Here is a 461373-nt window from a genome sequence, read left to right as displayed (position 1 = left end):
CTCTGATAGTCACACGCCCGCCGCTGGCGCAATCGGCATGCTGGCCATCGGTGCGGGCGGACTCGAGGTCGCGCTGGCGATCGCAGGTGAGCCGTTCTTCACGCGCATGCCCGAGATCTGGGGCGTGAAACTGACGGGCCGGTTGCCCGACTGGGTAAGTGCGAAGGATGTGATCCTCGAGATGCTCCGCCGTCATGGGGTCGATGGCGGCGTCGGCAGGATCATCGAATACTACGGTCCAGGGCTTGATGGACTCAGCGCCATGGACCGGCATGTCATTGCAAACATGGGTGCCGAACTCGGTGCGACCACCACCGTTTTCCCCTCCGATCAGGAGGTCCGGCGCTTCCTGCGTGCGTGGGGACGGGAAGCCGACTGGACCGAACTGATAGCTGACCCTGGTGCGACCTATGATGTTCGTGACGAAATCGATCTCGGGCGCCTCGAGCCGCTGATCGCCATGCCGTCGAGCCCGGACAACGTGGTTCCCGTGCGCGAGGTCGCGGGCGAGCCGATCCATCAGGCTTACATCGGTTCATCCGCCAATCCCGGTTACCGCGACTTCGCGATAGCGGCAACCATGGTACGCGGACGCGCCGTGCATGACCGTGTGTCGTTCGACGTGAATCCCACCTCACGGGCACAGCTCGAAATGCTCGTGAGCGACGGCCATATCGTGAACCTGCTTCATGCCGGCGCGCGCCTGCATCATGCCGGCTGCAACGGCTGCATCGGCATGGGTCAGGCACCCGCAACCAACGGGCTGTCGCTGCGCACCGTGCCGCGCAATTTCCCCGGCCGCTCGGGCACGCCCGAAGACAGGGTGTGTCTCGTCAGCCCCGAAACCGCCACTGCGTCGGCCCTCACGGGTGAGATCACGGATCCGCGCACGCTCGGCATGCCGTATCCGCGCGTTGCCGATCCGGATCATCCAATCGTCCATCGCGAGATGTTCGACCCTCCGCTGTCCGCTGAAAAAGCGTTGCGGGTGACGCTGCTCAAAGGCCCGAATATCGCCTCACTGCCGGCGTTCGAATCGCTGCCCGACATGATCGAAATGCCGGTGATGCTGAAAGCGGGAGATAACGTCACCACAGATGAAATCATGCCGGCCGGCGCGCGGGTGCTGCCGCTTCGCAGCAACATCCCGGAAATTGCGAATTTTGCGTTCGAGCGGATTGACCCGGCCTATGCGCGGCGTGCGAAGGAAACCGGTGATCACCTTGTTGTTGGCGGATCCAATTACGGGCAGGGTTCAAGCCGCGAACGCGCAGCGCTGGCGCCACGCTTTCTTGGACTGCGCGTTGTACTGGCGAAAAGTTTCGCACGCATCCACGCGCAGAATCTCGTTAATTTTGGCGTGCTCGCGCTGACCTTCGACGATCCCGCCGACTTTGACGGCATCGCGGTCGGCGACGTGCTGCGGCTTGACGACGTCCACGATGCGCTGACCAGGAGTCACGGACTGACCGTCAAGAACACGACGCGGGGCGGCACCTTCGAAGTTCACCACGCGATGTCGCTCCGGCAGACCCAGTATGTACTGCGCGGGAGCCTCATCAACTGGATGAAGGAGCGTCTTGCGGGCCACGCGGGAACCAGTGCAACATGATCCGCTCACGCTCGACGCCGCCGGCGTCGCCGGACTGTACGCAGATCCTCGTGCCGCCGGATGATCTCGCCATTCGCATCGTCTCCTCACGCAACAGTCCTGTCGACGGTCCCCGCTACCGGCTGACCGTGCGCGCAATCCGGGGTACGCTGCAGGTCGTAGCTGCATGGAAAGCGCTCGGGCAGTACGCCGCTGATGTCGAGCGCGTCCAGATCGGTATTGACAACCGTCACGGCTTCGAGGAGATCACCTTCACGTTCGGCGATATTTCGTCCGGAGCGCTCGTCCGGTTGGTGAGACGGCAGATCGCGCTGCCCTGGACGCTCGACGCCTATTTCCATTCTGACAACAACGCGACCGCCTGATCGTACGCGCATATGCAAAAGCGGGGGGGCTATCGGCTCCCGTTCGTGTCAGACGAGACCTGCAGCAGGAGCCCGCGGATGGCGTTGAGCAGGCAGACTGCCTGCACCGGCTTGAGAAGGAACACGTCCCACGGCCGCCCTGCCGAGGGCGGCGGAAGCGTGCCGGCGGCCATAACCAATAGCATTCCCGCTGTTGCGCGACTGCGCCGCAGGCGCCTGCACAGTTCCACACCATCGAGCCGGGGCATTCTCCAGTCCGTCACCACCAGCGCCGGTGATTCGATACCGGCCGCGGCCAGTGCCGCCTCGCCGTTCTGTGCGGTCAAAACATGATAACCCTCCGGCTCCAGCAGGAACCGGAGGGCGGTCAGGATGTTGGGATCGTCATCGACAACAAGGATGGTGGGCACCACAGCATTACCGATAGTGAGACTTTCAAACTGCTGAAACCGCAATGGACAATGGCAGAATCTGGCGTCCGCATTTTTTGATTTGCAATCCTACTCTTTGTCAAAAATTTCACCTTTCCTCGGCCAACGTGAGAAGGGCGTCCTCTCATGTCAGCTTGCCACATCCGCCGTACCACGTAACGGATCTGCGCTCACGAGAACGTCGAAGGTTGTTGTAGGGAAAGAAAACTATAATGGCCCGGCCCATTCACTTCCGGATCGGCCGCATGATGTGTCCCTCTCATGCAGCGCAAGAGCATTGGGTGTCGTGGCCATCTGGCGCCGGCCCCCTTCTCCGCTCGAGCCGGTCCAACCTATTCAGCCATGCATACCCCGTTCCGCTTTTCCTCCGCGGCTTTCGTGCTTGCGCTTGCGAGCGCACTGTCTGCGTGCTCGACACCGAAGCCGCTTTACCAGCAAGAACAGTTCGACGCAGGCGATAGCCCCTATATGCACAAGTTCGCCGCGAAGACAGAGCCCGCCTGCGAAGCCGCCCGCCGTGCGTTGCTCAGCCAGGGATATATCGCCAGTTCGACCAGGCCCGATTCGGTCGACGGCTCGAAAAATTTCCAGCCCACCAGCGATGCGCACGCGGTGATTGAAATCCATGTGGTCTGTACAACCGACGACCCCAAAAGCAACAGCAGTATCGCGTACGTGAACGCAGTGCAGGATCGCTATGCGCTGAAGAAGAGCAACACGTCGGCGAGCGTCGGGCTGAGCGTGTTCGGATCGCTGTCGCTACCGATCGGCTCAAGCGATGACTCGATGGTGAAAGTTGCGAGCGAGACGATTCCTGCCGGCGTTTTCTATCAGCGTTTCTTTGCGCTCGTCGACCACTACCTGAAGGCCGACTCTGCCCAGCCGGGCGCCATTGCCGCCGCGGCAGCGCCGAAGGAGACGCTGCCGTCAATGAACGACGCCGTGCCGCCGTTCGGGGCAGCCCAGACAGGTAATGGTTCGGAGAAAGCGACGAGCGCCAGGTAAGGCGTCGACGGTATGGCGCGCCCGGATGTGTGCTCGAGCCGCGTTTGGTCCGCCCACTTTCCCGGCTAGCATGCAGCGACGAAGAGGCGAACAGCCTGACGTGCCATGTTGCCGTGTACGGACCCGCCTGGCAGCAGACGCGAGCCGCCGCGGTCGTCAGCCCGGTCGTAAACTTCGGCGCATAAACGGCGTCATGCTCGCGCTGTCCCAGTGCAGATCGGGCGGCCCTCGAAGTTGGGCCGCGGCAAGTGTCCGGAACAACGCTCAAGCCTGCATCATATTGGCTTGCGGGCTCATAGGGTGCGACATCTCAGTGACGGCGTGCGAAGGCCCGAAGAAGGGAATCTCCGTCCTGCGTAATTCGAGGCCGCACCGTACCGCCGGCAAGCTGCTCCATGGCGACGAGCTGGCGTTCGAGCAACGTGTCAAGTTCCTGCCGCTCGGCAATATGGTCGGCCGAGTCCCTGACGAGCATCAATGTCGCAAATTCATGGGCGCTGAGCATTCCTGTCTCCTGGTCGTTCGAGTAGGTGCCGTAGGGGATTGCGCCGGCTACTGGCCTGTGGGCCGTGCCTGCCCGGCTAAGGTCGCTGTCGGCGACGCATTACCGATGGCGCGTTTGGCTGCGATTGGCAGCGGGGAGTTGATGATAGAAGCAGGCTCGGGAGCGGAGCAATCCGGGTCGTCCCGCATATTGGACATATTGAAGGTCTTCCGCGCGTGAAATAGCGTCACCCAGCTTCAACGCCGGCTGCCCCGTGCACAGTCGCGAGAGCACCCAACTGGCCTCACCTGATCAACCTGCCGCTCCACCGGTCACGGTCGCTCCAGAACGGACACCACGGACAGGTTTCGCCTTCCGGATAGTCGATGCCTTCCTCATGCGGGCACCCGATGATGCGATCGACGGCGACGACCGAACGCGCACCATGCTGTTCAATGAACCGGACGACTGCTTCGGTGATTTCCGGATCGGCTCTCGCATCGGACGTTTCACAGAACCACCGCTCAACAGGATCAGCATCCGCGCCTTCGTACGCGACGATGCCGACGGCAACCTTCGTCGCCCGCGTGTCATCGGGCCCATAGCAGGCCACCGTTGCGACCGGGTAGCCGCAGAAGCCCTTGCGGCTTTTTTTCGCGAGCCTGTCCCGGTACCACTGCGCTTTCAATGTCATGTCGCCTCCGTGCCTCCGCGCGACTGGCCGATGCGACTACGGCATTAGCGGTAATCGTGGCCGCAGATCGTCACACTCATCGGTGCTGCACTTTCCGTGTCGCCATGTAGGTGTCGAACAGGCCCGCATGCAGCCGGCTGAGCTCCTGGCGCAGCCCGATGAGTTCGTGCTGGTCGCCGTCATGCTCCCGGCGCAGGATCTCTCCGAGCAGGGCCGTCGCGCGCGATGCCGCCTGGTCACGCTGCACGCGCGCCTCACCTAACCTGCCGGCGAGCGCCGGCTTCACCAGCAGCAGCCATGCCGGGAACCACGAATAGTCGTCGACCTCGCCGGTGCCGGGGAACTCCGCATCGAAGCGCTGGCGTAGCGCGTCCAGCGAAGCATCACCCAAGGCGGGCAACAACGCCACGAACCTCGCGGGCGCCAGCCACGCCAGCTGCGCGAGCAGCGGCCACGCCGCATCCAGGCCGGCCGCCCGGTAGCGTGCCTCGGTCATCCACGCAAGCGGTGCCGGGATGCGCGACCAGGACTCAATGGCTTCGACTGCTTCAATCGCAGCCGCCCTGTCGCCCGCCAAAAGCCACAGCGGCACGGCGTGACTGTCTGCGTCGGCGGTACGAAACGGTAGCGATTCAGCCCGCTGAGCAAGCGCTCGCCAGCACGGCGTGAGCCACGACTGGACATTCTGCGCGGGCAGCACCCGCCGGGCGGCAGGTACGACCTCGTCCTCGAGATGCCGGCGTGCGCTGGCCAGCGTCTCGTGATCAGAAAAGGGCGTGGGGGATCCGCGTTCCAGCTCACGAACCAGCACGCTCATCGCTGGGAGCGCGCCATCGTCCGGATATTCGCCGGCGAGCAGCTCCAGTGCCGTTCGCGCTGCCACCGCATCGCGCCGCTGCAGCGGCTCCAGCACGTCGTTACGCAACATGACATCACGGGGGATTGTCAAGTTGGCGAGGCGCCGAGCGGCGGAATGGAGCGATGAAAAAGACGAAGTCTTATTTCCTTTATCGAGCGGTGGATCGGGCAGGCCAGACAGTAGACTTCATGCACAGTGCTATTCAGCTAGCAAAGTGCTGCATATAAGCTGTTGGAGCCGCGATCCCCGCGGCTCGCTTTGCCCGTGTTCAGATGGAAGGCCAGTTTCAGGCGTTCAACAGAACGCCATATCCCGGCGACTTCGCCGCGATCTTCAGCTTCCTCAAGCAGTACCACAACAGCGCGGCGTTGCTGGTGATCACCGGGCGCCCGACTTGCGCTTCGATCGATTCGATCACACTGCTCACGCGAATGCCCGCGCAACTGATCAGCAACGCGTCGTAGTCGCGCGGCAAACGCATCGCAATATCGGACCAGACCTCCGGCTGCAACGTGCCCTGCTCGAACGGTGTGCGGCACGCGCGGCTCGCTTCGGCGACGACGCTCAGCCCGCGTTGCTCGAAAAATGCCAGTTCCGCGGCCACTACATGCTCGCTGTAGGCGGTCACCAGTCCGAGCTTTTTCGCGCCCAGCGCGCCGCACGCGGCGAGCACGGCCTCGATCGTCGTGACCGCCGCAATGTTGGTCGCCTCCTTCACCCGTGCGTTGATCGCGTCGGGACCGTTCACGACACCCGCCGCCGTGCAATTCGTCGCGATCAGGTCAACCTTCGCGTCGGCGAGCAGTTGCGCGTGCTGTTCGATGTCGTCGATCAGCATGCGATCCGACTCCATGGAGGTGTCGCGAAACGGCAGACGCGTCGTCACGAATTGCACGCCCTCGGGCGCCATGAGCTGAATCTCGAAGTCGCACAGTCCGCCCGACGGATAGAGATGCCCAATCCGGGCGAGATCGCCGAAGCCAATGCTCATGCCTGCCCCTCGTTAGTCGCGTTGGTCGCGTTGGTCGCGTTGGTCGTATAAGGTCGTGCGCGTGGCCATCGGATAATGGATGTTGCTGCCCTCGAACGGCGGGAATGCTTCGAAGTCCTTGCGCATCGCGTGGCGCACCGGCGAGTGCATCGCCGCGGTGATCGCCTGCGCGCTGTCGAACATCAGCTTGTTGCGCTGCATGTGGTGCACGCGGCTCCACGGCATCGCATCGAGCCAGTCGATCCGGGTGAAGATCTCGATCTCGCGCACACCCGGAAAGTCGAACATGATCTGTGGATGGTGCGTCAGGTAGTAGTTGATCCACGCGTCGAAGTCGAGCGCGTGGCCCGGATAGTGCACGAGGAACTGGCAAGGCAGGCTGCCGGCCGGCGCGCGCGCCTCGGCATCGGCGACCGGAAACGGGCGGCGCAGCATCGCCTGCTGCTCGACGCGGCAGCCGGCGAGGCTCGGCAGATCCGCGTTGGCGAGCGCCTGCAAATGGCCCCCCGCCGCGAGCGGCGCTTCAAGATCGAACACTGTGTCGTAGTCGAGTTGCAGCGCGAAGATCGGCGACGGGCCGTCCTGCGTGTAGTAATCGTCGGCGGTTTCCGGCGTGTACAGGCGCGAGCGGCGCAGCGCCGGCGTGGCATCGACGATCGCGGCGATGCGTTCGAGATCGGTGGCGGCGATGCGCGCCGCCGGATCCGTATGCACCCAGGTCACGAGGTATGAGAACTGCATGATTCGGCATGTCTCCCTTGCGTGTCGAAGCGTTCACAACGCCAGCAGAATAGTTTGAATGCGTTCGCGCCGTTGCGCGTGATCGGCGTTCGAGTCGTCATTTAGCGTGAGTGCCAGCATCAACGCAATGCGCAACTTGTGCGGCGCGAGATCGCCGCCCGCGATCACGCCGTCGCGTGCCAGAAAGGCTTGCGGCGGCACCACGCCGCGTGCCGCGCGGCTCGACTGCACGACCACCACGCCCGCCTCCACCGCCTTGCGATAGGCGGCGCCCTCGCCTGCCGCCGGCCGTCCCGGCACCAGTCCCGCACTGACGATGCCGGCGCTGCCTGCCGCGACCAGCGCGTCGATCGCGACGCCGTCCGCACCCGCATACGAGATCGCGATATCGACGCGCGGCAGTGTGAACGGCGCACCCGTTTCCACCAGCGCGCGCGCAAACCACGCGGATTCGCCGCCAGGGCGCGAGGCGATCGCAGCGCGCCGCCACGTGACCCGCGCGTCGGGCTCGATACGCGCGAGTGGCCCATAGCCCGGCGACTCGAACGCGTTCAGCTCGAAGCTGGCCGCCTTGGTTACGTCGCGCGGCGAGAACAGCCAGCCGTCCATCGCGACCAGTACGCCGTGTGCCGCGCTGTGCGGATCGCGCGCGGCCGCGACCGCGCCACGCAGGTTCGCGAGCACGTCGCTGCCCGCGGTGTTCGCGGGCCGCTGCGCGCCGGTGACGATCACCGGCTGCGCGATGTCGAGCACGAGTTGCAGAAACCACGCGGTTTCTTCGAGCGTCGCGGTGCCGTGCGTGACGATGAAGCCGGTGATCGACGGATCGGTGAGCGCGGTGCGCCGGATCAGGCGCGCCAGTTCCACCCAGTCGGCCGGCTGGATCGCCACACTGCCGAGGCTGCGAAACGTCACGGGCAGCAATTCGACGTCGGGCGCCAGTTCGTCGAGCGTCGCGAGCAACGAGTCGATCGGATGCACGACGCCGCTTTCCGAATATTCGACCCAGTCGAACGGAGCACGCGCGTGCATCGCGAACGTGCCACCGGTGCCGATTACAGCGATCTTCGGCGGGTGCGCCGCGTTGGTTTCGGTCGCAAAAGAAGTCATCGCTTCAGCGGCTCAGCCGAACGTAGAGATTGCCGCCGTCGACCCGCACCTCGTGGCGGCGCGTATCGCGCACGATCGGCGCGGTTGTGCCTTTGCCCGTGCGCACATCGACGAGACCCGCGTGCAACGGACATTCGATCTCGTGACCGTCGAGGAAGCCTTCGCTCAGGACCGCGTTGCCGTGCGTACAGATATCGTCGAGCGCATGAATCTCGCCATCGACGCGAAACAGCCCGACCTTCACCGCGTCGATCGTCACGCCCAGACAATCGTTGCCGTCGAAACACTGGTCGAGTTCGCCGATCAGATGCCACGCATCGGCAACGAGCGCTGCCGACGGCGCTCCGCCGCCCGCGAACGCCACTTCGGCCACGTGCTCCGGCGCATGCACAGGCCCATGAGCCGTGCGCCCGCATACCGACACAATAGGAATGATCTTCATAGCGCATAGTCCTTCTGAAGATTGATCACGTCATGACGCTTCATCGCGCCGATCAGGTCCGCGACGCGCGCGATGCCGCGCTGCTCACAAAACGCTCGCATGCCGTCGATCATCCGTGGCATCGCGTTCGGCGTGACGAAGTTGGCGGTGCCGACCTGCACTGCCGTGCAGCCCGCCAGCATGAACTCGATCGCGTCTTCGGCGGTGTTGATGCCGCCGCAGCCGATCACTGGAATCTCGACGGCCTCGGCGCACTGATAGGCCATGCGCAGCAGAATCGGCCTGGTCGCCGCGCCGGTCAGCCCGCCCATCACGTTCGCGACGCGCGGCTTGAAGGTCTGCACGTCGATCGCCATTGCCAGAATCGCGTTGCTGCACACCAGCGCATCGGCGCCGGCGGCTTGCGCGGCGAGCGCGACTTCGACCAGGTTGCCGGCGTTCGGGGTCATCTTGACCCACACCGGAATGCGAGTGCTCGACTTCATCGCGTGCACGACCTGATAGGTGGCGTCGGGGTCCATGCCGAACGCCTTGCCGTTCTTCTTCAGGTTCGGGCACGACACGTTCGCCTCGATCGCCGCGATGCCGCTCGTGCCGATGCGCGCGGCCAACTCGCCGAACCCGGCCGCCGAATTCGCGGAGATGCTGCCCACGATCGGCGGCGTATAGCGCTGATAGAACGGCACAGTGGTGTTGATGTAATAGTCGGCGCCTTTGCTCGGAATGCCGATCGAAAACAATGTCGCGTCCTTGAACTCGGCGACGCGCGGCGGCGGCACGCCTTCGCGAATGTCGGCGGTGATCGTCTTGGTGACGATCGCGCCGAGGCAATTCAGATCGAACACGCGCGCGTTGCCGTCCGCGAAGGTGCCGGACGCGGGCATGACGGGATTGGCGAGCGTGAGTCCGCCTACTTTGACGCTCAGATCTACCATGATGTGGTTTCCTGCAAATCGAACACGGGGCCGTCCCAGCACACGCGCCGGAAGGTCAGACGATCGGAATCCGCACGCTCGCGGAATGGGCGCACGCATGCATAGCAGGAGCCGATGCCGCAACCCATGTGCTGCTCGATCGCCGTTTGTCCCGCCACGCGCCACGCGTGGCCGAGCTTCTGGAGCAACAGCAGAAGCCGGTTCGAGCCGCAGGTGGAAAGGAAGTCGAACGGCGCTTCGGCGTGCAGCGCTTCGAGCCGCGCTTCGACGCGGGCGGCGTCGCTGCTGCCGTCTTCGTCGGTGACGATATGAACCGTCGCGCCGGTTTCGCGCAGGCGCTCGGCCGACATCACCAGCGCCAGGCTGCGCGCGCTGAGCACGGCGGTAACACGCGCGCCCTGCGCGATCGCATGCGCCGCGAGCGGCGCCAGCGTCGCGAGGCCGACCCCGCGCGCCAGCAGCAACACATGGCGGGTGTCCGCGGGCAGTTCGAAGCCGTGACCGAGCGGCCCGAGCGCATCGAGCGTGTCGCCCGGCTGCAACGTGGCCAGCCCTTGCGTGCCGGTGCCCTGTACCTTGTACAAAAACTCGACGGTGCGCCGCCGCGGATCGGCGCCATAGACGCTCATCGGCCGGCGCAGGAACGATGTGCCCGCGACGCCCGGCGGGCACGCGAGATGGAAAAACTGGCCTGGCTGCGCGGCCGCGGCGCCCGCCGGGGCGGCGACGATCATGTGCCGGTATTCGGCGTTGACGGGCGTGTTTTGCAGCACCTCGCATGCGTGCTCGGCAATATCCAGCGTGGCGGTAGCGCCGCAGCAGCTTTGCGGATCGGGCGCGCAAGGCGCCGCAATGACTTCTGTCATGACTGGTTGTCCTCGGTGCGGGCGACGCGCAGCGCGTCGAGGTCCGCGAAATTGCTGGCGATCGGCAACGGTCCGTCCGCCAGGGTCATCATGTGGAGCGCTTCGAACTTCATGTAACTGATCAGCCAGAGGCCGCTCGTCGCGTCGCGCCGGTAGTGCTCGGTCGTCACCGCGCCGAGCCAGACCGCGCCTGCGCGCGTGTGCGCACCCTCGCGCAGTGCGACCTGCATCAGCCGCCAGTTCGCCTGCGCGACGCCGCGCGCTGCGTCGACCTTGAGCGTCTCGCTAACGTAGTAATGCATCGCGAAACGCCACGGTGACGCGAGAAACCAGCGCTCGATGGCCTCGCGTCCGACGAGGTCGCCACCGAAACCGTTACCGCCGGCCCAAACCGCATCGGCGGTGAAGCAGATGGCCTGCTGGCGAGCGATATCGGCGAGCGCGTGGGCGTCGAGCTTGCGGTAATCGCCCGCGTACTTCGCATCGGCGAGCGCGCCGTAGTGCGCCTTCAGCGCGCGAATCGACTCGATCGCTTCGAGCCGTTCGACGCGCGCCGCGAGCGCCGCCACCTGGGTGTCGCTGTACGCGGGCGTGTCGTTGCGGGTGCGGGCCTGGTCCACTCCCATCGAGATCGCCCTCATGCGGCAAGCTCCTTGAGCGACGTGCGCGAGTCCGCGAGGCGCGCGAGGTCCACTGGCGTCGCGCTGGCGACGAGCTTTTCGAGGAAACGCCGCTCGCGGCCCGCGTTGACGAGCACACCCGCGACGACGCGAGCGTCGCGCACGCTCAATGCCGCGCAAGCGCCGGCGCCCGGTTCGCCGCGCAGCACGACCTCATCGCGCGGATCGGGCTGACCCACGACCTGGATGTTGTTGCCGAGCTGATCGGTCCACATCCACGGCGTTTCGCGGTATGGCAGCGCGCGGCCGACGAGCGCCTGCGCGACCGCGAGCGCCTGGTTTTCGGCGTTGCGCCACGTTTCCTGACGCAGACCGCCGCGCTTGCTCGCGCGATCGAGCACATGCGCGACGTCGCCGACCGCATAAAGCCACGACGCATGCGGACTGCGGCAGGTTTCGTCGACGTCGACGCCGTGGCGTCCACTAAGCCCGGTACCGGCGAGAAACGCCGGCGCGCAATCGACGCCGATCGCGATCAGGATCGTGTCGGCCGCGATGTCGAAGGCTTCGCGCTGTTGCGCCTGATCGGCCACGAGCGGTTTGCAACGCACGACGTAGCGCGCGGCGCCGCTCGTCTTTTCCTCTGCTTCGGCGATCGCCTCGACCGCCACGCCCAGTTCCACGCGCACGCCGCGCGCACGATGCTCGCTCAGCAGCCACTCGGACATCACCGGCGGCAGGCAGCGCGCGAGCACGCGGTCGCCCGCTTCGAGCACCGTCACCGGCACGCCGAGTTCAAGCGCCGACGACGCGACCTCCATGCCGATCACGCCCGCCCCGACGATCGCAAGGCCACGGCTCTCGCGCAGCGCGCGACGCAGTGCGAGACTGTCGTCGAGCGTGCGCAGCAGGTGCACGCCGGGCCGGTTCGCGCCGGGAATCGCGCCGTCGCGCGGCGCGCCGCCGGTGGCGACGACGAGCCGGTCGAACGGCAACTTCGTGCCGCTCGCGAGCGTCAGCACGCGCTGGGCCGGATCGAGCGCAACTGCGCGTTCGTGTATGCGCTCGACGCGCACATCGCGCAACGCCGACGGCTCCCAGAACGCCGCGGGCGCGAGGACGATCGGCAACGCATCGAGGCTCGGCTCGGCTTCGCTGGTCAGCCATTCCTTCGAGAGCGCCGGCCGCTCGTAGGGCGGATGACGCTCATCGCCGACCAGCGTGATGCACCCCGCGAAGCCCAGCGAGACGAGGTGCTGGACGACGCGCCCACCCGCGTGGCCCGATCCGACTACCACGACGTGCTGCAGCTCGTCCGCTTCAGAGTGATCGTGATTCATGATTCGACCTCACACACGGGTTCCGGCGCGGTACAGCACGCCCTTGGCGCCGACACACGTAAAGCGGCGCGGCTCGCGCGGCGGAATCAGGATCGCTTCGCCCGCGACCAGCCGGTAATGCTCGCCTGCCGCGTCGATATCGAACTCGCCTTCGAGAATCGCGACGACTTCCTCGCCGCGCGCGCCCGCCGCTTCGTCGTGCACTTCGCTCGGCTCGAACACCGCGAATTCCGTCGTCAGCAGTGCGCCTTCGGCGCGCACCGTCTGACTCGCCGCATGCGGATCGCGCCAGCGCTCACCCGCTTGCACCGACGTGCATTGCGCGAGGTCGTTCGTCGGATTTTCAGCACGGTTATTCATTTGCATCTCTTATGATCGATTGGCGAGCGGGTAATACGGCGCGTCGTCTTGCGCCGCATATTCCGCGCGCGGCGGCGACACCACGTTCAGGCGCATGCTCACGCCTTCCGCGCCGTAACGGTTCTGGCCGTAGTGACTCAGGCCGGCGGGAATGAGCATCGCGTCGCCTTGTGCGAGCGTGCGCTCGACATCGGCGGTTTCGGGGCGCACCTCGAAGATCGAACACGAACCGAGCACCTGCAACGACGCTTCCTCGCCGTGATCGTGGGCCTTCGCGGGCAGATTGGTGCCCTGCTGTTCGACGAACTTGATCACCGCGACGCTCATCGTCTCGCCGAGCATCGTCTTGATGTACAGGCCGTTTTCGACCACGGTCTTCAGACCGTGATCGATGCCAAACACGCGGCATTTCACCATTTGCAACCTCCTTCAAAGCCGGGCGGACGCGCCGGCCGTTCGCGTGAATGCTCAGGGCAGCGGACGCATCACGAATGATTCGTCGGCGCGAAAGCGCGCGGACTCATACCCGTCGATCACGGCCGGCTGGTTGTAGAACTCGATCGCGGGCGCGATCTCGGCCAGCGAAAGCAGCAGATACATCAAGGTCATCGCGTCCGGGTGCTGGTCGAGCGTCGCGAGCGGGAAGCCGTTCAGATACGCGACGACCTCGTCCACCCGCGGCAGGATCGCGTCGCGAAACGCGAGAATCGCTTCCATCCCAACGGCATGGCGTTGCGCGTTGCGCGCGGTTTCGGTGTCGAGCGCCCAGGTGTCGACGAACGGCACGAGCGACTCGAAACCCGCGGGCAGCGTGCGCGCGACGGGCGCTTTCCTGCTGATCAAATTGACTGGCTGGGTAGGCATTGCGGTACTCATATTCGATTCCTCGTTAAAGCGTCGCGCCGAGCGCGACGCCTTGCGCCAGCATCCGTTCGACGACGTGATACGCGTGGCGCACCAGCAGTTCGTTGTCCTGCAACACCATCACCTTCTTCGCGCCGGTTTCCGCCGCGCGTTGCGTGCGTTCCAGCGTGCTGAAGTCCTCCAGCAGCACGTCGCGCAGTGCGACCTTCATGTATTCGAGGAAGAAGCGGCCGCCGGGCGTGGTCATTTGGGGGTAGTACACGCGCGCGTCGACCAGCGTCTGGTTGTGCGAGATCGGGCGGAAGTTGTACGCCTGGCAATAGTTCGGGCGCAGCGACACGTAGAAGTCCGGAAAAACGATGTTCATGTCGAACAGCCAGTTCGGGCTCCTGGTCCAGTTCACGCCGGCCGGCAGCCCGTCGAGCGGGAATGCGTGCTTCGCGCTGCCGATGCCCGCGCGCAACGCGGCGGCCGCGATCGGGAGCTGCCGGCCTTGTTCGGACAACGCGTTCTGCGCGGCGGCGCCGCCCTCGGTCACGGCCTTCGGGTTGCCGTAGACGGACTTCTGATTGCCCGCCAGCGAGAGCCGCCGATGAAACTCGCCGCACAGCGCGTCGAGCGGCGGCATGCTTTCGTTGTCGGTCTTGTCGATCGCGTCCGCAATCGAATTACCGTGCACGTAGGCGACGTGATACGCCTCCTGGAATGCGTCGAGCGCGAGTTTCCAGTTGCAGTTCACGACCGTCTGCCAGCCGAAACCCGCGGTGAGCTTGTCGAACGGATAGCCCTCGATGTCGCCGAACATCGGCTTCATGTAATCCGCGAGCGACACGGCCGGATTCGGCTCCATGTTCACGAAGATGAAGCCTTGCCACACCTCGCAGGCGACGCGCGCCAGTCCGAACTGTTCGCGATCGAGGCCGAAGAAGCACTTCTCGTCGGGCACGCCGGTGAGTTTGCCGTCAAGGTCATAGGCCCAGCCGTGAAACTTGCAGAAGAACTTGCGGGTGTTGCCGCACTTGTCATAGACGATCTCGTTCATCCGGTGCGCGCAGACGTTGTGCATCGCGCGGATCTCGCCCTGGCGATTGCGCACCACGATGATCGACGTGTCGCACGCGGCGAGTTCCTTCACGAAGTAATCGCCTGGCTTCGGGATCTCCTCGACCCGGCCGACGTGCAGCCATGTCTTCTTGAAGATGTGTTCCTTCTCGCGCTCGTAGTATTCCGGCGAGATGTACGGCTCGACCGGGATCGGGCCGGAGCCGAGTTCGGGATAACGGCCGGTCAGCGTGCCTGCCGGCGCGGGGACTGCGGGGGACAGCAAGGTCGTGGGCACGATAGCTTCACCTCAAAAACGAACATCGTTTAATAATGAATGATATTCTGTTTTGGAAAATTTTGGCCGTCAAGTGTCTTTTGTCGATTTTTCGGAGTACGGGACACGTCCACGCGAATCGGAACGGGAGCGATGCAATGAAGCAGGGGAGACAGGAGCTGATCGCGCAGGCCGCGCTCACGCTCTTTCAGCAGCAAGGGTTCACGGGGACGAAGATGGCGCAGATCGCCTCCGCCGCCGCCGGCATGACCGCGGCGAATCTGTACCTGTACTTCGATTCGAAGCTGGCGATCCTCTATGAGGTGTACCGGCCCTGGCTGCGCGCGCAACTCGCGACGCTGAGCGTGCAGGTGCGCGCGCAGGACGGCGCCGAGCAGCGGCTGCGGCGCTTGCTGGTCGGTCTGTGGCGCGATATTCCAGGCGCCGACGCGAATTTCGCCAATGCGCTGATCGACGCGCTCGCGCAACGGCACGGGCGCGCCGAGCCGTCGAGCGAGTTTCTGAACGAAGTGGAAGTCACAGTCGGCACGATGCTGCGGGAGTGTCTCGATGCGGCAGCCGCGGCGCGCGGCGGCTCGCGCATCGACGACGCGATGCTCTCGCGTCTGATCTGGATGGCGTTCGACGGCTTCGTGATCAACCGGCGGCTCGGCGATGTGCGCGACGCGGAAGCCGTCGCCTCGCTGATCGCGGCGCCCGTGCTCGAAGCTCCCGCGACCTCTCGTGCGCCGCGCCCCGGCGCGGGCGTGGCGGCTTGATAAAATGCCTCGAACCGATCACCGCCCTTCCAACAGAGAGCCCTCAAGTGCCGCAAATCAAAAAAGCCGTCAAGCGGGAAGCCATTTTGACGGCTGCGTTCAACGCCTTCCGCGAAAAGGGATATTCAGCGACGACGATGACCGAAATCGCCCGTCTCGCGGGCACCACGGTCGCCAATCTTTACGTCTACTTCGATTCCAAGCTCGTGATCCTTTATGAAATCTATGAGCCCTGGCTGATCGAGCAGCTGCAGCGGCTGCGTAGCGAAGTGGCGCTGCTGAACGGTCCGCGCAGGAAGATCGAGCGCATTCTCACGGGCATCTGGGCCGACATCCCGGCCGCCGACAATGCCTTCGCGAACTCATTGATCGATGCACTCGCGAGCGCTCCCGCTGGACTCGCGAAACCCAAAAATCTGCTGGTATCGGTCGAGAATTTCCTCACGCAATTGCTCAAGGACGCCATGCCCGCCGAGCGCGTCGCGGCGCTCGGCGGCGATCTTTTCGCCCACGTGATCTGGATGGCGTTCGACGGCTTCGTGATCAATCAGCGGATCGGCGATCACCGGGACATCCAGCGCATCACGGCGCTCACGACCACACTATTGCTCGGCGAAGCGCCGCGCGAGCTAACCTGACCTTACTGCGCCTCCTCCCCCAGGACTTTCCCGAACCAAGCACAGATTTATATTGAAATCTTTTGACGCATCGAAAATAGAATGCCATTCTTTATTATAGCGCAGACAGCAGCTTTCGCCTGCGCCGGGCGGGCAAGCCGCACAATGCTCGGATAGACACGCGATCCGGGCCGTCGCCACACGTCACCCACGAGGGACTGGCATCGTGCTTGCCTGATTTTTCCGGCAGTTCGTTCGAAAAGTGATCCCCATGGCGGCCATTTCAGAAAGTCCTCTCGCACTCGCACTCGACCCGCCCGCGCACACGACGCGCCGCGTGCTGGCCCTTTGTTTCCTCACGATCGTGACCGAAGGCTATGACATCGGGGTCATGGGCACGATCGTTCCCTCGATGCTCGCCGACCCGGTGTGGAAGCTCACGCCGATCGAAGTGGGCGCGATGAGCAGCGCGGCGCTGTTCGGCACACTGTTCGGCTCGTATTTCATCAGCGTTCTGACCGACCTGATTGGCCGCAAACGTCTGCTGATTGCGTGCGTCACGCTGTTCTCGCTGTCGATGCTGGGCGCGGCCGTCGCACCCACGCCGCTGCTGTTCAGCGTGATGCGCTTCATCGGCGGGCTCGGCCTCGGCGGCGTCATTTCCGCGGCCGCGGCGTTGACGGTCGAATACTCACCGATGGCGAAGCGCAATCTCAACTTCGCGATCATGTATTCCGGTTACGCGATCGGGGCGCTGGTTTCCGCGGTGATCGGCATCGCGTTTCTGGGCTCGCACGGCTGGCGCTTCGTCGTCGCGATGGGCGCGTTGCCGTTGCTCGGGCTGCCGGTGCTGATCAGGATGCTGCCCGAGTCGCTCGCCTACCTGATGGCAAGCGGCAAGCGCCGCGAGGCCGATCAGCTCGCGCAACGACTCGGCCTGTCGCTCGCGTCGCTCGACAGCGTGCCCGTCGAAGGGGCCGCCAAGCCGTCGCTGCGCATCGTGTTCAGCGAGGTGTTCTCGGATGGCAACTGGTGGTCCACGCTGTGCCTGTGGGTCGCGCAGGTCGCCGCGGTACTGGTGATCTACGGGCTCGGCACCTGGTTGCCGCAACTGATGCGCAAGCTCGGCTATGACCTCGGCTCGAGCCTGTCGTTTCTGGCGGTGTTCATGCTTTCGTCGGCGATCGGCGGCATTCTGATCGGCCGGGTGGGCGATCGGCTTGGTCCGCGCAAGACGATTGTCGGCGGCTATGTGATCGGCGCGCTCGCGATTTGCGCACTCACCGTGCGTGGCGGCATGATCACGAACTACGTGCTGGTGGCACTCGCTGGGCTGGGCAGCATCGGCGTGGCGATGGTTCAGCTCGGCTACATCGCAAGCTTCTACCGGCCGTTCGCACGAGCGAGCGCGACCGGCTGGGCTGTCGGCATCGGCCGGTTCGGCGCGATGGCGGGGCCGATGCTCGGCGCATGGTTCGCCGCGTCGCATCTCGACGTGCGGCTAAATTTCGTCGCCTTTGCTGCGTCTGGCCTCGTCGCCGCGCTGGCCATCGCGCTGTGCCGGCCGCGCAACGCATGACACGCTGCAGCGCCGGTGCGAGCCGGCCTGCGGTCTGATTCCCTCCCCTTTCTTCCCCCTTATCTGTCATCGGCATGAGATCGAACTATCGTCCTTTAGCAACATCAATCAGTATCCCTTATTTTTCGTTAAACTGTCTCGTCTTGTGTATGGGCGTGGTATCTTCGTGCGCTCATGCGCAGAGCAGCGTCACGCTATACGGCAGCGTCGACGAAGGCGTTGGCTACGTGACCAATGCGAAGGGAAGTTCGCAATTCGTCATGGGGCCGATCAGCGTGCCCGACCAGTTCGGCTTCAAGGGCGCGGAAGATCTTGGCGGCGGGTTGAAAGCCGTATTCCAGCTGGAGAACGGCTTCTTCTCGAACACGGGCGCTTTTGCCACCTCGGGTGTTCTGTTCAGCCGCAAGGCCTTTGTCGGGCTCTCCGACGACCGTTGGGGCACCCTCACGCTCGGCAGGCAGTGGGATCTGACCGACGATGTGCTGCTGCCCAACGCGAACGGCGCAGTCCAGTACAACTACTTTCTCTACCGCCCCGCCAACATCGACAACGACGCGGTCACTCCGGTGAACAACACCGTGAAGTACGCTAGCAGTCCGTGGCATGGCGTGTCCGCGCGCGCGATGTACGGCTTCACCGATGCTTCGACCGGACAGGGCCGTTATCTGGGCGCCGCGCTGCTCTACAAGTCTTCGGCGCTGCAGCTGGGGGCGGTGTACAGCGACACGCGCAACAAGTCGTACGCGTTCAATACGTCGCTTGGCTACACCAGCTTCCTCGGCCAGGACCTCTCGGGCGGCACGCCATTCAAGGCACGTGATACGGAGATCTTCGGCGTGGCCGGCACGTATATGCCCAATCGTCAATGGGCGTTCCACGCGGTCGTCGATACCGCGAAAATCGCCAGCAATACGGATTCCGCGCGCGCGACGACCACCGAGCTAGGTGCAGACTGGAACGTCACGCCGTTCGACACCGTGCTGGTCGGCGGCTATCGAACATGGTTCGACGGTAAGACCTACACGACCGCCGGTCTCGCGAACCTCTATCACCTTTCGGTGCGTACCATGCTCTACGCCGAGTTGACCTACCAGCACGCGGGTGGCGGCGCGCAAGCGGCGTTGCTCTCTTTGTCGCCGTCGTCGAGCAGCAATCAGGCATCGGTTCGCATCGGCATGCAGCATTTCTTCTGATTCGGCTGGCGGCCTCGGCGACGGGCAAGGCTATGGATTTGCCGAAGGTCACTTTAGCTGAAGAACGCGAAGGCCTCACGCTTACCACTGCCGGGCCCGCGTCATCGCCCCTCCCATCGCGCAATAGCTCGCGCACCTCGAACTTCTGTACCTTGCCGGCCGACGTTTCTGGCAGTGGCTTGCACGTGGCCCTCAGGGCTTCAATACCGCATCTCCAAGCGACCGGAGTTCCAGGGAAGTCCTCATCATCGATTCTTTGAATGCTATCGACGCAAGATACCGACGATCAATTCCCGAAACCAGCAGTGCGCCTCGTCGCCGTCGTACAACTCATGCCTATGGATGATCGACTCGAAATGAGGAATCTCGACCGGCAGCGGATAGATGGAGAACTGTCCCGACTCATTGAAGACCTCAGCGACGACCCGTGGCAATGTCACCATCCAGTCCGTGCGACTCAGAATCTGAGGGACAACCGTGAAATGTGGCACCCGCAGCGCAATTCGACGCCGCAGCCCGTTGACTTGCAACGTCTATTCGTCAGAAGATTGCTGCTGTCGATCGACGCCACGGCGACATGTGACATCTCGAGAAACTGTTCGCGCGTGAGCCGCCGCGCCGGAAGCCCGGGGCGCTTACGCGTCATGCACGCATATTCCGGTTGTGTCGCGATAAGGCCGACGAGGCGAAACATCCGACCATGGTAAGGATTCCTTACGCCATCAGCGAATAGAACTGGGCGGCGACGGTTCGCGCGACTCTGTCGTCCTTCATCTGCCCTTTTCTGATCATGTTCACCACTTCGATGCCTGACAGAATGATGCGGGCGCACCGGACATCAAGATTGGGCTGCTCACGCCATGGACGCAAAAGATAACTTCGAGTTTGAGCGGCAGATTCCGTTGTGCCGTTCCGATTCAGTCCTTGATTTGCGTCACAAGAAGTAATATAAAAATGTCATATGTCGCGCTCGACTCTCTCCGAAAGGACTCAGCGTTTGAATGCCGCCTTTGATCTGCTTGCCGATGGTCGCAGCCTCAGCGAGGCCGCCGACACCATGGCCGGGCAGCACGGGATTTCGCGGCGTCAAGCCTACCGTTACCTGCAGGAGGCGCAGCACATGTCGTCTCCGGCAGCCGTGGCCGAGCCCACCATTCCCATCACACTCAAGGTCCCTGCGGACGTTGCTGTCACATTGCGGGCGTACGCGCAGGCCAATGACTTAACGATGGGCGAAACGCTCACGCGTGCCGTCTGCGCTTTGCTAGCGAAGGCAGGCGGGCGTGGCTGATCGCCGCCGGCGCAGCCCTCACGTTGATCTGGAATACGCGTTTGACCGCCTGCTGGCAAGGAAGCTCGAGCAGGTCTACGACATCCTGGTGCCGGATCGTATGCGTCGCACTGGCGAGCAAACTCTACTGAGTGGAGAGACTGATGAAGGTTGCCGCGATCTACGCCCGGGTGTCATTTCCCTTTACATCCGGAGCAAGGTTCTCACGTTCCATACCGAAGCCTGTGTTGAGCTCATGCCGCCTCTACGCCGGCTGCCTTCAGGTCCGTAAGCAGGTCCCATCCTGACTGATCCTGGAGCGACGAAATGACTCCAGTTTTGACAGCGCTTTGAAGGATTAACGACGCGTCATCGAACGGTTCGCTTTCGCTCATCTTCTCAACACATACCTGCCATCCTTCTCGGACGACTCTTCCACGGTCGCTCACCACCACGCCTTTTGAACGCAGCAGCACCGGGCGGTTTGAAGCCTGCTCCTGCAAGCCGGCTCCGGGAGGCCTACTCCCATCTTCAGTACAGCACCACAAGCTTTCGCTTGTGTTCGTGACACACTTTCATCCATCCTCCAGCTCTTGCCAACCGGACGTTTGTGTTTGCGAAAGGCTGTCTCGAACAGCTAAGCGAATAGGTCACATACCACCGCACGCATAGCAGGATCACGTCCAGCGGGTAATGCAGTCGCTTCAGCACCTTCGTGATTCCCGGCGGCAACGTCTTACGCGGCGTCTTGCCCGTCATAGCCATTCTGGTCGTCTCCATTTGGGTCGATCAATTTTACCTGATCGCCTTAGCGCGACAGAGCCCGAATTGCAACCCGTGCTCGAAAACGCGGACGAGTTTGGCGTGCTTCACATCGATCTGAAGCCCGACGTGCGTCCCCGTACAGTCGCCGAATGCGTGACGCTACTGGATGGCAGCCGCTGGCCGAACAGGTGGACTTCCCGGTCTACATCGAAACACACCGCGACCGCATGACCACGGACCTGTATTTCACGCTCGATCTGCTCGACGCGCGGCCCGATCTGAAGCTGCTTGGGGACATCTCGCATTACCTCGTCGGACGCGAATTCGCGTATCCGGTGTCCGACGAGAATCATGCGCTGATGCAGCGTATTCTCGACCGGTCGTGGGCATTTCACGGGCGCGTCGCGAGTCGCGAGCAGGTTCAGATAGAGCTGTCGTTCGAGCCGCATCGGATGTGGGTCGACCAGTTTCTCGACTCGTGGCGCTACGGTTTCGCGTCCAGGTGTCGACGAGCGGCAGCGGACGATACGCTGGCCTTTACCTGCGAACTCGGGCCCAAGCCGTATGCGATCATCGATCGAAACGGCAACGACACGACCGATCGCTGGCGGAATCGCTTCTGCTGCAGAACACGATTCGTAAGCTGTGGGTGGACGTCCAGTTCGACGAGCCGCGTCGCGGCACGCGTGCTCTTGCGGTCTTCCAGCAGCGCATGGAGGGCAATGAGGAGGTGCAGGTCCAATCGATTGAAGCACATTAAGAACGTCTCCATAGGTCAGCGGCCACATTATCCGATGCGACTTGATGGCAGCCACCGCCCGGTTGCCATGGTGAGACTGCTGCTGTGAGACTCGTCAATCAGCCCGTCGCGGTGCCATTGTGCACATCGGCGGCGGGCGCGGGCTTGAGGCCGGGACCGTCCACTTTATCGGCGCTCGTTGCCAGAATCGATGCAATCTCGACACGCCCTAGAGAAATCACGACTGCAGCGAGCACCAGCGATCCCGCAAAAAACGCGAACGTGTAGAACGGATCGGGATTGATCGACGCCACCACACCCACGATCACGGGGCCGAGTATGCCACCGACGCGATTCAAGCCCACGGCGACACCCATGCCGGTGCCGCGCACTTCGGTGCGATATGTCATCGCCTGATAGTTGTTGAGCACCGCCTGGGCGCCGAATAGAAAGAAGCCTGTCGCCGCGATCAGCACGATCGCTTCAGGCTTGCCCAGCGTTGTCGCGAGACTGCCCATGAAAACCGCGGCCAGTGCGAAGCCGATGATCATCGCGCGAATGCGGCTGCGCAGCCGATCGGCGAGCCAGCCCATCGAGATGCCGCCGAACACCGACGCAACCATCACGAGCGTGCCGTAGGCGAAGGCGGACGAAACGCCCTGCCCTTTCCCCACCACCAGAGACGGCAGCCACCCGGTCAGCCCGTGAATGCAGAACAGACTGAGCGCGCCGGCGATCCAGTGCACGATAGTGTTGCGCCGATAAAGCGGCGACAGCAGTTCGCTGATCGCACCGGCCCGCTCAGCATTTTGCATCGGCTCGATTTGCGCCTGTTGGTACACGTGAGCATTCTCCGGGCGCACCTTGCAAAGCATCGCCGCGACCTCTTCATAGCGGCCGCGCAACGTCAGGTATTGCGCGGATTCGGGCAGCCACTTCATTGCCGCCGCCGCGACCAGCGCCGACAGCACGCCGATGAAATAGAGCGATTGCCAGCCGAAACGCGACGTGAACGTAATGCCCGCCACGCCGGCAAAAATCCCGCCCGCTGAGAAGCCGAACTGGAAAACCCAGGTTGCGAATGTGTTCGCGTTTCGGCGCGGCGCCCATTCGTTGATACAGGTCAGCGCGAGCGGCGTGACCATGCCGAGCGCCGTCCCCAGCACCAGTCGCACCCCGGCGAAACTCAAGGCGGAATCGACGACGGTTGCTAGCAAGCCGCTCGCCAGCGTCAACGTCCACAACGCAATCAACATCACCTTGCGCCGCCCAATCCGGTCAGCCAGCAGCCCCTGAAGCACCGAGCCGATTGACAAACCGACGATGCCGCTCGACAGCATGATGCCGATCATTGCGGGCGACGGCTGCCAGAGCTTGCGGATGAGGGGAATGACATAGGCGGCATTGAACAGATCGTAGCCGTCGAAGAACATGATGAATCCAACCAGAACCGCGAACCGCAGATGGAATTTGCCGATGCGTGCCTGCGCGAGTTCTTCGCGCACATTGATGAGCGTTGCCAAGATAGTCTCCGTTAGTCATTTCCGGCGCCGCTTTTTTGACGTGCGACTTCGCCGTTTCCCCGCACCTCGCGCAGCGGCCGCGAAAGCAGCCGCCCGGACGTTACCCGTGAAGGGTCGCTTCCAGACGCGCGAGTTCGGATTCGAGTTCGCTGGCGCTGCCAGCCACGCCATACACATAATGGTCGGGCCGGACGATGGCGGCACAACAGCCATGCCTGTCGAACCAGCTCGCCAGCACACCGTCAAGCTCGATTACGCGAGGTCCTTCATGGTCGATCGTCGCGTGATGGACATCGCCGTCAGGCGCAAGCTCGATCAGACGCGCGCGGAGCCGGTCTGAGGCCGCGCTGACGGCTTGCGATGCTGCCGCGCGACCTAGCGTCACCACGCGCCAGCCCTCACCGACCACCATGTCAAGGAGCGCGTGTGTGTCGCCGTGAGCAACTCGCGGTTGTGGAAACAGCGTGCCGTTTGCAGGGTGGGCATGACCGGAAAGCAGTCCTTGCTCGAGCTTTGGCACGATCTCCTGACGCGTGATGGTCCTGATCACGCCGCCCGCTTCGCGCAGCAATCGTGCATCGCGCTCGCGCGCCGCCACCGGATCCAGCTCGCAAATGAGACGCCCGATATTCTTGATGCGCGTCGTCAACTGCTTGACGTGTGCGCTGCGCTCGGTCTGATAGCTGTCGAGCAGCGATGCCGCCGCTTCTTTCCGGATTACCGCATTCAGCTTCCAGATCAGATTGACGACATCGCGTACGCCCTGGCACATGCCCTGCCCGATGAATGGAGGCTGCTGGTGCGCCGCGTCGCCCGCGATAAACACGCGTCCACGGCGCCACTGCTTCGCTACGAGCGCATGAAAGCGATAACTCGCCGCCCGCCACAGTTCGCCGTCGGCAGGCGTGAGCCAGCGGCTCAGCAGCTTCCACACCTGTTCGTCCTGCTGCATCTCCCGGGGATCTTCGCCCGGCATCAGCATGATTTCCCAGCGGCGGTGTTCGCCCGGTCCAACGATGTAGGTGCACGGCCGCGAAGGCTCGCAATACTGCATCGCCACTTTCGGTAGCTTTTCAATCCCTTGCTCGTTCACCCGCACGTCCACCACGAGCCAAGGTTCGTCGAAGTCGAGGTCTTCGTATTCGATGCCCAGCTGCGTGCGCACTGTGCTCGACGCGCCGTCGCATCCGATCAGGTAGTCGCAGGTGACGGTACGCGTGGCACCGGCATCGTCTTTCAGATGCACGGTTACGCCGGCGGGCGTTTCGTCGAAGCGGACGAGTTCGTGGCCGAGCGCGACTTCCACGCAGTCGAATGAGCGCGCGTGCTCGCGCAGCACTGCCTCGACGGGCGGCTGGGTGAACACCATCGTGGGCGTATAGCCGAGCGGGTAAGGTTTCGGCACCGTGTCGATACGCTTGATCAACTGACCGTCTACACCGTAATACTCCGACGGCGGAAATACGGCGACGTGTTCCGCTATCCGATCGACGACGCCCAGGCCCTGGAACACACGCATGATCTCGTGATCGACCGCAATGGCGCGCGGCTTGTCATAGACGGTTTTCGAACGATCCACGCACAACGCGCTGACGCCGAGGCTACCGAGCAGACCGGCGGCCACCGCCCCCGAAGGGCCGAAGCCGGCCACGACTACATTGAAATGACTCTTCATCATGCTCACCGCGTCGCTGTTTCGTCCTGGACCGTGTTCTGCAGCCGGCCAACACGTTCAATGTCGACCTCCACCCGATCGCCGTGCTTCATGAAAACCGGCGGATTGCGCGCCCAGCCTACTCCTGCCGGCGTGCCCATCACGACGACGTCGCCCGGTTCCAGCGTCAGGCATTCGCTCAGCAGCTCGATCGTCTCGGCGACGCTCCAGATCATGTCGGATGTGTTCGCCTGCTGCATCACCTCGCCGTTCAGGATCAGTCGCAGGGACAGGCCTTCCGCGCCGGGCGGCAATTCCTCGGAGGTCACCAGCCACGGCCCGAACGCGCCCGTGCCGTCGAAGTTTTTGCCGATCGTCCATTGCGAGGTGCGCTTCTGGTAGTCGCGCACGGAGACGTCGTTGAAACACGAGTAGCCGAATACGTAATCGAGTGCCTGCTCGCGCTTCACATGCCGTGCGCGCTGGCCGATCACGATGACCAGCTCTGCTTCATAGTCGAGCTTCTCGGAGACCCGCGGGCGGATCACCGGGTCTTCATGGGCGATGAGCGAGGACGCGCCGCGAAAGAAAATCAGCGGGTAGACCGGCTTGAGATTGCCGCCCTCCTTCGCGTGATCGTAAAAGTTGTGGCCGAGGCAGATGATCTTGCCGGGCTCCGGCACCAGCGGCGCAAGCGTCAGCGACGTGTACGGCACGCGATGATCCGGGCCGCAAGCCGCCGCCCGCTTCGCCGCGGCGGTGAGATCCACACCGGCTTCGAGTGCCGCGCGCAGATCCGCGGGAACCGCGGGCTCGACCTTATTCAGATCGATCACGTCTTCACCGTCAAGCACACCGAGGCGCGTCGTATCGCCAGATTTAAAGGTAACCAGTTTCATTGTCTATCCCGAGGTTGTTTTAATGATCCAGAGCGGTGCGTGAACATCGCCGGCTATGTCTGTCTGGCGGCATGAGCGAGAAAGAAAATCGCCTTTTGCGCCGCCTTCATCCGCTCGGACGGCGGCTTGCCGATACCCCACTGATCGATCCGGCCAGGCGGCCATGTCCAGTCGTCCGGACCGCCGGTCCGATAGGTGTCGTCGACCTGCTGCACTTCCGCCGTGTATTCGATGACAAAGTCGAACGGTCCAAGGAAATACGCGAACGCGTTGTTACCCGGACCATGTCGCCCTACGCCCCACTCGATCGGATAGCCCGCGTCGTTCATGCGACCGCCGCCGCGCATCACCGAGTCGAGATCCGGCATCAGAAACGCGATGTGATTGAGCGTGTTTTCCTGCGCATCGGCGAGCGCTATGCTGTGGTGGTCGCTCGAACAGCGCATGAACGCCATGATTCGGGTCCGGTCGGACAGCCTGAAACCCAGCGCGCGCTCGAAGAACGCCTGCGCCACGGCCACGTTCTCGCTATTCAGCACGACGTGCGTGATCTTGACCGGACGGTCGCTGACCGGTTCGGCGTTGGCATGGCTGCGGTCGCCCGCGATGAAACGCAGCACGCGACCCTGCGGATCGAGTACTTCGAGCAGTGTGCCGCCGCCTGGCATCTGAGTCGGTGCCGGACCGCTCAGCACTGCGCCGCCGTGTTCCGCGACCGCCCCGGCAATCGTGTCGAGCGCGGCAACATCGGCCACGCTGAACTCGATCGCCCGCACGTCCGCGCGTTCGCTCTGCACGATCGTGAGGATGTGATGCGCGGCGCCCGTGCCGCGAAAATACACCGCGTTCGGCCTGCGGGTCAGCTCCGTGAGATGCCAGGTATCGACGTAAAAACGCGCGGCGGCCTCGACATCGGGCACGCCGATTTCGATACCTCTCAAGCCCGTGACAAGGCACTTGTTCATGTGATACTCCATCAACTGATTCCCAGAAACTTCTGGGCGTTTCGATAGATGAGTCGCTCGGCAGTCACCTCGTCGAAATTCATCGACTCGATCTGTTGGACCGGGCTCTGTTCCCGGAACGCAAACGGATAGTCCGTACCGAGCATGATCTGCGATTCGCCAAACGATGACAGCAGGTAGCGAAGCGCAGCCGAATCGAAAACAAGCGAATCGTAGTAGAGCTTGCGCGCCTGCTCGACCGGCGACGCCTGTAGCGCATCGCGCAGCGGAGCAAAGACTCGGCTCGCCTGTTCGAGACGAGGCAGCAGCGACGCCAACGTGCCGCCGCCATGACTGAACGCGATCCGTAGACGCGGTCGCCGCACGAGCAGATTGCTCGTCACAACCGAAGCGGCGGCAAGACCTACGTCCGTGGGATAAGCCAATGCCTGCACGAGTTGCGGCGGGCCGACCAGACGGTCCTTGCCCACGGGACGCAATGCATGAACGAAGACAGCGGCGCCGAGCGCTTCGGCGGCTTCAAAAAAGGCATCGAACTGCGGAGCCCCCAAGGGAGCGCCATTGATATTGCTGCCGATCTCCACGCCCGCGAATCCCGGCGTGCCCATCAGCCGCTCCAGTTCACGAATCGCCAGCTGGATGTCCTGCAGCGGCACCGCGCCGAGTCCCACCATCCGCCCCGCGCTCTCATCGACAATCTGTGCGATCGCGCCGTTCAGGTATTGCAGCAGGGGCAACGCGTCGCTTGCGCTCATCCAGTACGACAGCAGTTCGGGCATCGGCGAAAGCGCTTGTATCGCAACGCGCTGCTTGTCCATGTCGAGCATCCGTTTGCCCGCGTCCCAGCAACGGTCGGAGACGGTGCGATAGACGCCGCCGTCGATCAGCACATGCCGATGGCACGCGTGCGCCGCGGCCATGGACGGCCAATCGCGCGGCACCTTTGCGCCGACATAGGCGGGCAAATCGCCCGGCACGATGTGGCTATGCACGTCGACACCCCGGCATCCGCACGAGTATTTCTGTTGGAGGGACATCGGCGCGCCTTAGCGATATGCGAGCGCCGCTGCGCGAACACCTTCGATGCAGATCTGTTCGTCCTGATCGCCGGTGCCGCCGCTGGCGCCGATTGCGCCTAGCACGGTCCCATTTTGCAACGTGATCACGATCGCCCCGGTCTGTGGCACGAACTTCCCTTCGCTTGCGGCCCCGATTGCGCCAAAGAACACAGGGTTGTCCTTCGCGCGCTCCAGCAGCGTGCGCGAAGCGGTGCCCATCCCGAACGCCGCGGCGGCTTTCCCGTGCGCAATGTCGACACGCAAGGCCGTCGCGCCATCCTCGCGGCACGTCAACTTGACGAGACCGGCTTCGTCGAGTACGACGAGCGCCATTGGGCGAAAGCCATTGCGGCGAGCAATGGCAAGCGCCTCGGCAGCAATCCGGTTGGCAACGTTCAGACTAAGGGTGGTCATTTGCGACTCACGGCACTGGAGAATGAGATGGATCATAATATATACAAAACAGCAATAACAAACAGTTTGTGTATTTTACTAGGGAAAGCCCCTACTCCGCGTCGTTTTCCAAGGCCCGCGTCGGCTTCGGATATACTTCGCAGCAGATCGATCCACACTGAGGTGTTTCTTGTCCCGCATCGTTGCGACTTCTGGAGCCGCTACGGGAATGGCCGGCGCGTCAGCCGCCACCCTGGCGACGAACCTGTATGACCGTATTCGGGCGGACCTGCTCGACGGCAAGCTGGAGCCCGGCCGCAAGCTCCAGATCGAGTTTCTATGCGACCACTATCAAGCTGGCCAGACGCCGGTGCGCGAAGCCCTGAACCGGCTGACGTCGGACGGTCTCGTCGAGCGGCGGGATCAGCGCGGCTTCGCGGTAGCGGGGATTAGTGCCAGCGACCTGCGCGAAATCACCCGAACGCGCTGCTGGCTCGAGGAGGTTGCGCTGCGTGAAGCCTTTGCGACACGCTCCGTCGAATGGGAAGAACAGGTGGTGCTCGCCTACCATCGGCTGTCCAAGGTACCGCGCTCGCTCAGTGAAAGCGAATACAAGGAAAATCCGGAGTGGGAGCGCCTGCATCGTGCGTTTCATCGCGCGTTGATCGGTGGCTGCCAGTCACGCTGGCTGATCAATTTTTGCGAGCAACTCGCCGATCAGCTTTACCGGTATCGCCAGTTGTCCGTTCGCCGCGTGTATCCGAAGCGCCATGAGCGGGAAGAACATCACGCGATGCTGGAGGCCGTCGTTGCCGGGGATGCCTCCACGGCAATCCAGTTAGTGACCTCCCATTATCAGAAGACCGCCGACATCATCCTGGCTGACGCGAATCTCTTCGCTCCAGCCAACTAGACATCCTTCGCAAGTCGCCCGCCGATGCTGTCGCCGCAACGGCAGCTTCCGTCTGCGCTCGCCCTGTCGATTCGAAATACATTAAATACGGGCTTTCCCGCGTTTTATATATTTTTATTGACTGCAGCCACTTTCATACATAAAAATCCTGAAAAAAGAAAACCAAAAACGCCGCGTCGTGCGGCCAACCAGGAGACTTCGATGAAAGTGAGTCACGTGGTGTTGTCCACGCTGGCGGTTGCGGCCGCCTCTGCGGCACCTTCAACGTTTGCGCAAAGTTCGATCACGCTGTACGGGATCATCGACGCGGCGGTGCAATACGCCCACACTGGCGGGCAGACCGTGGTTCGGCAGGATTCCAGTTCGGTAGCGCCTTCGCGCTGGGGACTCACGGGACAGGAGGATCTGGGACGCGGCTACACGGCAGTGTTCAAGCTGGAAAACGGCTTCAACGTCAACAACGGCACGATTGCCGGCAACGGAGCGCTCTTTAACCGCGAAGCGTGGGTCGGCATTCGCGGTCCGTTCGGCCAGGTCCAGTTCGGCAACAACTACACGCCGCTGTTCATCACCTATGTGAACTACTCGCTGGGAGAGCTCAACACGCTGGCGTGGGGCAATGCGGCCAACAATTACGTCTTCGTTCCGTCTGCCCGCACTGCCAACTCCGTGCGTTACACATCATCCGTGTTAGGCGGCTTCACGCTGCGGGCCTTGTATGCGCGAGGAACCAACGGGGCGAGCGCCGCCCCTGCTTCGCTCGGTGACACGGCCTCGGCGGGCCTGAACTTCAAGGCCGGTTCATTCTCTGCGGACGCGGACTATTTGCAGCAGCGCTTTGCGGCTACCGCAACGATCACGCCGACAACCAGTGTTCAGACCGGGCGCTACTTCCTGTTCGCCGCGTCGTACGACTTCGGCTTCATCAAGCCGTCAGCGCTTTATCAGATTCACCGCAATGCAGGCGGCCTCACCTCATCGATTTCGAGCGCCTATGCGTCGCCGAATCACGATTTTTATGAGGTGAACGCGCTGATTCGACATGTGGTTGGCGGCTCCTTGCTGGTCAGTTTCGGCCAGTACTTCCTTAAAGCCAACGGCAATGGCGACTCGACCTCGTACGGCCTGCGTTACGACTATCGCCTCTCGAAGCGCACCGGCGTCTACGCCGGCGTCGCCGCGGTTCGCAATCACAGCAAGGCCTCCTTCTCGGTGAGCAACGCAGGCGGCCCGGGCATACCCGTCGCCGCTGGCAATAACATCACGAGTGGGATCGTGGGCATCGTCCACACCTTTTAGTCATACACGCGATCAACCATGCTCAAAAGCGTCCGCATTCCCACCGCGCTCACCATGGCGGTCGGCGCCGGAGTTATCGCACTGCTCGGCACATCCGCTCTAGGCAGTGCTCTCGCCTACACGGCGGCTAAAGTCCTGGACATGGCAAGCGTGATGGCGACACGCGCTCACGACACCGATGCGCTGGCCCGTCTCGACGACGTTCGTCATATGTTGCAAGGGCTGGTCCGGTGCCTTGCCGTTCTGGTTACGGCCGGCCTGGTTGCCGCGGTCGTCGCTCGCCGCTGGTTGAGTCATCAGGTGATTGCCCCGCTCGACGACGCCATGCGGGCGGTGACCGCCGTTGCACAGGGCGACCTCCGCAAGAAAGTCCTGGTCGATGAAAAAACGCAGGCGCGGCGGCTGTTTTCATCTCTGGCGCAAATGCAGCATGCGTTAATCACGACGATCTCACTCGTCAAGACGGAAACAGTTGTCATCGACGGCAATGCGAGTGCGCTGGCAAGCCAGAACCGCCGGCTTGGGGTATCCGTCCTTTTCATGCTAAATCTGGCGGTTTCTTCGCCGAGCCTTTATTTATAGGGCTGCCATCGGCTCTGACTGTCGTCAGGAGGTCGCAAAAGGATCTGCGATAACATACCTGCCCGCGATTACGGATCGCGCGACTTGTCGGGAGACGGAGATGCCAGGTCTGGAATTTCGCTATGTGGGACAAGATCGCCTGCCCGCCCGACTTTCGGAATTCGACGTGGAGCGCTACTTCGCGTTGACTGACAGCGACGTTGCCGCGGTCAAAGAGCGTTTTCGGCGCCATCACCGTGCCGGCGTCGCGATCCAGTTGGTCTATCTGCGTGCCAGTGGCCACACTCTCGATCATGTCGGCACACTGCCACGCCAGCTGTTGCGCTATGTCGGCGAGCGGCTCAGCCTACCCACCCCGACGATCGCCTCCCTCCGCACGCTCTATAAGCGTTATAAGACACTGTATGAGCATCAGCTCTGGACCTGCGAATATCTGAGCTAACGTCAAGAGTGGTGTATGGGCAACTTGAAGGCAGGCGCTTTCAGGCGGCGAGTTTCTGCTGAACCGGTTGATCGTCTTTCACCTGTTCGCCGTCCTTGAAGGCAATGCCCTCCAGCAGCAGCTTGATCTGTGCAGGGCCGTTGATACGGCGCCAGGTTTTCTCGGCTTCCTCGATCAGCTTGAATGCCAGGCCCAGGAAGGTCGCTCGCGACACGCAGTTGCGCGTACGCGTGGTGCGGTGGCGCACGGTCGCGAACGTCGACTCGATCGCATTTGTCGTGCGCAGATGCTGCCAGTGTTCCGCCGGGTAATCGTAAAAGGCCAACAGGCTTTCCCGGTCCTTCTTCAACGTTTCGGTGGCTTTCGGATACTTCGCCGCGTAGACCGTCACGAAACGATCGAAGGCGGCGTATGCGTCAGCGCGCGTCGCGGCCATCCAGATCGCCTGCAGGTCTGCTTTGGCTTTGCCTTGCTGCGACTTCGGCAGCGCATTGAGCACGTTGCCCATCTTATGGAACCAGCAGCGCTGGCCTCGCGTCGCAGGAAACACTTCTTCCAGCGCGGCCCAGAAGCCCATCGCGCCGTCGCCGATCGCCAGCAGCGGACCAGCCTGCAGGCCTCTCGATTTCAGGTCGAGCAGCAGTTCCTGCCAGGACGCCTTTGACTCCCGGTACCCATCGCCGATCGCCACGCGCTCCTTGCGCCCATCCGGCCTCACGCCGATGATCACCAGCAGGCACTGGCCGTCCGAATTCTCGCTTCGCAGCCCCGTGTGGATCCCGTCGACCCACCAATACACGTAGTGCGATTTCGACAGATCACGTTGGCTCCAGCTGGCATGTTCGTCGGCCCACTGCGCCTTCAGGCGGCTCACCACATTGGCCGACAGACCCTTGGCATCTTCGCCTAGCAGGACGCTCAGAGCCTCGCTCATGTCGCCTGTCGAGATGCCTTTCAGATACAGCCACGGCAGCGCAGCACTCACGCGTGGCGACTTCCTCACATACGGCGGCACAATCGACGAATTGAACTTCACACCAGATCCTGATCGATCGCGAACCTTCGGGACCTTCACGGCAATTGGCCCAGCCGCCGTCAACACTTCGCGCTCAGGCAGATAGCCGTTGCGCACCACGGCGCGCTGGCCGTGCAAGGTCTTGACGTTCTCGAACCGCTCCAGCAGCGCCGCGAGCTCGGCTTCGATCGCCTGCTGGATCACCTGCCGGGCTCCGTGCCGCACCAGTTCGTCCAGACCCAGACCGGCTCCCGATAGACCAACGACTTCTTTTTCCGTAAACTTGTTCATGGTGGATGGTTTGTTGTTTGCTGGTTTCCGACTTCGACAATCAGATTCTCAGCTGAAACCTCCACCGCCTACAATCTCCCGCCTCAACTCCCCCGTACACCACTTCCGACTTTAGCTCCGAATATCTCGGCATCACGTCGATCGGACCAAAGCACTGGGCGGAACTGGAAGCGTGGATGCGACAGGACGCCACCGAATCGCTCACGCTCGACGAACTGCTCCAGCACGCCCATTGCTGGCTGTTTGAGCGTCGCGTTCTGATACCCGCCGAACGGAAGCTGCGAGACCTCGGCCGTTCCATCTGGGCGGACGTTGAACGTGGTCTGCTCGCACTTATCGAGGCAACGGTCACGGAAACGCAGTTGATGCACGCCGATGCGGTCCTCTCTGCCCAGCACGGGACCTCCGACATGAGAGTTCTCGAATGGCTCAAGACCCCACCGGCGCGACACAGCCCCACAACGCTCACCGAAACTCTTGCGAAGAATTCGGTTCCTCAAGGAACTTGGTGCGCATACGTGGATATTCGAGCCAGTGCCAATCGAAAAGCAGCGTGCATACGCGCAGCGCATCCAGGCTCGCCGTCCTGCGAAGGTCCGAGAACTCAAGGCATCGACCCGCATCATCGAGCTAATCTTCTTCCTGCGCGTCACGCCGCTCGAGCTGACTGACGCGCTGCTCTACCAAACGGGGCGCCGCGTCTCCGACCTCGTCCGGCAGGCTTACGACCGCACGATGGTTCGACAGGCACGCTCCGCTATCGAATACCGGCAGCAACTGGTCGCTATCAAGGCGCTGGTTCAGGATAGCGAACGCACGGCGCAAGAACGTCTTGACGATATTGGCAAGCTGCTTGAGGGCCTCCCAGACAGGCCACCGGCAAGTCACGCAGCCAGCGTACGTGAAACGCTCACCGACGATCACCATCGCATCCGCAATCTGCTGGGGCCGTTATGTGAGCTAGGCTTCGTGGGCGGTGAAGCGGAACCGAGCCTGCGACAGCTCGAACTTGTCGGCACACTGCATGACAGTGGTGCGACCGAATTGCCCCCCCGACTGCGATGTGCCGGTCAGCGCCGCCTGGCGCGATCTCGTCCAGGGTGACGATCGGGTGCGCGCGTTGCGGGCATTGGAGGCCTCTGCAATCACCGGTCTGCGCAAGGGGCTTCGCCGGGGCTCTGTCTGGATTCACCACAGTCTGTCGTTCCGTGAGCGCGATCAGTTGCTGATTCCACCCGCGCAATGGGAAAGCGAACGCGACCGCTTCCTGTCGTCGCTCGGATTGCCTGCAACGGCGGAGCCATTCCTCGAAAGGTTGACGGAACATCTCAAGGCCGGCCTGGCCGCGCTGGAGGAAGCGCGCGAGGCAGGCCGCGTGACGATCGGCACCGACGGCGCGGTGCACCTGTCGATGATCGAAGCGTTGCCGACCGATGGCATACCGAAACGTACGCGGGATCTGATATTCAGGGAGATCGGCAACGCGCAGTTCGCCGACATGATCATGGGTAAGCGCGAGCTTTAGCACACCGAATGGAGAATTACTTGCAAGTGACGGTCGAGCGTAGCCGCATCACTGGTTGATGGAAGCGCGCGCAGTCACGATGACGGGCGCGTGGCCAGTACGTCAGCCTGTCTCTGCCTTGGCCTGCTGTTGCCGCGCATAATTGAACGGCAACAGGTCGGTGACGTCTGCATCGGGCGCACGCTGCGGCAGCTCCGTGAGTACATGCAGCAGGTAATCGTACGGCTCGACGCCGCAAGCCCGGCACGTCAGCACCAGGCTGTAGATCGTGGCGCTGGCCTTCGCGCCATCAACCGTGTCACTGAACAGCCACGATTTTCTCGAAGTGGCAAACGGCCTTACGTCGCGCTCGATCACATTGTTATCGATGGGGGCGCAACCATCAGTGACGTAGCGACTGAGATATTCCCACTGGTTGCGCGTATAGGCAATCGCCTTGCCGAGCAGGCTTTGCGGCGTCACCTTCGGCGCCAGTTCATCGAGCCACGCCTTGAAGGCCTCGAGCAGCGGCACGCTGTGTTTTTGCCGCAATTCGTATGTATAGTCCGCACGTGTCTGGCCGGCGGGCAGATCGCCTTTGGCCAGTGCCTCAACGCGGTATAGGGTTTGGAAGTACTCAAGCGCCTTCGCCACGCGAGCATTCGGCATCTTCTGCTTGCCAGAGTCCGTCTTTTTTGTAGCCGCCTTGTCCGCCTTGACGAACAGCCTGCGCGCGTGTGCCATGCATCCGAAGTGCGTTGCATTTTTAAGCGTGCGCCAGGCACTGTAACCGTCGCTCATCAGCATGCCACTGTAGTTGCCCAGAAACTTCTTCGGATGCTCTTGGCCGCGCCCCGGCTGGTACTCGAATAACACCACGGGCTCGGCGCAGTCCTGGGCACTGCGGTAGCACCACATGTAGCTCTTGCTCAACGCGGACCTGCCGGGCTCTTTGAGTACCTGAACTGTCGTTTCATCGCCGTGGATTAGTGGCTGCGACAGCAACGTTTTATGTAGCGCATCGTACAGGCGGCTGTAGTGCAGTTCGCTGGGGCGAATGACCCAATGGGCGAGCGTGCCGCGACTCACCGGAATCTGCCAGCGTGCGAGCGCCTCCTGCATCCGGTACAACGGCATGCCGTCGACGTACTTCGCGATCGCGACCGTCGCGATCACCGATGCGTCCGCATGGCTACCCGGGATCGGCTGAATCGGCATCGGCGCAAGCATGACCGGAGTATGTTCGGCGTGCCGCTCGCAGTGTCGGCAGGCCCACTTGGAACGTACGTTTTTGCGGACTGTCCACTTGACCTCGACGTGCAACTGTTCGCTGACGTCCTCGCCGATGCGATGCATCGGATTGCCGCAACAGGGGCAGCCTCGCTGGTCCTCCGGCAGGTCGTATTCGACTGGTTCACGCGTCAGGTACGCCGGCAACGGCTTGCGTCCGGCCTTGCGTCGTTCAGGCTGGCTGGCCGATGGCAATCCGGTGTCGGGCAGCGCGGACTGGACTTCCTCATCGTTCTCGTCGCAGGGCTCGGTCCGTGCAATCTGCTCGGCTTCGTCGAACACACGATCCTTGCGTTTTTCGCTTTTCGGTGCGTAATGCTCGGCCTGCAGCAGGCGGACCTGTTCTTCAAGTTGCTCGACGCGCTGGTTCAGTTCGTCGATGTGTTTCGCGTCGTCGGCTACACGCGCTTCGAGCGCGTGGATATAGCCCTCGACGGCCCGGGGTACGTGCTTGAGGTCGAGTGCATTCTTCATGCGCTCCAGGGTAGCGAAGCGCGGCGCGTCGTAGGTTTACGTCAATTCGTTAAGGGCGCACTTCCCGTTGTTTACGTGCAACGCACCGGGCTAGCTGGCGTGCTGGTAATGGCGCACAGGATGACGGCGAAGCGCGTCGATGTCGATGCCATCGAGCAGCCAGTGAAGCTGCTGCGTCGTCAGTTCGATCACCTCCTCATGCCGTCGCGGCCAGACGAAACGGTCTTCCTCAAGCCGACGCAGCAGCAGCCAGAATCCGGTGCGATCGTACAGCAGGAGCTTGATGCGATCGCATTTGCGGTTGTGGAACGCATACACGGCGCGGGCGAGAGGGTCCATCTGCATCGAGTCCTCAATCAGGGCGGCAAGGGTATTGATGCCACAACGGAAGTCGATCGGCTCGCGGTAGAGGTAGACCCTCAGGTCATCGGCGAAGCGCAGCATCAGCGACTCCTCAACGCGTCGATCATCGCCGTGAGCAGCGCCGTATCCTGTTGGCCACATTCAAGTTCAAGACTCACCCCGTTAGGCAACTGCGCCACCAAGCGTGAGGGCAACGGCGGGCGGTGCGAGGGCCTCACTGCTTCGCGTCGCGTTGAGGCTGCCAAGGCTTCGGACGTCGCCGGTCCGGGAGGTGCGAGCTCTACGACCGGCACGAACGCCGGCACGTGAACGTCAAGGGGCTTCTCCGTGCGGCGGCACTCTCCGCGCTCGCGCTGGACCCATTTTCGCAACTGGTTGGCGTTCACGCCAGCCTTGAGAGCCAGCCCGGACACCGACACTCCTGGCCTTTGGCATGCCTCGATCAGCCGGCGCTTGTCCTCTGGATCAAAGCAGCGCCGGCCGCCTTCATCGATATGCGTGACTTTGAGAGGGAGGAAGTCAAGATCGTCTGGGGTCATGTTTGCGTCCGCAAGTTGTTGTTGCGGACACAAGCTTGACCCTCCTCAGCTGGGTTCGCCAGATGCGGAGGAATTACCGCTTACGATCATGGAGATGGACGCTCACACTGGCTTCAGTGAAGTGCTCCGGTCACGCAAGGCGCGTGATACGAACGAACTCGTCTCGCTGTACGCCGCGTTGATCGCCCACGGCACGGAACTGGACGCGAGGAGCGTCGCCGCCATGATCCCGCAACTGGACCCGGCGCATATTTCAACGGCAATGCGCTTCCTTGAAATGCCCGGTCGGCTGCCGCGGGCAAACGACCGCGTGGTTGGATTCCAACGCACGCATCCGATTACCGAACTCTGGGGTACCGGACGACAGGCATCGAGCAACTCCATGAGTCTGGATACGTCACCGCACCTGTTTTATGCTCGGGTCGATCCGCGACGTCGCACCCATGCGGTGGGCATGTACACGCACGTGCTGGATCAGCACGGCATTGTCTATAACCAGCCAATCGTGCTGAACGAACGCCAGGCTGGCGTGGCGATCGAGGGCGTGATCCGTCACAACGAGAACCGTGACAACGGTGGACTGCTGCGTCTTTCAGTAGACACGCATGGATTTGTTGTTACATGGACATCGTCATCATTCCGCCACCTGAATGAGGCATACAGGAAACAACAGAATGACCGTTTGGCTGGCAGGCCCGCGCAGGGTGTAGCCCGGAGCGGGCCTGCCAGCCGGGCGACGTCTTCGACAGATTCCCGGTGGTCACGGAGGCAGCAGGCGACGACACGCCGTCAATGGCCGGCAGCCGTCCGGTTGCCCGAAAGGAGACAACCATGGCCGTTCGCAACGCACTTCTGCCAAGTGGGCAGAGAATTGTTGAGCTAATGAATGACGCTGGCGAACCTGTGGCCGCCGTCAACACCTACCTGCGACATCTGGCAGCGCGAAACTGTTCGCCGAACACGCTCGTTGCGTATGCCCACGACCTGCAGCATCTGTGGCGCTTCCTGGCGCAGCAGCATCTGGACTGGCGCGAGGTCAAGGTGTGGCATACCGTCGAATTCCTTGGCTTATCTGAGATCGCTCAGGATTCCGCTGTCACCCCGTCGGCGGTCGATAGCGGAGGCGCTGGTCATCGACGGCCAGCCGATGGCCCAACTGGCCGCGACGACCGTCAACAGGATCCTCGCCGCGGTCTCGTCATTCTATGATTTCGCGATTCTCTCGGCCCAGCTTGACAGCGGTAACCCGCTTGAGAAGACGGGTGACCATCAGCAGCAGCGCGTGACCAACCGGCATCGCCCATTCATGGATGGCGCGAGCCGCCAGCGACCGTTGCGAAGGCGTATTTCCGTAAAGACCGTGGGCCGGTTACCTCGCCCGATGTCAGAACAACAGATTGATGCCCTTTTTGCTGAACTACGGTGCGCTCGCGATCGCGCCGTCGTGCGTCTGATGCTTGATGGAGGGTTGCGGCCCGGGGAGGCGCTGGGCCTGCATCTCGAGGATATCCGCTACGGACAACGGCGGGTTGTGGTGCGATATCGCAACGATCACCCGAAGGGCGTGCGGGCCAAGTCGCGCTTCGAGCGTGTCGTGGATCTCCACGATCCCGCAACGCTGGAAGCAGTGAGCACCTACGTCATGACCGAGAGACCCAATGATGGGGACAGTCCGTTCGTGTTTCTCGTCGGCGGCGTCGGCAGACGGCGGCTGGAGCCACCCGGCTATCCCGCCTTGTTCAAGCTCTTTGTGCGCGCCTGTGAGCGGGCCGGAATCCGCGAGCCCTGGGTGACGCCGCACAGCCTGCGGCACACCCATGCCACCCTGATGTGGGAGGCGGGCATGCGCGAGCTGACCCTTCAGAAGCGGCTCGGTCATGCGTCTCCCGAGTCGACGCGCATCTATACCCGCATATCCGATCGGGAGGTCGTAGCCGACTACCGGCGGGCGCTGGGCCTTGATCAGGCCGAATGCGTGACTGACGTTCCGGTGCCTTACGTAGCGGGCTAACGTCCATGCCGCGATCGCGAAACGTCAAAGCCGCCCCAATCCTCACACCGCCTCGAGCATGCGCGCATTGTCCCGAGCCGGAATATGCCGGGTTTGCCAGCTCGCTACGTGGCTCAATGAAGTTGGGTGCTAGCAGGCTCAATGAGATGCGCCGCTTCATGCGGCGTTGGCCGAATCTTCAAGCGTGGTTCGCCGAGCCGCTGGCCATCCGCGTCGGCAGCGTGTCGGCGAGAGAACAGTATGGACTTGATGCACAGCTTTCGCACATCGCCAGACCGTATCTTCTGTTCCTGGGACTTCGCGGCTTCGTGCAGTTCGATTACCCATGGTTATTGGCTAGCAGTCCTCTGTTCGTTCCGGAGGTCGCCGCGCAGATGGGCATCGACCTGGGGATCGGCGCCCTACGGGCCGATGCCCAACGACTCGGTTTTGGCAAGCTCGGCATGGATGCCACGTTGCGCTGGACCGTGAGTCGCGTCATGTTGCACACGGGGTGCCTTGATGCATCCAGGCTCAATGGCGAACACGTGCAGGGGTTGCGCGAAGCGGTCGCCGCATTTCTGGCCGGTCGCGATCTTGTCGAGTTCTATCCGAGCGCCTGGAGCAACTTCGAGGCGTTCCGTAAGAGTTGGACACTACGCGTGAATCAATTCGAGTTGCTGCTGTTTCATCGCGGTCAACTCGATGCCCAGCCAAGGAAGTTCATGCGCAGCATCAAGGAACGAAAGTCCGTGTGTCCGCGCATGCACGAGGTTGTGAACCGCTGGCTGGTGGCGCGCAGTGCCACGGATCGTCCAATAAGTGTGAAACGATTCGAGCTCGCCCTGTATCGATTCATGGTTTGGCTGAACGAAGAGCGTCCGGCGATTGGAAGCTTTGCGCAGGTCACACGAGACGATGTCCTGCAGTATCTCGTCGTGCTGTCGGAGCAGCCGAGCCCGCGAACCGGGCAGCCTTTGGGGCCCCTGGCTCGACGTGGACATGTTTCTGCACTCTCACAATTCTTTCGCAACACCGCTGCCTGGGAATGGGACGACACACCGTGCAGACCATTGTTGGGCGTCGGGGATCTCCCGAAGATACCGGTGCGTGTGCCGCGATTCATTCCAGCCGCTGAGCTTGCGCGTCTGATGGCCGCAGTCGGTGATCTCAAGTGTCCGTATCAGCGTACCGCGTTACTTATCGCTCGCTGGACCGGAGCTCGAAAGGGAGAGATTCAGCGACTGTCGATTGATTGCCTCGATAGCTATTCCGACGGAACACCTCGCCTGCGTTTGCCCGCCGGCAAGACCTACCGCGAACGCGTTGTGCCGTTGCACGAAGAGGCAGCAACGGAACTCCGGGAACTGATTGCTCACCGGAATCGAGGGCGCGAGCGGGCCCTCACGGACGAGCTGACTGGAGCGCCAACACGCTACGTGTTCATGGCGCACGGCAGACTCCTCTCGTGTGCGTATCTCTTCCAGGTCTCGTTGAAGCAGGCTTGCGAAGCCGCCGGCATTGTCGACGAGAACGGTTGCCGAACTGTCAGCCCTCATCGCTTTCGTCATACGGTCGGTACGCAACTGGCCGGGCGCGGAGCGAAGCTGCATACGATCATGAGCATACTGGGACATCGAAGTGCATCAATGTCGCTCGTCTACGCACAGATCAGCGATCGCGAGGTCCTTCGTGACTACAAGTCCGTTCTCGAGCCCGGTTCGATCATTGCAGGTCCTGCAGCGGAGCAGCTACGTACCGGTGCTTTGCCGAAGGCTTCTGTAGACTGGTTGAAGTGCAATTTCTTCAAGACGGAACTGGAACTGGGTCACTGCCTGCGTTTGCCTGCCGAGGGGCCGTGCGAGTGCGACATGTATCTGACATGCGCCAGATTCGTGACGACACCCGCGTACGTACCGCGATTGCGAGAACGCCGCAAGCTGGAAATGACACTGGCCGATGATGCGAAGATACGTGGCTGGCCCAAGGAACAAGAGAGGCATCGAGCCACCGCCGAGCGCCTCACGCGACTGCTGAATGACTTGGGCGAGCCGAATGAAGACGCCCCGGAACACCGCGGGCCCGACCGAGCGAAACTCTGATTGATTGACAAAAAATCCGACTTGTCCATATAAACACGAACGTAGGGATGGCGGTGTCGAAGCTGCTCGGTTTTGATCTCTGCCCGCGTCTGCGCAACCTCTCGGAACGCAAACTGCATCTGCCGAGAGCCGTGGTTGCGCCCGAGGGGCTGGCAGCTGTCGTCGCCTACGAGATCTCCATCAAGGCGATTCGTGACGGCTGGAAGGAACTGCTGCGCCTCGTTGCATCAATTCATACGGGACGCGTGAGCGCAATTGTCGCGTTGCAACGGTTCGGCACCGCGGCGCAGGGCGACCCGGTATACCGGGCAGCAGACCATCTCGGTAGGTTACTGCGCACGCTTTTCCTGTGCGACTACTTCAGCAACATTGAGTTCCGGCGAGAAATGCATACGCTGCTCAACCGCGGTGAATCGGTCCATCAGTTGCAGCGCGCAATCTATACGGGCAAGATCGCGCCGGAGCGCGGACGGCGCCGCGACGAAATGATCGCGATATCCGGCTCCTTGACGCTGCTGACGAACCTGGTCATCGGGTGGAATACACAGCGCATCCAGGCAACCCTGAATCGTTGGCGAAGCAAGGGCCAAGGGATTGACGACGACTGGTTGCGGCGCATGGGGCCAGCGCACTTTACGCATGTGAATTTCCGCGGAACGCTGAGCTTTCCGATCGATCGCTATCGAGAGATGCTTCTGGATGCGGCACCATGGCGGCGCATGGCAGGATCGTGAAGCGGTTCTGCGCTCGCCCGCCGGGTGCGCGGGTGGGTGAAAGCGCCAGATTTTGCATCAAAAGGATGCCCTCCCGCAGAATCGACGATTTGCAAGCGTTTGTTTTGAAAAGAAAAAACAAAGCAAACCGCCAGATTTGACACGAAAAGGACGAATACCCGAACGAGAGGGATCGGCGGACGCTCGAGTGGCTGCGCCGCCATGTCGGTGATGCCGCGATTGCTCTGGCTGTCGAAGGCTGCGCAAAATCCGGCAAGCCTTATCTCTCCGCCATTTTCAGGCGCCCGGGAGTCCAGCCCCCTGAGTTTTCAACCCCACACCAGGCAGCGCCAAGTCCGGTGGCCGAACACTCTCTAGCGGCTATCCGATTGATCCTCGCGTCGTGGGCATCAACGGCTAAATCGAGCCTCGGCGTCATGCGTTAGCGTTGATCGTCGATGGCTATGGTGCCGTCGGCTCACAGTCGGCATGGCTGTCGTCCATCCCTGAGGATCCGCTGCCTCAGAAACGGGATATCGTCTGATGCGCTTGATCTGAGTTGTCGCCCGCTAATGGGTGTCAACTTGTTGAAGGGCCCGCAGGCAAAAGCGCTTAACATAAGGAACACTAATTTGTGCGGCAATGCGATCCAGAATTGGATTGCCCGTTGCGGTTTCCCACACCTTGAACGCCTGCTTGCGGGCCTGCCATTTCTGTTGCGCGTTCGCGTTGTAGCGGCAGTGCATGAACAGGTTGCTCCCCTGAGCATGGACCGACGTGAATCGTTGTAGATGGCGCGCCGACTTGAAGCGGCGCATCACCTTCTCGCGCACGCGTGTGGGCTGGTGCGAATTCTCCGCCCGGTTGTTCAGTCGTTTGTGCCGCCGATGCTCGACGTTCAGGCCCAGTTCGTTGTTCGCCGCCGCGTAGCTGCGCAGCTTGTCCGTGACGATCACGCGTGGGCAGCCGTGGCGCCGGAGCAGCTTGCGCATCAGCCGTTTGGCCGCCGCCTTGTCGCGGCCGCTCTGCACCAGCACATCGAGCACTGCGCCGTGCTGATCGACGGCCCGCCACAGCCAATGCTTCCTGCCGCTGATCGTCACGACCACCTGATCCAGTGCCACTTGTCGCCGCGACCCGGCGCTGTCAAACGGATACGCTTCGCGATCGCCAGACCGAACTTCGTCGCCCAGCACCGCACCGTTTCGTCCGTCAGTTCGATTCCCCGTGCCGCCAGCATCTCCGCAACCATGCGCAGGCGGAGCGGGAACCGATAGTACAGCCACACCACGTAGCTGATGATGTTCGGCGGAAATCGTTAGCCCTTGAACGAAATCGGCGCCTCGGCCGACGGCAAAACGGAGGCGGAAGCTTTCTTCATGCCCCATTATATTCGTCGACCCGGCTTCAACTTGACAATACCAAGCTCGCTCAAACCGCCCGGTCGGCGCACGCTCGCTCCTGTCGGCCCGGAGTACGGCGGATCGCCGCCGCAACGCGATGGCGCTTATCATTAAGGTATTGGCTGGCCACGGTTGATGGGGCCGTTCGTCGAAGCTGGTTGCGCGCTGGCGCGAAACGGGCATCCCCCGCCGCGGTCAGTTTCGAAGCGGCGCGTGTGTGTTTTCTCGCGTCGCTGTATGCCCACCTCGATTCCGCAGGGCTCGTTCACGTCAGCGAATCCGCTGACGGCGACCCGCCGCAAGCGCCGCGCGGCACCCCGGTTTCAGGCGTGGTCGCTCGGTGAACGGTTGCGCATCGAGAGGATGTTGAGCACCTGATGCGGCGCGCACACGGCGCTCGCGATGGAAAAGGACGGATTGTTCATGCACTTGACGTGCTGGATGGTCGGTTTCGGGTCGGGAGGTTCCATGCCACCGCTACGCGCTATCAATCTTCTCCAGTCGATGGAAGGTGCCCGGCTCCATGGTCCGGAGCTCGACCGATGGCGCCGCTGGGGACCTTATCTGAGCGAGCGGCAATGGGGCACTGTTCGCGAAGACTACAGCGAATATGGCACCGCATGGGACTATTTTCCACACGATCATGCGCGCAGCCGCATGTACCGCTGGGGTGAGGACGGCATTGCCGGATTCGGCAACGACCCGCTCGACTGGTGCGTCTCGCTCGCGCTCTGGAACGGGCACGATTCGATCATCAAGGAACGGCTCTTCGGGTTGACGAATGCCGAAGGCAATCACGGCGAGGACGTCAAGGAGCTTTACTTCTATCTCGACGGCACGCCGACGCATTCGTACATGAAAATGCTGTACAAATATCCTCACGACGCGTACCCGTACCAGGACCTGATCGACGAAAATCTGCGGCGCGGCACCGATCAGCCCGAATATGAAATCCTCGATACGGGCGTGTTCGACGATAACCGCTACTTCGACGTCTGCGTCGAGTATGCGAAGCACACACCCGACGATATCGTGATGCGCGTTACCGTCGAGAACCGCGCGGATCAGCGCGCGGCGCTTCATGTGTTGCCGCAATTCTGGGCGCGCAACCGATGGGCGTGGTCGGGCAAGCCCGGCAAGCCGTCGCTCACGCTGGAGCCGAATGCAGAAGAAGGCGCGCGCGTCGTCGCGCACAATCCGGCGCTCGGAACGATGATCGTGACGGCGTCGGCGCAACAGCCGATCGAGTGGCTCTTCTGCGAAAACGAAACGAATGTGCGCCGCATTTTCGGCTTCGAAGGAGCGGGGCCGTTCAAGGACGGCTTCAATGACTACCTCGTCGACGGCGACGAGCAGGCAATCCGGCGCGACAGGGGCACCCGCGCCGCTGCGCATGTGTACCTGCAGTTCGCGCCTCATGAGCGCTCGGTGCTGTATCTGCGCTGGCGTCCCGAACCGGCTCCGGATGCCGTGCCGCTCGACATGGAAACGCTCTTCGCGCGTCGGCAGGCGGAGGCCGACGAATTCTATGCGGCGCTTCAGCACGATATCGGCGACGCCGATGCGCGGCTCGTGCAGCGTCAGGCGCTCGCCGGCATGCTGTGGACCAAGCAGTACTACCAGTTCGACGTGACGCGCTGGCACGACGGTGACCCGGGTCAACCGAAGCCACCGCGAGCACGCAGGCACGGTCGCAACGCGGACTGGCGGCACATGTGCAATGGCGACATCGTGTCGATGCCCGACAAGTGGGAGTACCCATGGTACGCGTCGTGGGACCTCGCATTTCATGCGGCCGCGTTCGCCATGATCGATCCCGACTTCGCGAAGAAGCAATTACTGCTGCTCGTGAAGGAGCGCTACATGCATCCGAACGGGCAATTGCCCGCCTACGAATGGGCGTTCGGCGATGCGAATCCGCCGGTTCATGCGTGGGCAACATGGCGTGTGTACGAACTCGACCGCGAGGTGACGGGCGTTGGCGATCACGAGTTTCTGGAAGTCATGTTCCACAAGCTGCTGCTCAATTTCTCCTGGTGGGTCAATCGCAAGGACGCCGATGACCGCAACATCTTTCAGGGCGGCTTTCTCGGGCTCGACAACGTAGGCATCTTCGACCGGTCTTCGCCGCTACCGACCGCCGGCCGCATCGATCAGGCCGATGGCACGGCATGGATGGCCTCCTACGCGCTCGACCTGATGCAGATCGGCCTCGAACTGGCGATGACGAACAACGCGTACGTCGAAATCGCGGTGAAGTTCTTCGAGCACTTTCTGTATATCGCGGAAGCGGTCAGTTGCAGCGAAGGCTGCAGGACAGGGTTATGGGACGGACACGACGAATTCTTCTACGACGTACTGCACCTTCCGGACGGTACCCGTGTGCCGATGCGCATTCGTTCGATCGTCGGGCTGATTCCGCTGTTCGCCGTTCACGTGCTCGAGGAGCGGGTGTACGGCCATCTGCCGGGATTGCGCGAACGGCTCGCGTGGTTTCTCGATCATCGGCCGAATCTGGCAAAGCTGGTGTCGCGCTGGACCGAACCCGGCAAGGGTAATACCACGCTGCTGTCGTTGTTGCGGGGACACCGGATGACAGCGCTGCTGCGCCGCGTGCTCGATGAAAACGAGTTTCTCTCCGGGCACGGCGTACGGGCGCTGTCCCGTGTGCATCGCGATGCACCGTATGCCTTCGACCATGGCGGCGTGAGCGTCTGCATCAAGTACCTGCCTGCCGAATCGGACTCGCGCGTGTTCGGCGGCAATTCGAACTGGCGCGGGCCAGTCTGGATACCGGTCAACTATCTGTTGATCGAATCGCTGTATGAGTTCTATCGCTACTACGGCGATGAGTTTCGCGTCGAATATCCGACGGGGTCGGGCAACTGTTTTTCGCTCAGCGAGATTGCCGACGACCTCGCACGGCGCGTCACCACGCTCTTTCTCAAAGATGCACAAGGCGCGCGGCCCGTGATGGCGGCCTATCCGATGCTGCAAGCCGACCCGCGTTCGCAGGATCTCATGCTGTTCCATGAGTACTTTCACGGCGACAACGGACGCGGCGTCGGCGCTTCGCATCAGACCGGCTGGAGCGGGCTCGTCGCGCTGCTGCTCCAGCCGCGCATGATGAAGCTGTCCCACGTGGCGCCTGATGCTGCGTCGGTGGCCGCGCCAATGACCGAAGACACCGCACCGGCCATGGCGCGGTAGCGTTTCGGCTGCTGGAAGAGGAGCACAATTCACGATGAATTGTTCGACCGATTCGAGCCGATTCTTCCGGTAACCGGCGTCGTGGCCATGCCCCCGAGCGGCAGCGTCACCCGGAACGTTGTCTGTCCGGGACGCGAATCGACCTGAATCGTTCCGCCGTGCCGATGGACCACAATGCGGTGTGCGATGTGCAAACCCAGACCCCGCGCGTGACCCTTGTTCGCCGGCTTCGACGTAAAGAAAGGCTCGAACAGGTGCGGCACGGCTTGCGGCGCAATCCCGGGGCCGTTGTCGCCGATCTCGATCACCGCGCACTCCGTGCCACGGCGCGTACGGATCGTGAGTTCGCCCTGCCCGTTCATCGCATCGATCGCGTTCTCGACGATCCGGGTCCACACCTGATTCAGCTCGCTGCCGTACACCTGCAGACGCGGCAGGCCGCGATCGTAGTCGCGGGTAACCGTTACGCCCCGCTTCAGTTCGTGAGCCATGACGATCAACGTGTCTTCGATGCCGTCGTGCACGTCGACTTCCTGCTGCGGCGCCTGGTCCATATAGGAATAGGCCTTCGTCGCCTTCACGATGTCGGCGATGCGCGCCGAGCCGCGCATCGCCTCCTGCATCAGCGAGTGCAGTTCCAGTGCCTCGAGGGTCCAGCGGATGCCTGCGTCGAACTGTTCCGCGCTCAGGCTGCTGGCGAGCCGCATGAGATCGTCGACGCCGATCCCGTGCGCGACGAGGCAGGGCGCAGCCAGCCACGGCCTCGTCACCCGATGGGCCCCTAGCCAGTCACCGAGTTGCGCTTCTGCTTCACTTTGCCGGAGGGAATTCGCGCCCGTCATGCCGGTTTGCACCCCCTTGCTGCGGGCAAGGATCCGCAGCGCATCGAGGGCATCGCGGGGCAGCGCGCTGCGGCCGAGCGCAAGGGACGCATCCTCCAGCGCGTCGAGTCCGTCGAGCATGCAGTCGAGCGCGCGGATCACGGCCGAAACCGGATTGTTCAGTTCGTGCGCGAGCCCGGCCGCGAGCTTGCCCAACGCGGCCAGCTTTTCGCGATTCTGTCCTGCGGCTTCGAGCGTGGTGAGCCAGTCGGCCATCACGCGCGCGACGGCCTGGTTGAACGGCCCGCTGGACATGAACAGTTCACGGAACGCGGGCTCGGCAAGCCAGGCGATGTCGCAATCGGTCGCGGCCCGGAGCGTCGACGGGTAGGGAATCGCCGCAACGAGGCACGGCGTGCCGAAGACTTCAGGCGCCATGTAGCGCTCGCTGGGAAGGTGCCCCTCCGCCCGTCTCGTCGACGTGAGCTCGCCGTTGAGCAGAAGCAGCAGGCTGGTGCACATTTCGCCTTCGTCGATGAGCACCTCGCCGGCTTTGACGGCGGACTCGGCGAGGTTGTCGCGCAGCCATTGCAGACGCTCCCTCGTGAGCTCCGCGAACACGGGCATCATGCCCAGCTTCTCGAGGTCGATCATGGTTGGCACACCTCTGCGGCGAAAAACGCGCGTCCGGAAGACGGGCGCCGCCGTCGCCCGGCCGCCTGGCTACAGGACTATTCGCTGGCCGGCGCTTACGGCGCAAGCGGCAGGCGAACCTGAAACGTCGTGCCGCCCGGACGCGATTCGACGCGAATCTCTCCGCCATGTCTTTGCACCACCGTCTGGTACGAGAGGTCGAGACCCAAGCCGGTGCCCTGGCCCAGCGGTTTGGTGGTAAAAAACGGCTCGAACAGATGCGGCATCACTTCCGGTGCAATTCCGGGCCCGTTATCGGTGATTTCGATCACGGCATCGTTCGCGTCGCGGCGCGTGCGGATGACGATCTCCCCCTTCCCCTCCATCGCGTCGATGGCGTTGTCGATCAGGTTGGTCCATACCTGGTTGAGTTCGCTGCCATGCACCACGAGGTGCGGCAGGCTGCGGTCGTATTCCCTGCGCACGGTGACACCATGCTTGAGCCGGTGCTGCATGATGGTGAGGGTATCGTCGATGCCATCATGGAGATCGACCGCCTGCTGGGGAGCCTGGTCCATGTACGAGTAAGACTTCATCGCCTTGACGATCTCGGAGATGCGCACCGCGCCGCGCCTCGTTTCCTCGACCAGCGAGCGCAGTTCCAGCGTCGCTGCGAGCCACCGGATGCTCGCCGCAAACTGTTCGTCGTTCAGCCGGCCCGCAATCGGCTCGAGGTCCGCGGGCGTGATCCCGATTCGCGCGAGGCAGGGAGCCTTCAGCCATGGCTGCTCGACGCCGCGCTTGCCTAGCCACTCATGTAACGCGTCCTCGGCCGCGCTCTGCTGCAACGCGTTTGTGGCGATGCCGCTCCCCGATCCTTTGCGCGCGCCCAGGCTGTCGAGGGCGCTCATCGCTTCCGAGGGAATGGTGCTGTGGCCGAGCGCGACCGCCGCGTCATTCAGCATCGCGAGGGTGGCGACCGCGCAGTCCGCCGTGCGCGCCACCGCGGCGGATGGATTGTTGAGCTCATGCGCGAGGCCGGCTGCGAGGGTGCCCAATGCGGCCAGTTTCTCCCGATTGCGCACGGTCGCCTCGAGGGCGGTGAGACGATCGAGGCTGCTACGGAAAATGACCCGGCTGAAAGCCTCGGAGGCCACCAGCAGTTCCCGGAACGCGCGTTCTGGAAGCAGTGCCAGGTGGCTGTCCGTCGCGGCGGTCGCCGTGCCCGGGGAAGGTCTGCCCGCGAGCAGGGACGCGCCCCCAAAGAAGCTTGGCGCGACGAACCGGTTGGTGGGAATCTGCCTGGCTCCGGAAGACGTCGTGGCCCGGACCTCTCCTTCCAGCACGAGGAAAAGGACGGGCTTCGTTTCGCCCTCGCGCATGATGGCGTCCCCCGCTTTTACATAGATTTCCGTCAGGTGTTTGCCGAGCCACCGCAACCGTTCGTCCGACAGATCCGCGAAGAGCGGCACCGTGCGCAGTTTGTCAAAGTCGATCATAGGGTGGCAAGGTATTGATGCACCAGATGCACAGTGGTCGAGCCTTCGCCCACGGCTGCCGCGACCCGCTTGATCGAGCCGGCGCGCACGTCGCCCGCCGCGAAGATGCCGGGCACGCTCGTCTCCAGCAGGAAGGGGTCGCGAGCCAGTGGCCAGCCCGTCGGGCGCTTGCCGTCCGTGCGCAAAGCGCGGCCGGTCACCACGAAGCCGTAGTCGTCGCGCTGGACGACATTGCTGAGCCATTCGGTGCGAGGCTCGGCACCGATGCAGATGAACAGTGCGCCGGCCGGGACAACTGCGATCGCGCCGGAGTTGACATCGCGCAGCGTAATTTCCGACAGATGACCTTGCCCGTCGACGCTGGCCACCATGGTGTGAGGGCGCACACTGACGTTCGGCGTCTCGTCGATCTCATCGATCAGGTAGCGCGAGACGCCGGCACTGAGAGAAGAGCCGCGGCACACGATCACCACATTGCGCGCGTACTTGCAGAGGAACATCGCGGCCTGGCCGGCAGAATTGCTCGCGCCGACCACATAGAGATCCTGATTCGCGCAACAGACGGCTTCGGTGATCGCCGCACCATAGTAGACCCCCGCTCCCGTGAGGCGCTCCACGCCGGGTGCGTCCAGCTGCCGGTACGACACGCCGCTCGCCACCACGAGCGCATGGCAGCTCACCTCTGAGCCGTCGGACAGCGTGACGAACTTGTACGGGCCTTCCACCCGCGTGCCGACCGCCCGCTGGGTCAGGATGATCTCGGCGCCGAAACGCCTCGCCTGGGTGAGCGCACGCCGCGACAGCTCCGCGCCGCTCACCCCGGACGGGAATCCGAGGTAGTTCTCGATGCGGGATGTGGTGCCCGCCTGCCCGCCCGGCGCTTCGTGCTCGATGATGGCCGACTTCAAGCCCTCCGACGCACCGTACACGGCAGCGGCCAGCCCTGCTGGTCCGCCTCCCACGATCAGCATGTCGTAAAAGGGCGTGGTCGAATGGGTGACGAGCCCCACCTTGTCGGCAATCTGCGCAATCGTCGGGCGGCAGAGCGTCGAGCCGTCCTCGAAAATCAGCACTGGAAGCTGGCTCGCGGCGGCATCGAGCGAACTCAGCAATACGTCCGCCTCGCCGCCGCTCGTCACGTCCAGCCATTTGTATGGAATATGATTGCGCGCCATAAAATCGCGCAACTGGTGGCCTTGCGGCGACCAGCGATGGTCGAGCAGGCGGATCCCCTTGAAGCTGCCGCGCCACGCGGCCTGCCAGGCCTCAAGCAGATCGTCGAGCACCGGGTAGAAGCTGAGTTCCGGCGGATGCCAGGGCTTCAGCAGGTAATAGTCGAGCCTTACCTTGTTGATCGCGCGGATCGCGACATCCGTGTCGGCGTACGCCGTCAGCAGCACCCGCTTCGCTTCGGGGAACAGCGCGATCGCCTGCTCGAGGAACTCGATACCGCTCATGTGCGGCATGCGCTGGTCGACCAGGAACAACGCAACCGAGCGGTTCTGCAACCGCAGCTGATGGGCCGCTTGGAGCGCTGCCTGCCCCGACCCGGCACGCATGATCTGATAATGCTCGCCGTACCCGAGCCGCAAGTCGCGGGCGACCGCGTCGATCACTTCAGGGTCGTCGTCGACCGCAATGATGACGGGCTTGTCCATGTCGTTTGCAGATTCGATGGAGGCACCGGCCAACGGACTGGCTTACCTGAATGCGGGATCGGCCCACGAAACGGACGATCTCATGCGGCCCGCCGCAGTGCCCATGTGACTCTACTAGCCTAGCACGTTGATTCAGGGTTGCCAGAGCGGTCTTCGCAGGCTGCTTTATGGCCTGCTTTGCGGCCGGCGTTCCTGCCCAGAATGCTCGGCCCGGGCCCCTCCATTGGGCGCAACGCATTCGGACGTACGTCCGTCGCTTCGTTTGAGCGACCGCTTGTCCGCCGGCCCTCTGCCTACCCCGTAGCATCCCGACCCGGAAGCTTTCGGTTCACCTATTGGAGTTGTCATGCCCCGCCAGTAACCCGCTCTTCTTTTAGCAACGGCATCACGACCTGACGAAGCTCGCCGCGCAATTCGACGCGCAACAGCAACTGCTCACGGACTACCGGATGCGGCTCGGCCTGGCAGGGGCGAGTTAGCGGGATGGCGGTCGGCCCTCATCTCCTTATGCCAAAACAGGTGATCTTTCCGTAGATGTTATAACCAGCTGGCTTATGAAAGGAATTCACGCTTACCATGTTCACACCCCTATAGAAAACCACACGGACGGGTTGCCAGCAAGTGGACTGAGGCGCTACTACTAGGTCCAAGTGGTTCGTCTCAGCGAAACCAATATGTCCGACCGAACTCGCCGCAACGGTCAGGCAGCCAAAGCCCCAGGTTGAATCGCCGATCAGTTGCGCAGTTACCCGGCCACCAAAGCGCGTCTGCTCGCCACGCGAGGCAACATCGAATACATTACGCTCGCGCGAGGTGAATGCATTTATCGAGCCGCGCGTGTTTATCAACGGCGATAGACCTGTCGTGCCGGAAAATAAAGTTGCCGCTCGCGCAGGACGGCAACTTCATGCAGCAGAACAACGGGCTTACTTCACCCAGTTATCCACTCGATCGCTATGCGCGCTGATCCACGCATCGGCGGCGGCGGTCGGCGTCTCGCCGTTTTGCGTGGCCAGCATCACACTGTCGATCTCGCCCGGTTTCCACTGAAACTTCTTCAGGAAGGCGACGACCGTCGGCGCCTTCTTCTCGAGCTCGGGATTCGCCACGCTATCCACGTGCTCCGCTTCGCCGAACACCTTCTTCGGATCTTCGAGGAATTTCAGCTTGTACTTCGCGAACATCCAGTGCGGCTTCCAGCCGGTCACGATGATCGGCTTGCTCGCTGCTTCCGAGCGCGCCAGTTCCGCGGTCATCGCGCTGCCCGAGCTCGGCATCAACTGATAGTCGAGCCCATAGGCCTTGATTGCCTCGGTGGTTTTCTGCATCACGCCCGCACCGGCGTCGATGCCGACAATGCGCGAACCGAATTCCGCCTTCTTCGCTTCGAGATCGCCGATGGTTTTCACGTCGACATTGTCAGGCACGATCAGGCCGATCCTGGCATCGTTGAAGTTCGGACCGAGATCGATCACCTTGTCCTTGAATCTGTTCCAGTACGCACCGTGCGTCACCGGCAACCAGGCCGACAGCGTCGCGTCGAGGTCGCCACGCGCCACGCCCTGCCACATCACGCCCGCCGCGACCGGCACGAGTTGCACCTGATAGCCGAGGCGCTTTTCGATCACGCGCGCGGCCACGTTCGAGGTCGCGACGCTATCGTCCCAGCCTTCCACGTAACCGATCTTGATGGTCGGCTTCGTATCGGCCGACACACCCGCGCTGCTTGTCGCCAGCGCCACGCTCAAAGCGCTCGCCACGAATATCTTTCTGATCAGTCTCATCGCCGTTCTCCCGTTTGCCGTCAAACCACCCATTGAGCATTGAGAATCATCCGCCAGAATTGCCAGGTAACGTCCTTTTCCGACATACAGTGGTCCGCATGCGACCTTGGCTGCCGGGCTTGTCCGCGTCGTGTCTGACGTATCGACGTCTGTTAATCGAAGCACTCAGCGAAGGCCAACTGTCGACGACAAGATCCATCTGCCGCTTGCTGCAACAGAGCAGTACCATGCCTTGATCGATCTCGCGCTGACGAATGCCACCCGCGTGTTTCATAGCCAACTGGTTGCGGGTTTTCGACGGCCGTGGAATTTGTCTGCAAGCCGCGCCAGGACTGGATTTCAGGTCAGAGTAGCCAGATCGGCTAAAGTCCAGATTTCTGGACGCAGCGAATGACCCGAAGCCCATACTGGCAAGAGATTCCAACAAGATTGCGCCTGGAGCAGTTCGAGCAATTTGTCTGGCCGCATCTGAGCCTGGGCCGTCGCGGACCTCCCCCCACGCTGGCCTTGCACAAGATCTTCAACTACATCCTGCAGGCACTGTACATGGGTTGCCAATGGAAGATGCTGCCGATCGACAGGAATGCAGAAGGTCACCCTGAAATTCACTATACGCGCATCTACCGCACGTTTCGTCGCTGGCAGGCCGATGGTTGCATCGATGCCATCTTTTCGGGCTCGGTGCAGCAACTTCATCAGGACCAGCTGCTTGACCTTTCGGTCATCCACGGCGACGGCACCACGACGGCGGCGAAGAAAGGCGGCGACAATCTCGGGTATAGCGGGCACAAGCATCTGAAGGGCGACAAGGTGGTGGCCTTGTGCGATCGCAACTGCAACGTCATTGCTCCATTCATCAGCGCTCCCGGCAACCGCAACGAATCACCGCTGTTGCGCGACGCGCTGCCCAGCCTTACCGCCATGGCCCGCGCCATTGGCGCGGACCTGCACGGTTCAATCGTCAGCCTGGATGGCATTTACGACTGCAGGGCCAACCGCAAGGCGATCTTCAATCGCGGCATGACCCCGAACATCCCCGAGAATCCGCGCGGACGCAAAATACCGAAGCGGGGCCGCAAGCAGCGCTACGATCCGGCCATCTTCGAGGAGCGCTTCAGGACCATTGAACGGGTCTTCGCCTGGGAGGACAAGTTCCGCCGTCTGCTGCTGCGCTTTGAACGCATCAGTGACGTTCACTACGCGTTCAAGACGCTTGCCTATACGATGATTAACCTGCGCCACTACTGCTGAACCAGCGCGGGGCTCGCACTTCACTGACTGCGGTACGCGCCGTGATTGCTCACGCCGGTTGCATTCGCATTCCTGATCATAATTCAAACTCCGATATCGAGATACCAGTCGCTTTTCACAACGATGTTCCTGGCTTCGCACGATTACCAACGGTCATCGTAGTTCTTCCGTTCGCAATGGACGGAAACGCGCAACCAGTTGAAGGATAACTATTCTTGAGGCCGGCACGTAGCCTATGCTCCTCAACTTGACAGTGCCGGGCTGAAATCTCGCGCCGCCTCGCTCATGGGTGAATTTCATGCGACGGGACCTGATCCCCTGAATTCGTAACCCAGCCTCGCAGTGAGCAGTGCTGTGATATCTGCGAAACGGCCCGTACTGGTGGGCCGCCAAGCGCGTGCTACAGGCCGCTGACGTCGGCGTGGGCGTGTACATGGAGCCGGTTTGGGCGGACAGATACGCTGCTGTTGAATAAAAACATAGCGGGGACAACCTCTTCATGTAGCTCTAGAACCTTTTGTACTTGCCCTCGTTATGTTCGTTTCCCAACACAACCAAACAGGCTTTTTCCAAGGTGCATACTAAAAACATATGGCCCATCTATCATCTTCCTTGCACTGTCAAAAAACGACAAGATCCTACGAGAGACCTACCATGAGCAAGTTCGCAAAACTGTTGAACGTGGTTGTGTCCGCAACGAAGCGCCCGGAACTGCCGGAAGACCATACGGGGAGTCAGGCTTCAATGGCCGCGCAGCGCGCCACGGGCCAGGCCGAAGCAGATATGCAGGACGCGTTGAAGGCCGCGGCAACGGAAAGGAATGGCGCGTGCGACCGGCTGCTGAAGTTCCTTGGCCGCGCCTTTGGTTCAAGAACTGACCCGATGGCTACCCGACGCGCCCAACGGGTCGCAGTCAAGGCGGTGGCTTTCATGTCGAAGGACGAGGCGCTGTTCGCCACCCGACAGACAAGCAGCTTGACGAACTGTACGGCCTGGCACTGCGCCATGGCAGTCCAACGGCTCGCACGGACGATGAACCGACAGCCGCATATGAGAAATCGAGCTGGCCAGATTCGCGAAGCTTTGTGGAGCAGTACCCGCCACGCTCACCAGCCGGATTGACGCCTTGAACGGTCGAGTCGGCAAGCCGTTAAATGCAACCGTCGGCACAGTGGGCTCTGGTCGGAAAATGGTAGGCCGAGACCCCCAAAGACGATCACCCACCGCCTGCCAGGAGTCGGTCGGCGAAACCCTCAAAAGGAAGTGAGGCCCGTCATGAACATGCTTACCATCACCGCTCGCCAACTCTTGTTGTATAGCCACACCCTCGCCTTCGCCTTCGCCATCGTGCACGTATTGCGGGAAGACGTGGCGCTGCTCACAGCTCGGCGCATTGATGCCGTCAGACTGCAAACCACCGGACGTACCATTGCAGGGTTGCTCGGCCTGCTCTGGATAACGGGCGTCGTTATGATCCTGCTTGGCACCGGCTTACACGTGGCTGTGCTGGTCTCCAAGCCGAAGCTGGCTGCAAAGCTGACAGTGGTATGCCTGCTGACGGCGAACGGCTTGCTGCTGCATCGAGTCGCGTTTCCGATGCTGACCACACCGCAGCGTCGCCCACGTCGGGCGGCGACGATATGCGTCTTGTTGGGGGCCATCAGTTCGGTGTCGTGGCTCTATGCGTCTTTTGTAGGCGTGGCGCGCCTTATCGCCCCGGCGATGTCCTATACGGGCTTCCTAGCCTTGTACGGGGTGGGGCTGGTGGGCGGGATCGGGACTGCGTTGGCGGTGGCGCGGCCGCGTGTGGAGCGGCTATTGCCTCGGTTGTCCGGCGGGCACGTGGTTGTCGGTTCGGCGCCAGCCGGACGATTGAGCTTGCCACCTTTTTAGCGCAACCCCGAAATAGCGCCGCACGCCGCGCCATCCGGTCGTTCAAGTCGAGCGCCGGCTTGGCGACCTACGTCTCAAGTGATTTTGTCGCGGTAAGGGCAAGATGGCGAACAAACGGCAGTATAAGTAGGATTACTTATACTGCCAGTGAGTAAAACTGCTGGGCACGAGTGTATCCGATGCCACGGTCTTGCATTTGGCCCTTGGCGATCATGTGCATGAGCTCGATGCCGCTCAACAGGATGTGGGCGCAACGAAAATTCTTGAAACCCAGCATCGGCCGCGTGCGACGGCTCTGTTGCAGTAAGCGTGACGAGGCGACAAATGTCGATATGGTCAGTATTGCTTATGAGGCAAGGGAGTAAAACATCTGGGAAGCAGACAACGGGGCTTTGCCCGTACATTTCATCTGTCCTTTGCTGATCATATGCATTACCTCGATGCCGCCGAGAATGATCCTCGCACAGTGAAAATCCTTGAACCCCAGCATCGGCCGGGTCCGGCGTTTGATAGCCCGATGGTCCTGTTCGACGATGTTGTTCAGGTACTTGATCTGGCGCACCTTGATCGGCGTCTCGCGATCGGCATTCACCGCATTCAACGCGGCCAGATTGGAGCCGCTTTTGTCGATGGTCACGGTTTCTGGCGCACCATTGCGGGCGATCGCTTTTTCAAAGAATCGCCGAGCGGCAACCTTGTCCCGCCTCGCCCTGAGCAGGAAGTCGACCGTGTCGCCCGCCTTGTCCACTGCCCGATAAAGATATTTCCACTCGCCCTTGATCTTGATATAGCTCTCGTCCATTCGCCAGCTTTTCCCTACCGGACGCTTGTGCTTGCGGAACGTCTTTTCGAATAGCGGCAATAGCTTCATTACCCAGCGGTACACCGTCGAATGATCAACCGCGATACCTCGCTCGTCCATCATCTCCTCAAGATTGCGCAAACTTAACGAATAGGCCACGTACCATCGTACGCACAGCAAAATCACTTCAAGCGGGTAGTGAAGCCGCTTCAGGACCTTCGCCAGGCCCGGGGCAAGCGCAGATCGCGATGTCTTCGTCTTCTTCATCGAACAGCTCAAAAAATTTGCTGCTCAATTTTAACCTGGCCCCTTACTGCAACAGAACCATTACCGCTGCCACCGCGAGTAGTACATACAACCGTTCTTTCATGACAACGACCTCTTACCCTGCTGCTCGTCCGGGCGTCACCGCTTTGTCTTCACTTCCTTGAATTCGGCATCGATAACATCCTCGTCCTGCTCCCGGCCCGCGGATTCCTGCGGTCCGCTCGAGGCAGCCGTGCTGCCTCCCTGTGATTGCACGTCTGCGTAGACCTTTTCCCCGAGTTGCTGCGACGCCGTCGCCAGCGCATGTACCCTGGCGTCGATAGCGTCCTTGTCCGCCCCCTTGAGCGCGGCTTCGAGGTCCCGGATGGCGGCTTCGATCTGCGCCTTATCGCCATCACCGAGCTTCTCGCCGTATTCGCCCAGCGCCTTGCGCGTGCTGTGTATCAGGGCGTCGCCCTGGTTGCGCGCCTCGGCCAGTTCACGCAGCCGGTGGTCCTCCGCAGCGTGCGCTTCGGCGTCCCTCACCATCTGTTCAATTTCCTTCTCGGACAGACCCGAGTTCGCCTTGATGGTAATCCGGTTTTCCTTGCCCGTTGCCTTGTCCCTGGCGGACACGTGCAGGATGCCGTTCGCATCGATATCAAATGTCACGTCAATCTGCGGCATGCCGCGAGGCGCTGGCGGGATACCCTCCAGGCTGAACTCGCCCAGCGGCTTGTTGCCGCCCGCCATCTCGCGCTCGCCCTGGTACACCTTGATGGTGACTGCCGGCTGGTTGTCATCGGCGGTCGAGAAAACCTCCGAGAACCTTGTCGGAATGGTGGTGTTCTTTTCGATCATCTTCGTCATCACACCGCCAAGCGTTTCGATGCCGAGCGAGAGCGGCGTCACATCGAGCAGCAGTACGTCCTTGCGGTCGCCGGACAGCACCGCACCCTGGATCGCCGCCCCCACGGCGACCGCTTCATCCGGGTTGACATCCTTGCGCGGCTCCCGCCCGAAAAACGCCCTGACCTTCTGCTGCACCTTTGGCATGCGCGTCTGGCCGCCGACGAGGATCACGTCGTCGACCTTGTCCGCAGACAGGCCGGCATCCTTGAGCGCAGTGCGGCATGGTTCTATCGTGCGCTCGATCAGGTCCTCGACAAGCGACTCGAGCTTCGCGCGCGTGAGCTTCAGGCTGAAGTGCCTGGGACCCGAAGCGTCTGCCGTGATGTAGGGCAGGTTGATCTCGGTCTGCTGGCTCGACGAAAGCTCGATCTTGGCCTTTTCCGCGGCTTCCTTCAGGCGCTGCAGCGCGAGCACGTCCTTCGACAGGTCGACGCCCTGCTCCTTCCTGAACTCGCCGACCATGTAGTCGATGATGCGCTGGTCGAAGTCTTCGCCGCCCAGGAACGTGTCGCCGTTCGTCGAGAGGACCTCGAACTGTTTTTCGCCGTGGAGGTCGGCGATCTCAATCAGCGAAATATCGAAGGTGCCGCCACCGAGGTCGAATACGGCGATCTTGCGGTCACGGTTTTCCTGCCTGTCAAGACCGAACGCGAGGGCCGCCGCCGTGGGTTCGTTGATGATCCGCCTGACTTCCAGACCGGCGATGCGGCCGGCGTCCTTGGTAGCCTGGCGCTGGCTGTCGTTGAAGTATGCGGGTACCGTAACGACGGCTTCCGTGACGGGTTCACCAAGGTAGTCCTCGGCCGTCTTCTTCATCTTGCGGAGGACTTCGGCTGAAACCTGCGGCGGTGCGAGCTTGCTGCCGCGAGCTTCGACCCACGCATCCCCATTGTCGGCCTTGATGATCCCGTAAGGCATCAGACCGATGTCCTTCTGCACTTCCTTCTCGTCGAAGCGGCGGCCGATCAGGCGCTTCACCGCAAAGAGCGTGTTCTCAGGATTGGTGATGGCCTGGCGCCTGGCGGGTGCACCGACCAGTATTTCATTGTCAAGATACGCGACGACTGAGGGCGTCGTACGGGCGCCCTCCGAGTTTTCGATCACTTTGATCTGCCCGCCTTCCATCAGCCCCACGCATGAATTCGTGGTGCCGAGATCGATGCCGATGATCTTGCCCATGATGCCCCCTGCAGGTTCTTGCGGCCGGCGCGCGCGGCCCAGATATGGCGCCGCGCTCCGCACGCCTGGTCAACCCGTTCAATGCGCCATCTCCGACGGCAGCCCGGGGGATTGCGCTTCCTCCTTCGGCAACTCTGCGATCACCGCGTCGGTCGTGAGAATCAGGCCCGCGACGGAGGTCGCATTCTGCAGTGCCGTGCGCTCGACCTTGGTTGGATCGACCACCCCCATTTCCATCAGATCTCCAAACGTATTCGACGCAGCGTTCCAGCCAAAACTGCCTGGCTGTTCGAGTACCCTGTTCAGCACGACTGACGCCTCTTCGCCTGCATTGATTGCAATCTGGCGCAGCGGCTCCTCCAGTGCGCGCAGCACGGATGCCCGCATCCTGGTCTGGATTCGCACCGCGCAGGTCCCTGATCGCCGCACGGGCACGCAGCAACGCAATGCCACCCCCCGGCACGATCCCCTCATCGACTGCCGCGCGCGTCGCGTGCAGGGCATCCTCCACGCGCGCCTTCCTTTCCTTCATCTCGACCTCGGTGGCCGCGCCCACCTTGATCACCGCGACGCCGCCCGAGAGCCTGGCGATGCGTTCCTGGAGCTTCTCCCTGTCGTAGTCGCTCGTGGCTTCCTCAACCTGGCGCCGCAGGGCCTGGACGCGGGCGTCGACCGCCTTGCGATCGCCTGCGCCGTCGATGAGGGTGGTGGCCTCCTTCTCGACCTCCACCCGTCGGGCCCGGCCGAGATCTTCGAGCGCGACCTTCTCCAGCTGTTTGCCGGTCTCCCCGGAGATCAGCACCCCACCCGTCAAAGTGGCGATGTCCTCAAGCATGGCCTTGCGGCGGTCGCCGAAGCCGGGTGCCTTCACCGCAACCGTCTTCAGGATGCCGCGCAATGCGTTGACCACGAGCGTGGTCAGAGCTTCGCCTTCCACGTCCTCGGCGATGATGAGCAGGGGCTTGCCGGCCTTGGCAACGGCTTCGAGCACGGGCAGCAGGTCGCGAATGGTGCTGATTTTCCTGTCATACACGAGGATGTATGGCTCTTCGAGTACGGCCAGCTGCTTGTCCGGATCCGTCATGAAATAGGCCGAAAGCCAGCCGCGGTCGAACTGCATGCCCTCGACCACTTCCAGTTCGCTTTGCAGTGACCTGCCTTCCTCGATCGTGACTGCGCCGTCCTTGCCGACTTTTTCCATCGCCCCAGCGATGATCCTGCCGATTTCCTCGTCTGCATTGGCCGAAATCGTACCTACCTGCGCGATTTCCCTGCCCGTCGTCACTGCCCGCGAGAATTTCCGGAGTTCGTCGACGATGGCCGCCGTGGCCTGGTCGATACCTCGCTTGAGGTCCATCGGGTTCAGACCCGAGGCCACGTATTTCATGCCTTCCTGAACGATAGCCTGGGCGAGCACCGTAGCCGTCGTCGTACCGTCACCGGCGACGTCGGAAGTCTTCGCGGCGACCTGCCTGATCATCTGCGCGCCCATGTTTTCAAACCTGTCGCGCAGCTCGATGTCCTTCGCGACCGTTACGCCATCCTTTGTAATCGTCGGCGCGCCAAAGCTCTTCTCGAGCACGACGTTCCGCCCGCGCGGGCCGAGCGTGACCTTCACTGCGTCGGCCAGAACATTGACACCCTTGACGATGCCTTGCCGTGCAGAATCATGAAACTTCACGTCTTTGGCTGTCATGGCTTCCTCTCGGTAGATCAGAAAGTAGGATTGCGACGAATGTGCCGGTTCTCTGTGAGTTACCCTTACTTCATGCGCGATCGCCTCTATCGCCGCGTCCGCGCGACACCGATGCGAATGCCACTGCGGCTGGAGCGCACCGTTGTTTCATCACTGGTTGCCCGACGCCTGCGGGAGAGGACGATCGCTGGCATAGCGCCGCCATGCCGAAACCGCAGGCCATGCGCTGCTAATGCCTGCGGGTATGCGTCGACAGCTGGGGGAAACGTCTGCTGCATCGCCGCGATCCGTCCGACAGCACGCGATGGACACGCTCCGCGAGTGGCCGGAAGACGCCGAAAAGGGCGCTGATCTTGCGGTGGAAGCGCTCGGGCAGACGGAACCAGGTCGAGCGCGAATGAAGGTCGCTCATGGCCATCTCCTTCAACGCAGCAAGGAAGAGAACGGGCTTGCGCGCTCCAGTTCGCCTGCCATGCTGCGGGCAAACAAATCGAAACACGCAGTGTGCGACCGGTTCACGATCGGGCACACTGCCTGAGCTGCATATAACTTAATGTTACTTCTGGAAAATTTCAAGCTCCAGCTGACGCACTCGCAGACATCCATTCCGCACCCCACCTTTTCGGATGTGGTTGATTAATTCATGTCAAGCCGTCGCGTCCTGTTCTTCGCGAGCGCCCGTACCGACGGTCTCGTCGTCGTGTGAAGAACCGCCCGGCAGCCCGATGGCCCTTACCTGGACCCGGCCTTCCGGTCGCGTCACTGGATGGGCGGGGCCGTGCCCAACTTTCCGGCGGGCATCCGCTCGTACATGCCGAAGTGCAGATCCACTTCCGTCTGCTCGACCGCCATGACAGTCATGTTGAGCTGGTCCAGCCACAGGCCGGGCACGACCGCGATCGCGGCTTCAAGTTGCGGCGCACAAACCTTGTCCTCGGCCATTGTGGTTCCTTTCGCCACACACCTGCTCGAACAGAAGGTGGACATCCGCGTGATCCAGGTGCTGCTCGGTCACAGGAAGCTCGACTATCTCCCGCGCGGGACTATGTCCAGTGTTTAATCGGAAGCCCAGTGCATTGCGGAGTCGCCGCATGCGCGCTGGACATTAAAATTCTCTTTTGCAGGTCCTGTTGACTGGACCGAGGGACCTTCTTACGAGAACGGCGAAGCGCTCGTCCGCACCGTTAAACATGCAACGACTGAGCACGTCATGGCGCCCCTTGGCGCGTTGGCATGCAGCGGTTCGCGGCCAGAGGAACGATTGCTGGCGTTCCTGAGGAGCTTGCAGGCCCAACCTATGTCCTGCAACGCGTGCCGCCGTGTGCCGCCATGCGGTGGACCTCGCGCGTCTCAGGACATAGTTCCGCGCGGGAGATATGGTTCGTGCCGTGCGCCTTGAAGTACTGGACGCAATCATTCAGGGCATTCCGGTGCGCCGTCTCGGAGAGGTGTCGGAAATTGCTTCAATTGTTTCCTGGCTCGCCGGCAATGAATCCGGCTTTGCAACCGGTGCCGACTTTTGGGGTGCAGTTCACTGTGAAACTGGGCCTTCTGACCACGGAGCCGTGTTCACGAAGATCTGATTTGAAAATCTGAGCCGAATCCGTCGAGCAGTTTTTTGACCTTGGCATCAATGGTTTGCTTGGTCCAGGTGACGAAGCGGCGCCGGTGATACTTGGCGTGCTTCCAGAGGATTTCGATGAGATTCAGTTCGGGGCTGTAGGGCGGCAGATAGAACAGCACCATGCGATGTTCGAAAAACCATCGGTTGATTGTTTCCTGATCGAAGTTGTGAAGGATCGAGGCGTTGCCGAGCACCACTAGCCGCGACGAGCACTGTTGATCAGGGTGTCCAGCGATAAATGATGACGCTGGTCCCGTTGTAGTTGTCCTTCGTGATCACGTACTCCCCGGTCGACCGACGGTACGATCTAAGGCCGTACATCGAATCCACGTCATTGCCGACGTACACGGTGTTGGGGTTGCTGTTGATCAACGTGGTGTCCAGGCTGCCTGTGGTCAGATTGAAGGCATCGATGTTGGGCACGGTGTGTACGTATCCGACGAAGAGATAGTTGCCGGCTGCCGTAATTGACTTGGGATTGGCGCTGGTGAGGTTGACCACCGGATTGGGAACTGTTGTGTTGCCTGCGAGCCAGCCGTGATACACCTCGATCCGCGTTCCGATCGACGTCCAGTCCGTGCTCCCGACAGCTCCCTGTGCCAGGATCATCGTGTCGCTTTCCGGCAGGTAGATGATCCGCGTCAATGGCGTGATCGTGCCTGGAATGGGCGTTGCAATGCCTGCTCCCCAACCCGGCTGACCGTTGGCATCGAAGCCGGTCAGCGGATAGTGCCAGATGGCATTCGTCTTGTCCAAACCGGCCCAGACGTCCCCTTTGCTGTCGAGGCAGAATCCGTCCCTGACCGGTGCGGCCGTATTGAACGCCGTACCGGGAAGCGTGGCGTCCGGTATTGCGATGTAGCCATTCGCAGCATTGAAGTGGAAGAAGTAGAAGGTATCGGGATTCTGGCCGGACGCCACGAGGATCCGGTTGGCGCCGACGGTGGCAAGTTGACCGAAGTGCTCATCCCGTGAGCGATCGTTGATGTTGATGCGTGGATCGGATGGATAGTCGATCGGATCGACCGTGTTCGCTACGAAACTTCCCCCAGCGGAGCCGGTGTAGATGTTGGTACCTCCATAAAAGTATGTGCCGTCAGTACTCGGGTCCGGAGCGGCGACCCCCTCGAAGTTGAGAGACTGAAGCTGCCATTGCAGGTGGCCAAAAATGTTGTAGGAGTGAATGTCGGTGCCGCCGTCGCGGCCGAGATCCCAGCTTCCGCCCCACGGGTTGTTGAGCACGTACAGGTTGCCGGCGGCGTCTTTGCCGATGCCGGTGACTCGGGTAAAACGCTTATCGCCAACCTGGCCTTTGATTCCCGTTGTCGTATCGAGATATCCCCCCTGAATGCCAAATGTACTGACCGGAAATGGAATGCCCAGGATGTTATAGATCTTGATGTTCATGTCGGGGCCCTGGTCGCCGATCATGAGACACCCGGTCGACGAATCGAAATACAGCGAGGACGGTCGAGAGGCGACAGACATCTGGATGGTGTTCACGAGCACGCCGGCCGGATTGAATTCGAGGATCGCACCCGCACTCTTCTGCACAACCCAGATGTTTCCTGCGCTGTCCACCGCGAGCGCGCCAGGGCATGCGACGGCGATATCCTGCCGCCAGACGCCGTCGGTGGTGTAGACGCGGACGCGATTTCCAGGAAAGTCGCTCGCATAAAGGAGCGAACCCGACGTCGCGAGTCCCGTGATTACATCGGCCCGCTGCTCAGTCGTCATCGCGCTGACCGGGATGAGAACGTCGCGAGTTCGGGTGGTTCGGTTGTACCGCGCCACCGTGCCGCTGCCGTAAGTAGTATTAAAATGCAGAGCGGCGAAGATCGAAGTTGCATTACCCGTAATGGCGCTGCCCTGAAAATCGCCGTGACCTCCTATGGACCCCAGGCTTTGGCCGTTCTGGTATATCGCGACACCACCTTCGTTTTCGTCCCACATGGAAGCCGTGTAGATGACGCCCTCGGGCGCTATCCACATGGAGCGCGCGACGCTACCCACGCGGGTAGCGTTGGTCCCAAACGTGTTCGCCACCCAGTCGGTGGTGTACTGCCCCTGGCACTCCGGCGCAAGTGTAGCGATCAGCAGTGCGGCAAGGAACGTGGCATAGATTCGTTTCATGATCGTGGAGCGTGCCCTCCTGAGGCACCGGAATTGGGGGATTGCGCGTTGGCCCATGCCCGCAGCGTTGACGATCTGATGGGCCTTGCGTGGGGACCGACTGACGGTTCCTGTGGCGGCCTTCCGTGTCGTGCTGGCATGCGCGCTATGGGGCTGGAAGATTCTTCGATCGGGAAGGGTCGTCGTCGAAGCGTGCCCGGCGCCGCTCGCCCGTTCGGTGAGCGGCGTTTCGCAGGAAAACGTCCTTGTCTACTCGCCGCTCCGGCAAGTGTCGCGTCTGTCCACCTCAACCCTGCGTTCGAGTGGTATATCGGCGAGGCGCGGAAAAAGTTGAGCTGTTCGCGTTTCCAGTACAGGCAAACGCGCTAGACCACAGCCCAAGCAGCGCTTTCAGCCGGTCCGCAAGGTGGATGAGCGTTCACGTGCCAACTGGCGGTTCGGGGTGGCAAGCGTGGACTGCAAGCGGGTGATTTCTCCCGAGGCGAAGGTGCGGAAAGGGCCGACTACAGAAGTTCGCGGCCGGGGGGCGTCTGACCGGACTCGGTCGGATGCCGCCCTCGGCCATGAGGAGCCGCTCACTCGCACCGTCGCTCGGCTACACTGGCGTCGACTCTACCCGTTGATCACGGACACTCAGGCCCTCCGGAGCGAATGTCGCTTCAGGGTCGAACTGGGATGTTCAAAGTTGCTTTGCCCCTTCACGTAGGCGATAGTTCAGGGGATGGGATGACAGGCGCAAGCCCCGTCAAACAAGGCCTCGTGTCGCTGCTATAGCAAATGTGTAGCAAAGCAACCCCGGCGTTCATCTCGCTGGAGTTTTGGCCGAAATGTCGCTCCGGGATGTCAGCGATTCGTTCTGCCGACCACCGACGCTGGCGTCACGCTCGCAGATCCATGCAAACGCCCACTGCTGGGCAACCTCGATCGCCTCGTCTTCAGTGTCGAACCAGGCGAGATCACGCTCGATGTGCATTTCACTGTCAACATCATCGTCGGGCGAAATGCGGACCAGCCGCGCATGTGCGAAAAATTTCCCAAGGGAGAAATCCGGGGTCGCGTCAATGATCCACCCACGGTATCCGCACTTCATGATTACCTCCGATACTCGGGCTAATCGGGATTGGAAAGGCAAAGCATAGATTCATCCGGTCGTAATCGCTAAACCTCCTTGCTGGGCAGAAGTACGCAGGGCATCCGCGCCTCGGCAACTGGACAGACTTCATCTCGGACTTCAGATACTGTTATAGACCTTCGGCGACCCAGCGGCGATCTCAACTAGTCGAGACAGGCAAGACTCGGCGACAAAGAGCCGTTCGAAGCTTGTAGGCAAAAGCCCGCTCTCGATCGTTCAACGGGCGCGGAGCCTGTAGCCGCCGCCAGTCTTTGGTCGCGAAAATGGTGTTGGTTTTACTCAGTTGCGTCTTAGCTCTGCGTTGTACGCCAGTGCACCATTGGCGACCGCAAACAGGAAGTCGTTGTTCCTGCCATGCCCGTCATCGACGAGGGTAGCCATACCGGTCAGTGTCTGGCTGCCCACGTGCAGGGTCATGCGATAGACATCGACCGTCGGATCGATAATGGACAACGTGCCGGGGAAAATCTGCCCGGCCGCATCCCGGTAAGAGAGATTTCCGTTGGCATCGATACTCAGAGCGGTGAGTGTCCGAGAGATAGAGTAAGCCCCTGTGGTGCGCGGTAGCGTGCCCGACTCCTCAAAGTAGTCCTGATAGAAGCCCAGGAACGAGATCGTGCCGCTGTCATTGGCAGTGGTGTAATTCGCGAATGCGGTGCCGGTACGATCGTCGAACTCTCCAGCGATCTGGAAAGGCTGCACAGGACCCGCACTGGCGGTAAACGGCACCGCCGTGACATCTACCCCATCGCAATTTGTCTGCAAATAGGTCGTGCCGGCACCAGAGAAAAATGATCCGTCCGCGGCGATGTTTGCAGAGATCTGCCCACAGTCGTCGGTGATAAGGCTAAACGCGCCACCAGCTGTCACGATCACGAACATGCCCGTATCGCGGCCCGTCAAGTTCGAGTGCAGATTGCCGTTCCAGATTCCCTCCATGATGCCGGCAACCCCAAACGGCCTTCGGGCGCTGTGATCGTCGTGGCCGCCTCCGCATGCCACCACGCTACTCAGCATCGCGATCGACATTAGCCAAACCCAGAGCTTCTTCATGACTCACCTGCGCGCTTAAACAGACTCGTCAATACTGGCTTACGCCAACGAGGCAGCAGGGTATATTAGGGCAAGCACCGAGATGTCGGCATGCGTCTGCTGATGAGTGACGAGCCGCCATTTGGCAAAGCGACGGCGATCAACGATTCGACAGACGAGCCATCTCCATCCACGTCGCGCAGGATAAGGTCCGCCAGTCGCATGCCTGTCCCTTATATAAGGCGGAAAGCCGCCAGTTCAGCTTTTGTCCCCTGCATGCTACTCGCCTGCTGCATCAGGTCGGCGCATTACTCGGCCGCCGCCATCAGATGCCCGTCCGGGGAGGCGCGACACGGTAAAACCTGCGGGCCGGATCAGGAATGACCAGCCGTTCGGTTTCACGGACGTCCGCGCATAGGCGCATGGCAGGTCGGGGTAATGGCCCTTCCCCCACCCATTGAGGTCATTGATCAGCACGGCCCAGCGGTCGGCCAGCTGATTCACGGTTTCCTGATGAAGCCGTTCGATGGTAACTCCCGTTGAGGTGGTAGCTGGTGTTCTAGCGTAACGGGCGGTGTACTTCCCGGTGTCACATCGGACAAAACGCAGCTTTAGTTTACTGCGCCCTTTTGAAGTCGGGATTTCGACGATTTTCGCGACCGCTCCTTGATTCAACCGATCCGAAGCGTCCGGGTGTTTTAAACGATATGTGCAAGATAAAACTGGCCAGTCGCATGTCGGTCCTCATCGAAGCAGGAAGTCCGGACGGAACTTTCTATGCTGTTCCGCTTACGCGACGCATCGGGTCGTGAAGGCCCCTTCGCCAAGGGGCGCTCTAGTCCCCGGCATCTCCGATTACGCTCCCGCGCAGCGGTTCCCGGAAAAGACAGGCTCGCAGCTTGCTATGGATGCTCGCCGGCAACAGCGTCAAAACATGACACGAACCTCGAATGCAAGAGATGTTGTCGTTGCGGCGGCGTCGCCTGGCGGTCCTGCAGGTCCGCTGATCGGATTCGTCTGGGCGGCGGATCGTCGTTCACGTTTTTGCCTCTTAAGGTAAATAGGGATGTTGGTTCTGCGAACCTTTTGCTACAACCCGGCGCGAGATCAGAAAATGAGATCGATGACTTCTGGAATCAGGGTGACAGGAAGACGGTGTGGAGCCGCCGCGATCGCAGCGTTCGCTTTTTCGGGCGCACATGCCGGCGGAATCGATCACGAAGTCGCACTCGATCAGAGCGGCATATGGAACCGCAACGTTCAGCTCGCACTTGAATACGCCGTGATCGCCACGACGGCGGGGGGAGCTCTGTGGCTTGGGAACGACAACGAACTGGGCCATACATTCTGGCAAACGGCCGATGCCTCGGCGATATCAGCGGTCGCTGCACAAGGTATGAAGTACGCATTCGGTCGCCAGCGGCCCAACGCCGGCCAGGGACCTAACCAATGGTTCAGCGGCGGACAGAGTTTTCCCAGCGGCGAAGTCACCCTTCAGGCGAGTTTCGTAACGCCGTTCATCGTCAACTATGGTCGGCGTGATGCGTGATCCGTGGGTTTGGGCACTCGAGGTGTTGCCGCTCTATGATTCGATCGCACGCGTGAAAAGCCAGGCGCATTGGCAGACCGACGTCCTCGCCGGTTGGGCACTGGGCACGGCGGTAGGATACTTGAGCACGACGTGGCAGACACCCCTGTTCGTGCAGATTCTCCCGCACGGTTTGACGGTAGGCTTCGCGAAGCGGTTCTAGGTCTGATTGCGAAACGGACATGAGTGGTATGCAGGCGGCGGCACGGCGATGTCCCGCCCTCCTTTGAGCAACGCTCCATAAGGTCGACGCGCAGAGTCGCTCGCAACCACCCCTATCTTGCATTACGTACCGGTCATCGCGATGGAATGGCCGTTTGACCTCCAAACATGAAGATTCCACCACGTTGCGTCGAATGACCGTCTAATGAGAGAGGAGCCCATTGCGAAAAGCATTGACAGACCCACTCCGGCACTATATTGTGAACCCAGAAATATTCAAGAAGCTCGATTGCTGATCACCATTTTCCGCCTCTTCTGCGCGGTACTCGCTGTCCTCTCTTCTTCCTTGAAGTTTTTGTCGCTCCGCACCGGAGCTGTTATTTTTATTTCAGGGAATTCTCATGGATACCGGTACTGTCAAGTGGTTCAACGATAGCAAAGGCTTTGGCTTCATTACTCCTGACGCTGGCGGCGACGATCTGTTCGCTCACTTCTCGGAAGTTCGGGGCGACGGCTTCAAGACGCTCGCAGAAAACCAGAAGGTCAGCTACGAGACAAAGCGCGGTCCGAAGGGTATGCAGGCCGCGAACATCTCGCCGCAGTAAGTATTTCAAGGGCCGGTCTACCGGCCCTTTGCTTGTTAGCCTGACTAGCGTCTTCGCGGAGCCATGCGCTCCCGATCTGATCGCCGCGTTTCGACCCGCGCATCATTTGTCTTTTCGACACGATCCGTCTCGCCCCATTTTTTAATTACGTCGCCTGTACGACATGATGTCGTGCGGTCGGTTATCGCTTATGCAAGATAATAAACCTGTTCACCAGTACAACGGTTATTCGATCTCCCCATCCGCTCACCGGTTACCTGACGGCTGGTTTGCTGCAAATCTGCTCCTCACAAGAAGTGACGCCCGCAGTGCTGCGCCAGTCGGCTACAAGTTTGATGCGCTCGACTATTTCGATAGCGAAACACAGGCTGTGGGGCACGCTACGGCATGGGCGCGCGGCTGGGTCGACAGTCGCGGTTAAGTTGGCATGGCCTGCAGCGCACGAGCGGCCATGCGTGGCGCCCCCCGGTTTGATGGAAATCTGTCCCGTCGTGATGCGCGTACCCCTATCGCCGGCCTTCGACCGCCGGATCTCATGTCCCCAAGATGCTGCCTTCCGGTCAGGTGTTGGTGTCGCCGGGAGATCCAGACAAAGCAATCGCCGGCGGGTGGGTGACGCCAGCGTCATGGATCTCGTGGTCGAGCTTCGCAGGCGGCTGGACGGTGCGGACACCCTGCTCGCGCTGAGCGAGCTGCCCATGCGCGTTCAGGCCGCGGCCGGGCTGCTGAAGGAAGCCGCGAAGTCCTACGCGACTGCTGTTCAGCATCTGTAAAGCGTTACCCAGGGCGCAGCTGGAGACGATATTTCACCGAAATGCGAAGCGGCGAGTCTCAAATAACACGTGCTTTCCCTGTTCTTCCGCGCCAGCTGGCTTCAGGCAACCCTTGACGGCGTCTTTCTCACGGTCGGCGCGGATGGTTTCATGGCCCAGTTTCATGTCGCCCCTTTCACCCCTGCACCTCGCCGGCCTCTGATGGACGAGAAGCGCCAACAAAATACTTTACAGGAACGCCTTATGGACGAACGGAAACGGGACAGCATGATTGCGTATCTCCGCCACCGCATGGATGATTTCGGCATCAGCCCCGATGACCTCGCTACCTTCCTGGCGACTAAGCCTGCGGGATCGGAGATGGGTCGCTATCGTAGCGCGGGTGGTGATGCCTGGAGCGGTGAAGGCGAGATGCCTCAATGGCTTAGACAGGCTATTAACGCGGGACAATCAATCGGGCACTTTGAGCTTCCGTGCGGAGCGCTCGCCCAACCGGCAACGCGCACCGGTGCGGACTGGAAAAACGACCCCTTCGCCGGAAGCCCGCTCGCGCGGTCGAGCCACCGCTAGGCAACAGTGTGCGCCTTCTGGTTCCGCCCCGGTGGTCGCTGATCGCTGATGGAACACTCGCCGTCGAATGACCCGGTACGGCCACTATGAATCATCCGCCAGCACCTTGTGACCGTTGAAACAATATGGGTCGCCTCACGACCGGAACTAGCACGTTAAGCGTTCCGAACTGTGATGTTTCGATGGCACTGATTCACCCCTTGGCGACACTCGGCCCAAGCCCGTCAACGCCCGCCTCTCATCAGTTATTGTCCGTCATTCAATACGCGGCCAGCGGGGGCTTATTGGGACGCCGCCAGTGTCAGCGGGTAAATCGAGACGCCGCCTCTACGGTCACCCGTGGGTGCCGCCCTTTCACTCGTTCTGCTCGTCAAGATTTTTACTCGAGGAATTGGACCCTTCGGTATCCGGTTTGGAAGTTTGATCCTTGCCCGACTCGGTTGTTGAAACGTCAAGCTCATCAAGGGCCCTGTCGATTTTTTCGTTGTCGCCTTCATCCAGTGCTCGCTGCGCGGCCTGCTCCGGGGTGAGTTCGTCCGCCCGGCCCGCGTCGCCTGATTGCCCTCTATTTCCGGAATCGTCAGGTTCATCCCTGGTCATTTGCGTCATAGCACCTCCGTTTATAAATAAGGAACCGGTCAGGTCCGACCGTGGATAGGGAGCGCGCATCGAGCGTTCCTGCTACGAGCCGATGTCTGCCAGTTTCGGCCGGAGTTATTCATCCGGCCGAGGCGCCTGATTGGCATAACACCTGATCTCATACACCCGTTGCGGTAAATTTCAAGCTAGATGTCGCCTCAACGATTAAATTCAGGCGGCTTTTTGCTCCTGTTGGTGGTTACGTTTGATGGGTTCGAAGTTGTCCGTCTGATCGGGATTCAGATGGAACGTAGATGAAGTCGCGTTTGGTAAAGAGCCCTTTCTTCCTTGACGCCGAGGTGAGTGGTTTCGGGACATACGTAGTGATCCCGGCCAGTTCACAGGCACGGATATCCGGACCACTGAAGTAGCCGCGGTCAGCCAACACCTTCAGCTTTAGCTTGCCCATCGCGCTCTTCGCAAAACTCGCAATCCTGCAGAGTTGCCCTTGATCGCCCCCGATATTCGTCACCTCGTGTTCCACGATCAGATGGTGCTTCGTATCCACGGCGGTCTGCACGTTGTAGCCGACGGTGCCAGTTCTCTTGCCGCCGCTGGTCATGGAGCGGGAATCCGGGTCAGTCAGCGATAGCTGTCTATCCGGTTGCGTCTTCAGTTGCTCCTTGATTTGCTCGAGCTCGCGCATCCGCTGGCGCAACAGCGCGATCTTCTCGTACTGGTGCACGGTCTTCACATCGAAACCTGCCGGACTAGTCCGGTCTGCGGTTTCAATCATGTCGAGATATCGCTGCACGCTTTCCTCGATCTGCTGCTGACGCTTGTCGATCTTGCCTGCGGTATAGTTCCTGTACAGCTGTTCACAGCCTTGAACTTGCTGCCGTCGATTGCCACCATGTCGCCGGATAACAGCTTCAGTCCGCGACACAGTTCGACGAAACGACGGCATACGTTGCGAATGGCGGGGCCATTGTCGCGGCGAAAGTCGGCGATCGTCTTGAAGTCTGGCGGCAGACGTCCTGTCAGCCGCATCAGCTCGACATTGCGCTGGCATTCGCGCTCAAGACGCCGGCTGGACGGCACCCGGTTCAGATACCCGTAGATATAGATCTTGAGCATCACGCTCTTGTGGTAGGACGGGCTCCCCGTGAGCGCCGGCATAGTACCGTTGAGACCAAGTTCCACAAGGTTCAGTTCGTCGACGAAGGCATCTATGACCCTGACCGGATTGTCCTGCCCGATGTAGTCATCTACGCATTCGGGTAGTAGTGCGACCTGCTTGCGGTCATCGCCTTCAACGAATCGCTTCATGAGTCACCCGGTCTCAGTACGTTGATTCAGTTTAGGTTTGACAGGTCGTATATTCGATCGGCCAACTTGAGACCGCCCGATAATCTCTTGTGTCCCACGTCGTGCAACTTGCATATTGAAGGGCGGCCGGTTGATCCGGCATTGGAACAGACGCCAATCTTCGTTGCACCGACTCGTATGCTTTGACGGGATAGTAGGCCGAACTGCCCGTCAGTTTGCCGCTCTATGCGCAACTCGCAGCATTGTAGTTCGGCGAGCAGGCCCGACGGGGCTGCCACGGTGGCCAAGGTGGTGCGGTGCCCGATCATGTCGACTCTGTGTGACGACGTAAATCACGCGGGCCTGCATGAGAGAGGGATCGGCGAATCATCATCTGCTCGAAAGCGTCCACGATGCGTTGTACGTGACCGTTCTTGTGTTTCAGCGGACCGTCGTCGCGTTCGTAATGCACCAGCATCGTTGCATTGGCTTCGAAGACGAACACGCGGCCGTCCGGCAAGATCGTGAAGTCGATGCCGGCGTAATCGAGCGCGAGCCGTTCGCCGATGTTTCGCGATGGCACGTAAAGCGCGGTCGCCGATCGCGCCACGCGGATCGGCGAGAAACCGGCGCTCTTCATCGCGCTTCCACGCATGCGCCTCCATATCCGCCGAGAAGTAGTGGACCATCCAGTGTGGCGAGATCGCGAGGTGATACGCGAACGGCTCGCCATCGATAAAGATCATCCGGCGGAAGATTAGCGTCTTCTTCGTCGAGGGCGTGATCGATTGCGTATTTAATGCGGCAATTGACCGTACCGGGCAGCAACGCTGCGAACGGCACGTTGCCGGTGCCGCTGCCGCTACAAAGAATCAACACGCGGCGCGTCTCGCCGCCCGTCTGTTCGATGAACACGCGCTGAGACTTGTATGCGCGCTCGCGGCATGCCGCGGCCTCGTGTTCGTCGTCCTGTTCGGCGTAGATCGCCGCCAGGTTCAACCAAGCGACGGCGGTATCGGGATCGATATCGAGCACGAGACGATACCAATGCGCAGCGGCCTCGTAGTCGCCTTTCATGAAATAGCCGGTGGCGACGTCACACAGATTGCGCGTTTGTGCGACGGACGGTTGCGCGGCGAAAGCGTCGAGCATTCGAGCGGCGATCAGATTTGCGAGCGCGGCGAGTTCGTCGCCCGCCGTGCGACAGACGTCGGCCTGCCTACGGTAGAACTCTGGATTGAGCTCGCCCGGTGCGCGGGGTTCTTCGATGGACATGGGATCTCCGTCAGCTCAACACGGGCGCGGCCGGTGTCTGGATGTGCGCGGCGAGGGCGCGTTGCCGGCGCTGCACGCCCAGCACATCGGCGATGGCGTAGCCGGTCGCGAGGATCAGAATCATCTGCAACGCGAGGCCGGGGATGTTGAATGTGCCGCCGTGCAAGGCAGTGGGCATCGTCGGCAGCGATGCACGCGGCGCGAAGAATGTGGCCAGATGGTAGACCACCAGCGTCAAGCCGATTGAAAGCACGGACGGGTTAGGCATGACCTGTTCGAACACATAAATCAGCAATGCTACGAACCTACGGCTCGGCACGGCGTTCTCCGTGATGGCCGACGAATTGCTGTTTCTGTTTTCCATGGCGTGTCTCGTGCAATTGCATGTCGTTATGCAGCTTACGCTGGTGTAGACCATCGGCGCTGCATCGCGGGCACGCCACCGATCCCGAGCATTACAGGTAGGTTGCGTAACCACCACAACGCCGCGCGCGACGCAGCCAACAGAACGTTGGAAATATCGGCGTCAGATCGATATGGCCGAAGCCTCGCAGTCTCAACGCGGCGCGTTCACGAAGGAAGACGGCGAAGTGGTCATTGATGCGGAGGGCAAGCGTGTCCGATCCGGTAACTGATCTCACGACTGACCTTCCGCAGGTTGATCCGGCGCTGTTCCGCGTACCTGATATCCAGCGTCTGCAGGCCACGAAAGCCTCGTCGCATCTGCCCCGTATCCTGCTGCTGTATGGTTCGCTGCGCGAGCGCTCGTTCAGCCGCCTGTTGAGTGAAGAGGCAGCGCGCCTGCTCACGGCGATGGGCGCGGAGGTACGCACGTTCAATCCGAGTGGCCTGCCGCTCCCGGACCATGCGCCCGATACGCATCCCAAAGTGGCTAAGCTGCGCGACTTGGTGCTGTGGTCGGAAGGCATGGTTTGGTGTTCGCCTGAGCGCCACGGCGCGATGACCGGCATCATGAAATCGCGGATCGACTGGATTCCGCTTTCAGCTGGCGCAGTGCGGCCGACGCAGGGCAAAACTCTGGCGGTGATGCAGGTCAGCGGCGGCTCGCAGTCGTTTAACGCCGTTAACCAGATGCGCGTGCTCGGGCGCTGGATGCGGATGCTGACCATCCCGAACCAGTCGTCGGTGGCCAAGGCGTTCATGGAGTTCGATGAAGCTGGCCGCATGAAGCCTTCGGCCTATTTCGATCGCGTCGTGAACGTGATGGAAGAGCTGGTGAAGTACACGTTGCTGACGCGCGATATCGGTCCGTACCTGGTCGATCGCTATAGCGAACGCAAGGAAAGCGCCGAGGAACTGATGAAGCGCGTGAACCAGGCCAGTATCTGACTCATGCAGCTTTCCGCTACTGATCGCACGTCTGAAAGCAATACAGCGACATGGGCGCTGGCGATCGCCCAGCTTGTTGCGTGGGGGGCGGTCTATTACGCGTTTTCGCTTTTTTGTGGTGCCGATGGAGCAAGAGCTTGGATGGAGCCGGGCATCGACGAATGCAGCCCTCTCGCTCGGCCTGCTGGTTTCCGGGCTGGCCGCCGCGTACCCGGTTGGAAGTGGATTGATCACGGGCATGGCCGCACGGTCATGACGGCGGGTTCGCTGCTCGCGTCGGTCATGCTGGTTCTCTGGGTCGCACGCGGGAAGCCTCGTGACGCTCTTTGCGGCATGGGTTGGGCTCGGGGTGGCGATGGCGGCCACGCTCTACAGCGTAATAGCCGGATCAATCAGCTTCGCGATGCGCAGCGCGGACAGCCGATGAAGTTGCCTGGATTGGGATGCTGCCATTTCTGACCCCCACTCTCACCCCTACTGGATGGGTCGATTGTGTCGGTATGAACTGGAAACGGCAAGAAGAAAAACACCCCCCAAAACCTCGCTGCCCTGAGGCTTTGGGAGTGTCCGATGGAACCAGGCAGATTTGCCTGGACCGCAATTGGCGGAGACGGAGTCCGCCAAGTTGACGGTGCCGTTCAATGGACTAACAACGGTCTTCACCCCTTGCTGTCGAGCGTGAAATCGACCCACAGCTGCTCTGGCAGACTCTTGCCCCCAAGCCCATGCGGCGGAGGCGGGCATACGGCGTCGCGAACGGCCGCGAGCGCGGCGTGGTCGAGCAGGCCCATGCCGCTGGACGTCATGACGTGTATGTCGGACGCTGCGCCGTCGCGATAGACGAACCCGACGAGCGTCCGCCCGGTTATCCCTTCCATGCGGGCCGATTCTGGATAGCGCAGCGCCGCTTCGATCGCGGCGCGCAGAGCGGCCTCAAAACTCGCGTCGGGGCGGGCCGAAGCGGGGACGGCTGGCGTGGGACCCGGTGCGGGGGCGGGTTCGGCCGGCGCGGCTCCCGGTGCGGGCATGGTGTCCGGCCCCGTAGCCGGCACGGACGGTGGCGTGACCGGCTGCGGCTTCGGCGGCGCCGCGTGCGCGACGCGCGCCTGATGCACCGCAGGAGCGCGACGCGGCTGCACGGCCGGTTTCGGCATCGGCTTCGACACTGCGCGCGCGGGGATGGGCGCGGGCTTCGGCGCCGGGGCCGCAGGCGACGCTAGCGTGATCGTCATCGGCTCGGGCTGCCTTGGCGCGGAGATGCGCGGATGAATCAGCCACGCGCCGACGCCCGCGAGCAGCAGCGCCTCGACGGCCAGCGCGAGCATGGCCGACACATAGAGCGGCGCGCGCGTGCCGACATCCGGTGCACGCTGTGCGTCGGTCGGCATCGACGACATGTCAATCCACCTTTTCCGGTTGCGCGGCCAGCGACACCTGCGTCACGCCGGCGGCGCGGCACGCATCCATCACGTTCACGAGCTTCTGCAACTGCGCGTCCCAGGCGCCCTCGATCGTCACCACCGTATGCGCCGGATCGGGGCGCTTCGCGAGCAAAGCCGTCAGGTCCGCAGTGCTGAACGTGTGTCCGTCGACGGATACGCTGCCGTCGGCCGCGAGCGTCACCGTCACCTTCGGCGGCGGCACGCTCTGCGCGCTCGCGCTCGACGGCAGCCGCATGCGCAGGCCCGCGTTCGGAATCATGTGCAGCGTGATCATGATGAAAAACACCAGCATGAAGAACATGATGTCGATCATCGGAATGATCTCGATGCGCGCCTTGCGTGCCTCGAAGTACCTCACGTCATGCTCCCCGCCGCGCGAGCGACCCGATCACCCCGTGCGGGGTTTCCGCTTCCGCGTCCCGCGCGACGTGGACATCCGGGATGCCGCTGGTCAGGCGATTGACGAGCGCGGTCTTCAGCGTATCGAGCTGATGCACGACGAGTCGCACGCGACTATGCAGGCCATTGAAGAACACGAGTCCGATCATCGCAACGAACAGGCCCGACGCAGTCGCGATCAGCGCCTCGGCGACGCCGCCCGTCACCTGGGTCGGCGCGTTGCCCGGATTCGACAGCACCTGAAACGCGTCGAACATGCCGACGATCGTGCCGAACAGGCCGAGCAGCGGCGCAAGCGTGACGGCGGTATCGAGCACCCACAGGAAGCGGTCGATGCGCGGCGCTTCGCGCATCACCGCTTCCTCGAGGCTCGCGGCGAGCGTGTCGCGATCGGCGCGTCCGGCGAGCCGGCCCGCGGTTGCAATCACGCTGCCCGTCGGCAGCCCGTCGTGCCGTTGAGCCCAGGCCGCGAGCGCCCTCGCGTTGAGTGCCTTGTATCCGTCCAGCTCTGTGAGCGCTGCATGCGCATGGCGCGTGACCCGCTGCAGGAACCACAGCCGCTCGATGACGACGGTCAGCGAGATGAACAGCAGCGCGGCGATCACATACAGCACACCGCCGGAATGTTGGGCAACGCGTAACAGGGTATCCATCGACATATTCGGTCCTCCTCAAAAATCCGCATGCAGGGTGACGTATGCGCTCAAAGGCTCGCCAACATAAGCGCCCGCCATGTTCGCGGCGACGAAGTAGCGCCGGTTGGTGAGGTTGTGGACGTTGAGGTCCACGCCCCAGTGCTGCGCCCGATAGCCGAACGCCGCATTCGCGATCACGTAGGCGGGCACGGAGTTGATGTTCGTGATGTCGCTGTAGACACGGCTCATGTAATTGACGCCGGCTCCTACATGAAAGCCGGGCACGCCGTAAATTGAGAAGTCGTAGGTGGTCCACAGGTTCGCCATGTACGCGGGCACGTCCTGAGGATTGTTGCCGACGGCCGATACGCCTTGGGGGTTGTCCGTGACATAGGCGTGCTGTGCGGTGAAGTTTGCAATCACGTGCCACTGCCGCATGATGCTCGCGTCGAGCGACGCCTCGGCGCCCCGGGACTTCTGGCCGTCGAACACGACCGTTTCGATGCCGTTGAGCGTCAGCGGCGAAGCCACGTTGTCACGCGACACATCGAACAGCGCAGTGTTCAGCACATATCGGTCGTCGAGAAACGAGAACCTGATGCCCACTTCGTATTGCAGCGCCGATTCCGGCTCGCCGATGCCCGTCTGCGTGTTTTCCGAGTTGAAGTTCGTCAGGTAGCTGCGCGAGATGCCGAAATACGGCGACATCCACGGCGTGAGCTTGTACAGCGCGCCGATATTCCAGCTCACGGGCGCGTCGTTGCGCGTGTAGGTGTGGCCCGCGAGTACCGGCTGGCCTTCGTTGTCGACGCGGCCGGGCACCGTGATGTTCGGCGTGAGCGCCGTGTCCCACCAGTCCTTGCGCACGCCCGCGCGAAGCTTCAGCTGGTCGGTCACGTCCACCTGGTCGGTTGCGTACAGGCTGTAGAAATTCCCGACCAGATGATCGTTGTCGCACGAGTGCTTCGAATCGCACAGGAACGTGAGACTCGCGATCGACGTTTCGGGCGGCACCGGCGCGAACACGTCCGGAATGTTCGGCAGGTCCGCCGTCGCGCGATCGGTATTGATCGTCTGATGCATGTACTCGAAGCCGGTCAGCAGCGTATGGCCGACACTGCCCGTCTTGAACTTCCACACGGGCTCGAACTGGTAGTCGAACGTGTTGTCCGAATCGTTCTGGTCGCGCAACTGCCGGTGGACGACCTCATCGCCGACGACTTTCGTGCTCGAGCTGTCGCCGTTGCCATCGAAGTCGAGGCTGCGATGCAGGAACGACAGGCGGTTGTTGATCGTCAGGAAGTCGCTGACCCGCCACGCGTCGGTCAGCGTTGGGCGCACGTAATTCGAGCGCGCAAAAGCGAACGGCGTCGAATATTTTGCGTCGATCGGCACGCCATGGATCGGCGTGCCGTTGAGATAGATCAGGCCGTACGAATCGGGCGTGGAGCGCGTGTCCTGCGCCTCGATCGAGAAGTCGAACTTGTGGTCGCCGAGCTTCCATTGAAATGCCGTCCGGATCTCCTTGTTCCAGTATGCGAGATCGCGGAAGCCGTCCGAGGTCGCGCCCGTCGCGTCGACGCGATAGTCGAGACCGGGAATGCCCGTCGGCCCGGTGGCGTATGTGCTGCCAGTCACCGTGCCAAACGAGCCGGCCTGCACATCGGCGCCGTAATGAAACTGGGGGGACGGCGTGTAGTGGACGATGTTGATCGTGCCACCGGGCGGCCCGCTGCCGAACAGCGCCGAACCCGGCCCTTCCAGAATCTCGACGCGCTCGACGCCGTTCAGCGAATGAACAACGCCGTTCACCTGGTCGCCGTCGGAGAACCCGTCCGTGTAGACCTGCGCCTGCAGTCCACGAATCATGAAGTGATCGAAGAAGCCCTTGGCGTCGGGGCCGCCGACGTTCACGCCGCTCGCATTGCTGACGCTCTGCTGCAGCCTGGTCGCGCCCTGCTCGGTGAGCAGCCCGCGCGGAATTTCCTGCACGCTCATCGGCAGGTCGCCGAGCGCGGTACCCGTCTTGCTGACGCCCGTGACCTGATACGGGTCGTTGACGTTATGGTCGCGCTCGGCTGCGGCCGTCGCTGCGTTGACGGAAATCTCACCGAGCGTGCCCGCAGGTTGCGTCTGCGGGATTTGCGTCTGTTGACCTTGTGCTTGCTGAGGCTGCTCCTGTTGAGCTTGTTGAGCCTTCGCCGCATGGGGGAATGACAAAGCGGCAAATAGCGTCGATACGGCAATTGTGGTTCGGGACCTTGATAAGTTCGTTGGCTTCACGCGGTGCTGGCTATTCTTTTAGACGGTAGTGAGAAAGTCGGCGGGGCGGCCGTCCGTAGGGACAGCCGCCCCGCCGTGACTGGCTACTTCGGATCTCGCGCATCAGGCAATGCAAGCTGCCCGATGCGCTCGAACCTGACAATGCGACGACCTGCTTAGTCGTCGTCGTCGTCGAGAGCCGCGACCGTTTTCGTGCCGTCAGCCGCGACCTTCGAGTAGATCGAGTGCGGGACGGGATACGGCTTGTCGCCCATCACGCCCTTCCATTGCACACGGTTGAACAGCTCCGGCGGAATACGATCTTCCTTGGAGAAGTCGAAGTCCTTCGTCGCGTTCGCCCAGTACGTCGCGTCATGCAGCGGATGAATGTCTTCACCCTGGGCAAACTGGTTGCCGTCGGTGCCGCTGGCCACGCTGCCCACGTTCGTGCCCTTCAGGATCGTCGAAGCAGCGGCCGTGTATGTCCACGAACCGTCCGACTTCGTGTCGAACAGGTCGGTCATCGGCTTGGCGTAGGCCGTATTCAGGTCCATGTGCTGGGTACCGAGCACGTCTTCCATGGTGCGGAGCGCGTTGACCTGGCTGTAGGCGGTGCTGACGACGGCGTGCTTCTTCACATACGCGCCGACGATGTAAGCCGTCGAGCGGTGCGAGTCAACGTGATCGGAACCGGCTTGCGAGTCATCCTCGACCACCACGATCAGCGTGTCCTGCGCATACGGGCTGTGCGCGACCGTCTCCACCAGCTTGCCAACCGCGAAGTCGTTATCGGCTTCTTGCTGCTCAACCGAACCCATCTGGCCGACGTTCTGCGCGAAGCTGCCGGTATGGTCGGAGCCCATGCGGACGAATTCAAACGCCGGGAGCTGGCCATTCGCGACGTACTGCTGGAACTCGCGGTTCCATTCGAGTTCGCGGAAGGTGTCCGGATAGGCCTGGTCGAAGCCGCGGTAGTACTGGTCCGTCAGGTTCACGAGGGACGGCTTGAGCGGGTGAGCCTGGACGTTGTTGGTACCGGCCGGGTTGAGCAGCGGGTTGGCGATCGTGCCGATCGTGCCGACGTTGTTGACCATGCCACCGTAGTTGCGGACCGAACCGCCGGCTTGCAGAACCGCGTCGTAGATGCTCGCCTTCTGATAGCCGAACGGCGCATCCGGCACCGTCACGTCGGCGATGCCGGGCAGCGCATTGGCCGCGCCGCCCGGCAGCGCCGACGTAGCGCTCGTGTAGCTGCCATTCGTGGCGAAGTCGCGCATGGCGGTGGTCGCGAGGCCAACCGGCAGACCGCGGTTGTCGCCTTCGGATTCATACGCCATGCCGCGGCTGACGCCAGCGTAGTCCTCCTGCTGCGAAACTTCCTCGGTCGGTGTGACGTGCGCATGCTGCACCCACGACCAGCCGTCCATCGAACCGTCGCCCGGATCGGTGAAGTTGTCGAGCGTGACGAAGTTGGTGGCGATGTTGTGGAAGTTCGGCGTGGTGGCCTTGCCGAACATCGTCAGCGTCTGATCGCCGTTCGAGCCGTTCCCGAGGTCGCCGAGGATCTGGTCGTACGTCCGGTTTTCCTTGACGACGTAAATCACGTGCCTGATGCGAGCGCGCAGGAAGTTCATCGTCTCGCGATCGCTATCCGTTTCCTTCATCGAGTAGTGGTTATTTTCGTCCACCTGGGTGGTCAGCCCGGCAAGCACATCGCCCGTCGGGACCGGGGCGCTGACGAGGCTGCTCTGTTCCAGACCGAACTGATACTGTGCCTTGGTACCTGCCGTGTAGAGGGGGTTCGGGCCAGTGACCGACTTGCCGTTGATGATGTACATCTGCGAGCCATCGGCGCTCAGCGTGATGTCCTTCGGCGCATAGGCGGTCGGGATCAGACCGTTGACATGGTAGCCGTTCTCGCCAGTGAGCGAGATCACAGCGATCGAGTTGTCGCCGTTGTTGACGGCATACAGGGTCTTGCCGTCCTTCGATACGGTCACATTGACCGTATCGCGGCCGCTGTACTTCTTGTTGTTGCCGCCGCCCGGGTCGTTGCCGTCGCCGGACTGGCTGGCGATGTCGATTGTCTTCTCAACGTTGTGGCTGACGGTATCGATGACGGCAATCTGGTCGGCGTTCGACACCGCGACGTAGAGTTTCGACTGGTCCGGCGAGAGCGTCATGCCGTACGCATTGCCCTTCATGGGGATGCGCGTGATGAATTGCGGCGCAGCCGGGTTCGCCAGGTTCAGCACCACGACTTCACGATCACGCACCGACGAGACGAACGCCGTGCCGTCGGCCTTCAGCGAAACCGCCCACGGGTATTCGCCGCCGGCGACGCCTTGCTGGCCCGACGTGTTGAACGGACGCAGGTCATATTCCGACACGAGCGTTTTCGAGACCGTGTCGATGATGGAGATCGAATCGTTGTAGTTGTTGGCAACGACCAGGGTCCGGCCATCAGCAGAGACAGCCAGGCCGCCAGCGTTCGGCTTCACGCCGGAGCCGATACCCATGGTGTGGTTCAGCGCGATGGCCGTGGTCTGGGACCATTGGGCCGACGGCGCAGCCGACGCGCGGTTGTACACATAGACCGTGTCGTCAGCGCCGCCGGTGCCGTACAGGGTCTGGTTGCCGTTCCAGGCGAGACCATCGAACGCGTTGTTCTGGTGAATGGCTTGCACCAGCTTCGGGCTCGCCTTGCTCGCGCCCGACACGTCGTAGATGAAGATGTACTGGGTCGAGTCGCCGTTGTCCAGTGTGCCGTTGTTCGCGCCGGTGTAGACGGTATTATAGCCAGCGGTGATCACGGCCAGCGTGTTGCCGTCCGGGCTGAGCTGCGACTTGATGGCACCGCTGACCACCTGAGTCGGCTTGGCCGAAAGTTGCGGGTTCAGCAACTGCTGGACGGCGCCCGGAATGGCTCGGGGGGAGACGAACTGGCCGGTAGGCAACAGTTCCATGTTGCCTTGAGGTGCTGCGCCTGCCTGAAGGCTTGGGAAAAGTACGCCACCAATCAGTAATCCTAATGTAACCCCAGACTGAATCGCACTGCATTTTTTCATTTCGTATCTCCAGAAGACAATCAGAATTGAAATCTCTGCTCCTGAACTGACCTTCTCAGATCTGTTCTGTTGGCCCTGATCTTAATATTGGAGCTTCTTGTACTGAGCTTTCCTGTTCCTCAGCCAGTGAAATTTAACGTTTGCGCATGTCAGAAACGTGAATCAACGTGTGGCGAAGAAATGCGGATTAACTGGTTGTGTAAGCAACTTGTTATTGTTGCCGGCGGAATTTTGCCAGCTTCAGCTGGGGGTTGTTTTTCATCGTTAGCGCTCTACGCAAGTCGCGTTCTCTTTGCAATACCCCCATCCGAACAAAATCCTGTTTCATGCGTGCCCGGCGACGAAGTGCAGAACGGAAGCCTGATTAGTCAGCGTGTGAGTCTCACTTGTCGCCCATCGGCGCCGAAATATGTCCTCAGGTGACGACTTCATCGCTGCTTTCTTCGTCGCACTCGATGCTGAATAAACGCTCCAAAGGACAGAAAAACGAGCTACGTCATTTCCGATACTAGCCTAACGGACGTTGTTGTGAACGTCTGTCGTCGCTTGACGACATAGTTTTCATTTCCTCCCCGCATGACACGGCAGCGTCACACCAATTGCGTAAAAAGTCTCTCGCGTCGAACGCGAGCACATCCAATGTTCGCTCTATAGGAATTCCGGCTTGCAGGCTGCAATCATCGGTGAGATGGATTGTCGTTCCCCTCCAGGAGTACTTCAGTGAAAAACTCGACTTTCTTACCAGCGCTGCTGGCGCTTGGCGTGGCAGGGCAAGCATCTGCGCAACTGCTAGAGAATTCTGCTGTGGCGACCTATCAGGTTGGCGTTCAGACAGATGGCTCTGTCGTAACCTCGGTCAACCAGGTCATCACCCCGGCCGGGATGCAGATCCCGTTGCCGCAGACCCGTGTCAACGCCGTCGCCATTCGGCCAGACAACAGGACCGCCGCCGCACTGACCATGGATTCCGGAGCGCCGATCCGGATCATGAATCTGGCGACTCGCACTGAAATCCAGGAATTCATACCGCAGGGTGGCACTAGCGGTGCCATCGCCGGGCTGCTCTACTCGGCCGATGGCAAGACGCTGTATGCCTCGCAGGACGGCGGCAACATCGTAGTTGCCACTGTCGCCGCAGACGGAACCCTTTCGTCCAACACCGTGATTACGGTTCCGAACGACGCGGCGTTCAACAACAATGGGTATACCGTTCCGAACAACGCCGGCTTGGCGTTGTCTGCTGATGGCACCAGGCTGTATGTGGCAATAAATCGGTACAATGCACTCGGCGTCATCGATTTGACTCAGCAGAAGTACGTCGGGCAGATCGCCGTCGGCAACGCGCCGAACAGCGTCGTCGTGGTGGGCGACAGAGCGTACGTCAGCAATGAAGGTGGCCGGACGGCTACTTCAGGTGACTTCACCGTCAACTCATCCGGCACGAACATCGTTGCCGATCGTGAGACCGGCGCCGCCGCTACCGGTACGGTATCGGTGGTCGATCTCAATAACGGGCGGACGATTCAGAACATCTCCGTCGGGCTTCACCCGACGTCCATGACGGTCGACGGCCCCTACCTGTTCGTCGCCAACACCAACAGCGATTCGGTTTCGGTAATCGACACGCGGACGAACTGGGTCGTGCAGACGCTGCCCATTCGGCCATTCGACGGTGCCACGTTCGGCAGTTCGCCAAACGGTTTGGTGATGACGCCGCAAAAGAAGCTGTATGTCGCGCTCGGAACCAACAATGCGATCGCGGTCTATGACTGGCAGGCTGCGAAGGCTGCCGCAGCCGCCGGCGAACATGCTTTCGGTAACGGCGACCGCGGCCAATTCGGCCTCGAAGGACTGATCCCGACCGGCTGGTTTCCGGGCAGTATTGCCTACGACCCGGCGACCAATCAGCTGCTCGTCGGAAATGTGAAAGGCACCGGTTCGCTCGGCGCGCAGAGACAAATCCTCGATCATGTTGGACACAGCGCCTATGCCGATTCCGGAACCGCTTCGGTGATCCCGGTGCCGTCGAACGACACATTGGCGAGCTACACGAAGCAAGTCTTCAAGAACAACGGCTGGCACAGCGGCGACGGCAGCGACCGGCCGGATCAGAATGCTCGTTCGCATGCAATTCCGGATGTCATCGGTGAGCCTTCGCTGATCAAGCACGTCATTCTCGTAGTGAAGGAAAACCGCACCTACGACCAGGTACTTGGCGATATCGGCCGTGGCAACAGCGATCCATCGCTCGTGGATTTCGGCGCCAATGTCACGCCGAACCACCACGCGTTGGCCACCCAGTTTCCGTTGCTCGATAATTTCTACGTGGGAGGCCGTCAGTCCGCGGACGGTCACCAATGGATCGTGCAAGGAATTGCCCCCGACTACATCGAAAAGGGCGGTGCCGATTTCGTGCGCAGCTATCCGTATAACGGTGGCGACAGCATGGTCTATGGTCCAAAGGGTTTCCTTTGGAACGCCGCACTGAAGAAGCATCTGTCCGTTCGGGTCTACGGCGAATATTCGGATCAGGAAACCGTGCAGTCCGGGTACAGCTCTGGTAGCTGGCAAGACTGGTATAACGACTCGCTTATCCTCGAAGGCAAAAAGCAAGGTAGCCTTCACGTGCCGATCGGCGGCTTCTATCAGTCCACGCAGATCCCCTCGCTCAATGCCCTCCTCGACCATCAGTTTCCGGGCTTCAACACAAGTATTCCCGATCAATACCGCATGGATATGTTCCTGATGGAGTTCAAGAAATTCGTTCAGCAGAACAACCTCCCGCAGCTGATCGTCATGACGCTGCCCCAGGACCATACGGGGGGAACCGCGGCCAACTCGCCCACGCCGCAAGCGGACGTGGCGGACAACGACCTGGCGATCGGGCGGCTCGTCGACGCGGTCAGCCACAGCCCGTTCTGGAAGGACTCCGCGATCTTCATCGAGGAGGACGATGCACAGAATGGCGTGGACCATGTCGATGGCCACCGTTCGCCGGTGCTCGTGGCGAGCCCTTACGCAAAGCGGAAAGGGTTCATCGATCACACGTACTACACGCAGATCAACGTCGATCGCACGATCGAGCAAATTCTCGGTATTACGCCGATGACTCAGTTCGATCAATCGGCGACGCCGATGTCGACTGTCTTTACGGACTACCCCGACTTCACTCCGTACACCGCGCTGCAGAATCAGATTCCGTTGAACCAGATGAACCCTGGTTCAATAGCTGAGCTTGAGATCGAACGTGCGTGGTCCCTGGCGTCCACGAAGATGTTTGCGGGTAAGCAGGCCAAACCCGATTCCGAGAACCCGAATATGCTCAACCACGCAATCTGGTATTCGGCTACTGGATTCAAGCGGCCCTATCCGGGCGAATCAAAGGTGTTGATGCCGTTGGCGGTGGCGCAACAGGCTTCGACCGCTGATGACGATGACGATTGAGCGCTATTAGCGTTCAGCTGGGGCCACTGGCCCCAGCTGTTATGAAGCGCCTTCGGCGACATGCTCATGAAGCTCCAGAAGGCTTTGTCAACCTGGCGAAACCGCTCACAAGCAGATCCCACTCCGCAGCCGTTTGCGGGCGCCGACATGGGCTATGTATCTGGCTTTTCCCGCACTCGGTGCAGCAATTTCCCACTTTCGCGGTGAAAATTTTCGGGAATTTGGCCAGGTTGACAAAGTCGGTCGACGGCTGCGGCTGCCGGCATCGATATCACATTCCATGAGAAGAAATTGTATGGGTTTGCGTCGCGTGGCAACGGCGCTGCTGGTCGCTGGACTGATCACCGCGCAGACAGCACAGGCAGAGGTGACACTGAACTTCGTCAACGCCGACATCGACCAGGTCGCGAAAGCGATCGGCGCTGCAACCGGCAAGACGATCATTGTCGATCCGCGGGTGAAGGGGCAACTGAACCTCGTGTCCGAAAACGCGGTGCCCGAGGATCAGGCACTCAAAACCTTACAGTCAGCGCTGCGCATGCAGGGCTTCGCGCTCGTGCAGGATCATGGCGTGCTGAAAGTGGTGCCCGAGGCCGACGCCAAGCTGCAAGGCGTGCCGACCTACGTCGGCAACGCGCCGACGGCGCGCGGCGACCAGATTGTCACGCAGGTCTTCACGCTGAGGAACGAATCGGCCAACAACCTGCTGCCGGTACTGCGTCCGCTGATCTCGCCGAACAACACCGTCGCCGCGTACCCCGCCAACAATACGATCGTCGTCACCGATTACGCCGACAACGTGCGGCGCATTGCCCAGATCATCGCGGGCGTCGATAGCGCGGCGGGCCAGTCGGTCGCAGTCGTGCCGCTGAAGAACGCCAATGCGATCGACATCGCGCAGCAGATGAACAAGATGCTGGACCCGGGCTCGATCGGCAGCACGGATGCGACGCTGAAGGTGTCGATCTCGTCGGATCCGCGCACCAACTCGCTGCTGATGCGCGCGTCGAACACCGCCCGTCTCGCGGCGGCAAGGGAGCTCGCGAAACAGCTCGACGTGCCGACCACGATGCCGGGCAACATTCACGTCGTGCCGCTTCGCAACGCGGACGCGACCAAGCTCGCGCGCACGCTTCGCAACATGCTCGGCAAGGGCGGCGGCGAAGGCTCGTCGGGCGGCACGAACGAGGCGAACTCGTTCAACCAGAACACCAGTGGTGGTGGTGGTGGTGGTGGTGGCGGCGGTCTGTCGAACACCAGCAATGCGACGGGCACGTCGGGCACGCCGCCGTTGCCGTCTGGCGGCCTCGGCGGCAGCTCGATGAACTCACCGATGGGCGGTGGCGCCTCGGGCTCGTACGGTAGTAGTGGCGGCTTTCTCGGCAGCGACAAGGAAAAGAGCGAGGACCAGGGCGGCGGCATGATCACGGCCGATCCCGCCACCAACTCGCTGATCATCACGGCGCCTGAAGCGGTGTACCGCAACTTGCGCGCGGTGATCGACCAGCTCGATGCGCGTCGCGCGCAGGTGTATATCGAGGCACTGATCGTCGAGCTGAACTCGAATACGAGCGGCAACCTCGGCATTCAGTGGCAGGTCGCGAACAACTCGGTGTTTGCGGGCACGAACCTCCAGACGGGCTCGAGCAACAGTATCATCAACCTGACCGCGGCAGCCGCGGCGGCTGGCTCGACCGGCGGCCTCGCGACGGCATTGGCCAGCTCGGGCCTGCAACAGGGCCTCAACGTCGGCTGGATTCACAACATTTTCGGCGTGCAAGGTCTCGGCGCGCTGCTGCAGGCGCTGTCGCAGACCGCCGACGCGAACGTGCTGTCCACGCCGAACCTGATCACGCTCGACAACGAAGAAGCGAAGATCATCGTCGGTACCAACGTGCCGATCCAGACCGGTTCGTACTCGAACCTGACGAGCGGCACGACGAGCGCGGCGTTCAATACGTTCGACCGTGTCGACGTCGGTCTGACGCTGCACGTGAAGCCGCAGATTACCGACGGCGGCATCCTGAAGCTGCAGCTCTACACGGAAGATTCGGCGATCGTGAACGGTACGAACAACGCGGCGACGAACCCGGCGGGCCCGGAATTCACGAAGCGTTCGATCCAGTCGAGCGTGCTGTGCGATAACGGCGAGATCATCGTGCTCGGCGGCCTGATGCAGGACAACTATCAGGTCAACAACAGCAAGGTGCCGCTGCTCGGCGACATTCCGTGGCTGGGCCAGCTGTTCCGCTCCGAGCAGAAGACCCGCAACAAGACTAACCTGATGGTATTTTTGCGCCCGGTCATCCTGAGCGACCACGGCACCACGCAGGCCGTCACCGCGAACCGCTACGACTACATCCAGGGTGTGCAGGGTGCGTACCGTTCGGACAACAACATCATGAAGGATCGCGACGATCCGGTCGTGCCGCCGATGCCGCTCGGCCCGAGCCAGGGCGGGGTGCCGGCGCTGAACCTGTTCGACCTGAACCAGATGCGCCGCCAGCAGATGATGCCGCAGCAGGCGCCCCAACAGGTTCCTCAGCAGGTACCGCCGCAGGCCGTGCCGCAAGCCTCCGTGCAGCCCACGACGCAACCGGTGCCGCAGACGATGCCGCAAACCGCGCCGCAACCGGCGCTCGCAAATCCGGCAAGCGGCGCGATGCCGAGCACGGTGTCGCCGGGAGCGCGTCCGTGACGCAGACGCCCGCGCAAGCCGCGCCATCGCAACGTCTGCTGAACGGTGAGGCCGCCGCCGGAGAGCGCGCGGCGCCCTCGCCGCTCGCCGCCCGGCTCGTGCCATACGGCTTCGCGCGCAGCGGCCAGATTCTGGTCGCGCATCAGCATGCCGATAGCCTTGAAGTCTGGATCAGCGAGCGCACGAGCGAAGCTGCGCTTGCCGAAGTCGCGCGCAATTACGGCACGGTATCGGTGGTGCGGGTGCCCGCCGACGAACTCGCGCAGGCGATCAACCACGCGTATGCGCGCCAGGACGGCAGCGCCGCGCAGGTGGTCGGCGAAGTGGAAGGTGAAGTCGATCTGTCGCGTCTGATGCAGGACATCCCCGAGGTCGAGGATCTGCTCGAATCGGAAGACGACGCGCCGATTATCCGCATGATCAACGCGCTGCTCACGCAAGCGGCTCGCGAGCAGGCATCGGATATTCACATCGAGCCGTTCGAGAATGCGTCTGTGGTGCGCTTTCGCGTCGACGGCACGCTGCGCGACGTCGTGCGGCCGAAAAAAGCGCTGCACGGCGCGCTGATCTCGCGGATCAAGATCATGGCGCAGCTCGACATCGCGGAGAAACGTTTGCCGCAGGACGGCCGCATCACGCTGCGCGTCGGCGGTCGTCCGGTCGACGTGCGCGTGTCGACGCTGCCCACCGGCCACGGCGAGCGCGCGGTGCTACGGCTGCTTGAAAAAGACGCGGCGCGACTGAATCTCGAAGCGCTGGGCATGGCATCCGACACGCTCGGCAAGTTCGACAAGCTGATCGGCAAGCCGCATGGCATCGTGCTCGTGACGGGCCCGACCGGCTCCGGCAAGACCACGACGCTGTATGCGTCGATGTCGCGACTGGAGACGGCGACCACCAACATCATGACGGTGGAAGACCCGATCGAATACGACCTGTCCGGCATCGGCCAGACCCAGGTCAACGAGCGGATCGGCATGAGCTTCGCGCGCGCGTTGCGCTCGATTCTGCGTCAGGACCCGGACATCATCATGATCGGTGAAATCCGCGACCTCGAAACCGCGCAGATCGCGGTGCAGGCGTCGCTGACCGGCCACCTGGTGCTCGCGACGCTGCACACGAACGACGCGGCATCCGCCGTTACGCGTCTGACCGACATGGGCGTCGAGCCGTATCTGCTCGCTTCGTCGCTGCTTGGCGTGCTCGCGCAGCGGCTCGTGCGGCGCCTGTGCCCGGTGTGCCGCGAAGAGCGCACCGAAGAGGACGGCAGCAAGCGCTGGCATCCGGTCGGCTGCGACCGTTGTGGCCAATCCGGTTACGCGGGACGGCGCGGCGTCTACGAGCTGCTGCTGATCGATGAAACGATCCGTGCGCTGATCCACCGCAACGCGGCGGACGCCGAAATTCTCCAGGCGGGCCGCGCGCAGGGCATGCGCACGCTGCGCGACGATTCGGAGCGCTGGCTCGCATCGGGACTGACGTCGCTCGAAGAAGTGATTCGCGTGACGGGCGGAGCATAAGCGCATGCCGGCATTCCGTTTCGAAGCGATCGACGCGGCGGGCAAGGCACAAAAAGGCGTGCTCGACGCCGACAGTGCGCGCGGCGCGCGCACCAACCTGCGCTCGCAGGGACTCACCCCGCTCGTCGTCGAACCGGCGGCGTCGCGTACGCGCGGCGAGCGCAATCAGCGGCTCGCGCTCGGGCGTCGTCTGTCACAGCGCGAGCAGGCCATTCTGACGCGGCAGCTCGCGAGTCTGCTGATCGCGGGCCTGCCGCTCGACGAAGCGCTCGCGGTGCTCACCGAGCAGTCGGAGCGCGACTACATCCGCGAGCTGATGGCGGCGATTCGCGCCGAGGTGCTCGGCGGTCATTCGCTCGCGAATGCGCTGCAGCAGCATCCGAAGGATTTCCCCGAGATCTACCGCGCGCTGGTCGCGGCCGGCGAACACACGGGCAAGCTCGGACTGGTGCTGTCGCGGCTCGCGGACTACATCGAGCAGCGCAATGCGCTGAAGCAAAAGATCGTGCTCGCGTTCACGTATCCGACGATCGTCACGATCATCGCGTTGGGCATCGTCACGTTCCTGCTCAGCTATGTGGTGCCGCAGGTCGTCAACGTGTTCGCGAGCACGAAGCAGCAACTGCCGTTTCTGACGATCGTGATGATGGCGCTGTCCGGCTTCGTCCGGCATTGGTGGTGGGCGGTGCTGATCGGCGTGATCGTGGTCGCCTATCTGGTGCGTGCGACGCTCAGGCAACCGGCGCCGCGTCTCGCCTTCGACCGCTGGCTGCTTACCGCGCCGCTGATCGGCAAGCTCGTGCGCGGCTATAACACCGTGCGCTTCGCGAGCACGCTCGGCATTCTGACCGCGGCGGGCGTGCCGATTCTGCGCGCGTTGCAAGCCGCGGCCGAAACGCTCAGCAACAACGCGATGCGTGAAAACATCGACGACGCGATCGTGCGGGTGCGCGAAGGGACGTCGCTGTCGCGCGCGCTCGGCAACACGAAGACATTTCCGCCGGTGCTCGTGCACCTGATCCGCTCGGGCGAAGCGACTGGCGACGTGACGACGATGCTCGACCGCGCGGCCGACGGCGAAGCGCGCGAACTGGAGCGTCGCACGATGTTCCTGACGAGCCTGCTCGAGCCGCTGCTGATTCTGGCGATGGGGGGCGTAGTGCTGGTGATCGTGCTCGCGGTGATGCTACCGATCATCGAGCTGAACAACCTCGTGCAGTAGGCGTAGACGTAGCGCGAGGCGGGAACAGAAAGGATTACGCGGCGTGCGGTATCAGCCGCGCAACCGCTTCGGGTTTCAGCGCACGTAAATGGTGGGGCCGCTGGAGTTGGCGGGTAGGAAGATTTCCGAGTGGGCGCCGTTGCGGTCGATGATGATCGAGCGGGCGCGAACTTCGGAGAGCTTCGTGCCTTGCATCAGCGTGCCGCCGAGCGACACCGCATGCGGCGGCTCGCCGCCGACGCTGACGATCGCCGCGGCGCCTTCGCTCAACGCGAGGATGCCAAAGAGATGGATGTCCTGATTGACGTTGCGTGTGAGTTGCCCGCCGAACAGCGTCGCGGCCTGATCGGTCGAGACCTGCGCATGCGCGGCGGCAGCCGGCAACGGCGCGCCGGACATCGTACTCAGCGTGATGATCCAGTAGGTCAGCGTCGCGCAGAAAGCGGCGAACAGCGCGAGCGACAGGAGGCGGATTTGGATGGCGTTCATGCGCACATTGTACGGACTATTGTGAAAATTGCGGTGGGTTGAAACCCTTCAACTGCATGACATTAAAATGATCGGCCCGGCGTGTTCAATCTGACGGCCCGGACCGAAAAATTCACCTGAAAAGAGGTAGTAATCTATGCAACTGTCGACCATTCGCCGCGCTAACAACGCGGGTTCGCGAAGCCGTCGTCAACGCGGTTTCACGCTGATCGAAATCATGGTCGTGATCGCGATTCTCGGCATTCTCGCCGCGCTGATCGTGCCGAAGATCATGAGCCGTCCGGACGAAGCGCGGCGCGTCGCCGCGAAGCAGGATATCGGCACCGTGATGCAGGCGTTGAAGCTGTATCGCCTCGACAACGGCCGCTATCCGACTCAGGAGCAAGGCCTGCACGCGCTGATCGAAAAGCCGACCACCGACCCGGTGCCGGCCAACTGGAAGGACGGCGGCTATCTCGAGCGCCTGCCGAACGATCCGTGGGGCAATTCGTATCAGTACCTGAATCCGGGCGTGCACGGCGAGATCGATGTGTTCAGCTACGGCGCCGATGGCAAACCGGGCGGCGAAGGCAACGATGCCGATGTCGGATCCTGGCAGTAAGCGCGCGTGCTTTACCGATGCATTGTTGTTTGAATTTCCATTGATCGTCGATGGCCGGCACTATGCGCACGTCCGCTTGCAAGTCCCGTGTGAACGCTCCGTGTACGGCTTCGCGGCCGCGCTCCCGCCTGGGTCGCGGCCGCGCGGCCGGCTTCACGCTGCTCGAAATGATGGTTGTGCTCGTGATCGTGGGCCTGCTCGTGTCGCTGACCGCGGTGACGATGACGCGTAATCCACGCACCGATCTGAATGAGGAGGCGCAACGTCTTGCGCTGCTGTTCGAATCCGCCGGCGACGAAGCGCAGGTGCGCGCGCGGCCGATCGCGTGGCAGCCATTCGAAGGCGGCTTCCGTTTCGATCAGCGCACTCAGGACGGCTGGCGTCCCCTGCGCGACGATCTGCTCGGACCACGTCAATGGGAAGGCGGCGTGACCGGTGTCGCGATCAGCTATCCGGGCTCGGATTCGCAAGCCGATCGGATCGTGTTCGGTACCGAGGCGATCGACGTGCCGGTGAAAGTCACGCTGTTTTCTGCGGCCGGCGAGGCGCCGATCGTCGGTACCGGCAATGGCCGATACAAGGTGCGCTGAGATGCCAATGCGTCGTTATGGCAGGGCCGCCAGAGCCCCTTCCCTTTTCATGATGCGCTACGGGGCGCGCCGCAAGGGGCGCGGCTTCACGATGATCGAGGTGCTGGTCGCGCTCGCGATCATCGCGGTGGCGCTCGCCGCGTCGTTGCGCGCGGTCGGCAGTCTCGCGAGCGGCGAAACCGATCTGCACCGGCGCCTGCTCGCCGGCTGGAGCGCGGACAACGCGCTCGCGCAAGTGCATCTGAAGCATGCATGGCCGAACATCGGCTCGACGAGCTTCGATTGCTCGCAAGGCAATCTGCAGCTGCGCTGTACCGAGCATGTGACGGCGACGCCGAATCCGGTGTTTCGCCGTGTCGAAGTGATGGTGACGATGCCTGGGCAAACCGGCAATCTCGCTCAGATGGTCACGGTGGTCGCGAATGAAAACAACCGCTCGCTGTGAGCGCCGCCGCCGTAACGGCGCGCGCGGCTTCACGCTGATCGAACTGCTGGTCGCGATCGCGATCCTCGCGGTGATCGCCGTGCTGTCGTGGCGCGGGCTCGATCAGATCATCCGCGGCCGCACGACGATCACGAACGCGATGGAAGACGAGCGCGTGTTCGCGCAGCTATTCGACCAGATGCGCATCGACGCGCGTCAGGCCGCCAGCGACGACGAATCCAGCCAGGCCGCGGTGTCGATCACCGGCAACACGCTGCAGATCGTGCGGCACATGGTGCTGCCGGGCACCGCGCCGCGTCTGCAGGTGGTGCGCTATCAGATCTCGAACGGCCGGGTGGTGCGCTACGCGTCGCCGCCGCTTGGCAACGTCGGCGAGTTGCGACGCGCGCTGCACGGCAGCGACGAAGGCTGGAACGCGGTGCCGCTGATGGGCGGTGTAGGCTCGATTTCGGCGCGCATGTACGTGCCGAAGCTCGGCTGGACCACGCAGATGAACGACGTACAGACCGCGATGACCGAGGCCGACAACAATCTGAAGGTGCCGCAACTGGGCAATGCGCCGCTGCCGCGCTCGGTGACGGGGCTCGAGGTCAGCATCGGTGCGACGTCACTCGCGCGGCCGGTCACGCGCGTTTTTCTGATCGGAGAATGAAATGAAATTCTTCTCTTGGTCATCTCCGCGACGGTCGTCATCTTGTTCGTTGTCTGTCGATGCGCGTGGCTGCGGCAAACAGACAAACCGCCGCGCGTCTCGCGGGCAACAGCAAGGCGCGGCCATCATCAGCGCGCTGCTCGTGGTCGCGCTATCGGCGATTCTGGTTTCCGGCATGCTGTGGCGCCAAGAGGTCCAGATTCGCCGGATCGAAAATCAGCGGCTGCTGTCGCAGGCACAATGGGTCGGGCGCGGCGCGTTGGACTGGACGCGTCTGATCCTGCGCTCGGAAGGCGATACATCGGCCGGCATCACCTACCTGGGCGGTGGGTGGGGCGTGCCGATCGCGAAGACGCGCCTGTCCGATTTCCTTGGCCAGATCGGCGAGGTCCGAGCCGAGCAAGGCGCGGCAACCTACCTGTCCGGTTCGATCGAAGACGCCCAGGCGAAATTCAACCTCCGCAATCTGGTGTCGAGCCCCGCGCCCGGCGTGATGCAACTGAACCTGGAGCAGATCGGCGCGTATCAGCGCCTGCTCGTGTCGCTCGGCGTGAATAACCAACTGGCGCAAGCCACCGCCGTCCAGGTGCGCAACAGCCTCTCGCAATCGGCGACCCGTTTCCCGACCGTCACCTCCACCAGCGGCACGACCGCGACCCCGGAGATCCAGGGCGGCGCCACCGGGGGCAGCTTCACCGAAAAACCCGGTCTCGAAGACGGCGACGACAACGTGGCGGTCGCGCCGCTCATGATGACGGCCGTCGATTCGCTGCTCGACATTCCGGGCTACACGCCGGAGATCGTCGCGAAGCTGCGGCCGTTCGTCACCGTGCTGCCTACGACCACCGCGATCAACATGAACACCGCGTCGGCCGAAGTGATCGCAGCGGTGGTGCCGGGCATGACCGTGTCGCAGGCGCAGGCGTTGGTCGCGCGGCGGCAGACCGTGTTTTTCCGCAACGTCGGCGACGTGCAGCTCGCGCTCACCGCGGCCGGCGTGCAATCGGTGTCGATCGATCCTAACCAGTTCGACGTCAACTCGAACTACTTTTTAGTCCACGGCAGTGTGCAGCACGAGCGCGCTGAAGTGGATCGCACGACGCTCGTCTATCGCGATCCGCTGACTCACGCCACGCGTATCGTACGGGTACAAGACCAACTATGAATAACGCAATCGACAGAGAGAGTGGCCTTTGAGCACGCTGATTGTCCTATTGCCGCCGCGTGATCCGGCGGTGCCCTCGCAGGAATGGCAACTGCCCGAGCTGCCGTTCGTGCTGCTCGACAAGGCGGGGCGCACGCAGCGCGCCGGCCGCTCGGCGCTCGCGCTGCTGCCGCGCGCGAGCACGACGGTGCTGATGGTCGCCGCGCGCGACCTGCTGCTGATGCCCGCGACGCTGCCGCCGCTGCGCGGCCCGAAGCTGCGCCAGGCGCTGCCCAATATCGTCGAGGATCAACTGATCCAGGACCCCCAGACCTGTCATATCGCGGTCGATCCGCAAGGGCTCGGCGATAGCCGGCACCTGCTCGCGATCATCGATCGCGGCTGGTTCCGTTTCATCTGCGAGGCGTTCACGGCGGCCGGTCATCGCAGTCTGCGCGCGGTGCCGGTCACGCGTTGTCTGCCGCAGGCGCCGGTGGCCGAAGCGGCCGCGGGCGCCAATGAAACAGTCGAAGTGCGCGAGCCGGTAATGGCCGGCGCGGCGAGCGTCGCGACGTCGCTGCCGGGCGTTGCGCCGGTGGTGGCGCCCGAAGCGCCGGCGGTCGTGCCGATGGTGGCCGCGGTGCTCGGCACGGTCGTGTCCACCGCGCCCGCGCTGCTGGTCGAAGGCGCGCTCGACAGCGGCGTGCCGCGCGTCGAGCTCGCGATTGCGCGCGGCGTGCAGGGCGAAGGCTTTGCGGCGCCGGCCAATGCGGTGAACGCGACGCTCGCCGCGCTCGCGGGTGCGGTCCCCGTGTCGCTGTACATGCTGACCGAAGTGCCCGGCCACGAGCCGAGCCAAGCCGCGACGAGTCCCGCGCGGCTCGCCGCGCATATCCACGGCGCGAGTCCGCTGCCGTTCGAACAGCTCGCGCGGCGCGCGCTCGAATGCCGCTTCGACCTGTGCCAGTTCGAGTTCGCCTCGCAGCCGTGGCGCCTCGATCGCGCGACGCTGCGGCGTCTGCGCCTGCCGATCGCGCTCGCGCTCGCCGCGCTCGTTGTCGCGATCGTCGGCGCGAACGTGCAGTGGCTGATGCTCGCGCGTCAGCGCGACGCGATCAACACGCAGATGACGGAACTGTTCCTCAACACGTTCCCGAAGACCACCGTCGTGCTCGACGCGCCCGATCAGATGGCGCGTCAACTGCAACAACTGCGGGTCGCGGCGGGCGAGCTGTCGCCGGAGGATTTCCTGTCGCTCGCCGACGGTCTCGCTCGCTCGCTGTCGCCGCTGCCGGTCAATGGCATCGCCGCGCTCGACTATCACGACCACCGCCTCGACGTGACCTTCAAACCTGCGATCAAGGTCGACCCCGACTTCGCCAAGCGCCTTGCGCGCAGCGGCCTCACCGGCGCGATCGACAGCAGTACCGGCAAGTGGATCATCAGGAACGGACAATGAAAGCTGAACTCGCTCAAACATGGGCTGCCTTCTGGGACCAGCGCACCGATCGCGAGAAAGCGCTGCTGACGTGGGGCGGCGCCGCGCTCGCCGTGGCGATTGCGTGGTCGGTGCTGTGGGCGCCCGCGCAGGAAGGCCGCGCACATCTGCGCGAATCGCTACCGAGCCTGCAACGGCAGCTCGCGCAGATGACCGCGCAGGCCAACGAAGCACGCTCGCTGTCGGCGGCCGCGCAAGGTGTCGCGCCGACCGGTGCGGCGCTGAAGGACGCGCTGAGCGCATCGCTGGGCGAGCATGGCCTCGCCGCGACGCAGGTGCAGTTCGTCGGCAACGCGGTGCAGGTGCAGATGAAAAACGTGGCGTTCCCGGCCTGGACCACGTGGGTCGACGACGTGCGCAAGCAGTTCAAGGTGCAGATTGCCGAGGCACACGTGACCGCGTTGAAAGACGACGGCCAGGTGGATCTGACGGCGTCGTTGCAGCCGTCGACGGCGAAATGACCGCGCCGTCACGGGATCTCGCATGACTTACTGGATGTGGCGCCTGCGTGCGGCGCTGCCGTGGCTGATGGTCGCCATTGTGGTTGTGGTGCAAAAATTTGGATCGGAGGCGAGCGAAGTGTGTGCAACCCAGTCGCTTCACGCCGCGAGCACGGCACTCCAGATTGCAGACGGAGTTTGGTCTTTGATACGTAGGCGACCGATGGCAAACTGGTTCTTGCGAATGCGATGCAGGAGTTCGACGCCGGCCAGCGTGATCGCCGCGCAGTCGAAGTTCTTGAACCCCAGCATGGGGCCAGTCCTCGACTTGACGCCGCGATGATCCTGCTCGATCAGATTGTTTAAATACTTCGACGAGCGGCGCTTCGTGTTGCGCCACACCGGATTTTCGCCGGGCAGTTCGCGCACTGCCCGATGTGATGCCGCGTAGCCATCGAGCGTGATGCTGGTGGGAGCCCGGCCCTGGGTCCTGAGCGCCTTGCGCAGGAACGCTTTGGCCGCAGACACGTCACGTTTCGGACTGAGCCTGAAGTCGACCGTATTGCCATCGCGATCAACGGCGCGGTACAGGTAGACCCACCGGCCGCGCACCTTGACGTACGTCTCGTCGACGCGCCACGAGCGGCCGGCTTTGCGCGCATAACGGGCCCAACGCTTCTCGAACTCCGGCACGTAGCGTTGGACCCAGCGCATGATGGTCGTATGTGCGACGTGTAGTCCGCGTTCCACCATCATTTCGACGAGGTCCCGATACGAGAGCTTGTAGCGGCAATACCAGCGCACGCAGAGAATGATGAGTTCGCGTTCAACGTGCCGACCTTTGAACAGTTCGTCCAGATCCCGGAGCCTCTTCTCCATCCTTATTCACCGCCGCTAAAGCCTCTACTTTAGCTCACCACGAATTTGCACCAGAACCCGTCGCGCCGATAGCGAAATACCGATCGCACATCGCACGAGGCGCGACACGTTATGGGCGGCGATAAAGCCTCTCGTCACCGGCGAGGACGCCGGGCTGATCTTCGACGAGGGCTATCGCTGGAAGATGCTGACGCTGCGGGCAGCCGAAGTCAACGTCACCGTCGCCTACCTGTACCGCGTGCTACAGCGATACTGGCAGTTCGGGCAAATCCCCAATGCGCTGCTCCCTGCCTATTCAAACAGCGGTGGCGCTGGCAAGGTGCGGGCATCAGTCGAGGGCAGCAAACGCGGGCGACCGCGAAAGGTGCTGGCCGCAGGGCACGACCCGGGCGCCGTCGGCGTCAATGTCACCCCCAACGACCTTAAATTCATCGCACTGTCCGTGAAGGTCTTTCATCTCCGGCGTGGCATGACGCTGAAGGAAAGCTATGACGAGATGGTGCTGCACCACTATTCGACGCGCGATCTGTTCGACGGCGAAGTCCGCAAGATCCCGTTTCCCTCGAACCGGCTGATCCAGCTCCCCACGTACCGCTACTGGGCCGCCAGGCTGATGGCCGACATGAGCCTTCAGCGGGAATTACTCGATGACCTGCTATGGCGCAAGCGACTCCGTGGTCGCGCAGGTCGTGCCCGGGATACGACGATCGGGCCCGCCGATATTTTCGAGATTGATGCAACGGTCGGAAACTTCTATCTGGTTTCGGAATTCCATCGCAATCACCTCATCGGCCGACCCGTGATTTACTTCGTGGTCGACCGTCGCTCAACGATGATCGTCGGGCTGCACGTCGGCCTGATCGGGCCGTCGTGGAATGCGGCGCGCATGGCGTTGCACTGCGCATTCAGCGACAAGGTGAGCTTCTGTGCACAGTATGGCATCACGATCCGTCCCGAAGACTGGCCGGCGCAGGAACTGTGCAATCTGATTGTTGCCGACAATGCTGAACTGCTAAGCCGGCATGCCGAGAAATCCCTGCAGAACCTGCTGCATATCGACTGCAACATCAATCCCGTTGGCCTGCCGGTCGCCAAGGGCACGGTCGAGAACAAGTTCGCCACGGTCAACGAGTCGGTGGCATGGGTGCCCGGCGCCTGGAAAGCGCGAGCGCTCGAACACGATGCGCGCAATGATCTCGATCTGCGCTGGGACGCCACCCTGACGCTTCGGGAATTCACCCAGGTGCTCATCGACGAAGTTCTCTATCACAACAATGCGATCGCGGTCCCGGATTTCCTCACCAAGGAAATGATCCAGGCCGGGGTGAAGCCCTATCGACGCGACATCTATCTTTGGGGCCTCGAACATGAGTCCGGCGAACGTGCTCGCCATTCCGATCCGGAGGCGCTCTACCGGTGCCTGTTGCCATCCCGACGCTGCTCGATCACCGAGAGCGGCCTGAAAGTCGACGACATGTATTACCTGCCTGAAGGAGGTAGCCATGAGTTGCTGCTCGCGCAGGCGAAGCGGTCACGCCGGTCAGTCACCATCCATTATGACGACAACTGCACGGATTTCGTCCATGTCATTGATCCGACCATGGGCAAATGGTCTCGCTGGCAGTTGAACACGTCGTCGTCGGCGCGCTACGCCCGGTTGCGGTTCGAGGACATGCTGGAGGTCCATGCATCGCTTCAGTTTGCGGCGCACGACGCTGCCGACCATGAGAATGTACAAAAGGCTGTCAGGAAGCAGAAGCAGCAAGCCATTGTGGCGGGCGCGAAGTCAGCAAAACGCAAGGCGCCGCGCCCTCCGACCCAAAGGGAATACCTGAATTCCACCAAAACCAACCGGCAGAGGGAAGTGGCGATGCAGAACGTCCTGCTGTCGACGGAGTCATCCACCCTGCAGAGTCTCGCAGAGCGTGAGCGCGAGGCCGCCACAAAGCACCGCGGCGAGATGCGCTCACGGCGCAACAAGGTTGTTGCCATGCGGCGATCAATGCCCAAACCGGGGAAAGCCTGATGTCGCGCGCACCGCTGATGCAGGCTATCTACCGACCCACCGGCGTGATTGCCTACGAAGGGAATCCGTTGATCGAGGCACTGCCGCCGATCTGTTCGACGGCCGATATTGCGTCGATGATCGAGTGGCTGCCTCCAGCACCGCAGGACGCCGATCGCAAGACGCCCGCCGAGTTGCGTATCCACTCGTTGCCGTCGATCAGAAAGCTCGTCTATCTGTTGCCCGAATATGGGCTGTACAGTTCGATCTTTTCCGTTGTGCTGCGCGAAGGTTACACGACGCGCAACCCGGTGCGAACCGAAACCTGGCAGCATCTTCACTACGTCAACAGCGGCGGAAAAGACGCGTATGGCGCTCCAGAGCCGGCGGCGCACAGATCATCTGGCATCCTGTTCTCCGGCCTGAGCGGAACCGGTAAATCAACGTTCATCAACCGGCTGCTGCAAACGTATCCGCAGGTTATCCAGCATACGCGGTACAACGACCAGCAGTTCATTCATCCCCAGCTCGTCTGGATCAAGATCGACTGTCCGCACAACGGTTCATTGTCCGGTCTGGCACTGCGGTTCTTCACGGCTGTCGACAAGGCGCTCGGCACCTCTTACGCGCGCAACAATTTTCCGGCAAGCGGTCGTTCGCCGAAGCTCGCCATGCTCCTTGAGGAGATGGCCGCGGTTGCCGCAAACCATTTTCTTGGCGTGCTGATCATCGACGAACTCCAGAATCTCAGCCGCGCGAAGACACAGGGCGATGAAGGGTTCCTGACGTTCCTGAGCAGCATGGTCGAACAGATCGGCATCCCGATCATCGGCATCGGAACGCCCGGTGTCACGAAGGTCTTTCGCAAGACGCTGCAGGATGCGCGTCGTGCAGCGGCGATGGGCTACTACGAATTCCAGCGCTTTGCCGAAGACGAAGACGCGTGGGCCGATTTCGTTAGAACGGTTACACAATACAACTGGACCGATCACGCCATTCCGGATGATTCCGCCTTCAGGGCCGCGCTCTACTATCACACGCATGGGATTACGGCGATCGTTATCGCACTTTTCATCCTCGCCCAGTTTCGCTGCCTCGCAGCCGGTGAACCGCTGACAACCGATACGCTAGACAGTGTGTCGCTGGGCGAGCTTGCCCCCCTTCAGGCCGCACTGCGCGTACTTCGGTCAGGCAGCGCCGATGGCATGCACGAGTTCGATGATCTTGCCACCGACAAGGCTTGGGCAGAGGCAGTTGAAAACCTTGACCGTGCGGTTCTGGATTTTGTAACGACGCGAAAACCGCGTAAGTCGTCAAAGCGCGGCGCGAAGAATACGGGTCCCCGAAAAGGTCAGTCGCAACCATCGGACGATCCCCGCGATCTGCGGAATCTGGAAGCCACACGGAACCTGCACGAGCAACTGCGCGAACGCGGCCTGACCCCGGTCAACATTTTCGCGATGGGTAAGGATGCCGCCGACGATTAGCCACGCTGTACGCTTCAACGAAACGCGGATCGAGGTGCCCGTGAATCGTGTTCACCCGTCAATCACAGCCGTTTCCCGCACATGACCTCCGGTTCGAACCTGCTCCTCTTCCCCGCGTCACTGCCCGATGAAGCACTTGTCTCCCGCGTGAGCCGCTATCACATTCTCACGCGCAACCGCAAAACCCGCGACAGCTTCATGCAGCTGTTCGGCAAGCCGCGCACAGCGCTCACCGACATTGTACCGCCCGACATCCCGTGTCTGGCATTGCGCCTGCCGGGCGACAGTAGCGATAACCTCGAACGGCTGCTCAACGACAATACGATGTTTCCGCTCGCCACGCTTTTCAACAGTTGGACGCCGCCGACGGACTGGCTCGGCGCCGCAGCCACACCGGCCACGATACGGCGGCGTACACTTGGCCTCGCAGGCCTGACAAAGATATGCGAACACTGCCTGCGGGAAGATTTCAACACCCACGGATCGACTTATATTCACCGTGCACATCAGGCACCGGGCGTGATCTGCTGCTGGAGACACGGGACGTCATTGATCGAGCGGTGCCCGGAGTGTTCCTGCCCGTTCGAGCAACCGCGGGAACTCCTTGAGGTTCCCTGGAAGCCATGCCCGTGCGGCTATCGCTTGGGTAGTGACGTAGATCCCATAGACGAGGCGACCGTAGGGGGAGACGCCGCGCGGGGCTATGCCGTCTTCGTCAGGGATCTATTGCTCGCGGCCCCGGGCTCGTATTCCGCGTCGGTAATCGCCTCGACGTGCCGGAAAAAGCTGGTGGAACTGGGCCTTTCCCGTGGACAACGGGGAATCGACCGTCACGCAGCCGCAACGTTGCTGGAAGACTACTACGGTTCAGACCTGCTCGGGCAGATGGACCCCGCCTACGCCGCAGGCAAACGCGATCAATGGTTTCGCATGGGAAGCAGAAGCGGCACGCCGGATGTCCCCCTCAACCGCCATCTACTCACCGCGCATTTCCTGTTCGTCGGCGCAGGCCGGTTTGTTCAGACGCTCGACACGGCCGCCGCGGAAGCCCTCATGCCAACGCGGGCCACCCTGGACCTTGCAGGCGACGCTCGGAAGCCGAATGACAAGGTGAGTCGCGCGGTGGGCGAACTGCGTCGGACGCTGGAGGAAAATCCGCGCTATACCTTGGAAGACCTGTGGAGCCGGTATCGGGGCACGCTTACACGCCTGCTGAAATGGGACCGAAAGGCTTTCGCCCAAATTCGCGACCTTGCACAGAAGTCGCGCAGCAGGCAACCAGTCGCCGCGCGGGTGATTTCGCCACATCGGCTTGATGGCGAGAGGGCCGACCAGCTTCGACAGGCCGCGCTAAGACTCTATGCCAGCACCGATCGGCCGGCGAGAATCTCGAAGTACAGCATCGGGCGAGCCGCAAATCTCGCCCATGTGGTGTCCTCGCGCGCCGCTTACCCGCAATGCAACAAAGTCCTCGACGGGTTCGCTGAGACCCAGTGGCATTTCTATGCCCGGCGATATCTGTGGACGCTCGCGCATCTTCCGGATGCGGCGTCGGCATCAGAAGTCCGGCAGCAGGCCGGCATCTGGCACTACAAGTTCGTTGAACTGGACGCGTACTTTCGGGCGCGCTCACTCACGCAGGTAACGCACCTTCGCGAAGGTCAGATCATCGTGCTCCTGCGCGGTCACGGTATCGACCTGAAATGGGAAGGCCCCTGCCCGGACAAGACATTTGCAAGGCCAGGGCGCGCTTACGTCAAGAAGTGCACCGGGACCACCACTCGCCATGCCGCAGGGCCGAGTTCGAACAATGTGCCGACGCCTGTAGATATGGCCGCCGTGGTACTCGAACGAGCGCGTTGCGCCTCTGCTGGATGACCGGGGCCGACCCGTTGCTGCCATTCAGGTCGCCGCGACGACTACGGCCGTTCTCGAGGTCCAACGGCCATTCGCTCGCCCGGGATTGCCTTTCGCTTTTCGGCCGTTGCCAACATTCAAGAATTGGCCATGAAGTGGTGGCAAGAAGCCGTCTTCCGGACGTTCGCCGGACCCGCTGCTATGAACGTTCGGTTTCGAAGGCTGCGGATATCGTGTGCGCCGTCGTGGCCAGCGCGCTTCAGGCGCCTGCGCCGGTCAACACCGTGAAGCCCGGTCACGACGACGAATTTTTCGGCGTCGCTGCTTCGATTGCAGGCGAGGGAGCCGGTAGCGCAGACCTCCAGTTGCCCTGCCAGATCCGCCAGGCAATCGCAGGACTGAGAAGAGACACCGGCGGCATCATCAGGTTTACAACCTTCAGAAATGCCGTCGACAGCGTGCTATCGCGCGTCGCGGCACGATGAAGCTTGCCGATGTACCAGTTGATGAAACGCAGCATCGGCGGGCGCGCACCCTTGACTTGCGGATGGCGGAGGTCGTTGCCAACCGCGATGCCCCACGGAATGTCGACGATCTTCGCGGCCGCCCTGAAGAATCGCCGCGCAAGATCGTTCGAGCCCGCGCGCAGGCACTGTTGCAGCGTCAGCGCCTCCTGCGCCGCGACCGTCATGCCCTGCCCGTAGACCGGGTTGAAGCTGCACATGGCGTCACCGAAAACCAGGTAGTGCTCAGGGAAGCGCGCAAGCTTCTCGTACCGCCGGCGCAGGCTGGAGACGTAGCGGTAGCGCTTGTAATCGGTTAGCGGCTCCGCTCTTGCGACAACGTCGTGAATCTCCATGGTCGGCAGCGTCGCCAGATACGCGAGAAAGCCTTGATCGTCGTCGGGTGCGTCATCGCCAAGAAAACCGCCGGCACTGACGGTCCAGCTGTCGCGCTCCTGCGCGAGCATGACGCCGTTCCGCCAGTTCGGCCCGCTACCGGCGACAACTATGCCCAGCTTACCGTCAAGATCAGTCGGCCGACGTCGATAGGTACGGGTCATGTAGCCGATCCCGATTTCGACCTTCTCGCTGGCGGGAGCTTGGTAGCCGATCTCTTCAAGCCACGCCGCACTGGTTGAGCCGCGGCCAGTCGCATCAACGACAAGGTCCGCGTCGACGGTCTCTTCTGGCTTGCCTTCGACACGTGCACGCACACCGGTCACGCTCTTGCGAGCGGGATCGATGGCAAGACCCAGCACCCCGCAATTCTCTACGGCGCGCACGTTCGGCAATCCCAGGAGTCGTCGGCGCAGATGGCCTTCGAGCACGGGACGACTCGCAAGTAGGCCGATCAGATTGCTCTTGCCATTAGCAAGCGTAACGTTGCGACCTATCCAGGTCACATCGTTGGCTACATCGCCAAGCAACCCGCCGCTTTGCGCGACGACCTCGTCGTTATAGCCTGGGAAGAATTCCTCGAGTACCGCGCTGCCGCGCGCAAGAAGCCCATGGGTGTGGCGACCCTGCGGGACGCCCTTGCGCGGAGTGTCTGGTGCCGGAAACGCATCGCGTTCGAGCACGGTGACTGTGGTATAGAAATCCGCTAGTGCGCGGGCGGCCAACAGCCCACCCATGCTCGCGCCGATCACGATCGCATGCTCACCCAGGTTCTTCATGGCAATCCTCCAGTTCAATCCGTCGCGATGAGTCCAGCGACCATCGTCTGCAGGGAATGGTAGGATTGCCTCGTCCCCTGAGCGTCCCCTGGACGCCGTCATTGAGGGTCGCTCGCCATGGCTCTGTTCAGCGTGCGGACGCTTGGATTTCCGGAGATCCGTCGGGACGACCGGCCGTGCCAGCTAGCCTTGCGCAAAGGCCTGGCCCTGTTGGCCTACCTGGCCGAAGCGGAGGGCTCAGTCGGGCGCGACGTCCTTGCCACCATGTTGTGGCCGGAAGGCTGTGAAGAGGTTGTACGGGCGCGCCTGCGGCGTCTGTTGCACCGCCTGCAGCTCACGCTCGGCGACGACGTTCTCACTACCGACCGGTTGACGGTTCGATGGTCGGAAGCGATCGCAGTGGAGGTGGATTCTCAGCTGTTCGAGCAAGCCTGCGACCGCAGCGAGTTCGAGCGGGCGTGCCGCCATTATCCCGGCGACTTTCTCGAAGGTTTTTCGCCCGGCGATTGCCCGCAGTTCGACGAGTGGGCTTTCTTCCGTCGTGAGGCCTTGCGGGGCCGGGCGATCCAGGCGCTCGAGCGAGTGGTGCACGACAAGAATGCGGCCGGCGACTACGCGGTCGCGGCCGCGCACGCCGGCCGTCTTGTTGAGTTCGATCCGCTCAGCGAAGTGTACGGTCGGCATCTCATCCGCAATCTCCTGCTCGCAGGAGACCGGACAACGGCCGAGCGCCACCTTGAGGCCCTGACGCAGCGCCTTCGCAATGAGCTCGACGTGGCCCCCGAAATCGAGACCCGCGCGCTGATGAATGCCGGAGCAACGTCGCCCATCGAGGACTCGCCGTCGACGCGCTACGTCCGCAGTGGCGGCGTCCATCTCGCGTACCAGACCTACGGCGCCGGCCGCCTCGACGTTCTGGTGCTGCCCGGTTTTGTATCACACGTCGAGCGGGTTTGGGAGGAGCCCCGGTGCCGCGCGTTCCTGTCTTCTCTCGCCGGGATGGGCCGTCTCATCCTGCTCGATCGTCGCGGCGTCGGGCTTTCCGACCGGGTCGGGTTCAATCCCAACGTCGACGCGACCGCGCAGGATATCGGCACCGTGCTAGACGCCGCCGGCAGCCAAAGGGTCGTGTTGTTCGGCGCGTCAGAGGGTGGGCCAGCGTGTATCAAGTTTGCCGTTGATCACCCCAACCGCGTTGCCGGCCTCATTCTGTTCGCCTCGTTGGCGAAGGGAACCACAACGCACGACTATCCCCACGCACTTCAGGCGAGTCAGTATGACATGTGGCTGCAGCAGCTCATCGCAGTCTGGGGCGGCCCAGCAGGCATCGAGACATTCGCGCCGAGCCTGTCTGGCGATCCTCAGGCGAGAGCCTGGTGGGCAGGCTTGCTCCGGGCCGCGTCGAGCCCGGGAGCCATCAAGGGCGTGCTCGAGGCGTTGCGCGATATGGATGTGCGGCATCTCTTGGGCCGTATTTCCACTCCGACGCTGGTGCTCCACCGCCACGACGACCGCGCCGTTCGCATCGGCGCCGGCCGGCATCTCGCAAGCCACATCGCGCAGGCGCGATTCATCGAACTCGACGGCGTCGATCACTGGCCCTTCGCGGGCGATCAGCAACCCGTCCTGGACAACATCAAGCAATTTGTCGACAGTCTCGCTGCGTAACTGCGAACAGGAGGTGCGGCACAAGAGGCCATCTCGGGCAGAGTGCGATTCAGAGGAATTCCCCGCCTCGCGCGCGGTAATGATCCGATATTCCTGAACCGGCCATTCGAGTGCCCATCGCACGCTTCATGGCGAATGGCTGGTGATGAGCCGAACAGAGACCGATCGTTGATCGACGTCCCACGCTATCTTTCGATAACGATCATGCCCGTTTCTCCAGATAGGCATCGATCAGCGCGACCAGTCGACCTCGCCCCCGCCCCGCGATTGACCGTGTTGCGGGAGACCGCCATGGATGCGGGTGGTCATTGCGTACGAACGGCCCGATGACCTTTCTGCACCAGCTGACGGTAAAGTCCATAGCCGCACGGGCCCGCCTCGTAGACGATGCGGATGTGCCGCGCCTTCGATTGCAGGCGCTTGCACAGGCGGTCAATATCCGTCTTCGTCGTACCAATCTTGCCGAGCAGTTCGACCTCGCCCACGCCCAGCGCATAGGCAACCGTGATCGATTCCTTGTGAACGTCGAGCCCTATCTTCGCTGCCCGGGTTTCAATCTCTTCCCAGGAAGCCATGTCTGCTCCGACACGCAGAAAGGACGCGCTAGCAGCATTAAAGGACATGAAACCCACGCTAGCAACGTTAGTGGACAACGTGCCTCTCAGTTGTTGTATCGCTAGAACACCGTGAAATCGCTATTCTCTCGTCTGTCCGGCCGGGATTTACGACGTTTTATGCAAAATTCGGCGCTAGCAGAATCAACGACACGGCTAGCGCCAATTGTGAACACCAACAGCAAGGCTCGCAGACACATTCGATCACTGGAAAAAACGCGCGACCAGTTGACATTCTAAAGCAGCACGGGCGGCCTTTAACGGGAGCCTCCCGGCGTCGGCCTGCGTGACATATTCGCCTATGCCTTCGACGATCCCCGGCTCGATCATGCACACGACGGGCACATGCTGCCGGCGCTGTCGTATCTGTCGGAAGTGCATTCGTTCGGCGCGCTGCTTCCCAAACAGGTTTCAGATTCCTTCGCAACTCCGAAGGTCCCATCGGGGGCATCAGGGTCCACGATGAACCTGCGGAATCGAACTTTTTTACATGGCTTGGCCAATTGCGGTCATGCGCATAGCACTAATCCCCGCCCCCATAGCGGAGCTTCGAGTCCCGAGCCCCTCCTGCGATCGACTAGAGTTAGACCCGTTCGAGAAATCGCGCGATGACATCATTCACCAGGTCCGGATGCGTAATTGGACCCATATGGCCAAGATTCTCGAACTCCACGACTTCGACTCGCGGCAGCGCAGCCGTAAGAAGCCGTGCTACACCTTGAGCCGAGGGCGTCGAGCGCTTGCCAACCATGTAGAGGACCGGAATATTGAGCGACCGGAATGCCGTCAATGGTGTGGGCTCGGTGAACAATGCGTGCGCCCATCTACGCACATTTATCACCGACGCGACGATTGAAGACTTGCGTAGTTCTGGAGTCTGCTTCCAGCTACCCGTTCCCATCCAGTAGTCAATGAACCGCTCGGCGGCGGCATCCTGGTGTCCCGCGTCGAGGGCGACGCTTGCATCAGCTACTGCGTTGCGGATTCCCTCGGCCTCGTTCGGCGCAGGCGTCTGTGCGTCGATGAGCGAGAACAGTGTTGGTTCGTACAGGGCCATTGCATGTACACGACGGGGATTGGCCAGCGCCGTGACAAACGCCACTGCGGCGCCGTACGAATGACCGATCAGCGCCAGCGGTGAACCGGCTCTGGAGAGAACCGGCTCAATGAGTTCCACTTCATCGCGAAGGCTAATGACCCGGTCCGAAGGCCATTGTGGACTTTTGCCGGCACCATAAGAGTCGGGAGCAAAAACGTGGAATTGTGGCGCCAGCCGATCAATCAGGGCCCGCCACTGCCCGGAGGTGCTTGCGTTCGAGTGTAAGCATACGACGCCCGGGCCAACTCCTGCTTCACGGAAATATGGCTCAGGCTGACTAGCCGCGTTGTCTGGCGTGGCGGGAACCGGCGGCCGTTTCGTTGACGGCGTGCATGCAGCGGGCGTAGTCATGTTTCGTTATCCTTAAAACAAGTGGAAGGTCAGATGCAGTCGTATCGACCGCACCCATTATTCGCTGAGCACGCGTGCGATGCATCACCGGTCGCCGGCTCATACTTGCTCGCGCATCCCGAGTCGTTGGCAGACTGGATTGAACGTCTGCCGCGCAACATGTCGGCCGTCGGTCGTGGTACGGCCAGGAGCTGTCGCTGGTCCTGCTACGGCCTTGTTGTTTCGCTAGCCGTTGGTCTCGATCGAGCGCATGCGGCGTTCCAAGTCGCATATATCGACCGAGGACTCGAGATATGCGTCACGGCGACTATGTTCAGCGCGTTCAAGCAAGTTGCGGAACGTCTTGGCAAGGAATGCAAGCATGGTCTACTCCAGTAGCTCGGTTCCGGTCTCGGTGGCGGCTGCCGCAGACTTCGGGTAACTACACAATTTGACCGCCGAACTTCCGCATCGACCATGCGGCTCTTTTCAAAGCCTTAGCTGATGGCCGTGTTGGCCTCCTCTGACGATGCGAGGGAAAAGTGTCGTCTGTTCACTCACGCTTTTTAGCAATAGTTCGGGCACCACAGACAGAACGTGTCGACTGTTTGCGTGGCCGATAGGCGCCGTTAATCCCGTTCGGAGCCATTCGAACGGTCGGCACATACGGTAAGGCCGTTCGCGACGACAGCGCGGCATCACTTCCGGTCGATCACCACCTCGAGATACTCGCTCGGCAGCACCAACGTACCGTCGCCCGAACGATTGTGGCTTCCCATGAGAGTCAGCAAGTCCTGGGTGAAGCCAGCTTGCCTCTCGGCATCGAGCGCGCCGAATGTCTTGTTCAACGGGCCGTAGTAGGCGCGGAACACTTCGATCCAGTGTGCCGGCGAGAGGTAGCGAAAGGCGAACTCGCGGCGGGTCGTGCGGATTTCCTGCGCGGTTTCGCCGAAGAGTTCTTCGAGTCTTGCCTTCGTGCCCCACAGTGCCGGCGATTTGACGCCCGGCGCGGGGGGCACGTACTTGCCGATCGTCTTGAACAGTTGTCCGATGAAGCTCTCCGGCGCCCAGTTCGAAAGGCCGATCCTGCCACCGGGCTTGCACACGCGCGCGAGTTCGCCGGCGGCTTTGTCCTGGTCCGGAGTGAACATCACACCGAAGGTGGACATCACGACATTGAACGACGCGTCGGGAAACGGCAAGTTTTCGGCGTCAGCCTCCTGGAACTGGATCGTGTGGCCTTCGGCCTCCGCGCGCATCCGCCCGGATTCGAGCAGTGAGGACACGTAGTCGGTGGAGGTCACGTCGCACCAGCGACGCGCGGCGGCGAGGGTGGCATTGCCGTTACCGGCCGCGACATCGAGCACGCGGCTGCCTGCGCGCAGATCGAGTGCTTCGCACAACTGCTCACCGACGATCTGCAGGGTGGTTCCCACGACAGCATAGTTGCCTGTGGACCAGGCGGCTTGCTGGCGGGTCTTGACTGCGGCGAGATCGACAGCGGGTGAGGAAATGGATGCGAGTGCGGACATGACTGTACTCCTGGTGGTTTTGGACGGGAACCTGCTTTTCGTACGGCAGCGCGGTACCTTTGTCTGTCTTGCTGGCTATGGCCTGCAAAGAAGAGCCGGCAGGACGGCGACTGGGGCCGCTCGGATAATGGCGCTTGATGCGTCAAATGGGCTATTCGGCTGCCGTGATACCCGAGCCACCCATTTCTTTCGAAACGTCCTTCATCTTCGGCAGGCCGTCCTTCATTCGAAGTTTCGTCTGCTGATAGTGGACATGGACGCCGGCGTCGTAAGGGAAGTCTTGAATAGCCGCTGCATAGATGTCCGTTGACAGGTCCCGCCGACCAGCTCCGATATGAACCGCAATGGCAATAGCCCAGTGGGGCTGGCTCACCAATGACCGTGAATCGAACCGCGCCAGAAAAGCAACCGCCTTTGTAAGTGCTCTCGTTACTCATGATGTGTCGTCTTGGTGGTTTGCATTGAATCTTCCGCTTCCGTCGTCGAAACCCTGAAAGGCGTTTGTTATGCGATCACGTGGGTGCTAGTATCAGCTCGTAGGTCATATCGATGAATGACCAGGCGTCCAGATCTCTTGTGTAGGACGCCGGGATTAGCGGACGCTGTTAATGGATGCCCTTTCCGACGTCCTTCGGGTTGTGCGGCTAAGCGGTGCCGTGTACCTCAACGGAGACTTCACTACACCTTGGTGCCTGTTTGGCCAGGCGGATGCGGCCCTCTGCGCCGCCTTCCTGCCAGGATCAGAACGCGTGGTTTCGTACCATCTGATCACCGAAGGCAGTTGTTCAGCGCGACTGGCAGATGACCCCGGCTCGGCTATTCACCTCAATGCTGGCGAACTGCTGGTGGTGCCACAGGGCGAACCACATATTTTCGGAAGCGCATTAGACCTTTCTCCTGCGCTCGCGGGCCCACTTCTGGCCATTCAGTTGGAGACGGCACCAGGCCAGGTGATGACACTCTCCTATGGCGGGGGCGGGCCACCAACGCGTGTGGTGTGCGGCTTTCTGGCCTGCGACGGTACGTTGGGGAACCCGTTGCTGTCCTCGCTGCCGCGGCTCTTCAAGATCGATATGCGCAACGATCCTCAATCGGCATGGCTTGAATCATCACTTCGATTCGCTGTCGCCGAAGCGGCGCAGTGGCGCGCTGGCAGTGCGATTGTCCTTGCCAGGTTATCCGAACTACTCTTTGTCGAGGCGGTGCGCCGCTGTATCGATACGTTGCCCGCAGACCGGAAGGGATGGCTAGCGGGCGTGCGCGATCGCTTTGTCGGGCCTGCGCTATCGATGCTTCACGCTCAGCCAGCACACTCCTGGACCGTTGATGAACTCGCGCGAAAAGTGGGGTTATCACGCTCGGCGTTAGCGAAACGGTTCACTGACCTGTTAGGACAGCCCCCAATGCAGTACTTGGCGCGGTGGCGCCTGCAACTCGCCTCGCATGAACTCCTGATCGGAAGCAAGTCGCTTGCCGCGCTAGCGGAGCAGGTCGGCTACGAGTCGGAGCCGGCGTTCAATCGGGCATTCAAGCGCGAATTCGGGATGCCGCCGGCTGCATGGCGAAAGAGTCATATGGCGCAAATCGATACCGCGTCCGCGAATACGGCGGGACCCATTGGCGAGATGACGTCTGTTTAGCTCGCGAAAATTCGGGCCATTCGTGTGCGCTGGCAGCCGTCAACGCGTGAGAGAGAATAGGCGATATGCGCCAATGACCGCTTCGCTCGCCTTAAGACTTACTAAGCCGAAACAAAGTAACCGGACATGAATCATGCCGCGTAACGAACTGACGGATGCTGAAACATGGATCGGACCAAAGCCGGAATTCTCTGCAACGAGCGCGGAACTGCTCGAACACGCTGCTTAAGATGCCCGGGACCTTTGATAGCAAGCTTGCCGATCTTGTGATGTTTGAGATAACCCCACACGAGCTCATCCGGATTCAGATCCGGCGAGTAAGCAGGCAGGAAGAAAAGACAAAGGCGTCCATCTGATGCTGCGGCAAGCTGGCGGATCGCTTTGCAACGATGAACTGGATGACCATCTGCAATCAGGAAGACGGGGGCATCGGCATTGAGTACCAGTCGCCTGACGAAATCGACGTACGCCGCAATCTTGAAGCTGCCTTCAAAACACATGAAACGGAGTTGACCGCGCGGACTGATCGCCGAGATCAGGTTCACTTTGAAGCGAGCGCCAGTGGTTTCGACTACCGGTGTTTGACCGATCGGTGCCCAGGTCGTGCCGCTGTGATAGTCCGAGCGCACCGTCGATTCGTCGACGAAGAAAATCTGTGCCCCACAGCGTTTGGCCTGCCTGACAATCGCCGGATATTCGTCTCGCATCCATGACTCGACCAGTTCAGGGTCGCGTTGGTAAGCACGCGCCAGCGGCCGCTGCGGTGAAAGTCCGAGCTTCCTGAGCAGCCGGCCGACCGATACCTCAGAGAGCCGGACGTTGAAATGTTCGCGAATCAACTCTCGCACCATGTCTCGCGTCCACAACGCAAACTCGAACTTCATCTGCATTGGATTCTTCGTTGTGACCGTCCGATAGACAAAGCGGATAGCCTCGGACGACAGCTTCGTCGGCCCGGCCCGGAACAGGCTTGGCCCGTAAGGCTTCAATACCTCCTTCGCGCCAGGCCGCCAACCACTCGTAAATACGCGCTCTCGAGAATCCCAATGTCCGGATCACGTCCTCAGGCGACTCGCCAGCTTCGACACGCTTGACCGCGCGAATGCGGATCTCTTCAAGTGTTGCGTGTGAAAGCTGTCGACCGTCGTCCTCGCGCATCACGTCTCTCCTCAAGACCCTTTCTCAAGACCCTTTAAGCTTAGACGATGGCGTCGATTTACGTTCGCCTACTTATGCACTGGTTAGTACATTCCGCACGTCGAGGACACAATTTGGCGCGAATTTCGTCGCTAGTCCGGCTGGCGAAAGGCGTCTTCCGGGACGCCGAGTAGCCCGAGCAGCTGACGCTGCAATTCCGTGAGCGGAACGTCGTAGAATAGCGTGCTTCAGACGTCCGCGCTCCTGCTTGTGGCCGCAAGGGGGCGCGGCCGATGCGGCTACGGTCATTTGGTCAGAATGCAACCTCATAGATCGCCGCTTCATCTTTAAGCCGACGACGCAGATCCACAATTGGGACCTCACAGACGGCGATGCATTTAATATGCATTCCTTATGTTAATTAAAACTATGGCGTCTAGCGCCACAATGCCGCCGCATGAAGCCCCCGATAACAGAGGAACCAAACTGCGTTCGCCCGTCCGGGAAAGCCGGGGGAGAACGCTCATATCGAAAGTTTTAGCGACCGACCGCGCGAATAGGATTTGGTCCAGTACACATTCGTCAGTGTCGACGGCGTCCAGCCTGCGCCGCTGCGCGCGTTGTAGCAGAATAAGAGGTATCTGTGCGAGTTCCCAGCGAAATGGAATGAGTGCTCTGCCTCCTCGCCAACAAACGTCCGGGCACGCGTTGTGCGGCGCCTCTGCGACGGTACACGGCGCATGGAGCCTGCGGACATGAAGTTGAGGAAGAACTGCCTCGCCGCTGCTCTGTCCGCTGCTGCCGCCGCGTTCGTGTCGGCGAGCGCGCAGACGCAGTTTTCAGGGTGTGGTGCAGCCCGAGGTTCCGGCCTCGCAACCGGTGGTGCGCGCCGTTCCTCTTCGCCCTCCCGCGTCCGCTCCACAGCCCACTCAAAAGCCTGCTGAAAAGCCTGCTGAAAAGCCTACTCAAAAGCCGGCTCATAAGCCGGCTCATAAGCCCGTACATAGGCGTGCCCATGAGTCCACTCATAAGGCCGCTCCGCAGCCCACCGTGCAGCCAGCCCCCTATGCTCCCAGCGCCAACGTCGCAGCCCGCGGAGCAGCCAGAGCCAACACCTCAGCCCTATGCACAACCAGTGCCAGCGCCTCAGCCCTACGCGCCACCCGCCGTGCAGCCCGTCGTCAACTGGACGCTGCAGGTAATCCGCGACGGCCAGCAGGTCGACTCATTCGATGGAACGACCGCGGTCGGCCAGGCTCGGACCAACAAGCATCACAAGGTTGTCACGCACAAAGTCGGCTGCAAGGACCAGCCTGCGGGCAGTATCGACCTGCAGCGCACCATCACGGTCTCGCCGCTGCGGGCGGACCCGACCGGGTCGGTTCTCGCAATCGAGGCGCAGGAAACGCTCGAAAGCGATACCCAAAACCTCGGCAGGCTGCAAGCTGCCGCCGCAGCCGATCCTGGTGCATGCGAGCCATCCGGGACTGGTCGTGCCGGAGGGTCAATGGGTCAACTGGCAAATCGTCGGCGAGGATCCTTCACTGCTGTACCGGGTGCGCGCGAGCCTCGCGCCGCCGTCCGCGCAGCCTTGACTGGCAGCCCGGCGAGACCGCACCAGACTGCACTGAAGCACGGCCCACCATCCACTGCTGCCGCAATAGCAGCAATAATGGCCTTGGGCCTCGTACAGTTCCAACAACTCTGCGATCATACCGACGCGAACGTCCGTTACCTGGAGAGTATCGACGTTCGAATGACTAGACCAAATCGCACGCCAGCGGCCGCAGTTGGCCGACTGCCGCCCCTTGCGGCACCAAGACCCGTTCACATATCGGTATCGACGCGAGTGACGTGCGTTAGGCCGACCTGGTTGTTGGGCTCCTCGTCGGCGTCTACGTCGTTCGCGAAGCCTCTGAAATTTGGCGCGACGCTCGAAGCGAACCCCTGCAATCCAGCCGGACTGACTTCTTTAATGCAGTCTACGAAAAGCGTGTGCCGGTCCCACACCGCTCACCAGTTGCAACAGCTTGTTTTCGTGTATTCGTTAAAAAGCGGCAACCCCTTCGCCGTTTACCCGTTGCTGGCCTTCATTAGCAAATGTGCTGGCCGACCCGCGGAAAGGGTTCGCATTGCTCTGGACGCACGCCATGCGCCTCGCTGACGCGCGCCGGTTACGATCGGCCGCTCCGGCAGCGAAGAGAAGCGCTGAACCTGAACCGTTAATCGAAGCGAAACCCAACCGGCGGCCTGGCTGCCTCATGGAGGCCTCGATGTACTGCGATATTCAGGTCACAGTCGATAGCGATCCCCATAACGACCGAAGCGAATCCTGGCTGGCCGTGAACCCCCTCAACCCCTACAACATGGTGGGTTCCTCCAAGCGCTTCGTGAATCCCGCCACCTATGACTTCTCGCTGAGTGCCTACGCGACATTCGACGGCGGCTACACGTGGACCGAGGCACTGCCGCTCGGACTGCTGTCGGATCCTGATCCGAACAAGGTGTGGGCCGGTGTGTCCGATCCGGCCGTCGCGTGGGACAACTTGGGAAACTGCTATATCGTCGCGCTGCCGTTCCCCAGCCCGAGCAGTCCCTACGAGACGCTCGGCATTGCGGTCTACAGGTCGACTGACGGGGGGCGAACCTGGAGCGCGCCGAACTACATTCACCCCAACCCCGGCGACGACAAGCAGTCTGCCGCGGGCGACGGCACGCCGGGCAGCCCTCACTTTGGCAACGTCTATGCCGCCTGGGACAATGGCTCACGCCTCGCCTTCGCACGCACGACCGACCATGGGGCAACCTGGACCGGTGTCGGCGCCCATCCGGTTGGCGCGGGACTGGACACCGTCGTGACGGATTCCTTTTCGCCGGAAGTCACGGTGGCGCGCGACGGCACGGTGTATATCGTGTGGGTCGCCGGGGAAGAGTTCGGCAACACGATCAAATTCGTCATGTCCACCGACGGCGGCCAGAGCTTTTCCGCGCCGCAGGTTGTGGCGAGCGGTATTACCCAGCTCAAATCGCCGCCGTTGCCGGCTCCTGACGGCTTTCCGGAACTACCCGGCGGAACGTTTCGCGTGCTGACGATTGCGTCAGCGTGTTGCGGCGCGGGCAGCAATCTGGTCGTCGCGTGGGCCGATTATCGCGATGGTGTTTCGCGGGTCTACTATCGCAACTCGGGTGACGGCGGCGCCATCTGGCAGGGTCCGGCATCGGGTCAGCCGCTGCTGCCGGCATGGCTTGCCTCAGGAACCGACCAGCATGATTTTCACCCGCAACTCGCGAGCCGCCCCAACGGCGAGATCGCGTGCGCGTTCTATGAATTCGGTCCGAAAGGGGGCGCGCGGCTGATTGACGTGATCCTGGCGACGTCGACCGACAACGGCGCGTCGTTTACGAGTCGCGATACGGTCACGGACCGGCCGTGGGATCCAACTGTAGACGCGCCCCTGTCCCATGGAGCACCGGGCACGACGTTCATCGGCGATTACTTCGGCCTGGCGGGTAGCACCTTGGGTTTCTTCCCGTTCTGGACCGACACGCGCACCGGCATCCAGGAGATCTTCACCGCGAAGCCAATGCAGTTGGGCCCGTGGGTGGGCACACAGTTTACCGGCACGGTCGCTGCCGGTCAGACGCATCGCTGGTACACGTTCAACTGGCCTGCTTGCTGGCACGTGGTCTGGACCGTAGTGCCTACCACACCGCATCCCGGTGCGCCCCAGATCACGTGGCAGGTCCAGGTCGAGCGCGCCTCGGCCAACGAGATCACGTACTGGATCAGCATCACCAACCTCACTGCTGCGCCGGTGAACATCGAGGCACGCTATGTCGTGCTCGCGGCAGACTAAGGAGAGCACCATGATCGTCGGCACGCAATTTACCGGGACAGTGAATCCGAACACGACTCACCGCTGGTATACATTCAACTGGCCCGCCAGCTGGGACGTGGTGTGGACCGTGGTCTCGACATCGCCTCGTCCCGGCGCGCCGCAGGTAGACTGGGACGTCGCAGTCGAGCGGGCATCCGCCGCGGATATCACCTACTGGATCACGATCCGCAACGTCACGTCACAGCCCGTCAATATCGAAGCACGTTATGCGATCATGAACGCATAAAGATCCAACGAGGAGATGACCATGCGTATCACCATCGAAACGGACGAGCCGTCCCAGGGGCTAAAGACCTTCGACCTCTCTACACCGGCCCAGAGCGGCGGTGCCGCGCAGGCGAACTCGGCGCAGAACCGGGCAACGGCGCCCGATGAGCGGATGCATCTGAACGCGGGACGCGCGCCCACCTTCGCTTCACTGGCTCGCGTGGCCGGAGCGCCGCGCCTGGAAGCGGTTCAGTCACCCCATCGCGGCGCGGCAGTCACCGACGCCGGCCCTGCACCACAGGCAGTGCAGCGTGCGGCACGCGCTGCGGAAGAACCGCCTGCCGGCGGCGGAAAGGGCAAGGCCGGACCGAAGCGCAAATGAAAAGCCGGGCGCGGCCGCCGCGTGTCGCTTGCCGTCATCAACACCGTGCGGACGTGGTCGGCGAACCAGGCCATCAGTCCGACCGCCATCAGCGGGCCCAGAAAGGCCCCCACCGTATCCATCGTCTGGCGCAGCCCGAAACGCGCCGCGAATCCTGGGAGGAGAGGGATCGGTGATCCGGGTTCGCGCACCGATGCGACAATGGCTGGCGTTTGGCGCTGGCAGCCCTGCGTTCGAGGCGCTCGCGGACCTCTTCGACGAAGCGGTGTCAATCGCGCAGCCGTCTGCCCCGAAGCGAGACACGGCGCGTCAACGCGCCCACAAAAGACCAATCCCACCGCTAGTTGTCGCGCACCGTCGATCCCAGCGATGAGGAAAAAGCAACACCCCGGAAAGCCATGAAAGTGCTCATTATTGAAGACGACGCAGCCATCGCGACCAACCTCTACGATTATCTGGAGAGCAACGCCTACCAGGTGGACATCGCATCCAATGGCGCGATGGGGCTGCATCTGGCCACGACCCAGCACTGGGATGCGATTCTGCTCGACCTGTCGCTGCCAGGCATGGACGGCCTGACGATCTGTCGCAAGCTGCGCGAAGAAGCGCATCGGGACACGCCGGTCCTGATGCTCACGGCAAAGGACACGCTCGAGGACAAGCTGCACGGGTTTCGGCAAGGCGCGGACGACTACCTCGTCAAGCCGTTTTCACTCAAGGAAGTGGGCGCGCGGCTCGCCGCGCTGATCAAGCGCTACAACGGCCAGGTGACGCAGGCCGAGCTACGGTGCGCGGATGTGCGTTTCGATCTGGCCACGCTCACCGTCGAACGGGCCGGGCGACCGGTCAAGCTCCCACCGAAGTGCCTGTATCTGCTGCGCATCCTGATGCAGTCCCCCAACCGCGTATTAGGTCGCGCCGAACTTGAAACGCAAATCTGGGGCGAGCAGTTGCCCGACAGCGATACGTTGCGCGCGCATGTCTATACGCTGCGGCGCGCGCTCACCGCGCACGGCGAAAACGATCTGATCGATACGGTCCACGGTCTGGGCTACCGTCTCGCGGTGAGCGATGCAAACACGCCGTAGCCTGCGCTTCAAGGTCGCGCTGGTTTTTTCAGCCCTGACGATCCTGTTGCTGGTCGCACAGGCACTCGGCGTGAAGGCACTCGCCGAGGCGCAGGAAGAGCGGCTCATCGGCGCGCTGATCGAAGACGACACAGCAAGCGCGCTGCAGAGCTACCGGACTGACCCGGGCCTCGTGCCGCCGTTCGATCCGCGACTTGGCGGCCACGTTGCGTCGGCCGGCACTGCACGCGTTACGCTCCCCGCTTCGGTCAAGGCTCTACGCAACGGCACGCACGAAATCATCGTGGACGGCCGGGAGATCCACGTCGCGATCGTACCGTTCGGCGATGCGAGGATATACCGGGTCTACGACTTCAGTGCGTACGAGCAGCGTTTCAGGGAGGTCATCAATGCGCTGATGGTCGGCACGGGCATATTCGCGTTGCTTGCGTTCTGGCTTGCATTCGGCCTGTCGGGCCTGCTGGTGCGGCAGGTGGCCGGTTTCGCCCGCGAGGTCAAGGCGTTGAGGCACGGTGGCGCCACGGCCGTGAATCCCGCCCGGTACGACGAAGCAGAGGTGATTGAACTGGCCGAAGTATTCAACGATTACCACCGGCGTATGGCGGAGATGATCGAGCGGGAAAAGGAGTTCACCGGCAATGTCAGCCACGAACTGCGCACGCCGCTCACGGCGATCAAGACCAGCTGCGAGCTCCTCGATCAGGACACGGCCATCAGCGCGAAGTCCAGGACGCGGCTGCAACAGATCGATCGCGCGGCCGACAATATGGTCGAACTGGTCAACGCCTTGCTGCTGCTCGCGCGGGAAGCGTCGCCAGCGGATGTTGGCCCGGTACGCCTCGTCAGCGCCGTAGAGGACGCGCTGGACCCATTTGCCGAGGTTCTGGTTGCCAAAGGTATCGACTCGGTTATTGACGTCGGCAACGGCTTCATCGTCGAGGTCAACCGCTCGGCGCTTGCGATCGTTCTGTCCAATCTGATCGACAACGCTGTCCGGTATACCGACCGCGGTAGCGTCCGTTTCAGCTATATGGACGGCTGGCTGCAGATCGAAGATACGGGTCGCGGCATATCCGGGGAATCCTTGCCCCATGTGTTTGAGCGGCTCTATCAGGCGAGACCTGCACGGGTAGCGAGTCGCGGCTTCGGCATCGGTCTGTCGATCGTGAAGAAGATCTGTGATCGCTATCAATGGTCGATCAAGCTCGACAGTGAGCCCGGCAAAGGCACCCGCGTGTCGCTGCACTTGCCACTGCTCGACTGAAATTTCCCCGACTTCACAAGAACTTGACGTCTTCTTGACGAAAACTTCACACCCCGGCGAGTAGCATCCGCGTCTGTTGTTGCATCGACCCGATGCGACGTCCGCCAGCGCGCCCGAATCTGGCGCGCGCAGACCACTGGATGCCGCCATGCGCCGACCGTTGCTGCTTGCCTGTGTCGTACTGGCCGGGTGCGCGACCTACCATCCCGAGCCCATCGAGCCGACGCAGCTCACGCAAGACTTCGAGGAACGTTCGCTCACGAGCGATGGACTACACGCATGGCTCGCGCACGAGCTGGGGCACGACATCGGATGGCCGATGCCCCGCTGGAACCGCGAGATGCTCACGCTCGCGGCGTACTACTACAGTCCGGTGCTCGATATCGCGCGCGCCCAATGGGGCACCGCGAAAGCGGGCATCGACGTCGCCGGTGCGATTCCGAACCCGGTGCTGCAACTGCCGTTCCAGTACGCAACGCCCAACCCCGGACCGGGAGGGCCCTTTGTCACTGGCCCCTCTCTCGACATTCCGATCGAGACGGCGCACAAGCGCGGCTACCGCATCGACCAGGCATCGCACCTGTCGGAAGTGGCGCGTCTGAACATTGGCAATGAGGCGTGGAAGGTGCGTGCCCTGGTGCGCAATGCGCTGCTGTCCGTGTCCGCCGCGAAGCAGCGCGTTGCATTCCTGTCGCGCAAGGCTGACGCGCAGCAGCAGATTACCGGGATGGTGACCAGGCGCCGCGCGGTTGGCGAGAACGCCGGCCCCGACGTCGATGCGGCCGTGCTGGCGTCGACGCAGGCGCAAGCCGACCTAGCCGGCGCTCGCAGTGCGGAGCAGGATGCGCGCGCGCAACTGGCCGCGGCGATCGGCGTGCCAGTCGCGGCACTCGATGCAATCCAGCTCGATCTCGACGGCTTCAGCGAGGCTCCCTTGGCGCCGCCCGCCGTTGACGTGAAGCGCGAGGCGATTCTCCATCGGGCCGACCTGCTCGCGTCGCTTGCCGAGTATGCGGCCGCTGAGTCGGCAGTGCAGCTTGAGGTCGCGAAGCAATATCCGGACATCCATCTGGGGCCGGGCTACACGTACGACACCGGCACCCACAAGATCGCATTCGGGCTAGCCGGCATTTCGTTGCCGATCTTCGACCAGAACCAGGGGGGCATCGCGCAGGCTGAGGCGAAGCGCAAGGAGGCGGCCGCCCGCACCGCCGCGCTGCAGGACGCGATCCTCAGCGACCTCGATCACGCGCTTGCGCATTACCAGGCAAGCCTCGATGCAGTGCAACTGTCCGAAGCCCACCTGACCGCCGCGCGCAAACAAGTCGACAGCCAGGCCGCCAGCTTCGCTGCCGGCAACACGGATCGCCTCGCACTCACGCAGGCCAGGGCGGACTACCAGGCGAGCGGGATCGCCCATCTGGATGCGCTGGTGGCAGCACATCAGGCGGCCGGCGCACTCGAAGACGCGATGCAGCGGCCCCTCATACCCGACGTAGCGAACACAACGGTGACCGAACAAGAGATCCGGCGATGAAATACCGACTGTTTCTGTTTTGCGCCGTCACGCTGGCATTGCTTGCCGGCGCGTGCTGGTACATCTACCAGACGCTCTACTCAAGCCCGCCAGCGCGAAGCACCCCAGCACAAGCGGCGCCCCAGCCAACCGTGCAGACGGTGAACGGCGAAACGGTGGTGGTGGTCGGCGCCGACGCGCAGCGCGCGAGCCACATCGACGTCGCGCCGCTTGCGGCCGTGTCGGTGCAGCCCGACAGCAGCGCGTATGCGACGGTGATCGACCTGCAACCGCTCTTCGACCTGCGCAACCGGCTGGCTGCGGCGCTCGCGGATCGCGACAGCGCACGCGAGCAGGCCGCCGCGTCGCGTGCGCAGTATGAGCGCAGCCGCGTGCTGTACGCGGACGATCGCAACATCTCGCAGAAGAGCCTGCAGGACGCGCAGGCGTCCATGCAGGCTGCGCAGGCCAGGCTGCAGTCGGCCGACGCTGCACAGGGCGCGCTGGCCGCGACGCTACGGCAGCAATTCGGCGACGCTTTGACAAGTGCCGCGATGGCGCCGGGGTCCGCGCTGTTCCAGCGCCTGATGACCGGCCGCGCTGTCGTGTTGCGCGTCACGCTGCCCGCCGATCACAACGAAGACGCGCCCGCGCGCATCACGGTCGATGCACCGGACGGCCAGCCGGTGGCGGCGCAGAAGCTCTCGGCCTCGCCCCAGGGGGACCCGGCGGTCCAGGGCAACCCCTGGTTCTACGCCGCTGGGCGCGCGCTGCCGGTTGGCACCCGGACGAGCGCGCACGTGCCGTCATCGAACCAGCGCACGTCCGCGCTCGTGATCCCCGAGCGGGCCATCGTGTGGTACGGCGGACAGCCGTGGGCCTACGTGCGCACCGCGCCCGACCGCTTCACGCGGCGCTACGTGCCGGCAGCTTCCGCAGGCTACCAGGGTTTCGCCGTGACCAGCGGCTTTCATGCCGGCGACGCGGTGGTGATGCACGGCGCGCAATTGTTGCTCTCTGAGGAGCTGCGACCGCAGGGCATTGCGACGGCGTGCAAGGATCCGCCTGAATGCGATGACTGACCCGGGACTCTGCCCCGCACAACACGAACCCAGACACTGCTCATGCTCAACGCGATCATCCGGTTTTCGCTGCGCTTTCGCGGCGTCATTTACGCGCTGGCCGTGCTCCTGGCCGGTTATGGTCTCTATACATTGACGCGCGCGAAGCTCGATGTGTTTCCCGAGTTCGCCCCGCCGATGAGCATCGTCCAGACGGAGGCGCCAGGCCTGACGAGCGAGCAGGTCGAGACGCTCGTCACGCAGCCGATCGAAAACGCGCTCGGCGGCATGGTCGGGCTGCAGTCGATGCGCTCGAGGTCCCTGCAGGGCCTGTCCGCGGTCACGCTGGTGTTCGACGCTCACGCCAATGTGATGCAGGTCCGACAACTGGTGTCCGAGCGCGCGAACGCGCTCGCCGCGATGCTGCCTGCGGGCGTGCAGCCGCCGAGGCTGCTGCCGCTCACGACCACGACGAGCGTGGTGCGGACCATCGGCCTGACGTCAAAGACCCGCTCGCTGATGGATCTGTACGACATTGCGCAGTGGACGGTCAAGCCGCAACTGCTGAGCGTGCCGGGCGTGGCCGATGCGATCGTGTTCGGCGGCGACACGCGCCAGCTGCAGATCCAGGCCGATCCGGCGAAGCTGATGCGCTATGGCCTGTCGATCCAGGACGTGATCGCCGCCGCACGCCTGTCCACCGGCGTGCGCGGCGCGGGCTTCATCGAGAACGACAATCAGCGCATCGCGGTCAACGTAGATGGCCAGATCACAACGCCGGCCAGGCTCGCCGGCATCGTGCTGCGCTGGAGCAACGGCGCGGCCGTCCGGCTCGGCGACATCGCGACCGTCACCTGGGGCAGCGCGCCGGCGGTCGGCGCAGCATCGATCATGGGCCAACCCGGCGTGATGCTGGTGCTGGAAAGCCAGTACGGCACCAATACGCTAGCCGTCACGAAGGACATCGAGAAGACGCTCGCCACGCTCAAGCCGGTACTGGCCCAGCAAGGCATCGACCTGAACGCGGACGTGTTCCGGCCGGCCAACTTCATCGACGCATCGGTCGGCCACCTGCGCACGGCACTGCTGGTCGGCGCGGTGCTGGTGATCGCGGTGCTGTTCCTGTTCCTGCTCAATGTGCGGACCGCCGTCATTTCGGCGATCGCGATTCCGCTGTCTCTCCTGATCGCGATCATCGTGCTGACGTCGTTCGGCGTGAGCCTGAACACGATGACGCTCGGCGGCCTCGCGATCGCGCTCGGCGAGGTCGTCGACGACGCCATCATCGATGTCGAGAACATCTACCGCCGGCTGCGCCAGAACCGCAATCGGCCTGCGCCACTGCCGGCCTTCCGGGTCGTGCTGCGCGCGTCGCTCGAGGTACGCAGCGCGGTCGTGTTCGCGACCTTCATCGTGGCGCTGATCTTCCTGCCGGTGCTGACGCTTTCGGGCGTGGGCGGCAAGCTGTTCGCGCCGCTCGGCGTGGCGTACATCCTCGCGGTGCTGGCCTCGCTCGGCGTCGCGCTCACGCTCACGCCGGCGATGGCGCTCGCGCTGCTCGCGCACGGGCCGCTGCCTGCGCACGAGCCCCGTTTGCTCACCTGGCTGAAGGCGCGCTATACCGCGCTGCTGCTGAAGGTCGAGCAGCGCGTGAAAACCATCATGGTAATCGTGGCGCTCCTGTGTGTCGCGGCGCTGGCCTCGCTGCCGTTCATGAGCGGCAACTTCATTCCGGAGTTGCGCGAGGGCCACTACATCGTGCATATGGGGCTGGCGCCAGGGACCTCGCTGGCCGAGTCGATGCGCATCGGCACGCGGGTCTCGCAGGCATTGATGCAGGTGCCAGGCGTGCGCCTCGTCGCGCAGCGCGCCGGCCGCGCCAACGAGGTCGTCGATCCGGTCGGGGTACAACTGAGCGAGTTCGAGGTCGATCTCAAACCGATGAGCGCATCCGGGCAAAGCGCAACACTTCGTCGGGTCCAGCAGATGCTCGCGCGCTTCCCCGGCCTGACCACGTCGGTCAACACATTTCTCGTCGAGCGCATCAACGAGACCATTTCGGGTGCGACGGCGCCGGTCGTCGTTAGCGTGTTCGGCGACAACCTCGACGTCATCGACCGCAAGGCGCAGGACATCGCCCGCCTGCTGGGGACGATCCGCGGCGCGGCGAGCGTACAGGTGGAATCGCCCCCGGGCATTCCCGAGCTCGACGTCAGACTAAAACCCGACCAGTTGAGCCGCTGGGGCTTCAGGCCAGTGGAGGTGCTCGACGCGATCCAGAGCGCGTACCAGGGCGCAACCGTCGCGCAAACCTATGAAGGCAGCCGCACCTACGACGTCACGGTGGTCCTGGCGCCCGGTGCGCGCCAGAGTCTGGGCGACGTGGGTGCATTGATGCTGCGTAATCCTGAGGGCCTCGCCGTCCCGTTGCGCGAACTGGCGACCATCGGCCAGGTCTCCGGCCGATACCAGATCACGCATGACGGCGGGCGACGCATGCAGAGCGTCTCCGTGACTCTCGGCAGCCGCGCAGCGAGCGATTTCGTGGCGGAGGCGCAGGCGCGCGTCAATCGCGAGATCGCGATGCCCAGGGGCACCTACGCGGTGTTCTCGGGAGAAAGCGAGGCGCGCACACAGTCGCAGCGCGACCTGCTCGCGTACGGCGCGATGTCCGTCATCGGTATCGCACTGCTGCTGTTCCTCGCGATGAAGAGCCGGCGCGGCGTCGTGCTGGTAATGGTGAATCTGCCGTTCGCGCTGGTGGGCGGGGTGCTGAGCGTGGTGCTCACGGGCGGCAACCTGTCGCTGGGCGGCATGGTGGGCTTTGTGACGCTGTTCGGTATTTCATTGCGCAACTCGATCATGCTGATCAGCCACTACGAACACCTGGTGCACGTCGACGGGATGGCCTGGGGTGCCGACACCGCCGTGCGCGGTGCGTCCGAGCGTCTGATCCCGATCCTGATGACCGCGCTCGTGACCGGGTTGGCGCTGCTGCCGCTTGCTGCGACGAGCGGCGCGGCCGGCAACGAGATCGAGGGGCCGATGGCGATCGTGATTCTGGGCGGGCTGATTACCTCCACCGTGCTGAACCTGATCGTGCTGCCCACGCTTGCGCTGCGTTACGGCCGCTTTGAGCGGGACACGCTGGCCGAGCCGCAAGCCGCATCATCGAACGGATAAACGGAGCCAATTCGCAGGGTTGCCGCCGTTACGCAACGGCACGCCCGCAGACTCCATTTTTTGACAGGTCGTCCAGTGGACCTTGCATTGCGGCAGGTAAGGAGCGGATCGTGGCGGCACCCCTTGAAGGCCTGAGCGGATCGGATGTCGAAGCGCGCGTGCAACGCGCCCAGGTGAACCGCGTTGCACGACGGACCAGCCGCAGCCTCGGCGAAATCGTCCGCGTCAATGTGCTGACGCGATTCAATGCGCTGCTGGGTTCGCTGTGCGCGATCGTACTGGCCGTCGGTCCGTGGCAGGACGCGCTGTTCGGTGGCGTCCTGGTTGCGAACTCACTGATCGGCATCATTCAGGAACTGCGCGCGAAACGCACACTGGATCGCCTCGCGTTGCTGCAACAGCCGCGTGCTAGCGTGCGGCGCTCGGGTCAAACAATCCAGATCGACATGGCCGACATCGTGGTGGACGACCTGATCGAGATCAACCGGGGCGATCAGATCGTGGTGGACGGCGTTCTTGGCGAAGCCGATGGGCTGGAAATCGACGAATCGTTGCTGACGGGTGAATCCGAGCCACAAACGAAAGCGCCGGGGCAACGGCTACTGTCGGGCAGCTTTGTCGTCGCCGGTCATGGGTTCTATCGCGCAACGGGCGTCGGCCCCGATGCGTATGCGCACCGGCTCGCGGCGCAGGCGCAGCACTTCGTACCGCCACACTCGGAACTCAGCGCCGGCATCAATCGCATTCTCCGCTACGTCGGCTGGGCGATTGCACCGGTTTCTGCGTTGCTCCTGTTAAGCCAGCTCCTGAGGCAGGCCCCCCTCGCCCAGGCGGTGCTCTTCTCGAGTGGCGGGGTCGTGGGCATGGTGCCCGAGGGCCTGGTGCTGCTGACCAGCGTCGCGCTGGCTGTGGGCGCAATGCGGCTGGCACAACGCGGTGCGCTCGTGCAGGAGTTGTCCGCGATCGAGACGTTGGCGCGCATCGACGTGCTCTGCCTTGACAAGACCGGGACGCTCACCGAGGGCGAGCCGACGATGGAACGGGTGGAGCTTCTCGTCGAGCACCGTGACGCGCTGGATGCGCTGGCCGCATTGGCACTGGGCGATCCTGCGCCGAACACGACGTTGCGCGCCATTGCCGCCCAATATTCGATGCCGTTGGGATGGACGGCCTCGGTCGCCGTACCGTTTTCGTCAGCCCGAAAATGGGCCGGCGCATCATTTGGGGAATTCGGGACCTGGATCCTCGGCGCCCCCGACGTGATACTGGCCGGCATGGCGGCAGAGGAAAATGTGCGGCTGGCGGTCGCGAACTACGCGACAGAGGGGCACCGGGTGCTGCTGCTCGCGCAGGCGAGCAGCACGCTGGCCGGCCAGACGATGCCGCAGGACCTGACACCGGTCGCCCTGGTGCTGCTCACCGAGCGCATCCGGGACGATGCCGCGGCGACGCTCGCCTACTTTGCGGCTCAACGGGTGACCGTGAAGGTGATCTCCGGAGAACATCCCCGCACGGTGGCGGAGGTGGTGAGACGGGCTGGCATGACGGACGTACACGCTGGCGTCGATGCGCGCGAATTGCCGGACGATCCGGCGCACCTGGCGGAGCTGATGGAACAGGCATCGGTATTCGGCCGCGTCTCGCCGCAACAGAAAAAAGCGATGGTGGCCGCGCTGCGTGCCCGTGGACATGTGGTGGCGATGATCGGCGATGGGGTGAACGACCTGCTCGCGCTCAAGGAAGCCGACATCGGCATTGCGATGGGCGGCGGCAGCAGCGCCGCGGCGGCCGTTGCCCAGGCGGTGCTGGTGGACAACCGGTTTGCCAGCCTGCCCGCGATTGTCGATGAAGGCCGGCGCGTGATCGGCAACGTCGAGCGGCTCGCCAATCTGTTCGTGACCAAGACCGTGTATGCAATGCTGCTCGCGTTCGCCGTCGGTGTGGCCGATCTTGCCTTTCCGTTTCTGCCGCGACATCTGACGCTGGTCGGTTCGCTGACGATCGGCATCCCGGCGTTCTTTCTGTCGCTGGAGGCCAGCGCCGAACGGGCGCGCAGCGGGTTCGTCGAACGGGTGCTGCGCTTTGCGGTGCCGGCCGGCGTACTGGCTGCGATCGCGACGTTCGCTTCGTATTCGATCGCGCTCGGCTATCTCGGCGCAACGCTCGATCAAGCCCGCAGCGCGGCCGGCACCGTGCTGTTCGGCGTGACCCTGTGGATCCTGTTGCTGCTGGCGCGGCCGCTGACACCCTTGCGGTTCACGCTCGTCGCCGCGATGGCCCTAACGTTCGCGTCCATCGCAGTACTGCCTGCGTTGAGCGCTTTCTTCGCGCTCGAGGTCTTGCCGCTGCACATCTGGCTCGGGGTCGCAGGCGTTACTGCGATCGCCTGTTCGGGCATGTACTGGATTGTGAAGCAGGTGAGCACTGCCCGGCCGCCTGCGGAGGACCGACACGCCGGGCGCATCAGGTCCATTCCCCATGCGCTGTTTTCGCTGTGGCGCCGGCACATCGTGCTGTCGACATCGGCGGCACTTCTCATCATCGGCAGCGCCTGGCTGTTCCTCGGTGTGCTGGAAGACGTGCTCGCGAAGGATCCGCTCGTCCAGTTCGATCTCGTCGTCTATCGATATCTGCAGGACGTGCGGCTGCCTTCGCTGGATTCGGTGATGGTGGCGATATCGGAGCTTGGCGACGCGGCCGTGATTCTGCCGGTCGTGCTGGCCGTGCTGGCGTGGTTCATCTGGCGCCGGCTCTGGCAGTCGGCGATCTATTGGCTCGCAGCCATTGGCGGCGCCGGGATCATCGTGAAGCTGCTCAAGCTGGCGCTTCACCGGCCGCGTCCGAATCCGTACTCGGTCGGCGCGGAAAGTTTTTCATTCCCGAGCAGCCACGCCACGCTCAGCGTCGTCGCCTACGGCTTTCTGGCGTTCCTGCTGTGCCACGACCAGCGCCACCGCGCGAGGACCGCGATCGTGGTCGCTGCGGCGATTGGCATTGCACTCATCGCGTCATCGCGGCTGTATCTCGGCGTGCACTGGGTCTCCGATGTTCTCGCCGGCATGAGCCTCGGACTTGCGTGGATTGCGGTACTGGCCATCGCGTATGGGCTGCGGGTACGCGAGAACCCTGGCTCGCGACGCTTGTTGCTGATCGTCGCCGCCACGGTACTCGCAGGCGGTTCGCTCCATATCGCGCAACAACACGATCCGGACCTGGCGCTCTACGCGCCTTCACGCACCCATAAGGAAATGACGGCCACCCAGTGGGCGTCAACCGGATGGCAGGCATTGCCTGTCGGCCGGGTGGTGGTGTGGGTGTGTGGTCATGCCGGGCAGGATCGCCGAACCGTTCAGGGTGCAGTGGATCGGCACGGCTGCAACGATCGGGAACGCGTTGAGCGCTGCGGGATGGACGCCCGCCGCGCATTGGTCACCGCTCGCGATACTGGACGCCTGGCTGGGGCTCACACCTTCATCGGCGTCGCCCCCGGTTCAGCTCGAGTTTCATGACGGATCCGTCGCGAGAATAGTCTTCGTCCAGTCTGTCGCAGCGCTGCCCGACACGCTACTGGTGCTTCGATTGTGGCCGAGCAGTTATGTGATCAGCCGTGCAAGCGGAGCACCCGATAGCGTCCCGATCTGGGTCGGTACCGTTACACGTGAGCGCGTAGCGGATGTCAGCGCATTTCCGTTTTCCGGTCCTGCTCCAGCAGACGACTTTGATGCGACGGGTATGACGGTCGCACTACAGTTCCCGGACGCCCGGGTGGTCACGCGTGGTGACCATTCGCTCAAGACATGGGATCGGCGTGTGGTGCTGCTGTGCGCGAAGGACTCGCTGACATGTCCGCGTCCATGACAGCCAGCACAACGCCGATGACGCGCGACGAGGAGCATCCCGTGCCGACCCGGCCGCCACCCTTTGTTACCGGGATTGCACATGCACGCATGGCTCAGTAGCATCAGCGCCCATCCGCATCTTGTGCTCGCGATCGTCTTCGTCGTCGCCTGCGCGGAGTCGCTGGCCGTCGTCGGTACGATTGTTCCCGCGGGCATCGTGATGTTCGTAGCGGGTGCGCTGATCGGAGCCGGTGCGCTGGACGGCTGGGTGACGCTGGCCGTGGCCGCGCTCGGAGCGATTGCCGGCGACGGTATCAGCTATGAACTGGGTCGTCGGTATCACGGCGAAGTCCACGCGTGGTGGCAAGCGAAGGGACACGAAGCCACTTATGCGCGCGGTGAGCGTTTCGTTCAACAGCATGGCGGGAAAAGCATTGTGCTGGCCCGCTTCTTTGCGCCGGTGCGCGCGATCGTGCCGCTGATCGTCGGCGCCGCACGCATGACCAGGCTGAGGTTCTACCCAATCAACATTGCGTCGGCACTGGCCTGGTCGCCGGCGCATATCGGCCCGGGGATCGTGTTCGGCGCGTCGGCGCAACTCGCCGAAGCCGTCAGTGGCCGCCTGGCCGCGATGCTGCTCATGCTGGCGGCATTGCTCTGGCTTGTCGTGCGGCTGACACGCCTGGGGCTCCGGCGCGGTGTGCCGTTCGTCAAGACTGCTTCCCAACGGGCGATACAGCGTCTCAGCCGTCGGCATCCTCGCCTGGCGAGCCGTTTAGCGAGCATCGTCGATCCGGGCAAGCCGGAGTCGCTGACACTTCTGGTGCTGGGGCTGCTCTTCATTGGCAGCGTGTGGCTGTTTCTGGGCATCCTGCAGGACGTGGTTGCACGTGATCCGCTGGTGCAGGCCGACACCATCATCTACAGCTTCCTGCAGACCTTGCGGACAGTACCGACCGACCGCGTGATGCTCGCCATGGCCAGGTTCAGCGGGTACGGTGTGGGTCTCGTCGTGGCCGCCGGCGTTCTGATCTGGCTCGTCGTGCAGCGATGCTGGCGCACAGCGGCCTGGTGGCTTCTCACGGTCGGTGTAGCGGCTGCCTTGAGTCCCGTCATCGAGCCCGGGGTGGGTTACGTGCGGCCGTTCAACTGGCAAACGGGCGCTGCCCATGCACCGTTGCCCAGCGGCAATGCCACCTTCAACCTGCTCGTGTACGGTTTTCTTGGCTGGCTGCTGGTGCGCCGGCAGCCGCCCCTCTGGCGCAGTACCGTCCTCGCGGTCGTCGCCATCTGGGTGGTGATGACCGGGTTTGCCCGCCTGTATCTCGGGGAAAACTGGCTCGCGGACGTGCTGGGCGGCTGGAGCCTGGGGCTCGCGTGGTTGGCGGTACTGGCGGGCGCCTACACGTACCGGCAGGTGCGTGACGACGTGCGGCCTCGACTTCTGGCTGTCATTGTCATCGCGTTACTCGCCATCTTCGGTCCCTGGACGAGCGCTGAGCGTTTTCAGGCTGATTTCGCCCGGTACGCGCCCCGAACGCACCAGACTGTGCTCACGCTTGATCAGTGGACCAGCGGTGCCTGGCGCGCGCTACCGGAAAGACGCACCGAGATCAGCGGCGATGAGGAAGAGCCCTTCCCGTTGCAGTGGGCCGCGAGTTCCGATGCGATTGCACACAGTCTCGAACCAGCGGGCTGGCACGTTGCGCCGGCATGGTCCGCCAGGTCTGCCTTGCTGTGGCTGTCGCCGGCAGCATCGGTGGAGGCCTTGCCGGTACTGCCGAAGCTGGCCGAAGGAAACAGCGCTGAGCTGACGTTCATGAAACTCGATCCGCAGCGGCCGATGACCCGGTTGCTGCTGCGGCTCTGGCGATCGCATTACCGGTTGATGGCCGGCAATACGCCCAATGGCATGGCCGATGCGCCGATCTGGTACGGTGCACTGTACCAGGAAACGTTTCGCCGGCCGTGGCAACTGGTCACGATCGGCAGCACCACGACCTGGCCGGATGCGTCCGCGATCCCCCATCTGTTGCCCACCGGAATGCCGCTGTTGAGCCGCTCGACGCTCGAAGGCGGGTCGGTTCGGCGCGCAGTGCTGGTCTTGCCGACCGTCCCCGAAGCACCACCCCATTGAAACGCTGGGCCGCAAACGATCATGACGCAATGTACTGCGCGGCGGGCCTGGACGGCTGCCACAACGGAAGCTGGGAAGTTGCCGGATACGCGACTGGTGCGACGGGTGCGACTGGTGCTCGCCGTTGCCCTGGTCGTGGCCACATTCGGCACGCAGGCAGGCGCCGAATGGGTGCGGGTTGCCTCGAGCCCCGACGAGCAGGTCTTCGTGGATGCCGGATCGCTGGCGAAAGATTCGCGTGGATTCATCAGCGTCTGGACGAAAACGCTCTATACGGTGCCGCAGACCGCGGTTGGGATACAGTATGCCGCCGACATGACACGCTTTGTGCTGGATTGCGCCGACGCGCGCTATGGCGTCGTCGGCGGCAAATTTCTTGACGTCCACGGAAACGTGCTCCGGCAGTTCGATGAACCGGCGGGCGAACTTCAGCCGATTCCCGTGGCAACGAAAATTGACGCCGTCGCAAAGGCTATCTGCAGTGCAGGTGGCCATGCCTCGCGAGGCAAATAGTGCAACGCCGCTCTGGTTCTTCGGTTCAGCATTGCAGGAGCGGCGAAGACGCGTCGCGATCAGACTACCTCTACCCATGACAACCTATGATCCCTGACACATCTTCCGTCACGAGGATCACGATTCCGCGCACGGTCTGGGCGCTCGGCTTCGTGAGCCTCTTTATGGACCTGTCGTCCGAACTCGTACACGCGTTGCTGCCGATTTTCCTCGTGACGACGATGGGCATGAGCGTGACCGCGCTCGGTGTGCTCGAAGGCGCGGCCGAAGCGACTGCGATGATCGTCAAGGTCTTCTCCGGGCCAGTCAGCGACTGGCTGGGGCGGCGTAAGGGCTTGTTGCTGCTCGGCTATGGGCTGGCCGCGCTGACAAAGCCGTTGTTCCCGCTCGCGAGCACACCTGCGCTGGTGGCAACGGCCCGCCTGCTCGATCGCGTCGGCAAGGGCATTCGCGGCGCCCCGCGCGATGCGCTGGTGGCCGACGTGGCGCCGCCTGCAATCCGCGGCGCGTGCTTCGGGTTGCGCCAGTCGATGGATACCATTGGCGCCTTTGTCGGGCCGCTACTCGCGATCGGGCTGATGCTCTGGTTCAGCGATCATATTCGCACTGTCCTGTGGTTTGCGGTCGTGCCGGCCTTCATCGCGATCGCCCTGATCGCATTTGGCGTCGACGAACCGGAGCACGCCCCGGCGCAGCGTCGCTTCCGGTTCCCGTTGCACAGGCGCGCACTGCGCGAATTCCCGGCGCGCTACTGGTTCATCGTTGTCATCGGCGCCACCTTCACGCTCGCGCGTTTTAGTGAGGCGTTCCTCGTGCTGCGCGCCCAGCAGACCGGGCTGGATCTCGCGTGGATCCCCGCCGTGATGGTGGTGATGAGTGTCGCCTATTCGGTTTCGGCGTATCCGGTCGGGATACTTTCCGACCACCTGGATCGACGGGTCCTGCTCGCACTCGGTCTCGCGTTGCTGATCGCCGCCGATGTGGTGCTGGGGCTGGGTAAGTCCACTGCCTCCATGTTCATCGGCGTCGCCATGTGGGGTCTGCACATGGGTTTTACGCAGGGCATTGTCGCGGCGATGGTGGCTGAGGCATCACCCGTCACGTTGCGTGGCACCGCATTCGGCGTGTTCAATCTCGCCAGCGGCGTGTGCATGCTGCTCGCGAGCGCACTCGCGGGCTGGCTGTGGGACCACGTTGGCGCGCCGACGACCTTTCTGACAGGCGCGGCGCTCGTCGTCGTGCCGTTATGCCTGTGCTGGTTTGCGCCACGACGGGTCGCACATCGCGCCTGATCAACTATTCACCATAAACCTTTGCAATGACAACACTCGAAGCGTTGAATCAGGCTCTCTTTCTCATGATCAACGGAACGGCGTCGACACCAGCGTGGCAAGTCGGCACGGCGCTGGTGATCGCCGATTACCTGATCTGGCTGATTCCGCTGCTGCTCGTGGGCATATGGCTCTCGGGCGACGAGAGGCAGCGCGGCCTCGCCATCCGTGCGTGCGTTGTAGCGATGCTCGGCGTCGGCGCGAATCAGCTCATCGGAATGGTTTGGCAGCATCCACGGCCATTCATGATCGGGCTCGGCCATACGTTCCTGCCGCACGCGCCGGACTCGTCGTTTCCGAGCGATCACGCCACCGTGTTCGCCGGCGTTGCGTTGACGCTGCTGTTGGGCGGGATGCGACGGCTCGGCGGACTCACGCTTCTGATCGGTACCACAGTGGCGTGGGCGCGCGTGTTTCTGGGCGTGCATTTTCCGCTCGACATGATCGGGGCCGTCGCCGTTGCATGCGTCGCCTACGCGCCGATCGCGCCGCTCTGGCAACTCGGCGGCACACCCGTGACGCACTTGATGGTCGCGTTATACCGCAAACTCCTGGCGCGGCCGATCAGCCTCGGCTGGCTGCGCCCCTGACCGACCGATGCACACCCATCACGTCGTTGCCGCCTTCGACTTCGATGGCACGATCACCACCTCCGACAGCCTGCGTGATTTCATCCGTTATGCGGTCGGTACTGGCCGATTGGCTGCCGGAGCGGTACGCGCGGCGCCATGGCTCGCCGGCTTGCTGCTCGGCGTGTGCGACCGGGGTGATGCGAAAGCGCGTTTTCTTGCCGCGACCGTCGGCGGGCATGACGGCGTGCGAGCTGGAGGGGCGGCGCAGGACTACGCCGCTCAAAGACTGCCCGCCCTGATCCGCCCGGAGATGGTCGCGAGAGCCCAGGAACATGAACGCCGCAGCCACCGGCTGGTGCTGGTCAGCGCGTCTCCGTCGCTGTACCTGACGGTTTGGGCCGCCCGCGCGGGTTTCGACGCGGTGCTCGCCACGGAGCTTGAATTCCGGGACGGTCGGTTTGCTGGCCGCCTGGCGTCGCCGAATTGCTGGGGGCCCGAGAAGGTGCGGCGGCTACAGCAATGGTTTGGCAGTGATCAGCCACCTGTGCTGTATGCGTGTGGCGACAGCCGGGGCGACCGGGAAATGCTCGCGCTTGCCGATCACGCGTGGCTGCGTGGCGACGGCGCATTGCCCCTGATCGATGCGTAGCAGCGCAAAACGCGCGCGGGCTGACCCGCCACCGCTCGCGTATGACCTATATCCATGAAACTGACCACGACGTGCCTTATCACGTAAGCGGCAGCTTTCAGCAGCTTCACGTCATTTTGAGCGTCACGATCACACGTCGGATCCGCGCTGACATTTCTCGATGCGGCATATCCGTCCCATTTTCGCGTAGTTAAACGCGGTTCCGACCTGTGTGAAGCCCGCCAGCGGGCGACCTCATTGCGTGATGCGCAGTGCGCAGATTCACACCTCATTGCCCGGCATTCTCGAACGGCAACTGCCAAACGGTCACGGTGTTCGTATTGTCGTTGACCGCCGCAAAGCGCACGAACTCTTGATGCGGCGGCGTGAACGCCAGTCCGAAGGCACCGTCTGGCGCCGGGTCGATGGAAAGCTGCGCGACGAAGCGGCCTTGCGGCGTGAGTTCGACGATTTCGCTCGGCTGCTTCGGATCGCTGTTGACCGCATCGCCATTCGCGACGAACAGATGGCCGTTCGGTCCAAGGGCCATTGCGATCGGACCGCGAAGATGCGCGTTGTCCGCGTAGATCAGCACGCCTTTGCCGCCATCGTGCTGCGAGTTACCCACACCGAAGACGGCGAAGATCGCGTTATCGGCGGTCGACGCGACATAGGGTACGTCGCGTTGCGGATCGTAGGCGAGTCCGGTCGGTCCAACGACCAGCGCCGCCGGATCGCTGCGGAACGCGTATCCGGAGGCGATCTGCGTGCTGCGATTCAGATGCACGCCGTCGTCGTCGACGCTCACGTCGAGACGCACGACCGTCCCGTTGAGCACGTGCCTGGATGATATCGACTGGGCCGACGGCGTCATTCACATCCGTGGGGCCAAGTCTCGTCGCGATCGTGATCTGCCGCTGTTCCGTGACGTCGGCCGCGCATTGCTGGCGTACGTCAAAGGGGAACGTCCTTCGTCGTCGCAGAGGGCGATATTTCTGCAAGCGATTCCGCCGAGGGGGCCACTCTCAGACTCGAGCGCGGTTTCCAAGATCGTCCGGCGAGCCTTGAGTCGTGCCGGCCTCTATCCTTCTCGCGGGGCAGCACCGATCAGCTAATACGAATGACTCAAAAGCAACCGGAAGCGGCCATCAATCGCTCCCGTCGGCCTCTCACTTTTGTCTGCCCCCACGCGGTATCAGAGCGTGCGAGTCGCCGCAGAATTCTTCAATGATGGTTCTCGCATGGCGATCGCGACGACAACGCCCGACATGAACGTGACGACGGCGATTGCCAGAATGGCATCGGCAAAACCAAAGCGATCAGCGATGACGCCCGCCGAAAGCGCGCCAATCGCGTAACCGAGGTCTCGCCAGAACCGGTATACGCTAAGTGATCGAGCCCGCCAGCTCGGCTCTGAGGCGTCCGATACTGCTGCAATCAGGCTCGGGTAGACCATCGCGGTGCCGAGGCCGAGCAACACGCTCGCAACCAGCCACCACCAGAACTGCCCGGTGAGCGCAGTCAGCAAGAGTCCGGCGGCCTGAACCCACATGCCGATGACGATAAGGCCCTTGCGGCCCCACCTGTCGCTCAACGGGCCGGTGACAACCTGACAGACGCCCCACACAATCGGATAAATAGCCTTGAGGATACCTATCTGTTTGACGCCGAGTCCGAGTCCCGTGAAAAACAATGGGAAAATGCCCCAGCTCATGCCGTCGTTGAGGTTGTTGATCAATCCGGCCTGCGACGCCGCGAACAGATTGCGGTCCCCGATGGTGGTCAGCAGGAAAACATCGCGGAACGAGAGTGACGACGCTTCCCTGGGCTTGCCCGCGACCTCAAGCCGAACATGTTCGCGCGTATCGTGCACCACAAGGACCGACAGCATCAGGCCGGCTGCCGCATAGAAGATCCCCAGGTAGATCGGGATAGGTCGAAGGCCGTACCGGCTCGCCAGATAGCCAGTGAGAAACGCGGTCAGACCAACTGCGAAATAGCCTGCAAACTCGTTAAGGCCGACCGCAAGTCCGCGCCCTTTCGGGCCAACCAGATCTACTTTCATGAGCACGGTCATGGACCATGCAAAGCCCTGACTGGCGCCAAGCAGGACGTTGGCCGCGACCACCCACTCCCAGTGTGGCGCGGCAATGATCATGAAGGGTACGGGAAGCGCAAGCAGCCAGCCGACGACCAGCACACGCTTGCGGCCCCACGTGTCGGCTAACTGTCCCGAAACTAGGTTGGCGAGGGCTTTGACCACCCCGAAGCTGACGATGAAGGAGGTAATGAGCGTCGCAGACTCGAGGTGGAATTCTTTCGCTCCGATCAGAGGTACGACCGTCCGCTCGATGCCAACCATGCCCCCCACGAATGCATTGACCAGCACGAGCAATGAGAACTGCCGCCAGTTTTCCTTGAGCCCTAGCCGAACTGAGAGCCGGGCAGACGAAACGGCTGTCTCTCTCATCACGCTATGCTCCAGCGGCGCTGCGGCCGGAATTGACCGCACGCAGGCGGGCTGCTTCAGGCGGTGGCGGCGGTACATCGTCTAGCATGAAGCGGATGAATTCTTCCTCGCTCTCGATGCCGAACGCCCGGTTGTGCCGCTTCTCGAAGCCTAGTGTCGAGGTCGGGTTCGCGCTAAGACTGCGGCCGCAGGCCGAACCCGCGTAGGCACCGGGCAAGACTTCCAGGTAGTCAGGAAGCGCCCTGAGCTTTTGCACGCTGCGGAAAAGGTCTTTCGCGCCCTCTGCCGCGCTCACGGCCAGTTCAGTTCGGCCGAGGTCGCCGATCATGAGTGTGTGACCGGTTACGACCAGCCACGGCTCATCAGCGCGCGTGCGGTCTGTCACAAGCAGACAGATATGCTCGGGTGTATGACCGGGCGTGTGGAGCACCTTGAGGACGACATTGCCGAGCGGGATCTCGTCGCCGTCATCAACGCCTTTGAAGGGCACTGCAATGTCGGCCTTCGCCGAAAGCACATATTCAGCGCCCGCCGCATCGGCGACGGCCCGCCCGGTAGAGACGTGATCGGCATGCACATGCGTGTCGATCACGTAGCTGATCTTCATCATCCCCGTGGCCTCGGCCGCTTGCAGATAGATGCCGGGCTCGGCCACCGGATCGATCACAACGCCCGTCGCCTTGCCGCCGCAGCCCAGGAGGTACGAAATCCCAACGGGATCGGAATGGAGGAATTGCCGTACGATCATCAGATTGCTCCTCACTGATGGGGGTGATAACATTCAATCATTATCGAGAATGATTTACCAATGAGGGTGGAGTGTCAAGCGTGGGACCGAAGCAAGCGATCTTTGAGCGCCTCGCAGAGATAGCGCAGGCATTCGGCCATCCAGGCCGGCTTGAGTTACTGGAGCACCTCGCGCAGCGCGAACGGTCCGTTGAGGATCTGACCGCGCTGTCGGGCATGAGCTTCGCGAACACCTCGCGCCATCTGCAAATCCTTCGGCGAGCGCGCCTGGTGGACACCGAGCGACGAGGCAAGCACATCGTGTATCGCCTTGCTGGCGACAATGAGATTGTCGGTCTGATGAAGTCCCTTGGCCGGATCGGCGAGCGAAACCTCGCGGAAGTCAACCAGACGCTGAACGACTACTTCCATTCGCGAGATTCGATGGAAGCCGTGTCACGAGAGGAGTTGGCCCGGCGTCTTGCCGATGGCCTGGTCACGGTGCTGGATGTGCGGCCGCAGGATGAGTTTGCCGAGGGTCATCTGCCCGGGGCCTGCAACATCCCACTGGCCGAGCTGGAACGTCGCCTGGGCGAGCTGCCGACCGACACTGAGATCGTCGCGTACTGCCGAGGGCCCTACTGCGTGCTGGCCTTCGAGGCTGTCGCCGCATTGCGGGCAAAAGGCTTCAAGGCGATGCGTCTCGAGGATGGATTCCCCGAATGGAAGGCGGCCGGTCTCGCCGTCGAGACTGCGGCCGCCGTCTAGCGTCAGGCCATAGGCTGTTTCAGTTCAGCAACCAGTTTCCCCCCGCATCCTCCAGACCTGCGGACAGTTCCACCATACCGCCAACGATCTCACGCCGCGGCCGTTCTTCAGGAGTCACACCGTGGTGAGTCGTGCCGATGGGCATCATGACCAGGCCGCGTCCGCCGCTCTGAGGCGTTAAGCGGCCCTTTCCGTGCAGCTTGCCACTGTCTGAAACTGGCCGGGTCTTGCCTGTTGGGTATCCGCAGGACACGGCCCGCTTCGAGTCAGTCCCGACTCGCAAAATCACACCTCCGATACAAGACGATCATCTCGGCGGAGTGGTAACGTCGCGTCGACAGAAACCCGCATGTAAGGTCGCTGTGCAACACTTTGATGTCACCCTATCGTCGACGCAGGTGAATGCGATGGATCAGCCACCTATTGTCATTACCCCCATCCTTTGCGCCGACTCGGCGGTGTGGTTTTCCGCATATGGGTTCGGCTGGGGATACCGCGCCTTCGCGCTGCCATTTGAAGTCATTTGCGAAGAGCTTGGCGCTCGCAACGAGACTGTACAGCAGGTGCGACTCGCGTTCGAGTTGAACAAACGCCGAATTCTAAGGAACGTGCAACAATATGCAGCAGCATCTGCAACAACTGGCGAGCGCATAACGCTCTCGGCTGCGGATCTTCGGCGCGTGACGCTCGAACTCGACTACTTCGGAGCGTAAATGCCTCCAGGCTGCGCTTGGCCGCATTGAGCCCGATGACGTGCGGCTCAGGTCCTCGTCGCTCGAATTCTGGAAGCCATCTCAGGCTGTATGACGTATGACCAGCACGTCGCGTCGATGCCTTTCTGTGCCGGCCACGGAACGCGCGCGCCTGCACCGGTACCTCCCGACCAACTCGGTGTCGCCGATTTCTCCGGAAAAGACGGCGGCGAAACGCGCTGGTGTGGCATTCGCTAGCGCCCCCCTTGCCGGCCGGCCCGGCGCAGTCCAAATGACGGCGGTCTTGGTGCGGCGTTGTGGACCCTCACCGTCGAAGTCGAAGAGCAGTCACGAGTTAAATCAAAAAATTCACCGTCATCTTTCGGTGCTTTTCCCTTTTAAATCAACAATTCCACTATACAACCTTTCATTAAAACAACAGCCGGACTAGCAAAAACCCTTTTAAATCAACGAATCCACTATACAACTTTATTTTGTCTCAACAGCAATCGCGTTGGTATTGTCGTTTTGCGTCATGTTCCGTTTTCCTATTCTTTCGCTCGATTGGCCTCGGCGTACAACTCGCCAAAAATTATGCGCGCGACGCTCTCGGCTGCGAGACCACCGCGAGCGGGCTTTGAGCCACCCCCGTTCATCCTGACCATCATCCAGTCATCCTTGTCGAGGCTATACGAACCTGTTACCTGAACGCCATTGATCGTGATGGCGATATCGATCCAATTCTTAGGCGTATTTTGTCGCTTCACCATTGGCCTCTTTTCCGATAGATTTTTACCATCCGCCCGCCAATTCGTGGCGGAGTCCAACGAGGAAGCATGTCAGCCACTCACATGCCGTCTTTAGCGTTGCGAGTTCCGCTTGCAAAAGATTATTGTCGTAACGAAAGGCTTCGACTACTTCATCGTTGTCGTCAACGATGAAGAAGGCCTTCAAAAAGCCTTGCTGATCAGTTTGCCAGCTTCGGACCTCTTCCAGCGGCATCGGCTTGTTAGTCGACTTCGTTGAGTTATTCTCCGTCGGATATCGAAAGAACACCCCCAGTTGGTCCATTACATCAATCTCAGCTATAGCTTGGTCCAACTCTGGAGGCGGTGGCAGCCATGCGGTTTTTGCGCGCGCTTCAAGCTCCACGCGCTTCGAACTGAGCAAGTCTATGAAAGCGCGGTACAGAACACCGAGGTTGTGGATGCTAGTTAACGGTTTGGCTTTCCCATCTACTTGCACGGTGGGGAGCGACTTGTCTGCTACGACAAGCGACCGATGGGAGACGATAAGCACCGATTTGATGTACAGCTCTGCCGCGTGACGAAGTAAAAAGCAGGTCGGAAGCTCGCGTTGAGCAATGGAGTCACGTTCTGCCGCCATGAGCGCCTCCGCACTAGCCTGGAAGGCGTGAGCCATTGCGCCGAAGCCATCGTCCGAGTGTTTGTCGTACGGAGTCAACGTCCTGTGCATCATTAGCCTCGCTCTTCGTTTTCCGTGCTACCTGGTCATAGCGGTATCGATAGCAAGTCGCGCGATCGCGGCCGCACGGTCTGCGGTGCCAGGTCCCGGCAGAGGTTCGCCTACGGGAACTGCCTGTGCCGGATCGCCCTCGATCTTTACCAATTGCAGCGCGCCACGGCTCTGCGACGTCACAACGTCGCCCAAATGATCGTTCGCGCTCTTGTAGAGCCCCACGCGCCAACGCCTGTCAGTCTTGTCCATGATTTTCCAATTTGCCGGCATAGCCGAGGTTTTCCCTGTTGCCCCGCGCGACCGCCGTGAGCGCTTTTCCCGTCTTGCGATCGTCAGTTCGTCAGGTCGACTATCTGTCACCGCGGTGAGACTGAACGTACCGCTGCATTTGGTCTTCGATCCATTCCGATGTCACGCCTAAGTGACGCCATGCCGACATCCAGATAGGGTCCATTCGCTGGTCAATGTCCTTCAGGCGAATCGCGATTGCCACCAACTCATCGATCATTTTCTTCCGGCCCGGCTCGGAGAGCAGGTCAATATCATGGCTCTCGAAGAAGCTATGTGCGAGATAGTTCCTGTCATCAAGCGCGCGCTGTAGGTCATGCTCGATTTGCTCGTCGAAATCGAACAGCCGTTTGGCGAGGCCAATCACCTGCCCGAAGGTCTTCGAGTCATGCGACGCATACAATGACTCGACGTCAATGCTGGTCAACCCCGGAACCTCCTTCGATAGCATCCCGATGGCAAGATTATGCACACCGCGCTCAAGAACATTCGCACGATAGAACGCAAGGCCGAAGTAGGCCCACACCTCCTTGGGATCGTCATAGTCCGGTACCAGCATCTCTGTGTCGTTGCTCATTGCCTGCGTACCTCGCTTTTCTTATGCTTTGGCTGCGTGGTCAGCCTGCCGCTTCTAGGCTGCGATCGCGCTTGATTCAGAGCTTCCTGTCGCGACTATCTGCTTGCCCCGGAAACGTCCATGCGCTTCCCACACGGTCGTCGCTCTCTGAGTCACCCATATCTGAAGGTCTTCTTCGTCAACTCGCACGAACGCTTCTTTGGATGCAGGCATGATCTTTCCCGTTTTCCGTTCTCAGGCAGGCGAAACGTCGAAGTCGTCAGAGGGATATATTCCGGCGCGCTTCGTGCCTTCATCCACTTGTTCCTCGCTCGTCTCATGCACCTGGCCAAGCTCTTTGCTACCGCTGTCCTGGTGCACGCGAGCATTCCACGTTTTCAATTGTTGCGTTGCCATGTCGCTGTTTTCCTTGGCTCAAATCTCGAAGCGAGGTTGCACGCCTTGTGGTCCCGACGCTAGCTTCGCGGTTTCATAATCGCCGTAAGCGCCTTTAAAGCGATGGACGTCCATCGTGCCGTCATAAGTCTGTGCGATATACACGAACTCAGAGTCAGTCTGTGCGCCAACTACCGTGACTTCACGAACCTTGGCTCCCTGCCGATCTTCAGGTCGAGTGCGATGAACACTGCTAAACACATCCCCGCCCATTACGTCATCAATAACAACGAATACCTTCATTGGGTTGCCCTCGTTTTCCCTGTCATTCGACCTTGACCGTTCCTCGTATCACTAGGCTATCAAAGTCAGCCACTGTGAAGCCAGCCTTAGATCTAGTAAAGTCGGATATATAAAAGCTAAACTCTTTGCGCAGGCGGTCACGAAGCGCCTTCTGTCCATCACGATCCGCGTCACGAACCTGACGCAGCAGCGCACGCACGCGGTCTGCCTCCGATGCCGAGAAGAGTGTTCGACCTTTCACGCGCTTTCCCTAGATTCCGGTCGGTGCGTCGATGCTTCTCTGCCCGCTCTCCGTCATAGTGGCAACAGCCCAACGACCGTTGAGCCGGTCGTCAACACGACCGCGATCGCTGTCAGAATTGCTGCGGTGCTATTCAATGCGCCCGACTTCTGAGCCGCCTCGATAAAGGCGACGTTCCAACCAAGTTGTTCAAGTTCGGGAATAACCGGCGCCAAGTCACCTTCCCAACCTGGAGAGGGCGAAACGCGACTCGCTTTCCACCAGAGACATGCGGCCGCAATGCCGAATGCAAATCCGACAACGGCGAGCACAAGCGCGTAAAGGTGCATTGCCTGATCCTTTCCCTTTTTTCCGAACAGTTAGCGACATACCGGCGATTCCATCGACCGGGCAGTAAGCTGAGACGAAACAAGCATCCGATACATGTCGATGGCCTGAGTCGCGTTCTTGTATTCCTCGTCAGCGAGGTTGTACAAGTCAATCTCTCGACCGCAGCCCATGCCGAGCACCGCTCCCGATTGGCATTTTTTCACTGCATCCAACGCATCCATCCGTTGCTGCCCCGCGTCTGAAAGGTTGTGACCGAGCCTCGCCGGATCAAAACCTTGAGTCATGGCAGTGATACGAGCTTCGGATTCCGCGTGTTGCTGCGCACTGACGCAGGCCGTCGATTGAGCGCAGGCATTTGACACGGCGAGCAGTAAGCAGACACCAATCAACATGCATGATGTATCGAAACGCTTATTCGTCATGGGCCGCTTTTCCTATCCGTCGTCACCCAGTCAATCGGGCAGGCCGAGGAGCTTCTTGAATACCTTGCTGTCCTCGCGTCGAGCCGGACTGGCTACCTGATCGCGCGTAACGGTCTGCCACAGCAGCCAAGCGCCCGCTGCGTAGCCGCGAAGATGGCGAGCCGACTCCCGATCAGGTTCATTCTCCGCGCGAGCCAACTCATCTGTGACGATTTGCTTGGCCGCCTCCGTGATTTGCTCGTACGTGTAGGCTTTCATCGTTTTCCGAATTATCTGATTGAAGGTCGTGGGCCGCAGTTGCATCATGATCCTTTCGGCCGGCGCATTCTCCTGCTGCCCGCTACCCGTTGCCGTTCGCAGCATCGTTGGCATACGATGAACGGCAGCGGACTTTTTCCCGTTTTCCTGTGTGCCGACGCTGGCCGGCTTTTCCCCGTTGCGGATATGTCAGTCGTTACCCGTGTCGATCAAGCCTTCCATGCGTTGGAGCAGCTTGCTCGTCGTTCCACGGGCGAGAAACGGTATTGCGCCATCGCGAACGAACGAAACAACATCATTGCGCGACGCGTCCCACGCCACGCCGCGCAGGTTCAAGATGTAGCACTTCCGATCTCTATCAAAGCCAACTGCAATCCATCCGTTACGAAGCTCGACACTTGGGCCGACGACTGCAAGAGCGGACGAACCGATCTTGCCTTCGATCTCTTCGACCGCGCTCACCATCGCTTGCAGGGTTGCGCAGGTCATCGACGCCGTGACCGGCCCGATAGTCGCGAGGCATCCATCGTGGGAAAGAGAGTTGATCTTCCCCGGCACATTAATCGATTCCATTCTTGTTAGTTCTCCGTTTTCCTGTGCGCCGGCACCGGCCGGCTTTTCCCGTTTATCGGCTCGCGCCGTGACTACTTGATCAACTGCATCCCAACGACCTTCGAAGCCGTCACGTCGAAGGTGGCCGTGTACTCGCACTCGGCGACATGACCGGACCGCTCGATCAGGCAGTCCGCGAAATCCGCCTTGTCTGACGCCGCGAAGACGCGAAGTGCCTTTCGCACCGTGTCCGCACTTTCCAGAACCAGTTCCTTCGTGCCAAGCATGGATTCGATGATGTCCTTCATCTGCTCTCGCTCGACGCCGTAGCAGCGCCCCAGCACCCACACTACCTCGACTAGCGCAATCTGCGAAACATAGCCGGGTCGCTCGGCCGAAAGGGACTCCATGAGCGCCGTTGCCTTCTTCGACTGCGCCGCGTCATCCTGCGCGAAGTAGCGGACCAACACGTTTGTATCCAGTCCGATCATCGCGCCGATGCTCCTTGCTCGGCGATGGCGCGGTTCATGTCCTCAATCGAAACCGGTTTGGCAGGCTTCTTGACAATGCCCTTGAGCGACGCGAGCGACCGAGTGGCCGGATAGACCTCGTATCGGCCCGTTTCCTCGTTGAAGCTGAATTCGATCCGGTCGCCGGATTCCAGGCCAAGCTGGTTGCGCACGTCCACCGGGATCGTGACCTGGCCCTTCGATGTGATGGTTGCTGCTGTCATTGTGACCCTCCATGTATCCCTTACTTTATGGTAAGGCGAAGAAAAATGCAAGGGCAGAATGGACATCCGCCGCGCGATTCGCAGCCCTCAAAGCACCCCGCTAACAATTGCCGACAGGCGCACCGGATCACCTTCGACAAGGTTCCTAACGGCAGATAATGAGGAAACTCCAATCAGCTCCTGAATGAGCTTCAGCGAGCGACCGTCGCGATGCAGCCGCACGGCAAACGTCCGCCGAGCAGCGGATGCGTTACCGCCTTCGATCCCGGCCTGCTGATGCAGTCGCCGCACAATCTCCGTCAGCGTTTCGCACGAATAGCTGATCGCGCCGCTGCCCGTTACGCGTCGCGTAAAAGTGAACGAGTCTCCGTCACTCGCCCTGAATAGCGGGCCGTGCGGGTCCAGCCCGCGATACGCGGCCGGGGAGGTCGTAACTCCGTGGCGAGCCACGAGTCGGTACGCCAGGTAGTCGTCAATCGCTCGACAGGTCTTGGCGCTCGCCCACACCAAGGGTCGAGCCTTGCCGTTAAAGGCAATTTCGGCACGAACAGTCGAATCGACACGCACAGAGCCGTTCGCTTCCAGATAGTCCGAGATAAGGAGCTTCGCCGCCTCATTCGGCATTAGGCCGTACCACAGAAAAGTAGCAGAAGCGCCACGTCGCGAGTCGGGCTTTGCCCCGTCACGGCCGCGACTTTGAGCGCGTGGCGAAGCTGGTTAGGTTCGGTAACGGGAGGCTTTGCCATCGTGTAATCTCCGAAAATTTGGTGCTGAATTCTCGGTCATTACGAGGAAGTTTGCCCGCGCCGACAGGCAAACGCGCCAGAGAGCCTTGAACTCATTCGCGTCATCGGAAAAACCGGCAGGATCCTGTGGTGCAGCGGCCCTGGAAACGATGGCTCGTCGCGCCGGCCGCCAAGGCGCAACATGTCACACCGTGACATAGGTGGCCGGTTTCATCATTGCGTTTCCCCGAGGAAACGGTAGCCGCACGCGAGGGGGACCTGAATAGAGCGTGCGTGCTATTTTAGACGTTGGCCAGTGCCCGGGAACTTGCCGGACTAGTTGGCGCCCCTCTCTGCAAGCGTGCGGCGGGGCTCGCGCAACATTTTTACATTGCGGCCCGACATTTTCCAGAAACGTCCTGGTACACTGCCGCCTCGATCGACGGAGACGATTGCATGGCGGCATCAGGCGAATTGTTCGAGCAGGAATTCGAGACGTGGACGCCGGCTCAGGCAAAAGCGTTTTTCCGCGCCGGGATGGTGGACGATTTTCTCGTCAGGAACGTCGGTGGCGATCTATGGGTGCTCACCCTGCTTGTCGTTGGTCGTCAGGGCAGGCAGATGCAGATCCAGTTGCGCACCGCTCGCGAGCTCGACACCCGCAAGGTCCGCCAGTTCAAGACGCTCGATGCGGCGGTTAGAGCCGCCGGAGAAATCGGCTTCGATGTCGGGAGTATTGGCATCGCGAGAGTCGCACAGCGCGCGTCGCCTCACCGCCGCGCGAAGGCTTCCAACGGGGCGCCTGAACAGCGGAGCGTGCTGCCCGACGTGGACTGATCGTGGCGCGCGCTCTTGTCAACCCGTCTTTAGAAAACGGCACAATGAAATCGTCGGAAATTGCGCGGGTCTCTGCCGCCATGCTGCTGACCATCACCCTCGTCGCGTGTGACAGCAATTCGGCTACGACAAAAGAAAACTATGCGAAGGCTGTGCAACAGTACCTCGATGCCACGGACGCTGTCTGCGTCTGGAGCGCGGCGCCTGCACCGTTTGAATATGCGAACGTTCGCGCCTGGCAGCAGCAGCAGGCAGACCAGCTTGTGAAGGTGGGACTGCTGGCGAAGGAGCCGGCGACGGTGCGTGACTTCGGTCAAAGCCTGCCTGGCGCCCGGTACACGCTGACGGACGCCGGAAAGAAGGCGTCGAGAGGTGTAGTGTCGGGCCTCGGCAACCGGTTCTGCGGCGGAAAAGCGAAACTGATGGACATTGACGCGCCTTCAGCGGGCGTAAAGGCGAAGGCGGGGGATCAGGTGTATGTGCATTACGTCGCACAGCTCCTTGACCGGCCGGCCTGGGATGACGAATCGGTTCTTGTCGGTCACATCGAACTGGCGGCAACAACGAACAACCAGTTCAACGGCGAGACGTTTTTGATCCTGACCGACGACGGATGGAAGGTCGCTCCGAAAAAAGTTTAGTCGCGAGGGCACAGTCGTTGGAAATGGCGGGAGCCTGAATGAAAAGAAGTGCCGACAACAAGCTGAAAGTGGTGGCCGTCCGCATCGATCCGCAGATCGAGCACCGACTGCGGCTGCTCGCGGAGACAACCGGACGGAAACAGTCGTTCTTTCTGCAGCAGATCATCGAGCAAGGCATCGGCGCGATGGAAGAAGCGTGGCTACCAGAGGCGACCGTCGCGAAGATCCGTCAGGGCAAAGTGCCTGAGTTGCTGCAGGCCGGCTCGACGCCCGATCTCTTCGGCGGCTGACGCGTCCGCTGCGTTTTTTATCGATCAGTATCCGCGCCCGCTGACGCGCGAGATGATCGAATTGACCTGTGCCGCAGCGAGATCCGCGCGCAGGTTTGCCCATCTGGCGATCAACGTCGGATCAGGCGCACGTCCTCGTCATTGCTGACGCCAGCGTTCACGAGATCGCCGAACGACTCGAGGTTAAACAGTTCGAGTTCGTCCTGGTGAATACCTGACAGTAGCGATATCGCGGAGTAGAAAAGCCGCCTCGCCTCTTCCCGCGTAGCGCAGAGCGCAAACGCGTCAACGACGCCATCGGTCGTCTGCCACGTCATCCGGTAAAGCAGCGTTCGACACTGGTGCGATAGCTCGGTCATGAGACTCCCCGTCTCGTTGATATTCGCCGCGCCTTGACATGGGTCGGCGATCGGTACGATAGGCGTAAGACCTTCCGCCGCGCCCCACCGCCCCTACCGATGAACCGACACCCCGCCCTTCCCTCGACCTCTCAGGCACCCCTTCCTTCTGTTGGCGGGGTTCTGGCGAAGCGCGAGCTTCGCTATGATTGGGGTAAGCGCATTTTCAGTATATACATTTATGGATTCCGAACTCTGGCTGTGGGACCCTCAAACGGCTTATGCCGAATGGCAACGCGCTGAGGCGACCGGTGCAGACAGGCGCGCGTTTGCAGAGCGCTCCATCGTTCAGCACCGCTCGATGTTTGCCCGCTTCCATCGATATCTCGAGGGCCGCGGCATTACGGTGACGGACTTCGGCACTGACCACATCGACGGCTTCTTTGCTGACCTCGCTCGCGACTGCGAGCCGGGCACATCGACGCGCCTGCGCTATCTGAAACTGATGGACCGGCTCTCGCGCCACCTCGCTTTGCTCGGTCTGCGCACCGACAACCCCGCCGCCTCTCTCCTGCCTCGTGAACATTGGCCGGACGATGAGCCGGTGCCCGTCTTTCTCTGGCCGGACGAAGACGCGCGGCTTCAGGACGTCTGCCGCACTGAGACGTTTGAGTCGTTCAAGGAACAGCGTAATCGGGCGATCGTGGCGCTCCTGCTCGGCACCGGCATCACGGCGGCCGAACTCAGCGCGCTGAGCGTGGACGATCTCGACAGAGGATCAAGAGTCAGCGTCTTCGTCAGAAAGCGCGGGCCGCGCATCGCGCGCCGCGTGCCCGTCGACGCGTTCGCGCTTGAGATCGTGCGGAAGTACGCGACAGCGCGTGCAGCGATGCCGGCGTCGGACACCCTCCTTTTCATGGCAACCGCAGACGGAAAGCCCATGAAGCCCGCCACCCTCGGGCAGTGCGTTCGGAGTGCGTTACGCGCTGCCGGCGCTGCGGCGGCCGACGAGAGTCCCCGGTTGCTGCGTAATACGTATGGTCGCAGGCATCTCCTTGAAGGCAAAACCAACGAACAGGTGAGTAACCTGATGGGCCTGTCCAGTCACAGGACGGCTACGCGGTTGCGCGAGACCATTTACAACGCCGGTGAAATGGACGATCAGCAGGCAGAGGACGAGGCCTGAAGCGCCGCATAAGTCCCATGCGTGCCGGGGGGCGTCCTTGACTTGGGCCACCACCGCGTAGCCTGGCGTATGAACCGTACACGGGGTACGGCTACACTTTCCCGGGCTCAGCCATGATCTATAAAAGCGCGTTCAAGGACATCATCTATCCGGCGCAAAGCCGGGAGCCATGCGTCACGCGATACCGCATAGCGCTCACGAAAAATTCCAGACTGGTTCGCGCGATCGTTCATCTCGTAGCCAACGAGCCCACGCAACCACAGTCCACTGACATCGACACCACGCTCGAGACGTCGTTCTGAACCGGATCATTGATGCAGACCTGGTCGGCGTGCGCCACGACTGCCTCCGGCTGGTCGTTCAGGTTGATGCGCAGATGACCGAGTACCCCATCACCTTCAACGCGCTGGATCTGGCGCGGCCCGGCAATTCAGAGAAGCGGCCGGCGCCAACGGCTGATCAGCCAATTCATATCCGCTCGCTCGACGTCGTCGGAGGTTCGGTGGCCTTCTACGTCGATCGCGAGGGAGGCAAGCCTGTCAGCGCCGGCGTCGCGGGGATGCTTCGATGAGTGCGCCGCTTCGCCGCTACGCCGTCGGTCGATGGGAGTCCCTGTGGGCGAGCCACCCGTGCATGTCGCATCGAATACTGATCGACCTTCCTGCCCGAAAAGTCATCGCCGGCGAACACCGCTACTACAAGGAATGGCACTACATGAGCTTGCCGGACCTTGAGTACATGCAACAAATACTGAACGAGACCTTCGGCGACATCTTCGACGAGCCGCAGGAGTACGACTTCAAGTTGATCGATGAACCGCCGTACTGGGCCGTCTATCCGTGGCCGTGGCCACGAGTCCCGGCGCTGACCGACGACGAAGGAGATGTTCAGGAGCTACGCCGGCACGGCCGCCGAGGCGGCGCACGACATGCGCGCCTGTCTGCATCGCCAGATCGAGAAAGCCGGGCAGGACGCTTAGCGTCGCTCTGCAGCCTTGTGCTCGCCCACAATCGATCGCCGTCCCTACATCCTAGTAACAGGACGGCGATGGCATGCAGTTGACTCGCGAGGCCGGCGACGCTGACGTCGGTCGCGTACATGTAGTTGTTTCATTGCGCGACAGGATGTCTTTCAGCCGCTCAACGCGGGAGCGGTAAGTCCGATTCGTGTCGGCCGGGGGGAGCGCGGCAACCCGGTCCTGCCTGGGGGGCGACAATGATTTCGTCCGGTGTACCGAGATTCATCTTGGCCGGTAGTGAGGAGTCGGAGGCGGCGTAGCCGCCGGAGACGACGAACTGCCGGCGGCGCCGGATCGGCGAGGCTTAGGATGGCTGACTGAACCTAAAAAGAGGCGGTCAGCCCATGTCTGGAAGCCGTATCACCGACCAGCAGGTCCGCCTCTACATGAACCATCGCAAACACCATCCGCAGAAGCTCGCTGCGGCGAAGTCAGGCATGAGCGAGCGCACGGCGCGGCGTGTCGAACACGAAGCCGGGCTACCGTCACAGCAGCCCCGGCGCTACTGGCGCTCGCGCCCTGATCCGTTCGCCGATGTCTGGGAGAGCGAAGTGGTCCCATTGCTACGCGCTGCGCCAAAGCTGAAGGCGATCACCCTGCTGCGCAAATTGCAGGAGGACCATCCCGAGCGCTTTCCGGACAGCATGCGTCGCACGTTCGAGCGGCATGTCAGCCAGTGGCGCGCGCTCGAAGGGCCGAACCAGGAAGTGTTCTTCCCTCAAACGTATCAACCAGGCGCGCGAGGCCTGTCGGACTTCACGCACATGGACAAGTTGTGCGTAACGATTGGTGGCATCCCGTTCAACCACCTGCTGTATCACTTCGTGCTGGCGTTCTCGCGCTGGGAATACGCCAGCGTGGTTGATGGTGGTGAGAGCTTCCAGGCGCTCGCGACGGGACTGCAGAACGCGCTTTGGCAGGCCGGCGGCTGCCCACGCGAACACCGTTCCGACAGTCTGTCGGCGGCGTTCAGAAACCTGCAGGAAGAGGAAGACTTCACGGTTCGCTATGCAGCGCTGCTCGAACATTACGGGATGCAAGGCACGCGCAACAACCGTGGCATGGGTCATGAGTATGGTGTGGTAAAAAATATGTGCCGCTCGCTTGCCAGCGAGGCTAGGGCAGCATCTTTGCGGAAATCGAACAGCACATATTATTCGGCTACAGGGTGCGGAGGAAGGTCATCAGGTCGGGCTGGTCGCGCCATTGCTTTTGTCCTCCGGCAACGCCTTCCACTTCGCATGTCGCCAGCGCCCGCGCCTTCGTTTCCAGATTGATTTCGGCATAGATATTGGTCGTCTCCAACGAAACGTGCCCAAGCCAGCCGCGTATCGTGTTGATGTCGACACCAGCCTGGAGTAGTTGCGAGGCGGTAGTATGGCGGATCACATGTGGGTGCACATTCTTGCCGGCAAGTGACGGCGCGCTGGCGGCGGCACGGATAGCACAGCGCTTGACGAGTGCATGAATGCCGGAGCGGGTCATCGTCTGGTGGAACCGGTTGAGGAACACCGGCGCGGCGGCGTCCCTTCCCCCGGACTGTGAGCGCAACGCATCGAGCGTGGATTTCCAGAGCGGGCACCGGCGATGTTTATTCCCCTTGCCGACAATGCTGACCGAGCGCGTGTGCCAGTCAACGTCGCCAATGCGCAGCTTCGCTTGCACGCGCTCCGGAGTTAAACATGAACAGCAGTAACGCATGTTCGCGTTGCCCTTGCGCCGTATTCACGTCGGAGGCAGCAAGCAGAGCGTCCATTTCCTGCTTGCTAAGATAGCTGATCTCCGGCCGACTGGTTCTCTTGACGGGGATCAGATGAATCTGCGCCCACCAGTCGACGTATTCCGGTGCATGTTCGCCGACGAAGCGGGCCAGCGCGTGAATGCCGCCGAGCCGCTGATTTCGTGTGCTGACCGTACAGTGGCGCTGTTCTTCCATGTGCGTCAGGAACAGGCGCACCATTTGCGCGGAGAGATCATCAACGGTCAGGCGGTCGATACGCTTGTCGACCTTGGCGGCCAGATACGGAAGCAACAGCACGAGCATGTCGCGGTAACTTCTTTGCGTATTGATGGCAAGGTTACGTTCGCCCACCAGATACTCGATCAGGAAACGTCGGATCCACGGACCCAGCAGGGATGAGTTATTCATGTTGCACCTCAAGGACGTAAGTTTCAAAGCGCGTGCTAGCTTCATTCAGCAACTCGGGCGTCAGGGTGAGGTAGCGTTGGGTGCCCGCGAGATCAATGTGGCCGAGATAGGTGGCGAGCTGCGGCAACAACAGTTGCAAATCCGCGCCGCAGCGATACCAGGCGATTAGCCGGTGCACTGCGCCTGAGTGCCGCAAATCATGCAGCCTCGGCTGGCAGGACGCACCGCCTTCGCGTTGGATATTTGCCAGGGTGCGCTGTCGCTGAAAGGCCCTGCACACAGCTTTCTGGCTCAGGGGGCGACCATCGCGTAAGCAGAAGAACGGCGCAGCCGGTGCCTGCCCAAATCTCTGGGCGCGTTGCCGGGCATAAGCTTGCATTGCACTATTCAGATCTGCGCCTAGCGGAACCAGCCTCGATCTGTAGAATTTGCTCTCGCGCACGTGCAGGACGGCTTCGTCGAGATTGACGTCCTGCATGGTTAGCCGCAAGGCTTCGCCATGGCGGAGGCAAGCGCCGTACAGAATCAGAATGAGTGCACGCAAAACGTATGCATCCAGCAGACCGTACGGACTGCATGCCGCCGACGCCACGTCGAGCAGGCGCTTTAATTCCTGCTGCGAATAAATATACGGTGTCAGCGGTGGCGGCAATTTCGGACTGTAGCGAGGAAGCGGCGAAGCCGTGACATGTCCACGCGAGAGGGCAAAACGAAACAGGCAGTCAAGCACTGACCTTCTCTTACCCCAATGGTTAGTCAGCGGCCTGTTGCCAGTCAGGAAGTCCTGTACCTGTTCGACTGTGACCGACTCCACATCAATGTTGCCATCAACCCGGCGGCAGAATGAGGCAAGCGTGGCCGCCTCGGACTCGAAGCGCATGCCCAACGCCCGTTTGTGGCTCACATATTGGGCGACAAGTTCGGAGAGCTTCATAGCAGACTCCCCAGATCGATTTCCGCCACACACCTCAGTCCGATCAGGTCAACCTTCGCATAGGTTCTCGTCGACGAAGCGCTGCGATGGCCGAGATGATCGCCGATCTCCTTCAGGGCAAAACCAGCGTCGAGTAAATGCCGGGCGTTTGCGTGCCTCAGGCAATGTGCGCCACGTCGCGGGATATCGATACCAAGCGTCGCGAGACGCGAGCGGACAATGCTACTTACGCGTCCGGGTGATAGCGGTCGGATCGGTGCCTCGACAGACAAGAACAGCTCGCGATGGGCGCTTCGTGGACGCGCTTCCTTCAGGTAGTGCAGAATGGCGTTTCCAACTGTCGCCACCAGCGGGTATTGCTGTGTGCAACGTTGCTTGGGACGATTGACATGAAGGATCTCGCCGCACCAGTCTATATCCTCCAGGCGGAGCCGCACTACCTCGCCGCGCCGCAGTCCGTAGACAACCAGCAGCATGATCATCGCACGGTTGCGTAGATCGATCGTGCTGTCGCCGACAAAGCTGGAGACGAATCTTTGCACATCTTCCCAATCCGGCCCGAGCGGCAAACCCTCCTCTCTATACACCACTGGTGCTTCAATGCCCGACGCAACGTTGGTAGCCCACCCTTGTCCTTCTACGTACCGGAAGAAATTACGGAGCGTGCTCGCAAGCGCGTGTAACGAAGCTCTGGCCCAACCATGGTTGCTTTCGTACGCAAGATAAGCGTCGACATCGTGGATAGTGAGAGCAGCGAGTTCCTTGTCAGGGCGACAGACCGTTGCCAAAAAATGACCGATCTGATCGCGACAGTTTGAAACCGTAGCAGGGGAAAGTCCCCGCTGGTCACGCATGAAATCGACGTAGTGTTCGACATAGCGAACAAATGGTTCTTCCATGGGACGCCATTCCTCCAGAAGCCCCAGAAAGCGCAGCCAGGCCGTGGCGGTATGGATGAACAGAAGCCGCGAGCTGCGGGACTCGTTCGTGCGCTCACTTCGGAGAAGTCGAATCCGATGGTCAACCGCAAACGCGATTTCCTCGTGCGTTATTAACCGCGGGCGGGACAGATCAATGCTCTGTGAAAAAACCAGCAGGATCCACGCGATCTTGCGGATCGACTTAGGCGGATAACCCAGTTCCTGACAATGTATGAGGAAGCGCTTCCTGGATTCCACGCAGGGCGCGAGAGTGTGGGCAGCAAGAGCATGCGGACGCGTAAAGAGAGTCTCAAACATGATGTTCCCCCAATGTTGATCAGTGGAATATCAGTATCAGCCTGAAATTATGTCGTCATGGACGCGTCGACCTGGGAGGCAATACAGGGTCATCGAGAGACACCGCGACATTTTTTTTACCACACCATACAGCAGAGATTTTTTTGGTTGGCGATCGCGGCTACTGACGGGTGAACAGCCGAGTCGGGGCCAGTCCGCGATCGGTAATCAAAAAAATGTTTGTGCTAAACCGCTCCGCAGGCGCCGGCGTTTATGGGCATTGAATGATCGTCGCGGTGATTTGTGATGCCCGGCGCACGGGTGGCGCGCGGCAATCGAATGGTTGGCCGGGCCCGTCGCGCGAAGACAGCGGAAATGCGGGCGTCAATGGGCAAGGAATGCGGAGTTTCGCGGCATTCTGTTGTGCCTGGGAATCGGACGCACGAGTCCGCTCGCGTTGGTCCCATCGGGAACGGCCAACGTGGTGGAGGGCAATGCGGATGCGGGTCAGTCCACATGGGTCGGCTCAGGGGGAGCCCGCGGCAGGATGCCAGGCGCACCGCCTTCGATGCGAACCATGTGGCCCTTGCCGCACACGGGGCAATCTTGAAGGGATTTGCCGGTGAGCCGCAGGTAACGGTCGCGGTAGTCTTCGCCCATGACGGGTGACGCAGTGGCGGGCGGCTCGACGCCGAGCAGCCGCCGGCAGGTGGCAAGTCGCTCTGCCCGATGACAGTTGGCGAGCCACCCGTAGCTGCGGATACGCTTGAAGCCGTCGGGCAGCACGTGCAGCAGGAAGCGGCGCGTGAACTCGTCGGCCGTGAGCGTCATGGTCCTGTGCCTGGTTTCGTGCCGGTAGTCTTTCCACCGGAAGGTGACCGAATCGCCATCGAAGCACAGCAGCCGGTTGTTCGAGATGGCGACGCGATGGGTGTAGCGGCCCAGGTAATCGAGTACGTGTTCAGCACCGCCAAAGGGTGGTTTCGCATAGACGACCCACTCCGCGTGAGCGGCGGGTGCGAGCCAGGCGGCGAACGCTCGCGGGTCACGCAGCGGCTCGAGCTGGCTGTGGAAGCGCAGCACGCCGGCGTCGAACGCACGGCGCAGCTGGTCGAGGAACAGGCGGCGAAACAGGCGCGAGAGCACGCGCACGGGCAGGAAGAAGCCGGGCCGGCAGGCGATCCAGCGCTCGCCGTCCGGGGCGATGCCGCCGCCGGGTACGACGCAATGCACGTGCGGATGGTGCAGCAGGTTCTGCCCCCACGTGTGCAGGACCGAGATGAAGCCAATCTCCGCGCCCAGGTGTTTCGGATCGGCGGCGATCGTGCGCAGCGTCTCGGCGCTGGTGCGAAACAGCAGATCGTAGAGCGTCTTCTTGTTCTGGTACGCGAGTGCGGCGATGGGCTCTGGCAGCGTGAAGACGACATGGAAATATTCCACCTCGGGCAGCAGTTCGGCATGCCGGCGCTCGAGCCATTGAGCGCGGGCGAGCGACTGACACTTCGGGCAATGGCGATTGCGGCACGAGTCGTAGGCGATGCGCTGATGGCCGCACGAATCGCACTGCTCGACATGACCACCGAGCGCGGCGGTGCGACACAGCTCAATCGCACTCATCACGCGCCGCTGGGCACGACTGAGCCCGTCGGCATGGGTGTGCCGGTACTGTGGGCCGCAGCGGCGGAAGATGTCCGCCACTTCGAGCACCGGTCGCATCGCCGGCGTCAGAAGTATTCGGGCGCAGGCGGCTGGGACGGAATGGGTGCAGGATGCGGCAGCAGATCGAAGGGGCTGGTGGTGGCGCACACAGTACTGGTCGCCAGCTTCAGGTAGCGGGCCGTCGTAGCCAGACTGCGATGTCCCATCAGAAGCTGGATCCTTCGCACGTCGGCACCCGTTTCAAGCAGGTGAGTGGCGAAGGCGTGACGCAGCGAATGCGGGGTAACGGGTTTCGTGATGCCGCTGCGTTCACGCGCAAGCTGGCATGCCTCGCCCACGGCATGGCGGGTGATGGGCCGCCCTGGAATGCTGCCTGGAAAGAGCCAGTCCCTCGGGTGTGCGTTCTGCCAGTACAGTCGCAAGATCTCAAGCAGTCGCGGCGAGAGCATTACATAGCGGTCCTTACGGCCTTTGCCCTGGTTCACACGGATCATCATCCGCTTACTGTCGATATCAGTGACCTTCAGGTGGATGACCTCCGACACACGCAGGCCAGCGGCGTATGCAGTCATCAGGATGGCACGCTGCTTCAGGCTGGGAATCGACTCGAAGAAACGCGTGACTTCATCGAAGCTGAGGATGATCGGAAGCTTCACGGGCCGCCTGGGCAAGGGAAAGTCCTCGTCGCTCCAGTCGCGTCTGAGCGAGGTTCGATACAGGAAGCGCAACGCGCCGACGGCCAGTTGCACACTCGCTGGCGCAAGCTCGCGTTCGTTGGTGAGGTGGATGATCCAGGCGCGAATCTCTTCGGGGCCGAGTGCCTCCGGTGAACGCTGGAAGTGTCGGGCGAAACTGGAAACCTGCAGTAGATAGGTCTTCTGCGTGTTGAGCGCAAGGTTGCGGATTTGCATGTCGTGCAGCATGCGTTGGCGCAGCGGCGTCATGGCGAGCCTCCTGGAACAGTGGACGGAATACCCGATCGGGCATCTCCATCCTGCTCCTGGTGGCCTTCCCGCCAGTTCGCTGTGGTTCGGCATCAGGCAACCGCACGAGGCGAACGCGAGGCACGGACTCTTGCTCTCCCCCCACTACCGCGTCAGCGGTTTAGTACAATCGTGATTATGGACTCGAGCCCATAAAAACGAGAATGGCAGCGTCGAATCCTCGCATCGCTATCTGAAGGATCAGGTCGATCAGGCTCTGGAGTTGCGCGGTCACCGCGACTTCGCAGACCGCGCCGCGTACGACGACTTCGTGCGCGGGGTGGTAATGCGCCGCAACCGGCGCAATGCTGCAGCGTTCCAGATCGAGCGCGAACACCTGCTGGATCTGCCTGAGCACCGTACCACCGACTTCGTTGAGGAAGAGGCGCGCGTGACCCGTTGCGGAACCTTCACCGTACGTTGCGTCCTGTACAGCGCGCCGTCGCGGCTGATCGGCCATCGACTGAAGGTGCGCCTTTACAGTGACCGGCTCGATTGCTATCTGTCCGGCGCGCTCGTGCACAGCACGACGAGGGCCACGCACACCAGCAAGCGGCGCGGTCGCGGCATCGACTACCGGCACTTCATCGATTCGCTCAAAACGCAAGCCGCAGGCCTTCAGGGGTCTCGCGTTCCGTGACGATCTGTTTCCGCGTGAAGCCTATCGTCGCACCTGGGAACGGCTGGATCAGGCACTGACGCCGCGTAGCGCCTGCAAGACCATGGTGGGCCTGCTTGAACTCGCCGGGCACCACGGCGTTGAGGCGCAACTGGCCGAGCGGCTCGATGCATTGCTCGAACTCGGTGAACTGCCCGATCTGAAGGTGTTGTTCGATGAGTTCGCGCCGCGCCAGGCCGAGTGTCCGGTGGTTGTCGTCGAGATGCCGTCCGCCGCGCTTTACGACACGTTGCTCGATGAGGAGGTGCTCGCATGAACGCCGCCTACGATACTGGCCGTATCGCACTTATGCTCAACGAACTGCGCCTGCCAACGATCGGCCGGTTGTGGCCGGACTTCGCTGAACGCTCGGACAAGGAAAGCTGGCAGGCGTCGCGGTTACTAGGTGCATTGCTCGAACATGAACTTGCCGAGCGCGCCAAACGAAGAATCGAACGTCATCGTGCCGAGTCACATCTGGATCCGACCAAGACGCTCGCCACCTTCGACTTCGGTGTTGTGCCTATGGTCTCAAAGGCGCATGTGATGGCGCTGGCCACCGGCGATTCGTGGCTTGAGAAAGGCGCCACGATTCTCCTGTTCGGGCCGCCTGGAGGCGGGAAAAGTCATCTTGGCAGCGCAATCGGACATGCCCTGATCGATGCCGGCTATCGCGTGTTGTTCACCCGGACCGGCGAAATCGTGCAGAAGCTCCAGGTCGCACGTCAAAGTTTGCAACTGCCTTCGGCGCTCGCCAAACTCGACCGGTTCGACCTGATCATCCTGGACGATCTGTCGTATGTGAGGAAGGACCAGGCCGAAACCAGCGTGCTGTTCGAGCTGATCGCCGAAAGATACGAGCGGAAAAGTCTTCTGATAACCGCCAACCAGCCATTCTCCGGCTGGCATGACGTCTTCCCGGACCCCGGCATGACGGTGGCCGCCATCGACCGGCTCGTCCATCACTCGACGATCTTCGAGCTGAATGTCGAAAGCTATCGGCGCCGCACAGCCAGCGACAAACAGAAAGAGCGCCGCCGTCAATTACCCACTGACAACCCGAACCGGAGCGACAACCATGACCCCCTGACGCAGCGACAATCACCTCGGCACGCCGGCCAAGATGTTTGTCGGTAAACCGGACTTCCTGCTTGACGCTATCCACCTGCCAGTAGGAGTGCGGGAACGGCCCTTTACCGGCATGCGGCAGAACCATTTCAAGGTGCTTCAGTTCGTTTTCTAGCCGGGTCGCAATATGTTTTTTGAATAAGGGGCGGATTTTAGACCGTGCCCGAGTTTTGCGGACCATCGATTGGGGCGCCTCCTGCCAAAAAACGTTGAAGATACACACCCGTCCTTGTGGGCCGCTACCATAACGATGCGTAGTTTTTGTCTCACGAGTTCGAAAGCCTCGTGCGATAAGACTTTTGCTAGTTCTCGTTCCGATGTATCGCTACATCGAGGTACATCGTTCTGCTCGCGCGCCAGATAGAGGGTCGGCCGGTATTCGTGAAATTTTCGCCAAAAATGGTTTAATGCATTGATCAACAAGAGAAATTTTGAGTCGGCGGTGGGCACCCCGGTGTCGAGTGCGGCGTCTCGCAAAGTCTAACCCGAGGACGGCGGCGCTAAGCGTCCGCACTCGCCACCCTCAAGGGACACTCAGATTTCTCCATAGCGGCCATTCGTTGATCAAGTCGGCGGCCCAGAGAAGTGCAGATGCAATCTCCTTTGCGATTTCCGTTGTTTCTGCTGTTTCTTAAGTGTTGCTGGGCTGAAGAACTCTCGCTGGCACCGAATGGGTTGGCTTTAATCTGCCAGCAGGACTCCATCTTTCACATAAGCGGGCGCCTTGGCGTGACGCTCGAAATCTCCATATCTTGTGGTCGCCGGATAGTATTCCGCACGCGATTGCACCTTTCCGGCCACCTTTTCGCCCTCAACGTGCGCGATAAAGGCAAGAAGCCCGACGTTCAAGGTCGTCTATTGAGTTGCCACGGCGCACCCGCCGTCTACGTGCAAGCAAGCACCGTTCGCAAGAACGCAGGTTCGTGCCATCACCCGTCGCCCTTGGCGGGTGATGGCGATCAATCCGCAACGTTCAGGTTCAATGGTCTTCGGACATCCAGTGTGCGATGGGAACCCAGTTTTCTCGCAGGGCCTTCTGCCCCATAAAAAGCCCAATATGCCCGGCTTTGGCAATGGCCGTGAGGATCCCATCAGGCTCGGTGCCCAGCAATGATTGCGCAGCGAAAACCTGCTCTTTGGGCGTAATGTAATCGTTCTCGCCAGCGAGCAGATAAGCGGGACAGCGGACGTTCCTGAGTTCGAGTTTCTTGCCCAGTGCCACGAAATCTCCCCTGGCGAGACGGTTTTGCTTGAACAACTGCTCGATTACCTGAAGATACCAGGTGCCCGGGAGGTCGATCGTATATTCGTACCAGCGTTCAAAGCATTCGAAACGTGTGACATAGCTGGGATCGTCGAGATGCTCGTAGAGGTCGACGAACTTGTCGAAATACTGCGTGATGGGATGCAGATTCTTGAAACCCTCGAGCATGAACGTACCCTTCATCAAACCGTCGCCAAGTCGAACGAGATCCTCATAGAAGCGCATCGGCAGCGTGTGCGCCGCCCATTTGATTGCGCCGTCGCCAGCGTCGGTATCGATCGGCGCCCCGGCGATCACCAGTCGTGCCACCTTCTTCGGAAAGCGCGCGGCATACATCGCCGCGCACCATCCGCCCTGACAGAGGCCCACGAGACACACGCTGTCGCCGAGTTCGCTGACACACAGATCGATGTCGGCGAGGTAGTTACCAACGTTGTAGAAGCGCATCTCGGGAGTTGCACTGCGCCAGTCAGTCGCAAACACCCGGGAGCATCCGTTGTCCAGCAATGTCTCGATCAGGCTCTGGCCTGCCTGAAAATCCGCAATCGTCGACGCATGACCCGCGTAGGGACACAAAACCAGGACCGGCGCGCCGCTCTTCGCGCGCGAGAAGTCGCGCAGGGCCATCGTGTAGAGATCAAGTGCGATGCGGTTATCGGTCGTCCATTGGGGTGGCTCACGGACCACCTGGGTCTTTTCGACTTCGCCAAAGAATTGAAGCGACTTCGTCGCGGTCTGAAGCGCGGCTTCTTCAATCCCGAGGGCCAGACCGAAAGGCCAAAACAGCGGTACGCCAACCTCCGGATACGGGTGGGCCTCCTGAATCGTCCGTTTCATGATCGGACCTGCTGGGTGTCCCGGGGATCGTGTAACGCTTGTGCACGCCGCGCCAACGCCTCTTTCATCCAGTTGATTAGTCCACCGACCAGTACCTGCTCGATCTGGCGTGGCGACATGAAGTGGCGCACGGCGAGCACGCGGTTCGCTTTCGCTAATTCGACCGTCAGTTCGCTGAACCTGGTCAACCGGCTTCGGACATCGTCCAACCGTAAGATCTCACCCGGTTCGATCTCTTCGTAGTCGGACGGATTGACGAACACCAGCGGCAGCACGCCGAAATTGATCAGGTTCTGCGCATGGATGCGCGCGAAGCTTTTGGCCAGCACGATGCGCAGTCCGAGAAACCGGGGGGCAAGGGCCGCGTGCTCGCGACTCGAGCCTTGCCCGTAGTTCCATCCTCCGGCCACGATATGTCCGGCAACCGCCTTGGCCCGCTCCACATAGGTGGGATCAACGGGCTGAAAACAGAATTCGGCGATCCGGGGAATGTTGCTGCGATATGGCAGTACGCGCGCGCCGGCAGGCAGGATCTCGTCTGTCGACAGGTTATCTGCGACCTTGAGGATAACCTCTCCCTCGATGGCATCCGGCAGCGGCGCGAACGGCGGCAACGACGCGATATTCGGGCCTTTCTCGAGTGCCACGGTCGAGGCGGTCGCAGCGCTCGGCGGCGCGACGAACATGTCGCGGTGCACGATCGGCATGTCGGAATCGGCTACGTGTGGGTAGGGAATGCCGAGCGCGCGAGGATCGGTAATGGCGCCGGTGAGCGCCGAAGCGGTCGCCGTTTCCGGACTGACCAGGCAAACCCTGTCTTCCGGCGTGCCCGAGCGTCCCGGGAAATTGCGCGGAACGGTCCGCAACGAGAGCGCATGCGTAGCAGGCGCCTGGCCCATGCCGATGCAGCCGTTGCAGCCTGCCTGATGCAAGCGCGCACCCGCGTGCAGCAAGCTGCCGATATGTCCGTCGCGTGCGAGCATTTCCAGCTGCGCGCGCGAGGTCGGGTTCACGTCGAACGAGACCCGGTCGTGTACCAGCCGATCGCGCACCATGGTCGCGGCCATCGCGAAGTCGCGGTACCCGGGATTTGCGGACGAGCCGATATAGGCCTGGTAAATTGCCTCGCCTGCAACTTCCCGCACGGGTCTCACATTATCGGGACTGGACGGCATGGCGATCAGCGGCTCGAGTGTGGCCAGATCGACCTCGTCGTGGAGGTCGTAGCTTGCGCCTGCATCGGCGACCAGCTCGACCCAATCGGTCTCCCGCTGCCAGACGCGCAGGAAACGCCGTACCTCCTGATCGGAAGGAAACACGGTGGAGGTCGCGCCGAGCTCCGCGCCCATATTCGCAATCACATGGCGATCCATCGCGCTCAGTGCGTCGAGTCCCGGTCCGTAATATTCGATGATGCGTCCGACAGCGCCGGAGACGCTATGGCGACGCAGCATTTCAAGCACCACGTCCTTGGCGCTAACCCACTCCGGCAATGCCCCGGTAAGCTTGACGCCCCAGACCTGCGGCATGCGGGTAAAAAAGGGCTCGCCTGCAATCGCGAGCGCCACTTCGAGCCCGCCGGCACCGATCGCCAGCATACCCAGCGCGCCGGCGGCCGGCGTATGGCTGTCCGAACCCAACAGCGTTTTGCCCGGTTTGCCAAAGTTCTCCTGGTGACACGGGTGGCTAACGCCGTTTCCGGGGCGCGAATACCACAGTCCGAAGCGCAGGCATGCGCTGCGTAGAAATAGGTGATCGTCGGGATTTTTGTAGTCTTCCTGGATCAGATTGTGATCGACGTATTGCACGCTGATTTCGGTTTTCGCGCGATCGAGACCCATCGCCTCCAGCTCGAGCATCACCAGTGTACCGGTGGCGTCCTGGGTTAGCGTCTGGTCGATTGAGATGCCAATCTCGTCACCGGGCTGGACGTGCTGGAAATCACCCTCGACGAGGTGTGATCGAATGAGCTTCTGCGCAACATTCAGTTTCATCGCTTGCTCCGGGTAGAGCGGATGCAACGGCAGAGCATCACGATGAGTGACGTTCCACAGCGTGACGTACCACGCTTGTCCGCCTATGTGTCCGACACACTGCCTCCACCGGAGTTTCTTGCGTCGCGTCACGCGGCCCGCCAAAGCGCGACGCCGCCGGTTGTGCGCTCGCCAGCATTCGGGACGTCAGCAGAAGCCATATGTTGCGCCGAAGCGGTGGCAGTTTCTCTCCTGTACCCGCCCGCAGCCTGTCACCGCCACGCGCGTCGCGTCAATTACGGTGCCAGGGCCAGCCGGGCGGGTCCAGTCGCCGCAGCAGTTGCGCCCGGCGATGTTCGCGGCGATAGTGGCCGACCACGAAGATGGCTGCGATCACCAGCGCCGCCGAACCCATCACCATGCCCACCCATCCTTCGTCCATCGTCACCCCCTTCAATACCTGAATCCTCAACACCGCGATGACCGGCTCCGTCGCTCATCCGGGTGCCGTCGATGACGCGCCACGCGGCTCGTGGTCCGCTTTGCTCCACTGAATCTTCATGCCCCCGGTGCCCGTGCAACGGTTGCCGTTCATTCGCGAACAGGTAATCCAGATAGGGAGGATTCCTTCCTATGACACGGCCTTGCATCATCTTTCCGGCGCCGGGGGCAGTGGTTATCGCTTCGCAGTCTGCGACGCCTGCTCGATGGCGCGCCGGGCATTCTTCGAGGCAGTGGCGGTGGCAGTAGCCAAATTGCTTTCGGCGACCTGCACCGCCTGCTGGCCGGTTTTCTGCAGGGTTTCGACCAGCGTACTGGTCGAGCTGATCGCCGATTTCCATGCTGCGACGGCGGCTTCGGAACCCGCAGGTGCGCTCTTCGCAACATCCTCGACCAGCGTCTGCACCCGCTGGCTGTACGCTTCGTACTGCGCCTGTGCAACCTGCGCGAATTCGGCCTGGGTGGCCGACACGATCCCGGACAGCTGGCGGCTGTAGGTCTGCGCCTTGTCTGCCAACGGCGCAGCGAGGCTGGTCTGCAGCGTGAGCCAGTCCTGCGGCCCCTGGGCGGACAGCGACTTCTGGGCATGCTCCTGGGACTCGGCCAGCATCGACCGGATCGTCTGCACATTCAGTTCGGCCAGCTTCCCGGTGCCCTCGACCAGGGTGCGGGTCAAACCAAAGAGGATGTCGAGACTGGCCTTCTGGGTCGCAGTGACCTGTTCCTGGGTCAGCATGATGAAGCTCCTGAAAAGGCGATCCGGCCGGGTGCCGCACCCTTGAGGGCGGGCCACGTGGTGCAGCGGAATCGCGTGAGTGGGCCGGGATGCGCGCCATCTGCGGCACGCACATTACCGGCGGTTTGCCGGTGGTCAATCCAGGTGGGCGGCGGCAGGCGCCCCGCGTCATCCGTCGGCGCAATGCGTCTCGGTGCCGGCAGCGCGACCCCGGATGACAGGACGCCGGCGGATGGCGCTCAGCGTTTTCGGGCAACGGCCTGAAGCACCGAATCGCCGTCGCGGGTGAGATGGGGACGCTGGCGTCCGGACGCCAGCTGTTCGAGTGCGACCAGCTGGCGTTCCAGCAGGGTGTCAAGCTCGGTGCGGTTCAGGTCGATCTGGTCGGGCGCGTCCTTGACCAGCATCAGGGTGGCGAATTCATGGGGGCTCAGCATGCTTGTCTCTCACATTTTCTGAATTAACGTTGCCGGGAAGCAAAAATTACCGCTGTTGCGCCAAACCACGCCGGTATTTGGTAGCTCTTCCAGTCTTTTATTCCGGTATTGCGAATTCAGTAATCTGCTCCTAACGCCGGGCCGTCTATCTTAATATGGAATGAGGACTGATCCGAGATCAATATAATCCATGGATGCTTCTCCATTGATAGATCTGATTACATCAGATGATAAGTCGATGCCACGCAATCAATTAAACCCCAATGGTCCAGCGCTGGCAGTCCGCGAGACGGAAGCTGTGCAGATGCCCTGCGCTTGAAGAAGGATGTCGTCGAGCACAGGATGAAGGCGAGAACCCGCGAACGCATAACGCAATTGGAATTAATCATTGAATTCGCTATCGATGAATTTAATTTTTTATTTCATGGTGAGTTATCGATCTGGCAACCAGTTAATGCGCGTAACGATTGATTCGTTCCTTTATCACTGACTCCTGTCGACGCGCATCTGGGCGATGGGCGATCAGGTGGCTCGCAATTGAATATCACTGCAATGGCCCCTTCCGAACGATTTTTATAGCTCCGACGAAACCCGATATCAATTCGCCCAGAAGCTTTTTCAGACCATCAGTGCGAACAGTCAACGCGCCGCGATTCCAGGCCTAAATTTTGCTCCTTCGTCCCGCCGTGGAGGAAAACACACGGCGTCCGGTGGTCCTCCTTGCGGAAGACGACCAGCTCAGCGCCGCCGCATGTCCGCGATCCTGCGGATGAATGGCTGGGACGTTGTTCGGGTGCCCGACGGCGTAACGGCGCTCACGCTCGCGCGGCAGGCTCGCCACGATCTGCTCATTACCGACTGGAACATTGCCGGGCTTAGACGGCCTCGCCCTTTGTATCAACTTTCGCAACGATCCGATGCTCAGGACCGTCCCTATTATTCTGGCTTCGTCGCTCAGGTCGCCCGATGACAATAGGCCGCCACCATACGATTCCTTTCTACAAAAGCCGGTCACTGCCGTTGCTCTGCTCGCTGCTGCGCTACTACAGCGCGTATCTCCTTCAGTTCCGTCCCATGAACCGGGGCAATGATGCCGGCTGAGTTATGAAAAAGGAAAAAGGGAAAGGCCGCAGCCTTTCCCCTCCTGTAGCGGCTATAAAGCCTCTCCCGCTATTCACGCAGTCTCACTGGCTCGCACGCTCGGCTCGATCAACACATCAAGCCGGCTCGTCCCATCGCTGCTGGTCCGCGCGAGTCGCAATTCTGATGAGTCAATGCGCCTTTTCTGCGTGTGTCAACTGTCGAAGACGCCGTGCTCGGCGTGCACAGGCTGACGATCGACGGCCTGCAGCCAGTAGCCGTGCGTCGGTGAACGCGTGGGCGCGCTCGACCAGGCTGCCGAGCCCTCCGCGGCAGTCACGTGTTGCTTCCGATCGACATGCAGGCCGCGCAGCGTGCACAGCGGCGCATCGGCGCCAGGAGCGCAGATCATTGTGACGCCGTCGACGTCACGCAGTTCGCCCCACGGTGGAAAGTCGATCCCTTGATGCGATTCCCTGGACCACCGGTGCTGCTCGGTATCGAGCCACAGCACGGCGTAATCGCGGTTCACCGTCGGATCGGACCCGTTGATCAAAATGGTCAAGCGCATATCAACCCCCGGGCGTTAGTTGACGCGAATGCAACCAGTCTAGCTCGGAGCCCTGCATATGCAAGTTGTTCCTGGCATGTTTGGGATTAACGCATTCCAGGCACGCAGGTGGTGAACGTCAAACGGTGATCCGGACCACCGACTTGCGTCCAAATGGACCGCACCGAGCCCTTAGTAAACAGCCGACACCTGTAGCACGTGGTCCATGTCGGGACTATCGACATGTGCCATGTACCCGCGCACCTCCGAACCGGGAAACGGATTTATCGGTCGCAGTTCGGCGAAATAGCCCAAACCAGCATTGTCGGCAAGTCCTCATGGCGCGGATGTGTCGATGGGCGATGGTCGACGATTCGGGGAACTGTGTCGAAGGTCAACTGGCGGCCGGTTGCTGCCCCGTGGGCGAACGATCTGCGATCCAACGACGTGTCCTCTTGCCAACTCAGCGTCCGCTGCGTATCGTCGATTGCTGGAACCGGCTCTGCACGGGTGCCGCCACGTTGGCGATCTTGTGCCGAGCATGACGTCTCAGCGTTGATGTGAAGCAAGGGGCACCACTATGGGATTTTCTTCTCGCACGTTTCTCGTCGCCCCCGACGATACCCTCTGGCGGCTCTCAACGAGCAAGTTCGACCGGATGCTTCGAGATCCGGCAAGTCACAGTTTGCCCACTTTTGCACGACAACGGGCGCGAATGGCCAGCGTGGTCGTTGAACTGGTGGCCAGCGAACCGATGCGCGTCATGAGAACCACGTATTCGGTACTTGCTTTCGACGCTGAAGGTCGACTCGACCCAAGCCGCTTCGAAGAGCAGCAATTTGCACTCGTGGAATCAGTTGTTGCCCCCGTCATTGCTTCATCCGCGGAGGAGAACAACCAACCTGTCGTCGACGCGACAGCTCGATTCATCGCGCAAGGGGGGCGGTGGACTCCGTCGCCCGCCCTGGCGCGCGCGATTGATGAGGCCGCGCTGGAGCAACGACCGTGCGGACGCCTGTAAGCCATGGCGCGGCAGCAGTTCTGCAGCGCCGGTGCCGCGACTCAAAGCTCTTCGCTCGGGTCGGCGATGTCAAGCCGAAACTGCCATCCTTCCATGCTCATCAGCATTCGCCCCAGATCGTTCCACGAGACCTCCTTGCCGTCGACCACCACGAGTGGCAAGCGCCCTTCCTGCGACTCGTCCCATTCGATGCGGCCGCGTACCGTGCTGTCGATGATTTGGCGCTCGCGAAAATCAATGTGCAGGACCGATAACGCACGGCGTATCTTTTCGACGAGGCGCCCGAGCAGTATGAGCACATCATCGTCGCACTCGCCGATCAACTGGAACCGGTAGCCGGCGGGAAGATCGCCCCGGAGCTCAAAGGCATCCAGAGCGACCCGGTCGCCCAGCAGTCGGACCTGGAAATGGAACTGGTGGGATTCCCCCACCGCAGTCGATCATGCGGATGGGGTCAAGCCGCAAGTCGGTGACGCGGTGGCCGTCACCGCGGGTGCGGCACAGTGGGATGCTGTATCGGGACAACTCCTGCTGGACTTCGAGGTTGCGGACGTAAAAGGCGACGTGACCTTTCTGGACAGCCAGCCAGAGCGCACGGAGAAAGCAGGCGGAAGACTGGTATTCGCTCGCCGACTACCTGTCAGGTCCGGTCCAGGCTAATACACTTGAAGAAATGGGCCGGCTCGAAGATGCGGCCGCCAGCTATCTGCGCTGCGTCGAAATCAACGAGAAAAACGACCAAGCAGCCTTCGAGCATGCTTTGCTTCTGAGAGGCTCATGCGGTACGAGGAAGCAGGCATACGCCCGCTGCCTGGACATCAACCCGGGAAACGAGAAAGCGTTGCGCCACCTCACCGAGTTGCACGAGCAGAAAGGGGACACGCAAGCCGTTATCCGTCACCTAAGCGCATGGCGGCGCTCCAATGGGTGAGCCTCCCCTGCCCCTATGCCATCCCGGCGAATGAGTCCATTCCTACGGCGCCCCGCGTTCTCATCATTTGGTTTCCTACCCGACTCAATCGACCTTGATAACTTCAAGATCGTACTCAGCCATCCAGTCGGCTCCAGCGCCGCCGTCGCTTGTCACAACGCCGTTATCGAGTTGGTTGCGAATCTGTTCCTCGAATTCATCGAGCGAGTCACATTCCATCGCTTGAAGGTCCGCGTCCGAAACTTCAATCCTGATAATCATTCTTCGTCCTTTTGTATCGTTGCGCCGCGTTCGCGGCTTTTCCTACTCGAAGTCCAGGTCGACGATGTAGCCACCTCGCGACCCGGATTCCAGAGGCTCGGTGTGAAGCGACAATAGACTTTGACACGACACACCCATGTAAATCAAATGCCTAGCGAAGGTCGCGACTATGTTCCCGAGAAATACAGTTAGCCACAAACCTACTTCGCGGCGACTGAGACAGAAATCTTGCGACAAAATATTTGGACACAATCTGATGGCGGCATTGCGCCACGAAGGACTCAGCTTGCATTGGCCCGTTCAAGCTGCGTATCTGACGCGACGGGCCGTGATCGACCCACATCGGCCGCTCAGGTTGTCGGGACATCAATGGCTGCTTCCGGAGTTCAACAGCCCGCTGCATATCCCCCAAGATTGCGGGCGCATCGGCAACCTTTTCGGAAGCGCCTCACTCTACTCGTCATGGTTGGCTGACCCGTCTGGACTGCGCTAATTAAACGGGCATTGGCGACGCCTTGACGCATTACAGATTGCTTTCAATATCCTATATAATTGATTTGTCAACTTTGCAATGATGCAATCAAACTTGATAGAGAAGCCTATAGTTCACAAAGTCATTCCGGGCGGGCTCGCGGATCCTCGCGATCGAATCGACGCAGGCTAGGGCTGGTTTGATCTGGTGACACGTAGCAAATGGGAAAGAGGCGTGAGTACTCCCGCTTCCGAATCTCTGAATCCCCTTGAAACCCTCTTCGACGGCGCTATGCACAGCGGCACGGATCGGGTGATGACAGGGTGAGTCATCGTCAACTACGGGCAACGCCATTTATCATTTAATAATGCATATTACATAAGAAGAATTTCTTGGCAGCGCCGCGAACTTTTTGTAATAGGAAATATTGGATGAACGTGCTCGTCGTTGACGACAATGAGTCTGTCGCGGACAGTCTCGCTTTCCTGCTGGACTGCTATGGCCACCATGCTGCTGTGGCCTACGATGGCGAAACTGCGCTCACGCTCCTTCATTCCGGCGCTTTTGAAATCACTTTCCTTGACGAGAACCTGCCCGACATCAAAGGCAGTGCTGTCGCACGGTCGCTGAGGGAAACGCCGATTCGGTCCGTGGCTTTTCTTGTGTCGATGACGGGAGACGTTGACAGTCAGGGAGACATTGCCCGGCTCTTCGATGCCTGTCTGCTGAAGCCGTTCTCCTGCGAGGCACTCATGCAGGTCATCGAAGACGCTCGCTGCAGCAGCGATGTGAATACTCGCCAAGCCGCCTAGACTAACTGTTGTCGACGGAAGCGCACACAACCCATAGTCGGAGGGTCAACGGCAAGCCTCTTCCGGGTCACGGAGCAAAGCGAGCGGCAGCTTTCAGCATTGAAAGCGACTTCTGAATGTCTGGCCGAGTGAGCGGGCGACCGGCGGAACATGGCCGGTTGCTGCCTCATGTACGCGGCAAACACACCCCGAGCTTCGCAGGGCTGCGGTCGGCAGCACGCGACCCCTTGCGGCCCTTTGAGCGCCGTATAGTCAACGACGGCTTTCAAGGTGCAACGGCCATTCTCGCCGACACGTCCGTGAGCGCGTGCTCGGCCAATGAAGCGGCCGTTGAGCATCATTAAGGAGTAGCCACCTAGTCCAGTCCTCGTGCCACGCGAGCGAACGAAGTGACCTGCTTTTTTCGACGAACTGCGCTATCGCCAGAACTCGAACAATTTTTTTTGCGATTGGCTGATTTTCAGCAGACGCAACGCACCGTGAACCCGCTTGCGTGAGCGCGCCGGTTCGCGGTGCTAGTCACCGCTTTCCTCCGCTCAGGCAGGGAAATCCGTCGATGCCGACAGATCCTTCCATGCTTCCGTTTCCCGCGTCACGTGATCGTTTTTCGCTGCGATGGCGGCCAGTGTGTCGGTGCCAAGCGGAAGCCGCAACGGCGGGTTCGGCGCGCCGACCAGCGCGACCATCGCGGCCGCCAGCTTCGTCGGGTCGCCAGGCTGCTTGTGATTCAGTTGCGCGGCGATGCGGCGGACCGCGCCCGAGGTCGCGTCATAGTCGTCGATCACGTCGGGCGCAACGACGAGCGACGACCCGTCCAGAAAGTCGGTACGGAAGTAGCCAGGCTCGACGACCGTCGCGTGAATGCCGAGCGGCTTTAACTCGTCATGCATCGCTTCGGTGATGCCTTCGACGGCGAACTTCGTCGATGAGTACACGCCAAATCCTGCTGCGCCGCGATAGCCGCCAATCGATGAGATATTAATCACGTGGCCCGAGCGGTTCGCGCGCATCGTCGGCAGCACGGCCCGCGTGACGTTCAGCAGGCCGAACACGTTCGTGTCGTACATGTGGCGCACGTCCTTGTCGGCGGATTCTTCTACCGCGCCCATCAAGCCAAAGCCAGCGTTGTTGATCAACACGTCGATGCGGCCAAATTTTTCCTCGGCTGCCCGCACCGCCGCCTTTGCCTGTGCCTCGTCGGTCACGTCCAGCGCAATCGGCAGCAGACCGGGCGAAATGCCGAGGCGCTCGACAATCGCTCCTACGTTGCGCCCCGCTGCCACGACCGCGTTGCCGTCCGCGAGCGCGGCTTCGGCGATCAGCGCACCAATGCCACGCGACGCACCGGTGATAAACCATACGCGTTTGAAACCGCCGTGCTGGATGTCAGCCATGATGTTCTCCTTCGTGTGTTTGTGAAAGTGATGCCATGGTAGGAGGGACGACTGACGCAGACTAGACGTCAATTGATAGACTGATAATCAAATTTTATTTGCGAATCGGAGGCGCGGGCAATGAACGAAATTCGTGCGATCACCACCTTCGTGCGCGCCGCGACGCTCGGAAGCCTGCGGCGCGCGGCGGTCGACCAAGGCATCTCGCCGCAGGCCGCGAGTCATGCGGTGATGCAACTGGAAAAAGAATTGGGCGTACGGCTCTTTCACCGGACCACCCGCAAGCTGAGCCTGACCGAGGAAGGCCAGCGGCTTCTCAACAGTGTGAAGCCGGCGCTCTCTATTCTTTCGTCCGCGCTCGAGGAGGCGAGGCGCTCGAAGGGAGAGGTGAGCGGCGTGCTGCACGTGAGCGCGCCGCGGGCGCTCGGACTTCCGGTCCTGTGGCCGTACTTTGAAGAGTTCCAGCAGCTTTACCCGAACGTGCAGCTTGAAGTGCAGTTCGACGATCACTTCACCGATCTCGTGACGGAGCGCTCGGATGTAGGGTTCCGTGGTGGTCCGACGCCGTCCGGAGGCTCGATTGCCCGCCGGCTTGTGCCGATTCAGTTGATCGTCTGCGCGTCGCCGGAATACATCGAGCGCAACGGCGCGCCGCGGACCATTGAGGAACTGGCTCAGCACCGCTGCACCGGGTATCGGCGCGCAAACACGGGCAAGCTTGCACAATGGCAGTTCCGGATCGGCGAAGAGATCATCTATCGCGACGTGCCGCCCGTCATCTGCGTCAACGACACGGACATGGAAACGCAGGCGGTGTTATCGGGCCTCGGTATCGGGCAGTTGGGCAGTTTCAACGCCACGGTTCACATCAGAAGCGGCCGGCTCATCCCGTTGCTGACGCAGCACGTCAGCGAGTACGGCACGATCTATATCTACTACGGACATCGAACCGAGCAGCCGCAGCGCATGAAGACCTTCATCGACTTCATGATCGAGCGCATGGCCGACAACAGGAACTTCTTTCTCGACCCGTCCGAGCTTGGCGCTGGTCGCCAACTGCCGCGGGGTCGCGCGGCGAGCGGACGTGCCTAGTTTCTTTGTGCGGTGACCGCTCGATTCTCGCTTACCGTCGATGAAATGCGGTATCGCCACATTGAACATCGCGGGGTTCGCGCGACCAGCGCACGGTTCTTTTTGAGCGTCACCGGCCGGCCGTTTCAATCAATCATGCTCGTCAACCAGGCCGGCGATTCGTGTGCTGGCCAATTTGCGACGGGCTGACGCACCCGGTCGAAACCATCGCTGACCTTGGCGCGCCCGGTACGGTACGAATACGGGCAGGCGTACTTGAAAACCGGTACGGCACCTTCAGGACTGGCCAAAAAGTCCCCTTCGCGTCGCGCGCGACGCTCAACACATCCGCAAGAAAATCGCCGTCTTCGATCAGCTCGTGCACACGAACAATCGGCACCGCGCGTAGGTCCATCTCCGCAAGTGCGGCGACGGCGGACGTTCGCGTCAACGAGCCGCATCGCGCCCGCTGCGCGCGGACCGCGAGTGCAGCTCCGGCGAGGCGCTCATCGCTTTCGAGCCACACATGGCCGTCGACGCATGAGACGGCGAGTCCATCAGGCTCGGGATTGCCCAATGCAAACAGCGCGCACCACGCGGCCACATCCTGCATCGATATTTCGGCGAACGTTCCCGCCTGTTGCGAGTGCCCGGCGAGATGGGCGACGATCGCCAGCAGCGCCGCCTGTCCGCCGAGAATGTCCGCACCCGACGCGCCCAGCTTGACCGGCTCGCCGTTGCTGCGCGTCAGATCCATGAGACCGCCCATGGCCTGAATGACTGTATCGAATGCGGGCCGCGTGGGATATGCAGACTCGATGCCGAAGCCGGAGATCGAGCAATAGAGCAGACGCGGATTGATCTTGCCGAGCGCCTCACGTCCGAAGCCGAGCTGTGTGAGCACGCCGGGCCGCAGGTTTTCAATGAGCACATCCGCGTCGGCGAGCAGCGTGCTCAGATACGCGCGGCCGGCTTCCTGCTTGAGATCGAGCGAGATGGTCTGTTTGTCTGTATTGTTGAGCGCGAAAAAATAGCTCGTGCCGCCCTGCCCGGGTGTCCACGATCGTGCGACCTCGCCATTGGGCGGCTCGATCTTGACGACTTCCGCGCCGAGCGCGGCCAGGTGCTTGCCCACGAGCGGCGCTGTCGTGTACTGGCCAATCTCGACGACTTTGATTCCCGCCAACGGGCCTGCATTGGGCGCGGCGACGTGGCTATCGCCGGCTGCCCGCAATGCAGCGTACGCGCCATCTGCGAGCCGTGACATGCGGAACACGGAGACCTGCCGGTATGTCTCGCCGTCGATGCCCTCGGCGTCGATCCGTCTTGCTGCATCCGCGTGGCGCAGGCGGAAATTCGGCTCGGCGCAGAGCCCCTCGACCGTCACGATGGGCCCGGCCGCCACGCCGACGCGCTCGCACAGGGCCAAGCATTCATCGGTGGTCAGCGTGGTCGTCCAGGTTTCGATCAGCGCATCGAGTTCATCGACGTTGCTCACGCGCTCGCGCAATATGTCGAAGCGAGGCGCGTCCGGTTGCGGAACGCCAGTCATGCTCCGGATCTTTCGCCATTGCCCTTCGGTACTGGTACAGATGAGTATCCACCCATCGCGCGTTCTGTAGGCGTTCCACGGTGCGCACGCGGGATGCCGGTTGCCGACGCGACCGACCGTACCGCGTGAAAAAGCCGCTGGCAGAAAAGTTGTGAGCGCGCTCGCCGCGCAGCCGAACAGTGTGACGTCGACGTTCTGGACGATGCCACGCAAACGCTTGACCCGCAGCGCCGCGGCAATTGCGGCGGCTGCATACAGGGCCGCCGATATCTCCGCGAACGGTACGCCGATCTTTACCGGCTCGCCCTGCGCGAAGCCCGTCGTATCCGTGAGGCCGCTGATCGCCTGAATCTGTGCATCGGACAAGGCCGTGCCCGCGCGCGAGCCCTGCGACCCCATCGCGGTGATATCGCACACGATGTGCTTGCCAGTGGCCTTCAACTCCGCAATGACGCTCTTCTGCTTATCCGTGCATACGTCCGACGAAACGATGATCACGTCATGCGCAAGATCATCGGGCAATGCGGCGTCGGCAAAAGAGATCTGCGCGCCGGCGCGTTCGAGGAGCGTTGCTCCGAGCCTCACAGCGTTGCGCGTGCCCCAGGCCAGAATTCGCACACCGTCCAGCATGGTCGTCTCCTTTTTTCAGATGTCTTCGAATTAACAATACGGCTCAAAGCGGGCGCGGACAAACGACATTTCCTGCGCACTCAATTGACTTTTGCTCAAGCGAGTCGGATGCCCTCGTTCTATCAGCTTCTCCGCCATGCGCGACGCGATGCACGTGCTAACATTTTCGAATGCGAACTCTTCCGTCACTCAATGCGCTGCGAGCCTTCGAGGTATGCGGGCGCCTGCTCAGCGTGCAACTCGCGGCCAACGAGCTGAACGTCACGCCTGCGGCCGTGAGCCGGCAGATCAAGCTGCTGGAAGACCAGCTCGGCGTGCAGCTGTTCCAGCGCGGACATCGCGCGATCTCACTGACGCCGATGGGCGAACGGTATCTGACCGACGTCGTGCGCGGCTTCGAGACGATGCGCAGGGCGACCGTCAACCTCACCGAGGCGCGACGCCGCCGCACGCTGAAGATTCGTGGCTACACGACGTTCGCGATGAACTGGTTGTTGCCGCGTCTTTCGACGTTTCATGGCGACCATCCGGATATCGAAGTCAGCCTCACGACATCGCTGCAGCCCGTCGACTTCAATGCTGAAGATGTCGATGCGGCGATTCGCCTCTCGCATGCACCCTCGTCCGATATCGGTTCGGACCGGCTCGTGCCGAACGAGCTCGTCGCCGTGTGCAACCCCGAGTTCTTGCGCGCGCATCCGGACCTCACCGACGCATCGCCGGAAAGCCTGCGTAATGTGCCACTGCTGCATTCACTGGCGCGCCGCGAGGACTGGGCGAAGTGGCTCGACGCCGCGGGCGTGCGCGGCGTCAATCCCTTAAGCGGACTAAGCTACGAAAGCTCAGTTCTCGCTTATTTCGCCGCGACCCAAGGACACGGAATCGCGATGGCGCAGCGGGTGCTCGTCGCCGATCAGTTGCGCAAAGGAACGCTCGTGGCGCCGTTTTCGTTCGTGCTCGATCTCGGCGCGTTCACGTATTACCTCGTCTATCCGCGCGAGCATCTGTCGAACCCGGAGTTCGCGGCGTTCCGCACCTGGCTTCTCGACGAAGCGCGCGGCTGACGCGCCGTGCATCGTCTAGCGCCCCTTGAACCGGGGCGTACGCTTTTCGGCGAACGCCCGGCGGCCTTCGACGCGGTCTTCCGAATCACGCATCGCGCCCCACGCCAGTTCTGTGAATTCGAGCGCTTGCGCAAGCGGCACGTTGCTGCTCGTCTCGGCCACCTTCTTGATCATCTGCACGGCAAGCGGACTGTTCGCCGCGATGGTGCCCGCGAGTTCGAGCGCCTTGTCGATCACCGCGTCGGGTTCGACGACATCCGATATCAGGCCCACGCGCTCCGCGTACGCGGCGTCGATCTTGCTGCCCGTCAGCAACATCTTCATGGCGATCGCTGACGGTACGGCCTTTTGCAGAGCCTGAATGCCGCACACGGCGGGAATGCTCCCAACGACAGCTTCGGGCAAGCCGAACACCGCGTTGTTCGACGCGATCCGCAAGTCGCACTGCAAGGCAAGTTCAAGGCCGCCGCCCAGGCAGTAGCCGTTGATTGCGCCGATGATCGGCTTGAGGATGCGCAGCGAACCGAGGTCCATCCATCGGATATAGATGCCCTCGGCCGCCGCGCGGTCGATCGAACGGACGAACGACGAACCGAAATTCGTCGAAGGCGGCAACGTATTTTTCAGATCGGCGCCCACGCAGAACGATTTGCGTCCCGCGCCGGTGAGCACGATCACGCGCACGTCATCGTCGTCGCGCGCGGCGCATAGCGCTTCACGTAGTGCCTTGAGGCTGTCGACATCGAGTGCGTTGAGCGCTTCCGGGCGGTCCAGGCTGACCATCGCAACATGGTCCGATACGCTGTAGTGAATAGTCATGATGTGCTCCTTCAGACGCTCGGCGACGACAGCGAACGACCGCCGCATACGTAGAGCGTCTGTCCCGTGATGTACGACGCTTCGCGCTGCGCAAAGAACAGCACGGCCTGCGCGATGTCTTCCGGCGTGCCAATGCGCTGCACGGGCACGGACTTCTTCAGGCGCTCCTGCAAGTCCGCATCGAAGGTGCGAAAGAGCGGCGTATCGACGATGCCCGGCGCGATCGTATTGACGGTGACGCCGGCACTCGCCCATTCCAGCGCCAGACTACGCGTGAGGCTTACCACGCCGCCCTTCGCAGCCGAATAGTTCGACTGTCCGACGCCGCCCAGCCACGCGCGCGACGAGATGTTGACGATGCGCCCGTAGCGGGCGGCAATCATGTGCGCAAGCACGGCACGGCAGCACAGAAACTGCGATTTCAGATTCACGCCGATGACGGCATCCCAGTCGTCTTCGCTCATCTTCGTGATGCGTTTGTCCCGCACGATACCGGCGTTGTTCACCAGCACGTCGATGCGAGAGAAGCGCTCGACAACCGATTGGACTGCGTCGTTCACGGATTGCCCATTCGTCACATCGACGGGCAACGCGATGACGTCCGCCCCCGCAGCGGCCAGCGTGCCTGCCGCCTGATCGAGCGCCGCGCGGTCGAGATCGAACAGCGCAATGCGCCGGCCGCCGCGGGCCAGCGCGGCCGCAATGCCAAGGCCGATGCCCTTCGCGCCGCCCGTGACGATGGCAACTTCCGCGTCCTGTTTGTGGGGTGAAGCATTCATGTCGTGTCTCCGTGAAATAGAAAAGCTGTAGGTCCGATGCTATGACGCTTGACAGCCCTCGCTCAAACGACATTTTTCGCGCTTTCGATTGACTTTCCGTCAATCGAGAGCGCACAAAAAGTCGTTTGCGCGGCGTGGCTTGCGAAACCTACGATGCGTCCATGTTCCCTGCCGGCTGTTCGTTTGCGCTCTGCAGTGCACCCGGCCAGGTACGTTCAGCACGCGTCGCGTAGCCGGCGCGTTCATCACAAAGAGACAGGAGACAACATGGATACCACCCTTCCGGGCGTTGCTCAGGCATCGGCGACACCGCTCACACGTGCGCAGAGAAAGGCCATCGTCGCAGCGACGCTCGGCACGATCGTCGAATTCACCGACTGGCTCATTTACGCGACCTTCGCACCGCTTTTCTCGCGACACTTCTTTCCGGCACACAACGACCGCGTTTCGCTGCTCTCCGCGTTTGCGGTATTTGCGGTCGGCTTCGTGATGCGGCCGATTGGCGGCGCGCTGCTCGGCGGATTTGCCGACCGGCACGGCCGCAAGAACGGCCTCGCGTTATCGGTCGCGTTGATGGCGGGAAGCTCGCTCGTGATCGCGGTGTGTCCCGGCTACGGATCGATCGGCATGGCTGCGCCGCTCATTCTCGTTATCGCGCGGCTCATCCAGGGATTCGCGGCGGGCGGCGAATTCGGCTCCGCGTCGACATTCCTGATCGAATCGTCCGCGCCGTCGCGGCGGGGCTTCGCCGGCTCGTGGCAGCACTTTGCGGTCAATGCGGGTGTGCTCGTAGCGTCATTGATCGGTGCCGTCCTGACGTCGCTCATCGAACCCGCCGGCATGGCGAGCTGGGGCTGGCGAATTGCGTTCGCCGTCGCCGGACTGATGGGATTCATCGCGCTGTGGGTCCGGCTCGCCGTCGCGGAAACCGACGCGTTCAGGAAGACCACTGCAGTTCATCAACGCACGCGCCACCCGTTTATGGTGATCGTCCGCGACCACCGCCGTGCAGCCCTGCGCGTGATCGGCATCGCGATGGCTGGAAATCTCTGCAACTATCTCTGGCTAGTACTGTTCCCCACGTTGGCCCATCTGCGCACCGGTCTTTCGCTGCATGACGGCTTCAGCGCAAGCGTGATTTCGATCATCGTCTCGCTCGTCGCGATTCCGCTTATCGGCATGTTGTCGGATCGCATTGGCCGCAAGCCCGTATTGCTCGTGTTTGCGGGCGGCTCCGCACTCTTCGCATGGCCGGCGCTTCATTTGCTGACTAACGACTTCTGGGGCGCCACGACGATCGTTACGATCGGCATGCTGCTTTCGTCGGGCTTCGCTGCCACCTGCGCATCGGTCATGGCCGAGCAGTTTCCAGTCGAGGTACGCGCTACGGGCGTGGCACTCCCTTATGCCGTGTCGGCGGCGCTGTTCGGCGGCACGCTGCCCTACATCGTGACCGCGATGTCCAATTCGGGCCTCTTGCAATACCTGTGGGTCTATGTGGTGGTCGTATGCGCCATCGGCTTCGTCGTCTACGCGCGCATGCCGGAGACCCGCGGAAAGATTCTCGATTGAGCGCGATGCGCGGGCGAACCGTCATCGCAAGGTATCAGTTGTTGACCATTGGAGGCAGTAATGCGCAAGGTGATAATCGGCGGCGTCGGCATGACGCCCTTTGGCAAGTTTCTCGATCGCAATCTGAAGTCGCTCGCTGAAGAAGCGGTGTCGCGCGCATTGAAGGACGCGCGCGTCACCGTGAACGACGTCGAGCGCGTGTTTTTCGGCAACGCGGCGGCAGGCGTGGTGACTGGACAGGAAATGATCCGTGCGCAGTCGTCGCTTCGCAATACAGGGCTCGACGGCAAACCGATGTACAACATCGAAAACGCCTGTGCGTCCGGCAGTTCGGCGCTGAATCTGGCGTGGCTCTCGGTTGCTTCCGGGCAGAGCGAAACGGCACTCGTCGTCGGCGTCGAGAAACTCACGCACGAGGACAAGACGATCTCGTTCGGCGCTTTCGCGAAGGCCGTTGATCTCGAAGAGCCACTGCCAGAAGGTGTGACAACGGGCACCGGCTCGCTCTTCATGGATCTCTATGCCGCGAAGGCCCGCAAATGGATGGAAAAGACGGGCGCCGACGCAAGCGACTTCGCGCGTGTCGTGGTCAAGAGTCGCCGTGCGGGTTCGCTTAACCCTCATGCGCAGTTCCGCAACGAAACTAGCATTGAAGAAGTGCTCGCGAGCCGGATGGTCAGCGATCCGCTGACGCTTTTCATGTGCTCGTCAATCGGCGACGGCGGCGCAGCCGTGTTCATCTGCTCGGAGGACTATGCGAAAACGCGCGACATCCGTCCGGTGTTCATTCGCGCGAGTTCTATCGTATCGGCGAAGGCGGATGGCTCAGGCGAACTCGTCGCGATCCGCGCGGCGAACGCCGCGTATGAAGAAGCCGGCATTGGTCCGTCAGATGTGCATGTGGTCGAATTGCACGATGCATCCGCGCCGGCTGAACTCATTCACTATGAAAACCTCGGCCTGTGCGCTCCGGGCGATGCGCCCAGCCTGATTCGCTCGGGCGATACGGACATCGGTGGCCGCGTCTCGATCAATCCTAGCGGCGGTCTTCTGTCTCGCGGCCATCCCGTCGGCGCGACGGGCGTCGCACAGATCGTCGAACTGACGCAGCAGTTGCGCGGCATGGCAGGCGCGCGGCAACGCCCTGGAGCGAAGGTGGCGCTTGCCGAAAACAACGGCGGACAACTGGCCGGCGATTCCGCCGTCGCTCTCGTCACCATTTTGTCCACTTGAGCAAGCAAGCCCACGGGCACGAGCGCGCCAGAAGCTGGCTCTGGCGCGTTCGTGACGCGCGGATTGCCGAGCATCGCAGCGCGGGCAAACATCGATATCGGAGATCGCGCGGACGTCGTTCATCGGCGGCTCCGATTCGCAAATAAGGTGCAGAACGACTATGTGACTGCTGAAACGGAAACATGGAAGGCATTGTCGGCGTCGACGGACTTTCGGGTCTGAGCCGATATCGGGGCGCCGCCGCGAGGACAGCGGCACTGCTGTGCCCGAAGCGCGATAGACAGGTAGACATTGATGTCTGCGCAGGAAGTCCAATCAGTATATGGCGGTGGTTCAGCGACCCAGCCTTGCGCGAGAGTCAGCGGGGTCGCTTAGGCAGAGGCAACGACAAATTGAGTTGGCCCACTCAAGTACCAGTTGATCCGTCTCGTGGCATGCGGACCAAAACGACCGCTGATGCCGATGCATGTATGGTGGCGTAGTCGTCGTAGTGCGCCGCTCGCGGCCATCTCCTCCATGCTTTAGCGCCAGCGCCGCGGTCACGTTCGGAGCGGCGAACGCCTGCTGGACTAAACACCGTTGCCTTACCTGATCTCGTCATTGAGCAACAGCGCTATTCCCTTCCTCGATCCCACTCGATGTTCCTTCTACGTCGCTGATGCTTCATTTAGAACGCTCTTTACAATGACTACTCTGCTGCGTATCTCAGCCGGACGTCGGGGGCTCGTGCAACGCGCGTCAGAATAGAGTCGATTTCGCCGTTCATTGACACCTTTGCATCAACGTCTAAGAGCCAAATCTGACGGTTTTGGCCGTTGGCGTACGTAAACGTCCGAGTCTTGACGGCACCCCATATCGAACGCCTGCAGGCGATCCGATCGCTCGGCCTGCCACCTGACATCGGGCACCTCGTGCATCAAAACCGGCTGCTACGCCTGGCGCGGGAAGGCGGACAGACGGCCGTCTACCACCTCGAAGAATATGAGACCGATCGGCGTCACGCGACGCTGGTCGCGATCCTGCTTGACATAGCCCCGACGCTGACCGACGAGATCCTTAACCTGCACGACCGTCTGATCGGTTCGTTTCACCGGCCCATCAGAGGAGTTCCCATGCGAGTCGACGACACGCGGCCCATAGAGATCGAAACACAGATCGCTCTCACTGGAATTGCCTCGCCCGCTGAGCTGGACGAACTGGGCCGGCGCAGCACGCTCACCTGTCCTGACTGTGGGGGAGTCATCTGGGAAGTAGGCGATGCCGCACCCCTTCGGTACCGGTGCCATACCGGGCACGCTTTCTCTGAAGCTTCGCTGGACGCCATGCAAAAGGCCGACCTGGAAGACGCCCTGTGGATGTCGGTACGCCGAATAGAAGAATGCGCGGCGCTGGCCGCAAGCCGTGCTCGCGCAGCGGAAACGCGCGGGCCTTCGGCATCGAAAGTGAGAATGGAAAACACGTTTCTAACCACGCGAACCGGCTCTCTGTCTACGAGTTCGACAACCACGTCGGCCATTCGCGCTCGTTGCCCCGCAAAGGCGGGCAAACAGTCGCTTGCCGGATCTCGGAGCATCCGGTCGAACCTGGCGCTCGACAGCCGCCAGACGGTATCGTCACCCGCAATGAGAAACCTTCGGCAAGAAAGACCCATGGTGTTGCCCGCGTGTGTCAGCTGTGAATCTCACCGCCCTCGGTATGCTTCGACAACCAGCCTTGCCAGCTGCAGATTCGCCCTTGTACCCTACACCACGAGCACGACGAGCGGATCGTGTCGTCCTGGTCGATGGCCGGCTCCGCTGGGCATTTGTTATTCGCTGCCATGACGCCGGTGTCGTCGAAGTGAGTGGAGCACGCGGTTACGGTAGCGTGAAAGTCCGCCACGGGCTGGCCTTGCCAGGGGCAACTGATTTCCCGTCTCGAAAGTGTGCTGCGTTGCGGATACACATCCTGAACTGGATTCAACTAGACGAATATCTGCGCGCTATCCCGTCGCACCTTCTCCATACACGAATATTGTCGGAAGGAGACTGGCAAGACAGGAGTCAGCTCGACGGAAGGGCCTGGACCTGCAACATCATTGAATGATTTCACCGCTCCAACGATCACGGTTGGCCCAGAACGGGCACTGCGGACAATTTTCGCCTTCCGGATAGTCAATCCCTTCCTCATGCGGACACCCGATGATGCGATCGACGGCTGCCACCGATTTGGCACCATGCTGTTCGATGAATCGAACGATTGCTTCGATGACGTCTGGATCAATTCTCGCATCGGTTGTTTCGCAAAACCACCGCTCAACAGGATCGGCGTCAGCATCTTCGTGGGTGACGATGCCTACAGAGACCTTCGTCGCGCGGGCGTCGTCCGGCCCATAGAAGGCGACTGTCGCCACCGGGTAGCCGCAGAAGCCTTTGTCGCGTTTTTTCGCGAACTTCTCTCGGTACCACTGAGTCTTGAATGTCATGAACTCTCCTCGTGCAGCCCTGCCGCGTGACCGGGGCCGCGCTGTCCACGTAAGCAAAGCGTACCAACTTTCCACGCCCGTGGCGGTCCGCCCGACAGCAAAGAGTTGAACCCGCCGCCTCGTGCTACTGCGCCTGGCGAGCTTCGGGTGGCCGCAGTTTCCTTTCATGCGACCAGGCAGGCCGGCAGTGAGCATTCAGACCGCCAATGACATTAGCTGGGCACAGCGTGCCGTGACTGCATGGGGGACGTAGGCCAGCGGGTGATTTACGCATTATTTCACCGATGACCGGCGAAAACGCGGCTGAGTATCAACACTGATCGCGGGCAATGCGGCAAGCGCACGTTTTAATTCAGTCGCCGCACCGGAGGAGGATATCCATTCCCACTGCCCTGAAGTGACGTCATGACGACGGACTCATCGTTGCGGCGGTCAGGTATGTCGGAATTATCGTCGTCGGTCCGGCGGCAACAACCGACCGCGCGGATTGACACGCCGCTGAACGGGCCGTCGCTCCGAACCTGGACCTCATATCGCACATCGACGCCGAAGCTCGACCGTCCGCTGGCCGAACTGCCAACCTCGGTGTCAGCGCGGCTTGGCGCCATTGCCATCCCATCTCTGATGACTTAGGCTCCGGTACTCTCTCGTCGTGAATCTTCGTTCCCGGCAGAAGTCGGAAATTCTCCGGGAGCGTCGTAAAGGTCAAACGTTGGCGAGTCCCCGGCAGAGCCGCAGGCGTACTTTGTGCGCTGAGGCGAAACAATCAGATTGACCTACAGCACATGGAAAGACCATTCACAAGAGATGCACAACGCTGCAGCGAGCCACAAAACCCCCTACGCTCGGTCCAGCCGATAATTTCACCGGTCCGGCTGCAAGTACAGCTTCGCGTGGCTTGCGCTGGGTCGGGAGGCATGCAGGTCGATTCCGAAGTTACTCGCTGGGTAAACGCGCAACCTAAGCGCTTGCTGCAACAGCTCAACGAGAACGTATGCCCGTGACTGCTCCCGACATTCTCGCGCCACACCTGACACCCGGTGGTCACCTGCTTGCGGTTCCAGAGGACGACGCGCCACTATTGCCGGAGGGAATGCAACCGCGGCTAGGCAGTTTTTTCGCGCGCGGCGCGGGGCATGGCCTGCTGTATCTTGGGACCGCAGAAATCGGCCGGATTCTCCCGCCCGCCTGGGCCTGGTGGCGTGATTTTGCCGCGCGCTATGTCACCGCCTTGTGCGCCACGCCCGAGGGCGGCGAGATTGTGGTCGTCACGCCTGCGGCCAAGGATTTCGATGCCCCGATTGCCGATGCGCCGCCAATGACAGGCGGGGAGTATCTGACGCCAGATGTGCTGGCCACGCTGTGGGCCGAGATCAATACCGCCTTGCACCAGGAACTGGCGACCGCAAAAGTCTCCCTTCCGGATTTCCTCAAGTTGCGTCACCCGGCCTGGAATCTCGTCGGTCGCGTGCATTTCAATCTCGCTGAGAACCGCAATGACCCGGAGTCACCGTTCGCCTTCCTTGCGACTTACACCTCGCGCCTGTCGGCCCACGGCAAAGCACAACACCAGCCACTGTCGCAAGCCCTGGCGGAATTTTCGGGAGCCAGAAGCCGTGCGCAGCTTCTGTCGTTACTGCTGCCGGTGCAGCGCGCCGCGGAACATTGCGATTGGCTTCGCGAAATGCTGGATACCGGCGAGATATACCATCCCCTGCGCTGGAAGCCGCTCGACGCCCATCGCTTTCTCTCGGACCTGTCCCAACTCGAGGCCGCCGGGATTGTCGTACGCACGCCAGGCGTCTGGCAGACCGGCCGCCCTGCTCGTCCCGTTGTGAAAGCCAGCGTCGGAGCACGACCGCCTTCGCTCCTGGGCAAGGACGCGTTGCTCGATTTCAGCATGGAGGTCTCCCTCGACGGCGAGTGTCTCAGCGCCGCCGAGGTCAGGGATCTGCTCAAAGGCGCCGATGGCTTGCAACTCATCCGTGGTCGCTGGGTCGAGGTGGACCAGAAAAAGCTCGGTCGCCTCCTGAAGCGATTCGAGGCCATGGAAAAGGCGGCGCAAACCGGCCTGCCCTTTAATGAGGCCCTACGCCTTCTGGCGGGTGTTTCGCTCGACGATGGCGCCGACCCCGCTGACCGCGACTGGTCGCAGCTTGTTGCAGGGCCCTGGCTGGCCGACATGCTGCAGGAGTTGCGTCAGCCGGAGGGGTTGGCGCAGATCAGCCCGGGACCGGAACTCAAGGCCAACCTGCGGCCCTACCAACAGGCCGGCGTGCAGTGGTTGTACCTGCTCACCCGGCTCGGACTGGGGGCTTGCCTGGCGGACGATATGGGCCTGGGCAAGACCATGCAGGTACTCTCCCTGCTGCTTGTGTTGAAGCGCGAAAGCGCCGAGGCGCGGCCCAGCCTGCTGGTCGCCCCCGCATCGCTGCTGGCCAACTGGGCGGCAGAGGCCGAGCGCTTCGCCCCGGGCTTGCGCCTGCTGATCGCCCATCCGTCGGTCATGCCGGCGGCCGATTTGCGTGCGCTGGACGCCGCGCGGCTTGCGGACATCGATCTCGTCATCACCAGCTTTGGCTCGCTGCTTCGCCAGCCGGTACTGGGGACCATCCAATGGCGCCTTGCCATCGTTGATGAAGCACAGGCGATCAAGAATCCGGGCGCCAGGCAAACGCGGCAGGTCAAGCAACTCCAGGCACAATCGCGCATCGCGCTGACTGGCACCCCCGTGGAAAACCGCCTGTCCGACCTGTGGTCCATTTTCGATTTTACCCACCCCGGTTTGCTGGGCTCGGACAAGGTCTTTGCCAACTTTACCAGGCGGCTGGCGAAGGCCGAGCACTTCGGCCCGCTGCGAACGCTCGTACGGCCCTACATCCTGCGCCGCCTGAAGACCGACAAGCGGGTAATCGACGACCTTCCGGACAAGACCGAGCTCAAGGCCTGGTGCCACCTGAGCCCGACCCAGGCGGCGCTTTACCAGCGTGCGGTGAAGGATCTGGCCGCCGCGCTTGAGGACGCCGAAGGCATCGGTCGCAAAGGTGTGGTGCTGAGCTTCCTCATGCGCTTCAAACAGATATGCAACCATCCGTCGCAGTGGTTGGGTGACGCGGCCTGGAAGGCGGAAGACAGCGGCAAGTTCGCCCGCCTGCGCCAACTGGCCGAAGTCATTGCCGCCAAGCAGGAAAAAGTGCTGGTATTCACCCAGTTCCGCGAGACCACTGAGCCGCTGGCGGCATTTCTGGGGTCAATCTTTGGTCGCGAAGGTCTGGTGCTCCATGGCGGCACTCCGGTAGCCAGGCGCCGCGAACTGGTCAGGAGATTCCAGGAAGACGAGCTGATACCCTTCTTCGTGCTGTCGCTCAAGGCCGGTGGGGCGGGTCTGAATCTCACCGCCGCTTCGCATGTGATCCACTATGACCGCTGGTGGAACCCGGCCGTGGAAAATCAGGCGACTGATCGTGCGTTTCGTATCGGCCAGCAAAGGAACGTCCTGGTGCATAAGTTTATCTGCCGTGGCACGATCGAGGACCGTATCGACCAGTTGATCGAAGCGAAGCAGCAATTGGTGAAGGATGTGCTGGAGGGCGGCGCGGAGCTTCTGCTCACCGAGATGAGCGATCGTGAATTGCTCGATCTCGTGAAGCTCGACGTTCATGCCGCGCAAGAAAACTGATCACCAAGAGGAAGCGCAATGGGTTATGGAGGGTGGAAACCTTATGTTTCGGTCGCCGAACGCAGGAAAAAGGCGGAACAGGCCGCCGCCAGGGCGAAGAAGGCTGGTGCGGTACTGTCGCCAATCGCGTCGTATCGCGGCGCCATCGCCAGGACCTTCTGGGGCAAGGCCTGGTGTGACAATCTGGAAGGCTATAGCGACTATGCCAACCGCCTGCCGCGCGGCCGGACCTATGTCCGCAACGGTTCCGTGATTGACCTCCAGATTACGGCAGGCGAAGTGCGAGCGCAGGTAATGGGTTCGAGCCTCTACAGGGTCGGCGTGAGCGTGACGGCGTGTCCGGCAAAGCAATGGCGAACAATTGGTGCCGACTGCTCGGGGTCGATCGATTCGATGGTAGAACTGCTGCAGGGCAAATTCTCGACTGCCGTGATGGAGCGCATCTGCAAACCCGGAACGGGTCTTTTCCCGGTGCCGAAGGAAATCAAATTCAATTGCAGTTGCCCGGACTGGGCGTCGATGTGCAAGCACGTTGCTGCCGTACTCTACGGCGTCGGCGCGAGACTCGACCAACAGCCGGAATTGCTTTTCGCCTTGCGCCGCGTCGATGCCAATGATCTCGTCAGGCAGGCCGGCACCGGTCTGCCCAAATCCGGAAAGCGACCGCCTGCAGGCAAGGTGCTCGACGACGCGCTAGTGGCCGACGTGTTCGGTATTGAGATGGCCGACGTTTTCCCATCGACGAAGCCTGTTGCCGGACATAAAAAGCCGGCAGCGGGTAAGGTGACAGCGAAGGAGGCTACCATGTCGGCTGTGGCGACGCCCAGCAAGCCATCTCCGATTGCGAAAACCGCGACCGACAGTAAAGCGGCAATAAAGAAAGCCCCAGTCAAGCCGTCTGCCGGGCCGCGAAAATCGGTTAGCAACGTCGTTGCAAGTAAGACACGGGCGACGAACCCGCCGGCAACGCCGAAAGCAACGGTAACACCGAAGCGTCCTGGCGCGCGGCTGGCGAAAGATAAGTCCCGCTAGCCTCCGATTCGATGCTGCATGGATGACCACGCGACCAGCGAGCGACGGCTCCGGTGCAAATAGACGGTCTGGACGAGATTTCTGTAGAACGGAGACCTCATCAAGCAGACAGCACGGCCTTCCAAACTGCGGGCGCAGCGGTATCTTTGAGGTCGAGCTTCGCGAGGCTGAATTGGCCTTTGCGAATACGATGTACCAATTCGATACCTGAGAGAGTGATCGCTGCGTTCCTGAAACGTTTGAAACCGAGCATGACTTTCGTCCGGGACTTGATATTGCGGTGGTCCTGCTCGACCAGATTATTGAGATATTTCGAGGATCGGACCGTGTCCCCTCAGGCAGCAAGCCATCGACCTGCATTTCGCGCGCAGCGCGATGCGAGGCCGCATAACCATCGAGCGTGATGGTCTTCGGTGGCTGCCCCTGATGCTTGATTGCCTTTTTGAAAAAGGCTTTTGCCGCCTTCACGTCGCGCCTGGCGCTGAGCATGAAGTCTACCGTCTGGCCTGCCCGATCCACCGCCCGATAAAGATAGACCCACTTGCCGCGCAGTTTGAGATAAGTCTCGTCGACGCGCCACGACTGGCCAGTGGGCCTGCCAAAGCGGTTCCACCGTTTAACGAACTCCGGCGCATAGCGCCGCACCCAGCGCAGGATCGTCGTGTGCGCCAGCGAGAGACCTCGTTCCGCCATCATTTCGACCAGATCGCGCAGGCTAAGCTTGTAGCGCAAATACCAGCGAACACACAGAATGATCACTTCACGGTCAAAGTGACGGCCTGCGAACAGTTCGTCCAGGCTCTTCAGTTTGCTCATCGTCGGCTCTCAATTTGTTCAGTCCGACACCTTAACCGATTCGCACGCGCGCTATTTGCACCGGAGCCATGTGAGACCCGTGCGGGAAGTCGCAGGCGAGGCAATCTACCAGGCCTATATCGGCTCATCCGCAAATCCCGGGTACCGCGACTTCGCGATGGCCGCGACCATGGTGCGCGATCGGCTGGTACACGGCCGGGTCTCATTCGACGTGAACCCGACCTCGCGCGCGCAGCTGGAGATGCTCGCGCGCGACGGACATATCGGCAGCCTGCTGCACGCGGGCGCGCGCTTGCATCAGGCAGGCTGCAACGGCTGCATCGGCATGGGTCAGGCGCCTGCGACGCATGCGCTCTCGTTGCGGACCGTTCCGCGCAATTTCCCCATTTACTTGAATATTCCAGGCCAAAGTGACCAGGAATTCCACGGCAAAAAGAACACGAATTCCACGGCAAAGTTAATGCCGATTCCACGGCAAAAAGAACAGAGTTTCCACGCCATCGCGAACAGGATTTCGGGGTGGCGGCGATGCGGGTCAACGGTGGCACGATCGACGGTTTTGTCGGGAGTGCCGAATGGCAAATGTCAGGTTGACCATGCGCAAAATCAGGGAAGTGCTGCGGCTGCATTTCGAGTGCGACCGCAACCAGAGGGAGATCGCCGACGCGGTCGGCGCCTCGACAACAACGGTGTGGCATTACCTGCGCCGCACGCGGCTGGCAGGGCTGAGCTGGCCGCTGCCAGCGGAACTGCTAACGGACGACGCGGCGCTCGAGGCGAGGCTGTATCCGCCGCCGGCGCGGCGCGAGCAAACGCGCGGCATGCCGGACTGGCCGACGGTGCATCGCGAGATCGGCAGGAAAGGCGTCACGCTTGATCTGCTGTGGCAGGAATACAAGGCGCAGCATCCGGACGGCTGCGGCTACAGCTGGTTTTGCAAGGCTTACCAGGAATGGGCGCAGCGGCTGCCGGTCACGATGCGGCAAACGCACGTGCCGGGCCAGAAGCTGTTCGTCGACTACTCGGGCAAGAAGCTGGGCATCATCAACCCGGACACCGGTGAAATCCGCGTGGCCGAGCTGTTCGTCGCTGCGCTCGGCGTGTCCGGCTATACCTTCGCGGAGCTCACCTGGACCCAGCAGCTTGCGGACTGGATCGGCTCGCACGTGCGCACCTTCGCGTTCTATGACGGCTGCTCTGCAACTTTACAGTTCATAGCCCCCTTCCCCCGGTGGGGCACTCACTAATGAGGCTGGTGAGTTTAGCCCACCGCCTGGTTCTGTCCGACCAGAACGGGCTTTTTTCGTCTGCGCACTGACTGCTACGGGAAACGGGCCGGTTCGAGTCTGGTCGGTCGCACCCTTACGTATACGAAACAGGCGTGCGAATCTTTCCGTGTGTACAAAAGACGTTTTGCCTATTTTTGTACAGTGCGTTGAAGGCCGTACGTAACCGGTCGTTTCGTACAACTCCGTGCGGTGCCGCGTTCGTCGTTACTTCACAGTGAAGCCATGTCGAACTACGATTGAAGTTATGAACACCACTCTCACGCGGATGAACAGCATGCTCTCGCAAGGCTTCGCCGACATTGCATCTCCCGGCGCCTATATGGACGACTGCGGTTTGTGGCTGGTCGTCACCGATCTCGACGCGTGGTATGAGCTGCGCGACGGCACCGCGCGCCCCACGTATATCGGCGACGTCTCAGACATCACACTCGAGCAAGCGCGCGCTGCGGCCGCAGCCCTGCGCGATGAGCGCGCCCGCAAGAATCGCGAAGAAGCAGCCCGGACCGTGCAGGCGCAACGTGATGCGTGGATGCGCTACGTCGCGCAGCAGAACGACGAGCGTCTGCAGTACCGCCACCCACTCAAGCCACAGCACCTTCATCGGGTGATGAACGCGTGGGTAGCTTTGTCGCTGGCGGCAGCTTCATGAGTGCCGGTCTGCTTACGCAGGAGATCGTCGATACCGCAGGCCCTTGGCGGGTATTACGACGGCGACGGAACGCGCCTCGAGCTGACCGTGACCGCCGGCGGCAAAAGGCGGCAATACCATGTGCGATCGGGGCGTTGGTTATCTAAAAACACACAGAAGTAGACCCGCTTCCTGCGTATCTTTCCTGCGCGGGATGCAGGCGCCCAGGCACGCGTGATGCGGCGGTCAATATATCTTGTCCCCGTCCACGAACCGATGCCGCACCACGCCACACGCGCGCAGGACCATCATCATCCGGGCGAGCCGAATCCCGTGGGGGCGGCGCAAGCTTTTTCCGACGAGGACACGCGAGAAACCGCTGGAGACTGCGCGCCGCAATGGCGCGAATCAAGTCATCGTCGATCAGCTCAACGACCTGCCCGACAAGAATTACCACCGCGCGGTCGCAGTCTCCCGGCAGATCTCGAGAACGCAATAGTTGTCGTCGTGATTAGCGTCACGCAACCGCGTAGCGTAGTTTCATCAAGCCATTGTTGATAAGCAGGAGGCCTATCATGAACTTGACCAATCAGTCCGCCACGGAAGGCGGTGCACAGATCGCGCGCACGAGCGGCGATCCGGCCGACGGCCCGGGCCCCGATGTGATGGCCGCGGCGACGCTCGACGGCAATACCGTGCTGAGTGCGGACGGCGACGATGTCGGCAAGATCAAGGACATCATGCTCGACGTGCGCACCGGCCGCGTCGCATACGCGGTGCTGGCAAGCGGCGGCTTTCTCGGCATCGGCGGCAAGCTGCTCGCGATCCCCTGGCGCATGCTGACGCTCGACACATCACGCGAATGTTTTGTGCTGTCGGCATCGTCCGAGCAGATCAGGAATGCTCCGGGCTTCGACACGCATAACTGGCCGGCGATGGCCGATCCGGAATGGGCCACCACCGTGCATGCGTACTACGGCAGCGAGCCATACTGGAGAGGCCGTGCGGAAGCACCCGTCGACGAGCGCGGCGATATGCGGATCGGTGAGAGCGTTGCGGATTCACCGGCGTCGCCGGAGCGAGGGGACGTCAAACTTTAACCCTGGCGACGACCACGTCGCGCGGGCGTAAAAACCGGCGCATCGCCTGAAAACGGTGCGCCTGCCGAATCTAACCAAAACATTGCGTCACCTCAGAGGCTTTGCCGTGACGTAGCATGTCGAAGGCGGCACACGCGAGCTTGTGCGCAAGCACCTTCATGACGACCGCGGCCATGCGCCAGGCTTTTTTCGCGCTCATGGAAGCGCCACGCCTGCGGACAGCAGCGCATCGCAATGGCGGCAGGCTCGATGAAAGCCCAGGAGAGATACTTGTTGCAGTTCTTTGCGTTGCCTTCACCCTTTCTTCTTGCCGTTCCAGATGTTTGCGAGGGTCACGGCACGTTCGCGTGGGCGCCTGCGGATCGCACCGGTCGTCTCAAGATGAATGGGGCACCTTAATCCAAGGGGCAGCGACGCGCCGGCCGGGGAACACCATGCGCTTGGTGGGAGAGACATCGCCTCGCGCCTCCCGCGACCGGCCCAGTGCAACTGAACCACACGACGCGGCAAATGAATATCGTCAGGATGACGAATCTAACCGGAGCTGAGTAAGCTGTGACACGTAGTCGCTCAAGGCAAGACACTATTCCTGATCAGGTCGTGTTCTGACCAGCCACGCAAAATGTGCAACCAAGGTTACCTGGCCTCCTACCCGGCTGGGTTCATCGAGGTAAGAAACACTAAAGTCCAGGCGGGCATCTGTCACATTGTCAAAGACAGCGGCGGCTGCACGCGCCCGTTGACACTCGCGAGGGTTATCCTACCCCACGCAGTTGATCTTACTCACGAAGGTGCGCCCCAATGGCGCCGCGACGGAGGCAGACGATGCCAGCAAATGATCCTCCAAAGACGGTATGTCTTGCCCTGCAGGGCGGTGGCGCACATGCCGCGTTCGGATGGGGTGCGCTCGACCGATTGCTCGACGAAGTCGAGGCCGGACGGCTGCGCATCGTCGCCATTAGCGGCACGAGCGGGGGTGCGCTCAACGGCGCAGCGTGCACAGCCGGCCTGAACCGGAGTACCGCGCACGCGCGCGCGAGCCTGACGCAGCTGTGGGAGCTCGTCGCCGGGAACTCGCACTGGTCGCCCGTGCTTAACTGGCCAGTTTCGACGTTCCACTCGCCGCGCGAGTGGAACGTCGATTACAACCCGTTCGTGATCGTCCAGGGCATGGCCCAGCAGGTCAGTTCACCTTATCTGGCGCCCTGGCTGCGCGACCAGATCGGCACGATCATGGATACAGTAATTGGAGACTACGGGTTGCTTCAGCAACCAGACGGGCAGGCGCCGCAGCTTTTCGTCGCCGCTACGAATGTGAACCGCACCGCGCTGCGCATATTCGGCCCCCCCGATCTCTCCTCGTCCGCGCCGTTGATGGCGTCCACCTGTTTTCCGACGCTCTTCGAAGCGGTGGAAATCGACGGTGAGTTCTACTGGGACGGAGGCTACATGGCGAACCCGGCGCTCGATCCACTGCTTGCTCACGGCGACGATCTGCTCACGGTCCTGATCGACCCACTCGTGACCGACGGGCCGCCGACGTGGCCCCGCCAGATCGTCAACCGCATCAACGAGGTCAGCTTTGGTGCCTCCTGGGTGCTGGCGGTCCGGCAGATCGGGCTGGTCAACGACCTGATCGCCAGAGGCTTTCTCACGGGCGGCGGCTACACACAAAAGCGCTTGCATGTGATTCGGGACGATGCACTCATGAATGAGATCGGGGCAGCCTCGAAGGACACGCCATCGCTGGCTTTCTTCCGCGCACTCCGCGAGGCCGGTGTGCACGCCGCGGATCGGTGGATCGAGGCGCATTTCGATGACATTGGCGTGAAATCGAGCTTCGACCTCGACGACGAGGTCAAGAAGCGCCTGAAGGGGACCCAGCAGGCGCAGCGCGCCGCGCAATAACTCCGGGTCACGCCGTGTACCGCAAACCGCAACCTGCGCATCCTCGTATTTCCGTAACCGAACCCAATCTACCGCTCGTGCAATAAGCGCGAGGTTGATGAAGGCGACGAGCATCATGCCCAGTTTGACGAATCTGGAGGAGATGCGCAGATGCGCCGAGCAGTTCTGCTCGGTTCGCGGGTGTGTCATGCGGCTGGGGACTGCCGACAAAGTGTGAGGCGGCGACCGTCACTTGCGGTTGTGGTTCAAATCCCGTGGACAATCCATCGGGTTCTGTGGAGAAACGCCTCGTTTCGGGCAATCCGAACTCAATCGCCACGGACGGCCAAATTTCGGTCGGAGACTCCGCCGAACATGAAGCTGGACACGCTAACGCCGCCAGAAAAATTGGCCTCGCGGTAGATCTCCATGGCAATGTCGTCTTCGGCAGCACCGACGGCGACTATCAGCGGCAGCACATGCTCTTCGCGCGGGTGGGCCCGGCGCACAGCTGGTGCAGCTTCCCAATCCATCAAGCGGCGCGCTGCTGCGGAGCGATGGCTGTGAGCGTGCGCTGCAGCCTGGCGTCGAACGCAACGGAGGTGTCCTTCGCTGCCGGGCCGAACGGTAAGCGGCTCGCGATGCTTGCAATTACCCACATCCGTTCCGGGCGAGCTCATATCCGAGTTGAATGTCGGTAAGGCGCTGCATGCCGCGCCACATAACAGTATTGCCGGGAGGCGCGTCGTTGGCTCTGGCCAGATAACCGCCAAGGCGTGCGACCCGGATGAGGTTTCGTAAGAGCGGTGGCCCCTGGGCCGTAGGCGGGAGGTTTGGGATGAGTCGCTCGAGCAGTTCAATTTCGGTTGATGTGAACACCGTCTCAGACGAAGCTTGTGGCGCGCAACGACTAATCATGGTCAGCCAGAATATGCGCCAACTGAGAATGCAAAATATCGAGATCAGGTTTGCCAGCCGATCGGCTGTGCGCAGCTTCGAGTCCTCCGCCTTGCATCCCGACTTGAGAATCTTGTGGAACGTTTCGATCTTCCAGCGCATGGCATACCAGTCGAGCTTCTCGATTGCTTGCGCACGCGACTGGACGGGGAGATTGGTCAGCAGCTTCCATTCAATGCCGGCGCGCCCGGGCGGTACATCGCGCTCATGCGCGTGGATTGCTGTGAGCTGCAGCGCGGGATAACGATTCTGCTTGCCGATAGGCGGTAGCACTGTGATTCGCTGGTAACGAAGCTCAAGCGTCACTGTCGCTGGGCGCCCCTTCGCATCGCGAATCTCGACGCGATGCAATCCTTTAACCTTAACCTGTTCCATTTCGTGCGCGATGGTATGCTGGCCATCGCCAGCAAGCCGGTCAACACAGGTTCGCACGAGAAAGTACGTGGACAGTTCATGCGCCGTACAAAACAGTTCATAAATGTCGCTTTCCCGATCGCCCACGTGAATGCAGCGCACAGGATCGCCGAGCAGCGCCGTTGACTGACGCATGTTCTCCAGCCAGCGATAGCTTTCCTTCTGCTCAATGGGTACCCGTGTAGGATTGATGTGCCGCTTGAGCGCCGCCGTGCCCTTGAACTTGTGCCTGGTCCAGAACTTCACCGCTGCCAGACCCAGCGGCAATCCTTCGGCGGTGACAACCAGACTCGAATGCATCAGGATTCCGCATTGTGTGAGCGGCTGCAACAAACCATGTCGGCCATGCTGAACAGATGTCTTCCCTGTGTAGCCAACGAGTTCCGGGCGCTCGCGCTGATACGAGAACGTTGTCGTATCTTGCAGCACGAGAATAGGGCCTGGCGTTGCCTTGAAACGATCTGCACTCGCCTGAAAGTGACCACTCAGGATGTCCTGTTCGCTGACGCGATCATTAGACAGGAACCGGTACGCCGCTTTGGTCGCGGCCCAATCCTGACAAGCGAAGGGAATCGTTTGGCCCATGCCCGCCCACAACTGTTCCAGCACAACGCCAAAACGCTTCCGTAGTCTGGTGTCCTGAAATTCGCTTGCCTGAACTTCTTCGCCGAGCCAACTTCGTTCGTCCGCCTGTCGTTTGCCGGCCATATCGCTCGCACATGAAACGTGATGTCGGCCAGGTTACCAGGTTTCTCGGCGAAAATGTGGGTAATTGCAAGCATCGCGAGCCGCTTACCCTCCTCCGTGCCGTACAGCATGATCACCGTGAACCATTCAGGGTGCTCCGCGAGCACCGGCGCCCACGCTGTCCGATCGACGGCAATACTTTTGTAATACCCCTCGCACCAGTCGTCGATGACCGAAATCACTCGCCCATCTGATTCGTGTTCAAGGATGAGCGGTTCGTACCCGGCGGAGGCATCGTTCAACATGTCGTTGACGCTATTCCAGTGCCGGATGATCAGCCCGACGATGCCTTTTGACTCGTCAGCACTGGCAAACGTCGGCAGGTCCTGGCCATGCTCCGCATCCCAGATCCAACCCAGCATGGTGCCAGGCATCATCAGGTTTGGCCCCGAGGCGAGCGCTGTCATAAACCCGTCCATCATCGAAACGTCCATTGCCGCATCGGGAGCGGAATCGCTGGTCAGGAAATCATCAAGCTGATCGATTTCTGTTTCGTTCAGCGGCAATGTGGGTGCGATTTCGTCTTTCATGGATTCTCCAGCAAGCGCCTGCGATCGCGGGTCCGGTTCGACGGCCCCGCGTGCGTGCCTGTCCGTCCTGCGCTTCTTCGCCGCCGCGGCGCCGTTCGAGTCAATATGTCACTTTAAACGTCGGCGAATCTCTTCGGGGCGGCTCTTGCGTCGGTCGTAGATCCGCGTGGTCGCGATGTTCGCGTGGTCGAGCCATTCCTGCACCGTCGCGATGTCGGCCTCATGCTCGAGCGCGTTGGTCGCGGCGGTCGCGCGCAGGCTGTGCACGCCGAAGCCGTCGATCGCGATCTTCGCCTGCGCCGCGTACGCGAGCACGCATTTATAGACGCTGATCCGCTCCAAGGCCGTCGCCGCGACTTCCTCGAGCATTGCCTCCTCGACGAGGAAATCGTCGAAGTTGCCGCCAATGTGCTTACTGGGACTGTTCGTCATGCGTGCACCTCTTGGGCTTTGCGCGGACGTCCTCCCTTCTTGCCGTTCTCGCGCGCGGCGGCCGCCTTCGCTGCGGAGCGTGTCGCGCCCGCCACGCGTGCGGCTTGCTTCATCCACGCCTTAGAACCGTAGATGCCTTCAAAAAGCGCGGGCACGTACACGTCGGCGTCGAGGCGCGGGAAGTGCAGGCCCCATCCGGCCGGCGTGATCTCGATCTTGCTCAGGTCCGTAGCGCTGGCGCGCGCAAGCCCCTGAATCAGGCGTGCGGGTACCGCGAGCGTCACGCCGTTGTCGAACTCGACCTCGAGCTTCCCGACAGACGGGCGATAGCGCGCGGCGACGGCGCGCGGGCCTAGTTCCTTGCCGGCCTTGCGAGCGGCGGCGATCAACTCTTTAGTAATGGCCATGATGCTTTCTCCATGCCGCACAAAAGGCGACGATCGCGGGCTCGATGAGGCTCGCTATGCGATATATCGTCCGGTCTGAAACCTTCCCGGCGATGTTCCTGACGTCCAGCGGTCCGTTCGGGCAGTTGAGGTTAAAGACGATCTCGAAGCCGGCGCCGATCACGTGGACGTGCGCTGGTCGGTGGTCCGCCGTGTAGATCACCACGCGGTAGCCGTTGATCGTTGCTATTGTGGGCATACGCCGATGATAAACCTAACGGATGGGTTTTCGCAACGTCGCGGTGTCGCTGCGCCGCCCTGCCCTGCCTGTCGACCAGACCAAGCAACACGTGCGCCGACGCCTTGTCCGGCGTGCCTTCCCGTGATGCGACGCAGCGAAAGCCCGTAAGATCATGGACTTGCGTGGGATTCGCCGGCGGTTATCCACAGGCTCATCAACTTTTTCGGTGCATAACCTTGACGAAACGTCATGCCATAGGACGATTATCAATGCCCGCGCGGATCTTCAGACGTGGCGTGTATGTGGATAACACAGCGCTGTTGAGGCTCAGAAGGCGATCGTCGACGACTTCGTCAAGTGGCAACTGACACCATAAGCAAGTAGTTCGCCGGAGCCAATCCATCGGCGCGATGACAAGCCCACCCGCGTGTTCTGACGATGCCCATGTCCGAGCTAGACTCGAAGCACATCACCTGCCCTTTTGACAAGCCAGACGGCCCGGCCTTGATGTGCGCGAGCCTTGGGGCAAGTTCTCGGCGTCGATCCGTGGGTGCAGGTGGTTAAATTTTGCCCAATAGAGCCGACCCGATGAGCGCTCTATTCGTGATCAAGCCGTGGCAGGTCCGCGAGCGTTCGGCCCGCATCGGAATCACCGACCACCATTTCGATGCCTACGCGTCCGGCCTCGTCGACGACGCGCCGGACCTCTGGACCAGCGACGCGCTGTCCATCAAGCGGAAAGACTGTTACGACAGTGTCGCCCTTGGCCAGTGCGTCTACCACTTCAATTACAGGCGATGCGTACGGCGCGACCTCAAATTGTTCTCCGCTCAAGGACACCTGCCCCCAAAGCACGTGTGTGATCCTGTGCGAATTCCCGTCCATCCGAACCGCCGTTATAGCATGGACTGTCATTTCTTTTCCTCCCTTGCTGGGGAAATCCTAGCATGAGCGCAACCATCAGCCATTTCGTCACTTACCGATACCGCGAGCCGGCGACGCACCCTTCGACGACCGTGGGCAGACGATGTTCCTCATGCTGAACCCGAGCGCGCCCAACGCCAGTTGCGACGACCCGACCATCAGGCGCTGCCGCTCGCGAACCTCGCAAGGCCGCAAGCGGCAGCATGCGACCCTAAGCGGCCAGATAATTCTGTCAACTGGTTGCGGGTTTTCGACGGCCGTGAAATTTGTCTGCAAGCCGCGCCAGGACTGGATTTCAGGTCAGAGTAGCCAGATCGGCTAAAGTCCAGATTTCTGGACGCAGCGAATGACCCGAAGCCCATACTGGCAAGAGATTCCAACAAGATTGCGCCTGGAGCAGTTCGAGCAATTTGTCTGGCCGCATCTGAGCCTGGGCCGTCGCGGACCTCCCCCCACGCTGGCCTTGCACAAGATCTTCAACTACATCCTGCAGGCACTGTACATGGGTTGCCAATGGAAGATGCTGCCGATCGACAGGAATGCAGAAGGTCACCCTGAAATTCACTATACGCGCATCTACCGCACGTTTCGTCGCTGGCAGGCCGATGGTTGCATCGATGCCATCTTTTCGGGCTCGGTGCAGCAACTTCATCAGGACCAGCTGCTTGACCTTTCGGTCATCCACGGCGACGGCACCACGACGGCGGCGAAGAAAGGCGGCGACAATCTCGGGTATAGCGGGCACAAGCATCTGAAGGGCGACAAGGTGGTGGCCTTGTGCGATCGCAACTGCAATGTCATTGCTCCATTCATCAGCGCTCCCGGCAACCGCAACGAATCACCGCTGTTGCGCGACGCGCTGCCCAGCCTTACCGCCATGGCCCGCGCCATTGGCGCGGACCTGCACGGTTCAATCGTCAGCCTGGATGGCATCTACGACTGCAGGGCCAACCGCAAGGCGATCTTCAATCGCGGCATGACCCCGAACATCCCCGAGAATCCGCGCGGACGCAAAATACCGAAGCGGGGCCGCAAGCAGCGCTACGATCCGGCCATCTTCGAGGAGCGCTTCAGGACCATTGAACGGGTCTTCGCCTGGGAGGACAAGTTCCGCCGTCTGCTGCTGCGCTTTGAACGTATCAGTGACGTTCACTACGCGTTCAAGACGCTTGCCTATACGATGATTAACCTGCGCCACTACTGCTGAACCAGCGCGGGGCTCGCACTTCACTGACTGCGGTACGCGCCGTGATTGCTCACGCCTGTTGCATTCGCATTCCTGATCATAATGCAAACTCCGATATCGAGATACCAGTCGCTTTTCACAACGATGTTCCTGGCTTCGCACGATTACCAACGGTCATCGTAGTTCTTCCGTTCGCAATGGACGGAAACGCGCAACCAGTTGGCGGCGACTGCGGATCCCGAGCGCAGAGCAGGCTGCTCGTGTCATGGACGATCGCCACTCTTGGCTGAGTCGTGTCAACTGCGACAGCGCGGTCGTTCTGCCGCCAATCTGTGATGTCCAGACGGTGGCCGGCGCTTGCCTAACCGTTTTCCCACGCTAACTGCCGTTACCGCAGCCTTGCAGCGAGGGGGAGAATTGTCGCCGGACGACCCGCCGGCCACAACCGCCCGACCGCATCCAGCTTTCGTGGCATTAGGGGTTCAGCTGCTACGTCACGTGGGGTTGGACGCCCGGCAGTTTGCATGTGGCGTCATCGGGCAGAAGCCGGCCAACTCCCGACGCTCACTTAGGCAATATCAGTGACCGCTATAGGGTAGGCTACGGACATTCGTTACGCCGGAGGGGGGGCGGAATGTGCGATATCTTGCGATCCTCGCAGCATGCCCGAACGCCGTTATGCCAGTGTGCCTATGAACCTTGGGTAGCCGGAAGTTGCGGCGAAGTCTCTAGATTTTTCGCGCAGAAGCCAGCACGGCGGGCATCGGTACCCGAACCTCTCCGTCAACTCGATATTCCGCCGCGCTTTCAGACACTGCCTCTTCAATTAACGCCAACGCTTCCGGCGTTTGCGCCTTCAGGATTGCGGCCACGCGCACTCCACCGCGCATTAGGGCGTGAAATGGGGTTTCTGGCGCGCGAATACGCCAGATTTGGGCGACGTCCTCGACCTTCGGCTCAACGAAGCAGGCTTCGAGCAGTACGCGCTCGCATTCACGCCAGTCGCTGAAGCGAAAGAACGGGGGCGCCTGCGGAAGATCAGCGTCTAGGTTGCCGTGTGCTGCTATCGCTTTAAGGACCATGTCGATTCCGGCGCACTTTTCCGGGCTGGCCCAGACGGTGAAAGCGATTCTTCCGCCCGGACGCAGTACGCGATATGCCTCCGAAAGCGCCTGTTCGGGATGGGGGAAATGGTGCCATCCGAAATTGCTGCCTACCGTGTCGAAGCTCTGGTCGGCGAACGGCAGCGCTTCAGCATTTCCGAAACGAAATGCGAGCGCGGGATAGAGTCTTCTTGCCTGCTCGACCATCGCGGCTGCGAAGTCGACGCCGACAACGTTCGCCCCTCGTGCCGCTGCCGCCGCAGCGAGATAACCGGGACCTGTCGCGACATCAAGCAGGTGCATGCCGGGCTGGAGATTGAGCGCATCAAGGAGTGCTTTAATCGATTGATCTGTTAAGGTCGCGTAATACGCGTGATATGGTTGGGCAAGCTTTTCCCAGCCTTGTCTTTCGAAAGCGCTGAATGCATCCTCTTCCATGTTAGTGTCTCCAAAGGTTGCCTGCCCAAAGTTCCCAACGGGTTTATCTCTGCGCCGCTAGAGTCCCCTGCGAAGGCATCAAACACCGGGCGTCGTATAGCGCCAGAAGCAGTGGAATCCTCGATAAAACGACGCGATCGCACATGGACAGTGCAGGGGGGCGCTGGTAGGACGTCGTCTATAGCACTTCGACGCCGGGCCTCAGCTTTTCATAGTGAAGCTGGTGCAAGTCAGCAATGTTGGGTCCCGAAGCGGCGACAACGAGAATCGCATCGGCCAGTGAAGCAAAGTCGGCCCGGAATTGCACCGTACTCTTGAGCATGAGAATGCGATATTCCGCCGGATCGGCACCGACATGCCGGAACATCGCCCGGTCGCCTGCCTGCTGCTTACGGGTGGACACCACGATCTCGACGGCGTCGGGGCCCCCGCATCGCACTCGGGCCATCGGCCCGAGGCTCATTCGACAGCCGCGATAAAATGGACCTGTACCGAGGAAGGAGCCGCTGCCCAACGCAAGGACTTCAAACGGTGCCTGCAAAGGCGGAGCACCTGTCGTGCTGTCCGCTGCCCCCAAGGGCGCATCAAGAACCGCGCCGACGCCAGCTTCCGTGGCCAACCGTACAAATTCAGCGTCGGTCAGCACACCAGCACAAACCCGTCTGGCGCCCCTTCGTACTAACTCACGCAAGATGTCAGTTGTATCGCCGTTACCACCTCCGCCCGGATTGTCTTGCGAATCGGCAAGTATCACGGCGCCTGCAGCGGGGCGGCTAGCGTACTGCATTGCCAATTCGACTGCCTCTGCCGGCGTGTACAGGCGTCCGCAAAAACCGCTGCGCTTCTCTAGAACGGCTTCGTTCAACCGGTTGACGACGGCTTCGACCACCCTTTGATCGGATCCGTAAGCAATGACACTCGGGCCGCTGTCATAGGTATCCGCGAGCGGAAGACCCGGCAAAAAATCGGCGGAGACCAGATCAACCGACTCCATGGTCGCACCGAGAGTGGACAGACTGCACATCGGTTCGGTCAAGGTGCTTTGCCATGGAACAGGGATCAGGAAAGGGAGTTGCCGATAGCCTTTGTACAGGTCAAGACCCGCGAGCAGTGGGGCCATCAGCTTCAGCGCCCGATGTCCCGTTTGCGCCATGTCGACGTGAGGGAAGGTGCGATAGGAAACGAGGCCGCTCGCAATTTCGACCATAGCCGGCGAGACGTTCGCATGGAGATCCAACGCTGCGACAATCGGCAGTTTTGCCCCGACCAGCTCACGCAAGCGTCGGAGTAACTCGCCCTCTCCGTCGTCCACGTGCTCGGCCACCATAGAACCGTGAAGATCGAGGAAGAGACCATCAAGCGGCCCTGCATCGTGGATCATGCGGCAAAGCATGAAGCAAATGGCTTCAAATGCGTCCTCGGTTACCATGCCGGACGGATTCGCCGACGCCCACAATAGCGGAACCAGTTCGTGAGACGATCGCGCCGCGGCGATAAATCCTTCGACGGCAAGGTTGGCGTTAGCTACCGCATCGAACATTTCGCGCCCGACGAGCAAACCCGGCCACGCATCAGCCTGAACAAACGTTCTGAACGTGGCCCGCGTGGAGGCAAATGTATTCGTCTCATGCAAGAAGCCAGCGATTGCTATCCTTGCCATGCGATTACCTTTCGGTGGGTAGGCGTCCGCCGTTGGTTAACTCAGCTGCCGCGCAGTCAGATATAAACGCTTCCTTGAATGCGGAGAAAAGGCCTCTGGAGGCACCGGACATGTGTTCATGTAAAGTCGCCTTCCGCTGGTCAATCAAGCTAATTTGGGCTATTTCAAAAGTGGAGTGGGTAATGCGGCTCACGAGGCATGTGGATTGAAGGCCGAGAAGTCGAGCTTGCCTGCGATCAGGAACAGCACGGTCCGCATGGTTTTGAAGCTGGCGTATCCGCGCGCCTTGCGCTTGGCAGCTTGAAACAAGCCGTTGATCGCTTCAATGAAACCATTGGTCTGGCGCGTCTGGGCCCACGCGACGATGCCGTCGAAATGACGAAGAATCATGCGTGCGACGTCCTTCATGAGCTCGACCTTGGAACGCATGACGTTGCTACACCACCGGCGCAACATCTTGGAGACTACATGGATTTGCTTGCGATCGAGTATCTCGCGCAGCTGCTCGCGGTACATCCAGGCACGGGCGGTGCGGTTGGTGGTGTACTGGCTGATCAGCGCTTCGAGATCGGTCAGTTGCGCGAGATTCAGCTTGTCAGCATCTTTGAGCAGCGACCAGCGCATGCCCTTCAGTGCAGGATCAGCCTTCTGCTGCTCGCGGCGCACACCATCGAGTGCTTTGGACGCGTGCGCCACCACATGAAACTTGTCGAACGTCACACGTGCATCGGGCAGATGCTCGTCCACGCCCTTGATGAAGGCGGGGGACATGTCGATGCTGACCGATTTGATCTGCGCAGGCGATGCGTTGTGTTGCTCCAGGTGATGGGCAAAGCGTTCGACGACGCCTGCATCCTTGCCTGGCGTGACGAAGACCACGCGCCTGCCATCCATGTCAGCGACGAGCGAGACATAGTCGTGGCCACGTCGGCACGAGGTTTCGTCAATGGCCACCGCAGTGACTTCGGACAAGTCAGTGGCGGCCACGGCCATATCCACGTACCGATCACATATGGCCTTCACGCGATGCCACGACAGGTTCACCAGACGAGCCACAGCCGCAAATGTCATCTCCCGGCACAACGTCAGCACGAGCGCTTCAAACAGCAGCGTAAAGCCATCCAGCTTACCCATCCAGTCAGGCTCCACGAGCCGCACCGAGCCGTCCGGCAAGCGCACACGCGGCACCCGTACCTCCAGATAACAGTCAAACTGGAAGAAATTGAGGTGGCGCAGCCGTTTGATGACCGTGTCGTGCACCGGGTGTTCGCCCGGCACCCCGGGGTAGGCAAACCGGCTGCCCGCGACAAAGTCCACGGCAATCGTCAGTTCCGTGCTGAAATCGACGCCTTGCACATACCACGGCGCGTTGATTCCCAGGGCCGCCTCAAAGAGTTGGGTTTGGTTCGTCATTGTTCGCATTGTCTTGCAGGGCTGGTTGCAGCATTCTGCCGCAACCAGCCCTATGCCAGCTTACTTGCGCCACGCGCGTCAAGTGTTCGCTTCGCCGGGCTGACGCCCGCACTTGACCCGGCAACCACCCACTCGAGATTCGAAAGAAGCCTAATTTGCGACGCATGAAGTAAGTGGCACACGTAGTGCTCACGATGCTAGGTGGAGCGAATCTATATCCTGTAAAGGGCGGAGGTGTGAGGAGGTTGGGAGGTTGGAGCGGCGGGACATACCTCTTCGCTCTCCAGATGTCGTTGAATTCTCTTAGCGCCCGATCGGAAGACCCATACGCGAGCGACTGCAGCAGCTGTCCGAGCGACCACTATTCCCTCATATCATCTGCCCAGAGGCAAGAGCGCTGACCCGTGAGAGATACCTGCCATGAGTTAGTCGGCGCAGCGCCGACGCCCAAGGGGTCCACGTAGTACAGGATCGTGTTTGCGGTCGTGTACTGGCGGCCGAGCGCGAGTTCGCCGTATCCATCGTGGCCGAGCTTCACGTACGCCTGGCGGCTGAAGAGCTGTCCCTGCTGGTCAAGCTTGCCGCTTTTCGCAAGGAAGCCGTTTTCGAGCCTGAATCCCGCTTTCCAGCCACCCCCGAGATCCTCGTTGCCCAAAAGGCCAAACCGGCTGCCTGCCAGAAAGCCCTCATTGCCCTGCTGGAGCGACCAGGTGGAATCACCGGCCGGATTAGTGTGCGTCTGATAGCTCACCGCCTCATCAATTACCCCATACAGCGTCACAGCGGAATGCGCGTGCACACTGGCGCCCATGGTCAGCGAGATGGCGGTGCATTGCTTCATGATTTGTAGTGTTCTCCCTGATTACCTGTCTTTTGAACATCCTTACTTCTTGAAGTCCGGCCAGCCCTCGGCAACAACCGGTCCCTTGATCCGCGCGAGGGGGAAGGACTCGTTTGATGCGATGTTGACGGTCGTCGTCGAGTCGACGAAGTGAAGTGCGCCACGCTCTCCGAGCACAGTGCCGGTCAACCCATCAGAGAGCAACGCAGATCCTTCGGGAAGTGCCAAAACCTGCTCGGGAACATTGATCTCGAGGAATTCAGCGAGACGCTCTTCCCGGCTCTCGCCGTTGTGTCCCACCGGCTTGCCGCTGATGAAGTGCGGATTGATCTGGAAAGGCACAAGTCCGAGCGCGCGCAGCGTAGGTGGCTGGACGATGGGCATGTCATTCGCTGTACGGATAGTCGGGCAAGCTACGTTGCTTCCCGCGCTCCATCCGATATACCGCGTGCCCGATTTCACCTTTTCCCGGATGATGTCGACGATGCCGGCGTCGTACATACGTTCAAGCAGCGCAAACGTATTTCCACCACCGACGGCAATCGCGTCGGCCTGCTCCACAGCCTTGCGTGGATCCGGACTGCGGTGGATCGCTTCGAGTTCGTAACCGAGCTTTTCGAAAACAGGCTTGACGATCCGTTCGTAGGTATCGAAGCTGAACGTCACGCCCGCGTAGGGAACGAAGACGATCTTGCGTTTCTCGCGGCGCAGGACCGCGTGAATCTGTTCGGGAGCGTGTTCAAGGTAGCCAAGGTTGTCCTTGCGCGAGCTACTCATCAGCAAAATGCGTTGTGTCATGAATGCCTCGTCGGCTATAGCCGGTCAGTGCGTGATGGCTGCGCGAATCAGCGCGGCCGTTTCTGGTTGCTTGCGGATCCTTGGTCATTGGCGCAGTGCAATCATTCCGAGAAAGCAAAGTCCGGTCTTCGTCCATCATGGGACGCTCGCGGCGGCGTTCTGAGAGGCGGCATACAGGGTCGGTACGCGTCAGCTGGTTGAGGCGCGCGTCGGCGAGCAGCGCATGAACGCCGACAATCGCGGCAGGAGGGTCTCTTGTCGGCATGCGGAGAAAATCGGTTCCCCGGTTTTCCCTTCGATGTCCGTGGGCGTGGTCCATCTGAGCAAACTGAGCAAACAACGTGAAGCTTCCGCCGACGTATTCCCGCCGACGTTAAATCGGTGCTCGCCGCCACGGGTTCTTCGAAAAGAGTTCGCAGCCAGACTCAACAGAGAGTAGACGGGCCTGGAACATGGCGAAGGATTGCGCGTTCAGCGTCCCCATACTCCTCGTTAAATGTCGGGTCCTGCCGCTCAGTGCGTATCCTGCCTCACATACCGTAGATTGTCGCGCACACGTCTGGTCACAAGGGAGGTTAGGTAAATAGGTAGACTGTGCGGATTTGAGTGAACCGCACCGGGTGAGGCGCAGTTGGGAGCCATTGCGGTCCGGACAATCTCGAAAGGACATATTGTGTTTGTGTGCGCTGCAGCAGTCTAATTTTTGATTCAACATTGTGAACGTTATGCGGGAAAGCCCTTGAATGTTGATCAGAAGGGGTTCTTCAACTGGAGTGCGACCCGGCATGCAAATGATATTTGCTGCTCTGCACAAATGCGCCATACTATTCACCAACGGAACGGATACGCAGCACGCATGCGCTCGGGCGGCAGCATGGTGAGACCTCGGCGGCCGCTTCCGATCGTCAATGGCGAGCTATGCAGGCGGTATGCGCGAAGCGCTTCGAACCATTTTCGTCGATCAACCGGGAGGTGGACATGCTGACTTTCGCCGAATTGCAAAGCACGCTGCAAATCGAGTACGAACTGCAGATCGAAGCGATGGACGAGCAGACATTGCGTGGGCTGCTCGCGGATCCGATTGCACTCAACGCACTGGTGCCGGCTTTTATGAGCTTTGCGGAGGGGCGCCGGATAGCGGAAGCAACACTTGTACAACTGCTCGCTCGCGAGCCGTCGAACGCCGAACGGGGCATTCCGCATGAGGCCGCGCCCCTTTGGGCGCAGTGGCTCAAACCATTCTGGATGCTGCCGCTCTTCGGTGCACGCAAGGGCGAGTAAAGGCGCTCGGCCGGCCCGATCAACGCCGAATGGAATTGCGCTGGACCACGCATACCGGTATCGCGACCGCCCAAGCGGCAGAGGCCGGCCAGTTTGAGACGTCTAACGGCATTACGCGAGCGACCGCTGACTCCGCGAACGCGGCCATTCAAGTGACAGACGTTGTCACCGAGTTTGCGGCACTCACGGCCATACCGTAACTGTCATCGCCAACCAGATTTAGCAGGTACGTCACTGCGTCACCTGCGCTGCCCGTTCTAACACTACGGCTGCGTTGTGCCTTCGGTGATCGCGCCTGAACACCAGGGAAAGGAAGTCGAAGCGTCGGGCTGCCAGCCGCGAGGGCGCTGCTCTGTAGCTCCAGACGCCCGACGTTTGCATCGCGGGACTGCCTGGAAATCAGATGCGCCACGCCTGTCTTTGACGTTTAGCCATCGGAGACGCGTCGTAGCAGATACACGACAATCACTGCGGAACCGCTGACAAAAATTGCCAGCCCGATCGCTTTACGCGCGAGCGTGCGAACGCGCGCGCGGAGCGTGTAACGCACAAACCAGGAACTGGTTCTGCGCAACATCATTCACTCCATGGGCGCCTTGACGGGCGCGTCGCGTCGGGGAGAGACGGCCCCCCATGTTGCCGGAGCGCAGGCCGTATCGCGACGTGTATTTGCCCTGATCCTTGCTTGACAGTCTTTACCACTTCGAACTCTTTGAACTGAGGATAGCTGGATAGAGCGGGTAGATGCCGGTATCCGGGCATTCTGAAACCAGCAACCAGCCTGTCTTCGAACCGTGAACTGCAATTATCGCACCTCAGGTTCAAAGGCACAGAGCAGATGCTTTACGGTCTACTGACAGGTTCTTTGCACCAGCCGGTCCGGACCAAATCCAGGCGCACATGAACCGGCCCGTTTGGGCATTGCGCAATGCAGGGATGTTCTCAGGAGGAACTGCGGCGAGCCTTTGCCGGTTGCCGCCATTGTTCAAGGAAAAACTGCAAGCCGCCCAGTTGCTGTGCAATGTAGCCGCCCGTGGCCATCGATTCCGGTGCGCGCCGGTCGCCTGTAGCTGGGTACTCGGCGGAGAAGTCTGCTGTACCAAACACGATGTCCCAGATCGGGAACACGGCGCCGTAGTTACAGGAATTGCGGCCGGCCGCGCGCAGGCCATGATGCAACCGGTGAATGCGTGGCGAGACGATCAACCGGTCCCCGAGCCAGCCGAACGAAAGCTTGATATTGGCGTGGCTCAGGCTTTCGATGAAGCGCATGAACAGGAACAGCGGCGGAAACTGCAGCGGCGGAATACCGATCGCGAGGCCGACGATGCCGAACCAGATTGCGGCGACCAGGTCGTCAAGCAGATGGTTGCGGTCGTCCGACCAGAAACTCATCTGTCGCTGCGCATGATGCAACGCATGCAGTGCGTACCAGCTACGGTATGAGTGCGACAGGCGGTGACGCCAGTAATCGGCACAGTCCAGAATCAGCCCGTACGCGATGAAGGTAATGACCGGATGTCCGAGAAGCGGCGGTATCAACGTCTCAAGCGTTGGCGGTATGTAGCCGTGATCGACCACGAAGCCGTTCACCCACACCTGCACCTGGTAGAACAGCAGGAAACTGACGACAGGCAACACCCCGACGCGGTTGAGGATCGCAACTGGTTGCGGGTTTTTTCCAACTGGCGGAATCGGTTGAAAGGCCCCCCGTGCTTGGGTTCTACCCGCCTGGCACGAATCGGCTAGAATCCCGATGCTTTGAAGGTCGAAATGGCCGAAAGTCAGTCGTGGCAAGAGATTCCAACGAGATTGAGCGTCGAAGAGTTCGAGCAATTTGTCTGGCCGCATCTGAGCAAGGGCCGTCGCGGACCCGCGCGAAAGCTCAGCGCGCATGCGATTTTCAACTACATCCTGAAGGCGCTCTATCTCGGCTGCCAGTGGAAGGAGTTGCCCATCGAGAAGGATTGGCATGGCCGTCCCGAGATCCATTACACACGCATTTATCGCGCCTTCCGGCGCTGGGAATCGGACGGATGCCTTGATGCCATTTTCGAGGCTTCGGTGTTCAGGCTTCATGGCGATCACCGCCTGGACACGCGCATCATCCATGGCGATGGCACCACAACCGCCGCGAAGAAAGGCGGCGACAATCTCGGCTTCAGCGGCCACAAGAAGCTCAAGGGCTGCAAGGTGGTTGCCCTGTGTGACCGGAATTGCAACGTCATCGCGCCGTTCGTCAGAGCACCGGGCAATCGCAATGAATCGCCGCTGTTACGAGAAGCGCTGCCGCGCCTCACGAGCATCGCCCGTGCGGTGGGGCTGGATCTGCGCGGCACGGTCATGAGCCTGGATGGCGTGTACGATTGCCGGCCCAACCGCAAAGCCATTTTCAATCGCGGCATGGTGCCTAACATCAACCCTAATTCGCGCGGCAGAAAAGGACCGAAGTGCGGGCGCAAGCCGCTGTTCGATCCGGCCATCTTTAAAGAACGGTTCAGGACAATCGAGCGGGTGTTCGCGTGGGAAGATAAGTTCCGGCGCCTGCTGCTGCGCTTCGAGCGACTCAGCCACCTACACTACGCATTGAAAACCCTCGCGTACACGATGATCAATCTTCGACACTACTGACGAAGCTGATCACTTGCTTCGAGACCTTTGTTTCATCGCCGGCCATCGCGCCGTGGTCACGCTCGCCCGCACCATGCCGATACCTTCGCACAACGACACACATGGTCGCATCGCACGCCTAGCCGCCGCGATTCCTTCCCATCCCATGGGCTTGTCCAACCGCGCTGCGCCGAGCCTGCTTGAAACGCGCAACCAGTTGACCGTGAGGCACCTACGATCGGCCTCCGCGACGTTGATGCGGAACAGTGGAATCGCTATCGGCATCCGGAGCGTGCAGGGTGGTACGCGCGTACGTCGGCCGGCGAGCAAACGGTGTATTTTGAGGAGGCCTCGCAGTTTGGGGTCGACGCCGAAGCCGCATGTGAGTTTGTGACTTGCACGTACGACACCGCGTTCATGCTGAGAACTCAGCACCATGATGCGATGGAGTCAGCGCGTTTCTGGCTGAACGAAGGCATTGTGAAGCTGCCGGTCGGCATGGCGCAGCGATATCAGGAGATGGCAAAGCGAGGGCAGTACTTCGGCAGGCTCGCCCAGCGTTTAAATCTGACGCCCGACGAGCTGGACATGCACCTGATTGCGAATAGCGTGAGTGACGCGCAGCACGCGGCGATGCTTAAGCCGGCGGCGCCGCAGTTTGATCTTTTCGCCGCAGCAGCCTGATCGGCGTGCGGCAGTTTCTTTCGACATCCCCGGGGCTTACACCCTGGGGATTTTTCTGTTCAGCGCGGGCGTTCGGGGAAGGGCTCCGGTCGACCCTGAGCGGCCAGACGCGGTCGCGACAGGCGGAAGGCCGCTTCCAAGGTACAACGGTCATCCGTACTAGCATATCGGCTCCGCACTCGGCTGCAGCGGTCGTTTGCAATTGATCGGCGGTTTCCCCCTACCTAATTTTCTGCCCTAGAGATATTGCACTCGCCAGCGTGCGCGCTGCTGGTGCCCGTATTCTTCAGCGAAAGCGTGAGTCTGCTTCCTCTGTTCGCGGTGATAACCTGCCCATAACTGACGGTCGGGATAAACTGAATATCCGGAGCAACCGCCACGGGAGGATTCCTTGATCCATCAACGGTCAGGTCAAGTTCCACGGTAATCGAGTCGATATCAACGCCCCAGTCTTGTTTCCGTGCCGCCTGTTCCTTCTTGAAATTGCACAAACCCTCCAGGACTTGATTCAAGGCGGTTGGAATATCGACAGGCTTACCAGGGGGAATTGGTGGTGTGTTGCAGCCGACAACCAGAAATGGCAAGACAAACAGGGGGAGAGAGAGGTAGGCGCGCATCAAGGTCTCCTGCTGGAACTTGTACGACAGTCGGCATACGCCTGTGTCGTCGCGGATTCAGTACGCGGCCAGTCAGACGCCGTGACTCCTCGACCACGGGGCGCTGTTCTCTCCAAATGAAGATCCGCCCGCGCGAGCTGTCGATCGCAGCAGCTTCTAACGACGATGAGAGGCGACACCGTGGAACCGAAGAAAAACGGTCGGCGGCTGAGTCACCCTTTCGAAGTTTAGGTCCATTTCTGGAACTGTCCATTCGACATCCATGTTACTCACGTTGGCCGACGCGTGCCTAGCGTTCGGACTGTCACACAAAAGGCCTGGTGCGATGGGCTGCTTTTCGGAGACGCAAGCGGGCGCCAGCGGGATGATACTCACAACCCAGAATCCAAGGTGGCCCGCGCTCCGGACAGGCTAGAAGCTCATCGCAAACCCGAATGACACGCCGTGCACATTGTGTCCGAACACGTATCGCACCATCGCGCGCGTGCGAGTGATGACGATGGGATACCTGCTGCTGTCGAGTTCAAGGCCGACTCCTAACGACGTGAGGTCGTTGAAACCCAGCACCCCCGCGCTGTCGCCGAAATAGTGCGAGTAAGCGGCTTCGAGCACATAGCGGATTGGCCGGTCCAGCGCATGCCAGCCGGTAGGCGCACGCCAGCGTGTCCAAAGGCTCACTTGCTGCGCGATGGCTGAACCCTGAACGGCCTCAGAAGAACCGCCGAAGCTGCGCAGGTAGATGTCGGTAGCGCGCAATTCGGCGTCGATTTCATAGTTCTCGCGGTAGTGTTCGTAGTCGAGCATCAGCGAGCCGCCGTAGCCATACGCGTCCAGCGACCCATTCTCGAGAAACTGGAGGTTGGCGTCGGTGACGCGATTGAAGATCGTCTGACCCACCTTCAGATCACTCGAGACGCGGCCAAGCGTACCGTTCAGGATCGGACGGAACACCAGTTCATCCGTGATCCGAAAGTCCCAGCCAATGCCGACCGTGCTACTGACGGTGTTCCATTTTGTCGGTATCGCACGCTGCCCGGAGCCATTCGTAGCGATGAAAATCGGATCGTAACGGCTATAGGCGAGCGTGCCCTCCAGGTACAACGGAAAGGACCTGCTGATCGTGAAGCCGCCGCCAAACTGCGTCTGCCCGAAGCCGGGATTACCGGTGGTGCCGCTATTGACCGACAGGTTACTGGTAGTAACGTCCGGTACTGTCGTGTAAGTCATGATCGCGAGCACGGCGTCGGCATGCTGCTTCACATTGCCGCCGACCACGGTCGTGCCCGACAATTGGCCCGGCGTGACCTGCGCATTCGACGGGCTGGGCAGCATGGCCAAGGCCAGAGTGGCACACGCCCATGATGCGCAGCTTGACCAATGCGTCCAGAGTGCAGGCATTGTCAAACGACCTCGCCATTTGTTCGTCCGATTGCAAACTGGCACGCAGCGTACCGAACGCACATGACACACTTCTGTCTGTTGTGCCGTGTTGTTCGTCTTCTACGAGACCGGCATCCCATGCCAGCAAAACACTTCGAGACAACTGATCAAGCCCTTAACGACCGTTCCGCCATTCGCAGCAATTGGAGTGGCCTACATTGCACTCCGCCCCATTGTATCGCTGAACGAGCCGATAGATTTCGGCGAAGCTCTACCCGTGCGTTGAAGAGGATTGCGCGACCGACGTGACTGCCTCATATCGGTCCGGTCGATGACGCAACGAGCCCAATTGATGGGCCAAGCTCCGCTACCGGAGTGGACCAGCCGTTCGAATGTTCGCGTGAGCTCTCAGGTGAATGACGCTTCCTGGCCGATCTCTGCCTGACGGCGATCGGCGGCACGCGACCCTGAGCCGCCGCTCCCTTCGTGACCGGCGTATGGCCGCATTGAGGAGATGAGGCAGCGTTCGTAGTGTCGCGGTGCCAAACCGGTGGCGACGCTGTGACGCATCGATGCGCCATTGCCAATATGCTAGCGTCTGGCGTGCCGTTCCTCAAAATGAACGGGAGGCAGTTATCAATGGGCGTGCCCGTGTGATCCGGGTGAAGCTCGCGACCCGTGCCGCGTTCATCGCCATTGGCCACCAATCATCTTCTCAACGGCACGGCCTGCCCGGTCCCGCTGCCTCCGCTGCGGGCATGCCAGGCAATCGGTGCAGCCATACTTGCGCCGATGAGCAGCTATGTCGAAATATTCATTTCAACGTTTCAAAGGAGCAGTGTGGATGAAGTATGAAGGCGCTCTGCACCGGAGCATCAAAAGGCGGCTCGAACAAGTGATAGAGATGGCCGAACTGGTGGGCTTGCTGGCCATCGGCATCGGGACCGCGCTGGCGATGGGGCATCTGATCTGGAAGATGACAGACTCCGGCGGCGTTACGCTGACTGATTTGCTCCTCATGTTTCTATACCTCGAAGTGTTTGCGATGGTCGGGCAATACCTGAAGGCGGGGCAGTTGCCCGTGCGCTTTCCGCTCTACATAGCCATGGTCTCGATCGCCCGCGATGTCATCCTGCGCGCTGGCGCAAATACCGAACTGCATCTTGTCGCCTCGGCTGGCGCCATCTTGCTGATAGCGCTAGGTGTGCTGCTGATTCGTTACGGACAGTCCAGGTATCCAAGCAATGCCGACGAACGACCTGACGAGGGTGCGCGCTAAGCGGGCAACGGCCATGCGGTTAGTCGCCGGGCGACTCCACGTCATCATCACCGAGGTGCGGGTCCACGCCCTCCGGTGCGTCGCGGTCATAATACTTGCCCAGGCGCAGTACGCCCAATGCGTGATCTCGAGGAAGCCAATCCGTCTGCAGTGAACACGAGCTTCACGTTGCCGGAAGCATCAACCTTTTCAACGCCACACTTCTTGCGAGTGCAGCCGTGCTATTGATTGATACAGTACGGAGCTAAACCGCCAGCTCCTGACCACGACAGTAACTCTGCACGATATCGGCGTCGGATAACGGGAATGATTGCCACGCTACCCGACACTACGCGCTCATCGACCAAGCGGAATGAACAGACGTGAGCTGGGTTAGTCGCCGACGAAGATGAGCCCGTGCGGCGTATTCATCCCGGTAAAGACAGGCGTCATCGCGCCTGTCGACGTGTTGACCGTCAAGAGCGTGCCCTGTCCCGCGCTGTACGCCGTGCCCGCAGTGAAGCCCGCAGTCGCGTCGATGCGATAGATCATTTGCGCCGTATTGTCCGACAGCAGCATGAACGAATTGCCTGACGGAGCCCAGCGCGTATCATCCACCGGCCACGAATTGCCGTACAACGTCAGCGGCAGCACGCTCACCGATTGATTCGCACCGGGGTTCGTCACGAACACCAACTCCGAATCCTGCTGGCTATCCACCACCAGTTTTCCGCTCGGATCGATCGCCATCGAATCCGGGTCCGTCATGTTGAGCGTCACTTGCGTATTCGTGGGGATATTCGTCGCCGTTGCGTTGCCCATCAGCGCAGGCGTCAGATGGAACGTTTGATGATCCGAATTCAGCGTCACGGTATAGACCGACGGCACTGAGCTCACGCCGTTGGGCGCGGTCGCAGTCGCGGCGCCCACCGTGGGATTGGAGGCGGCCGCGTACACGACACCGTTGAGCATTTTCATGTCGTCGAGCCCCCCGCTATGTATCGGCGTCGTATCCGGGGTGAGGGTTTGCTGAGTATTGGCCGTCGTGTCGATCACGATCAGCATCGGGTTCGCGTCTTCGTTCGTGCTGACCCATACGGTATGCGAATCGTATTCGAGCAACCCATCCGGATGGCCCGGAACCTTGAACGTCCCGACAATATTGCCATTCAGGTCGTACTCGATGACCTCGCTCTGCGGCGAGGTGCCGGCGACGGCTGTGCCATCGGGATTGTTATTGTTGTCCTGGGCAATCACGAAGATGTTGCTGCCGTGCAGAAGAAGATCGTCAGGCCGAAGTTTGCCGGGCATCTGGGCGAAAACCGAAATCTTGTAGCCCGCAAGCGCCGCGGCGACCGATGCGGGAACAGCGATGCCAGATGCCGCACTTGTGCCAGTGGGCGATACGCTATCGCCACCACCGCATCCCGCGAGCGTCGAGATGAGACCAGCAACACAAGCTATTTTTTTCGGGTTCATATGGATTGAAGGACTTCATTAGGAAGTTTCTAACCATATATTTCACACTTGAAGAGTTGATGACGCTGCGCTACCGATCTACCAACGAATAGCCAACAGAATGCCTGCACTGAACCGCCCCGGGAATCCTGGAAACCGGTTTTCTTGAGTCCTCCCGCGCACAGCGCTTCAAGGATTACGTGACAAGTGAAGTGATTGGAAAGCGCTTCTTGGTGTTGTGCCTGGAAGCCGCATGTGAGAGCCGTACCGCGAGGTCAGGCAGGGGTCGCTGGCCGCGGCGATGCCGTTCCGGTGACAGCGGGTTCCTTGCGTCGAACGAGCGCTCTGGAGCGCTTCACGACCTCGCTCTCCCGGACCTCCCCGACCACGAACTCGACGAAGGCCGTGACGCGCGGCGGCAAATGCTTCCTTGCCGGGTAGTAAATGCAGATGTCGCTGCGTCGCGCGGTGAATCGCGCTAACACACACTTCAGCTTGCTCGCCGCAATAAGAGGAAGGGCGTGGTGTACGCCGAGCAACGCGATCCCGCATCCGGCGACCGCGAGTTCCGTCAACGCTTCGGTGTCTGTCACGACGAGCCGGGAGTGAGGCTGGAACACAACTTCCTTGTTCCGCGCTTGCAGTCGCCACGTCTGAATTCTTCCCGAGTTCGGCGAGCGGAACAAAATGAGTTCATGACGCTCGAGTTCCTCGACGGAACGCGGCTCGCCGTGCTGCTCCAAGTAAGAAGGTGCCGCACACAGGATGAGCGTCAGCGGTGCGAGGGGACGCGCGACCACACTGGAGTCCGTGTCCTTCAGTTGTCCGATCGCGCAGTCGTACCCTTCTGAAATCAGGTCGACATGACGATTCTCGAAATGCAGGTCGAGCGTGACATCCGGGAAGCGCTCCTTGAACCTGTTCAACACCGGTAGCAACGTGACGCGGCTGAATGCGATTGGCAACGACACTTTAACGAGCCCGCTGACGTGGGTTTCTTTAGACGACACGGCCGCGATCGCGTCTTCGATCTGCTGCGCGGGCTGCTGCACCATTGCGTATAGGCGACGCCCTTCCTCGGTGACCGACAGGTGACGGGTGGTGCGCTGGAACAGTCGGCAACCTAGCAACGCCTCGAGCATGCCGATCTGTTTGCTTACCGCGCCAGGTGTTACGCCTAGCTGACGGCCTGCCGCCGAAAAGTTCGTCGACTCGTACGCTGCCTCGAACATTTTCAAGGCCCTGAGCAGGTCGAGAGAGCCGCCGCTTTCGGTCTTCATCTTTTCCCCAAACTCACAACTGTTTTCCTGCCCTGTAGCATAGACCAACCTCGTCGTCGCGCCGAGAATTACCCTTGTCTTGCAACCGCCAGGATGTCGACCATGGACCACGAATCGGCACAGTCACCGCAGCGAAAGAGCCTTTCGCGCGGACAGCTTCTAATCGACGGGAAGTGGCGCGACGCGTCAGACGGCGCGACGCTTTCGACCGTCGATCCCACCACCGAGGGGAAGATAGCGGACTTCGCGAAGGCGACCCTCGCGGATGTCAACGCAGCGGTCGAATCTGCGCGCCGGGCCTTCGAAACGGGTGACTGGCCGCGCATGCATCATGAAGCGCGCGCAAGAATCCTGTTCCGGATGGCCGATCTGCTGGACGAGCGGGCCGAGGATTTCGCGCTGCGTGAAGCGATGGATATGGGCATGCCGTACGGCGACTTCGTGGACATCATCATGCCGCACTGCGCAGGACTGTTCCGCTTCTTCGGCGGTCTCGCGATGCACGCGATGGATGGCGCTTATCGCACCTCATACGAAGCGCATACGCGGATTCTGACCCGCCGAGAACCGCTCGGCGTGGTAGCGGCTATCACGCCATTCAACTTCCCCTTGGCCCTGACCTGCTCCAAGGTGGCCCCAGCATTGGCTGCCGGCAACACGATCGTGCACAAACCGGCCTCCGACACGCCGCTGACAGCGCTGGCACTGGCTCAGGTGGCACTCGATGCCGGCGTGCCGGAAGGCGTCTACAACCTGATCACCGGACCGGGGGGATCGCTGGGCGACGCGCTAGTGAAACATCCCCTAGTCGACAAAATCGCCTTTACTGGCTCCACGAGCGTGGGGCAGACCATTATTCGCAATGGGGCGGACACGCTGAAGCACACGACGATGGAACTTGGCGGGAAGTCCCCGAACATCATTTTTGCCGATGCCGACGTGGATACCGCGGTCCAGGCGGCGTTCTGGGGGATCTTCTGGAACAAGGGCGAAGTTTGCGTCGCGGGCTCACGGCTGCTGGTCGAGCGTCCGGTCTACGACGAGGTCGTCGAGAAGTTGGCCAGGATGGCACAGGCGGCGGTGTTGGGCGATCCGCTTGAGCCGCAAACCCATATCGGCCCAATCGCCTCCAGGGCGGAATTCGACAAGGTGCAGCAATACGTCGAGGCTGGCAAGGCGTCGACGGCCCGCCTGGTCGCCGGCGGCGCTACGCGCAAGATCAACGGCAAAGGCCTGTTCATCGAACCCACGGTCTTTGCTGACGCCACTAATGACCTGAAAATCGGCCGCGAGGAGATCTTTGGGCCGGTCCTTCCGGTCATTCCATTCGATGGCGAAGACGAGGCCGTACGCATTGCGAATGACACGCCCTATGGACTCGCGTCCGGCATTCAAACCCGCGATCTGGGCCGGGCGCTTCGCCTGGCGGACCGCATCAACGCGGGCACTGTCTGGATCAATACGTGGCACAAGTACCATCCGAACGGGCCTTTCGGCGGATACAAAATGTCCGGCTACGGACGCGAGCAAGGCGCGGAGGCGCTCGATAGCTACACGCAGTACAAAACCCCTATGGGTCAACACTGCGTGAGAACAGCACCGGCTCGCCGCCGGATCGCCACCCCGCTCCATTGGCAGACCATGAAACGTTGAAGGAGGCTCAATCGTGAAAATCGGAATCATCGGTGCCGGTAACGTGGGAACCGGTCTCACGAAGCATCTCGTCCCCAGAGGTCATTCCGTGATGCTGAGCTTCAGCCTCGATATCGAAAAACTCAGAACGACCGCAGCCGAGCTGGGCGCGAGCGTTGGCACAGTCACCGGAGCGGTTCAGTTCGCCGACGTGGTCGTGTTGGCCACACCGTGGACTGCCGCACCTGAAGCACTCGAGCAGGTTGGCAGGGCACCCCAGAAAAAGATCCTGTGGGATTGCACCAATGCACTGAAGGCTGACATGAGCGGCTTGCTCGTCGGGACAACCACCTCGGGCGCCGAAGAGATCGCGAGGCTTGCGCCATGGGCGACGGTGGTCAAGGCCATCCCGCCTTTCGCGGAGCTGATGCATTCGCCCAGCATGCTGATAGGCGGCAACCGCGCGGGCGTGTTCGTGTGCGGCGATGACAGCGATGCGCGGGCCGTGGTCGCAACACTGGTCGGCGACATCGACGCCGAGCCGATCGACGCAGGACCGCTCACCCTTGCGCGCTACACGGAACCGGCGGCCATGCTGCTGGTGCAACTGGCTTACGCACACGGGTTCGGCACCAGGATCGGGCTGTCGCTACTCCACTAAAAAGTTGCGCGCGCCTCATGAGACGCGTTCCTAAGTACTGACTTATGGCCGGCTATGACTGGTCGAGGAGGCTGAGATGAACGTAGGCGTATTGGGATCGGGTGAAGTCGGTCGGGCATTGGCCGCCGGCTTCGTCAAGCATGGCCATGACACGATGTTGGGCACGCGAGATCCACAAAAGCAGGAGGTACAGGACTGGGTCCGCAATACAACCGGAGCCAGGGACGGGACGTTCGAGGAAGCTGCGCGGTTCGGCGAGATCGTCGTGCTCGCCGTTCTCGGCCGGATCGCTGAGAGCGTGATCGAGCTTGCACGGCCAGAGAATCTCGCCGGCAAGACAGTCATCGATGCAACCAACCCGCTTGCCGACGAGCCGCCGGTCAGCGGGGTGCTGAAATATACGACGGGACCGAACGAGTCACTCGGCGAGTGGATTCAGGCGAAGGTTCCCCTGGCCCACGTGGTTAAGGCTTTTAACAGCGTCGGGAATGCGCTCATGGTGAACCCGCATTTTTCTGAGGGTACGCCGACCATGTTTTTGTGTGGCAACAGCGACGATGCGAAGGCCGAGGTTGGCGAGATCATCCGGCAGTTCGGATGGGAGCCCTACGACTGCGGAAGCATCGTATCCGCACGCGCGATCGAACCGCTGTGCATGCTGTGGTGCCTGCCGGGATTCCTCAGGAACGACTGGCAGCATGCGTTCAAGATGCTGACGAACTAAGGGGGAGCCATGCAGCCGCTTCAAGTGCCGGGCAAAGGCGATCCCGGTCTGACGCTGGAAGAGATGAAGCGATTGGTGGCCGATCACTTCGAGGACTTCGTCAACCGCAAGAAACCGGAAGTTGCATCGTTGAACTTTAGCGCGGATTTCCTCGACCACGACGAACCGTCGGGTCCTCAAGTCGGTCCCGAGGCCGCAATGGCCATGATGAAGGCGGCTTATCAAAAGTGGCCGGACTTGCACGTCACCATCGAAGACATGATCGCCGAAGGTGACAAGGTGATGGTTAGAAACACGTGGCGCGCCACCGACGCGGTTTCCGGGAAAAAGATCGAGTTTCACGGCTTTGTCCTGTGGCGGTTTGCGAACCGGAAAATTGTCGAACGCTGGGCCACGTTGACGACATCGCGTGACGTTTGATTAGAGAAAGGAGGACCAAGAGCATCAGCGCCCGTTACATCCGCATCGGTGATCAGGGTGTCGGTGCGAGTTCGATCCGGGCGCGGACTGCAAACAGGGCCAACCCGCGCGTAGACGGCAGGCGCGTCCGCTCTACTCAGATCCATAACGTTGAAGGGGTGTTTTCGGAACACGTGATCGACCGGAATCGGTTGGAAGTGCCCCCTCTGCGTTTCCGGAAGCGACGGCCACGTCACGGTGCTGGTCGGCCTCGGCCCCCAATCTGCGGTCGCCTGGAAGGGCCGACGAACTGTCGGTCCCCCGGCGCTGCGAACGGGCACATGGTCGCTCGTGAACGGACACTCACGAACCGGCCGCGAGCTGCTGGTTGTGGCCGAGGGTGTGTCAAAACGTGCGGCGGCGGTCGCCGATATGTACACAGCGATCCGGATCGCCGAGTCGGGTCGTTGATTGCCGCAGATTCTCAATCCAGCGAAAGCTTTCCTTTTGCTCGATCGGTATGCGAGTGAAGTTGACCTTGCTACGCCGGGTCGCAGTACCCTTGAACTCCTTGCGGCTCCAGAACTTGATGGCGGCCACTCCTAGCGGCAGGCCTTGCGCTGTCACCGCGAGACTTGAATGCATCAGGATGCCGCATTGCGGGCTCGGCGTCGCCCGGCCTCGCCGCTGGGCGGAAGTTATCGCGCTGCCAGCGTAACCGATGAGTTCGGGACGCTCCCTTTCGTACGAAAACGTAGTGGTGTCCTGAAGGACAAGAACCGGTCCATCGGTCGAGAAAAAGCGCTGTGCGGTTGCCTGGAAATGCCCGCTCAGAATGTCTTGTTCACAGACACGATCATTGTCCATGAAGCGATAGGCGGCCTTTGTACTGGCCCAATCCTGACAGGCAAGCAGAATGGTCTGCCCCATGCCCTTCCACAGTTGCTCCAACAGCGTTCCAAACCGCTTGCGTAGCCGCGCGTCCCGGAATTCGCTTCCTTCAAGTTCCCGCTCAAACCACGCCTGATCTTCTACCTGTCGTTTCCCGGCCATTCTTCTCGCACGCATCGTCGTGATGCAAGCCAGGTTACCAGGATTCACGAAAGAAGTGGGTAATCACAAGCGCCCCCTCTCGTTTACAAGCAGAAAATCCCCTCTTCACTCACAGAAATGTGGGTAATCCTGAGCTCAGGGCGGGGTGGTCAGCCCAATCTTGATGAATCTGTTCATGCACTATGCATTTGACGCATGGATGCAGCGGCACTTTCCGCAATGTCTCTTTGCGCGCTATGCCGATGATGCGGTGGTCCATTGCCGCAGCGAGGCGCAGGCGCAGGAGGTCATGCATGCCATTGCCTCGCGGCTGGCGGAATGCGGGTTGCAGATGCATCCTGAAAAGTCCCACGATACGTGGCTGGTGGAACTACTATGGGGCTTTCTATCGGACGGCCATGCACGGACTCGGTCGGTATCTCGACCGCAAGCTCGTGCGCTGGGCTCAGCGCAAGTACAGGACACTGCGACGGCACACACGGCGCAGTGAGGAGTGGTTGCACAAGATGAAGAAGGCCTACCCGCGACAGTTCGTACACTGGCAGTTTCACGGGGCACAGGTTGGATAACGGGAGCCGTATGACGCGCGAGTGTCACGTACGGTTCTGCGAGAGACTTCGGGCGCAATTCCCGGGGTCTGCTCACCCGTATATCAAAGTCAAAGGCCAGTGGAAGTACCTCTACCGGGCGGTGGACAAGGCGGGCCAAACCATCGATTTCCTGTTCAGAGCCAAGCGCGACAAGGTCGCAGCGCGGCGCTTCTTTGAAAAGTCGATCGCTCAGAACGGTGTACCCGAGACGGTAACCATCGAAAAAAGCGGCTCTACTGTAATCTGGCTGCGTTGCACGCGGTGAACGCCGAGCGAGAGACGCCCATCACGATTCGTCAAGTCAAGTACCTGAATAACGTGGTCGAGCAGGACCATCGGGCCATCAAACGCATCACCCGACCGATGCTGGGCTTCAAGGATTTCCACTGCGCGCGCGTCATTCTGAGTGGCGTCGAATTAATGCACATGATCAAGAAAGGGCAGATGAAATGTCGGGGCGAGACTCCGCTGTCTCCCGCACAGCAGTTCTACTCGCTCGTTTCATAAGCAATCCTCCGCATATCACCGCTGCTTGACCCATTGACCTTACTGCGACAGAGCCGTGCTGGGTCCATTGGCGCCTGCAGTGCCCGAAATTCCTGCGCCAGACCTTCGTGGAATGGGCCGCCCAGACCATCCCCCGGTCATCGTGGGCTGGTGCCTACTACCGGCAGCAGCGCGCGAAGGGCAGCTCACACCACATCGCCGTGAGGGCCCTTGCATTCAAGTGGATTCGCGTCCTGTATCGCTGCTGGCAGACGCGCACGCCGTACAACGAGACCGGTTACCTCAACGTGCTCAGGAAACGCGGTTCGCTCCTTGCCGGCAAGGTGGGCACTTAGGTCGAGACCGGGTCCTGCTGTTTTATCTGATTGGGGCAAGCCGCGCAGCGGCGCGTCAGGCCGAAGGCGAAGCTCGCGGGGAGACGGTGGGCAACGAGGGAACCGCCGTCAGGCGGCTGTCCACAGCCTCGTGCTGTGGGCAGCTTCGTTGTCCACGGGCGGGCGCGGAATGAACGTCATAGCGAGACGCAGATGTCGAACAGAAAACTTGACAGACACACTCAGGGCATGACTCTACCGGGTACGGCCGATCACCGGCGGGCAGAGGCCGGTCAGGAACGGTCATTCGGCGCTGGTAGCCGAAAGCGGTCGATCGCCGCTATCCTTGGAAAGGAAACAGCCGACCGAGGCGCTATCCTCTGGTTCGACTGCCACGTGCGCGATCGACCCTGCGAGATCTTCAGCGCGGACCTCTATCATGGCCGGGCGCATACGATCGGGCGACTGTCACGCCACGGAGGGAGCAATGCTCAAAGGCCGCTGTTTTTGCAGAGAAGTCAGTTATGAAGTGCTGAATATACCCTTCGATTCCACAGTTTGCCACTGCGCAGACTGTCGCCGCGCATCTGCGGCCCCGTTCGTCGCCTGGTTTAGCGTCAAGCGATCCGAGTTTCGGTTCGTCCATGGCGAACCAAGGAGCTTCGCAAGCAGTAAAGCGGTTTTGCGAACTTTCTGCCCGGACTGTGGCACGCAATTGACTTATCAACACGACGATTTCCCCGACGAGATTGACATCACGACATGCAGTCTCGACGTGCCGGACCTGGTTCCTCCCGAGCATCACACTTGGACATCAAGGAAGTTGCCGTGGGTTCATGTATCTGACGCACTGCCGAAACACGAGGGCAGCTATTCCAAGACCTGAATTCAAATAGCACGGCTGCACTTTTGTGATGGTTATCGAAACGGGTTGCGCGCGGCTTGGGCCGCCGCCTGGTGGTTGGCTTATGCTCAGACACACAAGGCTCGCAGGAAGACGGTTCTTCGTGGCCCATATCCTCGAACGTTGAACGGCCGCTTTCGGAAATGGGTAGCTCTGGGTCGTCTACGGAAGTTCATCATGGGACCGGGTTCGGCCATCAGCTGCCGGTCGTAGTTTCAATTCATTTGAATGCCATCAGGTGTCGACTATGTTGTATCCATGGCGAGAAAAGAAGCCGTTCTTGGGCAGAAGGGCATATTCGGTCACAACCAGTGAGGGTCGAAACGTGAGCGTACAGCTAAACCACACTATCGTTTGGTGTCGCGATAAGCAGAAATCGACAAAGTTCCTGATGGACATCCTAGGGCTGCCGAGTCCTATCGAGTTCGGGCAGATGTTGGTCGTTCGGCTCGCAAATGACGTCTCGCTCGACTTCTTCGAGAGCGACAGCACGATTTCCATGCAGCATTACGCGTTTCTGACCAGTGAAGACGAATTCGAACAGGTCTTCTCCCGTATTCGTGACCGAGGGCTTCGGTACTGGGCCGACCCTGGCAAACAACGTGCCGGCGAAACCTATCTGCACAACGGTGGCCGGGGAGTGTATTTTGACGATCCTGACGGTCATTTGCTTGAGGTCATGACCCGCCCTTATAAAATTGGCGCCTAGAGGTTCAACGGGAATTGGCGCCCACACTTCGTGGCAGGCATGTCTATCGGCCGTGACGGATCTCGGGCCACGCTTAAACGTTGAATGGCGGCTTTCCACACAACTGGTTGCGCGTTTCCGTCCATTGCGAACGGAAGAACTACGATGACCGTTGGTAATCGTGCGAAGCCAGGAACATCGTTGTGAAAAGCGACTGGTATCTCGATATCGGAGTTTGCATTATGATCAGGAATGCGAATGCAACAGGCGTGAGCAATCACGGCGCGTACCGCAGTCAGTGAAGTGCGAGCCCCGCGCTGGTTCAGCAGTAGTGGCGCAGGTTAATCATCGTATAGGCAAGCGTCTTGAACGCGTAGTGAACGTCACTGATACGTTCAAAGCGCAGCAGCAGACGGCGGAACTTGTCCTCCCAGGCGAAGACCCGTTCAATGGTCCTGAAGCGCTCCTCGAAGATGGCCGGATCGTAGCGCTGCTTGCGGCCCCGCTTCGGTATTTTGCGTCCGCGCGGATTCTCGGGGATGTTCGGGGTCATGCCGCGATTGAAGATCGCCTTGCGGTTGGCCCTGCAGTCGTAGATGCCATCCAGGCTGACGATTGAACCGTGCAGGTCCGCGCCAATGGCGCGGGCCATGGCGGTAAGGCTGGGCAGCGCGTCGCGCAACAGCGGTGATTCGTTGCGGTTGCCGGGAGCGCTGATGAATGGAGCAATGACATTGCAGTTGCGATCGCACAAGGCCACCACCTTGTCGCCCTTCAGATGCTTGTGCCCGCTATACCCGAGATTGTCGCCGCCTTTCTTCGCCGCCGTCGTGGTGCCGTCGCCGTGGATGACCGAAAGGTCAAGCAGCTGGTCCTGATGAAGTTGCTGCACCGAGCCCGAAAAGATGGCATCGATGCAACCATCGGCCTGCCAGCGACGAAACGTGCGGTAGATGCGCGTATAGTGAATTTCAGGGTGACCTTCTGCATTCCTGTCGATCGGCAGCATCTTCCATTGGCAACCCATGTACAGTGCCTGCAGGATGTAGTTGAAGATCTTGTGCAAGGCCAGCGTGGGGGGAGGTCCGCGACGGCCCAAGCTCAGATGCGGCCAGACAAATTGCTCGAACTGCTCCAGGCGCAATCTTGTTGGAATCTCTTGCCAGTATGGGCTTCGGGTCATTCGCTGCGTCCAGAAATCTGGACTTTAGCCGATCTGGCTACTCTGACCTGAAATCCAGTCCTGGCGCGGCTTGCAGACAAATTTCACGGCCGTCGAAAACCCGCAACCAGTTGCACGCGAGGTTCGTCATTGTCTATGCCGCAGATCCGGCCGGTTCGAATCTCTTGGCAGGAGATCCGCTTATACCGAATTTTCCGAGCAACGCAGTTCTGCCTGCAATGTTGGCAGTCGGTTGGGATGTCACCAACGTTTATCCCGGTGGCGCCAATATGTGGCTTATCAAGGTTGAATTTACTAAGCCGAAACAAAGTAACCGAACATGGGTCAAGCCGCGAAGCGGACTGACGGATGTTGAAACATGGATCGGACCAAGGCCGGAATCTTCTGCAGCGAGCGCAGAACCGCTCGAACTCGCTGCTTGAGATGCCCCGGACCTTTAATGGCAAGCTTGCCGATCTTGTGATGTTTGAGATAACCCCATACCAACTCGTCCGGGTTCAGATCTGGCGAGTAAGCAGGAAGGAAGAACAGACAAAGGCGCCCATTCGATTCCGCGGCAAGCTGCCGGATCGCTTTGCAACGATGTACCGGATGACCATCGGCAATCAGGAAGACAGGCGCATCGGCGGTGAGCATCAGTCGTTTGACGAAGTCGACGTACACGGAGATCTTGAAGCTGCCTTCGAAACACATGAATCGAAGTTGGCCACGCGGGCTGATCGCTGAGATCAGGTTCACCTTGAAGCGCGCGCCAGTGACTTCGACTACCGGTGTTTGACCGACCGGTGCCCAGGTCGTGCCGCTGTGATAGTCCGATCGCACCGTCGATTCGTCGACGAAGAAGATCTGTGCCCCGCAGCGTTTGGCCTGCCCGGCAATGGCCGGGTATTCGTTCTGCATCCATGACTCGACCAGTTCAGGGTCGCGTTGGTAAGCACGCGCAAGCGGACGCTGGGGTGAAAGCCCGAGCTTGCGCAGCAGTCGACCGACCGACACCTCGGAGAGCCTGACGTTGAAATGATCGCGAATCAACTCCCGCACCATGTCTCGCGTCCACAATGCAAACTCGAACTTCATCTGCATGGGGTTCTTCGTTGTGACCGTCTGATAGACGAAGCGGATAGCCTCGGACGGCAGCTTCATCGGTCGACCAGGGATTGCCTTGGCTCGTAACGCCTCGATCCCCCCTTCGCGCCAGGCCGCCAACCACTCGTAAATACGCGCTCTCGAGAATCCCAGCGTGCGGATCACGTCCTCCGGCGACTCGCCAGCTTCGACACGCTTGACCGCCCGAATGCGGATCTCTTCCAGCGTTGCATGTGAAAGCTGCCGGCCGTCGTCCTCGCGCATCTCGCCTCTCCCTAAGCCCCTTAAAGCTTAGACCATGGCGTCGATTTATGTTCGCTTACTTACGCACTGGTTAGTAACTTGCGCCGCGCCTTTAATACAGTTGGCTTACTTCAGCAAGCAGAATGCCTAGCGTCGCGGGGTTCATGCGCATCTGGTTGCGGCCGCCGGAAACTGTCGCGAAACGTCGGCCATTCATCAGTAGTCGTCGGGGAGGGGGCTCGCTTCGGAGAGTTACGACTGTAAAACGCTTTCGCCTACAGCGCGGAGTATGGCGCACGACACTTCTTGCCCGGGCTGAAAGCCCCACTGCCGTGCGACGGAATCCGACGGCAGCGGGCCAGGCGACGAAAAGCCTTCAGGCCAGCTCTTTAACCTGTCGCGTCGCCCGCTCCGAAACAAGAAGACCCTCAAGCATCCGGGCGTCAGCTTTCGCGATGTCGTTGAGGGAAGCAGCGCTGAGTTGCTCACTGAATACAGCAAGAGCGGTGGATAAAGCCAGGTAATCTGCATCACAGACATTGGGCGTGAGCGATGTTCGCTATCTCGCGGTAGCGTTCGCGCATCGAACGGCCGGGTCGAATAGTTCTCGAACCCGTGGGCGGCTGATGAGCCCCGATGTAGATCCGCGTGAAGGGTACCACTGCGGGAACGCCATCGATCTCACGCACCTGCGTCGTCTGATACGACTCCCCAGGAAAGTGTTGGACGCATCCTTGCTCGATGCGACGCTGCACAAACGGTATCACCCGGTTTTCCGGTATTGTCGGCAGTGCGCGGCGCACGGTTACCACGGTCTGCTGCATCAGCTTGAGGAAGAAGATCGCTGTCCGGCGCATCAACAATCGCTCGAGACGCGCTGTCCGGAGTGCCGCCGCGAGAGTCCATTCATTATCAACAGCAGCGTGATCGAGGGGCCGTTCCGATGCGCCTAGTGTCGTTCACATCTTTGCTATGGGTTCCTTCCGGTCCGTTCGATGACGCCGGCGATGCGACGGCAGGACCGCCTTGCGATCCACAATCGAGTACTTCTACGACTAGGCACTGATGCCTCGGGTGTGTCGAACGGGTAGTCGCCGCGTTTCGGTGCCGGCCGCGGGGTAGGAGATCACCCTCCCTTTGCTGACCGGTTCATGGCGAAGCAGTGGAAATGGGTTGCGGCGAATGACGGTTAGTTGCACTTCGACGGTGCCGACGCGAAGTGACACATTTAATTACGCGATAGAGACACATTTAATACGTTCTACGCTTCCCAAAAAGCGTGACAGAGTGCCTCGAACGGAGGCCGCAACCATGACGCGTCGCCGCTCGCGGCAACGAATTCGCGCCTAGGTTCTTGTGCGATCCGGCGCCGCGCCGCTGCTGCCGGCGCGCAAGCCCGCGACCATCTCGCCTAGCCAGTTCACAACCAGCGCCGTGTACGCGCGCTGGCTGCCGTCGTCAGAGAGGCCGTGATCCGCGCCCTCGATGATGCGATACGTCAGCGAATGCGCGCGCAGGAATGCCTGCAGATAGCTGGCGATGACCGTGTGCGGAACAATCTCATCGTGTTCCGATTCGACCAGCAGCACGTCGCCATTGAAGCTCGCGGCGGCACGCAACGCCCGGTTTTCCGTCGCCGGCACGATGCGCTTGCGGTACTCCACAAGATCGTGCTCGACATGCAACGCGCGTTTCGGCGTGGTCCAGCCGTCGTCGAGATACAACGCGGGCACGCGCAGACCGAGCCACCGCACGGGGCGCAACTCCGTCAGGATGGCCGCGAGATAGCCGCCATAACTGCTGCCGATCACCGCGATCGAATTGCGGTCGATCAACGGATGTGCAACCAGCGAGTCATACGCGGCAATCAGGTCGTTCAGGTTCGTCTCGCGCGTCACTGTCTGCTGTTCGCTCTGCGTACGCGCATGCCCTGTGAGGTCGAACGTCAGGCATACGCAGCCCATGGCCGCCGCCTGCCTCGCGCGTTCGAGATACTGTCCCTGGTTGCCGCCCCATCCGTGCACGAAAAGTACGCCGGGCACGGTCGCTTTCGGCACAAGCATGGTGCCGTCGAGATGGCCGTGTTCGACCTTGATCTGCAGTTCGTAACGGTCAGCTGTCATCAATCGACGCTCCTTTGCGGGGTTCCCTGCCTGGCGTGTAATACTTCGTGATTTTACCAGCGTGCGCATCGACACCACGGTAGACCACACACGCCCCAGCGGGTAACCGTACATTTTTTCCATAGATCTCGCGTGTCGACGCGTACACGAGATGCGCGTCCGGTTCGGCTCTGAACGTGCGCAGTGCGCCGATCTCGGCACCCGTTGCGCCACCGACGCGCCAGGACTGCTCAAGCACGCCGCAATGAAGGACGCCCGCTTCATCGAAACCGCGCGCCACGTCGTAGTTTCGCCTCGATGCAAAGAACCCGGCGTAGTCGTTGTGCACAGCGGCATCGAACGCGCGCGCCTTCGCGATGGTTTCCCGTATGTTTTCCGGAAGCTCGAGCCGCACAAGCGCATCGAAGCCGCCTCGCACCACAACCAGATCCGTGCCGCCATAAACATGGTGGCCGCGATTGTTGACGGTCAGGTGCTGCACGCCATAGTAGCTCGCTTTCATGTCGTCGATCTCGATCTGGCCGACGCTGAATGTTTCAATCCCATCCAGATGCCGCTCGATGACGATGCCTTCTGCTCGCAACGCCTCGTCGCCGAGCGCATCGAGTTCCGCCTCCAGTTGGTCGAGGTTCTCAACGAGCGCCTGTCCAGCGCCGCCGATTCCATAGGGCCGCTTGACGCGCACGCGGCCGCCTTCCCACAGGATGCGCGCGGCGTTGCACGCATCCTCGCGTGAAAATGCCGAGTAGCCCGGCAACACGAGTGACGCGGTATGCGAACTGAACGCATGGGACCAGCCAGGGGGTGAAGCTTTTGCACCGTCGGGCAGGCCGTGCGCAATGAGCTTCGTCGCCACAAAGGGAAACGGCACGACGCCGCCATACAGATCGCGTACGGACCGCACGCCGAGCTTGTGCGCGAGCGCAACGGTGAGCGTGTCGTCGGGAACGAGATAACGATGCGCCGGATAGGCGCATGCTTCATCGAATTCGCCCGCAAGCTGCGTGCCTTTCAGCTCCGCGATCTGTCGCGCGAGTTCCCGAAGTGTGTCCGCTTCGTGACCACGTGGCGCCACCTTGGGTCCTTTGCGATACAGGAGGACGACTGGCAACGCTGGCGCCGCGGAGCTTGCGCCGACCAAAGGTGGTAGCGTCATTGCGATGACATGATACGAAGCACCGGACTTCCGCCGACGTCTTTCAGCGCGAAAAACGAATGGTGTGTAGCCTGATCGATAACGACGACATGCGCATTTGGCCCGAGACGGCCCTCACCGATCTTCCTGATATTCGCGCCTCTGACGCTGAACATCGAAACGATGCCAGCTTCGCCCGCCACATACAGTGTGCCAGGTGCCGGATCGAACGCGAGCACGTCGGGGTCGCTGCCAATGTCGAACGACCGGATAATTCGCCGTGCACCCAGATCGAAAACGAGCAGTTTATCGTTTCCCTGGCAAGCGATAAAGGCGAGCCGATCCTGCGAATCAATCAGCAGCCCATGATTGTGTTTGGCTCCCGGAAGCCCAAAACGGGCAACGATCCTGTCGACGGTCGGGTCAATTTCGATGAGTTCGTTGCGGCTCTGAACGTTGACGAAGATGTGATGCGATCGCGGATCGTATTGCGTATTGCCAACCTCACCGCCGAGTGGAATGGTCGCGATACGCCGATTGGTTCGGACGTCAATGACGGTCTCCGTGTTACCGGTCTCGTCTGATACGTAGAGCTTATGCACCTCTGGCGCGTAAGCCATCCCGTCCGGGTAGTGCCCCCCTGGCATGCGCGCGACTATTTTTAGCGTCGCTTCGTCGATGGCGACGATTTCGTCCGTTCCTGTCGCTGAAGCAAACACGCGTGAACGTTCGGGAATGGCGAGCACGCCGTGAACGGATGAGACATCAGCGATGCGTGCGATCACGCGCGACGCACCCACATCGAAGACGATCACTTCCCCGTCGCCGAGGTGAGCGATGAACAGCAGATGGCGAGCGGCGTCGTAGCTTTCGTAGTCGAGCCGGGTGGCCCGACCCGGCAACGGGATGTCGGCGACATGCGTCAGTGGCAGGCCATCGACTCCTTCTTCCGCGGCAGCGGGCGTAACCGGGTGCAGCAGAACGCCTGCAACTGCGGATAAAACGAGGAGGACGAGGTGCGACAGGACCGCTGGACGCAAGCGCCAGTGTTGCAAGGTTCTCATGAAACCCTCCCACGGCGCGACTACCACCGCTGCGCGCAAGGGGCAGCGGTGGCATCGCGCATTAAAGTGCCGTGCAGCGTTATCGCGTGCTTGCGCTCTGCGCGTCCAGGGCCGCCTTGACGCTTTGCGCACGAGTCCCGCGCCAGTTCACGCCATGGAGGGCGTTTCCGTTAGCCCGCCGAACACCAGCGGCGATCTGATTGCGAAAGCGAATCGCTTCGCTGAAGTACATCTTCCGATATTGCAGGCGCTGAGAATCGCTTGAGGAAGAGATACGGTCGGCGGCATCGCACGCTAACGCAAGCGCCAGAAAACCAGGTGAAGCCACTGCGTCGCGCGAAGCATGTGGCAATGAAAGCGCGCGTTGCAATAAGCCGTTCTGCGAACGGCCGCTGTCTAAATGGATCGGCCACTTGAATGTCCACCGCTCGATGCGGCTGAACGTCAGCAACTTGCCGGAAAGAGCCCGCAACGCGGTGATGGGTCAATATCGGCTGGCAGGGCCCCGGATATGGCAGCCAGGGGACTTGCAATGGTGATGGTCCTGCTATCACTATTGCGTGTACTGGGCTACAGATGCTTTTTGAGCTTCGGATAAGGACGGACGCCGTGAGTATTCTCTGCCGAGTCCAGATTGCCGTAACGATTTCCGGGGTTGTCACCGGATGCGTGTCGCAGCCAATTGGGCCGGCGGTAGCTGTGAAGCCGGGGCGCGACAAGCCATTCACCGTCTTTCTGCGGGACGATGCGCAGTGCAAACAGTATGCGAGAGAGCAGCTGGCGCGCGGCGTGGACCCCCGCGCTCAGAGCGATGCCAACGTGTCACGGGCACAACTGAATGCGCAGCAAAGATACTATCTCGCGTACCTGGAATGCATGCGCGCGAAGGGAAATGATGTGCCGGACGGTGCAGCGCCAACTACGCAGTCTGAATAGGCGATCTTCAATGTGTTGTACTTTCCCAGGTGCATCGGTTACGAGCCCATGCAATTTTCTGGGAAGACTTCCTTCAGCTTTTTGACAAGCGGCCTTGTTGCAAAGGAATTTCTTGACAAAACAGTGCATTGCGACATATTTCAAGCCGCGCGATGCGAAGTGACACCTTTGATCCTGAGGCGAATTAGACGTTTTTATTTCGTTCGGATTGGAAATAAAATCGTCAACTCGCGCTGTCAGATCCATTGCAGCGGCTTGATTTGCATAAGGCGACTTGGCGGGCGAAATACAGCCATTGAGATAAGAAGAGAATCTTTATAGCCATGTCCCTGCGACCGTGTAACCTGGACCCAGTCAGGCCGGGCTGTCGAACGGACGATGCCGGCGACGGCGACCGGCTCAAGTCGACCCACTACCGCCGCTCGACGCGGTGCCGCTCCGACGGCCACTTTGAAGTTACAACCCGATATTCACTTGATGACATCCGGTGGTGGGTGTTTGGTCTGGCGCATATTGGCCTCTCGTGTTACCCGTCCGCTGAATGCATTCACCGCCGCCTTGCTCGCGCGGTATGCGGCAATCAGGGGCAGGGCCTTCAGCGTCACGCTCGACGTGACGTTCACGATCACACCAGCCCTGCGCTGGCGGAATTGGGGCAGCACCGCTTGCGTCAATGCGATCGTGCCGAAGGCGTTGGTTTCAAAAATTTCGCGTACCGTGGCGATCGGGGTTAGCTCGGCCGGGGACGCCGCGCCGAACCCCGCGTTGTTGACGAGGACGTCGATCGGCCCTGCGGCCTCGACAGTCGCGCGAATGCTGTCCGGGTCCGTGATGTCGAGCGCAAGCACGCGCAGACCGTCGGCGGGCGGCAGTACATCCGCGCGCGGCACGCGCATTGTGGCGATGACGTGCCAGTCGCGCGCGAGGAAGTAACGGGCGATCTCGAGGCCGAATCCGGAAGAGCAGCCGGTGATCAGTACGGTTTTCATGGGGACTCCTGTAGGGCGTGTGTCCGTACGATAAATCGCCAAGGCCGTACTTGCTACAATCGATCATCCGAATTTCATTTGCAGGAGTCCGGCAATGATTGACCCGTTGGCCGAAGTCGTGACGCTGCTGCAGCCGGGCGCCCGGTTCTCCAAGCTCGTCCACGGCGCGAGTCCCTGGCACATTAGCCGCTCGGTCGCCGGCCAGCCGTTCTATTGCGTGATTCTCGAGGGCGGCTGCCGCATCGCGATCGACGGACATGAGGCCATCGAACTCCTGTCAGGCGACTTTGTCCTGATTCCCGCGGCTTACGGCGTAGCGATGTCGAGCCTGGAGCCGCCGTCGCCGGGCGTCGAGACGCGGCCGCCCGCCGCGCTGGGCGACGGCGAATTCAGAATCGGCGACCCCGATCGCCCCATCGACGCGCGCATGGTGGCCGGCCACTGCAGTTTCGGCTCACCGGATGCATCGCTGCTGGTCTCGCTGCTCCCGCAACTCGTGCATGTGCGCGGCGAACAACGGCTGGCCACGCTCGTGCAACTGGTGCGAGAGGAAACACGGGAGCAGCGGCCCGCGCGCGAGGTCGTGCTCGCACGACTGCTGGAAGTGCTGCTCATCGAAGCGCTGCGGTCCGCGGCACAGACTAATGCGTCGCCGGGCCTGGTGCGCGGACTTTCCGATGGCCGCCTCGTGGCCGCGATCCGCGGGATGCACGAACATCCAACACGCGCCTGGACCGTTGCTGAACTCGCGAAGGAGGCCGCACTCTCGCGCTCGGCCTTTTTCGAGCGCTTCAGTCGCACGGTCGGCATCGCGCCGATGGAATATTTGCTCGCCTGGCGCATGGCACTCGCGAAGGACCTGCTGCGTCGTCATGAAGGCCGCATCGCCGAGATTGCGCAGCGCGTCGGCTACAGTTCAGCCAGCACCTTCAGCGTCGCTTTCACGCGGCACGTCGGTCGGCCGCCCACGCAGTATGCGCGCGACGTGCAGGCGGTCGCGAACGGCGCATGAGGCGGCTCAAACAGGCTGTTCTCAGATGTGGACGCGCGTTCCTATGCGATCCGCACTCACCAGGAATGTCCGTTATCGAGACCGCTACAGCCCATCGAATGTCCGGCGTCTACGGCCGATGGATGACCGCAGGTGGCCGAAGGACTACAGCCTGTCCGCGAGCGTCCCCCTTGAAATCCGCGAAGAACCATAAAGTAGCCGCCAAGAAGTTTCGCCTAGCGGTGAACGACGTCGGAGTACGGGGGCGGGACAGAAAGCCTTTTGAACGCTCACCGATTCGCCGGCACCGCCGCGATCCCATCCAGCAGCGCCTGATAAAACGCTTGCGGGTCCTGCATCTGCGGCGCGTGCCCCAACCCCGCGAATTCGACGAGGGTTGCATGCGGAATCGCTTTCGCGGCCGCCTTGCCGAACCCCGGATAATGGCCGAGCTTCGCACGCACTTCCGGCGGCGCAGCGTCCTTGCCGATCGCGTTGGTGTCCTTCTGCCCGATCAGCAGCAGCGTCGGCATCCGCAACTGGCTCAATTCATCATAAACAGGCTGCGTGCTGGCGTGTCGACTATAAACAATCCACGGAAAGCGCCGAAAGGCTTGCCAGTCTTCTTTCGGTATTCACACGTGCCTTCGTTGCACCGCTAAATTCGCGCACGAATCGTTCATGCTGAACCAGCGGGCCGAATCTCGGAGGATCACGCCATGTGCCATCAGGGGTGCCGTCAATCAAGGGATTTTTTCGTACGCCAAGCGCTCAGGGCGTGCGTCCCGAGCGTCCCTGATCGACCCGGAACGGACGTATGCGGTTGCGAGAGATCAAAGACCGCTCTCAACGGCTCTCCGGCCATTCGGTTTCCTGTTTGCTCGCCATTGGGCGAATCCCATGCGAGGTCCAATAGTCGTTCGGCGCTTTGAGTGTTACAACAGATCTCTTCTGTTAGACCGGCGGGTCTTTCTTGACGTCGGAAGTTGCGCAGAGCTCGCAGCGATGATGTCTGACACGCGGCAAGCGCTACACTCCGGCACTCACGGGTGTCGAGGTTTTTCGTTGTGAAGCGATGCGCTCGCGCATTCCGGAATCAAGGCCATTGCATCGTTAATGCGACGGTTAATGCGACGCGCGCTGGTAGCCACTTCCATGCGGTGAAGTGGCCCGAGCCGGGCATCCTCATTCAGACGTCAGTCAGCTGTATCAGCGCATGCCGCCGCCATTGGGCGACGAGCTCGGGGGCTGCGCCTGACACGCGGCGGGCCGGGCGCGCCCTGTCCGACCGCGCGTGCGCGGGCGTAGAATTGCAGCACGTCAGGCAACAGGGGCGGCACGGTGAAACCAGTCATGCTGCGCTGGCTGCGCACCCTGATTCCAGCGATTGCTCTGGTGTGGATGTCTTGCGGCATTCACGCGGCCGACGATTTTGCGCCCCTTCGTGCGAAAATGATCAACGACATCGCGGATCTCACGGCCGAAACCTTCGCCGCAACCGGCAGACCCGCCATCGATCCGCGCGTGCTCGACGCGATGGACCAAGTGCCCCGCCACCAGTTCGTCCGGCCTGGCGAGGAGCGCGACGCCTACGAGAACCGGCCGCTTCCCATCGGCTATGGCCAGACCATTTCGCAGCCGTACATTGTCGCGCTGATGACCGACCTGATGATGATCAAGCCCACTGATGTCGTGCTGGAGGTCGGCACCGGCTCCGGGTACCAGGCGGCGATCCTCTCGACACTCGCGCGAGTAGTATATACGATCGAAATCATCGAGCCTTTGGGCAAGGTGGCACAGGAGCGCCTGCAGCGGCTCGCGTACAAGCGGGTGAACACCACGGTGGGAGACGGCTATTACGGGTGGGAAGCCCACGCACCCTACGACGCCATCATCGTCACGGCCGCCGCGAGCCATGTCCCTCCTGCTCTCGTGCGGCAGTTGAAGCCGGGCGGCAGGATTGTCATTCCGGTAGGCGCGCCGTTTCTGACACAGTATCTGCTGCTGATCACGAAGGCGAACGACGGGACCGTCTCCACCCGACAGATTCTGCCCGTCAGCTTCGTGCCGCTCGTCGGGCACTGATTCTGCGCGGGAATCAGGCGACGCAAAGGGACAACGCGCCCCCCCATCAGCATGGGCTAAGCGTCCCCGTCCTCCACCCCCTTCAGGTACACGCAATCATGCCCGCCGCGCCGTTGTTCGCCCTCTCCCTGCTCTCGGCCGCAGTGCTTGCTTACGAGCTCCTGTTGATGCGACTCTTTTCGATCATTCAATGGCATCACTTCGCGTACATGATGATCAGCGTCGCCCTGCTGGGTTACGGAGCAGCCGGCGCGATGGTTGCGCTGGCGCAACGCTGGCTCGCGCCCCGGTTCGCAGCCGTGTTCGTCGGCAGCGCATTTCTGTTCGGCGTTCTTTCGGTTGCCTCGTTCGCTTTCGCTCAGCGTGTCGCGTTCAACCCGCTGGAGATTCTGTGGGATCCGCGCGAACCTTTGCGCCTGCTCCTGATCTATCTGCTCCTCTTCGTTCCTTTCTTTTGCGCCGCGACCAGCGTCTGTCTCACGTTCACGCGGTTCAACGATCAGATTCCCCGCATTTACAGTTTCGACATCGGCGGGGCGGGCTTGGGCAGCATCGCAATCATTGGCGTGCTATTCGCGCTCCGGCCACTGGATGCGCTACGGTTACTGGGTGCTGCGGGCATTGCGGCAGCGGCGCTGGCATGTGTCGAATGCCGCTGGCACCGGCCGTGGTTGCCGGCCCTGTTGCTCGGCGCCGCGACCGTGTTGGCCGTCGGCCTGCCGCGCGACTGGCTCGCATTGCGGCCGTCGGAGTACAAGGAATTGAGCCAGGCCCTGCGCATCAAGGACGCGCACGTGGTCGCCGAAAGCTCGAGCCCGCTGGGTCTCGTCACGGTGGTGGAGAGCCCCTTGATTCCTTTCCGGCATGCGCCCGGGCTGAGCCTCAACGCGACGATGGAGCCGCCGCCGCAACTCGGCGTGTTTACCGACGGCGACGGACTGTCCGCGCTCAATCGCTATGACGGACGGCGGGAACCGCTCGGTTACCTTGACTATCTGACCTCCGCGCTTCCTTATCATTTGCTGCGGCGGCCCAAAGTCCTCGTGCTTGGCAGCGGCGCTGGAGTCGACGTATTGCAGGCGCTGTACCACGAAGCGAGCGCAATCGACGCGGTAGAACTGAATCCGCAGATAGTCGACGCGGTGCAGCGCCGCTTCGCCGATTTTTCCGGCAAGCCTTACAGCGCATCCAACGTTCGCATGATGATCGGCGAAGCGCGGGGTTTCGTCGCCGCGAGCAGCGAGCGCTACGATCTCATCCAGGTCGCTTTGCTGGATTCGTTCAGCGCCTCCTCGGCCGGCCTTTACGCACTTTCCGAGAGTTACCTGTACACCGTGCAGGCGTTTCAGGACTATCTGCGCCATCTCAACCCGGGTGGCATGCTGGCGATCACGCGCTGGGTCACGCTGCCCCCGCGCGACGTCCTGAAGCTGTTTGCGACGGGTGTCCTGGCGATGGAGAGCACCGGCGTGACGCAACCGTTTCGTCGGCTCGTGCTGATCCGCGGCTGGAATACCGCGACGCTGCTGGTCAAGAACGGCGAGTTCGATGACGCGGACATCGCCGCGCTGGGCACCTTCTGCCGCGCCCGTTCGTTCGACGTCGGATACTACCCGGGGATGCAGGCCGACGAAGCGAATCGCTACAATGTGCTTGAAAGACCCTACTTCTTCGAAGCCGCGCGCGCTCTGCTGAGCCCCGGGCGAGACACGTTCTGGGCACGCTACAAGTTCGACGTCCGCCCCGCCACGGACGACAAGCCGTACTTCTTTCACTTCTTCAAATGGCGGTCGCTGCCTGAGTTTCTCGCGTTGAAGGGGCGAGGTGGCCTGCCCTTGCTGGAATGGGGCTATCCGGTACTGATCGCGACGCTGCTTCAGGCCACGTTGACGGCCATGGCATTGATCCTCTTTCCTCTCTGGGTAATGACGCGCCGCCAGCGCACGGCGCATGGTTCGCCGCTCTTAAAGGCTACCTCCCGCGGTAACGCCGCTGCTTCGGTGGCGGCGATTTCCGGATGTAGGGTCGCGATATATTTCGTCGCGATCGGCTTCGCCTTCATGTTCATCGAAATCGCGTTCATCCAGAAGTTCATCCTGCTCCTGAGTCACCCGCTCTACGCTGTCGCCGTCGTGCTATGCGCGTTCCTTTCGTTCGCGGGACTTGGAAGCCGGTACACGCAACACCTGCAGGGCCGCGAGGCGCTCCTGGCCGGCTACGCGCCGCAGCCGTGCAAGAACACGAATCGCTGGTCGGTCGCGGCGACGGCCATCGGTGCGATCTCCGCCATCTCGTCCTTCTACCTGCTTGTGCTCCCCGCTCTGTTCCCGTTGCTGATCCCGCTATCCGATCCGGCCAGGATCGTGATCGCCGTGCTGCTCGTCGCGCCGCTCGCGTTTGCGATGGGGATGCCCTTTCCGCTGGGGCTCAGCCGCGTTGCTGCCGGCGCCGAAATGCTCGTGCCGTGGGCCTGGGGCGTCAACGCGTGCACTTCCGTGATGGCTGCGGTTCTGGCGACGGTACTGGCAATTCATCTGGGCTTTACCGCAGTGGTCGTGATAGCGGTCTTGCTCTATCTTGCTGCGGCGGCTGCCTATCCTTGATCCGGCATGATCCGGTTTGATTCGGCGTGGTTTCCAACGGGCCCGCGTGCTCCCGAGCAGGATTGGACTCACCGCATGCCGGGTCCGGCGGGCGTGAGCGACGCGACGCTCGCTGCGAGCCCGAGCGTCACGGCAGCCATGCGGCCATAGTCGAGCGTCGCGGGGACGTCGTGCGCGGTATGGTAGTGTGGGTTGCGCAGGTACGCGGTGTCCGTGACCATCACAGCCGGAAAGCCTTCGCGCCAAAAAGTTGAGTGATCGCTCAGCGCGACGCCCGGCACCCACCACGGCAACGCCGCGCGTTGCAGCGGAAAATCCGACGAGGCCTGAAACGCGTTGGTTAGCCATCTCAGTCGCTGCGCCGAGCGAAGGTTGGAAACGAAGCCGATGAAATTACCGCTTGACGGATAGAAGCATCGCAGCAGCGGCGGATACGCCTGGGTGCCTGGCTCGTCCCGGTAGTAGTCCAGCATCTCGATGCGACAGCATCAGGCGAATGCGATCCCCGCGCAGACGTGCCGCCCTCGCATATCGCAGGCTTCCCATGTCGCGGCGGAAGAAGAACGGCGCCTCCTCATTCACGAACGCGACACAGCGTATGGAGTACTGGGGCGCAAACGCCTGAAGCAGGAACATCGTCTCGAGCAGCGCCGCGACGCCGCTGGCGTTGTCGTCGGCCCCCGGACTGCCGGGCACCGTGTCGTAATGCGCACCCAGTACGATGATTTCGTCAGGCTCAAGACAGCTTGGCAGCGCCGCCTCGACGTTCGCGCACTGGACGCCCCGTACCAGATACTTTTGGCGCGTCACCGCACAGCCACGTATCGCCCATTGCCGTTCGATATAGTCGGCAGCAGCGTGCAGCGCAGCGGGGCGGAGCACGTTGCGCTCGCCAATGTCTCCAGCAAGGATGTTCACATGGCGTTGCAACGCCGCAGTCAGGTCGGACACGCTCGCAGTCCGCATACGACTTCCTCCGCACACGTCGTGATCGACTCGAAGCTGGACCGGTTGCAGCTGGGCGGTTCGGTGTGTGTCGACGCGTGCGATGCGCGGATTTCCGCTCGCCCGCCCACGGTCACGGTCACAGTAAAAGCGTCGTGTCGCCGCTCGATGGTTTCAGCCTAGCTGTCAGCCGCGAGAATTCAAGGCTCAATGCGTGCGTGGATGCGGACCGATAACGTTTTTCAATCGAGACTGGCGACGGATATTCTGGCTGACGGGATCTCTCGCCCACCGTCACGCTGAAGCGGAAGTGCTCAATTCAGGTTCCGCGGGCGTCTGGTGCCGCCCGTGAATGAGCCGATGCCTATATCACGCAATGGTTAAGGGAGCCGATTCGATGCCTGAACAAATTACCAAGGCAGTATGACTTTCCGTGAGGCAGGGGCTGGCCAGCCGTGACGAATCAGACGCGGGTTAGCATTGCTGCCAGAGCCGCACGGTGTGGACAGCGCCACACCCGGCGATTTCCGGCACGGAGGCCAGCATGGAAAACGATAGCACGGTGTACGTCGGTCTGGATGTTCACAAGGATTCGATCACGGTCGCCTACGCGATCGGCATGGGCGAGGTGGAACTGCTTGGCAAGATCGGTACGACGAAGGCAGATATCGACCGCCTGTGCAGGCGCCTGCAGTCAAAAGGGCGACACGTACGCATCGTCTACGAAGCGGGTCCGTGTGGTTATGGGCTTTACCGGCAGCTCGTCCAGAAGGGATTCGACTGCATCGTGTGTGCACCATCGCTGATTCCGAAGAAGCCCGGCGAGCGCGTGAAGACGGATCGGCGCGATGCGATCAAACTGGTGCGAGCGCTGCGCGCCGGTGACCTGTCAGCGGTCTATGTCCCGGGCGTCGAGGATGAGGCATTCCGGGATCTGGCGCGGGCATGGGCCGGTGCCAGAGACGATCTGAAGCAGGCGCGGCAGCGGCTGAAGTCGTTCCTGCTCTCGCATGGCGTGCACTATACCGGGAACGCGAACTGGGGCGCCGCCCATCGGCGCTGGCTCAGCGCATATTCATTCGGGCACCCGTGGCGGCAACTGGCGTTTGACGAACACCGGCGCACGATCGAGGACCGACTCGCGCAGTGTGATCGCCTCGAAGCAGCGCTACGCGAGGCAGTCGTCAACTGGCGGTTTTATCCAGCCCTGCTGGGACTGCAGGCGATGCGGGGCGTGCAGTTCGTCACGGCCGTCGGGATACTGTCGGAACTGGGCGACCTGTCACGCTTCGAACATCCACGTCAACTGATGGCATGGCTGGGGGTGACGCCGTCGGAACATTCCTCGGGCGACAAGCGACGTCGGGGTAGCATCACCAAGACCGGCAACAGCTACGCCAGAAAGCTGCTGGTCGAGGCGGCCTGGAGCTACCGGCATCCTGCGCGCGTGAGCCGCGACATCCAGCGTCGGCACGAAGGTATTCCGAAGGCCATTATCGATCGCGCCTGGGACGCGCAGGTCCGGTTGTGCCGGCGATACCGGAAGCTGGCAGTGCGCGGCAAACACGTCAATATCGCGACGGTCGCCGTCGCCCGTGAACTAGCGGGCTTCATCTGGGACATCAGCCGCCTGGCGATGTCGCTTGCCACGTCACGCAGCGCACAGACCGCGTAAGCCGCCCGCCACTCAACGCAAGACAACAAGTGGAGGAGTTTCCTGAAGGCGGCGTAGCCCGGCACTCGAGTAACCCGCGAAGATATTTCGCAACGGGCATCACCAATTTGCGGCCCAAGACAGCGGCAGGCTCATGAGGCGGACCTCTGTAATGCGGTAGCCAATCCGCGGATATCAGTGTGATCCACCGTCGACCTTACTGCTACGCCGCCCTCAGGGAATTCTCGCGCCTATGAAAAAGCGAAAAATCAAGCAAAAAAAATCAACATCGCGATTGACATGGAAAGTCATATCAGTATCCAGACGTGACGCTCCGGGTGCTGAAAGGTGCGGGTGCGGTGTGCGGTGAGGGAGCCGCCCAGAAGATCCTGACGCAATGCCCTGCTGAGCGGTTCTGCGCGCTCCCGACTGGCGAGATCTGCGTCTATGGGATCAACGAGATCTCGAACATGACGCAAATCACTGCGCGCGAAATCGCCGCTGTCGTTGCCGCGAAGTGCCAATCCGACGCAATGCCGCTACCGGCGACGTGGTGGGTAGGAAGTGTCCTTCTTGGGACCGGCTTACTGGCGGGCTTTGTGCTGGGGAAATACATGAAAAGGCGGTAGGCGATCAAAGGCGAACCGAATTCGCCGACATCGACTCGATCAATCCCGTCATTCGAGCCTTCCGTTATAGAGCGAAGCGCGCAGCATATGTCGCTCAAGCGCAAACAACTTGGCGAACGCTTTGCCATGTGGCATCGCTTTGCTGGGTTGGCCCAAACTCCGTCTGCTTTCTGAGCAGTCTCGCGCGAGCTGCACTTTTGCGCCGTCAGCGATTTAACGTGACAAAGCCCTTCACTGGTAGGGCGTATGCGACATGACTGGAGATTATCAGGCAGGACTGGGGCTGTCGCGTTGCGCTAACCGCTTGGCGAGTGCATGATTGATCAAGCCTGTGTGCGCAGGACGAATTCCTGTTGGCAGCAACAGCCCAGAAACTTTGGACGAATGGTCCGGAGGCTCGCTCCGCGCGACGCAGCGATGACTGCGATGGCGGTCTAAAGTGAAAAGAGGAGCGAAAGTCCTCGTCATCTGGATGCTCCAGGATCAACCGCGCCGCACCACAAACTGAGAAGTGCTGCGCTCCACGTCCACACCGAGTTTTTCAACACCATCGGCCGACAACGGAACAACGACCACCGCCGATGCCCACGCCCATCTGCGGATGCATAGGGAAAAACACGCGCATTCGCTATGCTTTAGTTATGTAGACGGCATTCGCAAGAATATCCTTCCGACCACGGGGCAGATGATCCGCCCGACTCAGGGACCGAATGTTGCGTTGATCGATTTATGCATGGGAGACAACCATGGTCAGGCTTTTCTGCATATTGGCTCTAGGGGCTGGCATCGCGGGGTGTGTCATCGCCCAGCCGTACGGCTATCCGGGGTATGGATATGGTCCCGGCTACTACGCGCCTAGCACCAGCATCGGTGTGGGCGTGGGAGGCGGCAGCTTCGGCGGGGGCGTAGGCGTCGGTGTCGGGGTTGGTTTCTGACATCCCCGAATGAACCCGTGCGCACCACGAGCGTACTCAGGCACCCGTACGCGAGATCGGCGTCCGAAATCAGCGTCATCGGCATCCGAGCAACTCACGCGTGAATCAACTCGTGCCCCGCGTCTCTATGCATATGTAACCGTGGAACTGACGCCCTGCCCGTCTGTGGGAATTGGCTCGAAAATTCGAGCTCTGGGTGAGCAGGTGAAGATTGACGATGTCGCGTCCGCTGCAGGCACGATTGGATACAAACTCATGTGCGCATTGGCGCTTCGCGTGCCGGTTACGGTGCCTAGTTTCATCAGGCTGATCCGGACGGATTGATGTCAATTCATTTCTGCTATGCCAATGAGATGCTCAATGGGCATTGTCAACTTGTCGAGGCTGGGTCATAAGAACGGCAGGAAGAGCAATCTCAGAAAGCGTAGGACGGATTTTGGGCGAGTTCGGCGAATTCACGCCAGGAGACGAACCGGGCAGCAATCTCTTTGCGATAAAGTGAAGCGTGCAGCAGGTGCCGCTTGAGCGCAAAGTGTTGCCGGATCGGCCCGAAGCACGAGAGAAATTCCTGTGTGCGTTTCGGGTGGCGAAAACCGCGCATGCGACGTTCGCGTTCGCGCGTCGGTTGATGGCTTCTATGAGCAGAAAGTTGTCAAGGCCATTTGCGAACTGGCTTACAAAGGATGGGTCAAGTCTCTTTCTCCTCGCTGCAAAGTGGTGACATGCTGGCGTATGGCGGCAAGCGCGAGTGATGGCGCTCGCCGCCATACAAGTCGCATTTTCGCGGCATAGTCCGGCGGATTCCCACCGCCCTCAACTTCAACCATGGCTACAGTCCGGTCAACGTCGTTAGCCTGAAGCCGCTTATCGCGCGCGTAAGACAGCAACGTCTCACCAACTTCTTCTATGAAGGGTAAGTAATTGTCAAGGCCCGGTTTGCACAGATCCCTCCTGAGACTTCTATGAAGGGTAAGTAATTGTCAAGGCCCGGTTTGCACAGATCCCTCCTGAGACGTCATCAAGTTTACGAGGTCCCTTGTCAGGAAAGCGCGTAGCAAGCGTCAAGGGCAGGCGAAGCCTGGCGTCAGCGGCCCCCTTGACGCTGCGAAGCGCGATACGCTGGTACGGGGTGGCGGGCGCGTGGGTTATTGCGCCTGCCACCATGCAGGCGGCATTCGTGTAGCCGTGCTTGCCATGACACGTCCGATTCTGCGCACCTCCCTGGCACTGCCTGGGCAAACGTGAAGCCGGTTGTCGCGCGCGTGGGACATGGCGTCCCGACCTTCTTCTATCCGCTGGCGTGGAGCCAGCCTGATGCAGTATGCGCAGTGCGCCGGAAAGCGTTCCGGGGAGGTACCCCATCTATCAGCATCGGTTGCATGAACAACCACGGTGGTGAACGGGTACTTCCGCTTCATGACCCTGATGGTCAGCCAGTATGACCGTTAGTGAGGGTTGCGGCTATCGACGTGTGTCTGGCTATGTGGACGGCTTCATCTGTACTCCCTGGGGGATCACACCGTGCTCGAGGTAGCGCCACAGGAGGATCACCAGCCGCCGTGCCACCGCGACGATCGCGATGCGTCGCGCGCGGCGGTTGGCGCCGGTGCCCTCAGTGCGATGGCGGAACCACTGCGCAAGCGGACTGCCAGGCTGGTAGCGCAGCCAGTACCAGGCCATCTCGACCAGCAGTGACCGTACGCGACGGTTGCCTTGTTTGCTGATGCCCTGATCGGTGTGACTGTCGCCACTGTCGTACGGCTGCGGAACGAGACCGGTACAAGAACCGACCTGACGGCGGTTGTCGAACTGCCGCCAGAAGAGTTCAAGCACCAGCCGGGACGCTCCAATCTGGCCCACTCCCTTCAGGCGTGTGAGGTGATCGATTCTTTCGCGCACCGTGGCGGGAAGGGCTTGGTGACGCGCCTTCTCCAGGGCAGCGAGCTGCTGCCTGGCGAGGGCGACCCGTTCGCATTCGCGCAGGAGCCGGTCGTGCATTTCGGGGGACAGTGGGGAACCGTCGTAGCACCTGACCTCCCCCCGGGCAAGCCGGCTGGCGAACCCATGTTTGAGGTCGTCCCAGCAGCCGAGCGTGCGCAACAGCTTTCCGATCCGGTTGCGGTGCTGCAGGACCTCCTTCTGGAGCTCTGCGCGATCGCGGGTCAGGTGACGCAGCGCCTCGTCCTGTACTGAGGGTACGTGAACGACGTGCATGCGGTCGCGCTCGCCGTGCAGCCACGCGCGCAGGTTGAGCACGAGCTTGATGGCATCCAGCCGGTCCGTTTTCGCGCGCCGCCTGTGGCGTACGACCGGAATGCTGGCGGCATCGATGACGTAACATTCAATGCCATGCGCCTGCAGTGCACGACAGATCCAGAATGCGTCCTGTCCGGCTTCGTAGCAGACAACGGTGCGCACGCCGGCGCGCAGCGACCATTGCTGCTTCTGGCGCTCGATCAGATCCAGTGCGGCCTGCAGGCGCGCCCCGGCCTGCGGATCGGTGAGGGTGTGCACCGCGGGTTTGTCACGGCGACCGTCGTGGCACGCTATCTTCCAGCTCGCCGTGGCAAGCTCAAGTGATACCGCCAGTATGAGTTCCTCTCTGCCAGCTGCGTAAGCGGAATTTCGCATGATGCCCTCCTTTAACGCGAACCGATGCGATGTGGGAATTGTAGGGCTCCGCGTTATCGCGTCCCTTTCATAGCATCTATCCGCTGGCGTATGGCCAGCCTCATCCTTTATGCGCGTTACGCCGGAACCTGTTCCGGGAGCATGCCCCATCTGTTTAATCGGTCGCGTTAGCAACCCGCCATCAACACGGGCATGTTCACTTCAAACTCTCGATCGACAGGTATCGTTCCACCCTTGATTGCGTTGTCGCGATACCTTTCGGGCTCAGACTGACTTCAGTTGTGCGCCTTCGGGTATCACGCCGTCCTTCAAGTAGCGCCACAGCGCGATCGCGAGGCGTCGTGCTACTGCGACGATCGCAATGCGCCGCACGCGGCGATTCGGTCCCGTGCCTTGCGTGCGCTGGTTGAACCACTGCGCCAGTGCACTGCCAGGCTGGTAACGGATCCAGCACCACGCCATCTCAATCAGCAGTGCGCGCACGCGACGGTTGCCCTGCCTGCTGATCCCCTGGTCCACCTGGCTCTCGCCACTGTCGTAGGGTTGTGGAACCAGCCCTACGCAGGCCCCAACTTCGCGCCGGTTATGGAAGTCCCGCCAGAACAGCTCGAGCGCCAGACGCGAGCCACCCACCGGGCCAATGCCATTTAGCTGCGTCAGAAGATCGATCCTTTCGCGTGCGGGTGCGGGCAGGCCAGCGTGTTGCGTTTTCTCGAGTGCCGCGAGTTGCTGCACGGCCAGCGCCAGCCGTTCGCACTCGCGCAGCAGCCGCTCCCGCAGCTCGCGCGGCAGTGGCGCACCGTCGTGACACCGCACCTGGTCACGGGCGAGGCGGGCGGCGAAGGCCTTGTGGTCAACCTCATCCCAGCAGCCGAGCGTGACAAGCAGTTTGCGCATCCGGTCACGATGCTGTAGCACCTCTTTCTGCAGTTCCCCTCGGTCGCGCATCAGATGGCGGGACGCTTCGTCCTGCGGTGACGGCACGTGCACCACGTGCATGCGGTCGCGCTCGCCGCGCAGCCACGCGCGCAGGCTGATCACCAGCCTGATTGCATCAAGCCGGTCAGTCTTGGCACGCCGCTTGTGGCGCTCGACCGGAATGCTCGCTGGATCGACCACATGACACTCGATACCGCGTGCCCGTAGCGCCCGATAGATCCAGAACGCGTCCTGGCCGGCTTCATAACTCACGACAAGGTGCACGCCCGCGGGCAGCGACCACTTCAGCTTCTGTTGTTCGATCACTTCCAGCACGGCCTGTAGGCGCGCGGGGGCTTGCGGTTGCGCTACGGTGTACACCGCCGGCTGCTCCCGCTGCCCGTCGTGCAACGCTACCTTCCACTTCGCCGCAGCGAGTTCGAGTGACACCGCCAGCGCCGGTTCCGCAGTACGCGTGTATCCCTGATCTGTACGCATGATGCTCTCCCGTGAGCAAACCTCGGTACGCCGATTTTAGGCGTTAGCCAGTCGACGACCTGGATGCTTCATAGGATCTGTTCTCGGCCCGGTTGTTCAGCCGGGCTGCAGCTTTGACGAACACATGCTTCACGCTCGCGAGCTCCGGGATCTCGGCTTTGGCCGCCGGGTAGCTGCGCAACTGATCAGTGACGATCTTGCGCGGCACCGGGCTAGAACGCAGCACCCGCCTGAAGAAGCGTTTGGCCGCAGCCTTGTCGCGCCGCTTTTGCACCAGGATGTAGAGTTCGGCGCCATGCTCGTCGACTGCACGCCACAACAGGTACTGTTCGCCACGCAGCGTGACAAACATCTCATCGAGGTGCCATGTGCTACCAAGCTTAAGCCGAGCGGCTTTCACGCGGTGCGCAAAGCCCTTGCCGAACTTGTCGCACCAGCAACGGATTGTCTCGTAGCTCACGACCACGCCGCGCTCAAACAGCAACTCTTCGATGTCGCGCAGACTTAACTGAAAGCGGAAATACCAACGCACGGCGCGATGACCTTCTGCTCCGCGGCAGCCTGCTCGCGCATGCGACGGGCTTCGTCGCGCAGGAACTGCTGGTAGTCGTCCAGATCGCCGTCGAAGGGCTCGACGCCACCTTTGGTGACGAGCCAGAACTCGTCACATACCGCGCGCAGCAGGGACCGGTCGTGACTGACCAGCAACACTGTGCCTTCGAATTCGTTGAGTGCCATGCCTAGCGCTTCGCGTGTGGCCAGGTCGAGGTGGTTGGTAGGCTCGTCGAGCAGCAACAGGTTGGGGCGCTGCCACACGATCATGCACAACACGAGCCGCGCCTTTTCGCCGCCGCTCATCGTGCCGACCGCCTGATGGACCATGTCACCACTGAAGTTGAAGGTGCCGAGGAAGGTGCGAAGCGATTGTTCGGTGCCACTCTGGCCCGGGGGCACGCAGGTGCGCCGGCGTGTCCCTGGCAAGGCGGATCATGTGTTCCAACGGTGTGTCGAGAGGACGCAGCACGTCCAGCTCCTGCTGTGCAAAGTAGCCGATGTTCAGGCCTTTGCCTTCGCTGATTTCGCCCGCAATCGGCGCCAGTGCGTGCGCCACCGTCTTCACCAGCGTGGACTTGCCTTGGCCGTTGGCACCGAGAATGCCGATCCGCTGCCCGGCCAGCACCGAACGGTTGATGCCCCGCACGATGACCGTGGGCGGCGTGCCCGGCAGTGCGCCGGCCGGCGCAGGGTAGCCGAAGCTCGTGTCCAGCATCGACAACAGCGGGTTCGGGACGTTGAGGGGCTCCTTGAACTCGAAGGTGAACTCCGCGTCGGCAAGCACGGGTGCGATCTTCTCCATGCGTTCGAGCGCCTTGACCCGGCTCTGCGCCTGTTTCGCCTTCGAGGCCTTCGCCTTGAAACGGTCGATGAACTTCTGGAGGTGGGCGATCTTGTCCGCCTGTCTGGCCATCGCGGCCTGCTGCAACAGCAGTTGCTCGGCGCGCATCTCTTCGAACTTGCTGTAGTTGCCGCCATAACGCACGAGCTTGGCGTTGTCGACGTGCACCGTCACCTGCGTCACCGCGTCGAGGAATTCGCGATCGTGGCTGATCACTACCAGGGTTCCTTGATAGCGCTTGAGCCATGCTTCCAGCCAGACCAGCGCGTCGAGGTCGAGGTGATTGGTCGGTTCGTCGAGCAACAGCAGGTCCGACGGGCACATGAGCGCGCGCGCCAGCTGCAGTCGCATGCGCCAGCCGCCGGAGAAACTGTTGACCGGCTGGCCAAGCTGTGCAGCACTGAAGCCAAGGCCCTGGATCAGCGCCTGGGCACGTGCGGGGGCATCGTGTGCCCCGGCGTCGTGCAGGGCCATGTAGGCGTGCGCCATGCGCATGCCATCGTCGCTGGCCTCAGCGGCCGCTACTTCGGCCTGCGCGGCCAGCAGTATGGTGTCACCCTCGATGACGAAGTCGGTCGCACTCTGCTCGGTCTCCGGCATCTCCTGCGCGACCTGGCCCATCTTCCATGCAGCGGGAATCGAGAACTCGCCGCCGTCTTCGTGCAGCGTGCCGTTGAGAAGGCCGAAGAAGGACGATTTACCGGCGCCATTGCGGCCGACAAGACCAATCTTTTCGCCGGGGGTGAAGGTGACGGACGCGCGGTCGAGTACGACATTGACGCCGCGGCGCAGCGTGAGATTACGGACGGAAATCATAAGGAGCTACTTCGGAGAGCATTGGCATGATAGCCGACCGGACGTGCAGGGCTGCCTCTTTTCTGATCCGCGTGCGCTTTGCGTCGCCCACCGGCAACAAAGCGAGGTAGGCCATGGTGCACCGGGCGTTCCGGCTGCGGGGCCAGCGAACTTAGCGGTGGGTGACGGATCTTGGTCGAAAAGCGCGGTTTAGCCGTGGCGCAAGCGCGGCTGGCGGCGAGCAACCTGTCGCGCAGCCACGTCCCGATGTTAGATTTCAGTTTGCTCAGATATTTCGAGGGCATCGTCGACCTCAATCCCGAGATATCGAACAGTGCTTTCCAATTTGCTGTGACCAAGCAGGAGTTGAACGGCTCTAAGATTCTTCGTCCGCTTGTAGATCAAGGTGGCCTTCGTCCGGCGCATCGTGTGCGTGCCGTAAGCGGTCGGATCAACACCGATTGCAGCGACCCACTGATGAACCATCCTGGCGTATTGTCGCGTTGAAATGTGCGGCGAGCGAGAAAGCCGACTCGGGAATAGGTACTGATCGGACCTCAGCTTGGCTTTCTCAATCCATGCAGCAACGGCAGTGCGAGCTGGCTCCGTGACCTCAAACTGCACGGCCCGTTTAGTCTTGCTCTGCATGATCATCGCACGCGGCAGTATCTGATTGCCGTGAGTCACGTCGCGGACATGCAGGTTGACGAGATCGCAACCGCGCAGCTTACTGTCGATCGCAAGATTGAATAACGCAAGATCGCGAACCGCATGCGCGTTCTGCAGGTGAATCCGGATTGCCCAGACGTCTTTTGGCTTCAACGGCGGCTTCTGACCGATCAGCTTGGCCTTGTTCCAAGGCTCCCGGTTTTGAATGCTTCCCATGACAAACTCCCCTTGAGTTGATGGGAAATATATTGTCTGCCGATATTTTTCCGCCACATCGGTTCCATCCGGTCTTCTTACCCGAATCGGCCTGAGCCGTCATTCGAGCATCGGTGCCGGTCAGACGGGTATGAGGCGGCGCTTTCCTGTCATTCACAGCTCGGTGGTCGCGAATGACTCGTCCCGCGGAAAGCCAACGAGTACTTGCGACCCGTTGCCGCCTCTCAGTTAGGAGTGGCGGGTGTCTGCTTGCCGATCGAAACGAGTCAATCAACGATAAAGCAATGTCTTGCCATCACCGCTTTAAAGGTCGTGCGGTAGGTAACCGCACGACGTAGAACTCAACATGCCGCGACGCCACCGACGCCTACTTTACTTCGAACGCGTAATCGCCATGGGTGCGATGCCCGTCTGAGGCAACTGCCACCCAGTGCACGGTATAGTGCCCGGCCTGCAAGGGAGGCAGCGGAACGGTGATCACATCCGGTTGAGGCGCGTCGACCACGGACTTATCGGCGTTGACCTGCTTTCCGACGGCATTGGTCACCGTGAGCGACGAAAATGCCGGCTCCAGCCGCCCGTCGAAGATGATCTTCACCTGCGACGGCGCAGCAACGCTCGCGCCGGCTCCCGGCTCCTGCTTCTGCGGAAACACGTGCGCAAACGCGGCGCCGGCGAAAACAAGCCCGGCGAAGAGCCCGGCCACGCTCGCGATGCCCCGTTTCCAGGGGCTTCGATTCTGTTTCATCGTGGTCTCCTTCGTCACTGGAACAGCGGTTTGCCGAGCGTTGTGGGCGCGACGTCGTCGAAGAAAATATGGGCCTGCACAAGAATGCCCACGTGCGAGCCGCTCGCGCGGTTCACCGGAATCTGCGCTTCGACGCCGAACTGACCATAGCGGTTGATCCAGATGAAGCCAGGGTTGACCGTGCCGGTTGTCTGTCCCTGGCTTCTCGACAACGGCACCTCGACGATGGGAATGATGTTCGAGAGCGGTTGCGGCAAACCGAGGTCATGTACGTGCTGCTGCAGGTAGGGCAGGCTGTACTGGAACGTGAAGCCATAGTTGAAGGCGTTAGGCTGTCCCGCGCCCGTGGTCAGGGCGGGCGCAGCTTCGGCGGTAATCGCGATCGGACGCAGGTATGCCAGCGAATCAGGCAGGTCTCCCATGCCCTTGCCGACATAGATGGTCGGCGAGATGGTGGAGAAGTTGTCGGCAATCGCGCGGCTTCCCGTGCCGCCAAACTCGGCATTGACGCCGACGGACGTCATGAACTCGTGCGCGTCGTTGACGTACAGCAGATATTTCAGGCCAACACCAAAATTATTGAAGCCACGGGCGGTCGGGTTATTTTGCATCTCATAGGAGCCGGTGACCGAGAAGGCCAGCCTTGGCGTGATCAGCTTGTCGTACTCGAAATTGAAGGTGTTGATGCTTTGATCGCCATCGTCGCCGGGGACGCGCTGGTGGCCGTACACAAGATTTGCTTCGTCGCCTACACCGGGGTCATCCACTGCCATGGTCACCGGAAAGACGCGGTCGCCTGCAATAGCATGAGCTGCTGCGAGCGAGGGGATTAGCAGAAGTGAACTCGTGGCAGCCGAAACAATTGCTGCCGTGAGCAGCGGTTTGCCACCGCGCGTTGAAATGGTGTGCATGGTTCATCCTTGTTTGAGGTCGTTGTAATGCCGTCGCACGTCCAGAAACAGACGCGCGACACACTGCGATGCAGCGAATGCATCGCGTCGGTAAGACTCAAATCAGGATGAGACTGGAGGGGCGCGGGGCTGGGCAGCAGTGAATGGCAGGACGCGCCGAACGCTCTTGAACCGGGTTGCAATGCGATGCTGGGTTGTCCAGACCGTAATGGCAAAAGCGGGTTGAACGCTTGGCATCGCCGGCATGTGGGCAAGCAGGTTGCAGTACCCGCAAGCCTGCCCGTGGGAAGCCAGTGAGTGGGAAGCGTCCTGGTTATTCGGCGCGTCGTCTGGCATCGATTGCGCGGAGCAAAGCGAGGCCGAAAGAGCTATCCCATCGCGACTCGAAGCGAGCGTCTGAGACACCACAGGCGCGAAAGTCGCCATCAGGATCGCAAGCAATCCCAAAAGGCTGCCAATCTTCAGATGGAAACGCGCGAGCATGGGTCAGGCGGTTGGAGCGACACGGTCGTCATGGTGCGCGATTATGGCACGACGTGTTCAAGGCGCGTAGAGGTGGCCCCCCGTTTGTCGATGGGGCGACTCCCGCTTCTGTTGAATCGAAGCGCACTGGCTGCTGTCGAATGGATGCTGTTGAAAAAGTCGGCCACCGTCTAAATCGCGAGGTTTTCATGGGTCGCTTTACCCTTACTCAAGGGCTGCGAGCGGCTTGTACGCCGATCTGAGAGGTCGATTTTTTCGCTGTTGCTCGACAACCCGTATGTCGCGACTTTTTCAACAGCATCGAATGATGAACGGCCACTCGACGGCAATGCCCGAACGTCGCCTGATGGCCGGCTTCTGCCCGATGACGCCAAATGCAAACTGCCGGGCGTCCCACCCCACGTGACGTAGCAGCTGAACCCCTAATGCCACGAAAGCTGGATGCGGTCGGGCGGTTGTCGCCGGCGGGTCGTCCGGCGACAATTCTCCCCCTCGCTGCAAGGCTGCGGTAACGGCAGTTAGCGTGGGAAAACGGCTAGGCAAGCGCCGGGCGGCAGAACGACCGCGCTGTCGCAGTTGATACGATTCAGCCAAGAGTGGCGATCGTCCATGACACGAGCAGCCTGCTGTGCGCTCTGGATCCGCAGTCGCCGCCTCAGTTGCCGCGAAGCGACCCTTATCCGTGCCCTGTCACGAACTTTTTCGTCGCGTGATAGCCGTGCCTTGTTGCATCGGCAAGGGCATGGCCGGCCTTCTTCGTACCGTGGCCGACCGCGTGCGCGGCATCGCGCACAGCATGCCCGCTCCTCTTTCCTGCCGTCTTGACATCGTTCTTGAACTCGTGGGCACCTGTAGCCAGGCTCGCATGCGCCAGCGGGCTGAGCACGGCCAACACGAACAGAATGATCGAAATTCTCGTCTTCTTCATCACTTTGGGTTTTCCCACATAAGATTGGTGCGCACGATAGTCAGCCGGACAGCTTGAGAGCGCCGCTCGCATCCAGTATGACCGCGCCCCGCCCGCTGGTCAGCAGACGCCCGCTAATGGATAGCGAGAAACCGTTCATGCCCGCACTCGGACCTGTGATTACTGGGAGCATCTGAGCGCCCGCGCCCCCGGGGCGAACTCCCGCTCACGACCCGGAGCAGCCTTTCGACTCCTACCGTTGAGCGACCGCACTTGTCCAGCAGCGGGCGGTCGCAGCCGCGAACGCGACATCACCTCTCGGTTGAAGGCACGAGCCCGCAATCGATCGCCCGTCACGCTGCCTGGCCTGATCTGATGAAAAAGCGCTACGGCGAAACTGGCGCGTTGGATGGCGCGTCCGCTGGCATCTGCGGTAGCGCGCTGCATGGCCGCGGTGAGGTTCGGGAACTCGCCGATCGTGCGGATGCCTTCCGGGTTCAAGACCTTGCCGAAGTTCGTCAGACGCGATAGCGGCCCTTGTCGTGCGTGAGCCAGTCGAAGAAGTCGACGCTGTAGCCCTGCGTGAAATCGGTGCCGATGCCCACCGTATCTTCGCCGGCCAGGTTGACGACATAGTCGATGGCTTCGATGTAGTCCTCGACCGTCGCATCGATTCCGCGCTTCAGGAACGGCGCGAACATCGTCACGCCGATGAAGCCGCCGGCTTCGGCGATTTCCTTGAGCTGTTCATCGGACTTGTTGCGCGGGTGCTCCTTGAGACCCGACGGCAGGCAATGCGAATAGCAGACCGGCTTCTTCGAGAACGCAATGGCCTCCGACGACGTGTTGCCACCAACGTGCGACAGATCGACCATGATCCCCACGCGGTTCATTTCGGTAATCACTTCGCGGCCGAAATCCGACAGCCCACCGTCACGCTCATAGCAACCGGTGCCGACCAGGTTCTGCGTGTTGTAGCAAAGCTGCACGACGCGCACGCCCATGTCGGCGAAGGCTTCGATATAGCCGAGGTTGTCCTCGAACGCATGCGCGTTCTGAAAGCCCAGGATCACCCCAGTGCGGTTTTCCTTCTTCGCACGCGCGATGTCTTCGGTGGTGCGCACGAGCGTCAGCAACTCACTGTTTTCGCGGATCTGCTGCTTCATCAACGAGATGTTGTCGACGGTCTTCGTAAAGCTCTCCCACACCGACACCGTACAGTTGGCCGCGGTGATGCCGCCCTTCCTCATGTCCTCGAACACCGAGCGGTCGAATTTCGAAATGTTCAGGCCGTCGATGATGATGCTGTTCTCATGCAGATTGCTCATTCGATGCTCCGTAAGCAGATCAACCAGCAGCAGGTGGTTGTCCGTGCCGCCCGTGACGAGATCGACGCCGCCCGCCTTCAGCACCTCGCCGAGCGCCTGTGTGTTGGCCAGCACGTTGTCGATATAGGTCTTAAAGTTGTCCTGCGTTGACTGGCCTGCCCGCAGCGGTTATCAGGAATGGACGACCTTTCTGAGTAACAAGCAGGAAACGCTCAATGAGCGAAAACTGCCGGCAAGCGTTCAGGGGTATCTCCAAAAAATCGTCGACGTAGTCTCGGGAAAGTTTCGAACGATCCTGGCTATCTGACCGGTCGCTGCGCTCCGAGCATCTCACCTACAGCTGGGTCGTTGTCAGTGCCCACATCTTGCAAGGACATTCGTGAAGTTTCTGGAAGCATCATTCCGCCGATGGCTCTGGTGCAAATAGGTGGTGTGGACAAGATTTTCGTATAGAAAGGATACCTCATGAAACAGACAGGACGGCCTTCCAGACTGCGGGTGCAGCGGTATCTTTGAGGCCGAGCTTCCCGAGACTGAATTGGCCTTTGCGAATACGGTGTACCAACTCAATACCTGAGAGAGTGATCGCTGCGTTCCTGAAACGTTTGAAGCCGAGCATGACTTTCGTCCGGGACTTGATGTTGCGGTGGTCCTGTTCGACCAGATTATTGAGATATTGATATGACTTTCCATGTCAATCGCGATGTTGATTTTTCGCTTTTTCATAGGCGCGAGAATTCCCTGAGGGCGGCGTAGCAGTAAGGTCGACGGTGGATCACACTGATATCCGCGGATTGGCTACCGCATTACAGAGGTCCGCCTCATGAGCCTGCCGCTGTCTTGGGCCGCAAATTGGTGATGCCCGTTGCGAAATATCTTCGCGGGTTACTCGAGTGCCGGGCTACGCCGCCTTCAGGAAACTCCTCCACTTGTTGTCTTGCGTTGAGTGGCGGGCGGCTTACGCGGTCTGTGCGCTGCGTGACGTGGCAAGCGACATCGCCAGGCGGCTGATGTCCCAGATGAAGCCCGCTAGTTCACGGGCGACGGCGACCGTCGCGATATTGACGTGTTTGCCGCGCACTGCCAGCTTCCGGTATCGCCGGCACAACCGGACCTGCGCGTCCCAGGCGCGATCGATAATGGCCTTCGGAATACCTTCGTGCCGACGCTGGATGTCGCGGCTCACGCGCGCAGGATGCCGGTAGCTCCAGGCCGCCTCGACCAGCAGCTTTCTGGCGTAGCTGTTGCCGGTCTTGGTGATGCTACCCCGACGTCGCTTGTCGCCCGAGGAATGTTCCGACGGCGTCACCCCCAGCCATGCCATCAGTTGACGTGGATGTTCGAAGCGTGACAGGTCGCCCAGTTCCGACAGTATCCCGACGGCCGTGACGAACTGCACGCCCCGCATCGCCTGCAGTCCCAGCAGGGCTGGATAAAACCGCCAGTTGACGACTGCCTCGCGTAGCGCTGCTTCGAGGCGATCACACTGCGCGAGTCGGTCCTCGATCGTGCGCCGGTGTTCGTCAAACGCCAGTTGCCGCCACGGGTGCCCGAATGAATATGCGCTGAGCCAGCGCCGATGGGCGGCGCCCCAGTTCGCGTTCCCGGTATAGTGCACGCCATGCGAGAGCAGGAACGACTTCAGCCGCTGCCGCGCCTGCTTCAGATCGTCTCTGGCACCGGCCCATGCCCGCGCCAGATCCCGGAATGCCTCATCCTCGACGCCCGGGACATAGACCGCTGACAGGTCACCGGCGCGCAGCGCCCGCACCAGTTTGATCGCATCGCGCCGATCCGTCTTCACGCGCTCGCCGGGCTTCTTCGGAATCAGCGATGGTGCACACACGATGCAGTCGAATCCCTTCTGGACGAGCTGCCGGTAAAGCCCATAACCACACGGACCCGCTTCGTAGACGATGTGCACGTGTGGCCCCTTTGACTGCAGGCGCCTGCACAGGCGGTCGATATCGGCCTTCGTCGTACCGATCTTGCCGAGCAGTTCCACGTCGCCCATGCCGATCGCGTAGGCGACCGTGATCGAATCCTTGTGAACATCCAGACCGACGTACACCGTGCTATCGCTTTCCATGCTGGCCTCCGTGCCGGAAATCGCCGGGTGTGGCGCTGTCCACACCGTGCGGCTCTGGCAGCAATGCTAACCCGCGTCTGATTCGTCACGGCTGGCCAGCCCCTGCCTCACGGAAAGTCATACTGCCTTAGAGGATCGGACCTTCGAGTCCTCAGGCAGCAAGCCGTCGGCCTTCATCTCGCGCACGGCGCGGTGCGATGCCGCGTAACCATCAAGCGTGATGGTCTTCGGTGGCTGGCCTTGATGTTTGATTGCCTTCCTGAAAAAGGCTTTTGCCGCCTTCACGTCGCGCCTGGCGCTGAGCATGAAGTCTACCGTCTGGCCCACCCGATCCACCGCTCGATAAAGATAGACCCACTTGCCGCGCAGCTTGAGATAAGTCTCGTCGACACGCCACGTCTGGCCAGTAGGCCTACCAAAGCGGTTCCACCGTTTGACGAACTCCGGCGCAAAGCGCCGCACCCAGCGCAGGATCGTCGTGTGCGCCAGCGACAGACCCCGTTCCGCCATCATTTCGACCAGATCGCGCAGGCTAAGCTTGTAGCGCAGGTACCAGCGAACACACAGAATGATCACATCGCGGTCAAAGTGACGGCCTGCGAACAGTTCGTCAAGGCACTTCGGCTTGCTCATCGTCGGCTCTCAATTCGTTCAGCCCGATACCTTAACCGATTTGCCCCCGCGCTATTTGCACCAGAGCCCTGAAACGGAGGTGCTTTTACGCTGCCGATCGCCTTCATGTCTTCGAGGCGTGTTTTAGCGCAACCGCCGCGAAAGCAACGGCAATCGACAGCGCGATGACGATCGTCGAATGACCCAGCGAAGACAAACCCCACCGCAACCGGCCGTTTTCCGCCCTGCATCAGTTTGCGCGTCGTATTGTCGATCGCTGCAATGTGGTCGGCGTCGACCGCGTGACGCGTTGAAGATTTTCTGTGAAGCAGCTGACGAGCACGTGAAGCGTGTCATCAGCGACATGGCTGAGCATGTGTGTGAGCGTCCGCCGTCCGAATTTGATGAGCCACCGAAGGAGGAATGACGCGTTTTGCAGCTGACCTGCAAGGCAAGCCCCGATGTTTTCCTGCTATCGAACCCACCGCGCCGGTTAATTAAAGCACAGACGCGTTCACTTCATCGGGGGTATGGCATCATCTAGACGGAAGCAAAGGGCGTTGACTTCGGCGTGCGTAAGGAGGATCGCTTTAACATCTGGCCGGATTAACCGTTGCCCATTGGGGCACGCCGCGAAGCCCACGTCATGCGTTCACTATCACGTGAGTCGAGGAGCACCGCTATGAGCACCTGCAACGAACCGCATCATGCCCATCATGACCATCAGCATGGTCCGAACTGCGGACACACTGCGATCAGGCATGGCGATCACACTGACTATCTGCACGATGGCCACCTGCATCATCCCCATGGCGATCACGTGGACGAACACCGGCTGGAGGTGAGCGCAAAAAATCCGGATCAATGTACTTCCAACTGCGGCGGTCATGAGCCGGGACATGTCCACGGGCCGGGATGCGGCCACGATGCGGTACCGCACGGCGATCACGTCGACTACCTGGTCAACGGCCACCTGCACCATCCGCACGGCGATCATTGCGACGACCACGGCCCGGTTGAACTCGCCTGAGTGCCCCGCACCAGGCAGGCGAAGTACCTCAATGCGATCGAGTATGCATGGTGCCAGGTTACTGCCTGGGTGGACACACGTTACTGTGTCCACTCAGGGAACGGGTCGGTAAATTTGTGCCACGCGACTTCATCACGGGCCAGTTCGTCCTCGCTTAGCAGGCAGGCATCAAAGGACGCGCGCAAGCCTGCCTCGTCCATTCCGGTGCCGATCAGGACCAGCTCCTGTTGACGATCCCCGAAACGCTCATGCCAGCGGCTTCGGATGATCGCCTGTGCTTCGGGCTCCTGCGGCCAGGCGTGCCTGGGCACGGCCGCCCACCAGGTCCCGGCCCGTCCGTGACGCGAGATCGCGCCGGCTTGCGACCATTCGCCGACCGCATGGTTGCGCGAGGCCAGCCAGAAGTACCCCTTCGAGCGCACGACGCCCGGCCACTCGCTCTGAATCCAGTCGAAGAAACGCTGCGGATGAAACGGACTGCGCGCGCGGTAGACGAAGCTGGTGATGCCATATTGTTCGCTTTCGGGAATGTGTTCGCCGCGCATCTCCTTGAGCCACCCAGGCGCTTGCGCAGCGGCTTCGAAGTCGAACAGGCCGGTATCGAGAACCTGCCCGATCGGCACCTGGCCAAAGCGGCTTTCGACGATCTTCGCGTGGGCGTTCAGCACCCGCAGCACGCCTTTGAGCAACTCCAACTCGCTTGCGCTCACAAGGTCCGTCTTGTTCAGCACGATCACGTCGCAGAACTCGATCTGCTCGGTCAGCAGATCGACCACGGTGCGGCGGTCTTCCCCGCCCATCGTTTCGCCGCGATCCGCCAGGAAGTCGTGGGAACCGTAGTCGCGCACAAAGTTATAGGCGTCGACGACCGTCACCATCGTGTCCAGGCGAGAGATATCCGAGAGGCTGTGACCCTGTTCGTCGCGGAACGTGAAGGTTTCCGCCACCGGCAAGGGCTCGGAAATGCCCGTGGATTCGATCAGCAGATAGTCGAAGCGCTTCTCCCGCGCGAGCCGCTGGATCTCGATCAGCAGGTCCTCGCGCAACGTGCAGCAGATGCAACCGTTGCTCATTTCGACGAGCTTTTCGTCGATGTGCGAGAGCTGGCTGCCGCCGTCACGAATCAGTTGAGCGTCGATGTTGACTTCCGACATATCGTTCACGATTACGGCCACCCGCTTGCCTTCGCGGTTGTTCAGGACGTGGTTCAGGAGCGTGGTCTTGCCCGCGCCGAGAAAGCCGGACAGTACGGTGACGGGGAGCTTATGCATTGAAAAATTAGAGCCTCAAACGTGGTGAAGAAGATCGCATGAATCGACACGGCTAGCCTGCTGGCCGAGATGTGTGTGCGGCAAGCGGGCTTGCGATCCTTCGTGTCAGTTCTGCAGGATTTCGCCAACCATACAGTTGTCGAGGCCCGCCTTGAAAAGATCATGTGGCAACTGTTTGCCGATGAAAACAATCCGGGTTTCGCGCGTTTCATTCGCGCCCCAGGACTTACCGATATCCGCGCCAAAAATCATATGTACGCCCTGGAACACTGCGCGATGGTCGACACCCGCCAGGTTCAGCACACCCTTGTAGCGCAGCATCGCGGCACCATAGATCGCAACCGTGGCGCTGAAGAACGCCTCGAGCTTGTCCCGATCCAGGGGCGCAGTAGTGCGGTAGACGAAGGACGTCACATCGTCGTCATGCTCGTGCGAAACGTCTTCAAGGAAATCGGGCTCGATGTCGACAATGGCATCCAGACTGAAGCTGCGGATGTCGAGCAGTTGCTTCAGGTCCGTCTCGCCAAAATGTGCTGGCCTGATCGTCGCGCGCGGGTTCATCTGCCGCAACCGGCGCATCAGTTGCTGCGCCTGCTCTTCGCCAACGAGGTCCACCTTGGATACGAGGATACGGTCCGCGAATCCGACCTGCTCCTGCGCTTCGTGATGTTCGTCGAGCTGCTCGCCGCCATGCCGCGCGTCGACCACCGTCACGATGGCGTCGAGCAGGTATTTCTCCTGCACGACATCGTCGACAAAGAACGTTTGCGCGACGGGCGCCGGATCGGCAAGTCCCGTTGTCTCGATGATGACCCGCTCGAACGCGAGTTCTCCTGACTCCCGTCGCGCGGCGAGCGTCGAAAGAATACGCACCAGGTCGCCACGCACCGTACAACAGATACAGCCGTTGTTCATTTCGACAATCTGCTCGTTACCGTCCTGTACCAGCAATTCGTTGTCGATGCCCGCTTCGCCGAACTCGTTTTCGATGACTGCAACGCGTCCGCCGTGATGCTCGGTCAGGATGCGGTTCAGCAAGGTCGTTTTTCCGGCACCGAGGAAGCCGGTCAGGATGGTTGTCGGGATACGCTGGAAGCCGGTTGCATCTTGCATTGCATTCTCCTGTGAGCGGCCCGCGCTCAAGCATGTTCGCCCACCGAGGTGCCAGGGCGCTGAGCAAATGGTTACGGTCGAGTTGCCCCCATGCGGTGACAGCCCGCTTCGCTGATGCCACGGTCCCGGTACGATCAGTCTGTCCGCTGGGAACGCTGGACACCACATTTGGTATGTTATAACGTATCGAACCCTACCGGAGTGTTGTTTTTCGCACCAGGAACGCCAATGAAAAAAATTGCCGCCATGCTTTGGAACTCCGTTCAGCACCGCGCATCCTGGAGTTCAGGACAGCCAGACCGGTTTGTTTGGCGCGCCGCACTAAAGCCGGCCCGACGGTACTTCGAGAAGGCCATCGATCAGAATGGCGTGCCCGAAACCGTAACCAAGAGTGGTGCCAATCTGGCCGGGCTGCACGCCGTGAACGCCGAGCGTGAGACGCCTATCAAGATCCGCCAGGTCAAGGCAGTATGACTTTCCGTGAGGCAGGGGCTGGCCAGCCGTGACGAATCAGACGCGGGTTAGCATTGCTGCCAGAGCCGCACGGTGTGGACAGCGCCACACCCGGCGATTTCCGGCACGGAGGCCAGCATGGAAAACGATAGCACGGTGTACGTCGGTCTGGATGTTCACAAGGATTCGATCACGGTCGCCTACGCGATCGGCATGGGCGACGTGGAACTGCTCGGCAAGATCGGTACGACGAAGGCCGATATCGACCGCCTGTGCAGGCGCCCACCAATTTGCGGCCCAAGACAGCGGCAGGCTCATGAGGCGGACCTCTGTAATGCGGTAGCCAATCCGCGGATATCAGTGTGATCCACCGTCGACCTTACTGCTACGCCGCCCTCAGGGAATTCTCGCGCCTATGAAAAAGCGAAAAATCAACATCGCGATTGACATGGAAAGTCATATCAGTATCTCAACAATATCGTGGAAGTGCGACACGAAGTCGCTTACAGAAGTTGTTCACCCTTCTCGCCGTATAGAAGGAGTGAACCACCGGTGTCACCCGGTGAATCTAGGAGCCTGAATCAAGAGCGGCTCTGACAACGTAACGAAGCGCTGCAAGGCGTGGGGTATCAATCGCGAGAGGCGTACCCTTCTGGCAGCCATAAGCCGGATGAGTGCCAGATAGTCGGTATGGTGAAAACATTTGAATCTGCAATAGGGTCGTTATGTTGAACGAGCGGAAATGGCTATCGCGCTCGAACCAAAACGGTACCGGAGGTGGGAACAGCGTCTTTCTATTACGCTTTCGTGATCCATTTACCTCCCGGCCCAGAGCAGGCACCTAACCCGACGTACTTCCATAAGCGGAACGTGGAAACCCCGTATCGCTCCCTTCGGGGACAGCAGGCTGCGAGGTCTGCTCATGGCGGTGCGGGCACAGGATCGGGGAAAAAGCGAATGCCCGGCTGTAATGGACGGGATACGGGTTGCAACATCACCCGACGCGAAAGCGGGCAGACTTCCTCGTGGTCTCTCTTCACCAGAGAGCTTGCAGAACCATCTATACGGAAGGAAAGCAAATGAGTGCAGCAACACGGGCGCGTGCACCTTCTGGCGTGGCGTGGGACGGCATCAATTGGGCCGATGTTCAACGTCAGGTAAGAAGGCTGCAGTCGCGTATGGTGAAGGTTCGATCTCTCATAGCAATGCCCTCTGGTTCATGAAGTGTGTTCGAAGAAGTCCGGCTGATCGTTGGAGACCTTGATGCGCAAGCCTTTGCATCGTCCGCGACGAACCAGCACGGCGTCAAGCTCGCCGCGCTTTACACGCTGCAACACCGTTTGACGGGAAACACCAAGTCGCCGCGTTGCGGCCTGCATGACGACATATCCGTCGGGACTGTTATCGACGAAGCGGCTACGCAGGGCGTCAGTGATGCGAATGCGCCATGGGGCACCGGGCGTCGGTTGTTCGCCGGCGATGAAGCCATCGTTGACCCAGCGATGTAGCGTCGACGGTGCCGTACCCAGCACACGGGCCGCCTGACGAATGCTGAGCAACTCTCCCTCGGGAAGCTCAGCGGGCGGTTCGAAACATGGAATCTTCCAATGACGACGCAGGTTACCGACGAGGTTCTGGTTGAAACGCAAGCCTTGTGCGCTCAGGGCCCTGCGCGTTGAGGATGCCGGCGATGGTCGCATCCGGATAGTGCTGCGCGAGTCGACGGACCAACGCCAGCGTGTCTTCGTCGGTGCGAATGGTGGCGGGTCGCGAGCGAGGCAACGCAACGTCGCATTCGGTGAGCTTGCCGCCTCGCCAGCGCAGTTTCAGATGTGCCAGGTATTGTTCGCGATGAACGGTAATCGTCACTTCCTCCAGCAGTGTGCGCAGCAACTGCTTCCGGTCACGCACGGTGAGCGTTGGTGCATGCCACAGGCGCTGGAGATCCTTGCCGAGCGTGAGCAGGCCGCGTCGTTCCTGAGCGCTCAATGTGCGGGGCCGGAGCTGCTCGCGTCGGGCGAGTTCCTGCTTCGCCTGTTCAAGTTCGTGCAGATGCTTCTCCCATTGCGCTTCGAGGCCGCGCGCCACCAGACGGTTCTCCGGATCGACGGCGCGGTACCGTCTCTCGGCACGCTGTGCGTCGTAATGTGCCCGCTCGACGCTCAGACGCCACTGCGCCAGTGCGGCGTCGCGATCGGCTTCGAGTTGTTCTGCGGCCCGTACAGCCGCTTGAAGGCCAGCGGGCTCAACAGCGCGCAGAAAGGCCTCTGTGATTGCGGCGTCGATCTGCAAACCACCGACATTGAGACAGAAGACGCCGCGGCCATTCTCGATGCCTTTGTTCGAACAGTGGTAGCCGGGCGTCTGATTGGCACCCCGATAGTGGGTTCTGAGCCGCCGGCTGCAGTGGCCGCAGATGGCCAGGCCTTGCAGCAAGGCTGTACCCTCTCTCACGGCGCCTCCGGCTTCATGGGGCCTCGGCTTGATATTGGCGCCTAGGCGCGCCTGATTGGCTTCATAGGTCGCCCAGTCGATATAGCCTTCGTGGTGGTCCCGGATGAACACGGCCCACTGCGACTGGGGCAGCCGCCGTATCCGCTTTCTGAGCATGCCTTGTTCGTCGACATAGCGTTCCTGTCGTGTTCTTCCATAGCAGTAGGCGCCAGCATAAACCGGATTGGCGAGAACGCTATGGATTGCCATGTAGGTCGGCGCAACCCAGCGGATCTGTTCGCTATGATGCATCTGCAAGGGGAACGACAGATTCTCCTCACGAAACCAGAGCCAGACCCGGCGGGCGGAGCCCAACTCACTAAAACGTGCGAACACGGTGCGCAATGCTCCGACGACGGCTTCGTCGGGGTGCAGCCTGACCTCGCCGTCAGCCTCGCCCCACACCATGCCGGTGGGCAGGCCGCGGCGCAATTCGCCACGGGCGGCCTTGTTGCGGATGCCCCCGTCCAGACGGGCACGCAGGATGTGCAGTTCGGCCTCGCTCATGGTGCCCTTCAATCCGAGCAACAGCCGATCGTTAAAAAGCGCCGTGTTATACACGCCATCGGCGTCGCCGATGAGTGTATCGGTCATGCTGCACAGATCGAGCAGCCGGTACCAGTCGGAGTTGTTGCGCGCCAGACGCGAGACCTCGAGGCCGAGAATGATGCCGACGTGTCCGAGCGCGACTTCGGCGGTCATACGGGCAAAGCCGCTACGATGCGCGGCGCTGGCCCCCGAGAGTCCCAGATCCTCGTCGACCACACTGACCTGTTGCTCGCTCCAGCCGAGGGCTATGGCGCGTTGGGCGAGTGCGTACTGGCGCAGTGTCGACTCACGATTGTGCTCGACCTGGCTGGCACTGGATTGACGGATGTAGACGAATGCGGCGCGCTGCAAATGGCTGGGAGCGATCTTGAGGGTGACGTCACTCATCATTGTTCTCCCGCAGGCTCAGATGGTTGTCGGTTACGACCTTTGCGATTGCCTGAGCGAGTCGGTCGATCGCCGCTTCGCGTGCCGCTGGGTCGAGCTGTTCCCACAGACTGTCGTCGTCCGACGGCACGTCCGCGAAGGCCAGGTGCAGTTGCATCGTTGTTCTCCTGTTCCGATTGGCGCAGTAAAGCGTCAATGATCAGGCGAGCGTGGAGCAGGTCGGCAAGTGAGCCCAGCGCGTCGGATGCAGGGCTGCTTCGTTCGGCCGTGGCGACGGCGCCAGGAGCGAAATCCGTCCAGTCGACGGGAACCAGTCTGCGTGACTGGTCGGGGAGAATCAGCAGGAGATGCAGCCGGTCGATGTATTGCCGTCGGCCGATGACCGGGAGGCGCTGGCCTTCGAACGGGTGGCCCGTTCGCGTGATGACGACGGATTCAGGAAGGTCGTGGTGAGGGGTAGTCTGTTGTGATTTCCTTCGACAAAATTTCCCACGACTGGATGCTCGCCAATATCCCTACGGACAAGGTGATCCTAAAGAAGTGGCTCAAAGCGGGCTACGTGTATCAAAACGAACTCTTCCCCACTGACGCCGGCACCCCGCAAGGGGGAATCATCTCACCGGTGGCAGCCAACATGACGCTTGATGGCCTCGAAGCGATGCTCGCGGAGAGATTCCCGCGAGCCCGGCAGAGAGGACTGAAAGTGAACATGGTGCGTTACGCGGACGATTTCATTATCACCGGCCATTCGAAAGAGTGGCTGGAACATGAGGTCAGGCCGGCAGTAGCTGAATTTCTGGCGGAACGCGGGCTGGTCTTATCGCCAGAAAAGACCAGGATAACGCATATCAAGGACGGGTTTGATTTCCTCGGATGGAACATTCGCAAGTACAACGGCAAGCTCTTGATGAAACCGTCGAAAGCGAACGTCAAAGCACATCTTGACAAAGTCCGTGAAATCATCAAGGCCAACAGGACGGCTAAACAGGCGAACCTGATAATGCTGCTCAATCCTGTCTTACGAGGATGGGCGAATTACCACAGCCATGTAGTCGCCAAGAAAGCCTTCAATCGGGTTGATCACGAGGTCTGGTCAATGCTATGGCGATGGGCGGCAAGACGGCACCCTAAAAAAGGCGCCCGATGGATAAAAATCAAATACTTCAAGGCCAAGGGTCTCCGGGACTGGGTCTTTGCCGCCACAGAAAAAGAGGAGGATGGCACAACGAGAGAGGTCACCTTGCTGAAGGCATCGGACACGCCAATAAAACGGCATGTCAAGATTAACAGGCTGCGGAAATACCTCGCGCTGAAGTCATCGCGACGGATAGCAAAAGCGTTGATGTAAGGACCTCACCCGCCCCCTGGAGATCATGCGCGGCACCGACACGTTCACCGAGAGTCTGTTTTCCGTGCGCAAGCTGGACGATTTCGTTCCGACCTCGCATCCGCTGCGCTCGATTCGCGTCATGGCGAACGAGGCGCTGGCTAAGATGGATCGGGTGTTTGCCGGGATGTACGAGGCCGACATCAAGGGAGGTCGGCCGAGCATCGCGCCGGAGAAGCTGCTTCGGGCGATGCTGCTGCAGGTGCTGTACAGCATCCGGTCTGAACGCCAGCTCATGGAGCAAACGCAATACAACCTGCTGTTTCGGTGGTTTATTGGTCTGTCGATGGACGATTCGGTCTGGGTGCCGACGGTATTCACGAAGAACCGCGAGCGTTTGATCAGGCACGATGCGGTGGTCGAATTCTTCAACGAAGTGCTGTCCATCGCGCAGAAGAAGAACTGGTTGTCGGGCGAGCACTTCAGCGTGGACGGCACGCTGATCCAGGCGTGGGCGGGACACAAGAGCTTTGTGCGCAAGGACGGTGACGACAGGGATAACGACGGCGGCAGCGGCGCGGGCGACTTCAAGGGCAGCAAGCGGAGCAACGAGACGCACGAGTCGAAGACTGATCCCGATGCACGGCTTTACCGCAAGGGCAAGACTGCCAGCGAATTGCGTTACATGGGCCACACGCTGACCGACAACCGCCATGGACTGGTGGTCAACGCCCGCGTGAGTTGTGCTGACGGACATGCCGAACGTGAAGCGGCCAAGGTCATGATCAATGATGCGCGGCAAGCAGCGGACGAAGCGGCTGCGCAAATCACGCTGGGCGCAGACAAGGGTTACGACGCACAGGAATTCATCGAAGCTTGCCAGCAGATGAAGGTCACGCCGCACGTGGCGCAGAACACCTCGGGTCGCCGTTCTGCGGTGCCCGATGCGATCGCGCGCAGTGTGGGCTACGCGATATCGCAGCAAAAGCGCAAGCTGATCGAACAAGGTTTTGGGTGGGCGAAGACCGTGGGGCGCATGCGCCAGGTGATGGTGCGCGGGTTGAAGAAAGTCGACCAGATGTTCGTGTTGAACATGGCCGCCTACAACCTCGTGCGCATGCGTTCGCTAGGACAGGTCCGCCCGTAGTGGCAGCGATTGCGGTAATGAGGGCGAAAACAGGCCTCAAACTGTCGAAAAATAAGCTGGATTCACGTTGAAATTTCGTAATGCAGAAAATTGCGCGGCGGTAGCCGCGCAGAGCGATGGACGTTGCTTTTGGAGGGGTGTATTTCCGCAGCCTGTTAAGGCGGCCGCCAATCCGCACGATCCGCAATGGGCGCGGTACTTCGAATCCCGATGGGGCCAGAAGATGCTGAACTCCGCGCGAGGTCGCCGCAAGGTGTACCGTGTCTGGTCAAGGCAAGATGGCATGTGTCCCCACTGTCAGCAGCCCCTCACAATGAACATCCGCTGGGATGTCATGCACATTGTGAAGCGAACTGACGGCGGGACGGATGCAGCAAGCAACCTCCAGGTGCACCATCCCAATTGCCGTAGAACTCCGCAATACGCCTGAAAAAGCAGTTGCACCACCGGGTATCGACAGATCCCTTTGTAGAGGCTTGAGCCGTATGCTCCTAAAGGCGCACGTACGGTTCTTAGGGGGCCGTACCGCAGCAATGCGGTACGGCTACCCGACCAAGACCATCGGGCGATAAAGCGCCGTACCCGACCCATGTTGGGATTCAAGATATTTCGTTGTACGCGCATCTTGTTAAGCGGCATTGAACTTATGCATATGATCGCCAAAGGGCAGATGAAAGACTGCGGCATCGGACAGACTCCCGCGGAGCAGTTCTACTCGTTAGCCGTATAAGTATTCCTAATCATGCGGGCCATTGTTCAACGCACTTTTTCTTATTGCGACAGAACCCTCCTTACGACGCACCGGGTAGCGCCTCTCGCTCTCCGCGCAAACCATTCCCAAACCGTTCAGCAGAGCATGACCATTCCGCATCTCTGATCGACGCCGCCGTTTAGTGTCTGATTCTCACAGCCGTTCACAGCAGGCGCTGCTGTCGCTCTGGCAGATGTGAATGAAGAGGGTGCGCGCGCAGCAGCCGATCAGATCGTAGCCGCCGGATACAAGGCCATCAGTATCGGTTGCAACGTGGCAAATCTTGAACAGGTCGAGGCGATGGTCAAGGAAACGGTCGCCGCTTTCGGTCGCCTCGATGTGGCATTTAACAACGCCGGTATCCAAAATGCCCTCGCGGAAACCGCTGACGCCACGGCCGAAGACTTCGACCGCATGAACTCCGTCAACCTTCGCGGTCTTTGGGCCTGTATGAAGTACGAGCTGACGCAGATGCGTCATCAGGGAAGCGGCGCCATCGTCAATTGCTCTTCGCTCGGTGGGCTGGTGGGCGGTGCCGAACGAGGCACTTATCATGCAGCTAAGCATGGCGTTCTCGGTCTGACCAAGAGTGCCGCGCTTGAATACGCTACGCGGGGCATCCGCGTCAACGCCGTGTGCCCTGGCCTGATCTGGACCCCGATGGTGCAACAAATGGCCGACTCTGGCCAGAAGGAGGCACTGCATGCAATGGTGGAAGGCATCCCAATGCATCGACATGGCCGCCCGGATGAGATCGCCGACGCCGTGCTGTGGTTGTGCAGCTCGGCGGCAAGCTATGTGACGGGGCAGTCCATATCGGTGGATGGTGGACTCATCATGCGCTAAAGCGCGCGTCCCGGGCCGATTCGCTTCCCAAGCATCCTCTCGCTTCGACACTGCGTCGGCGAATTGAACAATCCTTCTCAAGGATTCAACGTGACTGTAAAAGCATATGGCGCCTATGCCGGCGACAAACCTCTCGAATCTCTCGACATCGTCCGGCGCGCACCGGGCGCGCACGATGTGGAGATCGACATCGCCTTCTGTGGCGTCTGCCATTCCGACATTCATCAGGTACGTGCCGAGTGGGCCGGCACGCTCTTTTCTTGTGTGCCGGGACATGAAATTGTCGGGCGCGTGTCGGCAGTCGGCACCCATGTGTCGGGCTTCAAAGAGGGCGACCTAGTTGGAGTCGGCTGCATCGTCGACAGCTGCAAGCACTGCGCGGATTGCAGCTAAGGGCTGGAAAATTATTGCGACCACATGGTCGGCACGTACAACGGCCCGACGGCTGACGCGCCCGGACACACGCTCGGCGGTTATTCACAACAGATCGTGGTGCATGAACGCTACGTCCTGCGCATCCGGCACGACGCAGCACAACTCGCCGCGGTTGCGCCGCTGCTGTGCGCAGGCATTACCACCTATTCGCCGTTGCGCCACTGGAAAGTCGGACCGGGGCACAAGGTCGGCATCGTGGGTATCGGCGGGCTGGGTCATATGGGCATCAAGCTGGCCAATGCAATGGGTGCGCATGTGGTGGCATTCACCACCTCGGAGTCGAAGCGAGACGCAGCGAAAGCGCTTGGGGCACACGAGGTGGTCGTGTCGCGCAACCCCGGTGAGATGGCCGTGCATGCAAAAAGCCTAGACTTCATCCTCAACACGGTTGCGGCAACGCATGATCTCGATCCGTTCTTCGCCCTTTTGAAGCGCGACGGCACTATGACGTTGGTGGGCGCGCCCGCTTCGCCGCATCCTTCACCGCAAGTCTTCAACCTGATCATGAAACGGCGCGGGCTGGCCGGTTCGATGATCGGCGGCATTCCGGAGACGCAGGAGATGCTCGATTTCTGCGCCGAGCATGGCATCGTCTCCGACATCGAGATGATCCGCGCTGATCAGATCAACGACGCCTACGAGCGCATGCTCAAAGGCAATGTGAAGTATCGCTTCGTCATTGACAGCGCCTCGCTGGCCGACTGAGGCACCGATGCTCGCACGCGTCCGGCTGATGTGTGGTCGTTCTGGAACGGATCGAGCAAGTGATCAGCGACTAAACCGTGGCCTCGGCCAGAGTTTTTCTGCGTCCCGGACGCTTGAACGTCGGCTACAGAGTGCTCAGCGGCCTGTCAGACGTCGAGCAATTAACATTGCCGAACGACGGCTCATGGCCGACAGTACTCATCCACAGAAGCCGCCGGAAAGCGGCCGTCGACGATTTTCAACGGGTCGCTCTACAGGACCTTCATTGAACTGGTGTTCTCGGCCAAGTGCCGACATTCGCTGATCGACGAAATCACCAAAATGAACGGCAGCAGTAAGGCGTACAGCCGCCGTTCGCGAAAAACCCTCTAACGCCGGGTCATCGGTCTATGCGGTCATCCGGCCTCGATCCCAGTTTCGGTAGGCGAATGAAGGCTTTCGAGCAAAGCCTTGGACCGATCCCGAACGGATGGTCGTACATCACCAAAGCGGCCGCTCAATATTTTGAACAGAAACCGAGTGATCCTTCGTAAGCGGCAGGCACATAACAGTGTTTTTGCAGCTTCAATTGACCAATGTGAGCGGCCTGTTCGAGCAGGTATGTGCTACGCAGCTCCTTGACACCTCAAGGTGGACGGGAAAGACCCGACGCGGTACGCCGCCAGACCGTGAGTCAGCCACTTCACTCCGGCGGCGCACCAGCGTTTTGCCATAGGTCGCATCTCCTGAACTGATGAAGACTCCACATCGCCAGACTCCACGCGACAACGAACAGAACGGTGATGATTGCAGACATCGGCGCAACACTCATTTCTTACACGCAGTAGCAGAGTGTCGCGACGAACATCGGGCGGCTGCAGCCTGCGTTGCTGAATCCATCGCAAGCAACGACTCCACTTAATGGCGGCATGCCTGCCTTCCCCGGACCGTAGCGCGAGCGCTGCAGAGCAGCGCAAGCCGGATCCGATTGTTCCCGAAAGGCACGCTGTTATCCCCGCCTGTATCATCGTAAGCGCCGCGCCCGATCCGCGCAGCTGCACCGATCATCCGTGCCGGATCGATACCGGGGATGCTTGTCGTTGCGACTCGCCAATAGGGCCTATGTGTTGCTTGAACTCGACAGTCGCGACAAAAACACCAGAATCCGGTGCACTGTGGAATCCGACGAAGTCATGCTTGGGAGCCTGTGTGATGCGATTCGGCTCTACCTCGCCCGTCAGCCGGACGCAGCAGATACAGTTCGCGGTATCGCGAGATGGTGGCTGCCCGACTCGCAGCGAGACGTAAGCGAACGGTCGATACAGCGCGCGCTCGACCGTCGGTCGAGCATGGCAGGATGATGAGGCACTTGCTGGTTCAAGGCACGGTGTCGTATGCGCGCGAGGCGACCGGGCTCGGCAGCACGTTCCACTGACGATACGCCGGAGGCTCCGTTGCGACCGCGGGCGACGTCCGCACGTTACGCGTGGCCTGTTCGACGAATTCTCAGTTTGTGCACGGATGGTCGGGATTCGCCGTGAGCGACTCGTCCCCGTTGCGCTGACTTATCGCGCTACGGACGTAGCGCAATTGAATGTGTCATTGGTTCGGGACCAACAAGCGACTGCGGGAACGAGCACTGCGGGCTATGCGACAACTGGCGCGCTAGCGCGACCAGACGCTGCATCAGACGCACATCGCGCAGATCAGCCGCGTCAAATTCGTCGTTCGCCCAGTCGTCAACATCATGTGCTTCCGTCATCGAGTACCACCGCAAAGAGCCACCGGTGCAAAACATCGCCATGCCCGCTTACAAGCCCGGCGCAGCAACGTTATCTCCGCGCGGCTCTGAGATGTGGATAAACATCAGCCCTTAAACCCCTTCACCACGTTCACCCAATAACAGGCCCCAATCGCCAGAGCTTCGTCGTTAAAGTCGTAATGCGGGTTATGCAGCGGCGCGCTCGGCTTTGCGCCGTCGACACCCATCCAGATATACGCGCCCGGCTTCACGCGTGCCATGAACGCGAAGTCCTCGGACGCCATCGACGGCTTGCACCCTAGCGTCACCGCATCGGCACCCACCGTTGCGCGCGCTGCCGCGAGCGCGATGCCGGTCGTATGTGCCGCGTTGATCGTCGCCGGATAGCCGTCGTAGTACTCGAAGCTCGCCTTCGCGCCGTGCGCGCGGGCGGTCGTCGTACTGATCTCGGCGAGCAGCGCGCGGATGCGCGCCTGCATCTCATTCGAGAAACAGCGCACCGTGCCGCGTATCACCGCCTGGTCCGGCAGCACGTTCCACGCCTCGCCGCCGTGAATCTGTGTGACGCTGACGACCGCCGCTTCCTTCGGCGATAAGCGTCGGCTAACGATCGTCTGCAACGCGACCACGATGTGGCTTGCACACACCAGCGTGTCAATCCCTTCCTCCGGCATTGCCGCGTGCGAGCCTTTGCCGTCGACGCGGATCTCGAACGTGTCGAACGATGCCATCATCGCGCCATCGTTGATCGCGAACTGACCAAGCGGCAACCCCGGCCAATTGTGCAGGCCGAACACCGCGTCGCACGGGAAGCGCTCGAACAGGCCGTCCTCGATCATCGCGCGGCCGCCACCGGCGACTTCCTCGGCCGGCTGGAAAATCAGGTTCAAGGTGCCGCACCAGCCGTCGTCGCGGGCGAGCAGCGCCGCCGCACCGAGCAACATCGCCGTATGGCCGTCGTGCCCGCATGCGTGCATCTTGCCCGGGTTGCGCGAGCAGTGCTCGAACTGATTGAACTCACGCATCGGCAGCGCGTCCATATCCGCGCGCAGGCCGAGCGCAGGCCCGTTGCCGCGTCGCAGCGTGCCGACCACGCCGGTCTTGCCAAGCCCCTGGTGGACCTGGTAGCCCAGATCGAGCAGTACCGACGCCACGAGTTCCGAGGTCGACACTTCCTCGAAAGCGGTCTCGGGGTGTTCGTGCAGTTGGCGGCGCCACGACATCATCTTGGCGATCAGTTCGGCATCGATCATTTTTGCCTCACTGGCAAGTCAACGGTTTTTGACCCCGCGCACGTTGATGTCTCCGGGCAGAACGAGGTCGGCGCGAGAAACACCGACTCCTGATGCACCAGGAAAGGCAGGATACGCGGCGTGAAGGCCTGCCACTGCGGATCCGCGGCCAACCTCGCGCGCTGCGCGGCGCGGTGCGCGTAATCGTCGTAAGCCCAGCAGAACACGACGGAGTTCAGCGTGCCCGAATCCTTGGTCCAGCAGCCCTGCAGCTGCGCATACTGGGTGATGATGCCGAGCCCTTCGCGCTCGTAGATCGCCAGGAATTCGCCAACTTTGCCCGCCGTGATCTGGTAGGTACGCATTTCGACCAACATGATTTATCCTCGAACGAAAGTGGGCGGCGCGGCCGCAACCGGCGCCAACCGGAGCGGACCCCGTGCCGTCACAGATGGCGCCGCTATGCCACACTCAGAAGCTGTGGCGGATGCCGATGCGCACCGCGACCTGGTTCGCGGTCGCCGAAGGCGTCAGGTAAGTGAGATCCGCGACTGCCGCATGGCCGGTCGAATCGACGCCACTCGCGCGTTGCCACGCGACCACCAGATACGTGAACGTGCGCTTCGAGAACTGATACTGGGCACCCGCCGCAAGCTGGTTGTAGTGGGCGTGCGGCGCCGACGTGTAGTCGTACGTAAGGCCCGCCATGACCGCCGGCGTGAAGTAATGTGCAACGAACGCCTCGTACGATGCGAGTGTCGCTGAACCACTGAACGTGGTGCTGGCAGTTGCGACCGCATCATTGAACGCAGTGTTCGTGTAGGTCGCGCCCAAGGTCGTGGCGCCGAGCGTGTAGTTCGCCGCCGCGCCCAACGTGCGCATCGAATGCGCGGTCGCATAGCCGCTGTAGATCGGGTTCGTGATCGGGTTCGTGAACGGACCGCCGGGCGTCGCCGCGGCCCCGCCGTCGAAGCGCGCGACCGCCGGGTTGTTCACCTGCAAAAACGCAGCGGCAACCTTCAGCGGCCCGTTCGCATAGCTCGCGCCGAAACCGTACTGTTGCGATGTTCCCACCGCGCCCGGCACGCCGCCGAAACTGTACAGCGCACCGGCCGACAGACCGCGGTAGACCGGACTCACGTACTTGATCGCATTGCTGACCGGATATGAGCCCCAGATCCCATCGACATCGCCCGCATGCGTCGTGAGTGAGCCGCCGAACAGTTGCGCGGAGCTGAGTCCCTGCAGGTTGGTTACCATGAAGTCGTACTGGCGGCCGAGCGTCAGCGTACCGGAGTTGTCGCCCGACAGGCCCATGTACGACTGACGGCCGAACAGGCGGCCGTTGTACCCGAGCTTGCCACTGTTCATGTCGAACCCGCTCTCGAGACGGAACACGGCCTTCAGCCCGCCGCCCAGGTCTTCGCTGCCGAGGAAGCCGAACTTGCTGCCGCCGAGCCCACCGCTGAACGTCTGGTAAGCCGCGTGGCCCGCCTGGTTGCTGGTATACGTGATGCTGTCGTCCGCGACGCCATACAGGGTGACACTGCTTTGTGCGAAGGCGGCATCCGAGAGGGCCGCCAATGCAATGAGGACTACTATTTTCTTGTTCATCAATAACCTCTTCAAAAGTAAATGGAGCCCACCAAACGGATTAACGACTGCGAAACTCGGGACTGAATCGACGATGAGACTTAAACTGCCGGCCGCAGCTAGACCGAGTGCCCGACCAGAAAACCGATCAAGAGACCCGCGAAACCGGCTGCCGTAGCGACCAACCATGGCGCCCAGCCCAGCCCGATGGGCGATACGGGGCTGGGCGCCCGCTCGCGCGTGGGGGGGGCGGCGGCTGGCGCGGCGCCGGGAGCAACTTCGTCCGCCACCGGCGCTTGCTCCACCGCAGGTGCAACGCTATGTTCGATATGCGCGCTGAAGGCTCCGAAGAACGACTCGAGGTTCTTCGCCGCAGCCGACTGGATCAGCCGGGAGCCCACGCTCATCAGCTTGCCGCCAATCTCGACGTCGGCCTCGTAGCTGAGCAGTGTCGTGTCGCCCAGGCCTTCGAGTTTCACCCGCGCGGTCAGCTTCGCGAAACCCGCGGGACCCGCATTGCCCTGGCCGATGATCGTGTATGCACGCGGTGGCTCGAGATCGGCGAGTTCAACTTCGCCGCGAAACGTCGCCGCAGCGGGGCCGACACGAACTTGCACCGTCGCTTCGAAATGACGCTCGTCGCGCATCACGAGCGCCTTGCAGCCCGGCAGCGTCGCCTTCAGCACCTCCGGGTCGTTCAGCGCAGCCCACACCGCTTCCGGGGGCGCGGGCAGCGAGCAACTGTCAGCAAACTTCATTGCGCGCCCTCCTCGTCATAGACTTTGAAGAGCGCCTGGGTGCCCGAGCTCGCGTGGCCGGCGTCGGCGAGTTGTCCATACAGGCGGCGCGCGAGTTCAAGAGCCGGCAACGCGCGGCCCATGTCGCGCGCTTCCTCGGATGCGATGCGCATGTCCTTGATGAAATGCTCGACGAAGAAGCCCGGCGCGAAGTCACCGCGCACGATGCGTGGACCGAGGTTGTTCAGCAGGAATCCGCCCGCCGCACCGCCGCCGATCGCGCTGAGAACCGTATGTGGATCGAGGCCAGCGCTCTGGGCATACGCAAGTCCTTCGCAAACGCCGAGCATGGTCGACGCAATCACGATCTGGTTGCACAGCTTCGCGTGCTGGCCGGCGCCCGGGCCACCCTGCATCACGATATTCGCGCCAAGGCAGCGCAGCATCGGCTCGACGCGCGCGAGCACCGGCGCGTGGCCGCCGACCATGATCGACAGCCGTCCCTCGCGAGCGCCGACGTCACCGCCGGACACCGGCGCATCGAGCATGTCGATGCCGCGTGCCGCTGCTCGGCCGGCCATTTCGCGCGCCAGCGCGGGGCTCGACGTGGTCATGTCGATCAGCACCGCGCCGGGCCGTGCACGCGCGATCAGCCCGGCCTCGCCAAGATACAGCGCGCGCACGTCGGCCGGCATTCCGACGATCGTCACGACAATCTCGGCGGCGGCGGCGAGCGAGGCCGGCGTGTCGTGCCAGTGCGCGCCGGCCGCCAGCAACGGCTCCGCCTTCGTGCGCGAGCGGTTGTACAGATGTAGTGGATAGCCGGCTGCGGCGAGCCGGGCGGCCATCGCGCCGCCCATGATGCCAAGGCCGATGAAGCCCACCGCGGGTTGGGTTGAAACCTGATTCATGTCAGTTCGTCCAGTCAAAGCGATTCGCGCAACAGGTCGCGTACGAACATTGGCGTCAGCGGATGCCGTTCGACGACCACACCGAACGGCGCGAGCGCGTCATTCAGCGCATTCGTGACCGCGCCGAGCGCGCCCATCACGCCGCCCTCGGCCATGCCCTTGATACCTGCCGCAGTCGAGTGGCTTGGCGTATGCATCGGGATGATCTCGATCTCGGGCAGTTCGGTTGCCGTCGCGATCAGGTACTCGGCAAGCGAGCCGGTGGTGTTCTGACCGGTCTCGTCGTAGATCACCTCCTCAAACAACGCGCCCGAAAGGCCCATCGCAATCGCGCCGTGCTGCTGGCCCTCGACGACTGTCGGGTTCAGCAGCGTTCCGCAATCCTCGGCGATCACATAGCGCGCGATGTGCAGCGCGCCAGTCGCCACGTCAAGCTCGACTTCGCACGCGTGCGCGGAATTGGAGTACGTCATGGCCGGCGGGTCGTAGGTCAGATGAAACTCGAGGCCAGGCGAGAGTCCCGGCGGCAGCGACGTCGGGTCCATGTACGCCTGCCGCGCGATGTCAGTCAGCGTGAGCGCGGTGCCGTGCCAGGCATCGCCTTCGCGTTGCTCGATGCGGCCATCGGCCAGGCGCAGCGCCTCGGCGGGCACGTCAAGTCGCGTGCTGGCGATGGCGAGCACCTTGCGCTGGGCATCCTGCGCGCACAGAAACAGCGCGCCTCCGCCGGCAGTGCCGCTACGCGCGCCGCGGCTGCCCATCCCGTATGGCGCGATGTCCGTATGACCCATGTGGATGCGCACTTTCGACGGCTCGACGCCGAGCCCTTCGGCGACCGCATTTGCCATCGCGCTATCGTAGCCCTGGCCGCTCGGCCCGAGTCCGACTGAGGCGTTAACGATGCCGCTCGGCTCAATCCGTATCCAGCTGGCCTCGTGGCCCGAACCGGGAATTCCGGCAGCCTTGTAAAAGCGCGAGCCGTAGGTGGTCGGCTCGACGACGTTGCACAGCCCAAGGCCGAGATATCGCCCGCGTGCGCGCGCATCGCGCTGGCGCGTGCGAAACGCGGCGTAGTCGACCGCCCGCAGGACCGCCTCGAAGGTTTCCGTTGGCGTGATATCGGCAAGCGTTTCGCCGGTCGGCGTCCGGTACGGCAGTTCCTGCGGCGCAATCAGATTGCGGCGGCGGACCTCGACCGGATCGAGTTCGAGTTCGCGCGCGATCGCGTCGATCGTTCCTTCCATCACCCAGCTCGTGATCGACATCGGCGCGCGCATCGGCGCGTTGCCGCATTTGTGGCTGAGCACGATCTTCACGTCGAACGCGTAATGGTCGAGCCGGTACGGCCCGCTCAGGATCATTGCGACGACGCGCGCCAGGTAGTTCGCCGGAAAGAAGCAGTACGCGCCGAAGTCCTCGCGCATCTCGAGCGTGAGCGACAGCAGCGTGCCGTGCTGATCTACTGCCGCGCGCGTGCGGCAGAAGTCCTCGCGCGAATTCGCGGCGGCCGTCAGGTTTTCGAGCCGGTCCTCGCGCCAGCGCACCGGTCGTCCGAGGTGCCGCGCAAGCGCCGCGACCGTCAGCTCCTCGCGATACAGTGCGATCTTCTGACCGAACGAGCCCCCAACGTCCTGAGAGATCACCGTGACCTGCGACTCGTCGAGCGCCAGACGCGCCGCGAGTTGCGTGCGCAGCGGATGTGGCACCTGCGTGCCGATATGGAAGGTCAGATGCATGCGGCCCGGATCCCACACCGCCGCGCAGCCGCGCGTCTCGATCGGCACATGGGTCTGCCGTTGCTGGCCGAAGCTCGCTTCGACGATGCGATACGAGGTGGCCTCAACCCCGGCGGGATCGCCGTGCGTGAACGTCTGGTGCGAGACCAGGTTGCCGGGCACCATCGGATCTATCTGCACCGCGTCGGCCTCAAGCGCCTGCCACATGTCGGTCACGGCGGCCAGCGCGTCGAACTCTACCAGCACCTGTTCGGCCGCATCCTCGGCGATGTAGCGGTCCGCCGCGACGACACACGCGACCGGATCGCCCTGGAATCGGACGATCTCAACTGGCATCGTCTCGATCTCGACCGGCAGCAGTCCTTCGATCGGCGGCGCGACGCGCAGCGGCCGTGTCCACTGCGCAAGATCGCGGCCGGTCACGACCGTGACGACGCCGGGCATCGCGAGCGCCGCGCTCGCGTCGATCGACACGATGCGCGCGTGCGCATGGGGCGAGCGCACGAAACAGACATGCAGCGCGCCCGGAATCTCGATGTCGTCGAGATAGCGTCCGTGGCCAGTCAGCAGCCGGTAGTCCTCGGTGCGAGGCACCGGCCGGTTCAGGTAGCGAAAGTGTGCCTCAGACATCAACGGCCTCCGCGCGCAGGCGTTCGGCAGCCAGCATGACCGCGCGCACGATGTTCTGGTAGCCGGTGCAACGGCACAGATTGCCGGAGAGCACGTCGCGCACCTGCGCTTCAGTAGGCTTAGCGTTCTCGCGCAAATACGCCTCGAACGTCATCACGATGCCCGGCGTGCAGAAGCCGCATTGCAGCCCGTGGCATTCGTGCAGTGCCTGCTGCAGCACTGACAACTGCCCGCCAGCCGCAATCGATTCGATCGTCGTAATGGGCACGTCGTCGACCTGCACCGCATAGGTCAGGCACGCGCGCACGGGCCGGCCGTCGACCTGCACGGTGCATGCTCCGCACACGCCGTGTTCGCAACCGACATGCGTGCCGGTCAGCCGGCAGTCCTCGCGCAGCACGTCCGACAGAAGCTTGCGAGGCTCGCAGCGCACGTCGTACAACGCACCGTTGACCTGGAGATGAATCGCCGTCTTTTCCATAAATCGTTCAGATGTCCTGCAAGGTGTACCTGCTGGCGCGCGCGAGTGCGCGCGCGCTCAGCGCATGGACCAGCTCACGCCGATACGCAGCGCTGATCCCCGGTTGGTCGTGTGGATCGATCGCGGCGGCCACGCGTCCGGCAACGAACGCAATCGTCGCGTCGTCGGCAGTTGCGCCGATGAAGTTCGCCGCGACGTCATCGAGCGACACCGGCACGTCGCCAACGCCGCCCACGCCGATCCGCAAATGCGTAAAGCGCCCCGCATGGACGATGGCGCTAACCGCGCATGCGGCAATCGCAAAGTCGCCGTGGCGACGGCTGAAAATCTCGAAGCCGTGGCCCTCGTCGGGCCGCGCGCACGGAAAGCGCACCGCGGTGACGATCTCGTCCGCTTCGAGCGCGGTCGTCATCGCCGCTAGCAGGAAATCCGCGGCCGCGATTTCGCGCGTCCCGCCCGGACCGGCCACCTCGACGCGCGCGTCGAGCGTGCGCGCGATCAGCGGCAGCTGTGCGGCCGGATCCGCGTTCGCAAGGCTGCCGCCGAGCGTGCCACGTTGACGGATTGCGTAGTGCCCGACCGTTGCGGCCGCCAGCGCGAGCAGCGGGCATGCGTCGCGTACAAGCGGGCTGGTCGCGAGCTCGTGGTGGCGCGTGAGCGCGCCGATCCTGAGGGTACTGCCGCTGCGCTCGATGCCGGCAAGCTGCGGCAGCGCATTGAGGTCAACAAGATGCGCGGGCTGCGCGAAGCGCATGTTCATCATCGGCCCGAGTGACTGGCCGCCGGCGATCACCTTCGCATCGAAACCGTGCTCGGCGAGCAGCGCGAGCGCGTCGTCGAGCGAGTGGGGCCGGTGGTATGAAAAGACGGATGGTTTCATGGACTCACGCCGCGAGATTGGTGCCGCTTGCCTGATCGAACAGATGCAGGCGACGCCGGTTAACGGAGACCGACACGCGCTCGCCGACCGCGAACGAGCGTTCCTTGCCGACGCGGAAGAACATCTGCTGGTCGTCGCTGGACAGGCCGATGAACTGATCGGAACCGACCGGTAGCAGCGACGTGATCTCGCCTGTGATCCGGCAGTCCCCGTCGTGCGCGTGCTCGTCGATATCCTCAGCGCGAATGCCGAGCGTGATCGCCTGGCCGGCGCGTGCGGCGAGTCGCCGGCGCGTGGCTTCGTCAAGTGCGAGCGACAGACCGCCGCGCCGGAAGCACAGGCCTGCGCCCGCGTCTTCGAGGACACCGTCGAGGAAGTTGATTGGCGGGCTGCCGAGGAAGTTGGCAACGAACCTGTTCGCCGGCCGTTCGTAGATGTCATCCGGTGTGCCGATCTGCTGCACAACGCCCTGGCACATCACGACGATCCGGTCGGCAAGCGTCAGCGCCTCGGCCTGGTCGTGTGTCACATAGACGAAGGTGGTCTGCATCGACTGATGCAGCGCCTTGATGCTGGCGCGCATCGACACGCGCAGCGCCGCGTCGAGATTGGAGAGCGGTTCGTCCATCAGGAACACCGACGGCTGGCGCACCATCGCGCGGCCCAGCGCGATGCGCTGACGCTGCCCGCCGGACAACTGGCCGGGCCGCCGCTCGAGCAGGTGCTCGATCTCGAGCGAACGGGCCGCTGCCCGTACCCGCGAGTCGATCTCGTGCTGCGGATACTTGCGCATGCGCAGCCCGAACGCGATGTTCTCATAGACGTTCTTGTGGGGATAAAGCGCATAGCTCTGGAACACCATGGCGACATCGCGCTTGTGGGCAGGCATGTCGTTCACCTCGGTGTCGTCAAAACGCAGGCTGCCTTCGGTAACCTCTTCGAGGCCGGCGATCATGTTGAGCGTCGTCGACTTGCCGCAGCCGGACGGCCCGAGCAGCACCAGGAACTCCTTGTCCCGGATTCGCAGGTTCAGGTTGTGCAGCGCTACATGCCCGTTGGCATAGCGTTTCGCGACTTGTTGAAACTCGATTTGGGCCATGTTTCGATCCCCTTATCCCTTGACCGCGCCGGCGGTCAGGCCGGAGACGATGTAGCGCTCGAACACCACGGCGATGATGACGGGCGGTATGATCGCGACGACGCCGGCCGCGTTGATGAACGAAAAGCTGGTGGTGAAATCCGACGTGAACGACGCGACGATGATCGGCACCGTCTGCGACGCGGCGGTTTGCGTGAACATGAGTGCGAAAAGGAACTCGTTCCAGCTCGTCAGGAAGGTGAACAGGATCACCGCGACGAGCGACGGCAACGCGAGCGGCAAAAACACCTTGATGAGCGCCTGGATCCGCGAGCAGCCGTCGACCCGCGCGGCCTTGTCGAGCTCGTCAGGTAGACCCTCGAAATAGCTGAGCAGCATGAACACGCTGAACGGTACCGTCAGTGCGAGATAGGTAATGATCAGCGCGCCGACGTTGTCGAGCAGCCCGAGCTTGCGCACGAACAGGAAGAACGGCACGATCAATGCGATGTCGGGAATGACTCGTGTGGCAAGCATGAAGTACACCGACAGGTCGCGCCCGACGTAGCGGATTTTCGCCATCGCGTAGGCGGCCGGCACGCTGACCACGAGATTTAGCACGACCACCGCGCACGCGACGACAAGGCTGTTGCGCAGCGCCGGCAGCAGATACTGTGCGCTCGACGGCACGAAAGACGCATCGGCCGGCAGCGTGCCGGTTCCGGCCTGGACGATGGCGCGGAAGCTCGCGAGCGTCGCCGGGTGCGGAATCCAGTGCGGCGGAATCGAGGTGATGTCGGCCTCCCGCTGCAGCGAAGATGACACGAGCCATGCGACCGGCGCAAGCACGTAGACCAGCATCAGCGCCGCGGCGGCGAACAGTGCGATGCGTTTGACAAACGGAGCGGATGACATGCCTAGAGCCTCCTGCCGAGCAGACGGATGATCGTGTAGGACATCGCAAACGTGGCGAGCGCCAGCACGTAGGCGACCGCCGCGCCGCTGCCGAACGACAGCTTGCGGAACGTCTCGACGTAGATGTGCCACGACAGCACGTGGGATGCGTCGGCCGGACCGCCTTCGGTCAGGATGAAGAACAGGTCGAAGTGACGGACCGCCGTCATCGCCTCGTAGATCATCACGAGCATGAAACCTGGCCGCATCGACGGCAGCGTCACATGCACGAAGCGGCGCAGCGCTGTCGCGCCGTCAACACGGGCGGCCGCGTAGAGGTCCGGCGAAACTGACTTGAGCGTGACGAGCAGCAGGATCGTCGCGAGCGGCACTTCCTTCCAGACGAACGCGTTGGCGATCAGCAGCAATGTCTTGTGCGTGTCGCCGAGCCAGACCATGTAATGGCCGATCACGCCGAGCTGCAACAGCAGGCCGTTCAGCGCGCCGTAGCCGGAGTCGTAGATCCACTTCCACATCAGACCGTTGACCACGTACGGAATCGCCCACGGAATCAGCAGCGCGGCCGAGAGGATGCGGCGGCCGCGAAACTCCCGATTGAGCAGCAGCGCGATAAGCGTGGCGATCACCATGATCGCGAGCACTGACACCACCGTGAACCACACCGTACGCCCGACCGCGGCCCAGAAGTCCGGGTCGCGGAAAATCGCGATATAGTTGCCGAGTCCGACGAAAGGCGCGTCCATGCGCGTCAGGTGGATGTCGAACAGGCTCGTCCACAGCGAATACAGCACCGGGAACACGGCCACCGCGAGCAGTACCACGAACATCGGCAGCAGCAGCAGCATCGCGCTGCGCTGGTCGGCCGCCGACACGGGGTGCCGCGCGAGCCAGCGTCGGGTTGGAGCAGGTGCACTCATCGCAACCTCAGGCCTGTTTGCTGAGTTCGGTCCATTTGCTGGCCGATTTCTTCAACGCCTCGGCGGCGCTCGACTGGCCGAGGATCGCGGCCTGCCACGCGCTGCTGTTGACTTCGTCCCACTCGCCGAACCAGCGCGTAATCACGTCCTTCTTGCGCGCGAGTTCCTGCTGTTTCTGGAACATCGCGAAGTCGCCGTACTTCTCATATGCGGCGCGCACCTCCGGATCGCTGAACAGCGGCTTCACGCCGAACGCGGTGCCTGTGTCGAGGAACATCGCCTTCTGGAACGCGTACTGGCCGTCGAACTTCCCGCCGAACGCTTCGATCAGGCGTACCGCGTTCGCCGCGCGCGCCTTGTTTGCGCCGGCGGCCGCGCTCATCGCGTGCATGCGCATCCAGGCCACTGTTGCGTGTGAACCGTTCGGACCGGCGGGCATCAGCGCCTGCCTGATGTTTCCGGCGACGTGCGACTGGCGTGGATCGTTCAGCGCCTGTATCCGGTAGCGCGGCAGCAGCGCGAACGCGTGGTTGCCGGAGGCGACGGCCTTGAAGCCGTTCAGCTCGCCAAGTTCAACGCAGGCCGGCGACACGATGTGGTGTTTGTTGACCGCGTCGACGATCCATTGCAACGAGCTGATCGCGCCGTGCTTCGGATCGTCCATCATGACGCGGCCGCTGTCGTCGACGAAGCGCCCGCCGTGCGAAAAAACCAGCGACGACATGAACTCGATCAGCCAGCTCTCGCGCGCCATCGACAGCATCAGCGGGTAGTTCGAGAGGCCGGCCTTCTTGATCTTTAGCGACTGGTCGACGAGTTCATCCCAACTCGCGGGCGGCGCGGAGATGCCGGCTTTCGCCAGCATGCTCGCGTCATAGAGGAACGCCATGTAGTCGGTGTAATAGGTCATCCCGTACTGATGACCCTTGTACCGCGTCGACTGCGTGCAGAAGTCCTGCACGTCGCTGTTGTACTTCAGCAGTTGCGGATATGCGTCTATTGGCGCGAGCCAGCCTGCGTCGGCCCACTCAGGCAGCCAGCCGTCGGAGACCCACAGCGCATCGACCGGCGCCTGACCGACGAACTTGGTGACCATCGCCTCGCGATACTGCGCGAACGGCAGGTTGTTGTAGTTGACCGCAAGCCCGGTTTCCTTCTGGAACGCCGCAACTTCGCGCTTGACCGTATCGACTCCCGCCGACCAGGTGTACAGATTGACGACGTCCGCGGCGCGTGCGCGCGGCAGTCCGCCGAGCATACCGGCCGCAGCCAGCCCCGCGCCCGCGGAGATCTGCAGAAAACGACGACGACCACCGCCGAACTTCATCACTTCGCTCATGATTCGCTCCCGGCCGCCGCTGCGGCACCCCTTCTGGTGATGGCCAAATTTCCCTGACCGCTTCGGAACGAACAATATTCACGTCAAAATAAATCGTCAATTGAAGACATAAATTTTTCTACATGATCCGACATGATTGGGAATTCGACAGGTCAATTCATTTTATTGTTATTTTACAGAGGCTCATGCCACCTCAGAGCCAAGACTCTTCCATCATTCTGATGATCCATACGACGTCACCCGACGACAAAGAGTGGCTGAGTCTGACACTTCGGGCGTCATGGCCAGTCTCGCTGCTGCCGGCGCGCGACGGAAGATTTCGCGTTGCGATATCAGGTGGAGTGAGCGGGCGGCGTTGCAGCGGCTGCAACGCCGCCCGGGTGTCAGGATCAGCGGGAGGAGCGACGTCGGCGCAGCACGGCGCGCGGTCTGGAGCTTGTGCGTCGCGCCGCTTTGATGGCGTGCGGCGGGCGCGTCAGGCGGCCTGCCGCGCTGGCAGCAGCGCTGGAATGCCGGCAAGAAACGCGCGCACGTTCATCGCGATCACCTGTTCGGCTGGTGTCGTATTGTCGTTTGCATAGACGCGGCGACGGATTGCCAGGTGCGACACCGCGCCGTGCAGCATCCAGCCGATCTCGGTCAGTTCGTCGATGTTCGTCGGCAGGCCGCGTCCCGCGTCATGCGCGGCCTCGGTGACAACGATCTCCAGCGCGTGCGTGACCACCGCGTTGGTGTAGGTCGGCGCCATACGCAGCCCCGCCAACGACGAGTAAAGGAACAGTCGCAGCCAGCGGCGCGTCAGCAGCGACTCGTAGTATTCGCGGTAGAACGTGACGAGGCGCATCTCCAGCGGCACGCTGCGATCCTTCAACTGGACGAACCACATCGCTTTGAACAGGCCGGCGACTTCGCGGTTGTAAACCTCTTCGATCAGCGCAGCTTTGCTCGGGAAAAGGCTGTAGAGCAGCCGCTGCGAGACCCCGCAGGCCTGCGCGATCGCGCGCGTCTGGGCGTTCAGGCCGTGCTCTGAAAAATATTCGGCCGCTTTCGCGAGCACCTGTGCCTGCCGCGCCGCGCGGGGCAGCCGTTGTGGCGCCTTCCTGGATGGCCGTTTTGCTGGAGGCCTCGCGGGGGCGGCCTGGTTTGACATTGTCTGGCTCTCCTCGGTCTTTATCCCCGGTTTCGCAGGATGTCCGGTTATCGATTTCATGACTGTCCCATGTTCTGCTCGCGCACATTTCCATGCGAGCAAATCGTCGCACGACGACTAGTGTTTTGCAACGGTTTAGCTCAGCGCCGCCTGGCTTTGATGCGCATCGCGTTTCTGCGCCCGGGCGACGTGGCGATTCGCGCGCGGCGGTGGCCGGCGTGCCGGCATGTCGCCTTCAATTATCACTGAGTCGGCCCGAACCCTGTGGAGCCAACGGGACAGGCAGCGATTCTGTTCAAACGAAATCGCCGCGTGAAAGCGGCAGGAGCCAGGCAGGAACGCGAAGCACAGACGCTCCAAAGTGATGGCGAACCGAACTCATTGTTTGTAAAGGTCCGCATTGTTACAAGCGTTCCTTTCGCAGGAAAGGTACGCCGGTTGAGTTGCAAATAGCGAAAGCGAGGGAGAAGTGACCCGTTGCGCGCCAACTCAACAAGCTGAAGGCCCCGTGATCTAGACAGCAGGCGCAGTGGAAGGACGAGGGAGTAATCGATGCCTCTCAACAGATGCTCGCGAGGGACGTGATTATCGAGGTTGGATGCCTACATCGACGAAGAGAGCCGGCGGAATCGTAAACCAGCCGATACTGGCGTCATCAGGATCAATAGCGCCTATTCGATTTCTCCGAAACCAGCCGTGCAGAAACAGTCAAATCGCGGGAAGCTCGAATGACCGGATTGGCCGAACTCCCGTCTTCGAATGCGACTAAACGAACGTCCGTTGTACCTTGAAAGCCGCCCTTTATGTCGCGTTGTGTCGTCCGGCCGCAGTGGGTCGATCAGCGACGATCGCGGGCGGCGGCAGCCTCGCAATGGATGTCTCTCGCCTGGTTTTAGCGAAACCTGGAGCCCGACCATGTATGCGATGCATTATGAAATCACCTTGCCCGCCGACTACGATATACGAGGGAAAAGCTGCGACCGTCGACGTCCCACTCCCGGTCGCGGCGCGGGCGCTCGGCTACAAGGGCGCTGCCCTGATGATACGACCGGAGGCAGATTCCGACCTTTGGGGAAGGGTCCCTATCAGGATCACCGCGCCCCCGCAGACTGGTCGGCCCATTTTGCGTCGACCACGTCGAGCATTCCGATATCCGGCACGCTGCCCAGCAATGACTGCGAATGCTTGGCGAGTTCCCGAGGAACATGACCCGTCAAGTCCGCAAACCGACCGCCGTTGTCGGGGAAGACGTCAAAGATGCCGAAGTGACTCTCGTCAAGGCGGATGGCAAACCAGGCAACGGTCTTGGGTTCCTGCTCCACGAGTGCTTGCGCGTCGCGAAGGAACTGCGCGACCTGCGCCTCATGGGCCGCCTTTGCCTTGAACGTGAGGAGCAGCGCCTTCGTGACCGGCTCGCCCGATGATGTTGCAGGCAACTTGTCGGCCAGGACCTCGAACTCCTGAATCAGCGGCGCCCCGACAAACACGCTGCCGCCGGCATCCAACAACGCTTGTATAACTGGCCCCGCCAGATGCGCCTCGCGGCCGGCATCGTCTGGGAACACGTCGAAGATGCCATACTCCGATCGCCCGAATCTGATCGCGAACCACGCGGTCGTTGCTTCCGCCCGACCCATCGCGAGAGCTGAGCGCAGGACCTCTTCTGCCCCGGCGTCGTCGTAGCCGGCCTTGACTTCCAACCTGACGAGCAGACCTTTAGTGCCCATGAGACACCTCCATCCGTGATCGACCGACCGTGAGCGCCTGAGCGTGCAGTCCTTCGACGCTAACAAGCCAGCAGCGCCGCGCAGCGCTCCAGAGGACACCTTCGGTCCTGCGATCCTCGGCCGGCGGCATCGGGCGCGAGACATCTCGCCCGGGCAACCGTCCCTAAGCGCCTGCCGAGGCTTCTGTCTTTGCCTTCCTGACGGGTTTGCTTGGCCCGATGAAGTATCGTTTGTCATCCGGGCGGTACGCCCGCGCGTCGCACTATTATTTCGCTTCGTTGTTCTATTTGTCCGCGCGATGACAATCATCGCGCGGCTGAATTAAGAGCCAGCTGTTTCCGTATGGACCGGAACCCACTTTCCGTCCTTAACCTGATACACCGTCGACGCTGCATCTTTTCTTGAGCCGTCGGAGTGAAAGCTAATCGGTCCAGTGACGCCTTCGTACTGGATCGTCTGCAATTTGCCGCGAATGGCTGCCGGCGAAATGTCGTTAGCTTCCTGCATTGCTTTGATTGCAACCAAGGCGGAGTCGTAGCCGAACTGGGCGTAAGCTAGAACGTCGACCCCAAAGCGCTTCTTGAAGCGAGCAGCGAAGTCCTTTCCCGCCGCGTTCGACTCAAGCGGACGGCCCGGCTCCCAAGCGTAAGCGCCTTCGGAGATACTTCCCGTGAGTTCGATAAAGGCGGTCGTATTCACGCCGCCGCCGCCGACATATGTTGCGCGTATGCCGAGCGAACGCATCTGCTTCAAGATTAGCGCTGCCTGCGGGTTGCTATTCGAAACGAAAATAAAGTCAGGGGCGAGCCCCTTGATCGTCGTCAGTTGCGGACGGAAATCGACGGCGGTGTTTGAGGTGTATTCGTGCGCTACTACGTTGCCGCCTGCAGCCTTAACGGTACGTTCAAATTCGTCGGCTTGGTTCTGTCCGAACGCTGTCCGATCGTCAATGATCGCGATGCGCTTCGCCTTTTGCACAGTAACCGCGTAGCGCGCCGCGGCTCCCGAGTTCTGAGCGTCGTTTGTAATTGTCGAGAAAAGGTTCTTGAATCCGCGCTGGTTCACAGTCGGGTTACTTGAAGTGGGGTTGACGTCCGGAATACCGGCCTTTTCGTAGAGAGCTGAAGCGGGGATTGTTGTACCTGAATTGAAGTGGCCGACAATGAAGTTGGAACCCTTGTCAACGAGCATCTGGCCCACCTGCATTGCTACGCGCGGATCGCCCTGATCGTCCTCGGCGATCAGTTCAAAGTTCACCGCCTTGCCATCAACCTTGATGCCTTTCGCCTTCGCATCTTCCAGTGCAAGTTGAACACCATATTGCAGGTCCTTGCCATAGCTAGCATATTGACCCGTCAATGGTGCCGCGAATCCTACTTTCACCGTCGTGTCGGCAAACGCAATGATCGGAGTTGCAGAGATCATTCCCGCGGCAATTAGACTAGGCAAGAAACGACTACTGAAGTTACGCATGTGCTACTCCCAGAGTGGCGGTGAAGTTCGGGCTTATCCCGGTTGAAACGTCGCTTTTGTTTCCTATGCGCTCTTGTGTTGGACGCAAGGCGCTACACGGACCTACTCGCCGAGATACGCTGCGCGCACCTTCGGATCATTGAGCATTTCTTTTGCATCGCCGGACATCGTGACGAGACCAGAGTCCATTACGTAGCCGCGATTTTGACGCACCGCGTTTCGACGGCGGTCGTCAACAAGAAACCGGCTTTTTGAATCGTTATGCCAGTACGCTTATAGTTTCAGTCGTCAAGGCCGTTACGTCATACTAACTTCGGGGAAGTGCACTCTCGTTGACACTGTTACTACCGATGGACATCCTTTTTTCGGCTCGCACTATGCGGCCCATTGCGCGCCTAACACCTTATTCAATACGGTTTGCTGAAGGCTTAGTGCAGCAAGCCATGAAGTTCTAGGATTTCCTGGCGACGGTTCGTTAGACATGTTGACTCGCAGTTCGCCGCTTCTGCTTTTCGCGTAGATTTCGTGACAGTTCAATCGAATGGCGGGATCGGCAATCAACGTTACCCTCGTTTTTTCAAAACCAAGACCATGTATCGCTATCGCGGCGGCGACGTTCGCATTGGCTGGATACTTCAGCGCAGCTTCCTGGGCGGTACCGGCGAATATCACCTTTTGGCTCGTCAGCGTATCGAGGTTGACTTCCTGCGCTGCCGCCGTTCCGCTCCAGGCTCTTGGCGGCTTTCGCCCGGTGTACATCACCTCGGTCAGCCCACTGCGCGCGGCGGCGGACAGCGCATCGATGCCGCCGACCGCCCCAGCGATTGGAACAAGTTGCGAACCGCCCGCAACGGCACTACTGCACAAAGCCGTGCGGATTTTCGGGTTGGCGAGCGCCCCGACCGACGAGAGAACCACATCAAAACCTTCCCTTAGCACGCTCGGAACGATTGTCGTCACGGCATTGTGGCCTGCGCATTCGACTACTACGTTCGGACGCCAGGCGACCAACTCGTGAATACTGGTGAGTCGGCCGTATCGCTCATCCGATAGAAAGTCGGGCTTCTCGCGCAGATCCATGAAAGCGATTTCCCCAATTGATCCCTGCAATAGAGACTCTGCAAAGGTCTGCCCTATCGCGCCCGCGCCAATCACTGCAATCCGAAAACCGGTATGTTTCATGTCTCGCCTACAAACTCAAGGAGGTAACGCGCGTATTGCTCGGGCTCTACTCTCGGGAAAAAATGTCCACCGTCCATCTCGATTAACAACGAGCCCGGTATCAGTGACGCAAGCTCCCTGCTATGCTCGATCGGCACAACCATGTCATCCCGCGCACCAATGACGAGCGTTCGAAGATCGAGCTGGTGCAGCTCATCTATGCGCGAATAATGCAATAGCATGTCGATCCTATCCGCCACGATCGCCACATCTGCCGGATGGGGTTCATTAAATGCCGGCTGGTGTGGTCGAGCGATCGCGCTGTTATACCAAGCGTTGGGATAGGCTAGGAGGTCGGACAGCAGGCCATAAGCGACACTTCCTGCCTTCATCAACACATGTTTGCGCACGACGAAGCAGTCACGAAACCTTCCGTCCGGCCGAGCCCATCCCCCACTCAGCACCAGTTGCTTGCAGCGCCGTGGAAACTCGAGCGCAATTGCCTGCGCCACGAGGCTTCCCGTGGAATGGCCAACGATAGTCGCTCGTTCAACACCGAGGGTGTCGAGCGCGTCCAACGCTGCAGCAACTACGTTGGGGATGCTTTGTTTCCCAACCCGCTTGCTTTCGCCGACTCCCGGATGATCGAAAGTTATCGTTTTATAGGTTGGGGAAAGGATCTCCATGACGCGATGCCAGAAAGAGCCGCGTCCACCGAGACCTGAAATAAGAAGTATCGCCGGACCATTACCTGCGGTCTCGCCTGCTACTCCGGCATCGGTCATGAACCGTCTCATTCCTGATCCCTCTTTGGCGCTGCAAATACAGTGTTCGCTTCGATTTCAGCGACGTTCTCGGGCCTTGGAAAAGGTTCAGGCGACGGCTCGCCGTGGACTCGCGGACGGCCGATTTGCTGGAAAAACGATTCAAGTCCGGCGGGACTCATAAACCAGAACCAGTGCATTTCCTCGTCTGCGCTTTCGTTGATGAAGGTGTGCGCGCACCCCTTTCCAAGGAAAAGCGTCGTGCCGGGGGTAATTTCATAAGTAGCTCCCCCATCAATGACTACCTTGCCTTCGCCGCGCAAAAAATGAAGCACTTCTTCATTGTTGTCGTGGCTGTGGTTTCGCACGTGAGAGCCCTTGCCGAGCGTCTGGGTGCCTGCGGCTAGGGGTGCGTCCATCTTCGTCAGATGGGGCGCGACGTGGAGCGCCACGTGTCCGTTCGCTGGAAGCGGCTGCCAGTAGCGCTCTGCATCTTCGGGCCGTGTGAGAAAAAAGTTACCACCCTTGATGCTTTTCCGTGTATCAGTCATCTTCATATGTTCTCCTAAGTCGTTCTTCAGCAACGGTTCCATCTAGTTCTGTGGAAATCCCTCGCCCCACGTGTCACTGACCATGAAGCCATTGCCAAACGGATCGCTCGGGTCTACGCCCAGTTGCTCCACGCTGAAAACCCAGCCTCGTCCTTCGATTCTGGGAAGAATCGCGGGCCGTCCACCGATCTCGGTTCGCCCCAGCATTTCCACCTTGAATTCGCTTCCGATTGCCGAACGGGAGACCAGACGACTGCCGACTTCCGCCAAGCCGCGTGCCGCGAGCGTGGCCAGATTGGCCGAGCTGCCGGTCCCACAGGGCGACCGGTCGATTCTTCCCGGGACCAAAGTGGTGCACGTCTCGTAGATGTCGTCGGCGACGCGATTACGAAACATCACGTAGGCGATCTTGTTGATCGCAGGATAGAGCGGATGTCGGACTTGCACACGACCATTCACGACATCGGCGAGCTTGACGCCCAGATCGGCCAGCCGACGCGCATTCGTAGCGTTGATAGCCATTCCCACCTGATCGACGTCGATCAGCGCGTAGTAGACGCCTCCGAACGCGATATCGACCTTGATTCTCCCGAACTCTGGCGTGTCGATCTCGAGGTCGAGCTGCTCAACGAAGGCAGGCATCATTTCCAGCGATACGCTCTCGCAGCGCCCCTCAAGACACTTTGCACGCGCAGTAACAAGTCCAACCGCCGTATCGAGGACCACCGTTGTTTCTGGCTCCTGCATCGGAATGATGCCGAGCTCTAGCAGCGCAGTCACGACGCAGATCGAGTTGCTGCCCGACATCGGATGCGCCTTGTCTGCTTGCATTACGAAGAAGCCCGCGTGCGCTTCAGGCCGTGTTGGCGGAAGCAGCAGATTGAACGACATTGCCAATGCACCGCGTGGCTCCAACACCACGAGGCGGCGAAGGCTATCATCAACTTCATTGACGTAGTTCATCTTGTCGAGAATGGTGTCACCCGGAATTTTTCCGACTCCGCCCGTAATGACTTTGCCGATTTCACCTTCGGCGTGCACCCCGACTACCTGCAATGTCTTTTTCCAGCGCATCGGTTACCTTAGAATGTTTGGTGTCTTGTGAAAGTTAGAACCGGTATGCACTGAACGAAGCCAGATCCACCGGCGGGCTGCGCCCCGATATAAGATCGCTAACGAGCTTTCCGGTCGTCGCAGCGAGCGTCAGCCCGAGTTGGCCGTGCCCCGTTGCGAGTATCACGTTCGGCAGCTTGCGCGTTCTGTCAATGACAGGTTTCGAATCGGGCAGCAGGGGGCGATACCCAACGCCGAGTTCCTGATCTTTGGTCCGTAACTCCGGAAAGATCCTTCTCGTTTTATTGAGGATGATCTCTGCCCGACGGAAGTTCGGTGCCGCCTCTTGTTGTGCGAATTCGATTGTGCCTCCCACCTGCAAACCGCGGGTCATCGGAGCGAGGCAGAAGCCACCATCCGCATAGATCACGGAATGCTTCAAGGTGATACCCGGGTCCCTCAGCAGGACTTGATAGCCTGCTACGCCCTCAAGTGGAACGTTGACGTCCAGCTGAGGAAAGAACTTCCGTGATCCGACACCCGCAGCAACAACGATGTGATCGGCAGCGACTGACTCTCCAGTCGACAACAGGACACCAGTCGCGCGGCCGTTCTCCGCGTTGATCCGATTCGCGCCGGCTTGCAACCGACGCCCCCCGAGCGACAAGAAACTTTCAGTGAGCGCCACGATGAATCTTTCGGTGTCCGTCACGAAACGCCAGTCGGACAAAAGGATGCCGTATGCGAACTTTCCGGCAAGCGCTGGTTCGAGCTCACCAATCTCCCCGGCGCTAAGCTTGTCGAACGCGAAGCCGAGCGAGCGCGGTAGATCCGCATGACGCAAGTCTTGTTCGAGCCCCTTGCCAGAATCAAAGACTTGCAGCACTGGACGTTGGTTCAGCAAAACCTCATTGGGACACGCGTCCAGAAGCAGCTGATAATCCTCGAATACCCGCCGGGTGAGTGACGCCAGGGCACGGGAAATCTCAACGAGTCGCGACTGGCGGCCGCACGAAATAAAACGCATCATCCACGGAAGCACGCCGGGAAGCGCCACCGGCCGCAGTGCGAGAGGTCCCTCTTGATCCATTAGCCATCCCGGAATTTTCTTCAGGATGCCCGGCTTCGAAAGAGGCACGACCTCACCGACCGCGAGTTGTCCGCAGCTCCATTTGCCAGTGCTCTCGCCTGCTTTCGCAGGATCGATCAAATTGACCGTGTAACCGCTTCGTTGGAGATAGAGGGCGCAGCAGACGCCCACAATGCCACCGCCAATGATAGCTACCACGCCCGACGGGACCTTGTCAGCGGCCATCTCAATCAAAGGATCAGTCACAACGCTCATCTACGAGTCCTTGGTTTTCGTCGGCGCAGCGCGGAGGGAATTGTCATCCGCGGAGCGGGTCGCGGCGTTAGTCGACGTTGTCTTTCTTTGCCAAAAGTCGCTTCAGCAGGCCGATCCGTTGATCGCGCCACGACCTCTTCGCTTCAATCTGCTCGAGTGACAACTTCTCACGCATCTGTTCAACTAAACCGGCAACCAGCGACGGGTTGAGGACCGCCCCCGAGTCATGCTTTTCCTGGACCATGCTGTCGTAAATGTGGCCATAGCGGCTTAGCAGGCTGCGGAAATACACCCCAGCAGAAGCAACGTCCCTCTTGCTGAGCGGTTACAGCCACAGATTTTATGCATTGCGAAATTTCAACGCCGGTTCCGCTCTTTTTCGACGGCTTGAGGCGCATTTTTCGCCCCATTACCGCGATTTTGGCTACTGCGGGCGGACCTGTCCCAGAGAGCGCATGCGCACGAGGTTGTAGGCCGCCATGTTCAACACGAACATCTGGTCGACTCTCTTCAACCCGCGCACCATCACCTGGCGCATGCGGCCTACCGTCTTCGCCCACCCAAAACCTTGTTCGATCAGCTTGCGCTTTTGCTGCGATATCGCGTAGCCCACGCTGCGCGCAATCGCATCGGGCACCGCCGAACGCCGACCCGAGGTGTTCTGCGCCACGTGCGGCGTGACCTTCATCTGCTGGCAAGCTTCGATGAATTCCTGTGCGTCGTAACCCTTGTCCGCCCCCAGCGTGATTTGCGCAGCGGCATCGTCCGCAACTTGCCGCGCGTCGTTGATCATGACCTTGGCCGCTTCACGTTCTGCATGTCCGTCAGCCCGGCTCACACGGGCGTTGACCACCAGCCCATGGCGGTTGTCAGTCAGCGTGTGGCCCATATAACGCAATTCACTGGCCGTCTTGCCCTTACGGTAAAGCCGTGCATCGGGATCGGTCTTCGACTCGTGCGTTTCGTTGCTTCGCTTGCTACCCTTGAAGTCACTCTCGCCGCTGCCACCGTCGTTATCCCCATCCTCGCCATCCTTGCGCACGAAGCTCTTGTGGCCCGCCCACGCCTGGATCAGCGTGCCGTCCACGCTGAAGTGCTCGTTCGACAACCAGTTCTGCTTCTGCGCGATGGACAGCACTTCGTTGAAGAATTCGACCACCGCATCGTGCCGGATTAAACGCTCGCGGTTCTTCGTGAACACCGTCGGCACCCACACTGAATCGTCCATCGACAGACCGATAAACCATCGAAACAGCAGGTTGTATTGAGTTTGCTCCATGAGCTGGCGTTCAGACCGGATGCTGTACAGCACCTGAAGCAGCATGGCCCGCAGCAGTTTCTCCGGCGCGATGCTCGGCCGGCCTCCCTTGATGTCGGCCTCGTACATCCCGGCAAACAACCGATCCATCTTCGCCAGCGCCTCGTTCGCCATGACGCGAATCGAGCGCAGCGGATGTGAGCTCGGAACGAAATCGTTGAGCTTACGCACGGAAAACAGACTCTCGGTGAACGTGTCGGCGCCGCGCATGATCTCCTGGCCAGTGGGTGAACTTACTAGATCAACGCTTTTACCATCCTTCGCGATGACTTCCGTGCGAGGTATTTCCGCAACCTGTTAGGTACTCTCCAATACCACCGTCTGCGTTGAGATCTATCGCTTCGAGAGGTCCGAGAACGGCCCAACGCAGACCGAAGCCGTCCCTGACGAGCGTGTCGGCATCAACGGCCGTGATGACGCCCGCTTCAATTAACCTGAACATCTCGATAAGCAACGCTCCTTGCAGGCGGCTCAGAGCGAAGCCTGGGTGTTCTTTCTTCAGCAGCACGGGCGACTGACCCACCTCTTTAAGCAACGAAATGGTTCGTTCAACCACAGCACGGTTAGTCCATGGCGTGGGTACGACCTCCGTCGCCGGCAGCGTATGAGGAGGCGTCGCCGGGTGAATGATCAAACAACGTTGCCGATGTTCCAGGCTTTCTGTGAACCGCGACATCGGGATCGCCGACGTTGAACTTGCGAGGATCGCTTCAGGCCTGCTCAGGCGATCCAAGTCATGAAACAGATCCCGCTTGATCTCGACGTTTTCGGCCACGGACTCTTGCACGAGGTCTGCGTGTGCCAGTGCACCTTCCAACTTGAGGTGCAACGTCACGCGGGACTCGAGCCCCGGCAATAAAGCATGACCAGCCGACTCGCTCTGCCGCACGTAGCGCGTCAGCTGCTCCGAAACACAATCGAGGACACCCGCGTTCGAATCGTAAATCGCGACGCGGTGTCCGGCCCGCGCCCACACCGTCGCCCATGAACAACCGATGACGCCCGCGCCGACAATCGCAATAGTCAGTGTTTGCTTGGTCACTTGCTTACCTGCAAAAAAAAATGAGAACGGTATCGCGCTACGCCGGACGGTTGAACAACAATCGGTGGACAGGCCAAAACTGCCGTCTGCGCGTCTTGCACGGTGCGAGGCTTGAACCAACATTGCAGTCGATTGTAAATAGCAGAAATTTTACGAACAATTCCTCTTTTTTGACTTATATTCGTGAGAAATTATCGATAATAGCTTTCCCCTTTTGGTTGGGTACGGTCACGGAGTGGACGATGAACAAAGGCAGCGAGCTCTATGTGTTCACGGCAGTCGTGGAGCATGGGAATTTTGTGTCGGCAGCAGAGAAATGCCGTCTGACGCCCTCGGGTGTGAGCCGCGTGATCTCGCGGATGGAAGACCGAATGGGAACCAAGCTTTTCGTTCGGTCGACCCGGCGACTCTCCCTCACCGCGCAGGGTGAGTTCTTCTATTCGAAGATCAAGTCAATGGTCGAGCAAATTGAGGCGGCGGAAGCGGCTACCGCGCAGCGACCACAGGTCCCGCACGGCGTGCTGCGGATTCGAGCCGCTACCGGCTTTGTCGACAAGCAGCTCGTGCCGCTCATGCCCGAATTCCTTGCCCGTTTCCCGGAGCTACAAGTGGAGATCGTCGCCGGAGAGGTGCCAATTGAACCAGATGACCGGAGCGTCGACCTGGCATTCCGCTCGGGCCTTGCACCCTCCGAGGATCATCTAAGTATCCGGCTCGCGGACAATCCGCTAGTGATCTGTGCGGCACCGGCTTATCTGGAGAAGCACGGAAAGCCAGATAGACCAGAAAATTTGGGGCGGCACAATTGCCTTACCATGGACGGGCGAGGCGTCACGCAGGCTGAGTGGATGTTTCGCGAAGAGCAACGCCGATTTTCTGTATGGGTAAAGGGGAACCTAGGCAGCGTGGCAACGGCCATTCATTCCGCCGCGCTGAACGGGGTAGGCATCGCCCGAATACCGCAATTTCTCGCCGAGCAAGACGTCCGCGAAGGCCGCTTGGTTCGGTTGCTCGCAGATTACGCGCCCGATGACGGACGCTCCATCTATCTCGTCTACATGACAACCGACAATCGGTCCTTGAAGTGTCGAGCTCTCGTAGACTATTTGCTCGAGAAATTCGATCCGGTGCCACCGTGGATGCGATGAAAATTCGAACTCTCCGGTCCGATATGCCGATTTTCGTTCCAATGCATATCGAAAACGGAAAATTGATCGTAATGTGTCAACTATCTACAACTGGCAGGAGCTGACGGTAGGAGTACCCCAACCTCCTGCCGTTGCGGCGGGCTCGCTGCCTTCATCCTTTGTCGTCGTTCAATAGCACTGCGGATGGCACCGACAAGGAGCAACACCGCGGGCGCTGTATCCGCCCGCAGGACATTGCATAAGAATCGGAAGGGAGACATATTAGCCAGCAGACTGGCACGATACAGACATTGATTCGGTCCACCTCGGGGCGAAGGACGTCCAAGCCAAATCAGACGCGCAGATTCGGAGCAGACATCGCCTTCCGCCTCAACCGACCAAGCTGTCGTCCGCGAGCGAAAGACCGGCGGATGATCCTCCATTTGTTCCGTCAAGACTCGCGTGGAGTAGCTCGATGACACCTTCGTAGCTGGCGAGTGACTGACGGTTTCGACCCACTTTCGAGCGGCAACCCGACGCTGATTGACAAAGTTGTCGGCTTTTTTCTTTCAGGGCGCCGCTTCAGGATACCGCCGGAAAGCGGTCGCGCCAATATCAGGCCAATAGTGACGTGAAAACGCCCGTTGAAGGCAACAACCGACTCCGGTGGACTTGGCTTCGTCGTGAGCATCCTGTCCAGCGAGGTCGTTGCATGTCGCAGATTCACCTGTCGCATGTCATTGATCCCAGCCCTCTGGTCGCAACGCGAGCAGATGCATCAGCGGATTAAGGGCCGGGGTGCCCGTTGAGGCTCGCGACATTGACGTCAATACAGCGCCATATGCCTCACTCGAATGTGGGAATGAAGGGATCCTTAACAGGTGGTCCGAACGCAGTGCTTTTTTCTACATCTAGAACGTTCACCGGACGCGGAAATGGTTCCGGTGCCGGCTGGCCCGCATGCATTTCCTGGCCGATGTCTCGAAAGAAAATTTCCAGACCGTTAGGTTGGATGAACCACAACCAATGAAGATCACTTTTACTATCGTTGATAAACATATGCCGCCGATTCCGGCCAACAAAGATTGTGACTCCTGGTTCTACGGCGTATTCAATCCCATCGATACGCGCCTTGCCTGTTCCGCTTATGAAATGAAGCACTTCATCGTGGATCGGATGATAGTGCTCGCGAACGTAACTCTTTGGAGGAATGGTCTGCGTGCCTAGACTGAAAGGACTTTCAATTTTCAGTGATTCTGGATCTATGCGCACCGATATATGCCCGTTTGCAGGAACGGGCTGCCAATAATTCTTTCCGTCGTCTGGTCCAATAACCAAAACATCGCCCAACTCCTTTGCTGAACCACCATTTTCCGCGACCATTGCCCTTCTCCTAAAATTTAGACTATGCAATCCGCTCGTTTCAATGCGTTAGAGCTGGTCTTTCACATCACGCATTCGATACATTGCCAGCGCAGCGGCGGATACCCTGCTAACGAACCAATGCGCTGTTATCTTCTGCATGGGCGTGAACGGCAATTGCTCATTATCTTGATTCGGGTTTAAAGCCGCATGCGAAAGAGCCGGGCCCAATGCGCATGAAAGTGCCACTCCACGGCCATTACATCCCAACCAGGCATACAATCCTCTTTGAAGCTTGTAGAACCGGGGCATCGCATCGACCGTGACGGCAAATTCACCGTGCCAGACGTGCTCGACCTCAACATGCTGGGCAGTGAGCTGCGGAAACATTCTTTGAAGCCTGGAGGTTAGCCTTTCAACGACGCGCTTCTCATACGCATATGGAAAGATGAGTCCGCAGCCACTGATCAGACGCCCTTCTCCATCGAACCGTGCAAGATGAAGGTCGCCGCGGCTATCCGACATAGCATGGTTCATAGGCAATATCGCTCTTCGGATGGCAGCAGGCAAAGGCGAGGTGGAAAATTGATAAGACCGTACTGGGAGAATAGTCTGAGAAAGCCCTTTCCAAGGATCTGGGTTCGTAATTCCGCTATAGCTGTGGGTTGCGAGGATGACGGATCGAGCGCGGATTGTTGCTCCTTCTGTTTGCAGAGTCCAACCGTTCGGTGTCGCGTAAAGGTCGGTAGACGCAGATTTTGTGTAAATCGTTGCGCCGTGTGCGATCGCCACACGAGCCAGCCCACGTGCAAGCGCGAGGGGGTTAACGTGACCGCCGGTGCGTGCTTCCCACCCGCCAAACCAGAACGGAGAGCCGACAATGGACTCGCACTGGTCTCTATCCAGCAGTGCCACATCAAAGCCGCGTTGATGCCATTGGCCATATCGGGCTTTCGCTAGCTCCATTCTCGCCAAACGATGGGCCGGTTGAATCCATCCAGACTGAGTAGCTTCGCAAGCTAAGCCATATTCGCGAATAAGGTCGAACACAAACGATGCGGAATGACCGATCCGGCTTACGAGTGCCTCTCCGTATCGCTCACCAAAATGGCTGACTATTGCTTCCGGATCTGCCCGGGACATCGCCGGAATGACCAAGCCGGTATTGCGCCCAGACGCTCCCCATCCTATTTCCGCGGCTTCAAGGAGGATGACGCGGGCACCCGCTTTGGCAGCGTGCAGCGCGGCTGACAATCCAGTGAACCCCCCACCAATGACGACAAGGTCAGCATCATGCTCACCCGGAGGTATTTGTTGGGTTTGCGGTGCCGAGGGGGCAGATTTAGCCCACAGCGTCGGCGGTAAGCGTGACAAGTCGCGATTAGGATTCAGCATTGCTGTCGTTAGGTTTCCATGCTGTCGCGCAGGTGTCGCAGCGCTGCAATTCTTCGATTTCTCCATACCCGCTTAAGATCGAGTTGGTTCAGTGGAATCTTCGAACGCATCTCCGTTTGCAGCATATCTACGAGCTCCGGTGTCACAATCGGCACGCGTTCTTGCTCCTCCATTGCCATCGCATCAAACTGCTTTCCAAAACGGTGCAGGTAGTCTGCAATGCCCCCGGGCGCGTTAAGGTCGACCCCTTCAAGTGGACCCAGAAATGCCCAGCGAAGTCCAAACCCGTCTTTGATGAGCTTGTCCACATGGTCGGCCGAGATGACGTCGTCGCGCAAAAGCCGGAACATCTCGTTTAAAAGCGCACCCTGCAACCGATTCATGACGAAATTCGGAACCTCTTTCTTCACAAGCACGGGTGTCTGGCCAAGATCCTGCATCGCGGAGAATGTTTCATCTAAAGTCGACTGGCGTGTCCACGGACCAGGCACGACCTCTACAACCGGAAGCAAATGCGGCGGAGTCGCCGGATGTGCGACGATGCAACGATCCCTTGTCTGCAAATTCTCTGTGAAGCGGGCAAGAGGGATCGCAGACGTGGAACTTGCGAGAATAGCATCGCACGGCGCGTGACGCTCCAGTTCCTCGAAGACAGAACTTTTGATCTGCACCGTCTCCGAAACCGACTCTTGGACGTACCACGCGTCGTGGACGGCATCGCGCACATTGTTAACAACGCTAATCAGGCCATGAAAGCTCGACGGGACGGCCAAACCAGCCTCACGGAATTCGGATGCAAACTCCTCGAGCTTTTCCACCACACTTAGGCGGTTTTGCTTGTCAGCATCAAAAATATGCACACGATAGCCTGCACGCGCCCAGACAAACGCCCAAGAACATCCAATTATTCCGGACCCTACTATCGCAACATTTGGCTTCACAGTGTTAACTCCTAGGCGGCTCATTTGATCGGCGAAAAGCTGGTTGGACGAAGGATGCGACTAGTTTGAACATCGACCAAGCCGTCAACACGTTTCAGATAGTTTTTCCATTCGTCCGACGCTTGCATTCGATCCCGTCTTTCCATCCGATCGTCGAGCCCGGTAAATCCCCACAAAGAAACGACGTGGTGCAGTTCGCCTATCTCGCTAATAAAGTAGCCAAGCAACCGCTCAAGGTATTTTAATTGCAGCGGCAACCCGTGCTCTTCATAAAGACTGACGAACTGCCGCGTTCGGCCGGTAACGATCCGGTAATCGCGTTCTTCGATAATCATGTTAAGCTCCGGTTACTTTCTTTTTAGGTAAAATTCAGTCGCGAAAGAATCCCCGTACTTTCCGAGAGCACTCTCTTCTCGGTAAGAGCGGACGTATTCGCGTGGTCATCAAAAGCATACCCGGGCCTTAACTGCATCCGTATACCGAATAGAGGTGCAATCTGACGTTCGGCACTAGCTCAAGCCCTTGAGTATGCTTGCATCCGAACACGCGCGAGACGCTCGTCGAGGCGATTCAACGCTCACCTACTGGCTTCCAAGTTTTTGCCCGCCTGCGCTTGCCATCCGAGACCCGATGTTTCATAGGTGCAATGACCGTGGTGGAATTCTAGAAAGCGGAAAAAAAAGCAGCAATAGCCAATTTTGGTCAAATATCCGTGATTTTTTGTTTGTAATGCGTCCGGCAGCGCCTCAGCCGTGACCGCCACGTTGTTTGTTTCGCACTCGGACTCGTGCCCACGCCGTGCTTGCTGCGAGACCTCTGTTAGTCGGTTCCGTCGGGTGTGGTCCAACATCGCAGGCCTTGAGCACCGGTGCACCGGTCCGGGCGAAGCTGCTTTCCTCGACCGTCGGGTGTCGCGCGCAGTTGTAAATTGATACAGCGGGGGCGCGGCCGTCTTTTCGGACTGTCGCGCTTTGCGACGTTTCGGGGGCGATCCGATCGCCCCCGGTAGGCCCCGCACCCGTTCCATGAGAATCCGGTTCAGGCGCTCTATATGGCCACCGAAATGGGGCGTCCCACAGGTCGATACATAAGGTCGATGGGCTCTGTCACGTTGCTGACTCCATGACGAGATATCGGCAAGGACAGTCGTGTCTCAGAACACGGTGGACGGAGCTTGGGCAATGCCGGTGAAGAGACGCCACGCTTCAAATCGCGCGGCGAGCTGTTTGCGACAGAGCGAGGCGCTCAGCAGATGACGCTTGAGCGCGAAGTGCTGCGGATCGGACCGAAGCACGACAGGAATGACTGCGTGCGTTCGGGCAAGCGAAAAACCTCGCATCCGGCGCTCGCGTTCACGCGTGGGTTGATGGCTTCTATGAGCAGAAAGTTGTCAAGGCCATTTGCGAACTGGCTTACAAAGGATGGGTCAAGTCTCTTTCTCCTCGCTGCAAAGTGGTGACATGCTGGCGTATGGCGGCAAGCGCGAGTGATGGCGCTCGCCGCCATACAAGTCGCATTTTCGCGGCATAGTCCGGCGGATTCCCACCGCCCTCAACTTCAACCATGGCTACAGTCCGGTCAACGTCGTTAGCCTGAAGCCGCTTATCGCGCGCGTAAGACAGCAACGTCTCACCAACTTCTTCTATGAAGGGTAAGTAATTGTCAAGGCCCGGTTTGCACAGATCCCTCCTGAGACGTCATCAAGTTTACGAGGTCCCTTGTCAGGAAAGCGCGTAGCAAGCGTCAAGGGCAGGCGAAGCCTGGCGTCAGCGGCCCCCTTGACGCTGCGAAGCGCGATACGCTGGTACGGGGTGGCGGGCGCGTGGGTTATTGCGCCTGCCACCATGCAGGCGGCATTCGTGTAGCCGTGCTTGCCATGACACGTCCGATTCTGCGCACCTCCCTGGCACTGCCTGGGCAAACGTGAAGCCGGTTGTCGCGCGCGTGGGACATGGCGTCCCGACCTTCTTCTATCCGCTGGCGTGGAGCCAGCCTGATGCAGTATGCGCAGTGCGCCGGAAAGCGTTCCGGGGAGGTACCCCATCTATCAGCATCGGTTGCATGAACAACCACGGTGGTGAACGGGTACTTCCGCTTCATGACCCTGATGGTCAGCCAGTATGACCGTTAGTGAGGGTTGCGGCTATCGACGTGTGTCTGGCTATGTGGACGGCTTCATCTGTACTCCCTGGGGGATCACACCGTGCTCGAGGTAGCGCCACAGGAGGATCACCAGCCGCCGTGCCACCGCGACGATCGCGATGCGTCGCGCGCGGCGGTTGGCGCCGGTGCCCTGTCACTGACCGGCGTTATGGAGCCATTCCGGGATCGGCGTATTGGCGCCACCAGATGATCGGCGCATAGGCGCCAGTCCATGACCGGCGTAAAGGAGCCAGTCGATGATCGGCGCATAGGCGCCACCGGCGCCGGGTGTTGAACGCGATTCGAACTTTCCAGATGGGTACGCTCCGTTCTTTCTGAACGGAGTGTCCATGACCAACCGGAGGTTCGAATTGTTTGAGTACCGTCAAGTCCTTGTCCGCATGCGGCAAGGCGATTCTGATCGCGACATTGGGCGTAGCGGCCTGATGGGTCGCAAGAAGTTGACCGCTGTTCGTCGTATGGCCGACGAGCGCGGCTGGCTGATTCCCGGGCAGCCGTTGCCTGACGATACCGTCATTGCCGGCGTGTTTGGCCGCACTCCACATTTGCCGAGCACGTGCGTGTCCACGCTCGAGCCGTTTCGTGAGCAGATCCGTGACTGGTTTGACGCCGGCGTGCAGGGCACGACGATTCACCACGCGCTGAAGCGCAACCATGGCTACACAGGTAGCTACTCGGCGGTGCGCCGTATCCTGCTGGGCCTGAGGGCCGAACGCGGCGTACCGGCCACAACGATCCTTGAGTTTGCGCCAGCGGAGGGCGCGCAGATTGACTTCGGCGCCGGGCCGGTACTGGCACATGAATCGGGCGCGCAGATCAAGACGTGGTTCTTCGTCATGACCCTCTGCTGGTCGCGGCATCAATATGTCGAGCTCGTGCTCGACCAGACTGTCGAAACATGGCTGGCCTGTCACCGTCGCGCCTTCGAGTGGTTCGGCGGATGCCCGGGTCGCGTCATCATCGACAACGCGAAGTGCGCGATCACCAAAGCCTGCATGTACAGTCCGGAGGTCCAGCGTTCGTACGCCGCGCTCGCTGAGGGATACGGCTTCCGGATCGACGCATGTCCGCCGCACGACCCGCAGAAGAAGGGAATCGTTGAGTCGGGCGTCAAGTATGTCAAGAAATCCTTTGTGCCGCTGCGCACGTTCCGCGACCTGACCGATGCCAACCGGCAGTTGCGCGAATGGATCATGCAACAGGCCAGCACGCGCGAACACGGCACGACACGCGAGCAACCGCTGGCGCGCTTTGCCATCGAGAAGCCGCTGCTCACGACGCTGCCTGACGTTGCGCCGGTGCTGGCTGTATGGAGCGAAGTCAAGGTGCATACGGACGGACACATCGTCTACAAGAAGGCGCTGTACTCCGTGCCGTTCACGCTGGTCGGCAAGAGCCTCTGGCTCAAATCTACCGATACGGTCGTACAGCTGTTCCATCAGCACGAACTCATTGCAACCCATCCGCGACTGCGCAAGCCCGGTGATCGTCACACGGTGCGTGACCACCAGCCGCCGGCGGCGCAGGCGTGGCTCGAGCACGATCCGCAGTGGTGCCTGGCTCGTGCGAAGGAGATCGGGCCATCCTGTCACGCCCTGGTTCTCGCGATGTTCAACGACACGGTGCTGGTGAACCTGCGTGGCGCGCAGGGCATCGTCCGTATGCGCGAGAAGTTCGGCGATCAGCGACTGGACGCCGCGTGCGAGCGTGCGCTTGCATTCGCAAGCCCGAAGTACCGCACTGTCAAGACCATCCTCGACAAGGGACTGGACAGCCAGCCCGCAGCGGCACAAACGTCGGCGGCGCCTGCTGACACCTATCTGAACGGCGGCCGCTTCGGTCGTGACCTCCATTCCCTTCTTCTGCATTGAACACCATGAATCCGAGTCCCGAACTGAATACGATCCTCAAACAACTGCGCCTATCCGGCGTACTCGACTCGCTTGAGCAGCGTAACCGCCAGGCGATCGACGGACAGCTCGCCTACACCGAATTCCTCGCCATGCTCCTGCATGATGAAGTCGCGCGGCGCGACCAGAAGAAGCTCGGCGCGCGTCTCGTGCGTGCCGGCTTCGGGCTAGGCAAAACACTGGAGACCTTCAACTTCGACCGGCTGCCGAAGCTCAACCGCGCACACATCCACGATCTCGCCACCGGTCGTTACATCGACGAGAAGGTGGCAATCCTGATGGTCGGTCAAACAGGCGTCGGCAAGTCCCACATTGCCCAGGCGCTGGGCCACTGCGCTGCGCGTCAGGGGCGCGACGTGCTGTTCGTCACGCAAACCGATCTGATCAGGAAACTGCATGCAGCCCGCGCCACGGGCCTCTACGAGCGCAAGTTCCAGCAGTTCGTGCGCGTGCCGCTGCTGATCGTTGACGACTTCGCGCTCAAACCCCTGCGCGCACCTCACGACGAAGACTTCCACGACCTGGTGGCGGCCAGGTATGAGCGGGCGGCTACCATCCTGACATCCAATCTCGATCTCAGCGAATGGGGTGATGCCTTCCCCGACAACCGGGTTCTCGGTGCCGCGACACTCGACCGGCTACGCCACGGTGCCTACCGCATCGTCATCGAGGGAGAGAGCTTCCGCAAGCCTAAACCCATGCCTGAAAACGGCGAGAACGCCGTTGCAAAATCCAGTAAAAAACCGCATTCTTGAGGCCGTTCGAATCCGCGTTTGACACCACTTCCAACTGGCGCCATTACGGCGATCATCCCCGGCGCCTTTACGCCGATCCGTGACATGCCCTCAGTGCGATGGCGGAACCACTGCGCAAGCGGACTGCCAGGCTGGTAGCGCAGCCAGTACCAGGCCATCTCGACCAGCAGTGACCGTACGCGACGGTTGCCTTGTTTGCTGATGCCCTGATCGGTGTGACTGTCGCCACTGTCGTACGGCTGCGGAACGAGACCGGTACAAGAACCGACCTGACGGCGGTTGTCGAACTGCCGCCAGAAGAGTTCAAGCACCAGCCGGGACGCTCCAATCTGGCCCACTCCCTTCAGGCGTGTGAGGTGATCGATTCTTTCGCGCACCGTGGCGGGAAGGGCTTGGTGACGCGCCTTCTCCAGGGCAGCGAGCTGCTGCCTGGCGAGGGCGACCCGTTCGCATTCGCGCAGGAGCCGGTCGTGCATTTCGGGGGACAGTGGGGAACCGTCGTAGCACCTGACCTCCCCCCGGGCAAGCCGGCTGGCGAACCCATGTTTGAGGTCGTCCCAGCAGCCGAGCGTGCGCAACAGCTTTCCGATCCGGTTGCGGTGCTGCAGGACCTCCTTCTGGAGCTCTGCGCGATCGCGGGTCAGGTGACGCAGCGCCTCGTCCTGTACTGAGGGTACGTGAACGACGTGCATGCGGTCGCGCTCGCCGTGCAGCCACGCGCGCAGGTTGAGCACGAGCTTGATGGCATCCAGCCGGTCCGTTTTCGCGCGCCGCCTGTGGCGTACGACCGGAATGCTGGCGGCATCGATGACGTAACATTCAATGCCATGCGCCTGCAGTGCACGACAGATCCAGAATGCGTCCTGTCCGGCTTCGTAGCAGACAACGGTGCGCACGCCGGCGCGCAGCGACCATTGCTGCTTCTGGCGCTCGATCAGATCCAGTGCGGCCTGCAGGCGCGCCCCGGCCTGCGGATCGGTGAGGGTGTGCACCGCGGGTTTGTCACGGCGACCGTCGTGGCACGCTATCTTCCAGCTCGCCGTGGCAAGCTCAAGTGATACCGCCAGTATGAGTTCCTCTCTGCCAGCTGCGTAAGCGGAATTTCGCATGATGCCCTCCTTTAACGCGAACCGATGCGATGTGGGAATTGTAGGGCTCCGCGTTATCGCGTCCCTTTCATAGCATCTATCCGCTGGCGTATGGCCAGCCTCATCCTTTATGCGCGTTACGCCGGAACCTGTTCCGGGAGCATGCCCCATCTGTTTAATCGGTCGCGTTAGCAACCCGCCATCAACACGGGCATGTTCACTTCAAACTCTCGATCGACAGGTATCGTTCCACCCTTGATTGCGTTGTCGCGATACCTTTCGGGCTCAGACTGACTTCAGTTGTGCGCCTTCGGGTATCACGCCGTCCTTCAAGTAGCGCCACAGCGCGATCGCGAGGCGTCGTGCTACTGCGACGATCGCAATGCGCCGCACGCGGCGATTCGGTCCCGTGCCTTGCGTGCGCTGGTTGAACCACTGCGCCAGTGCACTGCCAGGCTGGTAACGGATCCAGCACCACGCCATCTCAATCAGCAGTGCGCGCACGCGACGGTTGCCCTGCCTGCTGATCCCCTGGTCCACCTGGCTCTCGCCACTGTCGTAGGGTTGTGGAACCAGCCCTACGCAGGCCCCAACTTCGCGCCGGTTATGGAAGTCCCGCCAGAACAGCTCGAGCGCCAGACGCGAGCCACCCACCGGGCCAATGCCATTTAGCTGCGTCAGAAGATCGATCCTTTCGCGTGCGGGTGCGGGCAGGCCAGCGTGTTGCGTTTTCTCGAGTGCCGCGAGTTGCTGCACGGCCAGCGCCAGCCGTTCGCACTCGCGCAGCAGCCGCTCCCGCAGCTCGCGCGGCAGTGGCGCACCGTCGTGACACCGCACCTGGTCACGGGCGAGGCGGGCGGCGAAGGCCTTGTGGTCAACCTCATCCCAGCAGCCGAGCGTGACAAGCAGTTTGCGCATCCGGTCACGATGCTGTAGCACCTCTTTCTGCAGTTCCCCTCGGTCGCGCATCAGATGGCGGGACGCTTCGTCCTGCGGTGACGGCACGTGCACCACGTGCATGCGGTCGCGCTCGCCGCGCAGCCACGCGCGCAGGCTGATCACCAGCCTGATTGCATCAAGCCGGTCAGTCTTGGCACGCCGCTTGTGGCGCTCGACCGGAATGCTCGCTGGATCGACCACATGACACTCGATACCGCGTGCCCGTAGCGCCCGATAGATCCAGAACGCGTCCTGGCCGGCTTCATAACTCACGACAAGGTGCACGCCCGCGGGCAGCGACCACTTCAGCTTCTGTTGTTCGATCACTTCCAGCACGGCCTGTAGGCGCGCGGGGGCTTGCGGTTGCGCTACGGTGTACACCGCCGGCTGCTCCCGCTGCCCGTCGTGCAACGCTACCTTCCACTTCGCCGCAGCGAGTTCGAGTGACACCGCCAGCGCCGGTTCCGCAGTACGCGTGTATCCCTGATCTGTACGCATGATGCTCTCCCGTGAGCAAACCTCGGTACGCCGATTTTAGGCGTTAGCCAGTCGACGACCTGGATGCTTCATAGGATCTGTTTTCAGCGCGGTTATTCACGCGCGCGCAGGCCTTGACGAACACATGCTTCACATTCGCCAGCTCAGGGATCTCTGTTTTCGCGGCCGGGTAGCTGCGCAACTGGTCGGTGACGATTTTCTTCGGCCCCGCAGGACAGGCCGCCAACACCCGTTTGAAGAAGCGTTTGGCAGCGGCCTTGTCGCGGCGCTTCTGAAGCAGGATGTCGAGTTCAATGCCGTGCTCATCGACTGCACGCCACAGCAGCCAGGGCTCGCCGCGCAGCGTCACGAACATTTCGTCGAGATGCCATGTGCTGCCCGGTTTGCGCCGGACAGTCCTGACCTGATGCGCAAAACTGGCGCCGAACTTGTCTGTCCACCGCCGGATCGATTCATGGCTGACAACCGCGCCGCGCTCGAACAATAGCTCCTCAATGTCGCGAAGGCTGAGTTGAAAGCGGAAATACCACCGAACCGCGTGGCTGATGACTGACGCCGGGAATCGATGGCCATGGTAGAGCGATTTCGTCTTCTTCATCACGTCATCTTAGCTGACCAGCGCGCGAACGTGACAACGCCCTTCAAGGGTGAGGGGAAGCATTCCTGAATTCCATCCGTGGGGCGGCGGGCGGGTGTCCCGCCGCCAAGCTCGACAACTTCCGGAGTTCAGTCGTCCTGCTGTTCAGCCATTTCTGCCGCCACATGAAGTCCATTGTCCATGGCGGCCTCTTCTGTCGCGTAAGTGATTCCCGGTTCGTGCCGCACTTCTTTGATCGCGTCTCCAGTATGGTCAATATGGACGATCTCAAATGTGTACCCGCCTTCAGCCAGTCGGATCGGTTCAATCCGGTAGGTGTGTTTGCCCTTGCTAATCGTTCTTGCCGGCACCTATTTTTCTCCTTTGCGTCATCTTTCACCGTCACCGATATTCCACGTCTGTGGCTTCTGAACTGTCGCTAATGGCAGGTCAGCCCGCTGCCAGTCCGCCGGCTGACAAGTCCCGCCTCAATTTTCCGAAACCAGGCGTTTGCACAGTCGTGCAAGGACCATGCCGCGAAAGGGGCTGCGCACTCGCCTTTGACGTGAGCGTTGTCGGCCGCTCGCTGCGCATATGGTTTCAAATGGGGCCGGGGTCCAGCGCGGTGGGAGTACGGAGTTCCGGGGCCGCTATCGGACTTTGGTCCCATTGGTCTCACCCGCCTGGCCGAGTAGGGTGAAAAATCCGTCGACGTTTGGACGGCGACATATCCGCAATATCTCCGGGAGCTCATCATGAAATTTCTCGTGGTTACCACTTCGGCCATTTTCGTTGCAGTGCTTTCAAACGCGTCCGTTTGGGCTCAAGACAATTCCGCAACCAGTGCGCCGGCGGCTGCAGAGCATCCCGACGAAATCGTGAGGATGCACCAACAGGTGGCCGCAGCCAATCGTGTCTATAACAAGCACGTAGCCGCTGCACAAAAAGTTTTCGATGAGAAAAAGGCAGCAGCCAAAAAAGAGCGTGATGCTGCCATAGCGGCAGCACATCAGGGTGTGGGCCAATAGAACGACGACATTCCCCGCACCTCAATGGTTCCTTCCGCAGCAGCAACCAGACGCTACCATGCTATTTGAGCCCACGGACGACGTTACGCTCCCTGCTAAGCAAGTGCGGTCACCGACATAGATCAGGCCGTGTGGTCCGCCGTTGATCGCGATCGGGCAGCCGTCGACCCAAAACAGCCTCTCACATTTCTCTTATACGGACGTTCGGCCGGCGTGATGGCCACCTCTGCTCGAGTCGACTCTGAAGTTCACCAATGAGCCTTCCGCTTCCCCTGGGATGTAAACGGGACTGGGCCACATCAGTTGACGCTTATTGGCAGGTCACGTCGGGCACCCCATTCAGACCAAGACCCGTCATAAACCTTGATGTCAGTTACTCCGATCACCTCTGCCGCTAGAGCGGGAACACACGCCGTCACTCCGGAACCACAGCTAAAAACGAGTCGCTTTGATGCCAAAGAAAGCCCATCGAAGATAGTTCGCAATTCGTCCGCAGAACGCATAACTCCTTGATCGAGTACCGAGTCGAAGGGCATATTTACTGCGCCAGGAATATGTCCGCCACGCAAGCCCGCTCGTGGCTCAGGAGCCGTTCCTTTGAATCGTCCCGAAGACCTCGCATCAACAATCGCATAGTCGGGGGATTGCATCGCTTCGCAAACAAATTCTGCGTCGCAAAACACTTGTGATCGAAAGTTTGCGACGAAATTGCCCGGCTGTCGGTACGCGTCAGATGCACGAGGGTAGCCGGCGGGACTGGTCGCTCGCCAAGCAGGCAAGCCGCCATCAAGCACCGCGACTTTGTCGTGGCCCATAGCCTTGAATGCCAGCCGCAGCCGCGGGCTTGCGTAAATGCCAAATTTATCGAATACGACAATCGTATCGTCGCGGTTTCCGCCTAACGCCCGCGCATCCTCCGAAAACTTGCAGGGTGCCGCCAGCATGTGAGGTAAAACTTGATCCTCGTCTGCGAAATACTTATTGAGATCAACGTATATAGAACCGGGCATTCCCTCGTCCTCAGTCGGCGGTGCCGCGCCGGCTGATACGGCCGTTGGCAGTCCTGCTTCCAGGATGATCAGGTCCGGTCGCGTCAGGTTTTTTCGCAACCAGGCAACAGAAACAAGCGGTTCCATAAGGCACAGCAGCAATCCGACCAGCACATCAGTAAGGTCAGCCACGAACGCCAGTAGCGCGATGGGCGGAAGCGCCCATTACGGAAGAGGAAAATTGCTTTGTCCGAAAACGCCTGTCGTGACGACGCAAACCCGAAGCAGAAAGTCTGTCTTTCTGCTGCAGCCCGCACGCAGCAAATCAGCAAATGCGTGACTGCACCTTAGGTGGATTCGGGCATCACGGGTGGTTGTACATCGCGTTCCAGTCGGCAGTTGAAACGCGGCTGCCGCCAGCCTGCGACGCTCCGTTCGACGTACCGCCGTAACTCGTGGCGGCTGGCTGTTCTTGCGCATCGACCTTGGCTTCGGCGGCCTGCAGTTTCGCCGGATAAGTCGCGGCGTCGCCGCCGTCCAGATGGTAACCAGCGTTTTCGAGCTGGACCAGTTCGGCCTGCACCTGCGCGCGAGTCTTGGGACCATCGGTCTGTGCATACGAAACGATCGGGACGACGAGTGCAGCGGCCAATAGGCTAGCGATAGCGGCACGGTGAAAAGTTTTCACGATGGATTCTCCGTCGAGGAAATTGACGAATGCAGCCTACGCGGACCACGCTGTCGTATTGATAGCGCGCAGATGAAAGTTAATTTAGTAATTTATGCATTCGCTGCGCGCCACGTCTTCACACAAATTTTCGACCTGCACCTATGGCACGAAGCAGGGTACGTCGCGATGCCGATGCTGACGCCAATCGGGAAGCGCCCGCCGAACTCGTTCTTACCGACAGCACGAACGCACGATACGAGGCGTCCCGCCAGTTCCCGTAGTTTTCCGTCGTCGCTGCAATCAGGTGCCAGCAGGACCAACTCGTCGCCGCCGACGCGCCCCAGCACATCATTCTGACGCGTCGCTGCGCGAAGCGATTCTGCAAGCCGACGCAGCAATGCGTCGCCGGCGCTATGACCAAGTGCGTCGTTCACGCTCTTGAAGCCATCGACATCAAGATAGAGCAGCACGGTTCTCCGGAATCCAGGCTCAGCGAGTGCGCCAAGTGCGTCAAGGGCAGTCAGCAGCCGACGGCGATTAGGCAGGCCAGTCAGGGCGTCCTGCGTCGCCTGTTGGTCGAGGGTGGCCGAGTAAGCATGCATTCTTGCAAATGCCCGACGTTGAACGAAGACCGTGTACATCATCAGGCAGCACACAAGCACGGCGATGACCGCCAGGGCGGCGGTTCCGAAGAAAAGGCGCTGGTGTGCCTCCTGCACAGCGACCTTCCACTTCTGCCGCCAGTCATCCAGCAACAAGTCAAGTTCGGAGTGAAGCCCCTCCATGTAACGCTTGCCCTCGTTGGTCTGAACAAGGGCGATGGCGGCATTGCGATTGCCGCTGCGAGCAAGCTCGATGGTGCGCACCAGTTCAGTGACCTTGTCGGTCTTCGCAATCTGGAGGCGACGCACAAGCTCAACAGATTTTTGGTCGCCGACTACCACCTGATGTAACCGCAGCACCGTGTCATCGAGGTCACGGACTCCCTGCTGATACGGCTGCAGATAGCTTTCGTCACCTGTCAACAGGTAACCGCGCTGGCCGGTTTCCGCATTTTCCAGGCCATTCAGAACGCGGTTCGCGGTCCCCAGCACGGCAAACGCTTCCTCGTCGCCTAGGCCGTCGGCGACGATGATGATGCGAGCCTCATACACAAAGAGAGTAGCAGTAACCAGAAGGCCAAAGCCCATGCTGAGATACAGCGCGATGAATCGATTACGGTCGGCTCTCGCCGAGCGGAACAGACGGACGAGCACGCGGCCCCCAGAAGAGGAAGTAGGTCGGAAAGCTTCAATGGCGGAAGTTTTCAAGCTAGTTGTCGCCTCGACGATTGCAATTCAAGCTGCTTTTAGCTCCTGGTTTCGGGGTTGCGAGGTTGCGCTGTTTGGTGCAGCAAGATCGGGATTTAGATGAACCCAAGAATGCGCTGCCAGTCCCGCGTGTCGCCTTTCCACCGGAGCGGATGACGCCCGCGGGCAGCCTCGTAGAGCATCTTGCGGCGCTCGAGAATGGCCTGATCAAGATTGGCATGGCGCTGGGCCGGTGTCACGAAGCGGATCACGCAGTGGCGGTGTTCGTGGTTGTACCAGCGCACCAGTTCTGCGACCCATGTGCGGGCCGCAAACAGGGTATCGAACGCCTTGAGTGGATAAGCGGGCCGGTACTTTAGGGTTTTGAACAGCGATTCCGAATAAGGGTTGTCGTTGCTCACGCCCGGGCGACTCAACGACGGCATCACGCCTAGCAGGCTGCGGAAATACACCCCAGCAGAAGCAACGTCCCTCTTGCTGAGCGGTTACAGCCACAGATTTTATGCATTGCGAAATTTCAACGCCGGTTCCGCTCTTTTTCGACGGCTTGAGGCGCATTTTTCGCCCCATTACCGCGATTTTGGCTACTGCGGGCGGACCTGTCCCAGAGAGCGCATGCGCACGAGGTTGTAGGCCGCCATGTTCAACACGAACATCTGGTCGACTCTCTTCAACCCGCGCACCATCACCTGGCGCATGCGGCCTACCGTCTTCGCCCACCCAAAACCTTGTTCGATCAGCTTGCGCTTTTGCTGCGATATCGCGTAGCCCACGCTGCGCGCAATCGCATCGGGCACCGCCGAACGCCGACCCGAGGTGTTCTGCGCCACGTGCGGCGTGACCTTCATCTGCTGGCAAGCTTCGATGAATTCCTGTGCGTCGTAACCCTTGTCCGCCCCCAGCGTGATTTGCGCAGCGGCATCGTCCGCAACTTGCCGCGCGTCGTTGATCATGACCTTGGCCGCTTCACGTTCTGCATGTCCGTCAGCCCGGCTCACACGGGCGTTGACCACCAGCCCATGGCGGTTGTCAGTCAGCGTGTGGCCCATATAACGCAATTCACTGGCCGTCTTGCCCTTACGGTAAAGCCGTGCATCGGGATCGGTCTTCGACTCGTGCGTTTCGTTGCTTCGCTTGCTACCCTTGAAGTCACTCTCGCCGCTGCCACCGTCGTTATCCCCATCCTCGCCATCCTTGCGCACGAAGCTCTTGTGGCCCGCCCACGCCTGGATCAGCGTGCCGTCCACGCTGAAGTGCTCGTTCGACAACCAGTTCTGCTTCTGCGCGATGGACAGCACTTCGTTGAAGAATTCGACCACCGCATCGTGCCGGATTAAACGCTCGCGGTTCTTCGTGAACACCGTCGGCACCCACACTGAATCGTCCATCGACAGACCGATAAACCATCGAAACAGCAGGTTGTATTGAGTTTGCTCCATGAGCTGGCGTTCAGACCGGATGCTGTACAGCACCTGAAGCAGCATGGCCCGCAGCAGTTTCTCCGGCGCGATGCTCGGCCGGCCTCCCTTGATGTCGGCCTCGTACATCCCGGCAAACAACCGATCCATCTTCGCCAGCGCCTCGTTCGCCATGACGCGAATCGAGCGCAGCGGATGTGAGCTCGGAACGAAATCGTTGAGCTTACGCACGGAAAACAGACTCTCGGTGAACGTGTCGGCGCCGCGCATGATCTCCTGGCCAGTGGGTGAACTTACTAGATCAACGCTTTTACCATCCTTCGCGATGACTTCCGTGCGAGGTATTTCCGCAACCTGCTAGGGCCTGCAGGGAGCGAGCATCGTGGCACCCTTCATCGGACCACCGTTGACGCCCTTCTAAAGGTCAAGGGGCAATTTGAGTCTGTGTGATCTGGCGGTTGCGTTGCTGGATTACGTAATAGACCTCCCGGGCGATATAGCGCTTGAGGCAGCGGATCGCTTCAAGTTTCGAATGCCCCTCGCTGACGCGTTTGGCCACATAGGCCTTTGTGCGAGCGTCGGTTCTCAAGCGACCGATGGCAATGATGTGCAAGGCGCTGTTTGCTGCGCGATCCCCACCACGATTTAGTCGATGTCGCGTCACCTTACCGGAAGACGCCGGGACGGGGCTCACGCCACAAAGGGCGGCGAAGCTGGCCTCTGACTGAAGCCGGTCGCTGTTGTCGCCAGCGGTCAGTAGCAGTTGCGAAGCCGACTCGTAACCAATCGCATTTCGCGAGACAAGATCGGGCGCGAGTTCGTCCACAAGCGTCGCGATCATGACGTCGAGGTCGGCAATCTCGTCGTGCAACTCTAGATACCGACGTCCCAGTGACTTCAGTGCAATTCGGCAAGCAGAGGTCAGGTTGCGATAGTCGGACAGATCCGGACGCCACGCAGCTAGTGTTCGGATGGCGTTGTCACGTTAGCGCGCTGGTCAGCTAAGATGACGTGATGAAGAAGACGAAATCGCTCTACCATGGCCATCGATTCCCGGCGTCAGTCATCAGCCACGCGGTTCGGTGGTATTTCCGCTTTCAACTCAGCCTTCGCGACATCGAGGAGCTACTGTTCGAGCGCGGCGTGGTTGCCAGCCATGAATCGATCCGGCGGTGGACGGACAAGTTCGGCGCCAGTTTTGCGCATCAGGTCAGGACGGTTGTGTCGCGATAAGATTGGTAAGGCAAGAAAGTTCCGCAATGACAAGGAGTCCTTACGCCACCAACGAATAGAACTGATCGGCGGCGGTTCGGGGAACGCCGCTGTCCTTCATCTGGCCTTTCCTGATCATATGCATCGTCTCAATGCCTGACAGGATGATGCGGGCACACCGGAAATCCTTGAAGCCCATCATGGGCCCGGTTCGTCGCTTGATCGCCCGATGATCCTGCTCGACCAGGTTATTTAGATATTGATATGACTTTCCATGTCAATCGCGATGTTGATTTTTCGCTTTTTCATAGGCGCGAGAATTCCCTGAGGGCGGCGTAGCAGTAAGGTCGACGGTGGATCACACTGATATCCGCGGATTGGCTACCGCATTACAGAGGTCCGCCTCATGAGCCTGCCGCTGTCTTGGGCCGCAAATTGGTGATGCCCGTTGCGAAATATCTTCGCGGGTTACTCGAGTGCCGGGCTACGCCGCCTTCAGGAAACTCCTCCACTTGTTGTCTTGCGTTGAGTGGCGGGCGGCTTACGCGGTCTGTGCGCTGCGTGACGTGGCAAGCGACATCGCCAGGCGGCTGATGTCCCAGATGAAGCCCGCTAGTTCACGGGCGACGGCGACCGTCGCGATATTGACGTGTTTGCCGCGCACTGCCAGCTTCCGGTATCGCCGGCACAACCGGACCTGCGCGTCCCAGGCGCGATCGATAATGGCCTTCGGAATACCTTCGTGCCGACGCTGGATGTCGCGGCTCACGCGCGCAGGATGCCGGTAGCTCCAGGCCGCCTCGACCAGCAGCTTTCTGGCGTAGCTGTTGCCGGTCTTGGTGATGCTACCCCGACGTCGCTTGTCGCCCGAGGAATGTTCCGACGGCGTCACCCCCAGCCATGCCATCAGTTGACGTGGATGTTCGAAGCGTGACAGGTCGCCCAGTTCCGACAGTATCCCGACGGCCGTGACGAACTGCACGCCCCGCATCGCCTGCAGTCCCAGCAGGGCTGGATAAAACCGCCAGTTGACGACTGCCTCGCGTAGCGCTGCTTCGAGGCGATCACACTGCGCGAGTCGGTCCTCGATCGTGCGCCGGTGTTCGTCAAACGCCAGTTGCCGCCACGGGTGCCCGAATGAATATGCGCTGAGCCAGCGCCGATGGGCGGCGCCCCAGTTCGCGTTCCCGGTATAGTGCACGCCATGCGAGAGCAGGAACGACTTCAGCCGCTGCCGCGCCTGCTTCAGATCGTCTCTGGCACCGGCCCATGCCCGCGCCAGATCCCGGAATGCCTCATCCTCGACGCCCGGGACATAGACCGCTGACAGGTCACCGGCGCGCAGCGCTCGCACCAGTTTGATCGCATCGCGCCGATCCGTCTTCACGCGCTCGCCGGGCTTCTTCGGAATCAGCGATGGTGCACACACGATGCAGTCGAATCCCTTCTGGACGAGCTGCCGGTAAAGCCCATAACCACACGGACCCGCTTCGTAGACGATGTGCACGTGTGGCCCCTTTGACTGCAGGCGCCTGCACAGGCGGTCGATATCGGCCTTCGTCGTACCGATCTTGCCGAGCAGTTCCACGTCGCCCATGCCGATCGCGTAGGCGACCGTGATCGAATCCTTGTGAACATCCAGACCGACGTACACCGTGCTATCGTTTTCCATGCTGGCCTCCGTGCCGGAAATCGCCGGGTGTGGCGCTGTCCACACCGTGCGGCTCTGGCAGCAATGCTAACCCGCGTCTGATTCGTCACGGCTGGCCAGCCCCTGCCTCACGGAAAGTCATACTGCCTTGGACTGGCGGATCCTGATGGGCGCTTCACGATCGGCATTGATCGCTTCGAGCGCGGCGAGATTGGCGCCGCTTTTGTCGATGGTTACCGTTTCGGGTATACCGTTCCGGTCGATGGCTTTCTCGAAGTAACGGCGCGCGGCAGCTTTGTCGCGATGCGCCCGCAACAGGAAATCCAGCGTATTACCGGCCTTGTCCACCGCGCGATACAAGTACTTCCACTGGCCGCCCACCTTGACGTAGGGGTGAGTAGACCCCGGGGAATTGCGCCCGAAGTCTCTCGCAGAACCGTACGTGACACTCGCGCGTCATACGGCTCCCGCTATCCAACCTGTGCCCCTTGAAACTGCCAGTGTACGAACTGTCGCGGGTAGGCCTTCTTCATCTTGTGCAACCACTCCTCACTGCGCCGTTTGTGCCGTCGCAGTGTCTTGTACTTGCGCTGAGCCCAGCGCACGAGCTTGCGGTCGAGATACCGACCGAGTCCGTGCATGGCCGTCGGATAGAAAGCCCCATAGTAGTTCCACCAGCCACGTATCGTGGGATTGCATTGCTCGGCCAGATCGACCAGTGACCCTGACGTTTGACGAGACAGCCGCCACCGCCGCACCGCCTGTCTCATCCGTTTCAGGGCAGCAGGACTCACGCCGGGCAGAAAGCTCGTGGAAAGCCGCCCGGACCTCGTCAGCACCCTTCGCGGACGAAACTGAAAGCCCAGAAATGTAAAATTCACATTCGGGTAGGCTTGGTTGCGACTTCGGTCCTTGCAATACACGATCTTTGACTTTTCAGGATGCATCTGCAACCCGCATTCCGCCAGCCGCGAGGCAATGGCATGCATGACCTCCTGCGCCTGCGCCTCGCTGCGGCAATGGACCACCGCATCACCCGGGCCGGGCTTGCGGCGCCAAGGTACTGCACTATTTGCGGGCCGTTGAAGGACTCGCGCTACCGGTGTTCTTCAAGCGGTGGGCGCAGGCGCACGAACATGCGCTCGCCGCCGAGCCGATTGCAGCGGCCACCCTGCGTCGCTGCGTACACAACAGGCAAATCCCGGAGTTCAAGCCATGCGGGCATATTTCAGCGCGAAAGATGCACCCATCTACCAGGGTGTGGCCAGCCTCTGGTTTGATGATGTAGCCAATGTTGGTGCTTTCCGGGCCTACGAGCGCGCCCTGGTCGCGTTCAATGCCGATGCATCATGTTCGTTCTACCGTCCGGCTCAATCGTTCTTCGTGTATGCAACGGAGGTATCAATCTACGAGCGCAGGTAGGTCCATCGCCAAGTACTTGCGTTAAAGTGTAGAGGACGCGTCTCCCTATGCGATACTCGAGTGGCGTTTTGCATTCCGCATCACGTCCGGGCAGCCTTCGTTGATCGCACTGAGCTCAGGAGGTGTGGAAGCACGCCTCGCCCACTCTTCAGTGCGATCTGCGGTTTGGCTCTGTTAGGTTGACGGGCGTCTACAAGCGTCTGGCAGAACGGTGTCAGCTCGTCACTGGAGGCGCGAAGCAACTCGGGGACCGCTCGTCTGAAGGCTTGTGGTGAACGGGAAATGCTCTGACCTCGTTCGCCAAGCAGCCCGCGCATCGGGTTACTGAGAGCGGCACGATGGCGCATCAGATCGCCCTCATGCGGTGTGCGGCCTGGATATCCTGCTGCTCGACCGATTTGATGCTCACGAAGCGCATGGTCGGTCGGCAGGCGGCTTCGACGATGGCTTTGGCATCGTTACGGTCATTCTTGTTGTCTTAACGAATGGTGCGACGTACTGCGGGCTGATCAGTCGCACCTCAGTGCCGATCGACTGGAAGCGGCGTGCCCAGTGATGAGCAGTACTGCATGCCTCCATCACCACCATGTGTGGCTTCAGCGTCCTGACGCTCTCCAGCAACGAGCCTCGGGAAACCTTCGCCCGGTGCACCGCGCGACCGCGACGGTCGGCACCGTGCAACTGAAAGACCTGTTTGGCCAGATCAATGCCGACAATGTGGATTACCATGATGAACTCCAACCGGGCCAGGTTGGGCGGTCAGTGTGGACCGAAGGGAGCGTCGGGTCCATCTCTGTATATTAACGTGAGAATCCTGCATTTTTCGAGGAGGTGCGGATGAGTCCGAGGACGCTTGTGACGGAGGGAGATTTCTTCGGTCGACCGCTGCGCGAGCGCAGCTACGCGGCGGCGAACAAGGAACTGGGCCCGAACGTCAGGCATCGGCAGCACAAAGGACTGAACAACCGGGCGGAGCATTCGCACCAGCCCACACGCGTGCGCGAGAAGGTGATGCGGCGCTCCAAGTCGGCGCGCCATCTGCAACGATTCACGTCGGTTCATGCTCAGGCGAGCAACCGTTCATGCACTGCCGCTACAACGCGAACGCGCAACAGAAGGTATGGGTGCCGATGAGTAATAGCCTTCAGATTCTGTGGGACGATGGTGAGCGCATCCTGTGTCGAGGGCGGCATCCGGGCCATGGCGGCGGCCACAGCGTACTGGTTGCGCGGCCCGCCGCCGAGCATCCGCCACCCGCCAGCCTCGATCGCCTCGCTCACGAATTCGGGCTGAAGGACGAACTCGACGGCGCGTGGGCCGTGCGGCCGCTGGAGCTGGTGCGCGAAGGCGGCCGGATGCTGCTGTTGCTCGAGGATCCGGGCGGTGAGCCACTCGCGCGGCTGCTCGGCGCGCCCATGCCGGTGGAAAGTGTTTTGCGCCTCGCGGTCTGCATCGCTGCAGCGCTCGGCAAGCTGCACCAGCGTGGCCTCGTCCATAAGGACCTCAAGCCCGCCCATATCCTCGCGAACTGCGCGGACGGACAGGCGCGGCTCACCGGCTTCGGCATCGCTTCGCGGCTCCTGCGTGAGCGACAGGCACCCGAGCCGCCTGAAACCATTGCCGGTACGCGCGCCTATATGGCGCCCGAGCAGACTGGTCGGATGAATCGCTCAATCGATTCGCGTAGCGACCTCTATTCGTTCGGCATCACGCTCTATCAGATGCTCACCGGCGAGTTGCCATTTACGGCCGCTGACCCGATGGAATGGGTGCACTGCCACATCGCCCGAAAGCCGGTGCCGCCCGGCGCGCGGTTGGAGACGGTCCCCGCTGCCCTCTCCCAGCTCGCCATGAAGCTGCTCGCGAAGACCGTCGAGGAGCGCTACCAGACTGCCGCCGGTGTCGAGCATGATCTTCGGCGCTGCCTGGCTGAATGGCAGCGTCAGTGCCGCATCGATGACTTCCAACTGGCCGAACACGACACGCCCGACCGGCTGCTGATCTCGGAGAAGTTGTATGGGAGGGCACGCGAGGTCGACACTCTGCTTGCGGCCTTCGACCGCGTGGTGACGGGCGGCGCGCCCGAATTGGTGCTCGTCTCGGGCTATTCCGGCATCGGCAAATCCTCGGTTGTCAATGAGCTGCACCAGGTGTTAGTGCCGCCACGGGGGCTGTTCGCCTGCGGCAAGTTCGACCAGTACAAGCGCGACAACCCCTATTCGACCCTGGTGCAGGCTTTTCAGGGTCTCGTGCGACCGCTGCTTGGCAAGAGCGACGCCGAGCTGGCGAGCTGGCGCGGCGCGCTTCTGGAGGCGCTGGATCCCAATGCACGGCTCATGACCGACCTCATCCCCGAACTGAAGCTCATCATCGGTGAGCCGCCGCCGGTCCCGCAACTTGAGCCGCAGCAGGCGCAAAGGCGTTTCCGGCTCGCGTTCCGCCGATTCATAAGCGTCTTTGCCCAACCGGAACATCCGCTCGCGCTGTTTCTCGATGATCTGCAGTGGCTCGACTCGGCGACGCTCGACCTGCTGGAGGATCTGCTGACCGGCTCGGAGCTGCAGCACCTGATGTTGATCGGCGCTTACCGCGACAATGAGGTCGATGCCAGCCATCCGCTGATGCGCAAGCTTGAATCGATCAAAAACGCCGGCACCAAGATCGAGGAGATCACGCTTGCGCCGCTCGCCCAGGAGGAAATCGATCGGTTGACGGGCGATGCGCTTCACTGCGAGCCGGAGCGCGCCGCGCCGCTCGCGCGACTGGTGCAGGAGAAGACCGCCGGCAATCCGTTCTTCGTGATTCAGTTTCTGTACGCGCTCGCTGACGAGGACTTACTCACCTTCGATCATGAGCAGGCGTGCTGGTGCTGGGATCTCCATCGCATCCATGCCAAGGGTTATACCGAGAATGTCGTCGACCTGATGGTCGGCAAGCTGACGCGCCTGCCGGCCGACACGCAGCAGGCGTTGCAGCAGTTCGCCTGCCTCGGCAACGTTGCCACGATCGCTATGCTTTCGATCGTTCTGGGAGCTTCGGAGGATCAGGTCCACGCGGTGCTGTGGGAGGCGCTTCGTCAGGAATTGGTTGAGCGGTTGGAGGGCTCCTACCGGTTTGTTCACGACCGGGTTCAGGAAGCCGCCTATTCGCTGATCCGGGAAGCGTCCCGCGCTGAGGTCCATCTTCGAATCGGGAGGCTGCTGCTGACGCACACGCCTGCCGAGAAACGGGAGGCGTCGATCTTCGAGATCGTGGGTCAGCTCAACCGCGGCACCGCACTGCATACTGAACAAGAACGTGAGCACCTCGCCGAGCTCAACCTGCTCGCCGGCCAGCGCGCCAAGGGGTCTACCGCCTACACCGCGGCGCTCACCTATCTCAATGCCGGTGCGGCGCTGTTGGCGGAAGATGGCTGGGCGCGCCGGCGCGAGCTGATCTTTGCGCTGGAGCTGAACCGGGCCGAATGCGAATTTTTGACCGGCCAGTTATTGGTCGCAGAGGCGCGATTGGCGGCGCTGTCCAATCGCGCCACGACAACGGTCGAAAAGGCCAGCGTCGCGTGCCTGCACATGGATGTCTGCACGACCCTCGATCAAAGCGGCCGCGCGGTCGCTGTTTGTCTCGACTACCTCCGGCACGTCGGTATCGACTGGGCACCCCATCCGCAAGACGATGAGGTACGACGCGAATACGAGCGCATCGGGTCACGGCTTGCGGGCCGGACAATCGAGGAACTCATCGATTTGCCGCCGATGGAAGACCCGGCATCCCTCGCGACCGTCGCCGTCCTGGTTAGGGTCTTGCCGCCGGCCTTCTTTACGGATGCGAACCTGGCTTCGCTGACGGTCTGCAAGGCGGTCAGTCTCTGCCTTGAGCGTGGCAACTGCGATGCATCGTGTTTCGCCTATGTCCAGCTCAGCAAGATTGCCGGACCGCGTTTTGGCGACTACCAGGCCGGATTTCGATTCGGCCAGCTCGGCTACGAACTGGTCGAACGACGCGAGCTAAATCGCTTCGAGGCGAGCACCTATTTTTGCTTCGCGCTTTTTGTCGTGTTCTGGACGAAACACGTGCGGGCTTGCCGTGATCTGATGCGCCGCGCGTTCGACGCGGCGAACCGGATCGGAGACCTCACGCATGGGGCATACACGTGCAGCAGCCTCAACTCCGACCTGCTTTTCGCCGGCGAGCCGCTGCCTGACGTGCAAGGCGAAGCCGAACATAGCCTTGCGTTCGCGGAGAAGGCGCGGTTCGGCCTTGTCATTGACATCATCACCACGCAACTCTCGCTGATCCGCACGCTGCGCGGCTTGACGCCGAAATTCGGTTGCTTTGACGACGGGCAGTTCAATGAACTTCGCACCGAATACCATCTGTCCAACAACCCGGTTCTGGCGATCGCTGCATGTTGGTACTGGATCCGGAAAGTGCAGGCACGCTACATCGCCGGCGACTATGCGACGGCTTTGGACGCCGCATCGAAGGCGCAACGGCTGCTCTGGACCTCATCCTCACTCTTTGAGGAGGCCGAATATCACTTTTACGGCGCACTGGCGCGAGCCGCATGGTGCGACTGCGCAGCAGCGGGCGAGCGGCAGCAGCACCTTGACGCCGTGGTTGCGCATCACAGGCAACTTCAACTGTGGGCGGTGAATGGTCCGGAGAATTTCGAGAACCGCGCCGCACTGGTCGGTGCCGAGATCGCCCGCCTGGAAGGGCGCGATGGTGACGCGATGCGGCTCTACGAGCAGGCCATCCACTCGGCGCAGGCAAACGATTTTGTCCACCATGAGGCGCTTGCCAATGAACTCGCGTCCCGCTTCTACGCGGCGCACGGTCTTGAGAAAATTGCCCGCGTGTATTTGCAGGACGCCCGCTACGGCTACCTGCGTTGGGGAGCCGACGGAAAGGTCCGGCAACTAGACGAGGAGTATCCGTACCTTAGGACGGAAGAGTCCGCGCCCCCCCCGACGAGCACAATCTCGGCGCCGGTCGAACACCTCGACCTCGCCACCATGATCAAGGTATCGCAGGCCGTGTCGGGCGAGATCGTGCTTGAGAAGCTGATCAAAACGCTAATGCGAACAGCGATTGAACAGGCCGGTGCTGAGCGTGGGCTGCTAATTTTGCTGGGCGGCGGTGAACAGCACGTTGCCGCAGAAGCTACGACCCGCCTCGACTCGACTCATGTGGAACTGTGCGACGTTCCAGTGAGCACCGCGGTGTTGCCGGAGTCAGTCCTCTTCCACGTCCTGCGCACGCGGGAGAGCCTCGTTCTTGACGATGCCGCACTCGATCCATCGTTTGCCGGGGACCCCTACATCCACCATCGGAGGGCGCGTTCTGTTCTCTGCCTGCCCTTGATCAATCAGGCCACGCTCATCGGCGCGCTCTACCTCGAAAACAATCTGACCACGCGCGTCTTCGCGCCGGCCCGGGTTGTGGTGCTCCGGCTCCTTGCTTCGCAGGCGGCGACTTCACTCGAGAATACCCGCTTGTACCGCGGCCTCGAACACCGCGAAGCCAAGATCCGGCGCCTGGTCGACGCCAACATCATTGGTATTTTCATATGGGATCTCGAGGGTCACATTCTCGAGGCCAACGACGCGTTTCTGCGCATCGTGGGTTACGACCGCGATGACCTCATGGCGGGCCGGCTACGCTGGATGGACCTCACGCCACCGGAATGGCTCGCCCGTGACCTGAGTCAATGGATACCACAGCAGAAAGTGACTGGGCGTCTGGAACCCTTCGAAAAGGAGTACTTCCGCAAAGACGGCAGCCGCGTGCCCGTGCTGATCGGCGTCGCCACGTTCGAGGAGGGCGGAAACGAGGGTGTCGCGTTCGTGCTCGATCTGACGGAACGCAAGGAAGCAGAGCACCGCTTGCGTGAGTCCTACGAGATGCTGCGAGAGCTCACCTCCCGTCGGGAGACGGCTCGAGAGGAAGAGCGTAAGCACATTGCACGGGAAATGCACGACGAACTGGGACAACACCTTACCGCGCTTCGCATGAGGGCATCGATGTTAGCCCTGCAGTTTGGCAAGGACCTCCCAGCGCTGGCCGAACAGGCCCAGGCACTGACGGCGCTGGTGGACAACACCATGCGGGTTGTCCGGGGTGTCATCGCGTCGCTACGCCCTGCAGCACTGGACGCAGGCATTGGGGCTGCGCTCGAGTGGCTCGCTGCAGAATTCAACCGCAACCCGCGCACGGTGTGTCTCCTCCGCGTGCCGGACGAAAACCTTGTACTGAGCGAGGACCGCGCCATCGTGCTGTTTCGCGTAGTCCAGGAGGCGCTGACCAATGTTGCCCGTCACGCTGCGGCCAGCCAGGTGATCATCACGCTCGAGCGAACGCCGGATTCCTGTGTGCTGGAAGTACGGGACGACGGTCAAGGATTCGATCCTCTGGCGACCAGAAAAAGATCGTTCGGACTGGCGGGGATGGAAGAGCGCGTCCTGATGCTGGGTGGTCAGATCGTTGTTGTCAGTTCACCGGGAAACGGCTGCGCGATCACCGTGCACCTTCCTGTTCTTCCATGAGACCGGGTACGCGACTGACATGATCTGCACATGAAGGTCCGCTGCGGAAGTTACTCTCCTGCCAGATAAAGCCGTCGCCATTTGAACAACAGGTTTGCATTGATATCGTTGCTGCGCGCGATCAACGCCACCGACGCGCCCGGCTCGAGAGATTGTTCAACCAGTTGCCGTTTGAACTCGGTCGGAAAGTTCGGCCGCTTATATGCGCCGTCTGCGGCGCCATCGCCCCATGTCTTGTCCACTTTGGTACCCACCATAATTTGGTGGATACCAAACTACCCAAAACCTCAATCAGCACGCCAGAACGGCCACGGCGAGACGCTTACTTTACTTTCGCGTGCAATCTTCAGTTATTCGTTCCGCGAGTTCTATAACCCGCCACCTAACTCCATCCCCAAGCCAAGCCGAGCCTATCGAGGCGGCGCGGCCCTGCCGGTCACATTCGGCGCGCGTGGGTCGGGGTTCATATACAGGCTCGTGCCGTTTGCCCGCATGTTGTTAAGCGCCGGCCCCGAGCTGATGCCTCTTGTGGCGGCGAGCGAGGTTCCCGCGCCCGGAATTGGGCTGGGGTCGGCCCCGGTGCCCACACTCGTTCCCGCTGCTGCGGCGCCCGCACCGCTCATGCTGCCCCCGATGTCGCCTGGCTGCTGAGCATAAGCAACGCCCGCCGCACCGAGCATCAGCGCCGCCACGAGCGCCGACATCGACACCCCAATGCTGCCGGTTACAATCTTCATAGCCCACTCCATCACATTGTTGAATTACCCGAGCGTGAGCCCGAGCAGCGAACCGCTCAAGACGCATGACGTTGTGCCCGCTGCTTTGTTAAATCGAAATGCTTACCCTCGGCACATTGACGCTGACCCGCGTCAACCGGCCGGCTGATTCGTCGCTTGCGCGGGCGCTACACCGGCTGTCGTTTGCGGGGCGCTGGGGGAGAGGCGCGCTGCAGCCGGGATACAGTCCGCGCGATACTCGGCTTGCAACTTCTGTGACTCCCGCTGTCACTTCGCCTTTCAACTGTTCGAATGAGTAGTCGTCGCATTGCTGTTGTATCAGTCTTGCGAGGCCATCGCCGACGCGCCGCCGATCAGAAGAAGGGCGGTGACAAAGGTTTTCGTTGTAAGCCTCTTTTTCATTCCATCCACGAAAAGGTCCGAGTCGTCCCGCGAACAATGCAGCGGGATGGCATTAGACTAGCCGAGGCGACCTACCCGAACGGCGTCGGGAAAATGAAACTGCTTTCATCCCTTGCCCGGCTTTTTTTCGCGGCGTGTTGCAATGGATCTGCGGTCAACCTTGGGCCCTTCTCGATCACCAGCAGACGGTCCGCAATTTCCATCGTGAAACTCAGCACTTGCTCCGAAACGATGATGGTGAGTTGTCTGAGATCCCGGATTTCTTTCAGCGAGCAGGCAATGTCCTTGATGATGGAGGGCTGAATTCCTTCGGTAGGCTCATCGAGCAGTAGTACTTTTGGATTGGTGACCAGCGCGCGCGATGGCAAGTTGCTGCTGCTGCCCGCCCGACAATTCCCACCGCGGCGATCGCGCATATCGTATAAAACAGGAAAGAGATCGAAGATTTCCGCCGGCACCCTACCCTGCGCCGCTTTCGGCAAGCCCGTCTTGATGTTTTCGAGCACGGTGAGCGTCGAAAAAATCATCCGGCCTTGCGGCACATACGCAATCCCTCGCGCGACCCGCTCGAACGACGGCAGTTTTGCGACGTCGACACCGGCCACTTCCACCTTGCCCGCACGACACGTGAGAATGCCCATCAACGATTACGCCGCCCTCAGGGAATTCAAATGTCCAATGCAAAACCAAAAACCGATCCAGATTGACATGGAAAGTCATATCAGTTTTTCGGCCGCCCCAACCGCTCGAACAGAAGCGGAATCGATGATGACGCGAGGAAAAGTCGATCCGGTCGGCGGCACGCAACGTTGCAAGCAGGATCTCGTGGAGCCGATCCCAGACGCCGGCCTGCTGCCAGTCGCGCAAGCGCCGCCAGCAACTGATACCCGATCCACAGCCCCATTTCGGCGGGCAGATCGTTCCAGCGAATGCCGCTTTTGAGCACGAACAGTATCCCGGTCAGCGCGGCCCGATTGGCCACGGGCTTGCGCCCCGGATACCGGAAGCGTCTCGGCCTTGCTGGTGGTAGAAGTGGTTCGATCAATGCCCACAATTCGTCGTCGATGAGTTGCCTGGCCATCTCCTCGCTCCGCTCGTCACAACGGTCGAGGTTAACAGCTTTGCGTTTGAGTTAACAGTAGCCGTAGCTCTTTTTGAAACATCGTCTGTCCGCGCCGAATGAATTTTAAGCCACCGCGCCGACCGGGCTTTGAGCCGGGGTGGAGACCGGTCCGAAGCAGGACCGGTTGTGGATAAGTGTATGGGTTTGCGAAGTGCTTGTCCTCCTTTGTGTGAGGATGTATTGCGCAGTGGAAGCTGCGAAGGGCGTAGCCCGTAGCGGCTTCCACTGCGCGGCAAGCGACGATCAGGCTGATTCGTTCGCGCCCGCACCGTCGGCTCTGCGCACTGCTTCACGCGAGCGGATACGCTTCTTTGCACTGGCGCTGCTATGGCGGAAACGGTAGCTTTCGTTGCCGGTTTCCACGATGTGGCAGTGATGCGTCAACCGGTCCAGCAATGCCGTGGTCATCTTCGCGTCACCGAACACACTGGACCATTCGGCGAAGTCCAGATTCGTTGTGACCGCTACGCTCGTATGCTCGTACAGACGACTCAGCAGGTGGAATAGCAACGCCCCGCCGGCCTGGCTGAAGGGCAGATATCCGAGTTCGTCCAGTAACGTTTTGCAAAACGTTACTGGACCTATGTGCAGCACGTCGTTATGTGCAGTCGGCCGCCGCGGCCACAGTACACTGGGGCTTTGAGGCCGCAGTACTACACATAACTGGAACGAGCTACTGTGATTCTTCCGTTCACTTGAATGGGAGTTCACATGCTGGAATTTCTCTTTCCCCGAGATTGGCCGCACTATGCTGCCGGCCCGCAAGGACCGCTAGTCCGCAATTTTTCGGCGTGGGTCGTCGAGCGCGGCTATACGCGCATTTGCGCAAAGCGCCACGTGCACCGTTTCCGTGAGGTCCTTGCCTATAACCATGTCGCCGCTGGCACCGGCCTCCCGATTACCTCGACTGCGCTGTTCCGCTGGTTCGCACCGTGGTCGCACGAGACGTTATACCGCGCCACGCAGCGAGCGGCAGCGCGCTTCCTAACCGATCGGGGCCTCTTCGTTCCGGTCGCAAAGCCCGGCCGATTCGACCCGCTCGTTTCACAATACCGTTCGCACCTCATTGATCTGCGTGGGCTGTCTTCCTCCACGGTCGAACAGCACCTGAGCACGGTTACCGGCTTCTTGGCGAGCGCCTGTTCGGGGCGTAGGCGCCTTGCGAGCGTTGGATCCGAGGATGTCGAGCGCTTTATCAATCAAACCAGCAAGCGTCTTTGCCGTCAGAGTCTTCAGCATACGGTTGCACACCTTCGCGCCTTTCTGAGGTTCTGCGCCGATCGAGGCTATACGACGAATCGGCTCGACGTCATCGACACGCCCCGTACCTATCGCGGAGAACTTCCACCGCGGGCGCTCGATTGGAGGACGGTATGCAAGCTCCTGCATTCGATAGACCGTTCGAGTGTTGAGGGTTGCCGTGATCACGCGATTCTCTCCTTGATGGCCTACTATGGCTTGCGCCCAACAGAAGTTTCCGGATTGATGCTCGGCTCGATAGACTGGGAGAACAAAACCCTGCGAGTGAACCAGTGCAAGACCCGCTCGGTATTGATCCTGCCGCTCAACGGTCGAACGCGATGCGTGCTCGAGCGCTATCTACGCCGACGCCCACCCTTGACGGGCACGCGGCAGATGTTCCTCAGAGTACGGTGCCCGGCTGGTCCGATCAAGGCTGCAACGGTCGACGACATCTACGCCAAGCGCGCACGGCTCAGTGGTCTGCCCATTCGGCAGACCAGTCCCTACTGCCTGAGGCATAGCTTTGCCATGCGCCTGCTAGAGCGAGGCGTCGGCGTGAAGACGATCGGCGATCTGCTCGGTCACCACCGCCTTGAGAGCACGTGCGTCTATCTTCGCCTGCATATCGAGGCGCTGCGCGAGGTTGCCTTACCAGTCCCTTGTTGTGGCCACGCCTCGACGAAGGGGGCATCATGAACGCCCATATCGCATCAACTGCGCTTGATCCGGTCATCAGTCGATACCTTGCCCACCGCCGAGCGCTAGGACGTCAGTACGGCAATCAGGAGCGTACCTTGCACTCGCTGACGGACTTTCTCGTCCGGGTTGGGGAATCGGATCTGAGTAGCAGGTCGTTCGAATCGTGGTGCAAGACCTTCCATTCCCTTACCTCAAACGTGCGCCGCGCCCGTCAAGTTGCCGTGCGCAATTTCTGCCTCTACCGGCAACGTACCGAGCCTCGATGTTTTGTGCCGGACATCAACCGGTTCGCGCGACCGCGACCGCACGCCGCACCAATAATCCTGACTCCCGCGCAGGTTGGGCAGCTACTCGAACTTGCCGGCACGCGCGAGGCCACGGCGAGATCGCCGCTACGACCGTATGTCCTGCGCCTGGCGCTTGTACTGCTGTACACCGCTGGGCTAAGGCGAAGGGAATTATTACGGTTGACGCTGGCCGATGCGGACGCGCAGGCCGGGGTCCTGCGCGTACGGGAATCGAAGTTTCACAAATCGAGGTGGGTTCCGCTGTCGCGCGGTGCCCGGCGGGAACTACGCCGCTACCTCGTGCGCCGCCTGGCCACCCCGCTCGACACCTCGTCGTCGTCACCGTTACTTTGCAATCTGAGCCATGGTCTGCGAGGTTACACCGGAGGAGGATTGCGTGAAGGGATCATGGGATTACTGCTAGGCGCGGGCATACGGGATGTCGACGGACGGGTTCCCCGCATTCAGGACTTCAGGCATTCCTTTGCAATTGAAGCTCTGATGCGCTGGTATCGTCAGGGCGCGGACGTCCAGTCAAACCTGCCGAAGCTCGCGCTTTATATGGGTCATGTATCAATTGTGTCGACGGCCTACTATTTGCGCTGGATTCCGGAACTCCAGGAACTGGCGAGCGATCGGTTCGCGAAACGATTCGGCTATCTTGTCCACGGAGAGCAAAGATGAAACCGCGTTCTTACTCCGATGAGCTCGGACGGAGTCTTGTCCGGTTCTTCCAGGATTATCTGCCCACGTTGCGAGGGATGAGCCGGCACACGATCCATAGCTATCGCGACACGCTGCTGCTCCTGCTGCGGTTTCTCAGTGCGAAGCGACACTGCGGCATTGAACGTCTGGATCTTGCAGCGATCACCGCTGAATCGGTCGGACAGTTCCTGGCATCTCTCGAGCGAGACCGGCACAACGGCATAGCGACGCGCAATGCCCGGCTTGCCGCGATTCATACATTCGCGCGGTTCCTGGCAACTGAACGTCCTGAACATCTGGCGGCGTCGCAGGCAATTCTCGGCATTCCATTCAAACGCGGTGCCCGGTCAGCGCCGATCGAATATCTCGAGCAGGACGAGGTCGAGGCGCTGCTGAATGCGATCGATCGAACTACTGCCACTGGACGGCGTGACTACGCATTGTTCTCGCTCATGTTTAATACCGGGGCAAGGGTGCAGGAGGTACTCGACCTTCGTTTGTGCGACCTGCGTTTGCAGCGGCCGTGCCAGGTCAGACTGCCAGGCAAGGGGAACAAGGTGCGCACCTGTCCGATCTGGCCGCAGACTGCCAGGTTGCTGCGGCGACTTGTTGACGAACGCCAGCATCCGCTTGACGTGACCGAGGAACTGTTTGTCAATAGTCGCGGCGAGAAGCTCACCCGCTTTGGGGTGCATTACCTGCTTCGCAAGCATCTGATCGCCGCCGAAGCGGTCGTGCCTACCCTCCGCGAGAAGCGCATCCACCCTCACTCCCTTAGACATACGACTGCACTCAGCCTGCTAAAGGCTGGCGTCGACTTCGCAACCATCAGCCAGTGGCTCGGTCACGCGAGTTTGGATACAACCATGCGCTATGCGAGGGCAGACATCGACATGAAGCGCCAGGCGCTCCTGCAAGTGTTCCCGGACATATTGACGACGGCGCCGACCGACCGCCGAACATTCGAACGCTTGCCGATTATCGACTGGTTGAAGCGGCTCTGATACTTATGTGGAGGTCGCGTCCGGGCTACCGGCTATCACTATGCCTCAACCGGTCGCACTCCACATAACGGGGCACTGCACATAGGTCCAGAATGACCAGGTCGAGGCGCAGCAGGCTCGCCGCGATCCTCCCGGCGCGTCCCTGCGCCTTCTCCTGCTCCAGTGCGTTGGCCAGATCCACGGTCGAGTAGAAGCGCACCCGTTTGCCGTGGTGCATGATGCCGGACACGCCGATGGCGGTCGCCAGATGCGTCTTGCCCGAGCCCGGGCCGCCGACCAGAACCAGGTTGTGCGCGCCTTCGGTGAACGTCATGCCGGCCAGTTGCGTGACGAGCTGGCGGTCGACCGGCGAGCCATCGAAGTCGAAGCCGGCGATGTCGCGATGCACCGGGAACTTCGCCGCGTTCATCTGGTGGCTGACCGAACGCACGGCCCGATCCGCGACCTCGGCCTGCAACAGCCGTTCGAGCAGCCATTGCGAAGACGCCGCCTCGACATTCACCTGTTCGAGCAGTTCGGCCCAGCCGGCAGCCATGCCGTGCAGCCGCAAGTGTTTAAGTTCGACGATCAGATCACGCATGACCGGCCTCCGGCTGTTGCAGCGCCGGGCGCAGCCCGTCGTAGCGCGATGTGTCGGCCAACGGCGGTGTCGTCAGTTGCAGCGCAGTATCGATCTTCGGCGGCATCTGCACGCTGCGCATGCGCGACAGCACGTTCACCACATGCTCCACGCTCACGCGCCCGGAGGGCGGCGCCTGCTCCAATGCGAGTTCGACTGCAACCACTATGGCATCCAGACCGCTTTCCGGGACCAGTGCCAGAACCTTCGCCATTACCCGGTCACCACCTGGCTCGCGTAGTAACGCCCGACGCAGGCGTTGCAGCGGCTCGGGCATATCCTGGAACGGCGCACCGTTGCGCAGCGCGCCAGGCTTGCGCTGGATCAGCGGGATATAGTGCTGCCACTCGTATCGCACCAGTCCTTCGTCGGCCAGTCGATCGTGTTCGGCCACCACGGCGTCGTCGCCCACCACCACAACACGACCAGGATAGAGCCGCGTGCTAAGCATCTGGCCTGCGAATTCGCATGGCACGGAGTAGCGATTGCGGCCAATCACCACCAGGCAGGTCGACGAGACTCGTGCCGCACGCTCAACATAACCGTCGAACGGTGTCGGCATCGGCATCAGATGGGCGCGCTCCTGCTCGAACACGTCGGCGACGCTCAGGTCACGATAGTCCGGGTGCTTCACCTGATCCCACAACGACCGGCACCGCGTCGCCAGCCATGCATTCAGATCAGCGAAACTGCCGAAGCGTTGCGCCCGCGCCTCAATCCAGATGCGTAGACGGCTGTCCTGCACGTTCTTCTCGACGACGCCTTTCTCCCAGCCACTGGCGACGTTACAGAAGTCCGGATCGAACAGATAATGCGAGCACATTACAGCGAAACGCGGATTGACCGTGCGACCCTTGCCTTTGTGAACCTTGTCTACGGCCGTTTTCATATTGTCGTAGATGCCCCGGCGGGCCACTCCGCCGAAAGCGGCGAACGAGCGCGTATGGGCATCGAACAGCATCTCGTGCCCCTGGCTCGGATAGGCAACCAGCCAGAACGCCCGCGACGCACACAGCTTCATGTGCGACACCTGCAGCTTGCGGTAAATGCCGCCGACAACCAGTCCTTCCTCGGACCAGTCAAACTGGAATGCCTCGCCCAGCTCGAATCGCAACGGCACAAACGCCGACTTCAAAGCCGCCTTGCCTTCACTTTGCCGCCAGGCCCGGATGAAATCGGTGACCCGCGAGTAACAGCCGTCGTAGCCGCCGCCCTTGATCTCCTGGAACAGCATCCAGGCGGTGCGCCGCTCCTTCTTCGGTCGCCGCGCGTCGACACTGAGCGCCTGCACCAGCACCTCATGAAACGGCGTTAACCGGGTCGGCTGCGAGCGCCGCTGATACTTCGGCTCCTCCTGAACATCCATGTTCAGATATTTACTAATCGTGTTGCGCGACAGGCTTGTGAGACGCGCTATCTCGCGTACCGACTTGTTCTGGCGGTGGAACATCCGCCGCACCTTGCCAATCATCGTCATCGGGATCATCCCCAAACACCCTGCCAGAAAAACTAGCAGGATAGGTTGATTGCCCGGCTCAGTTTTCAGTCGGCGCGATCCCTACATGTGGCTGAATTTTCGGTCGGCGTAAACAGGCATGGGGGTCATTTTGCCGCTGCTGCCGTTCTATTCGCAGCACTTTGGCGCCAGCCCGTTCGCCCTCGGCGCGCTGGTGGCCATCTTTTCGCTCGGCCAGTTCATCGCCGCCCCGATGCTCGGCAGACTTTCCGATCGCTTTGGACGCAAACTGGTCCTGCTGGGTAGCCAGATCGGCACGTTTGTCAGCGTCGTGCTGCTCGCCTGCGCAGGCAACCTTCTGATTGTCTTTCTGGCGCATATCCTGGACGGCATCACTTCTGGAAATCTCTCGGTCGCGAGTGCCTATGCGGTTGATCACAGCTCACCACAAAACCGGCGTCGCGCTATCGGACTCGTCAGCGCAGCCGTCGGGGTAGGTATGATGGTTGGCCCGTCACTCTCAGCGGGGTTATCGCGTATCTCGATCTCCGCTCCGATCTTGGCTGCCGTGTTATTGTCGGCGTTGAGCGCGACGGTCAACCTGATCTTCCTGCCGGCCGACGATAAATCAGCGCCGAGTAAGGGAAAGCGCCAGGTGCTGTCCCTATGGCGCACGCTTCGGACTCCGCGCTCTGCGCCGGTGCTTCTTGTGCTGGCACTGTTCTATTTTGGCTTTTCCATGTACGTCTCGCAGTTCGCGCTGTTTCTTCAGGCGCACTACGTCTGGAACGGAGCCGCTTTTGGACCGCGTGAGGTGGGCTATATCTTCACCGCGTCCGGGGCCATCAACATCATCGTTCAGACCGTCGCGATGAAAAAACTCGATGAAGTGATTCCTGAGAACCTGCTTGCTGCTGTCAGCCTGCTACTTTTTTTTCCATAGGGTTGAGCATTTTCAATTTTCTACCAGGGCTTGCGCCGCTGGCCGTCGGCCTTGTCATGGCAAGTGTAGGAACGGCGATGACCAGGCCAACACTGATGGCCGCGTTGTCCATGACATCGTCACCTCAGCAGCAGGGTGCAATCATGGGCTTGAATACGTCGCTGATGGCGGTCTGCAACGTCATTGCGCCACTTGTTGCGGGGGCGCTCATTGATCACGGCCTGTATTTCGGCTGGGCTTTCGCCATTGCCTCCATTATGGCTGCGGGTGGTTGCTGCACCCTTGTTCTGGTCAGGCTGAAGAAATGGCCGGGTGGCTCACCCGAATCCCCTGGGGATTACCAGACCCGAGCCGATTGCAGTCGAATCGCATAGTCGAGATGCAAGATGAAAATCACCCGCGCTCTGACGAGCAGCGCCTTCAGTTCCGCGTTTTTCGCGGCGGGAAGCAGCGTGTTGTCCACCGCATGAACCAATTGCTGGTGATATGCGATCTCTTGATAGAGGTAGTCTCCGTCGAACGCGTACTCATCGGCCGCATTCAACCTGGCGAGGTTGTCATCCCCTTCGTTCCGAAACGCCTCGCTCATCCTACTATTTTCGGGGTAGAGCATCAGCCTCTGCGTCAATTCGACGGCTGATTGATCCAAGTCCCTGTGTTCTGCGATCATTTGTCCAGCGAAATTCTGGATGCTTCTTCTCTGGCTTCGGCTTAGCGCGAGGTTGCCCGCCTCGATTTCGGCTCGATTCGCGACCATGAGGATGGCGGCGATTTGCTGGTCAGTGTGTTGCGCGTGTACGTCATACATGCACAGCGACAATGCAGCGAGTAACACCAGCGCGGCGGCTTTGCGGCTCGGGATCATCTTTCGCCTCCGGTTCGAACCATTGAACGGACACGTCTGCTGCGGTACTGCATCGATCGGTTGAATCCGCCGGTCGAAATCAGTCAATCGGATGGCTGGTTTAGCGCCGCGGTGCGTGACCGCTCATGGCCGATCTTTGTCCGACGTCGATCGACGACGGCACGCGAGCCACTTCTGCCCTTCGACTTGGCAAGACCGCAGCAGCAACTTCCAAAGTAGCGGCTGTTCACGCGGATGTCTATGCCCACACAAGGCGCGCGCGACGGTCAAAAGGAGAGAGCCTTGACCGCCTGCCTCGAAGTACTCAGCTTCAATGTCCGATACAAAGACTAGGAGCGTCATAATCACGCGGGCGCTAGCTGGAGCGCAAACACGCGCCAGTTGAGGCGTTCAGCGTTCCTTGCCATGTGTACTGGAGTCGGGCGCCTCCGTGCAGCGCATTGAGGCGTAACCTTTCAGCACGCTGATCGTGCACGTGGTGAGGTGGCTTCCAATGCGTCACGCGTTCGGATCTGCGGTGAAGCCTCGCCAGCGATACCGCGGCTGCTCATTCGCGAACTCGCCCGATGATCGGCCTACCAGCGGGCGCGCGTCTGGATACGGGCTTTCCCTTAATCGTGCAAGCAGCTTTGTTAGAAGCGGAATGTTGGCTATCTTTGACTCACCATCTGCAAGGCCGAACGAGAGAGGCAATCATGAAAGCATGGAACGTCGTGAATCTGCTCGTCGTCGTGGGATGCGTGACGTTGACGTCGAACGTCTACGCGAAAGCCAGCACTGCTATGCCGATGGGCTCGGGTCCGGCTGCAGGTTCAGGCAAGGCGACGCCAGCGGACAAGAAGCTGGCTCGGGATGTACGCAAGGCGTTGTCGAAAGCGCCCAACTTCAACGTGTCGAACGTATTCGTCAAGGCGCGCGGAGGTGTCGTGACATTATCCGGCAGCGTGTCGGACGGTCCTCAGATCCAGCAGGCCGCGGAAGTGGCGAAGGGCGTGCCGGGTGTAACGTCGGTGAGTAACCATCTGACGCTCTATACGAAAGGGTATTGACCCTTCGAGGCGGCGCCGGGAAGTACTGGCCGTTTTCAGCCGTGAATATTGCAAGAGGAGCCGACGCTTCGTGAAATTTCACGCGCTCCTTTAGCGCCTTCATTTGCAATAGCGTTGGCAACGTTACGCCGTTCTTCGCCGCTGTCATTCGGCAAGAATCGACACGAGCATTTCAGGCGGGGCCGATCTACAGCCAGGTCGCGCCAGAGCACAGATTCATGTTCCAGGCACGGCTCCGGCGCTTCTGTGCGGGGGCTCAGCACCGCCGGTTGCGATTGGCGGTACCCGACCCATTCCTGCCACTCAGTTAGTTTCTGCGAATGTCACCACCGCGCTCCAGAGCGGCCGTTCTGCCCCCGCCGCCCCGTCGGATGTAACTGGAGGCCGCGGGAGAAGTCAATGCTTTGGAGCCTTTACGCTGGTCAGAATTCTGAGAATAAGCGACTCGCATGGGATGTAATAAATATTTCTCAATATCAGGTTATAAGCGGCCATCTCTGAAAAAGACACTGCCTATAAACGCCATATTCAAATATGAATAGGGGCGCTGCACGGCGCCATTGATTGGACTGCCAATTCAGACATCGAGGTGGGCGTTCAGATCGGCCCGGGCCCAGCCCATCAAGGTTTCCACGGTCACTCGCCGGCAGGGGAATGGCAAGCGTCGCCTTCCATGCAGGCTAAATAAGCAGACAAATCAAAAAAGTACTCGCATATTGCAATTGAAAACTGAGCGGTTATGATGACGTCTCTGTCAGGATTTCCCTAACGTTCGCTTTGCCTGGCAAGGGAAATATTTGCCGCCATTCTCCGTGAAGAGGGTAATTAATGCTCGCGGCGCAGACAGACTAAATCGAGGAGACGATATGCTGAGTCCCCATGAATTCGCCACCCTAATGCTCATCAAGGACGCGCCGGATCAGATCGAACTGGGCCGCGCCGAGCTCGACACGCTGCTGGAGCGTCAACTCATATCACTGGAAAGCCGCGCCTCGGGCCATCCACGTCCTCATGTCACAAGCGAAGGCGCTTCCATTCTCAAGGCCGTCGCGCGAAGGCGCTAGGGAATTGCGGCGCGTGCCGCTGCCCCACGCGGCGAGCGCGCCGAAGAAAAACTAAGCGAAGTAGCTTTTGAGGGACTTTAATGTGTAGTGCCTCTTGCTGTAACGACCCTCCGAGTATTCGCGACGCTTGCTGCCTGGCAGGCGTCCTTGCGCTTCGGTCCATCCATTATCGCCATTCGTCGCGCGAAACCCGGTCGTTCGGGGCTCCGTGCGGCGGACTGAATCCTGAGGAATTTCAATAATGGCTCTATCGAGTCCCGAGCAAATCGCCGCATCGCAGAAGGCTGGCCTCGACGCATTCTTCGGATTGACCGGCAAGGCCTTTGAAGGCGTCGAAAAACTGGTCGCCCTGAACCTGCAGGTCGTCAGGTCCACGCTGGCGGCGTCGCAGGAGAACCTGACGAAGGCGCCCGGCACAACCGACCCGCAGCAGTGGTTGACGCTGCAAGCCGGTTTCACCGCGCCTTTCGCGGAGAAATCACTGTCATACGGCCGTCAACTCTTCGACATCGCGTCAACCACGCAGGCTGAGATCGCGCAACTCGCACAGACGCAGTACGAACGGTATAACGCACGCATGCAGGAATTCATCGAGGAAGCGGCGAAGAGTGCTCCCGCGGGTTCCGAAGCGGCGATCGCCGCGTGGAAGTCCGCGATCAGCGCCACCACCACGCTGTGCGAATCGCTGCAGAAGACGGGGCAGCAGGCCGCGGAGATGGCCGGGACCAGTCTCGAAGCCGTCACGGCCTCAGCGTCCAAGGCCGCCAAACGTAGTGCCGCCGAGTCGGCTGCCGTGGTCGCGAGCGCGAAGCACTGAGACTCAGGCGGGCAGCGATGCCCGCGTTATCGGTTCCATATCTATATGTAGGATTCCTTTTATTTATTCTGGGTAAGGATCCGGCATTTCAATGCATCCAATTCTTGACTGAAGGCAGTGTTGCTCCAGACGGGCACGCCGCCGGTATTTGTGAGGACGATTCGATGGCAAAGCAGATCGCGGTAGTAACGGGCGGCATGGGTGGACTGGGCGAGGCGATCAGCATCAAGTTGCATGACGCCGGTCATGCGGTCGTAGTTACCCATTCGCCGGGCAACACCGGTGCGAACGAGTGGCTCGCACGCAAGGAAGCCGAGGGACGACAGTTCCGCGCGTATGCGGTCGACGTCGCCGACTACGACTCGTGCGAAAAATGCCTGGCGCAGATCCAAGCGGAAGTCGGACCGGTCGACATCCTGATCAACAACGCCGGCATCACGCGCGACGCCGGCTTCAAAAAACTGGACAAGGTCAATTGGGACGCGGTAATCCGCACCAACCTCGATTCGGTGTTCAACATGACGAAGCCGGTGTGCGACAGCATGGTCGAGCGCGGCTGGGGCCGCATCATCAACGTGTCGTCGATCATTGGCTCCAAGGGTGGGTTCGGCCAGACCAACTATGCGGCGGCAAAGGCCGGCATGCATGGTTTCACGAAATCGCTGGCGCTCGAGGTGGCGAAAAAAGGCGTCACTGTCAACACGATCTCGCCCGGCTATATCGCGACGAAGATGGTGATGGCGGTGCCCGAGGACATCCGCGAGACGAAGATCATTCCGCAGATTCCGGTCGGCCGGCTCGGGCAGCCGGACGAAGTCGCCGCACTCGTGCTGTACCTGTGCTCGCGCGAGGCGGGCTTCGTGACCGGCGCCAACATCGCGATCAATGGAGGGCAGCACCTGCAGTGAACCCGAGAGATCCGCAATGGAGGTTCCCATGAGCGAAGCAGTGGCAATCGTCGTAGGTTCATTCGTGCTGGTGACGGCAACAGCGTTCGTCGCCGCTCACTATCACCGGGAGCAAATGCGCCGAAAACTGCTTAGACGGCTGGATTACCATCGCGACTGGGGGGATTGGAGCAGCGCCCGGCATTGAATCTCTGCGCTCGCCCCCTGTTGTTGCGGTACGGGGGGTGATTGTATTGATAGCTTGTTGATCTGGTCAGCGTCGACATCTTCGTCTTGCATGATCGCCGAGAACTCCCCAGTTTTAGCGTTCGCCAGAATCAGCTTGGTCATGCTCACGCGATACTGCGGACAAAACCGATACTAAGCGCAAGCCAAACCGCTTCCGCCGTTACCTTCATCCAATCTTCAATCCATCGCGATTGGGCGAACTCACTGGACGAGTGTGTCGTCTACGACCCGCTGCCCAGCGCTGAACCCTGCCATGAGCGCGGCGACTTCCGTCGCGAAAGGCTGCTGGTTATCTGCTGTCAGCCGTATCGGCGCAATCATGAGCCGAGTAGCGCCCGCCGTTCTAATGTGCACGACGGCGATGAAGCCACGCGGTGGCAGCAATGTAACGTTGCCAGACGCTTCCCACACTGGTTCAAGCTCGACCGCGATCTCGAAGCCTTTGTACGTATAGATTCTTTTCATCTGTCTATTTGAATTGTGACCCCGCTGTCTCGCACTCTACGAAATCAATTCTTCGACGTAGGCCCCTTCTCCCGTTCCGTAACGGAGGGTTCGCGAAAAGTGTTTGAACAATTTTTTCAGGGGCCGCCATATTCACCTTTCTTTCAAAGTTGGGGCTGGTGGGCCGCACGAATGACATTATGCCCACAATACCGCCACGGTAAATGATCGGCGTCACTGGCGAGCCTCGTCGAGGCATTGATAGCTCATCGACCGCTTTCAGGCGCAGCTACCGATCGAGGCGTCGCCGCGTCGAAGGGCGGCTCGCTCCTCATTAGTTGACGTTCGCGAACAGATCGTGACGGGCCGTTTCTGGCCGACAACGGGCAGAGCGCTGGCCGACAACGATCCGCCCGCGCAGACGCCTGGCTACAAGACGGATGCTGGAAAAGTGGACAAGCATATGAAACCGCGCAGACCTGCGCCAATTGCAGGCGCTGCAAGGGGAAGGCCGCTGCTCGACCGATCCGTGTCCGACCTGCGGCGCCACACTGATCGATCACGCAGTCGGGGTAGCATGTCCGCCGTCGCCCATCGCTCGCGGGTCGTCGTGTTCCCGCGAAATGTCCTTGTTCGTTTAATCGCCCAGTCGCGAAGCGGCGATCAGGCTGTGCACCGCGCACGCGAGGACATAGCGCGCGATTGCGTAGCCGAATGGTAGTAGGCGGAGAGCGCGGTGGCAATCAGCGGTGCAGGGCCGCCGGCAATGACGGAAGCCAACTGGTAGCCGAGCGATGCGCCGCTGTAACGCAGCCGCCCCGTGAACGATTCAGCGATCAAGGCGGCTTGGGGACCATACATCAACACGGAAGAGGCACGGCTGCGTTCGCAGTTCGCCGGCGAATGCGACGCGTACTGTGCCCGTACATCGCGACTGACTCCCGCTACTGAAACGGATCCGTCACTGTGCGTTCGACGTGTCACCGGCGATGCCTGCCGGCTCACATCTGCCGGAACAGGTGCGCGTATTGTTTGCTCACGGCAACCTCGCCACTGTGGCCGCGCAGCTTGAGCGACATTTTCCCTAACGTGCTGACGGATGCGCTTTCCACCTGGTCAACATTCACCACCGTGCTTCGGTGCACCTGGCAGAAGCGCGCCGGGTCCAGTTGCGCACACAGTTCCTTGAGGCTCGTGCGAATCAGCAGTTCGCCTGTGCGCGTCGTGACGACAACATATTTGTCGGCAGCCTCGAAGTACAACGCCTCGTCCACCGGCACAATCCTGATGTCGCTTCCGCTGGATGCGCGCAGATAGCGTAGCGGCGCACTGCGTGCACTGTCCTGCGAGCGCAGTTGAACGTTGCGCGTGATCTGCTCCAGCTGACCGAGGAGCCGTTGCAGGTCCGCCTGCACATGCGCACCGGGCGCCGCATCCGATGGCGCGCGCGCAAGCAGCGTGCGTAACCTGTCGACTGTGCGCGCGAGCCGCGTGGCATCGACAGGCTTCAGAAGATAGTCGATGGCGGCGGCATCGAAGGCGTCCAACGCATACTGGTCATACGCGGTTACGAACACGATCTGCGGCGGCGTCGCGAGATTCGCGCACGCGCGCGCAACATCGAGACCGGTCGCGCCCGGCATAGAGATGTCGAGGAACGCGACGTCCGGTTGCAATGCTCCGATACGCTCGATGGCATCGTGGCCGTTGCCGACGGTCGCGACAATCTGCAATGCTGGCCATGCCCGCCCCAACTCCCGCTGAAGCGCGGCCGCAATCGGCGGCTCGTCCTCGGCGATCAGCGCGGTCGGCGCGCGAGACATCTCCGGCGAAGGGGTCTTGCCGTCGTCATTCTGTGCCGCTGTGCCCGACTGGCGGATCTTCATGGCTTCTGATCTCCCTCCCGTCGATCAGCAACTTCCACCGGAAGCAGAACTCTCGCGACGGTACCGTGCGGCACGCTCTCGATGAGCGTCAGCGAAGCGCGTCCGCCATAGAGCGCTGCAAGACGGTCCCGCACGTTCGCAAGTCCGATGCCCGTGCCCTGCGTAGCCGGCGTCGCACCGAAACCGGGACCGGTGTCCGTGACCGTGAGTTCGACGTGCTGTTCGCCGCGCTTTGCCCTTAGCTCGACCCGACCACCTGCCACCGCTGCCTGAATACCGTGTTTCAGTGCGTTTTCGACAAGCGGTTGCAGCAGCATCGGTGGCACCGCGAGGTCCGCGCAATCGACAGGCAGATCGAGCGAATACGTGAGTCTCGGGCCGAGGCGCATCGCGTGCACGGCAAGCATCGAATCCAGCACCGCGAACTGATCCGCAAGCGTCTCGCTTTCGGCTCTCGACGCTTCCAGCGTTGCCCGCAAAAACCGGTTGAGGCTCCAGAGCAGTTCACGTGCACGTGGAGGATCGGACACGATGAGGCTGTCCAGAGTGGCGAGCGTATTGAACAGAAAGTGCGGTTCGATCTGCGCCTGCAATGCCTGCAAGCGGGCACGCAGCGCGGTTTTTTCGGCAGCTTCCTGTAGCCACGCAGTCCGGGCCACCTGCTCGCTCAGACCGGCGATCCGGGCTCGCGACCAACCATACCAGGTGACCAGCAGCGTTGCGACAAGTGCGATCCAGCCGGTCGTGGCGATGTCTTTGGCAGCGAACGTCTTGTCGATGTCGAGGCCCAGCAGCACGCTTGCGATGACGCGCCCGAGCGCGGCGCCAGCGATGATCGCGCCAACCATCACCACGGCCAGCCTTGGCGCAGTGAGCGTGTTCTTCCGCTGAAGACGAAAGCGGCCGACGTGGAGCAGCAGCATGATCGATAGCCCGATCGCCTCGCTGAAGAAATGTTTTCCCCGAGGCTCTTCCCGATGCCGACCACGGTGAGGCCAGCCGCAATCACTGCGTTGCCGATGACGACGAGCACCGCTTCGCGGGCATACTCGGCCAGCAGTTGTTTCGTCGGGGTTGGCAACCCGGCGGACGCGTCGGGGAATTTGACGTTACTGCCAGGAATCATGCGATCCACCCCGTCACGATGATATTCAGCAGGCGGTGCGGCGTCGCCACTGCAGCGATACCGGCCACGACGAGACCAATAAACGACCCGCGCATGGCAAGCTGGTGACCGCGGACGTTGCCTTGCCGGATCGCCCATATCGCTCGTCCGACACTGACAAACGTCAGCAACGACAGGCCGTGCACCCACGAGAAATGTCCCGGGTTCAGTTCGCGGATGTCGAACGAGCTGAGCGCCGTGGCGAACATCGCCGCCGCCCAGAGACGGCCGAGCCACTTGTGGCGCGCCGTCCCCTTTTCGGCGAGAAGCACGGTGCTTCCGAGTATGACAGAAAGGGTTGCAGCGGCGATATGCACAGCGATGATGGCAGGCATGCTGGCTCTCCATGGCAGGATGAGCGGGACTCGATGCCTGCAGTCTGTGCGGCGGTCGGATTGTTTTCGAGGAGCATGCGACGAACGGACCTTATTCCGTCGCGAATGGTGTTGAAAGCGGCGCGAGGAGATGAGCGTTTGGGGGCTTCTGCGGGATATTCGTGTTCGCCGGCAACTCGCGCCGGGAGTTCATGCGGCGGGCATTAGACCTTGACCTTCAGTAGGTAAATGCTTACGCCGTTAGATTGATCACCCGACTTCCGAAGACGACCCGCTTCTGACATTCACCGTGACGCCGCCCCGACGAATTGGTAAGGACCTCCCCGATTGCAGGATCGACACCGTCTGGTGCCATCATGGCTCGTGCTACAACCTTCCGGGAAGGGGGAAGTCATGGACAGGATTACTCGTGTTGGCGTGGATCTGGCGAAGAACGTGATGCAGATTCATGCGGTCGACAGCGCCGAATGCGTCGTAGTACGTAAAGCGATTCCGCGGGAGCGATTTGTGAGCTGGTTTGCCAATCTGGAACCGTGTCTGATCGCCATGGAGGCATGCGGTGCGGCGCATTATTGGGCACGCAAGCTACACGCGCTCGGGCATGAGGTGCGGCTGATTCCCCCGCAATTTGTCGCGCCCTATCGCAAAGGCGGCGCCCGTGTAAAGAACGATGCACTCGATGCCGAAGCCATCTGCGAAGCGGCGAGCCGCCCGCACATGCGTTTCGTGCCGGTCAAGTCACCTGCGCAGCAAAGCGTGCTGGTGCTGCACCGCATGCGTACCGGATTTGTCGAAGAGCGTACCGCGCTGGCGAACCGGTTGCGCGGGCTACTGGCCGAGTTCGGGGTGTTCCTGCCGCAAGGCACCCGCCCGCTACACGAGCACCTCATTGAGCGCGTTGAGGACGGCAGCAATGAGCTGACAGGACCGGCGCGGCTGGCCCTGTTGCGCGGCTGGGAACAATGGCAGGTACTGGATGAGCAGATTGCCTGGTTTGACAGGCAGATTGCCGAGCATGCCAACCGCGACCCGCAGGCGCAACGCTGCATGGACGTGTGCGGCGTGGGCCGGCTAACGGCATCGGCCGCAGTGGCGACGGTGGTAGATGCCCGCCAGTTCAAGAACGGCCGGCAGATGGCCGCCTGGCTCGGCATCGTGCCCAAACAGAAAAGCAGCGGAGGCAAGCAGCGGCTCGGGAGTATCACCAGACAGGGCAACGACTATCTGCGAACCTTGCTGTTCCAGGGTGCCCGCTCAGCGGTCCTGACGGCGCACCGACGTGACGACCGGCTCTCGCGCTGGATTGTTCAGTTACAGGCGCGCGTGGGCTACTACAAGACACTGGTCGCCGTGGCGAACAAGCATGCACGCATTCTGTGGGCGGTGCTCGCCAAGGGGGAGCAATTCGATCCGTCCTACGCGCCCGTCCGCACCGGTGGGGCGACGGGCGCCTGATACCCCAAACGACATCGCCATAAATTGATTCCATAGTCCAGGACGTAATCGACAAGGATAGCGACAGGTCAGACCGGCAGCGGGCGAACTCGAAAAGCTGTGAGGCGCTACACGAAATGTATTCGCCGTCCAACGGATGGAGTCCTGCTGCGCGGTTACTATCCAGGCCCGGGCGCGGTTGTGATGGCGCCCAACAAGGCCGTTTATAGGCATGCAGTCTGTCACGCCGCCAATCGTTGTCGTTGTAGTCCTCACTGACCGATACAGGAATCAAACATATGAATCAATAAACCCAGCTTGAAAAAACTGGAAGGTCCTTATAGGCAGCTTTGAAAACTGGATTGGTCATTCGGTCGATCACGCCGGCGGTACCTCCCGCCAATGTGACAGTGCTATGAAAACTTCCACTATTGAATTTCCATCTCGCTTTGCGGCAGCAGCGGCCCATCTCCAATTGGCGGAACACCGTCAAGGCATCGGTTGCCGTGAGTACGCTGTTCGGCCCGGACTGTTTGACCAAGGCTGAACGCTTGCGGGAATTGGCAAACCGCTCACTAACGAACCGCACGGTGCGGGTAGTGCTATAAGCGTTGACCACTGAATTGTGGTCAATCCAGCCCAACAAAACGCGACTTGGTCCAGTTCACTCTTTTCCCTGCACGAAATCCGGGCGACGCATCCAATCCGCCTCCACCATGGCGGGCCGTTCGAAGCCATCAATGTGCCCAATCGCACACTAACGCCCGGTTTCGTCTTAGAGCTTTGCGCCCGGAGCACTACTTTTAACGCACGTCGATTGACTGACAAAACCGGTGCGGAACACGCAGGCCTGAACGGCCCGCTGATTCCACTGCGTCGGACCGCATCCCGCCGCTACGACGAAAAGCCATCCGGTTACGTGATGGCAGCCGTTGCACGTGGTGCAAATGGAGCTAAGTCATGAAGGGAATCCGTGCCGCATTCCTTGCCGCAGTCCTGATCGCCACGGTTGCATCGGAGTGTCATGGACAGTACACCACCGACTGGGTGGCGAACACTTTTGGAACCAACGCCATGCGCGTGGGTAACGTCGCGCGTTCCATGTGGGTAGCGCCCGAGGGCGTCATCTATACGGCTTCCATGTGGGACGAAAACGAAGGTGGTATCGCGATCTACCAGAACCGTCAAAGCGTGGGGACCATAGGGGCTCACGGTGAGTTTCAGGGTGGCGCTCTTACTGGGAATAGCACCTACATTTTCGCAGCGCTACAGTTCAATAAGACCTACGGCAGCGGGGTCGTCGGCCGCTACAACCGCGCAACCCATGCCCGTGACCTGATGATCGCGGTCAGCGCGGACACGACCGAACGGCGGGCGGACGTGATCACCGGGCTCGCGACGTGGGGTCAATTTCTTTATGCGAGTGACTTCCCCGGAAACCGGGTCCGGATCTATACCACCGCGGGGACCTGGGTGCGAGACCTCGCCGTCACGGGTCCTGGTGCACTCGCTATCGATAGGCATGGCAACTTGTGGATCGCTCAAGAGGCTGCTGGTACGTTGCTCCACCTAAGCCCCACGGGTACGGTGCTGGGCACCATCGACCTTGGCACTGCGGCGCGTCCGTCAGCGCTCTACTTCGACCCGACGAACCAGCACCTCATGATCGGGGACGAAGGGCCGGACATGAACGTCAAGTCCTACGACGTGTCGGCTGCGCCTGTCCTGACAGGAACGTTCGGGGTCACGGGCGGATATCTTGACGCTACGACGGGAACGAAGGGCGAGGTGGGACCGAAGCGGTTCACGCGCGTAACGGGCCTCGGCAGGGACGCCGCTGGCAACCTCTACGTACTGAATAACCCGTGGGGCGGGACGTGGGATCTCGGCCGGAATGGTGGCACGGACCTGCACGTCTACGACTACGCAGGTAATTTCCGCTACGCGCTGCAGTCACTGAACTTCGAGGGGATCGCTGCGCCCGACCCGCTGACTGACGGCACGTACTTCTTCGGCGGAACCAACATCTACACTGGCACCGCTGGTGGAACCTTCGTAGCGAATACCGTCGACCCTCTTACCTACCCGTCCGATCCACGTATCAACATGAGCGATCCGGGCCGCGGTGAGCACTTCAGTCAACTCGCTGCGGTCGGTGCAAACCGGATCCTTGTCGCAGCCGGTCAGAATCCGGACTTCTTCTACTTCTTTCACTTCAACGCTGCGAATGGCTACATTGCCATACCGGACGCCACGATTCCTGGTCCTGCGTTCAATACGACAGCAAGGATCAGGAATGGGTTCTGCCTTGACAGCAAGGGCGACGTCTGGGCCGGTTTGGACAAGACGAACGCCATCTGGCACTACCGGCTGACCGGCTTTGATGCCGACGCCCAGCCAACATGGGGAGCAGGAACTCCAACTCCCATTCCGAGTACTATTGCACCACTGACGCGAATCATCTACCTGCCGGAAAGCGACACCATGATTCTCGCGCAAGGCATTGTTGGAAGCACGGACTGGACGGCGATCGGAACGAGGGTCGAGGTGTATCACGGCTGGCTCGCAGGCAACACCTCCGCTCCTGATCCGGTGATCAACATCAACAGCGCCAATCCCAAGTCGATCACGGCAGTGGGCAACTACCTCTTCGTTGGATACGTGCACACCGTACCCAACATCGACGCCTTCAATCTCAACTCAGGTAGCCTGGACACCACGTTGATCAACAGCAGCCCCGATACCGTGTACGTCGGCAATGACGTGGATTCGATGTACGGGCTTCGATCGTATCGTCGGTTGACCGGGGAGTACGTGATTACGAAGGATAACTACAACGGCTCCAGCATCATTGTTTATCGTTGGACTCCCTGATCGCCCGGGCTCGCCGCGCCTCCGCTGCCGGCGTCGGACTGGCTGTCGCATTGTCTGATTCTTCCAGACATGGTCAGGGGACGGTTAATTCCGGGCGGTAAAGGCCTTGTCGGCGGAAGGAGAGAAGCGCTGGTGCCGGCGAACCGTTCCGAAAACGATCAGCCCGGGTTGGTCTGTCGATGCAGATCGCGTTGCCTGTGATGCGACGCTGTTACTGACGCAGCGAATACCCGGTGTCTGGTTGCGGAGCTGACGTTCGAGTGTCTGTCTGTGGACGAAGTCGAACGGCCGTTGATGGCCGAAAGGGACCGATGGTGATGGTTGATCGTCGTCCCACACTATTTTTCGATAACGTTCATGCGCGTTTCGCCAGATAGGCGTCAATCAGCGCGACCAGTTGTTCCCGCCCGAAGCTCGCGTCGTGTCCCGCGTGGACGACTTGCACGGGCAATTCGCGCAAACGCTTCATCGTACGCACATAGGTCGGGATATCGGCACCGCCGATCTCGTCCAGCAGCGGGCCATCGTAGATCGCATCGCCGGAAAACAACGTGCCGGTGGCCGGCTCCCAAAGACCGATGCTCCCCGGTGAATGACCTGGCAGATGCAGGACTTCGAAATGCCGGTTACCGAGATCGACAATATTCCCTTCCTTGACGATTTCCGTGACGGTCGCAGCTCGCACGCGGTAGTCGGACATCTGGTAATCGGCCTTCGGAAGGGCGGTGATCAGATCGCCATCGAACGGATAGCCAAATTCGTGGTATCGACGAATCGTGGCATCGCCCAATACCGATGCCAGGAGCGTGCCGCGCTCGCGCGGCGAGCGCAGGTTGTCGGCCTCTAGTTCGTGGACAAGCGTGTGCTCGAACTCATGATGTCCGCCCACATGATCCGAGTGCGTATGTGTCGCGACTGCGGTCACTTTCTTTTGAAGCAGATGCCGGGCCGCGTCACGCAGACTGGCAATGCCCATTCCGGTGTCGATCATCAGGTCCCGGTCGCGGCCCCGCACGTGCCAGATATTGCACCGCATCAGTGGCACGACATGAGGTTCCCACAGCAGGGTGATTTCGTCATTGATGCGTTTCAGTTCAAACCAACGGTCGGCAATTGGCAGCATAGTCATGGGAAGTCGATTCGAACTATCGGAAGTTGATCTACGGGTAGGAAAAATCTCCCCCTGCAGGTTCAGGATCTCGTCGAGTTGGAGTATAGCTACCTTCGCGCGATCTCACGAACCCCGCAATCCTGTGCCCGCAGCAGCGCGATTTCTTCGCGTTCAGAAAAAGACAGATAGGGCCCCGCGCCCGGCGCCAGTTCGATCGGCCGCATTCCACCCGCCTCACGAAACCATCTTGGTCCCAAAGGTTGTGACACGCCATATGCCAGTGCGGCAGCTTCAGTCTCCATGCCCTGCGCGATACAGTTCCAGAAGGCTCGCTTTGTCTCTAGTTGATTGACACCTGGCCTGCCAGGCGATCGCATTATTGGTCTTCCCGTCTGTTCCGAACCCCAACCCTGTGGTCGTCCCATGTGACACCTCCGTTAGGAGATGTTGCAACGACCGGTTGAATCCGCCTTGGGAGCGAGGGGTGACAGTTTCGTTTGAACGGTATGTGGAAGACGAGGAGGAATTGCTGGAGGAACTCCACCTTGACAGAAAATCAGCCGTAGTGCGCCTGACAACCAGCCTGCGGAACTATGATCTGGATATTCGAAAGGTCGACGAGCGAGAGGTCAAGGCCATGCGAGAGGTGCTCATCCAGATGAACTATGATGGTCGGATTCGGCTATTGGGCGTCTAACGAGTTATGAGATCAGGTCAGCTGACGCGATGACCATGCGCAGTCGTAGATGCATCGATGAAAAGAATTTCATTCATCGACGTCAATCGCTTCGCGCGTAGCCATGCGAGATGGAATCCGAGTTTAGCGGGACGTACCTTTCACCGGTCTAGTAATGGCGCGTTTCCTTGTTGCAGCCTCTTTCGGGGTTGCAGGCGAGTTCGCCACGTTTGCTTTACCGGCAACGATGTTGCCCGATGTTGATTTACGTGGCCCAGCGGATGGCTTGACTGGTAACTTCTTTGTTACCGATTTATTGTCCTCCGCGGTCTTTGCGTTCGCCGGTGGCTTGCGGGTTGTCGAGACAGCCGACCTGGTCGCCTTCCTTGCTGTCACCTTACCTGCCGGTGGCTTGTTACGTCCGGCAACAGGCTTCGGCGGTGAGTAGGCGTCGGCCATCTCGATGCCAAACACATCGGCCACCAGCGCGTCGTCGAGCACCTTGCTGGTAGCGGGTCGTTTTGTGGATTTGGGTAGGCCAGCGCCGGCCTGCCTGACGAGATCATTGGCATTGACGCGGCGCAAGGCGAAGAGCAATTCCGGCTGTTGGTCGAGCCGCGCGCCGACGCCGTAGAGTACGGCAGCTACGTGCTTGCACATCGACGCCCAGTCCGGGCAACTGCAATTGAACCTGATTTCCTTCGGCACTGGGAAAAGACCCGTTCCGGGTTTGCAGATGCGCTCCATCACGGCAGTCGAGAATTTGCCCTGCAGCAGTTCTACCATCGAATCGATCGACCCCGAGCAGTCGGCACCAATTGTTCGCCATTGCTTTGCCGGACACGCCGTCACGCTCACGCCGACCATGTAGAGGCTCGAACCCATTACCTGCGCTCGCACTTCGCCTGCCGTAATCTGGAGGTCAATCACGGAACCGTTGCGCACATAGGTACGGCCGCGCGGCAGGCGGTTGGCATAGTCGCTATAGCCTTCCAGATTGTCACACCAGGCCTTGCCCCAGAAGGTCCTGGCGATGGCGCCTCGATACGACGCGATTGGCGACAGGACCGCACCAGCCTTCCTAGCCTTCGCGGCGGCCCGTTCAGCCTTTTTTCTGCGCTCGGCGACCGAGACATAGGGCTTCCATCCCCCGTAACCGTAACCCATTGCGCTTCCTCTCTCCTGACGATCAGTTTTCTTGCGCGGCATAAACGTCGAGCTTCACGAGATCGAGCAATTCACGATCGCTCATCTCGGTGAGCAGCAGTTCCGCGCCGCCCTCCAGCACATCCTTCACCAATTGCTGCTTCACTTCGATCAACTGGTCGATACGGTCCTCGATCGTGCCACGGCAGATAAACTTATGCACCAGGACGTTCCTCTGCTGGCCGATACGAAACGCACGGTCAGTCGCCTGATTTTCCACGGCCGGGTTCCACCAGCGGTCGTAGTGGATCACATGCGAAGCAGCGGTGAGATTCAACCCCGCCCCACCGGCCTTGAGCGAGAGCACGAAGAAGGGCGTCAACTCATCGTCCTGGAATCGCTTGACCAGCTCCCGGCGCCGGGCCACGGGGGTGCCGCCATGGAGCACCAGACCTTCGCGGCCAAAGATCGAACCCAGAAATGCCGCCAGCGGCTCAGTGGTCTCGCGGAACTGGGTGAATATCAGCACCTTTTCCTGCTTGGCGGCAATGACTTCGGCCAGTTGGCGCAGGCGGGCGAACTTGCCGCTGTCTTCCGCCTTCCAGGCCGCGTCACCCAACCACTGCGACGGATGGTTGCATATCTGTTTGAAGCGCATGAGGAAGCTCAGGACCACACCTTTGCGACCGATGCCTTCGGCGTCCTCAAGCGCGGCGGCCAGATCCTTCACCGCACGCTGGTAAAGCGCCGCCTGGGTCGGGCTCAGGTGGCACCAGGCCTTGAGCTCGGTCTTGTCCGGAAGGTCGTCGATTACCCGCTTGTCGGTCTTCAGGCGGCGCAGGATGTAGGGCCGTACGAGCGTTCGCAGCGGGCCGAAGTGCTCGGCCTTCGCCAGCCGCCTGGTAAAGTTGGCAAAGACCTTGTCCGAGCCCAGCAAACCGGGGTGGGTAAAATCGAAAATGGACCACAGGTCGGACAGGCGGTTTTCCACGGGGGTGCCAGTCAGCGCGATGCGCGATTGTGCCTGGAGTTGCTTGACCTGTCGCGTTTGCTTGGCGCCCGGATTCTTGATCGCCTGTGCTTCATCAACGATGGCAAGGCGCCATTGGATGGTCCCCAGTACCGGCTGGCGAAGCAGCGAGCCAAAACTGGTGATGACGAGATCGATGTCCGCAAGCCGCGCGGCGTCCAGCGCACGCAAATCGACCGCCGGCATGACCGACGGATGGGCGATCAGCAGGCGCAAGCCCGGGGCGAAACGCTCGGCCTCTGCCGCCCAGTTGGCCAGCAGCGATGCAGGGGCGACCAGCAGGCTGGGCCGCGCCTCGGCGCTTTCGCGCTTCAAGACGAGCAGCAGGGAGAGTACCTGCATGGTCTTGCCCAGGCCCATATCGTCCGCCAGGCAAGCGCCCAATCCGAGTCGGGTGAGCAGGTACAACCACCGCACGCCGGCCTGTTGGTAGGGCCGCAGGCTGGCCTTGAGTTCCGGTCCCGGGCTGATCTGCGCCAACCCCTCCGGCTGACGCAACTCCTGCAGCATGTCGGCCAGCCAGGGCCCTGCAACAAGCTGCGACCAGTCGCGGTCAGCGGGGTCGGCGCCATCGTCGAGCGAAACACCCGCCAGAAGGCGTAGGGCCTCATTAAAGGGCAGGCCGGTTTGCGCCGCCTTTTCCATGGCCTCGAATCGCTTCAGGAGGCGACCGAGCTTTTTCTGGTCCACCTCGACCCAGCGACCACGGATGAGTTGCAAGCCATCGGCGCCTTTGAGCAGATCCCTGACCTCGGAGGCGCTGAGACGCTCGCCGTCGAGGGAGACCTCCATGCTGAAATCGAGCAACGCATCCTTGCCCAGGAGCGAAGGCGGTCGTGCTCCGACGCTGGCTTTCACAACGGGGCGAGCAGGGCGGCCCGTCTGCCAGACGCCTGGCGTGCGTACGACAATCCCGGCCGCTTCGAGTTTGGACAGGTCCGAGAGAAAGCGATGGGCGTCGAGCGGCGTCCAGCGCAGCGGATGGTATATCTCGCCGGTATCCACCATTTCGCGAAGCCAATCGCAGTGTTCCGCGGCGCGCTGCACCGGCAGCAGTAATGACAGGAGCTGCGCCTTGCTCCTGGCTCCCGAAAATTCCGCCAGGGCTTGCGACAGTGGCTGGTGTTGCGCTTTGCCATGGGCCGACAGGCGCGAGGTGTAAGTCGCAAGGAAGGCGAACGGTGACTCCGTGTCCTTGCGGTTCTCAGCGAGGTTGAAATGCACACGGCCGACCAGATTCCAGGCCGGGTGGCGCAACTTGAGGAAATCCTGAAGCGAGACCATTGCGGTCGCCAGTTCCTGGTGCAAGGCAGTATCGATCTCGCCCCACAGCGTGGTTAGCACATCTGGCGTTAGATACTCCCCGCCCGTCATCGGCGGCGCATCGGCAATCAGGGCATCGAAGTCCTTGGCAGCGGGCGTGACGACCGCAATCTCGCCGCCCTCGGGTGTGGCGCACAAGGCGGTGACATAGCGCACGGCAAAATCTCGCCACCAGGCCCAGGCGGGCGGCAAAATGCGGCCGATTTCCGCCGTTCCCAGATGCAGCAGGCCATGTCCTGCGCCAAGCGCAAAAGAACTGCCTAGCCGCGGTCGTATTTCATCCGCCAATAGTGGCGCGTCGTCCTCTGGAACTGCAAGCAGGTGACCACCGGGCGTCAGGTGTGGCGCGAGAATGTCGGAAGCAGTCAAAAACGCCCGTCCTCATGGCACTGTTGCAACAAGCGCTGAAGCGGCCTGTTTTCAAGGAAAGCGGCCTCGGAATCAACCGGCAGGCCCGCCGGCCCAGTGCGAACTGGGCGAAGTTCCGTCTGCGCCTGGTTCGCCGGGATTGTGGGGTGGGCCAAGCGTCCGGGGTATGCCTGGTCGCTGCGTTGAGCATGTCTTGTGAACTGTCTTTTCATCTGCTGTAGGACAACCTGATTGTTACGTATTAACTCACAGAAGTTCGCCCCCTGCTCTGCCACCGGCTGACCGACCTTCAACCTTCACGGCGGTCCCCGTGAATTTTCGAATCCGGCCAGGAGAAACAGGGCTCACGATGAAAGGGTACCAAAACCTGACTCATACGAGATGGGATGCCGATGGCGCTCCCACCCGCCCGCCGAAAATCAGTTGCGCTTGTTACAAACGACCAAATGGCAGAGTGTCCTGTTGGACCGACCTGCGGACGTTCAACGCTGCTCCTTGAACCTCCGGAGCCGGGCATCGACCGGGGACGCCCCGAAGCCTGGTCACGCGCGCGGTGTAAGGTACAGCGGCGAATAGCCTGCTCGGATGCGCGTTGCGGAATCTCGCCGGACGTGGTGAGCATCACCGTTAATGCAAGGGGCAGAACCATGGGATTTTCTTGCCGAACGTTTCTGATCGCTCGCGACGATACCCTCTCGCGGCTCTCAGGCACCAGGTTCAACAGGATGCTGCGAGATCCGGCAAGCCACAGTCTGCCCGTTTTTGCGGGGCAACGAGCGCGAATGGCCAGCGTCGTAGTCGAACTCGTGGCCAGAAACCCGGTGCGCGTCGTTCGGAGCACGTTTTCCATGCTCACTTTCGATGCGGAAGGTCGCATCGACGCGAGCAGATTCGAAAAGCAGCAATTTGCCCTCGCGGAGTCGGTCGTCGCACCTGTCTTTGACGTATTCGATGAAGACATCAACCAAACGATCGTCGACGCGACTTCCCGATTCATTGCACAGGGAGGCCAATGGGTTCCGTCACGCGCTTTGGCGCGCGTCGTAGATCAGACCGCGTTGGGCCAACGACAATGCCGACACCTGTAAGCGGTCGCTCAAAGGCTGCTCTGCGGCATCGAGTTGTCGATTCTCTCGAGTGTCGGAGGTGGGGCAACGGCGATCAGATCATACGGTCCTCGCGTAAGCTGCCACTCACGAGCGTAAAGTTTATGGTCACCCGAATGGCGGGTTTGGCCGATGATCCGTCTGTGGACTTCGCCCCTCGAACGTCCGCAACCTCATTTTCTGGTGCCGAATGCCAGCCATCTGTCGTGCCCGCTTGACATCATCGCCGTGCAGGTAGATGAAATGCGCTGCAGCACATTTCAAGTACGTGCAGGTGGCTACCGACCTGCTGCGCGAAGTTACCAGTCCGCTGGAGCGTCCGCCCTCCGAGTAACGTGGGCGCAGTGTAGTACCCCATGCTGGAGGTCGCGGACATCTTCCGCGCCCAGGGCCAGTATGGCGACGCACGGTGTCGCTGAGCCTGGGGCAGCTGAAGGTCATGTCGGCCATCGAACAGTGCCGCAGCCGCGGCGCTGGGGGGACACTTGCTGCGCTGTTCCGGCTACGCACAGATCGAGGTCGCCTACAACTCCTGTTGCAATCGCGGACGAATCGCGCTCTGCAAGCTCGCCCCACGAATTGTGATGGCGCGGGTTATTCACGGCTAAGGCCCGGCTCGCCCGCGCGCACTTCCCGACCTACCTATTCCGCCTCGTCCTCATGGTCGGCGATGCAGGTTGGAATTCGTGAAATTCCATCTGCATTCCTTATCAACTCGTTGGCAATTTGCTTTTATGTCAAATTGAATGAATCGGTGGCGTCCTGCCCAACACCACATATGGCACTACGCTCTCCTGTCTGCTTCATGGCAAGGTTTATGGGGCCACCAGTACACCGAGGCGATTGAGACGATATCGTCGGCCCGCAACTGCCCCCGTGGCCGGCAGCGTCAGATGCAAACGCACGTCGCTAGCGTCTTCAACACATCATTCATGAGCGATTTTTTTCGGAATTCTACTGCCCAACTCCTCCTGCGACGCAACCGGCCGACTCGCTTCGATCCGCTCAGGCAGAGCCAATCGAAGCGAGCGGGGCGTGACTTCAGTCCGATGGCATTCAGTCGGCGAGCGGCCCGCGCGATGTCTCCCGACTCGCGAGCATGGCTATCAAAGCGACGCCTGCCGCGCCGACCATATACCACGCCGGAGCCAGCTTGCTGCCGGTCGCATGGATCAACCAGGTCGCGACGAACGGTGCCGTGCCGCCGAATAACGCGTTTGCTGCGTTGAAGCAGAACGCGAAACCGCTGTAACGCACGCGCGTCGGAAAGATCTCTGACAGGAAACACGGTAGCGTGCCGTCGTTCATCGTCAGCAGCGCGCCAAACGCGATCTGGATCAGCACGATCGTCATGAAGCTGGCACCGACGAGTCCCTTGAAAAGCGGTACTGTCAACAGGGCGAACAGGACCGAAGCACCGATCAGCATCGTCTTGCGACCGACGCGGTCCGACAGCGCCCCCATAATGAAGATGAAGCCGATGTAGGCGGCAAGAGAGATGGTGGCCGCAATAAAGGATTGCGTTTCCCCCATCCCCATCTCGGTCGACAGGTAGGTGGGCATGTAGCTCAGCACCAGATAGAACGCCACCGCGTTCAGGCACGTGACCCCAAACGCGATCAACATCTTGCCGCGATGTACAGTCAGCAATTCCGTGACCGGCGCGCGCGCAACGTGGTGCGACGCTTCGAGTGCCTTGAACTTCGGCGTATCTTCCAGGCGCACCCGGATGTAGCGTCCGATCAGTCCGAACGGTGCTGCGAGCAGAAATGGCAGGCGCCAGCCGAAAGACTGGAGCTGCTCAGTCGTGAGCACAGCGTGCAGAACCGCCACGAATATCGATCCGAACAGGAGGCCCGCCGCCGTGCTCGCCGGCACGATGCTGGTATAGACGCCCCGCTTGCCCTCTGGCGCATATTCGGCGAGGAATGCTGATGCCCCTGCATACTCACCGGAAGCAGAGAACCCCTGGATAAGTCGAACCAGCAGCAAAAGGATCGGTGCCATGACGCCAACCTGCGCATAGGTTGGCAGGAACGCGATCACGAAGGTCGAAGCCGACATGATCAGGATCGACAGCGACAGCGCTGTCCGGCGCCCGATCTTGTCGCCGAAATGCCCCCAGACGATGCCTCCGATGGGTCGGACGATAAACGAGATCGCAAATACGGCGTAAGCGGCAAGCAGCCCCGTCGCAGCGTTAGTCTTGGGGAAAAAGACAATCGCAATAATGGTCGCGAGATAACCATAGGACGCGTAATCGAACCACTCGACAAAATTGCCGATGAAACTGGCCATCGCCGCACGCTTAAGCAGACGCCCGTCTGGCACCGGCGCGGCCTGACGATTGTCAGAAGCGTACGAGGACGGCATCCCGGCCTGTGAGATGACGCCAGCTGCTGCCTGCCGCCCTGAAACCGCTTTCCTGTTACTCATTTGTTGTCTCCAAACATGAATCATAAGATTGCTGCGTTTTCGGCTGCGGCTCTTGAGTCCGCTTCACCGGCGAGTTGCTACTGAAGTACGACGGTTCGGTTACCGTTGATAAAAATTCGATGCTCGGTAAAAAGCTTGACGGCGCGCGCCAGCGCGAGGCACTCCATATCACGTCCGGTTGCGAGTAGCCGGTCAGGGCCATACGCGTGAGTGACGCGTTCCACGACCTGTTCGATGATTGGCCCTTCGTCGAGATCATCGGTCACGAAATGCGCTGTCGCGCCGATCAGCTTCACCCCGCGCGTATGCGCCTGGTGATAAGGCTTCGCGCCCTTGAATCCGGGCAGGAACGAGTGATGAATGTTGATTGCGCGCCCGGCGAGGGATGCGCTCAGCCCGGCGGACAAAAACCTGCATGTAACGTGCGAGGACGACAAGTTCAGCACCAGTCTGCTTTACCAGGGCCAGTACCTGCGCCTCCTGTTTCGGCTTCGTGTCAGCCGTCAGCGGTAGATGGTGAAACGGGATGCCATTTGCAGCCGCAACAGGTTCGAGATCCGGATGATCCGAGGCCACCCCGACAATGTCCATCTTCAGTTCGTCCATGCGCCAGCGGAACTGCAGGTCGGCGAGGCAATGGTCGAGCTTCGACACCATGACCAGTACTTTGGGTTTCGCTGACATGTCGTGGATCTTCCACGCCATGTCGAACCGGTTAGCAACATTCGTAAATTCTTCACGCATCGACGCAACGTCCAGCCGCTGTATCGATGCCGCATGAAAAATGCATCGCACGAAGAAACAGGCAGTGAACTCATCATCAAATACATCGAACTCGTCGATATAGCATCCGCGCTCATCGAGAAATCGCACCAGCGCAGCGACCTGCCCCGGCGCGCTGGGACAGGTGACGATCAGCGCGAACTGTTGCGCGTGATCCGTGCGCTTCGTAGTGGTTTCAGTCATAGCGACTCCGTATGTGGCATATGTCAGGCGTGCGTGGTCTCGGCGAGGTGTGCGGCAGCCAGGTGGGCACGCCGGCGCAGAAAGTCGTGACGACTCCAGCGCAGGCGCACGCCCACCTGCGCCGCCGAGCGCACTGCGTGCGGCTTGTAGAGCGTGAGCATGGCGTCCTCGAGCATCTCGAAGCGGTCGAACGCCAACGCCAGCAGATCTGCGGCGAGTTGCTCGACCAGGTCCGTGTGTGTCTGCGCGTCAAGGTAAGCGCACAGCATCCGGCAGAACGCGTCGTAGTCGAGGCACTCACCGATCTCCTCCGGGAGCGCCTGACTTCGACAATGCAGTACCGCATCAATCACCACCGGCTGGGCTACGCGTTCATGATTGTGGATCCCGATTCGCGTCTGTGCCCGCAACTGGTCGATCACGATCTCCCATTCGACGGTCAGTCCTGCATCCGGATGTTTCATCGAACAATCTCCTCTGTATGCCGTGGGACAACCGCCGCGCCTGTTATGCAAGATACGGCTGCGCCGCATCGAGCAGCATCAGGCAGCAGTATTCGGCAAAGCTGCGCCGCACGATGATCTGGAACCGGTCATCCCCGTCACGGCACAGCGTGATGCCTGCCTTGAAGAAGTGCGAACTGGCGCATTGCCCGTCTGCGAACACGCGTCGATGCAGGTCGAGCGGGCAGCCGCCTGCCAGCACCTCTCGCACATGGCTCCCCGAAATGTCGATTACGGTGTAACCGCTACTGACGTCGACGACCGCGTAGTGTTGTCCATCAAGCGCTTCGCGCAAGGCGCGTTCGAGTTCAACGGCCATATCCTGGGTAGACTGGATCAGCCACTCGTCCGGCCCCATCCACCACACTGCGCGTTCACCTGCCGTTACGCGACCACCGGATTGCTTCGGCAATGGGACGCCCAGCACGCGCTGCACGGCCACATCAAACGCGATACCGTTGCCGCGCAATGTGAGAAGCGTCACGAACGGCCGCTCGGTGAACCGAAAGCGTCGTGATATGCCGCCGGATGCAGCGGCAATCCGCGCTTCAATACCGACGAGCGGCGACTCCTGAACCAGATCATTCAACATGCTGACGTACCCCTTCCGGATCGTAAAAAACAGGACTGCACACCTCCGCCTCGACACAGCGTGTGGCGGACATCGACACAAAGACGCGTTGCCCCATCCTTTCGAGGCCGCCTTTGACGACCGCCAGTGCAATCGACCGCTTCATGATCGGACTCATATAGCTCGACGTTACATGGCCGAGCATTGGCGTGATGCCCTGTGTCGCAGGTGTGGTTACGATCTGCGCGCCTTCGGTCAGCGTGACGCGGGGGTCCACCGGTTTCAGCCCAACGAGTTGCTTGCGTCCCGCACTCTGTGTATCCGAGCGCGACAGCGAGCGCTTGCCGAGGCAGTCCTTCTTCGCGACCATGCCACCCATGCCAAGGTCGAACGGTGTGATCGACCCATCGGTATCCTGACCGACGATGATGTAGCCCTTCTCCGCACGCAGCACGTGCATCGTTTCCGTGCCATAGGGTGTGATTTCAAACTCACGCCCAGCGCTCATCAACGCTTCCCATACGCCGCGCCCAAAGTTCGCCGGCACGTTGACTTCGTACGCCAGCTCGCCCGAGAAGCTGATTCGCATGACACGTGAAGCCACGCCGGATACCGTCCCGTTGCGATACGTCATGAACGGGAATGCCGCGTTCGCGAAGTCGATGTCCTTACACACCTTCTGCAACACCTTGCGGCTGTTCGGCCCGACCACCGCGAAGGTCGCCCAGTGATCTGTCACGGAGCTCAGGTGCACGTTCAGATTCGGCCATTCCGTCTGCAGCCAGCGCTCCATCCAGTTCAGCACGCGCGCGGCGCCACCCGTGGTCGTGGTCATCATGTAGTGCTGTTCGCCAAGGCGCACCGTCACACCATCATCGAAGACCATGCCGTTCTCGTCGAGCATCAGTCCATAGCGGCATTTGCCGACTTCCAGCTTGCTCCAAGGGTTCGTGTACAGCCAGTTGAGCAGCGTCGCTGCATCCCGGCCCTGAATGTCGATCTTGCCGAGCGTCGACGCATCCAGAATGCCTACGCTGTTGCGTACCGCGAGGCACTCGCGCGCCACCGCCGCGTGCAGATCCTCGCCGTTTTTCGGGTAGTACCACGGGCGCTTCCAGTTGCCGACGTCCTCGAACGCCGCGCCATGCGCCTCGTGCCACGGATGGATGCAGGTCTTGCGGACCGGATCGAGAAAGTCACCGAGTTCACGCCCGGCGATCGTGCCGAACGTCACCGGTGTGTAGTTCGGCCGGAACGTCGTTGTGCCGGTCTCGGGAATCGTCTTGGCCAGTGCCTGGGCGAGGATCGCCATCCCGTTGATGTTGCCAAGCTTGCCCTGATCAGTGCCGAAACCCATCGCCGTGTAGCGCTTGACGTGCTCGACGGAGTGATAGCCCTCGCGTGCAGCGAGCAGAATGTCAGACGCCGACACGTCGTTCTGGAAATCAACGAACCGCTTGGGGCCGCGCGATGCTTTATCCAAGTTCGCAACCAGCCAGAGCGGCAACAGCGGTTGTTCATTCGAGACCTTCGCCTGCCACTGCTGCACGGCAGGATCTGGTAAGCCCGCGAACTGGGCAGCCCGTCGACCAGCCTTGACGCCATCATCGAGCGTCTCCGGCAGCTGGAACGCACCGCGCGCGGCACCGATGCTGCATTCTTCCTGGACCCCCGCGCCCGGAATGAAGCACGCCTTGTCGTCGTTCCAGAGTGCCTTGCCGCCCGACTGCGCAAAGAGGTGCAACACGGGATTCCAGCCACCCGACATGCCCACCAGGTCACAGCCGAGCGTCGCAATGCGCTGCCCCACGCGTCCCTGTGCATAGCGGGCAACAGTGACGTTGCGCACACGTTCCTTGCCGCCTGCGTCGATCACAACGGCGTTGTTGACGATGGCGACCCCGCTGCGCGCTGCCTGTTGCGGCAGCGCACCCGCGCTGGCGCCGCGAGGATCGACAACCGTCACGTCTGCCCCGTGTATCTTGAGATCGAGTGCGGCGCGATACCCTTCGTCGTTGTTTGTGAAGATCACCGCACGCCGGCCTGGCAAAACGCCGTAACGGTTGAGGTACGTCGAGATCGCCGACGCCAGCATGATGCCGGGCAGGTCGTTGTTGCCAAAGACCAGCGGCCGCTCATGCGCGCCCGTTGCGAGAATCACCTTCTTCGCGCGGATCTTCCAGAGCCGTTCACGCGTGCCGCTTCGCGTTGAAACGGGCAAATGGTCGGTCAGACGTTGCGTGACCGTGACGAGGTTATGGTCCTGATAGCCAAAAGCAGTACTACGGCTAAGGACGGTCACATCTGGCATAGCCGAAAGCTCGGCCTCGATCGCGCGTACCCAGTCGCCCGCCGGCTTGCCGTCAATCTTTTCTGTGCCCGACAGCAAACTTCCGCCCAGTTCGGGCTGGTCGTCAACCAGAATTACCCGCGCGCCACTCGCGCCCGCCGTTCGTGCCGCAGCCAGTCCCGCTGGACCCGCACCGACGATCAACACGTCACAATGCCCAAAGCGCTTGTCGTAGCGGCCCGGGTCGTTCACCTCCGGCGACTTGCCCAGACCCGCGGCGTGGCGAATGCGTTGCTCGTACTTCGGCCAGAAGCTGCGCGGCCACATGAAGGTCTTGTAATAGAAGCCGGCCGGCATGAACCGGGCGAACTTCTGGTTGATCGCCATGCGATCGTGTTCGAGGCTCGGCTCCGCGTTCACGCTTGTCGCGTCGAGCCCCTGATAGAGCTCGACCTCGGTAGCGCGCGCGTTCGGGATCGTGTGGGCGCCGCGCTCCAGCTGGACCAGCGCATTCGGTTCCTCGACGCCCGCGGTCACGATGCCGCGCGGCCGGTGGTACTTGAAGCTGCGCGCAACGAAATGCACATCATTGGCAAGCAGCGCCGACACCAGCGTGTCGCCCTGAAAGCCCTGGTACGTGCGGCCGTTAAACGTGAACGTCAGCGGGATCGCGCGATTGATGCGCCCGCCCGATGGCAAACGGTTCTGCTGGGTCATGCTGATTCTCCTTCTTCCGGAACGCCGATCTTGCTGACCGACCTGAACGCGTACGTCACCGTATCGCGCTCGGCGTTGAACCAGCGGCGGCATCCCTGCGCGTGGTTCCACTGTTCACGGTGCAAGCCACGCGTGTTCTTGCGCATGAACAGGTACTCGCCCCATTCCCTGTCGGTAAGCTTCTCGGTGTCGAGTGGACGCACGATCTCGGCTTCGCCGCCGTACGAGAATTCGGACTCGGCACGCGGCCCGCACCAGGGGCATTGAATGAGCAACATGGATCTCTCCCTGGTTAGTGCGCGACCGCTGCCGCGCCGTGTTCGTCGATCAGATGGCCGGTGTAGAACCGGTCCAGCGAGAACGGCGCATTCAGCGGATGCGGTGTGTCGTTGGCAATGGTGTGAGCGAAGGCCCACCCGGAACCCGGTGTGGCCTTGAAGCCCCCCGTGCCCCAGCCGCAGTTGAAGTACAGTCCTTTCACGTCTGTCTTGCTGACGATCGGACACGCATCCGGCGACACATCGACGATCCCGCCCCACTGCCGGTTCATCCGCACGCGCGAGAACACCGGGAACATTTCGACAATCGCCTGGAGCGTGCCTTCGATGGTGTGGAAACTACCGCGCTGGCCATATCCGGTGTATTGGTCGACACCAGCCCCGATCACCAGATCGCCCTTGTCGGACTGACTGATGTACGCGTGCACCGCGTTGGACATGATCACCGTATTGACAATCGGCTTGATCGGCTCCGAGACGAGCGCCTGCAATGGATGGCTTTCAAGCGGCAGGCGGATCCCCGCCATCTCCGCGAGGACGCTGCTGTTACCTGCTGCGACCACCGCGACCTTCTTCGCCTTGATGAAGCCTTTGACGGTATCGACCCCGACCACTGCGCCATTGGCGCGGCGAATGCCGGTCACGCCACAGTTCTGCAGAATATCGACACCATGCTGGTCCGCGCCGCGCGCATAGCCCCATGCGACCGCATCGTGCCGGGCCACCCCGGCGCGGCGCTGGAATGAGGCGCCCAGCACCGGATAGCGGCTATGCAGGTTGATCACCGGCACGATCTCCTTGATCTGCTCGGGGGTGAGGAATTCAGCATCGACGCCATTGAGCCGGTTCGCATTGACGCGACGTTCGGTGTCGCGCACATCCTGCAGCGTGTGCGCGAGATTCATCACGCCGCGCTGACTGAACATCACGTTGTAGTTGATGTCCTGCGAGAGCCCCTCCCACAACTGGAGAGCTTTTTCGTACAGCGCGGCCGACTCGTCCCACAGATAGTTCGAGCGCACGATCGTTGTGTTGCGCGCGGTATTGCCTCCGCCGATCCAGCCCTTCTCAAGGACCGCAATGTTACGCACGCCGAGTTCCTTCGCGAGGTAGTACGCCGTGGCAAGACCGTGACCGCCGCCGCCGACGATCACCACGTCGTATTCCTTCTTCGGTTCAGGGCTCTTCCATGCGCGCTCCCAGTTCTCGTGATACGACAACCCGTTGCGCAACAAACTGAATATCGAATACCGGCTCATCATCTGTCTCCTCAACACTCAATCACGTTGACCGCAAGGCCCCCGCGCGAGGTTTCCTTGTACTTGGTCTTCATATCGGCGCCTGTCTCGCGCATCGTCTTGATGACCTTATCCAGCGATACGTAGTGTTTGCCATTGCCGCGCAGTGCCATGCGGGCGGCGTTGACCGCTTTCACCGCCCCCATAGCATTGCGCTCGATGCACGGAATCTGGACGAGACCGCCTACCGGATCGCAGGTCATGCCCAGGTTGTGCTCCATGCCAATTTCAGCGGCGTTTTCTACCTGTTCCGGTGAGCCACCCATGACCGCCGCGAGTGCGGCGGCCGCCATCGAACATGCGACGCCGACTTCGCCCTGGCAACCGACTTCCGCGCCGGAGATCGAGGCATTCTCCTTGTAGAGCAGTCCGATGGCAGCAGCCGTCAGCAGGAAGCTCACAACGCCGTCGTCGCTCGAACCTGAGACGAACTTCATGTAGTACTGCAATACCGCCGGGATGATCCCCGCGGCGCCGTTGGTGGGCGCGGTCACGATGCGCCCGCCCGCGGCGTTCTCCTCGTTCACCGCCATCGCATACAGATTGATCCAGTCGATCATCGACAGCGGATCGCGCAGGCTTTCTTCCGACTGGGCTTTCAACTGTTGAAAGAGTTCGGCCGCGCGTCGCCTGACCTTCATGGGCCCCGGCAGGTGCCCTTCGATCGAACAGCCGCGTGCGATCGCCGCCGACATCACGTCCCTGATCTTCAGCAACCCTAGCCGCACGGCTTCGGGCGTGCGCCAGGTTGCTTCGTTGGCGAGCATCAACCCTGCGATAGACAGGCCGCTCTCGCCGCACATGCGCAACAGGTCGACACCTGTCCTGAACGGATAAGGAACCCGCGTGGCACCTTCCTGGCCGTTGAGGCGTTCCCCTGCATCGTCAACAACAAAGCCGCCCCCAACCGAATAGTAGGCCTGCTCGCCGACCACCTTGCCGTTTGCGTCGAACGCGGTAAACCGCATCCCATTGGAGTGGAACGGCAGCACCTCGCGGCGCAGGAACACCATCTGCGTCTTCTCGTCGAAGGCAATCTGCTGGACTCCAGCGACTTCGATCGACTTCGTTGAGCGAATATGAGCCAGCCGGGTTTCCACGTAGTCGGGATCGATCGCATCGGGAAGATTCCCTTCGAGCCCAAGTAGTACAGCCTTGTCCGTACCATGTCCCTTTCCGGTGGCGCCGAGTGAGCCGTACAGGTCCGCCCGGATCGCGCTCACCTCACCGAGCTTTCCGGCGTTGCGCATGCGGGTAGCGAACCGGCAAGCCGCGATCATCGGCCCGACGGTGTGAGAACTCGAGGGCCCAATGCCGATCTTGAAAAGATCGAAGGTGCTGACGTTCATGGCTTTCCCGTTAAAGTCCAGCGTATACCGGCAGGCGCGCACACAACTTCGCCACCTGTTCGCGCACGCGCTCCTCGACCTGGGCATCGCCCAGGTTGTCCAGCACGTCGCAGATGAGCGCGGCAGTCAGCACGACATCGGCTTCCCTGAATCCGCGTGTCGTAATGGCAGGTGTGCCGATGCGGATCCCGCTGGTCACGAACGGTGATTGCGGATCATTCGGCACTGCATTCTTGTTCACCGTGATGTGCGCACGACCCAGTGCTGCGTCCGCGTCCTTGCCAGTGATCCCCTTCGCGACCAGGTCGACAAGAAACAGGTGATCGTCCGTGCCGCCGGACACCACGTCATAGCCGCGCTCGACGAATACCGAAACCATCGCGCGCGCATTCTCCAGCGTCTGTTTCTGGTACTCGACAAAGTCGGAGCCGAGCGCTTCCCTGAACGCGACGGCTTTCGCCGCGATCACGTGCATCAGCGGGCCGCCTTGGGTGCCCGGAAAGACCATCGAATTGAGCTTCTTTTCGATCCCGGCGTTGGCTTTGGCCAGAATCAGCCCACCGCGAGGGCCGCGCAGCGTCTTGTGGGTAGTCGTCGTGACGATGTCCGCAAACGGCACAGGATTCGGATACAGTCCTGCCGCCACGAGTCCTGCCACGTGTGCCATGTCGACGAAGAGTAAGGCGCCGACGCGGTCCGCGATCTGACGGAAGCGTGCAAAGTCCAGCACGCGCGAGTAGGCGGAGAAGCCCGCCACGATCATTTTGGGCGTGTGTTCGACGGCGAGGCGCTCGACTTCTTCGTAATCGATCAGACCAGTGTGTGTATCGACGCCATACTGAACCGCGTTATAGAGCTTGCCGGAAAACGACACCTTCGCGCCATGCGTAAGATGGCCGCCGTGCGCGAGGCTCATGCCGAGAATCGTGTCGCCCGGGCTCAGCAATGCCAGATAGACCGCGGCGTTCGCCTGCGAGCCACTATGCGGCTGGACGTTCGCATAATCTGCGCCAAAGAGCTGCTTCGCACGCGCGATCGCCAGTGACTCCACTACGTCGACATGTTCGCAGCCACCGTAGTAACGCTTGCCTGGATAACCTTCGGCGTATTTGTTGGTGAGCACCGATCCTTGCGCTTCGAGCACCCGCGGGCTGGTGTAGTTTTCTGATGCGATCAGCTCGATGTGATCTTCCTGACGCTGGCGCTCGAGGCGCATCGCGTCGGCCAGTTCCGGATCGAACCCGGCAATGGTTTGTTCCTTTGAAAACATTGAAACGTCTCCTGCAACATCCTGGGGTGCCTGCGGCCGTAGCCGCAGGGTGATTCGAATGAGACCGGAACAGGCTTAGATTCAGGCCTTGATGATGTTGTGCTCCGGGCCGTACCTGAATCCGGTGATGTTGGTGGCATCTTTCTCGCCCACCACCAGGATGTCGTGCTCGCGATAACCGCCCGCGCCAGGCAGGCCTTGCGGCAGCATGATCATCGGTTCCATCGAAATGACCATGTTCGGCTCAAGCACCGTGTCGATGTCTTCCCGCAGTTCGAGCCCGGCTTCGCGGCCGTAGTAATGCGAGAGCACACCGAACGAGTGGCCGTAGCCAAACGTGCGGTACTGCAGCAGGTTGTACTCCGCGTAAATCCTGTTCAGTTCGTGGGCGATGTCGCTGCAGCGTGCGCCCGGCTTGATCAGTTTCAGCCCAGCTTCATGCACTTCGACGTTGACCTTCCATAAACGCAGGTGCTCGTCTGAGCAGTGGTCGAAGAACATCGTGCGCTCCAGTGCCGTGTAGTAACCGGCGATCATCGAGAAGCAGTTCAGGCTCAGGATGTCGCCCTTCCGCACCTTGCGTGTGGTCACCGGATTGTGGGCACCGTCCGTGTTGATCCCCGACTGGAACCACGTCCACGTGTCCATCAGCTCTGAATCGGGGAAACGCGTGGCGATTTCACGGACCATCGCCTGGGTCGACGCGAGCGCGACTTCGTGTTCGGGCACACCTTCATGAACAGCGGCGGCAAGCGCAGCGCCGCCCACGTCGCACACATTGGCGCCATGCCTGATGACCTCGATTTCTTCAGCGGACTTGATCATGCGCAAGCGCATCGTCTGCGCGCTGATATCGACGAATTCGACAGAGGGCAGCGCGGCTTTGAGCTTTTCCAGCACATCCACGGGGACATGATCGAACTCGATACCGACGCGGCCCTTGTTGTCGATTTCCTGCTGCACGGCACGGAAGAAGTTATCGCGCTGCCAGTCGGTGTAGACCACGTTGTAGTCGCCGACCGTACGACGCCACGGCTGGCCGCCATCGATATTTGCCGAGATCGACACCACCTTGTTCGGCGTTACGACCAGCCCGTACTTGCGGCCGAACGAGCAGTACAGGAAGTCCCCGTAATAGTTGATGTTGTGATACGACGTGAACAGCACGGCATCTATATTCTCGTTGGATATCAATGCGCGCAGCTTGCCCTGGCGGCTCGCATACTCCGCATCCGAGAAGGTGTGCTTCACCTTTTCGCCGTTCTCAATCCGAATCAGATTTTCCAGTTTCATGCGCTCGCTCCTTGGTGAAAACGCCAGTAGGTGTGAGCGAATAGTAGAAGTTTGGTGGATTCGAAAGTTTTCGAAAACGACACGACGATCCTCAATTTCGACATTGAGGGTTTACCGCCGTGAGCCCGTTTTGCCGTCGGATTGGCTTGTTCAACGAGCGTGCGCCTCCGCACGCAGCGATCGAGCGCGTGGGCCGGAGCAAGGAAACTGTGTGGCAGGTGCTGCCTTACAATGCGTTCTGGTATCGCCGACGGTCCGCCATGGGCGAAATCTTGAACTGTGCTTTGTAACGCGTCGCGAAGTGCGTCAGCGATGTGAAGCCTGTTCGTGAACAGACCTCTTCGAGCGGCTTGCCCGTCCGGTATAGCAACTGGCGGGCGCGGAGCAGGCGAATCTCAAGATAGGCCTGAGCCGGCGTCTTACCTGTCCGATCGTTGAACCAGCGCTCAAGCTGGCGCTGTGAGACGCCCAGATACGAAGCTACCTCCGCGACCGAGAGCGCTTCCTCGACATTGCTCTCCATGATCTGCAAAGCCTCGTCGAGTTTCGTATGTTCTGCGCCCATGTATTGGCGAAGCGATGTCCGCTGCTGTTGCTCGTGACTGCGTCGTTCTGCAACGAGCAATTCGAGCACGCGTGCGGCAAGCGAGCGGCTGCCGGGTGGCATGCCAAGCAGATGCACCATCAGGTCCAGCGGCGCGACACCGCCACTGCATGTGTAGCGATCCCGATCCACTTCGTAGAGGCGATTGGAGACGATGAGCTTTGGGAACTGGCCCATCAGCACGTCCTGATCTTCCCAGTGAATCGTGCACCGATAGCCGTTTAGCAAACCGGCGCGGGCCAGAAAGTAACTGCCGGTATCGAGACCGCCCAGCGCGGTGCCGCCGCGCGCATGCAGTCGTAGCCAATCCAGCACTGCGCCGATCCCCTTGCGTGGAATCGGATTGGGCCCGACTACGAATACGGCGTCGAACGAGCCGGGGTCCCGGATCGTTGCGTCAGGCAGTACGCGGATGCCGTCGCTCGATTGAACACACTCTCCTCTCGCGCTGATGAGTTGATAGTCGTAGACACGGCGCCCGACGATCATGTTGGCGATCCGCAAGGGATCGACCGCGGCACCCAGCGCAATCAATGAGAAATTGTCGAGCAGCAGAAATCCATATTTTCTGACGCCGAGGTCATGAAGTCCGTCAGCGTGACGCTCTTCGAGCTTGATAGGGCGAGTTGGCATAGGCGGGTTCTGGTCAGCGACGACCCGGCTCGCCTGCAGGCTACCTCGCCCACAAACGCTTCGGTCGACGGATTCCTGGCATCCTACCTCCAGCACGCAATCATTTCCAGTGAAGTCCGCCGATCCGCGAGCGGCGCAATAACGAGGGCGGCCCGAGGCTTTGACGTGGTCAAAATGGGCGTCTGCCTGGCAAGGCCAAGGCAGACGTCGCCGCTGGTCGTTTAATAGCGGGCGCTCAGAACGCGTGACGCATGCCTACCGTACCCGCCACTTGCGTGTTCGTCGCGGACGGCGACAGCGTGTTGATCATCGCATGCGACAGCACGGAGTCCGCTGGCGCGCCATGCACGTTCTGATACACACCTTCGAGATAGAAGTCTGTGCGCTTGCTGATCGAGTAGTCGGTCTGCAACATGGCCGTGTTCCATCCGGGCGAAGAGCCGTTGTAGGCGCCATGCGTATAGATGTACGCGCCCGATACGCTCAACGCCTCCATAAGAGCGTACTTCGCGTTCACTTCATAGTTGTCGAGGCGCAGCGAACCGGCGAGGGTGCCGGCAGTGCTGTCATTCGCGCCGAGATAGCTGCCCGTGCCGAAAGAGAATACGCCCGCCACGTTGTCGATTTGCGTATGGCTCCAGACCAGTCCGACGGTGGCCGCCCCGAAGGTGTAGTTGCCGCCGAGCGACCAGATACGCTGGCGTTCCGCGACGAAGTTCGCGCTCGTATCGCCCGTGGTTACCGCGCCGGTGCCATTGCCTGCGTTATTCAGTTGCAGGTAGCCGGCGGCGAGATTCAGCGGGCCTTGGGCATACGACAGGCCGAAACCGTACGAGCGGTTATTCGCGAAGTCGCCTGCCTTGTTGCTGAACGAATACATCGTTTCGAACATGACGCCGCGGTACGTCGGGCTCGCGTATTTGACCGAGTTGTTGATGACGACCGAGTTGGCGGCGAGGTTGTCATTTTCAAACGGATGTGCGGCGATACTGCCACCCCACGTGTTGTATCCGGCCGTGAGCGGTCCGACCAAGTCGTTCACCACGTCAAACTGGCGACCAAACGTCAGGGTGCCGTACGGATCGCTTTGCAGGCCGACCCATGCCTGAGAACCGAACGCGCTACCGGCAAAAGCCTGGGCGCCGTTATTCAAAAGAAAGGATTGCTCAAGTTTGAACAGCGCGCGAAAGCCACCGCCCAGATCTTCTGTTCCTTTGAGGCCAAACACCGTGTTCTGCGTCGAGCTGGTTACTTCCTGCCAGTTGCTATGCCCGAGTTGATTGTTTGTGTAGATTAGGCCGGTATCGATCAGACCGTAGAGGGCCACGCTGCTTTGCGCGTGCGCCGAAACTGTAAAGGCGCAAAAGAGCGTGACCGCGAGTAGGGACCTTTTACACATGTTGCCTCAATGAATTTGCAGTGGTCGACGAAATCAGCTGATGCGTCAAAAAATACCCGCGCTTCACAACGGCGACGGTATCCCGTCGAGGTTTGACGCGGGTGGTCCAGGAAAACAAGATCGTGCCGAGTTCAACTCGCCACTTGAGCGACGGCGTCCACTGTGGCTCGGAAGTATGGGCTGCGCCGGGCCATCGTGAAGTAGGTCAGGCCCGCTGAGAATAGACCGAACTCAAAGCTAAGATCGCCCCAGCCGAGGTAGTCGCGCATCAATGGGCTGACATAGGTCGGTGAATTGGAGAACAGGAGCGACGCCACGATGCCGACCAACAGCGCGATGACACCCGGCCAGAAGACTCCTGCGTCGTACCAGTACGCACCGCTGCCCCACTTCATCCAGGCATCCGCCTGATATCGGCCACGGCGCATGAAGTAGTCGACGATCACGATAGCGGCCCACGGTGCAGTCCAGAAGACCATGTAGTTCAGGAACACCTGGTACATGTCGAAGAATTTCCCGTAGAACACCGTCACCACACGGAAACAGAGCGTGAAAAGCGCAATGATGGTCAACGACGTAATCCGGTTGATTGGAATGCGCAACGCAAGCAAACCGAGTCCAGCCGTATAGCCGTTGGGCACATTCGCCGCAATACCGCCGAGAATGATCGAAAACAACAGCGGCACGATGAACCACGTCGGCAAAAATCGGCCAAGCTGGCTGACCGGGTCGTCGCCGAGCGAACCACCCAGTGCGGTTGCAAACAGCACGCCGATCACCTCACAGAACATCAGCGCGACGAACTGTCCGCCGCCGGCCGCCAGCACGATCTTCTTCCAGCTGGTTTCGGCAGGGAAATAGCGGCTGTAGTCGGAGGCGAAGTTTGCCCAGCCAATCGGATAGGAAAAGATGATACCCATCGCAATCAGCCATGTACTGATGGACCCCCCGCCGTGGTTGATCGCCGACGCCATCGCGAAACTCGTGTGCGGCAACACGAATGCCGTCAGCCCGCCGAACAGAACGGCCAGCACGACCGCAATCCATTTTTCCGCGGCGATGATGGTCGCGTGTCCAAAGATCGCCAGCAGTATTTCCGCAGCCAGAATGATGGCTAGCGAAACCCAGACCACCCCGTGGCTCTGAAAGCCACCCATCTTCAGCAACGTCTCAAGTGCCTGAGTGGCTACCACTGAGTTGATCGAAAACCAGCTGAGCGCGGAAACGAGGCTAACCGCCTTCGGCAGGAAGGAACCCAACTGCCCGAACGAACTGCGCGAGGTCATGATGCCGGAGGTGCCCGTACGCGGCCCCATGATCGTGGTCAGGCCCAGCACGAAGCAGCCGAGCAGGTTACCGACGAGAATCGCCCCCAGCGCCTGCCACAGTGACAATCCCTGAGACAGCGCCAGCGCGCCAGTCACGACCACCACGTAATTGGTGTTCGCACCAATCCACATCTTGAACAACTCGGCCGGAGTGCCATGCCGATCCTTTAAAGGAATCGGGTCGATGGCGTGCTGTTCGATGCTCCACGCCTTGTCGGCTTCGACCTCGGCGTGCGGGTTACGGCTATCGTAGTATCCCATTGTGTTCCCCAGATGGATGGTTCAGGCGCGCGACGCTTTAGCGCGCGCATCGTAGGCTTCGCGAAGTGCACGCGAAATGCCTTCTACACAGACATCGAATAGCAACGCACCCTTTTCCGCCGAAGCGGCCGCAGCCGATGACAGGCAGCCGGAAGATGGCGTCCACTCCGGAATTGGCGGAAACATGTCGTAAGGCTCAAAGCTTGCCGCCCCATGCGTGGGTACGCACGACATGTCGACCAGATGCGGATACAGGTGCAGCATCAACGAGGTCTCCAGCACCCCGCCGTGCTCCACTGCCCAGCCTGGAAAACCGTCCGGATAGATCCGCGCGATCGTTTCTTCCGTAACGAAATCCCAGTAAGACAGCATCACAACCTGAAAGTCGTGAATGCCTTCCCAGCGCAGCTCACGAATCGCCAGATCGACACCTTCGACGGCGAACATGGAATTCTCGAAATGTCCGTTGACAAGGCAGACCTTCCGCGCGCCGTGACGGGCAAACTCCTTGAGGACGTCTTTCACCGTCAACGACAGCGTGTGGCCATCCAGACTGGTTGTGCCACACAGATGGTTGCCGCCGCCACTCTTCTGCTGGGATTTGTAGCCATACGCAATGGCGGGGGCCACCAGCGCCTCGATTTGCCGCCCTACTGCAACCGCAATGGCACTTGGCAGCAGCACATCGGGGTTCATCGACATGTGCGGGCCGTGCTGCTCCAGCGCACCAATCGGAATCAGGACGGGCTGCGCTTGCCCTTTCACCCGGCGCGCGTATTCGGGCCACGCCAGCTCGCCTATTACCACGCTTTTTTCCATGGAAATACTCCTCCTTACCGTTGTTTCTGTTTATGTCGATACCACGCGAACCAGCCGCAATCAGACCTATCGTAGAAGCCTAAAAATGCGGACATGTTTCCATTCACGACAAATCGCTTCTCATTTTCGACATTCCAGCAACACAGGCAAAACGACGTCGATTACGAGAACGGCGGCGACCGTGCCGCCGTAGCGCTCGGGGTCACCGAATCCTATGCTTCGAGAATGTTCGGAGCTAAGGTAGTCTTCCGGTTGAACCGAAAGCGTCAGTGTCAGGCCTTGATGATGTTGTGCTCCGGGCCGTACCTGAATCCGGTGATGTTGGTGGCATCTTTCTCGCCCACCACCAGGATGTCGTGCTCGCGATAACCGCCCGCGCCAGGCAGGCCTTGCGGCAGCATGATCATCGGTTCCATCGAAATGACCATGTTCGGCTCAAGCACCGTGTCGATGTCTTCGCGCAGTTCGAGCCCGGCTTCGCGGCCGTAGTAATGCGAGAGCACACCGAACGAGTGGCCGTAGCCAAACGTGCGGTACTGCAGCAGGTTGTACTCCGCGTAAATCCTGTTCAGTTCGTGGGCGATGTCGCTGCAGCGTGCGCCCGGCTTGATCAGTTTCAGCCCAGCTTCATGCACTTCGACGTTGACCTTCCATAAACGCAGGTGCTCGTCTGAGCAGTGGTCGAAGAACATCGTGCGCTCCAGTGCCGTGTAGTAACCGGCGATCATCGAGAAGCAGTTCAGGCTCAGGATGTCGCCCTTCCGCACCTTGCGCGTGGTCACCGGATTGTGGGCGCCGTCCGTGTTGATCCCCGACTGGAACCACGTCCACGTGTCCATCAGCTCTGAATCGGGGAAACGCGTGGCGATTTCACGGACCATCGCCTGGGTCGAAGCCAGTGCCACTTCATGTTCGCGCACGCCTTCATGTACCGCCGCCGCGAGCGCCGCTCCCCCCACGTCGCACACATTGGCGCCATGCCTGATGACCTCGATTTCTTCAGCGGACTTGATCATGCGCAAGCGCATCGTCTGCGCGCTGATATCGACGAATTCGACAGAGGGCAGCGCGGCTTTGAGCTTTTCCAGCACATCCACGGGGACATGATCGAACTCGATACCGACGCGGCCCTTGTTGTCGATTTCCTGCTGCACGGCACGGAAGAAGTTATCGCGCTGCCAGTCGGTGTAGACCACGTTGTAGTCGCCGACCGTACGACGCCACGGCTGGCCGCCATCGATATTTGCCGAGATCGACACCACCTTGTTCGGCGTTACGACCAGCCCGTACTTGCGGCCGAACGAGCAGTACAGGAAGTCCCCGTAATAGTTGATGTTGTGATACGACGTGAACAGCACGGCATCTATATTCTCGTTGGACATCAATGCGTGCAGCTTGCCCTGGCGGCTCGCATACTCCGCATCCGAGAAGGTGTGCTTCACCTTCTCGCCATTCTCAATCCGAATCAGATTTTCCAGTTTCATGCGCTCGCTCCTTGGTGAAAAACGCCAGTAGTGTGAGCGAATAGTAGAAGGTCAATGAATCAGAAAATTATCGACTGCGACAAACTACTCTCGATTTTCGACATGAAGGGTAAACACTCTCGGGGGCTAGTCCTTCGCAGTCGCATGGCGAACGTCTGCTGAAGAGCGACGAGTCGTCATTTGACGAGGCGACGGCGGCCGCCGATTTGTCGGGCGCGCCAGCTTCATTTTGAAGCGCTGTGTGGGGTGACTCAGGTTTCGACAGCCATTCTGCCGACGGCGCCTTCCGTTCGAGCATCCGTCCCCTTGCTTCTCGCCATGGGAATGCTTCCGCAACGGGGAATCGCGGCCCGCATTTGGACAATCGTTTTTTTCGGCCAATCTATATGCGGGCATTGAACACATAAAAATAGCCCTGAAAGACGCGATTCTCCGGATGCCGCCGCGACAGATACCTCAGCCAACGCGTGCCGTTTGTACATCGGAAGGTCGTGGCCAGCTTGCCGGTCGCGACGGGGTGACTATAGACTTCCTCAGTCTGCCTCACTATTTTGGTTCGGCCACGTCAAGCCTCTCCACTTGCCGCGTGTGCTGCACCACATCGGCGTCGTCGAGCCATAGCGCCTTACGGCCAAAGCCCGTGTACAGCTCGAGTTGGTCTGCGTAGTGCGTCGAGCGTGTGCCGTCCGGTGCAACGAAGCCGCTCTGGCCTGGCGCGACCACATCCGATGCCTGGACCTTGCCTGCTGCTCCCTCGCTGCCGAACACAATCAGGTCGTTTTCCGTTCCGCGATTCTGGTATTCGGGAACATGGATGGCCTCCGACCCATCAGCCTGCGGTACGCCGAAGAAGTTATTGGCGCGGAACGTCAGGGTCACAGCAGGCGTTCTCCATTGAGTGATGTCGTCGCCGTAGCGTTGGGACAGCGACTTCCATGCATCGTCCAGCGCGGCGCGGATCACGTCGTCAGGTTGCGCGCCGTTGAAAAGGTCGACGCGTTGCGGCACCCCGGAGCGCGGTCCGAGCAACGCCTCGTACAGGATCTTGCTGCCCGCACTCAAGTTCACCGAGCCGGTCGGGCCGTCTTGGGTTGTCTCATAACCGCTTGCCGTGTACCACTTGTCAAACGGTGCGGGAACGGCCTTCACGACGGTTCGACCGAGCATCGACGTGAGCCACGCATTCATGATCGCCGAGCCGGGCTGCGCGTATTTGCCAGTGTCTTTCGGATCGTCGTTGATGCCGTCCCAGTGCGCCAGCGAATCGGCCAGGCGGCGACGCGGATCGTCATTGGGTAGCGTTGCAGTCGCGCGCTCGATGAACGGCAGGAACGGATGCACGTTCAGGTCGGCGCGGCTCGTTTCCTTGAGGATCTGCCAGACGTCGTCGGTATCCAGCGTGGCGTGCGCATCGATGCGCCGCGAGATTTCATCGACGCGGTCCGCCTGACCCCACAGGAACGCGAACAGGTCCGATGCGGGATAGCCCTTCTCCGGCGAGTTGTTCCAGTTCGCGATGTAGCCGCTGCGCGGGTTATAGATCTGTGGATTGGTCGAGAACGGCAACAGACCGCGCCAGTCCCATTCGCCGGTTCCAGGCACCGGTAAGCGCGGATCGTGTCCCGCGCGACGCCGCGGATACTTGCCCGTATGCGCGTAGCCGATATTGCCGTCACGGTCGGCGTAGTACCAGTTGATCGTCAGTGCCTGGCGCGCGGCCTGGTCGGTCCAGCTTTTCCAGTCGTGCGCCTGTGCCTGATGGGTCCACGCGAGCAGCGACTGGACTTCGAGTCCGTCCCAGGCGCGCGCTTTTGCATACGCGGTATGCGTGGCGTCGTCGCGCTGCATCACAATGCCGTGCACGGTGCGGTAGACGTCGAGCGTCACGGGCGCGGCATCCTTCACGTGAATGATCTCCGTGCGCTTTTCCATCTGCACCCATGCGCCGTTGTGCCAGTAGAAATCGGCGCGAGCAGGATCGATGCGCTCGGCGAAATTGTCGATATCGTCACCGAAGCCGGCCGTCGAGCCCCACGAGATCCGGCCGTTGTGGCCGAACAGCATGCACGGATACGCAAACGGCGTATTGCCCACGATATTGAAGCCTGCGCCATGCAACCCGACGCCATAGGTGTATGCCGGGTTGAACCAGCCGAACTGCGGGCCGTTCAGCATGATCGCTTTCGCCCCGCGCGCACGATGCTTGCCGATGATCCACATGTTGCTGGTAGTCGGAAAGCCGGCAAGACCATTGGCGCCGCTCGCCGCATACTGCGCCAGCACCGTGTCGCGGTTGGCAACCGGATCGAGCGCGAGCAGCATGCCGTCGGCACCGCGCGCGAGGCGCTCGGCCATCGGTGGCGGGCCATCGTAGCGAGGCAGCGTATAGGCGAGCGTGCCGCTGCCCACCTGTGCGCCCAGCTTGACCGGATAGGTGCGTTCGTCGGGGGCGATGGTCGTGCGTGCATCCGGATTCACCAGCCATTTCAACTGGTTGAACAGTTCCATGCCGCGTACGTCGCCGTACTTGTCCTTCAACGCCGTGAGCAGCGCAAGGTTGTCCACTTCGCTCGTGCTGTCGGAGAAGCGGTTCGCCATTGTGCCGACGAATACCATCGCCACATCGAATGCGCTCCAGTTCGACGGCGTGAAGCCGAAGTCGTTGAACTGCCTGGGCATCAGCGTGGCCGGGTGGGCACGCACCTGCGCAATCCAGGCGTTCATGCCATCCGCGTAACCGTCGAGAATGTCGCGCTCGTTTTTCGGCAATGCAGCGATTTGCTGTTCGATCGACGCGGGCCAGTAGTTGCCGCGCGTCGCCTCGTCGAACTTCTCGAATTTCTCGCCGAGCACTCCGGCCACCGTGCCCTGTGTGCTGCGTTTGGCCATCTCCATCTGGAACAGGCGGTCTTGCGCTACCGCATAGCCGTAGCCATAGAAGAGCTTGTACGTGGTGTCCGCGTAGATCTGCGGCACGCCGTATTCATCGCGCTTGATCACGACCTGGTGTGTCGCCGTGCTGGTCGCATGCGCAGTGGAGGGTAGCAGCGGGAGCGCAAGCGCAGCAAAGGCCAAGAAAAACGCCAATACGCATGCGTGCCGTGAGAGGCGGGACGGTTGAGGCACGATATTTCCATCATTTAGAAAGACACATACCGCGGTATCGATCATGGCGCCTCCTCCTTCACAGGAAAGACGGTGTCCACGAGACCTCACCCCGTGCGGCCCGCGCGTTTATACGCTGCATCGTGGAACCTGAACAGATCGCAGCGAAGTGCCGCTGCATTCAATGCGCAGCCAGGCTCCGCGAACGGAGCCTGGCCTCGGCCTCATGCGTTGACGTGCCGCAAGTCGAGCACGCGTTGCGCCTTGCCGGTGGCGGTCGTCTTTATCTCGCCGGCGTTCAGCACGCGCACAGCCGTGGATACGCCCACCATCGTCTTCACGCGATGCTGCAACTCACGTGCAAGCTGGGCGCGCTCGCTATCGACGAGCGAGTCGCAAATCTCCGCCCGCGCCTCGACCGACACGGACAGCGAATCCATGTGCCCGTCGCGCGTGATGCACAACTGGTAGTTCCCGCTAAGCCGGGAGATGCTGAGAATCAGTTCCTCAATCTGGCTCGGAAACACATTGACGCCGCGAATGATGAGCATGTCGTCCGAACGTCCCGTGATCTTTGCGAGCCTGCGCATCGAGCGCGATGTCGGCGGCTGCAGCGAAGTCAGGTCGCGTGTTCTGTAACGGATCATCGGCACGGCTTCCTTCGAGAGCGACGTGAACACCAGTTCACCGTGACTGCCGTCGGGCAGCACTTCACCGGTTATCGGATCGATGATCTCGGGATAAAAGTGATCTTCCCAGATCACCGGCCCATCCTTGCTTTCGATACACTCGCACGCCACGCCCGGGCCCATTATTTCCGAGAGACCGTAGATGTCAATGGCCTGGATGCCAGCGCGCGTCTCGATCTCGTTGCGCATTCCCTGCGTCCACGGCTCCGCGCCGAAGATGCCGAGCTTCAGTGACGACTCCGCCGGATTCATGCCCTGCCGTGACATTTCGTCGATCAGGTTGAGCATGTAAGAAGGCGTGACGAGAATGATCGACGGCTCGAAATCGCGGATCAATTGAACCTGCTTCTCAGTCTGGCCGCCGGACATTGGCACGACCATGCAGCCGAGTCGCTCCGCACCGTAATGGATACCGAGGCCGCCAGTGAACAGGCCGTAGCCAAAAGCGTTATGCAGCGTGTCGCCGCGCCGACCGCCGGCCGCACGGATCGAACGGGCCGTGACGTTGGCCCAGGTGTCGATGTCGTTCGCGGTATAGCCCACGACCGTCGGCTTTCCGGTCGTGCCGCTTGATGCGTGGACGCGGACGACCTGGTCTTTCGGCACCGCAAAAAGTCCGAACGGATAGTTGTCGCGCAGGTCTTTCTTCGACATGGTCGGAAATTTCGCCAGGTCGGACAGGTGGCGCAGATCGTCGGGGTGGACTCCGGCTGCGTCAAAGGAGCGACGATAGTGCGGCACGTTCTCATAGGCATGCCTGAGCGACCATTTGAGCCGTTCCAGTTGGAGCGCCTGAAGCTCGTCGCGGCTGGCTAGTTCGATGGGCTCGAGTTCGCCCCGTTGAGGAATTGGCTGGACCACGGTTGTCTCCTGAGAATGACGTGACTGAATAGGGTTAGGCGATGGCAGGAACGGCGGCGCCGCGCAGCGGCTTGCCGGCCCAGTGATGCGCCGCGAGCAGTGGCGATACGCGGTAACGGTCTTCGCCGTAATGCCCCGCGAGGTTCACAAGCGCCCGGTAAAACAATTCGACGCCCATGCTGTCGGCCCAATCGAGCGGACCGAGCGGATAGTTGACGCCTTTCTTCATTGCCAGATCGAGATCCGAAGCCGTGCAGACGCCCTGATTCACGGCGTCCGCGGCTTCGTTGACGAGCATTGCGACCGTGCGCATCAGCACCATGCCCGCGGTGTCCGCAACCGGCACGACCGCGTAACTGCTACGCTGCAACGCGCCCACGACCGCCAGATACGCTGCGTCGCTGCATTGCAGAGCGCGAGTGAGCGCCAGCGTCTTCGTGGTGGCGAAGTCGAGCGCGAGATCGACCAGCACGACATTGTCACGGCCGATGTCGCAAGCGCGGCGCGTCGCCGTGCGGCCATCGGTGAGGAGCAGCACCGCATCGTCAATTTTCGCCACGAGACCGGCGACGTCGTCGTCAGCGTCCGTCGAAACGTCCAGCCCCGAACGCGACAGTCTCTCCTGTAACGGCATGAACGGCTTCTCCGGCTTGCCGAGCCTGATTTTCCGGGGCGCGCTCGCCGGGGCCTCGATCGTCGCGGCTGGCTTGGCCGCCTGCGCTGCATAGTCGTAGAAGCCACGGCCAGTCTTGCGACCGAGGAAGCCCGCGCTGACCAGTTCCTGCTGAATCAGCGACGGCGTGAAGCGGCGATCGTAGAAATACGCGCGAAACACCGACTCCGTCACAGCAAAGTTGACGTCGTGCCCGATCAGGTCCATCAGTTCGAACGGTCCCATGCGGAACTGGCCCGCATCGCGCATCACGGTGTCGATGGAAGCGGGATCGGCCGCCTGCTCGGTCAGCACACGCAAGCCTTCCGCATAAAACGGCCGCGCGACGCGATTGACAATGAAACCTGGGGTCGACTTCGCATGAACTGGCGTCTTGCCCCAGGCTGCAGCCGTCAGATGGGCGCGCTGCGCCGCCTCCTCCGAGGTCGCCAGTCCGCTGACCACTTCCACCAGCGCCATCAACGGGGCGGGGTTAAAGAAGTGCATGCCGACCAGCCGCGCCGGATTGCGCAACGAAGCGCCGATCGCGGTGACCGAAATGGACGAGGTGTTGGTGGCGAGAATGCACTGCTCTCCCACGATGCCTTCGAGATCGCCGAAAATCTTTTGCTTGATATCGAGCCGCTCGGCCACGGCTTCGATCACGAGGCCAGCGTCGCGAAGATCGGCTAGACCCACGGCCGCGCGGATTCGCGCAATTGCGGCCTGTGCCGCGTCCGGGCTTAGACGGCCTTTGTCCGCCAGCCGCGTGAGCGCGGCGGCGATGCCGGTCAGCGCCCGCTCAACGGCTTGTGCGTCGATATCGAACAGCACGACCGGATGGCCTGCCGTCGCCGCCACCTGCGCGATGCCGGCCCCCATTGCGCCGGCGCCGATCACGCCCACCACACACGCTTGATCCAGAGCGGTTTTCATGTTTTCGCTCCCCTCAGACTCGCTCGATCACGATGGCAATTCCCTGTCCGACGCCGATGCACATCGTGCAGAGCGCGAACCGGCCATTGCGGCGTTCGAGTTCGTACATCGCGGTGGTGACGAGCCGGGCGCCCGACGCGCCGAGCGGATGCCCAAGCGCAATTGCGCCACCGTTGGGGTTCACGCGCGGATCGTCTTCCGCCAACCGAAGTTGCCGCAGCACCGCAATCCCTTGCGAAGCAAATGCCTCGTTGAGTTCGATTACATCGAACTGGTCGAGCGTCATGCCGAGGCGCGCGAGGAGTTTTTGCGTGGCCGGAGCCGGTCCGATGCCCATGATGCGCGGCGCAACGCCAGCGGTCGCCATGCCGAGAATGCGGGCGCGCGGCGTGAGCCCGTTGCGGCGCGCTGCTTCTTCGCTGCCGATCAACAACGCGCACGCGCCGTCGTTGACGCCCGAAGCGTTGCCTGCCGTCACCGATCCGTCCGGACGTACCACGCCCTTGAGTTTCGCCAGCGTTTCGAGCGAGGTTTCGCGCGGATGCTCGTCGCGTTCGACGGCGACCGTCTCGCCCTTCTTTTGTGGCACCTGAACGGCGGTGATCTCCTGCGCTAGCGTGCCGTCCGCCTGCGCGCGAGCGGCGCGTTGCTGGCTGCGCAGCGCGAATCGATCCTGCGCATCGCGTTCAATCCCGAAGTCCATCGCCACGTTTTCCGCCGTCTCCGGCATCGAGTCGACCCCGTACTGCTCGCGCATCTTCTTGTTGATGAAGCGCCAGCCGATGGTCGTGTCGAAGATTTCAGCCTGGCGGCCAAACGCCGTAGCCGATTTGCCCATCACGAACGGCGCGCGCGTCATGCTTTCCACGCCGCCGGCGACATAAAAATCGCCGTCGCCGGCGCGGATGGCGCGCGCCGCGTTGCCGACCGCATCCATGCCCGAGCCGCAGAGACGGTTGATGGTGGAACCGGGCACGTCGATAGGTAAGCCCGCGAGGAGCGCCGACATGCGCGCGACATTGCGGTTGTCTTCGCCCGCCTGATTGGCGCAGCCGTACAGGACATCGGCTACCTGTCCCCAGTCCACCGAGGCGTTGCGGCTCATCAACGCGCGGATGGGAACGGCGCCGAGATCGTCGCCACGAATGTCCTTCAGAACGCCGCCGTAGCGTCCGAACGGCGTGCGGATTGCGTCGCAAATAAAAGCTTCAGTCATTGATTGCCTCTGAATTGATTTGATGGTGATGGGTCGGGTTCGCGCCGGCCTGCGCGCGGCTCACGCCGGCTCGCGCTGCGGGACATGGCGGCGGCTTTGCACGACGCGGAATCGGTTGGCCACGAACGCGGCGTCCGAAAGACTCGCGTTGGCTGCAGGATTTGCTCCTGTGGCATGGAAGTCAGAAAACGCCGCCGACTGATTCACGAAGACACCGCCCGTCAGATTGATCGACAGCGCAACACCGCCAAAAGCCGCAGCCTCGTCGGCCGCGTCCAGCACCTGCTCGTCCGTGCTGTAGACGGACAGCGTCAGTGCACCGCGCGTGCGAGCGATGCGGCCGGCAAGTTCAAGAGAATGCTCGGTCGAGCCGGTTGCGATCACGAACGCAATCGGGCCGAACCATTCCTGCGTGAAGGTGGCTTCGTCGCGGTCGGCGTCGAGTTTCAGCAGAATGGGCGTGTTGACCTTTGCGTCCGGAAACGCCGGATGCACGAGGCTCTGGCTGTCAAGGAGCGGTGTGCCGAGCGTGGCGACCTGCTCGATCCGATCCAGCACGCCGTTGTTCTGGATCGCGCCCGTCAGTTCGACTGCCTTGGCCGGATCGGCGGTCAGCTTTTGCACAGCTTCAGCGATGGACTGGGCGACGGCGTCGAATGAGATCGTGCCTGCAGCCGTCTTGATGCCGTCACGCGGCACGTAGATATTCTGCGGCGCCGTGCACATCTGACCGGAGTACAGCGCAAGCGAGAACGCGATGTTGCGGACCACCGGTTTCAGTTCATCCGCCGAATCGATTACAATCTGGTTGACACCCGCCTTCTCGGTGTAGACCTGTGCCTGGCGGGCATGTGTCTCGAGCCAGTCGCCGTTGGCGGTGCAGCCGGTGAAATCGATCAGGCGAATTTCGTCACGCGTGGCCAGCGACTGCACAAGCGCGCCATCGTTCGGGGCTGTGGCAAGCAGGGTCACGACGTTCGGATCGAAGCCGGCCTCTTTCAGCACTTGTCGCGCAATGCGAACGGTGATCGCGAGCGGCAGAATCGCGGCCGGATGTGGCTTGACGATGACGGCGTTGCCGGTTGCGAGATCCGCGAACATCCCGGGATAGCTGTTCCAGGTGGGAAACGTGCAGCAGCCGATCACGAGGCCGATGCCGCGCGGGACGATGGTGAAGCGCTTTTCCATGGCGAGCGGCGGATTCTTGCCTTGTGGCTTTTCCCAGTACGCGGTCTCGGGAATGTCGCGCATCGCGTCCCACGCGTAGACGATCGCCTCGAGCGCGCGATCCTGCGCGTGCGGGCCACCGGCCTGGAACGCTATCATGAACGCCTGCCCGGTGGTATGCATGACGCTGTGCGCGATCTCGAAGCTCGCTTGATTCAGTCGCGCGACGATCTCCAGACTGACGCCGACCCACGCCTTCGGACCGGCCTTACGATATTGTGTCTGCGCTTTCTGTGCCGCTGCGATCAACGCATCCGGTTCCACTTTTGGATAGCCGATATTCAGTGCGAAGCCGAATGGCGAACGCTCCTCGCCGACGGTGCCGCTGCTGCCGGGTTGATGGAGTTCGAAGGGCCGCTCGAGTTGTGACTTGAATGCCGCTTCGCCGTCGGCTCTGGCGGTTTCGCCATAGGGCGGGCTAGGCATCTCATCGAAGGGACTCCAATAGCCGCGTGTCTTGATCGCGTTCAGTGCGCTGTCGAGCGTCTTTTCGTGTTTATCAAAGAGAGAATGATTCATCGTGAGCCGCCGCTTGATAAGGGTTGGTGTCCTTCGATTACCGTTCGTCGTAGCTCACAACCACCCGATCCGAGATCGGATGACACTGGCACGTGAGCACGAAGCCATCGTCGATTTCGCGCTGTTCGAGCGTGTAGTTCTTTTCCATCTTCACTTCGCCTTCGAGCACTTTCGCCCGGCATGTGCAGCACACTCCGCCCTTGCAGGCGTAGGGCAGCGCAAGGCCGGCTTTGAGGCCGACATCCAGCACGCTTACGCCTTCATACGGCAGGCGCAGCTTGCGTTTCTTGCCGTCGATGATCAGCTCCAGATCAGCGGCCGGCAGATCGTCAGTGATCTCGATGGGCGGCACGCCCGCCTGCGGCAGCGGTGTGCCGAAGCGTTCGACGTGAACCTTTTCCGGCGCCACGCCTGCTGTCTTTAAAGCTGCTTCCGCCGCATCCATCATCGGCCCGGGACCACAGATGAACGCTTCGTCGATTTCAGCGGCCGGTGTGAGCGTTTCCAGAAATGCCGCGCACTTGGCCTGATCCAGCACGCCGTTGAACAACTCGACGTCCTGCAAATCGTCGGACAACACGTGATACAGCGAGAACCGACTCATGAATCGGTTCTTCAGGTCTTCGAGTTCCTCGGCGAACATGATCGCGTCGACGCTGCGGTTGCCATAGACGAGCGTGAAGCGGCTGGTCGGCTCCATCTCGAGTGTCGTCTTGATGATCGCGAGCACCGGCGTGATGCCGGAGCCGCCCGAGAACGCCACGTAAGACTTCGCGAGATCAGCGTTCAGATGCGTGAAGAAGCGGCCATCGGGCGTCATGACTTCGATCTCGTGCCCCGGCTGCAAGGTATCGAACGCGAAGTTCGAGAAACGCCCGCCGCGCACCCGCTTGATGCCGATGCGCAATTCGCCATCGCGATCGTAGTCGGTCACGCCCACGCAGATTGAATACGAACGGCGGGTTTCCTCGCCGTCGAGGTGCGTCTTCAGCGTGACGAATTGCCCTTGCGTGAAACGAAACGCATCGCGCAGCCCTTCAGGCACCTCGAACGAGACGGTGACGGCATCGGCGGTTTCAGGCCGTACTTCGCGGATACGCAGCGGGTGGAATTGCGGAGTCGCCATGATTTCGGTCCAGGTCAGTACGGTTTGAAGTAGTCGAACGGCTCGCGACAATCGATACACCGATACAGCGCCTTGCACGCCGTCGAGCCGAATTGCGCGAGACGCTCGGTGTGCGAGGAGCCGCAGTGGGGACAGGGCGGCTTGTCGTTATTCGCAGCGCGGGGCACGAAGCGGATGGTCTTTTCTTGCGGCGCGTGATTGCTGCCGCAGTTGCCCATCGGTGGCGCGATGCCGTAGCGCCGCAGCTTTTCGCGTGCTTCGCTTGTCATCCAGTCGGTGGTCCACGCGGGCGCGAGCACCGTCTCGATGCGATGCTTCGCCAACCCCGCCGCATTCAACGCCGCACCGATGTCCTCCGCGATCTGATACATCGCCGGACAGCCCGAGTAAGTCGGCGTGATGACGATTTCCAGCGCATCGTCGGCGGCACGGCGCACGTCGCGCAGAATGCCAAGTTCACGGATCGACACCACCGGGATTTCCGGATCGGGCACCGCTTCAAGCACGGCCCAGACACGTTCCAACGTGGCGTCTGCATTCATCATTGAGGTGGTCTTCTGCGTGGCGTTGGCGTTCAGCGTTGCGTTCATCGTGCTCACCACCTAGCGCCAGGATGCTGGCGGGCGAGGCTTTGCAGTTCGGCGAGCAGAAAGCCCATATGTTCCGAGTGCTCGCCGTGCTTGCCGGTCGTGATGTGGTTCGCCTGTTCCGGCGTCTTCAGCGTGGCTTCCTCGAGCGTCGCTTCGACGTCTTCACGCCAAGCGGCTTCGAGGTCTGCCGTCAGCGGTCCGATGCCTTCGGCAGCAATCGCGGCTTCCACCGCGTCGCTCGAGAAAAATTCGTGCGTGTACGGCATCAGGTAATCGAGCGCGGCCTGTGCGCGTCGATGCGACTCGTCGGTACCATCACCGAGACGGATCAGCCAGTCGCTTGCGTGATGCAGGTGATAGCGCGTTTCCTTAATCGACTTCGAGGCGATTGCGGTGAGATGCTCGTCTGTGGAAGACTGCAATGCCGTCCACACGTGCGCCATCAACGCCGAATAAAGGAAGTTGCGTACGATCGTCACCGCGTAGTCGCGATCCGCCTTGGCCGTACCCGCAAGCGGCCCGATATGCGGCAACTCCGCGATCGTGTAGTTCGCAAACTCGCGTTCAGTGCGGAAGTACGCGTACTCGTCTTCGGTCTTCTTCGTGCCGTTGAGCTGCTCGTCGAGCGTCGCCGCGTGCGAGTACAGCAGACGTGCCTGACCGATCAGATCGAGACTGATGTTCGCCAGCGCAATATCTTCTTCGAGCACCGGGCCGTGGCTGCACCACTCGCTGTTGCGCTGGCCGAGGATCAGCGCGTTATCGGCCAGGCGCAGCACGTAGGACAAATGTTGGGGCGTGGTCATAGTTACGTCTCGCCTCACATGTGGTTGATTTCGTCGGGCAGCACGAAAAAGGTCGGATGACGGTAGATCTTGTCGCCGGCCGGTTCGAACAGTTCTTCCTTGTCGGCAGGGTTCGACGCCGTAATCGCCGACGACGGCACTACCCAGATGCTCACGCCTTCCTGACGACGCGTGTACACGTCGCGCGCCATGCGCAGCGCGGCCGGCGCATCCGGCGCGTGCAGACTGCCGCAATGCTTGTGATCGAGCCCCTGCTTGCTGCGTACGAACACTTCCCAGATCGGCCATTCCTTGTTCATTTCCGTCTCCTTCCTGAATGCGTTAGGCGGCTTGTTTATGAGCACGCGCGGCTTGTTTTTCGGCGTAGGCCAGCGCGGCTTCGCGGACCCAGGCGCCGTCGTCATGTGCTTTCACTCGCGTGGTGAGGCGTTCCTTATTGCACGGGCCGTCGCCGTTCACGACACGCCAGAATTCTTCCCAATCGATCTCGCCATAGTCGTGCGCCTGCCGCTCTTCGTTCCACTTGAGATCGGGATCGGGCAGCGTGACGCCCAAAATCTTGGCCTGCTCGACGGTGGCATCGACGAATTTCTGCCGCAAATCGTCATTCGATATCCGCTTGATGCCCCATTTAAACGACTGGCCGCTATGGATGGAATCCTTGTCGCTCGGGCCGAACATCATCAGCACCGGCCACCACCAGCGGTCCACCGCCTGCTGCACCATTTCCTTCTGCGCTTCGGTGCCTTTCATCATGGAGAGCAGCGCGTCGAAACCTTGCCGCTGATGGAACGACTCTTCCTTGCAGATGCGGATCATCGCGCGGGCGTACGGCCCGTAGGTGCAGCGACACAGCGGAATCTGGTTCATGATCGCGGCGCCATCGACCAGCCAGCCGATCACGCCGACGTCTGCCCAGGTAGGCGTCGGGTAATTGAAGATGCTCGAGTATTTGGCGCGACCGGCGTGGAGAGCGTCGACGAGTTGGTCGCGCGAGACGCCCATCGTTTCGGCCGCGCTATACAGATAGAGACCGTGGCCACCCTCGTCCTGCACCTTGGCGAGCAGGATCGCCTTGCGCTTCAGGCTTGGGGCACGGCTGATCCAGTTGCCTTCGGGCTGCATGCCGATGATCTCCGAATGCGCGTGCTGCGAAATCTGCCGGATCAGAGTCTTACGGTAAGCCTCGGGCATCCAGTCCTGCGCTTCGACCTTGCCGTCGGCTTGCATTACTGCATCGAAGCGCGTTTGCTCGGCGGACGTGCTGGTATCAGCCGAGGGGTCGATCGGCTGAACGTTGCCAGGGATATCGAGGGATTGGGTGTACATGGAAATCTCCTGTGACCGGATGACGCAGTATAATGATATCCCGTCCGGTCGGTCGGTTAATTATTGCTATCAGAACTAGATCACGATTTCCTATATAGAGAGCGGCAACGGCGCGCCGTCGTGACACTTCACCTCGTCACGGGCGAGCCGGCCGGCGAAGTGCCTGTGATCCACCTCATCCCAGCAGCCGAGCGTGGCCAGCAGTTTGCGCATGCGGTCGCAGTGCTGCAGCACTTTCTTCTGCAGTTGCCCGCGATCGCGCATCAGGTGCCGCGACGCTTCGTCCTGCGCCGATGGCACGTGAACCACGTGCATGCGGTCGCGCTCACCGCGTACCCGCAGCCACAGCGCGCTGCGCCGCAGGCTTGCGTTTGTTTTCGCCACTTTGCGGGCGCGGTTTTTTGCTGAGCACCTGCATGGCGCGCGGCGCAGCTTGCGGCACTTTGGGCTTCTTAGGCTTTTTGGGTTTCTTGATGATCTGGCCCGTCGCGCTGGTTTGCGGCACGCGGTGTTCGGCTTCAAAACCCGGCTCTTCTTCACGGGGCAGCGTTTGCCGGATCAGCGCTTCAATCGCGGCCAGTTGCGGCGCTTCATCGGCACACACAAGGGACACCGCCACGCCGCTGGCGCCCGCGCGGCCAGTACGGCCAATACGGTGCACGTAGTCTTGCGCCACGATCGGCAGATCAACGTTGATCATCAGCGGCAGGTCGTCGATATCCAGCCCGCGCGCAGCCACATCGGTGGCTACCAGCATATGTACTTCGCCCGTCTTGAAGCGCTCCAGCGCACGCAGGCGAGCGGGTTGCGGCTTGTCGCCGTGGATGGTGTCGACCGCATAGCCCGCTTCATCCAGCATGGCCGCCAGGTAATCCACGCCATTGCGGGTTTTGACGAACACCAGCGCGTGCTCCCAGTTGTTCTCAGCCACAAGGTGCATGAAGAGGACCGGCTTGTTCTTTTTATCCACCGGCACCACCCACTGCTTGATCTTGCTGGCCGTGGCATTGGGCGGGCTGACGCTGATATTGACCGGGCCGCGCAGAATGCCTGCCGCCATGGCGCGGATATCATCGGTAAACGTGGCAGAGAACAGCAGGGTCTGGCGCTGAGCGGGCAAGGCAGCAAAGACGGCGTTGAGTTCGCGCTCAAAGCCTAGATCCAGCATGCGGTCGGCTTCATCCAGCACCAGCGTTTGTACCTGATCAAACTGCACTGCGTTCTGGCGATTGAGATCCAGCAAACGGCCCGGCGTGGCAACGAGCACATCCACGCCTTTACGCAACGTCATCATCTGCGGGTTGATACTCACACCGCCGTAGGCGGCCAGAAATCGTAAGTCGAGCCCTTTGCCGTAATCGATAAAGCTTTGCAGCACTTGTTCGGCCAGTTCACGCGTGGGTACCAGCACCAGAACGCGGGCGCGGTTGCTGGACACCGCCGGGCCGTGTTGCACCAGCCGTTGCAACAGCGGCAGCGCAAAACCCGCCGTTTTGCCAGTGCCGGTCTGTGCCGCAGCCATGACGTCCTTGCCACTGAGCACAGCAGGAATCGCCTTGACCTGCACCGGCGTAGGTATCTGGTAATTGAGGTCCTTCACATTACGCAGCAAGGGATCGATCAGGCCAAGCGAGGCAAAAGACATGGGCGTATTTCGGGCTGAAACCGCAATTCTAGCGGTTGGAGTTGGGCGGCAATGGACGAGTTAGACGCCCGGGCGTTTCGTGGCCACCGTCGGTCGATGGATGGCGGTCGGAATCCAGCGTGCTGGCGAATAAGTCCTATCGATCCGATGCGGTCGCCCGAAACCGACCCAATATAGGCCGTACACCCAACGCAGAATGATTGTCTGTATCCGGTCCTGCAACGGTCACCGGATCTGCTAATCTCCCGACGAATGTTCAAGAAATAATCAACCACGACGCTCGGTCAGTGCTACGAACGCGAAGGCTAGTATTTTGGCCATCGCGTTGCGTCGCCTCCTCCTCTTTGCCGCAAGTTCTGATGGGAACAAAAGCGAGCGATCTTCCGCCGCAGAGTCGCTTAAAATCATCTTTTCGGCACTCTCCGAGGCCAATCATGCGCTCATGGCGGCTTGATCGTCCCAACCTCTCCGGCCATCTGGATCTGTCACGGGCAACGAGCCTGGTCTCGGCCATCGGGTCTAACGATGCGAACGCCTTCGCCGCGGAAGTTCTGAAACTCCTAGAGGATGCCGCAGGCATATCGCAGTGCACCGTCTTTGCTTACGAGTTCAACAATCGTCCTCGGACGGTCTCGGTCGCAGACCACCGTGGCGGTCGATATCTGAGCAACGTCGCGGATACCTACGCCAAGACTTTCTATGCGTTGGACGGAAATCAGACGATTATCTCCTCTGCCCGTCCTCAGAAGCTCGACTCGGCCGTCCTGCTCCACCAGCAGGCCATCGAAGACATCTCGCATGAAGGGTATCGAGCCGCTTGCTATCACCAGCCGGACGTTTCGGGCCGACTCTCCCTTTTGCTGCAGCCCTCGCAGGACATCTGGCTCTCCGTCAATCTCTACCGCGACCGCAGGCGCGGCCATTTCCACGCGAACGAGATCGCGCTGATCGAGGCCTTTGCGCCGCTCATCGCCCAGACCGCCAAGCATCATTACGTGCTATGCGGCCAGATCCAGACCGGCATTCCGCAACTGATGCTGGTGCGTATTCGAGGGATCTGCCCCGAGTTGTCGAAGCGCGAACTCGATGTCCTATGCGGCGTTCTGGAGGGCCGTACCGCGAAAGACATCGGAGAACTTATGGGCGTCAAAGCCTCCAGCGTCGTGACCTATCAAAAGCGGGCCTTTCGCCGCCTCGGCATTTCGAGCCAGCGTCAGTTGTTTGCCTTGTGCCTGGCTACCAGCCGAGAATGATCACGCACTGCGTCATCTCTCTGACCGTGCCCGATCTTCTGCTTGCCTGGCACTGAGGGTTTTTCCTAATCCATTTCACCCGTCAAGTCGTACCCATTTTGGGGACAGCGCGCGCGGGCGAATCTCCATACTCCACTCATCGCCATACCTCGCCGCCCTGACGAGCCTGACGCGATTGCATTGAGTGCTGTGGCGCTCGACATAGAGCTGAGTTTGGAGACGACCCGTATGGAAACGACCCCATTGGATGACCGCAGTCCGCTTCCTGGCGGTCCGGCAAACGGTGCTGGATCTGGTGAATCGATGCGAGAGCAGCGTGTCATCGCCAAGGTCTCCCGGCACCTTCTTTGGTTTCTCTTCGTCCTGTTCTTCTTCTCGTTCATGGACCGGATCAATATCGGATTTGCCGGCCTTACCATGATGAAGGATCTCGGCCTCTCCGGCGTCCAGTTCGGTCTGGCGACCACGTTGTTTTATATTGCATATATCGCGTTCGGCATTCCCAGCAACATCGTCCTGGCGCGCATCGGCGCGCGGAAATGGATCGGGACTATCATGATCGCCTGGGGTCTGGCCTCTACAGCGACGATGTTCGCATCGAGTCCGGGAACGCTTTACCTGTTGCGAATCCTCGTCGGCGTGACCGAGGCGGGCTTTCTACCAGGCATCCTGCTTTACATGACGTATTGGTTTCCGAGCGCATATCGCGCGAGGGCCAACGCTTTGTTCATGATCGCGATGCCCGTCACGGCCGCGGTCGGCTCCGCACTCTCGGGATACATTCTGGCGCTGGATGGAACGCTTGGCCTCAAAGGATGGCAGTGGCTCTTCTGTCTGGAGGGTCTGCCTTCGGCGATCTTGGGTCTGGCCGTATTCGGCTATCTGCGCGATGTTCCCGAGAAGGCGCACTGGCTCACTGCCGATGAGAAGCGCACGCTTTCGAAGACCCTCGCGGCCGAGCACAACGCCGACCCCGTGCCGCATTCGCCCGCCACCGACGAAAGAAGCCTTCTCAGCGAGCTCTTCTCGCCAACGGTCCTCAAATTTGCGCTCGCTTATTTCTGTCTGGTCAACACGCTAGCAATGGTTGCCGTCTGGACGCCCCTGATCGTCAAAAGCTTCAGCGCTGACGCGAGCAATCGGACCGTCGGCCTGCTGGCCGCGATCCCGCAAATCTGCACGATCGTTGCAATGATCTGGTGGGGAAGACGCTCTGATCGCAAACAGGAGCGCAAATGGCACCTGATGTTGCCGATGCTGTTTTCCGCTGCTGGCTGGCTTTGCACCGCCTATTCCACCAACCCCGTGATTCAGATGTTAGGCATCTGCCTCGCGTCGGCGGGATCGTACACCGCCATGTCGATCTTCTGGACAACCCCTGATCACGCATTGAGCCTCCGGGCCCGTGCCGTTGGGATCGCAGTGATCAACGCGACCGGCAACATCGGGTCGGCGCTGAACCCCCTGGTCGTGGGATGGCTGAAGGATCTCACCCATAGCTTCTCGGCCGGATTGCTCTATGCAGCGGCATTGCTCGTGATCGGCGCCATCGTAGTGGCAGTGCTGCCCGTTCAGCCCAAGCGCTCCCGCGACGCGGAACTATCTAGCAACGCACGTTAGTGCGGATTGCCCTACTTGGGCGAATACGCCGATGGCGTTACGGCAGCATCGAGGCGCAGCTCATGCGTGGCCCCCCGCTTACCAGAATTCGTTAAGGAGCAAACGATGGAATTCAAAGCTTATCCCTTCACTGCAAAAAAGTACGCTGGCCAGATGCCGAATCTTGACAACGGCATCGAGACAAAGCGACGTGCAGTGACGATCGTCGGCGGTGGCCCTGTCGGACTCGCCGTGGCACTTGGCCTCGCCAATCACGGCGTTCCTTCGGTATTGATCGAAGCCGATGATTCCGTATGCTATGGCAGCCGGGCCATCTGTATCTCGCGTCGGAGCCTGGAAATCATCGAGCGCCTGGGTGCAGTGGACGGGTTTCTGAAGACCGGACTGCCGTGGGACGGTGGGCGCAGTTTTTATCGCGACACCGAAGTGCTGCACTTCAAGATGCCGCAGGACGACAACCAGAAACTGCCTCCGATGGTGAACGTCGCGCAATATCACATCGAACAGTTTCTCCTGGACGCCGCGCAACGGAAGTCTGATCTGATCGACATCCGCTGGCAGACCAAGGTGACCGCCATCGATTCGCGTACGGACGGCGCCACGCTTCGCCTCGCGACTCCCGAAGGCGACTATTCGCTCAATACGGACTGGGTGGTCGCCTGCGATGGTGGGCGCAGCACGATCCGCGAGGCATTGGGCTTGCAGCTCAATGGGACGAGCTACGAGGGCCGTTACGTCATCGTCGATATCGAGCTCGAGAGCGAGCGGCCGACCGAGCGTCTTGCCTACTTCGATCCATCGTCGAACCCGGGCTCCACTGTGCTGGTCCACAAGCAGCCTGACAATGTCTGGCGCATCGATTACCAATTGCGGGACGGCGAGGACGCCGAACAGGCAGTCAAGCCTGAAAATGTCATGCCACGGGTGCAAAGCCTGTTGGACATGATGGGCGAACGTGGCGCCTGGGCACCCATCTGGATCACGATCTACAAGGCCAATGCCTTGACCCTGGAAAGCTATCGTCACGATCGCGTGCTGTTTGGCGGCGATGCAGCCCATCTGGTGCCGATTTTTGGCGTGCGCGGCGCGAATTCAGGAATCGATGACGCGGACAACCTCGCGTGGAAACTGGCGTTCGTCGTCCGTGGCCTTGCGTCCGAAGGATTGCTCGACAGCTATTCAGACGAGCGCGTCTTTGCGGCCCACGAAAACCTTAGTTACGGTACCAAGAGCACCGAATTCATGGCGCCGCCCTCATTCGCCTTCGAGTTGATGCGCAAGGCCGTATTGAGTCTGGCGATCAGGCATGAACGCGTGCGTTCTCTGATTAACCCGCGGCAGACTTCGGCCATCAGTTATACGGAGTCGCCGCTCAACACGCCTGAAGCACAGTCGGGCGCGTTTGAGGCTGGTCCTGCGCCGGGGGCCGTGTTGACCGAATGCCCACTGACGATCGTCGAGGGCGGCAGCGCGAGGGAGGCTCATCTGACGGACTTGATCACTCCAAGGTTCACCGCTCTGCACTTCAGCGAAGACGGACGCGTACCGGTGGAATTTGCCGAACTCGAAGCAACGCTTCAAGAGGAAAAGCTGCCTTTCAAGCTGATCCCCGTGACTTCGCATCTTCACCCCGAGACGAAAAACAATCACAACTGGGACCACACAGGTCGGCTGTTCGCCATGTACAACGCCAGACCCGGCACCGTATACCTGGTTCGCCCGGACGGCCATGTCCTGGGACGCTGGCATGCGGCAGCGGCTGCAGATGTTGCGGCCGCCATCCACCACGCCCTTCAAATGTGATCACCAAACCGGTAAAGGAGAACGCGATGACCGACAGCGACCTCGACATCGTTTATACCCGGCTGTGCAGGACCATGACTCAACTGGGTCAGCCGAACACTTCGCTTTTCCTCGCGCGCTTCGCCATGCTCGCGATCGACAGGATCGACGACCCCGCCGTCGCACTGAATTTAATCGACGACGCAAGCGAAGGAATGACTGAATCAGCGCCGCGGTAGGGTTCCAATCCACAAGCCCGCCTCGTAGCGCTTTTTCTGGCTTCCCATATCCTTCGCAGGAACGCGAAACAATGACCGTCAATTATCAAACCGGCTTCGCCAATGAGTTTGCCACCGAGGCGCTGCCGGGCGCCCTTCCCGTGGGGCGTAACTCTCCGCAACGCGTGCCTTATGGCCTATACGCAGAACAACTCTCAGGGACTGCATTCACGGCGCCGCGCCATAACAATCGGCGTTCGTGGTTGTACCGGATCCGGCCAGCGGCCATGCACTCGCCATTCCAGCGTATCGAGAACTCGCGCCTGTTGAGCCGCTTCGACGAAGTACCGACGCCACCGGATCAGTTGCGCTGGGATCCCCTTCCGATGCCCGATGCACCGACCGATTTCGTGGCTGGTCTTGTAACCATGGCGGGCAACGGCGCGCCCGATGTAGGGCGAGGATGCGGTATCCACCTGTATGCCGCGAACTGTTCCATGACCGACCGATTTTTCTACAACGCCGACGGTGAGTTGCTTGTCGTGCCGCAACAAGGACGGCTGCGCGTGGCAACCGAAATGGGACTGCTGGAAGTCGAACCGCAGGAGATCGTCGTCATCCCGCGAGGCGTGCGTTTCCGGGTTGAACTGCCCGATGGCGAGGCGCGCGGCTACGTGTGCGAGAACTACGGCGCGCTGTTCAAGCTGCCCGACCTTGGCGTCATTGGCTCCAATGGCCTGGCGAATCCGCGTGATTTTCTGACGCCGGTCGCGTCGTATGAAGACCGGGAAGGCGACTTCGAACTGATCGCGAAGTTCGAAGGCAATCTCTGGCGCTCCCGGATCGACCACTCGCCGCTCGACGTCGTCGCATGGCACGGAAACTATGCGCCGTACAAGTACGACCTGCGGCGCTTCAACACGATTGGTTCAATAAGCTACGACCATCCCGACCCCTCGATTTTCCTGGCGCTCCAGTCCCCCACTGATACCCCCGGCGTCGATTCGATCGACTTTGTCATTTTCCCGCCGCGTTGGTTGCCCATGGAAAACACGTTCCGTCCGCCATGGTTCCACCGAAATTTCGCAAGCGAGTTCATGGGACTGATTCATGGCGCGTATGACGCGAAGGCTGAAGGTTTTGCGCCCGGCGGTGCGTCGCTTCACAACTGCATGAGTGGTCATGGCCCAGATGCCGAAACCTTCGCCAGGGCGAGCACCGCAGACACGACCCGGCCTGATCACATCACGAACACGCTGGCGTTCATGTTCGAAACGCCCGCCGTCATCCGGCCGACGCGCCATGCGCTGGAATCGTCGCAGCTCCAAGGCGAGTATTACCGGTGCTGGCAGGGCCTCAAGAAGCATTTCAACCCGGCACAAGCCTGATAGGACGTTGGAGAAATCACATGTCGTTGATCAACGAGACGCACAGCCCGGCTCTGAAAAGTTGGGTGGAACAGGCAAACCGACCGGGGAGCGATTTTCCAATCCAGAATCTTCCATTTGGTCGTTATCGACCGATGGGCACGGACGAGGACTTCAAGATTGGGGTAGCCATTGGCGACCAGATTTTAAGTCTGCAGGGCACAGGCCTGATCGACAGTCCGGACATGAACGCGTTGATGGCACTTGATTCAACAACTCGACTGGAGTTGCGCCGCGCCATTTCCCGAGGCCTGGCGCACGGCAGCGAGCAGCAACAAGCATGGTCGACGCTGCTTATCAACCAGAGCGCGGCGGAGATGGCAGCGCCTTGCCGAATCGGAGACTACACAGATTTTTATACGGGCATTCACCACGCCATGTCTGTCGGCAAGCTGTTCAGGCCCGACCAGCCGCTGATGCCGAATTACAAATGGATGCCGATTGGTTATCACGGTCGGTCTTCATCCATTCGCGTGAGCGGCCAGACGTTTCGGCGTCCGCGTGGGCAAACCAAAACGCCGGACGCCGCGCAACCCACCTTTGGTCCCAGCCGACGACTGGACTACGAACTCGAACTTGGCTACTTCGTCGGTCGCGGCAACGATTTGGGGCAACCCGTTTCCATCGAAGACGCGGAGAATCATCTTTTCGGTGTGACACTGCTCAACGACTGGTCCGCGCGCGACATCCAGGCGTGGGAGTACCAGCCGCTCGGCCCGTTCCTGTCCAAGAACTTCGCGACAACCGTCTCTCCGTGGTTAATCACGACCGAGGCACTGGCACCCTTCCGCGCGCCGTTGACGCGTCCCGACGGTGACCCGCAGCCGCTCCCTTACCTCGACGCCGCCCGTAATCGCAAGGAAGGCGCATTCGACATCACACTTGAGGTGTTGATCCTAACGGAGCGCATGGTCGGGTCAGGCCTCCCACCTCAGCGCTTGACGCTGGGCAACGCTGGCACAGCTGCCTACTGGACCGCGGCACAACTGGTGACCCACCACACGGTCAACGGCTGCAATCTCCAGCCAGGCGATCTGCTTGGTTCCGGTACATTGTCGGGCCCCGCCGCCAATGAGGCTGGCTCGCTACTCGAATTGACCGAGGGCGGCAGGCAGCCCGTCGTGTTGGCCAATGGCGAGCAGCGGACCTTCCTGGAGGACGGCGACACGCTGATTCTGCGTGGATGGTGCGAACGTCCCGGCGCGGTTCGCATCGGACTCGGCGAAGTCCGTGGCACCGTCCTGGCCTAAAAAGGAGCCACCGATGACAGTTTCGAACAAGCCGGATGCCGCGGTCTCAGATCGCGTCCTTTACACATATTTCCGCAGTTCTGCGGCGTACCGGGTGCGCATTGCGCTCAACCTGAAGGGTCTCGATTACCGTACAGTGCCCGTCCACTTGCTTCGTGACGGCAGACAGCAACATCAACCCGAATATCGCGCGGTAAATCCTTTCGTGCCGAGCTACCGCGAGGATGGTCGAACCATCCGTCAATCGTTGGCCATCATCGAATACCTCGAGGAATGCCGCCCCGACCCGCCGTTGTTGCCCGACGCACCATTTGCGCGTGCAGAGGTAAGGCAGTTGGCGCTATCAATCGGGAGTGAAATCCATCCGCTTAACAATCCGCGGGTTCTAAAATATCTGGAGCACGAGATACATGTCGACGAGGCGGCACGGCTAGATTGGATGCGCCACTGGATGACGACCGGACTCGAGGCGTTGGAAACGCTATTGGTGGATATGGGTTCATCCGGGCGCTTCTGCCATGGCGATCGACCCACGCTGGCAGACTGTTGCGTGGTGCCTCAGTTGTTTAATGCGCGACGGTTCGAGGTCGATCTCTCCCAATGCCCGCGTTTATTGGAAATCGTCGAGGCCTGCAGCGCACTACAGGCTTTTCAGAACGCGCATCCGAGCAGACAGCCAGACGCGGCGTCGTAAGAGGACCATGACTTATTGTCGACTTCGGAGACTCAGCCATCGCAAGGGCCGTTCTCTGTCGGTTGCTCGAACGGCCGCTATCCGACATACCTAAGCCGTTGGAGTGGCGGCAGATCGCCCCGTCGAACGGCGGAAGTTGGCCGGCTACTGCCTGATGCGGTCGGCCGGAACGAGCCGAGGCGGTCGATCGGCTTGTTCCTTCTGACGGTATCTTTCCGGCCGACCGGCACCTCTTCGATGACACGGCCGGAGTGGTTGCCTAGGGGGACAAGAGGCGTGGCCCGTAACGGATTGATTGTCGCAACAGTGACAGATTCACGGCGGTCTACGGAAGCGCGGGACGATTGCGAGAAATCAGGATTGATTGAGCTGCTGCCGAACTACTGACGTCCAGGAGCACGGCCTCTTCACAACCTTTTTGCGGATGCACTCCCTTTCCAATACTTGTACGCATAAGTCGGTGGTGTGACCACCGAAACTGATCCGGCAGACAGCTTCGCTATAATCGGGCTATCTTCCCAGACCACCCTGCTTCGAGTAGATGTCCGTCAAACGAAACCGGTCTCGGACTGGCCAGCCACGCCGGCCGCTGACAAAGGCGCTGTTGTTACCGATGGATCGTGCGTCCGCTAGCGAACAGTCCCTGAGGCTGCATCTGGCGCTGGTCGCTTGTCGTGAGTGCCAGGCCAATAGTCACCTGATCAACGAACTGATGCGCGCCGTCTATCTTGCTTATTTCTTGCAACGCGCGGGCTACGGAAGGCATCCCGCCGCGCACTTCAAGGTCGCCGAGTGCGCTGTGGAGGTGGCGCTGGCGCACGCGTATGGGACGGGCGAATGGCGTCTGACGCCGGACGTCATCGGTGACTTTGAAGAACTGATAGCGCTGTATGACGCGCAACTTGCCCGCGCACCACTGCATGCGGTACGTCACGCCGAAGAGCAACTCAGGGATTTTCTCGCAGGAACCGAAAGTTCGCCTATCGTCGTCGAGGAGTAACACTCGCGCCGCTGCACTGGCTTGTAGGTGTATGAGTTCAAGCTATGACATTCCTGGGTGTGAGCGGTGATCTCTGGCAGCGCGAAGCCAAGCCTGGGGATAAGCAGTTTTTCGGCACGTTTCTCGAAAACTTGATCGCGTGGAAGCGCGATTTCTCCGCGGAGCCCGTCGCTGCAGCAGCTGGTCGAGTCGTTGCGGATGGTCGCGCCACAGTGACGCAGTGAGCACGCCGTGGATCCGGCGCGTTGCACGCAACACAGCTCCTTCGACACTCCCGTGCGGCCTACCCCATCTTTCGTGCAGGAAGAAGCGTCAAATATTTGATGCTATAATTGATGCAATTCAGCATCAACTGGAAGTCAAATGCGAACCACGGTTACGATCGACGACAACCTTTACGAGCGCGCTCTCGAGCTCGCCGACCCTGACATGGATAAGGCCGACCTGTTTCGAGTGGCGATGCAGACGTTTGTTCGCGTTCAGGCTGGTAAGCGTCTGGCGTCGCTGGGCGGCACCGAGCCCGGTATGCCCGACATCCCGCGGCGCCGATCGGAGCCTGCGGCTCAATGAGCGTCCTCATCGATACATCTGTGTGGGTCGATCATTTCCGTCGCGCGAATGCGAGACTGGTCCAGCTGATCACCAGCGATCAGGCGCTCACCCATCCAGTTGTGCTTGTTGAGCTCGCCTGCGGCACTCCGCCTGCACCCCGCGCACGTACGCTCCACGACATCGGGCTGCTGCAACATGCGACGCACGCGACATGGACTGAGGTGATGGAGTTTATCGAGGCAAGACAATTTTATGGGCGAGGCTGCGGCAGCAGCGACCTTACGCTGCTTGCGTCAACTTTGATGACTCCCGGTGCGTCACTTTGGACCTTGGACAAACGACTCGCCCAGCTCGCCGGTGAACTCGGCATCGCGGATATGCGTGACATCCACTAGGCGCGGCATCCCCCCGGGCACGTCATTCGGCACTTTCCAGGATCAGCGCTATCGCTGTGCAAAAACCTGCGGTCTTACAGCTCACCCACCTGAGCAGTTCCTGACGAGGCTTCTCCGGTCCGCAGGCGGGATTTTATATGTCGCACAATACATAGTTATACTAACTAATAAAATGCTAATTTCTTTTATGTCAAATTTCGGATGGGCGATCTGTTGGCGACGACGAGTGAATCCGAAGCCCGATGATTCGACTAACCTGCCGTCCCGCGAGCAGCACGCCCGTAAGTGTTCCGGGCTACCCCTACTGGTAGCCGTCTACCAGATGAGCCGCGCCGGTAACTGGGGTGGTTCCAGCGCTTCGCGCGCATTTGTGGGCGGCGACAATGGCTTTGTCCGGTCGTGCTGCTTGACGCTCCCAACACTTGGTATGTGGTGACCGGCCTGGTGTCGACACGGCTAGAAGGTGACCCGGGCAAACCACCCCGGACATCAGTACTGTCAAAGGTTCGTGTTATGCGAAGGATACCGAAACATCATGAGTGGTGGCCTCCGTATCTGTTGGGGGGAAGGTTGTCCACCGCCGGTGAGCGTCGTGGTCGAGACAGGCGACCTGCTGGCCCGGCAGTGGACAACCTTCCCCTCTCCCAAGGATCCTTCTTCAAATCGGCTCAAAATGGCGGAGAATGGTGACGGGAACAGGATCGCTAAAGGGCTTGACTTTCGTTGCCCCATAGAAGGAACACTTAAGACTGTGGCCTTATTGTTGCGCCTTGCTTAGCGCTTTCCAAACTACTTTTGCGGCGGTCTGAAATGCGCCCAGATCAGGCGCGTTATCTCCAGCTCGACGGATAAAAACGACCAAGCCCTGCAAGTGCGAGACGAGCAAAGCACCGCGGAGCGCGCATTCCCCAGACGTCAGCGCCGGGTTTATTTTCGCAACAAGACCCGCAAAGATTTCCTGGAATTCTCCCGTGATTTCCGCCGTCAAATCGCGCGCAAACTCCTCATGCTCGGCCAAACTCCACGATTCGAGGGCGAAGGCGCTCGTGCTGGTGCCAGGCCGCGTCAGTGCAGCAAACGCCTCGTCGACGATCGCATCGAGGCGGGCTTCCGGCGATCGCAGCTTATCCCTGGCGAGCGTTCGATAAAGCTCAAGGTAGCGGTTGGCCATCGCTCTCAACGTGGCTCGCAACAGGTCTTCCCGGGTACCGAAATAGTGCTGCAAGGTGCTCAGGCGAATACCCGCATCGCTCGCCACACGGCGTTGGGTGAACCCTGCGTTACCTTCGGTAGCGAAAACGCTGATCGCGACCTCGAGGATCTCCGGCACGCGCGTTGTTCTGTTGCCTCGCCGCCGGGGCTCGCCTAGCGCGCTCGAGCCTAGCATTTCCGCCGATGTGATCGTCATTTCTTTCATCTGCGCCCAACTCCTCATGACGGGTTATCTCCGCAGGACAGTTCCTTCCGGCCGCCGAAATGGTGCGCCTGACTCTGGTGCGCCTGACTCGGCTCGCGCCTGGCTCATGAGGGGATTCCTCAGTCAGTGTCTGCGGGCCGCCGGGAAGCCGAAGCAGCCGTCCCTTCCTGTCATCCGACCTATGTATGGTAGGTGAAGAAACCAATTAAACACAGTTAACATACTGTCCATCACACGCTTCATGATCAACTGCTTGGGTCTGACCCATCGAACCGTCGCTAAATCCTCGTACTTATTGGTATTTCTCCCCTCCTTACTGGTCTTGATTATTGGTCTACTGACTACTAGTATTTGGTCATAAGACCTATTTCAGCGGGTCTGTTGCTGAATGCGTCGAGGCGGCTGCCGTAGTCAAGGAGAAGCTGACGTGTTGATGTCCTACCCCCTGCGCGAGTTGCAAACTGCGATCTGGGCGCCGTTCCTTCCCTGGCTGCAGGCCACCGCCAGCTTACTTGCGGGTTCCGGCAACGCCGCTTCCGCACTGCCCGCCTGTCAGCTCGTGGCCGGCTGCGAGCTGTTGGCGCGGCTCTGCAAGCGCTACCCGAAACCGGAATTCGGCCTGACCGACGCCGTCGTCGACGGTCAGCAGGTCGCGGTGACTGAAACCGTCGTGCTGGACCGGCCGTTCTGCCGGCTGCTGCATTTCGAGCGCGCCACGCCCCACAGGCATCCCGTCGCGCTGGTCGTCGCGCCCCTGTCGGGCCATCACGCAACGCTGCTGCGTGACACCGTGGCGGCGATGCTGCCGGATTTCGACGTCTACATCACCGACTGGCGCGATGCCCGCACGGTTCCGCTCGCCGAGGGCGCCTTTCACCTGGACGACTACGTCGCGTATCTGCGCGAATTTCTGCGTTTCCTGGGATCGGACGTTCATGTTGTATCGGTCTGCCAGTCGACCGTGCCGGTGCTCGCCGCTGTTTCGCTGATGGCGACTCATGGCGAGACGACGCCGAGAAGCATGACGCTGATCGGCGGCCCGATCGACGCGCGTCGCGGTCCGACGACCGTCAACGAATTCGCCGTCAGCAAACCGCTCGACTGGTTCGCATGCGAACTGACCGAGACCGTGCCGGGTAACTATCCCGGTGCCGGCCGCCAGGTATATCCCGGCTTCCTGCAGCACGCGGCCTTCGTGGCGATGAATCCTGAGCGCCACCTGGATTCGCATAGGCGCTACTACTGCGACGTGGCAGCCGGCAACAGCGAAGCGGCTGACGCGCATCGCCGCTTCTACGACGAGTACAACGCCGTGCTCGACATGGCGGCCGAATACTATCTGGAAACGGTTCGGGTGGTCTTTCAGGAGTTCTGCCTGGCGCGCGGCACCTGGCAGGTGCGCGGCGAACACGTCCGCCCGGACGCCATCAAGGCCACTGCACTGATCACCGTCGAAGGTGAGCGGGACGACATCTGCGGGCGGGGCCAGACCCACGCGGCTCACGATCTTTGCACGGGACTCGACGCGTTGCTCAAACACCGGGTGACGGCCCGCGGCTGCGGCCACTACGGGATTTTCTCGGGCCATGCCTGGCGCACCGCGATCTATCCGCAACTTCGTGACCTGATCTATCAGCACGAATCGCACGTCAGCAACGAATCGGCCGCCGACTTGCACACCGGTGTCCTCGAGGGCGTGGCGCCCTGACGGCGTTAGGCAAGGGGCGCGCCCGATCAACGGCCATGGGGTTGAAGGAGCAGCAGATGAACACCGATCAGAAGTCCTTGCGATGGTTGATTGACAAATGGCTGGCGCCAACGCCGGCCATGCCGGTCCGCCTGACCCGATACGGTCGTGCAAACTCGAGCCACAGACGCTGCGTGCGTGTGGAGTCGTTGCGAACGAACGGCTCGCTGGCCATTTTCTTCTTCCGGCACGATGATGGATCGTGGCGCGTGTTCCCGCCCGCGTCCAGACGGCCAGTGATGCTTGCCTACCCGTGAACTGGATAGACAGACATGGCACCTCAGCATGGAAAGTCTGGCCGGCCCGGCTCGCATTTTTAGTACAAGCCGCGGTTTCGCGTTACGGGTGTCTGGAATCGCCCGGCCTTAAATGCTGCCTGGTGCTCGCCATACTGTGCGGATAGCGAGCGCCAAGGAGATCCTGCCTCGGAGGGGACTGCGATGAAACGGCGTGCGGGACGTGTTGGAGCAGTGGGCGCGCGGTGGGCGTTGTGAGGGTCCTGGCAGTACGGCGAACCTGGGACCTGTCCAATGAGCAGGTATTCAACGCGCACTGCGCTTATCGCGCATGGAACTGCATGTTTATCGTCCCGTTCCGGGCTGGGCACTTCCCTATGTTCCCAGGAGGTCCGCGATGCACGCTTACCGGCTTGCGGCGTGAGCGACGGGTCGATAGTCGGACGATCTGAGGAGAACGGAATGAACATCCTGGAACTGGCGGGGAATGCCGGAATGCTGGTCGTACTCGATGGCAGGACCGGTTGCACCGGGTACCGCAGCGTCCATGGAACCCTGGATGCGTTTCAGCGTTTTGTTCATGCGTTGGAGTCGGCATTGGCGAATGATGAGGAATCCGATTGGTCTCCGTGTCGGGGAGGCCTGTGCGCGGAGTCTTCGTCACCTTGAAGACATGGTGCCGGAGCGCCACCAGGGAGGCCCTCGCGCTGACCTGGAATCCGCTTCTGAGCGCTGGCCATGAAACCGGAGCGGGTGCAGGACGTGCTGGTCCCGGACCGTGAGCAAGCTCGATTGAGTGGAGTGACTGATGAAGGTTTCCGCAATTTACACCTGGGTAACGGTGCTTACTGCAATCGCCGCGGGGCTCCCTTCGGGCTCTTCCTACGCCCACGCACTCGATCCGCAACTCGACTGTAGATCGAACGCACACGCGTTCATCGCCCCGCTGCTAAAGAGCCAGTATATCGATCCGAATCCGATGCGCGTCGAAGCAAACTCGGTCAACGCCTTTCGACCGGCGCACGGCAGCAAGTTGACGGCATTTGGCTTTCCCGTCTACGCCGTCCTCGGGTATGAACACGACGATGCACTGTTCAAACGCGGAGATGGTCGGCCCGTCACGGACTCAGCCTATGGGGTAGTAGTAATCGGCCCCACCGATTCAGTAGAAGCGCACGCGCGCCAGACCGGCAGCGGCGCTGTCATTCGTCAAGTTGTTCCCCTCTTGCTAACGGCCATTTTCTGCAGCGGACCGTGACGCGCTCAGCGGTGCCGTCATGCATGCAGTGGGATGGCGTTGTTACATGAGTGTCTGCGTCGCAGTAGTGCGATCAACGGGCCCCTTCCTTAAAAGCCGGACGGATTTTTGGGTGAGCTCGGTGAAACGATGCCATGTGGCGAAGCATTCGCTGAGTTGCTTTCGGTAGAGCGACGCACGCAATAAGGGTCGGCCAGCACTTGCGATTAGCTTAATCTGCAGGTAATAACGAATCCCGGCCATACCTCTTATCTTGGTGGTCTACGGATTACGGACGTGGGTGCGAGCACGATGGGACGTTTTTTCCGTCGTCCTGACGAAAACGGGAAAGATCGCTGGTGGCTTGAAGTGATGGGCGAAGGTGGCAAGGAGCGGCTGGTTCGCGCCACCGCGGAGATGATGACGGAACTCGGCAGGTACCGGCTGGCACGCGGACTGCCGGCCCTCCCCTCTCCGGGCGAGGACATGCCACTCGTGCTGCCGGTCGGCCAGTCACTCGAGCCACTCACGCCCGCCGAATTGCACCGGATCATGAAGGACGTCTTCGGCGGCACGGATGAAGCGTTGCGCGCGTGGCGAAAAACATGCGCAGCGCGCCGATCGTCTCGAGCAAGCATCGGGTACACTGGCTGCGTCACAGCGCAGGCTCACATATGGCAGACCAGCAACTGGATCTGCGACTCGTGCGCGACAACCTCGGACATGCGTCCCTGACGACAACCAGTCAGTATCTGCACGTGGACGATGATCGCCGGCACCGCGAGACTGATGAGAAACACCGCATTGACTGGTGACGGGCGGCAGCCGGAGGACTAACCTCCGGCCTCGAAATCCTGAGTAGTGAGCCTGACCGGTCTGCCCGGACGCAGGCGGATTTTTTCGTTCGGCGACCGCGATAATGCGACGCCGTCCCTCAGCAAATGCCTTGAGCATACGGACCTGATCAGCGTCTCCGGGCAGCCAGAATTGCGCTTCAAGCGCTTCCCGCGTGATCACACAGGCGACCTCACTGCATTGCCCGGCCAGGCGAAACGAGATTTCATATCGGTCCGTCGCGACGTCGGGCATCAGGTCAATCATGTCCATTTTTTACACCTCGTGAGTTCAACCAGGGGCCTTTAAGCTGCTGTCGCCTGTCTTCAATTTTACAGAACAGACGGAAGACGGATGCGCCGCTGATTTCCGCCACGTAGATAAACCGTCGCGTAAACTCCGCCCCGCTGCCTTTGCAGGCAGGGTTTGGGTTTGGATTTTGATACGGATGCGATGAAGCCAGACTGTTAGTTGCATCCATATGGCTGACTCAAGTCCTCAAGGTGAGCCTTTGCGGGACGCGAGCTGCACGCGGTAATTCGAAACCCGATCAGTTGGTCAAGCCACCCGGGGCTGGATAATCGCGCGGGATGAAGGAGGCCGGGTTGGTTTTCGTTTCGCGTGGGGAGATCGGTTGAAGTCGACTCTGAGCCAGCTGTTGTCGATACCTTGGAAACGGCCATTCGATTCGCGATACAGAGTGTTGCTTGTCTGCCTGAGCCGTCATTCGAGCATCGGTGCCGGTCAGACGGGTATGGGGCGCTTTCCTGTCATTCACAGGTCGGTGGTCGCGAATGACTCGTCCCGCGGAAAGCGAACGAGTACTTGCGACCCGTTGCCGTCCTTCAACCCAGCGCGGCTCTGGCGGCCGCTTCCAATGTACAACGGCCATTCAGTCGGTCGCATTAGCTGGCTGGTGGTCTGCCTAAGCCGTCACTCGCAGATGCGCCATAAGCAGCGAGATGAAACGACTGCTTGGGCCTCTTCAATCTCCAGCAAATGATCGCGGTTTCGCAAAGGACGATTCAACCTCGCGAAGCTCGGTCTCAGAAATCCCGCTGCGCCTGCCGTCTGGAATGCGGCGTTCACAAAAGGGCCTGTCGATCTTGTAATTTCCGATTCACGGCCGATTAATTTGCCAAGGGCATCATCCGTCCAACGTGAACGCAACCGAAAATCGTCAGGCAATGCTGTCTTTGCAAACTTGCTCTGCCGATCTTGTAATTTTCGATTCCGACCGATTCCGGGGACACAAAAATGACACTCCTAAAGAGGCTTTTTGGCAATAACTGCAAAAAGAAGGAAAAAACTTTGGCTGGCATTAAGCGCCGGGCGAAGATCGGAGTCACAATCACCCTGGTCTCATCTCAACTCAAGGCTAATGACATGCTACTTCCTGATGAAATCAAGGGGATTGCGCGCCCGATCAAAAGCGTTCAAGCAAACGGCGTGAGTTTCGATCCCAGTGGTCCTGGTGGGGAACGCAGAGCACAGCTCATCTGGCCGGATGAACCACAGGACAAACAAGGTTCTCTGAGCTTGATAGCAAGCCCTCACGGAACTCTGGCGGGCTTCCTTGATGATGACACTTTCATCGTGGACGACATGATTTTCTACAACACCTACCGGATAGCGGATTGATCGATGGCTGACAAAGACTCGCTCGAAATCTTCACCTAGTACCAACTACTGCGCTCGTCGGCTGCAACAGTTCGATCTTGCAACGCTTGTGAGCCTTCTATGCGCCGGTGCGGGAACCGAACTTCCTCAGATAACGTGAAATATTTCTTCTCGGCTCCGTGTCGTTCTAACCACGCTCTTACTTCATCGGCGGTCGGCGGCGCCGCGCGCTCCATGTCCCCGCGATGTGCATCTGGTTCGTTGTGCCTACGCGATCGCGAATCAGTGAATCACGTACCCGGAGTAGCGCGGACAGCGTCTGCTGCGATTCCGTGTTTGGCGTCACAGATCGAATGGCTGGTCGTGAGGCGGCTTGGCAGATTGCTTCGGCGTCGACAAAATCGTTCTTGTTAGCATTGACGAAAGGCCGTACGAATTGCGATCAGTTGCTGGCGCGATATCTTCCTGCGAAACGCCGCTATGCCAGACTTGTCCTGGCCGTGGAGCGGAACGAACGTTTGCCGAGATCGATTCCAATGAGTGCCACATCTTGCATCGCTTGATTCTCCGGTTGATGAACCCGTCCAGCGTAACTCACTGTCGGGTGGGGAGGACCATGCCATTACGATACGGCGTATTTACAATTCTTCTTCTGGACGAAAAAACCAGCCCACGCCACGCGCTGTATGGATGATCTGCGGCAGCGTAGAATCTAGCGTAACCTTCCGACGTAGACGGCCAATATGGATGTCTATGACGTTGCGCGTTGCGTCATTCCTATGGTTCCATACGCCTTCAAGCAGCATGCGTTGCGTGACGACTTCCCCGGCCGATCGAACCAGAAACTCGAGTAGAGTTCTCTCACGCTGGGTAAGTTCTATCGTCTTCCCGCGGCGCATGATGTGCGGCGATCCGGGATCCAGTTTAAGGTCGCCATGAGATAATTGAAGGTCCCAAACGATCGGGGCCTTGGCTCGAAGCAAAACATCGAGTCGGGCGATCAGTTCGACAAAATGAAATGGCTTGACCAGGTAATCATCGGCGCCGGTTCTAAGACCCATTACCCGCTCGTCAACCGCGCCCAATGCGCTCAAGATCAGAACTGGTGTCGCCAAGCCAACGTTGCGGAAGGTCGCAAGCAGAGAGAGACCGTCGATTTCCGGTAACATCCGATCAAGGACAATGACGTCAAACCTTCCGGTAGTCGCCAGCGTCAACCCCTGACTTCCAGTAGCCGCATGAGTGACATTGAATCCACGTTTTTCCAGTGCATTCGTTGTCTCACCCGCGATCTTGATGTCGTCTTCGATCAGCAGAATGCGTGCGCGAGCACTCACCTCATTCCTTACTATTACGGATTCGATACCACTCATGTGCATGACCGTATTGAAGAGTTAGTTTTCTGCTTTGAAGCCTTTGAATCCAGAGTGAGCCCGGTGATGACGAAAGTGCATCCCTGCGCGGTGTCGGGTATCCCGATCGTCATCTTATGCATGCGGACAATCGCGGCAGTCACGCTCAAACCTAACCCAGTACCTGTCGCCCCCCTGGAGAGCGTTGCGCGGTAAAAGCGCTTGAAAACACGACTTCGTTCATGGACAGGAATGCCTGGCCCCTGGTCGGCAATTTCAAGCGAGAAATTTGCGCCGTGATCCAATATGCGCACTGTGACGACGCCACCTTCAAAAGAGTACTTGATAGCATTTTCAATCACATTCCCAATCGCTTCGAATAGAAGACTGGTGTCTCCCAAAATCAGGACCTCATTCCAATCAGAAGTTGTGATATGAATCCGTCGCTCCTCTGCAACGGGCTCGTAATACTCCATGACTTCTCGCACCACGTCCCGCAAGTCGACTGCTTCGAACCCTTCCTCACGTAGGGCAACTTCAAGCTCGCCGATTCGCATGATCGCATTAAAGCGAGAAAGGACGTCGCCCGTGTTTTCGATCGCATCCTCGATCGCCTGCTGATAACTCTTCGCGCATGTGCCACGGGCGAGCGATCCTTCGAGCCCTCCGAGAAGACGCATTAGTGGCGTACGAAGGTCATGGGCGATGGCGTTGCATACGTCCTTGACTTCGTGGACGAGCCGCTCCATATCGTCAAGCATCGAATTCACAATGCTGTTGAGCTGATTGATGTCGTCAAAGGAACCATGTACTGGCAGGCGGCGGCTTAAGTCTCCTTGCACGATTGCCTGAGTAGTAATAGTTACCTCGCGAATCCTGCGTGTCGACGACACACCCGCGAAGGCCGCCGTGAGGAAGCCTATTAGCACAGTAGCGCTGCCCACACTCACAAGGATGCCAAGCAACTGTTCCCGGAAGTCATCAAGTTCTCGAACATCCTGGCATTGCACGCCAAGACGACCGAGGGCTAGTGTCGAAGCGATGCATCGGAATTCCCGATGATTCGAGGACGTGCCCGTACGGAGCGCGAAGACGCGGCCGTATCCTGGCACGTCTGGCATAGCATCTGGAAACGATCCAGCTAACAGTCTCCCGCTCCTGTCAAACAGACCAAATGGACGCATGCCCAGCTCGTCAATGCGAGTGTGGTGGTCGAAGTAGGAGCTGACCGTCGCCGGCTCCAATTTCATTACGCTGCCCTGCTCGCGAACTAGTTCTCTATCAAACGTATGGACGGCAAAGCCTCCAATGGAAAAATACAAATAGCTGAAGAGGCCAGCCGCGACCATTCCGAAGAAGCAGAGACAAGCAATTGCGACACGAAAGGCTGTCGTGCGCCTTAGAGATCGTTTCAAAAAAACCATTGAGGGATATTAGCTTCGTTTTGGATATTGCGCTGACATTCATAAAGCTCCTCGATCTTGGCTGCTGCCTGATCTGCTGAAACCACTTACAGAGAGCCAAACAGTCTTTACGAAACCCCGTCTTAACGCACGGATGGTATGCACGTAAGCTTGGGTTGCTGTGAAGGAATCTGCGAGATCGCAATTCTTTTATGCGGCAGGAAACAAGATCAATTGAGAATGCATCTTGGACGTGACACTGGTATGACGCGCAACGCGTCTCTGAAGGCACCAAATGAGCGCTACGAAGTTCGCTGGCTCATTTGTGATTGTTATGGAGGCAGCTTCGTTTAACTGATTGCTCCCGGAGTCTTGAGAATTACTCTACGCGAGAAGCGTGACCCATAGATCAACGGCCCCGCACAAGGTGAGGGGCTTGTCGCAATTGCTGCCGCCGGCCGCCTGGCGAGAAGCGGCGGCGTCACGCCGACCGCAACGGTGGGAGTAGTGTCGAAACACTGTTGAGGAAGGCGCGAACGGTCATCGCGATCACTTCTTCCGCTGGCGTCGAGTTTTCGTTCGCATAGACGCGCCGGCGGATCGCGAGGTGCGATACCGCGCCATGCAGGAGCCAGCCGACCTCCTTGAGTGCGTCCATAGTCGGCGGAACGGCCCGTCCCGCGTCGTGCGCTGCCTCGGTCACAACAATCTCGAGAGCGTGCGTCACCATTGCGTCCGTGTAGCTCGGTGCCATTCTCAAGCCGGCCAGCGACGAATAGAGAAATAACCTCAACCAGTGGCGCGTGAGCAAGCTCTCGTAATAATCGCGGTAGAAAGCGAGGAGACGCGCCTCCAGCGGTATGCTTCGATCCTTGAGATTGGCGAACCATATCGCCTTGAATATGCCAGCGATTTCACGGTTGTAGACCTCTCCGATCAGCGCCGCCTTGTTCGGAAACAAGCTATAGAGCAGTCGCTGCGAGACGCCGCACGCCTTCGCAATCGCTCGTGTCTGGGCATCCAGGCCGTGCTCGGAAAAGTACTCGGCCGCCTTCGCAAGCACACGCGCTTGGCGCTCGGCGCGGGATATGCGTTGCAAAGCCTTGATCGCAGACCGCTTCCTGCGGTTCGAGGTGACAGGCGGCGCCTCCATGTCCTTCACGCCGCTGGCTGCTTGATTCGAATCTACTTCGGCCCGCGTGGCCCGACGTCGCGTCGCGCGACTGGCCTCAGTCGACAACTCCGCTTTTGCTACGCCTCCGTGAATGCCCTTCATGGCTCTCCTGGTTTTGAGAGTGCTGCTTTTACGGATAGTCACCGGGGGCGCCGAAAGCGCGTGACCCCTATAAGGCTCGCACAACGAGATTAGCGAAGGCGAGTTCAAACTGAGACACTATCCGGCAACACGTTAACTTGACGGTGTCGACTGGAGGGCTTTTGGGGGACCGGAGTTGTCCTGACAGCCCGGGCCGCCACCTTCCGGTTGGCGGCTGGGCTCGCCGGCTGGGGCATTTCTCAATACGTTGCCTCAAGCAGGTAGCTCTTGAAGGCGTCCGTGAGCCCCTCAGCGCGACGGTGGAGGATGTTGTGACCGAGCAGTCCGTATAGCGCGGTTGCAATGCCGATGGCGGTCGCAAAAAGCGCGGAGCCGATGCCCCGGCTGACCGCGCCCGGATCGGAAATGCCACCCGCGGACAGTGCGTTGAACGTGTCCATGATGCCAAGAATCGTGCCGAGCAGACCCAGCAGCGGCGCCGCCGTCACGATGGTGTCGAGCAACCACAGACGCGCATTCACCTTGGTATCGACGCGCAGGAACAGTGCCGCGGACACATCCTCGACCCGGGCACGCTGCACGCCAGGCGCTTCTTGAACGTCGATATATTCGACCATCGAGCGCACCAGCACGTCCTTGGAGGTGATGCCGCGGATGGAGGTCGCCGTATCGCGTTCCGTCAAGCGGATTGCTCGAGCGATCCGCTTCGACTGCACGCTGAGATAGATGTAGTAAAGAAGCCTTTCCATGATCACGAAGGTAACAACTACGATCCCTGCATAGAGCAGGTCGATGCTGAGATTGTGTAAGGTAGTTTTGTCGAACGTCATTTTTTACTCGCGGGTTGGGCGGTCGTAACCGCGTGGTCAAGAAAGCGCATGTTATTCAGGCGCGCTAAAGGTCATCTGAACCTGGAAGGTGTGGCTAGGCGAACCAGGCCACGCCTCCGCAGGGATCGGTAGCGCGCCATAGGCGCCGCCGCGAACTTCGCTTACCGCCGTCTGGTCCAGTACGGGAGAGCCGCTGCTGCCGACCACGGTGACGTCGCTGATGTCCCCGGCACGGCTCAATACGAACTGCACCATTACCTTGCCTTGCAGACGCTCCATTCGAGCTTCCATCGAGGTTGGATAGCGGGTCAGAGTCCGTATGTAGCTGCGCAGCCGGCCTACATACGCGCCCTCGACGCTTGGAGAGCCGACGGGCGGTGCTGGCGGGCTGACCTGGGACGTTGCCGGCGGTGCTGGCGGGCTCACCTGGGGCGTGGCCGGCGCGGGCGGCTGCTGCACAGGTTGCGGCGGGTGAGGTGCCACGATGTGCTTCGGCTCCTCGTGATAGTGCGGCCGCGGCCGCACGATCTTCGGCGGCCGAGCCTGGACGGGGATTGTGGGCACGTTCGTCGCCGGTGGCGGCGGCGGCTCCACAGGTTCCGGCGGCGGCACTGGTTGAGCTTGCGGCGGAGGTGGAGGGGCAGGCGAAGCCGCTGGCGGGTTATCGGCCAGCGTGACGGTAACGGCCGGTGCGGGCGGCGGCGCCGGCGGGGTCGGCTCCGGCATGCGTGGCAGGCCAACCAGCAGCAGCACGCCTGTCGCTGCGAGAGCCAGGCCCGTTGGTACGAACTCCATAAGGTCGCGCTCTGGAACGCGACGCCGTAAAGTTGCAGCGCGTAGAGAAAAGGGCTTTACCGTACTCACAGTCACTGCCCCTTAGCAATGATCGACGCCGCGGGAATATTGGCCTTCTTCAGTGTGTCGAGCACATCAACCAGGTTCTGCAGCTTGGACGCGCCGTCACCTGCGATAATCACGGTCGGCTTTTGCTCCTGCCCCGCCAGTCCCTGCAGCCGCGACTCAAGAGCGGCTATCTCGACCAGTTGTCCGTCAAGATAGGTTTTGCCATCCTCGGCGATGGTCAGCGTGATTTTCTTCTGGTTGACCACTTTCTCGGTCTGCTTGGAATGTGGCAGTGCGACCTTCAGTCCAAGCGCGGGCAGAACATTCATACTGATCAATACGAAGAAGGCCAAAAGAAACATCATCACATCGATCATAGGGATGATCTCGATGCGAGACTGTTTCTGCTTGCGTTGCGGGAACTGTCTCATTTCACTCTCTCCAGCGTGGGCAAGATTCAGCCCAGGCAAAACTTAACTTCACAAAACCAGCGCACATGGCATGCGCGCATACAGCTTCTGCTGAGACGACATATAGAGGCTGCGCTTGCTGCCCGAACTCGAGAAATCCGTGACCTTGATAAACGTCCCGTCGGGCTGGCGTTTATAGACGATGATGCCTTCGTCTCCAGACTTGAAGACTCGCCCGGACGCGCCGTCCCAAATCAGATGGTCTGCGACATTTTCGATGGGGTAGAACTTTCCGAGATCGCGACCCGCTACGAACAGCTCGCGATCGGCGGCATCGAAATCCATCCGGGTGTTGCGGTTCATTCCAAAAAGGGAGTGGGTTGGGCCCACTCCCCCTTATTGGCCCCTGTGTGGCAGTTTAGAAATCAGTTCTTGCTCGACACCGTGTAGACGTCAAGCGACGTAGGATGACCCTCTTCCGCCGTGCGGCCGATGTAGAACTGCTTCAGCTTGGGAACGTAGACCGAACTCTTCCCGCCGACCTGATCATTGATTTGAACCGGCGCGAAGTGATCTTTGTCCACCCGTGCCAGAACCGTGAATCCCTTGTCAGCGGAGACGAAAATCCGATCCCCGTGGGGGTCGTACGTCATGTCGTCTGAGATGTCGGCAACATCCGCTGTCGAGAGCAGCTGGCCGTTGTCACTGTTGATGACGAACAATTTGCCCGGCGCACGGCCAACCACAAACAGGCGGTGGTTCTTGGCGTCCAATCCGATCGGCGTATTCTGGTTGAGACCGGGGATCTCCCAGCTCTTGATGAATTTGTTCGTCTTCAAGTCGAACAGAGCAACGGTCTTCTTGTCGCGCAGGTTCATGAAGAGCGTGCCGGTCCGGTCGTCGGCCACCATGCCCTCGATATTGTCCGAGTCAATTGTGTCGTGCGCGATTTCCTTGTGCGCATCGACGTCGATTACGTGCAGAACCGACGTAGCCATGGGCTGCGGCTTATTCGCCTTGCCGCCGCTCTTGACGTAGAGGCGGTGGCTCTTCTCGTCGAAATATGCCGCGTCCGGTCCCGTACCGACAGAATAGGTGCGCTCCACCTGCATGGTGTCGGCATTGATCGCCTTGACGGCCGGTGCATTAGTCTCACTTCCCCCGTCGACAATCAGGATTTCGTTTTGGCTCGGCGCAAAGAAGATCGAGTGGTTCTTGTCGAGGCCACCCACCGAGCGCAGATGTTCTCCGGAGGACAGATCGAAAACTTCGATCGTGTGCGTCCCCTGCGCGCTCGAGTAGAGACGGTTGTGAAGGAAATCGACGGCGAAGTGGTCGAAATCGCCTTTGGTGATCTCGGGCAGGACGACACTGCGCTTCAAGGTGAGTGTCTGCGCCTGCTCTGTCTGCGCCTGCGCGGTAGAGAACCCTGCAACGAGAAGCGTAGCGGCGAGTGCGATGCTTGCGGAAATACGTGTTCTCTTCATGTGACAACCTTTCATGTAAAAAAACTAGAATGCAGAGTTGCGGACGTTTAAGTTAATGGGCCTCGCTCACCTCGTAGCGATCGAGACCGGCAGCGATACCGTTGTCCGCCGTAGCACGACATAGAATTGATGCAGATCGGGCAACGCGGGAACGACGTCCCCGCCGCAGCGAGGCGCCTAGATCAGGGGCACCTTGATCGTTGCAAACACGCTCCGTCCCGACTGGGTATAGAACAATCCGTCCCCACTCGCCGTGTAGCCGCTGAACTGCGTGATGCTGCGACTGTTGAGTATGTTGTTCAGGTCGACGGTCAGCTTGACATTCTTCAGGCCAAGCCCCGTATCCCTGAACGTGTATGAGAAACCCGCATCGAGCGAGTTATACGGATTGATGCCTTGGGTCTGGTTGACATCGCCATAGCTGGAACCGACCCACTTATCGAGCAACGACGCATAGACGTTGTGCGCGTTGTAGATGAGTCCGCCGGCGGCAGTGGCCTTGGGCGCATTCGGAACCCATTGACCGGTTTGCTTGTTCTTCGCGCTATTGAGGCTGCCGTTTCCGTATAGGCTTAGTCCGTTTTCAAGGTAGTAGGTCGCTTCCGCCTCTACACCGAGATAGTTCACGCCACCCTGGTTGAAGAATACCGTGTTGTTGCCGGCGGTGCGGCTACCGATGAGATTACCGAAATCGATATAGTATCCATCAACCGACGCGGAGAGACGCTGCGCCTGCCAGGTCGTGCCGACCTGATAGTTCCACGTTGTCTGCGGCGATATTTTGCTCTGCGTCGGATCCACGACGTTGAAGTAGCTTGACTGCGGTGCAAGGAACCCGCGGGCAACCTGCGCATAAGCGGACCAGACCGGGCTGATGGTGTAGCGCGCCATCAAGGAAGGAAGCGGTGAGCTGTAGGTCTGAGAAAAGTTAAGCGCGTTCTTGCTGCTCTTATTCACCTGAGCATCGATGCCGCGGATGAAGATGCTCTCCTTGACACCTCCAATAACCTTCAGTCGGTCTGTCACGTTCCATTCGGTTTCGAAAAACGGCTGAATGGTGGTAAGCGTGGTGTTATATAACTGGCTGATTTGCTTGCTAGGGTTGTTGGGTGGGTTCGGCGCATTGTTCAGGGTAAGATCGACATTGAACGCATTCCGGTCATTGGACTGACGTTCTACCCAGAACCCTGCGCGGAGCGCTCCGAACGATGTATCTTTTTGTACACTAAGCGTGTCACCGAACGCCCGATAGTAGCTCGCCGAAGTTTGCCCCGGGACGTTCGTTTTGCTATAGAAAGTGCCATTGGGGCTCGTGCCCATTGGGTCGGAGCCGTTCAAGCTGTCACGATAATAGCCATATGTGTAGACCTTGTTATGGACCGACCACCCACTCCCAAGGTTTGAGTCGATACCGATATACTCAAAGTCGTTATTGAGGTTGTCGTAATTGAATCCGTAGTAGTTCTGCTTCGTCGGATCGTTCGACCACGCGTAACTTGGGCCGTACTTACTGATTTGCGCCTTGGTCGCGCCGAGCGGGGTGTGCAGTCTGATGTTGTCGTACATTGCGGCAAACGTCAGCAGCGTGTCATTGCCGATCGGCTGCACCCATTTCCCGAAAATGTTCGTGCGCCTTACGCTGGCATTGCTCTGGGCTCCGTCAGAATTGATGTGTTCTGCATCTATGAAGCCGCTGCCGCCATTGAGCGACTGCACGCGGCCGCTATCGACCTGAAGGCCCCCCATAAAGGTATTGTAGCTTCCCGCTGAGCCGTACGGCGTGACCTGGAACTGCGAGTCAGGCGTTTTCGAAAGCAGCGAGACTGTTCCGCCGAACGTTGCATCACCGATGGTCGATGCCGTGCCCGGGCCGCGATCAACCGAGATCTGCCCCAGATCGTTCGTCATGAACCATGCGGCGCTGTTATGCGCAAAATTCGTGCCGTCACCGAAGGGAATGCCGTCGAAGGTGACGTTGAACTGGCCGTCCTGGAAGCCCCGAATCGTCAGCCCCTTGCCTTCGGAAAGGCCCGGACCATTCGGCTCGGTGCTGGTTACGCTAGGAGCGATGCGTATGGCCGTGTCGTAATTAGCCGACGGCGCGACGTTGTTGTCCAGATACTGCTTGCTGATTACCGCGGTCGGTTGCATTGCGGTCAGCGGTGTTTTGGTCGGCGCCTGATAGGGCGCGCTCTGCGTATCATTCGGGTCCGGCGGCGTGAGCAGACTATTCGGCGCAGAACTGGCACTCACGGTGCCGATATCGGTCGCGTCGCCCGCGGCAAAGGACATCGTGGGCGTGAAGAGCGCCACAGAGGTGGTGACTCCGCCAAGCAACAGCACGGACTTCCGGCAGCTCCATCCATGGTTTCCTGCGCCTCGGCGTTTCCTGGAGACGGCTTGCGGATGATGACTTGTCAAAGCGGCCTCCGGTGCGGGGCCGGGTCGAGCATTACGGCTAACAGCGAACACAGCGTTACTCCATGCGGGGTTGTAGTGTCCACGTCGGGCGTGACAGCACGCGCCGTGAACACGGCCCAATGATGTTTTCAGAACACGACGAGGGGTTACTACGAATCAGCCCTGAACTTTGTAGATTTCAAGGCCTGCATCGGGAGCCGAGGTGCGGGTATGCGGAACATAAAGCTGGTCCAGGCTCGGCACGAGGACCGAGGTCTTGCCGCCATGGGTATCGACCCGAGCGATTTCATGATAATGGTCGGCGTCGTCCTGCTGATAGGCCATCAGGCCTTCGGCTGCGCTGACATAGATGCGCTTTGTTCGCGCGTCATAGGTCATGTCGTCACCGATGTCCGCGCAGTCGTAGGTCGCGATCGTCGCACCGGTGTCAGAGTTGAGGACGAACAGCTTGCCCGGCTTGCGACCGGCGATAAACAGCCGGTGGTCCTTGGCGTCGAACGCCATCGGTGTATTCAGCTTGAGATCCGGCACCGACCAGATCCGCGCGACGGTGTCCTTGTTCAGATCGATGACGCCGACCGTGGACTTGTCGCGGAGATTAACGAACATGCGCCTAGTCGCCTGGTCGATTTCCATCGATTCGACGTTGTTTGCCTCGACGCGGATCTCGCCTTTCACAGTGGCATCCCTGGTCGAGATAGCAGTGATCATCGAATAGTCGGCCTTCTCGCCAAGGCTGTTGCCGACATAGAAGTAACCCGTCTTCGGGTCATAGACGCCGGCATCCGGAACGGCCTTCAGGTCGATCCGCTTGATGAGGTGCAGATCGGCGCCGTCGAGGACCTTGACCGAGTTCTCGCCGCCATCGGCCACGAACAGCTCGTTCTTTTCGACGTTGAGTGCCAGCGTATGCGGCGTTGTGACCGGACCGCCGCTCGCCAGATGCTCACCGGTCTTGAGGTTGAACACCTCGATCGAATGGTGCTTTTCAACCGAGACGTAGAGGCGGTTGCGCTTGAGGTCGACGGCGAAATGATCGAAATCGCCATCAGTGACGTCAGGCAGCGGGATGGTCTTGATCAATTGGACCGGTACGGCGGGTTCTGCGGCGTGGACTGCCGGACCCATGAGGCAAGTTACTGCGATTGCGGTGCTACCGAGAAACTGATTGAATTTCATTTTATAGAATCCCAAACTATTTGCTGGCCGCGCAGCGGGTGACAGGATCGTCGACCGCCGCGGCATTTTTATGTCGCGGATCACAACGTGGCACCCCACGTCGCGGCATTTCGATCCGCATTCATGCTTGAAAAAATGAACGTTACGAAGTTCGCTTAACTCACTAAGGAGTACTTTTGAGTCAGCATCGTTCACCTCATCCCAGAGTCTCGAAAACGCCTACAACGATCCAGCGGCCTTTCCAGCTCGGCGCAGTGGCAATGCCAGATCCATCCCTTGACTCCTGTTCATAACGCCACCGCAAGGAACGGGTTGCCGTTCGTCAGCTTTTTCGGTTGCGTTCGTGTTGGACGGATGATGAGCTTGGCAAATTAATCGGTCGTGAATCGAAGATTACAAGATCGACAGAGCCAGTTTGCCAAGACAGTATTCCAGACGATTTTCAATTGCGTTCACGTTGGACGGATGATGAGCGTGGAAAATTAATCGGTCGTGAATCGAAAATTACAAGATCGACAGAGCCGTTTTGCAAAGACAGCATTCCCGACGGCAGGCGCAGCGGTATCCTTTTGGCCGCGCTTCGCGAGGTTGAATTGTCCTTTACGAAACCGCGATCATTTTCTGAAGATCGAGGCAGCCCAAAGCGGGTGTTCCATTTCGCCGCTCATGGCGCATCTGCGAATGACGGCTTTGGCCGACAAGCAACACTTCACCGTCGCGAATTGAATGGCCGATTCCTGAGTGGAACCGACGCTTGAACGTCCGAGCGACGGTGCAAGCGAATGACTCTTCATGGCCGGCCTCTGCCTGACGGCGATCGGCAGAGCCCAACCGGGCTCCGTGCCGTCGACGGCTAGACGGTCGAATCCCGGTCGCGACCGTCCCTTGCGGAGCCTCGCAGCTTGCCCATACGCGAATTTCCGGCACACTACGGGCATCCTCGCTCAGCCTCACATGCCATGCCCCATTCGTTTAAGCCTACCGCCGAACAGCACGCCGTCGTAGATGGGGTTCTTGGCGGCGGCGACCTGAAGGTTAAGGCGTATGCCGGCGCGGGCAAGACTTCGACGCTACGGCTGGTTGCCGATCATCTCGCCGGTAACCGCGGCAGCTATCTCGCCTTCAACAAGGAAATCGCCGGGCACGCTCGCCGCGGCTTTCCGCCGAATGTCAGCGCGCGCACGGTGCATTCGCTCGCGTATGCATCCGTTGCTCCCGCCCTGACCGCGCGCGTGAATCTCCCGGCCGAGCCACCGCACGAATTAGCTGCCCGCTATGGCCTCGGACTGATACAGGTGCCCACCATCACCGGCAAAACCGTCGAAGTCACGCCGTTCGAAATTGGCCGGATGGTTGCCGACGGCCTGGGCAGATTCTGCCGCTCGGCGCAGCTGCGGCCGGAGGCTTTCCACATCCCTGTCGACGAAAAGGTACATGACAAGGCGGCCGACTGGCTGCGCGAATCGTTGCTTCCCTGCGTAGTGCGCCTGTGGAATGAGAGCACTGACCCACGCGGGCGCAGCGCCGTTACGCCGGACGTCTATTTAAAAGTCTGGGCGCAGACAGAACCGCGTATCGATTCGGACTTCATCCTGTTCGACGAGGCGCAGGACAGCGATGGCGTCATGCTCTCGGTGCTTGGCCGCCAGCGCCACGCGCAGATCATCTACGTCGGCGACCCCTACCAGCAAATCTATGAGTGGCGCGGCGCGGTCAATGCGATGGCACAGATCGACGCGCCCGAGCGTGCGCTAACCGAATCCTTCCGCTTCGGACCAACGTTCGCGGCGCTCGCCAGTCGTATTCTCGCTCTGCTTGGCGAGCGCACGCCCATTCGCGGCCAGGCCCACATCGGTTCGATCTTGGTGGAAGATCCGAATATCTCACCGCCCGTCGATGCCATCTTGTGTCGCAAGAATGTGACGGCGATCTGGCAATTGGCCGCGGGCGTCGAAGCGGGTCATAAGCCCGCGATCCGGATGAGTCCCACGGAGATCGTAGCGTTTGCAGACGGCGCCGATCAGTTGCTGGCCGGCAAGCGAGCTTTCCGGCCAGCGGCATTTTCGCTGTTCGAAACGTGGAAGGACGCTCAATCGTTTGCCCGGAGCGCGGTCGGGCGCGACCTACTACCGATCGTGCGAATCGTCGACGAGTGTGGCACCGCCTACCTGCGGGCGCTGGCGCAGCGAGCTACGCCCGAGTCAGGCGCCGACTACGTGATCTCGACCGTGCACCGCGCGAAGGGACTGGAATGGAAACGGGTGAAAGTAGCCAATGATTTTCGCTTCAAGACCGTTGACGGGCGCCTGACGCTGGACGAGGACGAGATGCGCCTGCTTTACGTGGCCGTGACGCGCGCACAGCATGTGCTGGACATCTCCGAGCTACGCGAGGAGCTTTTACGGTTGTTCAACTCGCGTCGGTGACCGCGCAGGGCTGCTCCGTGCCAGGATGACTTTCAACGCCGAACTTTGTGCTTGCTGACGGCGGACGCCGCCGCCGCACCTCGAGGCAAAACCGCGGTTGGACGACATCTACCTGGGGACGCAGGACGCTTCAGAAACGGAAAACAAGCACGGTAGCGACGGAACGATCGTCGCAAATCGACCCGTTTGGGCCATTCAGATTCAATGACTCAACGTCTGTTGCCCTCATGAGCGGACGTGCACAAAGAATAGAGAAAGATCGCTCCTGGCCGGTGGATCCACGCTGTGAATAGTGGAGAAATGGCCCCCGGAAACCACTGCCACCAAGGTTGCAGGTTCAGCTCCAATGCTCCGCTATCGAAATGCGGGCGGAGCACACCCTCGAAAATGTGAATGACGCCCACCCCTGCTACCGCAGTACTGATTGCGAGCTCAACTGCCGCGCCGGGCCTGACTACGGGCGGCCACGGAGGATCCAGCCGCACTATCTCGCCGTCCCGCTCAAAATCCCGGGTCGGCCTCGCGCCCCCGGCGAACGGGCCGCGCAAGCATGCGTGGCACAGCAGGTGGGTATTCCGGCAACGGCGGCCCCCGCGGCAAAGGCGGGCAGCCCGATCGAGTCGGCAAAGCGTTGCTAAACGCCCCAGCCGTTTGGCGAGCCACGCAGACGTCATCGGGGAGGCACGCACCGACTGACGCAATCGCCGCGGAATTGCTAACGGCGACCGCGTCGTGCAGCAAGCAACGCGAATGCGTTACTCCCGGTCGTCCTCTGCCGGTACGAAGGCCATGCCGTGCGGACTGACCAGATTGGTCACCAATGGAAGGAGCGCTCCGCTGCGCAAATCGAGTTGGCCGACATAACCCGGCACTGGCGGCGTAGTAGTGGCTACGCCCGTGGACGCCGAGAATGCCGCATTGCGTTGCCAGACGTCAGCACTAATCTTGTACACCGTGTTTGCCTTCGTGTCGGCCACCAGCAGGAAGCCCCGTCGGGCAGTGGCGAATACCGTATCGTCAACCTGCACGTGGCCGAGAAGTGGAAGATATTGCACTCGCGGTTCACCGCCCGACGAGCGCAAGAGGACAAGCTGACCATCTCCCTGATCATCGAGCAGTAGATCACCCGACGGCGTCAGCGTCATCGAATCCGGATCGGTCAGGTTGAGATCTGCCACCGTGTCAAACGGAATGTTGCTGGCGTCAAGTGTGCCGCGCAATACCGGAAAGACGTCGACCATGTGGGTGTTTGGATTAAGGTGCGCGCGGACAATTGCGGGACCCCTATTCTGGCCGCTGCTGTTAAGGGTGGGATTGGACGCGCTGAAGTAGACCTGACCATCCTTGAACACGATGTCATCGTAACCGCCACCGTGCAGCGTCTTGCCAAAGGAATAGGGCTTGGATGCTTGGCCGGTCGCGGGGGTTATTATGACCAGGTTCGGATTCGCATCCTCATTCTGCATCGCCCAGATCTCGCGAGTGTACGGATTGACCTTCAGGCCATCGTTGTGTCCCGCCACTTCATAAGTCTTCACGACACTGCCGTCCAGCGCGTATTCAACAATCTCGCTCATCGCGCCATTCGAGCCATCCGGTGCGCCGGAGTTTGCATAGCCGACCCAGACGTGATCGTCGAGCACCGCTAGTGAGTCTGGTGCGCTGAACAACCCACCGGAACCAGTCGTGAAGACGCTTAAGCTAAAACCCGGAGTGACCACCGGCTTCGCCGAGGTGTGCGCGTCGGCGCCGCCAGCCGCGAAACAAATTGCGATGAACGCGGTGCAACTGATGCGGCTTACTGCGTAGACAGGTCGAATGCTCGGCATGTTCGTCTCCTGAAACGTGTACACGGTTTGGGAAAGCGCGAGGCGCAGAGTGGACTCCCCCGAAGCTGACTTGATGAATGGCCGGGTATGAAACGTAGTAGGTCGAAAATGTGACTGTATGGTGACGCCAGCATGGAGCGGCGCCGAGCGTCGTGCCCGTGAGCCGTCCATGCTCGCGGGAAGCAGCCCATACGGGAGCCCCGAATGGCCGGCTGGGGACCGGGCTTGTTGTGGAGTTGTTACATATCGGCCACCGTGCCGGGGTCCTTTCTCTAGAGTCAGCTTCGGCGCAGCTACACGAACTGAATTTGCATACTTTCCAGGAAGGAAAACTGCGACACGCGGACCCGCACGCGTCCGCGCCAGTATGCGCCGTATCGTCGCTGCAAAGAGATCGACCTTTGCCCGCGTTCCGCGACCGGCCGGTATGGCCAAATCAACGGTCGTTAGGCGACGTTTCGCGACTATCCCTTCGTGGCCGATCGCTGCCCACGAGACGATTGCAATCAGCGCCCGACCAAGCCTTCTTTCCTCATCCAGGCAACTGTATCTGCAAGCAGGCTGTCCAACGGCGTTTCAACGTAGTTCAGCTCACGCATGGCCTTCGTCGAATCGACGCGGAGTGTTCCGCAGACCAGCGTCGCACTTTCGGGCGTCACGTCAGGCTCCTTTCGAGTGAGCCACGACAATGCTTCGGCGAGGTGAGCGAATGCCATCAATGCCCACGCCGGCGTGGCTTCGCCAGGTGTGCGCTTGCACAATGCAGCGCCCACGCGGTGCACGAGGTCGACGTAGCTTGCATGCTCGCCACCGACCAGATAACTTTCGCCAAACCGCCGCCGTTGCCAAGCACGCACCTGAGCCCTGGCGATCTCTCGTACATCGGCAAAAGAACCACTGCCCGGTGGTATGCCCGGTAGCTCCTCGCGGTCCACCATCAAGATGAGACGGGCCCAGTTGTGACGGTCGCCCGGACCCAGGATGTGGGAGGGGTTAAAGACAATCCACGGCACGCTGGAGCGCCGCACGGCCTGTTCGCCGAGGAACTTGGTGCGCTCGTAATTGATCCAGCTCTCGGCCCCTCGCTGCGGCACTGACTCATTGAGCGTTTCGCGCGCGAGGTGCGAGTACGCCGCGACCGAAGACGTGTGCACAAAGGCCTGCACACCGGCCGCGTCGGCCGCTCTAAGCAGGTTTTCGGTCCCCTGCACATTGGTAGCCGTCTGCGTCGCTGCCCTCGTCTTCCACATGCTGGTATCCGCCGCTGCATGAAACACCGCCTCGCAACCGGCCAGCACGACATTCAGGGATGCGGGATCCGCTAACTCGGCGCGAATTGGCACACCGCCTTGCTCGGCGATGATCGCGTCGGAATCAATTCGACGGGAAAGCGCCCGCACCTCGTGGCCCGCAGCAAGCAGTTCACGCAACAAATGCCCACCTAGAAAACCGCTTGCGCCAGTCAGAAGGACAGCGGCCATGTTCGGACCTGTTTAGTAGACCAACCAGAGGCACCCGGTCGATCTGGACACCGGGAAAGGCCTAACGACCGCACCGCACCCAACGTCAATTCCCACACTATTGAACCGCGATCCTGCGTGACGCGAGACCTTCGTGACTTGCTCGCGGGCAGGGGCGGGACTGCCGACAGCTTTGCATGCAGCCAGTCGGCTGTTTCCTTGTCGTAGACCTGTTCGCCGCCCACGTACACCGTAAACGACTTCGCCTTTTTCTTGGGGGTTGCCGATCGTATCTTTCGTCCATTGATACAGCGGATACTGGTCCCGACCCGCATGCTCCGCCTCCTCGACGTAATCGGCGAATACGTCGAACTGGCACTTCAACGAGGCGTTGCGCTGACGCAAGACGGCATCGAGCAAATCGCACCCTTCTTGCTGCCCACGCGCCCGCAACAAATCGGCCAGTTCGGGCACGACGGTGATCTGGATTTGGAACTGTCACCTGTCTGTCCTCCATGTATTCTCCTGCGGTCGCTGACCATGAGACTAGAGCTTGAGATCGATGATGACGAGGCATCCCAAGCGCGGGTAAAAAACAACGGGTCGACGCGAAACCAGCTGTCACCGATTCGCAGGCGTCGCTGGCGGCCCATAAATGCGAAGTCGCTACCGAGCTCGAGCAGGAAGTCCTCAAGCCGGTGGATAAGTGCTTCCTCGAGCCGCGTCTCCGAATATTCGTCTTTCAGGTCGACGAGTTCGAGGACGTACGGATCCTTGATCGCTTCTTCGGGCGTGACTGCATCGCCGTGCTGCGCGATGCTACCTTTCTCCAGCATCGCGCGCTTGTTTTGGGACATTAGCGTGCGAGTGTGGAACCTGGCTGCCAATCTGCCAGTCCAGCTAACCCACGCTCCAACCGCCACGCAACGCCTCGGCTTCATAAAGGCGACGCTCTTAAGGCGAACGCGTACGCCGCATCAGGTGGACATAGTGCGTCCAGGAAAGCGGAAAGGTCTCAGCCAGTTGCTGGAGCGAAAAAATCCGAATCGGTGATTCGGAATTTGCCGTCGGCGCTGGCGCCGCAGATTTCCGAACAACTGAGCGCGCGATCCACTTTCCGACCGCTTCGCGCCTACACAATCGGCGTCATTGTGTGCTCCAACGCGCACCGCTCTCAACGCCGCAAGAACCACAACAGTGCGGATACCACGACCGAAATCACGATGCACGTGATGATCGGGAAGTGGAAGTTGAATCCGTCGTGGACGATATGAATGTCGCCAGGCAGCCGGCCGAACGGGATGCGCGCGAGCCAGTGCCATCCGAGGCCGGCAAGAATGCACAGTATGCCAACGACGATCAGGAAACGGCTCATGGAGCGCAGTCACTCACGGTAGCGGATGGGGCAATCATAGGCCCACGCATGCGGACCTGCCAGAGCTGCTGGCCGCGGGCGCACGCCCGTTGCGCCCCCCAGCTTTGCCTCCATCAAGCGCGCAGCGCAGGGAGCCGGCCAAACAATGCAAGGTCGTCGTTGAGGAAGCGAGATCTGGCCAACGGCGCACGCGCCGACCGATGTCTGTTCCCGGGCGACACGACGGGCTCTTCACGACCCGTTTCTGTCCTTCACGCCGTCAACACTTGAAGGGCCGCTTGCGAAGTAAAGACAGGCATCAATAAGTCCAGCGCAGTCGCTGAGCCGTGACCTCACGTATCGGCGCTCGCGCACGCGCATGTTTCTTGATGCGATGGAGCGCGGGGTGAATTCCTACCGCTTATTGCACTGCACGATAGACGATCAGTCGGCACGGCGAGTCAATGCCGAGCCGCCATCGACGTGGCGAAGCTGTCTTCGAGCATCAGGAAGCTGGCGATCTTTCCATCCGCGAAAGTCAGGATGATTGCGAACGCGCTATTGATCAGCTTTCCCGTGGCGTTGATCCGGGTTTGGAGATGGCCAAGGATGACGGCCCGCTCGTCGCTTGCCAGAACATCCTTGATATCAAGGCGCACGCGCTCAATCGTGGTTTGGGTGTCCCTGACGAAGTCGGACATGGCCTCGCGCCCGGTTTTGTGCCCAACCCAAGGCAACACACCTGAGTCGCCAGGAATGTTCCAATCGAGATTCGGTGTGCATAACGCGGCAATCTCGACGCCGCTCGCGCCGGACCCGATCTTTTCGAGGAACTGCTGCGCGAGGCGAATGTTTTCTTGCATATTCATCGTGTTTTTCCGGTTTGTGCTGCTCTGCGGGAGGATGGAAGCGAGGTGCTGAAGCGTCAGACCTGCGCGCGTCCACCGTCGACGAACAACTCGATGCCAGTGATGTAGCTGGCATCGTCCGAAGCGAGGAAGGACACCGCTTTGGCGATCTCGTCGGCGGTACCAACCCGCCCAAGCGGGGTCGTTTCCGCGACTTCCTTGCTGTACGCGTCGATCTGCTCGTCAGTCAGTCTGAGTTCGGACTTGTAGGCAGGCGTAACCACGACGCCGGGCGCAACCACGTTCACGCGAATGTCACGGCCTTTGAGGTCGGATGCCCAGGTGCGCGCGAACGAACGCAACGCTGCCTTGGTTGCGGCATAGACACCGAACGCGGGGGTGCCCTGGATTGCCGCGATCGATCCGGTTATCACGATTGCGCTGCCTGGCGGCATCAATGGCAGTGCGGCTTGCACGGTGAACAACGTGCCTTTCATGTTGATGCCGACGTATTTTTCGAATTGCGCTTCGGTAATACTGCCGAGCGGCGCAAACTCGCCGCCGCCCGCGTTCGCGAAAAGAATATCAATCTTCTGGTGCGCCGCCGACACGGTATCGATAACGCTTTGAAGGTCGACCGTCGAAGAGATATCGCCCCGGATCGCACGTGCGCCGTGCCCGATCTCCACCACCGCTGCGTCCAGTTCCGGCTGGCGTCGTCCGGTAATGAAGACCGTTGCGCCTTCGCGAGCAAGGCGTTTTGCGGCGGCAAGGCCGATCCCGGGTCTGCCGCCGGTGACAAGCGCAACCTTGCCGGCGTGTTTGGTGACGTGAATGTTGGCGTGAAGAGGAGTAGTCATCTGGGGCTCCTTGTCGAGCGGGGTTGATCGATGACTCAAGCGTATATAGATTTCAAACAGAGATAAATACGGTACCTGTGGTTTCTTTATCCATGATTGTGGATAATAGAAACCGTATCGGGCGCAACCGAGACGCCCAGGCAAGACCGTTTCCTAAACGCTATTCTCCGCGGTGAATAATTTGCGAGGTGAATCAATGGATCATTTGCAGGCCATCCGCATCTTTGCCCGGGTTGTCGAGACAGGCGGCTTCGGACGAGCCGCGCTTTCCTTGAACATGCCGAATGCCACGGTGAGCAAGTGGATCAAATCGCTCGAAGAACATCTCGGCGTGAAGCTGCTGGAACGCAGCACGAGGAGCGTCAGCGTAACGACCGATGGGGCTGCCTACTATGAACGTACGCGTCACCTGCTCAGCGAACTCGATGACATCGAAGCCACGCTTGGCCGGGATCAGGCAAGCCCGCGCGGCGCCTTGAGGGTCGACGCTGGCGGATCGACCGCCAGCGGCATCATCATCCCCGCATTGCCGGCCTTTTGCGCGCGATATCCTGAAATACAGATGCAACTGAGCGTCACCGACCGCACTGCCGATCTCATCGCTGAGAACATCGACTGCGCGATTCGAAGCACGGCCAATGATCCCGCTCTGGTGACGCATTCGATCGGCACGCTCTCATGGACCACATGCGCGAGTCCCGCGTACCTGGCAGAGCACGGCACGCCGAAACATCCGCGCGAGATCGTTGATAGGAACATGCCAGTGGTTGGATACTTTTCCGCGAGCACCGGGCTTACGCAGCCGCTTCAATTCTGTCGGGGTGCGGAGACTGTTACGCTGGATCGTCCACGCAACGACGTGCTCGTTAGCGAAAGCAACGCGCATCTCGCGACTGCGCTTAGCGGTCTCGGGATAGTTCACACGCTGGACTTCATGGTGCGCCCTTTTATCAAGCAGAAGAAGCTTGTGCCTGTTCTCGCGGAATGGCGGCCCGCGCCTATCGACGTCTACATCGCTTATCCGCCGAGCCGCCGGTACAGCACCAAGGTTAGGGTGTTTGTCGACTGGGTAACCACGCTGTTCGCGTCGGTCTGAGTGACGGCGGTCGGTGACGACCACAAACGCAAAGTCATCGAACTCGGCCGCCTCATTACGGTGACGGGCTGCGCTGATCAGCATGCGCTTCTGCCATTCTGACCCGGACCGCTAAAGAAGCCCACGCGATGGGCTTTGGACATCTTTCTACCGGGACCCGCGATATACAACTCCCAAAGAGTGATTGGCCGTTGTCTCAGGAGAAGCGGCCGGTTGAATGTCCGGTTGAGCGAACGGGTGAACGACTGAAAGTGGCCGCTCACTGCCTTAGGCGATACGCATACGAACCCTCAACTTCGCAAGGCACCGATCGGCAGCACGCGACCCGAAGCGGTCTTACCTGCTTACGTCTGAATGACGGCTGTTTTCCAGGGCGAAGCCGTCATTCGCCCCTTCGCTTTAGCTGGTAAATCCTCCCGTGGAACCGGTCGAGCACGGCCACCGGCATACTCCAATAGTCGATACGACTCACGACGCCCGCAACTCACGGACCCCCTTACCTATCCGCCGCCGCAGCAGCGTGCGCAATGTGACGCCGTCGGCGTAGCCGACCTGCTCGGCGACGCGATCCACGCTAAGCTTGCTCGTCTTCAGCAGATGGACGGCGCGCTCGACCCGCAGATCCTGAATATACTCGACGGGCGTTTTACCGAGCACCTCGTTTAGACGTCGCGTCAACGTTCGCTTGCTGGTCGCCAATGCGTCCGCGGCGGCGTCGAGCGCGATGGCCGTGTCGAGGTGTTCGCGCACCCAGCGGTCGAAACGCTCGACGAGCGGGTCCGAATGGGCCAGGTGATCGGAGATCGCAAAGGCAGACTGCGACGGCCGCGAATCGAATACGAGGTACTTGCCCACGAGCGCCGCAAGCTCCGGGCTGTTGTTGCGGATCAGCCAGAGCGCCAGGTCGAGATGGCTCAGGGCGGCCCCCGCCGTCACCGTGTCGCCGCTGGGAACGACGATGCGATGCACATCCAGGTGCACTTGAGGGTACCGCTGCCGGAACACCGGTGAGAGCCACCAGGTGGTGGTGGCTTCACGCCCATTGAGCAAGCCGCTTTCGGCCAGCACGAAGGTACCCGTACAGGCGGCTCCGATATGTGCGCCGGCACTGTGCCACGCGCGCAATGCACCAAGCGCGTCGATCACGTCGGCCCGGCCGAGCGAAGGCACGAGCAGGTCCGTCGTCGTCCTGTTGAGAGCCGGTACAACAACCCAATCCGGGGCGGGTCCGTCTGTCGTATCGCGGACGGGCACCTGCAGCCCGAGCGCGGTGCGCACCTCTGGCCGCATCCCGGCCACGGTGATGTCGAAGCCCGGCGTGGCCATCCCGGTCGCGCGCGCGAGTTCGTTGGCCGTCGTCAAGGCATCGAGCACGGTGGTGAGGCCGGTGTCGAACACCCCCTCGAGCGCAAGGACAAAAATCCGCATGGCCGAATCGATACCAAAGTTGTCGATTGCGACAGTATTTCCCGGCGCGCTCCGTTTGTAAAGTGTCACTCACCGGGTGAATGGATCACGCGGATACCGGAGAGCAAAGATGATCAAGAAAGCACTATTCGTACGACTTGAAGCCAAGCCTGGAAAGGAGCAGGCGGTAGCAGACTTCCTTGACGCCGGCCTTGAGATGACAAATCAGGAGGCGACCACACCGATCTGGTTCGCCCTGAAGCTCTCGCCGACGACGTTCGGCGTCTTCGACGCCTTTGCGAGCGAAGAGGATCGCCAGGCACACCTTGCCGGCGACATGGCCAACTCGCTGATGGCGCGAGTCGGGGAGATGCTGGCAAGTCCGCCGTCGGTCGAGCTGATCGACGTTCTGGCTATGAAGCACGAGCTGGCCTGATTCCCGGTTATCTATCACCGATCAATCCTCGCCCGTCAAGCGTGATTGCGCGAAACGACGGGCAACGACAGACAATCCTGGAGAGTAAAATGTTTGCACTGCGAAAGAACCTGGCGATTGCCGCCCTGATTGCCCTGGGCGCCACGATGGCTCACGCCGAGGCAAAGGCGGCTGCGAAAGATGTTGTCATTGTTCACGGCGCACTGGTGGATGGCTCCGGCTGGCGGGCCGTCCACGACATCCTGGTCAAGGATGGTTACCATGTGGCGATCGTGCAGGAGCCGCTCACGGGCCTTGCAGAAGACGTCGATGCCGCCAGGCGCGTCATTGATCAGCAGCAGGGCCCGGTTGTGCTGGTCGGCCATAGCTATGGCGGCTCCGTGATCACGGAGGCAGGTGCGGACCCGAAGGTCAGCTCGCTCGTCTATGTGGCCGCACTGCAACCCGACGCCGGCGAAGCCAGCGGCCAGCTGCTGCAGAAGTTCGCCGCGCCCAACGATGCAATGCGAGCGACGCCGGACAAGTATTTCTTCCTCCCGCCGGCGAAATTCCGTGAGAACTTTGCAGCGGACGTCTCGCCATCGGACGCGCAATTCCTGGCGGACTCGCAGGATCAACTCGCCGAGAAAGCGTTGGGCGCACCGGTGTCTGTGGCGGCATGGCGAACCAAGCCCAGCTACGCCATCCTGACTACCCAGGATCATATGGTGAGCCCCCAGCTTCAGCGCTGGATGTATCAACGCTCGGGTGCCAAGGTGACCGAGGTGAGCGCAAGCCACGCTGTCTTTATCTCGCAGCCGGCCGCGGTCGCGCGAGTGATTGAGGTTGCCGCGAAGTCGACGAACTGACCGGTAATCGTCTCGATGGGGCACCTGTCGGCTTGGCGCCGACGGCCGACACCGTCGCCAGTCGGGCCGCCCCCATCGCAGATATCCACGTGAGTTGTCAAATCCCACGTGGGTTGTCAAATCGCGGCAATCGCGGCTGGATGTCGCTCAGCTCGGCACATACCCCTAACCCTTCACGGATGTCGCCACCATGCTCTTACTGATCCTTGCCTACCTCGGCGGTGCACTGACCATCCTCAGTCCGTGCATCCTGCCGGTGCTGCCTTTCGTATTTTCGCGAGCAGACCGCCCGTTCGCGCGCAATGGACTGCCGATGCTGGTGGGCATGGCGCTGACTTTCGCCGTGGTCGCCACGCTGGCCGCTGTTGGCGGCGGTTGGGCCATCCGCGCCAACCAGTACGGCCGCTTCGTCGCCTTGGCCGTGCTCGCCGTGCTTGGCCTGACCTTGCTCTCGGGGCGCGTCTCGGAATGGTTCACCCGTCCGTTCGTGGCGCTTGGCAACAAGCTCACCGAGCACACCGGGAGCCAGGACGATTCGGTGCTCTCGGCGGCTGGGCTGGGCGTGGCCACGGGGCTGCTGTGGGCGCCCTGCGCGGGCCCGATCCTGGGCCTGCTGCTCACGGGCGCCGCTCTCAAGGGCGCCAGCGTCCAGACGACGTTGTTGCTGCTGACCTACGCGGCGGGCGCGGCGACCTCGCTCGCGCTGGCGCTGCTGATTGGCGGACGCGTCTTCGCCTTGATGAAGCGCTCGCTGGGCGCCGGCGAATGGGTGCGCCGCGCCCTGGGCGTGCTGGTGCTGGCAGGTGTGGCCGCCATCGCGCTGGGGCTGGATACCGGGCTGCTGACACGCGTGTCGCTGGCCAGCACGGGCGGCATAGAACAGAAGCTGATCGACGCGGTGCGTCCTGCGCCTCTCGTGCAGATCGCTGTGAAGGCCGGCGACACGCTGCCGGTGGAAGGCGATCTGCCCACGCTCGATGGCGCCACCCAGTGGCTCAACAGCCCGCCGCTCACGGCGCAGTCGCTGCGCGGCAAGGTGGTGCTGGTCGATTTCTGGACCTACTCCTGCATCAACTGCATCCGCTCGCTGCCCTACGTGCGGGGCTGGGCTGACAAGTACAGGGATTACGGCCTGGTGGTGATCGGCGTGCACGCGCCCGAGTTCGCGTTCGAGAAGAATCCGGGCAACGTCATCCACGCCGTGAGGGAGCTGGGCGTGGACTACCCGGTCGCAATCGACAACGGTTACGCCATCTGGAAGGCCTTCGGCAACGAGTACTGGCCTGCGCATTACTTCATCGACCCGCAGGGGCATATTCGTCACCACCACTTTGGCGAAGGCGACTACCAGCAAAGCGAGGACGTGATCCGCCGGCTGCTCACCGAGGTCGGCCAGAAGGACCTGCCCGGTGGCTACGTGCAACCGAACGCGCAGGGCGCGCAGGCCGCCGCCGGCTCAGGCGATGCCAATCGCTCGCCGGAAAGCTACGTCGGCTACGCACGCGCGCAGAACTTCGCCGGCGGCCAGATGGCGCAGGACGCGACCTCGACGTATCATGCGCCCCCGACATTGATGGCCAACCAGTGGGCGCTCGACGGGCGCTGGTCGGTGAGCGACGAAAATGCGCGGCTCGACAGCCCCAACGGACGTATCGTCTATCGCTTCCGTGGCCGCGACCTGCACCTGGTGCTGGGGCCCGGCCGCGACGGCCAGCCCGTGCGCTTTCGCGTGCTGATCGACGGCAAGGCGCCGGGCGCCGACCGCGGCACGGACATCGATGCGTATGGCTACGGCACGGTCACCGGGCAGCGTCTCTACCAGCTCGTGCGGCAGGCCAATGGTAGCGGCGAACGCACCTTCGAAATCACGTTTCTCGACCCTGGCGTGCTGGCTTACGCGTTTACGTTCGGCTGAGTCCCACCTTTGGCGCGAGAAGAGCCTCATGTCCCACCTTCACACTATAACCGCCTCCCCAAAGGCGGACACATCGCCGCCTGGGAGCAGCCACAAGCGTTCTTGAACGAGGTTCGCGCGAGCTTCCGGTCGCTGCGCTGATATCAAACGTGCGGACGACGCCGTGCGAACGGCGTTCGGTGCGCGTATCGTGCGGTGTCGGTTTTGAGATATATTTTCGGGTGCCGCCATCCTCCCCAAGAGCACCAAGAGCAAGGAAGAGTGTCCGCACTGTCACTCACCATCGCCCGCAAGGCGTCCCCGAATCACTGATTTCGACTGTCAAGCAAGGGGTATGGAATGAACAGCATCGCACTGGCCTGCACCGGTGTCCTCGGTTTGTTTCTGTTCGTACTTGGACTCACCATCACGGTCGTGCGCTCTCGCGTCGGGCTGCTGAGCGGCTACGCGCCTGAACCTGACCGGCTGCTAACCAAACTGGTTCGCGCTCACGGCAATACCGCCGAGTACGCGCCGTTCTTTGCGGTGCTATTTCTGTATCTCGGCTCTCAGAATCCGCCTCACTGGCAGCTCTGGTGCATGGCAGGTGCAACGGCCTGCCGCTTGCTCCTGGTGGTTTCGCTACTTGCCTGGCCCACCATGTCGAAGCCCAATCCGGCCCGTGCTATCGGGGCGTTGGGAACCTACGCGTTCGGGGTGGCCCTCTGTATCGCATTGCTCGTTGGCCGTTAGCCCTCCGGCCGTGTCGTGTCGTTTGCTCGAAGAGGAGAGGACATCATGAAACTGGAGCGACGCCCCCCGCCGACACGTGTGCGTCGTCAAAGGCAGACGGGACTGGCCTGGTGCCATCCCACGGTGAAGGTCCGCTGTTTGAGCGTAGCCGCCGCTCGAATGACCGCGTGACGGAGATAGCGAACGGCAGATCATGGCCCGGACCGTGTCAAAACACGTGGCCGCCAACGGCTTCGTAAAAATTGGCCTTCGAGAACGCCCTACGCGGGCTTCGGAGAACCTCGCGAGAGGTAAAGTCACCCCCGAAAACCGTCATATTTTGCGTTTTGACACGACCTCGGCCGGGTGCCGCCTCATGCGATTGGCATATTTGCTTTGGCCTTGCACGACTACGACCGGCAGCACGCGAATCCAAGCGGAAGTTGCCTTTTCCTGAAGCGGTCATCTAACGCCAGGCATGAGCCGCGCGCTCCTGCGCGTCGGCTTATGCCCTTGCTCGGCGGCTGCCTACAGCCAGCGACGCACAGAAGCCTTGTAGGGCAGGTATTCCGACGGGAAACGGCTCTTCAGGTAGTGCTCCTCTCGTGGGATGACCACGAACGACATCAGCGCCACCGCTGGCATGAGGGTGACCAGTAGCCAAAAACTGTTGACCCAGAATGCGACGCCGAGCTGGAGCAGCGAGAAAGACAGATAGATGGGATTGCGGCTGTATCGATAGGGACCTGTGCGCACGATCGTGGTGGTGGGACGATTCCCCGGCACCGGCGTGCCAGCGGTCCGAAACGTGCGCACAGCCCAGAGAAACAGCACGACAGCGACCAACACTGCAGTGCTCCCGAGCGGCCCACTCACTGTACGAGACACAAGCCGCACTGGCCAGGCGAAATGCAGCAACAGGCCAAGGGCGATCGCTCCCAGGTAGACAAAAGGCGGCCGCATGATCCCGCGGTTTGCGACTTGAGGCACCATGCCTGCCTGCGCTTCCTCGCTGCGATCATCGCTTGCCATACGCTCCTCCTGCTTTTCGCTCCAACTCGACACCTGGATTATGATGCACCGATCAGCGCAATAGCCCACGCTGCCGGGTTACCTTCGATGCCTTGGTCAAGGGCATGCTGCAGCACATTGCCGTCACACCCCGGCACGCCGCGCGTCACGGCAAGCGCTTTCTGAATCTGTACCTCCGAATCCACGTATCCTGACAACTGCACGACGCCTCGATACGTCGCGACGCTCATCGGCAACGATCTCAGCCCCGGGTCCGCGACGAGCGCCTGCTTCACCCGGGCGGCGAGCGCAGCGTCGTCTGCGGCGATCTCCCCCGGCGCGGTCACGGATGGCGTCTCCGTCGACTTACAGCCGTTGATGAACACGAACGCGGGCAACGCGAACGCCGCGACGATCAGCAACCGGCTTTTGAGGTATGGCGCGTTTCGCATGTCGGTTACGACATCCAATTTCGTGCATTAGGCAGGGACCGCGCCATGAAGTCGATTTTCCTATCTAAGCGCTAAATGGCGAGCTGAAAAGCGGGCCGAGTGGCCTTGCCCAAGTTTATCGAGACATTCGTGCATTCATTCGTCTGGACGGAGCGCGGTCCGCTTAGCAGGCGAACCGGTAGGTCGCGATCACTTCAGCTTCGCGCTGTTCTTTCCGCGCCAACGGCGCAGGCAGGCCTTGTGCATCGCTTGGCGGATTGACCGCATACACCAGATCCGTCCCGTTCGTCGTGTATATAGCGTCGGGCGGCGCAGCACGGCACGCGGCGCTTCACAACGCGGCTATGCCGAGCGCCGCAAACATCATCGCAGATCGCGCCTTCATGAACACCTCCAATGCTACAGCTACCGGGACTCAATAAGGAAGGCTCTGCTCCTTTTGAACGTCGCAGATTTGTCCTAGGATTGGTAGTTGAGCCTCACACTCGGCTCGCCGAGCCACGACAAGGAGCGACATGCCATGCACGCTGATCCCGTGGAATACAAGACATCTACGATCATGCCTCTCGCCCCGATTTCCATGCCTGGCTACGCAGCAACAGCGATAGTCACGCACCGGAACGGCAAACGGGAAACATTTGGCATTCTTGGTTACTTCGCATCCGAGAACGCAGCATGTACGTTTGCCATTGAATACGCAAAAGCCCATATCGACGGTCGGCGACGCCCGAGGCCGCCGTTTTCCCTTCGATAACTCTGCGCCAGCCGTTTGTGCCGTCGAAGTTAGCGGCACCGGATAGCGATTGCGGCCAATCACCACCAGGCAGGTCGACGAGACTCGTGCCGCACGCTCAACATAACCGTCAAACGGTGTCGGCATCGGCATCAGATGGGCGCGCTCCTGCTCGAACACGTCGGCGACGCTCAGGTCACGATAGTCCGGGTGCTTCACCTGATCCCACAACGACCGGCACCGTGTCGCCAGCCATGCATTCAGATCAGCGAAACTGCCGAAGCGCTGCGCACGCGCCTCAATCCAGATGCGCAGACGGCTGTCCTGCACGTTCTTTTCGACGACGCCTTTCTCCCAGCCACTGGCGACGTTGCAGAAGTCCGGATCGAACAGGTAGTGCGAACACACCACTGCGAAACGCGGATTGACCGTGCGACCCTTGCCCTTGTGAACCTTGTCTACGGCCGTTTTCATATTGTCGTAGATGCCCCGGCGGGCCACCCCGCCGAAGGCCGCGAACGAGCGCGTATGGGCATCGAACAGCATCTCGTGCCCCTGGCTCGGATAGGCAACCAGCCAGAACGCCCGCGACGCACATAGCTTCATGTGCGACACCTGCAGCTTGCGGTAAATGCCGCCGACAACCAGTCCTTCCTCGGACCAGTCAAACTGGAATGCCTCGCCCAGCTCGAATCGCAATGGCACAAACGCCGATTTCGAAACCGCCTTGCCTTCGCCTTGCCGCCAGGCCCGGATGAAATCGGTCACCCGCGAGTAACAGCCGTCGTAGCCGCCGGCCTTGATCTCCTGGAACAGCATCCAGGCGGTGCGCCGCTCCTTCTTCGGTCGCCGCGCGTCGACACTGAGCGCCTGCACCAGCACCTCATGAAACGGCGTCAACCGGGTCGGCTGGGCGCGCCGCTGATACTTCGGCTCCTCCTGAACATCCATGTTCAGATATTTACTAATCGTGTTGCGCGACAGGCTTGTGAGACGTGCTATCTCGCGTACCGACTTGTTCTGGCGGTGGAACATCCGCCGCACCTTGCCAATCATCGTCATCGGGATCATCCCCAAACACCCTGCCAGAAAAACTAGCAGGATAGGTTGATTGCCCGGCTCAATTTTCAGTCGGCGCGATCCCTACATGTGGCTGAATTTTCGGTCGGCGTAAACAATAATCTGGAAGGGTAAATAATGACGCCTGTACTAAACCGCTGACGCGGTAGTGGGGGGAGAGCAAGAGTCCGTGCCTCGCGTTCGCCTCGTGCGGTTGCCTGATGCCGAACCACAGCGAACTGGCGGGAAGGCCACCAGGAGCAGGATGGAGATGCCCGATCGGGTATTCCGTCCACTGTTCCAGGAGGCTCGCCATGACGCCGCTGCGCCAACGCATGCTGCACGACATGCAAATCCGCAACCTTGCGCTCAACACGCAGAAGACCTATCTACTGCAGGTTTCCAGTTTCGCCCGACACTTCCAGCGTTCACCGGAGGCACTCGGCCCCGAAGAGATTCGCGCCTGGATCATCCACCTCACCAACGAACGCGAGCTTGCGCCAGCGAGTGTGCAACTGGCCGTCGGCGCGTTGCGCTTCCTGTATCGAACCTCGCTCAGACGCGACTGGAGCGACGAGGACTTTCCCTTGCCCAGGCGGCCCGTGAAGCTTCCGATCATCCTCAGCTTCGATGAAGTCACGCGTTTCTTCGAGTCGATTCCCAGCCTGAAGCAGCGTGCCATCCTGATGACTGCATACGCCGCTGGCCTGCGTGTGTCGGAGGTCATCCACCTGAAGGTCACTGATATCGACAGTAAGCGGATGATGATCCGTGTGAACCAGGGCAAAGGCCGTAAGGACCGCTATGTAATGCTCTCGCCGCGACTGCTTGAGATCTTGCGACTGTACTGGCAGAACGCACACCCGAGGGACTGGCTCTTTCCAGGCAGCATTCCAGGGCGGCCCATCACCCGCCATGCCGTGGGCGAGGCATGCCAGCTTGCGCGTGAACGCAGCGGCATCACGAAACCCGTTACCCCGCATTCGCTGCGTCACGCCTTCGCCACTCACCTGCTTGAAACGGGTGCCGACGTGCGAAGGATCCAGCTTCTGATGGGACATCGCAGTCTGGCTACGACGGCCCGCTACCTGAAGCTGGCGACCAGTACTGTGTGCGCCACCACCAGCCCCTTCGATCTGCTGCCGCATCCTGCACCCATTCCGTCCCAGCCGCCTGCGCCCGAATACTTCTGACGCCGGCGATGCGACCGGTGCTCGAAGTGGCGGACATCTTCCGCCGCTGCGGCCCACAGTACCGGCACACCCATGCCGACGGGCTCAGTCGTGCCCAGCGGCGCGTGATGAGTGCGATTGAGCTGTGTCGCACCGCCGCGCTCGGTGGTCATGTCGAGCAGTGCGATTCGTGCGGCCATCAGCGCATCGCCTACGACTCGTGCCGCAATCGCCATTGCCCGAAGTGTCAGTCGCTCGCCCGCGCTCAATGGCTCGAGCGCCGGCATGCCGAACTGCTGCCCGAGGTGGAATATTTCCATGTCGTCTTCACGCTGCCAGAGCCCATCGCCGCACTCGCGTACCAGAACAAGAAGACGCTCTACGATCTGCTGTTTCGCACCAGCGCCGAGACGCTGCGCACGATCGCCGCCGATCCGAAACACCTGGGCGCGGAGATTGGCTTCATCACGGTCCTGCACACGTGGGGGCAGAACCTGCTGCACCATCCGCACGTGCATTGCGTCGTACCCGGCGGCGGCATCGCCCCGGACGGCGAGCGCTGGATCGCCTGCCGGCCCGGCTTCTTCCTGCCCGTGCGCGTGCTCTCGCGCCTGTTTCGCCGCCTGTTCCTCGACCAGCTGCGCCGTGCGTTCGACGCCGGCGTGCTGCGCTTCCACAGCCAGCTCGAGCCGCTGCGTGACCCGCGAGCGTTCGCCGCCTGGCTCGCACCCGCCGCTCACGCGGAGTGGGTCGTCTATGCGAAACCACCCTTTGGCGGTGCTGAACACGTACTCGATTACCTGGGCCGCTACACCCATCGCGTCGCCATCTCGAACAACCGGCTGCTGTGCTTCGATGGCGATTCGGTCACCTTCCGGTGGAAAGACTACCGGCACGAAACCAGGCACAGGACCATGACGCTCACGGCCGACGAGTTCACGCGCCGCTTCCTGCTGCACGTGCTGCCCGACGGCTTCAAGCGTATCCGCAGCTACGGGTGGCTCGCCAACTGTCATCGGGCAGAGCGACTTGCCACCTGCCGGCGGCTGCTCGGCGTCGAGCCGCCCGCCACTGCGTCACCCGTCATGGGCGAAGACTACCGCGACCGTTACCTGCGGCTCACCGGCAAATCCCTTCAAGATTGCCCCGTGTGCGGCAAGGGCCACATGGTTCGCATCGAAGGCGGTGCGCCTGGCATCCTGCCGCGGGCTCCCCCTGAGCCGACCCATGTGGACTGACCCGCATCCGCATTGCCCTCCACCACGTTGGCCGTTCCCGATGGGACCAACGCGAGCGGACTCGTGCGTCCGATTCCCAGGCACAACAGAATGCCGCGAAACTCCGCATTCCTTGCCCATTGACGCCCGCATTTCCGCTGTCTTCGCGCGACGGGCCCGGCCAACCATTCGATTGCCGCGCGCCACCCGTGCGCCGGGCATCACAAATCACCGCGACGATCATTCAATGCCCATAAACGCCGGCGCCTGCGGAGCGGTTTAGCACAAACATTTTTTTGATTACCGATCGCGGACTGGCCCCGACTCGGCTGTTCACCCGTCAGTAGCCGCGATCGCCAACCAAAAAAATCTCTGCTTTATCTACCCAGCGATATAAGCGCCACAGTTTTGCAACACACCTGCTCGAACAGAAGGTAGATATCCGCGTGATCCAGGTACTGCTCGGCCACGCCAAGCTCGAGAACACCGCGCTCTACGTCCAGGTGGCCACCGACCTGCTGCACGAGGTCACCAGTCCGCTGGACCGTCTGCCCTCCGAGTAAGCTGCGCGCTGTAGCGCCTCATGCTGGAGGTTGCGGATATCTTCCGCAGCCGCGGGCCAGCGTGGCGGGCAACCGCACACCTGAGCCTGGGGCAGCTGAAGGTCATGTCGGCCATCGAACAGTGCCGCACCGCGGCGCTGGGCGGGCATGTGCTGCGCTGTTCGGGGTGCGACCATATCGAGGTCGAGTACAACTCCTGCCGTAACCGGCACTGCATGAAGTGCCAGGCCAGTGCCGCACATCGCTGGCTCGAGGCGCGCCAGGCCGATCTGCTACCCGTGGAGTATTACCACGTGGTCTTCACACTGCCCGCCGTCATCAGCGGCATCGCCTGGTACAACAAGCGGGTGGTCTACGGGCTGCTGTTCGACATCGCGGCCGATCCGAAGCACCTGGGCGCACAGATCGGCGCCACGCTTGTGTTGCACACCTGGGGCTCGGCGCTCACGCATCACCCGCACGTGCATGGCATCGTTCCCGGCGGTGGCCTGTCGCCCGACGGCGAGCGGTGGATCGCCTGCCGGCCCGGCTTCTTCCTGCCGGTGCGTGTGTTTTCGCGCCTGTTCCGCAGGCGCTTCCTCGAAGCACTCGCAGACGCACATCGACGCGGCCAGCTGCAGTTCTTCGGCGAGTACACGGGGCTTGCCAATGCGGCTGCCTTTGCGCGGTGGCTTGCGCCGCTGCGCACCTGCGAGTGGGTGGTCTACGCCAAGCGTCCCTTTGCAGGACCGCAAGCGGTACTCGAGTACCTCTCACGCTATACGCACCGCGTCGCGATCTCCAACCAGCGCCTGGTCGCATTCGATGAACGCGGCGTCACCTTCCGCTGGAAGGACTACCGTGCAACTGGACGCACGCGCTACAAGACCATGACGCTCGAAGCCGGCGAGTTCATGCGCCGCTTTATATGAACGCGTCCCGTTTGCAACAGTTTTCGTGTGTTCAGACAGACGGGATGGGCTGCAGCTTTATATCCGGCCTTGTTGCAGCCGGTATTGCTGCTGCGGGCCTCTATGAAATACGCTGACTCGCACCTCATTTCCTGCGCGAGCTCGAAGCTCGACGGCGCATTCAGGTTTAGCGAGTCCCGGTCCTACCTGGTTTGTCATCACACTCGATTGCTGCGCAACCTTTCGACGTTCACCCTGTGTTAAACGTTGATCTTCTGCTTGGCGTGAACCATTCAGGCGGGCTTCACGCTCACGTAGGCCTTCTGGTACGGCAGGTCATGGGCCAGCACGGCCCAGATCGTCCGCGCCATCTTGTTCGCCAATGCAACGACCACCACATTCTTTGGCCGCCGCCTCATCATCTGCTCGACCCACTCGCCGGGTTCTTTTGCGTGCTCTATTACGCTACGCGCGCCGTGGATCAGCAGTGTGCGCAAATAGGTATCGCCTCTCTTGCTGATCCCGTGCAGGTTCACTTTTCCGCCCGAGCCGGTTTGCTTCGGCACGATGCCAACCCATGCGGCAAACTCCCGCCCCGAACTGAATGCTTTCGGATCACCCATCATTGAGACGGCTGCCGTTGCCGTCAACAGCCCGACGCCGCAAATTTCGCTAACCGCCTTCACCGCCTTGTCTTCCTTCTTCCACTCGCGCATCCGGCGCTCGATCTCGGCAACCTGTTCGTCCAGCTTCGCCAGTCCATTCCACTGCTCGCGAAACGTATCAATCAGCACGGCGGGCAGGCGCTCCGCGATCCGTTCGAGCACGACCGCTATCTCCTTGTTCAGCTTGTTCCGGCCCTTGCTCATGATCTCTCCATATTCCATCAGCAGTCCACGCAGGTTGTTGATCTGCATCGTGCGAAATTTGATCAGCTGCTGCCGCATACGGTGTAGCGCCAGCATCGCCTGCTGTATCTCGGTCTTCACCGCGACGGCCTTGCCGGGTTGCTGCACAGCCATCCAGATTGCACGGGCGTCTGCCGCATCGTTCTTGTTGCGGATGTTGAACGCCTTCACAAACTTCGCCGGCATCAGCTTTACCACGTGACCCATATTCGTAAGTTGCCGGGCCCAGTGGTGCGATCCGCCGCACGCCTCCATGCCGATCAGACACGGAGCCCGGTTCGCGAAGTACTCGAGAAACTTTGCCCGCTTGATCGGCTTGTTCACGATTTCTCCGGTTTCCTGATCGACGTAGTGGACCTGAAACACCGACTTTGCAATGTCAATCCCAACTGGCGTAAGCTTCACGACGGATCCTCCGGTTTGTCTGGAAACTTCGTATTTTCCACGTGGGCACATCGATGCCGTTGGCCTGTGAGGATCCACCTTCCTTTGCGCTCACGGGTGGGACGCGTTCATTTCATTTTCTGCTGCACGTGCTGCCCACCGGCTTCCATCGCATCCGCCACTACGGCCTGCTCGCCAACCCCGTGCGTCGCGCCAGCCTCGCCAGGGTGCGTGAGCTGCTGCACGTCGTGCCCCAGCTCACCATCCAGCCCGATCCGGAGATTGCCGTCGCGCCGGTCTTCGTCTGCCGGCACTGCGGTGCGCCAATGATCGTCATCGAGATACTGGAACGCACGGCGCCCATTCGCGCACCACCCATGCGACGAGTCGAGACATGAGCGTAACGCTTCCGGCACCTCCAACCCGACCGTCGGCTTTGCGGCAACGCGGCCCACGAGCGGACGTCTGCGCCTGTCACCTCGCGCAGTCCCTCGCACGTCCGCTTCACCGCCGCAATTGCGCCACTGCACCGCTTCATCATTGCGTCAGCGCGCATCCAGCATCCCACCGCACCACCCATCCACCAACATTGCTGGCCATCCCGGCCTATCAATCGCCATAGCCTCAAAGACGCCGACCGCATCGGGGCACTCCGCGGTTTCCTCCATCGAGGCTCGTTCGACGCCTGCCAGCGAAGCGCGGTCGCGCATTCACATCCCTGCGGACGATGGCAGGCATCGAACAACCCTAAACGACATGAGCCCGATCGGATTTAATGCAATCTGAGCTCGGGGCAGTTGACCATCGGTCGCTAAGTGGACGGTCGCATTCGGACAATCGGCTACTTTGCAGCCAAACTATAAGTATTAACCCTTAAGTTTCCGTCCTTCTTGTCGTTATACAGAATTGCCCGGCAAGCCGGTGACCAGGTGGCAGATCTTGAAAGATGGAACTCTGATATGCGGTTGAACAACATGAAAATAGGAGCGCGCCTCGCGCTGGCGTTCGCAGTCACGTTGCTTCTAACGTTCGCACTTGCAGCCGTATCACTGAGTGGACTGAGTGGCTTCAACCAGGACGTCAATAACGTCACGCGCTCGCGCATGCCGGTGTTGTGGGATCTGCACAAGCTGCTCGAAATCACTCGCGGGCAGGCGGTGATGGAACGCGACGCATTGGCCGCGTTGGCAGGCAACCAGTCGGAGGTCGTAAGCGGCAATCTGCAATCGATCGGCAATGGTCACGATATCGTGTCCAAGGCAGTCGAAGAAATCCAGCAACTCCTCGACACGGACCAGGGCAAAGAGCTCTGGGCCAATGTAGCGTCCGCCCGTCAGGCGTATTTGTCCGACCGGGCGGCAGTCATCGCGCAGATCAAGGCCGGCGACGCCGAAGGGGCACGCCAGAAGTTACTGAGCGAACAGGTGCCGCTGGAGAACCAGTATCTCGGCGCAGTCCAAGCCCTGATCGATTATGTCGGCAACCAGGTGGCGACCGAGCACGACGCATCGAGCGCATCGTATGCCAACGCTCGCCTGCTCGTACTGGTGCTCGCGGCGCTCGCGCTGGCGGTCGGAGGGGCCTGCGCGCTGCTGGTCACGCGCTCGATCGTCCGGCCGCTGCATGTAGCCGTCGATGCGGCTGAGAAAGTTGCGCAGGGCAACCTGGCCACGCGGATCGACGCGGATGGCAGGGACGAGACGGGGCAACTGCTTCGCTCGCTTCGCAGCATGACCGAAAGCCTGTCTAACACCGTCGGCGAGATCCGCATGGGCGCCGAGTCGGTAATGACGGGCGCGCGACAGATCGCGCAGGGCAACATCGACCTGTCTTCTCGCACGGAGGAGCAGGCGGCGTCGCTGCAGGAAACGGCGGCGAGCATGGAGGAACTCACGGCCACCGTCAAGCAGAACTCGGAGAACGCTCGCCAGGCGAGCGGCCTCGCGGACAGTGCGCATGCTGTTGCCAAAGAAGGTTCGGCAATCGTCGGGGAGGTAGTCGGGACGATGGCGGGCATCGAGGAAAGCGCGGGCAAGATCGCCGAAATCACCGGCGTGATCGAGGGCATCGCATTCCAGACCAACATCCTCGCACTCAATGCGGCAGTGGAGGCGGCGCGTGCGGGCGAGCAGGGTCGGGGCTTCGCGGTAGTAGCCAGCGAAGTGCGCTCTCTGGCGCAGCGCTCGTCGGTCGCGGCGAAGGAAATCAAGGAGCTGATCGAGACCTCGGGCAGCCGCGTGCAAGCCGGAACCGACCTGGTCGCGCGGGCCGGAGAGACGATGGACAAGGTTGGCACAGCGATTCAGCGCGTGACCGACATCATGGGCGAGATCGCGTCGGCTTCGAGCGAGCAGAGCCGCGGCATTGAACAGGTGCACCAGGCGATCAGCCAAATGGACCAGGTCACGCAGCAGAATGCGGCGCTGGTCGAAGAGGCGGCGGCAGGGGCTGGCTCGCTTGAGGACCAGGCGAAGCAGTTGCGCGCTGCGGTGGCGGTGTTCCGCACGGCGCAGGCCGATATCGCCGCGCCAGCCGCGCGCCCGCTGTCTGTTGCGAAGCCGCCAGCAGCGAAGCGGCCCGTCCGTGTGGCCGAGCGTGCCGTATCAACCACGAAAGTCCCCGCGCCGATACCGCGGCGCGCTGACTCGCCGGTGACGGTCGAGGGCGCAGACTGGGAAACGTTCGACAGCGTCGCATGAAGAGAAGACATCAACGCCGGTCAGCCAGTAGATCGCCACGGTAACTCGTCCCATCGTCTGGCGGACAGTCTGCAACGGTTTTGAACGGCGGCTTTCCGCAAAACCGACCGTCTCTTTGGGGTCGACCGGAGACGTTCGCGCGTCTCTGCGCTGGCATCATGAACCAAGTCTGGATAGTTCAAAATTAAATGAACCGCGGATTCGGCGTTCGTTGGACGGTTTCGCCGCAAAGCCTCATATCGTGGGTATGTGAAGTTCAACGTTACGTGGACATCGACAGCAGGAAGGCTCGCCTGCCCGCGCGTCGATGCCTTCGACCGCGCAGCTGCGATCGGCATGACGACAGAACGCTCAGCGCGCGTCGTGGACGGCCGAGGTTCGGCGCTAGCTGCTCGCAGACGGCTGGATGCCTTGTTCTGGTGGCGGTTCGACGCTGTTTTCCGGTGCTGGTTGGCCCTCTTCTTCCGGAAGTGGCTCGACGCTCTCAGCGGCGGCCGGCGAAATGCTCTTGACCACGACGGGCCGCTCAACGCTCTGCACGGCGGCCGGCGGATTGTTGTTGCCCGGGACGGGCGCCTCAACAATTGGCGCGGGGGCTCTGTGCTGCAGTTCGGTGCTCAGGCCCGTTCCGACGTTCGAGGTGGTGGTGTTCGCACTCTTGAGGACGCCGCGCGCATCGAACAGGAACACCGCCGCCGATGTGTGCGTGTCGGCACCACCAACCAGCGCCCCGATAATCGGGATGTAGTTTTCGGGGTGCGGCCTCGACGTCACATACGTGTACACGAGCAGCATCGAACCATCGTCGAGCGCGGTCTGCACTGATGCCGGGCCGAGCGTGGCTGTCACTTCCTGAAGCGTCGTCACGCCACGCCTGAAGATCGCCATCTGTTCAGGCCTCACTTCGACCCCGGCGGACATGCAACCGACAAGCAGCGCACCGCTCAGCAGCCCAAGTACCAGTCCATGTTTCATGTTGCCCCCACACCGTACTTACAATTTTAGGACGACGCAGGGTCGGCGCGCGGCGATATTAACCTGCCGCCGTTGCGCTGGATCAGTCGCGCTTGACTTCGGCGCTTCAACAGATCGATCGCCTTGAATAGGTCGTCAACCATTCCAAGGCTCGCGTGTCAGCGCTCGGCATATATAAACCCCGCGCTGCGGCTGAAGGCGGGTTGATGCGGAATCGCTAATGCGGCCGAGAAGGTTGGTCCCGGTCGCCAACGTCGGGCGGCTGTCGGCCGAGGCCGTGTGAAAACGGAAAAGTACTCGGTTTTCGGGTGTCGCTTTACCCTTCCCGAGTCGCCACCAGGCTGATACGCGGCGATCTGAAGGGTCGACTTTTGAGAAGGCTTCGTGCGGAGCGCGTTTTCACACGGCCTCGGTCACTTTCAGACGTTGGCCCATGCTTTTAGGAAGACGCTCGGAAGTCCACACCATCCAAACACCGGACACTCGTGTTCACGTCATATGAGTTGAATGGCCGATCGAAACCGACATTCACGGGTTCCTTTGGTTTAAGGTCTGGCCCGCCAAATCGGTTTGTAGCGAATGCTACGAGACATATACTTTGGACACGCGCATCGCGCCGGTCGACAAGTATCTCAACAGTTAAGACACTGTTGGCCGATGGCGCATCGGCATCGTTCGAAACAACTGTTCGCTTAGGAGGTCGCGATGCTATATAAGGTTGCCGTTGGCTCCATCAGTTGGATTCACGCCGATTCGCACCCGGTATCATTTGCGTTCCAAGCCCTTACGCAAACACCGCACTGGATCCCGAAAACCTATATCGGATTGGCCGCCACGGCCAATCCGACACCTCCGAACGAGATTGCTGACTTCAAGTCTTTCCAAGCTCAGAAGCAATTTCGAGCGTTGTTGTACTGCCGTTTCACCGTTGAACTAGATCCGACCACCAACGCAGTAGGCAGCTTCAATGTTCTTGATGCCGTACACGATCCGGGGTGGACGCCGCCTTTTGATAAATCGAAGTTCAGCAGCACAAAGTTGATGAAAAATTCGTCAATGAGTGACCCAAATTTTTATCCTGGAGAGGCCAGTAGCATCTCTCTAGTTAAGACACGCGCACGACACGCAAATACTGTGCTGCCTCCCACGCCAAAGAATGAAGTGGTTTGCGTAAATGCACTGATTAAGTTCAGAGCTGGTTCGCATACTGATGGAATCGGAGTGAGCGACGATGTTGGCTCTCCCTTTCATGTTCCGTGGGTATGGTGTGAACTCCTCCTCACCTATGATAGAGGGATCTTTAAATTGCTTGGCTGCGGATCTATTTTTCCAACGCATTATTTTTACATTGATGGCAAGAAGGTACTCGCGCAAGAAGAAGTAGCAGATTTAAGTTTTCCGAAGAAAGGTGCACTGACCATTAATGAAAGTGCGTTGAAACTCTACCCGGTGTTGTCGAAGGGCGCGCCTGCATCAGGACCACAAACAAGTTTAGCCGCGGAGACAGGGCTGTCCGGCCCTGTCAGAAGGCATTTATATACGGCCGACGGGAGGGTAGATAGCTCCGGAAACATAAGCTCACTCGTCCACGTCTTCAGACTTTAGCTCATGGACCCAAACCACATGCCGGGCACGGACACGACTGCTGAGTCAGTTTTGGCCGAGGCCCACGTTGACCAGACACCAGCCATCGAAAAGGCCAAACAAAAGGGCGGCGACAAACAGTCCCTGCGGCGCCTGGCGCATTGACTCAACTACGCACGGTGCGGGTCCAATACGCTGCGACTTGCTGCGTAAGGCGAGGTCGAAAGCGCATTCGCCGATTGGTCCATTGCGGGTGCTCTCACAACTTGCTTTCACCGTCGCCACCGTCTAACGCAGAACGATTCGGAAACGGAGAATCGTGCACAATACCGCGCGTGACGAACGTTCTCATGTACCAAGAATTCGCCGGGCTAGACGGGTTGCTCGAATGACCGCTCCTGTTGGCAGGTTGCCACGGCGCTCGCTTCGGGTGGAAGGGCAGTTGTGGGTCGCGTGCTGCCGCTCGTGGCACGCACGGGTCGATCGCACGACGATCGGCCAGGTACGGCCATCTCCAGCCGTTCGCCTGATACCGTGCGCTTTCCTCGGAAACCCAAGAGGAATCAGTTGCGCACACGGAATCGCGTTGTTCATCCTGTTCGGCACGCAACCGGCCACGACCGATGACACCGGAAGTCCGACGTAGTCGTGCGGGAAATTCCCCGAGATATACTTCCCGCATGGAACTCGACCCCCGCGACCTCGATAAAATCAGTGCCGTCACGTTGCAGCACTACGACGCGCACGCGGAAGATTTCCGCAACGGTGCGTACGAAGCGACGGCGCACGGTTGAGCAACATAGTGGCCGTTCGTTGACGCAGCCGTTCGGGCTGTAACCCGTCTTCGCGAGTTGAGCCAGTCCGGCCGCCAATGACTACAATCTAGAGATGGTCGCATTCCCTAAGGAGAGGCTGCCATGACTCAGTCAATGATCAGTGTTTGGGTTGGCATTGTGGTTATCGCTGTTGTTGCATCGGCCCTGTCGAGGCGCTACAGGCGCGACCACCCCGAAGAGAGCGTGAGCCATTGGCTCGACACGCATCATATGAGCTGGATGCATCGCAAGCACTAGCTGGCGACGCGGGCTGACGCCGAGGAGCGCACCACATGGCCTTCACCCTCACCTCGCAGGCTTTCCAGGAAGGAAGCGAAATCCCCCAGCGCTACACCTGCACGGGCGCGGACCTCTCACCCCCGCTCTCGTGGTCCGGGGTACCCGCCAATGCGAAAAGTCTCGTGCTAATCGTCGACGACCCCGACGCGCCCGACCCGGCCGCGCCACAGATGACATGGGTCCACTGGGTGCTTTACAACATCCCGGCGACGGCTCCGGGCGTTCAGGAGGGCGTCACTGCGGGCGCGCTTCCGGCAGGCACACTCGAAGGCACCAACGACTTCCATCGCACCACGTATGGCGGCCCATGCCCGCCCGCTGGCCGTCATCGGTATTTCCATAAGCTGTATGCGCTCGACACCGTGCTGCCCGATCTTCACAAGCCCACAAAGGCGGCGTTGGAAAAGGCAATGGAAGGCCATGTCGTGGCACACACCGAACTGCTCGGCACATTCCAGAAGTAACAGGCGGACCTTGGACGCTACTTGCCCGGGACTGTCGATTCCGCGTCGATGCCTGGCGCAGATGTCATCGATTGGCGCGAGGCGTTTCAAGGCTACAAACTCGGCGAGGCAGCCGACAGGTGAACTTCAATCCCATACAGCGTTTGCGCACGGTTCGCCATCTCCAATGCGTCAGATGCGGCGTTGACATCACCCGCCGGGTTTCCACGGCCACGACGGATAAAGACGTCCGTTGCTTTCGACACTCTCGCGCTGTGCGTCGCCCGTTTCTCCGCCACGCTCCGCTTTGGCGGTCTCGATGTCGGAGGTGTCCGACGTGGGCGAATCGTCGTCGCCCGCTTCACGTGATTGCCCGGTCGTCTCCGAAGCAGCGGGTAGTGCATCGCCGAACCATTCCACCTCGCGCGTCAGTGCCCCGACATACGCGTGCCAGCCTGGGGGGTCGTTCGCGAACAGATTGCTCCGTACGGCAAATGCCAGTTGTCTATAGTCCACCTGCGCTTCCAGCAACTGTGCGGGCCAGCCGGCAAACGACCCGCTAACGCGCTTCGCGAACTCCGCGACCTCCATATCGGGCGGTACGGCGGCTAGCCATGCATGGGTGGCGAGAGCCGCGTCAGCGTCCAATAGATCGCGCACTGTGTCGCGCGGGTTGTTGGTTGCGAGCGCGGCAGCGATTGCTTGCAACGCGTCGCCGAGATGCAGCAGCAACGCGCGTCGTTCAAAAGCGTCTTTCATCTAACGATATCCGTCGGTAATTCGATTAAGCCATTTTAAAGTGCGTGGGACGTGAGAGCGCAATGGCGTGCGAGCGGAAGGTAAAAACCTTGCCACGGCCAGGAATCGAAAAGACCTGCCGTCGCAACTCGCAAAAACGGCAGAACCGGCGTCATCCTGTCGCCACCGCTCGACGCGATATCGATATCAGAAAGCGTGTGGCGGGTGCGCGAAGAAGCGGCGACCACGCTCGGAATACGCCTGACGAAATCCGCAACGACGTCACGGCGCGCGCGCTCACGCTGCATTGGGCGGCTGGCCGAACGCAGCGCGTCGCCCATAGCCGCCTGCGCGAGGCGTGCCCATGCGCGTTCTGCAAGCGCATTCGCCTCGCGGGTCGCGTGCCCACGGCGGCACCCAGCCTCACGCTCACCGACCACGACGTCACGCAGAACATCGCGGCGCTGCTGCACCATATCGAAGTCGAGCCGCCTCTTACGATCCTGGATTTCGGCTGCGGGCCGGGGCGAGATCTCAAGGCCTTCACTACACTCGGCCATTGCGCGGTCGGCCTCGATGGCGCCGAGCGCTTCGTTGCAATGGCGCGTGACGCGACTGGCTGCGACGTCTGGCAGCAGGATGTCCTGCATCTCGATTTGCCGGCCGCGCACTCTGACGGCATTTTCGCCAACGCCGCGCTGTTCCATATCCCGAGTCAGGCGTTGCCGCGCGTGTTGCGGCAATTGCACGCGACGCTGAAGCCCGGCGGCGTACTGTTCAGCTCCAACCCGCGCGGCACGAATCAGGAAGGCTGGAGCCACGGCCGCTACGGCGTCTTCCATGATCTCGAAACATGGCGCCGATATATGGCGGACGCAGGCTTCGTCGAAATTGAGCACTATTACCGGCCCGCCGGCTTGCCGCGTGAGCGGCAGCCGTGGCTAGCCAGCGTGTGGCGCAAGCCGGTTGCCTGAAACGCCAAGGAGCTGTTCCACGGTATGCCCGCGTTGGGCGTGGCAGATGCTTGCGTTCAAGCCGCTTTGATGCAGCGCAAAGCAGCCGATTTGCAACAGTGTCCATCGCGCAGAGAAACGGCCAGTCGTGGATCTCAGACAATCGGCAGAAGCGGGGACGCCTGTCGTCGGCCGCGACAGGCAGAGCGCGGCCAGTTGCCGCCCTTCGCGAATGACTGGTTTCGGGGCGCCTCTTCTTGTGCTGGACGCTATGGCAGTCGCCCACGTGACTCGACCTCTCGTGCAGTCTTCAATGGCCGGTCCGGGCGACGAACAGTTCGCGCCTCAGGAGTCCAGCGCCGACGGCGGTGATCGTGGCTTGCCGGTGCTTCATGCGCTCAGTGAGCTCGTCCGAACTGAACACCGCGGCGAGCGCGCCAGCACGGGCCTGCATGCCTTCGAGGTGGGTGCGCATGGACTGCAAAAACTCTGCTGTCAGGTCCATCCGCTCCTGCAGGCACCATCCCGAGTGATCGAGCAAGACCGCATAGTCATCCGGGACGTCAACAAACGGCGGGCCGCACTCGATCGCGATTTGGCGCTCGGAGTCGGCCAACGAGGGTGCGGGCGCGATGACCGTGAACACCATCCTGGCGCCCGCGCGCGCGACGCGGCGACACCCCCGCAGGACGGCTAGTTTGTCAGGCGTACAGCACAAGACATCGGAGTGGCTCAGCGCGTCGAATGACGCGTGCTCGAAGGGCAACGCCGCACCGTCCGCCACGACGACCTCGCATCGCTGCGTCAGGCCGTCTGCCGTAGCGCGTTCGCGTGCAGCCTGAAGGGCCACGAGAGGAAGATCCACCAGCACAACGTTGCAGCCGGCGAGCTGCGCGAGATAAAGCCCCGGCCATCCCGACCCGGCCCCCACATCAAGCAGCTTTGCGGCGGGGCGAAGCTCGAGCAGTTCGGCGATTCGCTCTGCTTCCAAGCGCGTCGTCCAACTGGTACTTCCGTAGTCGCAGCCGCAAACGCTGCGCTCCAGGTCCCGCATCGCGTCTGAACGTGCGAACTCGGCGTCCTTCCCGAAGCGGCACGCCAGCTCATTCCGGTCTTGCGCCAGCGACATGATTCGATGCGAACTCCCCCGCGATCGTCGAGTGGCTGCGCCCCTCATACTCGTGCGCAGGGTAGACCTTGAGCGCCGGGATGACTATGTACGCATCTGGCGCGCACAAGCGCACAAGCGCACAAGCAGCGTGACACAGCCGCCTGGACCCTTGCGTTCAGTATACGCGACGCATTGCGCCATGCTCAACCGGGCGAATTGGTCAGCCAGATCGCGATGCGTTGCGGCTTCATCCACATGGGGCGATTCTCGGTGGAGTACCGGCTGCGCTTCACAGAGACGCCGTCGAGCACGCTGGCGCACGGTCGAAGTGGGCAATCCACGCACGATTGAGGGCCTGCCTCAACGTCAGCTTTGCGGTGCTCAATGTAGGCTGGTGTGTGTCCGCAGTGGGTCGACTTGCGACGATCATCCGCTGCGGGCCGGCAAGCGGTTCTCAATTCAGCTATCGGTCCGGGTTCGGCCATGACCTGCCATTCGGCGAGCAGGGAATCCTGCCGTTGGAATGACTGCAGTACTCCCGAAACCTGCCGGATGCGCGATGGAAGCAAATCGGTCGTTGCTGCCATTCGACACCGCGTAGGACGTACTCTCCAACGGCTGCTTTCGGAAGCCGGGACATCCGCTGACTGGCGATGCCCGAGTAGAAGTCAGCCGGGGGGGCACGCCCTCCGTCGGTCCTCGATGATCTTCTCCAGATCTACGCAGGCATTTTGATCGCGGATGTGTTCTCCGAGCGCCTTCTCAATCTTTTTAATGTCGCCAGTGGTTACCGCCTCCAGCAACGTGCGGTGTTCCCTGACGATGTCTCTCATCGACTTGTCGAGCGTTGAAAGACCGACAACGATTGTTAGCTGGCGAGCCACCCCTTCCCATATGGTACGGAGAAAATCATTGCCGCTGATGTCACATAATTCACGGTGAAACGCTACGTCAGCCTGCGCCAGTCCATAGGGATCCTTGCGGGCGGCCATCAACTCCAGTTCATCAATACAACGCTCCAGGCGCCTCACAGTAGCACTGTCCTTATGGCGGCCGAGCGCAACGGTGCGTCGAACCGCGATCAATTCAAGAGCAACACGTACCTCGAGCACCTGCTCCAGGCGGTCGCGGGTTACCGGCGCCAGGCGGATGCCCTTGTAGGGTTCGCTAATGACGATCCCTTGACTTTCCAGGAGCCGTAGCGCCTCCCGAACCGGGACTCGACTGATGTTCAGTTTCTGCGCAATCTCGGTTTCTACGATTCGGTCGCCAGGCAGGACAAGCCCCCGGGCTGCCGCAGCAATGATCGCGTCCACCGCTTCATCCACCAGTGTTCGAGCGCGCACAGGCTTCCAGCCCTCTGTGCTCGCCGCCGCTTGGATGGTCGACGCTTTGGTTTTCGGTGTCAGAGCCATAAGTGTTCAATTCCATTCAGTCGAAGTCGCATTGCAAGTGCCTGCCGCGGGCTAGTATTTTGTCCATGTTGACAGATTGTATCCCAACATGATTGTATACGTTTATACCGGATACGGATGCGTCTTAGTTGTTTGCCACGCACTGCGCGCGGGCTTCCCCGCCAGGTTGACTAGATCAGCAGTACGAAGAGAGATGCGAAAGAGTCGTCTGCTTTTACCCTATGAGACAGAATGATGATGAACACAGAAACCATGTGCACGCAGCGTTTGAGCCTTTCTGATATAAAAATCACATCAATAGTGGCAGAGCCTCTGCTCGGGCAAAGTCCCAAGGGGGGATGGTCTGCAGAGATTCAGCCGGAAGATTCGATTCATGCGCTGATCGCGGTTCATACGGATGCAGGTATAACCGGCTACGGGAGTGTGTTTACCGACGGCAGGCTAGTCCAGGCGGGCCTGCTCGTTCTTGAACCTCTCTTCAGAGGTGAGAGCGCGATTGAACCCGAGCGTGTTTCGGAAAAGCTACGTCAGAACACATTTTGGATGGGGCGTGGAGGTACGCTGACGCACACCATCAGCGGTATCGATATCGCGCTTTGGGATATCCTCGGGAAAGCTACCAGGATGCCCGTGAGCAGGCTCTTGGGTGGCAATTATCGCAAACGCGTTCAACCATACTGTTCCCTATTGATGGAAGAACCGGAAAAAATGCATGCGGTAGTTAGCGACTATCGAAACCGCGGGTTTCGGGCCTATAAAATCGGCTGGGGACCATTCGGTCGCGCCCGCGACCATAAGCTCGACGAGGCGATCGTCGCGGCGGCGCGGGAAGCAGCGGGTCCCACGGCGAAACTCTTTGTCGATGCCGGCGCGAGTGACGCTCACTGGCCTCACGGCCTGAAGTGGGCTCTGCGTACAGCGCACATGCTGAGCAAATACGAGGTTGAATGGTTCGAAGAGCCGTTGCGTCCCGACGCCCTGGCCGACTACATCGAACTGCGCAAAGCAAGTCCAGTACAGATTGCAGGCGGTGAAGTACTGACACGCCGGCAATCTTTTCTTCCCTGGCTCGCTCAAGGAGCTTTCGACATTGTCCAACCGGACGTCACCAAGGCTGGTGGTATATCCGAGCAGAGGAGAATCGCGTGGATGGCCGACGACTTTGGCGTGAAGTACGTTGGCCATGGCTGGAACACCGCGCTTGGTCTTGCTGCAGACCTCCAGATGGCGGCGGCTTTTCCCAACGTCGACTACGTTGAATTTATCGGTGGAAGTCCGTACGTCGACGGCATTACAGTCGCACCTTTTACGCTCGACGACGAGGGACACTTGACCATTCCGGATTCGCCTGGCTTGGGTGTCGAGCTCGATCCGCACAAATTGGCGCAATTCACCGCTGACCCCAGAAGCTTATTCCAGAGGTGAACTCGTAATTGGAGGGCTGGCGCGACTTCTGCGATGGTCCTATTCCGTGTATTAAGAAGTCAAGGTGTTGAAATGGAGTTGTCCAGAACATTGTTCATTGCATGTCAATCGGTTGGCATAGACGATGACATCTGAATTGGCGGCTATCGTCAAGTTAATCAACTTACTGTTAATGGGACCATGACATGCGACGTACTACCAGCCTTTCGATTTTAGCCTGCCTTTTGACTTCAGCCCTGTTCGCCACGAACGCCGCCGTTGCTGAACCGCAATCGAAATTTTTCAGCGAATCGAAGCCCATGTTCGACAACTGCGGGGATTCGTCTTACGCGGATGCGGTGAAAAATGGAATCACCGTCGGCTTCTCCGAAGATCCGCCCGAAGTGTGGCTTGACCAGACAACGAAACAACCGGCTGGAGTTGACTGGGACATCAATAAGGCCGCGCTTGACTGGATGGGCGTGAAAAATATCAAAGTTGAGTGGATGCCGTGGGACAGTCTTATTCCGTCGCTGCTTTCCAAGCGCATCGATGTCGTGGGTGGCGACATTCACCACACGCCTGCACGTGACAAGGTTATCAGCTTTACCGGGCCGGCATTTTGGTATGGGCCTGTCATCATTGTGGAGAAGGGAAATCCGGAACGCATTAAAAGTTATCAGGATCTGAAAGGCAAGAAAGTTGGGGCAGTTTCAGGTTCGGCAGCGGAGACATTCCTCCAATCCATTGGGGCTACGCCGACTCCATTCAAAGATCACACATCTGAACTGCAAAGCGTGGCCCAGGGCCGCCTGGATGCAGTGCTTGATGACGACATTATTTTTTCGGAATTTAGAAAGCGAAATCCTAACAGCACCCTAGTTGGACTGTTCGACATCCCGGTTCCCGATGACCTGATCCACGGCGGTGGTTACGGCATGGCCCGGTTCGGGATTCGAAAGGAGGACTGTTCACTGCGAGCTGCCTATACACAGGGTCTAGCCGAAGTGCGTGCAAACGGACAAGTTAGCGCGATCCTTCGGCAGGATGGCATGTCTGACCGCAACCTGGTTATGTTCAAGCTGAACCCATAATATCTCGCTTGTGGTGCCTCTTATGAATCTATTTCAAACCGGAGTGGCTCTGCAGAGTTTGGGGCCACTTCTAGCTGGCCTCGTTTTGACGATCGAACTGACCTTCATCGTCATGTCGTGCAGCCTGATCTTCGCTTTGCTGGTGACTTTTGCTGGCCGATCCCGGTTCGTAGTGTTGCGTTGGCTGGTTCTCGCCTACGTCGAAATAATGAGAGGCACCCCACTGCTGTTGCAACTCGTTTATATTTATTTTGTATTGCCTGAGTTTGGGATTCGGCTGAATTCATTCACGGCGGGAGCGATCGGCTTGACGCTGAATTATTCCGCATTCCTGTCTGAAGTCTATCGTGGAGGAATTCAAGCTGTTCCACACGGACAACACGACGCCGCAGCAGCACTCGGCATGACGCCCGCGTTGGCAATGCGGCGCATTATTTTGCCGCAGGCTATTCGTGTCGTCGTTCCGACGCTCGGGAATTACTTCATTCAATTGTTCAAAGATACCGCACTATGTTCGGTCGTAGGAATACAGGAAGTATTATTCACTGCACAGATTCAGGCCGCTCAAAGCTTTCAGTATTTCACGCTTTACACGATCGTAGGTTTGATGTATTTCCTGGTAAGTTTTCCTGCTGCCCGCTTTGTTGGATATCTGGATCGTTTTTCCCGGCGTGGATATTTCCGGAGGCCAAACTAAATGTCAACTTACCCTCCAAACACAATGCAAGCGGCAATGGTCGAAATTTGCAACCTGCAAAAATACTATGGCTCGCACCACGTATTAGATAGCATCGACCTGACGATCTATCCCAAAGAAGTGATTTGCATAATCGGCCCGTCGGGTAGCGGCAAATCGACATTGCTCCGGTGCATCAACAACCTTGAAGTTCCCGAATCGGGAAGCATTCGAATTGACGGTGTGACCGCGTATAGAAATGACACTCCGGGAGGTCGAAATCGACCGCACAGTGCGCGGGAAATTGCAGCGGTTCGGGCACGTGTCGGTATGGTCTTCCAGCATTTCAATCTTTTCCCGCATCTCACAGTACTGGGCAACGTCATGGAAGCCCCGGTTCATGTGTTGCACCAATCCAGGGACGAGGCAAGGAAAAACGCGCTAGAGAAGTTATCACTTGTCGGTCTTGCGCAAAAAACTGCGGCCTATCCTGCGGAATTATCAGGGGGGCAACAACAGCGTGTCGCCATCGCGCGAGCCCTGGCAATGCAGCCGGTCGTCATGCTATTTGACGAAGCGACGAGCGCGCTCGACCCAGAACTGGTCTCGGAGGTTCTGACGGTCATGCGCGATCTCGCACAGCGAGGGATGACTATGGTCGTGGTTACACACGAGATGGACTTCGCTCGGCAAGTCGCATCGCGCGTGGTCTTCATGGACCAAGGTCGAATCGTTGAACAAGGAGACCCTTCGCAAATATTTGTCAATCCACGAGAACAGCGGACCAAAGACTTCTTACGAAGTTCGGTGCGCGGCGAGGGCCAATCCGCAGGCGCACTGGATCAAGGGGCGTCGGGCTAGAAAGGTAGCAGAACGTCGCCATCAAGGCGAGGCGATTGGCGCAGGCCATTAGAGCATGGAGGCCGCGTTGTCCCGCAAGGGCTCCGTCGTTGAACAGCAAACAATTCATGGCCCGGGTCGCTATTCATCAACAGTTCTAAAAGCGAAAGCGCGCTTCGGGACGCTTTTATCTGCATAGGGAGGTGACATCAACGCATACGACTTCTCACAGCGCAGTGCCGTCGTAACCGGCGGCGCACAAGGTATCGGCTATGCAATAGCAGAACGTCTGCTGGACGCAGGCGCGCGGGTCGTGCTGTGGGACTGCGATGATATCGCGCTCGTGGCAGCGAAGATCAGTCTCGCGCATTATGGCGAGGTCGAGACCGTCAAAGTCGATATTACGCGGCGCGATGCAGTTCAGCAGGCCACCGACATAGCAATCGCGACGTTCGGCCGGATCGACGCGCTCGTGCACAGCGCAGGTATAGCTGGAGCCAACGCACCGGTCGTGGACTACCCCGCTGACGAATGGGCCCGCGTTATCGACATCGATCTGAATGCCACATTCCATGTGAACCAGGCGGTGGTTCGAACGATGATCGATCGGGGTTACGGACGCATCGTGAATATCGCTTCGATTGCTGGCAAGGAGGGCAACCCGACCGCGTCGGCCTATAGCGCAGCAAAGGCGGGCGTGATCGCGCTGACCAAAAGCCTTGGGAAAGAAACCGCGAAGTTTGATATCGCCGTCAACTGCGTGACTCCCGCAGCAGCCCGCACCAAAATCTTCGATCAAATGTCGCAGCAGCACATCGACTACATGCTCTCGAAGATTCCGCGCGGGCGTTTCGTCGAGGTCAAAGAGATTGCGGCCATGGTGATGTGGTTAGTGTCATCAGAGAACTCATTCACGACAGGAGCTGTTTTCGACCTGTCCGGTGGACGAGCGACTTACTGATACCCATCATAAAAACATTGAGGGGCAAGCCTTGGATATCTACCATATTATGGCGCCCCGCTAGAGCCTCTCGCCTATACCGGCATACGGCACACCGTAACGGAACTACCCCGAAAATCGCACCCGACGGCCCCCGCAACCCGATAAGGAGGAAGCAGATGAAGGTCGATAGCATTGATTTCTTCTACGTAGCTATGCCGGAGGTGACGGCGGCGGCTGATGGTAGCCAGGACGCGCTGGTGGTACGGGTGTCGGCCGGCGGACATGTGGGCTGGGGCGAATGCGAGGCAGCGCCTTTGCCTTCCATCGCGGCCTTCGTCTGCCCGATGTCGCATGGCGCCTGCCGCCCCGTATCGGCCTCCGTGCTGGGCCAGAAGCTGGAGGGACCCGACGATATCAAGCGCATGGCCGCCGATGTCGGTTACAACAGCATGGACCTGCTGCAGGCTACCCATACCTGGTCGGGCATCGAAATGGCTATGTGGGATCTGCTGGGCAAGGTGCGCAGCGAACCGACCTGGAAGCTTTTAGGCTATAACCTAAGCTATCCCAAGACCCCCTATGCCTCGGTTTTGTTCGGCCACACTCCACAGCAGACCCTGGAGCGGGCCCGGGACATGTGGAACCGAGGCTTCCGCGCGGCCAAGTTCGGCTGGGCCCCGTTCGGATATTCGCTTGAAGGCGACATCGCCCATCTCGATGCCGCCCGTGAGGGTCTGGGGCCGGACGGCATCCTGCTCGTCGATGCCGGGCAGATCTTCGGGTCGGATGTGGCCGCGGCGGCGCTCCGGCTCGAAGCCATGGAGCGCAACCGCGTCACCTTCTTCGAGGAACCCTTCCACGGCTTCGCCTATGAGGCGTATCGTCAGTTGGGCGAGAAGGTGCGCACGGTGCGCACCGCCGGTGGCGAAGCAGCGCACAACCGGTACATGGCCGAGCATCTGATCGACTTCGGCAAGGTCGGCTATATCCAGATCGACTGTGGTCGCATCGGCGGCCTCTGGCCGGCGCGGCAGGTCGCCAACTACGCGGCGCGCCGTGGCGTGACATATATCAACCACACCTTCACCTCGAATCTGGCGCTGAGCGCCTCTCTGCAGCCCTTCGCCGGCCTTGAGGAGCACCGAATCTGTGAGTATCCCACGACGCTGCAGCAGGTGGCGGTTGGCCTGACACGCAATCACATCGTCCCCGATGCGAACGGCGAGATCCATGTGCCGGATGCGCCCGGCCTGGGGATCGAGGTCGATCCCCAGGCCCTCGTCGAGTACAAGGTCGACGTGGAAATCAAGATCAACGGCAAGACGGTGTTTTCATCCCCGTCGGCCTGACCAAGCCCCGCTGCACGCAGGCACTATGCTCGGCGCCCTCCGAGGGCGCGGTTCAAGCTATGGTTACATGCGGGAGGCTTGATGACGTTTGCGTCGCCCAGAACCGCACATTGCAGAAGCGGGTGTAAGTAGGAGCGCATGGACGACCGGTTTGGCCGACAACTTGCCGGCCGAGACGCCGCGCGAATGGCCGTTCCAGTTTGCAACCTGCCATAGCCCTCGCATTGGGTCGAAAGGCAGTTGTGGGTCGCGAGTACTCGTTCGCTTTCCGCGGGACGAGTCATTCGCGACCACCGACCTGTGAATGACAGGAAAGCGCCCCATACCCGTCTGACCGGCACCGATGCTCGAATGACGGCTCAGGCCGAAGTGCACTCATTCACCGGCAGGTGCGGCGGCCTACGTAGGTTCGCCACTCCTTTGGCGATCTGTGGCAACGCTTTGTCATGGGCGTCTGGCGCTTTAGCAAAAAAGGTTCTCCGGGGCTAGCCAGTCGTAACCCGCTCTCTACTCACCTGGAAACACAATGCGCGTCACCTGCTGTAGATTAAGCAGCGCCCCTTCGCCTGCGTACCCGTCCCGTTCTTCCCTGCCGAGGGCTGATTCGACAATGTCGCACGCCGCCTTGTAACTGGACAGGGCAAGCGGCGGAATGCCGTCGCGGTCGGCCTGGCGCATGCGCGCCTCGATCCAGCCAATTGTCCTTACCGCATCAGGAAGGCGTCCCTGCAACGCGAGAAGATGCGCCGCGTAGCAGTAAGGATAGGTGCTCGGGCCGATCGCGTGCGTCAATAGCGTACAAGCGGTGCGCAAGGTTGCGTCTGCCTCCCGCAGCTCGCCAAGATTGATGAGCGCCGCACCGCGTATGACGAGGGTCTGGGATCGCAACTGGACACTGTCAACGACGCTGGAACTGGCGAGGATCTCGTTGCATCGATCCAGAGCGGAAGTAAAGTCGCCGGCGGCCAGATCGAAGGATGGAAGCATTAGCGCGCAACGATCAGCATAAAACGAGTCGCCAAGGCGGTGGCCCACAATGGCCGCCTCGGCCAGCTTCTTCGCCGTGGCATGGTCTGCCTCGACCAGGTATGAGAAGAGCACCCTGGCAAAAGCGAGAGATGTTTCCCACCATTCAGGCCAACCCTCATCCAGCAATGTCGCTGCTTCGTCCAGCGCTTGTCTCGCGCCCTCGCGATTGACCAGCAAGGCGAACTGATGCGCGGCCACCGTCAACGATCTGAAAGTGCCGAAGCGGTCGCCGAGGTTTCGAAAGAGCGCCGCCGCTTTCAATGCAGCTTCGGCCTGCCGCTTCGCCGCGGTGCGCATGCGCAAATCAGCCACTGCGAACCAGAAACGCGCAGCCGATACTGGCGGCACCGACTGGTCTACCCACGGCTCGATGTCGCAGTATAGCTGCGCACCTTCATCATTAAAGCCGCGTGCGTCCCACAGCATGTCCGTCGCCGCGGCAAGATCGACTGCAACCTGGCGATTGCCAGTTGGGCCATTTGCCCACGCGACGGCAGCGCGTACGTTATCCAGCTCCGGCGCGATACGGCGTGTCCGGGCCAACGGTTCTTCGAAATCGTCTTCACCGGTCAGGCATTCAGTCATCGCTTCGGCGTGGCGCCGGCGCGTTGCCTCTAGCGACCCAGTGGCGGTCAATCGCTGCAATGCAAACAAGCGGCTGCTTTCCAGCAGGCGATAGCGTGGTATATGCGTTCCTTCAACGACGACAAGAGACTTATCCACCAGTGAAGCGAGCTGTTCGATCACGGCCCACTCGTCCAGGGTCTCGTCGCTCGCCACCCGTTGTGCAGCCCCAAGCGAAAAACTTCCCATAAAAACCCCGAGCCGGTCGAACACTGACTGCTCCGGCGGCGTTAGCAATCCATAGCTCCAATGCAGGGCCGCCTGAAGCGTCTGATGGCGAGGCAGCGATGTTCGGATGCCACCCGCCAGTAATTTCATGCGCTCATCAAGTCGCTGCCGCAGTGCGAACGCGCCGAAAAGCGACACGCGGGCTGCCGCAAACTCGATTGCCAGAGGGATCCCGTCGAGCCGGCGGCAGATGTCAATGACATCCCTCGCGTTGTGAGCGTCGAAGCCAAACTTTGGATCGGCGGCTTTCGCGCGCCCGACGAACATCTGGACGGCGCCAAAGCCGAGCGCGGCCGCCGGGTCGTCACTCGTGGGCACGCCCAGAGGGTCCAGTCGGAACACCTGTTCGTGCTCCGTGTGCAACGGTTCCTGGCTCGTTATCAGAACATGCACGCCGGGCGCGCCGGCCATGATCTCCGCCACCAGAGGAGCCACGTGCTCAAGCAGGTGTTCGCAGTTGTCGAGGACCAGCAGGAGTCGCTGGGTACTGACCAGCCGCACGAGCGACGCGTGGCCACCATCTGTTGCCACCTGCTGGCCCAGTGTGCGCGCCACAGTCGGCACGAGCAGCCGACCGTCGGCAAGCGATGCCAGTTCGACGACCCACACGCCATCATACGGTTGGTCGCGCAGACGGTGCGCGACCGCCTGAGCGACTCTCGTTTTGCCAACGCCTGCCGGGCCGACCACGCTCACCGTCCTTGAAATCCCAAGCATGCGGACCAGCGCGGCGACATCTTCCGCGCGCCCGAACAGTGGAGGCAGATCCGCGGACAGATTGCTGGGCGCGGGGGCGCCATGCTCTGTCAGACCGGGGCGTTGCCAAGCATCGGTCGACAGCAGCCGCTCGTCGTTGGGCGTTCCGACCGCCGCGACGTCGAGCATATAGCCCCGGCGCGGGAGGGTGCGCACGACGTGCTGGTGCTCACTGCCCAATGCGGCGCGCAGCTCGCTGACGCACTGCACAAGTGAATCGTCTGTAACGATAACGTCCCGCCAGACGACCTCAATCAGCTCATCTCTGCTGAGCAGCCGACCGGGATTCCTGGCGAGATGCAGCAGCAGCGCGAACGTCTTGGGTCTGAGGGGCGCAGGCCTGTCGGCGACGCGCAGTTCGCCGCGCGCGATATCGATGTCGAAACCGGGATAGTGCAAGACCTCCGCCCCGGCGCTTGCGGCGGCCGCTGGCCTCGCGATAGTTTTCGGAAAATCTTCGTGTTTCATTCGGCCAATCGTCGTGTGACCCGACGCCTCCCTGGCTACGCTGACTCTGCCATTCCGCCGATTGAAGGAGCATAGGATGCCAGCGACCTGTTCGCCAGTGCCCAAGGTCCCGCCAAAGGCGTTACTGGTACCCAGCCACACGGCGCTCGTCTTTCTGGGCTCACTCGGCCGCGCGATTGCACTGTTGTCGGCCGACACCGCGTTCGGCGTGGCCGTCTTTTCGTTCTGGTATTGCGTCCCGTGGCTGCTGTCGGCGTGGGCCACCTTTCAAATGCGGATCCGGTCTGGATGCCACCCTGCTTCTCATGAACGTCCCGGTGGCTCGTTAAAGTATCAACCCGCCAGCCGCCAGGTGTTTGGCCGTCCCTGCCCGCGAACCGCCGGGGGTGATCTCGTGAGTGTTAGACGCCGCGCGCCTGGTCCATCTGGGGACTAATGATGCACAGCAGAGCCATCGATCAGATCGAAACGTTCGAGAGCCTTGAACGAAAGGGCTGGCACGACGTTGCGCGGTCTTACCACACCTACTACATGGACCTCACGTGTCAGTCGCTTCCGCCGCTACTAACAGGCTGCGGAAATACCTCGCGCTGAAGTCATCGCGACGGATAGCAAAAGCGTTGATGTAAGGACCTCACCCGCCCCCTGGAGATCATGCGCGGCACCGACACGTTCACCGAGAGTCTGTTTTCCGTGCGCAAGCTGGACGATTTCGTTCCGACCTCGCATCCGCTGCGCTCGATTCGCGTCATGGCGAACGAGGCGCTGGCTAAGATGGATGGGGTGTTTGCCGGGATGTACGAGGCCGACATCAAGGGAGGTCGGCCGAGCATCGCGCCGGAGAAGCTGCTTCGGGCGATGCTGCTGCAGGTGCTGTACAGCATCCGGTCTGAACGCCAGCTCATGGAGCAAACGCAATACAACCTGCTGTTTCGGTGGTTTATTGGTCTGTCGATGGACGATTCGGTCTGGGTGCCGACGGTATTCACGAAGAACCGCGAGCGTTTGATCAGGCACGATGCGGTGGTCGAATTCTTCAACGAAGTGCTGTCCATCGCGCAGAAGAAGAACTGGTTGTCGGGCGAGCACTTCAGCGTGGACGGCACGCTGATCCAGGCGTGGGCGGGACACAAGAGCTTTGTGCGCAAGGACGGTGACGACAGGGATAACGACGGCGGCAGCGGCGCGGGCGACTTCAAGGGCAGCAAGCGGAGCAACGAGACGCACGAGTCGAAGACTGATCCCGATGCACGGCTTTACCGCAAGGGCAAGACTGCCAGCGAATTGCGTTACATGGGCCACACGCTGACCGACAACCGCCATGGACTGGTGGTCAACGCCCGCGTGAGTTGTGCTGACGGACATGCCGAACGTGAAGCGGCCAAGGTCATGATCAATGATGCGCGGCAAGCAGCGGACGAAGCGGCTGCGCAAATCACGCTGGGCGCAGACAAGGGTTACGACGCACAGGAATTCATCGAAGCTTGCCAGCAGATGAAGGTCACGCCGCACGTGGCGCAGAACACCTCGGGTCGCCGTTCTGCGGTGCCCGATGCGATTGCGCGCAGTGTGGGCTACGCGATATCGCAGCAAAAGCGCAAGCTGATCGAACAAGGTTTTGGGTGGGCGAAGACCGTGGGGCGCATGCGCCAGGTGATGGTGCGCGGGTTGAAGAAAGTCGACCAGATGTTCGTGTTGAACATGGCCGCCTACAACCTCGTGCGCATGCGTTCGCTAGGACAGGTCCGCCCGTAGTGGCAGCGATTGCGGTAATGAGGGCGAAAACAGGCCTCAAACTGTCGAAAAATAAGCTGGATTCACGTTGAAATTTCGTAATGCAGAAAATTGCGCGGCGGTAGCCGCGCAGAGCGATGGACGTTGCTTTTGGAGGGGTGTATTTCCGCAGCCTGCTAGGCGCTCAGTGAAAGAGGGATAGCAATTCAGGAGGCGCCATGCGATATGGTGCTCCGGCCGGCTGCGTCCAAAATCATCTGAGAATGGGCTGCACTGCGCATCGAGATTCGCACGACGCGGTCGATGTGCACATTGAACGTTAGCGTGGGCCGCAAACCCGTCTGCCACGAACGCTCAAGAATTCGGAGTGTCGCCGCGCACGATGACGCCGGCAAACGGATTGATGATCACGTGGTGCTGGCCGGCGAGCCACGCAAAGAGCGCGCGCAACACGGCGAGCGCATACGCGGCGGAGCGGACCGTCAGGCCGCGCGCGAACGGCCGCCATTCGGCGGAATCGCGCGGCCGCGGCGGGCCCGTCCAGCGCGCGGCCGGCGCCGGCCGGCGCAGGAACGCCCCGGTACGCGATCGCATCGTCGGTCGTGAGCGATGAGAGCGGGACGATTGTAGA

The 461373-nt window shown here is 60.9% G+C and carries 393 protein-coding genes and 73 pseudogenes (1 of these 466 running past the window's edge); 186 read left to right on the top strand and 280 right to left on the bottom strand.

What is annotated here, in order from left to right:
- Positions 1 to 1612, top strand: partial view of an aconitate hydratase gene (locus tag OKW43_RS39100; protein WP_429454017.1) — the 3' portion only. 356 nt of this gene lie to the left of the window's left edge; 1612 of the gene's 1968 nt are visible here — the last part of the coding sequence; the start codon falls outside the window, past its left edge; the stop codon is at positions 1610 to 1612.
- Positions 1609 to 1977: a hypothetical protein gene (locus tag OKW43_RS39095; RefSeq protein WP_187639396.1), complete on the top strand. Its 369-nt coding sequence runs from the start codon at positions 1609 to 1611 to the stop codon at positions 1975 to 1977. Before OKW43_RS39100 ends, OKW43_RS39095 begins: the two co-directional genes overlap by 4 nt.
- 29 nt (positions 1978 to 2006) lie before the next feature.
- On the opposite strand, the gene OKW43_RS39090 is transcribed toward OKW43_RS39095, so the two are convergent.
- Positions 2007 to 2387, bottom strand: a complete 381-nt coding sequence (locus tag OKW43_RS39090) for a response regulator transcription factor (protein ID WP_429454015.1) — start codon at positions 2385 to 2387, stop codon at positions 2007 to 2009.
- A 363-nt stretch (positions 2388 to 2750) separates the two neighbouring features.
- Here OKW43_RS39090 and OKW43_RS39085 point away from each other — a divergent pair.
- Positions 2751 to 3356, top strand: a pseudogene (locus OKW43_RS39085) (DUF2242 domain-containing protein); the annotation flags it as partial.
- Between the two features lie 367 nt (positions 3357 to 3723).
- Here OKW43_RS39085 and OKW43_RS39080 read toward each other — a convergent pair.
- The 15 genes from OKW43_RS39080 to OKW43_RS39010 form a co-directional block, all read right to left on the bottom strand.
- A complete protein-coding gene (locus OKW43_RS39080) occupies positions 3724 to 3918 on the bottom strand; it encodes a hypothetical protein (RefSeq protein WP_187639394.1) in 195 nt (64 codons plus the stop codon).
- Between the two features lie 283 nt (positions 3919 to 4201).
- Entirely contained in the window at positions 4202 to 4591 is a 390-nt protein-coding gene (locus tag OKW43_RS39075) for a hypothetical protein (RefSeq protein WP_429454013.1), read from the bottom strand.
- A 76-nt stretch (positions 4592 to 4667) separates the two neighbouring features.
- A complete protein-coding gene (locus OKW43_RS39070; RefSeq protein WP_429454011.1) occupies positions 4668 to 5519 on the bottom strand; it encodes a hypothetical protein in 852 nt (283 codons plus the stop codon).
- Positions 5520 to 5736: 217 nt separating this feature from the next.
- Complete coding sequence (locus tag OKW43_RS39065; protein ID WP_429454009.1) at positions 5737 to 6441, bottom strand: maleate cis-trans isomerase family protein; 705 nt, start codon at positions 6439 to 6441, stop codon at positions 5737 to 5739.
- 12 nt (positions 6442 to 6453) lie between these two features.
- Positions 6454 to 7182 (bottom strand): hypothetical protein, encoded by a 729-nt coding sequence (locus OKW43_RS39060; RefSeq protein WP_429454007.1) that lies wholly within the window; start codon positions 7180 to 7182, stop codon positions 6454 to 6456.
- Between the two features lie 33 nt (positions 7183 to 7215).
- Positions 7216 to 8292, bottom strand: a complete 1077-nt coding sequence (locus tag OKW43_RS39055; protein ID WP_429454005.1) for an asparaginase — start codon at positions 8290 to 8292, stop codon at positions 7216 to 7218.
- A 4-nt stretch (positions 8293 to 8296) separates the two neighbouring features.
- Positions 8297 to 8734 carry a non-heme iron oxygenase ferredoxin subunit gene (locus OKW43_RS39050; RefSeq protein ID WP_429454003.1) on the bottom strand — a complete coding sequence of 146 codons (438 nt, stop codon included), beginning with the start codon at positions 8732 to 8734 and terminating at the stop codon, positions 8297 to 8299.
- On the bottom strand, positions 8731 to 9669 hold the full coding sequence (locus OKW43_RS39045; RefSeq protein ID WP_429454001.1) for a dihydroorotate dehydrogenase: 939 nt from the start codon (positions 9667 to 9669) through the stop codon (positions 8731 to 8733). Before OKW43_RS39045 ends, OKW43_RS39050 begins: the two co-directional genes overlap by 4 nt.
- Entirely contained in the window at positions 9663 to 10535 is an 873-nt protein-coding gene (locus tag OKW43_RS39040) for a dihydroorotate dehydrogenase electron transfer subunit (RefSeq protein WP_429453999.1), read from the bottom strand. Before OKW43_RS39040 ends, OKW43_RS39045 begins: the two co-directional genes overlap by 7 nt.
- Positions 10532 to 11176 carry a nuclear transport factor 2 family protein gene (locus tag OKW43_RS39035; protein ID WP_429453997.1) on the bottom strand — a complete coding sequence of 215 codons (645 nt, stop codon included), beginning with the start codon at positions 11174 to 11176 and terminating at the stop codon, positions 10532 to 10534. Before OKW43_RS39035 ends, OKW43_RS39040 begins: the two co-directional genes overlap by 4 nt.
- The gene (locus OKW43_RS39030; protein ID WP_429453995.1) at positions 11173 to 12495 is read right to left on the bottom strand and encodes an NAD(P)/FAD-dependent oxidoreductase; all 1323 of its coding nucleotides are present in this window, start codon (positions 12493 to 12495) and stop codon (positions 11173 to 11175) included. Before OKW43_RS39030 ends, OKW43_RS39035 begins: the two co-directional genes overlap by 4 nt.
- Positions 12496 to 12504: 9 nt before the next feature.
- On the bottom strand, positions 12505 to 12855 hold the full coding sequence (locus OKW43_RS39025; RefSeq protein ID WP_429453993.1) for a cupin domain-containing protein: 351 nt from the start codon (positions 12853 to 12855) through the stop codon (positions 12505 to 12507).
- A gap of 9 nt (positions 12856 to 12864) precedes the next feature.
- Complete coding sequence (locus OKW43_RS39020) at positions 12865 to 13272, bottom strand: cupin domain-containing protein (protein WP_429453991.1); 408 nt, start codon at positions 13270 to 13272, stop codon at positions 12865 to 12867.
- 51 nt (positions 13273 to 13323) lie between these two features.
- The gene (locus tag OKW43_RS39015; protein WP_429453989.1) at positions 13324 to 13719 is read right to left on the bottom strand and encodes a hypothetical protein; all 396 of its coding nucleotides are present in this window, start codon (positions 13717 to 13719) and stop codon (positions 13324 to 13326) included.
- Positions 13720 to 13744: 25 nt separating this feature from the next.
- A complete protein-coding gene (locus OKW43_RS39010; protein ID WP_429453987.1) occupies positions 13745 to 15058 on the bottom strand; it encodes an aromatic ring-hydroxylating oxygenase subunit alpha in 1314 nt (437 codons plus the stop codon).
- Between the two features lie 137 nt (positions 15059 to 15195).
- Between OKW43_RS39010 and OKW43_RS39005 the strand changes: the two genes are divergently transcribed.
- The 4 genes from OKW43_RS39005 to OKW43_RS38990 all read left to right on the top strand — a co-directional run bounded on the left by OKW43_RS39005 (position 15196) and on the right by OKW43_RS38990 (position 19205).
- Positions 15196 to 15816, top strand: coding sequence for a TetR/AcrR family transcriptional regulator (locus OKW43_RS39005; protein ID WP_429453985.1), 621 nt, complete (start codon positions 15196 to 15198; stop codon positions 15814 to 15816).
- Between the two features lie 47 nt (positions 15817 to 15863).
- On the top strand, positions 15864 to 16454 hold the full coding sequence (locus OKW43_RS39000) for a TetR/AcrR family transcriptional regulator (protein WP_429453983.1): 591 nt from the start codon (positions 15864 to 15866) through the stop codon (positions 16452 to 16454).
- A gap of 250 nt (positions 16455 to 16704) precedes the next feature.
- Positions 16705 to 18012, top strand: a complete 1308-nt coding sequence (locus OKW43_RS38995; protein WP_429453981.1) for an MFS transporter — start codon at positions 16705 to 16707, stop codon at positions 18010 to 18012.
- Between the two features lie 149 nt (positions 18013 to 18161).
- Positions 18162 to 19205, top strand: a complete 1044-nt coding sequence (locus OKW43_RS38990) for a porin (RefSeq protein WP_429453979.1) — start codon at positions 18162 to 18164, stop codon at positions 19203 to 19205.
- 263 nt (positions 19206 to 19468) lie between these two features.
- On the opposite strand, the gene OKW43_RS38985 is transcribed toward OKW43_RS38990, so the two are convergent.
- Both OKW43_RS38985 and OKW43_RS38980 read right to left on the bottom strand, forming a co-directional pair.
- Positions 19469 to 19735, bottom strand: coding sequence for a hypothetical protein (locus tag OKW43_RS38985; protein ID WP_429453977.1), 267 nt, complete (start codon positions 19733 to 19735; stop codon positions 19469 to 19471).
- Between the two features lie 184 nt (positions 19736 to 19919).
- A pseudogene (locus OKW43_RS38980) lies at positions 19920 to 20045 on the bottom strand (IS6 family transposase); the annotation flags it as partial.
- A 157-nt stretch (positions 20046 to 20202) separates the two neighbouring features.
- Here OKW43_RS38980 and OKW43_RS38975 point away from each other — a divergent pair.
- On the top strand, positions 20203 to 20496 hold the full coding sequence (locus tag OKW43_RS38975) for a hypothetical protein (protein WP_429453975.1): 294 nt from the start codon (positions 20203 to 20205) through the stop codon (positions 20494 to 20496).
- 233 nt (positions 20497 to 20729) lie between these two features.
- Here the strand turns inward: OKW43_RS38975 and OKW43_RS38970 are convergent, their stop codons facing one another.
- Positions 20730 to 20978 (bottom strand): hypothetical protein, encoded by a 249-nt coding sequence (locus tag OKW43_RS38970; protein WP_429454783.1) that lies wholly within the window; start codon positions 20976 to 20978, stop codon positions 20730 to 20732.
- A 68-nt stretch (positions 20979 to 21046) separates the two neighbouring features.
- A pseudogene (locus OKW43_RS38965) lies at positions 21047 to 21234 on the bottom strand (IS6 family transposase); the annotation flags it as partial.
- Positions 21235 to 21389: 155 nt separating this feature from the next.
- Between OKW43_RS38965 and OKW43_RS38960 the strand changes: the two are divergent.
- A complete protein-coding gene (locus OKW43_RS38960; RefSeq protein WP_429453973.1) occupies positions 21390 to 22088 on the top strand; it encodes a hypothetical protein in 699 nt (232 codons plus the stop codon).
- Between the two features lie 10 nt (positions 22089 to 22098).
- On the opposite strand, the gene OKW43_RS38955 is transcribed toward OKW43_RS38960, so the two are convergent.
- From OKW43_RS38955 to OKW43_RS38930, 6 genes are all read right to left on the bottom strand, one after another.
- Positions 22099 to 23502, bottom strand: a complete 1404-nt coding sequence (locus OKW43_RS38955) for an MFS transporter (RefSeq protein ID WP_429453971.1) — start codon at positions 23500 to 23502, stop codon at positions 22099 to 22101.
- 100 nt (positions 23503 to 23602) lie between these two features.
- A complete protein-coding gene (locus OKW43_RS38950; protein WP_429453969.1) occupies positions 23603 to 25180 on the bottom strand; it encodes a bifunctional 3-(3-hydroxy-phenyl)propionate/3-hydroxycinnamic acid hydroxylase in 1578 nt (525 codons plus the stop codon).
- A 2-nt stretch (positions 25181 to 25182) separates the two neighbouring features.
- Entirely contained in the window at positions 25183 to 26055 is an 873-nt protein-coding gene (locus OKW43_RS38945; RefSeq protein ID WP_429453967.1) for a fumarylacetoacetate hydrolase family protein, read from the bottom strand.
- A gap of 53 nt (positions 26056 to 26108) precedes the next feature.
- Positions 26109 to 27020: a VOC family protein gene (locus OKW43_RS38940; protein WP_429453965.1), complete on the bottom strand. Its 912-nt coding sequence runs from the start codon at positions 27018 to 27020 to the stop codon at positions 26109 to 26111.
- A gap of 11 nt (positions 27021 to 27031) precedes the next feature.
- Positions 27032 to 28057 carry an amidohydrolase family protein gene (locus OKW43_RS38935; RefSeq protein ID WP_429453963.1) on the bottom strand — a complete coding sequence of 342 codons (1026 nt, stop codon included), beginning with the start codon at positions 28055 to 28057 and terminating at the stop codon, positions 27032 to 27034.
- A gap of 9 nt (positions 28058 to 28066) precedes the next feature.
- A complete protein-coding gene (locus OKW43_RS38930; protein WP_429453961.1) occupies positions 28067 to 28492 on the bottom strand; it encodes a GlcG/HbpS family heme-binding protein in 426 nt (141 codons plus the stop codon).
- Positions 28493 to 28700: 208 nt separating this feature from the next.
- Here OKW43_RS38930 and OKW43_RS38925 point away from each other — a divergent pair, with 208 nt between their 5' ends.
- The 4 genes and pseudogenes from OKW43_RS38925 to OKW43_RS38910 form a co-directional block, all read left to right on the top strand.
- Positions 28701 to 29384, top strand: coding sequence for a GntR family transcriptional regulator (locus OKW43_RS38925; RefSeq protein ID WP_429453959.1), 684 nt, complete (start codon positions 28701 to 28703; stop codon positions 29382 to 29384).
- A 24-nt stretch (positions 29385 to 29408) separates the two neighbouring features.
- On the top strand, positions 29409 to 30683 hold the full coding sequence (locus OKW43_RS38920; protein ID WP_429453957.1) for a porin: 1275 nt from the start codon (positions 29409 to 29411) through the stop codon (positions 30681 to 30683).
- An 18-nt stretch (positions 30684 to 30701) separates the two neighbouring features.
- On the top strand, positions 30702 to 31265 hold the full coding sequence (locus OKW43_RS38915) for a HAMP domain-containing protein (protein ID WP_429453955.1): 564 nt from the start codon (positions 30702 to 30704) through the stop codon (positions 31263 to 31265).
- A 100-nt stretch (positions 31266 to 31365) separates the two neighbouring features.
- Positions 31366 to 31701: pseudogene (locus OKW43_RS38910) on the top strand (DUF4158 domain-containing protein); the annotation flags it as partial.
- 46 nt (positions 31702 to 31747) lie between these two features.
- Here the strand turns inward: OKW43_RS38910 and OKW43_RS38905 are convergent.
- The gene (locus OKW43_RS38905; RefSeq protein ID WP_429445585.1) at positions 31748 to 33013 is read right to left on the bottom strand and encodes an IS256 family transposase; all 1266 of its coding nucleotides are present in this window, start codon (positions 33011 to 33013) and stop codon (positions 31748 to 31750) included.
- A gap of 95 nt (positions 33014 to 33108) precedes the next feature.
- Here OKW43_RS38905 and OKW43_RS38900 point away from each other — a divergent pair.
- A pseudogene (locus tag OKW43_RS38900) lies at positions 33109 to 34520 on the top strand (Tn3 family transposase); the annotation flags it as partial.
- Positions 34521 to 34640: 120 nt separating this feature from the next.
- Here OKW43_RS38900 and tnpC read toward each other — a convergent pair.
- From tnpC to tnpA, 3 genes are all read right to left on the bottom strand, one after another.
- Positions 34641 to 36281, bottom strand: coding sequence for an IS66 family transposase (tnpC, locus tag OKW43_RS38895; RefSeq protein ID WP_429451058.1), 1641 nt, complete (start codon positions 36279 to 36281; stop codon positions 34641 to 34643).
- Positions 36282 to 36371: 90 nt separating this feature from the next.
- Positions 36372 to 36725: an IS66 family insertion sequence element accessory protein TnpB gene (gene tnpB / locus OKW43_RS38890; protein ID WP_429445452.1), complete on the bottom strand. Its 354-nt coding sequence runs from the start codon at positions 36723 to 36725 to the stop codon at positions 36372 to 36374.
- A complete protein-coding gene (gene tnpA, locus OKW43_RS38885) occupies positions 36725 to 37183 on the bottom strand; it encodes an IS66-like element accessory protein TnpA (RefSeq protein WP_429445454.1) in 459 nt (152 codons plus the stop codon). Before tnpA ends, tnpB begins: the two co-directional genes overlap by 1 nt.
- An 85-nt stretch (positions 37184 to 37268) precedes the next feature.
- Here tnpA and OKW43_RS38880 point away from each other — a divergent pair.
- The 5 genes and pseudogenes from OKW43_RS38880 to OKW43_RS38860 all read left to right on the top strand — a co-directional run.
- A pseudogene (locus OKW43_RS38880) lies at positions 37269 to 37796 on the top strand (Tn3 family transposase); the annotation flags it as partial.
- Positions 37797 to 38014: 218 nt separating this feature from the next.
- Complete coding sequence (locus tag OKW43_RS38875) at positions 38015 to 38392, top strand: site-specific integrase (protein WP_429453953.1); 378 nt, start codon at positions 38015 to 38017, stop codon at positions 38390 to 38392.
- Entirely contained in the window at positions 38331 to 39194 is an 864-nt protein-coding gene (locus tag OKW43_RS38870) for a tyrosine-type recombinase/integrase (RefSeq protein WP_429453951.1), read from the top strand. Before OKW43_RS38875 ends, OKW43_RS38870 begins: the two co-directional genes overlap by 62 nt.
- Positions 39195 to 39310: 116 nt before the next feature.
- Positions 39311 to 41275, top strand: a complete 1965-nt coding sequence (locus OKW43_RS38865) for a tyrosine-type recombinase/integrase (protein ID WP_429453949.1) — start codon at positions 39311 to 39313, stop codon at positions 41273 to 41275.
- 26 nt (positions 41276 to 41301) lie between these two features.
- Positions 41302 to 42009 (top strand): annotated as a pseudogene (locus OKW43_RS38860) (Tn3 family transposase); the annotation flags it as partial.
- Positions 42010 to 42557: 548 nt separating this feature from the next.
- On the opposite strand, the pseudogene OKW43_RS38855 reads toward OKW43_RS38860, so the two are convergent.
- Positions 42558 to 43291 (bottom strand): annotated as a pseudogene (locus OKW43_RS38855) (IS6 family transposase).
- Between the two features lie 22 nt (positions 43292 to 43313).
- Here OKW43_RS38855 and OKW43_RS38850 point away from each other — a divergent pair.
- Complete coding sequence (locus OKW43_RS38850) at positions 43314 to 43505, top strand: hypothetical protein (protein WP_429453947.1); 192 nt, start codon at positions 43314 to 43316, stop codon at positions 43503 to 43505.
- Positions 43506 to 43714: 209 nt separating this feature from the next.
- On the opposite strand, the gene OKW43_RS38845 is transcribed toward OKW43_RS38850, so the two are convergent.
- A complete protein-coding gene (locus tag OKW43_RS38845) occupies positions 43715 to 43861 on the bottom strand; it encodes a hypothetical protein (RefSeq protein WP_429453945.1) in 147 nt (48 codons plus the stop codon).
- Between OKW43_RS38845 and OKW43_RS38840 the strand changes: the two genes are divergently transcribed.
- Positions 43860 to 46601, top strand: coding sequence for an MGH1-like glycoside hydrolase domain-containing protein (locus tag OKW43_RS38840; protein ID WP_429453943.1), 2742 nt, complete (start codon positions 43860 to 43862; stop codon positions 46599 to 46601). The two genes, OKW43_RS38845 and OKW43_RS38840, sit on opposite strands and share 2 nt — an antisense overlap.
- A 29-nt stretch (positions 46602 to 46630) precedes the next feature.
- Here the strand turns inward: OKW43_RS38840 and OKW43_RS38835 are convergent, their stop codons facing one another.
- The 4 genes from OKW43_RS38835 to OKW43_RS38820 form a co-directional block, all read right to left on the bottom strand.
- Positions 46631 to 48076 carry an ATP-binding protein gene (locus OKW43_RS38835; protein ID WP_429453941.1) on the bottom strand — a complete coding sequence of 482 codons (1446 nt, stop codon included), beginning with the start codon at positions 48074 to 48076 and terminating at the stop codon, positions 46631 to 46633.
- A 95-nt stretch (positions 48077 to 48171) separates the two neighbouring features.
- Positions 48172 to 49554, bottom strand: coding sequence for a sensor histidine kinase (locus OKW43_RS38830; RefSeq protein ID WP_429453939.1), 1383 nt, complete (start codon positions 49552 to 49554; stop codon positions 48172 to 48174).
- Positions 49551 to 51212, bottom strand: coding sequence for an FAD-dependent oxidoreductase (locus tag OKW43_RS38825; protein WP_429453937.1), 1662 nt, complete (start codon positions 51210 to 51212; stop codon positions 49551 to 49553). Before OKW43_RS38825 ends, OKW43_RS38830 begins: the two co-directional genes overlap by 4 nt.
- 926 nt (positions 51213 to 52138) lie before the next feature.
- Positions 52139 to 52996, bottom strand: coding sequence for a glycine betaine ABC transporter substrate-binding protein (locus tag OKW43_RS38820; RefSeq protein WP_429453935.1), 858 nt, complete (start codon positions 52994 to 52996; stop codon positions 52139 to 52141).
- A gap of 390 nt (positions 52997 to 53386) precedes the next feature.
- On the opposite strand from OKW43_RS38820, the gene OKW43_RS38815 reads away from it, so the two are divergent.
- The gene (locus OKW43_RS38815; protein ID WP_090812218.1) at positions 53387 to 54247 is read left to right on the top strand and encodes an IS5 family transposase; all 861 of its coding nucleotides are present in this window, start codon (positions 53387 to 53389) and stop codon (positions 54245 to 54247) included.
- Between the two features lie 988 nt (positions 54248 to 55235).
- On the opposite strand, the pseudogene OKW43_RS38810 reads toward OKW43_RS38815, so the two are convergent.
- Positions 55236 to 55331, bottom strand: a pseudogene (locus OKW43_RS38810) (IS5/IS1182 family transposase); the annotation flags it as partial.
- A 191-nt stretch (positions 55332 to 55522) separates the two neighbouring features.
- On the opposite strand from OKW43_RS38810, the gene OKW43_RS38805 reads away from it, so the two are divergent.
- A complete protein-coding gene (locus OKW43_RS38805; RefSeq protein WP_429453932.1) occupies positions 55523 to 56140 on the top strand; it encodes a hypothetical protein in 618 nt (205 codons plus the stop codon).
- 346 nt (positions 56141 to 56486) lie between these two features.
- Here the strand turns inward: OKW43_RS38805 and OKW43_RS38800 are convergent, their stop codons facing one another.
- The 5 genes and pseudogenes from OKW43_RS38800 to OKW43_RS38780 form a co-directional block, all read right to left on the bottom strand.
- Entirely contained in the window at positions 56487 to 57209 is a 723-nt protein-coding gene (locus OKW43_RS38800; protein ID WP_429453930.1) for an IS6 family transposase, read from the bottom strand.
- A gap of 138 nt (positions 57210 to 57347) precedes the next feature.
- On the bottom strand, positions 57348 to 59279 hold the full coding sequence (gene dnaK, locus OKW43_RS38795) for a molecular chaperone DnaK (RefSeq protein ID WP_429453928.1): 1932 nt from the start codon (positions 59277 to 59279) through the stop codon (positions 57348 to 57350).
- A 78-nt stretch (positions 59280 to 59357) separates the two neighbouring features.
- Positions 59358 to 60975, bottom strand: a pseudogene (groL, locus tag OKW43_RS38790) (chaperonin GroEL).
- A 229-nt stretch (positions 60976 to 61204) separates the two neighbouring features.
- Positions 61205 to 61387 (bottom strand): hypothetical protein, encoded by a 183-nt coding sequence (locus OKW43_RS38785; protein WP_429453926.1) that lies wholly within the window; start codon positions 61385 to 61387, stop codon positions 61205 to 61207.
- Positions 61388 to 61734: 347 nt separating this feature from the next.
- A pseudogene (locus OKW43_RS38780) lies at positions 61735 to 61935 on the bottom strand (hypothetical protein); the annotation flags it as partial.
- A 407-nt stretch (positions 61936 to 62342) separates the two neighbouring features.
- Here OKW43_RS38780 and OKW43_RS38775 point away from each other — a divergent pair.
- Positions 62343 to 62558 (top strand): annotated as a pseudogene (locus OKW43_RS38775) (hypothetical protein); the annotation flags it as partial.
- On the opposite strand, the gene OKW43_RS38770 reads toward OKW43_RS38775, so the two are convergent.
- The 4 genes from OKW43_RS38770 to OKW43_RS38755 form a co-directional block, all read right to left on the bottom strand.
- Positions 62545 to 62835 (bottom strand): transposase, encoded by a 291-nt coding sequence (locus OKW43_RS38770; protein ID WP_429454756.1) that lies wholly within the window; start codon positions 62833 to 62835, stop codon positions 62545 to 62547. The pseudogene OKW43_RS38775 and the gene OKW43_RS38770 sit on opposite strands and share 14 nt — an antisense overlap.
- Entirely contained in the window at positions 62819 to 64732 is a 1914-nt protein-coding gene (locus OKW43_RS38765; RefSeq protein ID WP_429453924.1) for an SMP-30/gluconolactonase/LRE family protein, read from the bottom strand. The genes OKW43_RS38770 and OKW43_RS38765 overlap by 17 nt, the downstream gene beginning before the upstream one ends.
- Before the next feature lie 802 nt (positions 64733 to 65534).
- Complete coding sequence (locus OKW43_RS38760) at positions 65535 to 65822, bottom strand: hypothetical protein (protein ID WP_187639548.1); 288 nt, start codon at positions 65820 to 65822, stop codon at positions 65535 to 65537.
- 321 nt (positions 65823 to 66143) lie between these two features.
- Complete coding sequence (locus OKW43_RS38755; protein WP_429453922.1) at positions 66144 to 66917, bottom strand: hypothetical protein; 774 nt, start codon at positions 66915 to 66917, stop codon at positions 66144 to 66146.
- 1102 nt (positions 66918 to 68019) lie between these two features.
- Here OKW43_RS38755 and OKW43_RS38750 point away from each other — a divergent pair.
- The 6 genes from OKW43_RS38750 to OKW43_RS38725 all read left to right on the top strand — a co-directional run bounded on the left by OKW43_RS38750 (position 68020) and on the right by OKW43_RS38725 (position 70594).
- Positions 68020 to 68445 carry a hypothetical protein gene (locus OKW43_RS38750; protein WP_429453920.1) on the top strand — a complete coding sequence of 142 codons (426 nt, stop codon included), beginning with the start codon at positions 68020 to 68022 and terminating at the stop codon, positions 68443 to 68445.
- Entirely contained in the window at positions 68438 to 68647 is a 210-nt protein-coding gene (locus OKW43_RS38745; protein WP_429453918.1) for a phosphatase PAP2 family protein, read from the top strand. Before OKW43_RS38750 ends, OKW43_RS38745 begins: the two co-directional genes overlap by 8 nt.
- Positions 68648 to 69047: 400 nt before the next feature.
- Positions 69048 to 69251: a cold-shock protein gene (locus OKW43_RS38740; protein WP_025527573.1), complete on the top strand. Its 204-nt coding sequence runs from the start codon at positions 69048 to 69050 to the stop codon at positions 69249 to 69251.
- 190 nt (positions 69252 to 69441) lie between these two features.
- Positions 69442 to 69672 (top strand): hypothetical protein, encoded by a 231-nt coding sequence (locus OKW43_RS38735; protein ID WP_429453916.1) that lies wholly within the window; start codon positions 69442 to 69444, stop codon positions 69670 to 69672.
- 205 nt (positions 69673 to 69877) lie between these two features.
- Entirely contained in the window at positions 69878 to 70024 is a 147-nt protein-coding gene (locus OKW43_RS38730; RefSeq protein WP_429453914.1) for a hypothetical protein, read from the top strand.
- A gap of 243 nt (positions 70025 to 70267) precedes the next feature.
- Positions 70268 to 70594, top strand: coding sequence for an H-NS family nucleoid-associated regulatory protein (locus OKW43_RS38725; RefSeq protein ID WP_429454755.1), 327 nt, complete (start codon positions 70268 to 70270; stop codon positions 70592 to 70594).
- 354 nt (positions 70595 to 70948) lie between these two features.
- Here the strand turns inward: OKW43_RS38725 and OKW43_RS38720 are convergent, their stop codons facing one another.
- From OKW43_RS38720 to OKW43_RS38700, 5 genes and pseudogenes are all read right to left on the bottom strand, one after another.
- On the bottom strand, positions 70949 to 71203 hold the full coding sequence (locus OKW43_RS38720; protein WP_429453912.1) for a hypothetical protein: 255 nt from the start codon (positions 71201 to 71203) through the stop codon (positions 70949 to 70951).
- A 268-nt stretch (positions 71204 to 71471) separates the two neighbouring features.
- Positions 71472 to 72502, bottom strand: a pseudogene (locus tag OKW43_RS38715) (IS1182 family transposase); the annotation flags it as partial.
- A gap of 304 nt (positions 72503 to 72806) precedes the next feature.
- Positions 72807 to 73121, bottom strand: coding sequence for a hypothetical protein (locus tag OKW43_RS38710; RefSeq protein ID WP_429453910.1), 315 nt, complete (start codon positions 73119 to 73121; stop codon positions 72807 to 72809).
- Positions 73118 to 73756, bottom strand: a complete 639-nt coding sequence (locus OKW43_RS38705; RefSeq protein WP_429453908.1) for a tetratricopeptide repeat protein — start codon at positions 73754 to 73756, stop codon at positions 73118 to 73120. Before OKW43_RS38705 ends, OKW43_RS38710 begins: the two co-directional genes overlap by 4 nt.
- 10 nt (positions 73757 to 73766) lie before the next feature.
- A complete protein-coding gene (locus tag OKW43_RS38700; protein ID WP_429453906.1) occupies positions 73767 to 74120 on the bottom strand; it encodes a TIGR00366 family protein in 354 nt (117 codons plus the stop codon).
- A gap of 236 nt (positions 74121 to 74356) precedes the next feature.
- Here OKW43_RS38700 and arsH point away from each other — a divergent pair, with 236 nt between their 5' ends.
- Both arsH and OKW43_RS38690 read left to right on the top strand, forming a co-directional pair.
- Positions 74357 to 75106, top strand: a complete 750-nt coding sequence (gene arsH / locus OKW43_RS38695; RefSeq protein ID WP_429453904.1) for an arsenical resistance protein ArsH — start codon at positions 74357 to 74359, stop codon at positions 75104 to 75106.
- A gap of 3 nt (positions 75107 to 75109) precedes the next feature.
- A pseudogene (locus OKW43_RS38690) lies at positions 75110 to 75503 on the top strand (MFS transporter); the annotation flags it as partial.
- Between the two features lie 262 nt (positions 75504 to 75765).
- Here OKW43_RS38690 and OKW43_RS38685 read toward each other — a convergent pair.
- The 5 genes from OKW43_RS38685 to OKW43_RS38665 form a co-directional block, all read right to left on the bottom strand.
- Positions 75766 to 76503, bottom strand: coding sequence for a TonB family protein (locus tag OKW43_RS38685; protein ID WP_429453902.1), 738 nt, complete (start codon positions 76501 to 76503; stop codon positions 75766 to 75768).
- Between the two features lies 1 nt (position 76504).
- Positions 76505 to 76906 carry an ExbD/TolR family protein gene (locus OKW43_RS38680; protein WP_429453900.1) on the bottom strand — a complete coding sequence of 134 codons (402 nt, stop codon included), beginning with the start codon at positions 76904 to 76906 and terminating at the stop codon, positions 76505 to 76507.
- A 1-nt stretch (position 76907) separates the two neighbouring features.
- Positions 76908 to 77606 (bottom strand): MotA/TolQ/ExbB proton channel family protein, encoded by a 699-nt coding sequence (locus tag OKW43_RS38675; RefSeq protein WP_429453898.1) that lies wholly within the window; start codon positions 77604 to 77606, stop codon positions 76908 to 76910.
- A gap of 12 nt (positions 77607 to 77618) precedes the next feature.
- On the bottom strand, positions 77619 to 79802 hold the full coding sequence (locus tag OKW43_RS38670; RefSeq protein ID WP_429453896.1) for a TonB-dependent receptor: 2184 nt from the start codon (positions 79800 to 79802) through the stop codon (positions 77619 to 77621).
- 218 nt (positions 79803 to 80020) lie between these two features.
- Positions 80021 to 82810 carry an alkaline phosphatase family protein gene (locus OKW43_RS38665; RefSeq protein ID WP_429453894.1) on the bottom strand — a complete coding sequence of 930 codons (2790 nt, stop codon included), beginning with the start codon at positions 82808 to 82810 and terminating at the stop codon, positions 80021 to 80023.
- Between the two features lie 822 nt (positions 82811 to 83632).
- Here OKW43_RS38665 and OKW43_RS38660 point away from each other — a divergent pair.
- The 4 genes from OKW43_RS38660 to gspF all read left to right on the top strand — a co-directional run bounded on the left by OKW43_RS38660 (position 83633) and on the right by gspF (position 91796).
- A complete protein-coding gene (locus OKW43_RS38660; RefSeq protein WP_429453892.1) occupies positions 83633 to 86356 on the top strand; it encodes an alkaline phosphatase family protein in 2724 nt (907 codons plus the stop codon).
- Between the two features lie 295 nt (positions 86357 to 86651).
- The gene (gene gspD, locus OKW43_RS38655; protein ID WP_429453890.1) at positions 86652 to 89054 is read left to right on the top strand and encodes a type II secretion system secretin GspD; all 2403 of its coding nucleotides are present in this window, start codon (positions 86652 to 86654) and stop codon (positions 89052 to 89054) included.
- Between the two features lie 35 nt (positions 89055 to 89089).
- Complete coding sequence (gspE, locus tag OKW43_RS38650; RefSeq protein WP_429454754.1) at positions 89090 to 90574, top strand: type II secretion system ATPase GspE; 1485 nt, start codon at positions 89090 to 89092, stop codon at positions 90572 to 90574.
- A 4-nt stretch (positions 90575 to 90578) separates the two neighbouring features.
- Positions 90579 to 91796 (top strand): type II secretion system inner membrane protein GspF, encoded by a 1218-nt coding sequence (gspF, locus tag OKW43_RS38645; protein WP_429453888.1) that lies wholly within the window; start codon positions 90579 to 90581, stop codon positions 91794 to 91796.
- A 75-nt stretch (positions 91797 to 91871) separates the two neighbouring features.
- Here gspF and OKW43_RS38640 read toward each other — a convergent pair whose 3' ends face one another.
- Positions 91872 to 92285: a general secretion pathway protein GspC gene (locus OKW43_RS38640; RefSeq protein ID WP_187632427.1), complete on the bottom strand. Its 414-nt coding sequence runs from the start codon at positions 92283 to 92285 to the stop codon at positions 91872 to 91874.
- Between the two features lie 136 nt (positions 92286 to 92421).
- Between OKW43_RS38640 and gspG the strand changes: the two genes are divergently transcribed.
- The 7 genes from gspG to OKW43_RS38605 are packed head-to-tail and all read left to right on the top strand — an operon-like array spanning position 92422 to position 97676.
- A complete protein-coding gene (gspG, locus tag OKW43_RS38635; RefSeq protein WP_429453886.1) occupies positions 92422 to 92886 on the top strand; it encodes a type II secretion system major pseudopilin GspG in 465 nt (154 codons plus the stop codon).
- A gap of 50 nt (positions 92887 to 92936) precedes the next feature.
- Positions 92937 to 93476: a GspH/FimT family pseudopilin gene (locus OKW43_RS38630; protein ID WP_429453884.1), complete on the top strand. Its 540-nt coding sequence runs from the start codon at positions 92937 to 92939 to the stop codon at positions 93474 to 93476.
- A 49-nt stretch (positions 93477 to 93525) separates the two neighbouring features.
- Positions 93526 to 93921 carry a type II secretion system minor pseudopilin GspI gene (gene gspI, locus OKW43_RS38625; RefSeq protein ID WP_429454753.1) on the top strand — a complete coding sequence of 132 codons (396 nt, stop codon included), beginning with the start codon at positions 93526 to 93528 and terminating at the stop codon, positions 93919 to 93921.
- Positions 93899 to 94573 (top strand): PulJ/GspJ family protein, encoded by a 675-nt coding sequence (locus tag OKW43_RS38620; RefSeq protein WP_429453882.1) that lies wholly within the window; start codon positions 93899 to 93901, stop codon positions 94571 to 94573. The genes gspI and OKW43_RS38620 overlap by 23 nt, the downstream gene beginning before the upstream one ends.
- Before the next feature lies 1 nt (position 94574).
- Positions 94575 to 95738: a type II secretion system minor pseudopilin GspK gene (gene gspK / locus OKW43_RS38615; protein ID WP_429453880.1), complete on the top strand. Its 1164-nt coding sequence runs from the start codon at positions 94575 to 94577 to the stop codon at positions 95736 to 95738.
- 28 nt (positions 95739 to 95766) lie between these two features.
- Positions 95767 to 97176, top strand: a complete 1410-nt coding sequence (gspL, locus tag OKW43_RS38610; RefSeq protein ID WP_429453878.1) for a type II secretion system protein GspL — start codon at positions 95767 to 95769, stop codon at positions 97174 to 97176.
- Positions 97173 to 97676 (top strand): type II secretion system protein M, encoded by a 504-nt coding sequence (locus OKW43_RS38605; protein WP_429453876.1) that lies wholly within the window; start codon positions 97173 to 97175, stop codon positions 97674 to 97676. Before gspL ends, OKW43_RS38605 begins: the two co-directional genes overlap by 4 nt.
- A gap of 138 nt (positions 97677 to 97814) precedes the next feature.
- Here the strand turns inward: OKW43_RS38605 and OKW43_RS38600 are convergent, their stop codons facing one another.
- Positions 97815 to 98534, bottom strand: a complete 720-nt coding sequence (locus OKW43_RS38600; RefSeq protein WP_429453874.1) for an IS6 family transposase — start codon at positions 98532 to 98534, stop codon at positions 97815 to 97817.
- Positions 98535 to 98718: 184 nt separating this feature from the next.
- On the opposite strand from OKW43_RS38600, the gene OKW43_RS38595 reads away from it, so the two are divergent.
- The 3 genes from OKW43_RS38595 (at position 98719) to OKW43_RS38585 (ending at position 103904) form a co-directional block, all read left to right on the top strand.
- A complete protein-coding gene (locus OKW43_RS38595; RefSeq protein ID WP_429453872.1) occupies positions 98719 to 100560 on the top strand; it encodes a hypothetical protein in 1842 nt (613 codons plus the stop codon).
- On the top strand, positions 100560 to 102026 hold the full coding sequence (locus tag OKW43_RS38590; protein ID WP_429453870.1) for an ATP-binding protein: 1467 nt from the start codon (positions 100560 to 100562) through the stop codon (positions 102024 to 102026). Before OKW43_RS38595 ends, OKW43_RS38590 begins: the two co-directional genes overlap by 1 nt.
- Positions 102027 to 102107: 81 nt before the next feature.
- Positions 102108 to 103904, top strand: a complete 1797-nt coding sequence (locus OKW43_RS38585) for a TniQ family protein (protein ID WP_429453868.1) — start codon at positions 102108 to 102110, stop codon at positions 103902 to 103904.
- A 274-nt stretch (positions 103905 to 104178) separates the two neighbouring features.
- On the opposite strand, the gene OKW43_RS38580 is transcribed toward OKW43_RS38585, so the two are convergent.
- On the bottom strand, positions 104179 to 105561 hold the full coding sequence (locus OKW43_RS38580) for an FAD-dependent oxidoreductase (protein WP_429453866.1): 1383 nt from the start codon (positions 105559 to 105561) through the stop codon (positions 104179 to 104181).
- Positions 105562 to 105678: 117 nt separating this feature from the next.
- On the opposite strand from OKW43_RS38580, the gene OKW43_RS38575 reads away from it, so the two are divergent.
- The gene (locus OKW43_RS38575) at positions 105679 to 107229 is read left to right on the top strand and encodes an alpha/beta fold hydrolase (protein WP_429453864.1); all 1551 of its coding nucleotides are present in this window, start codon (positions 105679 to 105681) and stop codon (positions 107227 to 107229) included.
- A gap of 329 nt (positions 107230 to 107558) precedes the next feature.
- Here OKW43_RS38575 and OKW43_RS38570 read toward each other — a convergent pair.
- The 5 genes and pseudogenes from OKW43_RS38570 to OKW43_RS38550 all read right to left on the bottom strand — a co-directional run.
- A pseudogene (locus OKW43_RS38570) lies at positions 107559 to 107804 on the bottom strand (hypothetical protein); the annotation flags it as partial.
- A gap of 622 nt (positions 107805 to 108426) precedes the next feature.
- Positions 108427 to 109293, bottom strand: coding sequence for an alpha/beta fold hydrolase (locus OKW43_RS38565; protein WP_429453862.1), 867 nt, complete (start codon positions 109291 to 109293; stop codon positions 108427 to 108429).
- 225 nt (positions 109294 to 109518) lie between these two features.
- Positions 109519 to 109656: a DUF3563 family protein gene (locus OKW43_RS38560; RefSeq protein ID WP_429444182.1), complete on the bottom strand. Its 138-nt coding sequence runs from the start codon at positions 109654 to 109656 to the stop codon at positions 109519 to 109521.
- Positions 109657 to 109970: 314 nt separating this feature from the next.
- The gene (locus tag OKW43_RS38555) at positions 109971 to 110804 is read right to left on the bottom strand and encodes a class I SAM-dependent methyltransferase (RefSeq protein WP_429453860.1); all 834 of its coding nucleotides are present in this window, start codon (positions 110802 to 110804) and stop codon (positions 109971 to 109973) included.
- 151 nt (positions 110805 to 110955) lie between these two features.
- A complete protein-coding gene (locus tag OKW43_RS38550) occupies positions 110956 to 111177 on the bottom strand; it encodes a hypothetical protein (protein ID WP_429453858.1) in 222 nt (73 codons plus the stop codon).
- A 235-nt stretch (positions 111178 to 111412) separates the two neighbouring features.
- Between OKW43_RS38550 and OKW43_RS38545 the strand changes: the two genes are divergently transcribed.
- A complete protein-coding gene (locus OKW43_RS38545) occupies positions 111413 to 112444 on the top strand; it encodes an AraC family transcriptional regulator (RefSeq protein ID WP_429453856.1) in 1032 nt (343 codons plus the stop codon).
- 131 nt (positions 112445 to 112575) lie between these two features.
- Here OKW43_RS38545 and OKW43_RS38540 read toward each other — a convergent pair whose 3' ends face one another.
- Positions 112576 to 113433: an IS630 family transposase gene (locus OKW43_RS38540; protein WP_429453854.1), complete on the bottom strand. Its 858-nt coding sequence runs from the start codon at positions 113431 to 113433 to the stop codon at positions 112576 to 112578.
- Positions 113408 to 113602: pseudogene (locus tag OKW43_RS38535) on the bottom strand (helix-turn-helix domain-containing protein); the annotation flags it as partial. The gene OKW43_RS38540 and the pseudogene OKW43_RS38535, both read right to left, overlap by 26 nt.
- Before the next feature lie 1045 nt (positions 113603 to 114647).
- On the opposite strand from OKW43_RS38535, the pseudogene OKW43_RS38530 reads away from it, so the two are divergent.
- The 16 genes and pseudogenes from OKW43_RS38530 (at position 114648) to OKW43_RS38455 (ending at position 135222) form a co-directional block, all read left to right on the top strand.
- A pseudogene (locus tag OKW43_RS38530) lies at positions 114648 to 115176 on the top strand (hypothetical protein).
- A gap of 555 nt (positions 115177 to 115731) precedes the next feature.
- A complete protein-coding gene (locus tag OKW43_RS38525) occupies positions 115732 to 117438 on the top strand; it encodes a sialidase family protein (protein ID WP_429453852.1) in 1707 nt (568 codons plus the stop codon).
- A gap of 10 nt (positions 117439 to 117448) precedes the next feature.
- Entirely contained in the window at positions 117449 to 117706 is a 258-nt protein-coding gene (locus OKW43_RS38520) for a hypothetical protein (RefSeq protein WP_187638246.1), read from the top strand.
- Between the two features lie 21 nt (positions 117707 to 117727).
- A complete protein-coding gene (locus tag OKW43_RS38515) occupies positions 117728 to 118069 on the top strand; it encodes a hypothetical protein (RefSeq protein ID WP_187638245.1) in 342 nt (113 codons plus the stop codon).
- A gap of 398 nt (positions 118070 to 118467) precedes the next feature.
- Positions 118468 to 119157: a response regulator transcription factor gene (locus OKW43_RS38510; protein ID WP_429453849.1), complete on the top strand. Its 690-nt coding sequence runs from the start codon at positions 118468 to 118470 to the stop codon at positions 119155 to 119157.
- Complete coding sequence (locus OKW43_RS38505) at positions 119141 to 120421, top strand: sensor histidine kinase (RefSeq protein ID WP_187638243.1); 1281 nt, start codon at positions 119141 to 119143, stop codon at positions 120419 to 120421. The genes OKW43_RS38510 and OKW43_RS38505 overlap by 17 nt, the downstream gene beginning before the upstream one ends.
- A 148-nt stretch (positions 120422 to 120569) precedes the next feature.
- The gene (locus OKW43_RS38500; RefSeq protein WP_429453847.1) at positions 120570 to 121958 is read left to right on the top strand and encodes a TolC family protein; all 1389 of its coding nucleotides are present in this window, start codon (positions 120570 to 120572) and stop codon (positions 121956 to 121958) included.
- Positions 121955 to 123019 (top strand): metal transporter, encoded by a 1065-nt coding sequence (locus OKW43_RS38495; protein WP_429453845.1) that lies wholly within the window; start codon positions 121955 to 121957, stop codon positions 123017 to 123019. The genes OKW43_RS38500 and OKW43_RS38495 overlap by 4 nt, the downstream gene beginning before the upstream one ends.
- Positions 123020 to 123061: 42 nt before the next feature.
- A complete protein-coding gene (locus tag OKW43_RS38490; protein WP_429453843.1) occupies positions 123062 to 126181 on the top strand; it encodes an efflux RND transporter permease subunit in 3120 nt (1039 codons plus the stop codon).
- A gap of 158 nt (positions 126182 to 126339) precedes the next feature.
- Positions 126340 to 129690: an HAD-IC family P-type ATPase gene (locus OKW43_RS38485; protein WP_429453841.1), complete on the top strand. Its 3351-nt coding sequence runs from the start codon at positions 126340 to 126342 to the stop codon at positions 129688 to 129690.
- Positions 129575 to 130039, top strand: coding sequence for a hypothetical protein (locus OKW43_RS38480; RefSeq protein ID WP_429453839.1), 465 nt, complete (start codon positions 129575 to 129577; stop codon positions 130037 to 130039). The genes OKW43_RS38485 and OKW43_RS38480 overlap by 116 nt, the downstream gene beginning before the upstream one ends.
- Before the next feature lie 81 nt (positions 130040 to 130120).
- Entirely contained in the window at positions 130121 to 132157 is a 2037-nt protein-coding gene (locus OKW43_RS38475) for a bifunctional DedA family/phosphatase PAP2 family protein (RefSeq protein ID WP_187638239.1), read from the top strand.
- Positions 132158 to 132262: 105 nt separating this feature from the next.
- Positions 132263 to 132670: a surface-adhesin E family protein gene (locus tag OKW43_RS38470; RefSeq protein WP_429453836.1), complete on the top strand. Its 408-nt coding sequence runs from the start codon at positions 132263 to 132265 to the stop codon at positions 132668 to 132670.
- Between the two features lie 86 nt (positions 132671 to 132756).
- On the top strand, positions 132757 to 133962 hold the full coding sequence (locus OKW43_RS38465; protein ID WP_429453834.1) for an MFS transporter: 1206 nt from the start codon (positions 132757 to 132759) through the stop codon (positions 133960 to 133962).
- 26 nt (positions 133963 to 133988) lie between these two features.
- Complete coding sequence (locus tag OKW43_RS38460; protein WP_187638236.1) at positions 133989 to 134591, top strand: phosphatase PAP2 family protein; 603 nt, start codon at positions 133989 to 133991, stop codon at positions 134589 to 134591.
- Positions 134592 to 134598: 7 nt separating this feature from the next.
- Positions 134599 to 135222: an HAD-IB family hydrolase gene (locus OKW43_RS38455; RefSeq protein ID WP_429453832.1), complete on the top strand. Its 624-nt coding sequence runs from the start codon at positions 134599 to 134601 to the stop codon at positions 135220 to 135222.
- 268 nt (positions 135223 to 135490) lie between these two features.
- On the opposite strand, the gene OKW43_RS38450 is transcribed toward OKW43_RS38455, so the two are convergent.
- Positions 135491 to 136075 (bottom strand): hypothetical protein, encoded by a 585-nt coding sequence (locus tag OKW43_RS38450; RefSeq protein ID WP_429454782.1) that lies wholly within the window; start codon positions 136073 to 136075, stop codon positions 135491 to 135493.
- Between OKW43_RS38450 and OKW43_RS38445 the strand changes: the two genes are divergently transcribed.
- Positions 135969 to 136316, top strand: a complete 348-nt coding sequence (locus OKW43_RS38445) for a tyrosine-type recombinase/integrase (protein ID WP_376776486.1) — start codon at positions 135969 to 135971, stop codon at positions 136314 to 136316. The genes OKW43_RS38450 and OKW43_RS38445 overlap by 107 nt on opposite strands.
- A gap of 80 nt (positions 136317 to 136396) precedes the next feature.
- Here the strand turns inward: OKW43_RS38445 and OKW43_RS38440 are convergent, their stop codons facing one another.
- Both OKW43_RS38440 and OKW43_RS38435 read right to left on the bottom strand, forming a co-directional pair.
- Positions 136397 to 137671: an MFS transporter gene (locus tag OKW43_RS38440; protein ID WP_429453829.1), complete on the bottom strand. Its 1275-nt coding sequence runs from the start codon at positions 137669 to 137671 to the stop codon at positions 136397 to 136399.
- A gap of 4 nt (positions 137672 to 137675) precedes the next feature.
- A complete protein-coding gene (locus OKW43_RS38435) occupies positions 137676 to 138419 on the bottom strand; it encodes an MBL fold metallo-hydrolase (protein ID WP_187638233.1) in 744 nt (247 codons plus the stop codon).
- A 71-nt stretch (positions 138420 to 138490) separates the two neighbouring features.
- On the opposite strand from OKW43_RS38435, the gene OKW43_RS38430 reads away from it, so the two are divergent.
- Both OKW43_RS38430 and OKW43_RS38425 read left to right on the top strand, forming a co-directional pair.
- Positions 138491 to 139165, top strand: a complete 675-nt coding sequence (locus OKW43_RS38430; protein ID WP_018420373.1) for an ArsR/SmtB family transcription factor — start codon at positions 138491 to 138493, stop codon at positions 139163 to 139165.
- A 407-nt stretch (positions 139166 to 139572) separates the two neighbouring features.
- Positions 139573 to 139878, top strand: a complete 306-nt coding sequence (locus OKW43_RS38425) for a hypothetical protein (protein ID WP_187638231.1) — start codon at positions 139573 to 139575, stop codon at positions 139876 to 139878.
- 527 nt (positions 139879 to 140405) lie between these two features.
- Here OKW43_RS38425 and OKW43_RS38420 read toward each other — a convergent pair.
- From OKW43_RS38420 to OKW43_RS38360, 13 genes are all read right to left on the bottom strand, one after another.
- Entirely contained in the window at positions 140406 to 140627 is a 222-nt protein-coding gene (locus OKW43_RS38420) for a hypothetical protein (RefSeq protein ID WP_429453827.1), read from the bottom strand.
- A 22-nt stretch (positions 140628 to 140649) separates the two neighbouring features.
- Positions 140650 to 141243 (bottom strand): hypothetical protein, encoded by a 594-nt coding sequence (locus tag OKW43_RS38415; protein ID WP_429453825.1) that lies wholly within the window; start codon positions 141241 to 141243, stop codon positions 140650 to 140652.
- Positions 141244 to 141360: 117 nt separating this feature from the next.
- On the bottom strand, positions 141361 to 141585 hold the full coding sequence (locus OKW43_RS38410; RefSeq protein WP_429453823.1) for a hypothetical protein: 225 nt from the start codon (positions 141583 to 141585) through the stop codon (positions 141361 to 141363).
- A gap of 100 nt (positions 141586 to 141685) precedes the next feature.
- Positions 141686 to 142201: a hypothetical protein gene (locus tag OKW43_RS38405; protein WP_429453821.1), complete on the bottom strand. Its 516-nt coding sequence runs from the start codon at positions 142199 to 142201 to the stop codon at positions 141686 to 141688.
- Positions 142202 to 142435: 234 nt separating this feature from the next.
- Positions 142436 to 142597 (bottom strand): hypothetical protein, encoded by a 162-nt coding sequence (locus OKW43_RS38400; RefSeq protein WP_429453819.1) that lies wholly within the window; start codon positions 142595 to 142597, stop codon positions 142436 to 142438.
- A gap of 18 nt (positions 142598 to 142615) precedes the next feature.
- Entirely contained in the window at positions 142616 to 142879 is a 264-nt protein-coding gene (locus tag OKW43_RS38395; RefSeq protein WP_429453817.1) for a hypothetical protein, read from the bottom strand.
- Between the two features lie 294 nt (positions 142880 to 143173).
- Complete coding sequence (locus tag OKW43_RS38390; protein ID WP_429453815.1) at positions 143174 to 143449, bottom strand: hypothetical protein; 276 nt, start codon at positions 143447 to 143449, stop codon at positions 143174 to 143176.
- Between the two features lie 30 nt (positions 143450 to 143479).
- Positions 143480 to 143872, bottom strand: coding sequence for a hypothetical protein (locus tag OKW43_RS38385; RefSeq protein ID WP_429453813.1), 393 nt, complete (start codon positions 143870 to 143872; stop codon positions 143480 to 143482).
- 30 nt (positions 143873 to 143902) lie between these two features.
- Positions 143903 to 144244: a hypothetical protein gene (locus OKW43_RS38380; protein ID WP_429453811.1), complete on the bottom strand. Its 342-nt coding sequence runs from the start codon at positions 144242 to 144244 to the stop codon at positions 143903 to 143905.
- Between the two features lie 75 nt (positions 144245 to 144319).
- The gene (locus tag OKW43_RS38375) at positions 144320 to 144703 is read right to left on the bottom strand and encodes a hypothetical protein (protein ID WP_429453809.1); all 384 of its coding nucleotides are present in this window, start codon (positions 144701 to 144703) and stop codon (positions 144320 to 144322) included.
- A 71-nt stretch (positions 144704 to 144774) separates the two neighbouring features.
- Positions 144775 to 145173 (bottom strand): PIN domain-containing protein, encoded by a 399-nt coding sequence (locus tag OKW43_RS38370; protein WP_429453807.1) that lies wholly within the window; start codon positions 145171 to 145173, stop codon positions 144775 to 144777.
- Entirely contained in the window at positions 145170 to 145415 is a 246-nt protein-coding gene (locus OKW43_RS38365; protein ID WP_133661564.1) for an AbrB/MazE/SpoVT family DNA-binding domain-containing protein, read from the bottom strand. The genes OKW43_RS38370 and OKW43_RS38365 overlap by 4 nt, the downstream gene beginning before the upstream one ends.
- A gap of 87 nt (positions 145416 to 145502) precedes the next feature.
- Complete coding sequence (locus tag OKW43_RS38360; protein WP_429453805.1) at positions 145503 to 146039, bottom strand: site-specific integrase; 537 nt, start codon at positions 146037 to 146039, stop codon at positions 145503 to 145505.
- Positions 146040 to 146596: 557 nt separating this feature from the next.
- On the opposite strand from OKW43_RS38360, the gene OKW43_RS38355 reads away from it, so the two are divergent.
- The 3 genes from OKW43_RS38355 to OKW43_RS38345 are packed head-to-tail and all read left to right on the top strand — an operon-like array spanning position 146597 to position 147908.
- Positions 146597 to 146977: a hypothetical protein gene (locus OKW43_RS38355; protein WP_429453803.1), complete on the top strand. Its 381-nt coding sequence runs from the start codon at positions 146597 to 146599 to the stop codon at positions 146975 to 146977.
- 2 nt (positions 146978 to 146979) lie between these two features.
- Entirely contained in the window at positions 146980 to 147618 is a 639-nt protein-coding gene (locus OKW43_RS38350) for a hypothetical protein (RefSeq protein ID WP_429453801.1), read from the top strand.
- Positions 147619 to 147656: 38 nt separating this feature from the next.
- Complete coding sequence (locus tag OKW43_RS38345; RefSeq protein ID WP_429453799.1) at positions 147657 to 147908, top strand: hypothetical protein; 252 nt, start codon at positions 147657 to 147659, stop codon at positions 147906 to 147908.
- A 110-nt stretch (positions 147909 to 148018) separates the two neighbouring features.
- Here the strand turns inward: OKW43_RS38345 and OKW43_RS38340 are convergent, their stop codons facing one another.
- On the bottom strand, positions 148019 to 148267 hold the full coding sequence (locus OKW43_RS38340) for a hypothetical protein (RefSeq protein WP_429453797.1): 249 nt from the start codon (positions 148265 to 148267) through the stop codon (positions 148019 to 148021).
- 220 nt (positions 148268 to 148487) lie between these two features.
- Between OKW43_RS38340 and OKW43_RS38335 the strand changes: the two genes are divergently transcribed.
- From OKW43_RS38335 to istA (OKW43_RS38315), 5 genes and pseudogenes are all read left to right on the top strand, one after another.
- Positions 148488 to 149432 carry a tyrosine-type recombinase/integrase gene (locus OKW43_RS38335; protein WP_429453795.1) on the top strand — a complete coding sequence of 315 codons (945 nt, stop codon included), beginning with the start codon at positions 148488 to 148490 and terminating at the stop codon, positions 149430 to 149432.
- Positions 149433 to 149545: 113 nt separating this feature from the next.
- A complete protein-coding gene (locus OKW43_RS38330; protein ID WP_429453793.1) occupies positions 149546 to 149734 on the top strand; it encodes a hypothetical protein in 189 nt (62 codons plus the stop codon).
- A gap of 74 nt (positions 149735 to 149808) precedes the next feature.
- Positions 149809 to 150003, top strand: a complete 195-nt coding sequence (locus tag OKW43_RS38325; protein ID WP_429453792.1) for a hypothetical protein — start codon at positions 149809 to 149811, stop codon at positions 150001 to 150003.
- Positions 150000 to 150494, top strand: coding sequence for a hypothetical protein (locus OKW43_RS38320; RefSeq protein ID WP_429453790.1), 495 nt, complete (start codon positions 150000 to 150002; stop codon positions 150492 to 150494). Before OKW43_RS38325 ends, OKW43_RS38320 begins: the two co-directional genes overlap by 4 nt.
- 300 nt (positions 150495 to 150794) lie before the next feature.
- Positions 150795 to 151556 (top strand): annotated as a pseudogene (gene istA / locus OKW43_RS38315) (IS21 family transposase); the annotation flags it as partial.
- A gap of 55 nt (positions 151557 to 151611) precedes the next feature.
- Here the strand turns inward: istA (OKW43_RS38315) and OKW43_RS38310 are convergent.
- From OKW43_RS38310 to OKW43_RS38285, 6 genes are all read right to left on the bottom strand, one after another.
- Positions 151612 to 152115: a tyrosine-type recombinase/integrase gene (locus OKW43_RS38310; RefSeq protein WP_429453788.1), complete on the bottom strand. Its 504-nt coding sequence runs from the start codon at positions 152113 to 152115 to the stop codon at positions 151612 to 151614.
- Positions 152084 to 152542 (bottom strand): tyrosine-type recombinase/integrase, encoded by a 459-nt coding sequence (locus tag OKW43_RS38305; RefSeq protein ID WP_429453786.1) that lies wholly within the window; start codon positions 152540 to 152542, stop codon positions 152084 to 152086. Before OKW43_RS38305 ends, OKW43_RS38310 begins: the two co-directional genes overlap by 32 nt.
- Before the next feature lie 49 nt (positions 152543 to 152591).
- Positions 152592 to 153533: a tyrosine-type recombinase/integrase gene (locus OKW43_RS38300; RefSeq protein WP_187639652.1), complete on the bottom strand. Its 942-nt coding sequence runs from the start codon at positions 153531 to 153533 to the stop codon at positions 152592 to 152594.
- Entirely contained in the window at positions 153530 to 154771 is a 1242-nt protein-coding gene (locus tag OKW43_RS38295; protein ID WP_222945930.1) for a tyrosine-type recombinase/integrase, read from the bottom strand. The genes OKW43_RS38300 and OKW43_RS38295 overlap by 4 nt, the downstream gene beginning before the upstream one ends.
- 486 nt (positions 154772 to 155257) lie before the next feature.
- A complete protein-coding gene (locus tag OKW43_RS38290) occupies positions 155258 to 156466 on the bottom strand; it encodes an IS91 family transposase (protein WP_429453783.1) in 1209 nt (402 codons plus the stop codon).
- Positions 156467 to 156474: 8 nt separating this feature from the next.
- Complete coding sequence (locus tag OKW43_RS38285) at positions 156475 to 157353, bottom strand: tyrosine-type recombinase/integrase (RefSeq protein ID WP_429445567.1); 879 nt, start codon at positions 157351 to 157353, stop codon at positions 156475 to 156477.
- 196 nt (positions 157354 to 157549) lie between these two features.
- Between OKW43_RS38285 and OKW43_RS38280 the strand changes: the two are divergent.
- Together OKW43_RS38280 and istB (OKW43_RS38275) are read left to right on the top strand one after the other, a co-directional pair.
- Positions 157550 to 158327: pseudogene (locus OKW43_RS38280) on the top strand (Mu transposase domain-containing protein); the annotation flags it as partial.
- Positions 158324 to 159187 (top strand): IS21-like element helper ATPase IstB, encoded by an 864-nt coding sequence (gene istB / locus OKW43_RS38275; protein ID WP_429453781.1) that lies wholly within the window; start codon positions 158324 to 158326, stop codon positions 159185 to 159187. The pseudogene OKW43_RS38280 and the gene istB (OKW43_RS38275), both read left to right, overlap by 4 nt.
- A gap of 970 nt (positions 159188 to 160157) precedes the next feature.
- Here istB (OKW43_RS38275) and OKW43_RS38270 read toward each other — a convergent pair.
- From OKW43_RS38270 to OKW43_RS38250, 5 genes are all read right to left on the bottom strand, one after another.
- Positions 160158 to 161279, bottom strand: a complete 1122-nt coding sequence (locus OKW43_RS38270; protein ID WP_429453779.1) for an alpha/beta fold hydrolase — start codon at positions 161277 to 161279, stop codon at positions 160158 to 160160.
- Positions 161276 to 163273 carry an aconitate hydratase gene (locus OKW43_RS38265; RefSeq protein ID WP_429453777.1) on the bottom strand — a complete coding sequence of 666 codons (1998 nt, stop codon included), beginning with the start codon at positions 163271 to 163273 and terminating at the stop codon, positions 161276 to 161278. Before OKW43_RS38265 ends, OKW43_RS38270 begins: the two co-directional genes overlap by 4 nt.
- 271 nt (positions 163274 to 163544) lie before the next feature.
- Complete coding sequence (locus OKW43_RS38260; protein ID WP_429453775.1) at positions 163545 to 163694, bottom strand: hypothetical protein; 150 nt, start codon at positions 163692 to 163694, stop codon at positions 163545 to 163547.
- Between the two features lie 234 nt (positions 163695 to 163928).
- Positions 163929 to 164489, bottom strand: coding sequence for a TIGR01841 family phasin (phaP, locus tag OKW43_RS38255; protein ID WP_429453773.1), 561 nt, complete (start codon positions 164487 to 164489; stop codon positions 163929 to 163931).
- Between the two features lie 239 nt (positions 164490 to 164728).
- Positions 164729 to 164926 (bottom strand): hypothetical protein, encoded by a 198-nt coding sequence (locus tag OKW43_RS38250; RefSeq protein ID WP_429453771.1) that lies wholly within the window; start codon positions 164924 to 164926, stop codon positions 164729 to 164731.
- 751 nt (positions 164927 to 165677) lie between these two features.
- Here OKW43_RS38250 and OKW43_RS38245 point away from each other — a divergent pair.
- Positions 165678 to 165896, top strand: a complete 219-nt coding sequence (locus tag OKW43_RS38245; RefSeq protein ID WP_429453769.1) for a hypothetical protein — start codon at positions 165678 to 165680, stop codon at positions 165894 to 165896.
- A 324-nt stretch (positions 165897 to 166220) separates the two neighbouring features.
- Here the strand turns inward: OKW43_RS38245 and OKW43_RS38240 are convergent, their stop codons facing one another.
- Positions 166221 to 166577, bottom strand: coding sequence for a DUF3564 domain-containing protein (locus OKW43_RS38240; protein ID WP_429453767.1), 357 nt, complete (start codon positions 166575 to 166577; stop codon positions 166221 to 166223).
- 559 nt (positions 166578 to 167136) lie between these two features.
- On the opposite strand from OKW43_RS38240, the gene OKW43_RS38235 reads away from it, so the two are divergent.
- Entirely contained in the window at positions 167137 to 167577 is a 441-nt protein-coding gene (locus OKW43_RS38235) for a hypothetical protein (protein ID WP_429453765.1), read from the top strand.
- 41 nt (positions 167578 to 167618) lie between these two features.
- Here the strand turns inward: OKW43_RS38235 and OKW43_RS38230 are convergent, their stop codons facing one another.
- A complete protein-coding gene (locus OKW43_RS38230; RefSeq protein ID WP_429453763.1) occupies positions 167619 to 168008 on the bottom strand; it encodes a DUF7713 domain-containing protein in 390 nt (129 codons plus the stop codon).
- Between the two features lie 206 nt (positions 168009 to 168214).
- Between OKW43_RS38230 and OKW43_RS38225 the strand changes: the two genes are divergently transcribed.
- Positions 168215 to 168508, top strand: coding sequence for a hypothetical protein (locus OKW43_RS38225; protein ID WP_429454752.1), 294 nt, complete (start codon positions 168215 to 168217; stop codon positions 168506 to 168508).
- 84 nt (positions 168509 to 168592) lie between these two features.
- Here OKW43_RS38225 and OKW43_RS38220 read toward each other — a convergent pair whose 3' ends face one another.
- Positions 168593 to 168769 (bottom strand): hypothetical protein, encoded by a 177-nt coding sequence (locus OKW43_RS38220; RefSeq protein ID WP_429453761.1) that lies wholly within the window; start codon positions 168767 to 168769, stop codon positions 168593 to 168595.
- Between the two features lie 903 nt (positions 168770 to 169672).
- Between OKW43_RS38220 and OKW43_RS38215 the strand changes: the two genes are divergently transcribed.
- Positions 169673 to 170053 (top strand): response regulator, encoded by a 381-nt coding sequence (locus tag OKW43_RS38215; protein WP_429453759.1) that lies wholly within the window; start codon positions 169673 to 169675, stop codon positions 170051 to 170053.
- A 536-nt stretch (positions 170054 to 170589) separates the two neighbouring features.
- On the opposite strand, the gene OKW43_RS38210 is transcribed toward OKW43_RS38215, so the two are convergent.
- Positions 170590 to 171447, bottom strand: coding sequence for an oxidoreductase (locus OKW43_RS38210; protein WP_429453757.1), 858 nt, complete (start codon positions 171445 to 171447; stop codon positions 170590 to 170592).
- Between the two features lie 120 nt (positions 171448 to 171567).
- Between OKW43_RS38210 and OKW43_RS38205 the strand changes: the two genes are divergently transcribed.
- The gene (locus OKW43_RS38205) at positions 171568 to 172539 is read left to right on the top strand and encodes a LysR family transcriptional regulator (RefSeq protein WP_429453755.1); all 972 of its coding nucleotides are present in this window, start codon (positions 171568 to 171570) and stop codon (positions 172537 to 172539) included.
- Between the two features lie 142 nt (positions 172540 to 172681).
- On the opposite strand, the gene OKW43_RS38200 is transcribed toward OKW43_RS38205, so the two are convergent.
- A complete protein-coding gene (locus OKW43_RS38200) occupies positions 172682 to 174700 on the bottom strand; it encodes a CoA transferase (RefSeq protein ID WP_429453753.1) in 2019 nt (672 codons plus the stop codon).
- Between the two features lie 170 nt (positions 174701 to 174870).
- On the opposite strand from OKW43_RS38200, the gene OKW43_RS38195 reads away from it, so the two are divergent.
- On the top strand, positions 174871 to 175764 hold the full coding sequence (locus OKW43_RS38195; protein WP_429453751.1) for a LysR substrate-binding domain-containing protein: 894 nt from the start codon (positions 174871 to 174873) through the stop codon (positions 175762 to 175764).
- A gap of 15 nt (positions 175765 to 175779) precedes the next feature.
- On the opposite strand, the gene OKW43_RS38190 is transcribed toward OKW43_RS38195, so the two are convergent.
- Both OKW43_RS38190 and OKW43_RS38185 read right to left on the bottom strand, forming a co-directional pair.
- Positions 175780 to 176583 (bottom strand): enoyl-CoA hydratase/isomerase family protein, encoded by an 804-nt coding sequence (locus OKW43_RS38190; RefSeq protein ID WP_429453749.1) that lies wholly within the window; start codon positions 176581 to 176583, stop codon positions 175780 to 175782.
- An 11-nt stretch (positions 176584 to 176594) separates the two neighbouring features.
- Positions 176595 to 177362 (bottom strand): SDR family oxidoreductase, encoded by a 768-nt coding sequence (locus OKW43_RS38185; protein WP_429453747.1) that lies wholly within the window; start codon positions 177360 to 177362, stop codon positions 176595 to 176597.
- A gap of 267 nt (positions 177363 to 177629) precedes the next feature.
- Here OKW43_RS38185 and OKW43_RS38180 point away from each other — a divergent pair, with 267 nt between their 5' ends.
- The 3 genes and pseudogenes from OKW43_RS38180 to OKW43_RS38170 form a co-directional block, all read left to right on the top strand.
- Positions 177630 to 178934, top strand: a complete 1305-nt coding sequence (locus OKW43_RS38180; protein ID WP_429453745.1) for an MFS transporter — start codon at positions 177630 to 177632, stop codon at positions 178932 to 178934.
- Positions 178935 to 178994: 60 nt separating this feature from the next.
- Positions 178995 to 180167: a thiolase family protein gene (locus OKW43_RS38175; protein ID WP_429453743.1), complete on the top strand. Its 1173-nt coding sequence runs from the start codon at positions 178995 to 178997 to the stop codon at positions 180165 to 180167.
- Positions 180168 to 181018: 851 nt separating this feature from the next.
- A pseudogene (locus OKW43_RS38170) lies at positions 181019 to 181255 on the top strand (hypothetical protein); the annotation flags it as partial.
- 986 nt (positions 181256 to 182241) lie between these two features.
- Here the strand turns inward: OKW43_RS38170 and OKW43_RS38165 are convergent.
- Complete coding sequence (locus tag OKW43_RS38165; protein WP_018421946.1) at positions 182242 to 182631, bottom strand: hypothetical protein; 390 nt, start codon at positions 182629 to 182631, stop codon at positions 182242 to 182244.
- A gap of 994 nt (positions 182632 to 183625) precedes the next feature.
- Here OKW43_RS38165 and OKW43_RS38160 point away from each other — a divergent pair.
- Entirely contained in the window at positions 183626 to 186310 is a 2685-nt protein-coding gene (locus tag OKW43_RS38160) for a DEAD/DEAH box helicase (protein ID WP_429453741.1), read from the top strand.
- 18 nt (positions 186311 to 186328) lie between these two features.
- Positions 186329 to 187342, top strand: a complete 1014-nt coding sequence (locus tag OKW43_RS38155; RefSeq protein WP_429453739.1) for an SWIM zinc finger family protein — start codon at positions 186329 to 186331, stop codon at positions 187340 to 187342.
- A 100-nt stretch (positions 187343 to 187442) separates the two neighbouring features.
- Here the strand turns inward: OKW43_RS38155 and OKW43_RS38150 are convergent, their stop codons facing one another.
- Positions 187443 to 187616, bottom strand: a complete 174-nt coding sequence (locus OKW43_RS38150) for a hypothetical protein (protein WP_429454751.1) — start codon at positions 187614 to 187616, stop codon at positions 187443 to 187445.
- Positions 187595 to 188158 (bottom strand): annotated as a pseudogene (locus OKW43_RS38145) (IS6 family transposase); the annotation flags it as partial. The gene OKW43_RS38150 and the pseudogene OKW43_RS38145, both read right to left, overlap by 22 nt.
- Before the next feature lie 70 nt (positions 188159 to 188228).
- Here OKW43_RS38145 and OKW43_RS38140 point away from each other — a divergent pair.
- From OKW43_RS38140 to OKW43_RS38120, 5 genes and pseudogenes are all read left to right on the top strand, one after another.
- A pseudogene (locus tag OKW43_RS38140) lies at positions 188229 to 188483 on the top strand (aconitase family protein); the annotation flags it as partial.
- A gap of 250 nt (positions 188484 to 188733) precedes the next feature.
- Positions 188734 to 189366 (top strand): annotated as a pseudogene (locus tag OKW43_RS38135) (IS21 family transposase); the annotation flags it as partial.
- Between the two features lie 325 nt (positions 189367 to 189691).
- Positions 189692 to 190096 carry a hypothetical protein gene (locus OKW43_RS38130; RefSeq protein WP_429453737.1) on the top strand — a complete coding sequence of 135 codons (405 nt, stop codon included), beginning with the start codon at positions 189692 to 189694 and terminating at the stop codon, positions 190094 to 190096.
- A gap of 235 nt (positions 190097 to 190331) precedes the next feature.
- Positions 190332 to 190574 (top strand): DUF2795 domain-containing protein, encoded by a 243-nt coding sequence (locus OKW43_RS38125; RefSeq protein WP_429453735.1) that lies wholly within the window; start codon positions 190332 to 190334, stop codon positions 190572 to 190574.
- Between the two features lie 82 nt (positions 190575 to 190656).
- Positions 190657 to 191175, top strand: a complete 519-nt coding sequence (locus tag OKW43_RS38120; RefSeq protein WP_429454750.1) for a PRC-barrel domain-containing protein — start codon at positions 190657 to 190659, stop codon at positions 191173 to 191175.
- Between the two features lie 70 nt (positions 191176 to 191245).
- Here OKW43_RS38120 and OKW43_RS38115 read toward each other — a convergent pair whose 3' ends face one another.
- Positions 191246 to 191374, bottom strand: coding sequence for a hypothetical protein (locus OKW43_RS38115; protein WP_429453733.1), 129 nt, complete (start codon positions 191372 to 191374; stop codon positions 191246 to 191248).
- Between the two features lie 602 nt (positions 191375 to 191976).
- On the opposite strand from OKW43_RS38115, the gene OKW43_RS38110 reads away from it, so the two are divergent.
- Positions 191977 to 193083: a patatin-like phospholipase family protein gene (locus tag OKW43_RS38110; RefSeq protein ID WP_429453731.1), complete on the top strand. Its 1107-nt coding sequence runs from the start codon at positions 191977 to 191979 to the stop codon at positions 193081 to 193083.
- A gap of 308 nt (positions 193084 to 193391) precedes the next feature.
- On the opposite strand, the gene OKW43_RS38105 is transcribed toward OKW43_RS38110, so the two are convergent.
- The 6 genes and pseudogenes from OKW43_RS38105 to OKW43_RS38080 form a co-directional block, all read right to left on the bottom strand.
- The gene (locus OKW43_RS38105) at positions 193392 to 193598 is read right to left on the bottom strand and encodes a hypothetical protein (protein WP_429453729.1); all 207 of its coding nucleotides are present in this window, start codon (positions 193596 to 193598) and stop codon (positions 193392 to 193394) included.
- A gap of 115 nt (positions 193599 to 193713) precedes the next feature.
- A complete protein-coding gene (locus tag OKW43_RS38100; RefSeq protein WP_429453727.1) occupies positions 193714 to 195141 on the bottom strand; it encodes an IS4 family transposase in 1428 nt (475 codons plus the stop codon).
- A 101-nt stretch (positions 195142 to 195242) separates the two neighbouring features.
- A pseudogene (locus tag OKW43_RS38095) lies at positions 195243 to 195710 on the bottom strand (UPF0149 family protein); the annotation flags it as partial.
- 108 nt (positions 195711 to 195818) lie between these two features.
- Positions 195819 to 196142 (bottom strand): tyrosine-type recombinase/integrase, encoded by a 324-nt coding sequence (locus OKW43_RS38090; RefSeq protein ID WP_429453725.1) that lies wholly within the window; start codon positions 196140 to 196142, stop codon positions 195819 to 195821.
- Complete coding sequence (locus OKW43_RS38085; protein ID WP_187639576.1) at positions 196139 to 196549, bottom strand: DUF2442 domain-containing protein; 411 nt, start codon at positions 196547 to 196549, stop codon at positions 196139 to 196141. Before OKW43_RS38085 ends, OKW43_RS38090 begins: the two co-directional genes overlap by 4 nt.
- Positions 196536 to 196754 carry a DUF4160 domain-containing protein gene (locus tag OKW43_RS38080; RefSeq protein ID WP_429453723.1) on the bottom strand — a complete coding sequence of 73 codons (219 nt, stop codon included), beginning with the start codon at positions 196752 to 196754 and terminating at the stop codon, positions 196536 to 196538. The genes OKW43_RS38085 and OKW43_RS38080 overlap by 14 nt, the downstream gene beginning before the upstream one ends.
- A 603-nt stretch (positions 196755 to 197357) precedes the next feature.
- Between OKW43_RS38080 and OKW43_RS38075 the strand changes: the two genes are divergently transcribed.
- The 3 genes from OKW43_RS38075 to OKW43_RS38065 all read left to right on the top strand — a co-directional run bounded on the left by OKW43_RS38075 (position 197358) and on the right by OKW43_RS38065 (position 198900).
- Positions 197358 to 197720: a hypothetical protein gene (locus tag OKW43_RS38075; protein WP_187639578.1), complete on the top strand. Its 363-nt coding sequence runs from the start codon at positions 197358 to 197360 to the stop codon at positions 197718 to 197720.
- 76 nt (positions 197721 to 197796) lie between these two features.
- The gene (locus tag OKW43_RS38070; RefSeq protein WP_429453721.1) at positions 197797 to 198015 is read left to right on the top strand and encodes a DUF1643 domain-containing protein; all 219 of its coding nucleotides are present in this window, start codon (positions 197797 to 197799) and stop codon (positions 198013 to 198015) included.
- Between the two features lie 24 nt (positions 198016 to 198039).
- The gene (locus OKW43_RS38065) at positions 198040 to 198900 is read left to right on the top strand and encodes an IS5 family transposase (RefSeq protein WP_090812218.1); all 861 of its coding nucleotides are present in this window, start codon (positions 198040 to 198042) and stop codon (positions 198898 to 198900) included.
- Between the two features lie 707 nt (positions 198901 to 199607).
- Here OKW43_RS38065 and OKW43_RS38060 read toward each other — a convergent pair.
- The 6 genes from OKW43_RS38060 to OKW43_RS38035 form a co-directional block, all read right to left on the bottom strand.
- A complete protein-coding gene (locus tag OKW43_RS38060; protein WP_187639509.1) occupies positions 199608 to 200420 on the bottom strand; it encodes a class I SAM-dependent methyltransferase in 813 nt (270 codons plus the stop codon).
- A 178-nt stretch (positions 200421 to 200598) separates the two neighbouring features.
- On the bottom strand, positions 200599 to 202080 hold the full coding sequence (locus tag OKW43_RS38055; protein WP_187639508.1) for a M81 family metallopeptidase: 1482 nt from the start codon (positions 202078 to 202080) through the stop codon (positions 200599 to 200601).
- 189 nt (positions 202081 to 202269) lie between these two features.
- Positions 202270 to 203493, bottom strand: a complete 1224-nt coding sequence (locus OKW43_RS38050; RefSeq protein ID WP_133665288.1) for an ISL3 family transposase — start codon at positions 203491 to 203493, stop codon at positions 202270 to 202272.
- A 361-nt stretch (positions 203494 to 203854) separates the two neighbouring features.
- Positions 203855 to 204334 (bottom strand): porin, encoded by a 480-nt coding sequence (locus OKW43_RS38045; RefSeq protein WP_187639200.1) that lies wholly within the window; start codon positions 204332 to 204334, stop codon positions 203855 to 203857.
- A gap of 42 nt (positions 204335 to 204376) precedes the next feature.
- The gene (pepE, locus tag OKW43_RS38040; RefSeq protein WP_429453718.1) at positions 204377 to 205132 is read right to left on the bottom strand and encodes a dipeptidase PepE; all 756 of its coding nucleotides are present in this window, start codon (positions 205130 to 205132) and stop codon (positions 204377 to 204379) included.
- On the bottom strand, positions 205104 to 205472 hold the full coding sequence (locus OKW43_RS38035; RefSeq protein ID WP_187639202.1) for a hypothetical protein: 369 nt from the start codon (positions 205470 to 205472) through the stop codon (positions 205104 to 205106). The genes pepE and OKW43_RS38035 overlap by 29 nt, the downstream gene beginning before the upstream one ends.
- Before the next feature lie 638 nt (positions 205473 to 206110).
- On the opposite strand from OKW43_RS38035, the gene OKW43_RS38030 reads away from it, so the two are divergent.
- On the top strand, positions 206111 to 206413 hold the full coding sequence (locus OKW43_RS38030; protein ID WP_187639203.1) for a hypothetical protein: 303 nt from the start codon (positions 206111 to 206113) through the stop codon (positions 206411 to 206413).
- 942 nt (positions 206414 to 207355) lie between these two features.
- On the opposite strand, the gene OKW43_RS38025 is transcribed toward OKW43_RS38030, so the two are convergent.
- Positions 207356 to 208249 carry a sterol desaturase family protein gene (locus OKW43_RS38025; RefSeq protein WP_429453716.1) on the bottom strand — a complete coding sequence of 298 codons (894 nt, stop codon included), beginning with the start codon at positions 208247 to 208249 and terminating at the stop codon, positions 207356 to 207358.
- Here OKW43_RS38025 and OKW43_RS38020 point away from each other — a divergent pair.
- Together OKW43_RS38020 and OKW43_RS38015 are read left to right on the top strand one after the other, a co-directional pair.
- Positions 208226 to 209044, top strand: coding sequence for a transposase (locus OKW43_RS38020; protein ID WP_246530481.1), 819 nt, complete (start codon positions 208226 to 208228; stop codon positions 209042 to 209044). The genes OKW43_RS38025 and OKW43_RS38020 overlap by 24 nt on opposite strands.
- Before the next feature lie 312 nt (positions 209045 to 209356).
- Complete coding sequence (locus OKW43_RS38015) at positions 209357 to 209707, top strand: hypothetical protein (RefSeq protein WP_187639215.1); 351 nt, start codon at positions 209357 to 209359, stop codon at positions 209705 to 209707.
- 224 nt (positions 209708 to 209931) lie between these two features.
- Here the strand turns inward: OKW43_RS38015 and OKW43_RS38010 are convergent, their stop codons facing one another.
- The gene (locus OKW43_RS38010; RefSeq protein ID WP_187639205.1) at positions 209932 to 210324 is read right to left on the bottom strand and encodes a hypothetical protein; all 393 of its coding nucleotides are present in this window, start codon (positions 210322 to 210324) and stop codon (positions 209932 to 209934) included.
- A gap of 411 nt (positions 210325 to 210735) precedes the next feature.
- Positions 210736 to 211722, bottom strand: a complete 987-nt coding sequence (locus OKW43_RS38005; RefSeq protein ID WP_187639206.1) for a hypothetical protein — start codon at positions 211720 to 211722, stop codon at positions 210736 to 210738.
- A gap of 826 nt (positions 211723 to 212548) precedes the next feature.
- On the opposite strand from OKW43_RS38005, the gene OKW43_RS38000 reads away from it, so the two are divergent.
- Positions 212549 to 212983, top strand: coding sequence for a phosphate-starvation-inducible protein PsiE (locus tag OKW43_RS38000; RefSeq protein ID WP_187639207.1), 435 nt, complete (start codon positions 212549 to 212551; stop codon positions 212981 to 212983).
- 372 nt (positions 212984 to 213355) lie between these two features.
- On the opposite strand, the gene OKW43_RS37995 is transcribed toward OKW43_RS38000, so the two are convergent.
- Both OKW43_RS37995 and OKW43_RS37990 read right to left on the bottom strand, forming a co-directional pair.
- A complete protein-coding gene (locus OKW43_RS37995; RefSeq protein ID WP_429453712.1) occupies positions 213356 to 214273 on the bottom strand; it encodes a hypothetical protein in 918 nt (305 codons plus the stop codon).
- A gap of 422 nt (positions 214274 to 214695) precedes the next feature.
- Positions 214696 to 215811: a LysR substrate-binding domain-containing protein gene (locus OKW43_RS37990; RefSeq protein ID WP_429453710.1), complete on the bottom strand. Its 1116-nt coding sequence runs from the start codon at positions 215809 to 215811 to the stop codon at positions 214696 to 214698.
- Between OKW43_RS37990 and OKW43_RS37985 the strand changes: the two genes are divergently transcribed.
- The 4 genes from OKW43_RS37985 to OKW43_RS37970 all read left to right on the top strand — a co-directional run bounded on the left by OKW43_RS37985 (position 215803) and on the right by OKW43_RS37970 (position 219137).
- Entirely contained in the window at positions 215803 to 217353 is a 1551-nt protein-coding gene (locus OKW43_RS37985; RefSeq protein ID WP_429453708.1) for an aldehyde dehydrogenase family protein, read from the top strand. The two genes, OKW43_RS37990 and OKW43_RS37985, sit on opposite strands and share 9 nt — an antisense overlap.
- Positions 217354 to 217366: 13 nt before the next feature.
- Positions 217367 to 217993 carry an NADPH-dependent F420 reductase gene (locus OKW43_RS37980; protein ID WP_187639211.1) on the top strand — a complete coding sequence of 209 codons (627 nt, stop codon included), beginning with the start codon at positions 217367 to 217369 and terminating at the stop codon, positions 217991 to 217993.
- A gap of 76 nt (positions 217994 to 218069) precedes the next feature.
- Entirely contained in the window at positions 218070 to 218717 is a 648-nt protein-coding gene (locus OKW43_RS37975; RefSeq protein WP_187639212.1) for an NADPH-dependent F420 reductase, read from the top strand.
- 9 nt (positions 218718 to 218726) lie between these two features.
- A complete protein-coding gene (locus OKW43_RS37970; RefSeq protein ID WP_187639213.1) occupies positions 218727 to 219137 on the top strand; it encodes an ester cyclase in 411 nt (136 codons plus the stop codon).
- A 384-nt stretch (positions 219138 to 219521) separates the two neighbouring features.
- Here OKW43_RS37970 and OKW43_RS37965 read toward each other — a convergent pair whose 3' ends face one another.
- Positions 219522 to 220169, bottom strand: a complete 648-nt coding sequence (locus OKW43_RS37965; RefSeq protein ID WP_187639214.1) for an IS4/Tn5 family transposase DNA-binding protein — start codon at positions 220167 to 220169, stop codon at positions 219522 to 219524.
- A gap of 145 nt (positions 220170 to 220314) precedes the next feature.
- Between OKW43_RS37965 and OKW43_RS37960 the strand changes: the two are divergent.
- The 6 genes and pseudogenes from OKW43_RS37960 to OKW43_RS37935 form a co-directional block, all read left to right on the top strand.
- A pseudogene (locus OKW43_RS37960) lies at positions 220315 to 220515 on the top strand (reverse transcriptase domain-containing protein); the annotation flags it as partial.
- On the top strand, positions 220463 to 220738 hold the full coding sequence (locus tag OKW43_RS37955; protein WP_429454749.1) for a group II intron maturase-specific domain-containing protein: 276 nt from the start codon (positions 220463 to 220465) through the stop codon (positions 220736 to 220738). The pseudogene OKW43_RS37960 and the gene OKW43_RS37955, both read left to right, overlap by 53 nt.
- A 79-nt stretch (positions 220739 to 220817) precedes the next feature.
- A pseudogene (locus OKW43_RS37950) lies at positions 220818 to 221266 on the top strand (IS6 family transposase); the annotation flags it as partial.
- Between the two features lie 56 nt (positions 221267 to 221322).
- Positions 221323 to 221601 (top strand): annotated as a pseudogene (locus OKW43_RS37945) (IS110 family transposase); the annotation flags it as partial.
- A gap of 418 nt (positions 221602 to 222019) precedes the next feature.
- Entirely contained in the window at positions 222020 to 222466 is a 447-nt protein-coding gene (locus OKW43_RS37940; RefSeq protein WP_429453705.1) for a GFA family protein, read from the top strand.
- Between the two features lie 343 nt (positions 222467 to 222809).
- Positions 222810 to 223193, top strand: a complete 384-nt coding sequence (locus tag OKW43_RS37935; protein WP_429453703.1) for a VOC family protein — start codon at positions 222810 to 222812, stop codon at positions 223191 to 223193.
- A 301-nt stretch (positions 223194 to 223494) separates the two neighbouring features.
- Here OKW43_RS37935 and OKW43_RS37930 read toward each other — a convergent pair whose 3' ends face one another.
- The 7 genes from OKW43_RS37930 to OKW43_RS37900 all read right to left on the bottom strand — a co-directional run bounded on the left by OKW43_RS37930 (position 223495) and on the right by OKW43_RS37900 (position 230478).
- The gene (locus OKW43_RS37930; RefSeq protein WP_090812218.1) at positions 223495 to 224355 is read right to left on the bottom strand and encodes an IS5 family transposase; all 861 of its coding nucleotides are present in this window, start codon (positions 224353 to 224355) and stop codon (positions 223495 to 223497) included.
- 324 nt (positions 224356 to 224679) lie between these two features.
- A complete protein-coding gene (locus OKW43_RS37925; RefSeq protein WP_429453701.1) occupies positions 224680 to 225705 on the bottom strand; it encodes an IS630 family transposase in 1026 nt (341 codons plus the stop codon).
- A gap of 509 nt (positions 225706 to 226214) precedes the next feature.
- Positions 226215 to 226547 carry a hypothetical protein gene (locus OKW43_RS37920; RefSeq protein ID WP_429453699.1) on the bottom strand — a complete coding sequence of 111 codons (333 nt, stop codon included), beginning with the start codon at positions 226545 to 226547 and terminating at the stop codon, positions 226215 to 226217.
- A 483-nt stretch (positions 226548 to 227030) separates the two neighbouring features.
- On the bottom strand, positions 227031 to 227807 hold the full coding sequence (locus OKW43_RS37915; RefSeq protein ID WP_187639498.1) for an alpha/beta hydrolase family protein: 777 nt from the start codon (positions 227805 to 227807) through the stop codon (positions 227031 to 227033).
- Positions 227797 to 228963: a DUF3182 family protein gene (locus tag OKW43_RS37910; protein ID WP_187639497.1), complete on the bottom strand. Its 1167-nt coding sequence runs from the start codon at positions 228961 to 228963 to the stop codon at positions 227797 to 227799. Before OKW43_RS37910 ends, OKW43_RS37915 begins: the two co-directional genes overlap by 11 nt.
- Positions 228960 to 230006 (bottom strand): YncE family protein, encoded by a 1047-nt coding sequence (locus OKW43_RS37905; protein WP_187639496.1) that lies wholly within the window; start codon positions 230004 to 230006, stop codon positions 228960 to 228962. Before OKW43_RS37905 ends, OKW43_RS37910 begins: the two co-directional genes overlap by 4 nt.
- A gap of 79 nt (positions 230007 to 230085) precedes the next feature.
- Positions 230086 to 230478: a hypothetical protein gene (locus OKW43_RS37900; RefSeq protein ID WP_187639495.1), complete on the bottom strand. Its 393-nt coding sequence runs from the start codon at positions 230476 to 230478 to the stop codon at positions 230086 to 230088.
- Positions 230479 to 230615: 137 nt separating this feature from the next.
- Here OKW43_RS37900 and OKW43_RS37895 point away from each other — a divergent pair, with 137 nt between their 5' ends.
- Positions 230616 to 230942, top strand: coding sequence for a hypothetical protein (locus OKW43_RS37895; RefSeq protein ID WP_187639494.1), 327 nt, complete (start codon positions 230616 to 230618; stop codon positions 230940 to 230942).
- A gap of 518 nt (positions 230943 to 231460) precedes the next feature.
- Here the strand turns inward: OKW43_RS37895 and OKW43_RS37890 are convergent.
- Positions 231461 to 231931 (bottom strand): annotated as a pseudogene (locus OKW43_RS37890) (SDR family NAD(P)-dependent oxidoreductase); the annotation flags it as partial.
- A 94-nt stretch (positions 231932 to 232025) separates the two neighbouring features.
- Between OKW43_RS37890 and OKW43_RS37885 the strand changes: the two are divergent.
- Positions 232026 to 232943 (top strand): AraC family transcriptional regulator, encoded by a 918-nt coding sequence (locus tag OKW43_RS37885; RefSeq protein WP_429453696.1) that lies wholly within the window; start codon positions 232026 to 232028, stop codon positions 232941 to 232943.
- A gap of 269 nt (positions 232944 to 233212) precedes the next feature.
- On the opposite strand, the pseudogene OKW43_RS37880 reads toward OKW43_RS37885, so the two are convergent.
- A pseudogene (locus OKW43_RS37880) lies at positions 233213 to 233491 on the bottom strand (alpha/beta fold hydrolase); the annotation flags it as partial.
- Positions 233492 to 234275: 784 nt separating this feature from the next.
- Between OKW43_RS37880 and OKW43_RS37875 the strand changes: the two are divergent.
- Positions 234276 to 235007, top strand: a complete 732-nt coding sequence (locus tag OKW43_RS37875) for a protein-L-isoaspartate(D-aspartate) O-methyltransferase (RefSeq protein WP_187639537.1) — start codon at positions 234276 to 234278, stop codon at positions 235005 to 235007.
- 98 nt (positions 235008 to 235105) lie between these two features.
- The gene (locus OKW43_RS37870; RefSeq protein ID WP_187639538.1) at positions 235106 to 237610 is read left to right on the top strand and encodes an SAM-dependent methyltransferase; all 2505 of its coding nucleotides are present in this window, start codon (positions 235106 to 235108) and stop codon (positions 237608 to 237610) included.
- Between the two features lie 68 nt (positions 237611 to 237678).
- On the opposite strand, the gene OKW43_RS37865 is transcribed toward OKW43_RS37870, so the two are convergent.
- The gene (locus tag OKW43_RS37865; RefSeq protein ID WP_429453693.1) at positions 237679 to 238083 is read right to left on the bottom strand and encodes a M28 family peptidase; all 405 of its coding nucleotides are present in this window, start codon (positions 238081 to 238083) and stop codon (positions 237679 to 237681) included.
- Positions 238004 to 238561 carry a M28 family peptidase gene (locus OKW43_RS37860; RefSeq protein WP_429453691.1) on the bottom strand — a complete coding sequence of 186 codons (558 nt, stop codon included), beginning with the start codon at positions 238559 to 238561 and terminating at the stop codon, positions 238004 to 238006. The genes OKW43_RS37865 and OKW43_RS37860 overlap by 80 nt, the downstream gene beginning before the upstream one ends.
- 538 nt (positions 238562 to 239099) lie before the next feature.
- Here OKW43_RS37860 and OKW43_RS37855 point away from each other — a divergent pair.
- Together OKW43_RS37855 and OKW43_RS37850 are read left to right on the top strand one after the other, a co-directional pair.
- Positions 239100 to 240230, top strand: a complete 1131-nt coding sequence (locus tag OKW43_RS37855; RefSeq protein WP_429448269.1) for an IS110 family transposase — start codon at positions 239100 to 239102, stop codon at positions 240228 to 240230.
- Positions 240231 to 241885: 1655 nt separating this feature from the next.
- Positions 241886 to 242097 (top strand): annotated as a pseudogene (locus OKW43_RS37850) (alanine racemase C-terminal domain-containing protein); the annotation flags it as partial.
- Between the two features lie 91 nt (positions 242098 to 242188).
- On the opposite strand, the pseudogene OKW43_RS37845 reads toward OKW43_RS37850, so the two are convergent.
- The 18 genes and pseudogenes from OKW43_RS37845 to OKW43_RS37760 form a co-directional block, all read right to left on the bottom strand.
- Positions 242189 to 242416, bottom strand: a pseudogene (locus tag OKW43_RS37845) (IS6 family transposase); the annotation flags it as partial.
- Between the two features lie 836 nt (positions 242417 to 243252).
- Entirely contained in the window at positions 243253 to 244404 is a 1152-nt protein-coding gene (locus OKW43_RS37840) for an IS110 family transposase (protein WP_187639712.1), read from the bottom strand.
- A gap of 264 nt (positions 244405 to 244668) precedes the next feature.
- Positions 244669 to 245820 (bottom strand): IS110 family transposase, encoded by a 1152-nt coding sequence (locus OKW43_RS37835; protein ID WP_187636680.1) that lies wholly within the window; start codon positions 245818 to 245820, stop codon positions 244669 to 244671.
- 58 nt (positions 245821 to 245878) lie between these two features.
- A pseudogene (locus OKW43_RS37830) lies at positions 245879 to 246352 on the bottom strand (IS6 family transposase); the annotation flags it as partial.
- Positions 246325 to 248032: pseudogene (locus OKW43_RS37825) on the bottom strand (ABC-F family ATP-binding cassette domain-containing protein). The pseudogenes OKW43_RS37830 and OKW43_RS37825, both read right to left, overlap by 28 nt.
- Before the next feature lie 249 nt (positions 248033 to 248281).
- A complete protein-coding gene (locus OKW43_RS37820) occupies positions 248282 to 248896 on the bottom strand; it encodes a tyrosine-type recombinase/integrase (protein WP_429453689.1) in 615 nt (204 codons plus the stop codon).
- A gap of 367 nt (positions 248897 to 249263) precedes the next feature.
- Positions 249264 to 249644, bottom strand: a complete 381-nt coding sequence (locus OKW43_RS37815) for a copper resistance CopC family protein (RefSeq protein WP_187639492.1) — start codon at positions 249642 to 249644, stop codon at positions 249264 to 249266.
- Positions 249645 to 249658: 14 nt separating this feature from the next.
- Entirely contained in the window at positions 249659 to 250555 is an 897-nt protein-coding gene (locus tag OKW43_RS37810) for a hypothetical protein (RefSeq protein ID WP_187639489.1), read from the bottom strand.
- 102 nt (positions 250556 to 250657) lie between these two features.
- On the bottom strand, positions 250658 to 251038 hold the full coding sequence (locus tag OKW43_RS37805) for a DUF2946 domain-containing protein (protein ID WP_187639488.1): 381 nt from the start codon (positions 251036 to 251038) through the stop codon (positions 250658 to 250660).
- 676 nt (positions 251039 to 251714) lie between these two features.
- Positions 251715 to 251966, bottom strand: a complete 252-nt coding sequence (locus OKW43_RS37800; protein WP_429454748.1) for a hypothetical protein — start codon at positions 251964 to 251966, stop codon at positions 251715 to 251717.
- Between the two features lie 414 nt (positions 251967 to 252380).
- Positions 252381 to 253387: pseudogene (locus OKW43_RS37795) on the bottom strand (membrane dipeptidase); the annotation flags it as partial.
- Positions 253388 to 253736: 349 nt separating this feature from the next.
- Positions 253737 to 253952, bottom strand: a pseudogene (locus OKW43_RS37790) (DDE-type integrase/transposase/recombinase); the annotation flags it as partial.
- A gap of 279 nt (positions 253953 to 254231) precedes the next feature.
- Positions 254232 to 255362: an IS110 family transposase gene (locus OKW43_RS37785; RefSeq protein WP_429453686.1), complete on the bottom strand. Its 1131-nt coding sequence runs from the start codon at positions 255360 to 255362 to the stop codon at positions 254232 to 254234.
- A 126-nt stretch (positions 255363 to 255488) separates the two neighbouring features.
- Positions 255489 to 255995: pseudogene (locus OKW43_RS37780) on the bottom strand (IS6 family transposase); the annotation flags it as partial.
- Between the two features lie 86 nt (positions 255996 to 256081).
- Positions 256082 to 256282: pseudogene (locus tag OKW43_RS37775) on the bottom strand (HoxN/HupN/NixA family nickel/cobalt transporter); the annotation flags it as partial.
- Positions 256283 to 256632: 350 nt separating this feature from the next.
- A complete protein-coding gene (locus OKW43_RS37770; RefSeq protein WP_429453684.1) occupies positions 256633 to 256971 on the bottom strand; it encodes a hypothetical protein in 339 nt (112 codons plus the stop codon).
- 113 nt (positions 256972 to 257084) lie between these two features.
- Complete coding sequence (zigA, locus tag OKW43_RS37765; protein WP_429453682.1) at positions 257085 to 258275, bottom strand: zinc metallochaperone GTPase ZigA; 1191 nt, start codon at positions 258273 to 258275, stop codon at positions 257085 to 257087.
- 105 nt (positions 258276 to 258380) lie between these two features.
- Positions 258381 to 259388 (bottom strand): CobW family GTP-binding protein, encoded by a 1008-nt coding sequence (locus OKW43_RS37760; RefSeq protein WP_429453679.1) that lies wholly within the window; start codon positions 259386 to 259388, stop codon positions 258381 to 258383.
- A 330-nt stretch (positions 259389 to 259718) separates the two neighbouring features.
- Between OKW43_RS37760 and OKW43_RS37755 the strand changes: the two are divergent.
- Together OKW43_RS37755 and OKW43_RS37750 are read left to right on the top strand one after the other, a co-directional pair.
- Positions 259719 to 259853: pseudogene (locus OKW43_RS37755) on the top strand (IS6 family transposase); the annotation flags it as partial.
- A 126-nt stretch (positions 259854 to 259979) separates the two neighbouring features.
- A pseudogene (locus OKW43_RS37750) lies at positions 259980 to 260123 on the top strand (IS110 family transposase); the annotation flags it as partial.
- Between the two features lie 935 nt (positions 260124 to 261058).
- Here OKW43_RS37750 and OKW43_RS37745 read toward each other — a convergent pair.
- From OKW43_RS37745 to OKW43_RS37735, 3 genes are read right to left on the bottom strand one after another with little or no spacing between them, the layout of a single operon-like run.
- A complete protein-coding gene (locus tag OKW43_RS37745; RefSeq protein ID WP_429453677.1) occupies positions 261059 to 261490 on the bottom strand; it encodes a helix-turn-helix domain-containing protein in 432 nt (143 codons plus the stop codon).
- Positions 261462 to 263270, bottom strand: coding sequence for a recombinase family protein (locus OKW43_RS37740; protein ID WP_429453675.1), 1809 nt, complete (start codon positions 263268 to 263270; stop codon positions 261462 to 261464). Before OKW43_RS37740 ends, OKW43_RS37745 begins: the two co-directional genes overlap by 29 nt.
- Positions 263263 to 263427: a hypothetical protein gene (locus OKW43_RS37735; protein ID WP_164862249.1), complete on the bottom strand. Its 165-nt coding sequence runs from the start codon at positions 263425 to 263427 to the stop codon at positions 263263 to 263265. The genes OKW43_RS37740 and OKW43_RS37735 overlap by 8 nt, the downstream gene beginning before the upstream one ends.
- Positions 263428 to 263736: 309 nt before the next feature.
- Between OKW43_RS37735 and OKW43_RS37730 the strand changes: the two genes are divergently transcribed.
- From OKW43_RS37730 to OKW43_RS37710, 5 genes and pseudogenes are all read left to right on the top strand, one after another.
- A complete protein-coding gene (locus tag OKW43_RS37730) occupies positions 263737 to 264618 on the top strand; it encodes a group II intron maturase-specific domain-containing protein (RefSeq protein ID WP_429453673.1) in 882 nt (293 codons plus the stop codon).
- 25 nt (positions 264619 to 264643) lie between these two features.
- Entirely contained in the window at positions 264644 to 265744 is a 1101-nt protein-coding gene (locus OKW43_RS37725) for an IS5 family transposase (RefSeq protein WP_429453671.1), read from the top strand.
- Positions 265745 to 266294: 550 nt separating this feature from the next.
- Positions 266295 to 266474 (top strand): annotated as a pseudogene (locus OKW43_RS37720) (IS6 family transposase); the annotation flags it as partial.
- Between the two features lie 198 nt (positions 266475 to 266672).
- Positions 266673 to 267341 (top strand): annotated as a pseudogene (locus OKW43_RS37715) (SDR family NAD(P)-dependent oxidoreductase); the annotation flags it as partial.
- A gap of 90 nt (positions 267342 to 267431) precedes the next feature.
- A pseudogene (locus tag OKW43_RS37710) lies at positions 267432 to 268481 on the top strand (NAD(P)-dependent alcohol dehydrogenase).
- Between the two features lie 1552 nt (positions 268482 to 270033).
- Here OKW43_RS37710 and OKW43_RS37705 read toward each other — a convergent pair.
- The 25 genes and pseudogenes from OKW43_RS37705 to OKW43_RS37585 form a co-directional block, all read right to left on the bottom strand.
- Positions 270034 to 270222, bottom strand: a complete 189-nt coding sequence (locus tag OKW43_RS37705; protein ID WP_429453669.1) for an IS4/Tn5 family transposase DNA-binding protein — start codon at positions 270220 to 270222, stop codon at positions 270034 to 270036.
- A 104-nt stretch (positions 270223 to 270326) separates the two neighbouring features.
- Complete coding sequence (locus OKW43_RS37700; protein WP_429453667.1) at positions 270327 to 271475, bottom strand: M20 aminoacylase family protein; 1149 nt, start codon at positions 271473 to 271475, stop codon at positions 270327 to 270329.
- Positions 271472 to 271831 (bottom strand): NIPSNAP family protein, encoded by a 360-nt coding sequence (locus OKW43_RS37695; RefSeq protein ID WP_018420990.1) that lies wholly within the window; start codon positions 271829 to 271831, stop codon positions 271472 to 271474. Before OKW43_RS37695 ends, OKW43_RS37700 begins: the two co-directional genes overlap by 4 nt.
- A 94-nt stretch (positions 271832 to 271925) precedes the next feature.
- Positions 271926 to 273068: a porin gene (locus tag OKW43_RS37690; RefSeq protein ID WP_429453665.1), complete on the bottom strand. Its 1143-nt coding sequence runs from the start codon at positions 273066 to 273068 to the stop codon at positions 271926 to 271928.
- Between the two features lie 98 nt (positions 273069 to 273166).
- A complete protein-coding gene (locus OKW43_RS37685) occupies positions 273167 to 273805 on the bottom strand; it encodes an SRPBCC family protein (RefSeq protein ID WP_429453663.1) in 639 nt (212 codons plus the stop codon).
- Positions 273802 to 274719, bottom strand: a complete 918-nt coding sequence (locus OKW43_RS37680; protein WP_429454747.1) for an NAD(P)-dependent oxidoreductase — start codon at positions 274717 to 274719, stop codon at positions 273802 to 273804. Before OKW43_RS37680 ends, OKW43_RS37685 begins: the two co-directional genes overlap by 4 nt.
- On the bottom strand, positions 274710 to 277061 hold the full coding sequence (locus tag OKW43_RS37675) for a xanthine dehydrogenase family protein molybdopterin-binding subunit (protein ID WP_429453661.1): 2352 nt from the start codon (positions 277059 to 277061) through the stop codon (positions 274710 to 274712). The genes OKW43_RS37680 and OKW43_RS37675 overlap by 10 nt, the downstream gene beginning before the upstream one ends.
- Positions 277054 to 277542, bottom strand: coding sequence for a (2Fe-2S)-binding protein (locus tag OKW43_RS37670; RefSeq protein WP_429453659.1), 489 nt, complete (start codon positions 277540 to 277542; stop codon positions 277054 to 277056). The genes OKW43_RS37675 and OKW43_RS37670 overlap by 8 nt, the downstream gene beginning before the upstream one ends.
- Before the next feature lie 7 nt (positions 277543 to 277549).
- The gene (locus tag OKW43_RS37665) at positions 277550 to 278422 is read right to left on the bottom strand and encodes an FAD binding domain-containing protein (RefSeq protein ID WP_429453657.1); all 873 of its coding nucleotides are present in this window, start codon (positions 278420 to 278422) and stop codon (positions 277550 to 277552) included.
- Positions 278423 to 278426: 4 nt separating this feature from the next.
- Entirely contained in the window at positions 278427 to 279521 is a 1095-nt protein-coding gene (locus tag OKW43_RS37660; protein WP_429453655.1) for an ABC transporter ATP-binding protein, read from the bottom strand.
- 12 nt (positions 279522 to 279533) lie between these two features.
- Positions 279534 to 280415 (bottom strand): carbohydrate ABC transporter permease, encoded by an 882-nt coding sequence (locus OKW43_RS37655; RefSeq protein WP_429453653.1) that lies wholly within the window; start codon positions 280413 to 280415, stop codon positions 279534 to 279536.
- Between the two features lie 2 nt (positions 280416 to 280417).
- A complete protein-coding gene (locus OKW43_RS37650) occupies positions 280418 to 281332 on the bottom strand; it encodes a carbohydrate ABC transporter permease (protein ID WP_429453651.1) in 915 nt (304 codons plus the stop codon).
- Between the two features lie 7 nt (positions 281333 to 281339).
- On the bottom strand, positions 281340 to 282671 hold the full coding sequence (locus OKW43_RS37645) for an extracellular solute-binding protein (RefSeq protein WP_429453649.1): 1332 nt from the start codon (positions 282669 to 282671) through the stop codon (positions 281340 to 281342).
- A 475-nt stretch (positions 282672 to 283146) separates the two neighbouring features.
- Positions 283147 to 283821: a TetR/AcrR family transcriptional regulator gene (locus tag OKW43_RS37640; protein WP_429453647.1), complete on the bottom strand. Its 675-nt coding sequence runs from the start codon at positions 283819 to 283821 to the stop codon at positions 283147 to 283149.
- Positions 283822 to 284912: 1091 nt separating this feature from the next.
- Positions 284913 to 285548 carry a putative quinol monooxygenase gene (locus OKW43_RS37635; RefSeq protein WP_429453645.1) on the bottom strand — a complete coding sequence of 212 codons (636 nt, stop codon included), beginning with the start codon at positions 285546 to 285548 and terminating at the stop codon, positions 284913 to 284915.
- Between the two features lie 321 nt (positions 285549 to 285869).
- Complete coding sequence (locus OKW43_RS37630; protein ID WP_429453642.1) at positions 285870 to 287021, bottom strand: branched-chain amino acid ABC transporter substrate-binding protein; 1152 nt, start codon at positions 287019 to 287021, stop codon at positions 285870 to 285872.
- 102 nt (positions 287022 to 287123) lie between these two features.
- Positions 287124 to 287225: pseudogene (locus tag OKW43_RS37625) on the bottom strand (ABC transporter ATP-binding protein); the annotation flags it as partial.
- A 171-nt stretch (positions 287226 to 287396) separates the two neighbouring features.
- Entirely contained in the window at positions 287397 to 288203 is an 807-nt protein-coding gene (locus tag OKW43_RS37620) for an aspartate dehydrogenase (protein ID WP_429453640.1), read from the bottom strand.
- Positions 288200 to 288967, bottom strand: a complete 768-nt coding sequence (locus tag OKW43_RS37615) for an alpha/beta fold hydrolase (RefSeq protein WP_429453638.1) — start codon at positions 288965 to 288967, stop codon at positions 288200 to 288202. Before OKW43_RS37615 ends, OKW43_RS37620 begins: the two co-directional genes overlap by 4 nt.
- An 8-nt stretch (positions 288968 to 288975) precedes the next feature.
- Positions 288976 to 289503, bottom strand: coding sequence for a cupin domain-containing protein (locus tag OKW43_RS37610; RefSeq protein ID WP_429453636.1), 528 nt, complete (start codon positions 289501 to 289503; stop codon positions 288976 to 288978).
- Between the two features lie 36 nt (positions 289504 to 289539).
- Positions 289540 to 290571, bottom strand: a complete 1032-nt coding sequence (locus OKW43_RS37605; RefSeq protein WP_429453634.1) for a proline racemase family protein — start codon at positions 290569 to 290571, stop codon at positions 289540 to 289542.
- A gap of 34 nt (positions 290572 to 290605) precedes the next feature.
- Positions 290606 to 291895, bottom strand: coding sequence for an NAD(P)/FAD-dependent oxidoreductase (locus OKW43_RS37600; RefSeq protein ID WP_429453632.1), 1290 nt, complete (start codon positions 291893 to 291895; stop codon positions 290606 to 290608).
- Between the two features lie 67 nt (positions 291896 to 291962).
- Positions 291963 to 292139: a hypothetical protein gene (locus OKW43_RS37595; protein ID WP_429453630.1), complete on the bottom strand. Its 177-nt coding sequence runs from the start codon at positions 292137 to 292139 to the stop codon at positions 291963 to 291965.
- Positions 292140 to 292319: 180 nt separating this feature from the next.
- On the bottom strand, positions 292320 to 293423 hold the full coding sequence (locus tag OKW43_RS37590) for an IS5 family transposase (RefSeq protein WP_429444494.1): 1104 nt from the start codon (positions 293421 to 293423) through the stop codon (positions 292320 to 292322).
- A gap of 40 nt (positions 293424 to 293463) precedes the next feature.
- Positions 293464 to 294255 carry a 3-hydroxyacyl-CoA dehydrogenase NAD-binding domain-containing protein gene (locus OKW43_RS37585; protein WP_429453628.1) on the bottom strand — a complete coding sequence of 264 codons (792 nt, stop codon included), beginning with the start codon at positions 294253 to 294255 and terminating at the stop codon, positions 293464 to 293466.
- A 242-nt stretch (positions 294256 to 294497) separates the two neighbouring features.
- Between OKW43_RS37585 and OKW43_RS37580 the strand changes: the two genes are divergently transcribed.
- Positions 294498 to 295403: a LysR family transcriptional regulator gene (locus OKW43_RS37580; protein ID WP_429453626.1), complete on the top strand. Its 906-nt coding sequence runs from the start codon at positions 294498 to 294500 to the stop codon at positions 295401 to 295403.
- An 825-nt stretch (positions 295404 to 296228) separates the two neighbouring features.
- Here the strand turns inward: OKW43_RS37580 and OKW43_RS37575 are convergent.
- From OKW43_RS37575 to OKW43_RS37550, 6 genes and pseudogenes are all read right to left on the bottom strand, one after another.
- Positions 296229 to 296765 carry a cupin domain-containing protein gene (locus OKW43_RS37575; RefSeq protein ID WP_429453624.1) on the bottom strand — a complete coding sequence of 179 codons (537 nt, stop codon included), beginning with the start codon at positions 296763 to 296765 and terminating at the stop codon, positions 296229 to 296231.
- A gap of 48 nt (positions 296766 to 296813) precedes the next feature.
- Complete coding sequence (locus tag OKW43_RS37570) at positions 296814 to 298205, bottom strand: NAD(P)/FAD-dependent oxidoreductase (protein WP_429453622.1); 1392 nt, start codon at positions 298203 to 298205, stop codon at positions 296814 to 296816.
- On the bottom strand, positions 298148 to 299104 hold the full coding sequence (locus tag OKW43_RS37565; RefSeq protein ID WP_429453620.1) for a 3-hydroxyacyl-CoA dehydrogenase: 957 nt from the start codon (positions 299102 to 299104) through the stop codon (positions 298148 to 298150). Before OKW43_RS37565 ends, OKW43_RS37570 begins: the two co-directional genes overlap by 58 nt.
- Positions 299101 to 299415 (bottom strand): NIPSNAP family protein, encoded by a 315-nt coding sequence (locus OKW43_RS37560; RefSeq protein WP_429453618.1) that lies wholly within the window; start codon positions 299413 to 299415, stop codon positions 299101 to 299103. The genes OKW43_RS37565 and OKW43_RS37560 overlap by 4 nt, the downstream gene beginning before the upstream one ends.
- Positions 299416 to 300233: 818 nt before the next feature.
- Positions 300234 to 300461, bottom strand: a pseudogene (locus tag OKW43_RS37555) (IS6 family transposase); the annotation flags it as partial.
- Positions 300462 to 301241: 780 nt separating this feature from the next.
- Positions 301242 to 301376: pseudogene (locus OKW43_RS37550) on the bottom strand (IS110 family transposase); the annotation flags it as partial.
- 217 nt (positions 301377 to 301593) lie between these two features.
- On the opposite strand from OKW43_RS37550, the gene istA (OKW43_RS37545) reads away from it, so the two are divergent.
- Positions 301594 to 303114 (top strand): IS21 family transposase, encoded by a 1521-nt coding sequence (istA, locus tag OKW43_RS37545; RefSeq protein WP_429453617.1) that lies wholly within the window; start codon positions 301594 to 301596, stop codon positions 303112 to 303114.
- Between the two features lie 5 nt (positions 303115 to 303119).
- Positions 303120 to 303908, top strand: a complete 789-nt coding sequence (gene istB / locus OKW43_RS37540; RefSeq protein ID WP_408439894.1) for an IS21-like element helper ATPase IstB — start codon at positions 303120 to 303122, stop codon at positions 303906 to 303908.
- 86 nt (positions 303909 to 303994) lie between these two features.
- Here istB (OKW43_RS37540) and OKW43_RS37535 read toward each other — a convergent pair.
- The 4 genes and pseudogenes from OKW43_RS37535 to OKW43_RS37520 all read right to left on the bottom strand — a co-directional run.
- Positions 303995 to 305017, bottom strand: a pseudogene (locus OKW43_RS37535) (IS110 family transposase); the annotation flags it as partial.
- Positions 305018 to 305281: 264 nt separating this feature from the next.
- Complete coding sequence (locus tag OKW43_RS37530; RefSeq protein WP_187636680.1) at positions 305282 to 306433, bottom strand: IS110 family transposase; 1152 nt, start codon at positions 306431 to 306433, stop codon at positions 305282 to 305284.
- Positions 306434 to 306491: 58 nt separating this feature from the next.
- Positions 306492 to 307031: pseudogene (locus OKW43_RS37525) on the bottom strand (IS6 family transposase); the annotation flags it as partial.
- A 128-nt stretch (positions 307032 to 307159) separates the two neighbouring features.
- Entirely contained in the window at positions 307160 to 307381 is a 222-nt protein-coding gene (locus OKW43_RS37520; RefSeq protein ID WP_429445300.1) for a hypothetical protein, read from the bottom strand.
- Positions 307382 to 307765: 384 nt separating this feature from the next.
- On the opposite strand from OKW43_RS37520, the gene OKW43_RS37515 reads away from it, so the two are divergent.
- A complete protein-coding gene (locus OKW43_RS37515) occupies positions 307766 to 308038 on the top strand; it encodes a hypothetical protein (RefSeq protein WP_429453614.1) in 273 nt (90 codons plus the stop codon).
- A gap of 299 nt (positions 308039 to 308337) precedes the next feature.
- Here OKW43_RS37515 and OKW43_RS37510 read toward each other — a convergent pair whose 3' ends face one another.
- The 6 genes and pseudogenes from OKW43_RS37510 to OKW43_RS37485 all read right to left on the bottom strand — a co-directional run.
- Positions 308338 to 309219: a sulfurtransferase gene (locus tag OKW43_RS37510; protein ID WP_429453612.1), complete on the bottom strand. Its 882-nt coding sequence runs from the start codon at positions 309217 to 309219 to the stop codon at positions 308338 to 308340.
- 172 nt (positions 309220 to 309391) lie between these two features.
- A complete protein-coding gene (locus OKW43_RS37505; RefSeq protein ID WP_187639355.1) occupies positions 309392 to 309715 on the bottom strand; it encodes a DUF4148 domain-containing protein in 324 nt (107 codons plus the stop codon).
- Between the two features lie 92 nt (positions 309716 to 309807).
- A complete protein-coding gene (locus tag OKW43_RS37500; protein ID WP_429453610.1) occupies positions 309808 to 311007 on the bottom strand; it encodes a diguanylate cyclase domain-containing protein in 1200 nt (399 codons plus the stop codon).
- A 95-nt stretch (positions 311008 to 311102) separates the two neighbouring features.
- Positions 311103 to 311441 (bottom strand): annotated as a pseudogene (locus OKW43_RS37495) (integrase core domain-containing protein); the annotation flags it as partial.
- Positions 311442 to 311591: 150 nt separating this feature from the next.
- Positions 311592 to 312695 (bottom strand): IS5 family transposase, encoded by a 1104-nt coding sequence (locus tag OKW43_RS37490; RefSeq protein ID WP_429444494.1) that lies wholly within the window; start codon positions 312693 to 312695, stop codon positions 311592 to 311594.
- 154 nt (positions 312696 to 312849) lie between these two features.
- A pseudogene (locus OKW43_RS37485) lies at positions 312850 to 313410 on the bottom strand (transposase); the annotation flags it as partial.
- Positions 313411 to 313439: 29 nt separating this feature from the next.
- Here OKW43_RS37485 and OKW43_RS37480 point away from each other — a divergent pair.
- Positions 313440 to 313637 (top strand): annotated as a pseudogene (locus OKW43_RS37480) (IS6 family transposase); the annotation flags it as partial.
- A 61-nt stretch (positions 313638 to 313698) separates the two neighbouring features.
- Here the strand turns inward: OKW43_RS37480 and OKW43_RS37475 are convergent.
- From OKW43_RS37475 to OKW43_RS37460, 4 genes and pseudogenes are all read right to left on the bottom strand, one after another.
- Positions 313699 to 313899: pseudogene (locus tag OKW43_RS37475) on the bottom strand (DDE-type integrase/transposase/recombinase); the annotation flags it as partial.
- Between the two features lie 279 nt (positions 313900 to 314178).
- Positions 314179 to 315309 carry an IS110 family transposase gene (locus OKW43_RS37470; RefSeq protein ID WP_429453608.1) on the bottom strand — a complete coding sequence of 377 codons (1131 nt, stop codon included), beginning with the start codon at positions 315307 to 315309 and terminating at the stop codon, positions 314179 to 314181.
- 126 nt (positions 315310 to 315435) lie between these two features.
- Positions 315436 to 315678: pseudogene (locus OKW43_RS37465) on the bottom strand (DDE-type integrase/transposase/recombinase); the annotation flags it as partial.
- A gap of 80 nt (positions 315679 to 315758) precedes the next feature.
- On the bottom strand, positions 315759 to 316277 hold the full coding sequence (locus tag OKW43_RS37460; RefSeq protein ID WP_429453606.1) for a group II intron maturase-specific domain-containing protein: 519 nt from the start codon (positions 316275 to 316277) through the stop codon (positions 315759 to 315761).
- 226 nt (positions 316278 to 316503) lie between these two features.
- Here OKW43_RS37460 and OKW43_RS37455 point away from each other — a divergent pair, with 226 nt between their 5' ends.
- Entirely contained in the window at positions 316504 to 316710 is a 207-nt protein-coding gene (locus OKW43_RS37455) for a hypothetical protein (RefSeq protein WP_429453604.1), read from the top strand.
- 191 nt (positions 316711 to 316901) lie between these two features.
- Here OKW43_RS37455 and OKW43_RS37450 read toward each other — a convergent pair.
- Positions 316902 to 317439 (bottom strand): annotated as a pseudogene (locus tag OKW43_RS37450) (IS110 family transposase); the annotation flags it as partial.
- Between the two features lie 114 nt (positions 317440 to 317553).
- Here OKW43_RS37450 and OKW43_RS37445 point away from each other — a divergent pair.
- A pseudogene (locus OKW43_RS37445) lies at positions 317554 to 317828 on the top strand (DDE-type integrase/transposase/recombinase); the annotation flags it as partial.
- A 12-nt stretch (positions 317829 to 317840) separates the two neighbouring features.
- A complete protein-coding gene (locus OKW43_RS37440; protein ID WP_429454746.1) occupies positions 317841 to 323255 on the top strand; it encodes an AAA family ATPase in 5415 nt (1804 codons plus the stop codon).
- A gap of 50 nt (positions 323256 to 323305) precedes the next feature.
- On the opposite strand, the gene OKW43_RS37435 is transcribed toward OKW43_RS37440, so the two are convergent.
- The 5 genes and pseudogenes from OKW43_RS37435 to OKW43_RS37415 form a co-directional block, all read right to left on the bottom strand.
- The gene (locus OKW43_RS37435; protein ID WP_429453602.1) at positions 323306 to 323509 is read right to left on the bottom strand and encodes a transposase; all 204 of its coding nucleotides are present in this window, start codon (positions 323507 to 323509) and stop codon (positions 323306 to 323308) included.
- 156 nt (positions 323510 to 323665) lie between these two features.
- A complete protein-coding gene (locus OKW43_RS37430; RefSeq protein WP_429453600.1) occupies positions 323666 to 323992 on the bottom strand; it encodes a hypothetical protein in 327 nt (108 codons plus the stop codon).
- A gap of 473 nt (positions 323993 to 324465) precedes the next feature.
- The gene (locus OKW43_RS37425; protein ID WP_429453598.1) at positions 324466 to 325035 is read right to left on the bottom strand and encodes an ATP-binding cassette domain-containing protein; all 570 of its coding nucleotides are present in this window, start codon (positions 325033 to 325035) and stop codon (positions 324466 to 324468) included.
- 84 nt (positions 325036 to 325119) lie between these two features.
- Positions 325120 to 325475: pseudogene (locus OKW43_RS37420) on the bottom strand (transposase); the annotation flags it as partial.
- Between the two features lie 285 nt (positions 325476 to 325760).
- Positions 325761 to 326075, bottom strand: a pseudogene (locus tag OKW43_RS37415) (ATP-binding protein); the annotation flags it as partial.
- 153 nt (positions 326076 to 326228) lie between these two features.
- Between OKW43_RS37415 and OKW43_RS37410 the strand changes: the two are divergent.
- Genes OKW43_RS37410 through OKW43_RS37400 form a run of 3 tightly spaced genes read left to right on the top strand, consistent with a single transcriptional unit; the run spans position 326229 to position 329454 of the window.
- Positions 326229 to 327455 (top strand): tyrosine-type recombinase/integrase, encoded by a 1227-nt coding sequence (locus OKW43_RS37410; protein WP_429453596.1) that lies wholly within the window; start codon positions 326229 to 326231, stop codon positions 327453 to 327455.
- Positions 327452 to 328429 carry a tyrosine-type recombinase/integrase gene (locus OKW43_RS37405; RefSeq protein ID WP_187639360.1) on the top strand — a complete coding sequence of 326 codons (978 nt, stop codon included), beginning with the start codon at positions 327452 to 327454 and terminating at the stop codon, positions 328427 to 328429. The genes OKW43_RS37410 and OKW43_RS37405 overlap by 4 nt, the downstream gene beginning before the upstream one ends.
- A complete protein-coding gene (locus OKW43_RS37400) occupies positions 328426 to 329454 on the top strand; it encodes a tyrosine-type recombinase/integrase (RefSeq protein ID WP_429453594.1) in 1029 nt (342 codons plus the stop codon). The genes OKW43_RS37405 and OKW43_RS37400 overlap by 4 nt, the downstream gene beginning before the upstream one ends.
- Before the next feature lie 85 nt (positions 329455 to 329539).
- Here OKW43_RS37400 and OKW43_RS37395 read toward each other — a convergent pair.
- Positions 329540 to 330034: pseudogene (locus tag OKW43_RS37395) on the bottom strand (ATP-binding protein); the annotation flags it as partial.
- On the bottom strand, positions 330027 to 331550 hold the full coding sequence (gene istA / locus OKW43_RS37390; protein WP_187639264.1) for an IS21 family transposase: 1524 nt from the start codon (positions 331548 to 331550) through the stop codon (positions 330027 to 330029). The pseudogene OKW43_RS37395 and the gene istA (OKW43_RS37390), both read right to left, overlap by 8 nt.
- 118 nt (positions 331551 to 331668) lie before the next feature.
- On the opposite strand from istA (OKW43_RS37390), the gene OKW43_RS37385 reads away from it, so the two are divergent.
- Together OKW43_RS37385 and OKW43_RS37380 are read left to right on the top strand one after the other, a co-directional pair.
- Entirely contained in the window at positions 331669 to 332472 is an 804-nt protein-coding gene (locus tag OKW43_RS37385; protein WP_429453592.1) for an MFS transporter, read from the top strand.
- Positions 332473 to 332474: 2 nt separating this feature from the next.
- Positions 332475 to 332846, top strand: a complete 372-nt coding sequence (locus tag OKW43_RS37380) for an MFS transporter (RefSeq protein WP_429453590.1) — start codon at positions 332475 to 332477, stop codon at positions 332844 to 332846.
- Here the strand turns inward: OKW43_RS37380 and OKW43_RS37375 are convergent.
- On the bottom strand, positions 332810 to 333424 hold the full coding sequence (locus tag OKW43_RS37375) for a DUF4142 domain-containing protein (protein WP_429453588.1): 615 nt from the start codon (positions 333422 to 333424) through the stop codon (positions 332810 to 332812). The genes OKW43_RS37380 and OKW43_RS37375 overlap by 37 nt on opposite strands.
- 608 nt (positions 333425 to 334032) lie before the next feature.
- Between OKW43_RS37375 and OKW43_RS37370 the strand changes: the two genes are divergently transcribed.
- The 5 genes from OKW43_RS37370 to OKW43_RS37350 all read left to right on the top strand — a co-directional run bounded on the left by OKW43_RS37370 (position 334033) and on the right by OKW43_RS37350 (position 337362).
- Entirely contained in the window at positions 334033 to 334386 is a 354-nt protein-coding gene (locus OKW43_RS37370) for a BON domain-containing protein (protein ID WP_187639262.1), read from the top strand.
- Between the two features lie 866 nt (positions 334387 to 335252).
- On the top strand, positions 335253 to 335450 hold the full coding sequence (locus OKW43_RS37365; protein WP_026226204.1) for a hypothetical protein: 198 nt from the start codon (positions 335253 to 335255) through the stop codon (positions 335448 to 335450).
- 241 nt (positions 335451 to 335691) lie between these two features.
- Positions 335692 to 336267, top strand: a complete 576-nt coding sequence (locus OKW43_RS37360; protein WP_187639261.1) for a phasin family protein — start codon at positions 335692 to 335694, stop codon at positions 336265 to 336267.
- 164 nt (positions 336268 to 336431) lie between these two features.
- Positions 336432 to 337175, top strand: coding sequence for an acetoacetyl-CoA reductase (gene phbB / locus OKW43_RS37355; protein WP_187639260.1), 744 nt, complete (start codon positions 336432 to 336434; stop codon positions 337173 to 337175).
- A gap of 28 nt (positions 337176 to 337203) precedes the next feature.
- On the top strand, positions 337204 to 337362 hold the full coding sequence (locus tag OKW43_RS37350; protein WP_187639265.1) for a hypothetical protein: 159 nt from the start codon (positions 337204 to 337206) through the stop codon (positions 337360 to 337362).
- 242 nt (positions 337363 to 337604) lie between these two features.
- Here OKW43_RS37350 and OKW43_RS37345 read toward each other — a convergent pair whose 3' ends face one another.
- The 5 genes and pseudogenes from OKW43_RS37345 to OKW43_RS37325 all read right to left on the bottom strand — a co-directional run bounded on the left by OKW43_RS37345 (position 337605) and on the right by OKW43_RS37325 (position 341233).
- The gene (locus tag OKW43_RS37345) at positions 337605 to 337868 is read right to left on the bottom strand and encodes a hypothetical protein (protein WP_187639259.1); all 264 of its coding nucleotides are present in this window, start codon (positions 337866 to 337868) and stop codon (positions 337605 to 337607) included.
- A gap of 538 nt (positions 337869 to 338406) precedes the next feature.
- A pseudogene (locus OKW43_RS37340) lies at positions 338407 to 338711 on the bottom strand (MFS transporter); the annotation flags it as partial.
- Between the two features lie 137 nt (positions 338712 to 338848).
- Positions 338849 to 339670, bottom strand: a complete 822-nt coding sequence (locus tag OKW43_RS37335; protein WP_246530490.1) for a LytR/AlgR family response regulator transcription factor — start codon at positions 339668 to 339670, stop codon at positions 338849 to 338851.
- A 59-nt stretch (positions 339671 to 339729) separates the two neighbouring features.
- Positions 339730 to 340656 (bottom strand): sensor histidine kinase, encoded by a 927-nt coding sequence (locus OKW43_RS37330; RefSeq protein ID WP_187639257.1) that lies wholly within the window; start codon positions 340654 to 340656, stop codon positions 339730 to 339732.
- Between the two features lie 199 nt (positions 340657 to 340855).
- Positions 340856 to 341233 carry a DUF2306 domain-containing protein gene (locus OKW43_RS37325; RefSeq protein ID WP_187639256.1) on the bottom strand — a complete coding sequence of 126 codons (378 nt, stop codon included), beginning with the start codon at positions 341231 to 341233 and terminating at the stop codon, positions 340856 to 340858.
- A gap of 393 nt (positions 341234 to 341626) precedes the next feature.
- Between OKW43_RS37325 and OKW43_RS37320 the strand changes: the two genes are divergently transcribed.
- Complete coding sequence (locus tag OKW43_RS37320) at positions 341627 to 342688, top strand: IS110 family transposase (RefSeq protein ID WP_187639255.1); 1062 nt, start codon at positions 341627 to 341629, stop codon at positions 342686 to 342688.
- Positions 342689 to 342971: 283 nt separating this feature from the next.
- On the opposite strand, the gene OKW43_RS37315 is transcribed toward OKW43_RS37320, so the two are convergent.
- Positions 342972 to 343310, bottom strand: coding sequence for a hypothetical protein (locus OKW43_RS37315; RefSeq protein ID WP_429453582.1), 339 nt, complete (start codon positions 343308 to 343310; stop codon positions 342972 to 342974).
- A gap of 317 nt (positions 343311 to 343627) precedes the next feature.
- Here OKW43_RS37315 and OKW43_RS37310 point away from each other — a divergent pair, with 317 nt between their 5' ends.
- Complete coding sequence (locus OKW43_RS37310; protein WP_429453580.1) at positions 343628 to 345541, top strand: SMP-30/gluconolaconase/LRE-like region family protein; 1914 nt, start codon at positions 343628 to 343630, stop codon at positions 345539 to 345541.
- Between the two features lie 355 nt (positions 345542 to 345896).
- On the opposite strand, the gene OKW43_RS37305 is transcribed toward OKW43_RS37310, so the two are convergent.
- Together OKW43_RS37305 and OKW43_RS37300 are read right to left on the bottom strand one after the other, a co-directional pair.
- Positions 345897 to 346664 carry an MBL fold metallo-hydrolase gene (locus OKW43_RS37305; protein ID WP_429453578.1) on the bottom strand — a complete coding sequence of 256 codons (768 nt, stop codon included), beginning with the start codon at positions 346662 to 346664 and terminating at the stop codon, positions 345897 to 345899.
- Positions 346665 to 346762: 98 nt separating this feature from the next.
- Positions 346763 to 347077 (bottom strand): annotated as a pseudogene (locus OKW43_RS37300) (helix-turn-helix domain-containing protein); the annotation flags it as partial.
- Between the two features lie 59 nt (positions 347078 to 347136).
- On the opposite strand from OKW43_RS37300, the gene OKW43_RS37295 reads away from it, so the two are divergent.
- Entirely contained in the window at positions 347137 to 347349 is a 213-nt protein-coding gene (locus OKW43_RS37295) for a hypothetical protein (protein WP_246530539.1), read from the top strand.
- 123 nt (positions 347350 to 347472) lie between these two features.
- On the opposite strand, the gene OKW43_RS37290 is transcribed toward OKW43_RS37295, so the two are convergent.
- The 3 genes from OKW43_RS37290 to OKW43_RS37280 all read right to left on the bottom strand — a co-directional run bounded on the left by OKW43_RS37290 (position 347473) and on the right by OKW43_RS37280 (position 352164).
- Positions 347473 to 348495: a hypothetical protein gene (locus tag OKW43_RS37290; protein ID WP_429453576.1), complete on the bottom strand. Its 1023-nt coding sequence runs from the start codon at positions 348493 to 348495 to the stop codon at positions 347473 to 347475.
- 22 nt (positions 348496 to 348517) lie between these two features.
- Complete coding sequence (locus tag OKW43_RS37285; RefSeq protein ID WP_429453574.1) at positions 348518 to 351196, bottom strand: DEAD/DEAH box helicase; 2679 nt, start codon at positions 351194 to 351196, stop codon at positions 348518 to 348520.
- A gap of 704 nt (positions 351197 to 351900) precedes the next feature.
- The gene (locus OKW43_RS37280; RefSeq protein ID WP_429453572.1) at positions 351901 to 352164 is read right to left on the bottom strand and encodes a hypothetical protein; all 264 of its coding nucleotides are present in this window, start codon (positions 352162 to 352164) and stop codon (positions 351901 to 351903) included.
- Between the two features lie 494 nt (positions 352165 to 352658).
- Here OKW43_RS37280 and OKW43_RS37275 point away from each other — a divergent pair.
- Positions 352659 to 352847: pseudogene (locus OKW43_RS37275) on the top strand (transposase zinc-binding domain-containing protein); the annotation flags it as partial.
- A 511-nt stretch (positions 352848 to 353358) separates the two neighbouring features.
- On the opposite strand, the gene OKW43_RS37270 reads toward OKW43_RS37275, so the two are convergent.
- The 27 genes and pseudogenes from OKW43_RS37270 to OKW43_RS37140 form a co-directional block, all read right to left on the bottom strand.
- Positions 353359 to 354738 carry an MFS transporter gene (locus OKW43_RS37270; protein ID WP_187637139.1) on the bottom strand — a complete coding sequence of 460 codons (1380 nt, stop codon included), beginning with the start codon at positions 354736 to 354738 and terminating at the stop codon, positions 353359 to 353361.
- 77 nt (positions 354739 to 354815) lie between these two features.
- Positions 354816 to 355704 (bottom strand): annotated as a pseudogene (gene purU / locus OKW43_RS37265) (formyltetrahydrofolate deformylase).
- A 23-nt stretch (positions 355705 to 355727) separates the two neighbouring features.
- On the bottom strand, positions 355728 to 356168 hold the full coding sequence (locus OKW43_RS37260; RefSeq protein ID WP_429453570.1) for a dihydroneopterin aldolase: 441 nt from the start codon (positions 356166 to 356168) through the stop codon (positions 355728 to 355730).
- Between the two features lie 43 nt (positions 356169 to 356211).
- Entirely contained in the window at positions 356212 to 356799 is a 588-nt protein-coding gene (locus tag OKW43_RS37255) for a sarcosine oxidase subunit gamma (RefSeq protein ID WP_429453568.1), read from the bottom strand.
- Complete coding sequence (locus OKW43_RS37250) at positions 356789 to 359785, bottom strand: sarcosine oxidase subunit alpha family protein (protein ID WP_429453566.1); 2997 nt, start codon at positions 359783 to 359785, stop codon at positions 356789 to 356791. Before OKW43_RS37250 ends, OKW43_RS37255 begins: the two co-directional genes overlap by 11 nt.
- Complete coding sequence (locus tag OKW43_RS37245; protein WP_187637129.1) at positions 359782 to 360063, bottom strand: sarcosine oxidase subunit delta; 282 nt, start codon at positions 360061 to 360063, stop codon at positions 359782 to 359784. The genes OKW43_RS37250 and OKW43_RS37245 overlap by 4 nt, the downstream gene beginning before the upstream one ends.
- A 14-nt stretch (positions 360064 to 360077) precedes the next feature.
- On the bottom strand, positions 360078 to 361322 hold the full coding sequence (locus tag OKW43_RS37240; RefSeq protein ID WP_187637128.1) for a sarcosine oxidase subunit beta family protein: 1245 nt from the start codon (positions 361320 to 361322) through the stop codon (positions 360078 to 360080).
- An 11-nt stretch (positions 361323 to 361333) separates the two neighbouring features.
- Positions 361334 to 362710 (bottom strand): L-serine ammonia-lyase, encoded by a 1377-nt coding sequence (locus OKW43_RS37235; RefSeq protein ID WP_187637127.1) that lies wholly within the window; start codon positions 362708 to 362710, stop codon positions 361334 to 361336.
- A gap of 10 nt (positions 362711 to 362720) precedes the next feature.
- Entirely contained in the window at positions 362721 to 363980 is a 1260-nt protein-coding gene (gene glyA / locus OKW43_RS37230; protein WP_429453563.1) for a serine hydroxymethyltransferase, read from the bottom strand.
- A gap of 81 nt (positions 363981 to 364061) precedes the next feature.
- On the bottom strand, positions 364062 to 365273 hold the full coding sequence (locus tag OKW43_RS37225) for a M24 family metallopeptidase (protein WP_429453561.1): 1212 nt from the start codon (positions 365271 to 365273) through the stop codon (positions 364062 to 364064).
- Positions 365274 to 365499: 226 nt separating this feature from the next.
- A complete protein-coding gene (locus OKW43_RS37220) occupies positions 365500 to 366510 on the bottom strand; it encodes a GlxA family transcriptional regulator (RefSeq protein ID WP_429453559.1) in 1011 nt (336 codons plus the stop codon).
- Positions 366511 to 366745: 235 nt separating this feature from the next.
- Positions 366746 to 367909: a porin gene (locus tag OKW43_RS37215; RefSeq protein ID WP_429453557.1), complete on the bottom strand. Its 1164-nt coding sequence runs from the start codon at positions 367907 to 367909 to the stop codon at positions 366746 to 366748.
- A gap of 131 nt (positions 367910 to 368040) precedes the next feature.
- On the bottom strand, positions 368041 to 369498 hold the full coding sequence (locus tag OKW43_RS37210) for a purine-cytosine permease family protein (RefSeq protein ID WP_429453555.1): 1458 nt from the start codon (positions 369496 to 369498) through the stop codon (positions 368041 to 368043).
- Between the two features lie 21 nt (positions 369499 to 369519).
- Positions 369520 to 370317, bottom strand: coding sequence for a creatininase (locus OKW43_RS37205; RefSeq protein ID WP_429453553.1), 798 nt, complete (start codon positions 370315 to 370317; stop codon positions 369520 to 369522).
- A gap of 272 nt (positions 370318 to 370589) precedes the next feature.
- Positions 370590 to 371801, bottom strand: a complete 1212-nt coding sequence (locus tag OKW43_RS37200) for a M24 family metallopeptidase (protein ID WP_429453551.1) — start codon at positions 371799 to 371801, stop codon at positions 370590 to 370592.
- Between the two features lie 546 nt (positions 371802 to 372347).
- The gene (locus OKW43_RS37195) at positions 372348 to 374876 is read right to left on the bottom strand and encodes a penicillin acylase family protein (RefSeq protein WP_429453549.1); all 2529 of its coding nucleotides are present in this window, start codon (positions 374874 to 374876) and stop codon (positions 372348 to 372350) included.
- A gap of 254 nt (positions 374877 to 375130) precedes the next feature.
- Positions 375131 to 376456 carry a phenylacetate--CoA ligase PaaK gene (gene paaK, locus OKW43_RS37190; RefSeq protein ID WP_187637118.1) on the bottom strand — a complete coding sequence of 442 codons (1326 nt, stop codon included), beginning with the start codon at positions 376454 to 376456 and terminating at the stop codon, positions 375131 to 375133.
- A 34-nt stretch (positions 376457 to 376490) separates the two neighbouring features.
- Positions 376491 to 378044: a 3-hydroxyacyl-CoA dehydrogenase gene (locus tag OKW43_RS37185; RefSeq protein ID WP_187637117.1), complete on the bottom strand. Its 1554-nt coding sequence runs from the start codon at positions 378042 to 378044 to the stop codon at positions 376491 to 376493.
- 13 nt (positions 378045 to 378057) lie between these two features.
- Positions 378058 to 379260, bottom strand: coding sequence for a 3-oxoadipyl-CoA thiolase (pcaF, locus tag OKW43_RS37180; protein WP_187637116.1), 1203 nt, complete (start codon positions 379258 to 379260; stop codon positions 378058 to 378060).
- Positions 379261 to 379320: 60 nt separating this feature from the next.
- The gene (gene paaN / locus OKW43_RS37175; RefSeq protein ID WP_429453546.1) at positions 379321 to 381006 is read right to left on the bottom strand and encodes a phenylacetic acid degradation protein PaaN; all 1686 of its coding nucleotides are present in this window, start codon (positions 381004 to 381006) and stop codon (positions 379321 to 379323) included.
- A 37-nt stretch (positions 381007 to 381043) separates the two neighbouring features.
- On the bottom strand, positions 381044 to 382132 hold the full coding sequence (gene paaE / locus OKW43_RS37170) for a 1,2-phenylacetyl-CoA epoxidase subunit PaaE (RefSeq protein WP_429453543.1): 1089 nt from the start codon (positions 382130 to 382132) through the stop codon (positions 381044 to 381046).
- A 14-nt stretch (positions 382133 to 382146) separates the two neighbouring features.
- Positions 382147 to 382677, bottom strand: coding sequence for a 1,2-phenylacetyl-CoA epoxidase subunit PaaD (gene paaD / locus OKW43_RS37165; protein ID WP_429454745.1), 531 nt, complete (start codon positions 382675 to 382677; stop codon positions 382147 to 382149).
- A gap of 50 nt (positions 382678 to 382727) precedes the next feature.
- Positions 382728 to 383528 carry a 1,2-phenylacetyl-CoA epoxidase subunit PaaC gene (gene paaC / locus OKW43_RS37160; protein ID WP_429453541.1) on the bottom strand — a complete coding sequence of 267 codons (801 nt, stop codon included), beginning with the start codon at positions 383526 to 383528 and terminating at the stop codon, positions 382728 to 382730.
- 14 nt (positions 383529 to 383542) lie between these two features.
- Positions 383543 to 383827: a 1,2-phenylacetyl-CoA epoxidase subunit PaaB gene (gene paaB, locus OKW43_RS37155; protein WP_429453539.1), complete on the bottom strand. Its 285-nt coding sequence runs from the start codon at positions 383825 to 383827 to the stop codon at positions 383543 to 383545.
- A gap of 22 nt (positions 383828 to 383849) precedes the next feature.
- Positions 383850 to 384857, bottom strand: a complete 1008-nt coding sequence (gene paaA, locus OKW43_RS37150) for a 1,2-phenylacetyl-CoA epoxidase subunit PaaA (protein WP_429453537.1) — start codon at positions 384855 to 384857, stop codon at positions 383850 to 383852.
- Between the two features lie 102 nt (positions 384858 to 384959).
- Positions 384960 to 385190: pseudogene (locus tag OKW43_RS37145) on the bottom strand (IS110 family transposase); the annotation flags it as partial.
- Between the two features lie 4 nt (positions 385191 to 385194).
- Positions 385195 to 386502 (bottom strand): annotated as a pseudogene (locus OKW43_RS37140) (DEAD/DEAH box helicase); the annotation flags it as partial.
- A 434-nt stretch (positions 386503 to 386936) separates the two neighbouring features.
- On the opposite strand from OKW43_RS37140, the gene OKW43_RS37135 reads away from it, so the two are divergent.
- The 11 genes from OKW43_RS37135 to OKW43_RS37085 all read left to right on the top strand — a co-directional run bounded on the left by OKW43_RS37135 (position 386937) and on the right by OKW43_RS37085 (position 396693).
- Complete coding sequence (locus OKW43_RS37135) at positions 386937 to 387755, top strand: helix-turn-helix domain-containing protein (protein ID WP_187637114.1); 819 nt, start codon at positions 386937 to 386939, stop codon at positions 387753 to 387755.
- A 228-nt stretch (positions 387756 to 387983) separates the two neighbouring features.
- On the top strand, positions 387984 to 389375 hold the full coding sequence (locus OKW43_RS37130) for an MFS transporter (protein WP_429453535.1): 1392 nt from the start codon (positions 387984 to 387986) through the stop codon (positions 389373 to 389375).
- A 105-nt stretch (positions 389376 to 389480) separates the two neighbouring features.
- Entirely contained in the window at positions 389481 to 391178 is a 1698-nt protein-coding gene (locus OKW43_RS37125; RefSeq protein WP_429453533.1) for an FAD-dependent oxidoreductase, read from the top strand.
- Positions 391179 to 391204: 26 nt separating this feature from the next.
- On the top strand, positions 391205 to 391396 hold the full coding sequence (locus OKW43_RS37120) for a hypothetical protein (protein ID WP_429453531.1): 192 nt from the start codon (positions 391205 to 391207) through the stop codon (positions 391394 to 391396).
- Positions 391397 to 391467: 71 nt separating this feature from the next.
- The gene (hmgA, locus tag OKW43_RS37115) at positions 391468 to 392763 is read left to right on the top strand and encodes a homogentisate 1,2-dioxygenase (RefSeq protein ID WP_429453529.1); all 1296 of its coding nucleotides are present in this window, start codon (positions 391468 to 391470) and stop codon (positions 392761 to 392763) included.
- Positions 392764 to 392783: 20 nt separating this feature from the next.
- Positions 392784 to 394052 carry a fumarylacetoacetase gene (gene fahA, locus OKW43_RS37110; protein ID WP_429453527.1) on the top strand — a complete coding sequence of 423 codons (1269 nt, stop codon included), beginning with the start codon at positions 392784 to 392786 and terminating at the stop codon, positions 394050 to 394052.
- A gap of 13 nt (positions 394053 to 394065) precedes the next feature.
- The gene (gene maiA, locus OKW43_RS37105; RefSeq protein WP_429453525.1) at positions 394066 to 394746 is read left to right on the top strand and encodes a maleylacetoacetate isomerase; all 681 of its coding nucleotides are present in this window, start codon (positions 394066 to 394068) and stop codon (positions 394744 to 394746) included.
- A 541-nt stretch (positions 394747 to 395287) separates the two neighbouring features.
- Entirely contained in the window at positions 395288 to 395746 is a 459-nt protein-coding gene (locus tag OKW43_RS37100; RefSeq protein WP_239499055.1) for a hypothetical protein, read from the top strand.
- Positions 395747 to 395790: 44 nt separating this feature from the next.
- Positions 395791 to 395970: a hypothetical protein gene (locus OKW43_RS37095; protein ID WP_429453523.1), complete on the top strand. Its 180-nt coding sequence runs from the start codon at positions 395791 to 395793 to the stop codon at positions 395968 to 395970.
- Positions 395971 to 396109: 139 nt separating this feature from the next.
- The gene (locus tag OKW43_RS37090; protein WP_018420240.1) at positions 396110 to 396316 is read left to right on the top strand and encodes a type II toxin-antitoxin system VapB family antitoxin; all 207 of its coding nucleotides are present in this window, start codon (positions 396110 to 396112) and stop codon (positions 396314 to 396316) included.
- A complete protein-coding gene (locus tag OKW43_RS37085; RefSeq protein WP_187637106.1) occupies positions 396313 to 396693 on the top strand; it encodes a type II toxin-antitoxin system VapC family toxin in 381 nt (126 codons plus the stop codon). Before OKW43_RS37090 ends, OKW43_RS37085 begins: the two co-directional genes overlap by 4 nt.
- A 757-nt stretch (positions 396694 to 397450) precedes the next feature.
- Here OKW43_RS37085 and OKW43_RS37080 read toward each other — a convergent pair.
- A complete protein-coding gene (locus OKW43_RS37080; RefSeq protein WP_429453521.1) occupies positions 397451 to 398110 on the bottom strand; it encodes a TetR/AcrR family transcriptional regulator in 660 nt (219 codons plus the stop codon).
- A 433-nt stretch (positions 398111 to 398543) separates the two neighbouring features.
- Between OKW43_RS37080 and OKW43_RS37075 the strand changes: the two genes are divergently transcribed.
- The 4 genes from OKW43_RS37075 to OKW43_RS37060 all read left to right on the top strand — a co-directional run bounded on the left by OKW43_RS37075 (position 398544) and on the right by OKW43_RS37060 (position 401351).
- Entirely contained in the window at positions 398544 to 399818 is a 1275-nt protein-coding gene (locus OKW43_RS37075; protein WP_429454744.1) for a polyhydroxyalkanoate depolymerase, read from the top strand.
- Between the two features lie 56 nt (positions 399819 to 399874).
- Complete coding sequence (locus OKW43_RS37070; RefSeq protein ID WP_429453519.1) at positions 399875 to 400114, top strand: hypothetical protein; 240 nt, start codon at positions 399875 to 399877, stop codon at positions 400112 to 400114.
- Positions 400115 to 400555: 441 nt separating this feature from the next.
- Positions 400556 to 400762 carry a hypothetical protein gene (locus OKW43_RS37065; RefSeq protein ID WP_429453517.1) on the top strand — a complete coding sequence of 69 codons (207 nt, stop codon included), beginning with the start codon at positions 400556 to 400558 and terminating at the stop codon, positions 400760 to 400762.
- A gap of 139 nt (positions 400763 to 400901) precedes the next feature.
- A complete protein-coding gene (locus tag OKW43_RS37060) occupies positions 400902 to 401351 on the top strand; it encodes a hypothetical protein (protein ID WP_429453515.1) in 450 nt (149 codons plus the stop codon).
- A gap of 89 nt (positions 401352 to 401440) precedes the next feature.
- Here OKW43_RS37060 and OKW43_RS37055 read toward each other — a convergent pair.
- Positions 401441 to 401543, bottom strand: a pseudogene (locus OKW43_RS37055) (IS6 family transposase); the annotation flags it as partial.
- 57 nt (positions 401544 to 401600) lie between these two features.
- Here OKW43_RS37055 and OKW43_RS37050 point away from each other — a divergent pair.
- Positions 401601 to 402145: pseudogene (locus tag OKW43_RS37050) on the top strand (tyrosine-type recombinase/integrase); the annotation flags it as partial.
- Between the two features lie 142 nt (positions 402146 to 402287).
- Here OKW43_RS37050 and OKW43_RS37045 read toward each other — a convergent pair.
- Both OKW43_RS37045 and OKW43_RS37040 read right to left on the bottom strand, forming a co-directional pair.
- Positions 402288 to 402419: pseudogene (locus OKW43_RS37045) on the bottom strand (DUF1488 family protein); the annotation flags it as partial.
- Positions 402420 to 402423: 4 nt separating this feature from the next.
- Positions 402424 to 402645, bottom strand: a complete 222-nt coding sequence (locus tag OKW43_RS37040) for a hypothetical protein (protein WP_429453513.1) — start codon at positions 402643 to 402645, stop codon at positions 402424 to 402426.
- A 776-nt stretch (positions 402646 to 403421) separates the two neighbouring features.
- Between OKW43_RS37040 and OKW43_RS37035 the strand changes: the two genes are divergently transcribed.
- Positions 403422 to 403805 (top strand): hypothetical protein, encoded by a 384-nt coding sequence (locus OKW43_RS37035; protein WP_429453511.1) that lies wholly within the window; start codon positions 403422 to 403424, stop codon positions 403803 to 403805.
- 226 nt (positions 403806 to 404031) lie between these two features.
- On the opposite strand, the pseudogene OKW43_RS37030 reads toward OKW43_RS37035, so the two are convergent.
- The 11 genes and pseudogenes from OKW43_RS37030 to OKW43_RS36980 all read right to left on the bottom strand — a co-directional run.
- Positions 404032 to 404340 (bottom strand): annotated as a pseudogene (locus OKW43_RS37030) (IS110 family transposase); the annotation flags it as partial.
- Positions 404341 to 404422: 82 nt separating this feature from the next.
- On the bottom strand, positions 404423 to 405157 hold the full coding sequence (locus OKW43_RS37025) for a response regulator transcription factor (protein WP_429453509.1): 735 nt from the start codon (positions 405155 to 405157) through the stop codon (positions 404423 to 404425).
- The gene (locus OKW43_RS37020; RefSeq protein ID WP_429453507.1) at positions 405154 to 406386 is read right to left on the bottom strand and encodes a sensor histidine kinase; all 1233 of its coding nucleotides are present in this window, start codon (positions 406384 to 406386) and stop codon (positions 405154 to 405156) included. The genes OKW43_RS37025 and OKW43_RS37020 overlap by 4 nt, the downstream gene beginning before the upstream one ends.
- Positions 406387 to 407020: 634 nt before the next feature.
- Entirely contained in the window at positions 407021 to 407815 is a 795-nt protein-coding gene (locus OKW43_RS37015; protein WP_429453505.1) for a TetR/AcrR family transcriptional regulator, read from the bottom strand.
- A 239-nt stretch (positions 407816 to 408054) separates the two neighbouring features.
- Entirely contained in the window at positions 408055 to 408645 is a 591-nt protein-coding gene (locus OKW43_RS37010; RefSeq protein WP_429453503.1) for a MotA/TolQ/ExbB proton channel family protein, read from the bottom strand.
- Between the two features lie 51 nt (positions 408646 to 408696).
- Positions 408697 to 409371 carry an energy transducer TonB gene (locus tag OKW43_RS37005; protein ID WP_429454743.1) on the bottom strand — a complete coding sequence of 225 codons (675 nt, stop codon included), beginning with the start codon at positions 409369 to 409371 and terminating at the stop codon, positions 408697 to 408699.
- 140 nt (positions 409372 to 409511) lie between these two features.
- The gene (locus OKW43_RS37000) at positions 409512 to 409919 is read right to left on the bottom strand and encodes an ExbD/TolR family protein (RefSeq protein ID WP_429453501.1); all 408 of its coding nucleotides are present in this window, start codon (positions 409917 to 409919) and stop codon (positions 409512 to 409514) included.
- A 48-nt stretch (positions 409920 to 409967) separates the two neighbouring features.
- Positions 409968 to 410261, bottom strand: coding sequence for a hypothetical protein (locus OKW43_RS36995; protein WP_429453499.1), 294 nt, complete (start codon positions 410259 to 410261; stop codon positions 409968 to 409970).
- 62 nt (positions 410262 to 410323) lie between these two features.
- The gene (locus tag OKW43_RS36990; protein ID WP_429453497.1) at positions 410324 to 411385 is read right to left on the bottom strand and encodes a YncE family protein; all 1062 of its coding nucleotides are present in this window, start codon (positions 411383 to 411385) and stop codon (positions 410324 to 410326) included.
- Positions 411386 to 411562: 177 nt separating this feature from the next.
- Positions 411563 to 413728: a TonB-dependent receptor gene (locus tag OKW43_RS36985; protein ID WP_429453495.1), complete on the bottom strand. Its 2166-nt coding sequence runs from the start codon at positions 413726 to 413728 to the stop codon at positions 411563 to 411565.
- 234 nt (positions 413729 to 413962) lie between these two features.
- Positions 413963 to 414985 (bottom strand): YncE family protein, encoded by a 1023-nt coding sequence (locus OKW43_RS36980; protein ID WP_429453493.1) that lies wholly within the window; start codon positions 414983 to 414985, stop codon positions 413963 to 413965.
- Positions 414986 to 415944: 959 nt separating this feature from the next.
- Between OKW43_RS36980 and OKW43_RS36975 the strand changes: the two genes are divergently transcribed.
- Complete coding sequence (locus tag OKW43_RS36975) at positions 415945 to 417411, top strand: 3'-5' exonuclease (protein ID WP_429453491.1); 1467 nt, start codon at positions 415945 to 415947, stop codon at positions 417409 to 417411.
- A 755-nt stretch (positions 417412 to 418166) separates the two neighbouring features.
- Here the strand turns inward: OKW43_RS36975 and OKW43_RS36970 are convergent.
- The 6 genes from OKW43_RS36970 to OKW43_RS36945 form a co-directional block, all read right to left on the bottom strand.
- Positions 418167 to 419240 (bottom strand): hypothetical protein, encoded by a 1074-nt coding sequence (locus OKW43_RS36970; protein ID WP_429453489.1) that lies wholly within the window; start codon positions 419238 to 419240, stop codon positions 418167 to 418169.
- A 506-nt stretch (positions 419241 to 419746) separates the two neighbouring features.
- Positions 419747 to 420721, bottom strand: a complete 975-nt coding sequence (locus tag OKW43_RS36965; RefSeq protein ID WP_429453487.1) for an NAD-dependent epimerase/dehydratase family protein — start codon at positions 420719 to 420721, stop codon at positions 419747 to 419749.
- A 359-nt stretch (positions 420722 to 421080) separates the two neighbouring features.
- Positions 421081 to 421557: a PDDEXK nuclease domain-containing protein gene (locus tag OKW43_RS36960; protein ID WP_429453485.1), complete on the bottom strand. Its 477-nt coding sequence runs from the start codon at positions 421555 to 421557 to the stop codon at positions 421081 to 421083.
- A gap of 317 nt (positions 421558 to 421874) precedes the next feature.
- Positions 421875 to 422075: a DUF2905 domain-containing protein gene (locus OKW43_RS36955; protein WP_429453483.1), complete on the bottom strand. Its 201-nt coding sequence runs from the start codon at positions 422073 to 422075 to the stop codon at positions 421875 to 421877.
- Between the two features lie 440 nt (positions 422076 to 422515).
- Positions 422516 to 422923, bottom strand: a complete 408-nt coding sequence (locus OKW43_RS36950; RefSeq protein ID WP_429453481.1) for a nuclear transport factor 2 family protein — start codon at positions 422921 to 422923, stop codon at positions 422516 to 422518.
- 56 nt (positions 422924 to 422979) lie between these two features.
- Positions 422980 to 423906: an SDR family oxidoreductase gene (locus OKW43_RS36945; RefSeq protein ID WP_429453479.1), complete on the bottom strand. Its 927-nt coding sequence runs from the start codon at positions 423904 to 423906 to the stop codon at positions 422980 to 422982.
- 52 nt (positions 423907 to 423958) lie between these two features.
- Between OKW43_RS36945 and OKW43_RS36940 the strand changes: the two genes are divergently transcribed.
- Positions 423959 to 424858 carry a LysR substrate-binding domain-containing protein gene (locus OKW43_RS36940; RefSeq protein ID WP_429453477.1) on the top strand — a complete coding sequence of 300 codons (900 nt, stop codon included), beginning with the start codon at positions 423959 to 423961 and terminating at the stop codon, positions 424856 to 424858.
- 468 nt (positions 424859 to 425326) lie between these two features.
- Here the strand turns inward: OKW43_RS36940 and OKW43_RS36935 are convergent, their stop codons facing one another.
- Complete coding sequence (locus OKW43_RS36935; RefSeq protein WP_429453475.1) at positions 425327 to 426286, bottom strand: GlxA family transcriptional regulator; 960 nt, start codon at positions 426284 to 426286, stop codon at positions 425327 to 425329.
- Between the two features lie 109 nt (positions 426287 to 426395).
- On the opposite strand from OKW43_RS36935, the gene OKW43_RS36930 reads away from it, so the two are divergent.
- From OKW43_RS36930 to OKW43_RS36915, 4 genes are all read left to right on the top strand, one after another.
- Positions 426396 to 426701, top strand: a complete 306-nt coding sequence (locus OKW43_RS36930; RefSeq protein WP_429453473.1) for a putative quinol monooxygenase — start codon at positions 426396 to 426398, stop codon at positions 426699 to 426701.
- 89 nt (positions 426702 to 426790) lie between these two features.
- Positions 426791 to 427549: an alpha/beta fold hydrolase gene (locus OKW43_RS36925; protein ID WP_184070408.1), complete on the top strand. Its 759-nt coding sequence runs from the start codon at positions 426791 to 426793 to the stop codon at positions 427547 to 427549.
- 190 nt (positions 427550 to 427739) lie between these two features.
- On the top strand, positions 427740 to 429464 hold the full coding sequence (locus OKW43_RS36920) for a cytochrome c biogenesis protein DipZ (protein WP_429453471.1): 1725 nt from the start codon (positions 427740 to 427742) through the stop codon (positions 429462 to 429464).
- A gap of 339 nt (positions 429465 to 429803) precedes the next feature.
- A complete protein-coding gene (locus tag OKW43_RS36915) occupies positions 429804 to 430196 on the top strand; it encodes an MAPEG family protein (RefSeq protein WP_429453469.1) in 393 nt (130 codons plus the stop codon).
- Positions 430197 to 430703: 507 nt separating this feature from the next.
- Here OKW43_RS36915 and OKW43_RS36910 read toward each other — a convergent pair.
- From OKW43_RS36910 to istA (OKW43_RS36900), 3 genes and pseudogenes are all read right to left on the bottom strand, one after another.
- Positions 430704 to 431207: a methyltransferase family protein gene (locus OKW43_RS36910; RefSeq protein WP_429453467.1), complete on the bottom strand. Its 504-nt coding sequence runs from the start codon at positions 431205 to 431207 to the stop codon at positions 430704 to 430706.
- Positions 431208 to 431245: 38 nt separating this feature from the next.
- Positions 431246 to 431638, bottom strand: coding sequence for a BON domain-containing protein (locus tag OKW43_RS36905; RefSeq protein WP_429453465.1), 393 nt, complete (start codon positions 431636 to 431638; stop codon positions 431246 to 431248).
- A gap of 751 nt (positions 431639 to 432389) precedes the next feature.
- Positions 432390 to 433433 (bottom strand): annotated as a pseudogene (istA, locus tag OKW43_RS36900) (IS21 family transposase); the annotation flags it as partial.
- A gap of 311 nt (positions 433434 to 433744) precedes the next feature.
- Here istA (OKW43_RS36900) and OKW43_RS36895 point away from each other — a divergent pair.
- The 4 genes and pseudogenes from OKW43_RS36895 to OKW43_RS36880 form a co-directional block, all read left to right on the top strand.
- A complete protein-coding gene (locus OKW43_RS36895) occupies positions 433745 to 434623 on the top strand; it encodes a tyrosine-type recombinase/integrase (protein WP_429445567.1) in 879 nt (292 codons plus the stop codon).
- An 8-nt stretch (positions 434624 to 434631) separates the two neighbouring features.
- Positions 434632 to 435840: an IS91 family transposase gene (locus tag OKW43_RS36890; RefSeq protein ID WP_429445565.1), complete on the top strand. Its 1209-nt coding sequence runs from the start codon at positions 434632 to 434634 to the stop codon at positions 435838 to 435840.
- Positions 435841 to 436217: 377 nt separating this feature from the next.
- Positions 436218 to 436382: pseudogene (locus OKW43_RS36885) on the top strand (tyrosine-type recombinase/integrase); the annotation flags it as partial.
- A 20-nt stretch (positions 436383 to 436402) separates the two neighbouring features.
- Positions 436403 to 437290: pseudogene (locus OKW43_RS36880) on the top strand (IS91 family transposase); the annotation flags it as partial.
- Positions 437291 to 437565: 275 nt separating this feature from the next.
- On the opposite strand, the gene OKW43_RS36875 reads toward OKW43_RS36880, so the two are convergent.
- Positions 437566 to 438585: an IS110 family transposase gene (locus OKW43_RS36875; RefSeq protein WP_429453463.1), complete on the bottom strand. Its 1020-nt coding sequence runs from the start codon at positions 438583 to 438585 to the stop codon at positions 437566 to 437568.
- 116 nt (positions 438586 to 438701) lie between these two features.
- Between OKW43_RS36875 and OKW43_RS36870 the strand changes: the two are divergent.
- Together OKW43_RS36870 and OKW43_RS36865 are read left to right on the top strand one after the other, a co-directional pair.
- Positions 438702 to 438962 (top strand): annotated as a pseudogene (locus OKW43_RS36870) (transposase); the annotation flags it as partial.
- 561 nt (positions 438963 to 439523) lie between these two features.
- Positions 439524 to 441263 (top strand): methyl-accepting chemotaxis protein, encoded by a 1740-nt coding sequence (locus OKW43_RS36865; RefSeq protein ID WP_429453461.1) that lies wholly within the window; start codon positions 439524 to 439526, stop codon positions 441261 to 441263.
- 384 nt (positions 441264 to 441647) lie between these two features.
- Here OKW43_RS36865 and OKW43_RS36860 read toward each other — a convergent pair whose 3' ends face one another.
- Positions 441648 to 442238: a hypothetical protein gene (locus tag OKW43_RS36860; protein WP_187639761.1), complete on the bottom strand. Its 591-nt coding sequence runs from the start codon at positions 442236 to 442238 to the stop codon at positions 441648 to 441650.
- Positions 442239 to 442943: 705 nt separating this feature from the next.
- On the opposite strand from OKW43_RS36860, the gene OKW43_RS36855 reads away from it, so the two are divergent.
- A complete protein-coding gene (locus OKW43_RS36855; RefSeq protein ID WP_162634018.1) occupies positions 442944 to 443843 on the top strand; it encodes a hypothetical protein in 900 nt (299 codons plus the stop codon).
- A gap of 1087 nt (positions 443844 to 444930) precedes the next feature.
- Positions 444931 to 445401, top strand: a complete 471-nt coding sequence (locus OKW43_RS36850; protein ID WP_018422176.1) for a YbhB/YbcL family Raf kinase inhibitor-like protein — start codon at positions 444931 to 444933, stop codon at positions 445399 to 445401.
- Positions 445402 to 445590: 189 nt separating this feature from the next.
- On the opposite strand, the gene OKW43_RS36845 is transcribed toward OKW43_RS36850, so the two are convergent.
- Positions 445591 to 446139 carry a hypothetical protein gene (locus tag OKW43_RS36845; protein WP_429453459.1) on the bottom strand — a complete coding sequence of 183 codons (549 nt, stop codon included), beginning with the start codon at positions 446137 to 446139 and terminating at the stop codon, positions 445591 to 445593.
- 62 nt (positions 446140 to 446201) lie between these two features.
- Between OKW43_RS36845 and OKW43_RS36840 the strand changes: the two are divergent.
- Together OKW43_RS36840 and OKW43_RS36835 are read left to right on the top strand one after the other, a co-directional pair.
- Positions 446202 to 446447 (top strand): annotated as a pseudogene (locus OKW43_RS36840) (hypothetical protein); the annotation flags it as partial.
- Between the two features lie 72 nt (positions 446448 to 446519).
- On the top strand, positions 446520 to 447092 hold the full coding sequence (locus OKW43_RS36835; RefSeq protein ID WP_429454742.1) for a class I SAM-dependent methyltransferase: 573 nt from the start codon (positions 446520 to 446522) through the stop codon (positions 447090 to 447092).
- 289 nt (positions 447093 to 447381) lie between these two features.
- On the opposite strand, the gene OKW43_RS36830 is transcribed toward OKW43_RS36835, so the two are convergent.
- The 3 genes from OKW43_RS36830 to OKW43_RS36820 all read right to left on the bottom strand — a co-directional run bounded on the left by OKW43_RS36830 (position 447382) and on the right by OKW43_RS36820 (position 449597).
- The gene (locus OKW43_RS36830) at positions 447382 to 448200 is read right to left on the bottom strand and encodes a class I SAM-dependent methyltransferase (protein ID WP_429453457.1); all 819 of its coding nucleotides are present in this window, start codon (positions 448198 to 448200) and stop codon (positions 447382 to 447384) included.
- Between the two features lie 185 nt (positions 448201 to 448385).
- Positions 448386 to 448769 carry a hypothetical protein gene (locus OKW43_RS36825; RefSeq protein ID WP_429453455.1) on the bottom strand — a complete coding sequence of 128 codons (384 nt, stop codon included), beginning with the start codon at positions 448767 to 448769 and terminating at the stop codon, positions 448386 to 448388.
- 81 nt (positions 448770 to 448850) lie between these two features.
- Positions 448851 to 449597 (bottom strand): GntR family transcriptional regulator, encoded by a 747-nt coding sequence (locus OKW43_RS36820; RefSeq protein WP_429453453.1) that lies wholly within the window; start codon positions 449595 to 449597, stop codon positions 448851 to 448853.
- 231 nt (positions 449598 to 449828) lie between these two features.
- On the opposite strand from OKW43_RS36820, the gene OKW43_RS36815 reads away from it, so the two are divergent.
- From OKW43_RS36815 to OKW43_RS36790, 6 genes are all read left to right on the top strand, one after another.
- On the top strand, positions 449829 to 451022 hold the full coding sequence (locus tag OKW43_RS36815) for a mandelate racemase/muconate lactonizing enzyme family protein (RefSeq protein WP_429453451.1): 1194 nt from the start codon (positions 449829 to 449831) through the stop codon (positions 451020 to 451022).
- Positions 451023 to 451207: 185 nt separating this feature from the next.
- Complete coding sequence (locus OKW43_RS36810) at positions 451208 to 452095, top strand: substrate-binding periplasmic protein (protein WP_429453449.1); 888 nt, start codon at positions 451208 to 451210, stop codon at positions 452093 to 452095.
- Between the two features lie 22 nt (positions 452096 to 452117).
- Positions 452118 to 452792, top strand: a complete 675-nt coding sequence (locus OKW43_RS36805; RefSeq protein ID WP_310819251.1) for an amino acid ABC transporter permease — start codon at positions 452118 to 452120, stop codon at positions 452790 to 452792.
- A gap of 36 nt (positions 452793 to 452828) precedes the next feature.
- The gene (locus tag OKW43_RS36800; RefSeq protein ID WP_429454741.1) at positions 452829 to 453632 is read left to right on the top strand and encodes an amino acid ABC transporter ATP-binding protein; all 804 of its coding nucleotides are present in this window, start codon (positions 452829 to 452831) and stop codon (positions 453630 to 453632) included.
- 187 nt (positions 453633 to 453819) lie between these two features.
- Complete coding sequence (locus tag OKW43_RS36795) at positions 453820 to 454572, top strand: SDR family NAD(P)-dependent oxidoreductase (protein ID WP_429454740.1); 753 nt, start codon at positions 453820 to 453822, stop codon at positions 454570 to 454572.
- A 158-nt stretch (positions 454573 to 454730) separates the two neighbouring features.
- On the top strand, positions 454731 to 455903 hold the full coding sequence (locus tag OKW43_RS36790) for a mandelate racemase/muconate lactonizing enzyme family protein (protein WP_429453446.1): 1173 nt from the start codon (positions 454731 to 454733) through the stop codon (positions 455901 to 455903).
- Positions 455904 to 456410: 507 nt separating this feature from the next.
- Here OKW43_RS36790 and OKW43_RS36785 read toward each other — a convergent pair.
- On the bottom strand, positions 456411 to 459008 hold the full coding sequence (locus OKW43_RS36785) for an ATP-binding protein (protein WP_429453444.1): 2598 nt from the start codon (positions 459006 to 459008) through the stop codon (positions 456411 to 456413).
- Positions 459009 to 459662: 654 nt separating this feature from the next.
- Here OKW43_RS36785 and OKW43_RS36780 point away from each other — a divergent pair.
- The gene (locus tag OKW43_RS36780) at positions 459663 to 460763 is read left to right on the top strand and encodes an IS5 family transposase (RefSeq protein WP_429453442.1); all 1101 of its coding nucleotides are present in this window, start codon (positions 459663 to 459665) and stop codon (positions 460761 to 460763) included.
- 351 nt (positions 460764 to 461114) lie between these two features.
- Here OKW43_RS36780 and OKW43_RS36775 read toward each other — a convergent pair.
- Positions 461115 to 461358: pseudogene (locus tag OKW43_RS36775) on the bottom strand (integrase); the annotation flags it as partial.
- Positions 461359 to 461373: the final 15 nt, after the last annotated feature.

This window comes from Paraburkholderia sp. WC7.3g (assembly GCF_050436345.1).
In the GTDB taxonomy this organism is placed as follows: Bacteria; Pseudomonadota; Gammaproteobacteria; order Burkholderiales; family Burkholderiaceae; genus Paraburkholderia; species Paraburkholderia podalyriae.
Note: the sequence above shows the minus strand (reverse complement) of the source record. Positions and strands in the feature narration are given on the sequence as shown.

What these genes read in the sequence shown, in the direction of transcription:
- OKW43_RS38825 (WP_429453937.1), bottom strand. Translation starts at nt 51,212, where the DNA reads ATGGACAAGCCCGTCATCATTGCGGTCGACGACGACCCTGAAGTGATC.
- OKW43_RS38745 (WP_429453918.1), top strand. Translation starts at nt 68,438, where the DNA reads ATGCGTGATCCGTGGGTTTGGGCACTCGAGGTGTTGCCGCTCTATGAT.
- OKW43_RS38960 (WP_429453973.1), top strand. Translation starts at nt 21,390, where the DNA reads ATGCGTGACGCTACTGGATGGCAGCCGCTGGCCGAACAGGTGGACTTC.
- OKW43_RS36975 (WP_429453491.1), top strand. Translation starts at nt 415,945, where the DNA reads ATGCCCCATTCGTTTAAGCCTACCGCCGAACAGCACGCCGTCGTAGAT.
- OKW43_RS36860 (WP_187639761.1), bottom strand. Translation starts at nt 442,238, where the DNA reads ATGAAACATGGACTGGTACTTGGGCTGCTGAGCGGTGCGCTGCTTGTC.
- OKW43_RS37700 (WP_429453667.1), bottom strand. Translation starts at nt 271,475, where the DNA reads ATGATCGATGCCGAACTGATCGCCAAGATGATGTCGTGGCGCCGCCAA.
- OKW43_RS38370 (WP_429453807.1), bottom strand. Translation starts at nt 145,173, where the DNA reads ATGATCGGACTGGATACAAACGTGTTGGTCCGCTACTTCGCGCAGGAT.
- OKW43_RS37820 (WP_429453689.1), bottom strand. Translation starts at nt 248,896, where the DNA reads ATGGGAAGCATTCAAAACCGGGAGCCTTGGAACAAGGCCAAGCTGATC.
- OKW43_RS38405 (WP_429453821.1), bottom strand. Translation starts at nt 142,201, where the DNA reads ATGAGCAACGACACAGAGATGCTGGTACCGGACTATGACGATCCCAAG.
- OKW43_RS37580 (WP_429453626.1), top strand. Translation starts at nt 294,498, where the DNA reads ATGAACAAAGGCAGCGAGCTCTATGTGTTCACGGCAGTCGTGGAGCAT.
- OKW43_RS36965 (WP_429453487.1), bottom strand. Translation starts at nt 420,721, where the DNA reads ATGGCCGCTGTCCTTCTGACTGGCGCAAGCGGTTTTCTAGGTGGGCAT.
- OKW43_RS38220 (WP_429453761.1), bottom strand. Translation starts at nt 168,769, where the DNA reads ATGATTATCAGGATTGAAGTTTCGGACGCGGACCTTCAAGCGATGGAA.
- OKW43_RS36810 (WP_429453449.1), top strand. Translation starts at nt 451,208, where the DNA reads ATGCGACGTACTACCAGCCTTTCGATTTTAGCCTGCCTTTTGACTTCA.
- OKW43_RS37740 (WP_429453675.1), bottom strand. Translation starts at nt 263,270, where the DNA reads ATGAGTGACGTCACCCTCAAGATCGCTCCCAGCCATTTGCAGCGCGCC.
- OKW43_RS37360 (WP_187639261.1), top strand. Translation starts at nt 335,692, where the DNA reads ATGGCTCTATCGAGTCCCGAGCAAATCGCCGCATCGCAGAAGGCTGGC.
- OKW43_RS38290 (WP_429453783.1), bottom strand. Translation starts at nt 156,466, where the DNA reads ATGCGACCGGTGCTCGAAGTGGCGGACATCTTCCGCCGCTGCGGCCCA.
- OKW43_RS37100 (WP_239499055.1), top strand. Translation starts at nt 395,288, where the DNA reads ATGTCCGTCAAACGAAACCGGTCTCGGACTGGCCAGCCACGCCGGCCG.
- OKW43_RS38415 (WP_429453825.1), bottom strand. Translation starts at nt 141,243, where the DNA reads ATGGCGGCAGAACGTGACTCCATTGCTCAACGCGAGCTTCCGACCTGC.
- OKW43_RS38190 (WP_429453749.1), bottom strand. Translation starts at nt 176,583, where the DNA reads ATGACTATTCACTACAGCGTATCGGACCATGTTGCGATGGTCAGCCTG.
- OKW43_RS37040 (WP_429453513.1), bottom strand. Translation starts at nt 402,645, where the DNA reads ATGGATGCAACTAACAGTCTGGCTTCATCGCATCCGTATCAAAATCCA.
- OKW43_RS38620 (WP_429453882.1), top strand. Translation starts at nt 93,899, where the DNA reads ATGAAAACAACCGCTCGCTGTGAGCGCCGCCGCCGTAACGGCGCGCGC.
- OKW43_RS38085 (WP_187639576.1), bottom strand. Translation starts at nt 196,549, where the DNA reads ATGGCCATTACTAAAGAGTTGATCGCCGCCGCTCGCAAGGCCGGCAAG.
- paaD (WP_429454745.1), bottom strand. Translation starts at nt 382,677, where the DNA reads ATGATGAATGCAGACGCCACGTTGGAACGTGTCTGGGCCGTGCTTGAA.
- OKW43_RS38285 (WP_429445567.1), bottom strand. Translation starts at nt 157,353, where the DNA reads ATGACGCCGCTGCGCCAACGCATGCTGCACGACATGCAAATCCGCAAC.
- OKW43_RS38475 (WP_187638239.1), top strand. Translation starts at nt 130,121, where the DNA reads ATGCACGCATGGCTCAGTAGCATCAGCGCCCATCCGCATCTTGTGCTC.
- OKW43_RS38730 (WP_429453914.1), top strand. Translation starts at nt 69,878, where the DNA reads ATGGATCTCGTGGTCGAGCTTCGCAGGCGGCTGGACGGTGCGGACACC.
- OKW43_RS37365 (WP_026226204.1), top strand. Translation starts at nt 335,253, where the DNA reads ATGCTGAGTCCCCATGAATTCGCCACCCTAATGCTCATCAAGGACGCG.
- OKW43_RS38505 (WP_187638243.1), top strand. Translation starts at nt 119,141, where the DNA reads ATGCAAACACGCCGTAGCCTGCGCTTCAAGGTCGCGCTGGTTTTTTCA.
- OKW43_RS38045 (WP_187639200.1), bottom strand. Translation starts at nt 204,334, where the DNA reads ATGAAGCAATGCACCGCCATCTCGCTGACCATGGGCGCCAGTGTGCAC.
- OKW43_RS37685 (WP_429453663.1), bottom strand. Translation starts at nt 273,805, where the DNA reads ATGAAGTTTGCTGACAGTTGCTCGCTGCCCGCGCCCCCGGAAGCGGTG.
- OKW43_RS37455 (WP_429453604.1), top strand. Translation starts at nt 316,504, where the DNA reads ATGCGGGCATATTTCAGCGCGAAAGATGCACCCATCTACCAGGGTGTG.
- OKW43_RS37205 (WP_429453553.1), bottom strand. Translation starts at nt 370,317, where the DNA reads ATGGAAAAAAGCGTGGTAATAGGCGAGCTGGCGTGGCCCGAATACGCG.
- OKW43_RS36890 (WP_429445565.1), top strand. Translation starts at nt 434,632, where the DNA reads ATGCGACCGGTGCTCGAAGTGGCGGACATCTTCCGCCGCTGCGGCCCA.
- OKW43_RS37400 (WP_429453594.1), top strand. Translation starts at nt 328,426, where the DNA reads ATGAAACCGCGTTCTTACTCCGATGAGCTCGGACGGAGTCTTGTCCGG.
- OKW43_RS37080 (WP_429453521.1), bottom strand. Translation starts at nt 398,110, where the DNA reads ATGAAAGAAATGACGATCACATCGGCGGAAATGCTAGGCTCGAGCGCG.
- OKW43_RS38180 (WP_429453745.1), top strand. Translation starts at nt 177,630, where the DNA reads ATGGATACCACCCTTCCGGGCGTTGCTCAGGCATCGGCGACACCGCTC.
- OKW43_RS37270 (WP_187637139.1), bottom strand. Translation starts at nt 354,738, where the DNA reads ATGAGTAACAGGAAAGCGGTTTCAGGGCGGCAGGCAGCAGCTGGCGTC.
- OKW43_RS38915 (WP_429453955.1), top strand. Translation starts at nt 30,702, where the DNA reads ATGCTCAAAAGCGTCCGCATTCCCACCGCGCTCACCATGGCGGTCGGC.
- OKW43_RS38840 (WP_429453943.1), top strand. Translation starts at nt 43,860, where the DNA reads ATGCCACCGCTACGCGCTATCAATCTTCTCCAGTCGATGGAAGGTGCC.
- OKW43_RS38830 (WP_429453939.1), bottom strand. Translation starts at nt 49,554, where the DNA reads ATGATCGACTTTGACAAACTGCGCACGGTGCCGCTCTTCGCGGATCTG.
- OKW43_RS38260 (WP_429453775.1), bottom strand. Translation starts at nt 163,694, where the DNA reads ATGGACGAAGGATGGGTGGGCATGGTGATGGGTTCGGCGGCGCTGGTG.
- OKW43_RS38245 (WP_429453769.1), top strand. Translation starts at nt 165,678, where the DNA reads ATGTCCGCGATCCTGCGGATGAATGGCTGGGACGTTGTTCGGGTGCCC.
- glyA (WP_429453563.1), bottom strand. Translation starts at nt 363,980, where the DNA reads ATGTTTTCAAAGGAACAAACCATTGCCGGGTTCGATCCGGAACTGGCC.
- gspG (WP_429453886.1), top strand. Translation starts at nt 92,422, where the DNA reads ATGCAACTGTCGACCATTCGCCGCGCTAACAACGCGGGTTCGCGAAGC.
- OKW43_RS37220 (WP_429453559.1), bottom strand. Translation starts at nt 366,510, where the DNA reads ATGCCAACTCGCCCTATCAAGCTCGAAGAGCGTCACGCTGACGGACTT.
- OKW43_RS38565 (WP_429453862.1), bottom strand. Translation starts at nt 109,293, where the DNA reads ATGACTACGCCCGCTGCATGCACGCCGTCAACGAAACGGCCGCCGGTT.
- phaP (WP_429453773.1), bottom strand. Translation starts at nt 164,489, where the DNA reads ATGCTGACCCAGGAACAGGTCACTGCGACCCAGAAGGCCAGTCTCGAC.
- OKW43_RS37235 (WP_187637127.1), bottom strand. Translation starts at nt 362,710, where the DNA reads ATGAACGTCAGCACCTTCGATCTTTTCAAGATCGGCATTGGGCCCTCG.
- OKW43_RS37955 (WP_429454749.1), top strand. Translation starts at nt 220,463, where the DNA reads ATGCCATTGCCTCGCGGCTGGCGGAATGCGGGTTGCAGATGCATCCTG.
- OKW43_RS37770 (WP_429453684.1), bottom strand. Translation starts at nt 256,971, where the DNA reads ATGATCGCCGTGCGGATGGTGCAGGTGGCCGTTGACCAGGTAGTCGAC.
- OKW43_RS38420 (WP_429453827.1), bottom strand. Translation starts at nt 140,627, where the DNA reads ATGGTGAAGCGACAAAATACGCCTAAGAATTGGATCGATATCGCCATC.
- OKW43_RS36995 (WP_429453499.1), bottom strand. Translation starts at nt 410,261, where the DNA reads ATGAACCGCAACACCCGGATGGATTTCGATGCCGCCGATCGCGAGCTG.
- OKW43_RS38785 (WP_429453926.1), bottom strand. Translation starts at nt 61,387, where the DNA reads ATGAGCGACCTTCATTCGCGCTCGACCTGGTTCCGTCTGCCCGAGCGC.
- OKW43_RS39015 (WP_429453989.1), bottom strand. Translation starts at nt 13,719, where the DNA reads ATGCCTACCCAGCCAGTCAATTTGATCAGCAGGAAAGCGCCCGTCGCG.
- OKW43_RS38595 (WP_429453872.1), top strand. Translation starts at nt 98,719, where the DNA reads ATGCTGACGCTGCGGGCAGCCGAAGTCAACGTCACCGTCGCCTACCTG.
- OKW43_RS37915 (WP_187639498.1), bottom strand. Translation starts at nt 227,807, where the DNA reads ATGACAGCTGACCGTTACGAACTGCAGATCAAGGTCGAACACGGCCAT.
- OKW43_RS38435 (WP_187638233.1), bottom strand. Translation starts at nt 138,419, where the DNA reads ATGATCGTACGGCAATTCCTCCATTCCGATCCCGTTGGGATTTCGTAC.
- OKW43_RS38065 (WP_090812218.1), top strand. Translation starts at nt 198,040, where the DNA reads ATGACCCGAAGCCCATACTGGCAAGAGATTCCAACAAGATTGCGCCTG.
- OKW43_RS37320 (WP_187639255.1), top strand. Translation starts at nt 341,627, where the DNA reads ATGGACAGGATTACTCGTGTTGGCGTGGATCTGGCGAAGAACGTGATG.
- OKW43_RS38160 (WP_429453741.1), top strand. Translation starts at nt 183,626, where the DNA reads ATGCCCGTGACTGCTCCCGACATTCTCGCGCCACACCTGACACCCGGT.
- OKW43_RS37570 (WP_429453622.1), bottom strand. Translation starts at nt 298,205, where the DNA reads ATGGAGAAATCGAAGAATTGCAGCGCTGCGACACCTGCGCGACAGCAT.
- OKW43_RS37405 (WP_187639360.1), top strand. Translation starts at nt 327,452, where the DNA reads ATGAACGCCCATATCGCATCAACTGCGCTTGATCCGGTCATCAGTCGA.
- OKW43_RS38205 (WP_429453755.1), top strand. Translation starts at nt 171,568, where the DNA reads ATGAACGAAATTCGTGCGATCACCACCTTCGTGCGCGCCGCGACGCTC.
- OKW43_RS38765 (WP_429453924.1), bottom strand. Translation starts at nt 64,732, where the DNA reads ATGAAACGAATCTATGCCACGTTCCTTGCCGCACTGCTGATCGCTACA.
- OKW43_RS37385 (WP_429453592.1), top strand. Translation starts at nt 331,669, where the DNA reads ATGGGGGTCATTTTGCCGCTGCTGCCGTTCTATTCGCAGCACTTTGGC.
- OKW43_RS37760 (WP_429453679.1), bottom strand. Translation starts at nt 259,388, where the DNA reads ATGCAAGATGCAACCGGCTTCCAGCGTATCCCGACAACCATCCTGACC.
- OKW43_RS39020 (WP_429453991.1), bottom strand. Translation starts at nt 13,272, where the DNA reads ATGGTGAAATGCCGCGTGTTTGGCATCGATCACGGTCTGAAGACCGTG.
- OKW43_RS38185 (WP_429453747.1), bottom strand. Translation starts at nt 177,362, where the DNA reads ATGAATGCTTCACCCCACAAACAGGACGCGGAAGTTGCCATCGTCACG.
- OKW43_RS36785 (WP_429453444.1), bottom strand. Translation starts at nt 459,008, where the DNA reads ATGAAACACGAAGATTTTCCGAAAACTATCGCGAGGCCAGCGGCCGCC.
- OKW43_RS36905 (WP_429453465.1), bottom strand. Translation starts at nt 431,638, where the DNA reads ATGCGAAACGCGCCATACCTCAAAAGCCGGTTGCTGATCGTCGCGGCG.
- OKW43_RS39095 (WP_187639396.1), top strand. Translation starts at nt 1,609, where the DNA reads ATGATCCGCTCACGCTCGACGCCGCCGGCGTCGCCGGACTGTACGCAG.
- OKW43_RS37600 (WP_429453632.1), bottom strand. Translation starts at nt 291,895, where the DNA reads ATGAGCGTTGTGACTGATCCTTTGATTGAGATGGCCGCTGACAAGGTC.
- OKW43_RS37565 (WP_429453620.1), bottom strand. Translation starts at nt 299,104, where the DNA reads ATGAGCCGCCTAGGAGTTAACACTGTGAAGCCAAATGTTGCGATAGTA.
- OKW43_RS38500 (WP_429453847.1), top strand. Translation starts at nt 120,570, where the DNA reads ATGCGCCGACCGTTGCTGCTTGCCTGTGTCGTACTGGCCGGGTGCGCG.
- OKW43_RS37635 (WP_429453645.1), bottom strand. Translation starts at nt 285,548, where the DNA reads ATGGGCACTAAAGGTCTGCTCGTCAGGTTGGAAGTCAAGGCCGGCTAC.
- OKW43_RS38325 (WP_429453792.1), top strand. Translation starts at nt 149,809, where the DNA reads ATGACCGAGTACCCCATCACCTTCAACGCGCTGGATCTGGCGCGGCCC.
- tnpC (WP_429451058.1), bottom strand. Translation starts at nt 36,281, where the DNA reads ATGAAGAATGCACTCGACCTCAAGCACGTACCCCGGGCCGTCGAGGGC.
- OKW43_RS37975 (WP_187639212.1), top strand. Translation starts at nt 218,070, where the DNA reads ATGAACGTAGGCGTATTGGGATCGGGTGAAGTCGGTCGGGCATTGGCC.
- OKW43_RS37840 (WP_187639712.1), bottom strand. Translation starts at nt 244,404, where the DNA reads ATGCGAAATTCCGCTTACGCAGCTGGCAGAGAGGAACTCATACTGGCG.
- OKW43_RS37330 (WP_187639257.1), bottom strand. Translation starts at nt 340,656, where the DNA reads ATGCTGCTGCTCCACGTCGGCCGCTTTCGTCTTCAGCGGAAGAACACG.
- OKW43_RS37460 (WP_429453606.1), bottom strand. Translation starts at nt 316,277, where the DNA reads ATGCATGCCATTGCCTCGCGGCTGGCGGAATGCGGGTTGCAGATGCAT.
- OKW43_RS38800 (WP_429453930.1), bottom strand. Translation starts at nt 57,209, where the DNA reads ATGAAGAAGACGAAGACATCGCGATCTGCGCTTGCCCCGGGCCTGGCG.
- OKW43_RS38925 (WP_429453959.1), top strand. Translation starts at nt 28,701, where the DNA reads ATGGCCGGCGCGTCAGCCGCCACCCTGGCGACGAACCTGTATGACCGT.
- OKW43_RS37245 (WP_187637129.1), bottom strand. Translation starts at nt 360,063, where the DNA reads ATGTTGCTCATTCAATGCCCCTGGTGCGGGCCGCGTGCCGAGTCCGAA.
- OKW43_RS37835 (WP_187636680.1), bottom strand. Translation starts at nt 245,820, where the DNA reads ATGCGTACAGATCAGGGATACACGCGTACTGCGGAACCGGCGCTGGCG.
- OKW43_RS36915 (WP_429453469.1), top strand. Translation starts at nt 429,804, where the DNA reads ATGAACAGCATCGCACTGGCCTGCACCGGTGTCCTCGGTTTGTTTCTG.
- OKW43_RS37985 (WP_429453708.1), top strand. Translation starts at nt 215,803, where the DNA reads ATGGACCACGAATCGGCACAGTCACCGCAGCGAAAGAGCCTTTCGCGC.
- OKW43_RS38425 (WP_187638231.1), top strand. Translation starts at nt 139,573, where the DNA reads ATGGATCAGCCACCTATTGTCATTACCCCCATCCTTTGCGCCGACTCG.
- OKW43_RS38490 (WP_429453843.1), top strand. Translation starts at nt 123,062, where the DNA reads ATGCTCAACGCGATCATCCGGTTTTCGCTGCGCTTTCGCGGCGTCATT.
- OKW43_RS37875 (WP_187639537.1), top strand. Translation starts at nt 234,276, where the DNA reads ATGCTGCGCTGGCTGCGCACCCTGATTCCAGCGATTGCTCTGGTGTGG.
- OKW43_RS38995 (WP_429453981.1), top strand. Translation starts at nt 16,705, where the DNA reads ATGGCGGCCATTTCAGAAAGTCCTCTCGCACTCGCACTCGACCCGCCC.
- OKW43_RS38755 (WP_429453922.1), bottom strand. Translation starts at nt 66,917, where the DNA reads ATGAAGAAGCTCTGGGTTTGGCTAATGTCGATCGCGATGCTGAGTAGC.
- OKW43_RS38240 (WP_429453767.1), bottom strand. Translation starts at nt 166,577, where the DNA reads ATGCGCTTGACCATTTTGATCAACGGGTCCGATCCGACGGTGAACCGC.
- OKW43_RS37035 (WP_429453511.1), top strand. Translation starts at nt 403,422, where the DNA reads ATGACACTCCTAAAGAGGCTTTTTGGCAATAACTGCAAAAAGAAGGAA.
- OKW43_RS37705 (WP_429453669.1), bottom strand. Translation starts at nt 270,222, where the DNA reads ATGACGGAAGCACATGATGTTGACGACTGGGCGAACGACGAATTTGAC.
- OKW43_RS37025 (WP_429453509.1), bottom strand. Translation starts at nt 405,157, where the DNA reads ATGAGTGGTATCGAATCCGTAATAGTAAGGAATGAGGTGAGTGCTCGC.
- OKW43_RS37615 (WP_429453638.1), bottom strand. Translation starts at nt 288,967, where the DNA reads ATGACCGATGCCGGAGTAGCAGGCGAGACCGCAGGTAATGGTCCGGCG.
- fahA (WP_429453527.1), top strand. Translation starts at nt 392,784, where the DNA reads ATGTCGTTGATCAACGAGACGCACAGCCCGGCTCTGAAAAGTTGGGTG.
- OKW43_RS38865 (WP_429453949.1), top strand. Translation starts at nt 39,311, where the DNA reads ATGAAGTTGGGTGCTAGCAGGCTCAATGAGATGCGCCGCTTCATGCGG.
- OKW43_RS36780 (WP_429453442.1), top strand. Translation starts at nt 459,663, where the DNA reads ATGCGCGGCACCGACACGTTCACCGAGAGTCTGTTTTCCGTGCGCAAG.
- OKW43_RS37120 (WP_429453531.1), top strand. Translation starts at nt 391,205, where the DNA reads ATGACCGACAGCGACCTCGACATCGTTTATACCCGGCTGTGCAGGACC.
- OKW43_RS36960 (WP_429453485.1), bottom strand. Translation starts at nt 421,557, where the DNA reads ATGTCCCAAAACAAGCGCGCGATGCTGGAGAAAGGTAGCATCGCGCAG.
- OKW43_RS37075 (WP_429454744.1), top strand. Translation starts at nt 398,544, where the DNA reads ATGTCCTACCCCCTGCGCGAGTTGCAAACTGCGATCTGGGCGCCGTTC.
- OKW43_RS38400 (WP_429453819.1), bottom strand. Translation starts at nt 142,597, where the DNA reads ATGGCAACGCAACAATTGAAAACGTGGAATGCTCGCGTGCACCAGGAC.
- OKW43_RS37005 (WP_429454743.1), bottom strand. Translation starts at nt 409,371, where the DNA reads ATGCCGGAGCCGACCCCGCCGGCGCCGCCGCCCGCACCGGCCGTTACC.
- OKW43_RS37970 (WP_187639213.1), top strand. Translation starts at nt 218,727, where the DNA reads ATGCAGCCGCTTCAAGTGCCGGGCAAAGGCGATCCCGGTCTGACGCTG.
- OKW43_RS39075 (WP_429454013.1), bottom strand. Translation starts at nt 4,591, where the DNA reads ATGACATTGAAAGCGCAGTGGTACCGGGACAGGCTCGCGAAAAAAAGC.
- OKW43_RS38495 (WP_429453845.1), top strand. Translation starts at nt 121,955, where the DNA reads ATGAAATACCGACTGTTTCTGTTTTGCGCCGTCACGCTGGCATTGCTT.
- OKW43_RS38010 (WP_187639205.1), bottom strand. Translation starts at nt 210,324, where the DNA reads ATGCGCGCCTACCTCTCTCTCCCCCTGTTTGTCTTGCCATTTCTGGTT.
- OKW43_RS38675 (WP_429453898.1), bottom strand. Translation starts at nt 77,606, where the DNA reads ATGTCGATGGATACCCTGTTACGCGTTGCCCAACATTCCGGCGGTGTG.
- OKW43_RS37070 (WP_429453519.1), top strand. Translation starts at nt 399,875, where the DNA reads ATGAACACCGATCAGAAGTCCTTGCGATGGTTGATTGACAAATGGCTG.
- OKW43_RS37440 (WP_429454746.1), top strand. Translation starts at nt 317,841, where the DNA reads ATGAGTAATAGCCTTCAGATTCTGTGGGACGATGGTGAGCGCATCCTG.
- OKW43_RS39070 (WP_429454011.1), bottom strand. Translation starts at nt 5,519, where the DNA reads ATGTTGCGTAACGACGTGCTGGAGCCGCTGCAGCGGCGCGATGCGGTG.
- OKW43_RS38340 (WP_429453797.1), bottom strand. Translation starts at nt 148,267, where the DNA reads ATGACCGAGCTATCGCACCAGTGTCGAACGCTGCTTTACCGGATGACG.
- OKW43_RS38835 (WP_429453941.1), bottom strand. Translation starts at nt 48,076, where the DNA reads ATGATCGACCTCGAGAAGCTGGGCATGATGCCCGTGTTCGCGGAGCTC.
- OKW43_RS36920 (WP_429453471.1), top strand. Translation starts at nt 427,740, where the DNA reads ATGCTCTTACTGATCCTTGCCTACCTCGGCGGTGCACTGACCATCCTC.
- OKW43_RS37675 (WP_429453661.1), bottom strand. Translation starts at nt 277,061, where the DNA reads ATGTCTGAGGCACACTTTCGCTACCTGAACCGGCCGGTGCCTCGCACC.
- OKW43_RS37410 (WP_429453596.1), top strand. Translation starts at nt 326,229, where the DNA reads ATGCTGGAATTTCTCTTTCCCCGAGATTGGCCGCACTATGCTGCCGGC.
- OKW43_RS38815 (WP_090812218.1), top strand. Translation starts at nt 53,387, where the DNA reads ATGACCCGAAGCCCATACTGGCAAGAGATTCCAACAAGATTGCGCCTG.
- paaB (WP_429453539.1), bottom strand. Translation starts at nt 383,827, where the DNA reads ATGAACAAGGAATGGCCGATCTGGGAAGTGTTCGTACGCAGCAAGCAG.
- OKW43_RS38345 (WP_429453799.1), top strand. Translation starts at nt 147,657, where the DNA reads ATGAAAAGAAGTGCCGACAACAAGCTGAAAGTGGTGGCCGTCCGCATC.
- istB (WP_429453781.1), top strand. Translation starts at nt 158,324, where the DNA reads ATGAACGCCGCCTACGATACTGGCCGTATCGCACTTATGCTCAACGAA.
- OKW43_RS38575 (WP_429453864.1), top strand. Translation starts at nt 105,679, where the DNA reads ATGGCTCTGTTCAGCGTGCGGACGCTTGGATTTCCGGAGATCCGTCGG.
- OKW43_RS37695 (WP_018420990.1), bottom strand. Translation starts at nt 271,831, where the DNA reads ATGTTGGTCGAAATGCGTACCTACCAGATCACGGCGGGCAAAGTTGGC.
- OKW43_RS38055 (WP_187639508.1), bottom strand. Translation starts at nt 202,080, where the DNA reads ATGGCAAGGATAGCAATCGCTGGCTTCTTGCATGAGACGAATACATTT.
- OKW43_RS38875 (WP_429453953.1), top strand. Translation starts at nt 38,015, where the DNA reads ATGGCCGTTCGCAACGCACTTCTGCCAAGTGGGCAGAGAATTGTTGAG.
- OKW43_RS37020 (WP_429453507.1), bottom strand. Translation starts at nt 406,386, where the DNA reads ATGAAATTGGAGCCGGCGACGGTCAGCTCCTACTTCGACCACCACACT.
- gspF (WP_429453888.1), top strand. Translation starts at nt 90,579, where the DNA reads ATGCCGGCATTCCGTTTCGAAGCGATCGACGCGGCGGGCAAGGCACAA.
- OKW43_RS39050 (WP_429454003.1), bottom strand. Translation starts at nt 8,734, where the DNA reads ATGAAGATCATTCCTATTGTGTCGGTATGCGGGCGCACGGCTCATGGG.
- OKW43_RS36865 (WP_429453461.1), top strand. Translation starts at nt 439,524, where the DNA reads ATGCGGTTGAACAACATGAAAATAGGAGCGCGCCTCGCGCTGGCGTTC.
- OKW43_RS38440 (WP_429453829.1), bottom strand. Translation starts at nt 137,671, where the DNA reads ATGAGAGAGACAGCCGTTTCGTCTGCCCGGCTCTCAGTTCGGCTAGGG.
- tnpA (WP_429445454.1), bottom strand. Translation starts at nt 37,183, where the DNA reads ATGACCCCAGACGATCTTGACTTCCTCCCTCTCAAAGTCACGCATATC.
- OKW43_RS36925 (WP_184070408.1), top strand. Translation starts at nt 426,791, where the DNA reads ATGTTTGCACTGCGAAAGAACCTGGCGATTGCCGCCCTGATTGCCCTG.
- OKW43_RS38390 (WP_429453815.1), bottom strand. Translation starts at nt 143,449, where the DNA reads ATGCACCTTTACGCGCTTGTGCTCGCCGTTGTCGGATTTGCATTCGGC.
- OKW43_RS38265 (WP_429453777.1), bottom strand. Translation starts at nt 163,273, where the DNA reads ATGAAACTGAATGTTGCGCAGAAGCTCATTCGATCACACCTCGTCGAG.
- istA (WP_187639264.1), bottom strand. Translation starts at nt 331,550, where the DNA reads ATGACGATGATTGGCAAGGTGCGGCGGATGTTCCACCGCCAGAACAAG.
- OKW43_RS38805 (WP_429453932.1), top strand. Translation starts at nt 55,523, where the DNA reads ATGAACATGCTTACCATCACCGCTCGCCAACTCTTGTTGTATAGCCAC.
- OKW43_RS36850 (WP_018422176.1), top strand. Translation starts at nt 444,931, where the DNA reads ATGGCCTTCACCCTCACCTCGCAGGCTTTCCAGGAAGGAAGCGAAATC.
- OKW43_RS39035 (WP_429453997.1), bottom strand. Translation starts at nt 11,176, where the DNA reads ATGAGGGCGATCTCGATGGGAGTGGACCAGGCCCGCACCCGCAACGAC.
- OKW43_RS38750 (WP_429453920.1), top strand. Translation starts at nt 68,020, where the DNA reads ATGACTTCTGGAATCAGGGTGACAGGAAGACGGTGTGGAGCCGCCGCG.
- paaN (WP_429453546.1), bottom strand. Translation starts at nt 381,006, where the DNA reads ATGAATCATTCTCTCTTTGATAAACACGAAAAGACGCTCGACAGCGCA.
- OKW43_RS38725 (WP_429454755.1), top strand. Translation starts at nt 70,268, where the DNA reads ATGGACGAACGGAAACGGGACAGCATGATTGCGTATCTCCGCCACCGC.
- zigA (WP_429453682.1), bottom strand. Translation starts at nt 258,275, where the DNA reads ATGCATAAGCTCCCCGTCACCGTACTGTCCGGCTTTCTCGGCGCGGGC.
- OKW43_RS37350 (WP_187639265.1), top strand. Translation starts at nt 337,204, where the DNA reads ATGAGCGAAGCAGTGGCAATCGTCGTAGGTTCATTCGTGCTGGTGACG.
- OKW43_RS37735 (WP_164862249.1), bottom strand. Translation starts at nt 263,427, where the DNA reads ATGCAACTGCACCTGGCCTTCGCGGACGTGCCGTCGGACGACGACAGT.
- OKW43_RS37060 (WP_429453515.1), top strand. Translation starts at nt 400,902, where the DNA reads ATGAAGGTTTCCGCAATTTACACCTGGGTAACGGTGCTTACTGCAATC.
- OKW43_RS39005 (WP_429453985.1), top strand. Translation starts at nt 15,196, where the DNA reads ATGAAGCAGGGGAGACAGGAGCTGATCGCGCAGGCCGCGCTCACGCTC.
- OKW43_RS38235 (WP_429453765.1), top strand. Translation starts at nt 167,137, where the DNA reads ATGGGATTTTCTTCTCGCACGTTTCTCGTCGCCCCCGACGATACCCTC.
- OKW43_RS39025 (WP_429453993.1), bottom strand. Translation starts at nt 12,855, where the DNA reads ATGAATAACCGTGCTGAAAATCCGACGAACGACCTCGCGCAATGCACG.
- OKW43_RS37125 (WP_429453533.1), top strand. Translation starts at nt 389,481, where the DNA reads ATGGAATTCAAAGCTTATCCCTTCACTGCAAAAAAGTACGCTGGCCAG.
- OKW43_RS38845 (WP_429453945.1), bottom strand. Translation starts at nt 43,861, where the DNA reads ATGGAACCTCCCGACCCGAAACCGACCATCCAGCACGTCAAGTGCATG.
- OKW43_RS37560 (WP_429453618.1), bottom strand. Translation starts at nt 299,415, where the DNA reads ATGATTATCGAAGAACGCGATTACCGGATCGTTACCGGCCGAACGCGG.
- OKW43_RS38195 (WP_429453751.1), top strand. Translation starts at nt 174,871, where the DNA reads ATGCGAACTCTTCCGTCACTCAATGCGCTGCGAGCCTTCGAGGTATGC.
- OKW43_RS38720 (WP_429453912.1), bottom strand. Translation starts at nt 71,203, where the DNA reads ATGACGCAAATGACCAGGGATGAACCTGACGATTCCGGAAATAGAGGG.
- OKW43_RS38380 (WP_429453811.1), bottom strand. Translation starts at nt 144,244, where the DNA reads ATGCCAACGATGCTGCGAACGGCAACGGGTAGCGGGCAGCAGGAGAAT.
- OKW43_RS36990 (WP_429453497.1), bottom strand. Translation starts at nt 411,385, where the DNA reads ATGAAGAGAACACGTATTTCCGCAAGCATCGCACTCGCCGCTACGCTT.
- OKW43_RS38465 (WP_429453834.1), top strand. Translation starts at nt 132,757, where the DNA reads ATGATCCCTGACACATCTTCCGTCACGAGGATCACGATTCCGCGCACG.
- OKW43_RS38130 (WP_429453737.1), top strand. Translation starts at nt 189,692, where the DNA reads ATGAACACCACTCTCACGCGGATGAACAGCATGCTCTCGCAAGGCTTC.
- OKW43_RS39040 (WP_429453999.1), bottom strand. Translation starts at nt 10,535, where the DNA reads ATGACAGAAGTCATTGCGGCGCCTTGCGCGCCCGATCCGCAAAGCTGC.
- OKW43_RS37210 (WP_429453555.1), bottom strand. Translation starts at nt 369,498, where the DNA reads ATGGGATACTACGATAGCCGTAACCCGCACGCCGAGGTCGAAGCCGAC.
- pcaF (WP_187637116.1), bottom strand. Translation starts at nt 379,260, where the DNA reads ATGACTGAAGCTTTTATTTGCGACGCAATCCGCACGCCGTTCGGACGC.
- OKW43_RS37605 (WP_429453634.1), bottom strand. Translation starts at nt 290,571, where the DNA reads ATGCGCTGGAAAAAGACATTGCAGGTAGTCGGGGTGCACGCCGAAGGT.
- OKW43_RS38740 (WP_025527573.1), top strand. Translation starts at nt 69,048, where the DNA reads ATGGATACCGGTACTGTCAAGTGGTTCAACGATAGCAAAGGCTTTGGC.
- OKW43_RS36800 (WP_429454741.1), top strand. Translation starts at nt 452,829, where the DNA reads ATGGTCGAAATTTGCAACCTGCAAAAATACTATGGCTCGCACCACGTA.
- OKW43_RS37610 (WP_429453636.1), bottom strand. Translation starts at nt 289,503, where the DNA reads ATGAAGATGACTGATACACGGAAAAGCATCAAGGGTGGTAACTTTTTT.
- OKW43_RS36935 (WP_429453475.1), bottom strand. Translation starts at nt 426,286, where the DNA reads ATGCGGATTTTTGTCCTTGCGCTCGAGGGGGTGTTCGACACCGGCCTC.
- OKW43_RS38590 (WP_429453870.1), top strand. Translation starts at nt 100,560, where the DNA reads ATGTCGCGCGCACCGCTGATGCAGGCTATCTACCGACCCACCGGCGTG.
- OKW43_RS37000 (WP_429453501.1), bottom strand. Translation starts at nt 409,919, where the DNA reads ATGAGACAGTTCCCGCAACGCAAGCAGAAACAGTCTCGCATCGAGATC.
- OKW43_RS36980 (WP_429453493.1), bottom strand. Translation starts at nt 414,985, where the DNA reads ATGAAATTCAATCAGTTTCTCGGTAGCACCGCAATCGCAGTAACTTGC.
- OKW43_RS36955 (WP_429453483.1), bottom strand. Translation starts at nt 422,075, where the DNA reads ATGAGCCGTTTCCTGATCGTCGTTGGCATACTGTGCATTCTTGCCGGC.
- gspI (WP_429454753.1), top strand. Translation starts at nt 93,526, where the DNA reads ATGATGCGCTACGGGGCGCGCCGCAAGGGGCGCGGCTTCACGATGATC.
- OKW43_RS38360 (WP_429453805.1), bottom strand. Translation starts at nt 146,039, where the DNA reads ATGCCGAATGAGGCGGCGAAGCTCCTTATCTCGGACTATCTGGAAGCG.
- OKW43_RS37225 (WP_429453561.1), bottom strand. Translation starts at nt 365,273, where the DNA reads ATGAAACTGGAAAATCTGATTCGGATTGAGAACGGCGAAAAGGTGAAG.
- phbB (WP_187639260.1), top strand. Translation starts at nt 336,432, where the DNA reads ATGGCAAAGCAGATCGCGGTAGTAACGGGCGGCATGGGTGGACTGGGC.
- OKW43_RS37515 (WP_429453614.1), top strand. Translation starts at nt 307,766, where the DNA reads ATGAAATTTCTCGTGGTTACCACTTCGGCCATTTTCGTTGCAGTGCTT.
- OKW43_RS37490 (WP_429444494.1), bottom strand. Translation starts at nt 312,695, where the DNA reads ATGCGCGGCGCCGACACGTTCACCGAGAGTCTGTTTTCCGTGCGTAAG.
- OKW43_RS38300 (WP_187639652.1), bottom strand. Translation starts at nt 153,533, where the DNA reads ATGAAGCTCTCCGAACTTGTCGCCCAATATGTGAGCCACAAACGGGCG.
- OKW43_RS38320 (WP_429453790.1), top strand. Translation starts at nt 150,000, where the DNA reads ATGAGTGCGCCGCTTCGCCGCTACGCCGTCGGTCGATGGGAGTCCCTG.
- hmgA (WP_429453529.1), top strand. Translation starts at nt 391,468, where the DNA reads ATGACCGTCAATTATCAAACCGGCTTCGCCAATGAGTTTGCCACCGAG.
- OKW43_RS37650 (WP_429453651.1), bottom strand. Translation starts at nt 281,332, where the DNA reads ATGAGTGCACCTGCTCCAACCCGACGCTGGCTCGCGCGGCACCCCGTG.
- OKW43_RS38030 (WP_187639203.1), top strand. Translation starts at nt 206,111, where the DNA reads ATGCTGACTTTCGCCGAATTGCAAAGCACGCTGCAAATCGAGTACGAA.
- OKW43_RS37310 (WP_429453580.1), top strand. Translation starts at nt 343,628, where the DNA reads ATGAAGGGAATCCGTGCCGCATTCCTTGCCGCAGTCCTGATCGCCACG.
- OKW43_RS37725 (WP_429453671.1), top strand. Translation starts at nt 264,644, where the DNA reads ATGCGCGGCACCGACACGTTCACCGAGAGTCTGTTTTCCGTGCGCAAG.
- OKW43_RS38525 (WP_429453852.1), top strand. Translation starts at nt 115,732, where the DNA reads ATGCGCCTCGCTGACGCGCGCCGGTTACGATCGGCCGCTCCGGCAGCG.
- OKW43_RS37645 (WP_429453649.1), bottom strand. Translation starts at nt 282,671, where the DNA reads ATGAGCGAAGTGATGAAGTTCGGCGGTGGTCGTCGTCGTTTTCTGCAG.
- OKW43_RS36790 (WP_429453446.1), top strand. Translation starts at nt 454,731, where the DNA reads ATGAAGGTCGATAGCATTGATTTCTTCTACGTAGCTATGCCGGAGGTG.
- OKW43_RS36970 (WP_429453489.1), bottom strand. Translation starts at nt 419,240, where the DNA reads ATGCCGAGCATTCGACCTGTCTACGCAGTAAGCCGCATCAGTTGCACC.
- OKW43_RS39055 (WP_429454005.1), bottom strand. Translation starts at nt 8,292, where the DNA reads ATGACTTCTTTTGCGACCGAAACCAACGCGGCGCACCCGCCGAAGATC.
- paaE (WP_429453543.1), bottom strand. Translation starts at nt 382,132, where the DNA reads ATGGCGACTCCGCAATTCCACCCGCTGCGTATCCGCGAAGTACGGCCT.
- OKW43_RS37325 (WP_187639256.1), bottom strand. Translation starts at nt 341,233, where the DNA reads ATGCCTGCCATCATCGCTGTGCATATCGCCGCTGCAACCCTTTCTGTC.
- OKW43_RS37335 (WP_246530490.1), bottom strand. Translation starts at nt 339,670, where the DNA reads ATGTCTCGCGCGCCGACCGCGCTGATCGCCGAGGACGAGCCGCCGATT.
- OKW43_RS37865 (WP_429453693.1), bottom strand. Translation starts at nt 238,083, where the DNA reads ATGCTGGACTACTACCGGGACGAGCCAGGCACCCAGGCGTATCCGCCG.
- OKW43_RS38630 (WP_429453884.1), top strand. Translation starts at nt 92,937, where the DNA reads ATGGCCGGCACTATGCGCACGTCCGCTTGCAAGTCCCGTGTGAACGCT.
- OKW43_RS38395 (WP_429453817.1), bottom strand. Translation starts at nt 142,879, where the DNA reads ATGAAGGTATTCGTTGTTATTGATGACGTAATGGGCGGGGATGTGTTT.
- OKW43_RS38410 (WP_429453823.1), bottom strand. Translation starts at nt 141,585, where the DNA reads ATGGACAAGACTGACAGGCGTTGGCGCGTGGGGCTCTACAAGAGCGCG.
- gspD (WP_429453890.1), top strand. Translation starts at nt 86,652, where the DNA reads ATGGGTTTGCGTCGCGTGGCAACGGCGCTGCTGGTCGCTGGACTGATC.
- OKW43_RS38700 (WP_429453906.1), bottom strand. Translation starts at nt 74,120, where the DNA reads ATGGAAAACAGAAACAGCAATTCGTCGGCCATCACGGAGAACGCCGTG.
- OKW43_RS37810 (WP_187639489.1), bottom strand. Translation starts at nt 250,555, where the DNA reads ATGCACACCATTTCAACGCGCGGTGGCAAACCGCTGCTCACGGCAGCA.
- OKW43_RS38270 (WP_429453779.1), bottom strand. Translation starts at nt 161,279, where the DNA reads ATGAAACGGACGATTCAGGAGGCCCACCCGTATCCGGAGGTTGGCGTA.
- OKW43_RS38050 (WP_133665288.1), bottom strand. Translation starts at nt 203,493, where the DNA reads ATGACGAACCAAACCCAACTCTTTGAGGCGGCCCTGGGAATCAACGCG.
- OKW43_RS38580 (WP_429453866.1), bottom strand. Translation starts at nt 105,561, where the DNA reads ATGAAGAACCTGGGTGAGCATGCGATCGTGATCGGCGCGAGCATGGGT.
- OKW43_RS38215 (WP_429453759.1), top strand. Translation starts at nt 169,673, where the DNA reads ATGAACGTGCTCGTCGTTGACGACAATGAGTCTGTCGCGGACAGTCTC.
- OKW43_RS38935 (WP_429453963.1), bottom strand. Translation starts at nt 28,057, where the DNA reads ATGTCCCTCCAACAGAAATACTCGTGCGGATGCCGGGGTGTCGACGTG.
- OKW43_RS37305 (WP_429453578.1), bottom strand. Translation starts at nt 346,664, where the DNA reads ATGCTGCCAATTGCCGACCGTTGGTTTGAACTGAAACGCATCAATGAC.
- OKW43_RS38870 (WP_429453951.1), top strand. Translation starts at nt 38,331, where the DNA reads ATGGCCCAACTGGCCGCGACGACCGTCAACAGGATCCTCGCCGCGGTC.
- OKW43_RS38560 (WP_429444182.1), bottom strand. Translation starts at nt 109,656, where the DNA reads ATGCTTGCATTCCTTGCCAAGACGTTCCGCAACTTGCTTGAACGCGCT.
- OKW43_RS37905 (WP_187639496.1), bottom strand. Translation starts at nt 230,006, where the DNA reads ATGAGAACCTTGCAACACTGGCGCTTGCGTCCAGCGGTCCTGTCGCAC.
- OKW43_RS36820 (WP_429453453.1), bottom strand. Translation starts at nt 449,597, where the DNA reads ATGGCTCTGACACCGAAAACCAAAGCGTCGACCATCCAAGCGGCGGCG.
- OKW43_RS38450 (WP_429454782.1), bottom strand. Translation starts at nt 136,075, where the DNA reads ATGACGCCGTCGGCCCAGTCGATATCATCCAGGCACGTGCTCAACGGG.
- OKW43_RS38665 (WP_429453894.1), bottom strand. Translation starts at nt 82,810, where the DNA reads ATGGAACTGTTGCCTACCGGCCAGTTCGTCTCCCCCCGAGCCATTCCG.
- OKW43_RS36950 (WP_429453481.1), bottom strand. Translation starts at nt 422,923, where the DNA reads ATGAATATGCAAGAAAACATTCGCCTCGCGCAGCAGTTCCTCGAAAAG.
- OKW43_RS38365 (WP_133661564.1), bottom strand. Translation starts at nt 145,415, where the DNA reads ATGACAGCAGCAACCATCACATCGAAGGGCCAGGTCACGATCCCGGTG.
- OKW43_RS36815 (WP_429453451.1), top strand. Translation starts at nt 449,829, where the DNA reads ATGATGATGAACACAGAAACCATGTGCACGCAGCGTTTGAGCCTTTCT.
- OKW43_RS38460 (WP_187638236.1), top strand. Translation starts at nt 133,989, where the DNA reads ATGACAACACTCGAAGCGTTGAATCAGGCTCTCTTTCTCATGATCAAC.
- OKW43_RS37250 (WP_429453566.1), bottom strand. Translation starts at nt 359,785, where the DNA reads ATGACCCAGCAGAACCGTTTGCCATCGGGCGGGCGCATCAATCGCGCG.
- OKW43_RS38585 (WP_429453868.1), top strand. Translation starts at nt 102,108, where the DNA reads ATGACCTCCGGTTCGAACCTGCTCCTCTTCCCCGCGTCACTGCCCGAT.
- OKW43_RS36940 (WP_429453477.1), top strand. Translation starts at nt 423,959, where the DNA reads ATGGATCATTTGCAGGCCATCCGCATCTTTGCCCGGGTTGTCGAGACA.
- OKW43_RS37065 (WP_429453517.1), top strand. Translation starts at nt 400,556, where the DNA reads ATGAACATCCTGGAACTGGCGGGGAATGCCGGAATGCTGGTCGTACTC.
- OKW43_RS37870 (WP_187639538.1), top strand. Translation starts at nt 235,106, where the DNA reads ATGCCCGCCGCGCCGTTGTTCGCCCTCTCCCTGCTCTCGGCCGCAGTG.
- OKW43_RS38000 (WP_187639207.1), top strand. Translation starts at nt 212,549, where the DNA reads ATGAAGTATGAAGGCGCTCTGCACCGGAGCATCAAAAGGCGGCTCGAA.
- OKW43_RS37430 (WP_429453600.1), bottom strand. Translation starts at nt 323,992, where the DNA reads ATGAAGATTGTAACCGGCAGCATTGGGGTGTCGATGTCGGCGCTCGTG.
- OKW43_RS37640 (WP_429453647.1), bottom strand. Translation starts at nt 283,821, where the DNA reads ATGTCAAACCAGGCCGCCCCCGCGAGGCCTCCAGCAAAACGGCCATCC.
- OKW43_RS37470 (WP_429453608.1), bottom strand. Translation starts at nt 315,309, where the DNA reads ATGGAAAACGATAGCACGGTGTACGTCGGTCTGGATGTTCACAAGGAT.
- OKW43_RS38945 (WP_429453967.1), bottom strand. Translation starts at nt 26,055, where the DNA reads ATGAAACTGGTTACCTTTAAATCTGGCGATACGACGCGCCTCGGTGTG.
- OKW43_RS37940 (WP_429453705.1), top strand. Translation starts at nt 222,020, where the DNA reads ATGGCCGGGCGCATACGATCGGGCGACTGTCACGCCACGGAGGGAGCA.
- OKW43_RS36830 (WP_429453457.1), bottom strand. Translation starts at nt 448,200, where the DNA reads ATGTCGCTGGCGCAAGACCGGAATGAGCTGGCGTGCCGCTTCGGGAAG.
- OKW43_RS37855 (WP_429448269.1), top strand. Translation starts at nt 239,100, where the DNA reads ATGGAAAACGATAGCACGGTGTACGTCGGTCTGGATGTTCACAAGGAT.
- OKW43_RS37200 (WP_429453551.1), bottom strand. Translation starts at nt 371,801, where the DNA reads ATGAAACTGGAAAATCTGATTCGGATTGAGAATGGCGAGAAGGTGAAG.
- OKW43_RS38250 (WP_429453771.1), bottom strand. Translation starts at nt 164,926, where the DNA reads ATGCTGAGCCCCCATGAATTCGCCACCCTGATGCTGGTCAAGGACGCG.
- OKW43_RS38950 (WP_429453969.1), bottom strand. Translation starts at nt 25,180, where the DNA reads ATGATGAAGAGTCATTTCAATGTAGTCGTGGCCGGCTTCGGCCCTTCG.
- OKW43_RS36805 (WP_310819251.1), top strand. Translation starts at nt 452,118, where the DNA reads ATGAATCTATTTCAAACCGGAGTGGCTCTGCAGAGTTTGGGGCCACTT.
- OKW43_RS38510 (WP_429453849.1), top strand. Translation starts at nt 118,468, where the DNA reads ATGAAAGTGCTCATTATTGAAGACGACGCAGCCATCGCGACCAACCTC.
- OKW43_RS37925 (WP_429453701.1), bottom strand. Translation starts at nt 225,705, where the DNA reads ATGCGCGAGGACGACGGCCGGCAGCTTTCACATGCAACGCTGGAAGAG.
- OKW43_RS36825 (WP_429453455.1), bottom strand. Translation starts at nt 448,769, where the DNA reads ATGGCAGCAACGACCGATTTGCTTCCATCGCGCATCCGGCAGGTTTCG.
- OKW43_RS38605 (WP_429453876.1), top strand. Translation starts at nt 97,173, where the DNA reads ATGAAAGCTGAACTCGCTCAAACATGGGCTGCCTTCTGGGACCAGCGC.
- OKW43_RS38115 (WP_429453733.1), bottom strand. Translation starts at nt 191,374, where the DNA reads ATGAGCGCGAAAAAAGCCTGGCGCATGGCCGCGGTCGTCATGAAGGTG.
- OKW43_RS37215 (WP_429453557.1), bottom strand. Translation starts at nt 367,909, where the DNA reads ATGTGTAAAAGGTCCCTACTCGCGGTCACGCTCTTTTGCGCCTTTACA.
- OKW43_RS39030 (WP_429453995.1), bottom strand. Translation starts at nt 12,495, where the DNA reads ATGAATCACGATCACTCTGAAGCGGACGAGCTGCAGCACGTCGTGGTA.
- OKW43_RS38005 (WP_187639206.1), bottom strand. Translation starts at nt 211,722, where the DNA reads ATGCCTGCACTCTGGACGCATTGGTCAAGCTGCGCATCATGGGCGTGT.
- OKW43_RS37425 (WP_429453598.1), bottom strand. Translation starts at nt 325,035, where the DNA reads ATGGGCATTCTCACGTGTCGTGCGGGCAAGGTGGAAGTGGCCGGTGTC.
- istB (WP_408439894.1), top strand. Translation starts at nt 303,120, where the DNA reads ATGAATCCGAGTCCCGAACTGAATACGATCCTCAAACAACTGCGCCTA.
- OKW43_RS38155 (WP_429453739.1), top strand. Translation starts at nt 186,329, where the DNA reads ATGGGTTATGGAGGGTGGAAACCTTATGTTTCGGTCGCCGAACGCAGG.
- OKW43_RS38820 (WP_429453935.1), bottom strand. Translation starts at nt 52,996, where the DNA reads ATGAGACTGATCAGAAAGATATTCGTGGCGAGCGCTTTGAGCGTGGCG.
- OKW43_RS38330 (WP_429453793.1), top strand. Translation starts at nt 149,546, where the DNA reads ATGATCTATAAAAGCGCGTTCAAGGACATCATCTATCCGGCGCAAAGC.
- OKW43_RS37370 (WP_187639262.1), top strand. Translation starts at nt 334,033, where the DNA reads ATGAAAGCATGGAACGTCGTGAATCTGCTCGTCGTCGTGGGATGCGTG.
- OKW43_RS36855 (WP_162634018.1), top strand. Translation starts at nt 442,944, where the DNA reads ATGCTATATAAGGTTGCCGTTGGCTCCATCAGTTGGATTCACGCCGAT.
- paaC (WP_429453541.1), bottom strand. Translation starts at nt 383,528, where the DNA reads ATGACCACGCCCCAACATTTGTCCTACGTGCTGCGCCTGGCCGATAAC.
- OKW43_RS38100 (WP_429453727.1), bottom strand. Translation starts at nt 195,141, where the DNA reads ATGGCCGGCAAACGACAGGCGGACGAACGAAGTTGGCTCGGCGAAGAA.
- OKW43_RS37805 (WP_187639488.1), bottom strand. Translation starts at nt 251,038, where the DNA reads ATGCTCGCGCGTTTCCATCTGAAGATTGGCAGCCTTTTGGGATTGCTT.
- OKW43_RS37135 (WP_187637114.1), top strand. Translation starts at nt 386,937, where the DNA reads ATGCGCTCATGGCGGCTTGATCGTCCCAACCTCTCCGGCCATCTGGAT.
- OKW43_RS38210 (WP_429453757.1), bottom strand. Translation starts at nt 171,447, where the DNA reads ATGGCTGACATCCAGCACGGCGGTTTCAAACGCGTATGGTTTATCACC.
- OKW43_RS38075 (WP_187639578.1), top strand. Translation starts at nt 197,358, where the DNA reads ATGAGCGCTCTATTCGTGATCAAGCCGTGGCAGGTCCGCGAGCGTTCG.
- OKW43_RS37690 (WP_429453665.1), bottom strand. Translation starts at nt 273,068, where the DNA reads ATGAACAAGAAAATAGTAGTCCTCATTGCATTGGCGGCCCTCTCGGAT.
- OKW43_RS37240 (WP_187637128.1), bottom strand. Translation starts at nt 361,322, where the DNA reads ATGAGCCGGTATTCGATATTCAGTTTGTTGCGCAACGGGTTGTCGTAT.
- OKW43_RS38375 (WP_429453809.1), bottom strand. Translation starts at nt 144,703, where the DNA reads ATGGAATCGATTAATGTGCCGGGGAAGATCAACTCTCTTTCCCACGAT.
- OKW43_RS37130 (WP_429453535.1), top strand. Translation starts at nt 387,984, where the DNA reads ATGGAAACGACCCCATTGGATGACCGCAGTCCGCTTCCTGGCGGTCCG.
- OKW43_RS39045 (WP_429454001.1), bottom strand. Translation starts at nt 9,669, where the DNA reads ATGGTAGATCTGAGCGTCAAAGTAGGCGGACTCACGCTCGCCAATCCC.
- OKW43_RS38710 (WP_429453910.1), bottom strand. Translation starts at nt 73,121, where the DNA reads ATGAAGAGCGCCGGTTTCTCGCCGATCCGCGTGGCGCGATCGGCGACC.
- OKW43_RS37090 (WP_018420240.1), top strand. Translation starts at nt 396,110, where the DNA reads ATGCGAACCACGGTTACGATCGACGACAACCTTTACGAGCGCGCTCTC.
- OKW43_RS36895 (WP_429445567.1), top strand. Translation starts at nt 433,745, where the DNA reads ATGACGCCGCTGCGCCAACGCATGCTGCACGACATGCAAATCCGCAAC.
- OKW43_RS38165 (WP_018421946.1), bottom strand. Translation starts at nt 182,631, where the DNA reads ATGACATTCAAGACTCAGTGGTACCGAGAGAAGTTCGCGAAAAAACGC.
- OKW43_RS37590 (WP_429444494.1), bottom strand. Translation starts at nt 293,423, where the DNA reads ATGCGCGGCGCCGACACGTTCACCGAGAGTCTGTTTTCCGTGCGTAAG.
- OKW43_RS38455 (WP_429453832.1), top strand. Translation starts at nt 134,599, where the DNA reads ATGCACACCCATCACGTCGTTGCCGCCTTCGACTTCGATGGCACGATC.
- OKW43_RS37910 (WP_187639497.1), bottom strand. Translation starts at nt 228,963, where the DNA reads ATGACGCTACCACCTTTGGTCGGCGCAAGCTCCGCGGCGCCAGCGTTG.
- OKW43_RS38110 (WP_429453731.1), top strand. Translation starts at nt 191,977, where the DNA reads ATGGCGCCGCGACGGAGGCAGACGATGCCAGCAAATGATCCTCCAAAG.
- OKW43_RS37290 (WP_429453576.1), bottom strand. Translation starts at nt 348,495, where the DNA reads ATGGGTTACGGTTACGGGGGATGGAAGCCCTATGTCTCGGTCGCCGAG.
- OKW43_RS38175 (WP_429453743.1), top strand. Translation starts at nt 178,995, where the DNA reads ATGCGCAAGGTGATAATCGGCGGCGTCGGCATGACGCCCTTTGGCAAG.
- OKW43_RS37595 (WP_429453630.1), bottom strand. Translation starts at nt 292,139, where the DNA reads ATGGTCCAGGAAAAGCATGACTCGGGGGCGGTCCTCAACCCGTCGCTG.
- OKW43_RS38070 (WP_429453721.1), top strand. Translation starts at nt 197,797, where the DNA reads ATGTTCCTCATGCTGAACCCGAGCGCGCCCAACGCCAGTTGCGACGAC.
- OKW43_RS36910 (WP_429453467.1), bottom strand. Translation starts at nt 431,207, where the DNA reads ATGGCAAGCGATGATCGCAGCGAGGAAGCGCAGGCAGGCATGGTGCCT.
- OKW43_RS37630 (WP_429453642.1), bottom strand. Translation starts at nt 287,021, where the DNA reads ATGCGTAACTTCAGTAGTCGTTTCTTGCCTAGTCTAATTGCCGCGGGA.
- OKW43_RS37095 (WP_429453523.1), top strand. Translation starts at nt 395,791, where the DNA reads ATGACATTCCTGGGTGTGAGCGGTGATCTCTGGCAGCGCGAAGCCAAG.
- paaA (WP_429453537.1), bottom strand. Translation starts at nt 384,857, where the DNA reads ATGTACACCCAATCCCTCGATATCCCTGGCAACGTTCAGCCGATCGAC.
- OKW43_RS37575 (WP_429453624.1), bottom strand. Translation starts at nt 296,765, where the DNA reads ATGGTCGCGGAAAATGGTGGTTCAGCAAAGGAGTTGGGCGATGTTTTG.
- OKW43_RS38545 (WP_429453856.1), top strand. Translation starts at nt 111,413, where the DNA reads ATGGATGCCCTTTCCGACGTCCTTCGGGTTGTGCGGCTAAGCGGTGCC.
- OKW43_RS38990 (WP_429453979.1), top strand. Translation starts at nt 18,162, where the DNA reads ATGGGCGTGGTATCTTCGTGCGCTCATGCGCAGAGCAGCGTCACGCTA.
- OKW43_RS38295 (WP_222945930.1), bottom strand. Translation starts at nt 154,771, where the DNA reads ATGTTTGAGACTCTCTTTACGCGTCCGCATGCTCTTGCTGCCCACACT.
- OKW43_RS38640 (WP_187632427.1), bottom strand. Translation starts at nt 92,285, where the DNA reads ATGAACGCCATCCAAATCCGCCTCCTGTCGCTCGCGCTGTTCGCCGCT.
- dnaK (WP_429453928.1), bottom strand. Translation starts at nt 59,279, where the DNA reads ATGGGCAAGATCATCGGCATCGATCTCGGCACCACGAATTCATGCGTG.
- OKW43_RS37815 (WP_187639492.1), bottom strand. Translation starts at nt 249,644, where the DNA reads ATGAAACAGAATCGAAGCCCCTGGAAACGGGGCATCGCGAGCGTGGCC.
- OKW43_RS37885 (WP_429453696.1), top strand. Translation starts at nt 232,026, where the DNA reads ATGATTGACCCGTTGGCCGAAGTCGTGACGCTGCTGCAGCCGGGCGCC.
- OKW43_RS38760 (WP_187639548.1), bottom strand. Translation starts at nt 65,822, where the DNA reads ATGAAGTGCGGATACCGTGGGTGGATCATTGACGCGACCCCGGATTTC.
- OKW43_RS38940 (WP_429453965.1), bottom strand. Translation starts at nt 27,020, where the DNA reads ATGAACAAGTGCCTTGTCACGGGCTTGAGAGGTATCGAAATCGGCGTG.
- OKW43_RS37670 (WP_429453659.1), bottom strand. Translation starts at nt 277,542, where the DNA reads ATGGAAAAGACGGCGATTCATCTCCAGGTCAACGGTGCGTTGTACGAC.
- OKW43_RS37015 (WP_429453505.1), bottom strand. Translation starts at nt 407,815, where the DNA reads ATGAAGGGCATTCACGGAGGCGTAGCAAAAGCGGAGTTGTCGACTGAG.
- OKW43_RS37995 (WP_429453712.1), bottom strand. Translation starts at nt 214,273, where the DNA reads ATGCCCGGCAAACTTCGGCCTGACGATCTTCTTCTGCACGGCAGCAAC.
- OKW43_RS37530 (WP_187636680.1), bottom strand. Translation starts at nt 306,433, where the DNA reads ATGCGTACAGATCAGGGATACACGCGTACTGCGGAACCGGCGCTGGCG.
- OKW43_RS39060 (WP_429454007.1), bottom strand. Translation starts at nt 7,182, where the DNA reads ATGCAGTTCTCATACCTCGTGACCTGGGTGCATACGGATCCGGCGGCG.
- OKW43_RS37260 (WP_429453570.1), bottom strand. Translation starts at nt 356,168, where the DNA reads ATGAAACATCCGGATGCAGGACTGACCGTCGAATGGGAGATCGTGATC.
- OKW43_RS38520 (WP_187638246.1), top strand. Translation starts at nt 117,449, where the DNA reads ATGATCGTCGGCACGCAATTTACCGGGACAGTGAATCCGAACACGACT.
- OKW43_RS38600 (WP_429453874.1), bottom strand. Translation starts at nt 98,534, where the DNA reads ATGGAGAAGAGGCTCCGGGATCTGGACGAACTGTTCAAAGGTCGGCAC.
- OKW43_RS38735 (WP_429453916.1), top strand. Translation starts at nt 69,442, where the DNA reads ATGCAAGATAATAAACCTGTTCACCAGTACAACGGTTATTCGATCTCC.
- OKW43_RS37800 (WP_429454748.1), bottom strand. Translation starts at nt 251,966, where the DNA reads ATGAAGAAGACGAGAATTTCGATCATTCTGTTCGTGTTGGCCGTGCTC.
- OKW43_RS38905 (WP_429445585.1), bottom strand. Translation starts at nt 33,013, where the DNA reads ATGAACAAGTTTACGGAAAAAGAAGTCGTTGGTCTATCGGGAGCCGGT.
- OKW43_RS37660 (WP_429453655.1), bottom strand. Translation starts at nt 279,521, where the DNA reads ATGGCCCAAATCGAGTTTCAACAAGTCGCGAAACGCTATGCCAACGGG.
- gspK (WP_429453880.1), top strand. Translation starts at nt 94,575, where the DNA reads ATGAAATTCTTCTCTTGGTCATCTCCGCGACGGTCGTCATCTTGTTCG.
- OKW43_RS37010 (WP_429453503.1), bottom strand. Translation starts at nt 408,645, where the DNA reads ATGACGTTCGACAAAACTACCTTACACAATCTCAGCATCGACCTGCTC.
- OKW43_RS39080 (WP_187639394.1), bottom strand. Translation starts at nt 3,918, where the DNA reads ATGCTCAGCGCCCATGAATTTGCGACATTGATGCTCGTCAGGGACTCG.
- OKW43_RS38920 (WP_429453957.1), top strand. Translation starts at nt 29,409, where the DNA reads ATGCTGTCGCCGCAACGGCAGCTTCCGTCTGCGCTCGCCCTGTCGATT.
- OKW43_RS38685 (WP_429453902.1), bottom strand. Translation starts at nt 76,503, where the DNA reads ATGTCGTCGATGCCGACCGACGCACAGCGTGCACCGGATGTCGGCACG.
- arsH (WP_429453904.1), top strand. Translation starts at nt 74,357, where the DNA reads ATGCGGAGGGCAAGCGTGTCCGATCCGGTAACTGATCTCACGACTGAC.
- OKW43_RS38200 (WP_429453753.1), bottom strand. Translation starts at nt 174,700, where the DNA reads ATGCTGGACGGTGTGCGAATTCTGGCCTGGGGCACGCGCAACGCTGTG.
- maiA (WP_429453525.1), top strand. Translation starts at nt 394,066, where the DNA reads ATGACAGTTTCGAACAAGCCGGATGCCGCGGTCTCAGATCGCGTCCTT.
- OKW43_RS38385 (WP_429453813.1), bottom strand. Translation starts at nt 143,872, where the DNA reads ATGACGAATAAGCGTTTCGATACATCATGCATGTTGATTGGTGTCTGC.
- OKW43_RS36930 (WP_429453473.1), top strand. Translation starts at nt 426,396, where the DNA reads ATGATCAAGAAAGCACTATTCGTACGACTTGAAGCCAAGCCTGGAAAG.
- OKW43_RS37665 (WP_429453657.1), bottom strand. Translation starts at nt 278,422, where the DNA reads ATGAAACCATCCGTCTTTTCATACCACCGGCCCCACTCGCTCGACGAC.
- OKW43_RS36845 (WP_429453459.1), bottom strand. Translation starts at nt 446,139, where the DNA reads ATGAAAGACGCTTTTGAACGACGCGCGTTGCTGCTGCATCTCGGCGAC.
- OKW43_RS37785 (WP_429453686.1), bottom strand. Translation starts at nt 255,362, where the DNA reads ATGGAAAGCGATAGCACGGTGTACGTCGGTCTGGATGTTCACAAGGAT.
- OKW43_RS38930 (WP_429453961.1), bottom strand. Translation starts at nt 28,492, where the DNA reads ATGACCACCCTTAGTCTGAACGTTGCCAACCGGATTGCTGCCGAGGCG.
- OKW43_RS37620 (WP_429453640.1), bottom strand. Translation starts at nt 288,203, where the DNA reads ATGAAACATACCGGTTTTCGGATTGCAGTGATTGGCGCGGGCGCGATA.
- OKW43_RS38090 (WP_429453725.1), bottom strand. Translation starts at nt 196,142, where the DNA reads ATGACGAACAGTCCCAGTAAGCACATTGGCGGCAACTTCGACGATTTC.
- OKW43_RS38515 (WP_187638245.1), top strand. Translation starts at nt 117,728, where the DNA reads ATGCGTATCACCATCGAAACGGACGAGCCGTCCCAGGGGCTAAAGACC.
- OKW43_RS37655 (WP_429453653.1), bottom strand. Translation starts at nt 280,415, where the DNA reads ATGTCATCCGCTCCGTTTGTCAAACGCATCGCACTGTTCGCCGCCGCG.
- OKW43_RS37930 (WP_090812218.1), bottom strand. Translation starts at nt 224,355, where the DNA reads ATGACCCGAAGCCCATACTGGCAAGAGATTCCAACAAGATTGCGCCTG.
- tnpB (WP_429445452.1), bottom strand. Translation starts at nt 36,725, where the DNA reads ATGCTGCGCTTCGCCGATGACCTGAGGGTCTACCTCTACCGCGAGCCG.
- OKW43_RS38060 (WP_187639509.1), bottom strand. Translation starts at nt 200,420, where the DNA reads ATGGAAGAGGATGCATTCAGCGCTTTCGAAAGACAAGGCTGGGAAAAG.
- OKW43_RS38355 (WP_429453803.1), top strand. Translation starts at nt 146,597, where the DNA reads ATGGCGGCATCAGGCGAATTGTTCGAGCAGGAATTCGAGACGTGGACG.
- OKW43_RS38555 (WP_429453860.1), bottom strand. Translation starts at nt 110,804, where the DNA reads ATGTCCGCACTCGCATCCATTTCCTCACCCGCTGTCGATCTCGCCGCA.
- OKW43_RS39065 (WP_429454009.1), bottom strand. Translation starts at nt 6,441, where the DNA reads ATGAGCATTGGCTTCGGCGATCTCGCCCGGATTGGGCATCTCTATCCG.
- OKW43_RS37345 (WP_187639259.1), bottom strand. Translation starts at nt 337,868, where the DNA reads ATGAAAAGAATCTATACGTACAAAGGCTTCGAGATCGCGGTCGAGCTT.
- OKW43_RS37255 (WP_429453568.1), bottom strand. Translation starts at nt 356,799, where the DNA reads ATGTTGAATGATCTGGTTCAGGAGTCGCCGCTCGTCGGTATTGAAGCG.
- OKW43_RS37185 (WP_187637117.1), bottom strand. Translation starts at nt 378,044, where the DNA reads ATGAAAACCGCTCTGGATCAAGCGTGTGTGGTGGGCGTGATCGGCGCC.
- pepE (WP_429453718.1), bottom strand. Translation starts at nt 205,132, where the DNA reads ATGACACAACGCATTTTGCTGATGAGTAGCTCGCGCAAGGACAACCTT.
- OKW43_RS38335 (WP_429453795.1), top strand. Translation starts at nt 148,488, where the DNA reads ATGGATTCCGAACTCTGGCTGTGGGACCCTCAAACGGCTTATGCCGAA.
- OKW43_RS38705 (WP_429453908.1), bottom strand. Translation starts at nt 73,756, where the DNA reads ATGTCCATCGAAGAACCCCGCGCACCGGGCGAGCTCAATCCAGAGTTC.
- OKW43_RS37085 (WP_187637106.1), top strand. Translation starts at nt 396,313, where the DNA reads ATGAGCGTCCTCATCGATACATCTGTGTGGGTCGATCATTTCCGTCGC.
- OKW43_RS37965 (WP_187639214.1), bottom strand. Translation starts at nt 220,169, where the DNA reads ATGGCCGGGAAACGACAGGTAGAAGATCAGGCGTGGTTTGAGCGGGAA.